At 71.4% G+C, this 348,526-nt stretch carries 305 protein-coding genes, 5 tRNA genes and 2 pseudogenes (1 of these 312 running past the window's edge); 143 read left to right on the top strand and 169 right to left on the bottom strand.

Going from position 1 to position 348,526, the window contains the following annotated elements:
* Nucleotides 1-206: 206 nt before the first annotated feature.
* From tyrS to AMK24_RS14260, 10 genes are all read right to left on the bottom strand, one after another.
* Nucleotides 207-1,610, bottom strand: coding sequence for a tyrosine--tRNA ligase (gene tyrS, locus AMK24_RS14305; RefSeq protein ID WP_073768675.1), 1,404 nt, complete (start codon nt 1,608-1,610; stop codon nt 207-209).
* Between the two features lie 97 nt (nt 1,611-1,707).
* A complete protein-coding gene (locus AMK24_RS14300) occupies nt 1,708-2,619 on the bottom strand; it encodes a glycosyltransferase family 2 protein (protein WP_073768673.1) in 912 nt (303 codons plus the stop codon).
* Nucleotides 2,616-3,578 (bottom strand): hypothetical protein, encoded by a 963-nt coding sequence (locus AMK24_RS14295; RefSeq protein ID WP_242435152.1) that lies wholly within the window; start codon nt 3,576-3,578, stop codon nt 2,616-2,618. Before AMK24_RS14295 ends, AMK24_RS14300 begins: the two co-directional genes overlap by 4 nt.
* A gap of 125 nt (nt 3,579-3,703) precedes the next feature.
* Nucleotides 3,704-4,468: a class I SAM-dependent methyltransferase gene (locus tag AMK24_RS14290; protein WP_242435151.1), complete on the bottom strand. Its 765-nt coding sequence runs from the start codon at nt 4,466-4,468 to the stop codon at nt 3,704-3,706.
* A gap of 93 nt (nt 4,469-4,561) precedes the next feature.
* Entirely contained in the window at nt 4,562-5,578 is a 1,017-nt protein-coding gene (locus tag AMK24_RS14285) for a hypothetical protein (protein WP_073768671.1), read from the bottom strand.
* A complete protein-coding gene (locus AMK24_RS14280; protein WP_073768669.1) occupies nt 5,575-6,471 on the bottom strand; it encodes a radical SAM protein in 897 nt (298 codons plus the stop codon). The genes AMK24_RS14285 and AMK24_RS14280 overlap by 4 nt, the downstream gene beginning before the upstream one ends.
* Entirely contained in the window at nt 6,465-7,616 is a 1,152-nt protein-coding gene (locus AMK24_RS14275) for a hypothetical protein (protein WP_079190516.1), read from the bottom strand. Before AMK24_RS14275 ends, AMK24_RS14280 begins: the two co-directional genes overlap by 7 nt.
* 17 nt (nt 7,617-7,633) lie before the next feature.
* A complete protein-coding gene (locus tag AMK24_RS14270) occupies nt 7,634-8,635 on the bottom strand; it encodes an alcohol dehydrogenase catalytic domain-containing protein (RefSeq protein ID WP_206780345.1) in 1,002 nt (333 codons plus the stop codon).
* A complete protein-coding gene (locus AMK24_RS14265) occupies nt 8,635-9,441 on the bottom strand; it encodes an HAD family hydrolase (RefSeq protein ID WP_158072154.1) in 807 nt (268 codons plus the stop codon). Before AMK24_RS14265 ends, AMK24_RS14270 begins: the two co-directional genes overlap by 1 nt.
* 174 nt (nt 9,442-9,615) lie before the next feature.
* A complete protein-coding gene (locus tag AMK24_RS14260; RefSeq protein ID WP_073768661.1) occupies nt 9,616-9,813 on the bottom strand; it encodes a hypothetical protein in 198 nt (65 codons plus the stop codon).
* A 212-nt stretch (nt 9,814-10,025) separates the two neighbouring features.
* On the opposite strand from AMK24_RS14260, the gene AMK24_RS14255 reads away from it, so the two are divergent.
* Nucleotides 10,026-11,066 carry an AAA family ATPase gene (locus AMK24_RS14255; RefSeq protein ID WP_073768934.1) on the top strand — a complete coding sequence of 347 codons (1,041 nt, stop codon included), beginning with the start codon at nt 10,026-10,028 and terminating at the stop codon, nt 11,064-11,066.
* Nucleotides 11,063-11,623, top strand: coding sequence for a guanylate kinase (locus tag AMK24_RS14250; RefSeq protein WP_073768659.1), 561 nt, complete (start codon nt 11,063-11,065; stop codon nt 11,621-11,623). Before AMK24_RS14255 ends, AMK24_RS14250 begins: the two co-directional genes overlap by 4 nt.
* Nucleotides 11,624-11,660: 37 nt before the next feature.
* Here the strand turns inward: AMK24_RS14250 and AMK24_RS14245 are convergent, their stop codons facing one another.
* Nucleotides 11,661-12,518 carry an NAD(P)-dependent oxidoreductase gene (locus AMK24_RS14245; protein WP_073768657.1) on the bottom strand — a complete coding sequence of 286 codons (858 nt, stop codon included), beginning with the start codon at nt 12,516-12,518 and terminating at the stop codon, nt 11,661-11,663.
* Nucleotides 12,515-13,189 carry an HAD family hydrolase gene (locus AMK24_RS14240; RefSeq protein ID WP_079190514.1) on the bottom strand — a complete coding sequence of 225 codons (675 nt, stop codon included), beginning with the start codon at nt 13,187-13,189 and terminating at the stop codon, nt 12,515-12,517. Before AMK24_RS14240 ends, AMK24_RS14245 begins: the two co-directional genes overlap by 4 nt.
* A 305-nt stretch (nt 13,190-13,494) precedes the next feature.
* On the opposite strand from AMK24_RS14240, the gene AMK24_RS35175 reads away from it, so the two are divergent.
* The 6 genes from AMK24_RS35175 (at nt 13,495) to AMK24_RS14220 (ending at nt 20,442) form a co-directional block, all read left to right on the top strand.
* Nucleotides 13,495-13,623 carry a hypothetical protein gene (locus AMK24_RS35175; RefSeq protein ID WP_274535073.1) on the top strand — a complete coding sequence of 43 codons (129 nt, stop codon included), beginning with the start codon at nt 13,495-13,497 and terminating at the stop codon, nt 13,621-13,623.
* 78 nt (nt 13,624-13,701) lie between these two features.
* Nucleotides 13,702-15,501, top strand: a complete 1,800-nt coding sequence (locus tag AMK24_RS14235) for a hypothetical protein (RefSeq protein WP_073768655.1) — start codon at nt 13,702-13,704, stop codon at nt 15,499-15,501.
* Complete coding sequence (locus tag AMK24_RS14230) at nt 15,501-17,651, top strand: DEAD/DEAH box helicase family protein (protein ID WP_073768653.1); 2,151 nt, start codon at nt 15,501-15,503, stop codon at nt 17,649-17,651. Before AMK24_RS14235 ends, AMK24_RS14230 begins: the two co-directional genes overlap by 1 nt.
* A 57-nt stretch (nt 17,652-17,708) precedes the next feature.
* Nucleotides 17,709-17,894: a hypothetical protein gene (locus AMK24_RS33690; RefSeq protein WP_143203710.1), complete on the top strand. Its 186-nt coding sequence runs from the start codon at nt 17,709-17,711 to the stop codon at nt 17,892-17,894.
* Complete coding sequence (locus tag AMK24_RS14225) at nt 17,891-19,969, top strand: AAA family ATPase (RefSeq protein WP_073768651.1); 2,079 nt, start codon at nt 17,891-17,893, stop codon at nt 19,967-19,969. Before AMK24_RS33690 ends, AMK24_RS14225 begins: the two co-directional genes overlap by 4 nt.
* Nucleotides 19,969-20,442, top strand: coding sequence for a DNA phosphorothioation-associated protein 4 (locus AMK24_RS14220; RefSeq protein WP_073768649.1), 474 nt, complete (start codon nt 19,969-19,971; stop codon nt 20,440-20,442). The genes AMK24_RS14225 and AMK24_RS14220 overlap by 1 nt, the downstream gene beginning before the upstream one ends.
* A 1,370-nt stretch (nt 20,443-21,812) precedes the next feature.
* Here the strand turns inward: AMK24_RS14220 and AMK24_RS14210 are convergent.
* Nucleotides 21,813-22,563, bottom strand: a pseudogene (locus tag AMK24_RS14210) (transposase family protein).
* A 345-nt stretch (nt 22,564-22,908) separates the two neighbouring features.
* Here AMK24_RS14210 and AMK24_RS35435 point away from each other — a divergent pair.
* The 3 genes from AMK24_RS35435 to AMK24_RS34740 all read left to right on the top strand — a co-directional run bounded on the left by AMK24_RS35435 (nt 22,909) and on the right by AMK24_RS34740 (nt 25,215).
* Nucleotides 22,909-23,178, top strand: a complete 270-nt coding sequence (locus AMK24_RS35435) for a winged helix-turn-helix domain-containing protein (RefSeq protein ID WP_443333909.1) — start codon at nt 22,909-22,911, stop codon at nt 23,176-23,178.
* Nucleotides 23,179-23,308: 130 nt separating this feature from the next.
* Nucleotides 23,309-23,611 carry a transposase gene (locus tag AMK24_RS35430; protein WP_443333907.1) on the top strand — a complete coding sequence of 101 codons (303 nt, stop codon included), beginning with the start codon at nt 23,309-23,311 and terminating at the stop codon, nt 23,609-23,611.
* Nucleotides 23,612-23,772: 161 nt separating this feature from the next.
* Nucleotides 23,773-25,215: an IS256 family transposase gene (locus tag AMK24_RS34740; protein WP_242435150.1), complete on the top strand. Its 1,443-nt coding sequence runs from the start codon at nt 23,773-23,775 to the stop codon at nt 25,213-25,215.
* 91 nt (nt 25,216-25,306) lie between these two features.
* Here the strand turns inward: AMK24_RS34740 and AMK24_RS14190 are convergent, their stop codons facing one another.
* The 5 genes from AMK24_RS14190 to dndB all read right to left on the bottom strand — a co-directional run bounded on the left by AMK24_RS14190 (nt 25,307) and on the right by dndB (nt 32,290).
* Nucleotides 25,307-27,049 carry a DUF262 domain-containing protein gene (locus AMK24_RS14190; protein ID WP_073768647.1) on the bottom strand — a complete coding sequence of 581 codons (1,743 nt, stop codon included), beginning with the start codon at nt 27,047-27,049 and terminating at the stop codon, nt 25,307-25,309.
* A gap of 122 nt (nt 27,050-27,171) precedes the next feature.
* A complete protein-coding gene (dndE, locus tag AMK24_RS14185) occupies nt 27,172-27,552 on the bottom strand; it encodes a DNA sulfur modification protein DndE (RefSeq protein WP_073768646.1) in 381 nt (126 codons plus the stop codon).
* The gene (gene dndD / locus AMK24_RS14180) at nt 27,542-29,572 is read right to left on the bottom strand and encodes a DNA sulfur modification protein DndD (RefSeq protein WP_073768645.1); all 2,031 of its coding nucleotides are present in this window, start codon (nt 29,570-29,572) and stop codon (nt 27,542-27,544) included. Before dndD ends, dndE begins: the two co-directional genes overlap by 11 nt.
* Complete coding sequence (dndC, locus tag AMK24_RS14175; RefSeq protein ID WP_073768644.1) at nt 29,559-31,154, bottom strand: DNA phosphorothioation system sulfurtransferase DndC; 1,596 nt, start codon at nt 31,152-31,154, stop codon at nt 29,559-29,561. Before dndC ends, dndD begins: the two co-directional genes overlap by 14 nt.
* A complete protein-coding gene (gene dndB, locus AMK24_RS14170) occupies nt 31,151-32,290 on the bottom strand; it encodes a DNA sulfur modification protein DndB (protein WP_242435149.1) in 1,140 nt (379 codons plus the stop codon). The genes dndC and dndB overlap by 4 nt, the downstream gene beginning before the upstream one ends.
* Before the next feature lie 250 nt (nt 32,291-32,540).
* On the opposite strand from dndB, the gene dndA reads away from it, so the two are divergent.
* Nucleotides 32,541-33,695, top strand: coding sequence for a cysteine desulfurase DndA (dndA, locus tag AMK24_RS14165; RefSeq protein WP_242435148.1), 1,155 nt, complete (start codon nt 32,541-32,543; stop codon nt 33,693-33,695).
* A 13-nt stretch (nt 33,696-33,708) separates the two neighbouring features.
* Here the strand turns inward: dndA and AMK24_RS14160 are convergent, their stop codons facing one another.
* On the bottom strand, nt 33,709-35,145 hold the full coding sequence (locus AMK24_RS14160) for a DNA phosphorothioation-associated putative methyltransferase (RefSeq protein ID WP_073768642.1): 1,437 nt from the start codon (nt 35,143-35,145) through the stop codon (nt 33,709-33,711).
* Between the two features lie 112 nt (nt 35,146-35,257).
* On the opposite strand from AMK24_RS14160, the gene AMK24_RS14155 reads away from it, so the two are divergent.
* From AMK24_RS14155 to AMK24_RS14150, 3 genes are all read left to right on the top strand, one after another.
* Nucleotides 35,258-35,461: a hypothetical protein gene (locus AMK24_RS14155; RefSeq protein ID WP_073768641.1), complete on the top strand. Its 204-nt coding sequence runs from the start codon at nt 35,258-35,260 to the stop codon at nt 35,459-35,461.
* A 1,062-nt stretch (nt 35,462-36,523) separates the two neighbouring features.
* A tRNA-OTHER gene (locus tag AMK24_RS33940) sits at nt 36,524-36,593 on the top strand.
* A gap of 186 nt (nt 36,594-36,779) precedes the next feature.
* Nucleotides 36,780-38,180 carry an MGMT family protein gene (locus AMK24_RS14150; RefSeq protein WP_073768640.1) on the top strand — a complete coding sequence of 467 codons (1,401 nt, stop codon included), beginning with the start codon at nt 36,780-36,782 and terminating at the stop codon, nt 38,178-38,180.
* Between the two features lie 39 nt (nt 38,181-38,219).
* Here the strand turns inward: AMK24_RS14150 and metG (AMK24_RS14145) are convergent, their stop codons facing one another.
* Both metG (AMK24_RS14145) and AMK24_RS32655 read right to left on the bottom strand, forming a co-directional pair.
* Nucleotides 38,220-39,941, bottom strand: coding sequence for a methionine--tRNA ligase (gene metG, locus AMK24_RS14145; protein ID WP_073768639.1), 1,722 nt, complete (start codon nt 39,939-39,941; stop codon nt 38,220-38,222).
* Nucleotides 39,942-40,093: 152 nt separating this feature from the next.
* Entirely contained in the window at nt 40,094-42,850 is a 2,757-nt protein-coding gene (locus AMK24_RS32655; RefSeq protein ID WP_079190512.1) for an NACHT domain-containing protein, read from the bottom strand.
* Nucleotides 42,851-43,553: 703 nt separating this feature from the next.
* Here AMK24_RS32655 and AMK24_RS14135 point away from each other — a divergent pair.
* Complete coding sequence (locus tag AMK24_RS14135; RefSeq protein WP_073768638.1) at nt 43,554-44,360, top strand: SGNH/GDSL hydrolase family protein; 807 nt, start codon at nt 43,554-43,556, stop codon at nt 44,358-44,360.
* A 53-nt stretch (nt 44,361-44,413) separates the two neighbouring features.
* Here AMK24_RS14135 and AMK24_RS14130 read toward each other — a convergent pair whose 3' ends face one another.
* Together AMK24_RS14130 and AMK24_RS14125 are read right to left on the bottom strand one after the other, a co-directional pair.
* Nucleotides 44,414-44,830, bottom strand: a complete 417-nt coding sequence (locus tag AMK24_RS14130) for a nuclear transport factor 2 family protein (protein WP_242435165.1) — start codon at nt 44,828-44,830, stop codon at nt 44,414-44,416.
* A gap of 154 nt (nt 44,831-44,984) precedes the next feature.
* Nucleotides 44,985-45,827 (bottom strand): class I SAM-dependent methyltransferase, encoded by an 843-nt coding sequence (locus AMK24_RS14125; RefSeq protein ID WP_073768637.1) that lies wholly within the window; start codon nt 45,825-45,827, stop codon nt 44,985-44,987.
* Between the two features lie 134 nt (nt 45,828-45,961).
* Between AMK24_RS14125 and AMK24_RS14120 the strand changes: the two genes are divergently transcribed.
* Both AMK24_RS14120 and AMK24_RS14115 read left to right on the top strand, forming a co-directional pair.
* Entirely contained in the window at nt 45,962-47,878 is a 1,917-nt protein-coding gene (locus tag AMK24_RS14120; RefSeq protein ID WP_242435147.1) for a S9 family peptidase, read from the top strand.
* A 95-nt stretch (nt 47,879-47,973) separates the two neighbouring features.
* Nucleotides 47,974-49,029, top strand: coding sequence for an SURF1 family protein (locus tag AMK24_RS14115; RefSeq protein ID WP_242435146.1), 1,056 nt, complete (start codon nt 47,974-47,976; stop codon nt 49,027-49,029).
* Between the two features lie 485 nt (nt 49,030-49,514).
* Here AMK24_RS14115 and AMK24_RS14110 read toward each other — a convergent pair whose 3' ends face one another.
* The 6 genes from AMK24_RS14110 to AMK24_RS14085 all read right to left on the bottom strand — a co-directional run bounded on the left by AMK24_RS14110 (nt 49,515) and on the right by AMK24_RS14085 (nt 56,863).
* Nucleotides 49,515-51,020 carry a hypothetical protein gene (locus tag AMK24_RS14110; RefSeq protein WP_443333908.1) on the bottom strand — a complete coding sequence of 502 codons (1,506 nt, stop codon included), beginning with the start codon at nt 51,018-51,020 and terminating at the stop codon, nt 49,515-49,517.
* A gap of 215 nt (nt 51,021-51,235) precedes the next feature.
* Nucleotides 51,236-51,811: a SigE family RNA polymerase sigma factor gene (locus tag AMK24_RS14105; RefSeq protein ID WP_073768926.1), complete on the bottom strand. Its 576-nt coding sequence runs from the start codon at nt 51,809-51,811 to the stop codon at nt 51,236-51,238.
* A 359-nt stretch (nt 51,812-52,170) separates the two neighbouring features.
* Nucleotides 52,171-53,256 carry an aspartate-semialdehyde dehydrogenase gene (locus tag AMK24_RS14100; RefSeq protein ID WP_073768633.1) on the bottom strand — a complete coding sequence of 362 codons (1,086 nt, stop codon included), beginning with the start codon at nt 53,254-53,256 and terminating at the stop codon, nt 52,171-52,173.
* Complete coding sequence (locus tag AMK24_RS14095) at nt 53,253-54,524, bottom strand: aspartate kinase (RefSeq protein WP_073768631.1); 1,272 nt, start codon at nt 54,522-54,524, stop codon at nt 53,253-53,255. Before AMK24_RS14095 ends, AMK24_RS14100 begins: the two co-directional genes overlap by 4 nt.
* A 292-nt stretch (nt 54,525-54,816) precedes the next feature.
* Nucleotides 54,817-55,911: a hypothetical protein gene (locus AMK24_RS14090; RefSeq protein WP_242435145.1), complete on the bottom strand. Its 1,095-nt coding sequence runs from the start codon at nt 55,909-55,911 to the stop codon at nt 54,817-54,819.
* Between the two features lie 412 nt (nt 55,912-56,323).
* Nucleotides 56,324-56,863: an SgcJ/EcaC family oxidoreductase gene (locus AMK24_RS14085; protein ID WP_073768627.1), complete on the bottom strand. Its 540-nt coding sequence runs from the start codon at nt 56,861-56,863 to the stop codon at nt 56,324-56,326.
* 280 nt (nt 56,864-57,143) lie between these two features.
* On the opposite strand from AMK24_RS14085, the gene AMK24_RS14080 reads away from it, so the two are divergent.
* Nucleotides 57,144-57,986, top strand: coding sequence for an SDR family oxidoreductase (locus AMK24_RS14080; RefSeq protein WP_073768625.1), 843 nt, complete (start codon nt 57,144-57,146; stop codon nt 57,984-57,986).
* 41 nt (nt 57,987-58,027) lie between these two features.
* Here AMK24_RS14080 and AMK24_RS14075 read toward each other — a convergent pair whose 3' ends face one another.
* The 3 genes from AMK24_RS14075 to AMK24_RS14065 form a co-directional block, all read right to left on the bottom strand.
* Nucleotides 58,028-58,687 carry a DUF5063 domain-containing protein gene (locus AMK24_RS14075; protein WP_073768624.1) on the bottom strand — a complete coding sequence of 220 codons (660 nt, stop codon included), beginning with the start codon at nt 58,685-58,687 and terminating at the stop codon, nt 58,028-58,030.
* Between the two features lie 134 nt (nt 58,688-58,821).
* Nucleotides 58,822-59,421 carry a recombination mediator RecR gene (gene recR, locus AMK24_RS14070; RefSeq protein ID WP_073768622.1) on the bottom strand — a complete coding sequence of 200 codons (600 nt, stop codon included), beginning with the start codon at nt 59,419-59,421 and terminating at the stop codon, nt 58,822-58,824.
* A 91-nt stretch (nt 59,422-59,512) separates the two neighbouring features.
* Nucleotides 59,513-59,857 (bottom strand): YbaB/EbfC family nucleoid-associated protein, encoded by a 345-nt coding sequence (locus AMK24_RS14065; RefSeq protein ID WP_073768620.1) that lies wholly within the window; start codon nt 59,855-59,857, stop codon nt 59,513-59,515.
* 454 nt (nt 59,858-60,311) lie between these two features.
* On the opposite strand from AMK24_RS14065, the gene AMK24_RS14060 reads away from it, so the two are divergent.
* Nucleotides 60,312-61,142 carry an SLATT domain-containing protein gene (locus AMK24_RS14060; protein ID WP_073768618.1) on the top strand — a complete coding sequence of 277 codons (831 nt, stop codon included), beginning with the start codon at nt 60,312-60,314 and terminating at the stop codon, nt 61,140-61,142.
* A 109-nt stretch (nt 61,143-61,251) separates the two neighbouring features.
* On the opposite strand, the gene AMK24_RS14055 is transcribed toward AMK24_RS14060, so the two are convergent.
* The 3 genes from AMK24_RS14055 to AMK24_RS14045 form a co-directional block, all read right to left on the bottom strand.
* Nucleotides 61,252-61,902 (bottom strand): hypothetical protein, encoded by a 651-nt coding sequence (locus tag AMK24_RS14055; protein WP_073768616.1) that lies wholly within the window; start codon nt 61,900-61,902, stop codon nt 61,252-61,254.
* Nucleotides 61,903-62,035: 133 nt separating this feature from the next.
* On the bottom strand, nt 62,036-62,746 hold the full coding sequence (locus AMK24_RS14050) for a GntR family transcriptional regulator (RefSeq protein ID WP_073768614.1): 711 nt from the start codon (nt 62,744-62,746) through the stop codon (nt 62,036-62,038).
* 432 nt (nt 62,747-63,178) lie between these two features.
* Nucleotides 63,179-64,606: an aspartate aminotransferase family protein gene (locus AMK24_RS14045; RefSeq protein ID WP_073768612.1), complete on the bottom strand. Its 1,428-nt coding sequence runs from the start codon at nt 64,604-64,606 to the stop codon at nt 63,179-63,181.
* Nucleotides 64,607-64,762: 156 nt separating this feature from the next.
* Between AMK24_RS14045 and AMK24_RS14040 the strand changes: the two genes are divergently transcribed.
* The 5 genes from AMK24_RS14040 (at nt 64,763) to AMK24_RS14020 (ending at nt 69,127) form a co-directional block, all read left to right on the top strand.
* Complete coding sequence (locus AMK24_RS14040) at nt 64,763-65,401, top strand: DJ-1/PfpI family protein (protein WP_073768610.1); 639 nt, start codon at nt 64,763-64,765, stop codon at nt 65,399-65,401.
* Entirely contained in the window at nt 65,394-65,915 is a 522-nt protein-coding gene (locus AMK24_RS14035; RefSeq protein WP_073768608.1) for a MarR family winged helix-turn-helix transcriptional regulator, read from the top strand. The genes AMK24_RS14040 and AMK24_RS14035 overlap by 8 nt, the downstream gene beginning before the upstream one ends.
* Before the next feature lie 74 nt (nt 65,916-65,989).
* Nucleotides 65,990-66,709, top strand: coding sequence for a hypothetical protein (locus AMK24_RS14030; protein WP_073768606.1), 720 nt, complete (start codon nt 65,990-65,992; stop codon nt 66,707-66,709).
* Nucleotides 66,710-66,862: 153 nt separating this feature from the next.
* Complete coding sequence (locus tag AMK24_RS14025) at nt 66,863-67,816, top strand: aldo/keto reductase (RefSeq protein ID WP_073768604.1); 954 nt, start codon at nt 66,863-66,865, stop codon at nt 67,814-67,816.
* A 63-nt stretch (nt 67,817-67,879) separates the two neighbouring features.
* Nucleotides 67,880-69,127: a serine hydrolase domain-containing protein gene (locus tag AMK24_RS14020; protein WP_073768602.1), complete on the top strand. Its 1,248-nt coding sequence runs from the start codon at nt 67,880-67,882 to the stop codon at nt 69,125-69,127.
* 64 nt (nt 69,128-69,191) lie between these two features.
* On the opposite strand, the gene AMK24_RS14015 is transcribed toward AMK24_RS14020, so the two are convergent.
* Nucleotides 69,192-69,779, bottom strand: coding sequence for a TetR/AcrR family transcriptional regulator (locus AMK24_RS14015; RefSeq protein WP_242435144.1), 588 nt, complete (start codon nt 69,777-69,779; stop codon nt 69,192-69,194).
* A 153-nt stretch (nt 69,780-69,932) separates the two neighbouring features.
* Between AMK24_RS14015 and AMK24_RS14010 the strand changes: the two genes are divergently transcribed.
* The 10 genes from AMK24_RS14010 to AMK24_RS13965 all read left to right on the top strand — a co-directional run bounded on the left by AMK24_RS14010 (nt 69,933) and on the right by AMK24_RS13965 (nt 78,092).
* Nucleotides 69,933-71,042 carry an IS701 family transposase gene (locus tag AMK24_RS14010; protein WP_242435143.1) on the top strand — a complete coding sequence of 370 codons (1,110 nt, stop codon included), beginning with the start codon at nt 69,933-69,935 and terminating at the stop codon, nt 71,040-71,042.
* A gap of 124 nt (nt 71,043-71,166) precedes the next feature.
* Nucleotides 71,167-71,610 carry a MarR family winged helix-turn-helix transcriptional regulator gene (locus AMK24_RS14005; RefSeq protein WP_073768598.1) on the top strand — a complete coding sequence of 148 codons (444 nt, stop codon included), beginning with the start codon at nt 71,167-71,169 and terminating at the stop codon, nt 71,608-71,610.
* Between the two features lie 277 nt (nt 71,611-71,887).
* Nucleotides 71,888-73,372 (top strand): AMP-binding protein, encoded by a 1,485-nt coding sequence (locus tag AMK24_RS14000; RefSeq protein ID WP_073768596.1) that lies wholly within the window; start codon nt 71,888-71,890, stop codon nt 73,370-73,372.
* Nucleotides 73,372-73,632 (top strand): acyl carrier protein, encoded by a 261-nt coding sequence (locus tag AMK24_RS13995; RefSeq protein WP_073768594.1) that lies wholly within the window; start codon nt 73,372-73,374, stop codon nt 73,630-73,632. Before AMK24_RS14000 ends, AMK24_RS13995 begins: the two co-directional genes overlap by 1 nt.
* A gap of 100 nt (nt 73,633-73,732) precedes the next feature.
* Nucleotides 73,733-74,107, top strand: coding sequence for an ectoine synthase (locus AMK24_RS13990; protein ID WP_073768592.1), 375 nt, complete (start codon nt 73,733-73,735; stop codon nt 74,105-74,107).
* Nucleotides 74,108-74,198: 91 nt separating this feature from the next.
* A complete protein-coding gene (locus AMK24_RS13985) occupies nt 74,199-75,329 on the top strand; it encodes an acyl-CoA dehydrogenase family protein (protein ID WP_073768590.1) in 1,131 nt (376 codons plus the stop codon).
* Nucleotides 75,330-75,342: 13 nt separating this feature from the next.
* Nucleotides 75,343-76,071, top strand: a complete 729-nt coding sequence (locus AMK24_RS13980) for a transglutaminase-like domain-containing protein (protein WP_073768588.1) — start codon at nt 75,343-75,345, stop codon at nt 76,069-76,071.
* 164 nt (nt 76,072-76,235) lie between these two features.
* A complete protein-coding gene (locus AMK24_RS13975) occupies nt 76,236-77,051 on the top strand; it encodes a maleate cis-trans isomerase family protein (protein WP_073768586.1) in 816 nt (271 codons plus the stop codon).
* A complete protein-coding gene (locus AMK24_RS13970) occupies nt 77,048-77,290 on the top strand; it encodes a DUF6253 family protein (protein WP_073768584.1) in 243 nt (80 codons plus the stop codon). Before AMK24_RS13975 ends, AMK24_RS13970 begins: the two co-directional genes overlap by 4 nt.
* 55 nt (nt 77,291-77,345) lie before the next feature.
* A complete protein-coding gene (locus AMK24_RS13965; RefSeq protein ID WP_073768582.1) occupies nt 77,346-78,092 on the top strand; it encodes a 4'-phosphopantetheinyl transferase family protein in 747 nt (248 codons plus the stop codon).
* Nucleotides 78,093-78,258: 166 nt separating this feature from the next.
* Here AMK24_RS13965 and AMK24_RS13960 read toward each other — a convergent pair whose 3' ends face one another.
* Complete coding sequence (locus AMK24_RS13960) at nt 78,259-79,185, bottom strand: ScbA/BarX family gamma-butyrolactone biosynthesis protein (protein WP_073768580.1); 927 nt, start codon at nt 79,183-79,185, stop codon at nt 78,259-78,261.
* A 243-nt stretch (nt 79,186-79,428) separates the two neighbouring features.
* On the opposite strand from AMK24_RS13960, the gene AMK24_RS13955 reads away from it, so the two are divergent.
* The 3 genes from AMK24_RS13955 to AMK24_RS13945 all read left to right on the top strand — a co-directional run bounded on the left by AMK24_RS13955 (nt 79,429) and on the right by AMK24_RS13945 (nt 81,663).
* The gene (locus tag AMK24_RS13955) at nt 79,429-80,061 is read left to right on the top strand and encodes a ScbR family autoregulator-binding transcription factor (protein ID WP_073768578.1); all 633 of its coding nucleotides are present in this window, start codon (nt 79,429-79,431) and stop codon (nt 80,059-80,061) included.
* 121 nt (nt 80,062-80,182) lie between these two features.
* Nucleotides 80,183-80,896, top strand: a complete 714-nt coding sequence (locus tag AMK24_RS13950; RefSeq protein WP_073768576.1) for a haloacid dehalogenase-like hydrolase — start codon at nt 80,183-80,185, stop codon at nt 80,894-80,896.
* Nucleotides 80,893-81,663 (top strand): SDR family NAD(P)-dependent oxidoreductase, encoded by a 771-nt coding sequence (locus AMK24_RS13945; RefSeq protein WP_073768574.1) that lies wholly within the window; start codon nt 80,893-80,895, stop codon nt 81,661-81,663. Before AMK24_RS13950 ends, AMK24_RS13945 begins: the two co-directional genes overlap by 4 nt.
* Before the next feature lie 91 nt (nt 81,664-81,754).
* On the opposite strand, the gene AMK24_RS13940 is transcribed toward AMK24_RS13945, so the two are convergent.
* From AMK24_RS13940 to AMK24_RS13915, 6 genes are all read right to left on the bottom strand, one after another.
* The gene (locus tag AMK24_RS13940; protein ID WP_073768572.1) at nt 81,755-82,171 is read right to left on the bottom strand and encodes a DMT family transporter; all 417 of its coding nucleotides are present in this window, start codon (nt 82,169-82,171) and stop codon (nt 81,755-81,757) included.
* Nucleotides 82,172-82,253: 82 nt separating this feature from the next.
* On the bottom strand, nt 82,254-82,574 hold the full coding sequence (locus tag AMK24_RS13935) for a DMT family transporter (protein WP_073768570.1): 321 nt from the start codon (nt 82,572-82,574) through the stop codon (nt 82,254-82,256).
* A 164-nt stretch (nt 82,575-82,738) separates the two neighbouring features.
* Nucleotides 82,739-83,218 (bottom strand): nucleoside deaminase, encoded by a 480-nt coding sequence (locus AMK24_RS13930; protein WP_073768568.1) that lies wholly within the window; start codon nt 83,216-83,218, stop codon nt 82,739-82,741.
* A gap of 139 nt (nt 83,219-83,357) precedes the next feature.
* Nucleotides 83,358-84,452: an oxidoreductase gene (locus AMK24_RS13925; RefSeq protein WP_073768566.1), complete on the bottom strand. Its 1,095-nt coding sequence runs from the start codon at nt 84,450-84,452 to the stop codon at nt 83,358-83,360.
* Nucleotide 84,453: 1 nt separating this feature from the next.
* Complete coding sequence (locus AMK24_RS13920) at nt 84,454-85,110, bottom strand: DsbA family oxidoreductase (RefSeq protein ID WP_073768564.1); 657 nt, start codon at nt 85,108-85,110, stop codon at nt 84,454-84,456.
* A gap of 191 nt (nt 85,111-85,301) precedes the next feature.
* Nucleotides 85,302-86,762: a helix-turn-helix domain-containing protein gene (locus tag AMK24_RS13915; protein ID WP_079190505.1), complete on the bottom strand. Its 1,461-nt coding sequence runs from the start codon at nt 86,760-86,762 to the stop codon at nt 85,302-85,304.
* 438 nt (nt 86,763-87,200) lie between these two features.
* On the opposite strand from AMK24_RS13915, the gene dnaN (AMK24_RS13910) reads away from it, so the two are divergent.
* Nucleotides 87,201-88,334, top strand: coding sequence for a DNA polymerase III subunit beta (gene dnaN / locus AMK24_RS13910; RefSeq protein WP_073768562.1), 1,134 nt, complete (start codon nt 87,201-87,203; stop codon nt 88,332-88,334).
* 277 nt (nt 88,335-88,611) lie between these two features.
* Here the strand turns inward: dnaN (AMK24_RS13910) and AMK24_RS13905 are convergent, their stop codons facing one another.
* Nucleotides 88,612-89,496 (bottom strand): glycoside hydrolase family 19 protein, encoded by an 885-nt coding sequence (locus tag AMK24_RS13905; protein ID WP_073768560.1) that lies wholly within the window; start codon nt 89,494-89,496, stop codon nt 88,612-88,614.
* Nucleotides 89,497-89,892: 396 nt separating this feature from the next.
* Entirely contained in the window at nt 89,893-91,176 is a 1,284-nt protein-coding gene (locus tag AMK24_RS13895) for an adenylosuccinate synthase (protein ID WP_073768556.1), read from the bottom strand.
* 186 nt (nt 91,177-91,362) lie between these two features.
* On the opposite strand from AMK24_RS13895, the gene AMK24_RS13890 reads away from it, so the two are divergent.
* The 3 genes from AMK24_RS13890 (at nt 91,363) to AMK24_RS13880 (ending at nt 93,139) form a co-directional block, all read left to right on the top strand.
* Nucleotides 91,363-92,241: a diacylglycerol kinase gene (locus AMK24_RS13890; RefSeq protein WP_073768554.1), complete on the top strand. Its 879-nt coding sequence runs from the start codon at nt 91,363-91,365 to the stop codon at nt 92,239-92,241.
* A gap of 55 nt (nt 92,242-92,296) precedes the next feature.
* A complete protein-coding gene (locus AMK24_RS13885) occupies nt 92,297-92,569 on the top strand; it encodes a DUF1876 domain-containing protein (protein WP_073768922.1) in 273 nt (90 codons plus the stop codon).
* A gap of 216 nt (nt 92,570-92,785) precedes the next feature.
* Entirely contained in the window at nt 92,786-93,139 is a 354-nt protein-coding gene (locus AMK24_RS13880; protein ID WP_073768552.1) for a hypothetical protein, read from the top strand.
* A 120-nt stretch (nt 93,140-93,259) separates the two neighbouring features.
* Here AMK24_RS13880 and AMK24_RS13875 read toward each other — a convergent pair whose 3' ends face one another.
* The 16 genes from AMK24_RS13875 to AMK24_RS13800 form a co-directional block, all read right to left on the bottom strand.
* A complete protein-coding gene (locus AMK24_RS13875; RefSeq protein ID WP_073768550.1) occupies nt 93,260-94,465 on the bottom strand; it encodes a cytochrome P450 in 1,206 nt (401 codons plus the stop codon).
* A 149-nt stretch (nt 94,466-94,614) separates the two neighbouring features.
* Nucleotides 94,615-95,283: a response regulator gene (locus tag AMK24_RS13870; RefSeq protein ID WP_030113449.1), complete on the bottom strand. Its 669-nt coding sequence runs from the start codon at nt 95,281-95,283 to the stop codon at nt 94,615-94,617.
* Complete coding sequence (locus tag AMK24_RS13865) at nt 95,280-96,626, bottom strand: sensor histidine kinase (RefSeq protein ID WP_073768548.1); 1,347 nt, start codon at nt 96,624-96,626, stop codon at nt 95,280-95,282. Before AMK24_RS13865 ends, AMK24_RS13870 begins: the two co-directional genes overlap by 4 nt.
* A 287-nt stretch (nt 96,627-96,913) precedes the next feature.
* Entirely contained in the window at nt 96,914-97,834 is a 921-nt protein-coding gene (locus AMK24_RS13860) for an alpha/beta hydrolase family protein (protein WP_073768546.1), read from the bottom strand.
* A 142-nt stretch (nt 97,835-97,976) separates the two neighbouring features.
* Entirely contained in the window at nt 97,977-99,188 is a 1,212-nt protein-coding gene (gene kynU / locus AMK24_RS13855; protein WP_073768544.1) for a kynureninase, read from the bottom strand.
* A complete protein-coding gene (locus tag AMK24_RS13850; protein WP_073768542.1) occupies nt 99,181-100,029 on the bottom strand; it encodes a tryptophan 2,3-dioxygenase family protein in 849 nt (282 codons plus the stop codon). Before AMK24_RS13850 ends, kynU begins: the two co-directional genes overlap by 8 nt.
* 138 nt (nt 100,030-100,167) lie before the next feature.
* Nucleotides 100,168-100,581 (bottom strand): DUF3151 domain-containing protein, encoded by a 414-nt coding sequence (locus AMK24_RS13845; protein WP_073768540.1) that lies wholly within the window; start codon nt 100,579-100,581, stop codon nt 100,168-100,170.
* A 143-nt stretch (nt 100,582-100,724) separates the two neighbouring features.
* The gene (locus tag AMK24_RS13840; RefSeq protein WP_073768538.1) at nt 100,725-102,224 is read right to left on the bottom strand and encodes a DHA2 family efflux MFS transporter permease subunit; all 1,500 of its coding nucleotides are present in this window, start codon (nt 102,222-102,224) and stop codon (nt 100,725-100,727) included.
* A gap of 154 nt (nt 102,225-102,378) precedes the next feature.
* The gene (locus AMK24_RS13835; protein WP_073768536.1) at nt 102,379-103,542 is read right to left on the bottom strand and encodes a MalY/PatB family protein; all 1,164 of its coding nucleotides are present in this window, start codon (nt 103,540-103,542) and stop codon (nt 102,379-102,381) included.
* 91 nt (nt 103,543-103,633) lie between these two features.
* Nucleotides 103,634-104,665 (bottom strand): class II fructose-bisphosphate aldolase, encoded by a 1,032-nt coding sequence (gene fbaA / locus AMK24_RS13830; protein WP_073768534.1) that lies wholly within the window; start codon nt 104,663-104,665, stop codon nt 103,634-103,636.
* A gap of 211 nt (nt 104,666-104,876) precedes the next feature.
* Nucleotides 104,877-105,416 (bottom strand): orotate phosphoribosyltransferase, encoded by a 540-nt coding sequence (pyrE, locus tag AMK24_RS13825; RefSeq protein ID WP_073768532.1) that lies wholly within the window; start codon nt 105,414-105,416, stop codon nt 104,877-104,879.
* 48 nt (nt 105,417-105,464) lie between these two features.
* Nucleotides 105,465-106,271, bottom strand: coding sequence for an aldose epimerase family protein (locus tag AMK24_RS13820; protein WP_073768530.1), 807 nt, complete (start codon nt 106,269-106,271; stop codon nt 105,465-105,467).
* Nucleotides 106,272-106,380: 109 nt separating this feature from the next.
* The gene (locus AMK24_RS13815; RefSeq protein WP_073768528.1) at nt 106,381-107,295 is read right to left on the bottom strand and encodes an SRPBCC domain-containing protein; all 915 of its coding nucleotides are present in this window, start codon (nt 107,293-107,295) and stop codon (nt 106,381-106,383) included.
* Between the two features lie 141 nt (nt 107,296-107,436).
* A complete protein-coding gene (locus tag AMK24_RS13810; RefSeq protein WP_073768526.1) occupies nt 107,437-109,035 on the bottom strand; it encodes a polyamine aminopropyltransferase in 1,599 nt (532 codons plus the stop codon).
* 67 nt (nt 109,036-109,102) lie between these two features.
* A complete protein-coding gene (locus AMK24_RS13805; protein ID WP_073768524.1) occupies nt 109,103-109,624 on the bottom strand; it encodes a DUF2617 family protein in 522 nt (173 codons plus the stop codon).
* A gap of 480 nt (nt 109,625-110,104) precedes the next feature.
* Nucleotides 110,105-110,401, bottom strand: a complete 297-nt coding sequence (locus AMK24_RS13800) for a hypothetical protein (RefSeq protein WP_073768522.1) — start codon at nt 110,399-110,401, stop codon at nt 110,105-110,107.
* Between the two features lie 137 nt (nt 110,402-110,538).
* Between AMK24_RS13800 and AMK24_RS13795 the strand changes: the two genes are divergently transcribed.
* Nucleotides 110,539-111,738: a pyridoxal phosphate-dependent aminotransferase gene (locus AMK24_RS13795; protein WP_073768520.1), complete on the top strand. Its 1,200-nt coding sequence runs from the start codon at nt 110,539-110,541 to the stop codon at nt 111,736-111,738.
* A 163-nt stretch (nt 111,739-111,901) separates the two neighbouring features.
* On the opposite strand, the gene AMK24_RS13790 is transcribed toward AMK24_RS13795, so the two are convergent.
* Both AMK24_RS13790 and clpB read right to left on the bottom strand, forming a co-directional pair.
* Entirely contained in the window at nt 111,902-112,447 is a 546-nt protein-coding gene (locus tag AMK24_RS13790) for a YbjN domain-containing protein (protein ID WP_073768518.1), read from the bottom strand.
* A gap of 296 nt (nt 112,448-112,743) precedes the next feature.
* Nucleotides 112,744-115,335 carry an ATP-dependent chaperone ClpB gene (gene clpB, locus AMK24_RS13785; protein ID WP_073768516.1) on the bottom strand — a complete coding sequence of 864 codons (2,592 nt, stop codon included), beginning with the start codon at nt 115,333-115,335 and terminating at the stop codon, nt 112,744-112,746.
* Between the two features lie 312 nt (nt 115,336-115,647).
* Between clpB and AMK24_RS13780 the strand changes: the two genes are divergently transcribed.
* Nucleotides 115,648-116,049: a pyridoxamine 5'-phosphate oxidase family protein gene (locus tag AMK24_RS13780; protein WP_073768514.1), complete on the top strand. Its 402-nt coding sequence runs from the start codon at nt 115,648-115,650 to the stop codon at nt 116,047-116,049.
* A gap of 209 nt (nt 116,050-116,258) precedes the next feature.
* Here AMK24_RS13780 and AMK24_RS13775 read toward each other — a convergent pair whose 3' ends face one another.
* Both AMK24_RS13775 and AMK24_RS35170 read right to left on the bottom strand, forming a co-directional pair.
* Nucleotides 116,259-116,579, bottom strand: coding sequence for a (2Fe-2S)-binding protein (locus AMK24_RS13775; RefSeq protein WP_073768512.1), 321 nt, complete (start codon nt 116,577-116,579; stop codon nt 116,259-116,261).
* On the bottom strand, nt 116,576-116,704 hold the full coding sequence (locus AMK24_RS35170) for a hypothetical protein (protein ID WP_274535072.1): 129 nt from the start codon (nt 116,702-116,704) through the stop codon (nt 116,576-116,578). Before AMK24_RS35170 ends, AMK24_RS13775 begins: the two co-directional genes overlap by 4 nt.
* A 188-nt stretch (nt 116,705-116,892) precedes the next feature.
* On the opposite strand from AMK24_RS35170, the gene AMK24_RS13765 reads away from it, so the two are divergent.
* Both AMK24_RS13765 and AMK24_RS13760 read left to right on the top strand, forming a co-directional pair.
* Nucleotides 116,893-117,873: a helix-turn-helix transcriptional regulator gene (locus AMK24_RS13765; protein WP_199876424.1), complete on the top strand. Its 981-nt coding sequence runs from the start codon at nt 116,893-116,895 to the stop codon at nt 117,871-117,873.
* A 368-nt stretch (nt 117,874-118,241) separates the two neighbouring features.
* On the top strand, nt 118,242-118,766 hold the full coding sequence (locus AMK24_RS13760) for a hypothetical protein (RefSeq protein ID WP_073768508.1): 525 nt from the start codon (nt 118,242-118,244) through the stop codon (nt 118,764-118,766).
* Nucleotides 118,767-118,907: 141 nt separating this feature from the next.
* Here the strand turns inward: AMK24_RS13760 and AMK24_RS13755 are convergent, their stop codons facing one another.
* The 4 genes from AMK24_RS13755 to dnaK all read right to left on the bottom strand — a co-directional run bounded on the left by AMK24_RS13755 (nt 118,908) and on the right by dnaK (nt 123,140).
* Nucleotides 118,908-119,360: a heat shock protein transcriptional repressor HspR gene (locus AMK24_RS13755; protein WP_073768506.1), complete on the bottom strand. Its 453-nt coding sequence runs from the start codon at nt 119,358-119,360 to the stop codon at nt 118,908-118,910.
* A gap of 1 nt (nt 119,361) precedes the next feature.
* Nucleotides 119,362-120,546: a molecular chaperone DnaJ gene (gene dnaJ, locus AMK24_RS13750; protein WP_073768504.1), complete on the bottom strand. Its 1,185-nt coding sequence runs from the start codon at nt 120,544-120,546 to the stop codon at nt 119,362-119,364.
* A gap of 93 nt (nt 120,547-120,639) precedes the next feature.
* Nucleotides 120,640-121,290, bottom strand: coding sequence for a nucleotide exchange factor GrpE (grpE, locus tag AMK24_RS13745; protein ID WP_073768502.1), 651 nt, complete (start codon nt 121,288-121,290; stop codon nt 120,640-120,642).
* Nucleotides 121,287-123,140 (bottom strand): molecular chaperone DnaK, encoded by a 1,854-nt coding sequence (gene dnaK, locus AMK24_RS13740; protein WP_073768500.1) that lies wholly within the window; start codon nt 123,138-123,140, stop codon nt 121,287-121,289. Before dnaK ends, grpE begins: the two co-directional genes overlap by 4 nt.
* A 445-nt stretch (nt 123,141-123,585) precedes the next feature.
* Between dnaK and AMK24_RS13735 the strand changes: the two genes are divergently transcribed.
* The 4 genes from AMK24_RS13735 to AMK24_RS13720 all read left to right on the top strand — a co-directional run bounded on the left by AMK24_RS13735 (nt 123,586) and on the right by AMK24_RS13720 (nt 129,067).
* Nucleotides 123,586-124,248 carry a sugar transferase gene (locus AMK24_RS13735; protein ID WP_073768498.1) on the top strand — a complete coding sequence of 221 codons (663 nt, stop codon included), beginning with the start codon at nt 123,586-123,588 and terminating at the stop codon, nt 124,246-124,248.
* Between the two features lie 94 nt (nt 124,249-124,342).
* Nucleotides 124,343-126,610, top strand: a complete 2,268-nt coding sequence (locus tag AMK24_RS13730; RefSeq protein ID WP_073768496.1) for a (Fe-S)-binding protein — start codon at nt 124,343-124,345, stop codon at nt 126,608-126,610.
* A 227-nt stretch (nt 126,611-126,837) separates the two neighbouring features.
* Nucleotides 126,838-127,971, top strand: a complete 1,134-nt coding sequence (locus AMK24_RS13725; RefSeq protein ID WP_073768494.1) for an FG-GAP repeat domain-containing protein — start codon at nt 126,838-126,840, stop codon at nt 127,969-127,971.
* Between the two features lie 118 nt (nt 127,972-128,089).
* A complete protein-coding gene (locus tag AMK24_RS13720) occupies nt 128,090-129,067 on the top strand; it encodes a Yip1 family protein (protein WP_073768492.1) in 978 nt (325 codons plus the stop codon).
* 92 nt (nt 129,068-129,159) lie between these two features.
* Here the strand turns inward: AMK24_RS13720 and AMK24_RS13715 are convergent, their stop codons facing one another.
* The gene (locus AMK24_RS13715) at nt 129,160-129,660 is read right to left on the bottom strand and encodes a phosphoribosyltransferase (RefSeq protein ID WP_073768490.1); all 501 of its coding nucleotides are present in this window, start codon (nt 129,658-129,660) and stop codon (nt 129,160-129,162) included.
* A gap of 6 nt (nt 129,661-129,666) precedes the next feature.
* On the bottom strand, nt 129,667-130,242 hold the full coding sequence (gene dcd / locus AMK24_RS13710) for a dCTP deaminase (RefSeq protein ID WP_073768488.1): 576 nt from the start codon (nt 130,240-130,242) through the stop codon (nt 129,667-129,669).
* A 994-nt stretch (nt 130,243-131,236) separates the two neighbouring features.
* Between dcd and AMK24_RS13705 the strand changes: the two genes are divergently transcribed.
* A tRNA-Gly gene (locus tag AMK24_RS13705) sits at nt 131,237-131,307 on the top strand.
* 65 nt (nt 131,308-131,372) lie between these two features.
* On the opposite strand, the gene AMK24_RS13700 is transcribed toward AMK24_RS13705, so the two are convergent.
* Together AMK24_RS13700 and AMK24_RS13695 are read right to left on the bottom strand one after the other, a co-directional pair.
* Nucleotides 131,373-131,699 carry a hypothetical protein gene (locus AMK24_RS13700; protein ID WP_073768486.1) on the bottom strand — a complete coding sequence of 109 codons (327 nt, stop codon included), beginning with the start codon at nt 131,697-131,699 and terminating at the stop codon, nt 131,373-131,375.
* On the bottom strand, nt 131,696-132,913 hold the full coding sequence (locus tag AMK24_RS13695) for a Shedu anti-phage system protein SduA domain-containing protein (RefSeq protein WP_073768484.1): 1,218 nt from the start codon (nt 132,911-132,913) through the stop codon (nt 131,696-131,698). The genes AMK24_RS13700 and AMK24_RS13695 overlap by 4 nt, the downstream gene beginning before the upstream one ends.
* Before the next feature lie 167 nt (nt 132,914-133,080).
* On the opposite strand from AMK24_RS13695, the gene AMK24_RS13690 reads away from it, so the two are divergent.
* The 3 genes from AMK24_RS13690 (at nt 133,081) to AMK24_RS13680 (ending at nt 134,962) form a co-directional block, all read left to right on the top strand.
* Entirely contained in the window at nt 133,081-133,329 is a 249-nt protein-coding gene (locus tag AMK24_RS13690; RefSeq protein ID WP_073768482.1) for a type II toxin-antitoxin system CcdA family antitoxin, read from the top strand.
* On the top strand, nt 133,326-133,727 hold the full coding sequence (locus AMK24_RS13685; protein ID WP_073768480.1) for a DNA-binding protein: 402 nt from the start codon (nt 133,326-133,328) through the stop codon (nt 133,725-133,727). The genes AMK24_RS13690 and AMK24_RS13685 overlap by 4 nt, the downstream gene beginning before the upstream one ends.
* A 482-nt stretch (nt 133,728-134,209) precedes the next feature.
* The gene (locus tag AMK24_RS13680) at nt 134,210-134,962 is read left to right on the top strand and encodes an IS5/IS1182 family transposase (RefSeq protein WP_073768478.1); all 753 of its coding nucleotides are present in this window, start codon (nt 134,210-134,212) and stop codon (nt 134,960-134,962) included.
* 186 nt (nt 134,963-135,148) lie between these two features.
* Here the strand turns inward: AMK24_RS13680 and AMK24_RS13675 are convergent, their stop codons facing one another.
* Nucleotides 135,149-135,484, bottom strand: coding sequence for an ArsR/SmtB family transcription factor (locus tag AMK24_RS13675; RefSeq protein WP_073768476.1), 336 nt, complete (start codon nt 135,482-135,484; stop codon nt 135,149-135,151).
* A 175-nt stretch (nt 135,485-135,659) separates the two neighbouring features.
* On the opposite strand from AMK24_RS13675, the gene AMK24_RS13670 reads away from it, so the two are divergent.
* The 3 genes and pseudogenes from AMK24_RS13670 to AMK24_RS13660 all read left to right on the top strand — a co-directional run bounded on the left by AMK24_RS13670 (nt 135,660) and on the right by AMK24_RS13660 (nt 138,584).
* Nucleotides 135,660-136,802 carry an FAD-dependent monooxygenase gene (locus AMK24_RS13670; RefSeq protein ID WP_073768474.1) on the top strand — a complete coding sequence of 381 codons (1,143 nt, stop codon included), beginning with the start codon at nt 135,660-135,662 and terminating at the stop codon, nt 136,800-136,802.
* Nucleotides 136,803-137,139: 337 nt separating this feature from the next.
* A pseudogene (locus AMK24_RS35425) lies at nt 137,140-137,274 on the top strand (TIGR02391 family protein); the annotation flags it as partial.
* A 392-nt stretch (nt 137,275-137,666) separates the two neighbouring features.
* Entirely contained in the window at nt 137,667-138,584 is a 918-nt protein-coding gene (locus AMK24_RS13660) for an alpha/beta hydrolase (protein ID WP_073768470.1), read from the top strand.
* Nucleotides 138,585-138,937: 353 nt separating this feature from the next.
* Here AMK24_RS13660 and AMK24_RS13655 read toward each other — a convergent pair whose 3' ends face one another.
* Entirely contained in the window at nt 138,938-139,468 is a 531-nt protein-coding gene (locus AMK24_RS13655; RefSeq protein ID WP_338012693.1) for a MarR family winged helix-turn-helix transcriptional regulator, read from the bottom strand.
* A gap of 194 nt (nt 139,469-139,662) precedes the next feature.
* On the opposite strand from AMK24_RS13655, the gene AMK24_RS13650 reads away from it, so the two are divergent.
* Both AMK24_RS13650 and AMK24_RS13645 read left to right on the top strand, forming a co-directional pair.
* Nucleotides 139,663-140,163 (top strand): cupin domain-containing protein, encoded by a 501-nt coding sequence (locus AMK24_RS13650; RefSeq protein ID WP_073768466.1) that lies wholly within the window; start codon nt 139,663-139,665, stop codon nt 140,161-140,163.
* The gene (locus AMK24_RS13645; RefSeq protein ID WP_073768464.1) at nt 140,160-140,558 is read left to right on the top strand and encodes a VOC family protein; all 399 of its coding nucleotides are present in this window, start codon (nt 140,160-140,162) and stop codon (nt 140,556-140,558) included. The genes AMK24_RS13650 and AMK24_RS13645 overlap by 4 nt, the downstream gene beginning before the upstream one ends.
* 216 nt (nt 140,559-140,774) lie before the next feature.
* Here the strand turns inward: AMK24_RS13645 and AMK24_RS13640 are convergent, their stop codons facing one another.
* Entirely contained in the window at nt 140,775-143,186 is a 2,412-nt protein-coding gene (locus AMK24_RS13640; protein WP_073768462.1) for a PA14 domain-containing protein, read from the bottom strand.
* Nucleotides 143,187-143,401: 215 nt separating this feature from the next.
* Here AMK24_RS13640 and AMK24_RS13635 point away from each other — a divergent pair, with 215 nt between their 5' ends.
* Entirely contained in the window at nt 143,402-143,713 is a 312-nt protein-coding gene (locus AMK24_RS13635; protein WP_073768460.1) for an NIPSNAP family protein, read from the top strand.
* Nucleotides 143,714-143,719: 6 nt separating this feature from the next.
* Here the strand turns inward: AMK24_RS13635 and AMK24_RS13630 are convergent, their stop codons facing one another.
* The 9 genes from AMK24_RS13630 to AMK24_RS13585 form a co-directional block, all read right to left on the bottom strand.
* Complete coding sequence (locus AMK24_RS13630; RefSeq protein WP_073768458.1) at nt 143,720-144,604, bottom strand: sulfurtransferase; 885 nt, start codon at nt 144,602-144,604, stop codon at nt 143,720-143,722.
* Nucleotides 144,605-144,923: 319 nt separating this feature from the next.
* Nucleotides 144,924-145,412, bottom strand: a complete 489-nt coding sequence (locus AMK24_RS13625; RefSeq protein ID WP_242435142.1) for a hypothetical protein — start codon at nt 145,410-145,412, stop codon at nt 144,924-144,926.
* Between the two features lie 105 nt (nt 145,413-145,517).
* The gene (locus AMK24_RS13620; RefSeq protein WP_073768454.1) at nt 145,518-146,291 is read right to left on the bottom strand and encodes a polysaccharide deacetylase family protein; all 774 of its coding nucleotides are present in this window, start codon (nt 146,289-146,291) and stop codon (nt 145,518-145,520) included.
* 202 nt (nt 146,292-146,493) lie between these two features.
* Nucleotides 146,494-146,706, bottom strand: a complete 213-nt coding sequence (locus AMK24_RS13615) for a DUF4287 domain-containing protein (protein WP_073768452.1) — start codon at nt 146,704-146,706, stop codon at nt 146,494-146,496.
* 280 nt (nt 146,707-146,986) lie between these two features.
* The gene (locus AMK24_RS13610) at nt 146,987-147,901 is read right to left on the bottom strand and encodes a D-alanyl-D-alanine carboxypeptidase family protein (protein ID WP_073768918.1); all 915 of its coding nucleotides are present in this window, start codon (nt 147,899-147,901) and stop codon (nt 146,987-146,989) included.
* A 419-nt stretch (nt 147,902-148,320) separates the two neighbouring features.
* Nucleotides 148,321-149,739 carry a sensor histidine kinase gene (locus AMK24_RS13600; RefSeq protein WP_242435141.1) on the bottom strand — a complete coding sequence of 473 codons (1,419 nt, stop codon included), beginning with the start codon at nt 149,737-149,739 and terminating at the stop codon, nt 148,321-148,323.
* A 16-nt stretch (nt 149,740-149,755) separates the two neighbouring features.
* The gene (cseB, locus tag AMK24_RS13595; RefSeq protein ID WP_073768450.1) at nt 149,756-150,541 is read right to left on the bottom strand and encodes a two-component system response regulator CseB; all 786 of its coding nucleotides are present in this window, start codon (nt 150,539-150,541) and stop codon (nt 149,756-149,758) included.
* Nucleotides 150,542-150,727: 186 nt separating this feature from the next.
* Nucleotides 150,728-151,621, bottom strand: a complete 894-nt coding sequence (locus tag AMK24_RS13590) for an endonuclease/exonuclease/phosphatase family protein (protein WP_384579781.1) — start codon at nt 151,619-151,621, stop codon at nt 150,728-150,730.
* 449 nt (nt 151,622-152,070) lie between these two features.
* Nucleotides 152,071-153,015, bottom strand: coding sequence for a carbon-nitrogen hydrolase (locus AMK24_RS13585; protein ID WP_073768446.1), 945 nt, complete (start codon nt 153,013-153,015; stop codon nt 152,071-152,073).
* Between the two features lie 149 nt (nt 153,016-153,164).
* On the opposite strand from AMK24_RS13585, the gene AMK24_RS13580 reads away from it, so the two are divergent.
* The gene (locus AMK24_RS13580; protein ID WP_073768444.1) at nt 153,165-154,262 is read left to right on the top strand and encodes a LacI family DNA-binding transcriptional regulator; all 1,098 of its coding nucleotides are present in this window, start codon (nt 153,165-153,167) and stop codon (nt 154,260-154,262) included.
* A 255-nt stretch (nt 154,263-154,517) separates the two neighbouring features.
* Entirely contained in the window at nt 154,518-155,489 is a 972-nt protein-coding gene (locus AMK24_RS13575; RefSeq protein ID WP_073768442.1) for a TerC family protein, read from the top strand.
* Between the two features lie 419 nt (nt 155,490-155,908).
* Here the strand turns inward: AMK24_RS13575 and AMK24_RS13565 are convergent, their stop codons facing one another.
* Nucleotides 155,909-156,502 (bottom strand): GNAT family N-acetyltransferase, encoded by a 594-nt coding sequence (locus AMK24_RS13565; RefSeq protein ID WP_073768439.1) that lies wholly within the window; start codon nt 156,500-156,502, stop codon nt 155,909-155,911.
* A gap of 228 nt (nt 156,503-156,730) precedes the next feature.
* Here AMK24_RS13565 and AMK24_RS13560 point away from each other — a divergent pair, with 228 nt between their 5' ends.
* From AMK24_RS13560 to AMK24_RS13545, 4 genes are all read left to right on the top strand, one after another.
* Nucleotides 156,731-157,126, top strand: a complete 396-nt coding sequence (locus AMK24_RS13560) for a TOBE domain-containing protein (protein ID WP_073768438.1) — start codon at nt 156,731-156,733, stop codon at nt 157,124-157,126.
* A gap of 154 nt (nt 157,127-157,280) precedes the next feature.
* The gene (modA, locus tag AMK24_RS13555) at nt 157,281-158,087 is read left to right on the top strand and encodes a molybdate ABC transporter substrate-binding protein (RefSeq protein ID WP_073768437.1); all 807 of its coding nucleotides are present in this window, start codon (nt 157,281-157,283) and stop codon (nt 158,085-158,087) included.
* A 162-nt stretch (nt 158,088-158,249) separates the two neighbouring features.
* Nucleotides 158,250-160,232, top strand: a complete 1,983-nt coding sequence (locus AMK24_RS13550) for an ABC transporter permease (RefSeq protein ID WP_073768436.1) — start codon at nt 158,250-158,252, stop codon at nt 160,230-160,232.
* A gap of 106 nt (nt 160,233-160,338) precedes the next feature.
* Nucleotides 160,339-160,704, top strand: coding sequence for a PH domain-containing protein (locus AMK24_RS13545; RefSeq protein ID WP_073768434.1), 366 nt, complete (start codon nt 160,339-160,341; stop codon nt 160,702-160,704).
* 48 nt (nt 160,705-160,752) lie between these two features.
* Here the strand turns inward: AMK24_RS13545 and AMK24_RS13540 are convergent, their stop codons facing one another.
* Entirely contained in the window at nt 160,753-161,523 is a 771-nt protein-coding gene (locus AMK24_RS13540) for a peptidoglycan recognition protein family protein (RefSeq protein ID WP_073768433.1), read from the bottom strand.
* A gap of 170 nt (nt 161,524-161,693) precedes the next feature.
* On the opposite strand from AMK24_RS13540, the gene AMK24_RS13535 reads away from it, so the two are divergent.
* From AMK24_RS13535 to AMK24_RS13525, 3 genes are all read left to right on the top strand, one after another.
* Nucleotides 161,694-163,310 (top strand): APC family permease, encoded by a 1,617-nt coding sequence (locus AMK24_RS13535; protein WP_242435140.1) that lies wholly within the window; start codon nt 161,694-161,696, stop codon nt 163,308-163,310.
* A gap of 1 nt (nt 163,311) precedes the next feature.
* Nucleotides 163,312-163,749 (top strand): universal stress protein, encoded by a 438-nt coding sequence (locus AMK24_RS13530; protein ID WP_073768431.1) that lies wholly within the window; start codon nt 163,312-163,314, stop codon nt 163,747-163,749.
* A 158-nt stretch (nt 163,750-163,907) separates the two neighbouring features.
* Nucleotides 163,908-165,053, top strand: a complete 1,146-nt coding sequence (locus AMK24_RS13525) for an acyltransferase family protein (protein WP_073768429.1) — start codon at nt 163,908-163,910, stop codon at nt 165,051-165,053.
* A 36-nt stretch (nt 165,054-165,089) separates the two neighbouring features.
* On the opposite strand, the gene AMK24_RS13520 is transcribed toward AMK24_RS13525, so the two are convergent.
* The 4 genes from AMK24_RS13520 to AMK24_RS13505 form a co-directional block, all read right to left on the bottom strand.
* Nucleotides 165,090-165,293 (bottom strand): hypothetical protein, encoded by a 204-nt coding sequence (locus tag AMK24_RS13520; RefSeq protein ID WP_073768916.1) that lies wholly within the window; start codon nt 165,291-165,293, stop codon nt 165,090-165,092.
* A gap of 337 nt (nt 165,294-165,630) precedes the next feature.
* Entirely contained in the window at nt 165,631-167,193 is a 1,563-nt protein-coding gene (locus AMK24_RS13515) for a DEAD/DEAH box helicase (RefSeq protein ID WP_073768427.1), read from the bottom strand.
* Between the two features lie 244 nt (nt 167,194-167,437).
* Entirely contained in the window at nt 167,438-167,641 is a 204-nt protein-coding gene (locus AMK24_RS13510) for a cold-shock protein (RefSeq protein ID WP_018522223.1), read from the bottom strand.
* 326 nt (nt 167,642-167,967) lie between these two features.
* Entirely contained in the window at nt 167,968-168,315 is a 348-nt protein-coding gene (locus tag AMK24_RS13505) for a MerR family transcriptional regulator (protein WP_073768425.1), read from the bottom strand.
* A gap of 416 nt (nt 168,316-168,731) precedes the next feature.
* Between AMK24_RS13505 and AMK24_RS13500 the strand changes: the two genes are divergently transcribed.
* From AMK24_RS13500 to AMK24_RS13485, 4 genes are all read left to right on the top strand, one after another.
* Nucleotides 168,732-169,388, top strand: coding sequence for a hypothetical protein (locus tag AMK24_RS13500; protein WP_073768423.1), 657 nt, complete (start codon nt 168,732-168,734; stop codon nt 169,386-169,388).
* 10 nt (nt 169,389-169,398) lie between these two features.
* Nucleotides 169,399-169,986 carry a toxin gene (locus AMK24_RS13495; protein ID WP_073768421.1) on the top strand — a complete coding sequence of 196 codons (588 nt, stop codon included), beginning with the start codon at nt 169,399-169,401 and terminating at the stop codon, nt 169,984-169,986.
* 64 nt (nt 169,987-170,050) lie between these two features.
* Nucleotides 170,051-171,376 (top strand): MAB_1171c family putative transporter, encoded by a 1,326-nt coding sequence (locus tag AMK24_RS13490; RefSeq protein WP_073768419.1) that lies wholly within the window; start codon nt 170,051-170,053, stop codon nt 171,374-171,376.
* A gap of 62 nt (nt 171,377-171,438) precedes the next feature.
* A complete protein-coding gene (locus AMK24_RS13485; RefSeq protein ID WP_107427398.1) occupies nt 171,439-172,044 on the top strand; it encodes a hypothetical protein in 606 nt (201 codons plus the stop codon).
* A gap of 218 nt (nt 172,045-172,262) precedes the next feature.
* Here the strand turns inward: AMK24_RS13485 and AMK24_RS13480 are convergent, their stop codons facing one another.
* Nucleotides 172,263-173,762 (bottom strand): ParB/Srx family N-terminal domain-containing protein, encoded by a 1,500-nt coding sequence (locus AMK24_RS13480; protein WP_073768415.1) that lies wholly within the window; start codon nt 173,760-173,762, stop codon nt 172,263-172,265.
* Between the two features lie 249 nt (nt 173,763-174,011).
* Here AMK24_RS13480 and AMK24_RS13475 point away from each other — a divergent pair, with 249 nt between their 5' ends.
* Nucleotides 174,012-174,257: a hypothetical protein gene (locus tag AMK24_RS13475; RefSeq protein WP_073768413.1), complete on the top strand. Its 246-nt coding sequence runs from the start codon at nt 174,012-174,014 to the stop codon at nt 174,255-174,257.
* A 201-nt stretch (nt 174,258-174,458) separates the two neighbouring features.
* Nucleotides 174,459-175,310 carry a GNAT family N-acetyltransferase gene (locus AMK24_RS13470; RefSeq protein ID WP_073768914.1) on the top strand — a complete coding sequence of 284 codons (852 nt, stop codon included), beginning with the start codon at nt 174,459-174,461 and terminating at the stop codon, nt 175,308-175,310.
* Nucleotides 175,311-175,386: 76 nt separating this feature from the next.
* On the opposite strand, the gene AMK24_RS13465 is transcribed toward AMK24_RS13470, so the two are convergent.
* Nucleotides 175,387-177,147, bottom strand: coding sequence for a SpoIIE family protein phosphatase (locus AMK24_RS13465; RefSeq protein ID WP_107427386.1), 1,761 nt, complete (start codon nt 177,145-177,147; stop codon nt 175,387-175,389).
* Between the two features lie 147 nt (nt 177,148-177,294).
* Nucleotides 177,295-178,050, bottom strand: coding sequence for a serine aminopeptidase domain-containing protein (locus AMK24_RS13460; RefSeq protein WP_073768409.1), 756 nt, complete (start codon nt 178,048-178,050; stop codon nt 177,295-177,297).
* 272 nt (nt 178,051-178,322) lie between these two features.
* On the opposite strand from AMK24_RS13460, the gene AMK24_RS13455 reads away from it, so the two are divergent.
* The 3 genes from AMK24_RS13455 to AMK24_RS13445 all read left to right on the top strand — a co-directional run bounded on the left by AMK24_RS13455 (nt 178,323) and on the right by AMK24_RS13445 (nt 181,020).
* On the top strand, nt 178,323-178,808 hold the full coding sequence (locus AMK24_RS13455; RefSeq protein ID WP_073768407.1) for a peroxiredoxin: 486 nt from the start codon (nt 178,323-178,325) through the stop codon (nt 178,806-178,808).
* A gap of 104 nt (nt 178,809-178,912) precedes the next feature.
* A complete protein-coding gene (locus AMK24_RS13450; RefSeq protein ID WP_073768405.1) occupies nt 178,913-179,422 on the top strand; it encodes a hypothetical protein in 510 nt (169 codons plus the stop codon).
* A 122-nt stretch (nt 179,423-179,544) separates the two neighbouring features.
* Complete coding sequence (locus AMK24_RS13445) at nt 179,545-181,020, top strand: flotillin family protein (RefSeq protein WP_073768404.1); 1,476 nt, start codon at nt 179,545-179,547, stop codon at nt 181,018-181,020.
* 66 nt (nt 181,021-181,086) lie between these two features.
* Here the strand turns inward: AMK24_RS13445 and AMK24_RS35420 are convergent, their stop codons facing one another.
* The 5 genes from AMK24_RS35420 to AMK24_RS13420 form a co-directional block, all read right to left on the bottom strand.
* Complete coding sequence (locus tag AMK24_RS35420; RefSeq protein ID WP_079190502.1) at nt 181,087-182,322, bottom strand: hypothetical protein; 1,236 nt, start codon at nt 182,320-182,322, stop codon at nt 181,087-181,089.
* A gap of 327 nt (nt 182,323-182,649) precedes the next feature.
* Nucleotides 182,650-183,156, bottom strand: a complete 507-nt coding sequence (locus AMK24_RS33145) for a hypothetical protein (RefSeq protein WP_073768402.1) — start codon at nt 183,154-183,156, stop codon at nt 182,650-182,652.
* Nucleotides 183,157-183,335: 179 nt separating this feature from the next.
* Nucleotides 183,336-184,481 carry a Dyp-type peroxidase gene (locus tag AMK24_RS13430; RefSeq protein WP_079190500.1) on the bottom strand — a complete coding sequence of 382 codons (1,146 nt, stop codon included), beginning with the start codon at nt 184,479-184,481 and terminating at the stop codon, nt 183,336-183,338.
* A 275-nt stretch (nt 184,482-184,756) separates the two neighbouring features.
* Nucleotides 184,757-185,251 (bottom strand): hypothetical protein, encoded by a 495-nt coding sequence (locus AMK24_RS13425; RefSeq protein ID WP_073768910.1) that lies wholly within the window; start codon nt 185,249-185,251, stop codon nt 184,757-184,759.
* 206 nt (nt 185,252-185,457) lie between these two features.
* A complete protein-coding gene (locus AMK24_RS13420) occupies nt 185,458-186,102 on the bottom strand; it encodes a dihydrofolate reductase family protein (protein WP_073768398.1) in 645 nt (214 codons plus the stop codon).
* Between the two features lie 288 nt (nt 186,103-186,390).
* Between AMK24_RS13420 and AMK24_RS13415 the strand changes: the two genes are divergently transcribed.
* The 3 genes from AMK24_RS13415 (at nt 186,391) to AMK24_RS13405 (ending at nt 188,935) form a co-directional block, all read left to right on the top strand.
* Entirely contained in the window at nt 186,391-186,939 is a 549-nt protein-coding gene (locus tag AMK24_RS13415; protein ID WP_073768396.1) for a flavoprotein, read from the top strand.
* A gap of 233 nt (nt 186,940-187,172) precedes the next feature.
* The gene (locus AMK24_RS13410; protein ID WP_073768394.1) at nt 187,173-187,643 is read left to right on the top strand and encodes a cation:proton antiporter regulatory subunit; all 471 of its coding nucleotides are present in this window, start codon (nt 187,173-187,175) and stop codon (nt 187,641-187,643) included.
* Between the two features lie 2 nt (nt 187,644-187,645).
* A complete protein-coding gene (locus AMK24_RS13405; protein ID WP_073768392.1) occupies nt 187,646-188,935 on the top strand; it encodes a cation:proton antiporter in 1,290 nt (429 codons plus the stop codon).
* 242 nt (nt 188,936-189,177) lie between these two features.
* On the opposite strand, the gene hemC is transcribed toward AMK24_RS13405, so the two are convergent.
* Both hemC and AMK24_RS13395 read right to left on the bottom strand, forming a co-directional pair.
* Nucleotides 189,178-190,110: a hydroxymethylbilane synthase gene (gene hemC / locus AMK24_RS13400; protein ID WP_073768390.1), complete on the bottom strand. Its 933-nt coding sequence runs from the start codon at nt 190,108-190,110 to the stop codon at nt 189,178-189,180.
* A gap of 321 nt (nt 190,111-190,431) precedes the next feature.
* On the bottom strand, nt 190,432-191,505 hold the full coding sequence (locus AMK24_RS13395; RefSeq protein ID WP_073768388.1) for a PucR family transcriptional regulator: 1,074 nt from the start codon (nt 191,503-191,505) through the stop codon (nt 190,432-190,434).
* Between the two features lie 476 nt (nt 191,506-191,981).
* Between AMK24_RS13395 and AMK24_RS13390 the strand changes: the two genes are divergently transcribed.
* The 4 genes from AMK24_RS13390 to AMK24_RS13375 all read left to right on the top strand — a co-directional run bounded on the left by AMK24_RS13390 (nt 191,982) and on the right by AMK24_RS13375 (nt 202,183).
* The gene (locus AMK24_RS13390) at nt 191,982-192,659 is read left to right on the top strand and encodes a hypothetical protein (protein WP_073768908.1); all 678 of its coding nucleotides are present in this window, start codon (nt 191,982-191,984) and stop codon (nt 192,657-192,659) included.
* Between the two features lie 194 nt (nt 192,660-192,853).
* Nucleotides 192,854-194,965, top strand: coding sequence for a hypothetical protein (locus AMK24_RS13385; RefSeq protein ID WP_073768386.1), 2,112 nt, complete (start codon nt 192,854-192,856; stop codon nt 194,963-194,965).
* A 141-nt stretch (nt 194,966-195,106) separates the two neighbouring features.
* Entirely contained in the window at nt 195,107-200,152 is a 5,046-nt protein-coding gene (locus tag AMK24_RS13380) for a DNA repair ATPase (RefSeq protein WP_073768384.1), read from the top strand.
* A 30-nt stretch (nt 200,153-200,182) separates the two neighbouring features.
* Nucleotides 200,183-202,183 (top strand): NAD-binding protein, encoded by a 2,001-nt coding sequence (locus AMK24_RS13375; protein ID WP_073768382.1) that lies wholly within the window; start codon nt 200,183-200,185, stop codon nt 202,181-202,183.
* Nucleotides 202,184-202,354: 171 nt separating this feature from the next.
* On the opposite strand, the gene trpS is transcribed toward AMK24_RS13375, so the two are convergent.
* Complete coding sequence (gene trpS / locus AMK24_RS13370; protein ID WP_073768380.1) at nt 202,355-203,425, bottom strand: tryptophan--tRNA ligase; 1,071 nt, start codon at nt 203,423-203,425, stop codon at nt 202,355-202,357.
* A gap of 426 nt (nt 203,426-203,851) precedes the next feature.
* Here trpS and AMK24_RS13365 point away from each other — a divergent pair, with 426 nt between their 5' ends.
* From AMK24_RS13365 to AMK24_RS13355, 3 genes are all read left to right on the top strand, one after another.
* Nucleotides 203,852-204,991 carry an LLM class flavin-dependent oxidoreductase gene (locus AMK24_RS13365; RefSeq protein ID WP_073768378.1) on the top strand — a complete coding sequence of 380 codons (1,140 nt, stop codon included), beginning with the start codon at nt 203,852-203,854 and terminating at the stop codon, nt 204,989-204,991.
* Between the two features lie 5 nt (nt 204,992-204,996).
* A complete protein-coding gene (locus AMK24_RS13360; RefSeq protein ID WP_073768376.1) occupies nt 204,997-205,656 on the top strand; it encodes a CE1759 family FMN reductase in 660 nt (219 codons plus the stop codon).
* 176 nt (nt 205,657-205,832) lie between these two features.
* Entirely contained in the window at nt 205,833-206,255 is a 423-nt protein-coding gene (locus AMK24_RS13355) for a universal stress protein (protein WP_073768374.1), read from the top strand.
* A 66-nt stretch (nt 206,256-206,321) separates the two neighbouring features.
* Here AMK24_RS13355 and AMK24_RS13350 read toward each other — a convergent pair whose 3' ends face one another.
* The 3 genes from AMK24_RS13350 to AMK24_RS13340 all read right to left on the bottom strand — a co-directional run bounded on the left by AMK24_RS13350 (nt 206,322) and on the right by AMK24_RS13340 (nt 208,716).
* Nucleotides 206,322-207,179: an ABC transporter permease gene (locus AMK24_RS13350; RefSeq protein WP_073768372.1), complete on the bottom strand. Its 858-nt coding sequence runs from the start codon at nt 207,177-207,179 to the stop codon at nt 206,322-206,324.
* Nucleotides 207,176-208,147: an ATP-binding cassette domain-containing protein gene (locus tag AMK24_RS13345; protein ID WP_073768370.1), complete on the bottom strand. Its 972-nt coding sequence runs from the start codon at nt 208,145-208,147 to the stop codon at nt 207,176-207,178. Before AMK24_RS13345 ends, AMK24_RS13350 begins: the two co-directional genes overlap by 4 nt.
* 161 nt (nt 208,148-208,308) lie before the next feature.
* On the bottom strand, nt 208,309-208,716 hold the full coding sequence (locus AMK24_RS13340) for a hypothetical protein (protein WP_073768368.1): 408 nt from the start codon (nt 208,714-208,716) through the stop codon (nt 208,309-208,311).
* A gap of 158 nt (nt 208,717-208,874) precedes the next feature.
* Between AMK24_RS13340 and AMK24_RS13335 the strand changes: the two genes are divergently transcribed.
* On the top strand, nt 208,875-209,801 hold the full coding sequence (locus tag AMK24_RS13335; protein WP_073768366.1) for a hypothetical protein: 927 nt from the start codon (nt 208,875-208,877) through the stop codon (nt 209,799-209,801).
* Nucleotides 209,802-209,837: 36 nt separating this feature from the next.
* Here the strand turns inward: AMK24_RS13335 and AMK24_RS13330 are convergent, their stop codons facing one another.
* Nucleotides 209,838-210,239 (bottom strand): RNA-binding S4 domain-containing protein, encoded by a 402-nt coding sequence (locus tag AMK24_RS13330; protein ID WP_073768364.1) that lies wholly within the window; start codon nt 210,237-210,239, stop codon nt 209,838-209,840.
* Between the two features lie 64 nt (nt 210,240-210,303).
* On the bottom strand, nt 210,304-212,373 hold the full coding sequence (locus tag AMK24_RS13325) for a PhoX family protein (protein WP_073768362.1): 2,070 nt from the start codon (nt 212,371-212,373) through the stop codon (nt 210,304-210,306).
* 291 nt (nt 212,374-212,664) lie between these two features.
* Here AMK24_RS13325 and AMK24_RS13320 point away from each other — a divergent pair, with 291 nt between their 5' ends.
* Entirely contained in the window at nt 212,665-214,503 is a 1,839-nt protein-coding gene (locus AMK24_RS13320; protein ID WP_073768906.1) for a VWA domain-containing protein, read from the top strand.
* On the opposite strand, the gene AMK24_RS13315 is transcribed toward AMK24_RS13320, so the two are convergent.
* On the bottom strand, nt 214,437-215,732 hold the full coding sequence (locus AMK24_RS13315; protein ID WP_073768359.1) for a sensor histidine kinase: 1,296 nt from the start codon (nt 215,730-215,732) through the stop codon (nt 214,437-214,439). The two genes, AMK24_RS13320 and AMK24_RS13315, sit on opposite strands and share 67 nt — an antisense overlap.
* Nucleotides 215,729-216,421, bottom strand: coding sequence for a response regulator transcription factor (locus AMK24_RS13310; protein WP_073768905.1), 693 nt, complete (start codon nt 216,419-216,421; stop codon nt 215,729-215,731). Before AMK24_RS13310 ends, AMK24_RS13315 begins: the two co-directional genes overlap by 4 nt.
* Before the next feature lie 193 nt (nt 216,422-216,614).
* Between AMK24_RS13310 and metG (AMK24_RS13305) the strand changes: the two genes are divergently transcribed.
* Nucleotides 216,615-218,228 (top strand): methionine--tRNA ligase, encoded by a 1,614-nt coding sequence (gene metG, locus AMK24_RS13305; protein WP_073768357.1) that lies wholly within the window; start codon nt 216,615-216,617, stop codon nt 218,226-218,228.
* A 66-nt stretch (nt 218,229-218,294) separates the two neighbouring features.
* Here metG (AMK24_RS13305) and AMK24_RS13300 read toward each other — a convergent pair whose 3' ends face one another.
* Entirely contained in the window at nt 218,295-219,110 is an 816-nt protein-coding gene (locus AMK24_RS13300; RefSeq protein WP_073768355.1) for a L,D-transpeptidase family protein, read from the bottom strand.
* Between the two features lie 253 nt (nt 219,111-219,363).
* Complete coding sequence (gene aspS / locus AMK24_RS13295) at nt 219,364-221,172, bottom strand: aspartate--tRNA ligase (protein ID WP_073768353.1); 1,809 nt, start codon at nt 221,170-221,172, stop codon at nt 219,364-219,366.
* Between the two features lie 208 nt (nt 221,173-221,380).
* Between aspS and AMK24_RS13290 the strand changes: the two genes are divergently transcribed.
* A complete protein-coding gene (locus tag AMK24_RS13290; RefSeq protein WP_079190499.1) occupies nt 221,381-223,570 on the top strand; it encodes an ATP-binding SpoIIE family protein phosphatase in 2,190 nt (729 codons plus the stop codon).
* Nucleotides 223,571-223,732: 162 nt separating this feature from the next.
* Here AMK24_RS13290 and AMK24_RS13285 read toward each other — a convergent pair whose 3' ends face one another.
* The 3 genes from AMK24_RS13285 to AMK24_RS13275 form a co-directional block, all read right to left on the bottom strand.
* A complete protein-coding gene (locus AMK24_RS13285; RefSeq protein WP_073768351.1) occupies nt 223,733-224,827 on the bottom strand; it encodes an AI-2E family transporter in 1,095 nt (364 codons plus the stop codon).
* A 65-nt stretch (nt 224,828-224,892) separates the two neighbouring features.
* On the bottom strand, nt 224,893-225,849 hold the full coding sequence (locus tag AMK24_RS13280; protein WP_073768349.1) for a pirin family protein: 957 nt from the start codon (nt 225,847-225,849) through the stop codon (nt 224,893-224,895).
* Between the two features lie 176 nt (nt 225,850-226,025).
* Entirely contained in the window at nt 226,026-226,493 is a 468-nt protein-coding gene (locus AMK24_RS13275) for an SseB family protein (RefSeq protein ID WP_006125898.1), read from the bottom strand.
* A 165-nt stretch (nt 226,494-226,658) separates the two neighbouring features.
* On the opposite strand from AMK24_RS13275, the gene AMK24_RS13270 reads away from it, so the two are divergent.
* The 6 genes from AMK24_RS13270 to AMK24_RS13245 all read left to right on the top strand — a co-directional run bounded on the left by AMK24_RS13270 (nt 226,659) and on the right by AMK24_RS13245 (nt 234,488).
* The gene (locus AMK24_RS13270; protein ID WP_073768347.1) at nt 226,659-228,485 is read left to right on the top strand and encodes an acyl-CoA dehydrogenase; all 1,827 of its coding nucleotides are present in this window, start codon (nt 226,659-226,661) and stop codon (nt 228,483-228,485) included.
* Between the two features lie 155 nt (nt 228,486-228,640).
* A complete protein-coding gene (locus AMK24_RS13265) occupies nt 228,641-228,823 on the top strand; it encodes a hypothetical protein (protein WP_242435139.1) in 183 nt (60 codons plus the stop codon).
* Nucleotides 228,824-228,873: 50 nt separating this feature from the next.
* Nucleotides 228,874-230,172, top strand: coding sequence for a M18 family aminopeptidase (locus AMK24_RS13260; RefSeq protein ID WP_073768904.1), 1,299 nt, complete (start codon nt 228,874-228,876; stop codon nt 230,170-230,172).
* 135 nt (nt 230,173-230,307) lie between these two features.
* Nucleotides 230,308-230,529: a DUF6458 family protein gene (locus tag AMK24_RS13255; protein ID WP_073768345.1), complete on the top strand. Its 222-nt coding sequence runs from the start codon at nt 230,308-230,310 to the stop codon at nt 230,527-230,529.
* A gap of 144 nt (nt 230,530-230,673) precedes the next feature.
* Nucleotides 230,674-233,541, top strand: coding sequence for an AfsR/SARP family transcriptional regulator (locus tag AMK24_RS13250; protein WP_073768343.1), 2,868 nt, complete (start codon nt 230,674-230,676; stop codon nt 233,539-233,541).
* Nucleotides 233,542-233,738: 197 nt separating this feature from the next.
* Complete coding sequence (locus AMK24_RS13245; protein WP_073768341.1) at nt 233,739-234,488, top strand: DUF4232 domain-containing protein; 750 nt, start codon at nt 233,739-233,741, stop codon at nt 234,486-234,488.
* A gap of 81 nt (nt 234,489-234,569) precedes the next feature.
* On the opposite strand, the gene AMK24_RS13240 is transcribed toward AMK24_RS13245, so the two are convergent.
* A complete protein-coding gene (locus tag AMK24_RS13240; protein WP_073768339.1) occupies nt 234,570-236,387 on the bottom strand; it encodes an NHL domain-containing thioredoxin family protein in 1,818 nt (605 codons plus the stop codon).
* 64 nt (nt 236,388-236,451) lie between these two features.
* On the opposite strand from AMK24_RS13240, the gene AMK24_RS13235 reads away from it, so the two are divergent.
* On the top strand, nt 236,452-236,943 hold the full coding sequence (locus tag AMK24_RS13235; RefSeq protein ID WP_073768337.1) for an LURP-one-related/scramblase family protein: 492 nt from the start codon (nt 236,452-236,454) through the stop codon (nt 236,941-236,943).
* A gap of 176 nt (nt 236,944-237,119) precedes the next feature.
* Here the strand turns inward: AMK24_RS13235 and AMK24_RS13230 are convergent, their stop codons facing one another.
* On the bottom strand, nt 237,120-237,914 hold the full coding sequence (locus AMK24_RS13230) for a carbon-nitrogen family hydrolase (protein ID WP_073768335.1): 795 nt from the start codon (nt 237,912-237,914) through the stop codon (nt 237,120-237,122).
* A 220-nt stretch (nt 237,915-238,134) separates the two neighbouring features.
* Between AMK24_RS13230 and AMK24_RS13225 the strand changes: the two genes are divergently transcribed.
* Nucleotides 238,135-238,959: a maleylpyruvate isomerase family mycothiol-dependent enzyme gene (locus AMK24_RS13225; RefSeq protein ID WP_073768333.1), complete on the top strand. Its 825-nt coding sequence runs from the start codon at nt 238,135-238,137 to the stop codon at nt 238,957-238,959.
* A 125-nt stretch (nt 238,960-239,084) separates the two neighbouring features.
* On the opposite strand, the gene AMK24_RS13220 is transcribed toward AMK24_RS13225, so the two are convergent.
* Nucleotides 239,085-240,395 (bottom strand): MFS transporter, encoded by a 1,311-nt coding sequence (locus tag AMK24_RS13220; RefSeq protein ID WP_073768331.1) that lies wholly within the window; start codon nt 240,393-240,395, stop codon nt 239,085-239,087.
* Nucleotides 240,392-241,075 (bottom strand): GntR family transcriptional regulator, encoded by a 684-nt coding sequence (locus tag AMK24_RS13215; RefSeq protein ID WP_073768902.1) that lies wholly within the window; start codon nt 241,073-241,075, stop codon nt 240,392-240,394. Before AMK24_RS13215 ends, AMK24_RS13220 begins: the two co-directional genes overlap by 4 nt.
* Before the next feature lie 110 nt (nt 241,076-241,185).
* Here AMK24_RS13215 and AMK24_RS13210 point away from each other — a divergent pair, with 110 nt between their 5' ends.
* The 3 genes from AMK24_RS13210 (at nt 241,186) to AMK24_RS13200 (ending at nt 244,020) form a co-directional block, all read left to right on the top strand.
* Nucleotides 241,186-242,496 carry an AAA family ATPase gene (locus AMK24_RS13210; protein ID WP_073768329.1) on the top strand — a complete coding sequence of 437 codons (1,311 nt, stop codon included), beginning with the start codon at nt 241,186-241,188 and terminating at the stop codon, nt 242,494-242,496.
* A 4-nt stretch (nt 242,497-242,500) separates the two neighbouring features.
* Nucleotides 242,501-242,974 carry a hypothetical protein gene (locus AMK24_RS13205; protein ID WP_073768327.1) on the top strand — a complete coding sequence of 158 codons (474 nt, stop codon included), beginning with the start codon at nt 242,501-242,503 and terminating at the stop codon, nt 242,972-242,974.
* 146 nt (nt 242,975-243,120) lie between these two features.
* Nucleotides 243,121-244,020 carry a D-alanyl-D-alanine carboxypeptidase family protein gene (locus tag AMK24_RS13200; protein WP_073768325.1) on the top strand — a complete coding sequence of 300 codons (900 nt, stop codon included), beginning with the start codon at nt 243,121-243,123 and terminating at the stop codon, nt 244,018-244,020.
* An 86-nt stretch (nt 244,021-244,106) separates the two neighbouring features.
* On the opposite strand, the gene AMK24_RS13195 is transcribed toward AMK24_RS13200, so the two are convergent.
* The 3 genes from AMK24_RS13195 to pdhA (AMK24_RS13185) are packed head-to-tail and all read right to left on the bottom strand — an operon-like array spanning nt 244,107 to nt 247,760.
* Nucleotides 244,107-245,606 (bottom strand): dihydrolipoamide acetyltransferase family protein, encoded by a 1,500-nt coding sequence (locus AMK24_RS13195; RefSeq protein ID WP_073768323.1) that lies wholly within the window; start codon nt 245,604-245,606, stop codon nt 244,107-244,109.
* A 10-nt stretch (nt 245,607-245,616) separates the two neighbouring features.
* The gene (locus AMK24_RS13190; protein WP_073768321.1) at nt 245,617-246,597 is read right to left on the bottom strand and encodes an alpha-ketoacid dehydrogenase subunit beta; all 981 of its coding nucleotides are present in this window, start codon (nt 246,595-246,597) and stop codon (nt 245,617-245,619) included.
* A 2-nt stretch (nt 246,598-246,599) separates the two neighbouring features.
* Nucleotides 246,600-247,760: a pyruvate dehydrogenase (acetyl-transferring) E1 component subunit alpha gene (gene pdhA / locus AMK24_RS13185; RefSeq protein ID WP_073768319.1), complete on the bottom strand. Its 1,161-nt coding sequence runs from the start codon at nt 247,758-247,760 to the stop codon at nt 246,600-246,602.
* 349 nt (nt 247,761-248,109) lie between these two features.
* Here pdhA (AMK24_RS13185) and AMK24_RS13180 point away from each other — a divergent pair, with 349 nt between their 5' ends.
* The 3 genes from AMK24_RS13180 (at nt 248,110) to AMK24_RS13170 (ending at nt 250,685) form a co-directional block, all read left to right on the top strand.
* The gene (locus tag AMK24_RS13180; protein WP_073768317.1) at nt 248,110-248,769 is read left to right on the top strand and encodes a response regulator; all 660 of its coding nucleotides are present in this window, start codon (nt 248,110-248,112) and stop codon (nt 248,767-248,769) included.
* A 177-nt stretch (nt 248,770-248,946) separates the two neighbouring features.
* On the top strand, nt 248,947-249,432 hold the full coding sequence (locus tag AMK24_RS13175) for a pyridoxamine 5'-phosphate oxidase family protein (RefSeq protein ID WP_073768315.1): 486 nt from the start codon (nt 248,947-248,949) through the stop codon (nt 249,430-249,432).
* Between the two features lie 221 nt (nt 249,433-249,653).
* Nucleotides 249,654-250,685 carry a phosphotransferase gene (locus tag AMK24_RS13170; protein WP_073768313.1) on the top strand — a complete coding sequence of 344 codons (1,032 nt, stop codon included), beginning with the start codon at nt 249,654-249,656 and terminating at the stop codon, nt 250,683-250,685.
* A gap of 362 nt (nt 250,686-251,047) precedes the next feature.
* Here the strand turns inward: AMK24_RS13170 and AMK24_RS13165 are convergent, their stop codons facing one another.
* A complete protein-coding gene (locus AMK24_RS13165) occupies nt 251,048-252,649 on the bottom strand; it encodes a protein kinase domain-containing protein (RefSeq protein WP_073768311.1) in 1,602 nt (533 codons plus the stop codon).
* A 337-nt stretch (nt 252,650-252,986) separates the two neighbouring features.
* On the opposite strand from AMK24_RS13165, the gene AMK24_RS13160 reads away from it, so the two are divergent.
* The 6 genes from AMK24_RS13160 (at nt 252,987) to AMK24_RS13135 (ending at nt 260,785) form a co-directional block, all read left to right on the top strand.
* Nucleotides 252,987-254,612 carry a protein kinase domain-containing protein gene (locus tag AMK24_RS13160; RefSeq protein ID WP_073768309.1) on the top strand — a complete coding sequence of 542 codons (1,626 nt, stop codon included), beginning with the start codon at nt 252,987-252,989 and terminating at the stop codon, nt 254,610-254,612.
* Nucleotides 254,613-254,812: 200 nt separating this feature from the next.
* A complete protein-coding gene (locus tag AMK24_RS13155; protein WP_073768306.1) occupies nt 254,813-255,538 on the top strand; it encodes a hypothetical protein in 726 nt (241 codons plus the stop codon).
* A gap of 91 nt (nt 255,539-255,629) precedes the next feature.
* A complete protein-coding gene (locus AMK24_RS13150) occupies nt 255,630-256,253 on the top strand; it encodes a PadR family transcriptional regulator (RefSeq protein WP_073768304.1) in 624 nt (207 codons plus the stop codon).
* 225 nt (nt 256,254-256,478) lie between these two features.
* A complete protein-coding gene (locus AMK24_RS13145) occupies nt 256,479-257,258 on the top strand; it encodes an ABC transporter ATP-binding protein (protein WP_073768302.1) in 780 nt (259 codons plus the stop codon).
* On the top strand, nt 257,255-260,110 hold the full coding sequence (locus tag AMK24_RS13140) for an FtsX-like permease family protein (protein WP_073768300.1): 2,856 nt from the start codon (nt 257,255-257,257) through the stop codon (nt 260,108-260,110). Before AMK24_RS13145 ends, AMK24_RS13140 begins: the two co-directional genes overlap by 4 nt.
* A gap of 126 nt (nt 260,111-260,236) precedes the next feature.
* Nucleotides 260,237-260,785 carry a bacterial proteasome activator family protein gene (locus AMK24_RS13135; protein ID WP_030847558.1) on the top strand — a complete coding sequence of 183 codons (549 nt, stop codon included), beginning with the start codon at nt 260,237-260,239 and terminating at the stop codon, nt 260,783-260,785.
* A 95-nt stretch (nt 260,786-260,880) separates the two neighbouring features.
* Here AMK24_RS13135 and AMK24_RS13130 read toward each other — a convergent pair whose 3' ends face one another.
* From AMK24_RS13130 to pdhA (AMK24_RS13100), 7 genes are all read right to left on the bottom strand, one after another.
* Nucleotides 260,881-261,873: an NAD(P)H-quinone oxidoreductase gene (locus tag AMK24_RS13130; protein WP_073768298.1), complete on the bottom strand. Its 993-nt coding sequence runs from the start codon at nt 261,871-261,873 to the stop codon at nt 260,881-260,883.
* A gap of 194 nt (nt 261,874-262,067) precedes the next feature.
* On the bottom strand, nt 262,068-263,204 hold the full coding sequence (locus tag AMK24_RS13125) for a potassium channel family protein (protein ID WP_073768295.1): 1,137 nt from the start codon (nt 263,202-263,204) through the stop codon (nt 262,068-262,070).
* Nucleotides 263,162-265,000: a molybdopterin molybdotransferase MoeA gene (locus AMK24_RS13120; protein ID WP_242435138.1), complete on the bottom strand. Its 1,839-nt coding sequence runs from the start codon at nt 264,998-265,000 to the stop codon at nt 263,162-263,164. Before AMK24_RS13120 ends, AMK24_RS13125 begins: the two co-directional genes overlap by 43 nt.
* Complete coding sequence (locus AMK24_RS13115; RefSeq protein ID WP_073768293.1) at nt 264,997-265,947, bottom strand: DUF6457 domain-containing protein; 951 nt, start codon at nt 265,945-265,947, stop codon at nt 264,997-264,999. The genes AMK24_RS13120 and AMK24_RS13115 overlap by 4 nt, the downstream gene beginning before the upstream one ends.
* 300 nt (nt 265,948-266,247) lie before the next feature.
* Nucleotides 266,248-267,765 carry a dihydrolipoamide acetyltransferase family protein gene (locus AMK24_RS13110; protein ID WP_073768291.1) on the bottom strand — a complete coding sequence of 506 codons (1,518 nt, stop codon included), beginning with the start codon at nt 267,763-267,765 and terminating at the stop codon, nt 266,248-266,250.
* Nucleotides 267,765-268,796, bottom strand: coding sequence for an alpha-ketoacid dehydrogenase subunit beta (locus AMK24_RS13105; RefSeq protein WP_073768289.1), 1,032 nt, complete (start codon nt 268,794-268,796; stop codon nt 267,765-267,767). Before AMK24_RS13105 ends, AMK24_RS13110 begins: the two co-directional genes overlap by 1 nt.
* On the bottom strand, nt 268,793-269,953 hold the full coding sequence (pdhA, locus tag AMK24_RS13100) for a pyruvate dehydrogenase (acetyl-transferring) E1 component subunit alpha (protein WP_073768286.1): 1,161 nt from the start codon (nt 269,951-269,953) through the stop codon (nt 268,793-268,795). Before pdhA (AMK24_RS13100) ends, AMK24_RS13105 begins: the two co-directional genes overlap by 4 nt.
* A 274-nt stretch (nt 269,954-270,227) precedes the next feature.
* Here pdhA (AMK24_RS13100) and AMK24_RS13095 point away from each other — a divergent pair, with 274 nt between their 5' ends.
* Nucleotides 270,228-270,767, top strand: a complete 540-nt coding sequence (locus AMK24_RS13095; protein ID WP_073768284.1) for an Lrp/AsnC family transcriptional regulator — start codon at nt 270,228-270,230, stop codon at nt 270,765-270,767.
* A 99-nt stretch (nt 270,768-270,866) separates the two neighbouring features.
* Here the strand turns inward: AMK24_RS13095 and AMK24_RS13090 are convergent, their stop codons facing one another.
* Nucleotides 270,867-271,463, bottom strand: a complete 597-nt coding sequence (locus AMK24_RS13090) for a TetR/AcrR family transcriptional regulator (protein ID WP_073768282.1) — start codon at nt 271,461-271,463, stop codon at nt 270,867-270,869.
* Between the two features lie 123 nt (nt 271,464-271,586).
* Here AMK24_RS13090 and paaN point away from each other — a divergent pair, with 123 nt between their 5' ends.
* Nucleotides 271,587-273,290, top strand: a complete 1,704-nt coding sequence (gene paaN, locus AMK24_RS13085; protein WP_073768280.1) for a phenylacetic acid degradation protein PaaN — start codon at nt 271,587-271,589, stop codon at nt 273,288-273,290.
* 19 nt (nt 273,291-273,309) lie between these two features.
* On the opposite strand, the gene AMK24_RS13080 is transcribed toward paaN, so the two are convergent.
* The 3 genes from AMK24_RS13080 to AMK24_RS13070 are packed head-to-tail and all read right to left on the bottom strand — an operon-like array spanning nt 273,310 to nt 276,334.
* Complete coding sequence (locus AMK24_RS13080; RefSeq protein WP_073768278.1) at nt 273,310-274,074, bottom strand: TrmH family RNA methyltransferase; 765 nt, start codon at nt 274,072-274,074, stop codon at nt 273,310-273,312.
* Nucleotides 274,071-275,465, bottom strand: a complete 1,395-nt coding sequence (locus AMK24_RS13075; RefSeq protein ID WP_073768276.1) for an HTTM domain-containing protein — start codon at nt 275,463-275,465, stop codon at nt 274,071-274,073. The genes AMK24_RS13080 and AMK24_RS13075 overlap by 4 nt, the downstream gene beginning before the upstream one ends.
* Nucleotides 275,462-276,334 carry a DUF5819 family protein gene (locus AMK24_RS13070; protein WP_242435137.1) on the bottom strand — a complete coding sequence of 291 codons (873 nt, stop codon included), beginning with the start codon at nt 276,332-276,334 and terminating at the stop codon, nt 275,462-275,464. The genes AMK24_RS13075 and AMK24_RS13070 overlap by 4 nt, the downstream gene beginning before the upstream one ends.
* Nucleotides 276,335-276,449: 115 nt before the next feature.
* On the opposite strand from AMK24_RS13070, the gene paaA reads away from it, so the two are divergent.
* The 5 genes from paaA to AMK24_RS13045 are packed head-to-tail and all read left to right on the top strand — an operon-like array spanning nt 276,450 to nt 280,088.
* The gene (gene paaA / locus AMK24_RS13065) at nt 276,450-277,538 is read left to right on the top strand and encodes a 1,2-phenylacetyl-CoA epoxidase subunit PaaA (protein ID WP_073768272.1); all 1,089 of its coding nucleotides are present in this window, start codon (nt 276,450-276,452) and stop codon (nt 277,536-277,538) included.
* The gene (gene paaB / locus AMK24_RS13060) at nt 277,535-277,825 is read left to right on the top strand and encodes a 1,2-phenylacetyl-CoA epoxidase subunit PaaB (RefSeq protein ID WP_030115881.1); all 291 of its coding nucleotides are present in this window, start codon (nt 277,535-277,537) and stop codon (nt 277,823-277,825) included. The genes paaA and paaB overlap by 4 nt, the downstream gene beginning before the upstream one ends.
* Complete coding sequence (gene paaC / locus AMK24_RS13055; RefSeq protein WP_073768270.1) at nt 277,822-278,538, top strand: 1,2-phenylacetyl-CoA epoxidase subunit PaaC; 717 nt, start codon at nt 277,822-277,824, stop codon at nt 278,536-278,538. The genes paaB and paaC overlap by 4 nt, the downstream gene beginning before the upstream one ends.
* Entirely contained in the window at nt 278,532-279,029 is a 498-nt protein-coding gene (gene paaD, locus AMK24_RS13050) for a 1,2-phenylacetyl-CoA epoxidase subunit PaaD (RefSeq protein ID WP_073768268.1), read from the top strand. Before paaC ends, paaD begins: the two co-directional genes overlap by 7 nt.
* Nucleotides 279,030-280,088: a 2Fe-2S iron-sulfur cluster-binding protein gene (locus AMK24_RS13045; protein WP_073768266.1), complete on the top strand. Its 1,059-nt coding sequence runs from the start codon at nt 279,030-279,032 to the stop codon at nt 280,086-280,088.
* A 319-nt stretch (nt 280,089-280,407) separates the two neighbouring features.
* Here AMK24_RS13045 and AMK24_RS13040 read toward each other — a convergent pair whose 3' ends face one another.
* From AMK24_RS13040 to AMK24_RS13020, 5 genes are all read right to left on the bottom strand, one after another.
* Nucleotides 280,408-280,752: a rhodanese-like domain-containing protein gene (locus tag AMK24_RS13040; RefSeq protein ID WP_073768264.1), complete on the bottom strand. Its 345-nt coding sequence runs from the start codon at nt 280,750-280,752 to the stop codon at nt 280,408-280,410.
* 46 nt (nt 280,753-280,798) lie between these two features.
* Nucleotides 280,799-281,731: a hypothetical protein gene (locus AMK24_RS13035; RefSeq protein ID WP_073768262.1), complete on the bottom strand. Its 933-nt coding sequence runs from the start codon at nt 281,729-281,731 to the stop codon at nt 280,799-280,801.
* 316 nt (nt 281,732-282,047) lie between these two features.
* Entirely contained in the window at nt 282,048-283,481 is a 1,434-nt protein-coding gene (locus AMK24_RS13030) for a DUF2252 domain-containing protein (protein WP_242435136.1), read from the bottom strand.
* A gap of 477 nt (nt 283,482-283,958) precedes the next feature.
* Complete coding sequence (locus AMK24_RS13025) at nt 283,959-284,768, bottom strand: ScbR family autoregulator-binding transcription factor (RefSeq protein WP_073768260.1); 810 nt, start codon at nt 284,766-284,768, stop codon at nt 283,959-283,961.
* Between the two features lie 546 nt (nt 284,769-285,314).
* Nucleotides 285,315-285,397: transfer RNA gene (locus AMK24_RS13020), tRNA-Leu, on the bottom strand.
* Nucleotides 285,398-285,757: 360 nt separating this feature from the next.
* Between AMK24_RS13020 and AMK24_RS13015 the strand changes: the two genes are divergently transcribed.
* From AMK24_RS13015 to pknB, 6 genes are all read left to right on the top strand, one after another.
* Nucleotides 285,758-286,606 (top strand): FhaA domain-containing protein, encoded by an 849-nt coding sequence (locus AMK24_RS13015; protein ID WP_073768258.1) that lies wholly within the window; start codon nt 285,758-285,760, stop codon nt 286,604-286,606.
* A 10-nt stretch (nt 286,607-286,616) separates the two neighbouring features.
* Entirely contained in the window at nt 286,617-287,135 is a 519-nt protein-coding gene (locus AMK24_RS13010) for an FHA domain-containing protein FhaB/FipA (protein WP_073768256.1), read from the top strand.
* 135 nt (nt 287,136-287,270) lie between these two features.
* Nucleotides 287,271-288,770, top strand: a complete 1,500-nt coding sequence (locus AMK24_RS13005; RefSeq protein WP_073768254.1) for a PP2C family protein-serine/threonine phosphatase — start codon at nt 287,271-287,273, stop codon at nt 288,768-288,770.
* Nucleotides 288,771-288,792: 22 nt separating this feature from the next.
* A complete protein-coding gene (locus AMK24_RS13000) occupies nt 288,793-290,193 on the top strand; it encodes an FtsW/RodA/SpoVE family cell cycle protein (RefSeq protein WP_073768252.1) in 1,401 nt (466 codons plus the stop codon).
* Nucleotides 290,190-291,647, top strand: coding sequence for a peptidoglycan D,D-transpeptidase FtsI family protein (locus tag AMK24_RS12995; protein WP_073768250.1), 1,458 nt, complete (start codon nt 290,190-290,192; stop codon nt 291,645-291,647). The genes AMK24_RS13000 and AMK24_RS12995 overlap by 4 nt, the downstream gene beginning before the upstream one ends.
* 172 nt (nt 291,648-291,819) lie before the next feature.
* Nucleotides 291,820-293,808, top strand: a complete 1,989-nt coding sequence (gene pknB / locus AMK24_RS12990; RefSeq protein WP_073768248.1) for a Stk1 family PASTA domain-containing Ser/Thr kinase — start codon at nt 291,820-291,822, stop codon at nt 293,806-293,808.
* A 93-nt stretch (nt 293,809-293,901) separates the two neighbouring features.
* Here pknB and AMK24_RS12985 read toward each other — a convergent pair whose 3' ends face one another.
* The 5 genes from AMK24_RS12985 to AMK24_RS12965 form a co-directional block, all read right to left on the bottom strand.
* The gene (locus tag AMK24_RS12985; protein ID WP_073768246.1) at nt 293,902-294,627 is read right to left on the bottom strand and encodes a class E sortase; all 726 of its coding nucleotides are present in this window, start codon (nt 294,625-294,627) and stop codon (nt 293,902-293,904) included.
* A gap of 25 nt (nt 294,628-294,652) precedes the next feature.
* Entirely contained in the window at nt 294,653-296,014 is a 1,362-nt protein-coding gene (locus AMK24_RS12980; RefSeq protein WP_073768245.1) for a class E sortase, read from the bottom strand.
* Nucleotides 296,011-296,649 carry an aminodeoxychorismate/anthranilate synthase component II gene (locus AMK24_RS12975; protein ID WP_073768243.1) on the bottom strand — a complete coding sequence of 213 codons (639 nt, stop codon included), beginning with the start codon at nt 296,647-296,649 and terminating at the stop codon, nt 296,011-296,013. Before AMK24_RS12975 ends, AMK24_RS12980 begins: the two co-directional genes overlap by 4 nt.
* Nucleotides 296,646-296,834: a hypothetical protein gene (locus AMK24_RS12970; RefSeq protein WP_073768240.1), complete on the bottom strand. Its 189-nt coding sequence runs from the start codon at nt 296,832-296,834 to the stop codon at nt 296,646-296,648. The genes AMK24_RS12975 and AMK24_RS12970 overlap by 4 nt, the downstream gene beginning before the upstream one ends.
* 357 nt (nt 296,835-297,191) lie before the next feature.
* Nucleotides 297,192-297,959, bottom strand: coding sequence for a DUF881 domain-containing protein (locus tag AMK24_RS12965; RefSeq protein WP_242435135.1), 768 nt, complete (start codon nt 297,957-297,959; stop codon nt 297,192-297,194).
* Between the two features lie 140 nt (nt 297,960-298,099).
* Here AMK24_RS12965 and crgA point away from each other — a divergent pair, with 140 nt between their 5' ends.
* Nucleotides 298,100-298,354 (top strand): cell division protein CrgA, encoded by a 255-nt coding sequence (crgA, locus tag AMK24_RS12960; protein ID WP_073768234.1) that lies wholly within the window; start codon nt 298,100-298,102, stop codon nt 298,352-298,354.
* 416 nt (nt 298,355-298,770) lie between these two features.
* On the opposite strand, the gene AMK24_RS12955 is transcribed toward crgA, so the two are convergent.
* Nucleotides 298,771-299,673, bottom strand: a complete 903-nt coding sequence (locus AMK24_RS12955) for a rhomboid family intramembrane serine protease (RefSeq protein WP_073768231.1) — start codon at nt 299,671-299,673, stop codon at nt 298,771-298,773.
* A gap of 194 nt (nt 299,674-299,867) precedes the next feature.
* The gene (locus AMK24_RS12950) at nt 299,868-300,395 is read right to left on the bottom strand and encodes a peptidylprolyl isomerase (RefSeq protein WP_073768896.1); all 528 of its coding nucleotides are present in this window, start codon (nt 300,393-300,395) and stop codon (nt 299,868-299,870) included.
* A gap of 335 nt (nt 300,396-300,730) precedes the next feature.
* On the opposite strand from AMK24_RS12950, the gene AMK24_RS12945 reads away from it, so the two are divergent.
* Complete coding sequence (locus tag AMK24_RS12945) at nt 300,731-301,450, top strand: DUF5324 family protein (protein ID WP_073768894.1); 720 nt, start codon at nt 300,731-300,733, stop codon at nt 301,448-301,450.
* Nucleotides 301,451-301,554: 104 nt separating this feature from the next.
* On the opposite strand, the gene AMK24_RS12940 is transcribed toward AMK24_RS12945, so the two are convergent.
* Both AMK24_RS12940 and AMK24_RS12935 read right to left on the bottom strand, forming a co-directional pair.
* On the bottom strand, nt 301,555-302,139 hold the full coding sequence (locus tag AMK24_RS12940) for a TerD family protein (protein ID WP_073768229.1): 585 nt from the start codon (nt 302,137-302,139) through the stop codon (nt 301,555-301,557).
* Between the two features lie 267 nt (nt 302,140-302,406).
* Nucleotides 302,407-302,479, bottom strand: a tRNA-Ala gene (locus tag AMK24_RS12935).
* A gap of 178 nt (nt 302,480-302,657) precedes the next feature.
* Between AMK24_RS12935 and AMK24_RS12930 the strand changes: the two genes are divergently transcribed.
* Nucleotides 302,658-303,206: a helix-turn-helix domain-containing protein gene (locus tag AMK24_RS12930; RefSeq protein ID WP_073768227.1), complete on the top strand. Its 549-nt coding sequence runs from the start codon at nt 302,658-302,660 to the stop codon at nt 303,204-303,206.
* Nucleotides 303,207-303,424: 218 nt separating this feature from the next.
* Complete coding sequence (locus AMK24_RS12925) at nt 303,425-304,909, top strand: serine/threonine protein kinase (RefSeq protein WP_073768225.1); 1,485 nt, start codon at nt 303,425-303,427, stop codon at nt 304,907-304,909.
* Nucleotides 304,910-304,964: 55 nt separating this feature from the next.
* Here AMK24_RS12925 and AMK24_RS12920 read toward each other — a convergent pair whose 3' ends face one another.
* Together AMK24_RS12920 and AMK24_RS34725 are read right to left on the bottom strand one after the other, a co-directional pair.
* Entirely contained in the window at nt 304,965-306,299 is a 1,335-nt protein-coding gene (locus AMK24_RS12920) for a hypothetical protein (protein WP_073768892.1), read from the bottom strand.
* Nucleotides 306,300-306,622: 323 nt separating this feature from the next.
* Nucleotides 306,623-306,757: a DLW-39 family protein gene (locus AMK24_RS34725; protein WP_003958712.1), complete on the bottom strand. Its 135-nt coding sequence runs from the start codon at nt 306,755-306,757 to the stop codon at nt 306,623-306,625.
* 290 nt (nt 306,758-307,047) lie between these two features.
* On the opposite strand from AMK24_RS34725, the gene AMK24_RS12910 reads away from it, so the two are divergent.
* Both AMK24_RS12910 and AMK24_RS12905 read left to right on the top strand, forming a co-directional pair.
* Nucleotides 307,048-307,425 (top strand): DUF6344 domain-containing protein, encoded by a 378-nt coding sequence (locus AMK24_RS12910; RefSeq protein WP_073768223.1) that lies wholly within the window; start codon nt 307,048-307,050, stop codon nt 307,423-307,425.
* A gap of 194 nt (nt 307,426-307,619) precedes the next feature.
* The gene (locus AMK24_RS12905; protein WP_242435134.1) at nt 307,620-307,805 is read left to right on the top strand and encodes a hypothetical protein; all 186 of its coding nucleotides are present in this window, start codon (nt 307,620-307,622) and stop codon (nt 307,803-307,805) included.
* Nucleotides 307,806-307,884: 79 nt separating this feature from the next.
* Here the strand turns inward: AMK24_RS12905 and AMK24_RS12900 are convergent.
* The 9 genes from AMK24_RS12900 to dnaA form a co-directional block, all read right to left on the bottom strand.
* Nucleotides 307,885-307,958 (bottom strand) — tRNA-Ile (locus tag AMK24_RS12900).
* Nucleotides 307,959-308,036: 78 nt separating this feature from the next.
* A complete protein-coding gene (locus tag AMK24_RS12895) occupies nt 308,037-308,657 on the bottom strand; it encodes a DUF3566 domain-containing protein (RefSeq protein WP_073768219.1) in 621 nt (206 codons plus the stop codon).
* A gap of 94 nt (nt 308,658-308,751) precedes the next feature.
* Nucleotides 308,752-311,394 (bottom strand): DNA gyrase subunit A, encoded by a 2,643-nt coding sequence (gene gyrA, locus AMK24_RS12890; RefSeq protein ID WP_073768217.1) that lies wholly within the window; start codon nt 311,392-311,394, stop codon nt 308,752-308,754.
* Nucleotides 311,395-311,441: 47 nt separating this feature from the next.
* On the bottom strand, nt 311,442-313,511 hold the full coding sequence (gyrB, locus tag AMK24_RS12885; protein WP_073768215.1) for a DNA topoisomerase (ATP-hydrolyzing) subunit B: 2,070 nt from the start codon (nt 313,509-313,511) through the stop codon (nt 311,442-311,444).
* Nucleotides 313,512-313,948: 437 nt separating this feature from the next.
* Nucleotides 313,949-314,452, bottom strand: a complete 504-nt coding sequence (locus AMK24_RS12880; RefSeq protein WP_073768890.1) for a DUF721 domain-containing protein — start codon at nt 314,450-314,452, stop codon at nt 313,949-313,951.
* A 77-nt stretch (nt 314,453-314,529) separates the two neighbouring features.
* The gene (gene recF / locus AMK24_RS12875; protein ID WP_073768213.1) at nt 314,530-315,660 is read right to left on the bottom strand and encodes a DNA replication/repair protein RecF; all 1,131 of its coding nucleotides are present in this window, start codon (nt 315,658-315,660) and stop codon (nt 314,530-314,532) included.
* Nucleotides 315,661-315,779: 119 nt separating this feature from the next.
* The gene (gnd, locus tag AMK24_RS12870; RefSeq protein ID WP_073768211.1) at nt 315,780-316,664 is read right to left on the bottom strand and encodes a phosphogluconate dehydrogenase (NAD(+)-dependent, decarboxylating); all 885 of its coding nucleotides are present in this window, start codon (nt 316,662-316,664) and stop codon (nt 315,780-315,782) included.
* Between the two features lie 161 nt (nt 316,665-316,825).
* The gene (dnaN, locus tag AMK24_RS12865; RefSeq protein ID WP_030115122.1) at nt 316,826-317,956 is read right to left on the bottom strand and encodes a DNA polymerase III subunit beta; all 1,131 of its coding nucleotides are present in this window, start codon (nt 317,954-317,956) and stop codon (nt 316,826-316,828) included.
* Between the two features lie 1,130 nt (nt 317,957-319,086).
* Nucleotides 319,087-320,973, bottom strand: a complete 1,887-nt coding sequence (gene dnaA, locus AMK24_RS12855; protein WP_073768209.1) for a chromosomal replication initiator protein DnaA — start codon at nt 320,971-320,973, stop codon at nt 319,087-319,089.
* 381 nt (nt 320,974-321,354) lie between these two features.
* Here dnaA and rpmH point away from each other — a divergent pair, with 381 nt between their 5' ends.
* The 9 genes from rpmH to AMK24_RS12810 all read left to right on the top strand — a co-directional run bounded on the left by rpmH (nt 321,355) and on the right by AMK24_RS12810 (nt 328,270).
* A complete protein-coding gene (rpmH, locus tag AMK24_RS12850) occupies nt 321,355-321,492 on the top strand; it encodes a 50S ribosomal protein L34 (protein ID WP_003967884.1) in 138 nt (45 codons plus the stop codon).
* Nucleotides 321,493-321,511: 19 nt separating this feature from the next.
* Nucleotides 321,512-321,883, top strand: a complete 372-nt coding sequence (rnpA, locus tag AMK24_RS12845) for a ribonuclease P protein component (RefSeq protein WP_073768207.1) — start codon at nt 321,512-321,514, stop codon at nt 321,881-321,883.
* Nucleotides 321,880-322,239 carry a membrane protein insertion efficiency factor YidD gene (gene yidD, locus AMK24_RS12840; RefSeq protein ID WP_073768205.1) on the top strand — a complete coding sequence of 120 codons (360 nt, stop codon included), beginning with the start codon at nt 321,880-321,882 and terminating at the stop codon, nt 322,237-322,239. Before rnpA ends, yidD begins: the two co-directional genes overlap by 4 nt.
* Before the next feature lie 3 nt (nt 322,240-322,242).
* Nucleotides 322,243-323,505 carry a membrane protein insertase YidC gene (yidC, locus tag AMK24_RS12835; RefSeq protein ID WP_073768203.1) on the top strand — a complete coding sequence of 421 codons (1,263 nt, stop codon included), beginning with the start codon at nt 322,243-322,245 and terminating at the stop codon, nt 323,503-323,505.
* Between the two features lie 14 nt (nt 323,506-323,519).
* Nucleotides 323,520-324,035, top strand: coding sequence for a Jag family protein (locus AMK24_RS12830; protein WP_073768201.1), 516 nt, complete (start codon nt 323,520-323,522; stop codon nt 324,033-324,035).
* A 109-nt stretch (nt 324,036-324,144) separates the two neighbouring features.
* Nucleotides 324,145-324,861, top strand: coding sequence for a 16S rRNA (guanine(527)-N(7))-methyltransferase RsmG (gene rsmG, locus AMK24_RS12825; RefSeq protein ID WP_073768199.1), 717 nt, complete (start codon nt 324,145-324,147; stop codon nt 324,859-324,861).
* A gap of 328 nt (nt 324,862-325,189) precedes the next feature.
* Nucleotides 325,190-326,266, top strand: a complete 1,077-nt coding sequence (locus AMK24_RS12820; protein ID WP_073768197.1) for a ParA family protein — start codon at nt 325,190-325,192, stop codon at nt 326,264-326,266.
* The gene (locus tag AMK24_RS12815; RefSeq protein ID WP_073768195.1) at nt 326,263-327,348 is read left to right on the top strand and encodes a ParB/RepB/Spo0J family partition protein; all 1,086 of its coding nucleotides are present in this window, start codon (nt 326,263-326,265) and stop codon (nt 327,346-327,348) included. Before AMK24_RS12820 ends, AMK24_RS12815 begins: the two co-directional genes overlap by 4 nt.
* Before the next feature lie 304 nt (nt 327,349-327,652).
* Nucleotides 327,653-328,270, top strand: coding sequence for a GNAT family N-acetyltransferase (locus AMK24_RS12810; RefSeq protein WP_073768193.1), 618 nt, complete (start codon nt 327,653-327,655; stop codon nt 328,268-328,270).
* A gap of 97 nt (nt 328,271-328,367) precedes the next feature.
* Here the strand turns inward: AMK24_RS12810 and trxA are convergent, their stop codons facing one another.
* The 7 genes from trxA to AMK24_RS12775 all read right to left on the bottom strand — a co-directional run bounded on the left by trxA (nt 328,368) and on the right by AMK24_RS12775 (nt 338,080).
* On the bottom strand, nt 328,368-328,703 hold the full coding sequence (gene trxA, locus AMK24_RS12805; RefSeq protein ID WP_073768191.1) for a thioredoxin: 336 nt from the start codon (nt 328,701-328,703) through the stop codon (nt 328,368-328,370).
* Nucleotides 328,704-328,749: 46 nt separating this feature from the next.
* Complete coding sequence (gene trxB, locus AMK24_RS12800; RefSeq protein ID WP_073768189.1) at nt 328,750-329,721, bottom strand: thioredoxin-disulfide reductase; 972 nt, start codon at nt 329,719-329,721, stop codon at nt 328,750-328,752.
* 124 nt (nt 329,722-329,845) lie between these two features.
* Complete coding sequence (locus tag AMK24_RS12795) at nt 329,846-330,808, bottom strand: anti-sigma factor family protein (protein ID WP_073768187.1); 963 nt, start codon at nt 330,806-330,808, stop codon at nt 329,846-329,848.
* Entirely contained in the window at nt 330,805-331,521 is a 717-nt protein-coding gene (sigM, locus tag AMK24_RS12790; protein ID WP_073768185.1) for an RNA polymerase sigma factor SigM, read from the bottom strand. Before sigM ends, AMK24_RS12795 begins: the two co-directional genes overlap by 4 nt.
* 194 nt (nt 331,522-331,715) lie before the next feature.
* Nucleotides 331,716-333,446, bottom strand: a complete 1,731-nt coding sequence (locus AMK24_RS12785; protein WP_073768183.1) for a protein kinase family protein — start codon at nt 333,444-333,446, stop codon at nt 331,716-331,718.
* Between the two features lie 129 nt (nt 333,447-333,575).
* Nucleotides 333,576-335,735: a murein biosynthesis integral membrane protein MurJ gene (murJ, locus tag AMK24_RS12780; protein WP_073768181.1), complete on the bottom strand. Its 2,160-nt coding sequence runs from the start codon at nt 335,733-335,735 to the stop codon at nt 333,576-333,578.
* Between the two features lie 50 nt (nt 335,736-335,785).
* A complete protein-coding gene (locus tag AMK24_RS12775) occupies nt 335,786-338,080 on the bottom strand; it encodes a DUF6049 family protein (RefSeq protein ID WP_073768179.1) in 2,295 nt (764 codons plus the stop codon).
* Between the two features lie 180 nt (nt 338,081-338,260).
* Here AMK24_RS12775 and AMK24_RS12770 point away from each other — a divergent pair, with 180 nt between their 5' ends.
* The gene (locus tag AMK24_RS12770) at nt 338,261-339,703 is read left to right on the top strand and encodes a CCA tRNA nucleotidyltransferase (RefSeq protein ID WP_073768177.1); all 1,443 of its coding nucleotides are present in this window, start codon (nt 338,261-338,263) and stop codon (nt 339,701-339,703) included.
* A gap of 99 nt (nt 339,704-339,802) precedes the next feature.
* On the opposite strand, the gene AMK24_RS12765 is transcribed toward AMK24_RS12770, so the two are convergent.
* The 3 genes from AMK24_RS12765 to AMK24_RS12755 form a co-directional block, all read right to left on the bottom strand.
* Entirely contained in the window at nt 339,803-341,071 is a 1,269-nt protein-coding gene (locus AMK24_RS12765; protein WP_073768175.1) for an MFS transporter, read from the bottom strand.
* A gap of 125 nt (nt 341,072-341,196) precedes the next feature.
* Nucleotides 341,197-342,279 carry an inositol-3-phosphate synthase gene (locus AMK24_RS12760; protein WP_073768173.1) on the bottom strand — a complete coding sequence of 361 codons (1,083 nt, stop codon included), beginning with the start codon at nt 342,277-342,279 and terminating at the stop codon, nt 341,197-341,199.
* A gap of 59 nt (nt 342,280-342,338) precedes the next feature.
* Complete coding sequence (locus tag AMK24_RS12755) at nt 342,339-343,043, bottom strand: PadR family transcriptional regulator (RefSeq protein ID WP_073768171.1); 705 nt, start codon at nt 343,041-343,043, stop codon at nt 342,339-342,341.
* Between the two features lie 399 nt (nt 343,044-343,442).
* On the opposite strand from AMK24_RS12755, the gene AMK24_RS12745 reads away from it, so the two are divergent.
* Nucleotides 343,443-346,190, top strand: a complete 2,748-nt coding sequence (locus AMK24_RS12745; protein WP_079190497.1) for a transglycosylase domain-containing protein — start codon at nt 343,443-343,445, stop codon at nt 346,188-346,190.
* A gap of 177 nt (nt 346,191-346,367) precedes the next feature.
* The gene (locus AMK24_RS12740) at nt 346,368-347,867 is read left to right on the top strand and encodes a glycosyltransferase family 87 protein (RefSeq protein ID WP_073768165.1); all 1,500 of its coding nucleotides are present in this window, start codon (nt 346,368-346,370) and stop codon (nt 347,865-347,867) included.
* Between the two features lie 16 nt (nt 347,868-347,883).
* Here the strand turns inward: AMK24_RS12740 and AMK24_RS12735 are convergent, their stop codons facing one another.
* Nucleotides 347,884-348,526, bottom strand: the 3' portion of a protein-coding gene (locus tag AMK24_RS12735; RefSeq protein ID WP_073768163.1) for an alanine racemase. 389 nt of this gene lie beyond the right edge of the window; the window shows 643 of its 1,032 coding nt (coding positions 390-1,032); the start codon falls outside the window, past its right edge; it ends in the stop codon at nt 347,884-347,886.

The following is a 348,526-nucleotide window of genomic DNA, read 5'->3' as shown; positions in this document are numbered from 1 at the left end:
GATCGTGTTACGAGCTCTAAGGACGAATCACCGGCCCTTGCACCCGCGGATACCCAGCTCGGTGTCCAAGCGGCCCAGTAGGCCAACTCTGTGCAGTAGTCCCGCCTTTGCTACTCCGGAGAGCTACGCCTGCATCAGGCTCTGTGCCACAGAGGCCAACCAGAACGGCGCCGACTCACGTTGGTGAGTCGGCGCCGCGCCTGATCTCAGACGTCGATGCGGGCGACCTTACGGCCGACCTTGAGGTACAGCTCGGCACCTTCGAGTGCCCCAACCTCGCTCACGACCTCACCGAGCGTCTGCTGCACGGACGCCTCGGTGAGCGGCGTAGGTGCCTGCTCTCCGTCCGCCTCAAGGATCAGACGAAGACCCTTCTGCTGAGCCACCCGGCGCACGGCGGAGATGCTGGGAGCGAAGTCCAGCGTGCGGCTGATCAGCGCCCCGAGCGTGTCCTCGGCGTGGTCCTTCAGGGAGATGACGGGGAGGTTCTGGGCGTCCGCGAAAGAGCGCTTCGAGAAGCGCGCCGTGAACTCCGCGCGAGCGGCGGCAGCAGCGTCCAGGCCGTGGAGGGCGGCCACCACCTCGCCGGCGAGGATGCGCTTGATCGCCATCGGGTGCGCGGTTCCCTCCTCCAGACGCTTGGTGATCACGCGGATCTCGTCGTCCGTCCACTCGGTGAGTAGCTGGAGGTACGGCTCGGTCAGGTGGTCGGGGATGGACATCAGCCGGCCGTAGACGTCATCGGGCGACGCCGTCAGGCCCACGTAGTTGCCCTTGCTCTTGCTCATCTTGGTGCCCGTGCCGTCGGTGCCCTCGATGAGCGGGGTGGTGATGACGACCTCGGGGTCCTGCTCCGAGATCTCCATGACCTTGCGGCACATCTGGAGGTTCAGCAGCTGGTCCACACCGCCGAGTTCGACATCGGCGTCGATGGCCACGGAGTCCCAGGCCATGACGACGGAGTACACGAACTCGGCGACGGACAGCCCATGGCCGTCGGCCAGCCGGGTGCGGAAGTCCTCGCGCTGGAGGGACATGGAGACCGGTACCCGGGCAAGAACCCCGACGAGCTCCGGCAGGGTGACCTTGTTCAGCCACTCGCCGTTGAAGCGCAGGTCGGCACGCTCGAAGTCGATGAACGGCGTGACCTGCTGCTGGTAGCCGCTCAGGTTGCGGGCGATGTCCTCGTCGGTGAGGGGCGGTCGATCCGAGGACCGTCCCGATGGGTCACCGATCTTGGCCGTCACGTCACCGATGATGAAGACGACGTGGTGGCCCATCCGCTGGAATCGGCTGGCGATGATGATCGGTACCGCGTGGCCCAGGTGGACGTCGGGCGAGGTCGGGTCGATGCCGTACTTGACGACGAACGGGCGTCCGGCGGCCTGCGCGGCTTCGATCTTCCCGGCGAGTACCGCGGCCGAGGGGATCAGGTGGTTCGCGCGCCCCTCGACCAGTGCGGCCTGCTCCTCGGGGGAGAGGTCGGAGAGGTCCAGGGAGCGCCGTGCTGTTGTCTCGCTGAGCAGCTGCGCGGCCGTATAGTCCGCGCCCAGGTCCGCTCCATCGAGGATGTGCATGACACGGGTGACAGACTCGCTCAAACGGCTCATGGCGCTTATACGCTCCTGGGTCGGACAACTGGCCTGACCAGTAGGGATTGGAAGCGGCAATTTTATCATCGCAACCCCCGTCGCATCACCGAAATGATCACAGTTCAGCCCGCTCTCCCTGGGTCGTCGAGAGCTGTACCAGCGGCCGGCCCACGGTCACACTGGAGAGGGAGCGGAGCCACGGGGCTATTGGGTCTCGGGCTTGGAGCGTGGCGATGAGCATCCCTGGAAGGAAGGTCATGGCGCGGAGGTGCTTCTTTCGCTGCAGGGCGGATTCCACTCTGTGCCCGGAAGCGAGTACGCGGAAATGCTGGGAGATCCTCCTGAGCTGGCGAGTCGTCGCCCAGGTGGGAGGGTTCCCATCCATCATGCGGAGCCGATCCGAGAGTCCCAGACACACCTCGGCCCGATAATCCTGCGACAGGCCGGGCGTACTTCGGTCGGTCATGCTGTGCGAGTGGACCCGATAGAAGGTCAACGGGTCCTGGAGGACGTCACCGCGGCCAGCCTCCCGCAGCGCGTGGAAGAAGATCTCGTTGCTCACCGGAAGGAGGCTGAGAGCAGCCTCGCGATGGACCACCAACGTGCTCGTGTTTCCGCCCGGGTGCGGATCTTTCAGCTTGGGGTTTCCGTTTGAGTCGACGACGTTTTCCCAGTGCTCGATGAACAGCGTTTCACCCGTCATCGCCTCGGCGCACGTACGGAGCTTCGATGAGTGGAACCAGTCATCGGCGTCGAGCGGAGCCACCCAGTCGCCTGTGCTGAGGAGAAAAGCGTCGGTCAAGGTTTGGCCGAAACCTTGCTGGCTCCTCCGGATGACCTTGACGTTCTTTTTGTGGCGACGGCATACTTCCTCAGTTTCGTCGTTGGATCCGTCGTCGATGACGATTATTTCGTGAAGGGCGAAATTTCCAGGCTCCTGTTCCAGGCAGCTTGTTATGGCCTGGTCGAGATATCGGCCGTAGTTGTGGCAAAGGATCACGCACGAAATACGCGGAATGGCGCTCACCGGTCACCCCCGTACACGCGGGCGTAGTCGTCCAGGATCGTCCTGTGTTCCTGGATCCTGTAGTCGAGGAACTCGCGGTCGAGGCGGCGGGGCCTGGAGTCGAGCCGTGCTGCCGCGTTCTCCAGCGCGGCCAGGAACTTCTCTCCGAAGAGGTTGGGATGCCCCTGCGACCAATCGAACCATTCGGGTTCCTCGACGAGCCCCTTGTGCCGCTCGTACTGCTCGGGCAAATGCCCAGTGAGGGAGCAGACCGGAAGCAGGTTCAGGTCGAAGGCCAGTTCCAGCTGCCCGGAGTGACTCCCCCAGAGGTACGGCAGCAGCAGGGAGTCCGAAGCCAGCCCGGCTCTGACCACTTCGTCGTCCGTGGGATACGGGCGCATGGTGAGGCGGATACGGGGATCGTGCCGGGCCGTCTCCAGGAGCAGCGGGGCGCGGCCGGCGTCAGCGAAGTCCGCAGGGCTGAACGCGCGCAGGAGGACGTGGAGCGTGCTGTGGGGATCCGTGATCCCCAGGCTCCAGTTGGCCATGGTGGACAACTGGTCCCGGCTGGCCCGGGAGGCACCGAACATGAGGTACCTGGCTCCCGGGTCCCTCGCCTCGCGCTCCAGGTCAGCCAGCGACTCCGGGGCAGCGACGTATCCGTGGGGGATGACCGTTGCAGTGACCCGCTCGCCGAGGACCTCCGTCAGCTTCGTGACGGATCCCTCAGTGAGACAGACCCAGCTGACCTCGGCAGATCGGAGCAGCCGCAGCCGCTCCACGAAGCCTTCGGCGTTGCCGACCATGGGCCGGGTGTCATGGGCGGTGAAGACCACGTTGACCCCGTAGCCCAGGCACGCGTCGAGCAGGCGCTCCAGGGTGGCGATGTCCTCGAAGTCGATATGGTGCAGGTGCAGGACGTCGAGCCACGTGAGAGGGCCGTGTTCGAGGAGCCATGCGGCGCTGACCGCCTCTGGCACAGTCTCGCCCGTGGGAATCTCTGTCCCGTTCAGGATGTGGAAGTCAGGGCTCTGGAGCTTCCACGCGTACGGGGTACGAGCCGGCAGGTGAACGACACGCAGGCCCCTGGACCGGGGAACCGCCGTCATTGTTCTCCCACCTCCGTCCCTTCCACGCCGACGAGGAGCAACTGGGTGGACAGACCGTTGGAGGCGTCGTCGCTTCGGGTGAGGCCCGCGTAGTGGATCTCGAATCCGGAGGCCCGCAGCAGTGCCTGGAACTCGTCGCTTGCCCACTCCCGCACATGGCTGGGGTTGCGCGGCGGTCCAGGGGTGTCGTAGCCGCTGCGGCACTCACGGGCCGGTGTGGACAGGACGGCAGCGGCGCTGCCCTCCTGCAGCAGGGCCAGGATGAGGGACAGGGCCGGGGCCGGGTCCACCAGGTGCTCGATTACGTCGGAGCAGATCACCACGGACCGGCGGACGAGGTTCGGGTCGAGCGGCAGCCGCTCTGCCGATTCGAGGTCCGCCTCCACCCACTGTCCGAAGGGGTGGTTGTCGTGGCACCAGCGCAGGTTGTCTCCGAAGTCCACGCCGACGAAGGTCCAGTCGGGGTGCTCGGCGGCGAGCGAGGCCAGCTTGCCTGCCTGCCCGCAACCGATGTCGATCACGACGTCACGGCCGAGCTCCTTGGCCCGTTCGGCGGCGTAGGGGTACACGTCGGGCTGCCAGGTGACGGTGTCGTCCGTCTCGTCAAGGAAGTACTCGACCTCGCTCCGGCTGCGGTAGCCGCGGCGAATGAAGAAGGTCTCGGGGCCGCCTATCAGCTGCGAGGACTCGGAGAGGGCCGGGGGCTGCGGGGCATCGGGGCCGGTCAGGGGCTGTGATGTGGTCGTGGTGTCCGCGTGCACAGTCAGACTCCTTGCTTGCTCGGGTGTGTGGTGCGGCAGAGGGCACACGGCCTGCTACAGCCGCGGGTTCGGCGCTCCCTCGGAGGGGGCCTGCTACTTCGGCCAGCGGGAGAAGAGCGTGATCAACCGCTCGACGAGCTCCTCGCGGATCCCACGCCACTCCCGGTCTCCGGCGCGTCGCGCGGCGGAGGCGCGGTCGTACTCCGCCTGGCCGACCTCGGGCAGACACGCGTACATCTGGAGCAGGGCCGACCCGTCGTCGGAGGGTGCCGAGTCGGTGTCCGCCGCCAGCAGGGCCCTGATGTCCTCGGCGGGCATGGAGCCGTCGATTCCGGAGCCGGGGATGCTCTTACTCATCTTCGGCAGGCCCCCGAGGCCCGGGATCATCTTGGTGTAGATGCCGGCCAGCCGGTCTGCGGGCAGACCCCAGCGTTCCGCCCCGCGCCGGGCGAGGGCGACGTACTTGTGCTCGTCGACGCCCAGGGACACCAGCACATGCCGTCCTTCGCGCAGCAAGTGCACGAAGTCAGCGGCCATCAGCAACGTGGCCTGCTTCATACCGTAGTTGAGGTGGTCGAAGACGCCGTGGTTGCGGTAGAGCCCTGCGAGGTCCTCCTCCGCCCAGTGGAAGTCGTCGTCGTCCAGATGGCGCGAGAGGAGGAACGCGGTGGCCATGACGTCGGTCTCGCCCTCTTGGCGGCGCAGTACGCCGCGCCCCGGGTCGAAGCCAAGTCCCAGTGCGAACTCCTCGTACTGGTCGGCCAGGCGGCGCACCGCGTCCAGCGGTGTGCGACGCGCGTTGTAGGAGTCGAGGTCGCCGAGCACGACCTGCACGTCGAGTCCGCACTGCTGGAGCTTGACCGCGCGCAGCAGCTGGAAGAGGGTACCGGCGTGCGGCGGGCCGCCGAGTCCGACGCCAGTGGTGACGATCGCCGGCTGCCCCCCAGAGACGGCGTCCGCGAACTCCCGCGCACCGGTGTGGCACACCCACTTCGTGTGCAGGTCGCCGGGGCTCATCCCCGCGAGGGCGAAGTCGATGGTGCCGAGGCCAAGGTGCTCGTACTGGTGCTGGTCGATGACGCTCTCGTAGTACGCGGTGTCGAACTTCATGCGATCCCCTCCAACTGAGGCTGCTCTCGTAGGGCGAAGGCTCGGCGGACCAGCGGCTCGAAGCCGTCGGCCAGCAGGTCCCCGATCACGGCGTTGCGAGGTGCGGCGACGCTGCCGAGGTCCGCGGTGACCGTTCCGTCGGCGAGAACCCAGACGCGGAACGGGTACGGGTCCTCGGGCGCCCGTGTGGGCTGGGCGAAGATCTCCACTGGGGCGACGGCGTCGCGCACCCCGTCCACGGCCCGGACGAAGTCATCACGCTCGAAGCCGTAGAGCTCCGCCTTGCCCGCGCTGGCACGGCCGATGGGCCTGTACTGGGAGATCAGCCAGTACTCGACCTCCGTGCGGTCAGCGATGCCGGTGACGAACTCCGCGAGCCGCGGCAGCTCCCGCACGGACGCGGCTGTGGTGAACGTGTTGAAGGCGAGTCGGCGCCGGTCGGCGACGAGGAACTCGGCGTTGGACCGGAACCGTTCGAAGTAGCCCTGCCCGCGGAACCAGTCGGCCGAGTCCGCCTCCGGACCGTCGATGGCCAGGGAGTAGAGGGTCACGTGGTCGCGCACCCCCGAGTAACGGTCGCTCAGGAGCAGACCGTTGGTGTGGAGATTGGTTTCGAATCCGGCTTCCCGCGCGTGCCGGAGGGCGACCTCCAGGTGGTTGTCGTAGGGCATCACGGGGTCGCCGCCGGTGAACACGACCCGGTGGGCTTCGGACTCGGTGCGGACCTGGTCGATGACCCTCCGGACGGTGTCCGGTTCCGTCTTGACCCGGTTGCGCTCCCGGTAGCAGAACCGGCACACACCCGGTGAGGCGCTGGTCGGTGCCAGGTCCCAGGCGTTGCAGTCGGTGTTGAGGACCAGGTGAACGATCGCGAGTTCGTCGTGCGTCAGCATGGGGCCTTCTCCTTGTTGCCAGGGCTGACCAGGAGGGCTGTCGGGGTGACGTGCCGAAGGAGCGAGCGGAGCTTGTCCGGGGCACCGCCGGTGAGGCGTACAAACTGCTGCAGCGTGTCCAGACCCGCGCCGGCGTCGATGATCGTGAGTGCCGTGTCGATGCCGGATTGGACGGTGGGCACCGACTCGGACATCACCATGAGCAAGGCCGCGTTGAGGGCGACCGCGTTCCGCGCCTGACTGGTGTCATGGCCTGCCAGTACGCGTATCGCGGCGGCGACGTTCTCCCGAGGGTCCTCGTGTTGGGTGACGGACATCAGGTCCTGCGGCATCGAGGACGCGCCCTTGCGTACCTCGTCGTTGAAGGTCAGGTCCTCGTCGCCGGCGTTGATGCGACAGGCTCGCACGGTGCTTCCGGGAATCAGTTCGTCGACCTGGACCGCCTTGCCAAGGCTGGAGTTGATGACCGTCACGTCGGGCAGGCCGAGTCTGGAGAGCAGCCGGGCGGAAGCGCCGACCGCGGGGTGCGAAAGGCCGTACACGTAGGCGGAACAGGTGGCCGGGCTGAGGAGGGCGGGGAACGCCAGGCTGAGGGCGTGCACGGCCTGGAACCTGCCGCCGTAGCGACGGTCGAACTCGGGCACGCGGTTCTCGATGGAGAAGAACCCGAAGCCGGTCTCCGCCGTGATGTCGACCATCTCCTGGTGCGGCACCATGTCGCTCGTCGCGCCCACGAGGTCGATGAAGTCGCGGGACCCGGTCTTCGACGACGCGCTGCGCGATCCGAGCTTGGCGACGTGTGCTCCCCCGGTGGCCGCCACCAACGCGGCGGCGGTACTGAGGTTGATCGTCTTGAAGGTCTTCTTCCCGCTGCCCGTGTAGCCGACGAACCGCATGCCTTCCGGCGGCTGGTGGAAGTCCCAGTTGCTTCGGTCCAGGGAGGTCGCGGCCTGGACAGCGGCCTCGACCTCCTCCAACCGTGGCCCCCGCAGGAGCAGTCCCGTCAGGACGCTTCCCAGCATCACGTCGCGCGTGTGGCCCTCCGGTAAGGCGAGAATGCGCGTGATCCCGTCGTGGACGTCCTGGGGTGGAATGTCGGCAGGTGAGTTGATCTTGTGGGCCAGCAATGGCGTTGTGACTGCCATGGCGTGGGCTCCTTCCGTCACGTGTCGGATGTGAGCAGGACCTTGAAGGGGCGATGGCGGGCTTCGTTGTTCAGGGCCGCCAGTCCCTGCGGCAGTTCGCCGAGGGGAAATCGGTCTCGGGTCATGAGGGCGACCCAGTCGCCGCCCTTGGCGATGACGTCGATGGCGTCTCGGAAGTCGTCATGGCCGTCCGCGCGGCAGTACGAGAAGGAGCCGCGCAGGGTGATCGAGCGACGGAAGACATCCCGCAGGGGGACCGAGAGAACGACGCGGGGCGCGTAGGCATTCTGGACGAGAACCGTTCCCCCGTCACGAACAGCCTTCAGCGCCTGGCGTATGGGGGCGTCGCTGTGACCAGACGCGGCGTCCACGACGGCGTCGCACGCCGGCAGCTCGGTAGAGTGGAGAGTGACGTGCCGGTCGAGGACGTAGCGCAGTTGATGCGATCGCGAGGGTTCCCTGACCAGCATGTGCACGTCCCACCCCGCCTCCGCCGCGCAGATGGCCGTACACACCGCAAGGACGCCGCCCCCGATGATGCCGAGCCGCCCCATGGGCACACGTAGCCCGCAGCGGACTCCGTGCAGGGCCACCGCCATCGGATCGGCGAGGACTCCGTGCGCGGGATCGTGCAGGTGGCGAAGCGGGACGATGCTGCCGCGGGGCGCCCGTACGCAGGCAGCTAGACCTCCGGGAAGATCCCACCCGATGCGCAGGAGTCGTGGGCAGAGGTGGACATGGCCGCGGTCGCAGTAGTGGCACGAGCGGCAGGAGACCAGCGGGTCGATTGCGACCCAGTCACCTGTCTCCGTGTCGACACCGACGATCTCGTGCCCGGGGTACCACGGTTCCGGCAACTGTCCTTGCCAAGGGTGATTGAGCTTCGCGACGTCGCTTCCGCACAATCCCGTGAAGCGTGTCTCGATGAGCGTCGTGTCGGGTGCCGAGGACATGGCGACCGGAGCGGGGAGTCGGCTGAGGACTCCGTTCTCAACTGCCCACGCGTACGGGCCGGTCATCACTGCCCCCATCTGTCCAGCAAGGTGGGGAGAGCTTCCACATTGGGTATCGCCCCGCCGGACCAGGCGGTCTCGCCGAACGCGAGGCCACTCGGCCCGCCCCGACGCTCCACGCGCACGGCACGCATGCCGGCCCGCTCTGCGCCGGCAAGCTCGTCACCGCCGCCATCGCCGCAGTAGAGGGCCTGCTGCGGGGCGACACCGAGGTCTCGGAGGACCGCGCGGAAGAGCAGACGATCGGGCTTCACCGCACCCGCCCGGCAGCTGAACACGACAGCCTCGAAGTGTGGCGCGAGGTCGCTTGCGCTCCACGCTTCGGCGATGTCCGGGGACGCGTCGCTGAGGACGGCCAGCCTGGTGTCACCGCGCCGAAGCTGCTCCAGCGCTCGCAGGAGAGAGGCATCGGCCTGGAGACGGACATGGGCGAGCTGGGTCAGGAGCACTTCCAGCTCATTCACACAGGCCGCAGAGGCGTCGCAGCGGGCGACGAGGTGAACCGCCACCTCGGTGGTGGACGCCATCTGCCCGTCGTGCCTCGCCTGCCAACTGTCGGACAGCACCGACTCGGCGACCGCCGGGGATACGCGCAGGATCGCAGCGAACTGGGCAGCGGCAGCCCTCCGCTCGACCACACTCGGGGCTGCGACGAGCGTGCCGAATAGATCGAGTATCACTGCGGTCGGGCGTGGAGCCGGAGCAGCAGAACTCCGCTGGGGTGAAGGGCCAAGCAGCACGTCGCCCACGGGATGTGTGGCGGGCGCGGACAGGCTCGTCGACATGGAGGTGCACGTCGGCGGATAGCGCATGGTGAGGCTCCATCGGTAGATCGGTGATCTCGTGCAGAACCGAACTCTCCGGCTGGCTGGGCTGCGGCCAGATGACGTCTTCTCGGGCGTCCGACAGACGAGGAAGGAGGACTTGACGGCCATCAGGTCGAGGCCACGCTGGGTCGCCAGGGCCCGGTGATGCCGGCGGCACGCTCACAGCCGTAGCCCTGACAGCAAGCCGGCGACCGACGCCGTGACGTCCTTCACGAACGGGCCGACGGTGCGGGTCCCGGCGAGATACAGACCGAAAACCGAGCACACAACGGCGTGACCCGCCTTGAGCCCACCTCCGCGGCACAAGAAGACGATCACGATGCCGAGGAGCAGCAGGACAGCAACATCGACAGCCACCGCGGAGCCCCCTTCGATCTCGGACGAATAGTGGAGACCGAGGCGGGTACTGGGACCACCGCGTCGGTGTGACCATGACAGCGGCTCGGAGCTGTGCGGAGTATCACAAGCCGTTCCTGAAGCTGCTCATCAGCAGCTCATGGCTGGCCGACCTGACTTTTCAACATCCGCTTACACACGGGTTCATGACAGGCAGACTTAGGCTCCGGATCATGACCAGGGATGGGCAGGCGGTAGGTGCGGTGGGTAAGAGTCGCCCGGGGTGGCGCCCGGACAAGTTGAGACAACAACGCGAAGCTCACGGCCTGACGCTCGAAGGCGCGGGCGAGCAGCTGCGCGAGGTGGCCCGGGCCGCGGGGCTCACGGTGCCGGCCGCCAACTTTCAGACGCTGTGGCAGCACGAGCAGGGAGAGGTCTACCCCGGACCGCACTACCGTCGCGCGTACTGCCTTCTGTACCGCGCGACCGAGCCCGAGCTCGGCTTCCGTAACGCTCTGCCCGACGAGGCCACGAAGCTCAAGTTCACCGCGTCGAGCGAACCGCAGAACGGCGCCCACGTCCTGGCCGTGGAACGGGCGTTGCACCAGCTGGCACCGAGCGCGGAGGACGCCGACGGCTTGGGCGTCCAGCAGCGAATCCTCGACGCTTGGAAGCGGCGTCACACCGGCGGTGATCCGAACCGGCCGACACTGATGATGGTCGGCGGCTACGCGGGCAGCGGGAAGTCGGAGTTCGCCCGCTTCGTATCGCAACTCACTGGATGGCCCGTCCTCGACAAGGACCCGATCACGCGCCCGCTCGTCGAGCGCCTCCTTGTTGAAATGGGCAGCGAGCCCAACGACCGGCACACCGACCTCTACCGGGAGAAGGTTCGCCCGCTGGAGTACCAGTGCCTGCTGGAGACCGCGTACGCGAACGTCGACTGCGCGATCAGCACCGTCCTCTCCGCACCCTTCATCGCCGAGACCACCGACGCTCGGTGGATGCGGCGCCTGATCAACCGCTGCGAAGCACGTGCCGTCACCGTCGCTGTCGTCTGGATTCAGTGCGACCTCGACACGATGCACGAGTACATCAGCTTCCGGTCCGCAGCCCGGGACAGCTGGAAACTCCAGAACTGGGACACGTACGCCGCCGGGATCGATCTTGAGCTGCGGCCCGTCGTGCCGCACTTGGTTGTCGATAACCGGCTCGGCTCCGCGATATCGCTGACAGACCAGGTGCGTCAGGTCTTCGGGACAGTGTTCCAGTGAGGCAGGGCATCCTGCTGTACGGGCCGCCGGCGGCGGGCAAGGACACGATTACGGCGGCGCTCACCGAACTCGACGAGCGGTACGTACTGTTCACCCGGCTGAAGATCGGGACCGGGAAGACTCAGGGTTACCGGATGGGCACATCAGAGCAGCTGACCGCCCTGGAGGCACGCGATGATGTCATCTACCGCAACGACCGGTACGGCAACATCTACGTCGTCGACCGCCCCGGCCTCGACCAGGCCATGGAGGGCGGCAAGACCCCAGTCGTCCACCTCGGCCAGCTGGCGGGGATGGAGCAGGTAACCGCCTTTTACCCGGCGCGCTGGGTGCGCGTTCTGCTGTGGTGCTCCAAGGAGACCACCGGTCGACGCTCACCACAGCGCGGTGACACCGACACGGCGGCCCGGCTGGCCGCCTGGGACGCCACTCAGGCCGATCTTGCGGCTCACCCACGGGCCCAGTGGGAACTGCGCGTGGACACGGATGCGACGGCACCCCGTAAAGCCGCAGAGAGAATCGACGAGATCGTCCGCGCCTCGTCACCTCGTTCCTGAGGGCCAGGACGTCATCGACGCAGCGGACGCGACCGGTTCAACTCGGCTGGTCCAGGTCCCCTTGTCCACGCAAGGCTTCCAGCGCGCCGGCGATGTCCAGTCGCTGGTCCCGGTTGTCGTCCCACCGGGCGAGAGTCGCGGCAGCGGCATGCATGAGGGAGTCCGGAAGCCCTGCGTCGGCGAGCAGCGCCGCCGCGTCCTCAAGCTCTGGGCCCCAACGCCAAGCACGGGCAGCGGTCTTCGGGATGTAGTCGGTCTCCACGAGGTAGCTGCGGGTGCGCTTGGCTGCGATCTCCTGTAGCTCGTCCGCGACACCGTACGTTTCGGCTGCCCCGTACGCCACGGCGGCCAGCACGCGGGAGACCTTCTGGTAGCTGGAGTACGCGAGCTTGAGTGCGGAGGCTTTACCGATGCTGTGGCCCAGGATGTGGGGGCGCACATCGGTGCCGGCGAAGAGTTCGGCGATCCGGTCGGCTTGCTTGCTGGGGCCGGACAGATAGAGCGTCGGGGACTTGCCACCCACCGGAGGCGATCCAACCACGGCGGCATCAATGACCGGCATCGGGGCCAAGCGGTCGGCGATGCCCTGCACGCGCGACGGCGAGACGGCGTTCGCTTCAACATAGATCGTGCCCGCGCTGGCCGCACCGAGATCGGCTACCTGAGAGGCGGTCTCCTCCGCAGCGGCGGGAGGGCACAGGGAGAGCAGCACGTCGGAGCGGGAGACGAGCTCGGGCAGTGCCTCGGCTTCGAGGCCCGCCTGCTCGGCCCGGCGGCGGGTCGCCTCGCTGCGGCCGTCGGGGCACCACAGCACGATGTGGCCGCGGGCGCGCAGCCGGGCGCCAAAGGCAGATCCCATGCTGCCGGGGTGCAGCAGCCCGACGGTGTCCGTCATGTCGTGGCCCTCGTGTGGTCGGAGGAGTGCAGAAGCAGCAGGTCGATGGCGGCGCGTGCATGCGGCACCACGTGGTCCGGGCCCGGAACGTCCGGTGGCCAGGAGCGGCCGTTGTCGATCCAGATGGTGCTCAGCCCCGCGGAACGTCCGCCGCCGATGTCGTTGACCGGGTTGTCCCCGACCATCCAGCCGCCGTCGCGCAGCACGGTGCCGCAGCGGGCCGCCGCCAGGGCGAAGTGCCGGGTGTGCGGCTTGCGCGCGTCAGCCTCCTCGGAGACGAAGACGCCGTCCACGCACTCGGAGATACCGGTGGCCCGCAGCTTGGCGCGCTGGATATCCGCCGCACCGTTGGTCGCCACCCCGACCCGCCAGCCGGCCGCACGCAACTCCTCCAAGCCGTCGAGGACCCTGGCCTGGCACGACACCAAGGCCGCGATGTCGGTGCAGTACGTGTGCCACAACTCCGCAGTCGACATAGGCAGTCGGTACCGAGTGCGGATCACGTCAAAGGTGGACGGGTAGGCTCGCTGAGCTACCAGGCCCAGAACGTATGTTTGCTCCTCGTCCTCCAGACCGTGCCGGGTCGTGAACTCGGCGGCCCAGACAGCGAGCGCTCCCCACCGGTCAACGAGGGTGTTGTCGAGATCGAAGAGAACCAGAGGCGGCGGCACATCCCGCACCCTAATGCGCGCCGGTCAGCTGTGTGCTCGGGGCCGAGAGGGCGGTCGAGCCCCCTTCCCGCCGCACATCGTTCCTTCATGCTGCCAGCCATACGGTCACCCCCAGGCTGGCCCAGGACCATCAGGCAAACCGTCCCCGGTCAGCACCCTGTCGGCCTCGACGAGGTACCAGGAGTCAGAGTGGCTGGCGAGTCTCGGCGGGCGAGGCCCTTACCGCCCAGGATTTTCTACATGGAGGCGGGCGTGAGGTTGTAGACCGCGGCCGCCGTTCTGCGTCTGCTGCAGTTCAGGGAACCATGGATCAGTTCAAGGCGTCGCCCGTACCGTTGGAAGCATCAGCGCTGCCGCTGGTGTACCAGGAGGGAGGAAGAGGCACAGGGGTGCGCTGGAACGAACAACCCAATGACGCCTTTAACGCGCCGTGATCGGCAACTCGATCGCCGCGTGTGATGAGGCGCTGCTCCCAGCGCGCTGAACATCGTCCACCCCTACCTCTGAAGGCCATGAACGCATTCGACCGTTGGTACAAGGGGCTTAGCGGCTTCAACCGGGACCTCGTCCTGCAGCACTTCTGCGCAGAGGCTCCGGTTCCGCTGGGCGAACTTGCTTCTCAGCATGCCCTTCTTCGGGAGACTGCGCGACAGTGCCGAAACTTCCTCATGGACGAGTTCAACCGCAGTGTCGAGGGGGATTCGATACTCAGTGCCTGGATAGAGCACGCGGAGCTTGACCTGCGCAAACCTTGCCTCGTCAGTGCGTTTCTAGACCGCCACGCCTGGCTTGGCGAGAACATTGGGGAGAGGCTCACGGTCCTCCGCCTGTTCACCGGCATGCGCTGGCTGGACGCGACCACTTCCGCGTCCCCAACCGGACAGTGGATCTTCATGGATGATCTGGAAGAGTGCGGCGCCGCCACGGTGAGAGCCCTTGATCTTGATGTCGACGAGTTGATGAGCCTGTCGACAGCCTCCGCTCTTCTCGACGCACGCCAGGTGCCTGTCCCCAGCGATCTCGACACCCTGCGTCAGTGGCTGATCCACTGCGGTCTTGACTGTGAGGGCAACCAGATCTCTTTGACTCGCTCCAAGCCCCAGCCGACTGAGACCGCTGTCGTCTCTGGCGGGCTGTCCGAGCTCGTCGACCAGTTGTCCGCCCTTCTGCTAGGAAATAAGAACGGCAAGAGCATTCTCACTCTTGGTGACCTTCTTGATGAGGCGGAGACGGCGGAGGGGGAGCTTGGAGTGGTCTCGCGCATGCTCCGAGACGCCACCTTCACGGCGGGCGAGGGCTGGGTTGTGCCGGATCGCTCCACCGATTCCGAGCGGCGTCGGGCAGTGAGGGGCGACAGAACCTCGGCAGAGCAGAATGCTACGGAGGGTAATAGCCCTTCGAGTGCGGCCGAGGAAGTCAAAAACAGGGAAGCAGAGAGTGACGGATCCATTTCGCTTGCAGGCACGCTAGCGGATGCCGGCGAAGCGGGTCTGGTGGCGTCGCCCGGAGACCTCATCGCGCAGCTCCTCGAAGGCTGCGCTGAGGGCATGAGCACCTCGCTCGTCGAGGGTGCACTGGACGGAGTCGTGCCACAGGGAGAAGTGACACAGGCGCTCTTCACGGATGCGCGCTTCGCGATCACGGCCAGGGGAGCCTGGTGCCTCCAGGACGGTTCCGACACGACTGCACCCTCCGCTGCAGCAATCCCGTCCCAGGAACTTTCCTCCCGAGAAGAAGAAGCGTCAGCCTTGACCACCGAGGCTGCCAGCGGCGTCGGCTCGCGCGGCGGGCTTCAGCGTGAGCGCGAGCGCCTCGACAAGGTGGAGGCCGCCTTGCGCGAGGCGGACACCCCGCTGACTGTCGAGGAGCTGAAGGAGCGCACGGGCGTCGCCATCGGGATCCAGTATCTCCGCCAGCAGATCGAAGGGGATGCCCGCTTCAGCCGGAGCCAGCGGAACCACTGGGCGCTGACCGAGTGGCACCTCCCGGTGTACAAGCCGATCAGGGAACTGATCTCTGACATGGTCGATGCGCACGGCGGCCAGGTTGAGGCAGACAAGGTCGTGGCGCTTCTTCGCCGAGACTTCGACATCAAGGAGTCCAGCCTGCGGGCCGCCATGTCCATTGCGCCCTTCACCGCACGCGGAGGGATCGTCCGCCGTATAGGTGAAGACCTGGACATTGGCTCCGAGGAAGCAGCTGTCCCCGCAGCCCGCACCGCTGAGACCGATGCGTCGGGCGAGCAACAGCCCCAACCCGTCGACGAGGCCCCCGACGTGGACGACCTCATGAACCACCTGGGGTTGATCTGATGGCGGCTTCCCCTTTCCTCCGCGACTGCGGCGCGGAGTCCGACTACCGCAGCGACCGCAACAACCTTGTCGAGGACTTCTACCTGCCTGCCCTCGCCGCCTCCACCGCTTACGACCGGGCCGTGGGCTACTTCGCTGCGTCCGTGATCGCCACGCTCGGGCAGGGAATCGACGAGTTCACCGCGCGCGGCGGCACCATGCGGATCATCGCCTCCCCCTACCTTGACCCGGCCGACATCAAGGACATTGAGGACGGCTACGAGCTACGCGAAGTCCTCCAGCGCGCTGCCCTCCGCGACCTGGAGCAGGCGGTCGAGGACGCGCGGGCAGCTCGCGGCCTCGGCAAGCTCGGACAACTGGTCGCCGAGAACCGAGTCGATTTCAAGCTGGCCTATATCGAAGAGCGTGGCCGCGTCGGCATGTACCACGAGAAGATCGGCGTCTTCCGGGACGGCCGAGACGTCATCGCCTTCAAGGGCAGCGCCAACGAGACCCGCTCCGGTCTCGTCGGCAACTTCGAGGCGATCGAGGTCTACCGGAGCTGGGACCCGAGCGATGCACGCCGGGCCGCGCGCATAAGCAAGGACTTCGATGACCTCTGGGAAAACCGCACGCAGATGCTGCGCGTCATCCCGTTCACCGAGGCCGCCCAGGTGATCGTCGAGCGCAGCGCCCGGGCCACCGCCGATCAATACGAGCTGGACGACCTCCCGACCGGCGGAACCCCTATCCGCACCACGCCGCTGCCTCCTCCTGGCACGCTTGCGATCCCGCTTAGCCTGAAGGTTCGCGACTACCAAAAGGAAGCTGTCCAGAACTGGTTCCGCAACCAGTGCCGAGGCATCCTCCGCATGGCCACAGGCACAGGCAAGACCCTGACCGCACTTTCCGCTGCCTCCCAGCTCGGCACGCTCCTTCGGAAGAACGATGCGTCCGCCTCACTCCTGACCGTCGTCGTGGCCCCGTACCAGCATCTGGTCGACCAATGGGCCAAGGACATCGAGTGGTTCGGCGTGACACCGTTGCGGGCCTACGAGGCCACCAGCAAATGGTCTCCGCGCGCTCACAGCCTGCTCCAGAACATCGCACTCGGCGGTACTCGAGGCGGCGTCATTGTCACCACCAATGCCACCTTCGGCGGCGATGCCTTCCAGAACCTGCTCAGCTCCTACCGGGGGCACCTCCTGCTCATTGCGGACGAGGCCCACAACCTCGGCGCCGCGCACTTGCGTACCCGCCTCCCGGAGAAGGCCCAGTACCGCCTCGGCCTCTCCGCTACCCCGGAGCGCTGGTTCGATGAGGAGGGCACCGACGCCCTCACCGACTACTTCGACCAAGTCGTCTTCGAGATGGGAATCGGCGAAGCCATCCACCGCGGCGCCTTGTGCCGCTACACGTACACGCCCATCCTTGTGGAGTTGGACGACGAGGAAGCCGAGCTGTACGCAGAGACCAGCGCGAAGATCGCCCGCCTGATCGCGGCTGGCACAGACCTGAAAGAGACCGCCGACCGGGACAGCCCACTCGGCCGACTTCTGAAGAAGCGCGCCGACATCATCGGCCACGCCCGCGGCAAGCTGGAGATCCTCCACACGGAGATCGAGAGGCGCCGGGACACCAGCCACCAGCTGATTTACTGCGCCGAAGGCAAGCACCCCCTTCTCTACGAATACGGCACCGACGGCCCGCGCCAGATTGACCAGGTCATGGAGATCGTCGGCAACGAGCTACACATGCCCGCTGCCCGCTACACCTCGGAGACGAGGCGCTCGGCCCGCCTGGACATCCTGCGCCGCTTCGAGAGCAACGACCTCCAGGTCATCTCCTCAATGCGCTGCCTGGACGAAGGCGTGGACGTCCCGGCTTCTCGGACCGCCTACCTCCTGTCCAGTTCCTCCAACCCCCGCCAGTTCATCCAGCGCCGCGGCCGCGTCCTACGCAAGGCACCCGGCAAGGAGCGCGCGGACATCATCGACTTCGTCGTCGTGCCGCCTGCGGGTGGGGACGCGATTCAGTACGAGACCGAACGCAGCCTGCTCCGTCGTGAGCTGGCTCGCGTCGAAGAGTTCGCCTACCTCGCTGACAACGAGGGGGACACCCTCAATGTTCTCCGCCCTGTGCGCGAGCGCTACGGCCTCTTCGACACCTGAGCCCCACTGCAGGACCCCATTCCCTCTGCACCCGCTACCTCGAACCAGGAGTAACCCGTGAGCGACGAAACAGTCGGCCAGCCTCCCGCACGAACGGTGCGCGACGTCTTGAACGAGCTGCCGCGGGAAGCCAAGATCCTCGTCCAGAAGGTCATCGACCTGGAGACCGAGAACATCCACATCAGGGAGACGACCAAGGTCGTCCCGAAGATCGTCGACACCGTGAGGGAGCTGACCAAGTGAAGCTGCTCAAGCTAACGCTGAAGAACTTCCGAGCCTTCTATGGTGAGCAGGTTCTCGACTTGTCTGTGGAGGAGGGCAAGCCCGCCGTCCTCATTTTCGGTAACAACGGTGCCGGCAAGACCACCCTGCTCAACGCGTTCGCCTGGGCCCTCTACGGCACGTTCTCGGAAGATGTGGAACAGCAGCATCGCGTTATTCACGACAAAGCATGGGCGGACACGGCGTTCGGGGAAAACATCACGGCCTCGGTTCGGCTGGACTTCGAGCATGACGGGACTCGGTTCTCCGTGGTCCGGCACGTCACCCTTATGAAGGAGAAGGCGGAGCAGGAGCCCGTTGAGCCTGAGCTGACGGTCACGGAGATCGGGACGGACGGCGAAGCCCAGAGCATCCTCAACGGCCAGGACCGGATCGAGAAGATTCTGCCCCAGGGCCTGCGGCAGTTCTTCTTCTTCAATGGTGAGCGCATGGAGAAGATGTTCTCCGGCGACCTGAAGCGGGAAGGCGAAGGCAAGAACCAGGAGGTCCAGAAGGCCATCAAAACCCTGCTGGACTTGGAGGCCATCGAGCGTGCTCTGGAGGACCTGCCGAAGGTCTCTCGAAAGCTCGCTGGCGAGATCGACTCCAAGGAGGACAGCAGGTTGAAGCAGCTGTCCGACCATATGGACCACCTCGCCACCCGTGAGAAGGAAGAGGTGGCAGAGATGCTGCGCCTCTCCGGTGAGATCAGCGCCTTCCAGAAGGAAGTCCAGTCCATTGACCGCGCCCTGCTCCAGAACAGGGAGGCGGAGCCGCTCCAGAAGAAGCGGGACTCGCTGACCCGCCAGATCAAGGCCGCGCACGACCGGCACATGGAGTACAAGAGTCGCAAGCGCGAGCTGCTGTCGCGGCACGGCTTCTTGGCTCTGACCAGCGGGATCGACACCAAGGTGATTGAGCTCGCGGACGCGATGCGAGAGCGCCGCCAGCTGCCCGCCGGTATCCAGCGCAGCTTCATTGAGGACATTCTCGAAGCCCAGCTGTGCATGTGCGGTCGTGAGGTCCGCGCGGGGACCCAGGAGTACGAGGAGCTGGACAAGCGCAAGTACAACGCCGGTCTCGAGGACGTCCAGGAGAGCTGGATGCGGGTCAGTGGCAAGATGAAGAACCTGGAGGAGAGGCGCCAGGAGATCCTGGAGCAACTCACCCTCAACGCTTCCGACATTCAGAAGGCAGACGCCGAGATCAGCGAGCTGGAAGCGGAACGCTCCGATGTTGATAGGCAGCTGGAGGGGGTGAACATCCAAAACGTCCAGCGCCTCATCGAGCGCCGGAAGAATTACGCCTCCAAGGAGACCGACGCCCGCGTCGCGCACAAGGAGGCCGAGAACAAGGTCGCCTCGATCAAGCAGGAGGCAGAGGCCACAGGCCGTCAGTACCGGAATGCTGAGGTCAAGAGCGAGAAGGCACGCAAGGTTCAGAAACAGGTCGAGCTTGTCGAGAAGGTGCGTGCCGCGCTGAAGGAGATCCTCGAGATCAAGACTGAGGAGGTCCGCGACCAGCTCGACAAGAAGGTCAAGGAGGTCTTCTCCCGAATCTTCATCAAGAGCTACGTGCCCGAGCTGAACGACGACTTCGAGCTGGAGCTGCACACCGCGAGCGGAGTGGCCATCCGCTCCACCGGCGAGAACCAGATCCTCGGCCTCAGCTTCGTCGGCGCGGTCTCCGAGGTTGCCAGGAACATCAGTGCCCGAAAGAAGAACAGGGGGGAGGCGACTATCGAGACCGGCAGCGGCGGTGTCTACCCGGTCGTCATGGATGCCCCCTTCGGCAGTCTCGACCTGACCTATCAGGAAGAGATCTCCAAGGCTCTGCCGGCGCTGACATCCCAAATCGTCACCCTGCTCTCGCAGTCGCAGGCGCGGGGCAAAGTTCTGGAGAACCTCCAGCAAGCCGCCAATCAGATGTACGTACTGCGCTCTTACACGCCGAACCAGTCGGCGGGCGAAGAGACGATCGTGATCAGCAACCGTGAGGTGCCGTACGTGTCACACGGCGACTTCGAGCACACTGTTCTGGAGAAGGTGACCTTCTGATGGCCTACACGGACCGATTCCGCCGGCCCCAAGAGCATGAGGACCTGCTCGGTAAGCTCACCGACAGAAAGACCGGGACGTTCGCGACTATGGTCGAGGCGATGATGTTCGCCGCGCTGCTAGGCCACCGCCGAGGCGAGCGCGAGCCGTTCGACCAGACTGACGAGCCGATCCGCCTCGCGCTGATGGAGAGCCGGGACTACGGGGAGGTGCTTCTCGACATGCTCGGAGCCGTCGAGTGCCCCGACGACCCGAAGATCCTCAGCGCGGACCGCCAGTCCGAGCGGGTCCTCATTTTCGAGGAGTACGCAAACGCTGGCCTGTCCCACCTGCAGACCCTTATAAATCGTCAGTCCGACCAGGACCTTGACACGATCATTTCGAACCTCGTCCTTGAGGGGCTAAGGACGCCGCCGGAGGCAGAGAAGGACGACGTTGGCGACATCCTTGCCAGCGCTGACCTGGACTGGTAAAGCCGCTACCTCAGGGCAGGGTCGACAGCCGGAATCCGTACGGCTATCAACCCTGCCCACCTCTGTGGAACGTAGTGGTTGGTCTCCTGTTCATGGGGCGGGATGTCTCCGATGGCGGTGTGAAACAGCTGGTTGTTGAACCAGTCGGCCCACTCTGCGGTGGCCGCGGCCTCGATGCCCAGGTCCGCGGCGACCGAATTCATAACGGCCCACCCGGTGGAGTGGCTGCGAATAATTTCCGCGACCATGCGTACCGCGCACTCGCGAAACTCGGCAGGGTAAGAGGACGGGCGGGCCATGACTTGATTCGCTCAGGGAATCGAGCCTTCAATTAGCACCGAAGCGCTTCATGCCCTAATTCACTGATGCCGATAGGGTCACTCGGAAATTATGCGACTCCTGACAAGACGCTGAAGGTGATCCCAGATGGTCAGCCGGCGTCACCTGCGCCTCACACACGACTTGGCAGCGCGCCCCTACTATTGCAGTACAGCTGCCTGCTACCGGAAGGCCGTGATCAGTGCAGCCAGGGAAGTTACCAGGGTGGCAACTGCCGTGATTGTGGCCGGAGTTATGCGCCCCTTCGAGGGGCCCTCGTTACTCTGACCACCAGACGTGCTCCGGCCCTCATCCCGCAGGCACGTCGAGGTGCAGCAGTGATCGTCGCCAAGCGGATTGTGCACGTTGCTCCTTTCTTTGGGCTCATGCGGTTGCCACGTAGCAGGTGAAAGCGGAGCCCAACTACCCCTCCCCCTCGGCTGCAGCGAGCCAAAGGGAAGAGGAACGACCATGACGGGGTAACCCTGACACCATCCGAGTCATACCGCTTTGGAACGAGACGTTCTCGCAAACAGCTATACATAGCTGTGCGTCACAGTTTTTGATTTATAAATTCAAGCCCCCTGGATTCGATCCGCCATTGCGACACGCGAAACCATGTTCGTGCAGCAGTACGCCAAGTCGCAGCGCACTTCGCGAACGGTGCGACTTGGCGCCTAGGTGCCAGTCGAGGAATCCGGAAGGGAAGACTCCCTCGACTGGCACTCTAAAACTGCTGGTCCGGAGGGTGGCGCTCGCGGAAAGTGAAGCGACACCTCATATGGGTTACTTCATTCGAGTGCCGGGCGGTTCGTGTGATGGCTGCCCTAAGTCTCGGAACTTTTCGTTCCGTTTTCATTTAGAATGAAGCCTGCATCCGCTGCATTGCAAAGTAAAAACCTTCACACTGCATCGATTAGAGCTATTCCGTTACAGAGAGTGTCGGCCGAAAATCATCGAGGTTGTTGGAGGTGTATTGATTTTTCGGCGAGAGGGTCAGGAGTCTGATAGTGGGCGACCGAATAGCGTTAAATGCCGCTTATTGAGCTTCTTCAGCGTTGCCGCTCCAGGGTGAGGATGGCCTTGGCGATTGACGTCATGCGGTTGGGGCTGCAGCGGGATCTGCGGAAGATGCGCCAGGACTTCAAGCGGGCGACGCCGCGTTCGACGGGTGCGCGTGCTGCGGCCAGGGCTCGGTTGCGGGTCTTCTCGGTGGTGGTGAGTTCCCGCAGGGGTCTGCGTTTGATGCCGGTGGTCAGCCACGGGCCGGCGCCCTGGTAAGCGAGATCGGCCACGATCGGCACTCCCTGGCGCTCGCAGAGCCGGATGATCCGATGGGTGCGGGCGGCGGTCAGGTCGTGGGTGCGGCCCGGCAGGGCGGGCGAGAGCCACAGCAGCCGGCCGTCGGGATCGGTGAGGACCTGTACGTTCACGCCGTGGCGTCGGTGCTTGTGGGAGTAGTCCGCCCGGCCGTCGCCGACCCGGTCGCATTCGGCGAGGGTCCCGTCGAGCAGGACGAAGTCGGGGTCGTGCTCACGCAGCGTCTTCAGCAGGCCCGGTGCACGGGCGGCGAGCAGGTCCACGACCGCGCTGGTGTAGGCATGCGCGGTGGACTCGCTGATCCCGAACCCGGCAGCGATCTTCGTCAGAGTGGTGTGTTCGCGCAGGTATACCAGTGCCACCATCGCGCGCTGTGACGGGCGGAGCTTGCAGCGCCGGTCGCCCTCACCGGGTGACGATCAGCATGGTCACCCATTCCACGAGTGCGTGCGGCAGGTCGAGTGCGGCAGGATGGATAACCAACGGGGCCCCCGAGCAACGTGATTGAGACGTCAGACATCTCCATCAACAGCTCGGGGCCCTCGCTCGTTGCGCTTCACGGCCCATCACCCGATCGGTGGCCAAATCGAAGAGGCTCATTGATCCGAAACGGTAAGCGTTCCGAGTCGTCGAATGCTGCGTGAGTGAACTGGTGGGGAGGCGCTGACCGCGCGGCGCGTGGGTGAGCATCGGGTGCTGTCCGGGCTCGAGCAGGCAGCAGTGCGGCAGGCGATTTTGGATCACCTGCCGTGTGACCTGGGTCTTCGTGGCCAGTTGTGGACGCGTGGCCAGGTGGGTGAGCTGATTGCGAAGCTGTATCGGGTGCGGATGACCGAGCCCGGGGTGGGCAAGTACCTGCGGCGCTGGGGGCTGTCGTTCCAGCAGCCCGACAAGCGCGCGGTCGAGCAGAACCGGAGGCGGTGCGGACCTGGCTGGAGGAGACATGGCCGGCGATCTGGGCGACGGCGAAGGCCGAGAACGGTGAGGTGCTGTTCGCCGACCAGGTCGGAATCCGTTCTGATCAGGGCACCGGTCGCACCGGGGACGAGAAGGGCCGCACCCCGATCGTACGCCGCACCGGCAATCGGTTCTCCGTGAATGCGATGTCCGCGATCAGCGCGAAGGGCCGGATGCACTTCATGGGTGTTCGCCGAGACCTTCGACGCGAAAGTCATGTGCCGCTTCCTCGACCGGCTCATCGGCCACTTCCAACCGCAAGATCCACCTCGTGGTGGACGGTCACTCCGCACACCGCCCTCATGTGGTCCGCACATGGCTGGCCGACCACGCCGACAGGATCGAGCTGCACTTCCTGCCCCCGTACTCACCCGAACTGAACCCCGACGAACTCGTCAACGTCGACCTCAAACGCAGCCTGCCCATGAGCAGCAGGACCTGCCACCAGGCCCAACTCGCAGCCGAGACCCGCAGGTTCTTCCACCGCCGCCAGCGCCAGCCCCACATCGTCCGCGGCTACTTCGACGGCCTCCACATCCGCTGCACCCTCGAAGAGAACCATTTGAGTTTCTGATCAATAATGGTTGCAGCCTCGGCGCTATTTTTGTATTCGAGAGGATGTAGTAGAAGGGCAGGCGGGGAAGTCGTGCTTCAGCCTCGACAGGCTGACATTTCACATACTTTGGCGGGACTGTAAAACGTTCGGTGTAACTCCCGATCATGGAAGATGCATCGATGACCAGCAACAACGTGACCGAGGCCGAGACCGTCGAGCCGTCTGAGCCGGTGCCGCCGAAGTCTGTGGATGACCGGCTGATCGACGAGCTCGTGGGGCGGGCTCAGGCCGAGGGGCTGCAGCTGACCGGCGAGGGCGGGCTGCTCCAGCAGCTGACCAAGCGGCTCCTGGAGTCCGCTCTTGAGGGTGAGATCACCGACCACCTCGGCTATGACAAGCACGATTCCGCCGGGAAGAACGGCGGCAACTCACGCAACGGCACCCGAGCCAAGACCGTGCTGACCGATGTCGGCCCGGTCGAGATATCCGTGCCTCGCGACCGCGAGGGCTCCTTCGAGCCGAAGATCGTCAAGAAACGCCAGAAGCGCCTTTCCGGCGTCGACGAGATGGTCATCTCGCTCGCCGCGAAGGGCCTGACGACCGGTGAGGTCCAGGCCCACCTGTCCGAGGTCTATGGCGCCGAGGTGTCGCGTCAGACGATCTCCACGATCACGGACAAGGTCCTCGAGGGCATGGCCGAGTGGCAGAACCGGCCCCTGGACGCGGTCTATCCGGTGGTCTTCATCGACGCGATCCACGTGAAGATCCGGGTTCTGGCTCAACTTCTGTGGTTCGGAGAGCGAGTGCCTCCTCCAGGAGCATGCTCCACCGGCCTGACCTGCGAGACGTCGGACACGGCACCGTCCAGAAACCGGCGTGACCGCTCACATCACAGAAGTTGCGCCAGAACCAAGATCCGCGACGGCGCCGTGGCCAACAGGCCCATCTACGTGGCCCTGGCCGTCACGGCCGAGGGCCGGCGGGACATCCTCGGGCTGTGGGCCGGTGATGGCGGCGAGGGCGCCAAGCACTGGATGCACATCCTCACCGAGATCAAGAACCGCGGCGTGAACGACGTCCTCATGCTCGTCTGCGACGGACTGAAGGGGCTGCCCGACGCGGTCGAGGCCGTCTGGCCCCGCACCGTGGTGCAGACCTGCGTGGTCCACCTGCTGCGGAACTCCTTCCGCTATGCCGCCCGCCAGGACTGGGACAAGATCGCCAAGCTCCTCAAGCCCGTCTACACCGCGGCGACCGAGGACGCGGCACTCGATCGGTTTGCCGAGTTCGCCGACGCGTGGGGCAAGAAGTATCCGGCGATCGTGCGGCTCTGGGAGAACGCCTGGGAGGAGTTCACCCCGTTCCTCCGCTTCGACACCGAGATCCGCCGCATCGTCTGCACCACGAACGCCATCGAGTCCGTCAACGCCAGGATCCGCCGGGCGGTGAAGGCCCGCGGCCACTTCCCGAATGAGCAGGCCGCCTTGAAGTGCGTCTACATGGCGATCATGTCGCTGGACCCGACCGGCAAGGGCCAGGCCCGCTGGACCATGCGCTGGAAGACGGCCTTGAACGCCTTCGACATCACCTTCGACGGCCGACTCTCCGCAGCACGTCAGTAGCCCTCAACTACCCGAGTTACACCGCTCGTTTGACAGACCCACTTTGGCGTTTGAGCCGGTTGAGGAATGGATTCTCCGTGCCTGCAGTAGTTCAGCGAGGCCAGGTTTTGACCGCGAGCCCGGCAAGGACGGTCTGCCGAAGTCGGATGCTGTCCGGGGTCCACTCGCTCTTCTCGCTGATCTTTCTGGTCAGCTCGAAGCCCGACGCCTTGAAGACCTCAACCTTTTCGGCAAACGACTTGTTCCCGATCTTAGAGTTCACTCCAGCCTGCAGGAGCACCATATTGCCAATGCGGTAGACCCAGCTGGCGGCGTCCTGCTTGTCCCCGCTCTTCTTGATGAAGTCCTCCCAGTCGGCTTCCTTGGCGTTCTGCGGGAACACGTGCTCCAGGTTGACCTGGCTCGGGTTGCTGTTGGGGACGAACTCTGGCTGGGACTCCTTTCGCCTTGTCGTCTCCAGGGCGCTCAGGTAGTACCGGGCAAGCTTGGAATCGCTTCTTCCGACGGTGGCGAGCGCGAACTGCTCCCTGAAGTCGGTGTCGGAGGGTATGAGGTCCTCGACGCGCAGTCGGACCTGCGCGGTGGTGGTGACCTCGCCTTTCCGGATGGCGACCGCGATATGAGAGTACTGGTCTTCGAAGCGGCCGCGGTTCATCATGCTCATAATCATGCCGCGCACTGACCAGTTCACCATGGCACGGAGGAGCTTCTCGAGCTCGTGGGAGTGAAAGTGCTCGACTGCCGCCAGCAGGAGGATTTTGTTGGGAACCAGGTCGAACATGGCGAGTGTGTCGAGAGCGGGACGGTGACCGTTGCCGCTGCACTTGGTCGCCCAAAAGTCGCTCTCCGGGTTGGAGAGCGCGGTGTAGGCGTGTGTGGCTGACAGGAGGTTCTCCGAGAAGTGCAGCGCCTCCTGTCGATGGGTCACCTCCTTGCGCATCTCCGCGTAGAGATCGCGCTCGGTGATCTTGCCAACCTTCGAGCTCCAATAGTGGCGCAGGAACTTGGTGAACTTCGCATCGGCGGCCCCGAGCTGGAGCGTCCCGAGTGACTGGTGCCAGTTGTTCCGCACCGCGTTGAGGTTCTGCTGCTCGCCGGCGGCTCCGAAGAGGTGGTTCTTCAGGAGGTCCGCGGTGGTCAGGTCGGCGCCTCGATTGTTGAGGGTCTCGAAGATCACGTAAGCGTCTGCCTCGGTCGGGGTCTCGACCACGGCGAGCTGCGCCCGGTGCTGGATGTAGCTCACCCATTTCTCGAGGACGTTGGCCGCATCCATCCCATACAGGCTGCGGAACTGCGAGATCTTTTCCCGGAAGAGCCGGTACGCCTTGACGATGTCGGAGTCGGTCCTCGCGGGTTTCCCCGGGAGCGCGGTCTCGGTGGTGATCCCGAGGAAGTCGGGGTTGTCGTTCTCGTTGAGCTTGAGGTGCGACTCTGCGTACCTGTCGTTCCATGCCTTGCTGGCCAGGAAGGTGCGGCTGATGCCTACAGCCTGGGAGTCGTCCGCCTTAAGCAGGTTCCCCTCCAGGGTTCGCAGCTCGTCGCGGATGGCAGCGATCAGGAGGGAGGAGGTGACCAGCCGCTGCTGGCCGTCGATGATCCGCTTCCGAGTCCCGTCGCCGTCCTGGGTGATCACGATCGTGCCGAAGAAGTACTCCTCCTTCGCCCCGCCGTTGATCGCCCGGTCCAGGTCGGTCCAGTAGTCGAGGACCTCCTGCTCCACCTTCCAGCAGTACGAGCGCTGAAACTGGGGGACGACCAGGCGATTGTTGCGCAAGACCTCACCGATGCCGACGAGGTAGAGCTGAAGCGAGGTGCTGCCGTGTCCCGATGCCATACAGGGCAGCTTAAGCGTCAATGAGTTAAGTGGATCTGCGTTTTCTGATGACTGGTCGCAATCGTGTGGAGGTGCAGGAAAGGGCCGACCCGCGCAGGCGAATCGGCCCTAAACTGGGCAATTTAGACGGTTGTTACGGCCCCGATCAGCCCCTCGATTGCTGTCATCTCCTTGTGCGCACCCAAGTATCCGACCCCCCGGGCCAGATGGATCGTCAGCGTATTGGAGGCGTTCTCGTCCGTCGGCTCTAGTCCGTCGGCTACGCAGCGCTGCTTGAGCAGGGCGAGGTAGAGGTCGCCGTGGGGTCCGGCGAAGGTCTTCCAGGACATCTCGACGTTGGAGTCGGTGACGACCTCGCGGACCAGGGGTGTGGAGGTGTCCGCCAGGGAGAGGGCCAGAGCCCAGCGGCACAGGACGTTCCACTGGCTAATGCCAGTGGTGTGCTTCAGACGGCTTAGGCGGTCCTTGCTCGCCGTAGCGAGGCGGATGTTCTCAAGCGGCATTGCTGGCTCCTGCGTTCCACCAGTAACCCTCGACGACGCTGGTGGTGAAGGTGGTGTCGTCGTGGACCAGGGTGTAGGTGTGGGCGATGGCCTTCTTGAGGCGGCCAAGTAGGTACTCGTCGATCTCCTCATCGGTGGAGAGGAGGAGGACTTGGTCGCTGGCGTACGGGAAGTATCGGTCCACCAAATGCTCACGGTGGCGGCTGTCGAGCCGGCCCAGCGGCGTGTCGATGACGCTTGGCAGGTGGCCGCCGGCGACCTTCATCAAGCCCCAGAGGAGGGAGACAGCGAGTAGCTGGCGCTCGCCCGCGCTGAGACGTCCGGGGTCGATCGGCTCTCCGTCTGTGTCAGCCAGGGTGAGCGTGAACTTGTCGGTATCGATGCGGAGGTCGTTCACCAGGCCCTGCTTGCGCATGAGAGTCTGGAAGCTCGTGAGCATTGCTACCTCGAGGCGGCTGATATGCCGCTTGAGGAGGGCATCGCCGAACTGTTCCAGCGTCTTCCGGGCCTTTTCCGAGTACTTGATGATCCGCTCGACCTCTTCGGCCTTCACCTTGGTGCGAACGAACTCTTCGTGGGCACGCTTTAGGGAGGCGGAGACGTACTCGAGGCGGCGCTTCAACTCGGCGACGCTATTGAGGCTGTTCTCGTGCTCCCGTTCCAGCCGTGCGACTTTCTGAAGCTGGTCTTCACGCTCCTTCTGGATGGCCTCGACCTTGCTTTTGGCCGGTACACCCGCCAGCTGACGCTCCAGCTGCACACGCTGCTCGGCGGCTTTCGCAGCCTGCTGAAGGAGCTCGGCAGCTCGTGCCTTGTCGCGGCTGAGTGCCTCGTCGAGTGCCGACAGCTGGGGGAGCGTGTCCGGGGAAAGGCCGAGATCCACCTTGAGGCGGGCGGACTTGGCGCGCTTGGCGCGGTCAGCCTCCAGCTCCTCTCCTACGGCTGCCTTCGCCTCGGCAGGGAGCATGTCCATTAGCCACTGGTCACGTTCTTCGAGCACCCCCAGTACCTGATGGGACTCGGCTGCCGTCCGCTCGCGGCCAGCCTGCTTGTGCAGCTCATTGAGGTGACTCCCCATCATGAGGAGCGGAAGCGGGCCTGCAGCCAACTGGACGAGGGAGCTGCGGATTTCGGCGAGGCGAGTGGAAACCTGCGCGAACTCGCGCTCGATCTCGACGCGACGTTCGAAGAGGCTTCCGCCCTCCTGCTTGTAGGCAGCCTCCAGCGTTTCGAGAGTGCGCCGAGCTTTGACGAGCTCGCTCTTGCGCTGCGCGGCCTGCTGTTCTGCGTTCTCCAGAGCGGCGTTGGCCGCTTGCCGTTCCTGCTCCTGCGCGTGGATCTTGTCCATCAGGTGCTGCTCTTCGTCTGACAGCTTCTGTCGGCGCTGAAGCGCGAGCAGGTCCGTACGGAGCTGCTGGACGGTGTTGACACCGAGCAGTGAGTGGATGGCCGATTCGATGACCGATGCTGCGCGCTCGGGGTTGGCGAGCGATTCGATCTTCTCTCCGTCGAAGAACGACAGCGAGGCGACTTCTAGAGGGAGCAGGCTTTCGATGTGATCGGCCCACTCCTCGCTGAGAACCCGGCTGTACTTCAGCTCAGGTCCGACACGGCGCCCCGGCTTCGCCCGGGAGCCATACTCCTCGTCGACGAACGCGTTCACGAACTCCTTGAGTCTTGTCTTGCCGCTGGTGTGCCAGCTGCGGACCACCTTGTAGTAGTGCTCCGTGCCGTCCACAGCGACCGTGAACTCCAGGATGATCTGAGCACCGCGGGTCGGGTCCGCCTGCCGGTTGATACTCTCGCGGAGGTACGTCTCATACGACTTGTTGCCTCGACCGCTACAACGTGCTCGCGGCCCGTACAGCGCTAGCTGGATGGCGTCGAGAAGGGTCGTCTTGCCGCAGCCATTGAGTCCGCCGATGAGGACGATCGGCTTGTTCTTCTTAGTAGTCAGATCCAGGGACTGGGTGCCGCGGTAAGCCCCGAACTCTTCGAGAGTGATCTTACGCAGGAGCATCGATATTGGTTTCTTCGTCCAGGGTCGGGTGGGTCGGCGATTCGTCACGCCACTTGTTCTTGCGCTGCGCGAAGTCGATGGCGTCGGCGCTGTCCTCGTAGTAGCCCTTCTTTACCGCAGTCTCCAGAGCCTGGAAGAGGCCAGCACGTCGGGACATTGTCCGGTACTTGCGCTCGACGGAGAGCAGCTCACGGACCATGTCGTAGTGCAGGTCGTCCCCGCAGAGCTCCTTCAGCAGCTCCATCTCGTCCGCGCCCATGACGAGCTGTTCGTCCAGAGGCCCACCCGGGAAGTCCTCGCCCGTGAACTCCTTGTAGATGCCGGGCAGCGAGTCTTCGACCTCGTGTTTGTCGAAGACCCAGATGCGTCGGATCTCGTGCAGCTCGTCGAGGGTGATCAGTTCGATGTTCTTGACGTGCTCTGGCGCGTTGGCGCGGATCCACGTCTGGGCTTCCAGCAGGTCCTTGAGCCAGTCCTGGCGGAACCTCTGCAGGTATGGGCCGTGGATCGGGACCTCTTCGCCGTCGGTCCGGCGCGTGTATACCATGACCTTGCCGTTCATACGGCGGAAGTCTCGGGCTGGCTGGTCAGGGCGGGGATACGGGAGCTTCCGGCCGGCAGGGAGTCCTTCCTCGCCCTCTTCGAAGTAGCCGAACGGGGCGTCGAGCTTGTCGCGGAGGTCCAGGAGCGGCTGCATCCACTCCTTCTCTTCGTCGTTCTGGATCATCGCCGACATCGACTTGTCCTGCTCGACGAGCGTGCATGTCCAGCACCCGAAACGGCTGGAGCCGCAGGAGGGTGTGGTCGAGTCGACCACGAGCGGGCACTCGCCATCGCCGGAGGCGCCCTGGTACATGGTGAGGAGATCCTGATTGTTGTAGCCCCATGGGTTGGGCTTCTGCATCAGGTACTCCCAGACGTCGTCGTTGGTCCAGTCTTCGACGGGGCTGTAGACGAGGGAGTTGGGAAGGTTTGCATTGGGGGAGAGACGATCACGGACGCGCCGCTTTTCGTGCTTCTCCATGGCACGGGCGCGCGCCTGGCTCTCGGTCTTACGGATACCGAGCACCATGATCGCCTCGCCGTGTGCTGCCACGACGTTCCGGATGAAGGAGTTGGAGGGCTTGATCTTGAGGCGCTCGGTGCACCAGCGGAACTTGGGGCGCGGCGCCGGGTAGCCCCGACCGATCAGGTTGACCCAGAAGGTGTCCTTGATCTCCGGCGTCAGGCGATGAGGCTCGATAGGGAGGCCCTGCTCAGCGGCGGCTTTCTCCATCGTCTCCAGGGATGTCGTCACCCACGCTGCGACGACGGGATTCTCGACGAGGGTGTCGGTGCTGATGACGTGGACCGTCTTGGTGCGCTGCTCCGCCGGCAGAGTGGCGATGGCGGTCCATACGAGCTGAAGGACCGCGGTGGAGTCCTTGCCGCCGCTGTATCCGATGACCCAGGGCACTTGGTCGGCGGTGTAGAGCTCACGGACCTCGTCTGAGAGCTTGGCGATGACCTCTTCGAGGGGTTGCCCGTTGAACGGCTTCCGCCGGACCGGCGTGATGCCGAGTTGTAGAGGGATGGTGCTCATGCTTCGCCTCGCAGGTATGCGTCCTCTGCCCGCTGCTCTTCGGCGCTGAGGCCGAGGCGCAGGTGATTGCGCAGGTAGTTGACTGTAAGAGTTACATTTTGGTGACTTTTGGAAACGCGACCACCGACGATGGCACGGCCCTCCCAGTCTTTATTCGACCGAGTCCAGTCGACTTTTTTCAGAGGGGAAAGTTTCCGCTTCCAAGTGCTGGGTGTGGCGGATTCCCGAAGTAGGGAATTTCCGATGCGGCCGAGAGCGTGCAATGCGATTCCGTGACTGTGGATGAAGTCGCGCCGCATCTCGGGTGCCGAGAGCTCTCGCTTGCGAACCATCTCCCACTCGGGAAGCGTTGTATCGATGTGCTCCCAGTACTCCTGCGCCAGCTCTGCTGTGGCATCTGCCTCGATCTCCAGGCCTTGAAGGAGGGACTGGGTGCCGTAGTAGAGAGCGCTCAAGGTGAACATCATCCGGGAGCGGGCGGAGAGGGTGCTCTTCTCCATCTCGACGTAGCCCTTGAAGACCTTGCACCGGCTGGCCAGGGTGCGCGCGACCTGAGCTTCGCTGTCCCGGTGGTCGTAGAGGACGCCGATGGACCGGGCCGGACGCACCGCGTGCCGGTTGAGGTCCGCGAACATCTGCTGCGAGCGGGCGAGCCCCGCGTCATGGAAGAAGACGACGGCGATCGTCTCGTTGCCAATGTCCGGGTTCTCCTTGAGGGCGTGCTCGATGGCTGCGCGCCGATGCTGGCCGTCGTTGATCAGGAAGCGGGAATCCATGGGGATACGCAGCTGCCCGGCACGGAAGGCGTTGCCGTCGGAGCCGAGATGGTCGAACTCCATTTCGCCGTCGACGGATGCGGTCAAAGCACTGAAGACGTAATCCTCTGGATTGTCCAGAATGTACTTGGTGAGTGCCGGGAGGCGTCCCTTATTGAGGATCCGCTGGGCGCGCAGTTCTGGTGAGAGCTCGTCTTCGTCGAAGATAAAGATCTTTGGGATGAGGCGCAGGGGGCACATCGATACGTAATATTCGCGCCCTGCCTGGATGCCGCGGATCGCCGGGAACGTGTACTCGAACCCCGTTGAGGTGCGCGGAGCTACGACTCGGGGCGCTGGTGTCGCTGCTTTGATCTCCACCCCAGCAACCTTAGCGTACGTCATCCGTTTAACGTACGGAGCTTGCTGAAGTTACGACACCTTCACGTACGTAAGACACACCGGCATGTCTGGGGTTACGCCCGGCTGGCGCGAAGGACGTTGCTGCCCGGGAAGGCGTACGTCGATGTCTGCGTTGACAACTCTGAGGCGCTGCGCTGTGCGTCAGCCGAGCATGCGTGTACGTTAACGGTTTGACGTACCCGGTAACGGGATGATTGCTCTGGGATGGGTGAGCGCGGTGGTGGCGTATCTGGATGTGGCGGCGACGACCCGTGTGGAGCCGCGGGTGGCTGACGTGGTGCTCCACTGGATGACCGAGGACTTCGGCAACGCCGGCAGCCGCACCCATGAGTACGGAGCCCGGGCAAAGAAAGCGGTCCAGGAGGCAAGGACGTTCCTCGCCGGGACAGTTGGTGTGAGGACCGAAGAGGTCATCTTCACCAGTGGAGCGACGGAGTCCAACAACATCGCGCTGCTCGGCATGGCCTCGTACGGCGAGAAGCACGCCCGGAAGCACATCATCACCTCCGCTATCGAGCACAAGGCGGTCATCGAGCCCCTGCTGCATCTGCAGGAGAAGCGGGGGTTCGAAGTCGATTTCCTGAAGCCCGGTCCCTCGGGGCGGATTTCTACGGACGCCGTGCTGGAGAAGTTGAGGCCAGACACCCTGCTCGTCTCGCTAATGCACGTGAACAATGAGACAGGCGTCATCCAGCCCGTGGCCGAGCTGGCGGAGAAGCTCCAGAAGACCCCGACTTTTCTCCACGTCGATGCCGCGCAGGGGTACGCGAAGGTTCCCGAGGACCTGAAGGCGCCCATCGATTTGACCAGCATCAGCGGTCACAAGATCGGTGCACCCAAGGGGATCGGCGCTCTGGTGACCCGGCGCCGCGGCTGGGACAAGGTGCCGCTGGAGCCGATCATGTTTGGCGGCGGGCAGGAACGAAAGCTGCGCCCCGGGACGCTTCCCGTGCCACTTGTCATGGGGCTGTACGAAGCATCCAAGGTCTTCCAGGAGAACCGGTCGCGTTGGGAACGGGACGCGAAGGAGATGCGGGAGCGGCTGCTCGCCGCGCTCGGGAGGACCCGCTTCCAGATCAACGGCGATGCCGACCACGCGGTCCCGCACATCCTCAATGTGACCTTCGACGGGCTCAATGCCGAGGCCCTGATCGTACGGATCAAGGACCAGGTGGCCGTGGCGACCGGTTCCGCATGCACCAGCGCCTCGTACACGCCGAGCCACGTGCTGACCGCAATGGGCCTCCCGGAGGAGGTGGCCACCAATGGCCTCCGCTTCTCGTGGTTTCCCGGGCAGGTCTCGGACTTCGACCCGGACGGCTTGGCGGAGACGATCGCGTACATGCAACCGGATGCCCTCTGACGGTTTGAGCTGATCAGTCTTCGGGGCGCTGGACCAGCCGGTGTCCCCGAAGCATGCGACCACACCTGATCAGTTCGGCCTCCCAGCCATTCTCGGTGCCGATCAGGTGCGGATTCTCGTAGAGGCCGGCGCGTAGCTCGGACTCGGTCAGACGGCGGTAACGCGGAACGTCCGGGTCGTCGGGCGCCAGGAATTCGTGCTTGCGGTGGAGCAGAGGACGGTTGGCGGAGTTCGCGTAGGACATGTGCGAGGTCTCGATGGTCTTGAGATCTACGAGGTACGAAGACGTGATCCGCGGGTGTGGGTCCTTGTCGAAATCCGGGTAGTCAAGCCAGCTGATGGCTCGCCCCTGGTGCTTCAGCTTGGCGACGGTCCATTTCTGAGGGCGGCCGGCGGCAACCGAGGCGCAGTGCTCGTACAGGCGCAGGACTGTCGGCATCCGGTCGATCGCCCGGCGGTGCACGTACAGCGCGGTCGGGGTGATCTTGCCGACGCTGGATGCGTTCATGGCGCCCCGGATATAGGTGTCATCCCGGAGCTTGAGGAGCAGACGGTCAGAGCGCCTGCAGGCTTCCTTGTACGAGGTGAAGAACGAACGGACATCGAGCTGGATGCCGAGGGGGAGGCTGCTGAACGGACCTCGGCCGTTGAAGAGCTCGACGGCGAGGAACAGCAACGTGTTCAGCGTCGTGTGCTTGGCGCCCTCGGAGACCCTCTCGGCGTCGGCGGAGTCGCGTATGAGGCGCTTAAGTTCGCCGGGTTTTAGGTGGGCGAGCTGTTCGGCCATCGGCCGGGGCATCTCGTCGACACGGGGCGGGCGGCCACGCCGTTCGACGTAGTCGACCAGCGAGGCGATAGCGGAAGTGGTATCGGCTGAAGCGAGCCACTCGGCGTCGGGGAGGATGCGGTGTGCGAGGTAGCCCAGTCGGGCTGAGTCGTCCTTGAAGGCGTACACAATGCCGGGGGCCGCTGATATGCAGCGTGTTCCTGTGACCTCCTCGACGTAGATCCGGAGCTCGTCCGGGCTGAAGAGGTGCTGGAACGTCTGCCGGCTGGTGAGGAGGCCATCTCCGTACTCTTGGCCGCGGATCTTGGACCGCTCCCAGGTGAGGCGAGCCGAGACGATGAGTACGGAGGTGGCGAGCCTCCATGCCTCCTTGAGCGTCTGCCGACGCTCGACGGGGTCCTCGATGATATTCAGGACGTAGGTGAGGAGGACGACGTCGGAGGGGACCACCGGCGCACTCGAGCTGTAGTAGGGATCCCAACCGGTGATCTTGCAATCGAGGCGCTGGAGGGAGGCGACGTCGCCGCCTCGGCCGCAGCCGTAGTCGAGGATCGTGCGGTCCATGTTGAGCTGGCGATCGGCCAGAGCCTGGCGCGCCGGCACGGAGAGGCTGGAGCGACCGATCGCGGTGCGGCGGCGGTCGCTGTTCCATGACTGCTGCATGTCGGCCTCGTCAGTCGAGGAAGGGGGACGGGTCGCAGCATAGGCAGGGCGGCGGTACGGACGAAGAGGTTTCCGGGAGCTGAGGTTTCCAGCGCGTCCCTCAGTGCAATCGGTGAACCTGCCTGCCTGGCTGGCGGGCAAGGCGGTGGGTATCGGAACCGTCATCGCCATGATGACACTCGCGCTCATCCAGGACCAGTCGCCGCCCGAGCAGCTGGGCGTGACTACCTCGGCAGCGACGACGCTGCGCACCCGCGGCTCGGCGGCTGGCGCGAACGGCATCGCCGTTCTCACCGCGTCCCTCGACACCATCTAGCACCAGGGTCAGCAGAACCGGGCGCTCTGGGTTTCTTGCCGTGGTATCCGTCGTGGCCGTCCTTGCTTCGGCCGTGTCTTGCGCCCCGCCGCCGTACGCCCACTGGGTGAGACCTGGACCGCTGACCCCAGAATGAGTACTCGCCCCGGCAGTGTGACTCCTATGTTGCGATTTCCTTGGGTCGCGGCATCCGCCCTGACAGTTCGGACCGCTTGCTGGTATGCGGACGTAGGTTTGAAGCGTGAGCGCTGCGTGGGCGGACTGGGCGGCACCACGGCGGATTGGGCGTCATGCTGATCAAGGCTGCAGGTCTCTGATCAGCGAGAACAGGATTCGGTGGCACCGCCAAGCACCACCCGCCACGACCTTGCAAGCCCTCGTAATGCGAAGGTCTCGGGTTCGAATCTCGAAGGCGGCTCGGAAAAGGCCAGGTCACGCAGCCCATGACCCTGGCCCTTTGTCTACTCCTTCGCCCTGTCCGAGGACCGGGTCTACGACCTGTTCGCTGGCCTCTACACCACGCTCCGCGACAGCGAGGCGCGCGAGCGCCGGACCGCCGCGAAGACCAAGCTCCTCGCCCTAGCCTTCTGATGCCACTCGCCCCTGCCCACACCACCGCCAGTCCGGAAGGACTGCACGTTCCCACCGTTCTGTCTCCGGCTCCGACCGATCTGCAGTCGACGAACTGACCGGCGGCACCCAGCTGCCCGTGCTGACCGTATCTGCGAGCTCCTGTCCGCTTCCCCCCGCGGTCACTCACCTACTGGTCCGCAGCTCGCTCGCCTCCGACACCGACGGCCTTCTCTCCGACGTGACCTCGTTGTCAGTGTCCATGACGCGCACCTAGCCGCCTTCATGCCACCCTGCAGGGCACCCGAGTCGCCCTGACCAGCGTGCAAACTTGCTATCGCAAGTCGGCCCACGGGTGCAGCGCGCCGACAACCCACCGTCCCAGCACCGGGTGCTGGGAGAAATCTGGGAGATGATCTTCTCCCAGAGGCCAACCGAGCCCCCGCCGCACCAACCCAGACCAAGCCTCTGACCTGCCCGTTTAGCAGGATGCGTAGGTGTCGATCTTGTTCGAACCTCGTTCGGGACGAAGAGGTCGTGGGTTCAAATCCCGCCACCTCGACAGAGGAGTACCAGGTCAGAGGCCTGAACTCGGGGCCCTCGTGGAAGCCGATGACGGAACCCGGCTCCCCGTGGGTTCCCGAAGTGGTTCGGCAGGCGGGGGATTCGTGGGACGGCCCTCATCGGGGCCTCCGCCCACGTACGCTCTGGGCGTCCGGCGACCGCGCCGGGCGTACGAGGGGGCGTCGTGGATCATCTCTTCTCCGTCGACGGCCGGGAGGCCGTGCCGATACCGCGCACCGGACTCGCCGCCGAGGGCTTGTTGGAGCGGCAGCACCTCCAGGAATGGGTGATCGCCCATCCCCAGGTGCTCGGGGAGTCGGTGCTCGTGGTCACCGCGGAGTACGACCGGTGGGCCGACACCGACGGGGTGCCGGCCCGGGACCGGCTGGACGTGCTCGGGCTGGACGCGACCGGGCGGCTCGTCGTGGTCGAGCTGAAGCGGGGGACGGCCGACCGGGACGTGCACCTCCAGGCGATCACCTACGCCGCCCTGGTGTCCCGCTTCGACCTCGACACCCTGGCCCAGGCGCACCGCGGCTTCCTGTCGGGCCGGGGGCAGGCCCTCGGCATCGACGGGTGCAGGCAACGGCTGCTCGACCACGTGGACGGGGAGTGGAGCCCGGAACTGCTCCAGCGGCCCAGGCAGGTGATCATCGCCGCCGACTTCCCCAAGCAGGTCACGCACTCCGTGGTCTGGCTGTCGGAGATGGGCATCGACATCGACCTCGTCCAGGTCGGCCTGTGGCGGGTGGAGGGGAACCTCGTCGCCGGGTTCACCAAGGTCTATCCGACACCGGAGGTCGAGGAGTTCACTCTCGCCCCGGCCCGGGTCGAAGGCGAGGCGGCGGTCAAGAAGCTGCAGGATCGCTCGCATTCACGCAAAGCCGTCCATGTGCTCGTCGGTGCGGGCCTGCTGCCCGACGGGACCAGGCTGCTGATGACACCGCGCCACGGCGTGCCGGACGCCATCCGCGCCCAGATCCGCTCATGGGTGGAGCAGGACACCGCCCGATCCACCGCCATCTGGACCAACGACACCGCCCGGCCACTGGTCTGGGACGCTGACGGAGCCTCCTACTCCCCTACCGGGCTGGCCAACCACATCTTCACGAGCGTGACCGGCCGCAGGGTGGACGGCATCCAGGGAACGACGTGGTGGGAGGTGGACACCGCCCAGGTACCCGCCGGCATCGACCCGGAAGCATGGACCACGCTGGCAGGCTCCGACCTCACCGCTCTGGCCAAACAGATCAGCGGCGCCCGCAAGGACTGGACCGGCCTGCACACTCTGCTGAGCGGAGTCCCGACCGGGCGGTGGACCACCTACGGGGACCTGGCGGCGGCGGTCGGGAGCCATGCCGTCCCCATAGGCCGGCACCTCAGTACCTGTGGCCGATGTCCCCACCCCTGGCGTGTCCTCACGGCCGCGGGGAAGGTCAGCTCCGGCTTCCGGTGGCCCGACCCGTTGCGCACGGACAGCGCCCTGTCCGTCCTGGTCGGGGAAGGCGTGCGGTTCGACGGGGACACCGCCGATCCGAGCGGGCGCCTGCGCGAGGACGAGCTCCGGAAACTCCTCGACGGCTGAGGGCCCAGGGGACCTCAGCCCGTCGTGACCGGCCCTGCCTCAGGCTCCCGCGCCCCCGAAGCGCTCCCGGTAGGTCTCCAGGTCCTCATCCGTGATCTTCGCGAAGAGGACCGGCGGGACGGTGAACGGGGTGCCGGCGGGGACGGCGTCCAGGGACTTGGCCTCGTCGGCCGTCACCCAGGTCGCGGAGTCGGCGGGCAGGGCGAAGGCGCCCCGCATCGCGGCAGCCGAGGCCGGGATGAACGGTTCGGAGACGATCGCGTACAGGTGGATCAGGTTCATCGCCGTGCGCAGGGTCAGGGCCGCGCCGTCCGGGTCGGTCTTGATCTCCAGCCAGGGGGCCTTCTCCTCCAGGTAGGAGTTGCCCGCCGACCACAGGGCCCGCAGTGCCGCGGCCGCCTTGCGGTACTGGAGGGCGTCCATGTGCTCCTCGTACTCGGCCAGCAGGCGGGCGGTCTCCTCGCCGAGTCGCGTCTCCGCCTCGCCTGCCGCGCTGCCTGCGGGGACCTCGTCGCCGAAGCGCTTGCGGGAGAAGGACAGGACGCGGTTGACGAAGTTGCCGAGGGTGTCGGCCAGGTCCTTGTTGACCGTGGCGGCGAAGTGCTCCCAGGTGAAGGAGGAGTCGTCGGACTCGGGGGCGTTGGCGACCAGGAAGTAGCGCCAGTAGTCGGCGGGGAGCGTGTCCAGGGCGGCGTCGGTGAAGATGCCCCGCTGCTGGGAGGTGGAGAACTTGCCGCCGTAGTACGTCAGCCAGTTGAAGCCCTTGACGACGTCGACCTTCTTCCACGGTTCGCGCACGCCCAGCTCGGTGGCGGGGAACATCACCGTGTGGAACGGGACGTTGTCCTTCGCCATGAACTGCGTGTAGCGGACCGTGTCGTCGGCCTCGTACCACCACGACTTCCAGTCCCGGGTCTCCCCGCCCGGGGCGGCGTCCGCCCACTCCTTCGTCGCGCCGATGTACTCGATCGGGGCGTCGAACCAGACGTAGAAGACCTTGCCCTCGGCCGCCAGCTCTGGCCAGGTGTCCGCCGGGACCGGAACGCCCCAGTCCAGGTCGCGGGTGATCGCCCGGTCGAGCAGGCCCTCGGTCAGCCACTTGCGGGCGATGGAGGAGGACAGCTGCGGCCAGTCCCCCTCGTGCCGGGCCACCCACGCCTCGACCTCGTGCTGGAGCTTCGACTGGAGCAGGAAGAGGTGCTTCGTCTCACGGATCTCCAGCTCCGTGGAGCCGCTGATCGCCGAGCGCGGGTCCAGCAGGTCGGTCGGGTCGAGGACGCGGGTGCAGTTCTCGCACTGGTCGCCGCGCGCCTTGTCGTAACCGCAGTGGGGACAGGTGCCCTCGACGTACCGGTCGGGGAGGAAACGGCCGTCGACCGGCGAATAGACCTGGCGGATCGCACGCTCCTCGATGAAGCCGTTCTCCTTCAGCTGCCGCGCGAAGTGCTGGGTGATCTCGACGTTCTGCTGCGAGGAGCTGCGGCCGAAGTAGTCGAAGGCCAGCTGGAAACCGTCGTACACAGCCTTCTGCGCGTCGTGAGCCTGCGCGCAGAACTCCGCCACGGACACGTCGGCCGCCTTGGCCGCCAGCTCGGCGGGCGTGCCGTGCTCGTCGGTCGCGCAGATGTAGAGGACGTCGTGACCGCGCTGGCGGAGGTACCGGGAGTACACGTCCGCCGGAAGCATCGACCCCACCATGTTGCCCAGGTGCTTGATCCCGTTGATGTAGGGAAGCGCGCTGGTTACCAGGTGTCGAGCCATCCTCGGATGCTCCATTCGTACGTGTGCGGCGCCGGCGGCCGTGTCGTGGCGGGTCCGGCCGGTGTGTGCAGTCGGCGGCTGCCGTGCGCGGGCGCGCGCAACTGCGGAACGCGGCCATCGTAGGGCGCCTCCCCGCCGTGACGGCGAGCCGTTTATCCCCGGCCGTCCGCGGGTCGGGCGGTCGTACCGGCCCGGCTCTCCATGCGCACCACTCTCATGGACGAGGGCAGGGAGTCGACGCCGGAGACCGTCACCCCCCTGGGCACGTGGATCCTGCGCAGCGGCAGTACGGGGGCCATCGGCGCCACGTCCAGGTGGGGCAGCGGGGTCTCGACGGTCAGGGTGCGCAGCTGCGGCAGTTCGCGCAGCCACCGCCACGAGACGCCGATGTCCGCGGTCAGCCAGAGGTCGGTGATCCGCCTCCTGCGGCAGCCGTTGAGGAAGTCGACGGCCGTGAAGTCGCCGACGATCTTGATGCTGGCCCGTCCTCCGTAGCTGCTGAGCGCGTGCAGTTCGGCCAGGTTGGAGACCGGAAAGTAGAGGTCGTCCTCGTCGAGGTGGGCGATGACCTCCTCGCCGTAGACGTCGGTGTCGAAGCGGCTCCAGGCCCGGACGAGTTCGTGGCGCACCCGGAGGTCGTAGTGGCCGCGGTAGCGGGCGAGGACGTCGATGGCCGCGTCGGTCGCGATGCGGGTCGCGGCGAACACGGTGAGGTGGGCCTCGTCGGCAGCCTCCTCCACCGCCTCGTCCGCCGCCCTCTCCTCGTCCGACCGGTCGTCGACGGCCGCCTCCTCGATCCGGTGCTTCTTCTCCCACCACTCCTTGCCCGGCGGCTCGTCCGGCGGATGCGGGAGCAGGTCCAGTACCACCGGGCCGACCTCGACCAGTGCTCGGGCCTGGTCCGGGGTACGGGGCGGGATCAGGGCGCCCGCGTACTGCTGCACTTCCGCACGGACCTCGGGGTCGAGTTCCGTGGCGTGTTCGAGGCAGGCGGCCGCGAGGAGGTGCAGACGGTTCATCCCGTGCGGCGTGACGTCGGTCCGCCGGACGAGGCCGGTCAGGATCCGGGTGCGCTCGGTCGGGCGGGAGTGGGCGACGGCCATTCTGATGACGTCCTCCCACTGGTCCAGGTGCGCGTTGGCGATGAGGAAGTCGAAGTCGAGTCCCTCGACGGCGGCCTTGGCGCCGAGGTAGTCCTGGAAGGTCCGGTGGATGAAGTCCATCGAGTGGACGCTCGGTTCCCGCAGCAGGCCGCTGCGGATGAGGAGGTGCCGGTAGATCTCCTCCGCCGTGCCCTGCTCCGCCACCTTCGGCATGGTGGGCAGGGTCTGGGCGAGGAGGCCCACCGCGTCGGCGCGGTCCATCTCGGAGCGGCCGTTGCGGATCATCCAGTAGGCCAGCTTCTGGATCAGCTGGATGTGGTGCGCCTCGCCGATGCGGATCGAGCCCGGTTTGTAGACGCCGCGTTCACGGTCGCGCCGGAAGAGCAGCATCGAGAGCGCCGCGTCGTAGATCTCCTTGCGGCCCTCGGGGAGGTAGCCGCGGCGGTCCTGGTGCAGTGCGCAGATCAGGCCGCACATCAGCGGGTTGGTGGCGAGCCGGCCGAGGTCCTGCTTGGACCGTACGGCGCGTAACAGTTCGCGGGCGTACTGGTCGCTGATCCCGGCCGCCGTGTGCCAGCGGTTCACGAAATCGGCGATGTCGTCCCTGCTCATCGGTGCGAGGTCCGCTTCGGCGAAGTCGTCCCCGCTCAGCCAGTTCTCCTGGACGGCGGAGGGCCGCGAGGTGACGAGCCAGCGGTTCTCCGGATAGGTGCTGATCAGTTCCTGGAGCCAGCGGCGGGCGTCGTTGCGGTCGTCCTCCGGGATCTCGTCGATGCCGTCGATGAGGATGAGGCCGCGGCCGGCCCTCAGTACCCGGTCGAACCAGCCCACCGGTTGCAGTGCGGCGATCGGGCAGTCCACCGCCGACAGGAACTCGTCGGGGGCCGGCAGCCGGGCGCCGCCCCTGGTGAGCGTGCGCAGGGGCAGGACGAACGGCACCAGCCCGTAGAGGTCCAGCTGTTCCCGCCGCGTGGTGGAGACCGCCAGCCACTGCACGAGCGTCGTCTTGCCGGAGCCGGCCACACCGCGCAGCAGGACCCGGTCCCGCGCGGTCAGCACCTGGTCGGCGGGGAGCCGGGTGGGGGTGGCTCCGGTGGCATCGCCCACCGCGTCGAGACTGAGGTAGGCGACATCCAGCCGCCAGTTCTCCGGCCCCTGGGACAGGTCGAGGCCGAAGATGCTCAACTTGCCGTGCTTGTCCGTGATGTAGCGCGCGTACCGCTCCTCGAAAGGCCCGTCCGCGGGGGACGGTTCCCGGGTGATGAGCGAGTCGATCTTGCGCGTGAGGTCCTCGATGCTCCGGCTCTGCTCCACCAGGGTGCGCGGCACGAACGCCGAGCGCTGGGTGAAGAAGTTCAGGATGTGCAGACACGCGGTGTTCAGCACGTTCGCATGCAGCTCGACGGCGTCGGCCGACAGCCCCAGCACGGCCGCCCGGCTCATCGACCTCAGCCGCCGGGCCAGGTCCATGTGACCGAGTTTCACGGCCTGTACGTCATCCATGTCGAGGGTGCCCATGGCCCGCAGCGACGAGGCGACGGCGTTGGTGACGGCTCGGACCTCGAAGCTGGGCAGCCGCTCCTCGGTGCCGGTCGACTGGACGGCGCGCTCGACCAGTTCCTCGGCTATCCGGTGCAGCGCGCTGTCGGAGAGCGTCCGCTGCTCTCCACGGAAGGACACGAGCCGGGAGACCCGGACCGGCTTGTCGACCAGTTCCGCCCCCGGCCCCGGGTTCAGGAACAGCTTCTTGATGAGGGGGGTCACGACGCTGGACGCGAGGCGCGCCCCGATAACCGCGGGTTCCATCTGCTCTCCGAGTGGTGGCGCGCGGCGCCCTCGGCCGCCCCGGCCGTCAGGATATGACGATCCGGTGATCAGCGATCACCCTCCGTGGGAAGTCACGTGCGGAGATACGGAGACGGCCAGGCGTCAGGGGCCTCCCGCGGGCGGTCCCCCGCCCCCGCGGTCCCGGGCACGCCCCGACGTCCGCCCACGCGGCGCCGGGCACGCCCCCGGCGTCCGCCCACGCGACGGCCCCGGTTTCGACGGCCGGGCTCGACGGCCCTCACCCCCGTGCGGCCGGGCACGCTCCCGGGCGCCCGCTCACCTCGGCGGCCTCGGACGGGGCAGGGGGTCCGGGCGTCCCCGCGCCTCGCAGCCCCCGTGCCCGGACAGTCCGCCCCGGTGTGCCGCGAGTTGACCCGTAAGGATGAATCCCCTGCTCCTCCCGGGCCCGGGCCCGTCCCTCCCGGGTCGGGAAACGCCGCCCTCCGGCCTCGCCGAGACGCACGGAATTTCCCCCAACTCCCCTGCAAGAAAACGCAGTTGAGAGTTTATCTACGCGCGGAGCATAATTCACCGAACGATCATTCGGGCATATCAGACGACTTCTCGCAGGGGCATTACCCGCTGGTACCGCCAGCTGCTAGAAACTGCATCGCTCCCCCGACCTCCGTTTCTCCTCACGGCTCACCCCCTCATCCCCCCACACCTCGAAGGGCCTGCAGCCATGTCAGTAAGCAGAATCCGGGCTTCCCTCATCACGTTCGCCCTCGCCGCCGCGGCCGCCCTCGGGGCCGCGGGCCCGGCCGTCGCGAACGACTCGGCCGCCGCGGGCGGCTATGTCGCCCTCGGCGACTCCTACTCCTCGGGAGTCGGCGCCGGAAACTACCTGGCGGACAGCGGCGACTGCCGGCGCAGCACCAACGCCTACCCCTATCTGTGGCAGGCGGCGAACTCCCCCGCCTCCTTCGACTTCGTCGCCTGCTCGGGAGCGACGACCTCGTCCGTGGCGAGCGGCCAGCTCGGCGTGCTCGACGCGTCCACGACGTTGGTGAGCGTCACCGCCGGAGGCAACGACGTCGGATTCGCCGGCGTCATGCAGGACTGCGTCCTCGGCAGCGAGGCCACCTGCATCACCAGCGTGAACAACGCCGTGTCGCAGATGAACGGTTCCCTCCCCGGCAGCCTCGACGCGCTCTACGACGGCATCCGGGCCCGGGCCCCTCAGGCCCAGGTCGTGGTCCTCGGCTACCCCCGCTTCTACCAGCTCTCCGGCCGCTGCGTCGCCGGGCTGACCGAGGGCGAACGCAGGGCGATCAACAACGCGTCGGACGTGCTGAACGGCGTCATCGCCAAGCGGTCCGCCGACGCCGGGTTCACCTTCTCCAGCGTGGTGGACGAGTTCACCGGGCACGAACTGTGCTCGGGCGACGCCTGGCTGCACAGCGTCGCCATTCCGGTCCAGAACTCGTACCACCCCAAGGCGGCGGGGCAGTCGGGCGGTTACCTGCCCGCCTTCCGCTCGGCGGTGTAGGACCGACCGCACGTGGAGAGGCGGCGCGCCGGGCGACCGGTGGGCCGCCTCTCTCAGTGCCGCTCGACCAGGTGTTCGCGGCCGGCCGGCGGCTCGTACGACTCGGGCCAGAAGTCCGTCACCCCGGTGATCAGCCCGTCCTCGTCGAACGTGAAGAAGTGGATGGCGTCCAACTCCTGGGGCGGCCCGCCCTCCTGTCCTCCCGTCACGGTGAACCCGGTGCGGGCGGCGGCCTGCCGGCCCTCCGCGTCGGCGACGATCCGCTCGACCCGGACGTGCCAGTCGCCCGGATACTCCCGGTTGAACCGCACGTACCGCTCCCTGCCGCTGATCCGCTCCCGGGTCTGCGGCAGTTCGTACACCACCTCCTCGGCCAGGGTCGCCCCGAACGCGTCCCAGTCGCGGGCCTCGGCCGCCGTCCAGTACGTCTCCACCGCCTCGCGCAGGGCCGCCGTCGCCGGCCCCGGCATCGCGCCGGGGACGACTCCCGCCGTCGTGCCGGAAGCCGTCGCGGGCAGGGCTCCGCCCGCCGATCCACCTGTCATGTCGGTCATGAGGACGAGTGTGGCCCCCGCCACTGACAACCGGCCGGGGCAGGCCCGGGCGGCGGATCGTCCTCAGCCGTCAGTCCTGGTGCTCCACCGGGCGCGATGCCTTGACCGAGTACATCAGCGGGATGCGCGGGCGCCCCGCCGGGTAGCGGTAGTGGCCGTCCGGATGGCGTTCCAGCGCCTCGAACCGCTGGAAGAGCGAGGAGTCGTGCTCGTGGAGGAACTCGATCCGCAGCCCGGCCGAGGCCAGCGCCGTCACCACCCGGCCCACCGGGTGCTGCCACTCGACGCTGCGGTTGTGCACCGTCGGCGCGTCGAGGTCGGCGTACGTGCCCGGCGTCTCGTCCACCCAGGCGTCCCGGCTGAAGTAGTCGTCGGTGACCACCGAACCGGTCTCGGCGTCCATCGAGTCGGTCAGCGGGTGGAACTCCACGACGTAGAGGAACCCGCCGGGGGCGACCAGAGAGGCGGCGGTCTCGGCCCAGCGCTGGACGTCGGGCAGCCAGTTGAGCGCGCCGAGGCCCGTGTAGACGATGTCGTACGCGGAGTCGGGCGCGGCGGACGGCGCGTCGTACACGTCGGCCGCGACGAACGCCGCCCGGTCCGGCCCCAGGCCCAACTCCTCCGCGAGGCCCCGGGCGGTCTCGACGGCGGGCTCGGAGAAGTCGAGGCCCACCACCTGCCTCGCGCCGTGCCGCGCCCAGGACAGGGTGTCCACGCCTATATGGCACTGGAGGTGCAGCAGCGTCCTGCCCGTGACGTCGCCGACCTCGGCCAGCTCGAAGTCGCGCAGCGCGTCCCGGCCCGCCCGGAACGCGTCCAGGTCGTAGAAGTCGCTCGCCACGTGGATCGGCACACGCTCGTCCCAGCGCGCACGGTTGGCGTCGCGCCAGTCGTCAGGAGTCGGGGAGTACATGAGCCGAAAGCTACCCACAGGCCCGACGGGAGGCGACTGGTTATCCACAGCCTGCGGAATATCAGCCGACCTGTGGAGGAGTGGACGAAGAGGTTATCCACAGGGCGCCCCGCCGGGGTGGCCGATCGGGTTGGATGGAGGGCATGAGCGAAACACAGAACGCCTCGACCACGCCGGAGTGGGAGCAGCGGTTCCGCGCGCCCCGGGTGTCCCTGCCCGACTGGGCCGAGGACGCGCCTGACCGCTCTCTCTTCGTGTCGAACGCCACCGGGACCTACGAGCTGTACGCGTGGGACCGGGCGAGCGGGCGGCAGCGCCAGGTGACCGACCGGCCCAACGGGACCACCGACGGGGTGCTGACGCCGGACGGGGAAGCGATCTGGTGGTTCAGCGACACCGACGGCGACGAGTTCGGCGTGTGGATGCGCCAGCCGTTCGACGGCGGGGAGGACGAACCGGCCGTGCCGGGCCTCGCCCCTTCCTACCCGGCGGGCCTGGCCCTCGGACGCGACGGTTCGGCGGTGATCGGGCGATCCACGGACGAGGACGGCACGACGGTCCACCTGGTGCGCGAGCCGGGCGGCGAACCGGTGGAGATCTACCGGCACCGGGAATCCGCCGGGGTCGGGGACCTCTCCCACGACGGCACCCTGATCGCGCTGGAGCACACCGAGCACGGTGACGCGATGCACTCCGCGCTGCGGGTGGTGCGGCCGGACGGCTCCACGGTGGCCGAGCTGGACGACACCGAGGGCGGCACCAAGGAGCTGGGGCTCTCCGTGCTGGGCTTCGCCCCGGTGGCCGGGGACACCCGGCTCCTCGTCGGGCACCAGCGCCGGGGCCGCTGGGAGCCGATGATCTGGGACCCGGTCGCGGGCACGGAGACCGCGCTGCCGGTCGACCTGCCGGGCGATGTGGGGGCCGAGTGGTATCCGGACGGCTCCGCGCTGCTCATCGAGCACGAATTCGAGGCCCGCAGCGAGCTGTGGCGGTACGAGCCGGGGGCCGCGGGGCCCGTGCGCGTGGAGACGCCCGCTGGCACGGTGTCGAGCGCCACGGCCCGTCCCGACGGCACGGTGGAGTACCTGTGGTCCTCGGCCGCCCAGCCGCCCGTGGTGCGGTCCACGAGCGGCGCCGTGGTCCTGGACCCGCCCGGCGCGAAGGCCCCGCCGTCCGTGCCCGTCGAGGACGTGTGGGTGGACGGGCCGGGCGGCCGCATCCACGCCCTCGTGCAGCGGCCCGCGACCGGGGAGGGCCCCTTCCCCACGGTCTTCGAGGTCCACGGAGGGCCGACCTGGCACGACAGCGACGCCTTCGCCTCCGGGCCGGCCGCCTGGCTGGACCACGGCTTCGCGGTCGTCCGGGTCAACTACCGGGGTTCCACCGGGTACGGCCGGGCCTGGACGGACGCGTTGAAGCACCGGGTCGGCCTGATCGAGCTGGAGGACATCGCGGCCGTGCGGGAGTGGTCGACGGCGTCCGGGCTCGCGGACCCGGAGCGGCTGGTGCTGGCGGGCGGCTCCTGGGGCGGCTACCTCACCCTGCTCGGGCTCGGCACCCAGCCCGACGCCTGGGCGCTGGGGCTGGCCGCGGTGCCGGTCGCGGACTACGTCACGGCGTACCACGACGAGATGGAGGCGCTGAAGGCGATGGACCGCACCCTGCTGGGCGGCACGCCGGAGGAGGTCCCCGAGCGCTTCGAGGCGTCGTCCCCGCTGACGTACGTCGACGCGGTGCGCGCCCCGGTCTACATCTCGGCGGGCGTCAACGATCCGCGCTGCCCCATCCGTCAGGTGGAGAACTACGTGGACCGGCTGGCGGCGCGCGGCGCGGTCCACGAGGTCTACCGGTACGACGCCGGGCACGGCTCGCTGGTGGTGGAGGAGCGGATCAAGCAGGTGCGGCTGGAGCTGGAGTTCGCCCTGAAACACCTGGGGGGGAGGCGCGGTGACCGGTGCGGCGGGGTGATCCTCGACCGGGCGGGCCGGGCGCCCGGGGGCCCCGCCCGGTGGGTGGGCGGTGCTCTCGTGCGCCGGGGCCGGGGGCGGTGAGCGGAGGCTCCCTCGGGCCTCGGGCGGGCGTAAGAGGCGGATAAAGGGCGGACCCCGCTCCGGGAGCACGGGGCGGGGAACCGTACCTTTGAGGGGTGTACCGGTTCCTGCTGACCCCGCGATGGTGGGGGATCAACCTCTTCGTCGTGCTGGCCATCCCGTTCTGCGTGTTCATGGGCACCTGGCAGCTCGGCCGCTTCGAGGACCGCGTGCAGTCGCACGAGCAGGCGGAGAAGCAGCCCGACCCCGGCACCCGGGCCGCGAAACCCCTGGACGAGCTGCTGCCCGTCGACAAGGTGACGTCCGGCCGGCCGGCCGTCGCCACCGGCACGTACGCCGACCAGTTCCTGGTGCCCGGCCGGGAACTCGACGACCGGCAGGGCTTCTACGTCCTGAACATGCTGCGTACGGACAGCGGCAAGGCCCTGCCGGTGGTACGGGGTTGGCTGCCCGGCTCCGCGGGCGACGCCCGGGTGCCCGCCGCGCCCAAGGGCGAGGTCACGGTGACCGGGGACCTCCAGGCCTCCGAGAACGCCCGCAGCAACGGCGTCGACGTCCGGGGCGGGCTTCCCCGGGGCCAGCTCGGCATGATCAGTGCCGCGACTCTGGTGAACCTCGTCCCGTACGACGTCTACGACGCCTGGGTGACCCTCACCGAGCCCGAGGCGGGCGGCACGGGTGGAGCGATGAAGCCGGTGCCTGCGGCGGCCCCGGAGGGCAGCGGCCTCGATCTGAAGGCTTTCCAGAACCTGGGGTACACGGGCGAGTGGTTCGTCTTCGCCGGGTTCGTGCTCTTCATGTGGTTCCGGCTGGTGCGGAGGGAGGCCGAGGCTTCGCGGGACGTCGCCCTCGGCCTTGTCCCGGAGGGCTCGGCAGACCCGGGCACACCGGCCTCGGCCGGCCCGGACGCCTCGACCGGCCCGGACGCCTCTCATGAGCTGGAGGCCTCTCATGGGCTGGAAGAACCGGAGGGCTCAGAAGGCCCGGAGGGCTCGGGTGCCTCGCGAGCCCCGGAAGGCTCGGAGGGCTCAGAAGGCGCGGGGGTCTCGCGAACCTCGGACGGCAGGGCGGTCTCTCATGTGTCGCAGACCCCGCACAACACACCGGTCCCGGAGAGCGCGGAAGCCGCTTCGAGCCGCACAGGGCGCTGACGGCTGCCCCTGGCCTGGACAGGACGAGGGCGGGACGAGGCGGGGCGGGGCGGGGCGCTGAACCGGACCACCGGTCCCGGGAGGCGAACCCCAGCCAGGGGCCGGACCCCTGCGAGCCCGAGAGCCGAACCCACCGGGCCGGGAGGCGCCCCGCTGGGCCGGGAGCCGAACCATCGGGCCCGGGAGCCAAACCCCCTGGGGCCGGGGCCGAACCAGCCGGGCCGGGGAGCAGGACCATTGCGGCCGGGAGCCGAACCATCGGGCCCGGGAGTCAAACCCCCCGGGGCCGGGGCCGAACCAGCCGGGCCGGGGAGCAGGACCATTGCGGCCGGGAGCCGAACCGACCGGACCGGGAGCCGGACTCCCTGGGTCCGGGGCCGAACCAGCCGGGCCGGGGGCCGGGCTCCCTGGGCCCAGGGCCGAGCCGGGGCTCGGGCCGGGGAGTGGGGTTACCGGGGTCAGCGCGGGGCGCTGAACGGGTCCGGCTACGACGTGGCGAGGGCGCCGGTCCGGTAGATCGTGCCCGAGCAGGCGTTGGGGATCGTGGTCTCCGCCGTGGGCGCCCCCGCCTCCGGGGTGTGGGTCACGGCGATGCTGCCCTCCGCCGTACCGCCGTCCTCGGTCAGGGACTGAGCCGTGTCGCCGGACTGGTCGGTACCCTCGCCGGCCGATCCCCCCGTGCCGTCCGTCGACGGGATCGGGCTCGGGGTGGGGACCGTGGTGGGACACGTGTCGGTGGGTACCCAGGCGAACCGCACTTCGTACGCCATGGCCGGCTTCAGCAGCACCGTGCCCGGTTCCTGCGAAGGGTCGGGCAGGCCGGGGGCCGCGTCGCCCGCCGCGTGCTGGACCACTCCGATCTTGAGCGGGTCCGCCGCACCGAGGGCGGTGAAGCCCACCGTGCCATTGCCGCTGACGGTGCAGTCCTTGCCGGACACGTTGGCGATCTTGAACCTGCCGTAGACCGTGCCGTCCGCCGCGGGGGCGTCCGTGCCGGCGGACGCCACGCCGAGCTGGCCCGGTTCGCAGACGGGCAGCGCCGCGATGTCCCCGGGGACCGGGGCGGGCTTCTGGCCCGTCGCCGTGGCGTCGGGATCCCTGCCCTCGCCCCTGGTGGGGCTGGGGTCCGGGTCGGCCTCGTCGGCACCGCCCTCGCTCCGGCCGTCGGTGGGTTCCACGGTCCGCCGGCCGGGCTCCTCGGGTCCGCTCTCGCCGCCGTTGCCGCCCTGGGCCTGTTCACCGTGTCCGGCGATAGCGGGACGGGCGGTGGACGCGCCGTCCGAGGTCGCGACGTGGACGAAGGCGGGGACGGCGGTACCGATCAGCAGCACCGCTGCGGCCGCCCCCACGACGGCCTGCCGCCGCCTGGCCCGCCGGGCGGGGACGGCGCGGTGGAGGTGGTCGAGGGTTCCGTCGGAGGGTGCGAGGTCCCGGACCGCACCGTGCAGCATGCGGCGCAGGGCGACCTCGTCCAGTTCCTCGGACGCCGTGGATCGCGGGTCGCCGCTCCGGCCGGTTGTCCGGTCGGCGGCGAAGAGGCTGGTCAGCGTGCCGAAAATGTCATCGCCGTCGCCACCGCCGTCCCCGTCGTCGCCGGGGGCCGCTCTGTCCTCGGCTCCGGGGGTCTCGGCTGCCGAGGGGCCGGTGGCCGCGACAGGGCCCGCGCCCCCGCCCCCGACCGTGGCTCCGCCCTCGACCGAGTCCGCGTCCTTACCCGAGTCCGTGACGGGGGTCTCGGCTGCCGAAGGGCCGGTGTCCGCGACAGGAGCCGTGCCCCCGTTCCGCCCGGCCGCGTCTTCCCGGGCGCTCCGCTCCCGTGCGTCCTCGGGCCGGGTCCGCCCCTCGGAGGCCTCGCCCGCCTCAGGGCCGTCGGCGTGCTCGCCCGCCTCAGGGCCGTCTGCGTGCTCGGCCGCCGCTGGTTCCCCGGGTTCCTCGGGGGCCTCTTCCTCGGGGGCCTCTTCCTCGGGGCCCGGCCCCTCGGGGCCTTCCACCGCGTCCCCGGCCCCGCGCGCGGGTGGTTCCGGTGTGCCGCCCGGCTCGGGCGACACGCTTCCCTCGTGCGGGTGGTCCGGATCGGTGTGCGGAGTCTTCTCCGGCCCGTGGTTCACAATTCCGTTTCCCGTCGGGTCGTTCTCGTGCCTGCGCTCGGAGCCCTCGCTGCCCCCGGAGCCCTCAGGGCCCTGTCCGCGACGCTGTTCCGGCCCGCTCATGCCTGGGCCTCCATCACCACGCGCAGGGCCGCTATGCCGCGGGAACCGTACGCCTTCACCGACCCCAGCGAGATGCCGAGCACCTCGGCGACCTGAGCCTCCGTCATGTCCGCGAAGTAACGCAGCACCAGCACCTCTCGCTGGCGCCGCTGGAGCCCCTTCATCGCCTTGATCAGCGCGTCCCGCTCCAGTTGGTCGTACGCGCCCTCCTCCGCGCTCGCCATGTCCGGCATCGGCTTGGAGAGCAGTTTCAGCCCGAGGATGCGCCGACGCAGGGCGGAGCGCGAGAGGTTGACGACGGTCTGGCGGAGGTACGCGAGGGTCTTCTCCGGTTCGCGCACCCGGCTGCGCGCGGAGTGCACGCGGATGAACGCCTCCTGCACCACGTCCTCGCACGAGGCGGTGTCGTCCAGCAGCAGGGCCGCGAGACCGAGCAGGGAGCGGTAGTGGGCGCGGTAGGTCTCGGTGAGATGGTCGACCGTGGTTCCAGCTGCCACCGACTCGTCAGCACCCCCGCGCTGCGAGGGCAACGACACGGGGCGCGCGGCGGGCATGGGCGCGATCACCGGCATGCCGCCGGGCGCGCGGGGCCGCCGGAGCGGACGCGCCGAAGCGCCCCGCAACGGGCCCACCACTGTGATGTCGAGAACCTCTGCCACGCCTGTTGGACACGCTGCCCCCCGTCAGGGTTGTACGCGGACCACGCCACGTTCGACGCTGTGCGAGATGCCCTCATACGTACCTGCTCTTCCCCAAATGCCCCGTCATCGCGCCCGGCCACGCACAAAGTGACCGCAGAGACGCAGCCCGGCCGAGGTTCGGTTGCAGAAGGCCGGGAGATCATCGTCGGATACGACAACGTCCCAGCTCAAGAGGTTCAGACCAGCGAATTGCTCATAGGGCGTTCACAGATCCTACAAAAGAAGTTCGATCATCTCCGGGGGAATTCGGCGGCGATCGATTCGGCGATCTGAGCCACGTTCAAAGCCGCACCTTTTCGGAGATTGTCCCCGCAAAGGAACATTTCCAGGGCATGCGGGTCGTCCATGGACCGCCGGACGCGGCCCACCCAGGTGGGGTCGGTGCCGACGACGTCGGACGGGGTGGGGAAGTCCCCGGACGCCGGGTTGTCGAACAACACCACGCCGGGGGCGGTCGCCAGGATCTCGTGCGCCTTGTCGACGGCCACCTCGTTCTCGAAGCGGGCGTGGACGGACATCGAGTGCGTGGCGACGACGGGGACGTACACACAGGTCGCGGTGGCCTTCAGGTCCGGCAGACCCAGCACCTTGCGGCACTCCTCGCGGAGGGAGACCTCTTCGGTGGACCAGCCGTCCCCGGCGTCCGTACCGGCCCAGGGCACCACGTTCAGGGCGACGGGCGCGGCGAACGGGCTCGGCGCGCCGCCGCCCGGGTCGCCCGTGACGTCCCCCAGGGCCCGGCGCACGTCTCCGGGCCTGGTGCCCAGCTCCGTACCGGCCACCAGCGCCAGCTGCTCGCGCAGGGCCGCGACGCCGTCCCGCCCCGCGCCGCTGACCGCCTGGTAGGAGGAGACGATCAGCTCGCGCAGCCCGAACTCGGCGTGCAGCGCGCCGACCGCGACGATCAGCGACAGCGTGGTGCAGTTCGGGGACGCGACGATGCCGCGCGGCCTCAGTCGCGCGGCATGGGGGTTGATCTCGGGAACGACGAGCGGCACGTCGCCGTCGAGCCGGAAGGCCGCCGAGTCGTCGACGACGACGGCGCCTTTGGCGGCGGCGATCGGGGCCCAGCGGGCGGACACCTCGTCCGGCACCAGGAAGAGCGCCACGTCGATGCCGTCGAACACGTCCTCGCTCAGCGCGAGGACCTCGCTCTCCTCACCGCGCACGGCCAGCTTGCGGCCGGCCGAGCGCGGTGAGGCGACGAGTCTGACCTCGCCCCAGACGTCCGCGTGCTGCGAGAGGATCCGGAGCATGACACCGCCGATCGCCCCGGTCGCGCCGACGACCGCGAGCGAAGGGCGGTGCCCGGTCATCGGCCGGTGCCTCCGTAGACGACCGCCTCGTCGGAGTCGCTGTCGAGCCCGAAGGCGGTGTGCACGGCGCGCACGGCCTCGTTGACGGCGTCGGCACGGGTGACCACCGAGATGCGGATCTCGGAGGTCGAGATCAGTTCGATGTTGACACCCGCGTCGGAGAGCGCTTCGAAGAAGCCGGCGGTGACGCCCGGGTTGGTCTTCATACCCGCGCCGACCAGGGAGATCTTGGCGATCTGGTCGTCGTAACGGAGCGAGTCGAAGCCGATGGCGCCCCTGGTCCGCTCCAGGGCGTCGATCGCCTTGCGGCCCTCGGCCTTCGGCAGGGTGAAGGAGATGTCCGTCAGGCCGGTCGTCGCGGCGGAGACGTTCTGCACCACCATGTCGATGTTGACCTCGGCGTTCGCGATGGCGCGGAAGATCGCGGCCGCCTCGCCCGGCTTGTCCGGGACGCCGACGACGGTGACCTTGGCCTCCGAGACGTCGTGGGCGACTCCGGAGATGATCGCGTGCTCCACCTTCTGGTCCCCTTGCGGCTCGTTGCTGACCCAGGTGCCGCGCAGTCCGGAGAAGGACGAGCGGACGTGGATCGGGATGTTGTAACGGCGTGCGTACTCGACGCAGCGGTGCAGCAGCACCTTGGAGCCGGACGCGGCCAGCTCCAGCATGTCCTCGAAGGAGATCCAGTCGATCTTCTTCGCCTTCTTCACGACCCGGGGGTCCGCGGTGAAGACGCCGTCGACGTCGGTGTAGATCTCGCAGACCTCGGCGTCCAGCGCGGCGGCCAGCGCGACGGCGGTCGTGTCCGATCCGCCGCGGCCGAGGGTGGTGATGTTCTTGCCCTCCTGGCTCACGCCCTGGAACCCGGCGACGATGGCGATGTTGCCCTCGTCGATCGAGGTCCGGATGCGGCCCGGAGTGACGTCGATGATGCGCGCTTTGTTGTGGACCGAGTCGGTGATGACACCGGCCTGGCTGCCCGTGAACGACTGGGCCTCGTGACCCAGGTTTTTGATCGCCATCGCCAGCAGGGCCATGGAGATCCGCTCACCCGCGGTCAGCAGCATGTCGAATTCCCGGCCGGTAGGCATCGGGGACACCTGCTCGGCGAGATCTATCAACTCGTCCGTCGTGTCGCCCATCGCGGACACCACGACAACCACCTGGTTGCCGTTCCTCTTGGCGTCGACGACTCGCTTGGCAACCCGCTTGATGCCCTCGGCATCGGCTACGGAGGAGCCTCCGTACTTCTGCACGACAAGGCCCACGTGCGCTCCTCGCTCAGTCATTACTGCGGTCGGCTCAGTTTAACGAGCAGCCCGGAATCGACCCGTCCATACCAGATGATGAGATGTCCCGCTCATCACCCGGTACGGCGTGTCGTCCCGAACCGCTCGTAGAGGGCTGTTGCCCACCCGGGCCACGCGCACTCCCTTTTGTGTCCCAGCCCACACGATCGGGGTCGGCCGGGCGAGTCGAAGCGGTCAGTCGGGGTACGCGGCGGGGTCGGGGAACTCCAGCCTCACCTGCTCGGGGGCCCGGCCGGCAGTTCACGCCCGCTCATCGGCGCGGCCTCGGGGCCGGGAGGACCGGGCGGACGGCGGCCGAGCGGAGTTCGGCCATGCGGGCGGCGACGTCGACCTCGGCGCGCGGCCGGGCCAGGAACGTGTCCGGTACGTCGCCGGTCAGGCCCAGCGCCTCGTCGCGGGCGATCGCCGCGCGGCAGTCGCCACAGACGCCGTGGTCCAGCGTGGTCGTCGTCTCGTCCTCGTCGCAGAACAGGCACACCATCACGACCGCGGTGATGCGCTCGCTCCGCGGGTCGTTCTCCGGTACGGGGGTGGGCGTCGGCGGCATCTTGGTCTCCAGTCGCTTGCGGAGGAAGTGCCCGGCGGAGTGCACGGGCGTCGGCAGGCCCGAGGTCAGGGCCCGGGTGATCTGTTCGCGGCCGGCGCCGCGCGCCAGCCACTCCCCGACCAGGTGTTCCAGCTCCACGCATTCGCCCTCGGACAGCTGGAGCCGGGGCTCCCGGCCGCCGAGCCCGGCGAGGAGGGCGTACGCCTCCGAGCGCGGGGCGCGCACGCCGGGCTCCGGCTCCGTGCCCGGTCCCGTTGCCGCCCCCGGGGCCGGTTCCGCGTTCGGCTCGGTGGTGGCGGGGACGGCAGGGGCGGCAGATGCGCCGGAGGGCGCGGGCACGGCGGCGGAAGCGGCGGTGCCGGGCACGGCGGCGGGGGCCGGTGGCTGCCCCGGCGCGTCCACGCCCCGGACGAACCGCACGTGGGCGGCCCACCAGTCGGCGTCGCGGGCGGTGCGGGAGAAGTACGTACGGGTCACCCAGCGCCTCTGGCCGTCGACCAGGACGAGGTGGACCCTGATGCGGCGCAGGTGCCCGCTCCGCGTCAGCCGGTCCAGCGTGCTGCGGCACGCCTGCTGGCCGTAGTCGGGCAGTTCCTCGGCCAGCACCTTGTAGCCGATCGCCGCGCCTTCGGGGAGCCGGTCGATGTACGCGGCGATGGCCGCCTCACGCGGCTCCAGGCCGGCGAAGTCGGCGGCGCGCGGCGGAGCCTGGCCGGGGGCGTCGCGTTTTCCGTACCCGGCTTTCGCCATGGGATGGGCGGGCGCGCGCAGGGCGGCACTAAGGTTGGCGGCAGCCATAGGGATCCAGCCTTTCTAGCAGGCGGTCTCTTACGGTCAGACCCCGGTTGGTGTTGGTAGCACCGCCGGGGTTGTCCGTTTTTACGGGTAGTGGGTTGCTGGTCGTGAACCTAGAGCGCGCCTACGCTCCGGCGCAACTCGGTCACTTGGCGTCACGCACGATCGAATTCGAGCAGGGCGGGGGCAGTTCGGAACTCGACGGGGAAAGGGAGGGTGGGTGGGTTGAACCCCACCACCCATTCCTACAGAAGGGGCTCGAAGCCCGAAGCCTGCGGCTCGGAGCACGCGGCTCGGAACTCGGGGCTCGGGGCTTGAGCTTCGGGCGGACCTGCGGGGATGAGCGCGCGTCAGGTCGCCGCCGCCCCCCTCCGCACGGCGTGCCGGGCCGCCCTCGCCCCCTCCGGACGGTGCGTCACCCCGCTGTCAGGGTCTGCGCGTCGAGCACCTGGGTGTTCTGCCCCGCCGCGATGCGCCAGACGCCGTCGTCCTTGGCCAGTACGTAGGTCGGGGTGCCGGGGACCGCCTCGGGGTGGTCGGCCATGAGCCCGGAGGGGTCCTCCTGACCGTGGAAGACCTCGTCCAGGAAACGGCCGTCGTCGCGGGAGACCGGGCGCTGCCGGATCTTGACCGCCGCGACGTCGGGGCGGATGAAGAGGATCAGGTCCACCGTGTACGTGGCCGTCACCGGGGAGTCCGCCTGCGGCGGCAGCACCGCGCGGGTGAACGCGCTGATCTCCGGCAGGCCGGTCAGCCTCTTCCCGTGGGCCGTGGTCCAGACGGCGTCCTCACGGAAACCGTCGAGGAAGTCGTCGGGCAGCGCGTTCTGCTGGGCGTGCTGCACCCGCGCGACGAACGCGACGACGGCGTCGACGTCCTCCTGCGGGGCCGGTACGCCGATGACCGCCGGGGGCGGAGTCGGAGCAGGGGTCGGGGCGGGGGTCGGGGTGCTCATGGGGAGACTCCTCGGGTGGTGCGGCCGTCTCGTCGGCCGTTCACCGGCACCGTGCCCCCTCAAGCAGGGTTGAGGTCAAGCGCCCCCGTTCTCGGCCCAACGCGCTTGATATCAAGGCTGGTTGAGGTTCTAGCGTTCCCCTCGTCGAACCAACGCCGACCGGGACGGTCGGGCAGTCCGGGACGGTCGGGCAGTCCGGGACGGTCGGGCAGACCCGGCAGGCCTGGCGGACCTGGCAGACCTGACAGGCCGGACAGACCGGACAGAGGAGTGCTCAACGATGATCGTGGTGACCGGTGCGACCGGGAACGTCGGCCGCGAGCTGGTACGGCAGCTGCACGCGGAGGGCCACGGGCCCGACGTGCGGGTGCTCAGCCGTGACGCGGCACGGGCCGAGGCGGTGACGCCCCACGGGGTGGAGGTGGTGGAAGGCGATCTCGGGAGGCCCGGTTCGCTGAAATCCGCGCTGGGAGGGGGACGTTCGCTGTTCCTCGTCGCGGGCTTCGGCGATGACGCCGGGGTCCTGGACGCCGCCCGGGACGCGGGCGTGGAGCATGTGGTGCTGGTCTCCTCCATCACCGTCGTGACCCATCCGCACCTCGGACCGGCCCGAACCCATCGCGCCGTCGAGCACCGCCTGCGGGAGAGCGGGATGGCGTGGACCGTCCTGCGGCCCACCCAGTTCGCCTCCAACACCCTCTGGTGGGCGGAGTCCGTACGCGAGGAGTCCGCGGTCCGCGTGCCCTACCCGGACACCGGGCTGCCGGCCGTCCACCCCGCCGATATCGCCTCGGTGGCCCGCGCGGCCCTGACCGGGCCGGACCACCGGGGGCGGACATATCCGCTCACCGGCCCGGAGCCGATCACTCCCCGGCAGCAGACTGGTGAGCTGGGGCGGGTGCTGGGACGGGAGGTGGCCTGCCTCGGGATCAGCCGGGAGGACGCCTACGGGCCGATGGCCGCGTCGATGGGGGCCGAGGCGGCGAACAGCCTCCTCGACCTGATGGGCGGCGACGTCAACGACGAGCTGCTGGCCGTCCACGACACCGTGGCCCGGGTCACCGGCTCGCCGGCCCGCACCTACCGCCGCTGGGCCGAGGAGAACGCCGACGCGTTCCGCTGACCGCCCACCCCCGCCCGTCCCGGGAGAGGCCGGGGCGCCCCCTACTTCACCGGCCGCAGCCCCAGGGGGCCCGCGATCTCCTGGAGCATCACGCGGCCCGCCTCCTCCGCGAGGTCGTCGTCGCCCGGGTCCTGGTCGGTGTCCAGGCCGTCCAGTTCCGCCAGGGGCTGGCCGAGGCGGATGTGGGCGACCAGGGACTGGAGGGCGCGAAGGGCGGCGGAGGCGGTGGAGCCCCAGTTGGAGAAGTACGAGAACTGCCACCACCACAGCGCCTCGGCGGTGCGGCCGGCCTCGTAGTGCGCGAGTCCGTGGCCGAGGTCGGTGACCAGGTCGGCCAGGTCGTCGGAGATCCGGTGCGGGACCGGCGCCTTGCGGGGCTCGTACGGGTCGAAGACCTCGGAGTAGACGTCGATCGGCTCCAGCAGCGCCGCGAACCGCTCGCGCAGGCCGTCCGCCTCCGGCTCCGCCCCGAGATCCGGCTCGTAACGCTCGTCGGGCAGGACGTCCTCGTACGCGCCGAGACGGCCGCCCGCGAGCAGGAGCTGCGAGACCTGGAGCAGCAGGACCGGGACGGCCTCCTCCGGCTCCTCGACCTTGGACACCTCCGTGACCGCGACGATGAACGTCTTGATCTGGTCCGCGATCTGGACGGCGAAGTCGCCCGGGTCCTGCGTGACGGAGTTCAGCGTGGCGTCAGACATCGAGGGGACCTCCCGTGGGCGCGGTCACAGACGGTGAAGGGAACGACGATGAAGGGGACGGCGAACCGAGTGCCGGGACGGACGGCGGAGAGGACGGCCACGCGTGCGGGGGCCGCGCGTGCGGGGCAGAGGCGTCAGACATCCAGCAGCCGCCTCCCCTCGAAAGCCCGCCCCAGGGTGACCTCGTCGGCGTACTCCAGATCGCCGCCGACCGGCAGGCCGCTGGCCAGCCGGGTCACCCTCAGCCCCATCGGCTTGACCATCCGCGCCAGGTACGTCGCGGTGGCCTCGCCCTCCAGGTTGGGGTCGGTGGCGAGGATCAGCTCCGTGATAGAGCCGTCCGCGAGCCGCGCCAGCAGCTCGCGGATACGCAGGTCGTCCGGGCCGACGCCCTCGATGGGGCTGATCGCCCCGCCCAGGACGTGATAGCGGCCGCGGAACTCCCGCGTCCGCTCGATCGCCACGACGTCCTTGGGCTCCTCGACCACGCAGATGACGGTCTGGTCGCGGCGCGCGTCCCGGCAGATCCCGCACTGCTCCTGCTGCGCCACGTTGCCGCACACGGTGCAGAACCGGACCTTGTCCTTGACCTCCAGCAGGGCGTGCGCGAGGCGGCGCACGTCCGTGGGCTCGGCCTGGAGGATGTGGAAGGCGATCCGCTGCGCGCTCTTGGGGCCGACGCCGGGCAGCCTGCCCAGTTCGTCGATGAGCTCCTGAACCACGCCTTCGTACAACGGAACGCCTCTCTTCGCTTCCTGCTCCGTACCGTAGTGGGTACGGGTCGGTACCAGTAGGCCCCGGCGGGGCCGCCCGGATCCGGTGGGGTCAGAACGGCAGACCCGGGATGCCGCCCCCGCCGCCCAGGCCCTGCGTCAGCGGTCCGAGCTTCTCCTGCTGGAGCGCCTGCGCGTTCTCGTTGGCCGCCTGGACGGCCGCGACGACGAGGTCGGCGAGCGTCTCGGTGTCCTCCGGGTCCACCGCCTTCGGGTCGATCACCAGGGAACGGAGCTCGCCGGAGCCGGTCACGGTGGCCCGCACGAGACCGCCGCCCGCCTGTCCGTCGACCTCGGTCCCGGCCAGCTCCTCCTGGGCCGCGGCGAGATCCTGCTGCATCTTCTGGGCCTGCTGGAGCAGCTGCTGCATGTTGGGCTGGCCACCACCGGGAATCACGGTCACTCCTGGCATTTCGACGACGAATGTTTCGGTAAGCCGAGCCTACGTGCTCCCCGGGCACCGCGCTCCACCCGCCGGGGACCAACTCTTTCGGGTGAGATTCGCGGACCCGCGTGAGCGCTCCTATACCTGACCAGCGACCCCACACAGGCGGTAATCCAGCGATTTCGACCCCACGGACCACCATTCGGCGGTAGGAAGGGCATACACATCGACACGCGAGCGTGGCTGTGCGGTGACGCAGTGTTACCCCTCACAGGTTTCAGAAGTTCTCGGTCACGCGGACCGCTCCGCCCCCCTCCGGGCCCGGCCGGGTCCGGTTCCGGGACCGGCCGGGCCCGGTTCCAGGTCCGGTTTCGGGTCCGGTTCCAGGTCCGGTTCCGGGTCCGGTTTCCGGCGCCGGGAAGCCCCACGCGTCCGTCCGTCCGTCAGAGTGCAGAGGAGTGCCCCGGTGAGTCAGCCGGATCAGCAGCCCGAGGGGCCGCCCCGCAAGGAGTCCGACGCGGGATCCGGTGAAAACGGAGTTGCGCGTTCCGTGGCCGCTTCCGGCCCCCCGGCCCGGGAGCACGAGGATGGCCGCACCGGCGGCCGCGCCGGGGGGCGGGACCTGACCGGGCGGCCGTTCCCCCTCGGTGACTGGGGGGAGCCGGCCGAGCGGCTCGACGAGCTCTACCGCTGGGTCGAGGCCGGCGCGCTGGACACCGCCGACTGGTATCTGAAGGACCGCGTCTGGAAGCGGCGGGCCGCCCGGGGCCTGCGGACGGGCACGGCCGCCGGGGTGGTCGCCGGGGCCGCGCTGCCGCTGCTCGACCTGACCGGGACGCTGAGCGGTTCGGCGGGCTGGGGCTACCTGTCGCTGCTGCTGGGGGCCGCCTGCATGGCCTGCGACCGGTACTTCGGTCTCACCTCCGGGTGGATAAGGAACCTCGCCACGGCCCAGGCAGTGCAGCGGCGGCTCCAGGTGCTCCAGTTCGACTGGGCTTCGGAGTGCGTACGGGAGGTGCTCGGGCCGACCGAGGGGACGGCCAGCGAGGCGACCGAGCGGTGCCTGGGGGTGCTGCGGAGGTTCTCCGAGGACGTGACCGACCTGGTGCGGTCGGAGACGGCGGACTGGATGGTGGAGTTCCGGGCCGGGCCCGCGCCGATGGGCATGCAGGCCCTGGCCTCGGGGAGCACCGGAGGCCGGGGGGAGCAGGGGGCGGCGCCGGGGCGCTTCTCGATGCCGTCGGTGGCGGCACGGCCGAACATGCCGCGGCAGCGGCCGCCGGAGTCGCCCCGCTGAGGGCCGCCGGGGCGGGGCTCCGGGAGGGGGTGCTCCGGGGCGCCGCCCGGTGGGACCGCGCCCGCCCCCGCCGGAGGGGGCGCGGCTCGGCGCCCCGGGCCGCGGGACCTCAGCTGAAGACGATCATCGAGCCCTGCGCCAGGCTGCGGGTCGCCGCCGCGTGGAGGCCGAGCCAGACGTGGCGTTCGCGGGCGAACGGGCTGTCGTCGTAGGGGATCGGGGCCGCCGGTTCCTCCAGGGCGGTGGGCCCGGAGGGGGGCTGCGGGGCGGCCGGGGGGTTGGCCGGGTCGATGCCGATGGCCGGGGCGACGAACTCCAGCTCCCGCAGCAGCCCGTGCGCGGAGCCCAGCGGCCCGCCGCCCGCCAGGAGTGCGTCGTCGGAGAGCGGGACCGGGAAGTCCACCGGCACGTACGCCCCGGCGTGGTCGTAGTGCCAGACCAGGTGCGACTGCTGCGCGCCCTGCTCGAACATCTCCAGCAGCCGCTCGTACTCGCCGTCCAGACCGTCGACGGGGGTGACCGCGAGGCCGCTCAGGTGGAGCAGGTAGGCGCGGCGCAGGAAGTGCAGCGCGTCGTAGTCGAAACCCGCCACGGGGGCGACGTCCCCGTTGAGGCCCGGCATGTAGGCGTAGACGGGGACGGGCGGCAGCCCGGCGTCGTTCAGCGCCTTGTCGTAGAGGGCGATCTCTTCGGCGAACGGATTGTCGGCGCTGTGGCACAGCACGTCGACGAGGGGGACCAGCCACAGGTCACAGGCCACGAAGTCTCGCTCTCCCACGGATTCGGCGATCGTCGGAACAGCCTAATGCGGGGCGAACCTCACGCACAGTGCCCCGGCGTCCGCGAGCTCACGCACCACGCACCGCGCCCCGGCGGCTCCGGCGCCCCCGGCATCACGCACCGCTTCCCGGCGGCTCCGGCCCGGTTTCGCGGGCCTCCCGTGCTTCCAGGCGCTCCGCCCAGGCCAGCGCGTGGCCGTAGTACGCCTGCATCGCGGCCCGGACCCCGTCGCGATCGCCGCGGCCGATGGCCTCGACCAGTTCCTCGTGGCCGAACCACAGCACGTCCTCGTCCATACCGTCACGGCGCAGCCGGTGCACGGCGAACACCCATGCCTGGACGCGGAGCCGGGTGAGGAAGTCGGCGATGTGCGGGTTGCGGACGAACTGCCCCAACTCCCGCCAGAACCTCAGGTCGTAGCCGATCAGCACATCGAGGTCGCCGCCCTTCGCGGCGCGGACCGCCTCCGCGGCCCGGCGGCGGATCGGGGCGAGCGCCTCGGGCCGGACGGCGACCTGCCCGGCGGGGTCGCGGAAGAGGCCGTCGACGACGAGCGCGCGGGCCTCGGCCATCGCCCGGTAGTCGGCCACGGTGAACTCGCGCACCTGGAAGCCCCGGTGCTGGTCGGAGACGAGGAGCCCCTGCGCGGAGAGGTCGAAGAGCGCCTCGCGGACGGGGGTCGCGGAGACCCCGTACTGCTCGGCGATCTGCTTCACGGTGAATTCCCGGCCCGGCGGCAGCCGTCCCGCGACCACCTCGTCCCGCAGCGCGTCGGCGATCTGCCGGCGCAGGGTGTTGCGCGTCACGCCTCCACCCGGCCTCATCCCGGCCCCCATCCGTACGCCCCTGTCCGCCCCCGGCCGCCCCGTTCACCGGCCGTTTCCGGCGGGGGGCACTTCCGGCTCGGGTCACCTTAAGCCAGAGCCCCGGCATGCCCGATTCCGGGCAGGGTGGGGGCCGCGCGGCTACGTACACGGGCGGTTACCCGGAGTGCGGACCGGGAACGCGCCCGGCGAACCGGACGGCCGGACGGCCGGACAGCCGGACGGCCGGACAGCCGGGGAGGAGGGCCCGGCCGCCGGGAGCAGGGCGGGCGGGCCCGGCCGAGGGGCGGGTTCGGCCGAGAGGCGCGGGCGGGTTCGGCCGAGGACGGGGCCCCGGCCGAGGGGCGGCCGGGCGGGCGGGTACGGCCGAGGGGGCGGCCTCCAGTCCGTTCCGGGCTCCGCCCCGCACCCGCCCCGGCCCCCTTCCGCGCCCTACGCGCCCTTCGCGCCCTTCGCGCCCTTCGCGCCCTTCGCGCCCTTCGCGCCCTCCACCGTGTACGTGTCCGCGACGGAGAGGGCGGCGTCCAGGGCCGCGAGCCCTTCCCGGGCCTCGGCCTCGGAGACGTTGCAGGCGGGGACGGCGTGGGTCCGGTTCATGTTGATGAACGGCCACAGCCCCTCCTTCTTCGCCGCCGCGCCGAACGCCGCCATCGGGGCGTTCGCCTCGCCCGTGGCGTTGTACGGGACGAGCGGTTCGCGGGTCTCCCGGTCACGGACCAGGTCCAGCGCCCAGAACGCGCCGAGGCCGCGCACCTCGCCCACCGAGGGGTGGCGTTCGGCGAGTGCGCGGAGGCCGGGGCCGAGGACGGTCTCGCCGATGCGGGCCGCGTGCTCGACGACCTTCTCGTCCTCCATCACGCCGATGGTGGCGACGGCGGCGGCGCAGGCCAGCGGGTGGCCGGAGTAGGTGAGGCCGCCGGGGTAGGGGCGGGTCTCGAAGGTCGCCGCGATCTCGGCGCTGATGGCGACGCCGCCGAGCGGTACGTAACCGGAGTTGACGCCCTTCGCGAAGGTCAGCAGGTCCGGCACGACGTCGAAGTGGTCGGCGGCGAACCAGGCGCCCGTGCGGCCGAATCCGGCCATCACCTCGTCGAGCACGAAGACGATCCCGTACCGGTCGCAGATCTCGCGCACGCCCGCCAGGTAGCCGGGCGGCGGGGTCATGATGCCGGCGGTGCCCGGGATGGTCTCCAGGACGATCGCGGCGATGGTGGCCGGGCCCTCGAAGGCGAGGGTGTCCTCCAGGTGCTGGAGGGCGCGGGCGCACTCCTCGGCCTCGTCCGCGGCGTGGAACGGCGAGCGGTAGAGGAACGGGGCCCAGAAGCGGACGACGCCCGCCGAGCCGGTGTCGGAGGGCCAGCGGCGCGGGTCGCCGGTGAGGTTGATCGCGGTGGAGGTCCCGCCGTGGTACGAGCGGTAGGCGGAGAGCACCTTGGTCCGCCCGGTGTGCAGCCGGGCCATGCGGACGGCGTTCTCGACGGCCTCGGCCCCGCCGTTGGTGAAGAAGATCTTGTCCAGGTCGCCCGGAGTGCGTTCGGCGATGAGGCGAGCGGCCTCGGAGCGCGCCTCGACCGCGAACGCGGGCGCGAAGGTGGCGAGCTTGCCCGCCTGCTCCTGGATCGCGGCGATCACGGTGGGGTGCTGGTAGCCGATGTTGGTGTAGACGAGCCCGCTGGTGAAGTCCAGGTAGCGGTTGCCGTCGTAGTCCCAGAAGTAGGACCCCTCGGCGCCGGCGACGGCGAGCGGGTCGATGAGGCCCTGGGCGGACCAGGAGTGGAACACGTGCGCGCGGTCCGCGGCCTTCACGGCCGCACCGGCCGCGGGGTCGGCGTACGGGGCATGAGGGGCATGAGGGGTCATGCGGCGAGCGTAGGCGGGGTTCGGGGCCGTCCTCCATGGCCACCTTGTACGGCCTGGGGCGGATGGATCGGCAGGGTGTCGGGTCCTGGCCGGACGATGGATTGACAGCATGCTGGCAACATGACAGTCTTTTGTCATCCAACCGAGGGAGTCCTCATGGCCGTCATCAGCAACGGCAGCACCGGCGACAGGACCGTGCACCTCGCCGTCTACGACGCCTTCGCCGACTGGGAGACCGGGTACACGACCGCCCACCTCGCGCAGAACGGCTACACCGTGCGGACCGTGGGACTCACCCCGGAGCCCGTGACGACCATGGGCGGCCTGCGCGTCCAGCCCGACCTGACGCTGGACGAACTCCGGCCGCAGGACAGCGCGTTGCTGATCCTGACCGGGGCGACCGGGTGGGACACGGGCGACACGCTGGCCCCGTTCGCCCGGACGGCCCGCGCCTTCCTGGACGTGGGGACGCCGGTCGCGGCGATCTGCGGGGCGACGGCCGGGCTGGCGCGGGAAGGGCTGCTGGACGACCGGACGCACACGAGCGCGGTCTCCTTCTACCTCGCCGCGACGGGATACGCGGGCGGCGAGCGGTACGTGGACGTGGACGCCGTCACGGACGCGGGGGCGGGCACGGGCGGCCGGCTGGTCACGGCCGGGCCGACGGAACCGGTCGCGCTCGCGCGGGAGGTCTTCGCGCTGCTCGGGGTGTACGGCCCGGAGAAGCTGGACGCGTGGTACCGGCTGTTCCACGACTCGGACGCGAGCGCGTACGAGGTGCTGGAAAGTGCGTGAGGACCGTGCGGACGGGGAGGACGTCCGGCTCCAGCAGGACCTGTTGAGCCGGACGGCGCTCACGGTGTTCCGGCTGAACGGACAGTTCCTCTCGGTGGCCGACGGGCTGGCACGGCCGGGCGGCCTCACCGCGGCGTGGTGGCAGGTGCTGGGGGCGGTGCTGCGGGAGCCGCTGCCGGTGGCGGGGATCGCCCGCTCGATGGGGATCACCCGGCAGAGCGTGCAGCGGATCGCGGACCTGCTGGTCGGGCGGGGGCTCGCGGAGTACGTCCCGAACCCGGCCCACCGCCGGGCGAAGCTGCTGCGGCCCACGGCGGCGGGACGCGAGGCGGTGGCCCTGATCGAACCGTCCCACGCCGAGTTCGCCGCGCGGCTGGTGGCGGAGCTGGGGGCGGAGGAGGCGGCGGACACGGTGCGGGTGCTGGAGCGGCTTTCGGAAGCGGTGGACCGCCTCACCACTCCGGACGGCCCGGACGCGGGCGGCGGAACCGGATCGCGGGAAGACGTGTCGTAGAGAAGGACCGTGGCCCCGCCGCCCCTGCCCGGCGGGGCCGTCCTCGTGCGGGCCGCAGGGGAGGGACGCGCACCATGGACCAGCTCGGCTCCGACGACCCGCACCGCGTCGGTGCGTACCTGCCCCTCGGCCGTCTCGGCCGCCACGCGGAGACCCCGGCGGGTGCGGCGGGCCCCGAGCACCGAACCGCGGCCCCCGGCAGCACCGCCGAACAGCCCCCCGCTCAGGCCCTCTTCGCGCCCCCGCCTCCGCCGCCCCGACGGGATGGCCGTCCTCTCGGAGCCACCGTCGCGCTCATCGCCGTCGCCGTGGTCGTGGCCCTGGGGTCGGGCGGATCGGTGTACGCGTTCATGAAGGACGGCACGCAGGGGAAGACCGTGTCCCCCGGCCCGTCCGGGTCCGCCACCGTCGAGGACGGGCGGCCGGGCGAGGCGGACACCGTCCCGGAGGACTTCCTGGGGACCTGGTCCGGCTCCATACCGGGCGAACAGAGGCCGTCCACACGTCTGCTGACCATCCGTCAGGGCAAGGTCGGCGATCAGGTCCTCACCCTCACCGCCGAGGGGCCGCTCGCGACCGGGGGCACGTACCACTGCGAGTTCACAGCCCCGCTCGCCGGGCGCCCCGCCGAGGCCGGACCGGTCCGGCTCGGGCCCTCCACGGTGTCCTCCGGAAGCCCGGCCGCCTCCTGCACGCCGGGCAGGCCCACCGAACTGACCCTGCTCCCGGACGGCACCCTGCGGCGGTCCACCACCGGGACGGACGAGAGCCTGGTCTACACCCGGGCGGAGTGACGCCGCCCGGCGGCGAGCCCTCCGGCCGGAACCCCGCGGACTTTCCGAAGTCGTCGGAGGTCGGCAAGTCGCGACGGGTTGCTGTCCCCCGGGGCCCGCGGGCTGTTGCTATGAAGTGGTCGCTTTCCTCTGTGGAGAAGGGAGTTCCGCGGGATGCGGACCACAACACTGGGCAGGGACGGGCCGGTCGTCGGACGGCTCGGGCTGGGCGCCATGGGGCTCTCGTACCGCTACGCCCCCGGCCAGCGCGACCGGACCAAGGCCGTATCGCTGGTCCAGGAGGCGGTGGACCTCGGGGTCAACCTCCTGGAGACGGCCGGGGCGTACGCGGCCGGGGACAACGAGCGGCTGATCGGCGAGGCCATCCGCGGCAGGCGGGACGAGGTGGTGCTCTGCACCGGTGGCGGGCTGCTCGGCGACCCGGACGGCGGGCTGCGGCCCGCGGGCGGCCCGCGGGCGCTGCGGGACGCGGTGGACGAGAGCCTGCGCCGGCTGCACGTGGACCACATCGACCTCTATCTGCTGCGCCGCGTCGACCCCGGCGTACCGCTGGAGGAGAGCTGGGGCGCGCTGGCCGAACAGGTCTGGGCGGGCAAGATCCGCATGCTGGGGCTGCCCGTCGTCACCGTGCAGGAGGCGCGCGAGGCCGAAGCCGTGCACGAGGCGGCGGCGATGGCGGCCGAGGTGTCGCTGTTCACCCGCTGCGGTCTCGACGACGTCGTGCCGTACGCGGTGGAGCGCCGGATCGCCCTGCTGGCCGGCGCCCCGCTCGGCCGGGGGCTACTGGCCGGTGCGCTGTCCCGCCACGACGACCTGCCCCCGGACGACTGGCGGCGCACCCAGCCCCGCTTCGCGCCCCGGGCCATCCGCCACAACCACGCGCTCACCCAGGCCGTCGCCCAGGTGGCCGCCCGGCACGAGGCGACCCCCGCGCAGGTCGCCCTGGCGTGGCTGCTGCGGCTCGGCGACCACGTGGTGCCGCTGCCCGGCACGAGGGCGTCCTACCACCTCGCGGAGAACCTCGGCGGCGACCGGGTCCGGCTGACCGAACAGGACCTGACCGACCTGGAGTTCCTGCCCTACCCGGCGGGTGCGCCGGAGGCGTGAACCGATCCCGGACCGCCCCCGCACCGCTGTTCCCGACCCTCCACCACTTATGGAGTTCCTGACATGACGACCTCTCTGGTACGGCAGGTCCTCCCGAGGCCACGGCCACGGGCGGCGACGGCCGGCGTCCACGGAACCACCGCACCCGGATTCGCCTCGGTGCGCCACTGCTTCGAACGGGCCTGCCGGGAGTCGGGGCCGCCCGGTTCCCAGGGGGCCGCGCTGGCGGTCGTACGGGAAGGGGAACTGGTCGTCGACCTGTGGCACGGCACCGCCGACCCGGTCACCGGCGCCCCGTGGACCGGCGACACCCTCGAACCGCTGCTGACCGGCTCCCACTCCGTCCTGGCCACGGCGGTCCTGCTCCTCGCCGACATGGGGGCGCTCGCCCTGGACCGGCCCGTCGCGGACTACTGGCCGGAGTTCGCGGTGCGCGGCAAGGGCAAGGTGACGCTGCGGGACGTGCTGACGTTCACCGCCCGGCTGCCGGGCATGGTGGCGGGCCTCGACCAGCGGGACGTCGAGAACCCGCGCATGATGGCCGCACTGCTCGAACTGCACAGCCTGGAGGAGGACCCCCGGGCGGGCGGGGTGCTGCACGGGCCGTGGACCGCCGGGTGGATCGTCGCCGAGGTGGTCCGCCGGGTCGACGGCCGCGACCTCGACCTGTTCTTCCTGGAGGAGATCGCCGGTCCGCTGGGCCTGGACGTCCACTTCGGCCTGGTCCCCGACCAGCTGCCGCACGCCGCCCGCATCTCGTACGACCCGGACTTCCGCGCCCGCTTCCCGGCGCCGGACGGCGGCCCGGACGACGGCGCGGCGGACCTGTTCGGACGGGTGTGGAACAACCCGTCCCCGTTCCCGCCGGACGCCGGGGTGTGGGGCGAGACCCGGCGGCGGTACGCGATCGTCCCGTCGCTCGGGGTGTACGCCTCCGCCCGGGGCCTCGCCCGGCTCCAGGGCGTCCTGGCCGCCGACGCCGTACGGGCCCCGGGCGAGGAGCCGCTGCTGCTGTCGCGGCGCACGCTCGACCAGGCGCGGAGCTTCTGGGTCGAGGGGCTGGACCCGCTGCTCGGCGGGGTCAGCGCGTACGGCGAGGGAGGTCTCCAGCTCCTCGACGAGGGCCTCCACCCGGCCGTCCGCGCCGGGGCCTTCGGCCACCAGGGCCCCGGCGGCATCGCCTACCAGGCGTGGCCCCAGGCCAGGACCGGGGCCGCGTGGGTCCGCAGCAGGCTGACGGCGGACCCCGGGGCGCGGGTCATGGACGAGGTGGCGGACGCGGTGGAGCGGGCGGCACGGGACGCTTTCTGAGGCCGCCGAACGCCGGACGGGCGCCGGCCGGGGCCGGCGGGGCGGTCGGGCGCCGGCCGAGCGGTCAGCCCCCGCCCGGCCTCGCCGCCGCCAGGTCCGGCGAGGCGGCGCCCGGGGGCCCCGGACGGGGATCGCCGGCGGCGAGGCCGTGCAGGACGACGTCCCAGACCGAGTCCCACACCACGTCCCGGGTCGTGCCGTTGGCGGCCATCGCCCCCTCGGCGAGATGCGACAGCATCGCCGCCGCCGCCTCCGGCGCCACGCCGGGGCGCAGACGGCGGGCGCCGTGGGCCCGGTCGAGCAGGGCCCGGAGCACGGGCATCCAGGTCTCGGCCAACGGCGGTTCGTCCTCGGGTGCGTTGGCCTCCAGCCTGCGCGCGGCGCGGACGAAGGAGTCCTCTCGCGCCACCCGGGCCAGTGTGCCGATCAGGACGCGCAGTTCCCTCAACGGATCTGTAGACGGCGTGAGTTCGTCGACGCAGCGGGCGAATCGGGCGGACCCGACCGTGCGCACCTCCTCGGCCAGGGCGGTCTTGTTGCGGAAGTGGAACGTCAGAGCACCGATGGAGGTGGCCGCCCGCCAGGCCACTCCCTGGAGCGAAGCGCCCTCGTAACCGCGCTCGGCGAACTCGTCGGCAGCCGCCTCCAACACGGTCCGACGCGTCCTAGCCGCCCGTTCCTGCATGCGCCTTCTCCTTGGACCTCGGCAAATAGTCGTTGTCTCCCCTAGAAATATAACGAACATTCTCTATGTTTGTTAGTCTGCTGAGCGACGCTCACCTGGGAGGGACCTGCAGTGACGACGATGCACGAAACGCCCGACATGACGGCGAGCCGGCCACTGGGCGACTTGCCCCGGCTCCTGTTCGGCCATTTGCACCGCTCCGACCAGCAGCGTTGGGGTCAGGTGTACCTGCAGGGGCTCCTGCGCACCCACGGGAAGAAGACCGTGCGCCGCATGGCGGCCGTGGTGACCGGTTCGGAGGCGGCCTCGACGTCCCTGCACCAGTTCGTCAACGCCAGCCCCTGGGAATGGGCCCCGGCGCGCGGCGAGTTGGCCCGCTGGGCCGCCCGTTCGCTGCCCGTGCGCGCCTGGACCCTGGCGCCGGCCGTCCTGCCCAAGCGGGGCGACCGCTCGCCCGGCGTGCACCAGCGCTTCCTCCCCGAGTCCGGGCGCACCGTCAACTGCCAGCTGGGCATGGGCCTGTTCCTGGACGTGGGCCGGGCCCACGTCCCGGTCGACTGGCAGCTGTTCCTCCCGCCCCGCTTCACCCACGACGAGACCGTGCGCGACCGGGCGAAGATCCCCGCCACGACACGGACCCAGCCCCTGTGGGACCACGCCCTGTCCCTGGTACGGGAGATGACGTCGTGGTCCCACGGGAACACGGCGCCGGTGGTGGCCGACCTGACCTCCCTCTGCGACGTCGACCCGCTGGCGCAGCGGCTCCAGGGCTCCGGGCACCCCTTCGTGCTCGCCGTCCCGGGGCAGACCGCTCTCGGCGGGCCCGAAGTGCCGCCGGGCGACAAGGAGTCGGCGCGCGGCCTGCTGCTGCGCCGGGGCGTCCGGCACCCGGCCGGGGCGGGCCGGCACGTCGTCTCGCACGAGACGACCGTGCGCGGACTGCGCCCGGACGGGGAGCGCACCCACGGGCCGGGGCGGCTGATGGCGGAGTGGGACGCGGGCAGCGGCCGGCCGGGGCGGATCTGGCTGACCAACATCACCGACCGGAATCCGGCCGAACTCCTGGAGCTGGCCCGCTCGCCCCGGGGGGCGTCGGCGGCGGTCCACCGCATGGGCGAGGACTTCGGCCTCCTGGACTTCGAGGGCCGCTCCTTCCCCGGCTGGCACCGGCACATGACGCTCGTGTCCGCCGCCTACGCCTGCGACACCCTGGGGGGCGCCACCCCCTGACTCTTTTGCTTGCTTATACAAATAAATATCGGCCAGGGCGGCTCCATATCCATCCCGACCCTCCCCAGATGATTGCACAGGCATGTATCTTGGTGTCATCGCAGTCGAGAAGGGGAGCTGTTCCATGACGATCAACCAACAGCCACGCGCCGCCTCCGACCAGGTCATGTGGGAGGCCGTCCTCGGCCTGCACACCTTCGTGGAGCGCCAGCTCGCCCACACCCTCCAGCGCCGCTACGGCGTCGGACTGTCCGAGTACCGCGCCCTGGAGGCGCTCACCCAGGCCGAGAAGGGCGAGTGCCGGATGCAGGAGCTCGCGGACCACATCGGCTTGGGCCAGAGCTCGGTGACGCGCCTGGTCGGACGCCTGGAGGGCGCCGGCTACGCCTACAAGGACAGCTGCGCCGACGACAAGCGCGGCGTCTTCGCCGTCATCACCGAAGACGGCCGCAAGCGCTACCAGGAAGCCCGTGCCACGTACGCCGACGTCCTCAGCTCGGCCCTCAACACCGCGAGCGCCGACGACCAGCTCGCCCGGGCGGTGCAGGCGCTGCGCAGCGCCGCCTGACGAGACCGCGGCTGACGGCGGGAGGCGTCCGGGGCAACCCGGCCTCCCGCCGTCTTTGCATGTTCGGGCTTCCACGCCGGCCCCACGGGGCTGTGACCCAGGTCACACGTACCTCCAAAGTATTTGCTTGACCATGCAAATGAACACGGATAGATTCTTCCTCATAGCCGGACCGGCCGCACCAGCCGGACCAGCCGCACCAGCGAGCACAGCCACACCCGTGGGGCCGGTCGAACCAGCCAGACCGGCCAGATCGCCCATCCACCAAGGGGGACCGTTGCCTTCGCCTCGCCTGTTGCAGGCATTCAGCAGACATGTGCAGGAACAGCCCGACAGCACCGCGCTCGTCGCCGCCGGCGCCCAGGTCACCTACGCGGACCTGGAGCGGCTGGTCCGCCGGGCCGCCGCGGACCTCGACGGCGTCGCCTTCACCTCCGTCCGCGCCCTGTGCGTACCGGCCCACAAGTCGCCGGAGACCATCGCGCTGCTGCTGGCGGCCTGGCGCCGCGGGATCAACACCCTGGTCCCGTCGCCCAGCCTCGGCGCCGCCGCCCTGGCCACCCTCACCGCCCAGGCGCACGGCCCGCTGAACGCCGTCGCGGCCCCCGGCGGCGGTGCGGTCCTGTCGCAGGAGGAGAGCGACCCCGCGCTCGCGGAGGGATTCAGCGTTCCGGACCCCGCGGAGTCCCTGCTGACCCTCACCACCTCCGGGTCCACCGGCGTCCCCAAGCTCGTGCCCATCCGCACCGAAGCCTTCGACCGCTTCGGCGACTGGGCCGCGGAGAAGTTCGGGATCGACGCCACGACGCGGGCGCTGAGCTTCTCGCCCCTCAACTTCGACCTGGCCCTCCTCGACGTCTGGACGGTCCTGGAGGCCGGCGGCACCGTGGTCCTGGCCGACGCCGGGGCCAGCGGGGACGCCGCCTACCTGCGGGCGCTGACTCGCGACAACGAGGTGACCCTGGTCCAGGGGGTGCCCCTGCTGCACCGGCTCCTGGCCGCGGACGACGCCCGCTACCCGGCGGTCCGTACGGTCGTGTTCACCGGGGAGTCCGTCTCCGAACAGGGGTTGCGGGACGCGTTCGCCGCCTGCCCGGCCGCCCGCTTCCACAACGTCTTCGGCTGCACGGAGACCAACGACAGCTTCATCGAGGACATCGACCCGGACGCCTTCGTGCACCCGCTGCCCATCGGCGCCCCGATCGGGGGCACCGAGGCGGTGCTGCTCATCGAGGGGCCCGAGGGGACCGAAGTCCTCCAGGGGCCCGGCACCGGCGAACTGCTGGTCCACACCCCCTTCCAGACCTGCGGCTACCTCGAACAGGCCCGTAACGCCCACGCGTTCATGCCCGACCCGCGCGGCGGCGGCGCCATGTTCTACCGCACCGGCGACCTCGTCCACCGCGACGCCGACGGACGCCACTTCCTCCAGGGCCGTACCGACTTCCAGGTCAAGGTGCGCGGCGTGCGCACCAACACCCTGGAGGTCGAGACCGTCCTCGGCGGCCACCCGGACGTCGTCGAGGCCTGCGTGGTCGCCCTGCCCTGCCCCGAGGCCGGCACCCGGCTGCACGCCGAAGTGGTGCGCCGGGACGGGGCCTCCCTCAGCTCGCTGGGTCTGCGGGCGTACGCGGCGAAGCACCTGCCGCGGCACGCCGTGCCCAGCTCGGTCGCGCTCGCCGGCACCCCGCTGCCGAAGACCCCGACCGGCAAGCCCGACCGCAACTCGATCAAGAAGACCCGACTGAACGGAGACCACTGATGAGCACCGCCGGCACCGACCCGATCCGCGACTACATCGTCCAGGACTTCCTCTCCGGCGAGGACGCCGAGGACCTGACCGACGACTTCGACCTCATCGAGAGCACCGTCGTGAACAGCCTCGGCCTGGTCCGCCTCATCTCCTGGATATCGGAGACGTACGGCATACCGGTGGACGACATCCCGCTGGAGCCGGCCGCCTACCGCACCCTCGCGGACATCCGCCGCTTCGTCGACGAGGCCGCCCCGGCCGCCGTCTGACCGGCCGCCCCGCACCCCCGCACTCCGCGTACCCGCCCCCCACACGCGGCGCACCTGCACCTGGACACGTCCGGAACACAACGATGACAGGAGTTCTCCCATGATCGTCCGTTCTCTCTCCGACGTCCCCGCGGTCGAGTGGGGCAGCGGCACCAGCCACCGCCTCCTCACCGAGAAGGACGGGATGGGCTTCACCGTCTGCGAGACGCTGGTCCGCCGGGGTACCTCCAGCGCGCTGCAGTACCTCGGCCACCTGGAGGCCTGCTACTGCATCGGCGGCTCCGGGGAGGTCGTCACCACCGACGGCGTCCGCCACAAGATCAAGACCGGGACCATCTACGCCCTGGACAAGAACGACGCCCACCACCTGCTCGCCTCCGACGACGAGGACCTCCTGCTCGTCTCGGTCTTCAGCCCGGCGCTGCGCGGCGACGAGAAGCACGCGCTCTCCGACGACGGCTTCTCCCGCTACTGATCCGCACCGCCGGGGGCGGGGCCGCGACGGCGCGGCCCCGCCCCCGGCTCCCCCAGCGCCCGCGACCGGTGAAAGGCAAGGCAGAGCACCCATGGCAGCAGAGAAGGACACGGACACCTACGGCCTCACCGCGCCGTACGCCGACGAGTTGAACGACGACGTCACCCGCTGGGACCGGGCCGGCGAGTTCCCGCACGAGAAGTGGAAACCGCTCCAGCGATCCGGCCTCTTCACCCTCCCCTTCGCCCCGGAGTACGGCGGCGCGGGCCGGACGCTCACCGAGACCATGGCCGCGCTGGAGGGGCTCGGCCACACCAGCCGGGACGCGGGGCTGAACTTCTCCGCCTCCACGCAGATCGTCAGCGTCGGCATCCCGCTCCAGGCGTTCGGCTCCGCGGACCTGCGCGAGCGCTACCTGCCGCAGGTCACCTCGGGCCAGGCCATCACCGCGCACGCCATCACCGAACCGGGCCACGGCTCGGACGTGATGAACATCCGCACCACGGCCGTCCGCGACGGCGACGACTACGTGCTCAACGGCGGCAAGATGTTCATCACCAACGCCCCGGTCGCCGACCTCTTCCTGCTCTACGTCCGCACCGGCAAACCGGGCGCGTTCGGCCTGAGCACCTTCCTCGCCGAGCGCTCCACCCCGGGCCTGGCGATCGGCGAACCGCTGGACACGATGGGGCTGCGCACCTCCCCGATCAGCGAGGTCACGCTCACGGACGTCCGGCTGCCCGTCGCCAACCGCCTCGGCAGCGAGGGCGCCGGCTTCCTGATCATGGACCACGTGATGAAGCGGGAGGTCCTCTTCTCCTTCGCCGTCAACCTCGGCGAGATGACCCACCGGCTGAAGCGGGTCGTCGAACACGCCACCACCCGGCAGCAGTTCGGCGCCTCCATCGGCAAGAACCAGGCGGTCGCGCACAAGATCGCGGACATGCGGATCGCGGTCGAGACGGCCCGCAAATGGCTGTACGACACCGGCCGCAAGGTCGAACAGGGCAAGGACGCCTCGCTGGACGTGGCCGCCACCAAGATCGTGGTCAGCGAGGCCAACCAGCTCACCGCCCGGCACGCCATCCAGATCTTCGGGGCCCGCGGCTACCTGACCGAGACGGGCATCGAGCGCGAGCTGCGCAACGCCACCGCCGGCTCCATCTACTCCGGCACCAACGAGATCCAGCGCAACTGCATCGCCGCCCTGATGGGCCTGTGACGAGAGGCACGCCATGACCGAGACCCTGACCGAAGCCGCCCCCGCGTCCGAGCGCCCGCACGCGGACGACCTCGCCCGCCTCACCGCGGCCACCGACTTCCTCGACCACGAGCACCCGACCGTCCGGGCCTTCGTCGACAAGGCCCTCAAGGGGATCGACCGCGACGCCGCCGGTCCGGTCGACCTCGCCGTCGCCCTCTACTACGCGGTCCGCGACGGCATCCACTACGAGGTCTACGGCGCCGACCTGTCGCCGCAGGGCCTGCGGGCGTCCAGCATCATCACCGGCGGCAAGGGCTTCTGCCTGCACAAGTCCGTGCTGTACGCCGCCTGCTGCCGCGCGGTCGGCATCCCCGCCCGGCTGCACTACAGCGACGTCCGCAACCACCTCGCCTCCGAACGGCTGCGCTCCTACATCGGCGGCGACGTCTTCTTCCACGGCCTGGCCACCGTGTACCTGGAGGGCCGCTGGCTCCAGGTCACCCCGGTCTTCAACAAGCTCCTGTGCCGGCTCTACGGCATGACCCCGCTGGAGTTCGACGGCCGTAGCGACAGCCTCTACCACCCCTTCGACGCGCAGGGGCGGCAGAGCATGGAGTTCCTCACCGACCACGGCGACTTCGACGACGTCCCGTACGCGTTCGTGATGGAGAACATGCGCCGCAAGCACCCGAAGTTCCTCGACGAGGGCGGCACCGGGACGGTGAGCGGCGGCTCGCTCGCCGACGAGGCGACCGCCTGAGCGCGGGCCCGGGCCGTCGTCCGTAGGCGCGCCCGGGCCCGCACCCGCACACCGGCGGCCCCCGTACACCGGCACGTCGCAGCAGAAGAACGGCAAAAGAAGCAGAAGAACCGGAAAGAACTGGCAAGAACCGGCAAGAACCGGCAGAAGAGGAGAAGCACCCCATGACGCAGTTCCAGGCCCGTGAGGACGGGTGGGGCGCGGTCGCCCGCGTCGGCGTCGTCGTCCCGCACGCGGACGTCGGGCCCGAGTCCGAGCTCCAGGCGATGGCCCCGCGCGACGTCTTCATCCACGGCTCCCGCGTCCACTTCGGGGCGATGCGCCCCGGCGGGGAGATGGACCCCAAGATCCCGCACGACCCGGTGCGCGCCTTCATCGACCCGCCCTTCATCGACGACGCCGTCGAGCTGCTGGCCGCCTCCCCGCTGGACTCCATCGCCCTGGGGTTCACCAGCTCCTCCTACGTCCTGGGCGCCGACGGCGAGCAGAAGCTGTTCGAGCGGCTCGCGGAGCGGACCCGCGGCATCCCGCTGACCGGTACCGCCCACGCCGCCGCGGCGGGCTTCCGCGCGCTGGACGCCGAGCGGATCGCCCTGGTCAACCCGCCGTGGTTCGACGACGAGCTGTCCGCCCTGGGCGCCTCCTACTTCGGTGAGCGCGGCTTCGACGTCGTCCACCACGCCCCCTGCGGCCTGCCCAGCAACCAGAAGCTGATCACCCCGGAGGCGCTGGTGAAGTGGATCGAGTCCGACGTCGCCCCGCACCGGCCCGACGCGGTCCTGGTCGCCGGCAACGGCATCCGCGCCGTCGGCACCATCGCCGGCCTGGAGGAGACCGTCGGCTTCCCCGTCCTCACCGCGAACCAGGTGCTCTTCTGGCACGCGCTGCACGCCGCGGGCGGCAGCGGGGCCGCCGCGCGGATCACCGACTACGGCGCCCTCTTCGGCGTCCTCCCCGAGGCCGGGAGCGTGGCCCGATGAGCCTGCTGCCCGCCTACGGCTACCAGGCCGCCGTACAGGAGAGCTGCGACACACCGGAGTACCACATCCCGCTCGTCTGCTGGCGCGACGACGACACCGGGGTGCGCGGCATGGTGCTGTACCGCGGGGCGCTGCGCCCCGCGGAGCAGGTGCCGGGGTTCCGGCGCTACCTCGCCTCCGAGGACCTGGAGCAGTACGCCACGACCGGCCCGTGGCCGCTGCTCGCAGCAACCGTCTGATCCGACCCGTGGCGGGGGCCGGCCGGGTTCCCGCCGCGTCAGGAGCCGTATCGACATGACACACGACTTCACCTGGTCCGACGCGCCTCCGGGCGAGGTCCTCGATCCGGTGGGCATCTGGATCGTCCGGGCCCCGGCCGGGCAGCGCCTCCCGCCCGACGGAACCCCGCCCGACTGGCTGGACGAGAAGGAGCAAAGCCGCCTGGCGTCGATACCGCAGCACGCCGGACGGGAGTCCTACGCCTTCGCGCACTGGGCGCTGCGGAGCGTGCTCGGTTCGTCGCTCGGCTGCTCGCCCGGCAGCGTCGGCTTCCTGCGGCAGCCCTGCCCCGGCTGCGGCGGGGCGCACGGGCGGCCCGCCATCCGGGATCCGGCGCCGGTCGGCGAGCCCATGGAGTTCTCGATGTCGCACAGCGGGGACCACGTCGCCATCGCGGTCGCCGAGGCCACCATCGGCATCGACATCGAGTCCTGGCCGACCCCGGAGTCGGTCGCCGGCTACCTGCCGTTCCTCCACCCGAGGGAGCAGCAGTGGCTGGGGGGCCGCGCGGGCGACGAACTGGTCCGCGACTTCGCCCGGCTGTGGACCCGCAAGGAGGCCATGGCCAAGGCGACGGGGCAGGGCATGGCCGCCGTCATGAACCGGCTGGACCTCACCGGTCAGCCGCTCGGCTGGCGGGTGCGGCAGCTGCTCGCCCCTCCCGGGTACGAGGCCAGCTTCGCGGTCCCGGCCTCGGTGCACGTCGCGGTGACCGTGTACGAGGAACTGCCGGAGCCGATGCCGCGGTTGGTCCCGGCGTGACCGCGCGGCGGGCGGCCCGCACCCCTCCCCGGGGGTGCGGGCCGCCCGCCGTGCCGGGGACGGGACCGGATGGCCCGGGGCTCCCCCGGGGTCGGACCGTCCGGGGCTCCCCCGGCCCGGTCGGTCCGAGCCGCTCCGGTCCCCGCCCCGCCGCGCCGCGCGGGGGTCAGTGGACGGTGACCTCGGCGGTGAAGACCTGGACGCCGTGCTGTTCGATCCGGACGGGGATCCGGCGCCGGTCCGTACCGACGGAGACCGGTTCGCCGGCCACCACGACGGCGGGGGCGTCGAACTCGACGTACCGCACGAAGTCCGTCCGCATCCCGATGACGGCCGTGCCCGGGCCCCCGACGTCCTGCGCCGCCTGCCGCGCCGCCTCCAGCAGGAGCATCCCGGGCACGTGGTCCACCACGTGGTCGAAGAGCACCGGGTGGGCGGGGTCCACCCGGAGCAGCCACCGGCCGGGCCGTTCGCCGCCCAGCGCGGGCGACAGGACCACGTCGTCCGGGGAGGTGCGGCCCACCCGCCGCGGGTCCACCGGCGGCCCCACCGGGAGGCAGCCCTCCTGCGCCGCGTCGAGGTCCGCGTAACTCCCGCGCAGACGGCGGTAGACGGCGGCGGGCTGGTTGTTGAACCGGGTGTGGGCGATCCCCATCAGCCGCTTGCCCAGGTAGACGTCGACGTCCATCGTCATACCGGCGAACCTGCTGCCGCGCCGCACCACGTCCGAGCAGGACACCACCAGGCGCACCTCGTCCGCGGCGGCGACCCGCGAGGCCGCCGGCTCGACCGCGAAGCTGAACTCCTCCCACGCCTGCTTGTACTCCCGCGGCACGTCGTGCACCGCGTGGGAGAGCAGCGGAACGACCTGGCGCACGGTCTCCGCGAGGAGCAGCGGATCGTACGACCCCCCCGAGGGCCGGTAGAACTCGTGTCCCCGCGGCCAGCGCGCCGTGAGCACGCAGTGGCCCGGTCTCGTCTCTAACCAGGTCCTGAGCAGGACTTCCTCGCCCCGAAGCTTGTGCACCTGCCACTGGTGCACCTGCGACTGCTGGACCGGCTGCGCATCACGGCTCAGTACAGAAACAGACAACTTGGCCCCCCAAGGTCGACGGTTTGCGCGGGCGGCCACGGAAGGATCCGCGATCAGCACTCCCTGCCCCCGCTCCAAAAATAATGTTTCTTTTGTTTTCTCAAGTCAAGGGGGGCTCGTTCTTCGATCTTCCCCGGGGGCGATCCAAGATCGCGGCCAACTCAGCTGCTAGAGACCGGACTTGCCTAGACCACCGTCCACCCGGCTAACATAAGGAGCATTCTTTTTGGGAAGGTGAGAGTCATGGCACAACCGAAACAGGAGCGGGCGGAACAGACCCGTCGCGCCCTCCTGCACGCCGCCGCAGAGGTCTTCGACGAGTTCGGCTACGCGGGGGCCAGCATCACCCGCATCCTCAAACGGGCCGGTGTGACGGCGGGAGCGCTCTACTTCCACTTCGGCTCCAAGGAGGACCTGGCCAAGGCGGTGATGAACAGCCAGCCGGAGACCCTGGTGCCGCTGCTCGCCGCCGGCGGCCTCCAGCGCCTCATCGACCTCACCCTCGTCTGGTCGTGGCAGCTCCAGCGCGACCCGCTGCTGCGGGCCGGCGTACGGCTGACCAACGAGCAGGCGTCCATCAACGGCTCCCTCAACGCCGACCCGTACGAGAACTTCCGCGGGATCATGGTCGGCTGCCTGCACGAGGCGATGGAGTCCGGCGAGCTGCAACCGGGCGTGGACCCGTCCGTGGTCGCGGAGTTCGTGGTGGCCGCCTGTACCGGAATGCAGATGTACTCCAACGTCGTCAGCAGCCGCCGGGACCTTCCCGAACGCACCCAGCAGATGTGGAACCTGATCCTGCCGGGCATCGCGGTCCCGTCCGTGATCACCCGCGCCGAGACGTCCCCCGCCCGCGGCAGCGCGCTGATGTCCTGACCCGAACGCTCCGCCCCGCCACCCGACCGGTGCGTCCGACCGGCCGGTCACTCCAGCACGCCCAGCACGCCCCGGCTGTCCTGCCCCGCTCCGCCCGTTCCGACGAACCCTACGGAGAAGCATGCTCACCCTGCGCCTGGTCGCCCTGAACATCGACGGTGTCCTGCTCAACGACACCTTCAGCCCGGTGATCCACCACTTCGTCACCACCCGGGGCGGTACGTACTCCGCCGAGCTGGAGAGGTCCGTCTTCTCCCAGCCGCAGCACATCGCCGGGCGGTTGCTCGCCGCCGCCACCGGCGGCTCCATGAGCGGGGAGGAGGCGCTCGCCGCCTACTTCGAGGACCGTGCCGCCCACCTCGCCCGCCACCCGGTCACGGTCACGCCGGGCACGGGGGAACTGCTCCGCCGACTGCGCGGCGCGGGCCTGCGCACGGTCTGCTACGGCGGCCTGGGCAAGGACCACTTCGACCGCCATCTGGGGCGGTACGCCGAGCTGTTCGACGGCCCCGGCTACGTCTGCACCAACGACTTCCGACCCGGGCTGAGGGAGATCACGGGTGACGTGTTCGAACTCCGCCCCGAGCAGGCCCTGTTCGTCGACGACGTGGCCCGGGTCGCCGACGCGGCCCGGGAGCTGGGCGCCGGATTCGTCGGCCGCCCCTCCGCCTTCGTCCACAGCCACCAGCGCGCCCTGATGGCGGAGGCCGGGGTGCGCCATCTGATCGGCGGGCTCGACGAGCTCGACGACGGCCTGGTGCGGCGGATCGACCGGGATCTCGCCTCGGGCGCGTTCTGGCGGGCCGCGCCGGCCGCCGCCGGGGCTCCGGCGTGACGGCGGGCGGACCGCTGCTGCCCGGCAAGGTCGCGCTGATCACCGGCGCCTCCAGCGGCATCGGCGCCGCGGCGGCCGGGCACTTCGCCGCGGAGGGGGCGGCCGTCGTCCTCGTGGCCCGCAGGGCGCGCCTGGTCGAGGAGGCCGCCGAGCGGATCAGGAAGGACGGGGGGCGGGCCGTGGCCGTGCCGGGCGACGTCACCCGCCGGGCCGACATGGACCGGGCCGTCGCCACGGCGGTGGAACGGTTCGGCAGGCTCGACTGCGCGTTCAACAACGCCGGCCGCGCCGGCGCCGGAACCCTTCTGCACGAGCTGTCCGAGGACGAGTTCGACCGCACCCTCGACGTCAACCTGCGCGGGGTGTGGCACTGCCTGCGCGCCCAGCTCCCCGCCATGATGGCGGCCGGCGGCGGCGCGATCGTCAACACCTCCAGCGTCGCCGGGGTGCGCGCCACCTCCGCGTCCGCGCCCTACGTGGCCGCGAAGCACGCGGTCCTCGGCCTGACCCGCGCCGCCGCCGCCGAGTACGGCGAGCACGGCATCCGCGTCAACGCCCTCGTGGTGGGCGGCACCGACACGGAGATGATGGACCGCCTCCTCGCGGCCGGGCCCGCCGTCCGCGCCGGATTCGGCGGCAAGGCCGTCCAGCGGCGCCTCGCCGATCCGGTCGAGATCGCCCGCGCCGCCGCCTGGCTCTGCTCGGACGCCTCCTCGTTCACCACCGGGGCCGCCCTCGCGGTGGACGGCGGCCGCACGGCCGTGTGACGGACACGCCCCCGGCGTCCGCCCCCATTCCTGATGGGGGGCGGACGCCGGGGGCGTACCGTCGCGCGACGCGTCGGGGCGGGAGCGCGGGTCAGGCCTGGAGCGCGCCGGACCGGTCGGTGACCTGGCGCTCGGCCGCCGGGGCCGCGACCGCCTCGGGCTTCGTACGGTCGGCGAGCTTGAGCCAGATGACCCCGACGATGATGACGGCCAGCCAGAGGCCCTTGGCCAGGGTGAGGGTCTCGTCGAAGAAGAGCGGGCCGAAGACCGCGGCGCCGACCGCGCCGATGCCCGCCCAGACGGCGTAGCCGATGCTCACGTCGATCGTGCGGAGGGCGAGGCTGAGTGCGTAGAGCGTCAGCAGGAAGAAGACCACGGCGACCAGGGACCAGGTCAGCCGGGTGAAGCCTTCGCTGCCGCCGACGGCGAGTGCGTACCCGATCTCGAAGACTCCGGCGAGCAGGAGGGAGAGCCAGGCGTTGGTGGAGCTCTTGGCCGCGTTGGACATGGGAGGTGGGTCCTCTCTCAGAGGTGTCGTCAGGGGGTGTGCGGGGTGGGCCGCTTGCGGCGCCGGGGGAGGTGCGCGGGGCTCAGGCGGAGCCGCTGAGCTGCAGGCCGACGACACCGCCGATGACGAGGAGGATGCCGATCGCCTTGTTGACGTTCAGACGCTGGCCGAAGAACAGGGCGCCCAGGACGGTGATGCCGACGCCCGCGACGGACGTCCACAGGGCGTAGCCGACGCCGACGTCGAAGGTCAGCAGGGCCTTGCTGAGGAAGAAGGTGGCGGCGGCGCCGCTGGCCAGGGTGATCCCGGTCCACTTGCGGTTCGTGAAGCCCTCCGCCTTTCCGGCGGCGATGGCGACCGTGATCTCGAAGGCGACGGCGATGGCGAGGTAGAGCCAGTGCATGGGAGGTCCTTCCGTGCGGTGGTTGAGAGGGGCGAGGAGTGGAGCGGAGTGCGGGGGGGCGCGGAGCGCCGTTCGCCGGGCGGGGCGTCGGCCCGGCGGTGACGCGGCTGCGGCGCGTGCCGTGTCGCGTCGGGGGCGCGGTTCGCGGCGGGCGGGGGGCCCGGTCAGTACCGGGCCCGGTCCATGGTGAGGAAGTCCTGGAAGGGCTGCTCCGCCTCGGGGAGCTGGAGCGCGGTGACCTTGAGGGGCCAGCGCTCGGGGTCCTCGGCGAAGAGGGTGTACGTGCTGGTGTAGTCGAAGCCGTACCGGGCGGCGGTGCGGCGGTCCGCGGCGTGCACGATGTGGCCGATGCCGGCGAACCGCGCCGCCATGTAGCACAGGGCGCAGGGCTCGCCGGAGGCGATCAGGGTGCCCCCCGCCACGGCGCGGATGCCGTGGCGGGTGGTGGCCTCCCGGATGGCGACGACCTCGGCGTGCGCGGTCGGGTCGTTGTCCTCGCGGACCCGGTTGAAACCGGTCCCCAGGATGCGTCCGCCGCCCACGACCACTCCGGAGAACGGGATTCCGCCCTGTGCGACGTGCTCGCGGCTGAGCCGGATCGCCTCGTGGGCGTAGCCCATCAGTTCGCTGTCGTGTGTACCCATGAGCAGTTCGTCTCCCGAGTTGCCCTGTAGCGACCTTGCGTCTCATACATTTGCTTGCACAGGCAAGCGAATAGCTTCACAGATCTCCGCCGTCGGCGCGATCCGATGACACTAATCTTGCATGTGCATGTAACCAGAGTCAAGCGGGAGCGTGGGAACGCGCGTTGTCCAGGGTGGCCAGCGGCTCCAGCACCCCGGGATCGAACGGCGTCAAAGCGGCCCCCGCCGCCACCCTGAGCGGCAGGTCGGGGTCGGCCAGCGCACCCGTCCCGATCGCCAGGAGGTCGGCGTGGCCCTCCTCCAGGACCCGCCGCGCCACGGCCTCCCGGTGCAGCGCGCCGTTGGCGATGACGGGGAGCCCGGTCGCCGCCCGGGCGAGCGCGGGAAGCGTCCGCCCCTCGGGGAACCAGTCGCGCCCGCTACCGGCCAGGTGCAGGTAGTCGGCCCCGGCCCCGGCGGCCGTCGTGAAGACCTCCGCCGCCTCGCCCTCCCCGCCCGGCCAGCGCCAGGCGGGATCGTTGATCTTCCCCTGGGAGAACCGGACGCCGACCGCGAAGCCGGGCCCGGCCGCGGCTCTGACCGCGGCCGTCACCTCCCGGACGAGCCGCAGCCGCCCCGGGAGGCCGCCGCCGTACTCGTCGGTGCGCAGATTGGTGTACGGGGTCAGGAACTGGTCGAGCAGGTAGCCGTTGGCCGCGTGGATCTCCACCCCGTCGAAGCCGGCCTCCCGGGCGCGGACGGCGGAGGCGGCGAAGCCCGCGACCACCTCCGCGATCTGGCGGCGGGTCAGCTCCATCGGCACGGGCCAGGGCCCGTCGCCCCGGTACTTGGCCAGTTGCTCGCCCAGCGGCCGTACGGCGGAGGGGCCCGCGGCCCGGTCCCGGAACCGGTTGCCCTGCGAGACCGCCCCGGCGTGCATCAACTGCAGGACGACGCGCGCGCCCGCGGCGTGCGCCCGGTCGACGACGGGCCGCCAGGCGGCGGCCTGCGCCTCGTCCGTGATACCGGGCTGGTTCAGGTAGCCCTGGCCGAAGGCCCGGTCGGTGTAGGTCCCCTCGGTGATCAGGAGGCCGAAGCCGCCCTCGGCGAAGGCCGCGTAGTACGCGGCCATCTCCTCGGTGGCCCGGCCGTCCCCGGTCGCCGAGACACGGGTCATGGGGGCGAGGGCGTACCGGTTGCGCAGATCGAGCCCCGCGAACCGGCAGGCGGCGAGGGCGGGGTGGGCGCCGGGCACCTCAGCAGCTCCCGTCGATGCCGCAGGCCGCGCCGTAGACGTCGCCGTCCGCCTGCTGCGCCTGGGCGTCGAGGATCGCCTTGCGGAGCTGGGCGGGGCGCGGGACGCCCTCGATCCGGGTGTCGCCGACGAGGATGGTGGGCACGGCCTGCACCCGGTGGGCCGCCGCCTCCCGCAGCGCCTCCTGGTGCCGCTCGCGGTACCTGCCGTCCTCCAGCGCGGCCCGGAAGCCGGCCTCGTCGAGCCCGATCCCGCCGGCCAGGGCGGTGAGGACGTCGAGCTGCCCGAGGTCCTGGCTCTCCTGGAAGAAGGCGCGGAACATCCGCTGGTTGTAGGCGGTCCCCAGGCCGTGCTCGGCCGCGTACTGGTAGCCCTCGAAGGCGAGGGCGGTGTACGGCTGCGGGGAGACGTCGGGGAGCTTGATGTCGACGCCCAGGCGGCGGGCCATGGGGTAGACGGCCCGTTCCCAGATGCTCGGCAGGTACTCGTCCTCCGGCCGCAGGGTGGGCTGGGGATGCGGACGCAGCTCGAACGGCAGCCACTCGACCTCGACGTCGGCGCCCACGTCCTTGATCGCCTCCTCCAGCGGGCCCTCGGCCAGCATGCAGAAGGGGCAGACGTAGTCGGACCAGATCTTGATCTTCACGGGCTCGGCCATGCGCAGACCTCCAGGTCATTGATCGCGCAAGCAACAACATCCGCCGACAGTGCGGCAGGAGTTGACGGACGACCAAAAGGTTGCACGATCATGCACTTTTGTGTCAAGCCGCCCTCCCCGGAGGACCGGGTTCCGGTTGGTGCGCCGCGTCAGCCGGAGGAGGCCGCCCGGCCCCCGGCAGCGACCCGTCCTCACCCCGCGAGGTCCCGGGACCTCAACGCCAGCCACAGGTCGTACCGGGCGCTCGGGGGCCGGAGCAGCGACCGCTGGAGCATCGTTTCGAGCCGGCCGAGCCGTTTGCGGGCCCCGGGCACGGAGAGGCCCAGTTCGGCGGCGGTCGGTCCGAGGCGGCCCTCGCACCGCAGCCAGGTCCGCAGGGTCTCCTCGAAGCCGAGGGCAGGGGCCAGTTGGCGGTCGGCCCAGTCCCGTACGACGGGGCGGCGCAGGATGGCGTCGAGGTCCCGGGCCGCCTCCCCCGCGCCCGGTCCGGCGGTCGCGTACGGGGCGGGACCGGGGGTGCACGCCGGAGCGGGCGTGGCACGGACGCGCAGCGCCAGGTCGAGCGCGGCCTGGTCGGCCAGCCGGTGCAGATCGAGGCCGAGCAGTTCACCGATGAGTTTCAGCCGGGCGGCCAGGGTATTGCGGTGGATCTTGAGGTGGTCGGTGGCGTGGGACGAGAACGCCAGCCAGGAGGCGGCCGTGGCCATCAGCTCCTGGCTCCCGGGGTCCTGGGCGCGGCGGGGCGTATGGGTCAGGAGGGGGTTCAGCAGCTCGTTCGCCCACTGCCGGCCGTCCGGCCCGACGACGAGCGCGGGGTCCGGCGAGACGCCGAACCGGGCGTGCCGGGCGGGCAGTTCGCGGGCGACGGCCAGGGCGTGGAACGCCTGGCGGTAACCGGTGGCGGTATCGGCGAGCGGCACCGGCTCGCTGACGCCCACCACGCACCCTCCGACCCGGGCGGCGACCACCTCGTCGGTCGGGGCCGCCTCCCCGTCCTGTTCCGGCCGCCGCGCGGGCATCACGAGGATGAGGTGGCGGGCGTAGACGGGGCACCGGACGATCCAGGACCGGCCGCCGTCCGCGTCCCCGCAGATCCGGGCCACCCGGTCGCGGTCGTCGGCGGAGCACTCCACGACGCACACCCGTACCGGGTCGGGGAGCCGGGGGCGCAGCGCGCCGGCGACCTGCTGGGCGATGGTGAGCTGACCCGTCATCAGCAGGTGCAGCACCGCTTCGCGGCCCCGGAACTCCGCGAGGTCCACCCGGCGGCGCCGGCGCTCCAGGGTCTCGGCCTGTCGGCAGAGGGACAGCGGCATGACCACGTCGGCCAAGAGGGTGCCGAGCCCTGCGGCCACCGGCCGGGGCGTGACGACGACGAGCACCGGGGAGGCCGGATCGCCCACGCTCAGCGGGAACAGCAGAGCGGTGTGCGCGCCGGTGTCCAGCACATAGGTCTGGGCCCCGCGCTCGGTGAGGGCGTTGGCTCCCTCCGCCATCAGTCCCGCGATGTCGGGGACCACCGCCCGATCCGCCCGGGAGGCCGCCTGCAGCACCTTCCCGTCGGGCCCGGCCAGCCCCGCCCAGCCCTCGGCCCGCCCGGCGACCCAGCGCAGGATCTCGGCCGTCCCTCCGGTGCGGGCCAGCCGGTTCATCCGCAGCAGATCGTCCGCGCGCCCTTGTGTACGCACCCGTTCCCCCGTTCCCGCGCCGCACACGGCGGCAGCGCAAGGGGACCTCCTCGCCCGACTGTGCGAACCGATACCCTCGCGGCCGCCCCACTGGGCGCTTTGAATCTCCCGTCTCCTTACCCGGCGTTCTATGGTCCGAACCTGATCCGGCACGTCGGGGGACGACGGGGGAACGCCGGAATACGGGGGACGCGGGGAACGCGGCGGCAGCGGCTCACGGGGGTGGTCGCTGTCGCCGGTTCCTCCGCGGCGCCGACGGTGGTCCGCGCCCCCCGGCCTTCCGCTCCCAGCTCCCAGCTCCCAGCTCCCAGCTCCCAGCTGATTGTCAGTGGTGCCTTATAGCGTCGATCCCGTGAAGCCGGTTCCCGGCCGCACGACGCCGATGTGCGAGGAAAGGCCCCCATGGAGTTCCGCATCGACCGCAGCGCCCTGACCGACGCCGTGTCCTGGGCGGCCCGCGTCCTGCCCGTGCGCTCGCCCGTCCCCGTGCTGGGCGGACTGCTGCTGGACACGGAGCACGGGGGCGAACGCGGGGACGGCAGCGGTTCGTTGCGGATATCCGGTCTCGACTACGAGGCGTCCGCACGCGTCGACGTGGACGCCGACGTCGCGCGGTCCGGAAAGGCGCTCGTCATGGGACGGCGGCTGCTGGACATCTGCAAGGTGCTGCCCGAGGGCCCCGTGGAGTGCGCGGTGGAGGGCTCACGGCTCACGGTGTCGGGCGCCGGCGCCCGGTTCGGCCTCTCCGTGCTGCCCCTGGACGACTACCCGGCGCTGCCCCCGCTCCCGCGGGTCCGGGGAGAGGTGGACGGCGAGCTGTTCGCGGCGGCCGTGGCCGAGGTGGCGGTGGCCGCCGGGCGCGACGACACCCTGCCCGTCCTCACCGGCATCCGGCTGGGGTTCGACGGCGACACGATGACGCTCGCGGCGACCGACCGGTACCGCTTCGCCGTGCGGACCCTCCCCTGGAAGGCGGCCTCCCCCGGCGAGAGCGCCGACGCCATCGTCTCCGCCCGCCGCCTCGCCGAGATCTCCCGGTCGCTGGGCCGCTCCGGGCCGGTGAGCGTCGCGCTGGACACCGGCTCGGCCGGTTTCGAGCACGCCGGGACGCGCACCACCGTACGGCTGCTGGAGGGCCGGCTGCCGCGCCACGAGAAGTTGTTCGCGATGGAGGACCCGGCCGTCGCGGTGGTGGACCGGGCCCGGCTGACCGAGGCGGTCAAGCGGGTCTCCGTCGTCGCGGACGGGGACAGCCCGGTGCAGCTGGCCTTCTCCCGCGCCGACGCCTCCGTGCTGCTCCGGGCAGGGTACGAGGACGATGTGGCGTCCCAGCGGGTGCCGGCCGCCCTGGAGGGGGCCGAGGAGCTGACCGTGGCCTTCAACCCCGGTTATCTCGCGGACGCCCTGGCCACGTTCACCGACCCGTCCCTGCGGCTCCTGCTGCTGGGGCCCGGACAGCGCGCGATGATCACGGACGAGGCGGGCACGGGAGTCCACCGGCACCTGCTGATGTCGGTGAAGCCGCAGCTGACGTGAGCACGGCCGCACACCGGAGCCACCGGGCCCGCGGCCCCTGTCGGGCGACGCCCGCGGGCCCGGCACGGGCCTGGACAGCGGTGGACAGCGGGGGCTGTTCGGACGCCGCCGACGCGGCGCGGGTGCACGGCACACCGGAACGCCCGGCGCACCGAAGCGGGGGCGGGCCCGGCGGATGCCGGACCCGCCCCCGTGCGGGTGGGGTCTGAAGGACACGGCGGCCCTCCGGCCGCTCAACGGCCTTCGTGCGCCGGGCCCATGGCCATGACCTGCCGCGTCAGCAGCTCAGGTTCGGGCCGGTGGTCGTGCCGAGGATCTGGGTGAACTGCGTGAACTTGTTGATCCGGCTCTGGACCTGCGCCGGGTTGCCGCCGTTGCACTCCAGGGCGCCGTTGATGGAGCGGATCGTCTCGCCGAAGCCGGCGTTGTTGACGATGGCGTTGTGCGGCGTCATGGTGCCGGGGCCGTTCTGGGTGTTCCAGTACCAGAGGCCGGTCTTCCAGGCCACGGAGGCGTTCTGCTCCACCAGGTACGGGTTGGCCAGGAGGTTGATGCCGAGCGCGTCCCCGGCGGCCTTGTAGTTGAAGTTCCAGCTCAGCTGGATCGGGCCGCGGCCGTAGTAGGCGGCCTGGCCGGCCGGGCAGCCGTAGGACTGGGTGGCGTCGCAGTAGTGCGGGTAGTTCGCCTCGTTGACTTCCTTGATGTACACCAGCCCGCCGGTCTCGTGGCTGACGTTGGCGAGGAAGGCGGCGGCCTCGCGCTTCTTGACCTCGTCGCTGCCCGTGTTGGCGAAGGCCGGGTAGGCGCTCAGCGCGTCGGTCAGGCCCTTGTACGTGTAGAAGGCGTTCCGGTTCGGGAACATCTGGTTGAACTGGGCCTCGCTGACGACGAACCCGTCGTTCTGGCCCGGTCCGTCACCACCGCCGCCGCAGGCGCCCTTGTCGGCCCAGACGTCCGACGAGCCCGGACGCTCGTTCTGCGTCCACCACTTGGCGGTGTAGTTGCGGCCGTTGTACGAGACCGTGCCGCCGTTCGTGTAGACGGCGGAGGAACTCCAGGCCGTGGCGCAGGCGGCGGCCTGCGCGGTGGCGGCGGGAAGGACGACGAGCGCTGCGACGAGCGCGCCGAGCGCGACCAGCAGACTCATGACACGTCGGATCACGTGATCACACTCCTTGGACGCGGCGCGACGTCCGGCCGTGCGCCGCCGTGGGGGTGCCCGACACTCAAGCGACATGGTCTGGACCTGTCAAGGTCTAGACCAACACCGGTCCGTCTTCCGGCTCCACCGCCGCCGACGCCGGCCGTGCGGCGCGGTCGCACCGATCCGTCCCCTCAACAGCCCTTATTCCGGAGGGAGCCCATCCGCATCCCGGCCGGGACGGGGCGGGGAGCGAAGGTAAAATCTTCCGGCCCCTCCCAGCATGCGGACAGCGCGGACCCCTCGCGGACGGCCTCCCGGAGCACCGGGAGGACCCCGCCGAACTCCGCCTCGCCTCCCACTAAGCCGAAGGGGCCCGGGATCACCGTGATCCCGGGCCCCGCGGACGACCGCTCCCTACAGGAACGAGTTGATCTCGATCGTCTCGGTCCGGCCGGGGCCGACGCCGATCGCGGAGATCGGCGCGCCCGACATCTCCTCCAGGGCCTTCACGTAACCCTGCGCGTTCTTCGGCAGGTCGGAGAAGGTCTTGGCCTTGGTGATGTCCTCGGACCAGCCCGGCAGGTTCTCGTAGATCGGCTTCGCGTGGTGGAAGTCGGTCTGGTTGTACGGGAGTTCCTCGACGCGCTTGCCGTCGATCTCGTACGCCACGCAGACCGGGATCCGCTCCCAGCCGGTGAGGACGTCCAGCTTGGTGAGGAAGAAGTCGGTCAGGCCGTTGACCCGGGTCGCGTACCGCGCGATCGGGGCGTCGAACCAGCCGCAGCGGCGGTCACGGCCGGTGGTGACGCCGCGCTCGCCGCCGATGCGCCGCAGCGCCTCGCCGTCCTCGTCGAACAGTTCGGTCGGGAACGGCCCCGCCCCCACACGCGTCGTATAGGCCTTGAGGATGCCGATCACGCGGCTGATCTTCGTCGGGCCGACACCGGCTCCGGTGCAGGCGCCGCCCGCGGTCGGGTTCGACGAGGTGACGAAGGGGTACGTGCCGTGGTCGACGTCGAGCAGGGTGCCCTGGCCGCCCTCGAAGAGCACGACCTTGCCGGCGTCGATGGCGTCGTTCAGGATCAGCGTCGTGTCGGCGACGAACGGCTTGATCTGCTCCGCGTACTGGAGCATGTCCTCGACGACCTTGCCCGCCTCGATGGCCCGGCGGTTGAAGACCTTGGCCAGGAGCTGGTTCTTCTGCTCCAGGGCCGCCTCCACCTTCTGCTCCAGGATCGACTCGTCGTAGAGGTCCTGGACGCGGATGCCCACCCGGTTGATCTTGTCGGCGTACGTCGGACCGATGCCCCGGCCCGTCGTGCCGATCTTGCGCTTCCCCAGGAAGCGCTCGGTCACCTTGTCGAGCGTGACGTTGTAAGGAGTGATGAGGTGAGCGTTTCCGCTGATCAGAAGCTTGGACGTGTCGACGCCTCGCTCGTTCAGACCGCTCAGCTCGGAGAGCAGGACCGCCGGGTCGACCACGACACCGTTCCCGATGACCGGGGTGCACCCCGGCGACAGGATTCCGGAGGGGAGGAGATGCAGCGCGTACTTCTGGTCGCCGACGACGACCGTGTGGCCGGCGTTGTTGCCGCCCTGGTAGCGCACCACATAGTCCACGGATCCACCGAGCAGGTCGGTGGCCTTCCCCTTGCCCTCGTCACCCCACTGAGCACCGAGCAGCACAAGTGCGGGCACAGGCGTACACCCCTTCCGGGCGGGGCATGTCCAAGGTCAGGGGGCGTACGTCAAGGTCGTACCTGCCGTACGACGATGTACGGCAGAGCCTGAGCCGTCGAACCGGGTGCCCCGGAATAGACGAAGCCCCTGGCGCAATAGCGCAAGGGGCTCTTGCACCAAGATGCTACCCGAGGAAGGACCGAGGTGTCGGCTGCAGAGCCCCCCGACGACGGCGACGACCAGCTCCTGGTGGTCATCGACCCGGTCGCCCGCCGGAGCGACGGCGAGTCCGTCCGTATCGCCAAGGACGTGCTGAGCGCCGGTTCACACGCCAAGATCTGCCTTCCGGACACCCCGGAGGAGTTCGCGCGAGCCCTGTCCCGGCGGGGCTCGCGCCGCCCCGTGGTGGTCGGCGACGACCACGCGCTGCTGCGCGCGGTGGCCCAGCTGCACCGCGAACGGGAGCTGGCCGCCGGCGTCCTCTCCCTGATCCCCGTCGGCGCCGCGCACGCCCTGGAAGTGGCCCACGCCCTCGGCGTCCCCCGGGGCGCGGTGGCCGCCGCGCGCACCGCGCTGGACGGGGCGGTGCGCCGTCTGGACCTGCTGGTCGACGACAGCGACGGCATCGTCCTCGGCCGTCTCCGCATCCCCGTCCCGGCCCCGCCGCCCGACGCGCGCGGCCCGCAGGCGGGCGTCACGGCCGTCTGGGACACCTGCCGGTCGCTGGTCGCCTCCCTGGTCCGCCCGGTCCCGGTCGCCGCCGCGCACCCGGGCACGCACCGGCTGCGCATCGAGGCGGACGGGGTGGTGCTGAGCGACCTGGACACCCCGGTCCGGGGCCTCTCGGTCACCTCCCGGGGCGGCGGGGGCCTGGCCGACGTCGTCGTCCGCACCGCCTCGGGCGAGGACGTGACCGCCGAGGCCGAGGCCGTCACGGTCTCCGGCGCGGACTTCCGCTACCGGGCGGACATACGGACCGCCGGGCCGGTGCGTACCCGGACCTGGACCGTCCGGCCCGGCGCCTGGGCGCTGATGCTGCCCGTCCCGGCGAGCGCGGACGGGGCGGCGGGCGCACGCTGGTAAGGGGGACGGTCCGGGAACGGAGCCGTCCCGTGTCCCGCCCCTGGAGGTGACCGACATGACCAGGACCGCTGTCGGATGGCACATCGAGCTGGAGTTCGAGGAGGATTCCCACCGCACCCGTGCGGCGGCGCTCGTCCGCCTTTCCGACGGAGCGGAAGTACGCGCCCACGGCTACGCCAGCCGCCACCCCTCGGACGCCGACCAGCAGCGCGTCGGCGAGGAGATCGCGGGGGCCAGGGCGCTCAACGAACTGGCGATGAAGCTGCTGACCAAGGCGCACGACGAGATCGACGAGGCGTCGGGCCGGGCGTCCTACCCCTTGACCTGAGACCTCCTGACGGGAGCCCCCTCCCCGGCCCCTCCCGCAGGTGGCCGCCCCGCGCCGGCCTCCGGCATCCCGGGAGAGGGCCCGGAGCGAGGGGCCGGCACGGAGGTCCGGCACGGAGGATCGGAGTGGGGGCCCGAAGCGGAGGCCCGGGGACGGAAGCCCGGGGACGGAAGCCCGGGAGGGAACCGCCCCCGGCCCCGCCGCGTCCCTGCGGGTATGGAGATCCCGAGCGGCGCCCAGGACGCGCGGCGCGAGGCCGCCGTGGGCGCCCTCGGCTGTGCGACGGCCTTCGTCGGCGCTCTCGCGGGCATCGTGCTCTGGGCCCCGCACGGCAAGGGCGGCCTCCTCGACGGCTTCGAGGGCGCGTCCAACTGGAACGTGCTCTGGATCGGCCTGCCCCTGATGATCCTCGGCGGCGTCGCGGCGGCCCTGGCCGTCTTCTTCCTGGTCCGGCGGCGCTGGCTGCGCGCTCTCGGCATGGTCGCGGCCATCGCCGCGCTCACCTCGGTCGGCGTCGGCGTCGACGCGCTGGCCGGGGCGCCGCGGCCGGAGTGCTACGACCCCTGCTGAGCCACCGGGACGCCCCGCCGCACCCGTCCAGCCCGGCCGAGGACCGCGGCCCGCCCCGCCGCACCCGGCGCGTCCGTCCGCCTCGTCGAGGACCGCGGCCCGCCCCGCCCACCCCTCCCCTCACACCTCCACCAGCAGCTCCTTCAGCCCCCGGATCACGTATCCCGGCTGCCACGCGGGCTCCGCCGTCATCCGCAGCGCGGGCGCCTTGCGCAGCAGCTCCCCGAAGGAGGCGGCCAGCTCCAGCCGGGCCAGCGGGGCGCCCAGGCAGAAGTGGATGCCCGCGCCGAAGGTGATGTGCGGGTTGTCCGTACGGGACAGGTCCAGGGTGTCCGGACGCGCGAACCGCTCCGGATCCCGGTTGGCCGAGCCGAACAGCAGCGCCACCTCCGCGCCCCGCCGGATCACCTGGCCGCCGATCTCGATGTCGTCCAGCACCCAGCGCTCGAACATCTGCAGCGGGGTGTCGTAGCGGAGCAGTTCCTCGATCGCCGTGGGCAGCAGGGCGGGATCGGCGCGCAGCGCCGCCAACTGCTCCGGGTGGTGGAAGAGCGTGCGCCAGCCGCCGGCGGTGGTGTTGACCGTCGCCTCGTGGCCCGCGTTCAGCAGGAGCACACAGGTGGAGACCATCTCCTGCTCGGTCAGCCGCTCGCCCTCGTCGTGAGCGGCGATGAGCGCCGAGACCAGGTCGTCCCCGGGTTCGGCGCGCCGCTCGGCGATGAGGCCGCGCAGATACGCGGAGAAGTCGACGGAGGCGCGTACGGCCGCCGCCGCCGTCTCCTCCGAGGGGTTCAGCTCGAACATCCCGCAGATCGCCGCCGACCAGGGCCGCAGCAGCCCCCGGTCGGCCTCCGGTACGCCCAGCATCTCCGCGATCACCGCCACCGGCAGCGGCTCCGCGACCTCGGCCAGCAGGTCCCCGCCGCCCTTCGCCACGAAGGCGTCCACCAGGCCGGCCGCCAGCCGCCGTACGGTCGGCGCCAGGTTCTCGACCGTACGCGGGGTGAACGCCTTGGAGACCAACCGACGGATCCGGAGGGGGTCGGGGGCCTCCAGATCGAGGATGCCCTGACCGTTGAGGGTGGTGAACGGCTCGTGCGCGGCGGGCGGCGGGGTGCGGCCGAACTCCTCGTGGCTGAAGCGGTGCAGGTACGTCCGGCCGAGCCGCCGGTCGCGCAGCAGGGCCGACACGTCGGCGTGGTGCGGGATCAGCCACTGGCCCGTCGGCTCGAACCGGTGCGCCCGGCCGGCGGCCCGCAGCGCCGCGTAGGCGGGGTAGGGATCGGCGACGAACGCGGGAGACCAGGGATCGAAGGACACGTGCATGGCCCGACGCTACCCGCGCCCGCCGCCTCCGCAAGGGGTGGCGGCGAAGCCGCCCCGCGACGACGACCGCGGGAAACGCCCCCGGGCCCGTTCGAGGGTCCGGGGGCGGGGCGGCGCGGCGGCCGGCCGGGGGGAGCGGCAGGGCGGCGCTACCCCGGGGTGACCAGGCGCGCCTCGTAGGCGAACACCGCCGCCTGGGTCCGGTCGCGCAGCCCGAGCTTCACCAGGATGCGGCTCACGTGCGTCTTGATCGTGGACTCGGCGACGATCAGGTGCGAAGCGATCTCCCCGTTGGAGAGCCCCTGCGCGATGAGGACCAGCACCTCCGTCTCGCGCTCGGTGAGGTCCCCGATCCGCGCGAGGGCGGGCGGCCGGGGGGCCTCCGCGAGCTTGGAGAACTCGTTGATCAGCCGCCGGGTAACCGCCGGGGCGAGCAGCGCCTCGCCCGAGGCCACCACCCGTACGCCCTCCGCGAGCTGCCGGGCCGAGGCGTCCTTGAGCAGGAAGCCCGAGGCTCCGGCGCGCAGCGCCTGGTACACGTACTCGTCGAGGTCGAAGGTCGTCAGCACCAGGACCTTCGCGTCGGCGTCCCGCGCGACGATCTCGCGGGTCGCCTCGATGCCGTTCATCTCCGGCATGCGGATGTCCATCAGGACGACGTCCGGGCGCAGGGCGGCGACCTGGTCGAGGGCCTGCCGGCCGTCCAGCGCCTCGCCCACCACCGTGATGCCCGGCATCGCGTTGAGCAGGACCGAGAAGCCTTCGCGGACCATCATCTGGTCGTCGACGATCAGGACCCGGATGTCGGTGTCGCTCATGCCCGGCCGTCCCGTTCGACGGCGGCGGCGCCGGCGCCGCCCCGCGCGTCCTCGCCGCCGCCCGGCCCCCGGGCCTCCGGCTGCTCCACCGGCGGCACGGGGAGGAACACGGCGACCTCGTACCCGCCGTCCGCCGTCGCCCCGGCCGTCATCTCGCCGTTCAGCATCGCGACCCGCTCCCGCATCCCGGTGATCCCGTGCCCGGCCCCGGGCGACGGCTTGACCAGGCCCTTCGGCGGCCCGTTGACCACACGCAGCCCCAGGCCGCCGAGGACGTAGCTCAGCTCGACCCGCGCGGAGGAGCCCGGCGCGTGCCGCAGGCTGTTGCTCAGGGCCTCCTGGACGATCCGGTACGCCGACAGCTCGACGCCCTGCGGCAGCTCGCGGACGGCCCCGGTGACCGCCTTCTCCGTCTCCAGGCCCGTCTCGCGGACGTTGTCCAGCAGTCCGTCGAGCACGGCGAGGGTGGGCTGCGGGGCGTCCGGCGCCTCGTAGTCCTCCGCCCGGACGACCCCGAGGACGCGGCGCAGCTCGGTGAGGGCGGCCACCGCGTTCTCCCGGATGGTGACGAACGCCTGCTCCAGCTCCGGCGGCGGGTTCTCCACCCGGTACGGGGCGGCCTCGGCCTGGATCGCGACGACCGACATGTGGTGGGCGACCACGTCGTGCAGTTCCCGGGCGATGGTGGTGCGCTCCTCCAGCAGGGTGCGCCGGTCGCGCTCCACGGCGGTGACGGTGCGCTGCACGGTGACCTCGCGCTCGGCGTCGCGCCGGATCTGGACCACGGCGACGACGAGCAGCGCGAAGGCGGAGAGGATGGCCACCGGCGCGGTGATCATCGGGTCGCCGCCCTCCAGGAGCATCCCGAACAGCAGCGTCAGCAGCCACATCCAGGCGGCCGTACGGGGCCGGGTCCGGGCGGCCACGACCACCAGGACCACGACCTGGGCCATGAAGGCGCTCGGCCCCCACAGCCCCTCGCTGCCCAGCACACCGCAGAAGACGGTCGCCGCCATCGAGGCCCAGAACGCGGCGACCGGCCGCACCAGGGTCATCGCGACCGGGATCGCGGGCACCAGGCCCATCAGCAGGCGGTACTCCCACTCGGCGAACCCGGCCATCATCACGAGGAAGGCGGCGAACAGCACCAGCGCGTGCGGGGCCCAGACGACGGTCTTCCGCATCCCCTCGGGCAGCCGTCGTATCAGCCGCCCGTCGGGGTTCATCGGCGGCAGCGGCCGGTAGGCGAGCACATCGCGCAGGAGGTCGTTCCGCAGGCCGTCGATCGCCCCTGCGGCCGCCCGGAACTCCGGGCTGCTGGTCTTCGTCTGGGTCTCGGTCACGGTTCCACGGTAGGCGGCGGCGGACGCCGGGTCGTCAGCATCACTACGGATTCCGGGGCATCCGTCTCAAGGACTACCCGGCTCCGCCCCCCTCCACCCCGCACCGTGAAACCGCAGGTCGGAGCCCTGGGGCAGGGCCCGGTCGAGAGGGGCCCCGGGCGTGCTCGCCGGGCCCGGGCGCAACCGCACGCCGTGCCGGACCTCCTCCGTCGCGCCTGCCCGGCGGGCCGCTTCTCACAGGTGCGTCGCGCCTGCCCGGCGGGACGCGTCCACCGGGTGCGTCGCGCCTACCAGGCGAGTTGGGTGATCTCCTCGGCCACGACCGCGCAGGCGTCGGCGGCCGGGTCGATCAGCGGGAAGTGCCCGGCCCCGCCGAGCAGGGTCAGCCCGACCGTCTCGCCGGACCGGGCCGCCGCGTCGACGTACGCCTCGGAGACGGCCCGGGGGACGACGATGTCCTCGACGCCGTGCACGATCGCGGTGGCGATCCCCGTCGGCAGCAGCACCCCGGGATCGGCGTGGGCCGCCCGCTCGGCGAACTCGTCCTCTCCGCCGAGGAGTTGGGTGACCGCGCCCCCGCAGACCCCCAGCTCGACCGCCGTGGTGAAGTCCGCGATCGGGGCCAGCGCGACGACCCCGCGCAGCGGCGGCGGGGCGGGCAGCCGCCACGGCGACCCCGCCGGCAGGACGTGCCGGGACACCGCCCACAGGGCGAGGTGCCCGCCCGCCGAGTGCCCGCAGACCACGACCCGCCGCACATCGGCGCCCGGCAGCTCGCGGGAGGCCAGGGCGGGCACCGCGTCCAGGGCGGCGGCCACGTCGTCGAAGGTCTCCGGCCAGCGCCCCGCGAGAGGATCGGCGCTCCCCGCCCGGGGCTCCTCGCCGCCGCGCTGCCGGGGGACGCCGTCGCCGCCGCGCCGGTACTCCACGCTCGCCACGGCGAAGCCCCGGCGGGCCAGGAAGTCCGCGAACGGGGAGAGGTGGGCCCGATCGTACGGGGCCCGCCAGGCGCCGCCGTGCAGGAGGACGACGAGCGGGGCCCCGGTACGGCCGTCGCGCGGTGCGTAGAGGTCGACGACCTGGTCGGGGTGGTCCCCGTAGGCGGCGGTCCGGTCGGGGGCGACGGCGGGGTGGGCGAAAGCCGCCGCGCTCTCGGCCGCGTCCCGCCCGCGCGCGGCAGAGTCCGGGGAACCCGGGGAATCCGTCATGCTGCTCAACCGTCCTCTGCCCATGGCCTGTACCTGTGCCCTGCCCCAACGGGGTTGACCTGCGGGGACGGTACCAGCACCCGGCACCGTCCCCGCCCGGCCGGCACGCGGCCCGACACCCCGTCAGTCCGCGTGCGTGGGACTACCTTCCGGCCAGCACGTCCGCCAGCACCCGAGCCGCCCGTTCCGCGTCGGCGTATCCCACGTACAGCGGGGTGAAGCCGAACCGCAGCACGTCCGGCCGCCGCAGATCGCCCACGATTCCCCGCTCGATCAGCCGGCGCATCACGGGCTCGGCGTCGGCGCAGCGCAGGGCGACCTGGCTGCCGCGTTCGGCGTGGGCGGCCGGGGTGACGGAGACGACCCGGCCCGCCGGGACGTACGCCTCGACGCACTCCAGGAAGAAGTCCGTCAGCGCGAGGGACTTGGCCCGCACCGCGTCCACCTCCACCCCGTCCCACACGTCGAGCGCCGCCTCCAGCGTCAGCATGGAGACGATGTCGGGGGTGCCGACCCGGCCCCGTACGGAACCGGCCGCCGGGGCGTAGTCGGGCGTCATGCCGAACGGGTCGGCGTGCGAGTTCCACCCCGGCAGCGGCGAGTCGAAGGCGGCCTGGTGGCGCTCGGCGACGTACAGGTACGCGGGCGAACCGGGGCCGCCGTTCAGGTACTTGTACGTACAGCCGACCGCCAGGTCCACCCCGTGCCCGTCCAGCCCCACGGGGAGCGCACCGGCGCTGTGGCACAGGTCCCACACCGCGATCGCGCCCGCCGCATGGACGGCGGCGGTCAGGCCGGGCAGGTCGTGCAGCCGGCCGGAGCGGTAGTCGACGTGGTTGAGCAGCACGGCGGCGGTACGCGGACCGAGCGCGGCCGAGACGTCGGCGGGCGCGACCGGCACGATCCGGCGCCCGGTGAGCCGGGCGGCGGACGCCGCGATGTACCCGTCCGTGGGGAAGGTCGTCGCGTCGACCAGGATCTCGTCGCGCCCCTCGCCCGCGAGCCGGGCCGCGGCGACGACGGCCTTGAAGACGTTGACGCTGGTGGAGTCGCCGACGACGATCTGCCCGGCCGCGGCCCCGACGATGGGGGCGATCCGGTCCCCGATCCGCTCGGGCGCGGTCCACCAGCCGCTCTCGTCCCAGGACCGGATGCGCAGCTGGCCCCACTGGCGGGCCAGGACGTCCTGCACCCGGGCCGGGACGTGGACGGGCAGCGCGCCGAGCGAGTTGCCGTCGAGGTAGACGCCGTCGTCGAGCGCGAACAGTTCGCGGTGCGCGGCGAGCGGATCGGCGGCGTCGAGCCGCTCCGCCCGCGCGCGGAGGCCCTCCGCGGCGGCCCGGGTCTCAGACATGGCTGCGCGCCGTCCACAGCTCGGGGAACACGTTCTTCGTGGCGCGCTTCTCCAGCCAGGCCACCCCGGCGGAACCGCCGGTGCCGGTCTTGGAGCCCATCGCGCGCCGGGTGGCGACGAGGTGGTCGTTGCGCCAGCGCCACACCAGCTCGCCGACGTCGGTCAGCAGCTCGCCGAGGCGCACCAGTTCGTCGTTCTGGTCGGCGGAGGCGTAGATCTCCGCCCACACGGCCTCGACCTCGGGCGAGGGCTCGTACCGCCGGGTCAGGTCCCGGGTGAGGACCGCCTCGGGGATCGCGTACCCGCGCCGGGCCAGCAGCGCCAGGGTCTCGTCGTACAGGCTGGGCTCCGCGAGCGCCTTCTCCAGCTCGGCGTACACCCGGGGCGCGCCCCGGTGCGGCACCAGCATGGAGGCGGACTTGTCGCCGAGCAGGAACTCCATCCGCCGGTACATCGCGGACTGGAACCCGGACCCCTCGCCGAGGGAGCCCCGGTAGGAGTTGAACTGGGCGGGGGTGAGTCCGGACAGCGGCCGCCAGGACTCGTTGAGCGCCTCCAGCTCGCGCAGCGAACGCTTCAGGGCGTCGCGGGCGACGGGTATGCGGTCCTCGCGCAGGGCGCGGGTGGCGGTCTCCCACTCATGGACGATGACCGTGAACCACAGCTCCATGACCTGGGTGGTGACCAGGAAGACCATCTCGCCGGGATCGTCCGAGCGCAGGTGCTGGAGGTGGGTCAGAACGTCCGCCTGGACATAGTCCTCGTACGGAGTCGTTCCCGCGAAGTCCAGGTGCGGGGTGTCCGCACCGGTGGCTTCGGGGTCGGGGTGGTTGGTCGACATTTCTGTCTCCTCGACACGAGCTTCCGGGTAGCGGTCCGCCCCTTCCGTGAGGTGATGGAGCTCCGGTCCCCTGCTCGCATACTAAGCCGCTCCCCGCCCTCGGCGCTTGGGCGGGGAGACGGCTCGGGACAGAAGGGGTCAGCCCAGGATGTCGGCGGCAGTCGGCGAGGAGTCGCGCAGGAACGTCGTGCAGCGCTCGTGCTCCTCGGTCTCCCCGATCGACCCGGCCGCCCGCGCCAGCGCGTGCAGGGCGCGCAGGAAGCCGCGGTTCGGCTCGTGCTCGAACGGGACGGGGCCGTGGCCCTTCCAGCCGGCCCGGCGAAGGGAGTCGAGGCCGCGGTGGTAGCCGGTACGGGCGTACGCGTAGGACTCGACGACCCGGCCGCCCTCGAACGCCTCGTCGGCGAGCTGCGCCCAGGCGAGCGAGGAGGTGGGGTACTTCGCGGCGACCTCGGCGGGCGGGGTGCCGGCGGCGAGCAGCTCGCGCGGCTCGGGGTCGTCGGGCAGGTGGGTCGGGGCGGGGCCCCCGAGCAGGTTCTCGTGGATGGACATGCCTCAAGTGTGCCTGCCGTCACGCCCCGGCGGCACCGCGCCCCGGCCCGCTCGTGGAAGCCCCGGAGGTCGGCTCACCCGCCGCCGCGCTTTCTCCCCGCGTGCGGCTCACCCGGCGCCGCGCTTCCACCCCCGCCTGCGGCTCACCCGTCGCCGCGCTCCGGTTCCAGCGGCGGGGAGGAGACCCCGCAGTGCACCGCGCACACGGGCCGCTCCTCCCTGCCCGGGGCGGCCGGGGCGCGCACCGTCCACCACGCGAGGACCGCGCCCGCCACCAGCAGCCCGGCACACATCGGCATCGCCCGCCGGAAGGTCGCGGCGAACTCGCCCGCGTCCCGGTACGCCTCCGGCCCCATCCCGGCGAGCAGCGGCAGCGCGGCCACCGCGATGAGCCCGGCGGCCCGCGCGGCGGCGTTGTTGATGCCGCTGGCCAGCCCCGCCCGCCCGGCGTCCACGGCGGCCAGGACGGTCGCGGTGAGCGGCGCGACGACCACGACGAGCCCGGCGCCGAGCACCACGACGGCGGGCAGCACCTCGCCCGCGTACCCGCCGAAGGACGCGCTGTCCGGCCCCACCCGCAGCATCAGCAGCATCCCCGCGGCGGCCAGCAGCGGGCCCACCGTGAGCGGGATCCGGGGCCCGATCCGCCGGCCCAGCTCCCCCGACCGGGCGGAGAACAGCAGCATCAGCACGGTGGTGGGCAGCAGCGCGGTACCAGCCCCCAGCGCCGAGTACCCGGCCACGACCTGGAGCTGGATCGCGGAGAGGAAGAAGAAGCCGCCGAGGGCCGCGTAGACGCAGAAGGTCACCAGGTTGACCGAGGTGAACAGGCGGGAGCGGAAGATCGACGGCGGCAGCATGGGGGCGGCCCGCCGCCGCTCCACCGCCACGAACACGGCTCCCAGGACCAGCCCGCCGACGGCCGCCCCGATCACCACGGGCGACGCGCCCCGCGCGGGGGCCTCGATCAGCGCGTACGTCACCCCGGCGAGCGCCAGCGCCGCGAGGGCGGCCCCCAGCACGTCGAACCGGCCGTGCGCCGCCGGGTCGCGCGACTCCGGTACGTACCGGAGGGCGACGGGGACGCAGAGCGCGGCGAGCGGCAGATTGAGCAGGAACACCCACCGCCATCCGGGCCCGTCGACGAGCCACCCGCCCACGAAGGGCCCCACGGCCGCCCCGACCCCGCCGAACCCGGACCACAGCCCCACGGCCCGCGCCCGGTCGTCCGGATGGAAGCTCGCCTGGATCAGCGCGAGCGACCCCGGCGTGAGCAGTGCCCCGCCGACCCCTTGCAGGGCGCGGGCGGCGATGAGGATCCCGGCGTCCGGCGCGATCCCGCAGAGCAGCGAGGCCGCCGCGAACCACACCACGCCGACCACGAACACCCGCCGCCGCCCGTACCGGTCCCCGAGCGCCCCGCCGAGCAGGATCAGCCCGGCGAGCGTGAGCATGTAGGCGTTGACGGTCCACTGGAGCGCGGCCAGGTCGGTGCCGAGGTCCGCGCCGATGCGGGGCAGGGCGACGTTGACGACGGTGGAGTCCAGCATGGCCATGCTGGAACCGAGCACGGTGGTCAGCACGACCAGGCGTCCGGCGGGCGAGGCGACCCGGATCTCTCCGGGCGCGGAGGCAGCGGCCATGGGGCAAGCCTGCCCCGGAGTGCCCTCCCCCGCACCCCACGCCCCGGAGCACCGCCACGAAGACGCCGTTCCCCCCGCCTACCGGCCCCCGCCCTCGGCCCCCGGCCCCCGGGCGGCGCAGGGCCTCCCCCGGCCACCGCTCACCGCCCGCCGGTCAGCCCAGGACCTCCACCGCCCGCACCAGCGCCTCCACCCCCAGGACCGCCTTCTCCCGGGGGCACCCCACGTTCAGCCGGACGAACCCGGGCGCCCCGTAGACGGCGCCCCCCATGATCGCCACCCGCTCCCGCTCCACCAGCACCCGCTGCAACGCCTCGTCGTCCACGCCCAGCGGCCGCAGGTCGATCCACGCCAGATAGCCGGCCCCGGGCGGCGTCCACCCCAGCTCGGGCAGGGCGTCGTCCAGCCGCCGGGCGACGTACTCCAGGTTCCCCGCCGTGTACGCCCGGACCGCGTCCAGCCAGGCCGCGCCCTCCCGGTACGCCGCGATGTGCGCGGTCAGCGACAGCACGGCGGGCGACGCCAGCCCCTCGGCCGTCTCCATCCGCCGCAGGAACTCCGTCCGGTCGTCCGGGTCGCCGATGAACCCGTACGAGCCGGTGAGGGCCGGGAAGTTGAACGCCTTCGAGCCGGAGGTGACGAGTGCCCAGCGCCCGTCGCCCGCCACCCGGGTCCACGGCACGTGGACCCGCCCGACGCCGCCCTCGTGCACGAGGTCCGCGTGGATCTCGTCGCTGATCACGGCGACCCCGTGCCGCTCGGCCAGCTCCGCCGTGCGGGCCAGCTCGGCGGCCGTCCACACCCGGCCGGTGGGGTTGTGGGGCGAGCACAGCACCAGCACCTTCGCGTCCGGCCGGGCCAGCTCGCGCTCCAGCGCCTCCTCGTCCCCCACCGGCGCCCCGCGCAGCTCACGCCCGAGCCCCGTGATCGCCTTGCGGAAGCCGTCGTACGTGGGGGTGTGGACGACGACTCCGTCGCCCTCGGCCGTCCACATCTGGAGGAGCTGGGAGAGCTGGCTGAGGACGGACGGGCCGTAGACCAGCTGTCCGGTGTCGATCCCGGTGCCGTACCGGGTGGCGTACCAGTGGGCTATCGCCGAGCGGAAGTCGTCCTGCTGCCAGGTGGTGTAGCCGAACACCCCGTGGTCCAGACGGGCCCGGAGCGCGGCCAGCACCTCGGGGGCGGTGGCGAAGTCCATGTCGGAGATGGTGAACGGCAGCAGTCCGTCGACGCCGAAGCGGTCGGCGACCCCGTCCCACTGGACGCACCAGGTGCCCCGGCGGTCGACGGCGGTGTCGAAATCGTAGGGCGCGCCCACAACAGGTCCTCTTCTCTCCCGGCACGGCGACGGGCCCGGCCCTCCGGAGGAGGACCGGGCCCGACACCGTACGTCCGTGGCTACGGAATGGTCACTTCAGCTTCGTGCCGGTGGAGCGCAGGTTCGCGCACGCCTCGGTGACGCGCGCGGCCATGCCGGCCTCGGCGGACTTGCCCCAGGTGCGGGGGTCGTAGGTCTTCTTGTTGCCGACCTCGCCGTCGACCTTCAGGACACCGTCGTAGTTGCGGAACATGTGGTCCGCGACCGGGCGGGTGAAGGCGTACTGGGTGTCGGTGTCGAGGTTCATCTTCACGACGCCGTTCTCCAGCGCGGTGGCGATCTCCTCGGCGGTGGAGCCGGAGCCGCCGTGGAAGACGAAGTCGAACGGCTGGCTGCCGACCGGCTTGCCGTACTTCTCGGAGACGCCCGCCTGGAGGTCCTTGAGCAGCTCGGGACGGAGCACGACGTTGCCCGGCTTGTACACGCCGTGGACGTTGCCGAAGGAGGCGGCCAGCAGGTAGCGGCCCTTCTCCCCCAGGCCCAGGGCCTCGGCGGTGCGCAGCGCGTCCTCGACGGTCGTGTACAGCTCGTCGTTGATCTCGTGCGTGACGCCGTCCTCCTCGCCGCCGGTCGGGGTGATCTCGACCTCAAGGATGATCTTGGCGGCGGCGGCCTTGGCCAGCAGCTCCTCGCCGATGGCCAGGTTGTCGGCGAGGGTCTCGGCGGAGCCGTCCCACATGTGGGACTGGAACAGCGGGTTCAGACCCTTGGCGACGCGCTCGGCGGAGACGTCGAGCAGCGGACGTACGTACCCGTCCAGCTTGTCCTTGGGGCAGTGGTCGGTGTGCAGCGCGATGGTGACGTCGTACTTCGCGGCGACGATGTGCGCGAACTCGGCCAGGGCGACCGCACCCGTGACCATGTCCTTGTTGTACTGGCCGCCCAGGAACTCCGCACCGCCGGTGGAGATCTGGACGATGCCGTCGCTCTCGGCCTCCGCGAAACCGCGCAGGGCCGCGTGCAGGGTCTGGGACGAGGTCACGTTGATGGCCGGGTAGGCGAACTTGCCCGCCTTGGCCCGGTCGAGCATCTCGGCGTAAGCCTCGGGGGTTGCGATGGGCATCTGACCGCTCCTTGGGATGTGCGGGTGTGCAGGCGTAAGTCCCTGACCTGGGGGCGACGTCATCGTCGCCCCCATCTTCCCAGACTCGCCCTCCGGCTCCACCCGGCGGACCCCGTTGGATACCGGACGGTTATGGGTCAGGGGTGGACGGTTTCACGTGAAACCGTCCACCCCTGACGAAAACCGCAGGTCATCCCCTTGCGGGGGTGGTTCAGCCCAGGTCGAGATCGGCCACCGAGTAGACGTGCACGTACGGCAGACCGGCCTCGGCGATGGCCGGGGCGGCCCCGCGCTCGACGATCACGGCGACGGCGACGACCTCGCCGCCCGCCTCGCGCACCGCCTCGACGGCGGTCAGCGGCGAACCGCCCGTCGTCGAGGTGTCCTCCACGACGAGGCAGCGGCGACCCTTCACGTCGGTGCCCTCGATCCGGCGCTGCATCCCGTGCGCCTTCTGCGCCTTGCGGACGACGAACGCGTCCAGGCTCTTACCGCGAGCGGCGGAGGCGTGCAGCATCGAGGTGGCGACCGGGTCGGCGCCGAGCGTCAGCCCGCCGACGCAGTCGTAGTCCAACTCGGCGGTGGCGTCGAGCATGACCTGGCCGACCAGCGGCGCGGCCCTGCCGTCCAGCGTGATCCGGCGCAGGTCGATGTACCAGTCGGCTTCCAGACCCGAGGAGAGGGTCACCTTGCCGTGCACCACGGCCTTGTCCTTGATCTGCTGGAGCAGGTCAGCGCGTACGTCAGTCATGACCACGAGGGTAAGCGGTGCGGCCCGGACCCACTGCCGGGCGCCCGCTCAGAGCCGCGTCCAGCTCCAGGCCGTCGTGATCTCCAGCGGGTCGATCGGGGTCACCAGCCGGGGCGCGGTGTTGAGCCCGTTCGGCGGCCCGGACTGCGGCTCCACGCACACGGCCTCGTCCTGCTCGTCGTAGATCACCACCCACTCGCTGCGGCTCTTCACCGTCAGCTCCAGCTGCTCCGGCCAGGTGAGCTTCACGTCCACGCCCTCGGGCATGCCGAAGCAGTCGTCCCACGGCCCGGGGGCGGGGTCGACGCGTTTCCCGGTCGGCAGGTGGTCCGCGCCCCGCTCCTCCTGCCAGCCCGGGTCGAAGGAGAGCCGGACGTCCTGGCCGCCGACGTTGCGGTGGAACCAGGGGTGCCAGCCGGCCTGGGCCGGGAAGGAGTCGCCGTACGTCTCGACGGCGAGGCCGAGCGTCAGGGAGTCCCCGGTCAGCTCGAAGGTCTGCGTCACCCGGCCCTCGTACGGCCAGGGTTCGGCGAGGTCGTAGTAGAAGGCGGCCCGGCCCTCGGCCCGTTCGGCGGCCGTGTGGGCGGTGCGCCAGGAGGTGTCGCGTCCGGTGCCGTGGATGGCGTGCGGCGGGGAGGTGAGCGGCAGCTCGTGGAGCACGTCGCCATTGCGGAACTTCCCGTACCCGGTGCGTCCGCACCAGGGGACCATCGGGAAGCAGCCGTACTTCTCACCCTGGCGGAGCAGCTCGACACCCCCGATCCGCAGGCTGCTGATCCGGCAGCCGTGCAGCCGGTCGACGGTCAACTCGGCTTCGCCGACGGTCAGCCTGACGTTCTCTTCGCTCCTGCTCACCCGACGACCCTACTGGCCCGCCCCCACCGCCGCCTCCGCCCCGGACCGCTCCCGGCCCCCACCGCCTCGACTCCGGTCGGTCCCGGGCGTGCGCCGTCTCCGGCTCGGGCTACCGACGGCGTCGCCACGCCCGGCCGAGCACCACGGCGGAGGCGAGCACGAGGGCGGCGGCGGGAGCGACCCACCGCAGGGCGGTGTTCGCACCGCCCGCGTCCTGCGAGGGCACGGGAGCGTACCGTCCGCGCGGGGGCGCGTGGTCGACCTCCTCGGCACTGCGCCCGATCATGGTGCGCCGGGCGTGCGCGGCCTCGGCGGGCGGTGCCTCCGGAACGCTGAACTCCACCCCGGCGACGGGGTCGAGCGAGGGCGGCGGCACCGGGGAGTCGTACACGGAGCGGGGACGGTCGTCAGCCCTGTCGTCGTCGTTTCCGCCGACTTCGGCATCGGCATCGGCATCGGCACGAGCTTCACCGCTGTCACCGGCTTCGGCTTCGGCGGGAGCTTCACCGGGTCCGGCGGAGGCGCCGCCCCCGGTTTCGCCACCGCCGTCCACGTCTTCGCCCTCCTCCCGCGAGGCCAGCGACTCCGTCACCAACTGCTGGGTGAAGCGGTCCAGGAGGCGGTGGGCGGCCGCGAGGGCGGCGCCCTCCTCCCACTCGGCCAGCCGCCCGTCCCCTTCGGCCGTACCGCTGTAGACGAGCGTCGTCCCGCCGTCCGTCCCGGTGAGGGCGACGGTCAGGATCAGCTCGACCCCGCCGTCGCCCCTCGCCTCCACGCCCTCCCCGGTCACCGAGAAGCGCGGCCCGTCCGGGCCGTCGCCGTCCTCCGGGCCGGTGAGCCGCAGCTCGCCCCGGTACGTGATGGTGTGGCCGCCGGCCCGCAGCTTCAGCCGGCCCGCCAGGGGCGATGCCGACGCGTCGGCGTCCTGCTGGAAGCCGGGGACGCAGCGGGCCACCCTGGCGGGGTCTCCGAGCGTGCGCAGCAGGGTCGGGACGGGGACCGGAACGAACACCTCATGCTCCATGGAAACCGAGCCTAATCCGCCCCGGCCCGGACGTCAGCGGTTCCGTCCGCCGAAAGCCGTGCCGCCCCCGCAGACCCCGCCGCGGAAGCGCCCCGCCCCCGCCCGCCCGCACCGCCGGGCTCCGCCCCGCCCCCGTCCGGCTCACGCCTCCTCCCAGTACCGCGGGTGGATCAGCGTCGAGGGGACCACCCCCGACAGCCGGGCGTCCGCCGCCGCCCGCGCGCCCTCGCGCAGTTCCCGCCTCCCCAGGGACCGCGGCTCGGGTCCGCCGGGGGCCAGGACGACCCGCGGCGCGGCGCCCCTCGCGGCGAGGAGGAAGCCCCAGTCCTCCCGCTCCCGGTCGTCGTCCCCGCCCCGGTCCGGGCCCGCGGCGAAACCCCCGTACCGGCCGGTGACGCGGTAGGGGCGGGTCGCGAGGCCGCCCGCCCGCACCGATGCCTCCGCCGTCCAGAAGGTCCGCGGCCGGGCGCCCAGCGACCCGGCGTGCACCACGAGCCGCCCGCCCGGCTCCAGCGCCTCCGCGACCAGCCCGTAGAACTCGGCGGAGTACAGCTTCGTGCTGGCGGTGATGCCCGGGTCCGGGAGGTCGGAGATCACCACGTCGTAGCGTCCCCGGTCGGTCCGGAGCCAGGGGAACGCGTCCGCCGCGACCACCGTGAGGCGCGGATCGCGGAAGGCGCGGCCGTTCAGCTCGGAGAGGGCGGGGTCGGTGAGGGCCAGTCGGGTGACCTCGGGGTCCAGCTCGACGACGGTGACCGAGCGGACGTCCGCGTAGCGCAGCACCTCGCGGGCGGCGAGCCCGTCGCCGCCGCCCAGAACGAGGACGCGGGCGCGCGGCCCGTTCATGGCCGGGTGCACCAGCGCCTGGTGGTAGCGGTACTCGTCGCGGGCGCTGACCCGCAGCCGGCCGTCCAGATAGAGGTCCAGGGAGTCGCGGTCGGCGCCGGTCAGGACGACCTCCTGCACCCCGGTCTGCACGGCCACCCGCACCTGGTCCCCGTAGACCGCCCGGCGCGCGGCCCGCTCGAAATCGTCGACCAGCACGGTGGCGGTGGCCAGCACGGCGATCACCGAGACGTTGGCCAGGACGAGGAGCCACCGGGAGCGGGCGCCGAGGTCGCGCCGGAACACCCACAGGACCAGGGCGCCGCCCGCCGCCGCGTTGACCGATCCGGTGAACAGCGTTCCGGTCAGCTGCCCCAGCATCGGCAGCAGCAGAAAGGGGAAGGCGAGCCCTCCGACCAGCGCGCCCACGTAGTCGGCGGCGAAGAGGTCGGCGACGGCCCCGCCCGCGTCCTGCCGGTCGACGCGCTGGATCAGCGTCATCAGCAGCGGGATCTCCGCCCCGATCAGCACCCCGATCGCCAGCGAGAACCCCACCAGGAGGTGCTGCGACTCCCCGAGCCAGGCGAAGGAGGCGTAGAGCACGAGCGCCGAGGAGCCGCCGACCAGCGCGAGAGCGGCCTCCAGCAGGCCGAAGCCGACGGCGGCGTGGCAGCGCAAACGTTTCGCGAGAAGGGAGCCGATGCCCATCGCGAACACCATCACGGAGAGCACGACGGACGCCTGGGTGACCGAATCGCCGATCAAATACGAGGCGAGGGCGACCAGTTCCAGCTCGTAGACGAGTCCGCAGGCGGCGCAGACGAAGACCGCGGCCAGGACGAGAAACCGACCGGTCCTCGGCCGTACGGGAAGCCGCGCCGCGCCCCCTCGCAGCGACGTGTGCTGGTCGATCATGGTGCGAACGCTACGTCACTGATCCGTCGCACCTTGTCACCCACACGGGTGCAAGTGGCCGCCCCTCTCAGGCCGCGGCCGCGGGCACCCGGGCGCCCACCCGCGTCCGGGTCACCACCAACTGCCCCTCCTGGGGGTAGGCGTGCCAGGTACGCCACCGCACCTGGCCCTCGGTGCGCTGGGCGAGCATCGCGGTGAAGGCGTACGGACTGCCGGGGAAGGTGCCCACCAGACCGTGCGGGTGGTCGCTCACGAGGGCGAGCAGCTCCTGCGCCCTGCCCGCGAACTGACCCTGCGTCAGCATCTCGACGCGGGCGGCGAATTCGTACTCCCGGTCGCCGAGGCGCTTCGAGACGCCGAGAGGCAGGGGGGTACTGCTGCCGGGCATGCAGGCCACGGTCTCGGAGCAGCTCCCGCCCTCCTCCCGGAGAAGGACCTGGTGGGAGGCGCCGAGCAGCCTCAACTGGAGTTCGGCCCCGCCGAGCCGGAGGTCGAGGACCGCCAGGGCGGGCAGCGGCTCCCGCCCCAGCATCCAGGCCAGGTCGGCGGCGCGGGTATCGGAGTAGGCCGTCTGGAGGGTGGTGAGCATGGGTGGGCTCCGCAAACACACATGGACACCTGGACAGCAGGGCGCCCCCGGCAGACTGCGCGTGGGAGGTGGGGAGCGCCCGATCTGGTCCAACTGGGGTCCGAGGGCTGAATGTTCTCTTCGACGAGGGAAGCACGAAGTGCACCGCGCCCACAGCGTTTTCGCCCAACTTGCCGTAGTTTCCATCCCCTCGGGGGCCCACGGGTTCACTTGTTCAATCCGAAATCCCCGCGTCGCTCAACGAAAAGGCGTCCGGAGGGAGTTCGTCCTCCGGACGCCCGGCGTCGCGTCACTGTCGGTGACGGTGGCGCGGTCCGGTGTGCCGTTCGGCGCGATCCGGCCGGTCGACAGCCATCGCGGCACAACCGGCCCCGACCGGTCTTCCGGCCCCTGACCGCCACGAAGCAGCGGGCCCCGGCCGACGGCCCGGCCCCTGGCCGCCTCGGGGCGGCCGGTCCCGGCCCCCGGTCCGCTCCTCCGTCAGCTGCCGCCGCCGCAACCGCCGCCACCACCGCAGGACGAACCGCCCCCGCAGGACGAGCCGCCTCCGCAGGAGTGGCCGCCCGAGCCCGAGTCGCCCGAGCCGGAGTCGCCGCTCACCCACCCGCCGCCTCCGCCGTCGGAGGACCCTCCGCCCCCGGAACGCCGGCGACCGGCCCCCGCCCGCCCCTTCGCCCTGGCCTTGGACTTCGGCGACCCGCCGGACGCCGACCGCCGCACGGCCAGCAGCCCTCCGACGACGACCACGACCGCCACTGCCGAGATGAGGACACCCATGCGCCCCACCGCCCTTCTTCCCCCGAAGCGAGGTCCCCCGTCGCTTCCCCGTCGATGTGTGAGAGGGGGATTCCCCCGCGCCTCGCGCGCCAAAGCGCACTTGAGCAAGTCCAGAGCTTCGGCCCAGGATGGCGCTCATGACACAGGGACGAGCCACTCAGCCAGCCCCGGCACGGGAGGGGCGGCCGCTGCTCAACCGCCGCCTCGCCGCGTTCGGCACGACGATCTTCGCCGAGATGTCCGCACTGGCCGTGCGGACCGGTTCGATCAACCTCGGCCAGGGCTTCCCCGACGCCGACGGCCCCGAGGAGATCCGCGAGGCGGCGGTCCGGGCGCTGCGCGCCGGGCACGGCAACCAGTACCCGCCGGGCCCCGGCGTGCCGGAACTGCGCGCCGCCGTCGCCGCCCATCAGGAGCGCTTCTACGGCCTGAGCTGGTCCCCGGAGACGGAGGTGCTGGTGACCACCGGGGCCACCGAGGCGATCGCCGCCTCCCTGCTGGCCCTCCTGGAGCCCGGGGACGAGGTCATCGCGTTCGAGCCGTACTACGACTCGTACGCCGCCTGCATCGCCATGGCGGGCGCGCGGCGCGTTCCGCTCACCCTGCGCGCTCCCGGTTTCCGCCCCGACCTCGACGAACTGCGCTCCCTGATCACCCCGCGCACCCGCCTGCTGCTCCTGAACACCCCGCACAACCCGACCGGCGCCGTGCTCACCCCGGACGAACTGGCCGGGATCGCCGCCCTCGCGGTGGAGCACGACCTGCTGGTGGTCACCGACGAGGTGTACGAGCACCTGGTCTTCACGGGGGCGCACCACCCGATCGCCGCGCTCCCGGGGATGCGCGGTCGCACGGTCTCGATCTCGTCCTCGGGCAAGACGTTCTCGTACACGGGCTGGAAGGTGGGCTGGGTCACCGGGGACGCGCCGCTGGTGGCGGCGGTGCGCTCGGCGAAGCAGTACCTGACCTTCGTGAGCGGCGGCCCCTTCCAGTACGCGATCGCGGAGGCGCTGGCCCTGCCGGACACGTTCTTCGCGGGGTTCCGCGCGGACATGCTCCGCAAGCGGGACCTGCTGGCCGAGGGGCTGCGGGCGGCGGGCTTCCGGGTGTACGAGCCGCAGGGGACGTACTTCATCACCACCGACATCGCCCCCTTGGGCGAGAAGGACGCCTACGCCTTCTGCCGCGCCCTGCCGGAGCGCTGCGGGGTGGCGGCGGTACCCAACTCGGTCTTCTACGACGACCCCGAGGCAGGCCGTAGCCAGGTCCGCTTCACCTTCTGCAAGAAGGACGAAGTGCTGGAGGAGGCGGTGGAACGGCTGGGCGGACTGGGCTGAGCACGGGACGGCGGCCCGGACACGGCGACGGGCCCGCCCACGGAAACGGCCCGGGAGCCGGTCGTGGTGACCGCCTCCCGGGCCGTGGCCTTCGTCGCCGGGCCTTCCGGACCGGGACTTTCCGGACCGGGGCCTCCCGGACCGGGGCCTTCGTCGCAGGGGCTCAGGCGCCCGCGGGCTCCTCGCCCTCCGGCTTGTCCTCGGCGGGCTGGAGGCCGAGGTGTTCGACCAGCCACTTGTCGAACTCGATCGAGGCGCGCACCCAGCTCACCGTCGAGGAGACGAAGTGCTCCAGGCTCACGCCGGTGCCGATGAGCATCTGCGCCTCACCGATCAGCCGGACGGAACCCGCCTCGTCGCCCTCGCCCTCGTGGGCGTGGGTGTAGACCTTGGGCCACAGGGTGCGGCGGTTCCAGTCGTCGATGGCGTCCAGCAGGACGGGACGCTGGTCCAGGTCGTGCGGGCGGTCGTAGAACGTACGGACCGAGAAGACCTGCTGCTCCGCCTCGCCGCGGAACATGAAGTACGTGCGGAACTCCTCCCACGGCGCCGCGAGGTCGCCCTCGTCGTCGACGACGTACTTCAGCTCCATCTGGTCGAGGAGCTGCTTGACGAGGTCCTGGTCAGGGACGACGGGGCCCTCCGGTCCTGCCGCCTGCGGTTCGGGCTGGCCCCCGAAATTAGGAATCGAGGACGGATCGATGCTCACCGTTATTTCCCTTCGTGCGGTTGCCGCCATCCTCTCCCATGGCAGGCGGGGCATGGCAAGCCCGCGCGGCCCCTATCCGCCACAAGCTGACAGACGGCGTGCGCGGGCGGGGCCCGCCGCGGGCCTCACGGCCACCCGCCGCGCCCCCGGCGGCCCCCGGCGACCTCCACAGCACCCGGCGACCCCCCAGGGCCGCCGAGGGCCCTCGGCGGCCTCCACAGGGTGCGCCCGGCGACCTCCCAGGGCCACCGGGGGCCTCCGGTGCGGCGCGCGCCCTCCGGGCCCCGTGCCTCCGGTTACGCGGCGGGGCCGACGATCAGCCCGTCCTCGCCCCGGTCCACCCGTACGGTGTCGCCGTCGCGGACCTCGCCGGACAGGATCTCCTTGGCCAGCCGGTCCCCGATCGCGGTCTGGATGAGCCGGCGCAGCGGCCGCGCCCCGTACGCCGGGTCGTTGCCCTCCTCCGCCAGCCAGGCCAGCGCCTCCGGCGTGACGTCCAGGGTGAGCCGGCGGTCGGCGAGCCGCTTGGCCAGCCGGTCGATCTGGAGCCCCGCGATGTGGGCCAGCTCGTCGCCGGAGAGCGCCGAGAAGACCACCAGGTCGTCCAGCCGGTTGATGAACTCCGGCTTGAAGGAGGCCCGGACCACTTCCAGCACCTGTTCCTTCTTCACCTCGGGCTTGACCAGGGGGTCCATCAGGAACTGGGAGCCGAGGTTGGAGGTGAGGACGAGGATGGTGTTGCGGAAGTCGACCGTACGGCCCTGCCCGTCGGTGAGCCGGCCGTCGTCGAGGACCTGGAGCAGGACGTCGAAGACCTCGGGGTGGGCCTTCTCCACCTCGTCCAGGAGCACGACGCTGTACGGGCGGCGGCGGACGGCCTCGGTGAGCTGGCCGCCCTCCTCGTACCCGACGTAACCGGGCGGGGCGCCGACGAGCCGGGCGACGCTGTGCTTCTCGCCGTACTCGCTCATGTCGATGCGGATCATGGCCCGCTCGTCGTCGAACAGGAAGTCCGCGAGCGCCTTGGCCAGCTCGGTCTTGCCGACGCCGGTGGGGCCGAGGAAGAGGAACGAGCCGGTGGGCCGGTCCGGGTCCGCGATCCCCGCCCGCGTACGGCGTACGGCGTCGGAGACGGCCTGCACGGCCTCGGTCTGGCCGATCAGCCGCCGGCCCAGCTCGTCCTCCATCCGCAGCAGCTTCCGGGTCTCGCCCTCCAGCAGCCGCCCGGCCGGGATGCCGGTCCAGGCGCCGACGACGTCCGCGATGTCGTCCGAACCGACCTCCTCCTTGACCATCGTGTCCTTGTCCTTCGACGCCTCTTCCTCGGCCTCGGCGGCTTCCTCCAACTCCCGCTCCAGGCCAGGGATCTCCCCGTACAGCAGCTTGGACGCGGCGTCGAAGTCCCCGTCCCGCTGGGCGCGTTCGGCCTGCCCGCGCAGATCGTCGAGCCGTTCCTTCAGCTCGCCGACCCGGTTGAGGCCCTGCTTCTCCTTCTCCCAGCGGGCGTTGAGTCCGCGCAGCTCCTCCTCCTTGTCCGCCAGGTCGCGGCGCAGCTTCTCCAGACGCTGCTTGGAGGCGGGGTCGGACTCGTTCTTGAGCGCCAGCTCCTCCATGCGCAACCGGTCGACGGAGCGCTGGAGTTCGTCGATCTCCAGCGGAGAGGAGTCGATCTCCATCCGCAGCCGGGACGCCGCCTCGTCGACCAGGTCGATAGCCTTGTCGGGGAGGAAGCGGGAGGTGATGTAACGGTCGGAGAGGGTCGCGGCGGCCACCAGCGCCGAGTCCGCGATCTGCACCTTGTGGTGGGCCTCGTAACGGCCCTTGAGCCCGCGCAGGATCGCGATGGTGTCCTCGACGGTGGGTTCGGCGACCAGCACCTGCTGGAAGCGGCGCTCCAGGGCGGGGTCCTTCTCGATGCGCTCGCGGTACTCGTCGAGCGTCGTCGCGCCGACCATCCGCAGCTCGCCGCGGGCCAGCATCGGCTTGAGCATGTTGCCCGCGTCCATGGCCGAGTCGCCGCCGGCGCCCGCACCGACGACCGTGTGCAGCTCGTCGATGAACGTGATGATCCGCCCGTCGCTCTCCTTGATCTCGGAGAGGACGGTCTTCAGCCGCTCCTCGAACTCGCCGCGGTACTTGGCCCCCGCGACCATCGCGCCCAGGTCCAGCGAGACGAGCCGCTTGTCCTTGAGGCTCTCGGGGACGTCGCCCTTGACGATGCGCTGGGCGAGCCCCTCGACCACGGCGGTCTTGCCGACACCGGGCTCCCCGATGAGCACGGGGTTGTTCTTCGTCCGGCGCGACAGCACCTGCACCACGCGGCGGATCTCCTGGTCGCGGCCGATGACCGGGTCCAGCTTGCCCTCGCGCGCGGCGGCCGTGAAGTCGGTGCCGAACTTCTCCAGGGCCTTGTACTGGCCCTCCGGATCGGGAGTGGTCACCCGACGCCCTCCCCTGCTCGTCTCGAATGCGGCCAGCAGCTTCCTGGCACTGGCGCCCTGCCCGTCGAGGATCTCACCGGCGCGTCCGCCCTTCGCGGCGATCCCGATGAGCAGGTGCTCGGTGGAGATGTAGTCGTCGCCCAGCTCCTTCGCCCGCTGGGAGGCGTCCTGGACGACGGCCAGGAGCTCGCGGTCGGGCTGCGGCGGGGCGACGGTGGAGCCGGTGACGCTGGGCAGCGCGCCGAGCAGCCGCTCGGTCCCGCCGCGCACGGCGGCCTGGTCGGCCTCGACGGCGGCGAGGAGGTCGGTGACGTTCTCGTTCTCCTGCCCCTCCAGCAGCGCGAGCAGCAGGTGCCCCGGAGTCAGATCGGGATGCCCGTCCTTCACGGCCCTGCTGGTGGCCGCGTTGATGGCGTCCCGGCTCTTGTTGGTCAGCTCGGCGTCCACGGGTGGTTGCTCCTCCTCGCAGCTGGCGGGTCGCGCATGGGTCCATGCATTGACTTCAACAACGTGTACAAAGTTGAGTCTACTCCACTCAAGGGCGGACCGGCACGCGTCGCGGGCGGTATGCGGTGGGCACGGGCGCCGCGAACGGGCACGGAAAACAGGGGCGCACGCCGCGGACCGGCGGCCGGTGACCGGCAGACCCGGTGACCGGTGACCGGCGGGACCGGTGACCGGCGGCGGGACACGGGACGGCGCCGAACGGCAGGGCACGGGGCTGCGGGCCGGCGGCCTGGGGGCTCGTACGCTGCCTCCATGGCAGACGTACACAACCCCTCACCCGAATACGTCGCGTTCTGGCGCGAGAACCACCTGTCCACGCTGACGACCCCCCGCCCGGACGGCACGCCCCACGTGGTGCCGGTGTGCGTGACGTACGACCCGGAGGCCGGGGTGGCGCGCGTGATCACCGACGGGGGGAGCCGGAAGGTCGCCCACATCCGCGCGGCGGGGCCCGAGGGGGCGCGGGTGGCCGTCTGCCAGATCGACCGGGCCCGCTGGGCAACCCTGGAGGGCCGCGCGGTCGTCCGTACCGAGCCGGAGGCCGTCAAGGACGCCGAGGCCCGCCACGAGGAGCGCTACGGACGCCCCCCGCGGATCAACCCGACCCGGGTCGTCGTCGAGATCACGCTCGACCGGGCGCTCGGCAAGGTCTGAGACCGTCCGGGTCCGACGTCCGACGTCCGACGTCCGACGTCCGGGGTCCGGGGTCCGGGGTCCGGGGTCCGGGTTCAGGCCCGGGGTGAACGGCTCCGGTCCCGGCCTCAGCTCCCGGAGCAGCACAACGGCGCCACCGTGTTCAGGTCACGGTGGCGCCGCTGTGTGGGGGAAGCGCCTGGAGCGACGGGTGACGACGGGGGAATCGCTCAGGCACTGCGGGGGGTGGCGGAAAGGGGTTCTGCGTCGAACAGCTCGTGGTCCCGCTGATCGAGGTTGACGAAGATCATGCCGTACCTGACGGCACAGCGAACCGGCTGCGGCGCACCACGCGGCCGGCGGAGACAGCGATAGGCGCGGACGTCCTCGTCCTCCTCCATCACCACGACGACCGGCTCTCCGAACAGGGTGACCATCAACGAATCGCCCCGTCGGGGGAGGGCCGTGAGCAGATCGATGAAATGCCACCCTGAGCGATAGGCGGTCGCCATCTCGCGCCGGAAGGTGCGGTCGTCCGGCGGGGTGCTCATGCGCCCGTGGCGGCCGTCGAGTCCCAGGTGATATCACCGGGCGCGGCCAGGTTCGCCGTCGGCGCCGACTCCGCCGTCGGGGCGCCCCAGGTGATGTCCCCGGCCCCCTGGGCGGACACCGCCATGAGGGCCAAGGTTCCTACGAACGCAGTGGCAAGCACCGAGCGAAGCATTCGCTTATACATTTCGGCTTCGTCCTCACTTGATGGATTCATCTCCCCCGCACCAAAGACGATGTCCCACCTGGGCACTCGAACACCACCGGGTCGATGCATCATGTTCCTGTAGGTACAGGAACATGGGGGGTGGAGATATGGCCACAAGCGAGACAAAAGCGGCACATCCTCACGGCATCACCGATCTGTGCGATGCGGGACAGCGTCTCTACGCCCAGGCCCTGAGGACCGGCCGCCTGCCTCGCGCCGACGCCGAACCGGCCCCCTGCCTGATGGACTTCGCCCTGCTCCACCCGGATCCGGACGATGCCGCCTGGCTCCGGCCGATGCCTCCCTCGGCCGCTCTCGCCCAGCATCTGCACCCCATAGAACGCGAGATCCAGGAACGCAGACGGCATTCCCTGCAACTGACCGAGTCCTTCGAACCTTTCATGGACATCAGCGCCCAGGATCCCCCCACGACCCACGCCATCACCGTGCTGGAAGGCAGTACACGCATCAACGCGGCCATCGACGTGGCCACCGCCGACTGCACCAGCGAGGTGCTCACCGTCCAGCCCGGGGGCGGCCGCAGCGAGGACATCCTCAGCAAGGGGCTCGAACGCGGCAAGGCCGTGATCGACCGGGGCGTCGGAATCCGCACCCTCTATCAGCACACCGTGCGACACCACCAGGGCACATTCGTCTATGCGGAGCGACTCGCCGCGGGGGTCGAAATCCGCACCCTGGAGGAATTGGTCGAGCGCATGCTCATCTTCGACCGAACCGTCGCCTTCATACCCGCCCAGGACGACCGGACCGTCGCACTGGAGCTCCGGCATCCGGGCCTCGTCTCCTACCTCATCAGGGTCTTCGAACAGCTCTGGCAGCGCGCCACCCCGCTCCTGGACGAGGTCACCTACAACCCCACCCCGGCCGGAATCAGCGGCGTCCAGCGCTCCATCGCCCAACTCCTCGTCGAAGGCCACGTCGACGACTCGATCGCCCGCCGCCTGGGAATGAACGTCCGGACCTGCCGGGCGCACATAGCCAAGATGAACGCCACACTCGGGAGCACCAGCCGGGCCCAACTCGGTTACCTGATAGCACGCTCGGGGATTCTCGAGCCGGGTTCCTGAAAACCGTCCGGTTCTCTCCTGTCGCGCCCCGGCGGGGCCCCGCGTATTCACCGGCGACGGCAGAACAGGGCACTCGCCCCGGGGAAAGGCCGAATCACGCGGGCCGGTGGCCCGCCCGTACGGGGCGGTCCGGGCGTCCGGCGCGTGACGCGTTCCGGCGGCGCGCGTCGATTCCCGCGCCACGAGCAGCCCCGGCGCCCGCCTCCGGCACGTCCACCCGGACCCGTCCGCCACAGCGGCTCCGGCCGCACCCGGCCCGTCGCGCTCCCGGCCGGCTCGGGCATCGTAGAGGCGCACCGGCGCCGCTGATCCGCCGACGCGGCGCTTCACCGGCGCACCCGGACGACTCCAAGGACCACGAAGCCCAGATGACCGACACCACCCCCCTGCCCGCCGCCGTCGAGGACGACCGGTTCGGGTCCATCCTGGTCGAACTCGCCGGAGAACACGGCGGGACGATCACCGTGAGCGGCGAACGCATCCCGCGCGTCGTCCTCACCCGCGCCCCCGGCGCCGCGGTCGACGACCACATCGCCATCGGCACCCGCGACCCCCGCCGCCTCACCCTCACCGTGGACGGCCGGGAGGCGACGATCAAGCCCGGCAAGGGAAAGCTCCGCCGCCGCACCTACCGCGTCGACGTCCGCTGCGCGGGCACGTCCTACCGGCTCGTACCCGACTCCATCCCGAGCAGCCGGCTCCTCCGCGACGGCAAGCGCCTCGGGGACTTCTCCTCGGGCGGCGACCGCCGGGTCCTGGCCGAGTGGCGGGACGGCGCCTCGGTGGAGCCTCTGGACGCGGCGATCGCCTACACGCTGGCGGCCGCCTTCGGCACCGGCGGCCAGCCGATGTGGATGATGCTGGTCGAGGCGGTCAGCGAGTTCCTGCCGTAGAGGGGACGGGCGCCCCACGTACGTACGCGAGGCGCCCGGCACGTGAGCGGGGCGTCCGGCACGTAAGCGAAAGGGGGGCCGGGAGAGCGTGCGATCCGCTCTCCCGGCCCCCCTCTCCCGCCTGTGGCGGACGGCCGGCGCCTACTCCGTCGGCCGCTTCGCCTTCGGTCGCCAGACCACCAGGGCGCCGGTCTGCCGCACGTCCTGGTACGGCACCAGGTCGCGGCGGTACGAGGCGTGCACCTGGGCCTCGCGCTGCTGCATGGCGACCGCCGCGCCGTCCACCGCCGCCGACAGCTCGGCGACGCGCTGCTGGAGCGCGGCGACCTGGTTCTCCAGCTCGATGATCCGCTTGATGCCCGCCAGGTTGATGCCCTCGTCCTGCGACAGCTGCTGCACGGTGCGCAGCAGCTCGATGTCGCGGGCCGAGTAGCGCCGGCCGCGCCCGGCCGTACGGTCCGGGGAGACCAGGCCGAGACGGTCGTACTGGCGCAGCGTCTGCGGGTGGAGGCCCGAGAGCTGGGCCGCGATCGAGATCACGTACACCGGGCTCTCATCGGTCAGCTGGTACGGATTGCGTCGACGGCCGTCCATCTCAAGCTCCCTTCGCCGCCTGGAACAGTTCCGCCCGCGGGTCCTCGTCCGCGGTGGCCTTCCGGTAGGTCTCCAGGGCGTCCCTGGCCTCCTGGTCCAGGTCCCCGGGGACCGCGACCTCCACGGTGACCAGCAGGTCGCCGCGGGTGCCGTCCTTGCGCACGGCGCCCTTGCCCCGGGCGCGCATCGTACGCCCGTTGGGGGTGCCGGCGGGAAGCTTCAGGGTGACCGGGGGGCCGCCGAGCGTGGGGACCTTGACCTCGCCGCCGAGCGTCGCCTCCGGGAAGGTGACGGGCACGGTGACCGTGAGGTTGTCGCCCTTGCGTCCGAAGACCGGGTGGGCGTCGACGTGGACGACGACGTAGAGGTCGCCCGCCGGTCCGCCGCGTTCGCCCGCGCCGCCCTTGCCGCGCAGCCTGATCCGCTGGCCGTCCGAGACGCCCGCCGGGATCCGCACCTGCATGGTGCGCGCCGACTTCGCCCGGCCGCTGCCCTTGCAGACGTCGCACGGGTCCTGGGCGATGAGGCCCCGGCCCTTGCAGTCCACGCAGGGGTCGGTCAGCGAGAATCCGCCGCCGCTGCCGCGCGAGACCTGGCCGGTGCCGACACAGGTCGGGCAGACCCTGGGGGTGCCGTTCTTGTCGCCGGTGCCGGAACACGCCTTGCAGGGCGCCTGGCTGGACATCCGCAGCGGGACCGTGGCCCCGTCGACCGCCTCGGTGAAGCTGAGCGTCACCTCGGACTCGATGTCCTGGCCGCGCTTGGGCTGGACGCGTGCGCCCGCGCCCCCGCGGTTGAACAGCCCGCCGAAGACGTCGCCGAGACCGCCCCCGCCGAAGCCGCCGCCCGCGCCGCCCTGACCGCCCGGTGCGCCCCCGCCGAAGAGGTCGCCCAGGTCGAAGTTGAAGTTGCCGCCCGCACCGCCGGGGCCGGCCCGGAAGCCGCCGTTGCCGAAGAGGGCGCGCGCCTCGTCGTACTCCTTGCGCTTCTTGGGGTCGCCGAGGACGTCGTTCGCCTCGGAGATCTCCTTGAAGCGCTCCTCCGCCTTGGCGTCGCCCTTGTTGGCGTCCGGGTGGTACTCGCGGGCGAGCTTCCGGTACGCCTTCTTGACCTCGGCGTCGGTGGCGTCCTTCGGGACGCCGAGAACCTTGTAGTAGTCCTTCTCGACGAAGTCCTTCGTGCTCATCGACGTCCCTCCTTCCGGACGATCGGCCGAGCGGCCGGCCCGTGGGCCGGCCGCCGGGCCGCGCGATGTGCCCCGAGGTGGTCAGACGCGTCGTCAGACCTCCTCGGTGCCACCGCTCTCCTCGTCGTCGGTCTTCTCTTCCTGGGCCGCGGCGGGCGTGGCGCCCGGCTGCGGCTCGGCGACGGCCACCCGCGCGGGGCGGATGGTGCGCTCGCCGATGCGATACCCCGGCTGCAGGATCGCCACGCAGGTCGTCTCCGTGACGTCCGGCGCGTAGCTGTGCATCAGGGCCTCGTGGATCGTCGGGTCGAAGGGCTCGCCCTCCTTGCCGAACTGCTGGAGGCCCAGCTTCGCGACGACGGTCTCCATCGACTCCGCCACCGACTTGAAGCCGCCGACCAGCTCGCCGTGTTCCCGCGCGCGGCCGACGTCGTCGAGCACGGGAAGGAACTCGGACAGGAGGTTCGCGACGGCGACCTCCTTGACCGCGGCCCGGTCCCGCTCCACGCGGCGTCGGTAGTTCTGGTACTCGGCCTGGAGCCGCTGGAGGTCCGCGGTGCGCTCGCCGAGCGCGCTGCGTGCCTGGTCCAGCTGGGCGGTCAGGCCGACGGTCTTGTCCGTGTCCCCGGCCGGGGCCGCCGCCTCCTCCTCGGAGGGGTCGGCGGCCTTCGGCTCGGCGTCGTCAGGGGTGGCGCCGGAGGGGACGTCGGGCTTCTCCTCGAAGCCCGGGGTCTCCTCGGTCACGCCGCACCGCCCTTGGTGTCCTTCTCGTCGTCCACGATCTCGGCGTCGACGACGTCGTCGTCGGCCTTGGCCTGGCCGTCGCCCGGCGCCTCGGCGCCCGGGGCCGCACCCTCGGCCTGGGCGTTGGCGTACATCGCCTGGCCCAGCTTCTGGGAGACGGCCGCGACCTTCTCGGTGGCCGTGCGGATCTCGGCGGAGTCCTCGCCCTTGAGCTTCTCCTTCAGCTCCTCGACCGCGGTCTCCACCTCCGTCTTGACGTCGGCCGGGACCTTGTCCTCGTTGTCCTTGAGGAACTTCTCCGTCTGGTAGACGAGCTGCTCGCCCTGGTTGCGCGACTCGGCGGCCTCGCGGCGGGCGTGGTCCTCCTCCGCGTACTTCTCGGCCTCTTCGCGCATCCGGTTGACCTCGTCCTTCGGCAGCGAGGAGCCGCCGGTGACGGTCATCTTCTGCTCCTTGCCGGTGCCGAGGTCCTTGGCGGCGACGTGCATGATGCCGTTGGCGTCGATGTCGAAGGCGACCTCGATCTGCGGCACGCCGCGCGGGGCCGGCGGCAGACCGGTCAGCTCGAACATCCCGAGCTTCTTGTTGTACGCCGCGATCTCGCGCTCGCCCTGGTAGACCTGGATCTGCACGGACGGCTGGTTGTCCTCGGCCGTCGTGAAGATCTCGGACCGCTTGGTCGGGATCGTGGTGTTGCGCTCGATGAGCTTGGTCATGATCCCTCCCTTGGTCTCGATGCCGAGGGACAGCGGGGTGACGTCGAGGAGCAGGACGTCCTTGACCTCGCCCTTGAGGACGCCGGCCTGGAGCGAGGCGCCGATGGCGACGACCTCGTCCGGGTTCACACCCTTGTTGGCCTCCTGGCCGCCGGTCAGCTCCTTGACGAGCTCGGCGACGGCGGGCATACGGGTGGAGCCGCCGACGAGGACCACGTGGTCGATCTCGGAGAGCTGGATGCCCGCGTCCTTGATGACGTTGTGGAACGGGGTCTTGCAGCGGTCCAGGAGGTCCGCGGTCAGCTGCTGGAACTGCGAGCGCGTGAGCTTCTCGTCCAGGTGCAGCGGGCCCTCGGCGGACGCCGTGATGTAGGGCAGGTTGATCGTGGTCTCGGTCGAGGACGAGAGCTCGATCTTCGCCTTCTCCGCGGCCTCGCGGAGACGCTGGAGAGCCATCTTGTCCTTGGACAGGTCCACGCCGTGGCCGTTGGCGAACTGCTTCACCAGGTAGTCGACGACGCGCTGGTCCCAGTCGTCGCCACCGAGGTGGTTGTCGCCGTTGGTGGCCTTCACCTCGACGACGCCGTCGCCGATCTCCAGGAGGGACACGTCGAAGGTGCCGCCACCGAGGTCGAAGACGAGGATCGTCTGGTCGTCCTTGTCGAGGCCGTACGCCAGGGCGGCGGCGGTCGGCTCGTTGACGATGCGCAGGACGTTCAGGCCCGCGATCTCACCGGCCTCCTTCGTCGCCTGACGCTCGGAGTCGTTGAAGTACGCGGGGACGGTGATGACCGCGTCGGTCACCTTCTCGCCCAGGTACGACTCGGCGTCGCGCTTCAGCTTCTGCAGGATGAAGGCGCTCATCTGCTGCGGGTTGAAGCTCTTGCCGTCGAGGTCGATCTTCCAGTCCGTGCCCATGTGGCGCTTGACGGAGCGGATGGTCCTGTCGACGTTGGTGACCGCCTGGCGCTTGGCGACCTCGCCGACGAGCACCTCGCCGTTCTTGGCGAAGGCGACGACGGACGGCGTGGTCCTGGCGCCCTCGGCGTTGGTGATGACGGTGGGCTCGCCGCCTTCGAGAACGCTGACGACGGAGTTAGTCGTGCCCAGGTCGATGCCGACCGCACGTGCCATTTCAATTCCTCCAACTGACTACTTGAGTGGATCTGACTCAAGGATGCATCACACCGCCGCATGCGTCAACAGACCTGAGTCGAGCACGCTCAACTTAAGTGCTTATGCGGACCACATCCGCGCAGGTGCGACCGCCACACCACCGCACCGGAGCACGCCACACCCCTCGCGCACCACCCGCCCCACGGTCCCGCCATGGGATCGTTCTGTCACAAAATGCCGCGAGACGGCCGCAACCGTCACCGACCGGCAGGTTCCACCGTGGACCGTCACCCCATCGAACCTTCGAACCCGGGCGGGCGCGATGCAGGACGCGAGGCGGGGCGCGAGAAAGCGGCGCGCCCGGCAGAGGAGAAGGACGCGGTACGCACAGGACGCGGGCGGCACGAGGGGCGGGCGCCCCTGGAGCGCACGGCCGCACCGGCGCCCGTACCCGTACGGAGCGATGTCCGGGTCCGCGAGGAGCCGCTTCCCCTCCCGCGCCGCCGCACACCTGGCCGGCCTCGCCGACCGGGCCGGACGGATCGCGGACCGCTTCCTCCCCCGCGCGCCGAGCGCGACGGCCGAGCGCGCGCTGGACCTGGTCCTCGGCACCGCGCTGCTGGCCCTGACCGCCCCCGCCGTGGCGGTGGCCGCCCTCGCGCTGACCCTGCGGCGCACTCCGGGCGGCGCATGGGACCACCGCCCCCGCGCCGGCCTCGGCGGCCGGGTCTTCGCCCTGCGCACGCTCCGCACGCGGCGGTTCCGCCTGGACGTGCTCTCCCGGCTCCCCCACGTCGTCCGCGGGGACCTCGCCCTCGTCGGCCCCGCCCCGCTCGCCCCCGGCGACCCGCGGAACGCGGGCCCCCGCGCCCGGCACTGGCGGCGGGAACTGCGCCCGGGGCTGACCGGCCTGGCGCAGGTACGGGCCCGCTCGGGCCTGCCGTGGAACGACCCCGCCCTGCTGGACCAGCACTACGCAGAGCACCATGGAGTCGTGCTCGACCTGGCGATCCTGGCGGAAGCCGCCCGCGACTGCCTGCGGACGGCCCTCCCCGTGCCGCGCCGGACCAAGGCACACCTGAGCGACACAGATCACCGCCCGCCCGGCTGCAGCGGGGTGGACTAAGTGGATAGTGTCAGCACAGACTAATTAAGTTACTGCTTAGTAGTAGGCAGTACCCCACTGGATCCCGCTCTCGCAGGCCCGAGGAGCCCCACTCATGCAACTCGCCGCGATCATCGTGTCGCTGGTGCTGACGGTCGTCGGCGTTGCGCTCGTCGCCCGAGCCGTCGCGCAGATCTACCGCTTCGTCCGCCTCGGACAGGCGGTACCGGCTGGCAGCCGCACCGACGACCCCAAGCAGCGGACGATCACCTTGATCAAGGAGTTCGTCGGCCATACCCGCATGAACCGCTGGGGGATCGTGGGCGTCGCCCACTGGTTCGTCGCGGTCGGCTTCCTGACCCTGGGCCTGACGATCGTCACGGCGTACGGTCAGCTGTTCCAGGCCGACTGGGTGCTGCCGTACATCGGCACCTTCCTGCCGTACGAGATGTACATCGAGTTCATCGCGCTCGGCACGACCGTCGGCATCCTCGTGCTGATCGCGATCCGCCAGCTGAACCTGCCCTCGCGGGCCGGCCGCAAGTCGCGGTTCACCGGCTCCAAGATGGGCCAGGCGTACTTCGTCGAGATCGTCATCCTGGTCATCGGCGCCGCGATCCTGATGCTCCGCGGGCTGGAGGGCGCGCTCCACCACGTGGACGGCTACGGCCCCGCGTACTTCGTCTCGTACCCCCTGGTGCTGGCCTTCGAGGGACTGAGCGTCGGAACGCTCCAGAACCTGGTCTACCTGTTCGCGATGATCAAGCTCGGTACGACGATGATCTGGGCGATCACCGTCGGGCTCAACACCAACATGGGCGTCGCCTGGCACCGCTTCCTCGGCTTCCCGAACATCTGGTTCAAGCGGAACGCCGACGGCGAGGTCGCGCTCGGCGCGCTCCAGCCGATGACGACCGGCGGCAAGGAGATCGACTGGGAGGACCCCGCCGAGGACGCGGTCTTCGGCGTCTCCCAGGTCGAGCAGTTCTCCTGGAAGGGCATCCTCGACTTCTCCACCTGCACCGAGTGCGGACGCTGCCAGTCGCAGTGCCCCGCCTGGAACACCGGCAAGCCGCTCTCCCCGAAGCTCCTGATCATGTCGCTGCGCGACCACGCGCACGCCAAGGCCCCGTACCTGCTGGCCGGCGGCGGCAAGACCATGGAGGGCGAGGAGAAGGCCACCGAGGAGCAGCTCAAGGACGTCCCCGCCGCCGCCCTCGCCGAGGCCGAGCGCCCGCTGATCGGGACCGTCGAGGAGAACGGCGTCATCGACCCGGACGTCCTGTGGTCCTGCACCACCTGCGGCGCCTGCGTCGAGCAGTGCCCGGTCGACATCGAGCACATCGACCACATCGTCGACATGCGCCGCTACCAGGTGATGATCGAGTCCTCGTTCCCGTCCGAGGCGGGCACGATGCTCAAGAACCTGGAGAAGAAGGGCAACCCCTGGGGGCTCGCCAAGAAGGCGCGCGTCGAGTGGACCAAGGAGGTCGACTTCGAGGTCCCGATCGTCGGCAAGGACGTCGAGGACCTCACCGAGGTCGAGTACCTGTACTGGGTCGGCTGCGCGGGCGCCCTGGAGGACCGGGCCAAGAAGACCACCAAGGCCTTCGCGGAGCTGCTGCACATCGCGGGCGTCAAGTTCGCGATCATGGGCGGCGACGAGAAGTGCACCGGCGACTCCGCCCGCCGCCTGGGCAACGAGCCCCTGTTCCAGCAGCTCGGCCAGGAGAACGTGGCCATGCTGAACATGGCGTACGGCGAGGACGAGGAGGACGCGGCGACGAAGAAGCCCAAGTCGTCGAAGAAGATCGTCGCGACCTGCCCGCACTGCTTCAACACGATCGCCAACGAGTACCCGCAGCTCGGCGGCGAGTACGAGGTCATCCACCACACGCAGCTGCTCCAGCACCTCATCGACGAGGGCAGGCTGATCCCGGTGACCCCGGTCGAGGGCCTGATCACGTACCACGACCCGTGCTACCTGGGCCGCCACAACAAGATCTACACCCCGCCGCGGGAGATCATCGCGAAGGTCCCGGGGCTGCGGAACGAGGAGATGCACCGCCACAAGGAGCGCGGCTTCTGCTGCGGCGCCGGCGGCGCCCGGATGTGGATGGAGGAGCGGATCGGCAAGCGCATCAACAACGAGCGCGTCGACGAGGCCCTGGCCCTCAACCCGGACATCGTCTCCACCGCCTGCCCGTTCTGCCTCGTCATGCTGACCGACTCGGTCAACGGCAAGAAGAACGACGGCCAGGCCAAGGAGTCGATCCAGGTCGTGGACGTCTCCCAGCTCCTGCTGGACTCGGTGAAGACGCCGGTCGACCCGGCCGGCGAGGCGGACGCGGTGGACGCGCCGGAGCCCGAACCGGCACAGTGACGTAGAGCATCGCCGCGATGAGCGGCCGGACCCGCCTCGGGGGCGGGACCGGCCGCTTTTCCGTGCCCGCCGCCCCACCGTCCTCCGGCGGCGGCCCCCGCGTGTGAGCCCGGGCATGTACGGAATGCCGCATCTGAAGCATCATGTGCCCGGAAGAAGCCCGAGACCGCCCGGGAACCCGCCCCGCGACCGGTGGGCGCCGGACGACGAACGACGACGAGGCACCCGTGCGCCCACCCACCCGCACCGAGCACCCGAAGACCGCGATACCCGGCAGGGCGGCGGCCTCCCTCGCCGCGGGCTGCACGGCCCTGCTGCTCGCGCTCACGGCCTGCTCGGGCCCGCCCCCCGCGTCCGGCGGCAAGAACGGCGACACCCCGCCGCGGTCCCAGGCCCGCACGGGCGCCGCCCGCCTACCCGTGCCCCGCGGCGAGGGCAGCAGCGTCCCGTACGACTTCAACGGCGACGGCCACCGCGACCTGGTCCTCGACGACCTGGTGAAGGCCCCCGAGGACAGCCACGGCGACGACGCGGGCATCGGCGTCGTCTACGGCACCGGCGACCCCCGCCGCCCCCTGGACCCCGCCGTACGGCAACTGCTGAGCGCGCGGGCGAACGCGGCGAAGTCCGGCGACACCCTGCCCGCCGCCTTCGACTCCGAGGCCGCCTGCGACCTCGACCGGGACGGCTTCACCGACCTGATCGTCTCCACCGACCCCCCGTACAACGGCATCGGCGCCCCGCCCGTCCCCCTCCAGATCCTCTTCGGCTCTCCGGCCGGCCTCACCGGCAAGGCGGTCACCGTCCGCATCCCGCAGCAGGCCCGGTTCGGCAACGAATGGCCCGAGCAGCCGGTCTGCGGCGACTTCGACGGCGACGGCGGAGCCGACCTCGCGGTCACCGCCAGCGCCGGCCGGGTCACCTACCTGCACGGCCCCTTCACCCGCTCCGGAGCCCCGCGCGGCGCGGAGCTGCTGCCCGACGGGGGCGCTTACCTCTACGCCCCCGAGCCCCGGTCCGACACGGACGGGGACGGCTACGACGACCTGGTCGCCGCGGCCCGCCCGCACGCCCCCGGCCAGGCGGGCAGGGGCGCCCTCCTCCTCGGCTCGGCGCAGGGCCCGGCGCGTCCGGGCGGCGCCTACGCGTTCACGGCCGAGAAGCTCCCCCACGCTCCGCTGAAGGCGAGGGGCGCCACCCGCACCGCCCTCCTGGGCCACGGCGACCACGACGGCGACGGGAAGCCGGACACGGTGGTGCGGACGTACCGGAGCGACCAGCAGGACCTGGTCGCGCTCTACCCGGCCGGTAACACGGACAAGCCCCTCGTCACCTTCTCCACCGCGGTCTTCCTCCCCTGAACTCCCCCGCCCCCGGCCCCGGGTTCACCCCTTAGGGGATGTCACAGCTCGGCCGCAATGGCGGACGGCCCTCCCCGGCCCCGCCCCCCGGACCCCGGAGACCAGGTACGTTCGACGGGTGGCTGGATTCAGGATCGGACGCGGCCGGGACAACCGCACCCCGCAACAACCGCAGCAGCAGCGGCAGCAGCCGTACGGAGGGCAGGCACCACAGCCGCCGTACGGCGCTCAGCCGTGGCCGACCGCCGGCGCCCCCGGCAACGGTTCGGCGCCGCCGCCGTACGGACCCCCGCAGGGCGCCCCGTACCACGGGGGCGGCCACCCGGGCCCGGGACCGCAGGGCGGGCCCGGCCGGCCCCCGCACGCTCAGGGCGGCCACCACGGCGGAGGCGGCCACGGTGAGCCGGAGTACTTCGGCGACCCCTACGCCGACCCCGCGCCCCACGACCCGTACGCCAACAACCCGGGCCACACGCAGGCGTTCCGCGTCGACGAGGACCCGTACGGCGACGGCAGCACCTACCACGCCGGCTCCGCCCCCGCCGCGCCCGCGGGCCCCCGGCTGGGCTGGAAGGAGCTGCTGAGCGGCATCGTGACGCGCCCGGGTCCGACGTTCTGGCAGATGCGGGACTACCCGGTCTGGGGCCCGGCGCTGGTCGTCACGTTCCTCTACGGACTGCTCGCGCTGTTCGGCTTCGACCAGGCGCGCGAAGAGGCGATCAACGCCACGATCTCGACGGCCATCCCCTACGTCCTGTTCACGGGCGTCGGCTTCGTCATCGGCGGCCTGGTCCTCGGGGCGGTGACCCACACCCTGGCCCGCCAGCTCGGCGGCACGGGGGCGTGGCAGCCGACGGTGGGCCTGTCGATGCTGATCATGTCGATGACGGACGCCCCGCGCCTGGTCTTCGCCGTGTTCCTGGGCGGCGAGAACTCCCTGGTCCAGATCCTGGGCTGGCTGACCTGGCTGGCGGCCGGAGCGCTGTTCACGTCGATGGTCGCCAAGTCGCACGACCTGCCGTGGCCGAAGGCGCTGGGAGCGTCGGCGATCCAGCTGGTCGCCCTGCTGTCGATCATCAAGCTGGGCACGATCTGACCCGGTGAAGACGGTGAGGGGCCCGGAGCGCTGAGCGCTCCGGGCCCCTCACCGTTCCGCACGGGCGGACGGCGCTGCTTTCGAAACACGCCCTAGGCGTCGAGAACCTGCCCGTCCCGCCGGACGACGGGCTTCTCGACGCTCCACGGGAAGTTGATCCACTGGTCGGTCTTCTTCCACACGTACTCGCACTTCACGAGGGAGTGGGACTTCTCGTAGATGACGGCGCTGCGGACCTCGGCGACGTGGTCGACGCAGAAGTCGTGGACGAGCTTGAGCGTCTTGCCGGTGTCGGCCACGTCGTCGGCGATCAGGACCTTCTTGTCGGAGAAGTCGATCGCGTTGGGGACGGGCGCCAGCATGACCGGCATCTCCAGGGTGGTCCCGACCCCGGTGTAGAACTCCACGTTGACGAGGTGGATGTTCTTGCAGTCGAGGGCGTAGGCGAGCCCGCCGGCGACGAACACGCCGCCCCGGGCGATGCTCAGCACCACATCGGGCTCGTATCCGTCGTCGGCGACGGCCTGCGCCAGCTCGCGCACCGCCCGCCCGAAGCCCTCGTAGCTGAGGTTTTCCCGCACGTCACTAGCCATGATCGATCACACCTGGGTCCGATGGAAGTTCTGGAACGACCGCGAGGCCGTGGGCCCCCGCTGGCCCTGGTACCGCGACTCGTACCGCTCGGAGCCGTACGGGAACTCGGAGGGCGAGGTCAGCCGGAACATGCACAGCTGCCCGATCTTCATCCCCGGCCACAGCTTTATCGGCAGCGTGGCGAGGTTCGAGAGCTCCAGGGTCACGTGTCCGGAGAACCCGGGGTCGATGAACCCCGCGGTCGAGTGCGTCACCAGACCGAGCCGCCCCAGCGAACTCTTGCCCTCGAGGCGCGAGGCCAGGTCGTCGGGGAGCGAGATCACCTCGTACGTGGACGCCAGCACGAACTCCCCGGGGTGCAGGATGAACGCCTCGTCGCCCTCCGGCTCGACCGTGCGGGTCAGATCGGACTGCTCGACGGCCGGGTCGATGTGCGGGTACCGGTGGTTCTCGAACACCCGGAAGTAGCGGTCCAGCCGCACGTCGATGCTCGACGGCTGCACCATCGAAGGGTCGTACGGATCGATGCGGACTCGGCCGGCGTCGATCTCGGCCCGGATGTCCTTGTCTGAGAGAAGCACGTCCCGAGGATACGCAGAACGCACGACCCCACCCCAACCGGACCACCCGCACGTGCCGCGCGCCACCCCCGGCCAGGACGGCGCCGCTGACCTCCGCCGCCGGGCCCCGCCCCCGTGCCGCACACCCCTTCCTGCACGCGTACGGCCCTTCCTGTACACGTACACCCCCTTCCTGTACACGTACACCCCCTTCCTGTACGCACGCCTCCCCTGTACGCGTATGCCTCCGGGGGCGCCATGGTGGCGGGGCTCTCCAGCGAGCACGCCTTCCAGGGCCGAGGGCGGGGGCTCCGGGGGGGGCTGAGTCCTGGGGCGGCGGGGGGCAGGTTTGTGGGCAGCCGGCTTTCAGCGGCCCGGTGGCGGGCAGGTCCGACGGCGGGCGGCTCCCGGCGAGCCGGCACCCGGGGCCCAGGGCCCGGGTCTCCCGGCAGGTGGTTTCGTCGGGCGGGCCAGGGGGGCTTCCGCGGGTCGGCTTCCGCAAAAGGCCGTGGCGCCGGTTTCCCGCACGCCACGGCCCGTACACGGCCGCCGCCCGACTTCCGTCCGGCCGCCGCTACCGCTCTTCGCCCCTTGCCCGGAGGCTGCTACCGCTTCTCGAACACCACCGGCACGGCCTGCCGCAAGCGCGCGCACCGGGGACACCGGATCAACCGCCCGGGCCCGATCCGGCCGGTCCCGAGCTGCTGCATCGGGAACGACGAGGTAGCGAAAACATGTCCTTCGGCACAGCGGACGACGGTGCGCTCCATCGAATCCATCAAGTCCCTTCCCCAACCGCATACGGACGAGAAAGCCACATTAGGGGATCAACGGGACGCCACTGCACCCGGCACTCCGACTGCCCACGCTACGCCTTCAACTCCCGTCCCTCACACCCCCGTACACCTCCCCCTCCCCGCCGGGCGCACAACACGGAGGCCCCACGGCTCATTCGCCGGGGGCCTGACATGGGGTAGAGTGTGGAACGATGCAGCGCCGGTGATCGGCATGCTTCGCGGGTGTAGTTTAATGGTAGAACATGAGCTTCCCAAGCTCAGAGCGCGAGTTCGATTCTCGTCACCCGCTCTTGAAACAAGCTCCCAGGTCAGAGACCTGGGAGCTTCGTTGTTACCCGTCCCCCGAGCCGCGTGTCAGCCGTGCTTCTGGCGTAGGTGGCGGGAGGCAGCAAGGCACGAGGAAAGCCACGTCGCCTCATGGCGATTTATGATCAAGTCTCCGACGGTGATCACTCCGTCCATCACACTGCCGACCCGTACTGAGTGGTCGCTGACGCGGAACATCTGCCAGTCGGCGTCGCTGTGCCAGAACCGGGCGGTCTTCTCTCCCCGGCGCTGGGCGAAGACGAGTTCCTCTCCGTGCTCGTTGAGGAAGTAGCCGACGTAGTCCTTTCCTGTAATCGCGCCCCCGCACAGGCGGGCCAATAGCTGCTCGATCGCAGGCTGTTCGTCTTCGGTCATGCAGTGGGCTCCTCGGGCTGGTCAGGATCCTGCTGTGCCGACGCGAGGGCTAGCATCCGGGCTGCTGACTCCAGCAGGGTTTCGTACGTGATCACTTCAATGCGTGCCGCGTGTGTGTTGTAGGTGCGGAGTGTCTCCGCGATCTCCTTGGGGGTAATGCCACCAGTGACGAATCGCGGATGCCCGATCACAATCGTTGCCGAGGCTCTACGGGTATCGACTCCGTGATCCGCCAGGATGGCCTCGCGGCTCTCATCCATGGTGCGAAGGTAGTTTTGAGCCTGCGACACAGCATGGTGTGCCGCGGCGCCCAACATGAGGTGGCCGCTGCGGCGAATCACCAGGTCCTTGATGTTGGCACGCTTGAGTTCCACCACGTGAAGGGACCCGTCACCCCGCAGAAGCGGGATATCCAGAATCGTGTCCGCGGTGTACTGCCGGCGTGCCAGCTCTGCCACGTAGGCACCGCCGAAAATCCACTCCTGATTCTTCAGACGGGCGTGGAGGGCGCTCTCCGAGCTCGTCCCGTCATCCACGACAGCACGCAGAGCGTCGAGACCCGCTCGTCGGGCCTTCAACTCCAGCAACTGAGCCAGCAACCCCGCGTCGGCATCCGCGAGAAAATCGCCCAGCATCCGCGCCGCCTCGGCCAAGGCCGGTCGCGGCAGGCTCCTCAGGACAAGCTCCATGTGCCCGTATTGCTGGAGCCTCCTCCTCTCTCGAGTGGGAAGCCGAATCCCACCCTCCCCCGCGCCGAGGCCCAAGTGGTCCACGGACAGGGCTATACCGCGAAAGAGGTCCCGTGCATCGGCTACCGTCGCCTCCGGGTTGTCCTCGGAGAGAGCGCCCAAAACGGCCACCGCTCGATCGGCGCCCATGGCCACTAGCCTGCGCATGCCTTCCTCGCTACGCCGCCGAGCTCCCTCGTCGTAGTAGTTCTCCAGGATTTCGAGGAACAGCTCACCACCGGCGTAGGCAGCAAAGCGCTGAAACCGCTGCGCGAGAGCAAAGTCTCCGACCAGGAGCGATTCTTGGGCGACATCTTCCAAGGCGTTCACCAGAGGCCTGCCCTTGCCGTACCCGGTCCCACCGAAGGCAGGACCCATGACGCGCAGTACTGCATCGATGCGATCCAGCACGCTCGAATGCTCAGTGAGCTCCCGTGCCCCGCTGACCATCTGCCAGAGCGTGAACCCAGAACGGAAAGTCGTCATACGGTGACCTTAGAAGGAGGCACTGACAACGACCGGGTGCAGTAGATCGCGGCCGGACCCGCTCGATCAGACGAGTCTCCGCAGGGTGGGACGCTCCCGGGGCACTCCCCGCTCTCGGCCAAAGCAGAAGCAGAGGCGTTACACGCATACTCCAGTATGCTGGATGCATGTCTTCGACGACTCGCATCACCGTCACGCTCCCCAGCGACCAGGTGGCAGAGCTCCGCAAGCTCACGGACAACGTCTCCGGCTACGTAGCGGAAGCCGTAGCCCGCCAGATCCGGCACCAACTCCTGGGCGACGACCTTCGCCGTCACGAGGAGGAGCACGGACCCTTCAGCGACGAGGAGCTCGCCGAGGCCCGCGCTAAGATCTTCGGCTCCGCCGACACCTCCAAAGGCGCGGACGCCGCGTGAGCGAGCGTGTCGAGACCGTCGTCCTGGATTCGGAAGGGCTCTCCGCCTGGATCGCGCAGAACCGCAAGCTCCTCGCGATGCTTCAGGTCTTCCACGACATGGGAGCCGACCTGGTCATCGGGGCCAACACCATCGTGGAAGTAACCCACTCCCGCACCAACATGCCTCGCCTGAACTGGGCCCTGTCCCGCGTCAAGGTGGAGCCCGTCACCGAACAGGCGGCGAAAGCGGCAGCTGAGCTTCTCAAAGGCGCCGGACTGCACGGACACAAGTACGCCATTGACGCCACGGTCGCCGAGGTCGCACTCCGCCAGACGAAGCCCGTCGCCCTCCTGACCTCCGACAGCGACGACATGACCCAGCTCTGCGGCAACCAAGTCCGCATCATCCCCCTCTGAGCAGTCCGCCCGTCCGGAGCACGCGTCGCACTAGGAATTCTCGTGCCCCATCCGTGCCCAGCAGAGCGGACAACAGCGGTCAGATACGGCTCCCAGAGTCCGAGGGGCCATCCACCTGACCAGCCCGAAACCACAGGTCAGAACCCTTCCATAGGCCCAAGCACCGCTGATTCCCAAGCTCAGAGCGCGAGTTCGATTCTCGTCACCCGCTCCAGCGCAAAGCCCCAGGTCATAGACCTGGGGCTTCCTTGTTGTCTAGACCGTTTTGGGTTCGCGTGCCATTCGCGTGCCACAACTTACCTGGCGGGGCATCAGGTTTGTCCCTCGGCAGTGGGCTCTACTCTCGCGTACGAAGCGACCGCTCACAATGAGCCCCTTTCAACCTGACGGGTGGTTGAGCTGCGGGCCCCGGCGGCGGACATGAAGAAAGCTCCTGGTAGACGGGTTCACGACCAAGATCACCGCATCCGCCAGGAGCTTGTGTGCTTGTCTACCCGTCTGCCATCGATCTGTCCAGCCGTACCCTGCGTTGTCTCTCCGGTCTGCTGGCAGGTCACCGACGCCGGATCGGTTCTCGTTGGCGCCGCCTGAGCTGCGGCCGGCAGGCTCTGCTCGTACTCGCCCACCTACGCTGCGGCGACACCTACAACCGCCTCGCCGCCGGCTTCCAGGTTGGGATCGCGACGGTCTACCGCTACATACGCGAGGCCGTCGGCCTCCTGGCCACCCTTGCCCCGACACTGGAGCAGGCCATGCACACCATCCGCAGGAAGGCGTACGTGATCCTCGACGGCACACTTGTGCCGGTCGACCGTGTTGCGGCCGACCGCCCGTACTACTCGGGAAAGAAGAAGCATCACGGGATGAACGTGCAGGTCCTCGCCGACCCGGCCGGACGACTGCTCTGGGTCTCGGACGCCCTGCCCGGCGCCGTCCACGATCTGACCGCGGCCCGCACCCACGGCATCCCCGCCGCCCTCGCCGCCGACGGCATCAAGTGCTGGGCGGACAAGGCATACCAGGGTGCCGGACCCGCCGTCCGCGTCCCGATCCGGGGCAAGCACCTGCGCGGCTGGCGCCGCCGCCACAACCGCGATCACGCAAAGATCCGAAGTCTCGGCGAACGCTCCATCGCCACCCTCAAGTGCTGGCGAGTACTCCGCAAACTGCGCTGCAGCACCACGAGGATCACTACCGTCGTCCGTGCCATCGTCACTCTCGAACTCACCAGCTGATCAAGTTGAAGAGGGCTCAGTGTGCGGAAGAGTTCGGCGCCGATAACGAGCGCGGGACGGTGGTCGAAGCGACACCGATCCCGTTTGTGCCCGCGTCGTGTCCAGCTACCTGCGAGCCGGGCGCGGGCTGGATTCGGCCGAGCTCGCGGCTCAACCCGGGCTCCCCTCCGGCGTGCTCAGCTGTGCTCAGCGAGGAGCAGTACCGCCCGGGGACTCTGCGCCCAGGAGCGTGAGCAGCCCGGGGAATCTCTCCTCGATGTCTGCGCGCCGTAGACGGATGCCCTTGCGGTTGCCGTAGTCGATCTCGTCGATGAGACCTGCCTGGCGCAGGACCCGGAAGTGGTGGGTCTGGGTCTGCTTCGAGATCGGAAGATCGAACGAGTTGCAGCCCCGCTCGCTGTCGCTGCGGTCGGCAGCCAACTCCGTCATCACCGAACGACGGTGCTCGTCTGCGAGGGCGCGAAACACCGTCCCCAGATCGAGCGCATCGGCCTCCGGGCCGACCAGGTTCTTCCCGGCCACGCGGCACCTCCTTCAGGTACGACTTGAATCGTACCTGAAGGATGTGCTCCACTGAGGTACGAAATTTTTCGTACCTTGGTTCCGGTTGCGCTGCCCCGTCCCGCCGCGCTCTGGGAGCCGGCCCCGGCACTCGCCGGGGAGCTGGTCATCCTCGACACTCCGAGAGGTCATCGTCATGAAGAAGCCCGAGGTGCTGATAGTCGGTGCCGGAATCGCAGGGCCCGCGCTCGCATACTGGCTCTCCCGGAACGGCTACCGGCCAACGGTCGTCGAACATGCCCGGCAGCTGCGTTCCGGTGGCAGCGCGGTCGTCGTGAAGGGGCCCGCGATCCCGGTCGCCGACCGCATGGGCATCCTCCCGCAGCTGCGCGGGCTCGCCACCCGCAATCGGTCACTGACCCTGCTCGACCCCGGCGGCAGGCGAATCCTGCAGCTCCCGCTCACCTCGGACAAGGCGCCGACGGTCGAGGTGACCCGAGCCGACCTGTCCGAGGTGCTCCACCGGTCAGCGCAGACCGAGGCCGAGTTCTTGTTCGACGACACGGTCACCGCTCTCGACCAGGACGAAGGCGGGGTGGACGTCACCTTCCGTAGGTCCGCGCCACGGCGCTTCGACTTGGTAGTCGGTGCCGACGGGATGCACTCCACCGTACGGCGCCTGGTATTCGGACCCGAGCGGCAGTTCGCGAGCGACCTGGGCCTGTACGGCGCGACCGTGCCGCTGGAACCCGACGCCGTCGAGGACCCGAGTGAGATGACGATGCTGACCGTGCCGAACCGGATGCTGGTCCTCCATCCCTCGCGGACCACTCCGCTTGCGATCTTCACCTTCCGGGCCGCACGGCTGGCGCCCCACGACCGCAAGAACATCGCCCTTCACAAGCAGACCGTGGCCGACGCCTACGCCGGCGTGGGGTGGCGGGCACCGGAACTCGTGGCGGCCTTCCTCGACCACCCGGCCCCGTTCTTCGACCCCCTGACCACCCTCCGGATGCCCTCGTGGTCCCGCGGACGGGTCGTCCTGCTCGGGGACGCGGCGGCGGCGACAGCCCTGCTGGGCGACGGGTCCAGCATGGCGATGGCGGGCGCGTACGCCCTCGCGGAAGAGCTCGCCGCCCAACCCGGTGACCACGCCCGCGCCTTCGCTGCCTACGAGTCCCGTCTCCGCCGCGAGGTAGGCCCACGGCAGCGACGCGTCGGTCTGCTCTCCAGGCTCATGGTGCCCCGCACCCGGCCGGGCCTCGCAGTGCGCAATACGGTGGGCCGCGCGGTCAGCCGCACGCACTGGAGCGCCACTCGCGAAGCCGCGAACCGGTAGACCGAGCCCGCACCGACCGCTCACCGGCCGGTGCGCAGCTCCCCTGTAGCTCCCAACCGGGTCGGCGCCGCCATGCGAGCAAGCCATGGCCGCCCTGAAGGGCTGGCGCCCCCGGCGGAAACTCCGCTGTAGCACCAACCGAGTCACCGCCATCGTGAAGACGATCCCCGCCCTTCGTCACGCCTCAACCTGAGGTTGGAAAAGGCTCAGTGCCTGACTCGCACAAGAGTGGTGCCAGCACCGGGAGGCCGCACAGCGCGCCGCCGCGACTCTGGAGCGGGGTGCGGCGGTCCGCGGGAAGCCTGGTGGCAACGCACCGTAATTCAGCGCATCCACCCTGCACCCGTGGGTGTGGGGCGGGGCCGGCTCGCTGGGGGCCAGCGGACACTACCGCGAGGCGGTCACCGTAGCCGTGAAGAAGGTAAACACAGAGGCCCAGAACAAAGCCGACCGCCGCGACGCGAGCGGAACCACCTTGCTCCAGCCCTGGAGGGGAACTCGGACGACGCGGGCGCATTCCCCTACGACAACAGTGCCTCCTGGAACCGCTCGGACGGGATTGCACCTCGATCCACCAAGGCTCCGGTCTTCACACCCGCTCAGCCGTAAGACCACCCGCCCGGGGCGCCGGCCCTTCCATGTGTTCGGGGGTGGGAGGCAACACGGCTCCCCACGAGCGGTCGGCAATTCGGTGGTGGAGCGTCGGGACGAGGCCTATGGTCTCGATCATGCACTCGGTCCTCATCAATTGGCAGTCCCTGCGCATCCGTTCGGTGTCCCTGATTCGGTGCTGACCCGAGCATTCCGTCGGCACCTGGTCATCCGACTCCGCACCGTTCGTCTCAGGATGACAAGGATTCCTTCATGCGTACCACCGCACGCCCCACCTTCGTCTTCGTTCCCGGAGGGTCCAGCAACGCCCGTGCCTGGGGGCCGCTGCAGAACGAGCTGGCCCTGCACGGGTACCGTTCGTACGCCGTCGATCTGCCCGGCCACGGCGACCGCGCCAGCCACCCGGCCGCCTACTACGAGCAACCGCAGGACCTGGCGGCTCTGGCCGCGGCCTCCTCCGCAATGCAAGGCATCACGTTGCAGGACAATGTGCGCCATGTGGTGAACGTCCTGCATCGGCTCGCCCCGTCCGGGCCCCTGGTCCTGGCGGGCAACAGCTTCGGCGGCCTCACCGTCACCGCCGTCGCGAACGCCGTGCCCGAACTCCTCGACCGCGTCGTCTACCTCTCCGCGGTCTGCCTCAGCGACCCAGCGATGGTCACCGAGGAGTGGGACGTACTCGACGACAACGTGCTGGATGCCGCAGCGGCACGCATCACCGTGCCGGGCACCGCACATCAGGGAGTGGTACGGCTGAACTGGCGCGCCGCGCACGCCGACCCCGCGCTGTTCGCGCAACTCAAGACCGCCATCATGGCCGACTCCACCGACCACCAGTTCCGGATGCTGCTCGACTCGATGGACCCGGACGAGAACTACGCGGTGTTCGAAGAGGGCGCGGTGGCCCGGGCCGCGCAATGGGGTGCGATCCCGCACACCTTCGTGCGCCTCACCAAAGACCTGAGCATCCCCCCGGCCGTCCAGGATTACATGATCCGCAAGGCGGACGAACTGACCCCGGAGAACCCGTTCGACGTCCGCACGCTGGCCGCGTCACACGTCGGATACTTCAGCCGCCCGCACCTCTTCGCTGCGCTCTTGGCCGAGTTGGCTCAAGCGACGTCGATGCAACAGGGCCTAAAGGTTGTTGCAGAACTGGACGAACGCTGATTACCCGCCATGATCCGAGTCCTCACGAGCGTCGGTTCGCCCACTTTCGCGGGTGCTCGTGACGCTGGCGGTGAAGTGCTCCGCGGTCTCTGCTCTCCTTCTGCAACAACCTTTAGCTTGCCAGCCGCCAGGAAGAGCGTGCTCGCTCGCCAGGTCGACAGGACCACCCTCAACACCTCCTGAGTCGACCGCTGGGAGAGCGGCACTCGCGCCGTCGGGAACCGGGCGCATGGGGTAGTTGCGCAAACGGGTGCGGTCCGGAGTCGTGCCGGACCGCCCCCCGTCGCGTCACCTTCGCGTCATAGAGCTCCGCCGATCCCCGAACGGCTTCTGGGCGGAGGGCGGGATGTCCGTCACTTGGCGGTGGTGTCGCCGAGGGCCTCCAGTACCTGCCGCAGGCCCTCGGCGGTGTTCGCGACCAGGTCGCGGTCCACGTCGGCGAGCAGTCGGGCGTAGTTCGCCAGGTGGTCGGCGAAGGCGGCCCGGGTGACCTCGTGTCCGCGTTCCGTGAGGCGGATCTTGACGGTGCGCCGGTCGTCGTCGTCGCGCACCCGCTCGACCAGGCCCTTCGCCTCCATCCTGTCGATGCGGTTGGTGATCGCGCCGGAGGTCACCATGGACGCCTTGAGGAAGGTTCCGGCGGTGAGGGCGTAGGGCGGCCCCGAGCGCTGCAGCGTGGTGAGCACGTCGAACTCGCCGTGTTCCACTCCGTGGGCGGCGGCAGCGGCCTTGGCGGACTTGTCGACCACCCGTCCCAACCGCTGGATCCGGGCGAGGAGTTCCACCGGCCAGAGGTCCTCCACCAGATCGGGGCGCTCCTCGGCCCACTGGCTGATGATCGTGTCCACGGCGTCGCTCATCGCCGCACTCCTCTCTATGCTCATCTTCTCAACGTAAAGATACTTGACACTGAGAGAGGCGGGGTGTTTTTATCTCAATGTTGAGATTATCAAGGTTGAACGACATGAGCTCCCCATGGCCGCACTCGCCACCGGGGGCCGCCGCAAAGCCGGTGACAGCCCGTGAGCCGGCCTCCTGCCCTCCCAGCATCATGATCAAGAACGAGGAGACACCTCCCATGCCCGTATCCCAGACGCCCCCGGCAGCCGTGCTGACCCGCCACGCGGAAGCCGAGACCTGTGCCGACCCGAGCAGTGTGATGACCCTGCTGGCCGACTCGGACGGCACGGCGGGCGGCGTCACGAGCTACCGGTCCACCTTCGCCGAGGGCGCCGTAGGGGCGCCGGCCCACTTCCACACCCGGGCGACCGAACTGTTCTTCGTGATCAGCGGAGCACTCCAGGTTCTGGTGGGCGAGGAGGTCACCGTCCTGGAGGAGGGGGACTTCCTGGCGGTGCCTCCCCACACCCCGCACGCCTTCGCAGCCGCTCCGGGCCGTGAAGCGGACGTCCTCTTCGTCTTCACCCCCGGCATGGGCAGGTTCGACTATCTGCGGCTGCTGGGCCGGGTGATGCGCGGTGAGGCGGACCCGAAGGAGATCGCCGAGTCCTCGGAGCGCTTCGACAACCACTACGTCGACAGCCCGGTCTGGCGTGCCGCCCTGGAGCGTTCCGCGTGATCGACGCCACGACCACGATCCGGGTGGCACGGCCCTCGCGGGACCTCGCCGCCGCGGAACGGTTCTACACCGAGGGCCTGGGGCTGAGCGTGCTGTGGCGGACGGCCGAGCGCGTGCCGGGCGAGCACGACCTGCTGATGCTCGGCCCTGACGGGGGCGCCTGGCACTTCGAGCTGACGCACGACCCGGACCACCCCCTGGAGCCGACCCCGACGGTGGACGACCTGTTCGTGGTCTACCTCGGAAAGCCGGTGGACCCCGCCCTGATCCACCGCCTCACGGAGGCCGGCGGCACCCGGGTTCCGGCTCACAACCCGTACTGGGACGAGCATGGAGCGACGGTCACCGACCCGGACGGCTACCGCCTCGTGCTGTGCTCACGCACCTGGTCGTGAACGGCGTCCGGTGCCGCCCCCGGGCGCCAGGGTCGGCGGACAGTCCGGCCCCTCGCTCAGGAGTCCCGGTCACGCCTCCGGTTCGAAGTCCCGCGGCCGGTCGCCCCTTTCGTCGCGCGGCGGGGAAGGAGGAAAGAGGGGAAAAGGGGAGAGGGGAGAGGGGAGAGGAAGGGGGGAGGGGGGACGAAGGGATTTCGGTTCCGCTCCCCCGTCCGGTCAGAGCCAGGTGTCCCAGATGCCGTACGCCGTCGACCGCGTCACGGCCTCGGCGCCCGAGGCGTCGAGCCGTACGACGCGGTAGTAGTACAGGCCGAGCCGGTCCTCGTGCACCGTGGTGTCCAGGAAGGACGTCGCGTCACCCGTCGCGCCCTCCGTCAGGGTGACGTAGGCGGCCGTGACGGGATCCCAGCGCTCCACGCGGTACCTCGCGAGCCGGGAGCAGTCCCCGAGTCCGGAGCTCTCGGAGCAGCCGACGTACAGCTGGGGGTACTGGCCCTGCCGGACGTCGGTTCCCGTCCAGCCCGGCGGCCGGGTGTCGGGCAGGGTGACGGAGACCTCGGCGGGGTGGAGGACGTCGAGCGGATCGTCGTCGTGCAGGAGCCGGTCGTCCGTGGCCGCCACCTTGTAGACGTGGACGGCGCCGTCGGCGACCGTCGGGCAGAGGATCTCGGTGGCGGTCAGGGAGCTGCCGGTCCAGCAGTCCTCCTTCCAGACCGTCTCACCGCTGTCCGGGTCGGTGACGCCCTGCCATACGTGGTAGCCGCGGACGTCGGCGTCGGCGGGCGGCGTCCAGGTCAGCCGGACGCCGAGCGGGACGCGTTCCGCGGTCAGGTCCTGGACCGGGGCGGGGCGCCGGGTGTCCGGGGTGGTCTCCGTGGCGGGCGGGCCGGCCTGCGACACCCGCCCGTACCGGTCGGTCGTCACGACCCGGTACTCGTACGTCGTCTCCGACTCGCCCTGGACGTCCCAGCAGCCGCCGTTGACCTGCTTGCGGGCGGAGAGGGGGGCGTCGTCGTCCGCCCAGGTCCAGTACGTGTCCGGGTCGGCCAGCGGCTGGTCCACCGAGGTGAACGGCTTGCACTTGTCCACGACGGCGGTCTCGCCGGTCGCGGTGTCGGTACGGAGGATCTTGTACGTGGGAAGGCGCCGCTCGTCGAGGGTCCACGGGTCGACGCTGCTCCACGCGACCATCACGCCCTCGTCGAACCTCTTGGCAGTGGTCTTGAACGCCGGGATCGCCTCCGGCCGGTCGGCCATCTCCAGCGTGATCTCCACCGGCGCGGCGGCGTTGCCACCGGCGTCCAGGGAGCGCACCGCGTACCGGTAGCCGTCGGCGACGGCGGCCGTCTGGAGCGGCACCACGTCGGTCCGGTCGCCGGGGCTTCCCGCGGGGCGGGCGTCGGTGTAGCCGCCGGTCGCCGGGTCGTACTGGAGGACCTGGTACGAGGCGGCCCCGGGGACGGGTGACCACAACAGGTGCGGAACGCCCGACCGGTACTCGGCGCGGAGTCCCGTGACGGGGGCGGGCGGGGTCAGGTCGGGGGTGGTGAACGTCGTGGCGGCCGAGTACGCCGACCAGTTCCCGGCGGCGTCCCGGGCCCGGCCCCGGTAGGTGACCTTGCTGCCGTCGGCCCGGTAGCCGGTGTCGCAGATCGCCCCCTCGGCCCCGGAGTAGACGGTGCTCCACCGCTTCGTGGCGGCGTCCAGCCGCTGCATCTCGTACCGGACGATGTCGGCGGCGTTCTGCGCGGTGGTGACCAGCTCCGGCGCCGCGTAGGGCCGGCCGGCCGGGCAGGCGTCCCATTCGACGAAGGGCGCGGCGGGCGGCGTCCTGTCGACGGTGGTGACGGACACGTCGGTGCTGCCGCCGGAGGCGTGGCCCGCCCTGTCGACGGCCCGCACCTCGTAGGAGTAGGCCGCGCCGGTCCTGGGCAGCGCGCTGTCGGTGTACGACGTGGCGGTGGTCGTCGCGAGCGGCTTGCTTCCGTACGGCGTGCCCTTCAGCCGCCGGTAGACCCGGTAGCCCGCCAGGTCCATCTCCCTGTTCCCGGTCCAGGTGAGCTTGGCCGCGCCGGTGGTGGAGTTGTACGAAACCGCCGCCCCCGTCGGGGTGAGGGGCCTGACCTTGTCATGGGCGGCGGAGGTGCGCGGTGTGTAGGCGAACCCGGCCTTGGCGGAACCCGTCCAGTTGACGAAGTCGAAGCGGATGGTGTGCGTGCCCTTGGGGATCGTCACGTGGACCGTCTTCTTGACGGTGGCGGAGACGTTCTTCCACGCGTTGATCTTGCGGACGCCGTCGAGGTAGACCCGCATGCCGTCCTGGGCGGAGGCCGTGAACGTGAAGGGGCCGCCGGAGCCGAAGTCGCGCGTCACCGTCCAGCGCACGCCGAAGTGATTGGACGGCATGCCGGGGGCGGGTGCGCCCGTGCCCCAGTTCTGGTTGATCGCGGAGTCGCAGTCCGTCTTCTTCGGCGTGCCCGAGAACGTCGTGTTCGCGAAGAACTGCCGCTTGAAGACGGGGGAAGCACAGCTCACCGCCGCGGAGGCGGGTACGGCGGCGGCGTGGAGCACTCCGCCTGCCGTGGCCAGGACCAGGGCGGTGGCGGTCATGCGTCTGGCTGGGTTCATCAAGTCTTTCAGTCCTGTTCAGCGGCCTACGTCGATCAGACGTCGCCGAACAAGACGGACGAGAGGGCCGGTTGGTTGTACGGGTCTCAGCCCTGACGGCCGGCCGCCGGGGGCACGGTCTCCGCCCCCCGCCGACGGAACCCGACTCGCCCCGCCCTCTCAGCGGGTGCGGAGGCCAGGAACGGGAGCCTCGCGGGGCGCGGCATCATGCAGACATGATCACCATTCATCTGAAGTACGAGATCGACGCCGACAAGATCGAGGATTTCGAGGAGTACGGCCGCCGCTGGGTCCGGCTGGTCAACCGGTTCGGCGGGACGCACCACGGCTACTTCCTGCCGAGCGAGGGCGACAGCGACACCGCCTACGCCTTGTTCTCCTTCCCCAGTCTGGCCGCGTACGAGCAGTACCGCTCGGACAGCATGTCCGACCCCGAGTGCCTGCAAGCGTTCGAACTGGCCCGCGAGACCCGCTGCATCAAGCGGTACGAGCGCCGTTTCCTCAGGCCGCTGGACGATCTGTCCTGACTCCGGTCATCGCGGGTCGTCCTCGTCGGGGGCGTCGCCCGTGGCCACCGGCCGGTCGGAGGGCAGGCCCCACTCGCTCCATGAGCCGTCGTACACGGCCAGGTCGCGGTAGCCGGCCAGCACGGCCCCCAGGGCGAGGACGCAGGCGGTGACCCCGGAGCCGCAGCTGAAGTACAGCCGCTCGCGGCCCCGGGCCGCCGCCTCGAACGCCGTGCGCAGCTCAGCCGTCGGCCGCATCACACCGCCGTCCCGTTGGAGTTCGCCGAAGGGGAGGCCGGCGGCGCCCGGCATATGGCCTCCGCGCAGGCCCGGGCGCGGCTCCGGCGCGGTGCCGGCGTACCGCTGCGCGGTGCGTGCGTCGAGCACGGCGGCGTCCGGATCGGCGAGGGCGGCGGCGACAGCGTCGGCGTCCACGATCAGCCCTGGCCGGGGCCGGGCGGTGAAGGTGCCGCGCGGGCCCTCGTAGGCGGCCGGTTCCTGTTCGACCGGGTGGCCGGACGCGATCCAGGCGGGCAGGCCGCCGTCGAGGACGGCGGCCCGGTCGAAGCCCATGGCGCGCAGCATCCACCAGGCGCGGGCGCTGGAGTAGACGCCCTGGGCGTCGTAGACGACCACCGTGTCGGAGTCGTGCACGCCGAGCGCACGCAGGGCCTCGGTGAACCGCCGGGGGCCGGGCATGGTGTGCGGCAGGGGGGAGGCGGGGTCGGACAGCTCCCCGTCGAGGTCGAAGGGACGGGCTCCGGGGATGCGCACGGCCGCGCCCCGGTGGGAGCCGACCGAGGCGTCGAAGAGGACCACGTCCTCCCCGCGCCGGGCAGCCAGTTGGTCGGCCCCGATCAGCGGGCCGGTGAACCCGGGGGCCGTGGTGCCGGGGGGTGTCGTCGCGCTCATGCGGTGCCTCCGGGGAATCGGCGGGACGCCACGGTCGTCCTGTCGTCGGAGAACCGGCCCGCCACCTGTTCGGGATGGATGGATCCATCCTCCTCCGCGACCTGCCACGGTCACGTGGCCGTGGTGGAAAAGAGCGGGAGAGGGAGGGAGAGGGGGAGAGGGAAAGAGAACGTGTTCGGTCCCGTCGTGGAGGCGCGGGCCGCGGACGGGGTCGGCCGCCGGGCCGGGCGGCGGGGGGTACGAAGAAGGCGGCGGCGCGAGCGGGCGGGGGCGGCTCCAGAAGGGAACGGCCCGACGGGGCCTGCTTCTTCGGCTCGGCTCAGCTGTGCTGCGCGACGCTGTAGGCATACAGACCGACCAGACCCACGACGCAGACGAGGATCACCCAGGAGCTGAACCCGGTGTGCCTGCCCCGGGCGCTCCTCCCCTTCCGCTTCCGGGGTGTGCGGGACCTGCCGGGCTTCCGCGTCCGCTCGCTCCCGCCGGGTGCTCCCCCGCCCGACGCGGCCCGCAGCGCGTCGGCCGTGGTATCGGCTAGCAGGCGCCTGCAGGTCGCGGCGAGCACGGTCGTACCGGCGGAGAGGGGCACCACGGCCTCCGAACGCGCGGGAGCGGTGGTGCCGCCGTCCAGAATGCGCCCCGCGCGGACCAGGATCTCGTCCCGGCCGCCCGAGGGGGCGAGGCTGATCCACCGGCGTACGTGCTCCCCACGGATCACCACGCCACCGGACCGCTCCCGGTACACGGTGTGCTCCCGCCACAGCACCGCCGCCAACTCCTGCGCAGTGTCTCTCAGTTGCGCACCCACCAGCCGTCCCCCCACCTCGTCGCGAATCGAACAAGCATCGCACTCTACTGGCGGGCGGCCCCGGCGCGGGACCGGGGCTCGGGCGACCGAGGGCCGGTGGGCCGCTCAGCGCACCGGGAAGCCGAAGGCGTACCCCTGTCCCTTCAGCCAGGGCAGGACCTCGCGCAGCGCGGCCAGAGTCTGGGAGCGCTCGCCGCCCGCGTCGTGGAAAAGGACGGTCGGCCCGTTGGCGATCTCGCGCTTGACGGTGGCGACCATGGTGTCCGCGCCGGGGTGCTCGAAGTCCTTGGTGTCGACGTTCCAGCCCAGCGGGCGCATCCCGTGCGAGGCGGCGAGGTGGCGGCTGTACGGGGTGAACGCGCCGCCCGGAGCCCGGTAGTACTGCGACCGGACGCCTCCGGACGCCTTGATGATCATGCGTTCGGCGTCGAGGATCTGCCGGGACTGGTACGCCTCGGACTTGGTGTCCATGGCGGTGTCGTGCGAGACGGTGTGATTGCACAGCCGGTGGCCGTCCGCCACGACCTTCTTGACCAGGTCCGGGTACGCCTCGGCCTGCGTGCCCACCATGCAGAACGTGGCCTTGACGCCTTCGTCCTTCAACAGGCGCAGCACCTGCGGGGTCCAGACCGGGTCCGGCCCGTCGTCGATGGTGATGTTGACGCCCCGGGGGCCGCTCTCCGAGGCGTGCGCGATCTCCACCGCCACCTTCTCCACGGGCCGTTCCCCGGCGGCCGAGGAGGAGGCCCCGGCCTGCGGGAGCCCCGAGGCGGTGTCGGCCTGGGCGGTCCACATCGAAGCGGCGGCGGCCAGCGCCGTGACGCCGAGCGCCGCGGCGAACATCTTGCTGTGCCAGGCCCGTCCCTTGTGCTTCGCCATGTCCGCCCGCCCCTTGTGCCGTCTGTGTGGATGCCGTGCACCCCTCCAGACACGCGCGCCTCCGAAAGGGCTCCCCCGGTTACCGATCGCGGACATTCCTGAAGGGAAGCGGCGACAATCGACGACCGCCCGCGTCACCGGGCCGGGGGCAGGCGCGGCCGGGCGGCGGGCCCGGGGCGGCGGGCGTGAGGCGGCGGGGCCCTCAGCGGGTCCTGTCCTCGGCGAGGGTGTGGGCGACCAGGGCGTTGGCGTGCCCGTGGCCCAGGCCGTGCTCGGACTTGAGCCAGGCGACCAGTTCCATGTGCTTCGTCGCCCCGGAGGAGCGGATGAGGTCCTTCCACTCGGAGACCGGGCGACCGTACTTCTTCTCGATGGAGGGGAAGTAGCTGGCAGGGCCCTTCACGGCGTCGGTCATGGCGTGTCCCGTCTGTGGTGTGCCGAAGTGCGGTGGTGTGCCGAAGTGCGGTGTGGGCCGGACCGCCGTGGGCGCGGCGTGCGGTGCGGTGGTGCCGGCGCCTGTCGCCGGTGGGTCCGCCAGGGCGGTGCGGCTGTACTGGACAGTGTTCCCCAGGGGTCTGACACCGGCCCCGGAACGCCGGGCGGCAGACGTGCGGCACGCCGGTGAGCGGCCGGGGGGACGGTCGTACGGAAGGGGCTGGTCGTACGGAAAGGGCCGGTGGTCGGCTTCCGCTCGTTCACCCCCTGGCGGCCGCCCGGGGGAGCTCCTCGCGGATCGTGGTGATCAGGGCGTGGCCGGCCTCGTGCGCGGCGGCACTGCCTTCGGCCGGGGTGGTGCCGGCGCGCTGGTGCAGCACCACACCGACGATCAACCGGGTGGTTCCGGCGACCTCCTGGGTGGTGGCCCACACGAGGTTGCCGCCCGCCGGGGTGGAGGAGCCCGTCTTCAGACCGATGACGCCGTCGCGCCCCAGCAGCTTGTTCGTGTTGCGGAAGACGGTCCCGGTGCCCGGAGCCGCGACGGAGGCGGTCGCCACGATCTGCCGGAAGGACGGGTCCTTCATCGCGGTCCGGGCCAGGCGCAGTTGATCCTCGGACGTGCTCCTCGTGCTCGTCTCCATGCCGCTCACCCCGGTGTACGTGGTGGCGCGCATGCCGAGGCCGGCGGCGGCCCGGTTCATCTTCGCGACGAACGCCTCCTCCGTCCCGGCATCCCAACGGGCCAGCAAGCGCGCGATGTTGTTTCCGGACGGCACCATCATCAGTTCCAGTAGCAGGCGTTGGGTGTACTCCTTCCCGGCGATCACGGGAGCGGTCGTCTCGACGGAGGAGTACGACTCGTCGGCCGACCGCTGGTCGGCGACCACGGTCGCGCCGGGAGCACCGGCCCGCATCGGATGGTTCTTGAGGATCACGTAGGCCGTCATGACCTTGGTGACGCTGGCGATCGGGACCGGCTTCTGTGCGCCCCGGGTGCCGAGACTGCCGATGCCCTCGACCGCCACGCTCGCCTGGCCCTCGCGCGGCCAGGGCAGGTGCAGCGACCGGGCGAGCGGCGTCACGGCCTCCCCCGGACCACCGGCGGCCGACCGGGCCGGGGGCCCGCCGCTTTTTTCCACGGCGTACCACCCTCCCGTCCCCGCCACGAGCATCGCTGCGGCGGCCAGCGGGACGAGCACCGAGCGGCGGAAACCGCCGACCCTCCCCGGCGCGCGGGCGGGAGCGGGGCCGGGCCCGGGGCCGGGGGCGGTGCCGTCGCCGGGGCCGGGGCCGGGGCCGGGCTCGGGCAGAGGACCGGAGGCGGAGGCCGGGCCCGGCGTGGGCTCGGGGCCGGAGGCCGGGCCGGGTGCGGGTTCGGAGCCGGAGGCCGGGTCGGGCATGGGGTCGGGCGGGGGGCCGGGCATGGGGTCCTCCAGATGGGGATGCGGTGTGCCGTGACCGCCACCTTCGAGGAGTCGTTCTTCCGGACCCGTACGGCGCCGTTTCCGCCCACGCGTGAGTGCGTTTCGGTTCCGTATCAGGCCGTCAGGCCGTCAGGCCCTCAGGCCGTCAGGCCCTGGGCTCCGGGCCGTCAGACCGGCGGCGGGGACAGGTCGAGCGTGGCGACCGCCCCGCCGCCCGGGGCGTTCGCGAAGGTCAGCCGGGCTCCGAGCACCTCGGCCTGGCCCTGGGCGACGGTCAGGCCGAGACCGTGCCCCCGGCCCCGTTCGCTCGCGCCGGTACGGAAGCGCTGCGGCCCGTGCTCCAGCAACTCGGGCGGAAAGCCCGGTCCGTGGTCGCGTACCGCGATCCGCGCCCCGGCCACGGTCACCTCGACGGGGGCCGCGCCGTGCCGATGGGCGTTGGCGACGAGGTTGACCACGATCCGCTCCACCCGGCGCGGATCGGTCTCCACGACCCCGACCGCCCCGACAGGCTCCCCGGGCTCGGCTGCCCCGCCGGCCCTGTCCGCCCTGTCCGCCCCGGACGCCCCGGACGCCCCGGTCGCCTCGATGGGCTCGACCGGCTCGACGGCACCAGCCGCCCCCTCCGTCGCGCTCGCCCCGGCGGGCTCGACGGCCACACGGGTGTCCGTGCCGGTACGCCGCACCACGTCCGCGACCAGCTCCCCCAGCGGCACCGGGTCCAACCGGGCCCGCTCGACGCCCGCATCGAGACGGGAGATCTCCAACAGGTCCTCGACCAGCGCGTTCAGGGCCCGCAGCCGGTCCCGTACGAGAGCCGCCGCCTCGTCGTCCTCGGGCAGCAGTCCGGCGGCGGTGACCAGGCCCATGAGCGGGGTGCGCAGTTCGTGGGCGACGTCGGCGGTGAAGCGGCGCTCGTTCTCCAGCTTGCGCTGGAGGGCGGTGGCCATGTCGTCGACGGCCGCCGACATCGCGGTGATCTCGTCGCGGGCCCGCCCGGCGGGGCCGATCCGGGCGTCCAGGTCGCCGTCGGCGATCCGGCGGGCGGTGAGGGCCCCGTGGCGCAGCCGCCGGTTGATCGGTTCCGTGGCGAGGGCGGCGAGGGGGACGACGACCAGAAGGGCGGCGAGGACGGATGTCACGATGCTGCGGTCCAGGAGCTGGAGGCTGCGGACCTCGGTGCTCATGTCCTCCCGGACGACGAGGTAGCGGTCGCCGCCGACCGCCGCGGCGCCCCACATCCAGTACCAGTTGGGCGGATCGACGTCGTACCAGGTGGCGTACGCCTCCCCGGCCGACGGCCCGTCCGTCTCTCCGGCCGGCCGGTCCGGGAGATCGCGGGCCAGGGGTTCGGGCAGCTCGGCCCGCGTCCGTACGTCGATGTCCGCCGGGGCCTCCCCCGTACGCCCGAACTCCCGCTCGGCGGCGGTCAGCCGGGTCAGCGTCCGGTCGGTGCCGACGCGCAGGCCGCGTTCCCGGGTCGCGTCGTGCACCAGGAAGCCGACCACGGCAGCGACCGCGCAGCACGCGGCGGCGGCGAGCGCGGCGATCTTCCAGCGCAGGGCGCGGGGATTGAGGAAGTCCACGGGGCCGGTCCGCCGTTCAGCCGCGGACGAGCTTGTAGCCGAAACCGCGTACGGTCTCGATCCGCCCGCTGCCGATCTTCTTGCGCAGGCGGAGCACGCAGAGGTCCACGACCCGGGTGTCGCCCTCCCAGCCGTAGTCCCACACCTCGCGCAGCAGGCGGCGGCGGTCGAGCACCGTTCCGGGCGCGGCGGCGAACTCCAGCAACAGGCGCAGCTCGGTGGGGGTCAGCGCCACGGTCTCCCCGGCCCGGCGGACCTCCATGCCGAGGGTGTCGACGGTCAGGTCGCCGAAGACCAGGACGTGGTCGGGGGCCGCCGCCTCCGCCTTCCGGTCGCCGCGCGCCGCCGAACCGGTCCTCCGCGAGGCGGGCCCCTCCGGGTCGGGCCGGAAGGTGGCGCGGCGCAGCAGGGCGCGGATCCGGGCGACCATGACGGCGGTGTCCACGGGCTTGACCACGTAGTCGTCGGCCCCCGCCTCCAGGCCCGCCACCACATCGAGGGCGTCGCCGCGCGCCGACATCATCAGGACCGGTACGGAACTCTCCTCGCGGATACGGGTGCAGAGGCCGATGCCGTCCAGCGCGGGCAGCATCACGTCGAGGATCAGCAGGTCGTGCGCGCCCGCGCGGAACGCCTCCAGGCCGTCGAGCCCGTCGGCGGCGACGTCGACGCGGTAGCCGTACCGTTCCAGGGCGAGCTGGACGGCGCGGCGGATGGTGGCGTCGTCCTCGACCACGAGCACGCTGACGGGGATCGGCCCCCGGGGTTGGGACACGCTGCCTACCTGGGCGTTCGAGGTCATCTGTCGGTCGCTCGCATCGTAGTCGGGGGCGGGCGCGGGCCCCGGCCCTCGGACCGCGTCCGCCGGCCGCTCGCGGTCACCGGTCGCGCTCCCCGGTCCCCGATTGCGCTCAGCGCTCAGCGCTCTCCGGTCATCGGTCATCGGTCATCGGTCATCGGTCATCGGTCATCGGTCATCGGTCATCGGTCATCGGCTCAGCGTGGCCGCGACCGGGAGGTGGTCGCTGCCGGTGGCGGGCAGCGTCCAGGCGGCACGCGGGGTCATCCCCCGCACCAGGACGTCGTCGATGCGGGCCACCGGGAACGCCGCGGGCCACGTGAGGCCGAGGCCGTCGCCCGCCTCCCGTTGCGCGGAGCGCAGCCCCGTGGTCACCGGGGCGAGTGCGTCGTCCTGATACGTGCCGTTGAAGTCGCCCAGCACCACGACCCGGGGCGCGGTCTCCGCCCGGAGGGCGGCGGCCAGCTCGCGGGCCGCTTCGTTGCGGCGCTCCGTCGTGAACCCGGCCGCCGAGACCCGTACCGAGGCCAGATGGACCGCGTACACGGCGACGGGCCCGGCCGGGGTCCGGGCGGTGGCCCGCAGCGCGCGGGTCCACGGCATGATCGGTACCGCTCGTACGTCCGCCAGCGGATGCCGGCTCCAGATCCCGACCCCGCCGATCACCGCGTGGTGGGGGTAGGCGGCGGCGAGTTCGCGGGAGTAGACGGTGGCCGAGGCGTCGGACAACTCCTCCAGCGCCAGCACGTCCGCGCCCGCCTCGGCGAGCACCCGTGCGGTGCCGACCGGGTCGGTGTTCTCCTCGTTCACGTTGTGGCTGACCACCGTCAGGTCGCCGCCGTCCGAGCGCTTGTCGGTGAGCGCGCCGCCGAAGAGCGCCACCCAGACGACGGCGGGCGCGAGCACCGCCACGGCGGCGGCCCGGGACCGGCGTACGACGGCGATCCCCAGCAGGAGCGGCACGACCAGGCCCGACCAGGGCAGCAGCGTCTGGACGAGGCTACCCGCGTTGACGCCCGTGTTCGGGATCCAGCCGTGCAGGGCCATCGGAGCGGCGCAGCAGACGGCCAGAGCGGCGAGCAGGCGATCGGCGCGGCGCGCCCCCCGCCGCCGCCCCTCCGGGAGCGCGGGCGGCGGCCCGGCGGCCCCGTCCTTGGTCTCGGCCTCGTCACGGGTCGCCGGGTCCTTCCGGGTGATCAGCACGGCACGCGTCTCCCAACGTCCGATGTCGCGTACACCGGGGCGGGGTACGCCCCCAGCGTCCGCGAGCCGTGCTTCCGGCTGTTCAGGGCGGTGCTTCGAGGGGCGCGCGGGTCTGTATCGGCTGCGTATCGGACGGCGGTGCCGGGGGGGAGGCGAGGCGGCCCGGGTCCGCGCTCGCTCCGCTCACGGCGACCGTACGGACCCGCGGCGGGCCGGGCCCCTCCCTTGCGCCCCCGCGCCCGGCGACCGTACGGACCCGGCGGCCCCACAGCCCCGGACCGGCACGGTCGGGGCGCTCGCGCGCGGACCGCCAGGGCGGCCCGTCCCGGTCAGTCCGTCGCCGTGAGCGGGGCGTACGCGTCGGGCCGGCGGGTCGTCAGGAACGGGAACAGCTCCAGCCAGTCGCGGCGGGCGTCCAGGTCGAGATCGGCGACCAGGACGGCGGGCTCGTCGCGCGGCGCCTGGGCCAGGACCCGGCCGTACGGGTCCACGATGAAGGAGCTGCCATAGAAGGTGAGGCCGTTCTCGGCGCCGATACGGTTCGGCACGATCATGAAGGTCGCGTTGGCGATGGCGTTGCCGGTGATCACCTTCTGCCAGAGCGGCTGGGAGTCGAAGCCCGGGAAGCCGGGTTCGGAGCCGATGGCGGTCGGGTAGACCAGGACGTCGGCCCCCGCGAGGGAGTAGGCGCGGGCCAGCTCCGGGAACCACTGGTCCCAGCAGGTCGGCAGTCCGAAACGGGCCTCGCCCACCGTGACCAGCGGAAACGCGTCGTCGCCCGCCGGTCCGGGGCGGAACCAGTCGTCCTCGTAGTACCCCTCGGTGACGGGGATGTGCGTCTTGCGGGTGCGCTGGGCGAGGGTGCCGTCCGGGGCGACCAGGATCGCGGTGTTGTAACCGAGGCCGTCGTCCTCGCCGCCGGGCGCCGGGGCCTTCTCGTAGAGCGAGGCGTGCACGTACACGCCGTGCGCGCGGGCGGCCTCGGCCGCGAACGTGAAGGTGGGGCCGGTCAGCAGCTCCTCCGGCGCGGCGGGCTCAGGGTGGTCGGCCCGGCGGACGACCGCGAAGTACGGCGAGAGCGTCAGTTCCTGGAGGCAGACCACCCGCGCCCCCTCGGCGGCGGCGAGGCGGATGCCCTCCCGCAGGGCGGCGCGGTGCTCGGCGGGATCGCGGTGCCAGCGCTGCTGGACCGCGGCGACGCGCAGCGGTACGCGGTCGGCGGGGCGGGTCCGGGTCGGGGAGGCGGGCGGGTTGTACGCGGTGATCAGACGCATGACCTGTTCCGGGGACGGGGGCGGGCGAGGGCGGTCGGGGCTGGGGCCAGCCGTGCCGGAACGTTCCGGCACGGCCGAATCTAACCCTGCCGGAACGTTCCGGCAACCCTACGGCCGACCTCGGGCCGCACGCCCTAGACTTCACCTCCGTGACCTCCCGGACCGTGACCCTGCTCGATGTCGCCCGCGCCGCCGGGGTCTCCAAGAGCACGGCTTCCGACGCCCTCCAGGGCGCGGGGCGGGTCGCGGAAGCCACCCGGGACCGGGTCCGCGCGGTCGCGGAGGAGCTGGGCTACCGCCCCAACAGCGCCGCCCGCCGACTGCGCCGCGCCAGCACCGGAGCGGTCGGGCTGCACCTCCCGGCGACGGCGACCCGGCTGGACTACTACATGAACCTCGCCTTCGGCGCGGTGGAACGCGCCCAGGAGGACGGGCTCGACGTGGTGCTGCTCGCCCCCGCCGGGGCGGCGGGCGGGCGGATCGCCTCCCGCGTCGACGGGCTGCTGGTGATCGACCCCGAGGCCGGCGACGACGCGGTGCCGGGGCTGCTCGACGCGGGCGTCCCGGTGGTGACCGGCGAGCGCTACCTCGGCCCGGCCACCGGCCCCAGCGCCGCGGTGGTCTGCGACAACGCGGCCTCCCTGACCGCCCTCCTCGACCACGTCACCGAACGCGGCGCCCGCCGTCCCGCGCTGCTGGCCCCCGCGGGTTCCTCCGCCTGGGCCACCGCCCTGCGCGCGACGGCCCGGTCCTGGGGCCGGGCCCGCAGGGTGGAGGTGGTCCTGCGCACGGTGCCGTTCGCGGCCACCCCCGGGGAAGCCGAGACGGCCACCCGGGAACTGCTCACCGCCCACCCCACCGTGGACGCGGTGATCACCGCCCCGGACGGCTCGGCCCCGGGCGTCCTGCGCGCGGCGGCCGCTCTCGGCCGCGAGATCGGCCGGCCCGGCGACCACGGCCCGCGTCCGGTCGGCGGCCCGCCCGGAGGGCCCGGCGCCCCGGTCGGCCCCGAGGGGCCCGCCCCCGGCCGTGCCGCCCCCGGTCTGCTCGTCGCGTCCTGTGTCGACGGCACCGCCACCCGAGGCGCGGGAACGCCCGTCACCGCCGTCGATCTGCGCCCCGCCGCGTACGGCCGCGCCTGCGCCGAGCTGCTCTGCGACATCCTCGCGGACCGGGCGGCCCCCGACACCGTCCGCCGCCACGCCTGGTCTCTGGAGACCCGCGCCTCCACCGGACCGCCGAACTGACGCACCGCGCGCCACGGGACGCCCGAGCGGAGCGGCACACCCGAAGCGAGCAGAGCGGCACGCCTGAAGCGAGCAGTACACCGGACCGGACACCGGATCGGCCCGGACACCGGCCCGGGGCGGACACTCTTCCGGGGAAGACCGGCGAGGGGGGCGTGGGGGGCGGGCGTGGAGGCCACCACCCGGCGGACTCCGGCGAGCGACGGCGGGGCTGCCGGGTCACACTCGTGAGAACCCGAGTGAGAGGTCTGCCGCGTGGACGTACCGGTGTGGCTCTGGATCGTGTTCGCCGTGACCGTCGTCGTCTCCCTGACGGTCGACCTGCTGGCTCACCGCAATGCGCATGTCATCGGCTTCAAGGAAGCCGGGCTGTGGAGCGCGTTGTGGGTGGGTCTGGCGCTGATCTTCGGCGGGGTCGTCTTCCTGACCCTCGGGACGACCGCCGGGACCGAGTACACGACCGCCTGGCTGCTGGAGAAAAGCCTGTCGGTCGACAACCTCTTCGTCTTCGCGCTGATCTTCGCCTATTTCAAGGTGCCCCGGGAATACCAGCACCGGGTGCTTTTCTTCGGCGTCATCGGGGCCCTGGTGTTCCGGGCGGTTTTCCTGACGCTCGGCGTCGCGGTGGTGAACCGCTTCACCTTCGTGCTGTTCCTCTTCGCCGCGGTCCTTTTCTACAGCAGCTACAAGATCCTCAGCGGCCAGGAGGAGAATTTCGACCCCGGCAAGAGCTTCGCGGTGCGGCTGCTGCGGAAGGCGATGCCGGTCCAGGACCACTACTCCGGCACGCACTTCGTGGTCCACGAGGAAGGACGGCGGGTCGCCACCCCGCTGCTGGCGGTGGTCGCCGCGATCGAGGCGGCCGACCTCATCTTCGCCGTCGACAGCGTGCCGGCGGTGCTCGCGGTCAGCGACGACCTGTTCATCGTCTACACCAGCAACGCCTTCGCCATCCTGGGACTGCGGGCCCTGTACTTCCTGCTGGCGGGGCTGCTGGACCGGTTCCGCTACCTGAGCCACGGGCTCGCGGTCATCCTCGCCTTCATCGCGGTCAAGCTGATCCTCCAGGCCGCCCACAAGATGATCAGCACCTCCATTCCGGAGATCCCGTCCCCGGTGAGCCTCGCGGTGATCGTCGTCATCCTGGCCGTGTCGGTGACCCTGAGCCTGCGCCACCCGCCGGAGAACAAGGACGGCGCCGACGCCGGCTCCCCCGGCGGGAGGTAAGGCCCGGGCAAAGCAGAGCTCAAGGTTTCCAAAAGCCCATGCCCGGCTTATCGTGAGGGAATGGCCAGCAAAGAGCGTGGAATCCGACAGCGGGCCGCTTTCCTGTGCCCGTCCTGCAAACATCCCGTCCCCTCCGAGATCCACCGCCATAAATCCCTCGGGATCTTCGTCCCCGTATGGCGCGCGGGCCCCTGCGAGAACCCGGACTGCGCGGATTACGCCGTCGAGGAGCGGCCCGCACGGGAGCGCGGGACGACCCGGAGGTAGTCCTACGGCATCCGGACGAGCGGCCCGGCAGGCCCATGGCCCGGCCCCGCCGCCGGGGCCGCCCGCCGCCCTCCACCGGGGCCGCCCTCCACCGGGGCCGCCCTCCACCGGGGCCGCCTTCCGTCGGAACCGCCTTCCGCCGGGACCCGCTTTCAGCCTGCCGCCAGGCGGGCGGTGAGCTGCGCCTTCGCCTCGGGCCACTCGTCGGCCACCAGCGAGAAGTAGACGCTGTCCCGCCACGACCCGTCCGGCCGCCGCCGGTGCCGCCGGAGGACCCCCTCGCGCCGCGCGCCGAGCCGGGCGATGGCCGCCTGCGACCGCTCGTTGAGGTGGTCGGTCTTCAGCTGGACGCGCCCCATGCCCAGCTCCTCGAAGGCGTGCGTCAGCAGTAGGAGCTTCGTCTCGGTGTTCACCGGGGAGCGCCAGTGGGCCCGGCCGTACCAGGTCCAGCCGATCTCCAGCCGCTCGTCCGCCACCTCCACGTCCAGAAAGGCCGTCCAGCCCACGGCCCGCCCGCTCGCGCGGTGGACCACGGCGAACGGCACGTACGCGGGATCACCGAGCACCTCGCCCATCCATCCGCGCAACTCCTCGCGGGTGCGCGGCGGGGGTCCGACCAGCCAGCGCCACACCTCCTCGTCGCCGCCGCCCGCCGCGAAGAGGTCGTCGAGGTGATCGACGGCCAGCGGAACGAGTTCGACGTACTGCCCGGTCAGGGTCACGGGCCGAGGCGGGAGCGCGATCATGGGCCGACCCTATCCTGTTTTCACACTAGCGCGTATTATTTTTGCACTAGTACATACTGGCTCCCGGGCTTCCGGCCGAGGGGGAGCGACCCGCCCGCACCCCGACCGGAGAGTCGGCGCGACCCGCCCGCACGCCGCCGTACGTTCCTCCGACGTGGTGCGCACCTGCGATGGATATTCCTCCAGATGGGTGGTACATGCGGGCGTGATCGGCCTAGCGTGTCGCACATGCAGTCCTACACGATCGGCCAGGCAGCACGTCTTCTCGGGGTCAGCCCCGACACCGCTCGCCGCTGGGCGGACGCCGGCCGGGTCGCGACCCATCGCGACGAGTCCGGCCGCCGCCTGATCGACGGCCGTGCGCTGGCCGCCTTCTCGATCGAGGTCGGCCAGGGCGCGGGCGGCGAGGACGAGGACACGTACACCTCGGCCCGCAACGCGTTCCCGGGCATCGTCACCGCGGTGAAGCTCGGAGACGTCGCGGCCCAGGTCGAGATCCAGGCCGGTCCGCACCGGCTCGTCTCGCTCCTGACCCGGGAGGCGGTGGAGGAGCTGGGTCTGGAGGTCGGCATGCGGGCGACCGCCCGGGTGAAATCGACCAACGTGCACATCGACCGCGCCTGAGGGCCGACGCGCCGGTCCGGACACCCCGGGGCCGGCGCGCCGCTTCGGACACCCCATGGCCGCCCCGTCCGCCCCGCCGCACACCACCCCTTCCGCAGCCCCGTCGGGCCGGCTCGCCGCCGGCCGCACCCGCGCCCAAGGAGACCCGCCCCTCATGCACCCGCCGCTCACCCGCCGCCACGCGGTCGCCGCCGCCCTGGCCGGCGCCCTTCTGCTCCCGCTCGCCGCCTGCGGGGGTGGCGACTCCGCCGCCGAGGACGCGAGCAGCGGCCCCGGAGCCGCCTCCGGCGTCCCGAAGGCCGACCTGACGGTGCTGGCCGCTTCCTCCCTGACCGACGTCTTCAAGCGGGCGGGGGCCGCGTACGAGCAGGAGAACCCCGGCACGAAGGTGACGTTCTCCTTCGCCGGCTCCCAGGAGCTGGCCGCCCAGGTCGAGCAGGGCGCACCCGCCGACGCCCTGGTCACCGCCGACACCAGAACGATGGACGGCCTCTCGGACGACACCGGCGAGCCGACCGTCATCGCCAGGAACCGTCTCGTCATCGCCACCGGCGTGGGCAACCCGGAGAAGGTCGAGGGCCTGCGGGATCTCGCCGACCCGAAGCTGAAGGTCGTCCTGGCCGCCCCCGAGGCGCCGGTGGGCCGCTACAGCCGGCAGATCCTCGACGCGCAGAGGATCGACGTGAAGCCGGTCTCCCTCGAGCCCAACGTCCGCGCGGTCCTGTCCAAGGTGTCGCTCGGCGAGGCGGACGCCGGGCTGGTCTACACGACCGACGCCGCCACCGCCGCCGACAAGGTCGAGGCGATCGGGATCCCGGACGCGGAGAACGCCGTGGCCTCCTACCCCGCCGCCACCCTGAAGACGTCCGAGAACGGCGAGGCCGCCGCCGCGTTCGTCGCCTGGCTCTCCACGCCCGCCGCGCAGAAGATCCTCCGGGACGCAGGCTTCCAGCAGCCGTAGCCCCCGTACACCCGCCCCCCCCGCCCCCCCCGCCCCTCCCGCCCCTTCCGGCCTCCCGGCCTCCCGGCGGAACCCCCGCAGGCGTGGACCGCCCCCGCACCTGCCGCCCGCGTACGGGGCCCGCCCTCGCCCCCGCCGCCCGACGTCCCGACGAGGTCACCCATGAAACGACCGGCCGTCCGCCGTACGCCCGGGGCCCGCGCCCCCCTGCTGCTGACGGTGCCCGCCCTGCTGGCCGTGGCGTTCCTGATGCTGCCGCTCGTCGGCATCCTGGTCCGCACCTCCTGGAGCGAACTGGGCGACCACCTCACCGCCGGGGCCACCACCGAGGCGCTGCGGCTCTCGCTGCTGGTCTCCCTGTGGACGCTGGCGCCGGCACTGCTGCTCGGGGTGCCGCTGGCCTGGCTGCTGGCCCGGGTGCCGTTCCCCGGCAAGGCGTTCGTCCGCACGCTGGTGCTGCTGCCGATGGTGCTGCCGCCCACGGTCGGCGGTGTCGCCCTGCTGCTAGCGTTCGGACGGCGCGGGCTGCTCGGCCCCTGGCTGGAGGAGACCTTCGGCGTCACCCTGCCCTTCCACACCTCGGGGGCGGTGGTCGCCGCCACGTTCGTCGCGATGCCGTTCCTGGTCATCTCGCTGGAGGGCGCGCTCGGTGGACTGCGCCCCCGGTACGAGGAGACCGCCGCGTCCCTGGGCGCCTCGCCGGTCCGGGTCCTCCTCACCGTGACGCTGCCGATGGTCGCCCCCGGGCTGATCGCCGGAGCCGCGCTCACTTGGGCGCGAGCGCTCGGCGAGTTCGGCGCGACCATCACCTTCGCCGGAAACCTCCCCGGCGCCACGCAGACCCTGCCGCTCCAGGTGTACCTGCTGCTCCAGGACTCCCCGGAGGCCGCCACCTCCGTCTCGCTGCTGCTCCTGGCCATCGCGATGATCGTGTTGATCGCGCTGCGGGGCCGCTGGACCGGCGGCCCCGGCGGCCACCGGAACCCCGCGGGCCGGGAGGCGGCGGCCCGCCCGGAGGAGCCCGCGCCCGCCGCCCCGGCCCCGCTCCCCGAACCGCCCGGCGGCCCCGGGACGAAGGGGGCCCGCGCACCGGAGAGGACCCCGCCCGAGCCCTGGCCGCTGCACGCCGACGTCACCGGCTTCACCCGCCTCACCCTGGACGCCGGGCCCGGCACCACCATCGCGGTGGTCGGCCCCAACGGGGCGGGCAAGACGACACTCCTGCGGGCCCTCCTCGGCCTCACGCCCCGCGCACACGCCTCCCTGGTCCTGGGCGACCACGACGTCACCGCACTCCCCCCGCACCGCCGGGGCGTGGCCTGGGTGCCCCAGGACGGGGCCCTCTTCCCGCATCTGAGCGCCCTCGCCAACACGGCGTACGGCCTCCGCGCCCACGGCGTCCCCCGCGCCGAGGCCCGGCGCGAGGCCCAGGACTGGCTGGACCGGCTCGGAGTCGGCCACCTCGCCCACCGCAGGCCCGACCGGCTCTCCGGCGGCCAGGCCCAGCGGGTCGCCCTGGCCCGTGCTCTGGCGGCCCGCCCGCGCCTCCTGCTGCTGGACGAACCGCTCGCCGCCCTCGACCAGACCACCCGGGCCCGCGTGCGGCACACCCTGCGCGGGCACCTCGCGGAGTTCGGCGGGGTCTGTCTGATCGTCACCCACGACCCTGTCGAGGCGGTTTCGCTGGCCGACCGGGTCCTCGTCCTGGAGGACGGCCGGGTCCTCCAGGACGAGCCGCCCGCCGAGGTCACCCGGCACCCGCGCTCCCCGTGGGTGGCCCGGATGCTGGGCCGCAACGCCTGGCCCGGCACCACCACCGCCGAGGGCCTGGCCCCGGCGGACGGCGGGCGGCTCGTGGTGGCCGAGCCCCTGCCCGCGGGCGCGCCCGCCCTCGCGGTCATCGGCCCGGAAGCCGTCTCCGTACACCGGGAGCGGCCCACCGGCTCCCCGCGCAACGTCTGGCCCGGCACGGTCCGCGAGATCACCTCCGGCGGCAGCCGGCTGCGGCTGCTGATCACCTCGCCCGAGGCCCCGGACCTGGTCGCGGAGATCACCCCGGAGTCCGCCGCCGAGCTGGACCTCGTCGACGGGAGCACCGTCTGGACCAGCGTGAAGGCGACCGAGGCGAGGGTCGTCCCGCTGTGACCGCCCCGCCGCCGCGGTCCTGCGCGCCGGGAACCGCGCCCCCCTCCCCGCACGTACTCCTGTACGAGCCACGCGAGACGCGCGAGACACGAAAGACAGGATCCCCATGTCGCTGTTCGGCAACGCCCACACGATCGACCCGGCCACCGCCCAGCAGGACTACGCGCGGCTGCTGGGACAGGGCGAGCAGATCCACGCCGCGTACCTGCTGGTCCGCGACAGCATCCTGTTCACGGACCGGCGGCTGATCCTCGTCGACAAGCAGGGCATCACCGGCAAGAAGGTGGAGTACCGCTCCGTGCCCTACCGCAGCATCACGCAGTTCTCCGTGGAGACCGCCGGGACGTTCGACCTCGACGCCGAGCTGAACATCTGGGTCTCGGGCAGCCCGGTGCCCCTCACGAAGACGTTCACCAAGGGCGTCGACATCTACGAGGTCCAGGGGCTGCTCGCGCAGTTCGTCTCCCGCTGACCCGGGCCCCCGCCGCCGCGCCGCGCGAGGCCCGGGGCTCCGCGGGGTTCAGAAGGCCGGGCGCAGCCGGGCCGACGCCGAGTGGCCGGGGACGGCGGCGCGCATCCGCGCCGCGCGCTCGCGCAGTTCGGGCAGCCGGGCGTAGAGCGCGTCGCCGGGACAGCGCGTCTCGAAGCTGTCGCGGTGACCGGAGACGACGTGCAGCCGGGCCACCTGGCCCTCGTCGAAGCGGCTCTCGTCGTTCGTCGAGACCAGGTCGACCGTGCCCAACGGGTCCGCGCCGGGCCGGAGTTTCCACGCGACGAGCTTCACCAGCGCGTCCATCATCGGCTTCGGCACCTCGGCCCCCGGCCCGAAGTCCCCGATCGCCGCGATGCCGACCGTGTCCGCGTTGAACCCCTTCGTGTGCGCGCCGAGCACCGAGCGTCCGACCCCGCCCGCCCGGCCCTCGTAGAGGGTGCCGCAGCGGTCGACGAGGAAGTTGTAGCCGATGTCGTCCCAGCCGTCCTGCCGGATGTGGTCGCGCTGCACGGCCCGGATCAGGTCGGGGGCGTCCGCGCAATCGTAGTCGTTGGGGTTGCCGGTGTGGTGCACGAACACCGCCCGCGCCGCGCCCGTGTAGTGCGGCCTCTCCCGGACCAGCTTCTCGTCCGCGTGCCACTCCCGGCGGCTGACGAGGGCCGGTTGCGGAAGCCCGCGCGGCGGCCGGGGGCCGGAGGCCAGCTCCGACCCGGGCGTGCGGGACGCCGGGCCGTCCCCGAGGACCATGAGGGCCAGGGGCAGGGCCAGAACGCCCAGGACGAGTCGGCGGGACCACATGGACTCCACCCTGCGGCCTGCTCTCCGGCCGCGCAGAGGAGCGGGCCGTTCGGGTGACCCCCCGCCGGTGAGGGCGATCCATCCGGAATGCGGGTTTCGCCGGGTCTTCCTACGATGAGACCCGGATCATCGCCCGCTTCCGGCGGGGGTGCCCGGCGGAGCGAGGACCCATGGCCCACGACGCCCACGGCCGCGTGCGGGACGAACCGGACGTCGGCCTCAGGCCGAACGCGATCGGGTTCGTCGACGCCCTGGTGATCGGCCTCAACGCGACCTCCCCGGCGTACTCGCTGGCCGCCGTCATCGGCCCGATCGTCGCCCTGGTGGGGATCTACGCCCCGGGCGTCATGTTCGCCTCCTTCGTGCCGATGCTGCTGATCGCCTCCGCCTTCTACTACCTGAACAAGGTCGACCAGGACTGCGGTACGACGTTCTCCTGGGTGACCCGGGCGATGGGCCCGTGGGCGGGCTGGCTGGGCGGCTGGGCGATCACCATGACCGGCGTGCTGGTGGTGGGGTCGCTGGCCGACGTGGCGGTGAGCTTCACCCTGCTGGCGGTGGGCCTGGACGGCTGGACCGGGAACGACCTCGTACGCCAGGTGCTCACCGTGCTGCTGATCGTCGTCATGACCGGGGTGTGCGTCGTCGGCACCGAGCTGTCGGCCAAGGTGCAGAACGTGCTGATCCTCCTCCAGGTGGCGTTCCTGCTGGTCTTCGTCGTGGTGGCGCTCTACCGGGTGTACGCCGGCACGACCGGCTTCGACTCGATCGAGCCGGCCGCCGACTGGCTCGACCCGTTCGGCGCGGGCGGAGCGGCGCTGACCGGCGGGCTGCTGCTCGGCGTGTTCGTCTACTGGGGCTGGGAGTCCGCGGTCAACCTCACCGAGGAGACGGAGGACTCCGCGAGCGCCCCCGGCCGGGCGGGCCTGTGGTCCACCGTGGTGCTCCTGGTGACCTACCTGTCGGTCGCGTTCGCGGTCGTCGCCTTCGCGGGGACGGCGTTCCTGGCGGAGAACGCGGGAGAGGAGGAGTTCGTCTTCGCCCGACTCGCCGGGGACGTCCTGGGCGGCTGGGACTGGATCCTGCTGCTCGCGGTGGCCACCTCCGCGCTCGCCTCCACCCAGACCACGATCATCCCGGCGTCCCGGACCGCCCTGTCCATGGCCCGCCGTCAGGCTCTGCCGCAGCACTTCGGGCACATCAGCCCCCGGTTCCGTACCCCGGACGTCAGTACGTGGTGGGTCGCCGGCATCGCCATCGCCTGGTACGTGGCGGCCAACCGGATCTCCACGAACGCCCTCTTCGACTCGCTCACCGCGCTGTCCCTCCTGATCGCCTTCTACTACGCGCTCACCGGGGTGGCCTGCGCCGTCTACTACCGCCGCCATCTCACCGAGAGCGCGCGGAACCTCTTCCTCATCGGGCTCGGCCCGGTGGTCGGCGCCGGGCTGCTGGTCTGGCTGCTGGTGCGTTCGATCATCGACATGGCCGATCCGGCCAACTCCTACAGCGGCACCTCCTGGTTCGGCCTCGGCCCGCCGCTCGTCATCGGCATCGTGATCTCCCTGGTCGGCGTGGTGTTGATGGTGGTGTGGCGGCTGCGGGACGCGGTGTTCTGGCAGGAGCGCCCAGGCGTGGCGGACCCGGTCCTGGTGCACGGGACGATCACGCGCTCCGGCGGGGACGGCGGCCCCGGCATGAACGGCGGGAGCGGCGGGGACGGCACGCACGGGGAGAGCGGAGGGCCTGGACCGGCGGGTGGGCCCGGCGCCGGGAAGGGGAGGTGAGATGTCGGTCGTCCTCGGTTACGACGAGTCCCCCGGCGCCGCCCGCGCCCTGCGCATCGCCATCGAGGTGGCGGCGGCGTACGGCGAGGAACTGGTCCTGGTCCACGGGGCCGCCGCGCCCGGGCTGCGGGACGGCGCGGAGTACCGCAGCCATTACGAGGCGATCCGCCAGGCCGGACGCAGCGGACTGGAACACGCGCTCACCGCCGCCGAGGAGGCGGGTGTCCCGGCCACGGTCGAGGTGCTGGACGAGAGTCCGGCCCAGGCCCTGCTGAACGCCGCCGAACGCCACGGCGCCCGGGTCATCGTGGTCGGCACCTGGGGCGAGAGCCCGATGCGCGGGGCCCTGCTGGGCTCGACCCCGCACAAGCTGCTGCACATGTCGTCCGTCCCGGTGCTGTGCGTCCCCACGGAGGACGACGCCCCGCACCATCCGTAGGCGGCGGGGCGGGGCGGTTCGCCCTGCCCCGCCCCCCGGGCCGGACAGGGCGCCTCAGGAGCACATCGGGGGAGGGCACATCCGCCCGAAAAGGACGGGTCGCGGTGATGCACGACACAGCCGAGGGAGGGAACGCGTCCGCGTTCTAAGGTGTCAGGATGCCTTCCCCCCTCACCTCCGGGCAGCCGCGCCACACCGCCGTCGCCGGCCCCGCGGAGACCGACAGCCCTCCGGTCGACAAGCCGCCGACCGGGCACCCGTCGGCCGGCGGCCCGCCGGCCGCAAAGCCCCCGAACGGCGACCGGGACCACTTCTTCGACAACGCGAAGTACCTGGCGATCGTGCTGGTGGCGATAGGACACGCCTGGGAGCCGCTGCCGTCCGGCCGTCTCGTGGAGGCCGCGTACACCTTCATCTACACGTTCCACATGCCGGTGTTCATCCTCATCGCCGGCTACTTCTCACGGAACTTCGAGCTGACGCCGAACCGGGTGTGGAAGCTGGTCACCAGTCTCCTGGTGCCCTACGTCCTGTTCGAGGCGCTCTACACGCTCTTCGAACGGGTCGCGGACAAGCCGGACTACGCCCTGTCGCTGCTGGAGCCCTACTGGCTGCTGTGGTTCCTGCCCGCCCTGTTCCTCTGGCGGCTGTCCACGCCGCTGTGGCAGGCGGTGCGCTTCCCCCTGCTGGTCTCGCTCGCCATCGCCGCCCTGGCGACGGTGTCACCGGCCGCCGACGGGAGCCTCCAGGTCCAGCGCGTGCTGCAGTTCCTGCCGTTCTACGTGCTCGGCCTGCGGCTGCGCCCGGAACACTTCGCGGCCCTCCGGGCCCCCTGGGTGCGGATCGCGTCGGTGCCGGTCTTCGCGGCCGGGCTGCTGGTGGCGTACTGGCTGGTGCCCCGGACCAGCACCTCGTGGTTCTTCCGCAAGAACAGCACCGACCGGCTGGACATGGCCGAGTGGACGGGCCCGACCGCCACGCTCCTGCTGTTCCTGGCCGCGGTCGTGCTGGGCGCGTGCTTCCTGGCCTGGGTGCCCAAGGGCCGCAGCTGGATGACCGCGCTCGGCACCTGCACGCTGTACGGATACCTCCTCCACGGCTTCGTCGTCCGGGGGCTGAAGTACAGCGGCTTCTACGACGACCCGTTCTACGACACCACTGCGGGCACGGTGGCGGTCACCCTAGGCGCGATCGCCGTCATGACCCTGCTGTGCACGCCCCCGGTCCGCCGTCTGCTGCGCCCGCTGCTGGAACCGCGCATGGCATGGGCCCGGCAGAAGCCCCCGGCCGTCCCGGCCCCCTGAGCAGCGGGCGCCGGGCGGTCGGAGGGGCCGGGAAGGTCAGTGGTCCACGACGACGGTCCGGCCGAGGACCGCGACGTGCTCCAGGACGTCTTCGAGCGGGTCGTCGATCTGCCCGGTCGAGATGAGGGCCACCCGCGGCCCGTTGTGGGCGTCGGTGTGGGTCTCGTCGGCGTGGGCGGTGGTGGCGGACAGCACGCACGCCACCACCGCGAGAACGAATACGGTCAGCTTGCGGTTCATGATCGCGATCCTCGCACCCCGGCGGCGGGCGGGAACGTCCTTCACCGGCGCTCCGGCCCGCCGGGGGACGGCAGGCCCCGTGCCCGCGCCGGGATCGGCGGCCCGGAGATCCGCCGGTCCCGCCGGGTGATCATTTCGCCCGTCCGCTTGACGGCGGCCGGGCACCACGGCGCCCGGGCGGGCGTGCATGCGGATGGACGTACGGACGGGCGGGCGGACATGCCGATACCCGGACGCCCGGTGTACCGGCGGCGTCCGGGTATCCGGAGGTGCGGGCGTCCCGGCGCCCCGCCATGCGTGCGTACCGGCGTCCTGACGGACACCGGTACGCCCCCGCTCAGGCGGCGCGGTTGGCCCGGCGCTGTGCGGCGGCCTCGCGGGCCTCGGGCGTCGGCACTCCCGGACGGCCGCGTCGGGCCGGGGCCGCACCGCCGCGCCGGGTACCGCGCCCCATGAACGCGCCGCCGCTCCGGCTGCCGCGCTCCTTGGGCGAAGCGATGGCGGGGACCGGGACGCCGGAGGGCGCCTGCGCACCGGTGATCCGGCTCAGCTCGGCCTCTCCCGAGCGGACCTGGGCGATCTGCGGGGTGATCCCCGCGTCCGCCATCAGCCGCGTCATCTCGCGACGCTGGTTGGGCAGCACCAGCGTGACGACGCTGCCGGACTCACCCGCACGGGCGGTACGGCCGCCGCGGTGCAGGTAGTCCTTGTGGTCGGTCGGGGGGTCCACGTTGACGACCAGGTCGAGGTTGTCGACGTGGATGCCGCGCGCGGCGACGTTCGTGGCGACCAGCGCCGTGACCTGGCCGGTCTTGAACCGCTCCAGGGTGCGGGTGCGCTGCGGCTGGGACTTGCCGCCGTGCAGCGCCGCCGCCCGGACCCCGCTCTGCAGCAGGTGGTCGGTGAGCTTGTCGACCGCGTGCTTGGTGTCCAGGAACATGATCACGCGGCCGTCGCGGGCCGCGATCTCCGTCGTGGTGGCGTACTTGTCGGCGCCCTGGACGTACAGGACGTGGTGCTCCATCGTCGTGACCGCACCGGCGGCCGGGTCGACGGAGTGCACGACCGGGTCCTTCAGGTAGGTACGCACCAGCAGGTCGACGTTGCGGTCCAGGGTGGCCGAGAACAGCATCCGCTGCCCGTCCGGGTTGACCTGGTCGAGCAGTTCGGTGACCTGCGGCATGAAGCCCATGTCGGCCATCTGGTCGGCCTCGTCGAGGACGGTGACGGTGACCCGGTCCAACCGGCAGTCGCCGCGCTCGATCAGGTCCTTGAGGCGGCCCGGCGTGGCGACGACGACCTCGGCGCCTCCGCGCAGCGCACTGGCCTGACGGCCGATGGACATCCCGCCGACGACGGTCGCGAGGCGCAGCTTCAGCGACCGGGCGTACGGGGTGAGCGCGTCGGTGACCTGCTGGGCCAGCTCCCGGGTGGGGACGAGGACCAGGGCGAGGGGGCGCTTGGCGTCGGCGCGGCGGCCGGCGGTACGGGCCAGCAGCGCCAGGCCGAAGGCGAGGGTCTTGCCCGAGCCGGTACGGCCCCGGCCCAGGACGTCCCGGCCGGCGAGCGAGTTCGGCAGGGTGGCCGCCTGGATCGGGAAGGGCACGGTCACCCCCGCGGTGGTCAGCGCCGCCTTCAGGGGCTCCGGCATCTCCATGTCGCCGAAGGCCTCGACGGCGGGGAGGGCAGGGGTGACGGTCACGGGCAGGGCGAACTCGCCCTTGGCGCCGGACGCGGAGCGGCGGCCGTAACCACCGGACCGGCCCGAGCCGCCGGAGCGCTTGGGACCGCCGCCGAAACCGGCGGCGCGGCGCTCGCCGCCGCCGGAGTACCGGGGCGCGCCGCCGGAGCGGGTACGGGAGAACCTGTCGTTCGAGCGGGGTGTGCGTTCGCGGTTCATGCGGAACCTTTCCTCGATAGGGCACGTATCGAGGGATTCCTCGGGTGGAGCAGCCGTGAACGGCACCCGGAATCGCAAGAACGAGCCGATGAAATGACAAAAGAAAACGAAGCCCGGCCGCCGGGAATCAACACACCGGACGCGGCTCCGTCGAGGGGCGCGCGCTGCGGGCCCCGGAAACGACAACGAGCCGGGGCCCGCACCCCAAGGTGCGGGCCCCAGCTGCGTCGTGCTGCCCGAGTGATCAGGCGGGGGTGATGTTCTCGGCCTGCGGGCCCTTCTGGCCCTGCGTGACGTCGAAGTTCACCTTCTGGCCTTCCTGCAGCTCGCGGAAGCCGCTGGAGGCGATGTTGCTGTAGTGAGCGAAGACGTCGGCGCCGCCGCCGTCCTGCTCAATGAAGCCGAAACCCTTTTCCGAGTTGAACCACTTCACGGTGCCAGTAGCCATGTCATATCTCCTTAGGGGCAGAGCCCGCGGGCCCACACTGTGTGGACCCCACGTCGCCGCAATGATTACCCCGTCCGGATAACACCGGAAAGACAAAAGCGCGCCTACCGATATCTGATCGGCAAGAGCACTTGAAGTTTTTGGGAACCACAACTGCAACCGGGATCTACCGTAGCACGATCACGCCGGAGAAGCAGGGTGTCCATATCACCGGCCGCGTCGGGACATGAAATTCTCATCAACCATTGCGTGAAATTCTGTGCTGTCGAATGCAGATATTTTTCGGCCCGCCGGGAGGATGCCCCCGCCCGCGGGCGGAGCCTTCGTCAGCGTCCGGCGGAACCCGGGGAGGGGGGCGTGGGGCCGCGCAGCTCCTCGTTGAGGCGCAGCGCCTCCTCCAGCTGGTCCTCCAGGATGACGATCCGGCAGGCCGCCTCGATGGGCGTGCCGGCGTCGACCAGCTCGCGGGCGCGGGCGGCGATGCGCAACTGGTAGCGGGAGTAACGCCGGTGGCCCCCCTCGGACCGCAGCGGCGTGATCAGGCGGGCCTCCCCGATCGCCCGGAGGAACCCCGGGGTCGCACCGATCATCTCCGCGGCTCGCCCCATCGTGTAGGCGGGGTAATCGTCGTCGTCGAGCCGGTCGGTGGCGTGCGAGGGGGTCTCCGGGGGCATCTGCACCTCTTCCGTCACGCGCGGAACCGGAGGAGCCGGGCGCTGTACGCCTTCGGGGTGCGCCTCGGCTGCGTACCGCTGTGACACGTGACTGCGCAAGAAAGCCTAATCGCACGCCGGAGACATGTCTATCGCGACCGGATGAGATTCGGGCCGCCGGGACGGACGCGCGCCGCCCGCCACCACGGCCTTTCCCCCCGCCGCTGACCGACTGGTCAGTTGTCGTCGGGAGGGCCGCGGGGCCATAATGCACGCGTAGCCCTTCACGCATCCCCCGTCGTGAAGGGCTACACCCCTGTCCGGAGCCCGATCGGAACCGGCTCGGGACGTCACGGGGCACAGGTCATCCACGGGCAAGGGACTCCCCTCGTGGTCCCCTGCCCGTGTTTTTTCGAGTTAACAGTGACGTAGAGTGTTTGCGCAAGCTCAGTTCCGACTCCGAGGTGAACGTGGAGGCCCGGATGGCCAAGGACGACGGCGGCGAACGCGGTCCGGAACCCCTGGGGCCGCCCGCCCCGGACGAGCTGCCCCGCCTGCACTCGCTGCGGGAGAAGGTCGAGTACATGGTCGAGAAGACCTTCCCCGGCCAGAAGATCTCGGGCCGCGTCTTCGCCGAGCTGGTCCGCGAGCGCGGCGGCTCGCTGTCGCACAGCTACTTCTCCAACATCCTGGCCGGCAAGGTCACCCAGCCCTCCGAGGAGATCCTCAAGGCCCTCGGCCTGGGGTTCGGCGTGGACTGGCGCTTCTTCAAGGAGGAGTCCGAGGTCGTCGACGACGTCGTCGCCGGGCTCCAGTTCCTGGCCAAGCGGCGCACCGGCGAGATCAGCGGTCTGGCCGGCCGGGGGTTGAACGAGGACGGCCTGCCGCCGGAACTCCTCCGGTTCGCCCTGTCCCTGCTGGAGGACGCCGCCCGGGAGAAGGGCGGGCCGGACGGCCGGGACACGGAGCTCGGGGCGCCGCAGGGCCAGGCCCCGGGCGGGCGGGCCCCGGACGGGCAGATCCCGGGCGGGCGGGTCTGGGGCGGGGGCAAAGATTCCGCTACGAACCGCCGCTCGGCAGGCCCGGCGGCGTAGCGTCTTCGTCATGTCCCTGCGGAAACTGCGGAAAGAGTGCGAGGCCGGGCTCGCCGACCTGCCCCTCCCGGTTCCCTTCTCCCTGGAGGGACTCGTCGCGAACATGGAGGCGGCGAGCGGTCGCACGATCCGGCTGCACGAGATGCCGGACCGCCTCGCCCGCGTCAACGCCGCCTGCGGGCTGCGCCTGAAAGCCGGCGACACCAGCCTCGTCCTCTACCGCCGCAGACCGACCGCGTACCAGACCCAGCACGTCGTCCTGCACGAGCTGTGCCATGAGTGGTTCGACCACGGGACGACCCTGGACGCGGAGCGGCTGCGCACGCTCCTGCCGGTCTTCGACACCGCGCTGATCGCCCGCATGATCTCCCCGGCCGCCGCCGAGTCCTTCGCCTCCGGAGGCGGCACCGTCCAGGCGCGGGCGCAGTACGACACCCACGACGAACGTATGGCCGAATTCGGTGCCTCGCTGATCCCCCGGATGGCGCGGGACCTCACCACCGATGACATGGTGGGGCGGCTGGACGACTCCCTGTCCCGCCCGGTGGCCCATCGGCGGCGCGCCCTCTTCCCGATCAGGTGGACCGGCCGCGGCTGACACGTGCCACCGGCCCGCCTACGGGCCCCGCCCCGTGTTCCCGACCCCGAGGACGAACACCGCCGTGACCCCCCTCGATCTCGCCGGCTACCTGATAGCCGGCCTGATGACGGCCGTTGCCCTGTGGCGTATGCCCGCTGCCCTGTGGGGCGACGAGGAGGACCGCAGACGCCGGGCCCTGTGGGGCTGCTACGCCGGATTCGCCGTCGCGCTGTGGACGAAGACCGAGGCGGTGCGCACCGGCCTCAACGACAGCGCCGTCACCGATCTCGCCGTCCTCATCAAGCACTACACCGCCACGGTGGCAATTCTGGCCATCCTCAGCTACATCGTGGCCATCTACGGCGGCTACCCGGAAGAGGGCGCGGTCCCCCGCCACGTACGGTTCGCGCGGTTCGTCCAGAAGCTGGCGGCCAAGGCGTCCGTCGCCACCCTGATCCTGCTGACCGTCCTCTTCTTCACCGTCGTCGACCGCTCCCACCCCTCGGACCGCTTCGTCTCCGACCACGCCGGGGAGTGGGGCGCCACGCTCTACATGAGCGTCTTCTACCTCTACCTCGGGGCCGCGTCCGCCGTCTGCGCCTTCCAGTGGGCGCTCGCCACCCTCGACGCCCGGCAGCGCCATCTGCGCGTCGGGCTCGGGATGATGACGTTCGCGATGTTCATCGGCGTCGGCTACACCGTCAGCCGCACCCTCTTCCTGTGGATCAGCGTGGTGGACGAGCCGAGCAAGGCGTTCTCCGTGCGCTTCGACCGCGTCACCGAAGCCGCCCAGCTGGTGCTGTTCGCCTTCTTCGCCCTCGGCGCGTCCCTCCCCGCCTTCGCCGCCGGGGCGCGCCGGGCGCGGCTGTGGCGGGCCCAGGTCAAACTGCACGCCCTCTGGTACGAGTTGATGGCCGCCTTCCCGGACCAGCCGTTCGACCCGCCCGCCTCCCTGGTCCGCGAGCTGACCCGGTTCAACGTCCCGGCCGACCTGCGGGTGGACCGCTGGGCCGCCGACGTCGCGGACGCGGCCGAGAAGCTGCGCCACTACGCCCCCGAGGGACTGCTCGACGCCGCCGCCCGCGCCGCCGCCCGGGACACGGACGACCCGCGCCGGGCCGCGTCCCTCACCGACGCCTACTGGATCCGGGCCGCCCTGCTCGCGAAGGAGTCGGGCGCCCCCGCCGGAGGGGCCGCACCGGTCGCCGCCCACCACGCGGCGGACCAGGACGGCGAGGTGGCCCGGCTGGTACGGGTCGCCGCCGCGTACCGGACGGTCGACGAGGAGCGCGCCCGCGCCGTCCTCGCGTCCGCCACGGCTCCCACGGCTCCCACGGCTTCCACGGCTTCCACGGCTTCCACGGCTTCCACGGCCGGGACCGACCGCACGACGGAGACGAACGCATGACCGGGCCCACGGAAGCCACCACGGACGCCACCGTCGCCCCCACGGCGAACACCGCCGCGGACATGCCCCCGGCCCCCGCCCCGGACCCGGCCGCCACCGCCACCACGTCCGTGGCGCGCACCGTCACCGACGTCCTCCAGCCGCGCAACGTCCTGCTGGCGGGCATGCTCGGCATCGGCCTCGCGGCGGCGGGCGACTGGACCGGCCTGCTGTGGGGGCTCCTCGGGGCCCTCTGCGCCGGGCTGGTCCCGGCCGGGTACATCGAGTGGGAGCGGGGACGCGGCACCTGGGGCGACCGCCACGTGATGGACCGGACGAAGCGGGCGCCGATCTTCTTCGTGATCCTGGGCTCGATCGGTACCGGGTCGGTGGTGATGGTGCTCGGGAACGCGCCCGCCGGCATCCTCGTCGCGATGCTCGCGCTGTGGGTGATGACCATCGGGCTGCTGGCCGTCAACACCGTGTGGAAGATCTCGGTCGACGCGTCGGTGGCCTCGGCGTCCGTCGCCCTCCTCGCCGCCGTGCACTCCCCCTGGTGGCTCACCGCGTACACGCTGACGGCGGCGGTCTGCTGGTCACGGGTCGCCCTCGGCTACCACACCGTCGCCCAGACCGTGGCGGGTGCGGGCCTGGGGGCGGCGACGGCGGTGGCGTACGCGTTCGTCTGAGCACGCACGCCACCGCGGGCCCCCGGACCGGGCTGAGCCTGCCGGGGGCCCGCGGAGCAACCGGTCAAAGGCCCGGAGCCGGTCCGGCCGGAGTTACGGAGCAGGGCCCGGTCGGGGGCCGGAGCAGGGCCCGGTCGGGGGCCGGAACAGGTCCCGGTCGGGGCCCGGGGCGGGGCTGCGGCCCGGGAGGCGGCCGGGCCGGGGGCCGGGTGCGCGGCTCAGAGCGCGGCGCACTGCCCCGTACGCGGTCCTCGCACCTCGTTGGCGCGGCCCGGGTCGGCCGCCGGGGCGGGCCGGTTGGCCGTACACGCCAGGGGGCCGGTGACCGTGTTGGCGGCGAGGGTCGTGCCGCCGGTGTTGCCGGTGAGGACGAGCGGGCCCTCCACGGTGTTCGCGGTGCAGCCCGGGCCTCCGATCCGTACGGGACCGGTGCCGCGGCTCACCGCGACCGGGCCGGACAGCCGCGAACCGCACAGGTGGACGGCGGCGGCCCCGTCGGTCTGGACCGGGCCCACCAGTGTGGAGCCGGTGACCACGAGGGCCGCCCCGGGGCGGACGACGACCGGGCCGCGCTGGGCGGCGCGGTCCAGGCAGGTGACGCCGCTCGTGACGGTCAGCGGCCCGTTGCGGGGGCCGGTGACCCGGGTGGTGCAGGCCGGGGCGGCCTGGACGCGGGACTTGTAGGCCAGGGACTCGGCGAGCTTGCCCGGCTTGGGGTCGCTCAGCGGCCGGGCCAGCTTGGCGAACTCCCCGCCGGTCTCCTTCTTGCCGCCGTTCCACGCGTCGATCCGCCCGAGCTGCGCGGCGGTCCTGCCGTCGTCCACGACCGCGTCGGGGGCGAGCGCGGCCATCGACTTCGAGGCGCGCTTCACCAGGTCGAGGTAGGGGCCCGGGGCGGTCAGGTCGTACGCGCCCGTGTCGTGCTCGCCCCGCAGCCAGGCCCCCCACGAGAACTCCAGGAACTCCGTCGCCCCGTCCGGGACTTCGTAACCGATGTCCCGGGTGAAGTAGACGAGGCTGCGGTACGGGTCGTCGCGGAAGTGCGTGATGCCCAGGCGCTCCGGCAGCTGGTTCACGGCCAGCGGCCGGTTGTTCTCGTCGCGCAGCCACACCTTCTTCTCGGCGGTCATCCGCTGCCAGAACGCGGCCGGGGACAGCGCGCTGAAGTTGTCGGTGACGCGGAGCCGGATACGCATGCGGGGCGAGCCGTCCGGGCCCTCCAGGAAGGACGTCAGGGTGTGGTGCCCGTCGGTGAGGTACAGCTTGCCGCCCGGTCCGACGACGGCCGTCTTCATCGGCGCGATCGTCCGGGGCGTCTCCTGCCCGAGGGGGACGGCGCAGGTGAAGCTCGACGGGTCGTCCAGCCGGGCCCCGGGGCCGGCGGACGCGGCCTCCCCCTGGCCATTGGTCTCGCACCACTCGTCGAAGCGCTTGTTGACGCCGCCCGCCGCCTCGTCGCGGTCGCTGCCGTAGCGGCCGAGCTTGTAGAAGACCTGGTCGAAACCGAGGACGGCCTGCGTCGGGTGCAGTTCGCCGAGCGTGACGTCGATCAGCTCCCCCGGCTGCGCGCAGGCGCGCGGCAGAGGCCCGCTCCCGGTGCACGGGTCCGCGGTGGCGGCCGCCCCGGACCCCGCACCGGCCACGACCGTGCCCGCCGCCAGCGCACCGGCCAGCAGCAGCGCCCCGCGTCGCGGCAGCCGCGCCCTCGAACTGTTCATGAACGTGCCCTCCTGCGTGATGGTCTTCCGGGAGGGACGATCGCAAGGCCCGGCGACCCCCGCACGGATGCCATGTGAACGGGGGATGGCGCCGGGGTGCCACGGCGGAACCGGGGGCCGGTTTCCCGACCCGCGGGCGGACGCGCCGCCGCCCGGCCCGTTTGCGGGGACGGCGGAGAGCCGGTTACGTGGACGGGGAGGGCCCGCCCGCGAAGGGGTCGCGGCCCCGCCGGCTTGGAGGTGGCTGTGATGGGGAAGAAGCGGTCGGCGTCCGCCAAGGGGCCGCGCGGCGGCAAGGCCGGGCTCGTGCTGAGCCTGGGCAGCAGCGCGCTCGCGGTGGTGAGGGCGTCGAAGCAGGTCCGCCGGGCCAAGGGCACGCACGACAAGCTGAACACGGCCGACGCGGTGGCGGGAATGCTGCCGTTGATCACCTCGGCCGCCCTCGTCCTGCGGCAACTGCGCGGCCGGAAGCGGGAGAGCCCGGAGACGGCCTGAGCGAGCGGCGCCCCGGACCCGGTCGCGACCCGGACCCGGTCGCGGCCCCTCTCCGGTCGTGCCCGGGTCCGGCGACGTCCCGAACCCGGCGATGTTCCGAGTCCGGCGGTGTCCCGAACCCGGCCGCCGACCCGCCTGAAAGGCCGGAAATCGCCCGTGCTCCGGCCACTGAACGATGCCGGGCCGGGGTACGTCTGTGCCGTGCCGAACCCTTTCGAGATCACCGCCGCCCGGGCCGACGACATCGTGACGCTGGGCGAGTGGGCCCACGAGGAGAGCTGGAACCCGGGGCTGCACGACGGCGGGGTGTTCTTCCCGACCGACCCCGGCGGCTTCCTCTTCGGCCGGCTGGACGGTGAACCGGTCACCTCCGTCTCCGTCGTCCGCTACGGCGACGACCACGGCTTCCTGGGCTTCTACCTGACCCGCCCCCACCTGCGCGGACAGGGCTACGGGCTGCGGACCTGGCAGGCCGGGACGGCCCGGCTCGCCGGACGCACCGTCGGGCTGGACGGGGTGCCCGCCCAGCAGGACAACTACCGCCGCTCGGGCTTCCGCACCTGCTGGAGCAACGCGCGGTACGAGGGAACGCCCCCGCCGGGCATCGCCCCGCCCCCGGACACCGCCCTGGTCGACGCCCGGAGCGTGCCGTTCGACCTGCTCGCCGCCTACGACCGCCGGTACTTCCCGGCCGCCCGGGACACCTTCCTGGCCTCCTGGATCACCGCCCCGGGCCGTACGGCCCTGGCGGCGGTCCGGGACGGCGAGCTGCGGGGCCTCGGGGTGGTGCGGGCCTGCCGGGCGGCGTCCCGGATCGGTCCCCTGTACGCCGCGTCCCCCGCCGTGGCGGCGGCCCTGCTCAGCGCGCTCGCGGCCACCGCCCCGGACACCCCGGTCGCCGTCGACGTACCCGACGTCAACCCGGCGGCGGTCCGGCTGGCGGAGGAGCTGGGCCTGACCCCGTCGTTCGACACGGCCCGGATGTACAGCGGCCCGGCGCCGGAGATCGACCGGACGGGCCTGTACGGCATCACCAGCCTGGAACTGGGCTGACCGGCCCGCTCGCCCCTCTCCGCCCCCTCGGGGTGGTCCCGCGAAGGGGCTCCGGGCCCGGGGGCCCGGCGGCGCCTCACTCCGCGGGGGCGGGCCGCACCGCCGGCGGCCCTTCGCGGATGCGGGAGGCGAGGACGGCGATGTCGTCCTCCGCGTCGTCGCCGAACCGGTCCAGCACCTGGTCCAGCAGGTCCTCCAGGTGTCCGCCGGGCGGCAGGGTCAGCGAGGCCAGCCGCCCCACCGACACGTCGATGTCCTCGCCCCGGCGCTCCACCAGCCCGTCGGTGTACATGAACAGCACGGTCCCCGGGCCGCAGGGCACGGACGCGGTGCGGTAGCCGCCGAACCCGGTGCCCAGCGGCGGCCCGACCGGTACCCGCTCGATCCGGGCGGCGGCGCCCGGGTCGATGAAGACCGGCGGCAGGTGGCCCGCGCTGGCCACCTCGCACACCCCGCCGAACCGGTCGACGACGGCGAGCAGACAGGTCGCCGCCCGGTCCAGGCCCGACCGTTCCACCATCCCGTCGAGCTGCTCCAGGATCTGGTGCGGCGGCAGGTCCTCCTGGGCCAGCAGTCGCAGCAGCGAGCGGTACTGGCTCATCGCCACGGCCGCCTCCACGCCGTGGCCCATCACGTCGCCCATCGCCTTGAGGTGCCGGCCGTCCCGGAGCGGCACGACGTCGAACCAGTCCCCGCCGACCAGGACGCCCCGGTCGGCGGGGCGGTAGCGGGTGGCGACCTCGACGTGGGGGCGAGGGCCCCAGGGCTCGGACAGCAGCGAGCGCTGGAGTTCGCGGGCGATGCTGTGCTCGTGGTCGTAGCGGCGGGCGTGGTCGAGGTCGACGCCCGCCCGGATCGCCAGTTCACGGGCCACGGCCACGTCCTGTTCGTCGAAGGAGGGGGAGCCCTCGGCCCGGACGAGGCTGAGCACGCCGAGCGGCCGGGTGCGCGCGGTGAGCGGGACGACGAGCGCCTGGCGCAGACCGAGCGCCCGGGAGGCGGTGATCCGCTGCGAGGTGGAGTCGCTCCGGTCGCGGGTGTCGTCCTCCCAGTCGTCGATGACCGGCTCGTTCTCCGCGAGGCAGCGGGCGACCGCGGAGTCCGGCGCGAAATCGACGTACTCCCCCGGGTGGCCGAACTGCTGCATCAGCTCGTCGAGGCCGCCGTCGCCCCGCAGCGCCGCCCGCCGCAGCCGCACGACACCGCGGGCCGGGCGGCGCACGGAGTGCCCCACCTCGGCCGGGAACACGTCGACCGCCGCGACGTCGGCGAAGTCGGGCACCATGAAGTCGGCCAGCTCCCGGCAGGTGGTGTCCATGTCGAGCGTGGTGCCGATCCGGACGGCGGCGGTGCTGAGCAGGGCGACACGGCCGCGGGCCTGTTCCAGCTCCTCGCGCTGCCGGACGGTGTCGGTGATCTCGATGACGATCGCCATCAGCCCGCAGCCCTCGCCGTCCGCGTCGAGCCGGTGGTAGGCGGCGCGCCAGAGCTGCTGGTCCGGCCCGTCCGCCGCCCAGGTCCGCCCGCTGATGGTCTCCTCGCGGGGCTTTCCGTCGGCCAGCACGTCACGCATGGTGGTGGGCCGGCCGTCCAGCTCGGGCAGCACCTCGAAGAAGGTCCGCCCGAGGTGGGACGCGGCGGGGAGACCGTTGAGGCGTTCGAGCGCCGGGTTGACGTAGGTGTAGCGGAGGTCGTGGTCGAGCACCGCGACGGCGGCCGGATTGCCGTCGAACAGGGCCGCGACCGTCTTCGGGTCGAAGAACGACGGCATACCGTCGTCGCACGCGTCGGCCTCCACGACCTCGCCTCCCGCCCTCGTCGGCCCCCGGCTCTCCATCCTCGGCCGCCCCTCCCCGCACCGCATCCGCAGGACGGCCGGTCAGGGGCGCCTCGGAACGCGGCCCCGCCCCTGCGGCCGGCGGCCCGGCAGCGGGCGGGACAGCGGCGGGCGGGGCGGGGAACGGCGGTTCAGCGGTTCAGCGGTTCAGCGAGCGAGGTCCGTCCGGTTTCGGGACGGGCCGGGGCCCGGCCCGTCTCCGGGGCCGAGATCGAGGTCCAGGTCGAGGGTGCCCTCGGTGGCCTCGGCGGTGGCCGGCAGGGCGAGGGCCGTGCCGACCGGTCCCGGCAGACTGCCGGAACCGAGCAGTCCCATGACGAGCGCGGTGGTGACGCGGTGCCAGGCCGGGGCCCGGCGGATCATGGCGTGGTCGCCGCCCCGGACGGTGATCATGCAGGTACGGGCGCCGGCGCGGCGGGCCCGGGCGGTGAGCGACTGGCTGGCCTGGGGGCTGGTCAGCCGGTCGCGGGTGCTGTGGACGAGGACGACGTCCCGGCCCGCGAGCTGGGTGACCGGGTCTCCCGGCGGGCACCACGGGGCGAGCCCCACGACGCCCCGGACCAGAGGGTGCCCGGCGGCGCGGAGGGCGGCGCGCGCCCCCATGGAGTGGCCGAGCAGCACCACCGGCAGCTCGTCCCCCGCCTGTTCCCGCAGGGCGTCGAGGGCGGCCACGGCGTCGTGGAAGGGGTCCGCGCGGGCTCCGTTCCAGCCCCGGTGGCCGTACCGCACCTCCCGTACGAGCACGTCCTCGCCCACGGCGCGGGCGGCCCGGCCGAGCGCCCGGACGAAGGGGCGCATCCGGGCGCCGGGAAGATTGAGCAACCCCGGCGGCGGGGGCTCCGTACCGGTCTCGCGCCCGCCGTGCAGAACGAGAACCGCTGCCGACGGCGGTCGTTGAACCACGCGTACCTCCAGGTCCGGGTGCGGGGCGCGGGCCCCTCTGCCGTGTATACGTCGCCGGGGCCGTCCCGGACGGGGCGCGGGGCGACGGACCGGTGGATCGGTGGATCGGCGCGGGCGCCGGTGACCGGAGGGGGAGGGCCGGTCGGGGCGTCGGCGCTCCGCCGGGAAGGGGCGCGGGGGCGGCGGGCGGTGCCGTCCACTGTACGGTCACCGGCGCGGAACCATACGGGCCGTCCGCACCATCCCCGTACATGACACCGAAGGAGCCGTCCATGGCATCAGGACCCCAACTCGGCAGCACGGCACCGGATTTCACCCTTCCAGGCGGGCGCCTGTCGGGCGATTCCTTCGAACGCGCCGACTACCGGCTCTCCTCCGCCCGCGGCCGGTCGGTGGTGCTGGCGTTCTACCCGGGGGACGACACCAGCGTCTGCACGAAGCAGTTGTGCTCGTACTCCTCGGGCATGGAGGCGTTCGAGGGGCTCGACGCCGAGGTCTGGGGCATCAGTCCACAGGGTGTGGACAGCCATGAGTCGTTCGCCCGCGCCCACGGCCTCCGGATGCCGCTGCTGGCCGACGAGGGCCGCGGGACGGCCAAGGCGTACGGGGTCGCCGCACCGGGGATCGGGGTGCGGCGGGCGGTCTTCCTCATCGATCCGGACGGGGTGCTGCGCTGGAAGCACGTGGCGCTGCTCGGAGCGACCTTCCAGTCGCTCTCCACCCTCACGGACCGTTTGTCCGGCATCAAAAAGACGTAAAGATTGCCGGGATCCGGCAGTGACCAAGGCAGGTGCGGTATGGGAACATCCAGCCAGATCGACGAAAAACACTCGGGGGAAGTCGACAGGCGGGGAGTGAACACGTGACCTTCTTTCTCGGTCTCGGCATTGCGGGGATCGTCCTGCTCGCCCTCTCCCTGATCTTCGACGGGATTCTCGAAGGGCTTCTCGGCGGCGTGCTCGACGGCCTGTTCGACGGGCTGCTGTCGCTTCCGGTGATCGCGGGCTTCGTCTCGATGCTCGGCTTCGGCGGGGCCATCGTGCTCGGCACGACGGGCGCCGGACCGGTCGCGGCCACCGCCGCGGGCGTCGCCGCCGGCGTGGTGGCGGGCTGGCTGACCTGGAAACTCAGCCGGGCCCTGATGCGCGACCAGACGCACACCACACCGCGCGGCTCCGACCTGATCGGCACGTCGGGTTCCGTCGTGACGGCCATCCCGGCCGAGGGCTACGGCGAGGTCATGCTGCGCCTGGGCGGCCAGCCGGTCAAGTACGCGGCCAAGTCGGCCGTGCCCGTGGCGCGCGGCACCGAGGTCTGGGTCGAGGAGGCCCTGTCGACCACCTCGGTCGCGGTCCGCCCGGTGGAGCGCTGACCCCGCGCGACCCGGCCCGCCGCCCGTCCTCCACCCACCCCCACGACCAACTCCACTCCACAGCACCGCCCAGCTCCACGACAATCTGCCGTCCCCCACGGGAGGCAGGGGGGACACATCACATGAGTCCAGTAGTCATCGCCGTCATCGGCATCGTCGTACTCCTCGTCCTGCTCGGTCTCGTCGTCATCACCCGCTACAAGGTGGCCGGGCCCAGCGAGGCGTTCATCATCACCGGCCGCCGGGGCAAGAAGTCGACGGACCCGGTCACGGGTCTCACCAGCATCGACAACAGCGGTCAGAAGGTCGTCGTCGGCGGCGGCGTCTTCGTGGTGCCGTTCGTCCAGCAGAAGTTCACCCTCGACCTCTCCAGCCGCCACATCCCGATCGCCGTGCGCGGCGCGGTGACCCTGCGCGGCGTGAAGTCGAACCTCGAAGGCGTCGCGATCGTCAAGGTCGGCGGCAGCGAGGACGCGATCCGCGCCGCCGCCCAGCGATTCCTCCAGCAGCAGGACGGCATCGTCGGCTTCACCCAGGAAGTGCTCTCCGGCGCGCTCCGCGCGATCGTCGGCCGGATGTCGGTCGAGGACATCATCCGGGACCGGGCCGCGTTCGCCGGGCAGGTCGCGGAGGAGGCCGAGGCCAGCCTCTCCGGCCAGGGGCTGATCCTGGACGCCTTCCAGATCCAGGACATCACCACCGAGGGCTCCTACCTGGAGGACCTCGGCCGCCCGGAGGCCGCCCGCGCCAAGCAGGAGGCGGACATCGCCGAGGCCATCGCGAAGCGCGCCTCGGAGCAGGCCCGGCTGAAGGCGGCCGAGGAGATCGCCATCGCCGAGCGGACGTACTACCTGAAGCAGGCCGAGATCAAGGCCGAGACGGAGGCGGCGGCCGCCAAGGCGAACGCCGCCGGCCCGCTCGCCGAAGCGGCCCGCCAGCAGGAAGTCCTCGCCGAGCAGGAGAAGGTCGCCGAGCGCCAGGCCGCGCTGACCGACCGCGAGCTGGACACGAAGGTCCGCAAGCCCGCCGACGCCGCCCGCTACCAGGCCGAGCAGGAGGCGGAGGCCCGCCGCATCGCCCAGGTCAAGGAGGCCGAGGCCGACGCGGAGCGCTCGCGCCTGACCGGCCAGGGCGAGAAGCTGCACCGTTCGGCGCTGGCCGACGCGGTCCGGATCGAGGGTGAGGCGGAGGCCGCGGCGATCGCCGCCAAGGGCGCCGCCGAGGCCGAGGCCATGCAGAAGAAGGCCGACGCGTTCGCGCAGTACGGTGACGCGGCCGTCCTCCAGATGCTGGTCGAGGTCCTCCCGAGCGTGGTCGCGAAGGCGGCGGAGCCGCTGAGCGCCATCGACAAGATGACGGTCATCTCCACGGACGGCGCGAGCCAGCTGGCCCGTACGGTCACGGACAACGTCTCGCAGGGCATGGAACTGCTCAGCTCGACGACGGGCGTGGACCTGGCGTCGCTCCTGAACAACCTCACGTCCCGTACGGCCGCGGTTCCCGCGCCCACGACCGGGGAAGCCGGTACGGCGGCGTCCCCCGCGACGCCGGGCGCCACGGGCTCGCAGCAGAACGGCGAGATCGAGATCAAGGGCTGACGCCGGGGGCGAGGACTTCCCCGCCCCGGCAGCGAACCGGTCAGGCCGGTCAGCGGGCCGGGCCGGTCAGACCGGCAGGTGCCCGGGAGCCCCACGCGGGTTCTCGGGCACAGCCATGTCCGGTTCGGTCCGGCGGTCGGCGGCAGCGGCGACGGCGGCGGCCAACCGCCCGCGCCATCCGGTCGGTTGCTCCTCCTCCGGCCCGGTGGGGACGTCACCCCCGAGACTGGCGATCCGGTACTCGGCCCACCGCGCCCAGGCGGCCTCCTGTCGGCAGTCGGGGCACTGGGTCTCACCCCCCAAGGACCGGAAGACGTGCTCGGTGCCCGGCCCTTCGCAGGTGACGAGCGGAGCGGCGTACCGAGGAGCGGCGACCGGGCCCGGGGGCGGAGGCAGGGGCGCGGCGTCGGGCTCACGCCGGGACACGGGCTCGGCGACGCGCACGGAGGCAGCGGGCCCGGGCGCTCCGCACACGGCGGCGACGGGCGCGGGCATCTTCTGCACCAGCCGGTGCCGCAGGAACCCCACGGCGGACCGCACGCCACCGGGCGGCAGGTCGCTGGTCAGCACCCGCCGCAGGTCGTTCCCGGACAGCCCACGCCGCAACCACTCGACGGCCTGCCCGACGAGGGCTCGGGCTTCGGCCACGCCGAGGTGCAGCTCCCGGTGGGAATGCCGCAGGGACAACAACACCCGCTCGGCCTCGACGGCTTCGGGCGCGTCAGGCGCTTCAAGCACCCCAGGCGCCTCGGACGCTTCGGCCGCTTCGGAGGGTGGGCGGGATGAGTTCTTCTCCCGTTCTTCGTCTACCGGTAGGTGGCGACCGACGGTCCGACGCCCCGGACGGCCGACCGCCGGAAAGTGCGCACCCGGAGAAGAGGGGCGTCGGAGGGAGACACGGGAAGAGGCCGGGGGAGGATCACCCGGCGAGCCTCCGGTCGTACGGCCGACCCCGCCCCCCGGTAGCTCCTCTTCCCTCCGCCACACGTCGCACGCCCCGGCGTCGTCCAACGGGACGTTGGAGAAGAGCTGGTGGGTCGCCCACCACCCGCGCTCACCGGAGACCCGCCGCTCATGCACGAACCCGTTCGTGAGCAACTGCTCCTTGACGCGCTGGAAGGCGCGCCCCTTGAGGCCCAACTTCCGCGCGTGCTCGGACAGGGGGAGGTGGGACTGCCCCTCGGGCAGCCCCTGGACGTAGAGGATCAGGATCTTCGCGTCGCCGCACAGACGCGGGTGGCGCACGACATCGTGCGAGGCCTTCGTGTAGCGCCGGGAGGGCGCGATAGCATGCCGAAGCATCCCAGTGGACTCCTTGTTCTCCACTAGTTGGGTGAAGGCCCTCGGATCGGTGCTCGAACACCACCGGGGGCCGCCCCATGCACGCACGCATACCCACGTACTTGCACAGAGCGTGATGACCCGATCACGGTACCGCAGTGGAGAAGGCGCGCCGACCACCAGCGGAAAACCCCACTCGACCAGGTGACGGGCGAATTCCGGCCCCACCAGCGCCAGTCCGAAGGAACCCGAGCGCACCGGGCGACACCCGCTGGGGCCGGGGCGCTGCTCCAACCCGGCCCACGAGCCGGGGGAAGCATGCCGAGGGCGGTCGCACGCCGGGTGGCCTCAGCAGGATTCCTCGGCCAGCTCCTCGAACGCTTCGCGGGTCATGATCCGGTCGTCCGCCCACACCTGACCGGGCTCCAAAGCCTTGAGGTCCGCCAGGCGGAAGGTCACCAGGCCGGTGTAATCGTAGGTGAACCCGGACTTCCCGAAAGAGACTTGGTAAGCGAGGTCGGCGCGCAGTTCCTGCTCCCCCACGTGCACGGCAGCCCACCGGGACGGCGGGGCGAAGAGGGGGAAGTCGACGTCCCCGGGCGCGTGCTCCTCCGGGACTTTCCACCCCGAGAGGTTCTTCCCGCCGAGAAGGCCACCACCCTCGGCGCGGGCGGCTTCCCCGCTCCGCAGGCCCGTCCCTCGGATCTTGCCGTCTCCGCACGGCCGCAACAGAACGCGCGGAGCTCCCTCGGCATCGAGTTGCACGCCGACCAAGGGCAGCAGCTCCGCGCCGCACCCGGACAGCGTCGCCACTCCTACCGCCACCAACAGCGCACAGGACAGCACCCGTCGCATCCACCCACCCCCCCCAGGGGGCCGGATACTACTAGGGCGTTTTGCGAAAGTCCCGCCTGCTCGGCGAGCGGACGGCGCTCCTCAGGAGCGGTCACACCAGCCCTTCGGTCTGCGACTTCAGGTTGGCGGAGGCTCCATGAGGTCCGAACGGAGCTTGATCACCACACCAGCGCGGGCTCTCAGGAGCCGAGCAGCGCGGAACCGTACCAGTCCGAGGGGCCGGCCACCCCCGGCAGCACGAGGAAGTAGCCGCCGCCCGTCGTGGTGCTGAAGTCGGCGAACCGTTCGCCCTCCAGCCGCTTCTGCACGGTCGCGAACTGCCGGACGATGTCCCGCTGGTAGCAGCAGAAGGCCAGCCCCACGTCGAGCGTGCCGTCGGGCGCGAGGCCCCGGTCGATGTTGTAGCTCCGGCGCAGCAGCACCGAGTGCTCGCTCCCGGGGGTTCGCGGATTGGCCCGGCGGATGTGCGAGCCCAGCGGGGTGACCCGGCCCTCCGGATCCTGCCCGTAGTTGGGCAGGTCGCTCTCCTTACGTCCGTCGAGCGGCGCCCCCGTCGACTTGCGCCGCCCGAAGATCCGCTCCTGCTCGCCCAGAGGCACCCGGTCCCACGCTTCGGCCCGCAGCCGGATGGTGCGCAGGACCTGATAGCTCCCGCCGCGCGCCCAGCCCGGCCCCTCCGCCCCGATCCAGACCAGTCGGTCCATCTCCCTCGCCGACGTCGTGTCCGGGTGCGCGGTGCCGTCCTTGAAGCCGACGAACGACCGCGGGGAGCCCTCGGGGCGCGGCGGGTTGAGGAAGCCGTCGGTCCGCCACCGCATCCGCAGAAGCCCCGAGGTCTCCCGGGCCAGATCCCGTACGACATGGAGCACGGCGTCCGGGTGCTGGGCGCAGACCTGCACCGAGAGGTCGCCGTGACAGCTTTCCGGGTCGAGCTGGTCCCCGGGGAACTCCGGCATCGGGACGAGTCCGGGCGGCCGTGCCCGCGCCAGCCCGTACCGTTCGTCGAACAGCGAGGCCCCCACCCCGACGGTGATGGTCAGCCGGTCCTCCGGGCCCTGCACCGCCGCCACGTCCGGATCGAGCGGTGTGACACCGGCCGTCAGGACGCGGCACCGTACGGTCAGCTTCTTCAGCAGCGTCGCGAGCTCCGCCCGATCGTGCGCGAGCACGTCGAAGGCGACGAAACCGCCGCACTGCTGCTGCCGGGTCAGGATTCCTGCCTGATGTGCGCCGTGAAACCGGATCGGCCCCTTCTCCGAGCCAGGCATCGGCGTACCCGAGGCGGAACTCACCGCCATCGTGCCGGTCAGACCCGCAGTTCCCACGACGCCCGCGGCTCCTCGTACGAAAACACGTCGGGTGGGACGCATCCCCTGGTGCTGGTCACTTTCCGTCACGGTCTTCCCCTCCCGGGGTTTCGGTGTCCGCTCCGCCTCCTCAGCTCTACCCGCCGCAGGGGGTCGCCGAGCAGGGGCGGCCTCCCTCCGATACGGATGGAGTAGAGGGATGGAGGAACAGGAGGGTCGACTCCACCAGCGTGCGCGCTCACCAGCACGCGACTGGGGCACGCAAACGCGCCGCCCGCGGTGCGCGCCCCCCCCTACTCCGCCGCCGCGTCCGCCTCCTCCATCTGCGTCAGCGCGTCCGTGATCATGCGGGTCGCGAAGTTCGGGTCGTCCGTCATGCGGTTGATGTGTTCCGCCAGCAGGAACGCCGTCGCCTGCAACGGGGTCAGCTCCGTCCGCTTCCAGTCGCCGTACTGCTGACGCCACAGCGTGGGGCTCAAGCCGATGGCGGCGGCGATGGCCATGCCGGACATCGTGGGGATGGTCTCGGGAGGGATGCTGATGGTCATCTGCCGGAGCGTGGTGACCAGGGTCGGCACCACGTACTCGATGACGTCCTTGTCATGCGCCTCGTGAGCCTCCCGCAGCCACTTCATGTACATGAAGATCAGCGTGCACGCTCCGTCCAGGACGTCGTCCACGCCCTGGGGGCCCAGCGACGAGATGAGCTGCTGGACCAGGCGCTCCTGTTCCGGGTCGGGGCCGGTCGCGTCCGCGTGGACGCTCCTGAGCCGGGAGTCGATCATCATGAGCGCCGCGCCCACATCGCCGGCGGGAGCGTAACGGGGGTGAAAAGACGACACGGCAGGGTCCTTCTCGGGTGGCTGCCGTCGGGCAGCTCGCGGTGCCCGGGTGACGCTCCGTACCTCTGCGCACTCGGACGGCTACGCATCCGACTCTCCACGATCCGCCGCGCCTCCGTCGGGCACTTCTCGAATTTGGCCGGGCGCCGGAGTCACTTTCGCCAGAACAGGTGGTGGGTCATGCCACTCGGGCTCGGGACGACGTCGAGGTGGTAGCGGTCGCGCAGGTCGTCGGGCGAGTTCCAGAGGCGCAGGCCGCTCCCCAGCTTCAGCGGGGCGACCGCCACGTGCAGGGTGTCGACCAGGCCGGCGTCGAGGAACTCGCGGATCGTGGTGACGCCGCCGCCGAGCCGGACGTCCTTGCCCTCCGCCGCCTCACGGGCGCGCTCCAGCACCGTCGCCGGGTCGCCGTCGACGAAGTGGAACGTGGTGTCGGAGAGAGCGAACGACGGGCGCGGATGGTGGGTCATCACGAACACCGGTGTGTGGAAGGGGGGTTCGTCGCCCCACCAGCCCTGCCACTCGTCGTTCTCCCACGGGCCGCGCTGCGGGCCGAACTTGTTGCGGCCCATGATCTCGGCCCCGATGCCGTGGGCGAAGTCCCGCGTGAAGTAGTCGTCCAGGCCCCGGCTTCCGCCCGGCTCGGTGCGGTTGGGCCAGCTCGCCGTAGCGCCCGCCCAGGAGAAGAGAGCCCCGGGGTCGACGTTGCCGAACGGCCGCTCCAGCGTCTGGTCCTCGCCCGCCGCGACCCCGTCCTCGGAGACGGTGAAGTTCTGGACCCTCAGCAGCTGTGCCATGCGTTCCTCCTGGTTTTCGTACGGTCGCCGGGAGACGGCGGACGACAGGGGAGACCTGTCGTGACGGCGGAACTCATCGGTCCGGCCGCCGGGCGCGGCCCTTCTCCTCCGGGTGCGGCCCTATCTCCTGCGGGTGCGGTCTTTCACCTCCGGGTGCGGCCCTATCTCCTGCGGGTACGGCCTTTCTCCTCCGGCCGTCCTCCGACACCCTCGCCGTACGCTGCCCCCAGCGCACCGCGCCGCACCGCACCGCCCCGCCACCGCGATCAGATTCCTGGGGGTTTCCTCGTGAGCGAGCCGTCCGGTCCCCGGACCCGTAAGCCGTTCCTGTACGTCGTCGTCTGCGCGGCCGGCGTCGCCCGGGACGTCGACCTGCTGTTCGCCGCCGCGCAGGACGCCGGCTGGGACGTGGGCGTCGTCGCCACGCCGCAGGGGCTCGGCTTCCTCGACCCGGCGGCCGTCGAGGCGCGTACCGGGCGGCCGGTCCGCTCGGCCTGGCGCTCCCCCGGCGAACCGCGGCCGTTCCCGGACCCGGACGCGATCGTCGTCGCTCCCGCCACGTTCAACACGATCAACAAGTGGGCGGCCGGGATCGCGGACACCCTGGCCCTCGGCATCCTCTGCGAGGCGTACGGGCAGGGCGTGCCCACCGCCGTCCTCCCGGCGGTGAACCCCTTCCTCGCCCAGCACCCCGCGTACGTCGAGAGCCTGGCCAGGCTGCGCACCATGGGCGTACGGATCAGCGCCCGCGCGCCGCACACGCCCAAGTCCGGCGAGACGGCCGCCTTCCCGTGGGAAGAGGCGCTGGAACTGCTCGCGCCCGGGCGGCCGGTGTAGGGATCCCGCTCTCCCGCTTCCGAGCTTTCCCGCTCCCCACGGATCACCCGGGGCGGTTTTCGGACAGGTGCGACGTGGGTCCGGGGGCGCGGCCGGCCTCCGTTCCGTACGACGGACCGGTCTGCGGGGCCGCCCTGCGGCCCCTCGACCGATTTTCGCCGCCCGATAAGGTAATGGCCGGATAAAGAGATCGCCAAATGCGTGCGGACCGCCGCGCGTCTCGGGAGGAAGCCATGGGAACCCGCCGCACGTCACTGCCCGGAGTGGGTGCTCAGTACGACTTCACGACCGAGACGGGCCAGCACATCTCGGTCGTCGTCCACCACGACGGCCGCCGGTTCATCGGGTTCTACGAACAGGACGATCCTGATGCGTGCCGGCTCTCCGTCCCCCTGACGACGACCGAGGCCACCGCCCTCGCCCACCTCATCGATCCGGCGCCCATCGACGCCGTACGGACCGAGGGCATCGACCTGGTCACCGAGCACATTCCGCTCGGGTCGCGCTCCCCGTACGGCGGGCGGCTGTTGGGGGAGACGCGGGCGCGGACCCGGACCGGGGCGTCCATCGTGGCGGTGCTGCGCACCCACAGCGCGCACCCCTCGCCGGAACCGGATTTCCGGCTGGCCATCGGGGACACCCTCGTCGCCGTCGGTACACGTGAGGGCGTCGACGCGCTCTCCGAGATCATCGCGGAGGGCTGACCATGCACGACACGACCGCATTGCTGGTGGAGCTGGGGGCCGTCATCCTCGGACTCGGGCTCGTCGGACGGTTCGCCGGCCGGATAGGGCTCTCCCCCATCCCGCTCTACCTGCTGGCGGGGCTCGCCTTCGGGCACGGCGGACTGATCCCGCTGAAGGCCAGCGAGGAGTTCACCATGGTGGGCGCCGAGATAGGCGTCATCCTGCTGCTCCTCCTGCTGGGCCTCGAATACAGCGCGTCCGAGCTGGTCACCAGCCTCAAGACGCAGTACCCGTCCGGCGCCGTGGACTTCGTGCTGAACGCGACGCCCGGCGCCCTCGCCGCCCTGATGCTCGGCTGGGGCCCCGTGGGCGCCGTCGCGCTCGCCGGGGTCACCTGGATCTCCTCCTCCGGGGTGATCGCCAAGGTGATGACCGACCTCGGCCGGCTCGGCAACCGCGAGACCCCCGTCATCCTCGGCGTCCTCGTCATGGAGGACCTGGCGATGGCGATCTACCTGCCGCTGCTGACAGCCATGCTCGCGGGGGTCAGCCTGGCGGGCGGCAGCCTCGCCCTCGTCATCGCGCTCGGGGCCGTCGGGTTCGTCCTCTACCTGGCGCTCCGCCACGGCCGCCTGATCAGCCGCGCGGTCTCCTCCGACAACCCGGAGATGCTGCTCCTGGTCGTCCTCGGCCTCACCGTCCTGGTCGCCGGCGTCGCCCAGCAGCTCCAGGTCTCCGCCGCCGTGGGCGCGTTCCTCGTCGGCATCGCGCTCTCCGGCGAGGTCGCCGAGGGCGCCCGCAAGCTGCTCACCCCGCTGCGGGACCTGTTCGCCGCCGTGTTCTTCGTCTTCTTCGGGCTCTCCACGAACCCGGCCGACATCCCGCCGGTGCTGCTGCCCGCAGCCGTACTGGCCGTCGTCACCACCCTCACCAAGGTCGCCACCGGCTACTACGCGGCCCGGCGCGCCGGAATCGGTTCGCCCGGCCGCTGGCGGGCGGGCGGCACCCTCGTGGCGCGCGGCGAGTTCTCCATCGTCATCGCCGGCCTGGCCGTGGCCACCGAGCCGCGCATCGGCCCCATCGCCACCGCGTACGTCCTGATCCTCGTGATCGCCGGCCCGCTCACCGCCCGGTGGACACAGCCCCTCGCGGCGAAGATCGAGGCCCGTCGCGGCGGTGGCGGCGCCGGGAAGAGCACGGACGCGAGCACCGCGGAAGCCGCCGAGCCGGCCCCCGCGTCGGCCCCCGAGCGCCGCCGGGGCGCGCACGACGACCTCACCCCGGAACCGGCGGGCGAGAAGCACGAGTAGCCCCCGGCCCCGCAGCCGCCATGCCGGAGCCCCCGGACACCACCAGCGCGTGGGTCCGGGGGCTCCGGCGTGGTCCGGCCCGTCGTCTCCGCCCCCGCGGCCGGCCGGACGCCTCTCCCGGCGGGGCCGGTACGTCTCCGCACGCCTCCCCGTTCAGGGTCCGTACGGCTCCGCGCGTCTTCGCTACGTCTCCGCGCGGACGCCGTGCCTCCCCCGTACCTCCCCGTACCTCTCCCTACGTCTCAGTGCGCGATGCCGTCGATCAGCTCCCGCGCCCCCTGGCGCATCAGCGCGACCGCGACGGACGTGCCCAGGGTGGCGGGGTCCAGCGGCCCCGCCCACTCGTGCGCGTTCAGCACGGTCTTGCCGTCCGGCGTGAACACCTTCGCCCGCAGCGACAGGTCTCCGTTCCGTTCGACCCGCGCGTACCCGGCGATCGGGCTGTTGCAGTGGCCCTGGAGCACATGGAGGAACATGCGCTCGGCGGTCGTCTCGCGGAGCGCGGCCGGGTCGCCGAGCCCGCTCACGACGTCGATGACGGCGTCGTCGCCTTCGCGGCACTGGAGCGCGAGCACCCCCGCGCCGATCGGCGGGCACATCACCTCGGTCGACAGGATCTCGGTGATCACGTCCTCGCGGCCGATGCGCCCCAGGCCCGCCGCGGCGAGCAGCAGCGCGTCCGCCTCGCCGGCCGCGAGCTTCTCCAGACGGCGGTTGGCGTTGCCGCGCATCGGTACGCAGTCGAGGTGCGGGTGCGACGCGGCGAGCTGGGCGGAACGGCGTACCGACGAGGTGCCGATCCGGGTTCCGGCGGGCAGTTCGTCGAGCGTCAGGCCGCCGGGGTGGATCAGGGCGTCGCGGATGTCGTCGCGCCGGAGGAAGGCGGCGAACACCGTGCCCGCGGGCAGGGGCCGGTCCGCCGGAATGTCCTTGACGCAGTGCACCGCCAGGTCCGCCTCCCCGGCGAGCAGGGCCTGGTCGACCTCCTTGGTGAACGCGCCCTTCCCCTCGACCGCGCTGAGATCGCCCATCCACTTGTCGCCCGTCGTCTTCACCGGGACCACCTCGGTACGGATGCCGGGGTGCAGGGCGGACAACTCGGCGCGCACTCGTTCCACTTGGGCGAGGGCCATCGGCGAGTCACGGGTGACGACACGAATCAGATCGACGGACATGACGCCACGATAGAGCGTCGGTCCTCCCGTCCACCGGACGGACCCGGTGTTCATCTCCTCTTTTGAACACGGGCGTTGGACGCTCCACGACCCGCCGCACCCTCGCGCACCCGTACGGGCGGTCACGCGTGCGATGCGGCTTCCTCGCTGGTCAGCCGTACGAGCCCGGAGCCGGGGACGCGCCGCCCTTTCTGCCTCTACGCACGGGTGGAGCCGCCTCCGCACCGGCTTGCCCCCCCCCGGCCGAGAGCCATGCCGGGATCCGGAGCGGCATCGTCATCGGCGGCGACGACGGCGACCTCGACGCCTTCGGGCAGGCCGTCACAGCTCCTTGGCCGGCCAGTCCAGCAACCGTGCGCCGATGACCGCCGTCTGCAGGCTGTAGCGGTGCACCGGATCCGAAGGGTCGGACCCGGTCAACTGGTGGATGCGCTCCAGCCGGTACGTCAACGCCCGTACGCTCAGGGCCAGTCGGCGGGCCGTCTCGGCGGCCACGCACCCCGCGTCGAAGTAGACCGCCAGCGTGTTCAGCAGCGGTTCCGCCCCGCCCCGCGCCTTCTGCAACGGACCCAGCTCACTGCGCACCAGATCCGCCATCGCCTGCCGGTCCCGGGTCAGCACCGGGTAGACCAACAGGTCGGCGGCGTACAGCACGGGGTCGTCCATGCTCATCCGGTCCGCCAGGTCGAGGGCTTCGAGCGCTTCGTCATACGAATGGACCACCCCGCCGGGCCCCTTGTGCGGGCGGCCGATCGCGACCCGGCCGCCGTCCGTCGCCGCGTGCGCCTGCTTGGCGAAGTAGCGCAGCACGTCGGGCTGGCTGCCCGGCGCGATGCAGACGATCCTGCCGTCCTTCGTGGTCAGCAGGATCTTGCGCCCGCCGAACCGCGCCAGCAGCGCCGTCTCCACGCTGCGCGGCGCCGCGTCCGTCTCCGTGTACGCCTCCGGGCCCGACGCCACCGCCACCGCGTGCGCGCGCGACAGCCGCAGACCGAAGCGGGTCGCCCGCTCCGCGAGCCGGACCAGGTCGCTGCGTCCGTACAGCAGGTCGTCGATGAACTCCCGCCGCGCCGCCTCCTCCCGCCGTACGGTGAGCCGCTGGGCGCGCTCGAACCCCTCGGCGAACGCGTCGACCGCCTGCTCCACGGCGGCCAGGACGGCGTCGGTCACGGCAGGGGAGTTTCCGGCAGCGGCACGCGGCCACGCTTCACGCGTCCGTGCCAGGTGCATCGTCACCAAGGCGCGCAGTTGATACCCCGCGTCCGCCGCCGTACGACCCAGCGTCCGGCGCTCCTCCAGTTCGTCACGGGTCAGACGACGGCCCGTGAGGGCGACTTCACCCAGGATACGGGCGTAATCACCCAGTATTTCCTCGGGAATCCTCGGCTCGGCCACGCGTTCTCCTTCAACCCTGCAACAGTCCGGTCATCTCCCCGACGCCCCCTGGCCGGTGCCGACGCCCGGCATCGGCCGGGCAGGAAGATTGCCGGGTTCCGGCAATGCACGATAACGCCCCGCGGTGCCAGGATCAGGTCAGCACCAACACGGGGGGCGCCCGGGGGAAACACACCCGGGAAGGCCCTGCGGGGGACACGGGGGAAGCACGGGGGTGCACGGGAACGGGGGAGCGGGAGCCTTCCCGGACCTCGGATTCCGCACCGTCCACGGGGGAGCGGGGACGATGCGGAGCCGGAGGTCCGGCGCGGGGCGCCCGAGGGCGAACGCCCCGCCCTCCGCGGCGGTTTCGACCGAGCCGCGGCGGGCGGCCCCCGCCACCCGGACGCCCGCCGGCCGACCGCCCCCGTACCGGAACCGACGAGGCGCACCGTCACCGGACGACGCGCGCGACCGCAAGGGGGGGGGTGGGACAGGTGGACGAGTTCCTGAGCGCGGCGCTCGCCTTCCCCGCCGCCGTCTTCGGCGCGGCCCTGGTGGTCGTCGTCTGCTTCTGGCTCCTGGTGCTGGCCGGGGCCGCCGGCCACGACTCCTTCGGCGGAGATCTCGACACCGCCCCGGCCGGTCTCGGCGGCGTCCCCGCCCCGGTCTCCGTCTCCCTGCTCGTCGTCCTCGCCTGGTTCGGCAGCCTGACCGGTACGGTCCTGCTGCACCGGAGCGGGACCGGCGGCGCCGCCCGCACCGCGCTCTCCTTCGCCGTGCTCGCCGGGTCGCTGCTCATCGCCTGGGCGGCCGTCCGCCTCCTGCTGCGCCGCTTCCGCCGGTACTTCCCGGCGCAGCCCCCACCGTCCCGGCTCGACTTCCTCGGCAGCGTCTGCACGATCCGCACCGGCTCCGTCACCGCGTCCTTCGGCCAGGCCGAGGTCGTCGCGCCCGACGGATCGACCGCCACCGTGCAGGTCCGGCTCGCCGCCCCGCCGCACTCGCTCCCCGGTCCGGCCGCCGGGGAGGCTCCGCTCGCCAGGGGCGGCACCGGGCTCCTCTACGCCTACGACGAGGAGGGCGAGTTCTTCTGGGTCGCGTCCTACGACGCGGCGCTGGACCCGGGCCCGAACACCGGACCGCCCGGACCGCGGGGCGGCGCGTCCGGCTGACCCGGACGGGCCGCCCGCCCCCCCTCCCCCCCCCCGCCCCGCCTCCCCACCTCCACCACGTCTCCGTACCCCCGCCACGTGCCGCCGCGCGCCACCCGCGCGAGGGCCCCGGTACGCGACCGGGACCCGCCCACCTCGCCGCCGACCGCCCCCGACCACGACCTTCCGTACCGACCAGCCGCCAAGGACTCTCCATGGATGCCATCTCCTTGGGCATCGGCGTGCTCATCGCCGTTGTCCTGCTCATCGTCATCGCCGTCGTCTTCGTCGTCACCCGGCTGTTCCACAAGGTCGAACAGGGCAAGGCCCTGATCATCTCCAAGACCAAGAAGGTCGACGTCACCTTCACCGGGGCCGTCGTCCTGCCCGTGCTCCACAAGGCCGAGACGATGGACATCTCGGTCAAGACGATCGAGATCCGCCGGGCCGGGCGCGAGGGCCTGATCTGCCAGGACAACATCCGCGCCGACATCCAGATCACCTTCTTCGTCCGGGTCAACAAGACGGTCGAGGACGTCATCAAGGTCGCCCAGTCCATCGGTACGCAGCGGGCCAGCGACAAGGTCGCCATCCAGGAGTTCTTCGCCGCGAAGTTCTCCGAGGCGCTCAAGACCGTCGGCAAGCAGCTCGACTTCGTCGACCTGTACACCCAGCGCGAGGAGTTCCGGGACCGGATCATCCAGGTCATCGGAACCGACCTGAACGGCTACCACCTCGACGACGCCGCGATCGACTTCCTGGAGCAGACCCCGATGGCCCAGCTCGACGGGGCCAACATCCTGGACGCCCAGGGCATCCGGAAGATCACCGAGCTGACCGCGATCGAGCACGTGCGCACCAACGAGTTCCAGCGCACCGAGCAGAAGGAGATCACCCGGCAGGACGTCGACGCCCGCGAGACGATCCTGGAGCTGGAGCGCCGCCAGGCCGAGGCCGAGATCAAGCAGCGCCGCGAGGTCGAGACGCTGCGGGCCCGCGAGGAGGCCGCCACCGCCCGGGTGCAGGAGGAGGAGCGGCTCGGTTCGCAGAGCGCGTTCATCAGGACCGAGGAGCAGCTCGGCATCCAGCGCGAGAACCAGGCGCGGGAGATCGCCGTCGCGCAGAAGAACCGCGAGCGCGTCATCGCCGTCGAGAGCGAGCGCATCGAGAAGGACAGGATGCTGGAGGTCATCGGGCGCGAGCGCGAGACCGAGCTGAACCGGATCGCCGCCACCAAGGAGGTCGAGGCCGAGCGGCGCGAGGTCGCCGACGTCATCCGCGAGCGGATCGCGGTGGACCGCACGGTCGCGGAACAGGAGGAGTCGATCCTCACCCTGCGCGCCGTCGAGGACGCCGAGCGCGCCCGCAGGTCGGTCATCATCGCGGCCGAGGCGGAGGCGCAAGAGAAGCTGGTCAAGGACATCAAGGCGGCCGAGGCGGCGGAGGCGGCCTCCACGCACCTGGCGGCCGAGCAGCTCACCCTCGCCGAGGCGCGGCTCAAGACCGCGGACCTGGACGCGCAGGCCAAGCTGCGGCTGGCGGAGGGGGTGCGGGCCGAGACGGCGGCGCCGGGTCTGGCCGCCGTGCAGGTGCGGGACGCCGAGGCCGAGGTCATCGAGAAGGCCGGCCTCGCGGAGGCCGAGGCGACGGCGGCCCGGCTCAAGGCCGAGGCGGAGGGCGCGCGGCTCAAGGCGCTCGCGGAGGCCGAGGGCACCCGCGCGCGGGCGACCGCGGACGCCGCGGTCATCGGCGAGAAGCTGAAGGCGGAGGCCGCGGGGCTCACCGAGAAGGCCGCCGCGATGGCGGCGCTGGACGAGGCGTCCCGTACGCACGAGGAGTACCGCCTGCGGCTGGAGGCGGAGAAGGAGATCCGGCTCGCCGGGCTCGATGTGCAGCGGCAGGTCGCCGAGGCGCAGGCGACGGTCCTGGCGACGGGGCTGGAGAACGCCGACATCGACATCGTCGGCGGCGACTCCGTCTTCTTCGACCGGTTGGTCTCCTCGGTCTCGCTCGGCAAGGGCGTGGACGGGTTCGTCCAGAACTCGCAGACCGCGCAGGCGCTGGCCGGACCCTGGCTGGACGGCTCGTCCTCCTTCACGGACGACCTGACCCGGGTGCTGGGCTCGGTCTCCACGGGCGATGTGCGGAACCTGACGGTGTCGGCGCTGCTGACGCGGCTGATGGGGTCGGCGGGGGCGGCTTCGGGCCAGATGGAGCAGTTGCTGGCGGCGGCGAGGGAGCTGGGGCTGGCGGACCTGCCGGTCGGCGGCGGTACGGAGGCGGCCCCCGTCGCGGTGTCGCTGAACGGGGCCGGGGCGAAGGGATAGGCCGCGGGGCCCCGCGCCCCGCCCTGGAGCGCCGGGCGGGCCGGCCACCCGGTCCGCCCGGCGCCGCAGCACGGGGCACGGCGCCGCCGCACGGGGCCGCCCGCTCCGCACGCCGGAAGAAACACGTAGGGAGCCGTACGCATGGACAGCGACACCACCGCCACCGCCACCGCGCCCCCGGGCGGGCGCGGCGAGGTCGACGCCGGCGCCTACGAGGTGCTGCGGCGGCGGCTCTCCGCCCGGGCGGGCGAGCTCGTCCGGCGGGCCGAGGCGCTCAACGCCCGCCGCACCGAGGAGTTCGGGACCACCGGACTCCGCCTCCTCGCCACCGAGCAGGTGCGCACCGAGCACCCCGCCGTACCGCGCGACCTCGTCGCCGTGGGCGGAAAACTGCTCCTCGGCTTCGAGCGGGGGCCGGGGGCACGGGGCGAGGCCGGCGTCGAGGACGTCCTCCTCGTCCGGGACGCCTCGCCGCGGGACGCGGACGCCGCGGACGCCCCCGCCCAGGAGTCCGGCCTCCTCGACGACCCCGGCTTCCGGCACGCGTTCGCCTCCCTCCACCGCTACTTCCGCGACGCCCGCCTCCTGCGGCTGCGCCGCGTCGACGGCAGGCTGCTGGCCGTCTTCCGTACCGGCGAGAACGCCGAGGACATCCGGGTCCTGCGCTGGGCCCTGGGCGCGGACGGGTCGCCCGGGGCGTTCCTGGACGCGCAGGGCGAGCGCGACCACGTCTTCCCGCCGTCCCACGACGTCGAGTGGACTGTCGCCGGGCGCGACGCCCACGTCCCCGGGCGCCACCCGCACATCGCCATCGGCAAGGGCGGCGGCCTGTTCGTCGACACCCTCGGCGGCACCCTGACCGTCAAGACCGCCGACGACACCGAGTCGCCGGACGGGATCTACGAGGAGCCGGTCGACGAGCCGCTGCAGTCGCTGGCCGACGCCGACGTCGCGTACGCGGAGGTCGGACCGCTGGTGCTGCTGCGCGTGCGCCCGTACAAGGAGGCGCACTGGCGCCACCTCGTCTTCAACTCGCTGCTGGGCTCCGTCGAACGGCTCGACGGCATCGGCCCGGCCTGCCGCCGCCTCCCCGAGGACCAGGGGATCATCTTCCCCGGCGGCTACTACCTCACCACCGGGGCCGCGAAGACCTTCGACACCGCCGAGGAGCTGACCGAGCCCGTCTTCGAGGGCGCGGTCAGCTCCCCCAACGGCGAGGACGTCCTGTACGTCTTCCGCTCCCGCGACGGCCTGCGCAGCCTCCTCCTCCCCTACAACCTGATCCGCCAGGAGGTCGCCACCCCGCTCACCGGGCGCGGCCACGCGCTGCTGGACGACGGAACGCTCGTCCTGCTGCGGGACAGCCCGGACGGGCCGGCCCGCGTGCACTCCCTCCAGCGCTGGCGGACCCCGTACGTCTCCGACACCTACGCCGCCTCCCGCCCCGCCGGGACCGGGCCGGTGGCCCGGATCGGCAACGCCGACCTGGTGCGCGGGATCTCCGACTGCCTCGCCCTCGCCCACGGCGTACGGGACATGGCGCCGACGACCGCCGTCTACGGGCGGCTCGCCGCCGACTGCACCCGCGCCCAGGACCGTTACCACTGGCTCTCCGACCCCGAACTGGGTTCGCTGGCAGAGCCGTTGGACGAGCTGCGGGACACCGCTCAGCAGGTGCTGGCCGAGTTCACCGCCGTACAGGAGCTGACCCGGCGGGCCGCCGACGCGCTGGAGGAGACCGACGCCCGCATCACCGCACTGGTACGGCGGGTGCGCGGCGAGGCGCCCGGGTCCGCATCCGCCTGGGTCGAACGGCTGACCGAGCTCCGGCGGGCGCACGGCCGCCTGGCGACCGTCGCCGGCATGCGGTACGCCGACGCCGAGCGGATCGCGGAGCTGTCCGCCCGGACGGAGGACGACATCGCCTCCGCCGCCCAGCGGGCCGTGTCCTTCCTGGCGCGCGACGACGCGTTCGACGGCTACCACGAGGAGGTCTCCGGGCTCGTCGCGGACGCGGGGTCGCTGGAGACCGTCCGCGACGCCGCCGCCGTGACCGACCGGCTCGCGGCGATGACAGAGGGCCTGGCCACCGTCACCGACGTCGTCGCCGGTCTCGACATCGGCGACGCCACCGTGCGCACCTCGATCCTGGAGCGGATCGCGGAGGTGCTGGGCGGCGCCAACCGGGCCCGCGCCACGCTCGACGCGCGCCGCCGGGAGCTGCTGTCGAAGGAGGGGCGGGCCGAGTTCGCCGCCGAGTTCGCCCTGCTCGGGCAGGCGGTGACGGGGGCCCTGGCCGCCGCCGGTACACCGGAGGCGTGCGACGACCAACTCGCGCGGCTGCTTCTCCGGTTGGAGAACCTGGAGTCGCGGTTCTCCGAGTTCGACGACTTCCTCGCGGAGCTGGCCGAGCGCCGGACCGAGGTGTACGAGGCGTTCTCGGCGCGCAAGCAGACCCTTCAGGACGAGCGGGCCCGCCGGGCGGAGCGGTTGGCCGGGTCGGCCGACCGGGTGCTGGACACCGTCGCCCGGCGGGTGGCCGCGCTGGAGGACCTGGACGCCGTCCACACCTATTTCGCCTCCGACCCGATGGTCGCCAAGGTCCGCCGCACCGCCGACGAGCTGCGCGAACTCGGCGACCCCGTACGGGCGGAGGAGCTGGAGGGGCGGCTGAAGGCGGCCCGGCAGGAGGCGGGCCGCGCCCTGCGCGACCGCACCGAGCTGTACGCGGACGGCGGTTCCGTGATCAAGTTGGGCCGCCACCGGTTCGCGGTGAACACCCAGCCGTTCGACCTGACGCTCGTGCCCTCCGGGGGCCGGGACGGGCAGGGGCAGGGCCTCGCGTTCGCGCTGACCGGCACGGACTACCGGGCCCCGGTCACCGACCCGGCGTTCGCGGCGACCCGCCCGTACTGGGATCAGCTCCTTCCCTCGGAGAACGCCGCCGTCTACCGCGCCGAGCACCTGGCCGCCCGCCTCCTCGACGAGCACGGGGCGAACCGCCTGACCGCGTTGTCCGACGCCGAACGGGCGGGTCTCGTACGGGAGTCGGCGGCCGAGGCGTACGACGAGGGGTACACCCGGGGCGTCCACGACGAGGACGCCACCGCGATCCTGGCCGCACTGCTGCGGCTGTACGCGGATGCGGGGCTGCTGCGCCACGAGCCCCGGGCCCGGGCGGCGGCCCAGCTGTTCTGGGCCTACGGCGTGGACGCGGAGCAGCGCACGGCCTGGCGGCGGCGGGCCGTCTCGCTGGCCCGTGCCCGCGACGCCTTCGGCCTGGCCCCCGCCGTCGCCGCGCTCCAGGAGGAGTGGGCGGCGGCGATCGGGCACAGCCCGGCGGCGCCGGAGGGGGCTCGGCCCGAGGCGGTCGCCGCGTACCTCTTCGAGGAGCTGACGAGCGGGCCCGCCGGGTTCGTGCGGTCCGCCGCGGTGGGGGAGTTCCTCGACGGCTTCCACCGGGTCGTCGGGCCCGACGCGTACACGGAGGACCTGGCGGCCCTGGGCGACGACCTGACCTCCCGCCGCCAGCTCGTGGAGGGCTGGATCGTCCCCTACGCGCAGACCACGGGGACGGGCCTCGACGACGGCGATCTCGCGGAGGCCGTGGCGGTGGAGCTGTGCCCGGAGCTGGAGCGGTACGCGTGCGACGCGCCGCTCACCGAACGGCTGGAGGGCCTCCTCGGCGACCACCCGCGCCTGGGAGGCGGCGGGTCCCTCACCGTACGGCTGGACGAACTCCTCGCCCGCACGGCCGGGTTCCGCACCGGGACCGTGCCCGGGTTCCGCGCCTACCAGCGGCTGCGCACCTCCCTGGTGGCCGCCGAGCGCGGGCGGCTGCGGCTGGACGACCACCGGCCGCGCGTCATGTCGGCCTTCGTCCGCAACCGGCTGCTCGACGAGGTGTACCTGCCGCTGATCGGGGACAGCCTGGCCAAGCAGATCGGCACCGCCGGCGCCGACCGGCGCACCGACTCGCAGGGGCTGCTGCTGCTGGTCTCGCCGCCGGGCTACGGCAAGACGACGCTGATGGAGTACGTCGCGGACCGGCTCGGCATGGTCCTCGTCAAGGTCAGCGGTCCGAACCTGGGCCACGACGTGACCTCCCTCGACCCCGGCCGGGCCCCGAGCGCCACCGCCCGACAGGAGATCGAAAAGATCAACTTCGCGCTGGAGGCGGGCAACAACACCCTCCTATACCTCGACGACATCCAGCACACCTCGCCCGAACTGCTCCAGAAGTTCATCCCGTTGTGCGACGCCACCCGCCGGATCGAAGGCGTGCGGGACGGCGAGCCGCGCAGCTACGACCTGCGGGGCAAGCGGTTCGCGGTCTGCATGGCGGGCAACCCGTACACCGAGTCCGGCGAGCGGTTCCGCATCCCCGACATGCTCGCCAACCGGGCCGACGTGTGGAACCTAGGCGAGGTGCTGAGCGGTCGCGAGGACGTCTTCGCGCTGAGCTTCGTGGAGAACGCGCTGACCGCCAACCCGGTCCTCGCCCCGCTCGCCGCCCGCTCCCGGGACGACCTGGCCCTGCTGGTGCGGCTGGCCGGCGGCGACCCGTCCGCACACGCGGCGAAGCTGGAACACCCCTACTCGTCAGGCGAGTTGGACAGCATCCTGGCCGTTCTCCGCCATCTGCTCACGGCCCGGGACACCGTCCTCGCGGTGAACGCGGCGTACATCGCCTCCGCCGCGCGGACAGACGCCACCCGCACCGAGCCGCCGTTCCGGCTCCAGGGCTCCTACCGCGACATGAACAAGATCGCGGAGCGGATCGTGCCCGTCATGAACGACGACGAGCTGTCCGCCGTCATCGACGACCACTACGCGGGCGAGGCCCAGACGCTCACCACGGGGGCCGAGGCGAACCTGCTCAAGCTGGCCGCCCTGCGCTCCACGCTCACCGCCGAACAGGCCGAGCGGTGGGCGGCCGTCACCGCCTCCTACGTCCGCACACAGGCGCTCGGCGGCCCGGACGGCGACCCCCTGACCCGCGCGGTGGCGGCGCTCGGACTGCTCGCGGACCGGATCGCGGCGGTGGAGACGGCGATCCGGCGCGCGGCGGACCCCCGGCTCCCGCCTACGGGCCCGGCGCCCGCTCCGGACCCCCGGGAAGCGGGCGCGGCCGGCGCCCGGACGGTTCCGGACCATCATGCGAAGATCACCGACTCTCCACACTGACCGGGCAGACCGAGCCGGAAGGATCACGGCATGCTGGGCCTCGTGCCTCCACTTCCTCAGCAGCCGGGACGGCCGCCGTCCACCGGCCACATGATCGTCTGCGGTGACGACGCCCTGGCCCGCCGGCTCGCCGTGGAGCTGCGCTACGTCTACGGCGAACGGGTCGCCCTCCTCCTGCCGCCGGGGCGCGACGCGAACGCCCCGGAGACGCCGCTGACCCAACGCGGCCGTGCGGCGGCCCTGTTCGGCCGGATGTCGGCCGCGATGAACCGCGCGGGCAACGGGACCGCCGGAGGCGACGGCGACACCAACGCCGGGGTCGAGGCGGTCCGCATCATGGAGGCGCCCGAACCCTCCGACGAGGTACTGGAGGAGGCGGGCGTCGACCGGGCCGCCGCCCTCGCCCTCGTCTACGACGACGACGAGCGCAACATCCGCGCGGCCCTGACCGCCCGCCGCCTCAACCCCCGCCTGCGGCTGGTGATCCGGCTCTACAACCGCAAGCTCGGCCAGCACCTGGAGGAGCTGCTCGACCAGGCGGCGGCCGTCTCCATGCCCGGCATCGACCCGGCGCTGCTGGACGCCTCCACCACCGTCCTGTCCGACGCCGACACCGCCGCCCCGGCCCTCGCCGCCACCGCCCTCACCGGCAGCAGCAAGATCATCCAGGCCGAGGGGCTGCTCCTGCGCGCCGCCGAACGCCCGCCGCCGCGCCGGGGCGAGAGCGCCGACCCCGGCCTGTGCACCCTCGCCCTGCTCTCCTCCACCACCAACGACCCGGCGGGGGCGGAGGGTTCGGAGAGCAGTGGCGACGAGGCCCCGCTGCTGCTGCCCGACGAGAGGGCCGTCGCCGCCGCGACCGGCCGGGGCACGGTGGTCCTCGAAGCGATCAGCCGGGCCGACCCGGACCAGCCCGCGGCCCGGATGGGAGGCAGGGGCGCCCCGCTCTCCCAGGTCTTCTCCCGCCGGTTGCGCTGGTCGGCCCTCGGCGTCGCGCTCTCCGCGCTCGCCCTGGTGATCGCCTCGCTGCTGACCACAAAGGACTCCGCCCTCCACTCCACGTACCTGACCCTGCTCGACCTGCTCGGCATGAACGACCCGGCGGAGGACGCGCCCCCGGCCCGCCAGATCATCCAGATCCTCTCCGGCATGGCCGGGATGCTCCTGCTGCCGCTGCTGATCGCCGCCGTCCTGGAGGCGTTCGGCACCCTGCGCACGGCCTCCTCGCTGCGCCGCCCGCCGCGCGGCCTGTCGGGGCACGTGGTGCTGCTGGGCCTAGGCAAGATCGGAACGCGCGTCCTCGTACGCCTCCGCGAACTCGGCATCCCCGTGGTCGTCGTCGAGGAGGACCCCGAGGCGCGGGGCATCCCGCTGGCCCGCTCCCTGCACGTGCCGACCGTCATCGGCGACGTCACCCAGGAAGGCGTCCTGGAGGCCGCCAAGATCCGCCGCGCCCACGCCCTCCTCGCGCTGACCAGCATCGACACGACGAACCTGGAAGCGACGCTGTACGCCCGCTCGGTGAAACCGGACCTGCGGGTGGCGCTGCGGCTGTACGACGACGAGTTCGCCACCGCCGTCTACCGCACCCTGCGCACCGCGCACCCCCAGGCCCTGACCCGCTCCCGCTCGGTCTCCCACCTGGCCGCCCCCGCCTTCGCGGTCGCCATGATGGGCCGGCAGATCCTCGGCGCGGTCCCGGTCGAGCGGAAGGTCATGCTGTTCGCGGCCCTGGAGGTCGCGGGGCACCCGCAGTTGGAGGGCCGCACGGTCGAGCAGGCGTTCCGGTCCGGGGCGTGGCGGGTCCTGGCCCTCGACGCCACCCCGCCCGCCGACCGCGCCCCCGACCTCGCCGCCGTCCCCCCGTACGACCCGGCGAGCGGCGGCGCGACGCCGCCGTCCTCCGGCCTGGTCTGGGACCTGCACCCCGGTTACGTCCTGCGCGCCCAGGACCGCGTGGTGATCGCCGCCACCCGCCGGGGCCTCGCGGAACTGCTGCGCCGCCGCCGGACGGCGGCGTCGCGGCGGTAGCGAACGGCGAGGTGGCGGGGGGGCGGGGCGGGGAGGCGAACGGCCCGGGGGCGGCGGCAGGGCGTCCCCGGTCGTGCGGTGCCGCCGCCGCCCACGGACATCGCCGCCGCCGGGGACCGGGACGCGATGAAGCGCCGCCGGTACCGATGAAGCGCCGCCCGGGGCCGACCGCTACCGGAACGCGCCCATCGCCTCCCTCACCTCGTCCAGGGTGGCCTCCGCCAGCGCGTTCGCCCGCTCGTTGCCCGCACGGAGCACCGACCGCACGTACGTCAGGTCCTTCGCGTACTCCGCCCGCCGGGCCCGGTGGGGGGCCAGACGGCCGTTGACCGCGTCGGTCACCGTCCGCTTGAGCACGGCGGCCCCGCCGCCGCCGATCTCCGCCGCGACCTCGTGCGGATCCCGCTCCAGGCAGAGGGCGGCCAGCAGGACGAGGGAGGAGACGCCCGGCCGGCGCTCGGGGTCGTAGGTGATGTGCCGGTCGGCGTCGGTGGTCGCGCCCTTGACCAGACGGGCCGTCTCGTCGGCGGTGGCGGAGAGCGGAATGGAGTTGCCCCGGCTCTTGCTCATCTTGCCGCCGTCCGTGCCGAGCAGGAGGGGCGCGGTGGAGAACAGGGTGTCCGGTTCCGGGAAGACGGGGCCGTACCGCTCGTTGAAGCGGCGGGCGATCGTGCGGGTGACCTCCAGGTGGGGCGCCTGGTCACGGCCGACCGGGACCACGTTGCCCTTGCAGGCCAGGATGTCGGCGGCCTGGTGGACCGGGTAGGTGAGCATCAGCCCGCTGACCGTGGACTGCCGCGAGTGCGCGATCTCGTCCTTGACCGTGGGGTTGCGGTTCAGCTCGGCGACGGAGACGAGGCTCAGGAAGGGCAGCATAAGCTGGTTGAGCGCGGGTACGGCGCTGTGGCAGAAGACGGTGGACCGGGCGGGGTCGATACCGAGGGCCAGGTAGTCCAGGAGCAGCCCGTCTGTGTACTCCCCCAGCCGCTCGGCGGTGTCCCGGTCGGTGATGACCTGGTAGTCGGGGATGAGGACGATGACGTCCACGCCGAGGTTCTGGAGGCGCACCCGGTTGAGCAGGGAGCCGAAGTAATGGCCGAGGTGGAGGGGGCCGGTGGGGCGGTCCCCGGTGAGGACCCGGAACCCGCCCGGGTCCTGGGCGATGCGGCGCTCCAGATCGGCGCCGCTGCCGGGCTCGGCGGGGGCGGGGGGCTGCTGGGCGGCCGGGGCGGTGGTGGTCATGGTGGGGGTCTCTCCTCGCGTGAGTGGTGCGTGAGGGACGGCCCCGCCGGTGAGCGCCGCTGCGCTCCGTCTCCGTGTCCGCGCCGTGGAGGGCGGCGAAAAGGGCCGTCCATGTCGAACGGCCCTGGTTCCGTGCAGATGCTGTGGCCGCTCCTATGAGGAGCGCCACCAGTTTCGGCACGGGACGGAGGTCATGACCTCAGTGTACGGGCCACGGACCCGGCGCCGCAGCTCTTTCGGGGCTCGCCCGCGAGGCGGAAGCCCTCTCGCAGGTGCTCGTCCGCGGAGCGGAAACCCCTCGGAGGTGCGTGGAATAGGACGGAGGAGGACCCCGTTGTAGGGTGTAGTTCAACGTTCAACCAAAACGGCCGAGGCTTCCGGAGACGGAACCCTGACCTCCGGCCGGGACTCAGGAAGGCGGACGCCATGCAGTTCGGGATCTTCACCGTCGGGGACGTCACGACCGACCCGACCACCGGCCGGACCCCCACCGAGAACGAGCGGATCAAGGCGACCCTGGCCATCGCACAGAAGGCCGAGGAAGTCGGCCTGGACGTCTTCGCGACCGGCGAGCACCACAACCCGCCGTTCGTCCCGTCCTCCCCGACGACCACGCTCGGCTACATCGCCGCCCGCACCGAGAACCTCATCCTCTCCACCTCCACCACGCTGATCACCACCAACGACCCGGTGAAGATCGCCGAGGACTACGCCACCCTCCAGCACCTCGCGGACGGCCGCGTCGACCTGATGATGGGCCGGGGCAACACCGGACCGGTCTACCCCTGGTTCGGCAAGGACATCCGCCAGGGCATCCCGATGGCCATCGAGAACTACGCCCTGCTGCACCGGCTGTGGCGCGAGGACGTCGTGGACTGGGAGGGCAAGTTCCGCACCCCGCTCCAGTCCTTCACCGCCACCCCGCGCCCGCTCGACGGCGTCCCGCCGTTCGTCTGGCACGGCTCCATCCGCTCCCCGGAGATCGCCGAGCAGGCCGCGTACTACGGCGACGGCTTCTTCCACAACAACATCTTCTGGCCGATGGAGCACACGAAGAAGATGGTCGACCTCTACCGGCGCCGTTACGCCCACTACGGGCACGGCACCGCCGACCAGGCCATCGTCGGACTCGGCGGCCAGGTGTTCATGCGGAAGAACTCGCAGGACGCGGTACGGGAGTTCCGTCCGTACTTCGACAACGCGCCGGTCTACGGCCACGGGCCGTCCCTGGAGGACTTCACCCGCGAGACCCCGCTGACGGTGGGCTCCCCGCAGGAGGTCATCGAGCGGACGCTGACGTTCCGGGACGCGGTCGGCGACTACCAGCGCCAGCTGTTCCTGATGGACCACGCCGGGCTTCCGCTGAAGACGGTCCTGGAGCAGCTCGACATCCTCGGCGAGGAGGTCGTACCGGTGCTGCGCAAGGAGTTCGCCCGTCTGCGGCCCGCCGGCGTGCCGGAGTCCGCGCCCCTCCACCCGGCGGTCGCCGCCGCCCGCGCCCCGCAGGAGAACGCCCGCACGGGCGGGAAGCAGTCCGAGCAGCAGTCCGAGAAGAAGGAGGTCTGAGCCCCATGACCGCCACCACCCCCCTGCGCGTCGTCGCCGTCTCGGCCGGGCTCAGCGTGCCGTCCTCCACCCGGCTGCTGGCCGACCGGCTGGCCGCCGCCGCCCGTGAGCGCCTGGCGGCCGACCAGGACCGGGACGTCGAGGTCCGCGTCGTCGAGCTGCGCGACCTCGCCGTCGACATCGCGAACCACCTGGTCAGCGGATTCCCGCCGGCCGGACTCCGCGAGGCGATCGAGGCGGTGACGGAGGCGGACGGGCTGATCACCGTGACGCCCGTGTTCACCGCCTCCTACAGCGGGCTGTTCAAGTCGTTCTTCGACCTGATCGACCCCACCGCGCTGACCGGCAAGCCCGTCGTGATCGCCGCGACGGGCGGCACGGCCCGGCACTCGCTGGTCCTGGAGCACGCGATGCGCCCCCTCTTCGCCTACCTGCGGGCCGTCACCGTGCCCACCTCCGTCTACGCGGCGTCGGAGGACTGGGGGTCGGCGGGCGACGAGTACACCGAGGGCCTGCCGTCCCGCATCCGGCGCGCCGGCGGTGAGCTGGCCTCCGCGGTCCTCGGCCGTACGGTCTCCGGAGCCACGCGCTCCCCGGGCCTGGACGACGGGGAGGACGCGGTCGTCCCCTTCGAGCAGCAGCTCGCGGACCTGCGGCTGAACTGAACCGGACACGGCAGGACCCGGACCCGGCAGGACCGGATCCTGCCGGGCCCGGCGGGGTCCGCCGAGCGGTCCACGAGCGCGGGACGGAGCGAACCGCCCGCGTTTGCCCGGTTTGGCTACAGTGTGATCGAACGTTGTGCCGAGCAGGACCGCACAGAACCGGACCGGAGGCAGACATGGGCAGGATCGTGGTGGGCGTCGACGGCTCCGACGCGTCGATCAAGGCATTGCACTGGGCGGTACGCCAGGCCGAGCTGACCGGCGCCGAGGTGGAGGCCGTGAACAGCTGGGAGTACCCCGCGACCAGCTGGGCGTCGATGATGCCGGGGTTGCCGGAGGACTTCGACCCGCAGGCCGTGGCCACCGTCTCCCTCAACGAGGCGCTGGAGGAGGCCCTCGGCGCCGCGCGGGCGGCAGCGGTCCACCAGGTCGTGGTGATCGGCAACCCGGCCCAGTCTCTGCTGGACCGCGCCGAGGGCGCCGACCTGCTCGTCGTGGGAGCCCGCGGCCACACCGGCCTGAAGGCCACCCTCCTCGGCTCGGTCAGCCTCCACGTCACCCAGCACGCACCGTGCCCGGTGACGGTCGTACGCGGCTGACGCGGGCGCGGGGCGGCCCGCCGGGCGGGGGTGCGGGCACGGGCGTGCCCGCACCCCCGCCGGTGGTCACATCCGGTTGTAGAGCCGCATCGTCACCGCCCCGAAGACCCCCAGGAGCACCCCCGACCAGCCCAGCGTCCAGGCGATGTCGGCGGCCGGCCACTCGCCCGCCGTCAACCCGCGCACCGCCGTGGCGAGGTGGGTGACCGGGCTGTTGTTCACGAACGCCTGGAGCCAGCCCGGCATCGTCCCCGGGTCGACGAAGACGTTGCTGAGGAAGGTCAGCGGGAAGATCACCATCATGCTGACGCCCATCACCGACTTCTCCGAGCGCAGCAGCAGCCCGAACATCGTCCAGATCCAGGAGAACGCGAACGAGAACACGACCAGCAGCGCGACGCCGGCCAGCACGCCGAGGACACCGCCGCCCGGACGGAACCCGATGACCATGCCGACGGCGAGCATCACCGCCGACGCCAGCAGATAGCGCAGGACGTCGCCGAGCAGATAGCCGACCATCGGGGCGGGCCGCCAGATCGGCAGTGTGCGGAACCGGTCGAAGACGCCCTTGGCGATGTCCGTGTTCACCGCGACGCCCGTGTACATCGTGATCATCACGACGCTCATCACCATGATGCCGGGCAGCAGGAACTGGATGTACTCCGCCGTGGAGCCGGCCAGCGCCCCTCCGAAGAGGTACGTGTACATCAGGACCAGCATGATCGGGAAGGCCGTCACGTCGAAAAGCTGCTCCGGCACGTGCTTGATCTTCAGCACGGCGCGCCGGCCGAAGGTCATCGACGCCGACAGGGCGCTGGGCCTCGGGGGACGCTCCCGGCCCACCAGCAGGGCCGCCAGGCGTTCCCGGTCGGGCTCGGCGAGCACGACGCCCTCCATCTCCGTCCTGGCGCTCGCGGTGCTCATGCCGCCGCTCCCTTCTGGTCCGTGAGGGCGAGGAAGACCTCGTCGAGGCTGGGCTGCCCCAGCGCGAAGTCGTCGACCGTGATGCCGCAGCGGGCCAGCTCCGCCAGGGCGCGCCCGGCCTGCTCCGCCGGGCCCTGGTCGCCGCTCCCTCCCCGGAGCCGGGCGGTCAGCGCCACCGGGTCCGCGTCCGCCTGGACGTCGGCGTCCAGCGCGAGCGCCAGCACCTCCCGCGCCTCGGCCCGCCGGCCGGCGTCCCGCAGCCGCACATGAACGGTCCCGGCGCCCACGGACGCCTTGAGCTCGCCCTTGGTCCCCTCGGCGATCACCCTTCCCCGGTCGATCACGGCGATCCGGTCGGCCAGCCGGTCGGCCTCGTCCAGGTACTGCGTGGTCAGCAGGACCGTGGTGCCGTGCGCGACGACCGCCCGCACGACGTCCCACACCTGGTTGCGGCTGCGGGGGTCGAGTCCGGTGGTCGGCTCGTCCAGGAACAGCACGTCCGGGGTGTTCAGGATGGAGGCGGCGATGTCGATGCGGCGTCGCATGCCTCCCGAGTAGTTCTTCACCTGCCTGCCCGCCGCGTCGCTCAGACCGAACCCGTCGAGCAGCCGGTCCGCCCGGTCGCGGGCCGCCCGCCTGGAGTGCCCGAGCAGCCGGCCGAGCAGGACGAGGTTCTCCGCGCCGGTCAGGTCCTCGTCCACCGAGGCGTACTGGCCGGTCAGGCTGACCCGGCCGCGGACCGCGTCGGCGTCCTCCACGACGTCCTCGCCGAACACCCGGGCCGTGCCGCCGTCGGGGCGCAGCAGGGTCGCGAGCATGCGGACGACGGTGGTCTTCCCGGCCCCGTTGGGCCCGAGAACGCCGTAGACGGCGCCGGCGGGGACGGCGAGGTCGATGCCGTCCACCGCGCGGTTCTCGCCGAAGACCTTCACCAACCCCGTGGTCTCGATGGCCAGTTCTGTGCTCATGTTCCCTTCCTCGCGGGTCGTCGCCGGGCGCCGGCGCCCCGGTTCCGTGTGGACCCGGCCCGCTCCCCCGGCCTCGGGGCGCCGGACGCGGAGGCGCGGCCGCCGGATCGCATCCGGCGTCCGCGCACACGGACGGGGGCACGGAAGGCGGCCCGGGGCCCTCAGGTCTCCCGCACGTAGAAGGCGTAGTACGACACGCAGAGGACGCCCGCCCCGACCGCCAGGCCCAGCACGGTGGACCGCAGCACGCTGGTGTCGGTGAGGCTCACCAGGAAGCCGATCGCGCACGCGGTCAGCGCGCCGTACGCGACCGCCCGCAGTTCACGGGGCAAGGAGCGCTGGATCCGCCCCAGCGCGAAGCAGAGGACGGCCAGAGCGGCGCCGGAGACGAGCCCGAGGAGAACCTGCCCGCCGGTGCTGGGGCCGCCGTCGCGGCGGATGAACGCCGCGTAGAAGCCGTAGACCACGCCGAGCACCAGGGGCAGGGCCCAGGCCAGCGGGGTGTGGTGGCGGGTCCGTGCGTGCGTGCCGCCGCCCCTCCGGCGGGGCATCGCTGTGTGTACGACCATCGCGGACAGCTCCTTCCGTCGCCCCCGTGGCACGCCCCCGTTCCTCCCGCCCCGTGGCACGCCCCCGTTCCTCCAGAGCACACCCGGCCGCCCGGCCCGGCAACTCGAACGGCGTACGGCCCCAAGCGGTCCGGGCCCCGAGGGGATTTCCTGGAGGGGTGCGGACCTCTCCCCCGACGACCTCGAAGACCCCGGCGGACTCGTCGCGTCCGTCGCGCTCGGCGGTCCCGGCGGCCCTCTCGGCGGTCCTGCTCGTCCTGCTCGCCCTCCTGGTGCCGCTGAGCGCGCTCTCCGCGTGGGTGGACCTGGAGATCGACGACGCCGACCGGTACGTCGCCGCCGTGTCCCCGCTCTCCTCCGACCCGGCGGTGCAGAGCACCGTCGCGGACCTGGTCACCGAGGAGGCCATGCGCCGGATCGACCTCGGACCGCTCCAGGACACGGTCCGCGACTTCCTGCACCGGACCGTGTCGTCGTTCACCACCACCGACGTCTTCCGCAACGCCTGGGACACCGCGAACCGGACCGCCCACGAGGCGGTGACGGCCGCCCTGGACGGCGACGGCGGCGAGCCGGTGACGATCGACCTGGCCCCGGTGATCGACCAGGTCAAGAAGGACCTCGTACGCGACGGGGTGCCGTTCGCCGACCAGATCCCGGTCGAGCGGACGGAGATCACCGTGCTCGGCCCGGATCAGGCCGACGACTTCAGGAGTTCGTTCCGCCGGCTCCGCCAGTGCAGCGTCTGGCCGGCCGTCGCCACGCTGGTCCTCCTCGTCCTGGTGGTGGGCGTCGCGACCGTACGGCGCGGGCTGCGGGGCGGGCTGTGGGCCACCGCGGTCGTGGGCGCCGGGCTCGTGCTCGGCGGGATCGTGCTCCGGGTGCTGGTCTCGGTCGGCCGCGGCCGGGTGCTGGACGAGGTCCCCGGCGGCGACCGGGACGCGGCGGCCGCGGTGGTCGACGCCCTCACGGCCTCGCTGAGGACCACGTCGTGGGCGGTGCCGGCGGTCGGCGCGGTGCTGCTCGTAGGGGCGGTGGCGGCCCGGCTCGTCCTGCGGCGGCGGTCCGGCACGCCGGGGCGGTGACCCCGCCCCGCGGACGGTCCGGCGCGCCGCGGGGGCTCAGCCGGCCGGCGGGCGCCCCTGAAGGCGCTCCATCTCCCGGCGGTCGCGCTTGGTCGGGCGGCCCGCGCCCCGGTCCCGTACGGGCACCTGGATCGCCATCTCGCGGGGCGGCGGGGGCGGGCTGTTGTCGATGAAGCACTCCGCGGCCACCGGCGGGCCGACCCGCTTCTTCACGATCTTCGAGACGACCACCACCCGGTCCCGCCCCGCGTGCCGCAGCCGCACCTCGTCACCGACGCGGACGGCCTGCGCGGGCTTGGCCCGGTCGCCGCCGACCTTCACATGCCCCGCCCGGCAGGCGGCGGCCGCCTGGGCCCGCGTCTTCGTCAGCCGGACCGACCAGATCCACACGTCGACCCGGACGCTTCCCTCCGCCTGCGGCGCGTCACCGGAAACCATGGTTCCGACTGTAGTGCGGAGAGGGCGGCGGGCGGGAGGCGGTCATCCTCCCGCCCGCCGGACCTCACACGCCGATGTCGCGTCCGTCCTTGCGCCAGACGGCGACGACGGCGGGGCGGACGATCTTGCCCGGTCCGTCGGGCCAGGTGCTCGCCGGGTTCTCCACGGACGCCCCGTCCGTCTCTCCCGGGTGCTGGACGGCGACCAGGACGCGACGGTCCTGGATGACCGGGCCGCAGGTCTCGGCCCCGGACGGGACGGTGAGGAACTGCTTCAGTTCACCTCGGCGCTCACCCTGCGTCGCCACGCCGAACAGGCCGTCGTGCGAGTCGAGCTTGTTGCCGTCCGTGGAGATCCACAGGTTGCCGTGGGCGTCGAACGCCACGTTGTCCGGGCAGGAGATGGGGCTGACGTTCTCCTTGGGGAAGCCCGCGAAGTACGTCGACGGGTCGTCCGGGTCGCCCGCCACGAGGAACAGCCGCCAGGCGAAGCCGTCGCTCGCCGGGTCGTCCCAGTTCTCCGCCAGCTCCAGGACCTGCCCGTGCTTGTTGTTGTTGCGCGGGTTGGCCTCGTCCGCACCCGCCTTGCCCGCCTTGCCGCGGTCCGTGTTGTTGGTGAGCGCCACATAGACCCGGCCGGTGCGCGGCGAGGGCTCGACGTCCTCGGGGCGGTCCATCTTGGTCGCGCCGACCTTGTCACCGGCGACCCGGGTGTAGACGTACACCTCCTCGGCGGTCATGCCCGGCACGTGCGAGGTGGTGCCGGTGGCCAGCGGGATCCACATGCCGCTGCCGTCGAACTCCCCGTCGACGGGCAGCTTTCCGGTGCCGTCGATCTCGGTGACCGGAGAGTCGCCCGTCAACTTGGCGACGTACAGCGTCCCCTCGTCCAGCAGCGTCAGGTTGTGCTCACGGGCGGCCCGCGAGTTCCCCTTCTTCATCCGCTTGCTGGAGACGAACTTGTAGAGGTAGTCGAACTTCTCGTCGTCGCCCATGTAGACGACCGGGCGGCCGTCGGAGGTGAGCCGGGGCTGCGCCGCCTCGTGCTTGAACCGGCCCAGCGCGGTCCGCTTGCGCGGGGTGGAGTCCGGGTCGTACGGGTCGAGTTCGACGACCCAGCCGAAGCGGTTGGCCTCGTTGGGCTCCTTGGCGAGGTCGAAGCGCTGGTCGAAGCGCTCCCACTTGCGCTCCGTCTCGCCCGCGCCGATCCCGTACCGCTTGTGCATGGCGGTGGAGCCGTTGGCGAAGTACTGGTTGAAGTTCTCCTCGCCGTGCAGCGTGGTGCCCCACGGCGTGGTGCCGCCCGCGCAGTTGTTGAGGGTGCCGAGCACCTTGCGGCCGGTGCGGTCGGCGGACGTGCGCAGCAGGGCGCTCCCCGCGGCGGGGCCCGTCATGCGGAACTCGCTCGTCGCGGTCAGACGGCGGTTCAGCGGGTGCCGGTTGACCGGGCCCAGCTTGCCGGTGCGGTGCTCCTCCTGGACGACGACCACGGAAAGTCCGTGCGCCGCCCAGGCGATCTCCACCTGCTCGCGGGTGGGGTTGGCCGGATCGTAGCCACGGAACATGAGGATCTCGTCCGTGTACTCGTGGTTGGCGACCATGACCTGCCGGCCGTGCTCGCCGCGCAGCGGGAGCAGGGAGAGGAAGTCGTTGTTGTAGCCGAACTGGCCCGCCTGCGCCTTCGCCGTCTGCTTGTCCGGGTCGAAGGCGGGTGCGCCGCGCAGAATCGGTTCGCCCCAGCGGATCACCACGTTCTGGGCGTACCCGTCGGGGACGGTGACCTTGTCGTCCTTGTTGGGTGCGACCGGCGAGAACCGCAGGCCACGCGCCCCGGAGGAGGACGGGCGGTGGGGGTGGCCCGGCTTGTGGCCGTGTCCGGCCGGGACGACGGCCTCGGCCCGCGGGGCGCCCGGGCCGGTCAGCACGGCGGTCCCTGCGGCGGTGGCGACGGTGACCACGGCGGCGGCGCGCATCATCGAGCGGCGCGACACGGCGCCGGCGATGATGTCGCCGGCGTACTCGTTGTCGCTGGTGTTGGGCGTCTCCTTGAAACAGGCGTCCCCGCAGCGGAAGCGGCAGGTCAGCGCGGAACGCCCCCCGGGATGCGAGCTGATGAACGGCAGCAGGTTGCGCACGTGGATTCCCTCCGTCTGGTGTCGTGCGAGACGGTATGTGCGCCTTCACGCGGTCCGTGGGACTCCCGGTGAACGGGGGGTGAAGTCCGGGCCACCGCTGTCTTCTCGCGCCCCTGGGGTGCGGCGCCCCGGACTCGGTACGGGAACGGTTGCGGCTCGGTTGACGCAGGGGTGGGCCGCACCGGCGTACGGCCTGATCCGGCCGCTAACCTTACGTATCCGTCCTGGCCAGGGATGAATTCGCCCAGGTCGGACATTCCCCGCACCCAACTCATGCGAAAGGCCTCGCTCATGGGCATTCGGAGCTTGCTGCGTAAGGTGTTCGGCCGCACGGAGCAGGACGAGCCGACCACGGCCACCGTCCCGCCCCAGGCCGAGCGCACTCAGCCCAAGGAGACGGAACCGGAGACCACTTCGGCGGCCGGGCCCACGGCGGAGCCGAAGGCGTCGATCCCGGCGCCCGCCTCGCCCCCGTCCACGGAGGCTCCGTCGACGGCCCCCCTCTCCGACACCGCCACGGAGCGTGACGGCTCACCGGTCGCCGACCTGGTGGCGGAGGCGTTCGACAGGCCGGCCGCCGCCCCCGCGACGGCGACCGTCCCCGCCCAGGGGTCGGCCGGGGACGCCGCCCCGAAGGCGGAGAAGCCCGAGGAAGCGACCGCCGGTCCCGTCGCGCCCGGGGAGCCGGTGGCCTCCGGGACGCCTGCCGAGGCCGGGGCGGCGGAGGCCGGGGCGGAGGAGCGGGCGCCGATCACGATCGACCTCGACCTGGACGACGTCCGGGAGGCCGCACCGGAGCCGGAGCCCGCGCCGACCGAGGCGGAGGCGCCCTCCAAGGCGCCCGAGGCGGAGACCGAGGCGGAGGTCGAGGCGGAGACGCCTGCCGAGGACCTGGAGACTGAGACCAAGGCGGAGACGCCTGCAGAGACCCCGGAAGCCGAGGCCGCCCCCGAGCCGGCCCGGACCGAGGCCGCCCCCACCGCGGAGGCCCCCGCGTCCGAGCCCGCCGAGACCGAAGCCGAGGCCGCGTCCGAGCCCGTCGAGGCTGAGACCACCCCCGCCCCCGCCGCGGAGGCCGCGTCCGAGCCCGAGGCGAAGACCGAGGCGAAGACCGAGGCAGAGGCCGAGCCCACCGGCCCCGAGGTGAAGACCGGGGCGAAGACCGAGCCCACCGAGCCCGAGGCGACCGGAGCGAAGCCCGAGCCCGAGCCGGAGACCGCCCCCGGGCCTGCCCAGGCCGAGGCGGAAGCCACCGAGCCCGAGACGAAGACCGGGGCGGAGGCCACCCCCGAGCCTGCCCAGGCCGAGGCGGAGGCCACCCCCGAGCCCGCCGGGACCGAGGGCGAGACGGAGGCGAAGACCGCCCCCGAGCCCGCCGAGGCCCAGGCCGAGGCCGAGACGGAAGCCGAGGCCGCCCCCGAACCGGCCGCCGCGCCCCGCAAGTCCGCCACCACGCTCGCCAAGGTGACCTCGCGGGCTCCGCAGCTCGCCGGCCCCTACAAGGCCGCGCAGGCGGCGCTCAAGGCGCACGACCTGACCGGGTTCCGTGCCCGCGTCTACCTCGTGCTGGACCGCTCCGGCTCGATGCGGCCGTTCTACAAGGACGGCAGCGCCCAGCACCTGGGCGACCGGGCGCTCGCGCTCGCCGCGCACCTGGACGAGGACGCCGCCGTGCCGGTCGTCTTCTTCTCGACCGAGCTCGACGGCACCGGAACCCTCGAACTCTCCGGTCACGAGGGCCGCGTCGACGAACTGCACGCGGACCTCGGCCGCCTGGGCCGGACGCACTACGAACACGCCGTCGCGGAGGTCGTCGCCCACTACGAGAAGTCCGGGGCCGCCGGCCCGGCCCTCGTGATCTTCCAGACGGACGGCCCTCCGGACGCCAAGCAGCCCGCCCGCCAGGCCCTCGCCGACGCGGAGCGGCTGCCGCTGTTCTTCCAGTTCGTCGCCTTCGGCGACCCGGACGCGAAGGGTTTCGACTTCCTGCGGAAGCTCGACGCCCCGAACACCGGTTACTTCCACGCCGGAACGGCGCCCCGCGAGATCGCGGACGCCGAGCTCTACCGGGAAATCCTGGCCGGGCTGCCCGCCTGGACCGCCGCGCGCGGAGCCGGCGCCGAGGGCTGATCGGCCGGCAGCCGTACGGTCACGGCGAGCCCGCCGCCCCCCGGGCCCGGCCTCGCCGTGACCGTTCCGCCGTGGGCCACCGCGATCGACCGGACGATCGACAGCCCGAGCCCCGACCCGGGGCCCATCCGGTCCCGGCCCTCGCCCCGGCGGAACGGCTCGAAGAACCCCGCGATATCGGCCTCGGAGACCACCGGGCCGGTGTTGCGCACCAGCAGGACCCCCTCCCCGCTCAGCGACACCTCCACCGAGCCGCCGGGCACGTTGTACGTGACGGCGTTGGCCAGCAGGTTCGTCACCAGCTGAGCGAGCAGCAGCCGGTTGCCGCGTACGGAACAGGGGGCTGTCACGACCTTCACCGTCGGCCCGTCTTCCGCACCCGGCCTTCCCGGCGCGCCGCCCTCCGGCCCCGCGCCCCCCACCGCCGGATGCCGGGCCGCCTCCTCCCGGACCACCCGGTCCAGGAGGACCGTCTCGCGCTCGTCCGCGGCCAGCCCCCGTTCGCTGCGGGCCAGCACGAGCAGTCCCTCGATGAGCCGTTCGCTGCGCCGGTTGGTGTCCAGCAGGGTCTGCCGGGTGCGGACGAGATCCTCGGGCGAGGGGTCGTCCAGGCCGATCTGGATCGCCGCGCGCTGGGTGGCCAGCGGGGTCCGCAGCTCGTGCGAGGCGTTCGCGATGAACCTCCGCTGGCTGTCGAACGCCCGCTCCAGGCGGCCCAGCAGCGCGTCCAGCGTCTCCCCCAGCTCCTTCAGTTCGTCGTCGGGGCCGTTGGACGCGATCCCCTCGTGCAGGGTCCGCTCGGAGAGCCGGCGGGCCTTCGCGGTCATCTCGTGGACCGGCCGCAGCACCCGGCCCGCCGTCCACCAGCCGACCCCGACCGCGCCCGCCGTCATCACGAGCAGCGCGGCGAAGGACCAGTTCATGAGCTGCTTGCCCGCCGCGTCGCTGACGTGGTCGGTGAGTTCGTAGGCGGTGGACGACCCGGTGGAGCCGCGGGCGACGAAGGGACCGTTCACCGTGTACCCGGGCGGGGCGACGACCGCCGACGAGGCGATGGCCCGCGCCTCGGTCTCCGTACCGGCGCGGGAGGCCAGGTTGACGGTGGCCAGCAGGGCGGTGCCCAGGACCAGGAAGACGCCGCCGTACACGAGGGCGATGCGGGTCCGGATCGTCGAGTGCGGCAGCTTCGAGGCGGCCACCAGCCGCCGCAGGACGGACGGCCGCTTCACAGGGCGTACCCGACGTCCTGCACGGTGCGGATCAGCCCGGGCTCGCCGAGCTTGGAGCGGAGTTCGCCCACGCAGACGCGTACCGCGCCCGGGTGGGGCCGCCCCCGCTCGTACGGCAGGGGAGAGCGGGGAGAAGGGCCCGTGTGGGCGTCCCAGGCCCGCTCCAGCAGCTCCTCCGCGCTGACGGTGCCGCCGTCCGCCTCCAGGAGCAGCTGCAGCACGGTGAACTCCTTGGGCGACAGGTCCAGCTCCCGGCCGTCGCGCCGTGCGGAGCGCCGCACGGTGTCGAGCCGTATGCCGTGCCGCTCCAGCTGGGGCGGCACGGGGCGGTCGCTGCGCCGCCGCAGGGCGCGCACCCGGGAGACCAGTTCGGGGAACTCGAAGGGCTTGGTGACGTAGTCGTCGGCCCCGAGGTCGAGCCCGGCGACCCGGTCCTCCATGGCGCTGGAGGCGGTGAGCATCAGGATGCGGGTGCGGGAGCCCGAGGCGATCAGCCGGCGGGCCACGTCGTCGCCGTGCACCCGGGGCAGATCGCGGTCGAGCACCACGACGTCGTAGTCGTGCAGACCGAGATAGGCGAGGGCCGCGTCCCCGCTGTAGACCGTGTCGACCGCGAAGCCGGCCCGGCGCAGTCCGGTGGCGACCAGCTCCGCGAGGACCTCCTCGTCTTCGGCGACCAGTACCCGCATGGTGATGCCCCCTGCCTCGTGCACGGTTGCCCGCCCCCTCCCAGGATGCGACTTTCCTACGGTAACCAGGGGGCGGCGGATGTGCCGCACAGCTCTCCGCCCCGGGGCGGGCACCGCTCGACCGCGCTTTCCCCGGGCGGGCCCCGACCGCCGATGTGAGTACGCCGCTCCCCGGGGCCGTAGGATTTCCGCCATGGCGGCCACTGGATCCGAGAAGCAGGGGGCGAAGGCGTTCTACGTCTCGACCCCCATCTACTACGTCAACGACGCTCCTCACCTGGGCCACGCCTACACGACCGTCGCAGGCGACGTGCTCACACGCTGGCACCGCCAGCGTGGCGAGAAGGTGTGGTATCTCACCGGCACGGACGAGCACGGTCAGAAGATCATGCGCACCGCCGAGGCGAACGGCGTCACCCCTCAGGCGTGGGCGGACAAGCTCGTCGAGGAGGCGTGGAAGCCCCTCTGGGAGCACCTGGACATCGCCAACGACGACTTCATCCGGACCACGGAGAAGCGGCACACCGACCGGGTGCAGGAGTTCGTGCAGGACCTGTACGACAAGGGCGAGATCTACAAGGGCGGGTACGAGGGCCCGTACTGCGTGGGCTGCGAGGAGTACAAGCTCCCCGGCGACCTGATCGACGGCGAGGGCGACCTCGCCGGGCAGAAGCTGTGCCCGATCCACAAGAAGCCGGTGGAGCTCCTCAAGGAGGAGAACTACTTCTTCAAGCTCAGCGCGTACGGCCCGAAGCTGCTGGAGTTCTACGCGGCGAACCCGGACTTCATCCAGCCCGAGTCGGCGCGCAACGAGGTCGTGAACTTCGTCGAGCAGGGTCTCCAGGACCTGTCGATCTCGCGCTCCACCTTCGACTGGGGCGTCCCGGTGCCGTGGGACGACGAGCACGTCATCTACGTGTGGGTCGACGCCCTGCTCAACTACGCCACGGCCGTCGGCTACGGCGCCGACCAGGAGAAGTTCGACGGTACGTTCCCGGCGGACGTGCACCTGATCGGCAAGGACATCCTCCGCTTCCACTCGGTGATCTGGCCCGCCATGCTGATGGCGCAGGGCCTGCCGCTCCCCGGCAAGGTCGTCGCCAACGGCTGGCTGATGGTCGGCGGCGAGAAGATGTCGAAGTCGAACCTGACCGGCATCAAGCCGCAGGACCTGACGGCGCACTTCGGCGTGGACGCGTACCGCTGGTACTTCCTGCGGGCCATCGCGTACGGCAGCGACGGTTCGTTCTCCTGGGAGGACTTCTCGGCCCGCTACACCTCCGAGCTGGCCAACGACTACGGCAACCTCGCCTCGCGCGTGGCGGCGATGGTCGGCAAGTACTTCGGCGGCGCGCTGCCGGCGGACACGGCCGCCGGCGACGCCGAGCTGGCCGTGCGGGAGGGCCTGGCGAAGGCCGTCGCCACGGCCGACCGGAAGATCGGCGAGGAGCTGGACTTCCAGGGCGGCATCCTGGCGGTCTTCGACTTCGTGAAGCAGGTCAACGGCTACATCACGGAGCAGGAGCCGTGGAAGGTGGCCAAGGACACCTCCCCGGAGGGCCAGGCCCGCCTGGCGGCCGTCCTCTACACGGCGGCCGAGGCGCTGCGCGGGGTCGCGGTCCTGCTCAACCCGGTCATGCCGGAGACCTCGCGGAAGCTCTGGGAGTCGCTGGGCGCCGAGGAGTCCCTGGGCGCGCTGGCCGACCAGAGGGTCCAGGACGCGGGCACGTGGGGCGTCCTGCCCGTGGGCGCGACGGTGACGAAGGGCGCGGTGCTGTTCCCCCGCCTGGAGGAGAAGCCGGCGTAGCCGCCGTACGCACAGGAGCCCGGGACCACCGTCGTGGTCCCGGGCTCCTCGCGTCCGGGCCCGGTCTCACCGCCCCAGCGTCTCCGCGTCGCCCATGACGATCACCGGGTGCAGCGCCGGGTCCAGGGTGCGCAGGAGTTCCCGCATCCGGTCCTCCGGGACGGAGACGCAGCCCTGGGTGGGGCCGCCGTGGTCGACGTGGATCCAGATGCCGCCGCCGCGTTCGAGGCCGAGGGGGCGGGTGCGGTCGAGCGGGCTGACGCCTTCCGTGCGGTTGTAGTTGATCGCGACGACGTAGTCGAAGGAACCCTCCAGCGGCTCGCCGAAGAACCCCTCGCCGTCCACCGCGAACCGGGGGTGTTCGTCGTACGGGAGCAGAGCGCCCGGGTCGGGGAGGCGCCCGCCCGCATCGGTGAGGGTGTAGACGCCCGTGGGGGATCTCAGGTCGCCGGCCACGTGGTGGTCGGTCCACCCCTTCATGCCGTTGTGCGCGTCCCAGGGCCCGGCGGTGGGCTTCCATCCCTCGACCGGGTCCTCACGGCTGTAGAGGATCGCGCTGGACCGGTTGGCGTCGGCGTCCTCGCCGGTCACGACGAACACCTGCCGGGTCTCGGCGGGGATCTTCGCCAGGGTCTCCGGTCCCAGACCGGGGATCGCGGTGGGGGCCGGGGCGGGACTCCGCCCGGGGGCCGGGCCGGCATCCTGGCCGGACGAGGCCCGGCGTGCGGGCGCGGCGTCGGACTCCGGGCCCGCCGCCCCCCGCCCCGGCGCGCCCACGGGGGCCTTCGCGGGGGCGGGGTCCGAGGAGCAGCCGGTGAGCAGCAGGACCAGGGCGAGGAGCGGGGCGGCGAGCAGGGCCGGGGGGCGGCGCGGGACGGACACGGCGGATGGCTCCTCGGGGACGGCGGACGGCGCGGCACGCGGTGCGGTGGAGGTCTCTCGCTGCCAGTCTTTGCCGGGGCCGCCCCGGCCGAATCCGAACCGGGGCCATCCGGCTGTACCCCGTCGCCCCGCCGCCGCCGGCGGCCCTGCAACGAAACAGCCCCCGATCAGGTGATCGGGGGCTGTTTCACGTGAAACATCCGCAGGGCGGGGCGAGCGGTCCCTTCCGGACCGCCGCGTCCCCACGGACCGCCTACTCCGAGGCGGGCTTCTCCGCCGCAGACTTCTCCGCCGCGCTCTTGGCGGCCACCGGCTTGCGCAGCTGGATGTTCAGCTCCCGCAGACGGGACTCGTCCAGCTCGGTCGGGGCGCCCATCATCAGGTCCTGGGCGTTGCCGTTGAGCGGGAACGCGATCGTCTCGCGGATGTTCGGCTCGTCGGCGAGCAGCATTACGATGCGGTCGACGCCCGGGGCGATGCCGCCGTGCGGGGGAGCGCCCAGCCGGAACGCGCGGAGCATGCCCGCGAACTCGTGCTCCACGGTCTCGCGGTCGTAACCGGCGATCTCGAACGCCTTGAGCATCAGCTCGGGCTCGTGGTTGCGGATGGCGCCCGACGACAGCTCGATGCCGTTGCAGACGATGTCGTACTGCCAGGCCAGGATGTCGAGCGGGTCCTTCTCCTCCAGGTCGGCGAGGCCGCCCTGGGGCATCGAGAAGGGGTTGTGCGAGAAGTCGATCCGGCCGGTCTCCTCGTCCTTCTCGTACATCGGGAAGTCGACGATCCAGCAGAACCGGAAGACGCCCTCCTCGAAGTGGCCGGCGCGCTTGGCCGCCTCGACCCGGACCGCCGACATGATCTTGGAGACCTCGTCGAACTCGCCCGCGCCGAAGAAGACCGCGTGGCCCGGGACCAGCGAAAGGCGCTCGGTGAGCGTCTTGACGTCGGTCTCGGTGAGGAACTTGGCGATCGGACCGGCGAGCGTGCCGTCCTCGCCCACCCGCACCCAGGCCAGCCCCTTGGCGCCGTGCTCGACGGCGTACTCGCCCAGGCCGTCGAAGAACTTGCGGGACTGGCCCGCGGTGTCGGGGACGGGCAGCGCGCGGACGTGCTTGCCAGCGAACGCCTTGAACCCGGAGTCCGCGAAGACGTCCGAGATGTCGACGAGCTCCAGCTTGGCCCGCAGGTCCGGCTTGTCGTTGCCGTACTTCAGCATCGACTCGCGGAACGGGATGCGCGGGAACGGCGAGGTGACCTCGCGTCCGTTGCCGAACTCGGTGAAGAGCTCGGTCATCAGCTTCTCGATCGGCTGGAAGACGTCCTCCTGCTCGACGAAGGACATCTCCACGTCGAGCTGGTAGAACTCGCCCGGCGAGCGGTCCGCGCGGGCGTCCTCGTCGCGGAAGCAGGGCGCGATCTGGAAGTAGCGGTCGAAGCCCGAGATCATCAGCAGCTGCTTGAACTGCTGCGGGGCCTGCGGCAGCGCGTAGAACTTGCCGGGGTTCAGCCGGGACGGGACGACGAAGTCACGGGCGCCCTCGGGGGAGGTCGCGGTGAGGATCGGGGTCGCCATCTCGTTGAAGCCGAGCGCCACCATCTTGGAACGGATGGCGGCGATCACGGCCGAGCGCAGCATGATGTTGCGGTGCATGCGCTCGCGCCGCAGATCGAGGAAGCGGTACTCCAGCCGCCGCTCCTCGTTGACGCCGTCCTCGGTGTTGATCGTGAACGGCAGCGGGGCCGCCTCGCCGAGCACCTCGACCTCGGTGACCTCGATCTCGATCTCGCCGGTCGGCAGCTCCGGGTTGACGTTGTCGGCGCCGCGCGCGGAGACCTTGCCGTCGACGCGGACGACGGTCTCCTTGGTGAGCTTCGCCAGCGCCTCGTTGGCGGGCGTGCCGGGGCGAGCGACGAGCTGCACCAGACCGTAGTGGTCGCGCAGATCGATGAAGAGGATGCCGCCCAGGTCTCGGCGATTGTGCAGCCAGCCGCTCAGCCGGACGTCGGTGCCGACGTCAGAGGCGCGGAGCTCGCCGCAGGTGTGGGACCTGTACCGATGCATCGTCGTTCATCCAGTCTTCGCGGTTGGGGTGGATCGAGCCTCCCCAGGCTACCGTCCGGGACCGAGCCGCTTCATTTCCCTTACGCTCCGCAGCCGCGGCTCACCCGCCGTCGCCCCGCCCGGCCCCTCTCCGGCGCTCCTCCCTGCCTCCGCGCAGGCGGCGGGCCCTCGGTGGCGTCCACCGAGCAGATCTTCCTAAAGTGGGGCAATGCGCACCGAGGAAGTCCTGGCCGCCATCGCGACGGGCCTGTGGCGCTGGGACAACGCCGCCGGCACGGTCACGCTCGACGCGGAGGCGGCCCGGCTGGTCGGGCTGCCCGCCGAACCCGGCAGCTACCGGGAGGCCGCGGTGCGCTCCCGCTTCCACCCGGTCGACTGGAACGAGATCTACGCGGTGGTGAACCTCGCAGTGACCGAGGGGACCGTCGCCGAGGCGCGGTTGCGGATCGTGGACGAGCGCGGGCGGGTCCTCCGTACCGTGCGCAGCCGCTCCAAGCCGGTGGTCCTGCCGGGCCGGGAGGCCGGGAGCTACGTCCTCATCGGCACGCTCCAGGAGGTCGCCGAGCCGCAGCCCGGCTCCACCGCCGCGGCCCGTATGCCGGTCACCGGGGACTGGCGGCGGTCCCGGGAGGCGTTCCTGCTGGACGCCGGGCGGGCGCTGGCCGAGGCCCGGTCCACCGCGGAGGTGCTGCGGGTGGCCGGGTCGCTGTCCATGCCCGGCTTCTCCCCCGACGGCCTCGCGGTCTTCGGCTCCGCCGGGGAGCGGTTGACGATCATCGGGCACCACGGGCACAACGCGGGCGACGAGGAAGCCTTCACCGACATGGCGCTGGACACCGACTACCCGGCCGCCGAGGTCGTCCGCACCGGCCGCGCCATCTACCTCCCCTCCCCGGAGGAGTACCGCCGCCGCTATCCGGCCACCTGGCCGCTGGCCCGACGCTTCGGACGGCAGTCCTGGGCCTTCCTGCCGCTGGTGGCCTCCGGCCGCACGATGGGCGCGTGGATGGCCGGGTTCCGGCACCCGGTGGGGTTCTCGCCGGACGAGCGCGCGGTGCTCTCGACGGTCGCCCGGATGCTCGCCCAGGCCCTGGCGCGCGCGGGGGCGGCCGAGACGGAGCGCGAGCTGTCGCTCGGGCTCCAGCGCTCGATGATGCCGACCCTGGGCCCGGAGATCCCGGGAATGACGGCGGCCGCACGGTACGTGCCGACCGGCGGCGGCCTCCAGGTGGGCGGCGACTGGTACGACATGATCCCGCTCCCCAACGGCCGCATCGCCCTGGCCATCGGCGACGTCCAGGGCCATGACGTGCGGGCCGCCGGGCTGATGGGCCAGCTCCGGATCGCCCTGCGCGCCTACGCCTCCGAGGGGCACCGCCCCGACGCCGTGCTCGCCCGCGCCTCGCGCTTCCTGTCCGGGCTCGCCGACGCGGACGAGAGCGTCGAGGGTGATCCGGGGGCCACCGCGCCCCGCTTCGCGACCTGCCTGTACGCGGAGGTGGACCCGGAGAACGGCACCCTGGACATCGCCCGCGCGGGCCACCCCGACCCGGTGGTGGTCAGCGCCGACGGGACCGCGGTGATCCGGCAGACGGCCGGCGGACTGCCGCTGGGGATCGAGGCCGACTCCGACTACCCCACCACCCGGGTGGTCCTGGAACCCGGCGAAACGATCATGCTGTGCACGGACGGCCTCATCGAGACCGGCGGACACGACATGGCCACCGGTTGGACCCGGCTGCGCCCGGTCCTGGAGGAGCCCGTCGAGGACCTGGAGGAGATGGCCGACGCACTGGTCGGGGCCGTGCACGGCCCGTCCTCGCACTACACGACGGGACCGCTCGCGGACCGGCGGGAGGACGACATCGCGGTGCTGCTCCTGCGCCGCGAGAGCACTCCCACCCGCGCGGTCCCGCCGCGCCGCAGCGTCCTGACCATCGCGCAGGCCGAGCCCGAGCGGATCTCGGTCGGGCGGCAGCTCGTGCGCGAGCTGCTGCACGACTGGAGCGACCCCGAGCAGGTCGACTCGGCGGTCCTGATGGTCTCCGAGATGGCCACCAACGTGCTCGTCCACACGGACGGGGACGCTCTGATGGTGGCGGAGGTCTCCGGCGAACAGGGCGAGCGGCGGCTGCGCGTCGAGGTCGCCGACGCCAGCGACGAACTGCCGCACAAGCGACGACCGGGCGAGATGGCGTCCAGCGGGCGGGGGCTCGTGCTGATGGAGATGCTGGCGGACGCGTGGGGGGTCGACCCGCGCGGTGAGGGGAAGTCGATCTGGTTCGAGCTGTACGAGGCGGAGGGCCCGGGGGAACCGGAGGAACAGGGGAAGCCGGAGGAGGGGGAGGAGCCGGGGAAGCCGGGGGAACCGGAGGAGCCGGTGGGAGCGACCGCCTGAACCCGGGCTGTGGGCCCCCGGGGGCCTCAGGCCGCGGCTCCGGCCTGGCGGGGAGGGCGGGCTCACCGGCGCGACGGGTTCGTCCTCGGGCACCGGACGCGTCGGGGGGGCCGGGCCGCCGGCCCCGGCGTGCACGGCCCCGCCCCCGTCGTGGTTACGTCCTCAAGCGCCGGACGGCCCGGAGGAGGCGGGCGGGGCGGGTCCCCGCGTTCCGTCCGGGCCGTCTCCTGCGCGCAGTTCGCCCAGGATGCCGAAGGCCGCCGCGCACAGCGGTACCGCCAGCAGCATCCCGAGCAGGCCCGCCACGCTCGCTCCCGCCGCCAGCGCGATCATGACCATGGCCGGGTGCATCTGGACCGTACGGCTCTGGATCACCGGCTGGAGCACGTGGCCCTCCAGCGCCTGGACCGCGAGCACCACCCCCAGCGTCCACAGGGCGGTCGCGAGCCCCCGGTCGGCCAGCGCGACCAGGACGGCCACCGCACCGGAGACGAACGCCCCGAGGTACGGGATGTACGCACCGACGAACACCAGCGAGCCCAGCCCCAGCGCCCCGGGGACGTCCAGGATCAGCAGGCCCACCGTGATGCACACCGCATCGATCAGGGCGATGAACGTGGTGCCGCGCATGAACCCCTGGACGGCCTCGAACGCCCGGCGGCCCATGGCCTCGACCAGGTCCCCGGTGCCGCGCGGGGCGACGGTGTGGGCCAGGTGGGCCGCCCGGTCCGAGTCGCGCAGGAAGAAGAAGGTCAGCAGCAGGGCCAGCACGCTCGTCGCCACCAGCGAACCGACCAGGCTGATACCGCTGAGCAGACCCCCCGCCGCGCTCGCCCCGAACTTTCCCACCAGGCTCTTCGCGTTGTCGGCCAGGTCGTCGACGTCCGTGGTCCCGCCGATGTCCAGATGGTCGACGACCCACTGACCGGCGTCCTTCAGCGAGGCGACGATCTGGTCGCCGGAGTCGATGAGCGTGGTGACCACGATGTACCCGGCGCCGCCGACCACCGCGACGAGGGCCACGCAGGTCAGCCCGGCGGCCAGCGACCGGTTCAGCCGGCGGGCGATCAGCCATCGGTGGACGGGCCCGAGCAGGGCGGTGCCGAGCAGCGCGAGCAGGACCGGGGTGACCGCCGCCTTCAGGACGACGATCAGCCAGACCACCACGGCGGCCACGCCCACCACGAGCAGGACGACACCGCACCAGGCGGCCGCCCTGCGGGCGCTCTGCGGGAGGAGGGGCTGGGGTGCGGACACCCTTCCACCCGATCACGGGGTGTGGGGACGGGCCCGCCCGCACACCCCGTACGGGTGACAGCTCGTCACATGCCGTGGACCGCCGGGACCGTGCCGAGCCGGCCGGCCTGGAAGTCCTCGAAAGCCTGCTTGAGCTCGGCCTGACTGTTCATCACGAACGGCCCGTAGTGCGCCATCGGCTCCCGGATCGGGCGTCCGCCGAGGAGCACGACCTCCAGGTCCGGGGTGTGGCCGTCCTGCCGCTCGTCCGCGCGGACGGTCAGCGAGCCGCCGCTCCCGAAGACCGCGGTCTGCCCCATCGCGATCGGGCGGCGCTCCGCGCCGACCGTGCCGCGCCCGGCCAGGACGTACGCGAGGCCGTTGAAGTCCTCGCGCCAGGGCAGGACCGCCTCCGCGCCGGGCCGGACGGTGGCGTGGATCATCGTGATCGGGGTGTGGGTAATGCCGGGGCCCCGGTGGCCGTCCAGTTCACCCGCGATGACCCGCAGCAGCGCGCCGCCGTCGGGCGAGGCGAGGAGCTGGACCTCACCGCCGCGGATGTCCTGGTAGCGGGGGTTCATCATCTTGTCGGCCTTGGGCAGGTTCACCCAGAGCTGGAGGCCGTGGAAGAGGCCGCCGGACATGACGAGCGACTCCGGCGGGGCCTCGATGTGCAGCAGGCCCGATCCGGCGGTCATCCACTGGGTGTCCCCGTTCTCGATCGTGCCGCCGCCGCCGTTGGAGTCCTGGTGGATGAAGCTCCCGTCGATCAGGTACGTCACGGTCTCGAAGCCGCGGTGCGGGTGCCAGGGGGTCCCCTTCGGCTCGCCGGCCGCGTACTCCACCTCACCCATCTGGTCCATCATGATGAACGGGTCGAGGTGCCGGTAGTTGATGCCCGCGAAGGCGCGGCGGACGGGGAAGCCCTCGCCCTCGAAGCCGGTCGGCGCGGTCGTCACGGCGAGCACGGGCCGCGCCGCGGCGTTCTCCGGGGCGGCCACCTTGGGCAGGGTCAGCGGGTTGTCGACGGTCACTGCGGGCATGGGGGCCACCTCCGGGCGAGTGTTCTGCGATCAATTTAGTTGAACGATGAACATCTTGCAAGGCGTCGCGCATTCCCGGGGCCCCGCCACGACGGCACGAGGGCCCGCGCCGAGTCGGCGCGGGCCCTCGTCCCGCAGAAGAAACCGCAGGCCGGCGACGAGCCGGCCCGGAACCCCTACCCGTACATCCGGCGCATCGCGAAGTCGACCATCTGCTCGACCGCCTTGGCGTCGAAGACCATCCGGTGGTCGCCCTCCATGTCGAGGACGAAGCCGTACCCCGTCGGCAGCAGGTCGATCACCTCGGCCCCGGTGATCACGAAGTACTTGGACTCCTTGCCCGCGTACCGCCGCAGCTCCTTGAGCGTGGTGAACATCGGGATCACCGGCTGCTGCGTGTTGTGCAGCGCCAGGAAGCCGGGGTTGTCGCCGCGCGGGCAGTAGACCTTCGACGTCGCGAAGATCTGCTGGAAGTCCTCGGCGGAGAGGGAGCCGGTGGTGAAGGCCCGTACCGCGTCGGCCAGGGAGGGCGGCGACGGTTCGGGATACAGCGGCTGCTCCCCGTAGCCGCCGCCCATCTGACCCATCTGGCCCATCTGACCCATCTGCTGCTGAGCACCAGGGTTCTGGTCGTAGCCGTACATGCCGCAAAGAGTAATCGGACACATCTGCGGCTTGAGGGGTTGCGCCTTATTACTGACGGGTAGCATCATCGGAGGGGTCAGCTGACCGACCCATGTCTGCCTGTCGCCCGACCCGCATCTCCCCGGGGCGCCGCGCGCCACTGCTATTGATTACGGAGCCTTCCCATGGGGCACTACAAGTCGAATCTCCGCGACATCGAGTTCAACCTCTTCGAGGTCCTCGGGCGCGACAAGGTGTACGGCACCGGTCCGTTCGGTGAGATGGACGTCGACACCGCGAAGAGCATCCTGGAAGAGATCGCGCGCCTCGCCGAGAACGAGCTCGCCGACTCCTACGCCGACGCCGACCGCAACCCGCCGGTCTTCGACCCGGAGACCAAGACCGCCCCGGTCCCGGCGAGCTTCCGGAAGTCCTACCAGGCGTTCATGGACTCCGAGTACTGGCGCCTGGGCCTGCCGGAGGAGATCGGCGGCACGACCTCCCCGCGCTCCCTGATCTGGGGCTACGCGGAGCTGCTGCTCGGCTCGAACCCGGCCGTGTGGATGTACTCCTCCGGCCCGGCCTTCGCCGGCATCCTCTTCGACGAGGGCAACGAGGAGCAGAAGAAGATCGCGGAGATCGCCGTCGAGAAGCAGTGGGGCTCGACGATGGTGCTGACCGAGCCGGACGCCGGCTCGGACGTCGGCGCCGGCCGGACGAAGGCCGTGCGGCAGGAGGACGGCTCCTGGCACATCGAGGGCGTGAAGCGCTTCATCACCTCGGGCGAGCACGACATGTCCGAGAACATCATCCACTACGTGCTCGCCCGCCCCGAGGGCGCCGGACCGGGCACCAAGGGCCTCTCCCTCTTCATGGTCCCGAAGTTCCACTTCGACTGGACCACCGGCGAGCTGGGCGAGCGCAACGGCGTGTACGCCACCAACGTCGAGCACAAGATGGGCCTCAAGGCGTCCAACACCTGCGAGATGACGTTCGGCGACCAGCACCCCGCCAAGGGCTGGCTGATCGGCGACAAGCACGACGGCATCCGCCAGATGTTCCGCATCATCGAGTTCGCCCGCATGATGGTCGGCACGAAGGCCATCGCCACCCTCTCCACGGGCTACCTGAACGCGCTGGAGTACGCCAAGGAGCGCGTCCAGGGCCCCGACCTGGCGAACTTCATGGACAAGACCGCGCCCAAGGTCACCATCACCCACCACCCCGACGTGCGCCGCTCGCTCATGACGCAGAAGGCGTACGCCGAGGGCATGCGCTCCCTCGTGCTGTACACGGCCGCCGTCCAGGACGCGATCCAGGAGAAGGAGGCCGCGGGCGAGGACGCCAAGGCGCTGAACGGCCTCAACGACCTGCTGCTGCCGATCGTGAAGGGCTACGGCTCCGAGAAGTCCTACGAGCAGCTCGCGCAGTCGCTCCAGACCTTCGGCGGCTCCGGCTACCTCCAGGAGTACCCGGTCGAGCAGTACATCCGGGACGCCAAGATCGACACCCTCTACGAGGGCACCACGGCGATCCAGGGCCAGGACTTCTTCTTCCGCAAGATCGTCCGCGACCAGGGCGCCTCGCTCAACACGCTCTCCGAGGAGATCAAGAAGTTCCTCGCCGAGGCCCAGGGCAACGAGGAGCTGGCCCCGGCGCTGGACTCGCTCGCCAAGGCCGCCGTGGACCTGGAGGCGATCGTCGGCACGATGATCACCGACCTCACCGCGACCGGCGAGGACGTCAAGAACATCTACAAGGTGGGCCTCAACACCACCCGCCTGCTGATGGCGTCCGGCGACGTCGTCGTCGGCTACCTGCTGCTCAAGGGCGCGGCGGTCGCCGCGGAGAAGCTGCCGACCGCCTCCGCCAAGGACACCGCCTTCTACCAGGGCAAGATCGCCGCCGCGAAGTTCTTCGCCGCCAACGTCCTGCCCGGCGTCTCGACCGAGCGCGCGCTCGCCGAGGCCGTGGACAACTCCCTGATGGAGCTGGACGAGGCCGCGTTCTAGGACCGCCCGCCCGCTCGGTATGTCACCCCGGCGCCGCCATCCGAATCCTTTCGGGTGGCGGCGCCGTCGTATCGGCTGGGTACGCTGACCGCGACCGGGACACCGAGCCGCACCAGTACGCGGCGGCGGGCGTCCAGCACTGCCGGCTCGTCGAGATGACCGGCGAAAACGACCGGCCCATGGTCATCACCTACGAGCTCGACCCCGTCGACAAGGCGTACGTCTCCACCGGCGTCCACCACGACCGGCTCAAGCTCTCCGCCCCGTACGACATCGACATCGACATCGGCCTGACCGCGATCGACGAGCTGCGGGCCGGGCGTCCGCCGGACCGGTGATCCCGTGGTCACCGGATACCGGATTCCGCTTCCTCGTTACAGTGAAGAACATGAGTTCCCCTCTCCGGTTCGACCGCGCCCACACCGATGACCTGATGTCCTACCTGGCGGCCAGCCCGTCCCCGTACCACGCCGTGGCGAACGCCGCCGCCCGGCTGGAGGAGGCAGGGTTCCGGCAGGTCGAGGAGACCGCCGCCTGGGACGCGTCGGCCGGCGGGAAGTACGTGCTGCGCGGCGGGGCCATCGTCGCCTGGTATGTGCCGGAGGGCGCCGAGGCGCACACCCCGTTCCGGATCGCCGGGGCGCACACCGACTCCCCCAACCTGCGGGTGAAGCCGCTGCCCGACACCGGGGCGCACGGCTGGCGTCAGATCGCCGTCGAGGTCTACGGCGGCACCCTGCTCAACACCTGGCTCGACCGGGACCTCGGTCTGGCCGGCCGGATCTCGCTGCGCGACGGCACCCACCGGCTGGTCAACATCGACCGGGCGCTGCTGCGGGTGCCGCAGCTGGCCGTGCACCTGGACCGGTCGGCCAACACCGACGGCCTGAAGCTCGACCGGCAGAAGCACATGCAGCCGATCTGGGGGCTCGGCGACGTCGAGGAGGGCGACCTGATCCGGTTCGTCGCCGAGGAGGCGGGCGTCGACGCGGAGGACGTCACCGGCTGGGACCTGATGCCCCACGCCATCGAGCCGCCCTCCTACCTGGGCCGGGACCGGGAGCTGCTGGCCGGCCCCCGGATGGACAACCTGCTCTCGGTGCACGCCGCGACCGCCGCCCTGGCCGCCGTCGCCGGGCAGAGCGACGCCGACATCCCGTACATCCCGGTGCTCGCCGCCTTCGACCACGAGGAGAACGGCTCCCAGTCCGACACCGGGGCCGACGGGCCGCTGCTGGGCTCGGTGCTGGAGCGTTCGGTGTTCGCGCGCGGCGGCACGTACGAGGACCGCGCCCGCGCCTTCGCCGGCACCGTCTGCCTCTCCTCCGACACCGGTCACGCCGTGCACCCCAACTACGCGGAGCGGCACGATCCGACGCACCACCCGGTCGCCAACGGCGGACCGATCCTCAAGGTCAACGTCAACATGCGGTACGCCACCGACGGCAGCGGGCGCGCGGTGTTCGCCGCCGCCTGCGAGAAGGCGGGCGTGCCGTGGCAGAGCTTCGTCTCCAACAACGCCATGCCCTGCGGCACCACGATCGGTCCGATCACCGCCGCCCGGCACGGCATCCAGACCGTGGACATCGGCGTGGCGATCCTCTCGATGCACAGCGCCCGTGAGCTGTGCGGCGCGGACGACCCGTACCTGCTGGCGAACGCGCTGACCGCGTTCCTCGCCGGCTGACCCGAGGACGCCCCACCGCCTCCTCGCCCCCGGTCGGGAAGGTGCAACCTCCCGCGCGCACATGGTTGTTGCCGGGCCGGGTACGCGATCCGTACACCGGCTCGGACCCCCCGGGCGGTCGAGGAGGCGGAAGTCATGGGACTCGGAGGATGCATTCTCCTGATCGGTGCCGGCGCGATCCTGGCGTTCGCCACCGACTGGCAGGTCGACTCGGTCAACGTCGACCTGGTCGGATGGATCATGATGCTCGTCGGCCTCATCGGGGTCTTCGTGTACATGAGCATCGCGCGGCGCCGCCGGATGGTCGTGCCGCCCACCACCACCGTCGTCGCGGACGACGAACAGCGCTACCACTGACGGCCCGCGGCGGCGAACGGCCCGGCCGGCCGAGCGTCGCCGCCGGGCGGGCGGCCCGGTGCCGGCCCCGCGGAGATCCCGATATTCTGGGACGGATCCCGCGCCCCCACCGTGGGTGCGCCCCGCCCCGAAGAGGAGCCGTTCGTGGAGTTCCGGCTGCTCGGCACGGTCGCCGTGGAAACGCACACCGGACCGCTGCCGCTGGGGCCCGCCAAACGGCGCAGCCTGCTCGCCGCGCTGCTGCTGTCCGCCAACACCCCGGTCTCCATCGGCCGGCTGATGGACTCCCTGTGGGACGACACCCCGCCGCTGCAGGCCCGCAGTGTCATCCAGGGCCATGTGTCGCGCCTGCGCGCCCTGCTGGTGGGCGCGGACGCGGAGGCGTACGGGGTCGAGCTGGTCACCCTCGGTGACGCGTACGTGCTGCGGGTTCCCGAGACGCTGGTGGACGCGCAGCGGTTCGAAGAACTGCTGATGCTGGCGCGGGAGCAGCGCAGCCCGGCGGACACCGTGCTGATGCTGAAGGAGGCCCTGTCCCACTGGCAGGGCCCCGCCCTCAGCGGGGCGTTCGCCGGTCCCCCGCTCCGGGCCGCCGCGCACTCCCTGGAGGAGTCGCGGCTGGCGACGGTCGAGCTGCTGGCCCGTACGTACGGCACCCTGGGCGAGCACCACCGCGCGGCGGCCCTGCTGGCGGCGGAGACCTCGGCGCACCCGTTGCGGGAGTCGCTGGCCGCCGAGCTGATGCTGGCGCTGTACCGGGCGGGGCGCCAGTCGGAGGCCCTGGACCGTTTCCACCGCACCAGGCGGCTCCTCGCCGACGAACTGGGCATCGACCCCGGGCCCAAGCTCGCCGACGCCTACGCGCTGATCCTGCGCGGCGACCCGGTGCCCACGGCCGCCGCCCCGGCGGCCCGTACCGGGGCTCCGCCGGCCCCGTCCCGCTCCGCGTCCTCCTCCGCCGGGGCCGCCGAGGCCCCGGCCGGGCCGCCCGTCGCCGTCGCCGACGCGCCATCGGGCGGCGGCGGCACGGCGGAGACGCCCCCCGCCGCCCCGCGCCCCTGGCCCGCCGCACCCGCGGTGCATCCCGCCGACCCCCTCCCCGTCGACCTGCTCCCCCGGGCCCCCCGCGGCTTCCAGGGGCGCACCGCCGAGCTGGCCGCGCTCACCCGGGCGGCGGCGGGCGAGTCGCCCGTCTGCCTGGTCACCGGCCCCGCCGGGGTCGGCAAGACCGCCCTGGCGCTCCAGTGGGCGCACCGCAACGACGCGCTCTTCCCGGACGGGCGCCTCTTCGCGGACCTGCGCGGGTTCAGCGAGGCCGGCGAGCCCCTGCTCGTCGACGTCCTGCGGGAGTTCCTGCTCGCGCTCGGCCTCCCGCCGCGCCGGATCCCGGAATCCGCCCCGGCGGCCGCCGCGCTCTTCCGTTCGCTGACCGACCGGCGCAGGCTGCTGGTCGTCCTCGACAACGTCCGCGATTCCGCCGCCGTCCGGACGCTGCTTCCGGGCGGCGCGGACTGCGTCACGCTCGTCACCAGCCGGCACCGGCTGGAAGGGCTGATCGCCTCGGACGCCGCCCGGCCCGTCCCGCTCGACACACTGGAGGCCGACGACGGCACGGCGCTGCTCGCCGGGGTGCTGGGGGAGGAGCGGGTCCTCGCCGAACCGGTGGCGGCCCGTCGGCTCGCCGAACTCTGCGGCGGGCTGCCGCTCGCGCTGCGCGTCACCGCCGCCCGGCTGGCGGGGCGGCCCCGGTGGACGCTGGCCGCCCTCGCCGACGAACTGGCCGACGAGCGCCGTCGGCTGGCGTGCCTCGACGTGGACGACACGGGCGTCGCAGCCGCGCTGCGGCTGACCGTCCAGCACCTCCCGCCGGACGCCGTCCACCACTTCGCACGGCTCGGGCACCACCCCGGCGGCTCTGTCGACCCGTACGCGGCGGCCGCGCTGGCGGGGACGGACCCGGTGGTCGCGGCGGCGGCCCTGGAGCGGCTGTCCGACGCCCACCTGGTCGCCGAGACGGCCCCGGGCCGGTGGGTCCTGCACGACCTGGTACGCCTCTACGCTCGGGGCCTCGACCCCGCCTCCGCGCACGAGGCACTCCTCGGGGTGCTCGACCACTGCATCGCCACCGCGCTGGCCGCCGCCGACACGGCGGAGCCCGGCGGCGAGTCCTGCTTCGTCCTGCCGGACGGCTTCCGCCGGCCCACCGCCGTACGGGACTTCACCGGCCGGGACGAGGCGATGCGCTGGCTGGCCGGCGAGCGGGACAACCTGGCGCTGGCGGCCCAGGCGGCGCGGGAGGCGGGCCTGGAGGACCGGGCCTGGCGGATCATCCTGCTCCAGTGGCCGCAGGTGGTGTGGCGGGTACGGGACAACTGGGCGCCGCTGCTGGAGCTGGCCCTGGAGTCGGCCCGCGCGGGAAAGGACGCGTACGCCGAATCGAGGGTGCTCACGCTGCTGGGCTGGGTGCTGACGGAGGAGGGCCGGACCGCCGAGGCCGCGGACCTGCTGGAGCGCTCGCCGCAGCTCGCCCGGGAGGCCGGCGACCCGCTGGGCGAGGCGACCGCGCTGGTCAACCTGGCGGTCGTCCAGGCCGAGCTGGGCGAGTTGCCGACCGCGTCGGAGAACTGCGTCCGCGCCGTGGAGCTGGCCCGCCGGGAGGAGGACCGGCACACCGAGATGCTCGCCCTCCAGCATCTGGCGCGGATGCGGCTCACCGCGCGCCGCCCGGAGGAGGCGCTGGCCTGTGCGCGGACCGCGCTCGACCTGGGCCCCGAGCACGAGGAGGCCGCGCGCCGGTCGCTGCTGCTGGCGATCTGCGGCGAGGCCCGTCTGGCGCTGGGCGAGGAGGAGGACGGCATCCGGCTGCTGGACCGGGCCGCGCGGGAGGCGGAGGACGCCGGTTACGACGAGGGCGCGGTGCGGGCGCTGGAGGTCCTGCTGCGCACCACGGCCGACCCCTCCTACCGCGTACGCCACGAGCGGTCCGCGCTCCGCCTCGCCACCGCGCCCTGAGCCGCGCCGGCCGGCACTCCCGCAGGTGGAAGAGGGGCCGCCGGGGTGGAGCGAGGAAATTCGAGGGCGTCAGCCGAACGTCAGCGGGACGCCACCGGAACGTGAGCGGGGCCGCCCAGACTCCTACCTGTCAGCAGCTCACCGGCCGCTTCACCGCTGAACAGGCGGAGGCGGTCACTCATCTCGGGGAACTCGCCATGCGCACCTACCGCAACCGCACCGCCGTACTCGTCTCCGCGGCCACCGCCGCCCTCGCCCTCTCGCTCACCGCGTGCGGCGGCGACGACGGCGGGGCCGCGTCCGCCGGTACGACGGACCGCGCCGCCTCCGCAGCGTCCTCCTCCTCCACGACCCCGGTGGCGCAGAGCGGCGACAAGGCCCCGGGCGGCGAGACGCAGAGCAGCGGCCAGGACGCTGGTGAGCAGGGCGGCGACAAGGCCCAGAGCGGTGGCGAGCAGAGCGGCGACACGAACCAGGGCTCGCAGAGCCGGAGCTCGCAGAGCCGGAGCGACGCGCCGGGCAACGCCCCCCTCTGCACCGCCAAGGGCCTCAAGATCACCGCCGAGCGCCAGGACGGTCCTCCCTACACCCACCTGACGCTGTCCGCGAAGAACACCTCCGGCGCGCGCTGCGAGATGAAGGAGTACCCGCACATCCACTTCCTGGACAACGCGCGGGGCATCGTCCCGCCGGTCGCCAAGAGCAAGCCGGCCTCCCCGGTGGTCCTGGAGCCCGGCCAGTCCGCCTATGCCGCGGTGCGCATGTCCGAGGGCGGCCGCAAGGAGACCACCGAGACGGTGAAGGAGTTCACCGTCACGCTGAAGGCCAACGGCGGCGGCATGGCCGTCGTGAAGTCCCCCGCCGCCGAGGGCCTGTCCGTCAACCCGCAGAAGTGGGCCACGGGCTACTGGACCCCCCAGCTGCGCAACGGCGCCGACGAGTTCTGAGCCGCCGGGAGACCGGGCGGAGATCCGCCGGACGCCGGGAGCCTCCGGCCCGGCACCCGACGGCAGCCGCCCGTGCCGGCCTCAGGCGGGCTCGTCCATCCCGGCCAGCACCAGCCCGAGCCGGGACTCGCCGTCCGCCGTGACGCGGACCGGCACCCCCCAGTCCTGCTGGTGCACATGGCAGGCCGGGTATGCGTTGGCCGGGTCGTCGTCGCACGAAGCGGCCATCGCGGAGACGTGCAGCACCCCTTCGGCGGCCCCGTCCGCCAGCACCAGGTCGCGCCCCAGGTCGGTGCCCGTGCCCGAGCCCTCCGCCAGTAGTTCCGGCGGGGTGGCGGAGACCAGCAGCCGGGTCGAGGGCCCGTAACGTGTGTCCAGTTTCTGGCCCGCGGGCGCCTGGAAGACCACGTCGAGGCGGAGGGCGCCCGGAGCGATCTCCGTGGCGGCGCGCCGGGTGCGGTGCGCCCGGTCCGCGACCCGTACCGCCTCCTCGGGCAGCCGGATCCGGGTCAGCCGGTGCCGGGCCGACTCGACGACGACGAGATCGCCGTCGACCAGCACCGCGTCGCTGGGCTCGCGGACGTCGGTGGCCAGCGTGGTGACCTCGTCGGACGCCGGGTCGTAGCGGCGCAGGGCGTGGTTGTACGTGTCGCTGATCGCGACGGACCCGTCGGGCAGCGCGGTCACGCCGAGCGGATGCTGGAGCAGCGCCTGGGAGGCCGCCCCGTCACGGTGGCCGAAGTCGAAGAGGCCCGCGCCGACGGCGGTGCGGACGTGCTCGTCGCGGTCGACCCAGCGCAGCGCGGAGGTCTCCGAGTCCGCCACCCAGAGCCGTTCCCCGTCCGCGGAGACCGCGAGCCCGGACGGCTGGGCGAACCACGCCTCGGCGGCCGGCCCGTCGACCAGTCCCTCGTTGGTGGTCCCGGCGGCGACGCGTACGGCCCGGGTCTCCGGGTCGTACGTCCACAACTGGTGCACGCCCGCCATGGCGATCCACAGCCGGTCGCCGAACCAGGCGACGTCCCACGGCGAGGAGAGGTCCACCTCGCGCGCCGGGCCGCTGGTCGGGGTCCCCTGCCACCACTGGCGGCCGGTGCCGGCGAGCGTGCTGGTCACCCCCGTCGAGAGGTCCAGGGCGCGGATCGCGTGGTTGACGGTGTCCGCGACGGCGATCCGGCCGTCCGGCAGCACGGCGAGCCCCTGCGGTTCGCTGAACCGGGCCTCGTCCGGGCCTCCGTCGTTCAGCCCGCGTTCGCCCGTGCCGAAGTGGCGCCGCACGGTCTCGCCGTCCGCGTCCAGCTCGACGAGGCGGTGCCGGGTGGTGTCGGAGACCAGGAAGCCCCCGTCCGGCAGCGGCAGCGCCTTGCCGGGGAAGCGCAGGTGCGTGGCGACGGGCTCGGGCGCGACGTAGGGGCCGTCGCCCCGGCGCAGGGTTCCCTTGGCCCCGTGCTCGGCCTCCAGCTCCTCCACGAGCTTCTCGATGGCGTGCGCGTGGCCCTCGCCCGCGTGCTGGGCGACGACATAGCCCTCGGGGTCGATCACGACGAGCGTCGGCCAGGCGCGTACCGCGTACTGCTTCCAGGTGGCCAGCTCGGGGTCGTCCAGGACGGGGTGGTGGACCTCGTAGCGTTCGACGGCGTCGACGACGGCCTGGTGCTCGGCCTCGTGGACGAACTTCGGCGAGTGGACGCCGATGATCACCACGGTGTCGCGGTGCTTCTCCTCCAGTTCGCGCAGCTCGTCCAGGACGTGCAGACAGTTCACACAGCAGAACGTCCAGAAATCGAGGATGACGATACGTCCTCGCAGGTCAGCGAGGGTGTACTGCTGGTCGCCTGTATTGAACCAGCCGCCCTTGCCGATGAGTTCGGGGGCGCGGACGCGTGCACGTGTTGCCATGTCACCAGTCAACACCCTGATCGCCTGCGCGCATTCCGCCGGGGCCCGGGGGAACCTGTGCCCCATGAGACTTCTCGTGCGCGAGCGGATGTTCGCCATCGGCGACGACTACTGGATCGAGGACGACGCGGGCCGCAAGGCCTTCCTGGTCGACGGAAAGGCGATGCGGCTGCGCGACACCTTCGAGCTGAAGGACCCGGACGGCCGGATCCTGGTCGAGCTGCGGCAGAAGCTGATCAGCCTGCGCGACACGATGCTCATCGAGCGGGGCGGCGAGGAGCTGGCCACGGTCAAGCGCAAGCGGCTGTCGCTGCTCCGCAACCACTACCGGGTGACGCTGGTGGACGGTACGGAGCTGGACGTCAGCGGCAAGATCCTGGACCGCGAGTTCGCCATCGAGTACGACGGCGAACTGCTGGCCCAGGTCTCGCGCCGCTGGTTGACCCTCCGGGACACGTACGGCATCGACATCGTCCGGGACGACGCGGACACCGCGCTGCTCATCGCCGTCGCGATGTGCGTCATCGTGCTGGCCGACAAGGAGAACGGGGGCTGAGCCCCCCGCGCCCGTACGACCGTCCGCCGTCACACGTCTACGTCCGCTGTCACACGCGTTCGCCCACCGTCACACGTCTACGTCCGCTGTTTCACGTGAAACAACGCCCGCCCACAGCCGTGCCGTCCTTCCGCGGTGAGCACTGCCGCGGTGAGCTCCGCGCCGGGGAGGAGTGCTCACCGAAGCGGCGGAGCGAGCCCCAGTCGGCGGCCCTTGAGCGCCGGGAACTGCTCCCGGGTCGTCCGCACCTTCTCCGGGTCCAGCCGGACCGTCAGGACCTCCTCGTCCGCGCCCGCCTCGGCCAGCACCTCGCCCCACGGATCGACGACGATGCTGTGCCCGGCCTGCTGGACGCCGGCATGGGTGCCCGCCGTTCCGACCGCGAGGACGTACGCCTGGTTCTCCACGGCACGCGCCTGTGCCAGGAGCGTCCAGTGGGCGCGGCGGCGCTCGGGCCAGCCCGCCGCGACGACCAGCGTCTCGGCTCCCGCGTCGACGAGCCCCCGGAACTGTTCGGGGAAGCGGAGGTCGTAACAGGTCGCCAGCCCCAGCGTGGTGTCCGGCAGCGGGACGGTCACCAACTCCTCGCCCGCGCCCATCATCACCGCCTCGCCCTGGTCGAAGCCGAAGCGGTGGATCTTGCGGTAGGAGGCGGCGCGCTCACCTTCGGGTGAGAAGACCAGGCTGGTGTTGAACAGGGTGCCGTCGTCCGCCCGTTCGACGAAGGAGCCGGCGTGCAGCCAGACCCCGGCCTCGGCCGCCGCCTTGGCCATCACCTGGTGCGTGGGGCCCTCCAGCGGCTCGGCCTCCGCCTCGAAGGCGGTGTAGGCGAACGCCCCGACGGGCCAGAGTTCGGGAAGAACTACCAGGTCAGCACCGCTCTGGGCGACCACCAGACCGGCCGCGCGCGCCCTGCGGGCCGCGACGGATTCGTCCGGGTCCACCGTGATCTGGATGAGGGAGGCGCGCACACTACCACCGTCCTGGCATTCGAGCCGTCAACACGGGCCTACGATCGTCACACGAAAGCACTGCCGGGGTGCCTGCTCGCAGCGTAACTTAGCCACCGAACCTCCCGACTCAGCCACCGAACCTCCCACGCAGCCCGCCGACAGCGCCGTCAGTGCCCGCCCACCCGCCCGCACTCCCTGCTCTCCAGCCCATGCACCGCAGAACCGCACGAGGGGTCCCGTGACCGTCCATCCCAGCCTCCAGCCCTACACCGACGCCGCGACCCACTCCATCGAGGCGATAGCCGAGCTGGTGAAGCCCCTCCCGGAAGGCGAGTGGAACCGCCGCACTCCCTGCCCCGGGTGGTCGGTGCGCGACATCGTGTCGCACGTCATCGGCATGGAGTGCGAGATGCTCGGTGACCCCCGGCCGATCCACACCCTGCCGCGCGACCTCTACCACGTGCGGAGCGACTTCGCCCGCTACATGGAGATGCAGGTCGACGTCCGGCGGCACCACACCTCCCCGGAGATCCTCGCCGAGCTGGAGTACGTCCTCATCCGCCGCGCCCGCCAGATCCGCAACGAGTCGCGCAGCCCCGAGACCAAGGTCCGTGCGCCCCTGGGCGCCGAGCAGACCCTCGAAACGGCTTTGAACCTGCGGGCCTTCGACCTCTGGGTGCACGAGCAGGACCTGCGCGCCACGCTCGGGCAGCCGGGCAACCTGGACTCTCCCGGCGCCCTCGTCACCCGGGACATGCTGCTCGCCGGGTTGCCGAAGGTGGTCGCCAAGGCGGCGGGCGCGCCCGCGAATTCGGCGGTCGTCCTCGATGTGCACGGCCCGATGGAGTTCCTGCGGACGGTACGGGTCGACGCCGAGGGCCGCGGTTCGGTCGACGGCGCGCCCTCGCTCGGCCCCGCCGTGACGCTCTCGCTGGACTGGGAGACGTACGTCCGCCTCGCCTGCGGCCGGGTCCGGCACACGGCCGTCGCCGACCGGATCAAGGTCGAGGGCGACCAGGAGCTGGCCACCGCGATCCTGGACAACTTCGCTCTCACGCCCTGACCCGCCCCGCACCCCGGCGGCGCCCGTCCCGCCCCCGAGGCGGCGGGCGCGCCGCCGAGCGGCCCCGGGCGGCTCCCCGGCGGGAGACCGCGAGGGCGCGGCGCCGGGCGGCTTCCCCGGCAGCCCTACACGGGCACGTGCACGGCCTCGACGCGGCTGACCACGTGGTGCTCGCGCTCCCTGAGCGCCGCCCGGCGACGCAGCCGCAGGATCTGGGTGACGCCGAGCGCCTCCAGGACGAAGACCGAGGCGAACGCGACGCGGTAGTCGTCGCCCGTGGCGTCCAGCAGGACCCCGACCGCGAACAGGGTGGTCATCGAGGCGATGAACCCGCCCATGTTGACGATCCCCGACGCGGTGCCCTGACGCTCGGGCGGATTGGCCGGGCGGGCGAAGTCGAAGCCGACCATCGAGGCCGGGCCGCAGGCGCCGAGCACCACGCACAGGACCACCAGCAGCCACATCGGCGTGCGGTCGGCCGGGTAGAGGATCGCCGCGGCCCAGAGCAGGGCCGTGGTGGCGACCGTGCCCAGCACGATCGGGGTCCGCGCCTCGTGGTGGCGGGCGATGATCTGGCCGTAGACGAGGCCCACCACCATGTTGGAGAGCACCACCAGGGTGAGCAGCGTGCCCGCCGTCCCCCGGCTCAGCCCCTGCGCCTCGACCAGGAACGGCATCCCCCACAGCAGCAGGAACACCATCGCCGGGAACTGGGTGGTGAAGTGCACCCACATCCCCAGCCGTGTCCCGGGCTCCCGCCAGGCGGCGGCTATCTGCTTGCGGACGTACGCGGCCCCGGCGTGCTCGGCGGGCGGCGGCTCGTGGCCCTCGGGGTGGTCCTTGAGGAACAGCAGGAGCAGGACCAGCACCACCACGCCCGCCAGCGAACTGCCGACGAACGTCGTGGTCCAGCCGTAACTGTGCAGCGCCCGCGCGATGAACAGTGTCGAGACGAGGTTGCCCGCCATCCCGAACAACGCGGCGACCTGGCCGATCAGCGGGCCGCGCCGGGCCGGGAACCAGCGGCTGCCGAGCCGCAGCACGCTGATGAACGTCATCGCGTCGCCGCAGCCGAGCAGCGCGCGGGCCGCCAGCGCCATCCCGTACGAGGGGGAGAGCGCGAAGCCGAGCTGTCCCACGGTGAACAGGACGGCCCCGATGGTGAGGACCCGCTTGGTGCCGAGCCGGTCCACCATCAGCCCCACGGGTATCTGCATGCCCGCGTAGACGAGGAGTTGGAGGATGGAGAAGGTGGAGAGCGCCGAGGCGTTGACGTCGAACCGGTCGGCGGCGTCGAGGCCGGCGACGCCCAGGCTCGTACGGAAGATGATCGCGACGAAGTAGACGGCGACCCCGGTGCCCCAGACCCAGGCGGCACGCCGCCCCCCGGGCGGGTCTCCGGGCAGCGACAGGGTGGGCGCGGCGTCCGGGCTCACCGGTCCTCCCCCCGCACCAGTTCCCGCACCCGGCCGACGTGGCGGCGCACGACCAGGGCGGCCCCCTCGGCGTCCCCGGCCCGGATCGCGTCCAGCAGTTCGCCGTGCTCGGTGACGTTGGCCTCGATCCTGCCGGGGTGGGCCTCCATGACGGCGACGCCCATCCGCAGCTGACGGTCGCGCAGCTGGTCGTAGAGGCGCGAAAGGATCTCGTTGCCGGCGTTCTTCACGATCTCCGCGTGGAAGCAGCGGTCCTTGACCGCCACCGCCGCCAGGTCGCCGGCCTCCGCCAGCCGCCGCTGCTCCTCCAGGAGCTGTTCCAGCCGGGCGATCAACCGCGGGGAGGCGGGCACCGCCTTGCGCGCCGCGAACTCCTCGACCAGCAGCCGGGTCTCCACCACGTCCTTGATCTCCTGCGCGGAGACGGCGAGGACCAGTGCGCCCTTCTTCGGGTAGAGCTTGATCAGCCCCTCCACCTCCAGCCGCAGCAGCGCCTCGCGCACGGGCGTCCGGGAGACCCCGACCGCGTCCGCCAGATCCCCTTCGGTGAGCAGCGTCCCGCCCTCGTAGCGCCGGTCCAGAACGGCTTCCTTGATGTGCGTGTAGACCCGCTCGGCGGCGGGCGGACGCTTGAGGGGGGCGGTCGGCGGCTTCACGGGGGCGGAGGGTGCGACAGGCATGCACACAGCATAGATACAACATGGACGCATGAGCGGCGGCGTCCGGATTCTGGACCTGCGGGGCGGGCGGCCCGCTGTCTGCACCGACCCCCTTGCGTTACGTTGAGCGGGTGACAGGTCACGCCATCGAAGAGGTACGTCTCACCGCGTTCAAGAGCTTCCACGGCGCGGTGCTCCCGCTGGCGCCTCTCACCGTCCTGATCGGCCGCAACAGCAGCGGCAAGTCGAACGCGCTGGACGGCCTGGAAGTCCTCTCCCGACTGGCCCGCGGCGACGACATCACCGAGGCCCTGGAGAGCCGGCGCAGCGCCGCCGGACCGGTTCGGGGCGGGTTGAGCGGGTGCGTTCCGCACGGCTCGGACCGATTCTCGCTGGGCTGCACCGTCAGTACGGAGTACGGGCCCATCACGTTGGATGTGACGGTCCAGGTCGAGCCGGAAGTCCAGATCATCGAGGAACGGCTCACCGGTCCGACTGCGAGCGGTACGCGCCCTCTCCTGGTAAGCGGAGAGCCGATCCCGCACCGCGCGGACATCGACGCCTCCTGGCACAACGGGAAGCGGGGCCGGAACCCGAGCGCCTCGTTCCGGAGCACCCGGCTGCTGACTTCGCAGCTGTCCCTGCGCGTTCCCGGTGACAGCGACGGCGAGATCGACACCATGCTGGCGGCCGACACCCTGCTGGACGCACTCACCGGAGCCTTCCACCTCGATCCCGTACCTCACCTGATGCGGCAGTACGTACCAGCCCGCGACTTTCGCCTGCGCAGAACGGCGGAGAACCTCTCCGCCGCGATCGGCAACATCAAAAGGCACGACGAGGAGACTTTCGAGAGCCTTGTCGGACTCCTCCGAGGCTTGGCCGATCACGATATCGAGCGGCTGGTCGTCACCAGGTCGGAGCTCGGTGACGTCATGATCGCACTCGACGAGGGACCGCTGGGGCTCACCCCCGCCCGCGAGATGAGCGACGGAATGCTCAGGTTTCTCGCTATCACGACTTCGCTGCTGACCGGTGGCGGCGGACTGGATCTGGGACCTGCGCCGGACAGCGACTTCCGCCGATCGCTGACCCTGGTGATCGAGGAACTGGAGAACGGACTGCACCCTTCCCAAGCAGCGGAAGTCCTGCGGCTCGTCCGCGGAGCGGCGACCGAGAACGCGGCTCGGGTCCTCATCACCACCCACAGCCCCGCCCTGCTCTCCGCCCTCAGCGGCGACGATCACCACGGCGTCATCGTCTGCTCAAGGGACCGCGCGACGGGCACCAGCCTTCTGACGCGACTCACCGAGCTCGACGGCTACGCCACGGCGATGGGAGCGGGCCCGCTGGGTGACGTGGTGACCCAGGGCCGGCTGGTGCCGGAAGACCGCGGTGAACAGGACTATTCCGAGTTCGACCGACTCCTCGGGATCGGGTGAGACCGTGGCTCGGGGGGTGGAGTTCGTCGACACGTCGATTCTGTGCAACCTCTTGGAGGTCCCCGGCAAATGCCAGGACCGCGAGCAGGTGATCGACGACCTGAAGAAGAAGCGTGACCGCCGGGACACGGATCTGCTGCTGCCGGTCACCGCGATCATCGAAACGGGCAACCACATCGCCCAGGTTTCGGACGGCCGGGCCCGCCGCTCCTGCGCGGAACGGCTCTCAGCAGTCCTGACGACGGTCATCGAGGGCAAGGCCCCTTGGGCGCTCAATGAGGTCGAGTGGGACGCGGCCCACCTCCAGGCCCTCGTCAACGGCGGCAACACCGGCAGCAGTCTGATCGAGCACGCCTGCAACAAGCTCGGTTGCGGCGACCTCAACATCCTCATCGAGCGCGACCGGTACCTCGCCCGCACCTCCGGGGTCCGGGCCACGATCTGGACGCTCGACGAACTCCTCTCCTCGTACGCCTGACCGAAAAACAGGCGTCGCCCGCGCCCCAGGGTCAAGCCTGTGCAAATTCACTCCTCCGGCACCACATCCATTTCACGGCCCCAGGAGTCTCCCCTGCGAGCGGCACCCTTATGTGGCCGCATATCAGGGGCATTTGGAGCGTTCAGTTGAAAATCGGCATCAAGCGCATCAATCGCGTCACCGTCACGGCCACCGTGACGCTCACCGCCGGTGCGGTACTCGCGGGCAGCGCCTTCGCCTCCACGGCACACGCCGCCACGCCGCCCACTCCGAAGATCGTCGCCAAGGGCGGCTTCGTGATGAACAACGGCACCGGGAAGACCCTCTTCACCAAGTCCGCGGACACCCGCCGCGCCACCGGCTCCACCACCAAGATCATGACGGCGTTGGTGGTCCTGTCGCAGAAGAACGTGAACCTGAAGTCCAAGGTCACGATCCAGAAGGCGTACAGCGACTACATCGTCTCCAAGAACGCCTCGTCCGCCCGGCTCATCGTCGGCGACAAGGTCACCGTCGGCCAGCTCCTCTACGGCCTGATGCTCCCCTCCGGCTGCGACGCCGCGTACGCGCTGGCCGACAAGTTCGGTTCGGGCACGACCCGTTCGGCCCGCGTGAAGTCGTTCATCGGCAAGATGAACTCCACGGCCAAGAGCCTCAAGCTGAAGAACACCCGCTTCGACTCGTTCGACGGCATAGGGGGCGGCAACAACTACTCCACCCCCCGTGACCTGACGAAGATCGCCGCCAAGGCGATGAAGAACTCCACGTTCCGCTCGATCGTCAAGACCAAGTCGACGAAGCAGAAGGTGACCACGAAGAGCGGTGGCTACCGCTACATGTCGTGGAGCAACACCAACAAGATGCTCAGCAGCTACAGCGGCGCCATCGGCGTCAAGACGGGCTCCGGCCCGACCGCCAAGTACTGCCTGGTCTTCGCCGCCACCCGCAAGGGCAAGACCGTGATCGGCACCGTGCTCACCTCGTCCTCCGAGGCGAACCGCACCGCCGACGCGAAGAAGCTGATGGACTACGGCTTCAAGAAGTAGCCCGCGGGCGTTGTACGGAGAGGGGCCCGGCCCGCACGGTTCGTGCGGACCGGGCCCCTCTCGCGTACCAGCGCGAACCTGGCGCGTCAGGCCCAGGTGATCAGGCGCTTCGGCTGCTCCAGGATCGCCGCCACGTCGGCCAGCACCTTGGAGCCCAGTTCGCCGTCGACCAGGCGGTGGTCGAACGACAGGGCCAGGGTGGTGACCTGACGCGGCTTCACCTTGCCCTTGTGGACCCACGGCTGGAGTTTGATCGCGCCGACCGCCAGGATCGCGGACTCGCCCGGGTTGAGGATCGGCGTACCGGTGTCCACGCCGAAGACGCCGACGTTGGTGATGGTCACCGTGCCGCCCGCCATCGCGGCCGGGGACGTCTTCCCCTCCCGGGCCGTGGCGACCAGCTCTCCCAGCGCCTCCGCGAGCTGCGGCAGCGTCTTGTCGTGCGCGTCCTTGATGTTCGGCACGATCAGACCGCGCGGGGTGGCCGCCGCGATGCCCAGGTTCACGTAGTGCTTCCGCACGATCTCCTGGTTGGCCTCGTCCCAGGCGGCGTTGACCTCGGGGTTCCGCTTGATGGCGACCAGGAGGGCCTTGGCGATGACGAGGAGCGGATTGACCCGCACCCCCGCCATGTCCTTGTCCTCCTTCAGCTCGGCCACGAGCTTCATCGTGCGCGTCACGTCGACCGTCACGAACTCGGTGACGTGCGGCGCGGTGAACGCGCTGTCGACCATCGCCTGCGCGATCGCCTTGCGGACGCCCTTGACCGGGACGCGGGTCTCGCGGGCGGAGTCCGGTACGGCGGCGGGCGCCGCGGCTGCCGGTTCCCCGGCGGCCGCCGGGGCGGGCGGAGCCGTGGACGGAGCCGGCGGTGATGTCGGGGACGTCGGGGACGGAGCCCCGGAAGCGGCCTGGGCCGCCGCCGCGTGGACGTCCTCGCGGGTGATGACGCCGTCCTTGCCGGTCGGCGCCACCGCCGCCAGGTCGACGCCCAGGTCCTTGGCCAGCTTGCGCACCGGCGGCTTGGCGAGCGGACGGCCGCCGGCCGCGGCGCCGGTCCGCTCCGGCGCGGCGGGGGCAGGGGCGGCAGCGGGGGCGGGCGCCCCGTGCCCGTTCAGCTCGGCCTGCACCGCCGCGGCGACGGCGGCGGCCTCCGGAGCGGCGGCGGCCCCCTTGCGCGGGCGGCGCTTGGTGGAGGACTCGGCGACGCCGTAGCCCACCAGGACCGGCGTGCGGCCCTTCGGCTCGGCCTCGGCCTCCGGCGCCTCCACCGGCTCCTGGACCGGGTCGGCGGCCGGGGCCGGGACGTCGCCGCTGCCCGGGGCCACGTCGATCGCGATGATCACCTGGCCCACGTCCACGGTCGTGCCCTCGCCGAAGCGCAGCTCGTGCACCACCCCGTCGAACGGGATCGGCAGCTCGACGGCCGCCTTCGCGGTCTCGACCTCGCACACGACCTGGCCGTCGGTGACGGTGTCGCCGGGCTGGACGTACCACTTGAGGATCTCGGCCTCGGTCAGTCCTTCGCCCACGTCGGGCATCTTGAACTCACGGAAGCGAGCAGACGTTTCGGTCATCGTCGTCACGAACCTCTCCTCAGAACGCCAGCGAGCGGTCGACGGCGTCGAGCACCCGGTCCAGACCGGGCAGGTACTCGTCCTCCAGCCGGGCCGGCGGGTAGGGGACGTGGTAGCCGCCGACCCGCAGCACGGGGGCTTCGAGGTGGTAGAAGCAGCGCTCGGTGATCCGGGCGGCGATCTCCGCGCCGGAGCCGTAGAACACGGGCGCCTCGTGGACGACCACGACGCGGCCGGTCTTCTCGGCCGACGCCTGGATGGCGTCGAAGTCGATCGGGGACATCGAGCGCAGGTCCAGGACCTCGATCGACTTGCCCTCCTCCTGGGCCGCCGCCGCCGCCTCCAGGCAGACCTTCACCATCGGGCCGTACGCGACGAGCGTGAGGTCGCCGCCCTCCCGGACGGTCACGGCCCGGTGCAGCGGGCCGGGGACGGCGCCGGTGTCGACCTCGCCCTTGTCCCAGTAGCGCCGCTTGGGCTCGAAGAAGATGACCGGGTCGTCGCTCCGGACGGCCTGCTGCATCATCCAGTAGGCGTCGCTCGCGTTGGACGGCGAGACCACCTTGAGGCCCGCCACGTGCGCGAAGAGCGCCTCGGGGGACTCGCTGTGGTGCTCGACCGCGCCGATGCCCCCGCCGTACGGGATGCGCACGACGACCGGCAGCTTGATCTTGCCGAGCGCGCGGGCGTGCATCTTGGCGAGCTGCGTGACGATCTGGTCGTAGGCGGGGAAGACGAAGCCGTCGAACTGGATCTCGACGATCGGGCGGTAGCCGCGCAGGGCCAGACCGATCGCCGTGCCGACGATGCCCGACTCCGCGAGCGGGGTGTCGATCACCCGGTCCTCGCCGAAGTCCTTCTGGAGGCCGTCGGTGATACGGAAGACGCCGCCGAGCTTGCCGACGTCCTCACCCATGATGAGGACCTTGGGGTCGTCGTCGAGGGCGAGGCGGAGCGACTCGTTGAGCGCTTTCGCGATGGACATCTTTTCCACGGCCATGGCTACTTGCCCTCCTCGGCGGAGTCGACGAACGATGCCTGGTAGGCGGCGAACTGGGCGCGCTCCTCGTCCACGAGGGAGTTGCCGTCGGCGTAGCCGTGCTCGAACAGGGCCATCGGGTCCGGGTCGGGCATCGCGCGCACCGCCTCGCGCACCCGCTTGCCGAGGGTCTCGCTCTCCTCGTCCAGCGCGGTGAAGAAGGCGTCGTCCGCGAGCCCCTCCTTCTCCAGGTACGCCCGCAGCCGCAGGATCGGGTCCTTGGCCTCCCAGGCGGCCCGCTCCTCGTCGGCCCGGTACTTCGTCGGGTCGTCGGAGGTGGTGTGCGCGCCCATGCGGTAGGTGAACGCCTCGACGAGGGTCGGGCCCTCGCCCCGGCGGGCGCGCTCCAGCGCGGAGCGGGTGACGGCCAGGCAGGCCAGCACGTCGTTGCCGTCGACGCGGACGCCGGGGAAGCCGTAGCCCTGGGCGCGCTGGTAGAGCGGCACCCGGGTCTGGCGCTCGGTGGGCTCGGAGATCGCCCACTGGTTGTTCTGGCAGAAGAAGACGACCGGGGCGTTGTAGACCGCGGAGAAGGTGAACGACTCGGCGACGTCGCCCTGGCTGGAGGCCCCGTCACCGAAGTAGGCGATCACGGCGGAGTCCGCGCCGTCCTTGGCGACGCCCATGGCGTAGCCGGTGGCGTGCAGCGTCTGCGAGCCGATGACGATCGTGTACAGGTGGAAGTTGTTGCTGTTCGGGTCCCACCCGCCGTGGTTCACACCGCGGAACATCCCGAGCAGGTTGGTCGGGTCGACGCCCCGGCACCAGGCGACCCCGTGCTCGCGGTAGGTCGGGAAGACGTAGTCGTCGTCGCGCAGGGCCCGGCCGCTGCCGATCTGTGCGGCCTCCTGGCCGAGCAGCGACGCCCACAGGCCCAGCTCGCCCTGCCGCTGGAGGGCGGTCGCCTCGGCGTCGAAGCGGCGGGTGAGCACCATGTCCCGGTACAGGCCGCGCAGTTCTTCGGCGCTCAGGTCGATGCTGTAGTCCGGGTGCTCGACGCGCTCGCCCTCGGGCGTGAGCAGCTGTACGAGCTGGGGCTCGGCGCTCTGCGGCTTCTTCGCGGCGCTGGTCCGCTTACTGGCGCGTCGCGGTTTACGCGCGGCGGCAGTGCTCTCCACGGTCACGTGCGTGCTCCTCCGTCGGTCCGGCCCCCGGGGTCTGCCGGGAAACCAGTGCGGCTCGCCTGAATCCGGACGACGCGCACGGGGTGGGTGCCGGCCGGCCGGGATCAGGCGTGACAGGTGCCCCGGCGAGCGCCCTGTCATAGGCACGTTACCCAGTGCTTCGCACAACTGCGAAACCCTATCTGACCTGCGATTTTGCTTGGATTTCCAAGTAAATCGAAAAAATCGCGAAGCTCTGCTGGTCAGGGCACTGGAAACAGCCTTGCAGGCCGCCGGAACAACGGCACGTTATCCCGCGGATCAGTCCCAGGGAAGAGCGGAGGAGAGGTGAGTGTGTGAGACTGCGATCGTGCGCGAAGAAGGAAAAATCACGGTATTTCTGCTGGACGATCACGAGGTCGTCCGGCGCGGCGTCCACGAGTTGCTCGCCTCCGAACCGGACATCGAGGTCGTCGGGGAGGCCGGTACGGCGGCGGAGGCCCTGGTGCGCATCCCGGCGACGCGTCCCGACGTGGCGGTGCTCGACGTACGGCTGCCGGACGGCAGCGGTGTGGAGGTGTGCCGGGAGGTCCGTTCCCAGGACGAGAACATCGCCTGCCTGATGCTCACCTCGTACGCCGATGACGAGGCGCTTTTCGACGCGATCATGGCGGGCGCGTCGGGATATGTGCTGAAGGCGATCCGGGGCGACGAACTGCTGAACGCGGTACGGGACGTGGCGGCCGGCAAATCGCTGCTGGACCCGGTGGCCACGGCCCGGGTGCTGGAGCGGCTGCGCAGCGGCGGCAGCGGCAGGGGAGAGGACAAACTGGCCGGCCTGACCGAACAGGAACGCAAGATCCTGGACCTGATCGGCGAGGGGCTGACCAACCGGGTCATCGGCGAGCGGCTGCACCTGGCCGAGAAGACCATCAAGAACTACGTCTCCAGCCTGCTGTCGAAGCTGGGGATGGAACGCCGCTCGCAGGCCGCCGCGTACGTCGCCCGGCTCCAGGCCGAACGCCGCTGAGCCCCGGGGCCTGTCGTCACCCTGCCGTCGTCGCCCGGCAGGCGGCAGGGTGACGACAGGCCTCAGGGGCGGCGCGGCCCGGGGTCGCCGCGCCCCGGGCCGCGCGGGACTTTGGTCCCGCGCCCCCGGGGCAGGCGACTCTTACGCGGTTCCTACGGCGGGGGGACAGTGGAGGCCATGTCCTTCGACGAACTCCCCGCGCCCGAAGCGATCCGGCGGACCGCGACCGGCACGATCGAACGGACCGGCCGAGCCGGGCAGGGCGGGCGGGCCGGGAAGACCGAGCCGATCGAACTGCTGCGCCAGGTCCCGTACGGGCGCCTCGCCACCAGCATGCGGGCGCTGCCGTTCCTGGCGGTGGCCCGGCACATCGTGAGCGACGGCCGCATCCTGCTGCGGGTGCACAGCGGCTTCGGCCACCACGAGGCGTGCGACGGGAGCGTCGTCGCGTACGGGGCGGACAACTACAACGGCAGCGTCCTCGGCGACGGAAGCGACCTCTGGTCGGTGCAGTTCACCGGTCCCGCCGAGCTCGTGTCCCCCTGCCCCGAGCAGGAGGAACTGTTCGGGGAGGCGCCCGCCACCGTCAACGGGGAGCCCTACGCGCCGGCCTACCTCCGGGTCGATCCGCACTTCGCCACGGAATACCGGCTCACCTTCTGAGGTCCCGCTGCTTCTGCGGCCCCGACACCGCTGCGGCCCCGGCCCGGCGGCCTCCGCGGTCCGGCCCGGCAGCCTCCGCGGCGTCCTGCCGGGCTCCGCGGTCCCCTAGCGCATCGCCGGTGGTGACCGCAAGTCCGCGTCCCGGATACGCAGAGTGATCTAACATCTGGTAAGTGCCGCGCTCATATGTCACTCGCCCGCCTGTTCCCCCGGTCGGCGAGGTGCTGCGTCGTTATCCGGGCGTGGGCGAACCGCTCGCCTGCGAGCCGATCACCAAGGGGCTGCTGAACCACGGGTACCGCGTCTCCACCACGAGCGGCGCCTACTTCCTCAAGCACCACCTCGACAAGAAGCACCTGGACGATCCGAGCGGCGAACGCGCCGCGATCCTGCGCCAGCACCGTGCCACCCAGCGCCTGAAGTCGCTCGGCGTACCCGTCGTCCCGCCCCTGGCGGACGCCCGGGGCGAGACCGTCACGGTGATCGGCGAACGGTGCTACGCCCTGCATCCCTGGGTCGACGGCCTCCACCGGGTCGGCGCCCAGCTCACCCTCGTCCAGTCGCGTCGGCTCGGTGCGCTCCTCGGCGCCGTGCACACCGGTCTGGAACAGGTGATGGCCCCGCGCGACGGCCCGCATCCGGCGAATCCGCCCGGCCGGCCGGGCCACCCCAGTCCGGACACCGCCGACACCTTCGCGCTGATCGACGACCTGCTGGACGCCGCACGCGGACAGGACGGCCGGGGCGCCCCGCGCGACGCCTTCGACGAACTGGCCGTACACCGGCTCGTGGAGCGGCGCGCCCTGCTCGAACAGCACGCCCACCGGCGCCCGCCCACCCCGGACGAGCCCGCCACCGGGTGGGTGCACGGGGACTTCCACCCGCTGAACCTGCTCTACCGGGACGCCGACCCGGTCGCCATCGTGGACTGGGACCGGCTGGACGTACAGCCGCGCGCCGAGGAGGCGGTCCGGGCGGCGGCGATCTTCTTCGTCCGGCCCGCCGGACAGCTGGACCTCGCGAAGGTACGGGCGTACGCCCGCGCGTACCGACGCGCCGCCGGGGCGGGGGCCGCGGAGCTGGCGGCCGCCGTGCACCGGGTGTGGTGGGAACGGCTCAACGACTTCTGGATACTCCGCTGGCGCTACCGTCTCGACGACCGCAGGGCCGACCCGCAGTTCCCCGCGGTGTCGGCCCTGGCGGTGTGGTGGACGCGGGAGTACGAGGCGGTCTGCGCGGCCTTCACGGAGTGAGCGCCGCGCGCGGGGTCGGCACCGGCCCCCACCGGCTGCTGTACGGGCGCGCGTGTGCGCGGAAGCACGACTGCGCGCGCCGGGGCGGGAGCACGACTGCGCGGGCGCGCGAGCCCGGCGGTGTGCGGCGGTTCCGGAAGGCGGCGCGGCTGTGCGTGCGCGCGTGCGCCGGGACGGTCGCCGCCCGCCGCCCACGCGGTCCGGAAGCCCGGTACGGGCCCGCCTGCGCCGGTCCACGGGGCGCCCCGCTCACACGGGAGCCCGGCGTGCGCCGTGGTGGCGCGCGCCGGGCTCAGGATCGATCCGGTGGCGCTCAGGAGCGATCCGGTGGTGCGGTGGAGGCCGGGGCGCCGCGGGTTCCGTTACGGCGTGGTGTTGCCGGCCGACGCGTCGCCGCCCGGCGTGGTGCCCGTACCGCCGTCCTCCTCGCCGCCCCCGGGGCCGCCGTCGTCCCCGGCGCCGCCCGGCGTGCCGGGGTCGGTGACCGGGCTGCTCGGCTCGCCGGTGGGCTCGCCGTTGCCGCCCTCGTTGGCGTTGCCGTCCGAGGCGCCCGGATCTGTGCCGGTCTGGGTCGGGGACGGGGAGAACGTGGGCCGGGTCGGGGTCGGGTCCGGGATGTACGGCGGCGGGTTCTGCCGCGTCTGGCCGCCGCTGGAGGTGTCCGGCTCCTCCGGCTGGTCGCTCTCCTCCTCGGTGGGCTCCTCGGAGGGCTCCTTCTCGGAGGGGCTGGCCGAGGTGGACGGCTTGACCGGGTCCTTGGCGCCGCCGCTGTCCTGCGCGGCGTTCACGGCGAAGGCGACCCCCGCGCCGATCGCGATCAGCGCGAGCAGGACGAAGAGCCACATCTTGCCGCGCCCGCCGGGACGCCCCTGCCCCCCGCCGTCGTACCCCCCGTCGTCCGGGTTGTACGGAGGCAGGATCGGCCCCTGCGAGGTGTCCCCGTGCACCGGGTGGCCCGCGCCCATCGGGCGGGTGGAGCCGGTCATGCCGTGCGGCGGGGTCTGGCCGCCCTCGTGCAGCGCGACCGGGCCGGTGTTCCAGGTGCCCGTGTGGCCGCCCTGCACCTGGAGCATCTGCAGGCTGTACTGGACGAGGCCGCGCATCTCCTCGGCGCTCTGGAACCGGTCGTCGGGGTCCTTCGCCAGCGAGCGCATCACCATGCCGTCCAGCTCCGGCGGCACCACGTCCGAGACCTCGGACGGGGGCACCGGGATGTCCTGGACGTGCTGGTAGACCACCGAGAGCGGGGTCTCGCCGGTGAACGGGGGCCGCAGCGCCAGCAGTTCGTACAGCAGACAGCCCGTGGCGTACAGGTCGGAGCGGTGGTCGACGGCCTTGCCGAGCGCCTGCTCGGGGGAGAGGTACTGCGGAGTGCCCATGACCATGCCGGTCTGGGTCATCGTCGACTGCGCGCCGTGCAGCGCGCGGGCGATGCCGAAGTCCATCACCTTGACCGCGCCGGAGTCCGTGATGATGACGTTGGCGGGCTTGATGTCGCGGTGCACGATGCCGTGCTGGTGCGAGTACGCGAGGGCTTCCAGCACCCCCGAGACGATGATCAGCGCCTGCTCGGGCGGCGGGGCCTCGGCGGTCAGGAGGAGGTCGCGGATGGTGCGCCCCTCGACCAGCTCCATCACGATGTAGGGGACGGTCTGACCGCCCACGACGTCCTCGCCGGAGTCGTACACGGCGACGATCGCGTGGTGGTTGAGGCCCGCCACGGACTGTGCCTCGCGGGTGAAGCGTGCCTTGGAGACCGGGTCCTCGGCCAGGTCGGAACGGAGCAGCTTCACCGCGACGGTCCGTCCGAGCCGGACGTCCTCCGCCGCGTAGACCTCTGCCATGCCGCCCCGGCCGAGCCGGTGGGTCATCCGGTAACGTCCGTCACCTACGACGCCGCCGACGCCCCAGGAGTCGGTGCCATCCGAAACTCCGCCGCCGTTTGCTTCGGAATCGGGTGCCATCAGTCCTCGCCGTCGTATCTGTCCGCGCGTCCGCGGGTTCTCACGGTGCCTTGCTGCATTGCCACGTCACGCTACAGGCTTCCGCGGACACCCCGGTTCCGCTCCGGCAGGATCATCTGCCCGCCCGGCGCGTCCTCCCGGTGAATTCCGGGTGGTTCCTGTAACGCTTCCGGGACGCTTCTTGTGCGTAGGGTCACGGAACGGGCACCCGGCTTGACGTGTCGGACCCCTACGGCAGACTTGGCGCGTAATCGCGTTGTACGGAACCGCGTCGCACGCAACCACGTCCTACAGAAACACCGCGTGCGACCGCGCGCCGGCGAGGGGGATGCAAGTCATGAGCCAGGACGGCGCACAGGGCCGCTACGCGGGCGGAGCGGTGGCGGGCGGCCGCTACCAACTGCGGGACCTGCTCGGCGAAGGCGGGATGGCGTCCGTATACCTGGCCTACGACTCCGCCCTGGACCGCCAGGTCGCGATCAAGACCCTGCACACCGAACTGGGTCGCGAGCAGTCCTTCCGCGAGCGCTTCCGGCGTGAGGCGCAGGCCGTCGCCAAGCTCCAGCACACCAACATCGTCTCCGTCTTCGACACCGGCGAGGACGAGCTCGGCGGTGCGCTGATGCCCTACATCGTCATGGAGTACGTCGAGGGGCAGCCGCTCGGTTCGGTGCTGGCCGCCGACATCCGCGACCACGGCGCGATGCCCGCCGACAAGGCGCTCAAGGTGACGGCGGACGTGCTCGCCGCGCTGGAGACCAGCCACGAGATGGGCCTGGTCCACCGCGACATCAAGCCGGGCAACGTGATGATGACCAAGCGCGGTGTGGTCAAGGTCATGGACTTCGGCATCGCCCGCGCCATGCAGTCCGGCGTCACCTCGATGACGCAGACCGGCATGGTCGTCGGCACTCCGCAGTACCTCTCCCCCGAGCAGGCCCTCGGCCGGGGCGTCGACGCCCGGTCCGACCTGTACTCGGTCGGCATCATGCTCTTCCAGCTGCTCACCGGCCGCATCCCGTTCGACGCGGACTCGCCGCTGGCCATCGCCTACGCGCACGTGCAGGAGGAGCCGGTCGCCCCCTCCAGCATCAACCGGGCGGTGACCCCGGCGATGGACGCCCTGGTCGCCCGCGCGCTCAAGAAGAATCCGAACGAGCGCTTCCCCAGCGCCGCCGCGATGCGCGACGAGATCGCCCGCGTGCTGAACGCCTCGGACGGCCGGACCGGCGCCCCGGTGATCGTGGCCGGCGGCGGGCCCGCCAACAGCGGCTCCGGTGTCGGCTCGGCGGTCTTCCCGCCCGTCGACCAGAGCATTCCGGCGCCCCACGGCGTCCAGACGCCGTACCAGCCGCACCCGCAGCCGGGGCCCTACGGTCAGCCGACCCCCGCGTCCGCCCCGGGCTACGGCTATCCGCAGGCGGGCCAGGGCTACCCGACCGCCGGCCCGCTGTCCCACCCGACGCCGCCGCCGTACGCGGTCAGCCCGCAGCACTCGACCGCCGTGGGCGCCGCCGGCCGCGCCGGCTCGAAGCGGAACATGCCGGTCATCGTCGGCTCGATCGTCGTCGCGCTGCTCGCCGTCGGCGGCCTGATCACCGCGATCGCCCTCCAGAACGGCAAGGAGAACGAGGGCAAGGGCGGCGACTCCGGCACCACCGAGCAGGTGGAGGGCTACCGCCCGCCGGAGCGCAACCGGACGATGAAGGACACGGACTGCTCGAACGCCTCCGAGGACTCCAACGACCCGCAGAAGGTCCGCGCGCCGAGCTTCATCTACAAGGACATCCAGTCGGCCAAGGCGTGTGCGGCCGCCGCGGGCTGGACGATCAAGGAGATCGCGGAGCCGGGCAACACCTACGCGGACGGCCAGGTCGTCGGCCAGTTCCCGTCCTCGGGCACCGCGGTCCCCGAGCGCGGCGCCCACTTCGAGCTGAAGGTCTCCACCGGCAAGCCCTCCTGAGCCGACGGTCGGGCCCTCCCTCCTGAACCCGGGCCCGGGGCTTCCTCCTGAGCCGACGGGCAGCGTGCCGGTGTCCGAAGCTGATCGTTTCGGGGTTCAGGATCTCGTCCCCTCATCCGCTACCGACCGCTGACCGGCGTGGAATGTCCGGGTAGCGCGTCCGGGATGCCGGACGGAGTGGCGCGTGTGACGCTGGCCTCATGGCTCCAGGACTGCCGGCCGCATGGTCGGCGAGGTGTGCGGTCTGTCTGCTGGCGGCGGCCGGAGCGGCCCTGGGACCGCTGGGCGGCTCCGGCCACGGCGCGCCGCCCCCGGACGGACCGCCCCCCACCGCGTCGGCCCCGGGGGCGTCGGGCCCTCCCGGGTCCGCCGTCCCCCCCGCCGCGGCGGCGCCCCGGCCCGCCCGGCCGGCCCCCGGCTCCCCCTCGGCGCTCCCCGCCGGTCCGCTCCCGCCCTCCGCCGTCCCGCTCGTCGGGACGCCCGAGGAGTGGCCCGTGCCGTCCTCCGCGGCGTCGAGCGGGCACGGCCCACGCGGGGACGACGCACCGGGAGCGACCCCCTCCCCCACCGCGTCCCCCCAGGTCTCCGGGTCGACCGCCCCGCTGGCCGGCCGCGAGGCCGGGGCCGGCAAGGCGCGTCCCGGACGCTCCCTCGCCCCGTGGGAACCGGCGGCGGCCCGGACACCGGACGGGGAAGACCCGTCCGACGGGACCGGCGAGACCGGCGAAAATCACATCGACCCCGTCGACCTGCCCGCCGCCACCCCGCCGCCCGACGCCTTCACCGACCCGGCGCAGCGGGCCGCCGCCCAGGCGCTGGACGCCGCCTCCCTGCGGCGGGTGCAGCAGGTCTCGCTCGGCATGGGCATCACCCTGGTCGGGCTGGGGATCGGCTTCCTCGCGTTCCGCATGCGCCGGGCGAACTGACCCCGCGCCCGCGCGCCCCGGCCCGTAACAGCTCCGTCACCGCGGCCGTCTCCATTTGCCAGGACGAACATACTCGGTATACATACTCAGTATGTCCATTCGCCACGGCCTTCTGGCCCTGCTGGAACGGGGCCCTCGCTACGGGGCCCAGCTCCGCACCGAGTTCGAGTCGCGCACCGGCTCCACCTGGCCCCTGAACGTCGGGCAGGTCTACACGACGCTCAGCCGGCTGGAACGCGACGGCATGGTCGTCCAGGACGGCGCTGACGCCGCCGGGCACGACCTCTACGCCATCACCGACGAGGGGCGGGCCGAGCTGCGCGCCTGGTTCGAGGCCCCCGTGGACCGCACCAGCCCACCCCGTGACGAACTGGCCATCAAGCTGGCCATGGCCGTGGGGGCCCCCGGGGTCGACATCCGCGAGGTCATCCAGTCCCAGCGCCACCACACGCTCAAGGCCATGCAGGACTACACCCGGCTCAAGGCCCAGGCCCTGGCCGACGTCCCGGCCGACCGCGACGAGGTCGCCTGGCTGCTCGTCGTGGAACAGCTGATCTTCCAGGCGGAGGCCGAGGCCCGCTGGCTCGACCACTGCGAGTCCCGGCTCGTCCGCCTCGCCGAGGCCGCCGCCACCGAGCCCTCGTCCGGCCCGGGCCCCGCCGCCACCCGCGGGCCGGCCCGGACCCTGGCCGGACGCGACCGCTCCCAGCGCTGACCCGACGGCGCCGGCCCGACGGCACCGGCCCGTACGGCCCCGGCGCCCCGGCCGGAGCCGTAGCCGTACCGGAGCCGTACGCCCGTACCCGGTTCCGGTACGCCCGTGCCGTCGCCGTACGACCGATCCGGGCGGCACCGCGGCGGACGAACGCGCACCGCGGCCGTCGAGCACCGCCGTCTCCGCCCACACCCGACCACGCCGTTCCCAGGGGGGACCTCCCACATGCCTTCGTCCGCCACACCGCCGCCCCCGCCGTCCTCCGGGACGCCCGGCGGCAGCCCCGTACTCGAACTGCGGGGGCTGACCCGTACCCATGGCTCCGGCGTCACGCGGGTGCACGCCCTGCGCGGCGTCCAGCTCTCCGTGCACCCGGGCGAACTGGTCGCCGTCATGGGCCCCTCCGGCTCCGGCAAGTCCACCCTGCTCACCCTGGCCGGCGGCCTCGACACCGCCACCGGCGGACAGGTGATCATCGAAGGCCAGGACATCGCCGCTCTCGGCCCCAAGGGCATGGCCGCCCTGCGCCGCCGCAGCGTCGGCTACGTCTTCCAGGACTACAACCTCATCCCCGCCCTGACCGCCGCCGAGAACATCGCCCTGCCCCGCGAACTCGACGGCGTCCCGGTGCGCAAGGCCCGCAAGGAGGCCCTCGCCGCCCTGGCCGAGATGAAGCTGGAGCAGATCGCCGACCGCTTCCCCGACGAGATGTCCGGCGGCCAGCAACAGCGCGTCGCCATCGCCCGCGCCCTCGTCGGGGACCGCCGCCTCGTGCTCGCCGACGAACCCACCGGAGCGCTCGACTCCGAGACCGGCGAGTCCGTCCTCGCCCTCCTGCGCACCCGCTGCGACCAGGGGGCGGCCGCCGTCATGGTGACCCACGAGCCCCGGTACGCGGCCTGGGCCGACCGGGTCGTCTTCCTCCGGGACGGCTCCATCGTCGACCAGACCCTGACCACCGGAGCGGACTCCCTGCTCTCCACCACCACCGAGGCCACCAGGTGAGCGTCTTCTCCGGCTGGCGTGCCGCCCTCCGCATAGCCCGGCGCGACGCCGCGCGGGCCAAGGGCCGCAGCGCCCTGGTCGTCGCGATGATCGCCCTCCCGGTCCTCGGCGTCACCGCCGCCGACCTCACCTACCGCAGCGCCCTGCCCACCAGGGCCGAGGAGCTGACGGCGGAACTGGGAGCGGCCGACGCCCGGTTCTCGTCCACGAGCCTGGGCCCGGTGCGGCTCCAGCAGATGCCCGACGGCATCAACTGGGGCACCCCCCAGGACGCCCCCGAACCGCCCCCCGAGGTCCAGGAGAAGCCGGTCGACGTGCCGGCCGCCTTCCCCGAGGGCTCCCACTACCTGACCGAGCGCAGCGTGCCCGCGTCGGTGACCACCCGGCACGGCATCGCCGACACCGAGATCAGCGAGCTGCGCCTCTTCGACCCGATGGTGCGCGGCCGGATCGAGCTGACCGACGGCGCCTACCCGCGCAAGCGGAACGAGATCGCCGCGACCACGGCCTTCGCCGACGCCTCCGGACTGTCCATCGGCGACACCGTCACCGTGCGCGGACCCGAGCAGACCTACACCCTCACCGGCACGGTCGAACTCCCCGCCGACCTGCGGGCGGATTCCCTCTACGCGCTCCCGGGCTCGGTCATCGCCCCCTGGCAGAAGACCGCCGACCGCGACAGGACGATCCTGCCGCCCCAGCCGAGCGACCCGAAGTGGCTGGTGAAGGGTCCGCCCGGGGCGGGAGTGACCTGGCAGGACATCCTCGCGGCCAATGAGATGGGCGTGGTGGTCAAGTCCCGCCAGGTCGCCCTGGACCCGCCGCCGGACTCCGAGGTCCCGATGGCCGGGACGAGCCTCGGGTACTCCACCGCCACGGAGACGACCGCGGCGGTTCTCACGGTGGCCGCCATGGCCGTCCTGGAGATCGTGCTGCTGGCCGGTCCGGCGTTCGCCGTGGGCGCGCGTCGTTCGCGCCGCCAGCTGGGTCTGGTCGGCTCGTGCGGCGGCAGCCGGAGCCAGGTCCGGGCCGTGGTGCTCGCGGGCGGCGCCGTGATCGGCGGCATCGGCGCGGTGGCCGGGGTCGGCGCCGGGTTCGGGCTGACCGCCCTGTTCCGCCCGATGATCGAGGACTACACGGGCAGCCGCTTCGGCGAACTGACCGTACGCCCCTGGGAGATCCTCGGCATCGCCGCGCTCGGCCTGGTCACCGGCGTCCTCGCCGCCCTGGCCCCGGCGATCGTCGCCGGCCGCCAGTCGGTCCTGGAATCGCTCACCGGACGGCGCGGCGCCCGCCGCGGCTCCCGCGTGCTGCCCGTCATCGGCCTCATCGCGCTCACGGCCGGCGTCGGCGTCGCCGTCTACGGCGGGGTGGCGGGCGACACCGCCTTCGTCGCCGGCGGTTCCGTCCTGGCCGAACTCGGCGTACTGGGCTGCATCCCCGTGATCGTCGGCTTCCTCGGGCGGCTCGGCCGGAGCCTTCCGCTGACGCCCCGGATCGCCCTGCGCGACGCGGCCCGCAACCGGGGCCGTACCGCTCCCGCCGTCGCCGCCGTGATGGCGGCCGTCGCGGGCAGCGTCGCCATCGCCACGTACACCAGCAGCAGCGCCGCCGAGCAGGCGTACGACTACGTGCCCAACATGACCCCGGGCACCCTCGCCCTGACGGCGACCGACCTCGGCGCGGACGCCGAACTGCCCCGCTCCCGCACGGCCGTCGAGCAGAACTACCCGGTCATCGGCAAGGCCGCCGACTTCGGCCGGGTCTGGGCCGGCAGCGACTGCTCGGTCCACCGCCGGGAGGAGGGCGACTGCGGGGAGCTCGAACTCGTCAAGCCCTCCGGCGAGGGCCACACCTGCCCGCTCAAGGGCGAGGGCGCCAAGGAGCTGGCCCTGCGGCTCTCGGCCGACGAGCACAAGCGGGTCATGAACTCCCCGGCCTGCATGGACGAGAACTACACGACGGTCGCGTTCGGCACCGCCGAGCACAAGATCGTCATCGGGGGCGCGGACGTCCTCGACACGTACGTGAAGCTCGACGACCCGGCGGCGGCGAAGGCCCTGGAGGCGGGGACGCCCGTCCTGCTGAACTCGGCGTACGCGAAGAACGGCGAGGTCACCCTCAAGGCCACCCACGCCTACAGCGACCAGGACGGGAAGAACCGGGCCCGGCGCCCCGGCGCGGCGCGCACCACCACGGACCGGCTGAAGGTGTACGTCGCCCCCGACCGGTACGCGGCGACCCCCGGCATCCGGATGGTCATGCCGCGGAAGACCGCCGAGCGCCTCGGACTGCACGTCGAGGACTACGGCAGCTTCTACACGCTGGGCCGCGAGGCCACGGACGCCGAGCGCCAGGCGGCCTACGCGGCACTCGCCCAGGCCGGGAACAAGGCGTACCTGATGGCCTCGGACGAGGAGTTCCGGACCGAGGACGACACGATCCTGCTGATCCTCGCCCTCTTCGCCGGAGTGGTGACCCTCGGCGCGGCGGCCATCACGACCGGGCTGTCCAAGGCCGACGCGGAGGCCGACCTCACCACGCTCAGCGCGGTGGGCGCGCCCCCGGGCCTGCGGCGGTCCCTGTCCGGCTTCCAGTGCCTGGTCGTCGCCCTGACCGGCGTCCTGCTGGGAACGGCGGCGGGCCTCGTGCCCGCGATCGCCCTGCGGCTCACCGACCTGCGCGCGGCGCTGGCGGAGATGCGGGCGGACCCGATGCAGTCGGCGTACACGCCGATCGTGATGCCGTGGGAGACCGTCGGGCTGCTGGCCCTGGCCGTCCCGGTGCTCGCCGGGCTGCTGGCCGCCGCGCTCACCGGCTCCCGGCAGAGACTGACGCGACGCGCGGGGTGACGCCCGGGGCGGGATACCCCCCTCCCGGTGGCCGGCCGAGGGATTCCGGTGCCCCCGAGAACGGTGGATCACCCGTTCTCGGGGGCACCACCCTTGTGTACGGCAGGTGTGCGAGACAATGGCGGCATGGAAATGCCGAGGAATGACCGGTCGCAGGAGCATCCGCAGGTCCTTGTCGTGGGCCAGGACGGAATGGCTGTCGGCGGCGGTGCCAGTGACGACGAGTCGCGCGAGGTCCCGGTGACGGAAATGGTGGAACAGCCCGCGAAGGTCATGCGCATCGGCAGCATGATCAAGCAACTGCTGGAGGAGGTCAGGGCGGCTCCTCTCGACGAGGCGAGCCGGGTCAGGCTCAAGGAGATCCACGCCGGTTCCGTGAAGGAGCTGGAGGACGGGCTGGCCCCGGAGCTGGTCGAGGAGCTGGAGCGGCTCTCCCTGCCGTTCACCGAGGATTCGGTGCCCTCCGAGGCGGAGCTGCGGATCGCCCAGGCCCAGCTCGTGGGGTGGCTGGAGGGCCTCTTCCACGGCATCCAGACGGCGTTGTTCGCCCAGCAGATGGCGGCCCGCGCCCAGCTGGAGCAGATGCGCCGCGCGCTGCCGCCGGGCTCGGCGCACGAGGGCGAGGAGGGCGGCGCGGACCCGCACGGCCCGCTCCGCTCGGGCCCCTACCTGTAACCCGCCCCCGTCCTGCCCGACACGTTCCCGGGCCCGGCGCACACGGTGGTGTGCGCCGGGCCCCCGTCGTCCGTGCCGCCCGCCGCCTCGACGGGTCAGGCCCCTGCCGACGGCGCGGCCAGCAGGACCTTGCCGATGTGCCCGCTGGACTCCAGCACCCGGTGCGCCTCGGCGGCGTCGGCCATCGGCAGCGTGCGGTCCACCACGGGCCGGACCACGCCGTCCTCGATCAACGGCCACACGTGCTCGCGTACGGCGGCGACGATGGCGGCCTTCTCCTGGAGCGGGCGGCCCCGCAGGGAGGTCGCGGTGACGGCGGCCCGCTTGGCCAGCAGGGCGCCGAGGTTCAGCTCGCCCTTGGCGCCGCCCTGGAGCCCGATGATCGCGAGGCGGCCGTTGACGGCGAGCGCCTGTACGTTCCGGTCCAGGTACTTGGCGCCGATGAGGTCCAGGATGACGTCGGCCCCGGCCCCGGCGGTGTTCTCCCGCATCTCCTCGACGAAGTCCTGCTCGCGGTAGTCGATGAGGATGTCCGCCCCCAGCTCGGCGCAGCGGGCGAGCTTCTCCGGGCTGCCCGCCGTGACCGCGACCCGGGCCCCGACCGCTTTGGCGAGCTGGATCGCCATCGTGCCGATACCGCTGGAACCGCCGTGGACCAGGAAGGTCTCGCCGGGTCGCAGGTGGGAGATCATGAAGACGTTCGACCACACGGTGCAGGCGACCTCGGGGAGCGCCGCGGCCTCGATCAGGTCGACGCCCTTCGGTACGGGGAGGAGCTGGCCCGCCGGCACGGCGACCTTCTCCGCGTAGCCGCCGCCGGACAGCAGCGCGCACACCTCGTCACCGACCGCCCAGCCGGTCACGTCGGGGCCGAGCGCGAGGACGCGGCCCGCGCACTCCAGGCCGGGGTAGGGGGACGCGCCGGGCGGTGGGTTGTAGAAGCCCTGGCGCTGAAGCACGTCCGCGCGGTTCACTGCGCTGGAGACGACCTCGACGAGGACCTCGCCGTCGCCGGGTACGGGATCGGGCGCCTCGGCCCATACGAGCGCCTCGGGGCCGCCGGGTTCGGGAATCGTGATCGCATACATGGCCGCGAGGCTACTCCGGCCCGGCGCGCACCCAGGAGTACCGCGTGTACTCAGGCGCGTGGCGTGCGCCCGGGCGCCCCGCGCGCGGTCGGCGGCGGGCGGGCCTGCGGCCGGGGCCCGGCGATCGCCCCGAGGGGCCGGCGTCCGCCGTTCCGGAGCCCCGGCGTCCGTACGTCCCCGGGCCCGCCGACGGGTCAGGGACGCGGCGGCATCGGGTTGTGGGACACGGAGGTGGAGCTGGGGCTCTTCCGCACGATGGTGATGACCCGGTCCGTGAGCTGCAACGGGCTCGCCGACGGATCGTCGTAACCGATCAGCCGGTGGCCGCGCAGGACGCTGACGACGAGGTCCTCCGTCTCCCGTACGTTCTTGCCCACCTCGGCCTTTATGACCGGCCGTTCCACCAGGTCGAGGCCGCTGCCCTGCTGGATCAGGTCCTCCATCACGGTGCCCGCGCTGGGGCTGAGGACGGAGAGGCCGAGCAGCCGCCCGGCAGCGCTGGCGCTGGTGATGACGGCGTCGGCGCCGGACTGCCGCAGGAGCGGCGCGTTCTCCTCCTCGCGCACCGCCGCCACGATCTTCGCCCCGCGGTTCAACTGCCGTGCGGTCAGGGCCACCAGGACGGCGGTGTCGTCGCGCTGCGTCGCGATGATGACCTGACGCGCTTTCTGGAGCTCGGCGCGGAGCAGGACGTCGCTGCGGGTGGCGTCGCCGAGCACGCCGGTGAACCCTTCGGCGTTGGCGGCCTCGATCACCTTGGAAGCCGGATCGACGATGACGATCTGGTCCTTCCGCAGGCCGGTGGAGCAGAGGGTCATGATCGCCGAGCGGCCCTTCGTGCCGAAGCCGACGACGACGGTGTGGTCACGCAAGTTGGATCTCCAACGCTTCAGCCGGAAGTCCTCGCGGGTCCGTTCCGTGAGGACTTCGAGGGTGGTGCCGACCAGGATGATGAGGAACAGCACGCGCAGCGGTGTCACGAGCACCACGTTGATCAGCCTGGCTCCGTCGCTGTACGGGGTGATGTCCCCGTACCCGGTGGTGGAGAGGGTGACCGTCGCGTAGTAAACCGCGTCGAGCAGGTCGACCGACCCGTCGGCGTTGTCGTTGTAACCGCCGCGGTCGAGCCAGACGATCAGCACGGTCGCGGCCAGCACGAGCAGGGCCATCAGCAGCCGTTTGGCGACCTGCCGGGCCGGGCCGACGCCCACTCGGCGGGGGAGCATCACCCGCGTCGGCACGACCAGTTCGTCCGCGCGCCTGGCCATCGCATCGTGGCCGGGAAGTTTCACGTGAAACACCCTTCCGTCCACGGCGTCGCCGGGGCCCATGGGAGATCCAGAATCTCCACCTCGGTGCCGGACCGTACCCCGCCCGGCTCCACGACGGCCAGCCCGTCCGCCGCGGCGATCCCCCGCAGCATCGCCGGGCCGTTGTAGCGCAGGGGCGCGACATGGTCCCGGCCGCCCGCCCGGCCCGCGCGATGGACGACGGGGACGAGGCGGGTGTCGTGCGGATGTCCGTGCACCTCGGCGTGGACGAGGGCACGGTACGCGTCCTGGGCGGAGCGGCCCGCGAGGCCCGCGAGCAACGGCTCCACGAGCGTCATCAGCCCCGATACGGCCGCGAGCGGATTCCCGGGCAGCCCGACCAGGTACGGCCCGTCCGGTGTTCCCGCACGCTGCCCCGCCGCTGCCCCACCGTGGTCCATGGCTGCTCCCCGCCGCGTCTTCGGCGGCCTCTCCGCGCGCTCGCCGGGCTGTCCCTGAGCGGGCAGCCGCGCCAGGAGCATGGGATGGCCGGGGCGCACCGCGACCCCGTCCACCAGCAGTTCGGCGCCGAGTCCGTCGAGGACGGGGTGGACATGGTCGACCGGGCCGGCCGCGGTACCGCCCGTGGTCACGATCAGGTCGGCGTCGGAGGCGGCGAGGACGTCGCGCAGCGCCCCGGCGTCGTCCCCGAGGCGGCGGGGGGCGGTGACCTCCGCGCCCAGGGCCCGCAGCCAGGGGCCGAGCATGGGCCCGAGGGCGTCCCGGATCAGCCCGTCGTGCGGCAACCCGGCGGTGAGCAGTTCGTCGCCGAGCACGAGGACGTCGACGCGGGGGCGGGGAACGGCGGGCAGCGCGTCATACCCCGCGGCGGCGGCGAGGCCCAGCACGGCCGGGGTCACCACCGTTCCCGCCGGGACGAGTTGTTCGCCCGTCCGGCACTCCTGGCCCCGCGGCCTGATGTCCTGCCCGGTGGCCACGGACCGCTCGGCGTACAGCAGCCCCTTGTCCTCGTCGGCGTACGCGTGCTCGCTGCGGACGACCGCCGTGGCCTCGGGCGGGATCCGGGCGCCGGTGGCGATGCGTACGGCGGAACCGTCGGGCAGCGCGGTGGCCGCGCTGCGGCCGGCGAGGATTCCGGCCCCGGCCTCGAACGCCCAGGGCCCGGGGCCTGCGACCGCCCACCCGTCCATGGCCGAGGTGTCGAAGGACGGCAGGTCGGTGAGTGCGCCGAGCGGTTCGGCCAGCACATGCCCCAGCGCACGGTCGAGCGGCAACCGGACCACCGCGAGAGGGCCGCCCCGCCCGGCCCTGGCCGCGACCGCCCGTGCCCGGCTCCATGACAGGGGCGGGGCGGGGTGCGCGGGGCGGGGCGGGGAGGCGGCGGCCCGTACGCGGTGGTCGGGCCGGGCGCCCGGCCCGCTCTCGGCCGGGGCCTTCGCGGAGTCCCCCGCGGCGGGACGACGGCTGCCGGAGGCGTCGGTGCCGCTGATGCGGCGGTTCGAGGCACTGCCGTTCGGGATGCCTCGGTGGGAGGCGTCGCCGACGCCCGGGGCGCCCGGAGTGCCGCTGCCCGAGGTTCCAGTACCCGGGTCGTCGCTGTTCGAGGGCCCTCTGTCCGGGTCGCCACTGTTCGAGGCGCCGCTCGGGCGGGCGCGGCTCGTGCCGCCGGGCGGGCCCTTGTGCGGATCCCGGACCGGACCGAGCGTCGAACCGCCGACCAGGGCGAGCGCCTGCTCGATGGCCACGTCCTCATCGGCGCGGGCGCGACCCCTCCCGGACGGCTCCTGCGGAGCGGAACCCGACGCGAAGAGGTCGTCCTCGCCGGGACCGGGTACGGGGCGGTCGGGGCCGGTCATGGCGTCCCGGTCCCCTCACGGCCCGTGTCGCCGGACCTCGCCCCACCCGCGGAGTCGCCTGCCGGTCCGTTCCCGGCGGGCCCCGTCCCCGCTCCCTCGTTCGCCTCCGCCTCCCAGCGCAGGGCGAGGGCGGCGGCCTTCCGGGCGGCCTCCGCGACCGCTGCGGCGGCCTCGTCGGGCCCGTGCCCGGCGCTCGCCCTGGCCGCCGCGTACCCGACCAGGAAGGTCGTGAGCGGGGCGGCGGGCCGGGCGACTCCGTGAGCGGCGTCGCGGGCGAGGTCGAGCAGGACACCGGTGTTGACGTCGAGTTCGATGCCCAGTTCGTTCTTGACCGAGGTGATCCATTCGTCCAGCACGGCCCCATGCTCCCTGATCCGGGCTCTGGCGGCGGCGATGTCCTCCCAAGTGTCGCAGTCGAACGCGGCGTCGGGGCCGGCATCGACGCGGGCGAGGTCCAGTTCCGCCGTCAGGAGACGCAGCGGCAGCCCGGCGAGACCTCCGTGCTCGGTGGCGATCAGGGCCAGCTCCCGGCGGAGCGGCTCGGCACGGTAGACGGCCACCAGCGGCTGGTCCCGCCCGTCAGGGCCGGTGCACAGAGCCCCTTCCCTGCCCGGCTCACCGGCGGCGGCGAGCAGCGCGTCGACCGCCCCCCGGCCGAGGAACGGCAGGTCGGCGGAGAGGACGAGGACGCGCTCCGCCGTCGTCAGCCGCAGCCCCGCCCCGAGCGCCGCCAACGGGCCGCCGCCCTCCGGCACTTCACGGGTCCAGGTCACCGGCCTGACGGTGGCGCGACGACCGCCCACCACCACGGAGACGGCCGCGTCGGCGCAGGCGCCGAGGACCCGGTCGAGCAGCGCCCGGCCGCCCACCCGGACCCCGGGCTTGTCGGCGCCGCCGAGCCGCTTCGCGGCCCCGCCGGCAAGGACGATCACGTCGTAGGCGGTCATACGTCGAGTATGGGCGGCACACCGGAGCGCCATCCCCGCCGGGGTGGTCGAAAGGTGAACTCCGGCCGGGGCCGGGGCGGAGAGGCCCCGGCCCCGCGGCCACCGGTCCATGGCAGCGCACCGCCCGACCGGCCCCGACCGCTTGACCGACCGTCCGACCGACCGCTCGCCCGACCTCCCGACCGGCCGCTCGCCCGACCTCCCGACCGGCCGCCCGCCCGTCCGCCGAACGACCCGCAGACCTCGGGCCCGTGGACCCAGGCCCCTCGGATGCGGGCCCGGCGGCCGCGGGTCCATCGGCTACAGGGTGCGCAGAAGCACCGCCGGCTGTTCGACGCAGTCCGCCACGTACCGGAGGAAGCCGCCCGCCGTGCCGCCGTCGCACACCCGGTGGTCGAAGGTGAGGGACAGTTGGACGACCTGACGTATCGCCAGCTCCCCCCGGTACACCCAGGGCTTGGGCATGATCCGGCCGACGCCGAGCATCGCCGCCTCCGGATGGTTGATGATCGGCGTCGAGCCGTCGACCCCGAACACCCCGTAGTTGTTCAGCGTGAACGTGCCCCCGGTGAGCTGGGCCGGACTGAGCTTCCCGGCCCGCGCCACCTCGGTCAGCCGGGCGATCTCCGCCCCGATCGACTCGGCGTTGCGGGTGTGCGCGTCCCGGACGACCGGGACGACGAGGCCCCGCTCGGTCTGGGCCGCGAAGCCGAGATGCACCCCGGGCAGCCGGACGATCTCACGGGCTTCCGTGTCCACGGTGGAGTTGAGCTCGGGGAACCTGGCCAGTGCCGCTGTGCAGATCCTCGCCAGCAGGGCCAGGACCGACACCTTCGGCCCGGCGGACGGGCCGGTGGCGGCGTTCATCGCGGCCCTGACCGCCATCAGTTCGGTGGCGTCGGCGTCGACCCAGCAGGTGGCGTCCGGAATCTCGGTACGGCTGCGCGACAGCTTGTCCGCGACCGCTCCCCGCACTCCGCGCAGCGGAATCCGCTCGGCGGCCGGCTCGCCCGCGCCCACCGCCGTCCGCTCCGGGACGGGCGTGGCCGGGGGCCCGGCCGCCGTACGACTCCCCGCATCCGCCGCCCCGGCCATCCGGATCGCGGCGTCGACGTCGGCCCGAAGGATCAGTCCGTCCGGGCCCGACCCCGTCACCTGCCGCAGTTCGATCCCGTGCTCCCGGGCCAGACGCCGTACGAGCGGCGAGACCACGGCTACGGGCCCCTGCCGGCCGTCCACCCCGTCTGCGACGGCAGAGGGGGGGACCGGACCGGCGCCAGGAACGGCGGCAGCGGGCATCACGGCGGACGCAGGGGCAGACGCAGGGGCGGATGCGGCGACGACGGACCGCTCCGGGACGACGGTCCGCTCCGGCCGGATACGCCGACGCCTGGCGGCCGGGGCCCCGGTCCCGTACCCCACGAGCACATTCCCGGAACCGGAACCGGAACCAGAACCGGCCCCGGAACCCTGCCCGGCGGCAGGGCTGTCCGCAGCGGACCCGCCCTCCGCCGGCGCGCCCCGGGAACCGGCCGGGGGAGCGGAGGAACCGGGGGGAGCAGAGGACTCCGTCGCCCCCACCGCCACCGTCAGCAGCGGTGCGCCGACCGGGAGTTCCGAGCCCTCCTCGCCGAACCGCGCCGTTACCACGCCCCCGTAGGGGCAGGGCACCTCCACCATGGCCTTGGCCGTCTCGACCTCGACGACGGGCTGGTCGATGGCGACGACGTCGCCCACCTCCACCAGCCAGCGGACGATCTCCGCCTCGGTCAGCCCCTCACCGAGGTCCGGCAGTCTGAACTCGAGCACCTGGGCCATCAGCTGTCCGCCTCCCACTGCAACCGCGCCACCGCGTCGAGCACCCGGTCCACTCCCGGCAGATGGTGCCGCTCCAGCATGGGCGGCGGGTACGGGATGTCGAACCCGGCCACCCGCAGCACCGGCGCCTCCAGATGGTGGAAGCACCGCTCCGTGATCCGGGCCGCGATCTCGCCGCCCGGCCCGCCGAACCCCGGGGACTCGTGGACGACGACCGCGCGCCCGGTGCGCCGCACCGACGCGGCCACCGTCTCGTCGTCGAACGGAACCAGGGAGCGCAGATCCACCACTTCCAGGTCCCACCCCTCGGCGACCGCCGCCTCGGCGGCCTCCATACAGACCGGCAGAGAAGGCCCGTACGTGATCAGAGTGGCGCTGCGCCCGGAGCGCCGCACCACGGCCGTGCCGATCGGCTCGACCGCCGCGGGGGCCTGGGGCGACCAGTCGGCCTTGGACCAGTAGAGCCGCTTGGGCTCCAGGAAGACCACCGGGTCGTCCGAGGCGATCGACGCCCGCAGCAGCCCGTACGCGTCCTCGACCGTGGCCGGGGTGACGACGTGCAGGCCGGGGGTGGCCATGTAGTACGCCTCGGAGGAGTCGCTGTGGTGCTCGACCCCGCCGATCCCGCCGCCGTACGGCACCCGCACGGTGATGGGCAGGGGCATGGCCCCTCCGGTGCGGTTGCGCATCTTGGCGACATGGCTCATCAGCTGCTCGAACGCCGGGTAGGCGAACGCGTCGAACTGCATCTCCACCACGGGCCGCAGCCCGTACATCGCCATGCCGACCGCCGCGCCGAGGATGCCCGCCTCGGCCAGCGGGGTGTCGGTGCAGCGGTCGTCGCCGAACTCCTTCGCCAGCCCGTCCGTGATCCGGAAGACCCCTCCGAGCGTGCCCACGTCCTCGCCGAGCACGTGGACGGCGGGGTCCTCGGCCATGGAATCGCGCAGCGCGCGCCCGAGGGCCTGCGCCATCGTGGCCGGTTTCGCCTTCGTCGTACGACCGCCGGCCGTCGCTGCCGCGGTGGTCATCGTCCCGCCTCCGTGCCGTGCTCGTCGTGGTCCTGCTCGGCGTCCAGCTCGGCGCGCAGCGCGGCGGCCTGTTCCCGCAGCTGGCTGGTCTGCTCGGCGTAGACATGGGTGAACAGGTCCATCGGCGCCAGCTCCGGATCGGCGTTCATCCGGTCGCGCAGGGCGGCGGCCATGCGTTCGGCGGCCTCCTTCGCCCGCTCGACGCCCGCCCCGTCCAGCAGCCCGCGCTCCAGCAGCTCGCGCTCCAGCAGCAGCACCGGGTCGTGGGCCCGCCACGCCTCGACCTCGCTGTCGCCCCGGTAGCGGGTGGCGTCGTCGGCGTTGGTGTGGGCGTCCATGCGGTAGGTGACCGCCTCGACCAGCGTCGGGCCGTCGCCGCGCCGGGCCCGCGCCACGGCCTCGCTCAGCACCTGGTGCACGGCGGCCGCGTCGTTGCCGTCGACGAGGCGGCCCGGCATCCCGTACCCGACGGCCTTGTGGGCCAGGGAGGGGGCGGCGGTCTGCTTGGCCAGCGGCACGGAGATCGCGAAGCCGTTGTTCTGGACGAGGAAGACGACCGGGGCCTTCCAGACGGCCGCGAAGTTCAGCGCCTCGTGGAAATCGCCCTCGCTGGTGCCGCCGTCCCCGACCATGGCGAGCGCCACCACGTCGTCGCCCTTGAGCCGGGCCGCGTGCGCCAGCCCCACGGCGTGCGGGAGCTGGGTGGCGAGCGGGGTGCACAGAGGGGCGATGCGGTGCTCACGCGGGTCGTAACCGGTGTGCCGGTCACCGCGCAGCAGGGTCAGCGCCTCCACCGGATCCAGGCCGCGCGCTACGGCCGCCAGCGTGTCGCGGTAGCTCGGGAAGAGCCAGTCGCGCTCCTCCAGCACCAGGGCGGCGGCGATCTCGCACGCCTCCTGGCCGGTGCTCGACGGGTAGACCGCCAGGCGGCCCTGTTTCGTCAGCGCGGTGGCCTGCGCGTTGTAGCGGCGCCCGCGCACCAGCTCGGCGTGGAGCCGGAGCAGCAACTCGGGATCGGCGTCGGCGACCGCGTCCGTACCGAGCACCCGGTAGGGCTCCGGGTCCGGGAGCAGCGGTGCGGGGTCGGTGAGCGGCTTCCAGGCCGGGGGCGGCATGGGCCGGTGGGTGGCCGCGCCGGGCAGCTCTTGGACCGTCATGGAAAGCACCTCCTGGCATCGAGGGGGACCGAGGGTGTCGGTCGGGGCGTCGATGGGTGTCGAGCAGGGCGTCGGCGGGTGTCGACCGGGAGCGGGACGTCGAAGGGCGGAACGGGGCATCGACGAGCGGGCGGGGCACGGGTGTGGTGTGCCTCACCTACCGATTGTTCGGTCGCGGGGTCATTTTGGCTACAGCTGCCGCCAGCCTGTGGACAAACGGTTCTCCACAGCCTGGGATGGATACAGGTCGTCCACGACAGGGAGGCGCGGGCCGATGGCAGCTGAACAAATGGCCGACCCGGGCGATGAGCCGGACCGGGCGGCCGAGCCGGCCCCGATTCCACCCGCGCGTCCACTGGACGCCGTCGACCGCGACATCCTGCGCATCCTCCGGACGGACGGCCGCGCCTCGATACGGTCCGTGGCCGAACGGGTCCACGTATCGCGCGCCAACGCCTACGCCCGGATCAACCGGCTCGTCGAGGACGGGGTGATCCGCGGCTTCGGCGCGCGGGTCGACCACGAGCGGGCGGGCCAAGGGGCGTCCGCGTACATCACGCTCAAGATCGTGCAGAACTCCTGGCGCACGGTGCGCGAACAGCTCCAGGCCCTGCCCGGGGCCACGCACATCGCCCTGGTCAGCGGCGACTTCGACGTACTGCTGCTGGTGCACACACCGGACAACCGCGCGCTGCGCGAGCTGGTCCTCACCCGGATCCAGTCGATCCCCGAAGTGCTCTCGACGCGCACGCTCCTGGTGTTCGAGGAGACGGACCTCGGCCCGCTCCCGGACCGCCCGGCCGAACTCGCCTGACCGCCCGGCGCCCCCGGCCCGCGGGTTCGGTTCGCCGTGGGCCCGGACCACCGCGGGCCCGGCTCGCCGCGGGCCCGTCCGCCGCCCCGGGACGGCCGCTCAGCGGCCGTTCGCGCGCATCCCCTCGAAGGCGAGCCGGACGATCGTGTCCGCGAGCTGCTCCTCCCCGGGGAAACCGCCCGGCTGCGGCCGGTACCACTCGACCAGCGAGTTCACCATGCCGAACAGCAGCCGGGTGGCCAGCCGTATGTCCACGTCCGCCCGGAGATCGCCCTCGGCCACCGCGGCCTGGAGCAGCTCCGCGACCCGCTGGTCGAACTCGCGGCGGCGCTCCAGCGCCCAGCGCTCCGTCTTCGTGTTGCCGCGCACGCGCAGCAGCAGGGTGACGTAGGGGACTTCGGCCGTCAGCACGTCGACCGTCCGGCGCGTGACGTACTCGACCCGCTCGATCGCGCGCCCGCGCTGCGCCCCCGGCTCGTCGAGGATGTCGAAGAGCCCGTCGAGCGCCCGGCTCACGGCCCGGCGCAGCAGCTCCTCCTTACCCGCCACGTGGTGGTAGATGGAGGATTTCGAGATGCCCGCCGCCCGGGACAGGTGCTCCATGGACGTGCCGTCGTAACCGCGCTCGTTGAAGACGCGGACGGCGACGGTGAGCAGGGTCTCCGGTGTGTACGCGTCCCGCTTGGCCGTGGTCATGTCCGCGATCCTCCCCCATGAGTCGTCCACAGGTTTCCTGGGGCCCCTTGTCCCGACCGATCGTTCGGTTACTCTAACTCCATCCGTACCTCCCCGCCCGGCTCGATGAGGAGTTGGTCCGCCATGGCCGCCGCGCTCACCCCCCAGCAGCTGTCCGAGACCCACCGGCCCACGCTCGACCAGGCCCTCGACGCGATCAGCACCCGTGCGTACTGGTCACCGCACCCCGAGCACCCGAAGGCGTACGGGGAGGGCGGCGCCCCGGGCAGCCTCGGAGCGGCCGAGGGCAGGGCCGCCTTCGACGCGCTGCTGGGCTCCCGGTTCGACCTGGGGCAGCCCGGCACCGACGGCTGGGTCGGCGGGGAGGTCTCGCCCTACGGGCCGGAGCTGGGCGTCGAGTATCCGCACGCCGATCCGGACGTCCTGCTTCCGGCGATGAAGGCCGGCATGGGCGCGTGGCGGGCGGTGGGACCGGAGGCCCGGGCCCTGGTCTGCCTGGAGATCCTGTCGCGGATCAGCGCCCGCACCCACGAGCTGGCCCACGCGGTGATGCACACGAGCGGCCAGGCGTTCATGATGGCGCTCCAGGCGGGTGGACCGCACGCGCAGGACCGGGGCCTGGAGGCCGTGGCGTACGCCTACCGGGAGCAGGTCCGCACCCCGGAGACCGCCGACTGGTCCAAGCCCCAGGGCAAGCGCGACCCGCTGAAGCTGCACAAGTCGTTCACCGCCTCCGGCCGGGGCGTCGCGCTGGTCATCGGCTGCAACACCTTCCCCACCTGGAACGGCTACCCGGGCCTGTTCGCCTCCCTCGCCACGGGCAACCCGGTGCTGGTCAAGCCGCACCCGCGCGCCGTTCTCCCGCTGGCCCTCACCGTGTCCATCGCCCGCGAGGTGCTGGGCGAGACGGGCTTCGACCCGAACCTGGTGGCGCTGGCAGCCGAGCGCCCCGGCGAGGGCGTCGCCAAGGCCCTGGCGCTCCGCCCCGAGATCCGGATCATCGACTACACCGGTTCGACCTCCTTCGGCGACTGGCTGGAGGAGAACGCCCGCCAGGCCCAGGTCTACACGGAGAAGGCCGGCGTCAACACGATCGTCGTCGACTCCACCGACGACTACCGGGGCATGCTCGCCAACATCGCGTTCTCCCTGTCGCTGTACAGCGGCCAGATGTGCACCACCCCGCAGAACCTGCTGATCCCCCGGGACGGCATCGCCACCGACGACGGAGCCAAGTCCTACGACGACGTGGTCGCCGACATCGCGGCCGCCGTCACCGGACTGCTCGGCGACGACGCCCGCGCCTCCGCCCTGCTCGGCGCGCTGGTCAACCCGGAGGTGCGGGCCCGGGTCGAGACGGCCGGCGAGCTGGGCGAGGTGGCCCTGCCCTCGCGCACGGTCGCCAACGCCGAGTTCCCCGACGCCGTCGTCCGCACGCCGGTGATCGTGAAGCTCGACGGCGCCAAGACCGATGACGACGCCGCCCCCTACCTCTCCGAGTGCTTCGGCCCGGTGTCCTTCGCCGTCGCCGTCGAGTCGACGTCCGCCGCCCTGGACCTGCTCCGCCGCACGATCCGCGAGAAGGGGGCGATGACGGTCGGCGCCTACACCACGTCCCCCGAGGTGGAGCGCGCGATCGAGGACGTCTGCCTGGACGAGTCCGCCCAGCTCTCGCTGAACCTGACCGGCGGGGTCTACGTCAACCAGACCGCGGCCTTCTCCGACTTCCACGGCTCCGGGGGCAACCCCGCCGCCAACGCGGCCCTGTGCGACGCGGCCTTCGTCGCCAACCGCTTCCGTGTGGTCGAGGTGCGCCGCCAGGCGTAGTCGGGCGGCGCACGGCGGATCAGCGGGCGTCCCGGGGGTCGGGGACATCGGCGTGGCGCTGGATCCACGCGTGCATCGCGATCGCCGCCGCGGCCCCGGCGTTGATGGACCGGGTCGAACCGAACTGCGCGATCGAGCACACCAGGGAGGCGTGCTCACGCGCCTCCTCGGTGAGGCCCGGCCCCTCCTGCCCGAACAGCAGGACGCAGCGGCGCGGCAGCTCGGTCCGTTCCAGCGGCACCGCGCCGGGGAGGTTGTCGATCCCGATGATCGGCAGCCCCTCGGCGGCCGCCCACGCGGTCAGCTCCGCGGTGTCCGGGTGGTGGCGCACATGCTGGTAGCGGTCGGTGACCATGGCTCCGCGACGGTTCCAGCGCCGCCGGCCCACGATGTGGATCTCCTTGGCGAGGAAGGCGTTGGCGGTCCGCACCACGGAGCCGATGTTGAAGTCGTGGCCCCAGTTCTCCACGGCCACGTGGAAATCGTGCCGCCGCAGGTCGAGGTCGGCGACGATCGCCTCCCGCGTCCAGTAGCGGTACGCGTCGCCGACGTTGCGCCGGTCCCCCTGGGCCAGCAGCTCGGGGTCGTACCGCTCGTCCTCGGGCCAGGGCAGCGGGTGCGGCCCGACGCCGACGGCCGGACCGTACCCGTCGTCGTACTGGAGGGGCTCCTCCTTGAGGGGGCCCGGGACGGAGTCCTGGGCGGGCCCCGCCGGGGGGTTCTCCGCCCGTACGGGGCCCTCCGCCGCCGGGGGGTGCTGGGTTCTGCCGGTCTCACTGCTCACCCGACGAGCGTATGGCCCCCGCCGCCGTCCTGGCGCCGGGGCTCCTCCCCGCCCCCGCCCACCCGTGCCGCTCCGGGCTCCGCCGGGCCGGCCCCGGCGCCGGGCGACGCGGGGATCCCCGCCTCCCCGGGGGCGTCCGACCGGCCGGGCAGGCGGGAGAGCAACCGCCGCCTGCCGTTCGTGACCCGCGCGCCCAGCCATACGAGGAAGGCCGTGGGGAGGAAGACCGCGTCGGCCGCGATCATCGCCATGGAGAAGAACGGCAGCCCGAGCAGCAGAGCGATCCCCATGTGCTCGCAGATCATCGCGACCAGCAGGACGTTCTTGACGCGCCGGTTGAACAGGGTGAAGGGAAAGGCGACCTGGACGATGACCGTGCCGTACGTCAGCACCATCACCATCAGTCCGCTGGAGCCCAGGAGGTCCGACAGGGCGGGCCACGGGGTGAAGTAGTCGAGGTTGAGCGGGTAGTACAGCGCGGTGCCGTCCTGCCAGCGCGAACCCTGGATCTTGTACCAGCCGGCGGTCGCGTAGATCAGGCAGACCTCGGCCATGATCACGGCGAGGGTGGCGTTGTGCGCGAGGTTGGCCAGTACGTCGAGGAGGGCGCGTGGCTCGCCGTGCGGCCGGTGGCGGTTCACCGCCCACCAGGCGGCGGCGGAGAGCCAGAGGACCCACAACAGGGTCGGGAGCCACCAGGTGCCGCCGAGCCCGTCCATCCACGTGGCCGCCACGAGGACCGGGCCGAGGACCGCCCAGAGCACCGGGCCCACGACATCCCGTGCGGGCGGCAGTCCCTCCGCTGACCGCCGCGCCGCGCGCACCGCGCGTCGGGCGTCCAGCGACCAGACCTGGCCGCAGCGGGTGAGCACCAGGTAGATCGCCATGAGATGGACGACGTTGTCGCCGCCGTCACCCATGAAGATGCTCCGGTTCTGCACCGAGAGCACGCCGATCATGAAGAGGACGGACATCGTCCGGGTCCGCCACCCGAGCAGCAGCGCCGCGGCGGACAGCAGCGTGAGGGCGTACACCGTCTCGAACCAGACCGTGCTGTCGGTCCACATGAGGACCGAGAAGGCCTCGTTGCCGGCGGTGAGTTGGCGGGCCAGGTCCCAGTGCCACGGGCTGTCGGGGCCGTACAGCTCATGGCGGTTCGGCAGCTCGCGCAGCAGGAAGAAGAGGTAGGTGGCGGCGAAACCGATCCGGACGACGGCGCTCTGGTAGGGGCCGAGGGGCGAGGCGGTGACGCGCTGGAGAGCACGGGCCAGACCGCCACCGGTTCCGCCGGTGCCATCGGGACCACCGGTTCCGCCGGTTCTGCCGAGGCGGGGTTCGGCCGGTTCCCGGGGTTCCGGGCTCCGAGGGGTTGCGGGCGGGGGAATGGTCACTGGTCCGCCTCCCCGCCGCGGGCCGCGTTCCCGTTCGCGTTCGCGTCCCGGCTCTGTCCCTGGGCGCTCTCGGGGAGGTCGTCGGGGGTCACGGTCCACCAGGGGAGGACGCGGTGGACGGGCCGGGTGCTGATCTTCTCCGCGCTCCACGGGGGCGGGGCGACGGAGCTGGTGGCGGAGCGGAGCTGGATGCGTTCGATGGTGCCGCCGTAGTCGTGCTCGCTCAGCCGCAGCATCGCGATGCGCCGCACGTAACGCTCGGAAAGCTCCCCGCGCAGACCGTTGGGACGGTTGTCGCCGTCATGGGAGTTGACGTAGAAGTCCCAGCCCCGGCGGAGTTCGTTCTGGTCCACATGGCTGGGGAAGAAGTTGCCGCGCACCCCCTCGCCGTCCTCGTGGGTCAGGTTCATCCACCGTGTGGTGTGGCGACCGCCCTCCCCCGCCACGTCGGCGCGCACGTGGACGGCGATGTTCTGCTGGAGCGGGTTGGGCGCGAAGAGCTTCCAGTTCTGTTCGAACTCCGGGTAGATCCAGCGGTCGACCGTCTTCCCGTGCTGCTTGGTCACCGTGTTGGACGGGGCGACGTGCAGGAACACCATGGCCACCTGCGTGCAGGCGAGCAGCCCGATCAGGGAGAGCGCCAGGGCCGCCGCCACCTGGTACGGGAAGGAGAGCCCGGCTATGCCGCGGCCGGCGACCGAGGGGCCCGTCGACGCGAGCGCCCCGTAGGGCTCAGCCGTCCCGGGGGGCGCGGGGGGCGGCGGCGGTATGGCCTCGGGAGCGTCCTGCGCTTCCGCCGACCGGTTCAACGCCTGCGGCCAGGCGTCCTTCCCCCCGTCCGCGGAACTCCTGCCGTGGTCCGAATCCATCCCGCCCCGATCACCGTCGATCACCACTCAGTTATCCACAGGGTTGACACCCTACGGGCCTCCGACTCACCATTGAAGTCAAGGAACCGAACGATCGGTCGGTAGGGAGCGCGGGATGGCGGCAGTGACTGCGGACCAGAAGACGCAGAAGACGTTCGGCACGGCGGAGACGACGGACGCGGACCTCGTCGCGGCCTTCGACGCGACCGTGGCGGCGGACGAGCGGATCGAGCCGCGCGACTGGATGCCGGACGCCTACCGGGCGACGCTGATCCGTCAGATGGCCCAGCACGCCCACTCCGAGATCATCGGCATGCAGCCCGAGGCCAACTGGATCACCCGGGCGCCCTCGCTGCGCCGCAAGGCGATCCTCATGGCCAAGGTGCAGGACGAGGCCGGTCACGGCCTGTACCTCTACAGCGCGGCCGAGACCCTGGGCGCCAGCCGCGACGAATTGCTCGACAAGCTCCACGCGGGCCGCCAGCGCTACTCCTCGATCTTCAACTACCCCACGCTGACCTGGGCCGACGTCGGCGCGATCGGCTGGCTGGTGGACGGGGCGGCGATCACCAACCAGGTACCGCTCTGCCGCTGCTCCTACGGCCCCTACGCCCGTGCGATGGTCCGCATCTGCAAGGAGGAGTCCTTCCACCAGCGCCAGGGGTACGAACTGCTCCTGGCCCTCAGCCGCGGCACCGAGGCCCAGCACGCCATGGCCCAGGACGCGGTGAACCGCTGGTGGTGGCCCTCCCTGATGATGTTCGGCCCGCCCGACGACGCCTCGTCGCACTCCGAGCAGTCCATGGCCTGGAAGATCAAGCGGCACTCCAACGACGAGTTGCGCCGCCGCTTCGTGGACATCTGCGTGCCTCAGGCCGAGGCGCTGGGCCTGGAGCTCCCCGACCCCGACATCCGGTGGAACGAGGAGCTGGGCCGGCACGACTTCGGCGCGATCGACTGGTCGGAGTTCCAGGAGGTCCTCAAGGGCAACGGCCCCTGCAACGAACAGCGGATCGCCCAGCGGCGCACGGCCCACGAGGAGGGCGCCTGGGTCCGGGAGGCGGCGGCCGCGTACGCCGCCAAACACGCCCCGAAGCCGTCCCCGTCCTCCTCGTCGGCGGCGGCACCGGCGACGGCATCAGCACGGGACAAGCCATCGGCACGGACCGGCGCGTCCGCGCGGCACGAGGAGGAGACGGCATGAGCAGCTCGACCGACTGGCCCCTGTGGGAGGTGTTCGTGCGCTCGCGGCGCGGGCTGTCCCACACCCACGCGGGCAGCCTGCACGCGCCGGACGCCGAAATGGCCCTGCGCAACGCCCGCGACCTCTACACCCGCCGCTCGGAGGGCGTTTCGATCTGGGTGGTCCCGTCCACCGCGGTCACCGCCTCCTCCCCCGACGAGAAGGACTCCTTCTTCGAGCCGGCCGCCGACAAGCCCTACCGCCACCCGACGTTCTACGAGATCCCGGACGGGGTGAAGCACCTGTGAGCGCCGCACTCGCCCTCGGCGACGACGCGCTGGTGCTCTCGCACCGGCTGGGGGAGTGGGCCGGTCACGCCCCGGTCCTGGAGGAGGAGGTGGCCCTCGCCAACATCGCCCTGGACCTGCTCGGGCAGGCACGGGTGCTGCTCTCGCTCGTCGGGGACGAGGACGAGCTGGCGTATCTCCGCGAGGAGCGCGCCTTCCGCAACCTCCAGCTGGTCGAGCAGCCGAACGGGGACTTCGCCCACACCATCGCCCGACAGCTCTACTTCTCGGTGTACCAGCACCTGCTGTACGAGCGGCTGGCGGCCGGAGACGGCGAGTTCGCCCCCCTGGCGGCCAAGGCCGTCAAGGAGGTCGCCTACCACCGCGACCACGCCGAGCAGTGGGTCCTCAGACTCGGGGACGGCACCGAGGAGAGCCACCGCCGGATGCAGGCCGGGCTGGACGCGCTGTGGCGGTTCACCGGTGAGATGTTCCAGCCGGTCGACGGACTGGACGGCCCGCCCTCCGGCGTCGACCGCGAGGAACTGCGGAGCAGGTGGCTCGCCGCCGTCGCCGACGTCGTCGAGCGCGCCACACTGACCCTGCCGACGGGACCGCAGTCCGGGGGCTGGGCGGCGGGCGCGGGCCGGCAGGGCCTGCACACCGAGCCGTTCGGCCGCATGATCGCCGAGATGCAGCATCTGCACCGAAGCCACCCGGGGGCGTCATGGTGACGGACACCCGGCTGGAGGCGGAGCTGCGCGACCTCGCCGGATCCGTGCCCGACCCCGAGCTGCCGGTGCTGACCCTGGCGGAGCTGGGCGTCCTGCGGGACGTCCGGCTGGAAGGGCCGGGCCGGGTGACCGTGCACCTCACCCCGACGTACACCGGCTGCCCGGCGATCGAGGCCATGTCCGCCGATATCGAGCGGGTGCTGCACGACCACGGTGTACCGGAGGTCTCCGTCGTCACGGTCCTGGCGCCGGCCTGGTCGACGGACGACATCAGCGCCGAAGGACGCCGCAAGCTCACCGAGTTCGGCATAGCCCCGCCCCGTGCCCACAGCGCCGACGGCGGTCCCGTGCCCCTGACGCTGTCGGTGCGCTGCCCGCACTGCGGCTCCACCGACACCGAGCTGCTCAGCCGGTTCTCCTCCACGGCGTGCAAGGCCCTGCGGCGCTGCGTCGCCTGCCGTGAACCGTTCGACCACTTCAAGGAGTTGTAGATGTTCCATCCGCTCCGGGTCAGCGCGATCGAACGGATCACGGACGACGCGGTGGCCGTGACCCTCGCCGTGCCGGCCGAGCTGCGCGAGACCTTCCGCCATTTCCCCGGCCAGCATCTGAACGTGCGCTACACCGTGGACGGCCAGGAGGTCCGCCGTTCGTACTCGATCTGCGCTCCGGCCGTCGAGCCGCCCGGCGATCCGGTGCTGCGCGTGGGCATCCGCATGGTCGAGGGCGGGGCCTTCTCCACGTACGCGCTGAAGGAGCTGGCCGTGGGGGACCTGGTGGAGGCCATGCCGCCGATGGGCAGGTTCGTCCTGAGGCCGCGCCCGGGGCTGTTCGCCGCGGTGGTCGGGGGCAGCGGCATCACCCCGGTGCTGTCCATGGCGGCCACTCTGCTCGACCGGGAGCCCACGGCCCGGTTCTGTCTGATCCGCGGTGACCGTACGGCGGCCTCGACGATGTTCCTGGAGGAGGTGGCCGATCTCAAGGACCGGTATCCGGGCCGCTTCCAGCTGGTCACCGCGCTCTCCCGGGAGGAGCAGGCGGCCGGTCTCCCCTCCGGGCGTTTGGACACCGAACGGCTCACCGGCCTGCTGCCCGCCGTCCTGCCGGTCCCCGAGGTGGACGGCTGGTTCCTGTGCGGGCCGCTCGGCCTCGTACGGGGCGCCGAGAGGGCGCTGCGTGCGCTCGGCGTCGACCGCTCCCGGGTCCACCAGGAGATCTTCCACGTCGACGAGGCCCCTCCCGCCACGACGGCGGCCAAGGTCGCGGCGCCTTCCGACTCCGTGCTGACGGCCACCCTCCACGGCCGTTCGGGCAGTTGGCCCGTACAGGACGCCGAATCCCTGCTGGAGACGGTGCTGCGGAGCCGCGCGGACGCTCCGTACGCCTGCAAGGGCGGGGTGTGCGGGACCTGCCGGGCGTTCCTCGTCACCGGCGAGGTCCGGATGGACCGCAACTTCGCGCTGGAGCCGGAGGAGACCGAGGCGGGCTTCGTGCTGGCCTGCCAGTCGCATCCGCTCACCCCGGAGGTGGAGTTGGACTTCGACCGCTGAGACCACCCCGCCCCCCGCCCCGGTACCGTCGCGTCGCGGAGGACATCGGCCGGGAGCGGCGGGGCGAGACGGCGCACACGGTCCTGTTCGGGATCACGGTGTCGCCGGCCCGTGGAGGGGTGGGGCTCGACCCGAGCGCGCTCCGGCCGGTCCCGCGGGAAGCGGCGAAGGCGCCGGCCGGAATCCCGTTGCTGGAGAGCTGCGCGGTCGCGACGGCCGACCACCCGCCCGGCCGACACCGCCCGCCGGAACCCGGGGCCCGGCAGGGTACGGGTCCAAAGGGCGCGGGAACCGCGCTCGTCCGACTCCGGGGGCGGCCTCAGAGGACGAAGGCGGGCGTCCCGTCGTCCGTGGTCATCGGGCGTCCTGCGCCGTCCCACGCCTGCATGCCGCCGTCGATGTTCACCGCGTCGAGCCCCTGCTGGACCAGGTACTGGGTGACCTGGGCCGACCGGCCGCCGACCCGGCACATCACGTACACGCGCCGACCGTCCTCGGCGGCCTGGGTCACCTCGCCGAAGCGGCCCACGAAGTCGCTCATCGGAATGTGCAGCGCGCCCTCGACGTGGCCGGCCGCCCACTCGTCGTTCTCACGGACGTCCAGGACGAAGCCGTCCGACGGCACCTCCGCGGCGGCGACCGAGGGCAGCGGGGCGAAATTCATGGGTCATGCCTTCTCTCGTACGTACGCGGCAGGGTCACCGGGAACGCTACTGCACCATTTCCGCCAGCTCGGTCTCACGGCGGGACACCTCACCCAGCAGCTGCTCCGCGATGTCCTCCAACAACTGGTCGGGGTCGTCCGGGGCCATCCGCAGCATCGAGCCGATGGGCCCCTCCTCCAGCTCCTTGGCGAGTACGGTCAACAGCTCCTTGCGCCGGGTGAGCCACTCCAGCCGGGCGTAGAGCTCCTCGCTCTCGCTCAGCGGGGCCGGGGGCTGCGCCGGGCCCGCCGCCCACTCCTCGACGAGTTCCTTGAGCAGCTCGACGTCGCCTCGGCCGTAGGCGGCGTTGACGCGGGCGATGAACTCGTCCCGGCGCTGCCGCTCCGTCTCGTCCTGGGCGAGGTCCGGGTGCGCCTTGCGGGCCAGCTCCCGGTAGAGCCTGCGGGCCTCCTCGCTCGGCCGGACCCGCTTCGGAGGCCGGACCGGCTGCTCGGTGAGCATGGCCGCCGCCTCGGGGGAGAGCCCGTCGCCGTCCATCCAGTCGTGGAACAACTCGTCCACGCCGGGCATCGGCAGAACCGCCGCCCGCGCCTCGCGCGCCTTGCGCTCGTCCTCCGGGTCCTGGGTACGGGCCGCCCGAGCCTCAGCGATCAGCGCGTCCAGCTCGTCGAGGCGGGCGTACATCGGACCGAGCCTCTGGTGGTGCAGGCGGGAGAAGTTCTCCACCTCCACCCGGAAGGTCTCCACCGCGATCTCGAACTCGATCAACGCCTGCTCCGCGGCCTGCACAGCCTTGGCCAGCCGCGCCTCCGGGCGTGGAGCGGCGTCCTCGGGCCCGCCAGCCCCCCCGGCGGCGCCGGGCTCCCCGGGGCCGTCGTGCTGCGCTTCCGGCCCGGGCTGCGGCGCGTCCGGGCGCTCGCTGCCCTGCCGGTCTTCATCGTTCCGGGTGGTCGGCACCCCGGCGGCTTCGTCGGTCACCCGTCCAGCGTATGGCCCCGGCAGTGCGCCGCGGCACACCCGGTGGGGCCCCGCCGCAGCCCGGCCGCCACGGCCCCGGGGTCCGCCGCCTCACCGGCCGTGCCGCCGCCCCTCGCCTCCGGACCCCGCTCCGGGTACCCGGCAGCGGCCTGCCCGCCTCACGAAACCGTCGTACGCCTCACGGAACCGTCCTGCGTCCGCACCGGGAAACCGTCCTGTGGCCGCCTCACTCAGGGCCTGTCGTCGACCTGCCGCCTGCCGGGCGACGACGCCGGTGCGACGACAGGCCCTGACCGCCGTACGCCTCACGGGCCCGTCATATACCGAACTCGGCGGCCAGCCTGCCCGCCTTGACCGCCCGCACCAGCTCGGCGTGATCCGCCTCCGTACGGTCGGCGTACGTCACGGCGAAGGCGGCCACCGCCTCGTCCAGTTCGTCGTTCTTCCCGCAGTAGCCCGCCAGCAGGCGGGGGTCCGCACTGTGCGCGTGCGCCCTGGCGAGCAGCGCGCCGGTCATCCGCCCGTAGTCGTCCACCTGGTCGGCGGGGAGCGCGGCGGGGTCCACGCTGCCCTTGCGGTTTCGGAACTGCCGGACCTGGTACTGCCTGCCCTCGACGTCCGCCCAGCCGAGCAGGATGTCGCTGACGACCTGCATCCGCTTCTGCCCCAGCACCACCCGGCGGCCCTCGTGCGCCGCCTCCGGCACGTCGAAGCCGACCGTCGGCAGATGGGGGGCGAGCACCGAAGGGCGCGCCTCCTTCACCTGGAGTATCAGCGGCTCGCCGCGGTGGTCGAGCAGCAGCACCACGTACGAACGCGTCCCCACGCTCCCGGTGCCGACCACCCGGAACGCCACGTCGTGGATCGCGTAGCGGGCCAGCAGCGGCACCCGGTCCTCGGAGACCGTGGAGAGATAGCCGCCGAGTCCGGAGGCCACGGCCGCGGCCTCCGCGTCCGGCACCCGCCGGAGCACGGGCCGGGCGTCCACGAAGCGCCGGCCGCCGTCGGGGCACTCCTCGGTGGAGCGGGAGGCGAAGCGGGCACTGGTGTTGTGACGGGCCTTCTCCGAAACCCGCTCCAGCGTGCCGACCAGGTCACGCGCGTCCGTGTGCGAGACGAGTTCCTCGTCGGCGATCGCGTTCCAGGCGTCGAGGGCGGGCAGCCGGGCCAACAGCCGCATCGTGCGCCGGTAGGCCCCTACGGCGTCGTACGCGCCCCGGCGGCACGTGTCCTCGTCGGCTCCGGCGGCCCGGCCCGCGAGCACCAGGGAGGTGGCGAGCCGCTTGAGGTCCCACTCCCACGGCCCGAAGACGGTCTCGTCGAAGTCGTTCAGATCGATGGTCAGGCTGCCCCGGGCGTCGCCGTAGAGGCCGAAGTTGGCCGCGTGCGCGTCACCGCAGAGCTGGGCGCCCACCCCGCTGACGGGGCTGCCCGTCAGGTCGTGGGCCATCAGCCCGGCCGCGCCCCGCAGGAAGGCGAACGGGGTGGCCGCCATCCGGCCCACCCGTATCGGCGTCAGGCCCGGCACCCGGCCCCGGTTCGACTCCTCGACCGCCCGCACGGCGTCCGGCCGTCCCGGGGGCAGGGACAACGAGGCGTGCGAGGACCGCGGCACCCGTTCGCGCAACGCCTTGCCCGCGGCCTTGGGCGATGAGCCGGCCCCCCGCCGGGCGAACCCGGGCACCATCGGAATACGCGGGTCCTCGCCCGTGGTCCGCTGCTCAGGCGTCGTCGCCCCGGTTCCACTCATGGAGCGTCACCCCTCACCCTCGTACCGCTTCCGTCCGCCCGTCTCGCCGGGCGGGCGGCGGCCCTGGCCCTCAGTGACCGAGCAAGACGGTACCGCCGCCGCGCAGGAAGCGCGGGGCCCTGTGGACAACCGTGCGAAGCCCGCCCCGATCCCACCCGGCCTGACGCGATGACACGAGGCCGCGATGACACGAAACGACGGTGACTAAAAGTAAGCAAAAGGAAGCACTGCGAAGTTGTCCAGAATTACGCGCGGAGCGCTCGCGGCCCCCTCTCCGGCGGGGCAGATCACCCCTCCCGGGGCAGCCGGAACACTACGGCCGCGCTGTATGATGATCATGATGAATCGGGTGTTTCACGTGAAACATGGCGCTGCCCGAGAAATAACGCACCACAGGAGAAACGCAGCTACGCACAGCACCGCGCGAGAGGCGTCCATCGCCCGCCGAAGCCCATCCCGACCCCGAGCCGAGCCGGTTCAGACAGACCCTCCGGCCGCGACCCCGGCGCCCGCCGGCTCCTCCTCGCCCTCGTCGGCCCGCGAACCGGTGCCGCCGCTTCGCATCTCCGCACCGCCCGCGCGGGAGCCCGCGTTCGAGGCCGGATCGGAGCCTGCGCCCCTGCCTTCCGCAGCGGCCCGGGCCTCTCGTTCCTCCCGCTCCGCCTTCTCGCGCGCCTGGGCGGCCAGATCCACTCGACCCTCCGGCTTGATGTGGGCGATGACACCGGGGTGAGCGATCGAGGGCAGGATGTGGCGCCACATCTCCGCCACCTGTTCCCGCAGATCGGCGCGACCGGAATCGGCTTCCGAGACCAGCTGGATACCGGTGAACGAGGCGACGATGATTTTGGCCGACACCATGGGGTCGATCTGCGGAAACACCTCCCCGCGCTCCTGCCCCAGCTCCAGCATCCGGGCGGTCGCGTCGATCCAGTCGCCCCACGGGTGCGGGCCGCCCAGGAAGACGCCCTCGATGGAGAGCCTGGTGCCCGCGCGGGCCATCGCGTTGTGGCGCAGGGCGAAGGCGAACTGCTGACCGCCGTCCACCAGGGACTGGAGCGGTGAGCCCTCCTGCTCGAACACGACCGTGGACGTCTGCTCGTCCATGATCGCCTGCGCGATGGCCTCCTTGGAGGCGAAGTGGAAGTACAGGGCCCCCTTGGTGACGTTGGCACGACGGAGGATCTCCGAGATGGCGGCACGCTCGTAGCCGTAGTCGTCGAAGACACTCGCCGCGGCGTCCACGATCGACCGCCACGTCTGGACCGCGCGAGCCTGCTTCGCCATTTCCTGCCTCCGGGACGTTCTGTGCGCTCGGCCCTTCGCCGCCGAGCCGCCGTCGATCCAACCTCTACGGCCAGCGTATGCAAACGCGTCGCCGCGCCGGCTCTCGGTCTGTCCGGAAACCGTGCTCCCGGACCCGGGAGGCTCCTCCCCGCCCGCGGACGACCGCCGCTGCCGCTCCTTCCCACGCGCCTGTCCGTACCCGGGCCGCTCACCGAAAACACGGACACCGCCATCAAGGATCGAACCCCGGAAGGCTCACACCTGGTTTCACCGCGATCACCCCGGTCCCCCGCGATCACCTCGGTGCGATCACCTCGGTCCCCCGCGATGTGAGATCCGGTACCCGTCGACGCCGTGCGGTAACGCGTCCCCGTACGTCACCCCGCCTGAACGCCGAGAAAGCAGGGAAACGAAAAAGCACGGAAGCAAGGAAGCACGGGGACAGGGGGACAGGGGTGACAAAAACGAGGAACGGTCGGCATCGTGATCACGATGCCGACCGTTCCGTCGTTACTGCAAGGACACCCGCTATCGATGTCCCGCTTGTGCGCGAGGGGGGATTTGAACCCCCACGTCCCGAAGGACACTGGCACCTGAAGCCAGCGCGTCTGCCGTTCCGCCACTCGCGCATGAGTGGTGTTTTCAGACTCTCTCACCGTGTGGTGCGAGCGCCTGGCGACATCCGGAAGATTAGCACGCTGGACAGGGTGGATTCACATCCGTTGTTTCACCGCCCCCCGGAGGGGAAGCGGGAACCCGGAACCCCTCGGCCGAGAACCCCCGCCCCGCCGGGCCGGGAACCCCCCGCCCTCTCCCCCACTCCTTCTGAGTGCGCCCCGGGTGCGGGACACTGGGAGGAGGCCACCTCTACGATCCGTGTGAGGGGTGACACTCATCCACAGCCCAGACAAGGGGAACCAGCCGATTTCCCGACGCGTGGATACGATCAGTAAGCAGTACAGGGACGATGACAACGGAGGAGGTGCCCCGTGGGGGTCATGAAGCGTTTCGAGCAACGCCTCGAGGGGCTGGTCAACGGCACCTTCGCCAAGGTCTTCAAGTCCGAGGTGCAGCCCGTCGAGATCGCCGGCGCGCTCCAGCGCGAGTGCGACAACAACGCGACGATCTGGAACCGCGAACGGACCGTCGTCCCCAACGACTTCATCGTCGAGCTCAGCACGCCCGACTACGAGCGGCTCAGCCCGTACTCCGGGCAGCTGGGCGACGAACTCTCCGGGCTGGTGCGCGACTACGCCAAGCAGCAGCGCTACACCTTCATGGGACCGATCAAGGTTCACCTGGAGAAGGCCGACGACCTCGACACGGGGCTCTACCGGGTCCGCAGCCGCACCCTGGCGTCGAGCACGTCACAGCAGGACCCGGCGGGACACCCCCACCAGCCCCCCGCCGGGCGGCCCGCCGCCCCGGGCGGCTACGGCTACCCCCCGAGCGCCGCTCCGCCGATGCCCGCGGCCCCGCCGCCGGGCTCCGGACGGCCCCCGGCCCCCACGAACGACCGGCGCCCTCCGGCCGCGCCCGGCCCCATGCCGGACGCCCGGACCCGGCGCTGGATCGAGATCAACGGCACCCGCCATCAGATCTCCCGCCCGACGTTGGTGATGGGACGATCCACCGACGCCGACGTGCGGATCGACGACCCCGGCGTATCGCGCCGGCACTGTGAGATCCGGACCGGAACGCCCTCGACGATCCAGGATCTCGGGTCTACCAACGGCATCGTGGTAGACGGGCAGCACACCACCCGCGCTACGCTCCGCGACGGCTCGCGGATCGTCGTGGGCAGCACCACCATCGTTTACCGGCAAGCCGAAGGGTGAAGCGGGGGCAATGTCAGAGCTGACCCTTACGGTCATGCGGCTAGGTTTCCTGGCTGTTCTGTGGCTGTTCGTCATCGTGGCCGTCCAGGTCATCCGCAGCGATCTGTTCGGAACGCGCGTAACGCAACGCGGCTCACGCCGCGGTGCCGCCGAAACGCGCCCGCAGCAGGGACGCCAACAACAACAAGCAGCGCCGCCTCAGCAGCGCCAGCAGCCCGGCCGGCAGCGCCGGGGCGCACCGACCAAGCTGGTCGTGTCCGAGGGCACGCTCACGGGCACCACGGTCGCCCTCCAGGGCCAGACCATCACCCTCGGCCGGGCCCATGATTCGACGATCGTGCTGGACGACGACTACGCGTCCAGCAGGCATGCCAGGATCTATCCGGACCGTGACGGCCAGTGGATCGTCGAGGATCTCGGGTCCACCAACGGCACGTATCTGGAACGGACCCGGCTCACCACCCCGACACCAGTTCCGCTGGGCGCGCCGATCCGTATCGGCAAGACCGTCATCGAGCTGCGGAAGTAGTACGACAATGAGCGAGCGGAGCGAGCGAGCCGCGGCGGTCCCGACGGTGGACGCTGCCCGGTTCCCGACCGGAGGGTGGGCAGTGTGGCTCGAGACAGGCTGTACCCCGAGGCGGAGTCGACGGGGCAGGCGCGCATGAGTCTGTCGCTGCGCTTCGCCGCGGGGTCGCACAAGGGCATGATCCGGGAGGGCAACGAGGACTCCGGCTACGCCGGTCCCCGCCTCCTCGCCATCGCCGACGGCATGGGCGGCCAGGCGGCCGGGGAGGTCGCCAGCTCCGAGGTGATCTCCACGCTCGTCCCGCTCGACGACGACGTACCGGGATCCGACCTCCTGACCTCGCTCGGCTCCGCCGTGCAGCAGGCCAACGACCAGTTGCGCGTCATGGTCGAGGAGGACCCCCAGCTGGAGGGCATGGGCACCACGCTCACCGCCCTGCTCTGGACCGGCCGGCGCCTGGGCCTGGTGCACGTCGGCGACTCCCGCGCGTACCTGCTGCGCGACGGCGTCCTGACGCAGATCACCCAGGACCACACCTGGGTGCAGCGCCTCGTCGACGAGGGCCGGATCACCGAGGAAGAGGCCACCACCCACCCCCAGCGCTCCCTGCTGATGCGGGCGCTGGGCAGCGGCGACCACGTCGAGCCGGATCTCTCCATCCGTGAGGTCCGGTCCGGCGACCGCTACCTGATCTGCTCGGACGGCCTCTCCGGCGTCGTCTCGCACCAGACCATGGAAGAGACCCTCGCCAGCTATCAGGGCCCCCAGGAGACCATCCAGGAGCTGATCCAGCTCGCCCTGCGCGGCGGCGGCCCCGACAACATCACCTGCATCGTCGCCGACGTCCTGGACGTCGACAACAACGACACCCTGGCCGGCCGGCTCAACGACACCCCGGTCGTCGTCGGCGCGGTCGCGGAGAACCAGGCCCAGCTGGGCGACGGCGGAGCCATGCAGACGCCCGCCGGACGCGCGGCCGGCCTCGGCCGCCCCGCCGCCCCGCCCGCCGGCGGCTTCGGTCCGCCCGGCAGCGGCGACTCCGGGTACGGGGGCATGCCGGAGGGCTCCTACGACGCCTACACGGACGAGGACTTCGTCAAACCGCGCGGCGGCCGCCCGTGGCTCAAGCGCTCCGTCTACATCGTGCTCGCGCTGGCCGTGATCGGCGGCGGCCTCTACGGGGGCTACCGCTGGACGCAGACGCAGTACTACGTCGGCACCCAGGACGAGAACGTCGCCCTCTTCCAGGGCATCAGCCAGGACCTCGCCTGGATCTCGCTCTCGAAGGTCGAGAAGAACCACCCCGAGATCGAGCTCAAGTACCTGCCGCCGTACCAGCGCAAGCAGGTCGAGTCGACGATCGCCGAGGGCAGCATCACCGACGCCCGCCAGAAGATCGCCGAGCTCGCCGCCCAGGCCTCCGCCTGCAAGAAGGACGCGCAGCGCCGCGCGGCCGACGCCGAGAACCGGGTCCGCACGGGCGAGGGCGAGGCCGGCGGCACCGCCGGGGCCCCCGCTGCCAGGACTTCCGCCACGTCCTCCGCCAAGGGGACCAAGCCGACCACCGCTCCCACTCCCGGCCCCAGCCTCTCGGAGGAAGAGAAAAAGCTGGTCCCGCAGTGCGGGAAGCAGTAAGCCGTAGGGGGCCTTCAGCACCATGAGCGTTGTCACCAACACGACCACCATCGGCGCGATCGACGCACCGAGCCGCCGCAACACCGAGCTGGCACTCGTCGTCTTCGCCGTCGCCATCTCGGTGTTCGCCTACGCCAACGTGGGCCTCGCCCTCAACGGCGAACTGCCCGCGGGCATGCTCGGCTACGGTGCGGGCCTCGCCCTGCTCGGCGGCGTCGCGCACCTCGTGGTGCGCAGGTTCGCCAAGTACGCCGATCCGCTGCTGCTGCCGCTGGCCACCCTGCTCAACGGCCTGGGCCTGGCGCTGATCTGGCGCCTGGACCAGTCGGAACGGCTGGCGCGGCTCCCCAGCTTCGCGCCCGCCGCCTCGAAGCAGCTGATCTTCTCGGCGCTCGGCGTGGCCCTGTTCGTCGGCGTGCTGCTCCTGCTCAAGGACCATCGCATCCTCCAGCGCTACACCTACATCTCCATGGTGGTGGCGCTCATCCTGCTGATCCTGCCGATGTTCTTCCCGGCCCAGTTCGGCGCGAAGATCTGGATCACCATCCCCGGCATCGGCTCCATCCAGCCCGGCGAGTTCGCCAAGATCGTCATCGCGGTCTTCTTCTCCGGCTACCTCATGGTGAAGCGCGACGCCCTGGCCCTCGCCAGCCGCCGCTTCATGGGCATGTACCTGCCCCGCGGCCGGGACCTCGGCCCCATCCTGGCCATCTGGGCGATGTCGATCCTGATCCTCGTCTTCGAGACCGACCTCGGCACCTCGCTCCTCTTCTTCGGCATGTTCGTCGTCATGCTCTACGTGGCGACCGAGCGCACCAGCTGGATCGTCTTCGGCCTCACCATGTCGGCCGTGGGCGCGGTCGGCGTGGCCTCCTTCGAGCCGCACGTGCAGGACCGTGTCACCGCCTGGCTCGATCCCTTCGCGGGCTGGGGAACGCACGCCGCCAGTGAGCAGATGGCCCAGGTGCTGATGGCCTTCGGCTCCGGCGGCACGCTCGGCACCGGCCTCGGCCAGGGCAACTCCGACCTCATCCTCTTCGCGGCCAACACCGACTTCATCCTCGCCACCGTGGGCGAGGAGCTCGGGCTCGCCGGCGTGATGGCGTTCCTCCTGCTGTACGGGCTGATCGTCGAACGCGGTGTGCGCACCGCGCTCGCCGCCCGCGACCCGTTCGGCAAGCTGCTGGCCATCGGCCTCTCCGGCGCCTTCGCCATCCAGGTCTTCGTCGTCGCCGGCGGTGTCATGGGGCTGATCCCGCTCACCGGTATGACGATGCCGTTCCTGGCCGCCGGTGGCTCGTCCGTCATCGCCAACTGGGCGCTGATCGGCATCCTGATCCGGATCAGTGACACCGCGCGCCGCCCCGCGCCGGCCCCCGCCCCCTCCACCGACGCCGAGATGACCCAGGTGGTCCGTCCGTGAACAAGCCGCTGCGCCGGGTCGCGATCTTCTGCGGCCTCCTGATGTTCGCCCTCCTCCTCCGGGACAACTGGATCCAGTACGTCCGGGCCGACGAGCTGACCGCCCGGGAGGAGAACCGCCGCATCCGCATCGAGCGGTACGCCCACGAGCGGGGCGACATCATCGTGGACGGCAAGGCGGTCACCGGCTCCGTCGAGACCGACGGCAGCGACTTCACCTACAAGCGCGTCTGGAAGAACGGGCCCCTGTGGGCCCCCGTCACCGGCTACTCCTCGCAGGCGTTCGACTCCTCGCAGTTGGAGAAGCTGGAGGACGGCATCCTCACGGGCAACGACGACCAGCTGTTCTTCAACCGCACCCTCTCCATGTTCACCGGGGAGAAGAAGCAGGGCGGCAACGTCGTCACCACCCTGAACGGCGACGCCCAGAAGGCCGCCTTCAAGGGGCTCGGCGAGAAGAAGGGCGCCGTCGTCGCCCTCGACCCGAAGACCGGCGCCATCCTGGCCCTGGCGAGCACCCCCTCGTACGACCCCTCGGTGTTCGCGGGCAACTCCGAGAAGGACGCCGAGGCCCGGCAGAAGCTCCTGGAGGACAAGGACAAGCCGATGCTCAACCGGGCGTTGCGCGAGACCTACCCCCCGGGCTCCACCTTCAAGGTCGTCACCGCCGCCGCGGCCCTGGAGAACGGCCTCTACGACGACATCGACGCCAAGACGGACTCCCCGCTGCCCTGGACGCTGCCGCAGTCCACCACGCAGCTCAGGAACGAGGGGAACATCCCCTGCGAGAACGCCTCGCTGCGGGAGGCCCTGCGGGTGTCGTGCAACACCGTCTTCGGGAAGATGAGCGACGACCTCGGCAACAAGAAGATGATCGAGCAGACGGACCGGTTCGGCTTCAACAAGGAAGTCTTCACCCCCGTCCGCGCCGACGCGAGCGTCTACCCCGAGGACAACAAGCCGCAGAACGCCATGGCCGGCATCGGTCAGGCGTCCAACCGCACCACCCCGCTCCAGATGGCCATGGTGGCCTCCGCGATCGCCAACGACGGCAAGCTGATGCAGCCGTACATGGTCGCCGAGCGCCAGGCGCCCGACCTGGACCCGGTCTACACCCACGAGCCCCGGGAACTCAGCCGCGCGCTCTCCGGTGAGAACGCCCAGAAGATCCAGCGGATGATGGAGACCGTCGTCAAGGACGGCACGGGAACCAACGCCCGGATCCCCGGCGTCACAGTGGGCGGCAAGACCGGTACCGCCCAGCACGGTCTGAACAACAGCGAGAAGCCGTACGCCTGGTTCATCTCGTACGCGAAGACCGGCGACGGGTCCCCGGTCGCCGTCGCCGTCGTGGTCGAGGACGGCAACGCCAACCGGGACGACATCTCCGGTGGCGGGCTGGCCGCCCCCATCGCACGCGATGTGATGAAGGCGGTCATCGACAGCGGGAAGTGAGACCTGTCACCACGGCCGCCCGTCATACCGGACATCGGATACCGGTCGGATATCGGGTTGCCGGGTGCGGGCGGATCACTTCACCCGTGCCCGGTAGCGTATGCGCGAACAGCGCACCGCCGCGGACCACACACGGGTGCGGTCGGGACTGACGGAGAGGGCTGGAACAGTTATGGAAGAGCCGCGTCGCCTCGGCGGCCGGTACGAGCTGGGCTCGGTGCTCGGCCGTGGTGGCATGGCCGAGGTCTACCTCGCCCACGACACCCGGCTCGGCCGCACCGTAGCGGTGAAGACGCTCCGGGTCGACCTGGCCCGCGATCCGTCGTTCCAGGCCCGGTTCCGCCGAGAGGCCCAGTCGGCCGCCTCGCTCAACCACCCCGCGATCGTCGCCGTGTACGACACCGGCGAGGACTACGTCGACGGGGTCTCCATCCCGTACATCGTGATGGAGTACGTCGACGGGTCGACGCTGAGGGAACTGCTGCACTCCGGTCGCAGACTGCTCCCCGAGCGCACGCTGGAGATGACCGTCGGCATCCTCCAGGCCCTGGAGTACTCGCACCGCGCCCAGATCGTCCACCGCGACATCAAGCCGGCGAACGTCATGCTGACGCGCACCGGCCAGGTCAAGGTCATGGACTTCGGCATCGCCCGCGCCATGGGCGACTCCGGCATGACGATGACGCAGACCGCCGCGGTCATCGGCACCGCCCAGTACCTCTCTCCGGAGCAAGCCAAGGGCGAGCAGGTCGACGCCCGCTCCGACCTGTACTCCACGGGTTGCCTGCTGTACGAACTGCTCGCCGTACGGCCTCCGTTCGTCGGGGACTCGCCCGTCGCGGTGGCCTATCAGCACGTCCGGGAGGAGCCGCAGCCGCCGAGCAACTTCGACCCCGAGATCACGCCCGAGATGGACGCGATCGTGCTGAAGGCGCTCACCAAGGACCCGGACTACCGCTACCAGTCCGCCGACGAGATGCGCGCCGACATCGAGGCGTGCCTCGACGGCCAGCCGGTCGCGGCCACGGCGGCGATGGGCGCCGCGGCGTACGGGGGCTACGACAGCGACCAGCCGACGACCGCCCTGCGCCCGACCGACCCGAACCACGCGCAGACCTCGATGCTGCCCCCCGTCGACCCGGACGGCGGCGGCTACGGCTACGACGACCGCGGGGGCCGCCGGCGCCAGCAGAAGAAGAGCAACACCTCGACGATCCTCCTGGTCGTCGCGGGCGTCCTGGTGCTCATCGGCGCCATCCTGATCGGCCGCGTGGTCTTCTCCGAGAACGAGAGCGACAACCAGGTCAAGGCCCCGAACCTGGTGGGTTCCACGCTCGAGGAGGCGGAGACGCTCGCGGCCAGAACCGGCGTCACCGTGAAGAAGGGCGCCGAGGAGCCGTGCGAGCAGCAGGAGAAGGGCCAGATCTGCTCGCAGGACCCGTCGCCCGACGCGGTGATGGACAAGGACGGCACCGTCACGGTCGTCGTCTCCTCCGGAGCGCCCACGGTCGAGGTGCCCAACGTCCTGGAGAAGTCCGAGGACGGCGCCCGCGAGGAGCTGGAGAAGAAGGGCTTCACGGTCAACGTCACCACGACGGAGTCCGAGAAGCCCGAGGGGACGGTGGTCAAGCAGGACCCCAAGGGCGGCGCCCAGGCCGACGAGGAGTCCGAGGTCACCATCACCGTGGCCGTCCAGGCCACGCTCGACCTGCCCGACATGCGGACCCGTACGTTCGAGGCGGCGCAGCAGCAGCTTCTGGGCATCGGCTTCACCAACGTCTCGCGGACCGACGTGGAGTCGGACAAGCCGGCGGGTGAGGTCATCGAGCAGAGCCCGACCGGCCCCAGCAAGCAGGGCAAGGACGTGCAGATCGTCCTCAAGGTCTCCAAGGGCCCGGCCCAGCCGGAGAAGGTCCAGATCCCCGGCGACATCGCGGGCAAGTCCTATCAGGACGCCAAGGGCCAGCTCGAAGCGCTCGGCTTCGTGGTCCAGCTCGCCCCGAACTCGGTCGACAAGCCGAACGCCAGGGTGATCACCAGCAGTCCGGCGCCGACCACGGAGGCCGACAAGGGCAGCACCGTCATGCTGGTGACCATCGAGGGCGGCGGTGGCGGAAACGGAGGGGGCGGCGGCCTCTTCGGAGGCATGGGCGACGACTGAACCGCCGCCCGCCCCGCCCCGTACGGAAGGGCCCCGGCCACCATCTCGTGGTGGCCGGGGCCCTTCCCGTGTACGGGGGCGCCCACGCGCCGCTCAGCGCAGTTCGGCCGGCTTCGTGCGGTCCTTGTCGACCTTCTCCGTGCGCTCCAGCTCACCCCACACGATGTACCGGTACTTCGAGGTGTAGACCGGGGTGCAGGTCGTCAGCGTGATGTACCGGCCGGGCTTCTCGACGCCCGACTCCTCGGGGACCGGCTGGATCACGTCGACGTTGAACTTCGAGGTCTCGGGGAGCGTCTTGTAGACCTTGTAGACATACCAGGTGTCCTTGGTCTCGAAGACGACCGGGTCGCCGTTCCGGAGCTTGTGGATGTTGTGGAACTTCGCGCCGTGTCCGTCCCGGTGGGCGGCCAGCGTGAAGTTGCCCTCGTCGTCCCAGGGGAGTGCCGACTCCACCGGGTCCGTGTAGTAGCCCGCGATGCCGTTGTTCAGGGTCTCGGGGTCGGTGCCCTTCTTGACCAGCACCTCGCCGTTCTCCATGGCGGGCACGTGCAGGAAGCCGATGCCGTCCTTGGTGTCCAGGGCGCCCGGGCCGCCCGCCCACCGGCTGCGGACCGTGTCGCCCTGCTTGCCGGCCTCGCGGTCGGCGAGCACGTTGGTCCACCACAGGGAGTACGCGACGAACAGCGCGAGCACCAGGCCGGCGGTGATCAGCAGCTCGCCGAAGACGCCGACGGCCGTCGCGACGGGGTGGCGGCGGGGCGGGGGCGGGGACGCGGACGTGCCGGTCCGCTCGTCGTGCTCGGTCCTCGCTGTCACCGCACCGTCCCTGTCGTGAGGATGTTCAGCCGACGAGCGCGTCGGGCTTCCCCTTGCTGCGCGGCCGTTCGTCGACCATCTTGCCCCAGACGATCATCCGGTAGGTACTCGTGAATTCCGGCGTACAGGTCGTCAGCGTGAGGTACCTGCCCGGCTTCTCGAACCCGGAACCGACCGGCACCGGCTCGATCACGGAAACGTTCGACGGCGAGGTCTGCGGAAGGATGCCGGTCATCTCGTACGTGTAGTAAGCGTCCCGTGTCTCGACCACGATCGGGTCGCCGGGGGTGAGCTTGTTGACGTAGCGGAAGGGTTCGCCGTGGGTGTTGCGGTGGCCCGCCACCGCGAAGTTGCCCTGCTTGTCGGAGGGCATCGCCGTCTTGAGCTCGCCCTCGCCGTAGTGGCCGATCATCCCCCGGTCGAGGACCTTCTCCTTGTCGATGCCCTCGGCGATCGGGGCGACGACGTCCAGCTTGGGTATGTGCATGATCGCGAAGCCCTCGCCGGGCGCGAACACCCCGGGCGTGCGGTCGCCGCTGGCCCACTCGTCCTGGATCCGGCTGGTCTCCTTGCCGGCGATCTGCTCGGCCCGGACGTTGGTCCACCAGAGCTGGTAGGTGACGAACAGCAGCATCAGGACGCCCAGCGAGATGAACGTCTCGCCGACCAGCCGGCTGGCGACGACCGCCGGGCTGTCCTTCGCCGCTCGCGCCGCGCGCCGCGCCTCCAGCCGGGACGCCGGGGCCGGGGCGGCCGGGGCGCTCTGCCCGGGGGCCGGCCCCTGGCGCCGCCGGCCGCGCGCCTTGGCCGCCCGACGCCGCTCGGCGCGTCCGCCGGGGGCGGGGGGCGGGACGGCGGAAGGGGCGGAGGCGGCGGGCCCGCCCGGGACGGGGGAGAGGACTTCGGTGCGCGGCCCCGCGGCCCCCGCGTCGACGGCGCCGAAGACCTCGGTACGGGGCTCGGCGGAGAAGGCCGGAGCCGGAGCCGGAGCCCGCCCTTCGACGAGGGCCGCCGGAACCCCGGAGGGCGGGGGCGCCGCCGACGCGGACGCCACCGGAGCGTCGGCCGCTCCTCGTGCGGACGGCTCCTGGGGCCCGTACCAGTCCCGTTGGTACCCGGCGGGGTCATACCACTCGTTCGGGGCTCCCTGGGCCCCCTGAGGGCCCGGAGAGGGTACGTGTCCGGCCCCGCGCGCGGGTTCCACGGCCGGAAGGGCGCCCGTCCGGAACCACGGCGACGTGTGCCCGCCGGGCAGCGGGTCGTTGAGCGGGTCCGCGAGGCCGTCCACCGCCGCCGTGAACGCGCCGTCGGCCCCGTAACCCCCGTGCGCCCCGTGCGCGGAAGGATTCTCCGGTCCGGCGCCGTGTCCGGGGCGGCCCCCGGTCACGCGACGGCCTTGCCCACCACCGGCGCGAGTCCGGCCGACCGGGCGACGGCCCCCTGGTCCCCGCACTGCTCCAGCCAGTTGGCGAGCATCAGGTGACCGTGCTCGGTGAGCACCGACTCGGGGTGGAACTGCACCCCCTCCACCGCCCGGTCGCGGTGGCGCAGCCCCATGACGATGCCGTCCGCCGTGCGGGCGGTGACCTCCAACTCCGGCGGCAGCGCGCTGGGTTCGGCGGCGAGCGAGTGGTAGCGCGTGGCGGTGAACGGGGACGGCAGTCCGGCGAACACGCCCTTGCCCTCGTGGGTCACCGGGGACGTCTTGCCGTGCAGCAGTTCGGGGGCCCGGTCGACGACGCCGCCGTACGCGACGGCCATCGACTGCATCCCCAGGCAGACGCCGAAGACCGGAACGCCGGTCTCCGCGCAGTGGCGCACCATCTCGACGCAGACGCCGGCCTGTTCGGGCGTACCGGGGCCGGGTGACAGCAGGACGCCGTCGAAGCCGTCCTGGGCGTGGGCGGTGGTCACCTCGTCGTTGCGCAGCACCTCGCACTCGGCGCCGAGTTGGTAGAGGTACTGGACGAGGTTGAAGACGAAGCTGTCGTAGTTGTCCACCACGAGGACGCGTGCGGTCACCGGCCGGCTCCTGCTCCCTCGGCGCTCTGGCCGTCGACGGTCACATCACCGAACGGGAGCAGCGGCTCCGCCCACGGGAACACGTACTGGAACAGCACGTAGACGACCGCCAGGATCAGCACGAGCGAGATGAAGCCCCGCACCCACGCGTTGCCCGGCAGATGCCGCCAGATCCAGCCGTACATGCTGTTTCCTCCATTCGGTACCCGCACCAGACTAAAGGGCGGCGGCCCGGGCGTGGGGCAGCGGTGGAAAACCCCGGAGCGGGCGCGGCCCGGCCGGGGAGGCCCGGCGGCCGGCCATCGTGCACCGGCTGCACCGCGTCCGGACGCGCCCGGGCGACCGGCCGGTGGCCGCTGCCCCCCTTCGGCTCGCACGCGGTGAGCGTCAGGCCGTGCCCGGGGCCCTCGAAGCCGGAGCCGCGGGGCGCCGGACCGGCCGGGACGGGGCGGGGGCGCCGGAACTACCCGTCCCCCGGGTCCGGAAGATGCCGGCTCCGGCCACGTCGGCGCGGACGGCCTCCGCGGGGGCGCGGCGCGGGCTCACTGCACGGGCCGCGCGTAGTGCAGGTCCACGGTGCCCGAGTACCCGGGAAGAGTCACCGCCCGGTCCTCGTCGACCTTCCAGCCCAGCCCGTACGCCTTCACGTACAGCAGGTAGTTCTGGATGGCGGAGGACTCGTTGAGCGCCCGCTTGAGCCTGTCGGGGTCGCCGACCGCGGTGACCTTGTAGGGCGGGGAGTAGACGCGGCCCTGGAGGATCAGCGTGTTGCCCACACAGCGGACCGCGCTGGTGGAGATCAGCCTCTGGTCCATCACCTGGATCCCGCGCGCCCCGCCCTGCCAGAGGGCGTTCACCACGGCCTGGAGGTCCTGCTGGTGGATGACCAGGTCGTTGGGCTGGGGTTCGGGGTAGCCGGGGTTGGCGGTCGCGTCCGGGGGTGCGTCGTCGAGGGTCACACTCACCGATCCGCCGCTGATCTTCTCGGTGCCGGCCGCCTTCTCCAGGGCCTTCAGCTTGGCGTCCTCGGCCTCGGTGGAGCCGTCGTCGCGCTGGGCGAGGGCGTCGATGTCCGTGCGCACGGCGGCGGCCGCGTCGTTCAGGCGGCCGTTCTTCTCGCTGCGCTCCCGGATCAGGTCGGAGAGCTTGAGCAGGGAGGAGTCGCTGCGCAGGTCGGTGCCCTTGGCGGCGTTGGCGCTGGTGACGAAGATCAGCCCGGCCAGGGCGAAGACCGCAGCGGTGAGCCCCCGGGCCGCCCACACCGAGGTGCGCCGGCCCGGGCCTTGGGGGGAGTCGGCAGAATTGCTCAACGTACCCTTATCTCATCAGGCGCCGGAGAAGCACTACGCTAACGGACGCTCGGGGGAGGCGGCATTCCCCCTGGCTCCCGCCCCGGCGCCCGCCACAGATCCCTGCGCGGTCACGCAGCGCATCGACAGGAGAGTCCCTCGTGCCGAAGTCACGTATCCGCAAGAAGGCCGACTTCACGCCGCCCCCGGCGAAGCAGGCAACGGCCATAAAGCTGACCAACCGCAGCTGGGTCGCCCCGGTGATGCTGGCCCTGTTCCTCATCGGGCTGGCCTGGATCGTGGTGTTCTACGTGACCGAGGGCGATCTCCCGATCGACTCCCTGGGCAACTGGAACATCGTGGTCGGCTTCGGCTTCATCGCCGGCGGTTTCGCCGTCTCGACGCAGTGGAAGTGACACCCCTCCCCGTTCGGTGACGCCGGTGATGTCAGTGAGGTCGGTGAGGTCGGTGCCGTCGTCTCCGCGACGGTCGGCCGCTCTCCGTGTACCCGCTCGGCACCCTTCCAGGCAAGCTCTGCCCTGAGTTACCCACAGCGTTATCCACAACCGGGGGAAAAGGTCAGACGATCTGTGGATAACTTCCGCTCACGTTGACGCCGGTGCGACCGCAGCCTCCCTCGCCCCGGGGGGGCTGCCTCCCGTCGCCCAGGCGGAGAAAGCCGGATCGGCGACCGAGGAACACCTGTTCCTCCTACCGTGCACAAGATTCCGTGCACACTGTGGACAACTTCGGTGCCCCCAGGGGCGGAAAGCGACTTTTCCCGCCCGTTCCGGGCATCCGCCCGGTGGTCCACCGGTCTCCCGCGCCCCGCTCAGGTCAGCTCCATCGTGCGGGCGACGATCATTCCCGCGGCGGCCAGCAGGACGAGCGCGCACACCCCGGCCTGCACCGCCGTACGCCGCTCGCGCGGGGCGTGGACCAGGCCGACGGCGATGACGACGCCCGCCACCAGGCCGCCGATGTGCGCCTCCCAGGCGATGCCGCCCCAGCTGAAGGTGAAGAACAGGTTCAGCGCCAGCAGGACGAGCACCGGACGCATGTCGTAGTTCATCCGGCGCATCAGGACGGCGGTCGCGCCGAACAGCCCGTAGATCGCGCCGGAGGCTCCGAGCGACTGCTCGCCGGGCGGGGCGAGCAGGTAGGTCAGCGCGCTCCCGGCGAGACCGGACAGCAGGTAGAGGGCGAGATAGCGGGACCGGCCGAGCGCCGCCTCCAGCTGCCTGCCGAGCCACCAGAGGCCCAGCATGTTGAACGCGATGTGCACCACTTCCTGATGCAGGAACATCGAGGTCAGCAAGCGGTACCACTGGCCCTCGGCGACACCCGCCAAGGCCCCCGGCGGGGGCTCGCGGTCCCACGTCAGCCCGACCAGCGTCAGGTCCCCCACCAGCGCGGGACGGATCGTCACCAGGAGGAAGACGGCCAGGTTGACGCCGAGCAGGATCTTGGTGACCAGGCTCGGATCGGCGGTCACCGAACCGCCCGCCACCGTGCGCGGACGCCCGGCCGCCGGGTGGTGGCCGGCGCCCGAGCCCTGGCGTACGCAGTCGGGGCACTGGAAGCCGACCGATGCGCTGACCATGCACTCGGGACAGATCGGCCGCCCGCAGCGCGTACAGCTGACACCCGTCTCGCGGTCGGGATGGCGGTAGCAGGACGGCGTCGGCGCACCGCTCCCCGAGGCGCCGCGATCCGCCGGCGGCTGCTGGTCCATCAGTCCCGACCTGCCTCTCGATACTCGTCGCCCGGATGACGGGGACAGCTCCGCCCCGGCGGCCCGCCCCTTCTCGGTACGGACGGGCGGGGCGGTTGGTTCCCCGACCGCTTCCCCCCGAAGGACGCCCCCACACTCCCGGGAGCCGCCGGTCCGCCCGGCGCGCGTATCGGGTGCGCGCGTGTCCCCTCCGCTCAGCGGGTCTCGATGACCACGGACTCGATCACCACGTCCTGCAGCGGGCGGTGGGTGCGCGGGTTGGTCGGGACGGCCGCGATGGCGTCGACGACCTTGCGGCCCGCCTCGTCCGCCACCTCGCCGAAGATGGTGTGCTTGCCGGTCAGCCAGGCGGTGGGGGACACGGTCAGGAAGAACTGCGAGCCGTTGGTCCCCGGCCCCGCGTTCGCCATGGCCAGCAGGTACGGCTTGGTGAAGCCCAGCTCGGGGTGGAACTCGTCGGCGAACCGGTAGCCGGGGCCGCCCGTGCCGTTGCCCAGCGGATCGCCGCCCTGGATCATGAAACCGCTGATCACCCGGTGGAAGACGGTGCCGTCGTACAGCGGGTCCGTGGTCTTCTCGCCGGTCTCCGGGTTGGTCCACTCGCGCTGCCCGGTGGCCAGCTCGACGAAGTTCCTGACCGTCTTGGGGGCGTGGTTCGGCAGCAGCCGGATCGCGATGTCGCCCTGGTTGGTCTTCACGGTGGCGTAAAGCTGCTCGGCCACGATCTGCCTTCCCTCGTCCTTCACCTGCCGCCACATCCCGCGCCGACGTCCTCCGATCCTCCCACGGACCGGGAAACGTACGGCCGGATGGCGAGCGAAGCGGCGCGTCCACCACCGAACCATGGCATTGTCGTCGGCACACTCCACATGAACCGTTTCGGCCACATGAACCGTTTCGACCATATGAGCGGTTTCACCTGCGTGAACCGTTCCGGCCTCACATGAGGATCATGACCCGGATGCCCGCCCCGCATGCCGGGCATGGCCGCAACAGGCATGATTTCGAACTGGGCGGACAGGCGGAGTACCTACCCGCCACCAAGGAGGAGGATCTCGTGACCCGCATCGACAGCGTGCGCGCCGCAACCGACTCGGCGAAGGACAGCGCGCAGCACGCCGCGGAAGTGGTGGCGCCCTATGCCGACACGGCCAAGGAACAGGCGGCCCACCTCGCGCACGAAGCGCGTGCTCTGCTCGCGCCCAAGGTGACGAAGGCGGCCAAGCAGGCCCGCGTCCAGTACGCGTCGCATCTCGCGCCCCGTATCGAGCAGGCCCGTACGCACGTGCCGCCCCGCGTCGACGAGGCCGCGCAGCGCGCCGCGGCCTCCACCCGCAGGGCCGCCCGGAGCGCCGCCGACTACACCGCGCCGCGGGTGGAGCAGGCCCGTGCGGCGGCCCTGCCCGTCGCCGAACAGGCCTCCGCCCGCGGGGCCGCCGCCCTGGCCGCGCTGCGCACCCAGGTGACGGCCAAGGAGATCCAGAAGCTCGCCAGGAAGCACCAGCGGCGGGCCAGGGCGGGCCGGGCCGCGAAGGGCTTCCTGGTGCTGGGCGTCCTGGCCGGCGGCGCGTACGCCGCCTGGCGCTGGTGGGACAAGCAGGCCAACCCGGACTGGCTGGTCGAGCCGCCCGTCGCCACCGAGACGGGCGACGAGCGCTCGCCGCTCAGCTCGGTGGACGGCAGCGACCGGGCCGACCTGGACCCGGAGGTCAAGGCCAAGCAGGCCGAGGCCGAAGCGGGCGAGGACGACACCCCGGGCCTCGACGACCGGCCCTGAGCCGGGCGGAGGGCCTTCGGGAAGAACGGGAACGCGGCTGCGGTGACCGCCGGACGGTCACCGCAGCCGCGTTCCCCGTGTTCTCCCGAAAGAACGGCTGCCGGCTACCGGCTCACCGCGAAGCGCATGAGGGCGTGCTCGTCGCCCTGCTTGATCTTCCCGGTCTCGTTGATCACCTGGAGCTTCCACCCCGAGCCCTGCCGGATCGCCTTGGCCACCGCGACGCCGTTGTCCTGGGTGAGCATGCTCGGCCAGATGTCGGCGACCTGCTGGCTGCTGCCGCCCGTCGCGTCGTACACCTTGAAGCTGATGTTGCGCGCGTTGCTGAACGAGCTGCGCTTCTTGTACGCGGCGGCGACGAAGACGATCGACGTGATGTTCGGGGGAATCCTGGCGAACTCGACGGTCACCGTCTCGTCGTCACCGTCCCCGTGGCCGGTCTGGTTGTCCCCGCTGTGCACCAGCGACCCGTTGCCCAGAGGGTCCAGGGAGTCCAGGCCGGCGAGCCGCACCGGGTCCCCGCCCTGCATCGCGATGGCGATCAGGTCGAGGTCCGTGCCGGCCTTCTGCCGGATCTTCCCCATCAGGCCGCCGCTGCTCCCGACGGTCGGGTCCCACGAGGCCCCGATGCTCAGGTGCGTCACCCCGTCCAGGTCCGCGGGCCCGTCTTCCTTCGTCAACGTGATCATGGCTGAGTCCTTAATGGCTCGACTGCTTGTGCAGAAAGTGTGCCTGGTACCCCCGGCACTCGTTTCCGGCAGGGAGGGGGAGACCGCCGGGGGCGGAAGCGGAACACCGTGCGAAGGCCCCGGAACACGGTCGGCGGCCCCCTCGCGGCCCCGGCCGGCAGACCCGCCCGCACAACGGTCCGCAGCCCCGGCCCCCGCCGGGGACCGCATGACGAAAAAAAGACCCCCCTGACCACGTTTCCGCAGGTCAAGGGGGTCTTCATGCGGTGGAGCCTAGGAGATTCGAACTCCTGACATCTGCCTTGCAAAGGCAGCGCTCTACCAACTGAGCTAAGGCCCCGGGCCACTACGCACGAGGGTAACGCCCAGCACGTCCGCGCCAGGGCCACCGTCGCGCACCAGAGTACCGGGTGACCCCCGTAATCCTGCAAAAGGATAGGGACTCCCGGTGGACGACCACGCTCCGTAAGATGCTCGCAAGGTTCGCAGCAGCGAAGCCGCAGGGATGGGGAGACGCCATGGACACAGCGCAGCAAGAGGCGACGGCAAGAGCCAGAGAACTTCAACGCAGTTGGTACGGGGAGCCGTTGGGGGCGCTCTTCCGTCGACTGATAGATGATCTCGGCCTGAACCAGGCCCGGTTGGCGGCCGTGCTCGGGCTCTCGGCCCCGATGCTCTCGCAGTTGATGAGCGGCCAGCGCGCCAAGATCGGCAACCCCGCGGTGGTCCAGCGCGTCCAGGCCCTCCAGGAGCTGGCCGGCCAGGTGGCCGACGGCAGCGTCAGCGCCGGCGAGGCCACCGACCGCATGGAGGAGATCAAGAAGTCGCAGGGCGGGTCCGTCCTCATCCCCTCGGGCCAGACCGCCTCCTCCGGCGGCGCTCCCACCGTCCGCCGGGTGGTGCGCGAGATCCAGTCCCTGCTGCGGTCGGTCGCGGCGGCCGGCGACATCATCGACGCCGCGGACGCCCTCGCGCCCACCCACCCGGAGCTGGCAGAGTTCCTCAAGGTGTACGGCGCGGGGCGCACCGCGGACGCGGTCGCGCACTACGAAGGGCACCAGAGCTAGGGCGTCCCGCCGGAGCGGGGCGTTCCGTTCGGACCGGGCCCCCTGGGTCCGGCGTGAACCGAACGGCAGGCCCGAGGGCCCTTCGCGGGAATCGGGCCGCAGGACGGAACCAGGGCACGCGCGCCGCGCAGCGCCCTGGTGCCGCCGGACCACGGGGGCCGGACACGGCCCGCGGCAGAAGCCGCGGGGCCACGGGAACGGGGAGCGGGCGCAGCGCAATGGGTGAGGTCTTCGCCGGTCGGTACGAACTGATCGATCCGATCGGACGGGGCGGGGTCGGCGCCGTCTGGCGCGCCTGGGACCACCGCCGCCGCAGGTACGTCGCCGCCAAGGTGCTCCAGCAGAGCGACGCGCGCACGCTGCTGCGCTTCGTCCGCGAGCAGGCCCTGCGGATCGAGCACCCGCATGTGCTGGCCCCGGCCAGCTGGGCCGCCGACGACGACAAGGTCCTGTTCACCATGGATCTGATCGGCGGCGGCTCGCTCGCCCATCTCATCGGCGACTACGGCCCGTTGCCGCCGCGCTTCGTCTGCCTGCTGCTGGACCAGTTGCTCTCGGGCCTCTCCACGGTGCACGCCGAAGGGGTGGTGCACCGGGACATCAAGCCGGCCAACATCCTTCTGGAGGCCACCGGGACGGGCCGCCCGCACCTGCGCCTCTCCGACTTCGGCATCGCGATGCGCAAGGGCGAGCCCCGGCTGACCGAGACCGACTACGTGGTCGGCACCCCCGGTTACTTCGCCCCCGAGCAGTTGATGGGCGCCGAGCCCGACTTCCCGGCGGACCTCTTCGCGGTCGGCCTGGTCGCGCTCTACCTCCTCCAGGGCAAGAAGCCCGACGCCCAGGCGCTGGTGGAGCACTTCGCCGAGCACGGCACGCCGAGCGCCCCCGGCACCATCCCCGAGCCTCTGTGGCAGGTGCTCGCCGGCCTGCTCCAGCCCGACCCGCACGTCCGGTTCCGCACCGCGACGGGCGCGCGCAAGGCGCTGGCCGCGGCGGTCGAGATGCTGCCCGAACCCGGCCCGGGCGACGAGCCGGTGGAGGTGTTCGACCAGATCGGACCGCTGCCGGCGGGGTTCGGGCCCGACGGGCCGCCCACCGCCCCCCGGCGTTCCTCGGACTCCGGGGCCGGCGCTCCGGGCCCGGAGGCCGCCGGGGCGGCACCGCAGAGCGTTCCCCGGCCGACCGGCCCGCAGCCCGCCTCCCCGCCCCCCGTCTCGATGTCGGAGACGGGCAGCTTCCACCTCGCGCCCCCTCCGCAGCGGCCCCGCCCGCAGGCCGGTCCGGAGCACCGGCCGGACCCGCAGACCGGTTCGGAGCACCGGCCGGCCCCGCACGGCCGACAGGACCAGCCGGGCCCGCACCAGGGCCCGCCCGCCTCGTACGCCGCGCACGCGCCCTCCCCGTACGCGACGGAAGCACCGCCCCCGTACGCCGTCGGCGCCCCGGACGCCTCCCGGGCGCCGGCCTCCGGCGTACCGCGCGACCTCGCCGCCACCCGCGCCTATACGGCCCAGCAGCACCAACAGCCCCCGCCGCACCAGTCCTTCCCCCCGGCGCCCGGCGCGCCCGTGCAGCACGCCACGCCCCCCGCGCCTGAACGGCGCACGCTTCCGGGACCGACCCCGAAGGCGGCGGCCTGGGTGCTGCTGGCGGCACTGATCTGCTTCGCGGTCGGTGTCTGGGCCCTGGCCCAGATCTGACGGCCGGCCCGCCGGACACCGGCGGCAGCCGGTACGGCGGGCCCGCCGCGTGCGGCTACCGGCCCCGCGGCGCTCCGGGGCCCGGTGCACCGGGCGTACCGGAGGGGGCCGGGGCGGCAGCGCGGCGGCGGGCCAGCAGCGTCCAGACGCCCAGCCCGAGCACCAGCACGGTCCCCGTGCCGATCCCCGCCGCGGCGACCACCTTCATCGGACCGCTCTTCGCGGCCTGCTCGGCGTTCTGCCCCTTCCGGGCCACCTCGCGGTCCTGGTCGGTGACGCCGAAGACCCCGGCGTCGCCTTCGTACGGGGACTCCCCGGCCCTGTTCTTCACCTGGACCGACAGCTCGTACGGGATCGGCGCGGCGCCGTAGGACGCCTTCAGCTTCGGGCTGAGGGAGACCGCCAGGTAGTACCAGCCCGCGAAGCGCATGGCGCTGACCTGGGTCGAGGAGTCGTACCGGTTGCGGTAGGCCACCGGAGGCAGCGGCCTCAGGGAGGCGGAGGCGGGCCCTCCCGAGTAGGAGAGGGAGGCCTCGGAGACGAACCCCTGGGCGGGGTTGGCCAGCGACAGCGTCAGCGCGCTGCCCACGAACTCCGTCGCCGTTCCCGTGCTGTTGGAGAGCCCCGCGGTGGCGTGGATCTGCTGGCCCCAGCCCACCGGCACCCGGTAGAAGCGGGTCTGCCCCGGGGCGACCGTGTCCTGCCAGCGGCCGTTCTCCAGGCTGGTGGCCTCGGAGTACCCGGAGCCGCCGGGCCGCTTCCGCTGCTTGCCGGCCAGGGGCTGCGGCGTGGCCGACGGCCAGCTCTCGGGGGCCTCCGTCGGCATGGCGGAGGCGTTCTTCAGCCGTGGTTCCTTGAGGAAGCGCAGCTCCAGGTCCCACGCCCGGGTGTCGGAGGCGTCCTTGGTCTCGCGCTCGACGAGGACGTCGTACTGACCGCTCTCCTGGCAGGAGGCGGCGCCTTCCTCGATCGTCCGGTAGGCGTACGCGGTGACGGGGCGGGCGTACTCCCCCGAGCCGAAGACCGCCCGCTCCGAGCCGCACCGGGTGTCGTCGGTCTCCCGGAGGCTGACCTCGATGCCGTCGCCGTAAGCGACCGGGCCGCTGCCGCCGGGCACCGCGACCGCCGAGACATAGGCGTTGGAGACGTCGTCCAGCGCGACCCGGTAGTACAGCTTCTCGCCCGGCCGGATGGTGCTGCGGTACGGAACGCCCTCGTCCAGCTCGGACGCCTCGACGTTCGCCGTGGCCCCCTGCACCTTCTTCGCGTCGGGATCGAACGCGTACACCCCGGGGTCCGCCGCGTGCACCCGGCCCGGCAGCACCGCCACCGCGCACATCGCCGCGAGTGCCGCGGCCGCCACCCGGCCCCTGTTGCGCTGCCTCTTCACGCGCTTCCCCTCGTCGTCCTCACGCGTCGGCGCCGTCGGCCCGCCCGGCCGCGGCCGGTCCATCCTGCCCCGCCCGCCCCACCGCTGTCTTCGGCCGTCCCCGGATCGCCCCGTTCGTCCGCGTCGCCGGCCCGCCCGCACCGCACCGACACCCCGGCTGACGGCCATTCACGTAAGCAAGCCATGGGTTCGCTTACGTGAATTCTCGGGTCCGGCCCCCGCCGCACGCGTCCCCCACCGCACGTCCCGGCCCCCGACCAGGGCCCGGACAGCACGAAGCCCCGGCCGCTCAGCGACCGGGGCCCGTATCAGACTGTGCCGTCTCACACACCCGAACCCGCGGGCACGGAGTCGGTCGCTTCCGTCCACAGATCCTGCTCGGCGCGATCCGCCTGGATCTGGCGGTACACGAGGAGCCCGCCGATGGCGGCCAGTGCGACCAGGAGAAGCTTCTTCACCGCGCTACCTCGTCTTTCCTTGGTTTTGGGGCCTTCCGCCGCCGACTATACACACCGGCCGATACCGATCGGTGACCTGCCCGCGACCGCGGAGCGAGCCCTCTTCGATGCCCGGCACGCCTCCTCGGCACCCCTTTCGGGACCCCGCGAGAGGCTGTCGCCTCCGGTTGCACCATACGAGTGGTGTTCATCCGAAGATCGGTGCAGTGCGGGGGTCGGTCCTCGTATTCGCGGCTCGGTTCCCCATGATCGGAGAAGTCAGCAACCGGACCGTCCGAAAGCGAGGGGCCATGAGCACCTTCCAGCCCAAGAACATCTGGACCGCCTTCGTCACCGCCTTCTTCGCCCTCCTGGCGTCGCTGGGCCTCGCCACCGCCGCGGCGAGCACCGCGAACGCCACGAACGCCGCCCTGCCGCCGAGCGCCACGACCCACGAGCACACGGCAGCCACCGCCGCAACACCGTACGCCCCCTCGGTCCGATGGACCCTTCCGCGTGACCGCGCCCTTCCGCCCACGATGAAGCAGCGCATCCGGGCCGAGGCCCACGGCTCCTCCCCGGCCACCCGCCACCTGGCGGTCGACCCCGCGGAGACCGCCCACAGCACCGGACAGTCCGGCTCCCACCCCACAGCCCCGGAAGGCGACTCCCCGGCGCCACCTCCCTGATCCCGGCGCCGCCGCACCCCGGGGCCCCTGGTCCGGTTCACACCGGCCGGGGGCCTTTCGCATGCCCGGAACCGGCCGGTGGTCCGGGGACCCTTCCGTCCCCCGGGCATGACCGCCCCGCGGAACGGGCTGCGAGGATGCCGCACACGCGGTCGGCCGCGTGGGCGACGGGGCGTGATGAGTGGGGGCGCCGCATGGCGGCGTTGGGTTTCTTCTTCATCCTCCTGCCGTGCCTGGCCATCGTGAGCTTCACCTGCTTCGCCGCCTGCCGGGCCCAACGGCACGGGATCTTCAAGGCCCTTGCGTACGTGTTCCTGTCAGCCGGCCTCGTCTGCGGGCTGACCCCGGTAGGCATGGTGATCCGGGCGGCCACGCTGTGACCCCCCACCCGCTGCCCCGGCAGAACACCGGAACACGCAGAAGGCCCCCACCGTCTCCGGTGGGGGCCTTCGTGTCCGGTGGGGCTAACAGGATTTGAACCTGTGGCCTCATCCTTATCAGGGATGCGCTCTAACCAACTGAGCTATAGCCCCGCCGCGCTGTACTGCTCCGCGCTGACCTCTGAAGATTAGCGCACGTCGGGGCCAGTCCCAAAATCGATACCCGGCGCCCTACTCGTCCTCGGCCAGCGTGAGCTCGACGCCGCCCACGAAGCCCGCCGAGAGGTTGTAGATGAAGGCGCCCAGCGTCGCCAGCGCGGTGGCCAGCACCACGTCGATCACGGCGATGACCGAGGTGAAGACGAGCACGCGCGGCAGCGACAGGAACGACTGCAGATCGAAGCCGTTGCTCTCGTTCGAGCCGGTGGCCTCGCTGATCGTGCCGCCGACCGTCTCGAAGACGCCCATCGCGTCCATGACCATCCACAGCACCGCCGCCGCCACCACCGTGCAGATGCCCAGGGCGATCGACAGCAGGAAGCTGACCTTCATCACCGACCACGGGTCGGCCTTGGCCACCCGCAGACGGGCCTTGCGGGTACGCGGAGTGGTCCGCGCCCCCGTGCGCGGCTTGCGCGTCGCCTGAGCGCCGCCCACGCCCTGCGCGCCCCCCAGAGTGCCGCCGCCCTGGCCGGCCCGCTGCTGGCCGCCCTGCGTGCCGCCGCCGGGCGCCTGGTACGCCTGGGGCGGGTGGTACGGCCCCGAAGGCCCCGGTGCGGGCTCACGCTCGCCGGGCAGCGGCCCGGTCGCGTAACCCTCGTACTGGGGCTGAGACCCTCGTGTGTCCGTCACAGTGCCCCCTTGGGAGTCCGTGGCAGGGCCACGGGCACCGTTCGCTCCTGCTCCGGAAGCGGCCGAACCGGCGCCCGTGGCTCCACTCACGCTCTTACTCCTCGTGCTCCCCGGTCGAAGGCTCCGTGCCCTCGACGATGCCCTCGCTCACGCCCTCGGCGTGAACCCCGGCCGCCTCGCCCTCGGCGTCGTCGGCCCCTTCGACCTCTTCCGCCTCACGACCGGCCTCGGCGTTGCGCGCGATGCCGACGACGGCGTCGCGCTTGCCCAGATTGATCAGTTGGACGCCCATGGTGTCACGGCCCGTCTCCCTGACTTCATTGACTCGCGTACGAATCACACCACCGCCGAGCGTGATGGCGAGAATCTCGTCGGTCTCCTCGACCACCAGCGCGCCGACGAGCGATCCGCGGTCCTCCACGATCTTGGCGGCCTTGATACCGAGGCCGCCGCGACCCTGGACGCGGTACTCGTCGACGGCGGTCCGCTTCGCGTACCCGCCGTCGGTGGCGGTGAAGACGAACGTACCGGGCCGGACGACATTCATCGAGAGGAGTTCGTCGCCCTCGCGGAAACTCATCCCCTTCACACCCGAAGTGGCGCGGCCCATCGGACGCAGCGCGTCGTCCGTCGCGGTGAACCGGATCGACTGGGCCTTCTTGCTGATGAGCAGCAGGTCGTCCTCGGCCGACACCAGCTCGGCGCCGATCAGCTCGTCGTCCCCGCCGTCCGGCGTCTCGCGCAGGTTGATCGCGATGACACCGCCCGAGCGCGGCGAGTCGTAGTCCTTGAGCGCGGTCTTCTTCACCAGACCGCCCTTCGTCGCCAGGATCAGGTACGGCACGGCCTCGTAGTCGCGGATCGCGAGGATCTGGGCGATCTTCTCGTCCGGCTGGAAGGCCAGCAGGTTGGCGACGTGCTGGCCGCGCGCGTCCCGGCCGGCGTCGGGCAGCTCGTACGCCTTGGCCCGGTAGACCCGGCCCTTGTTGGTGAAGAACAGCAGCCAGTGGTGGGTCGTGGAGACGAAGAAGTGGTCGACGATGTCGTCCTCGCGCAGCTTCGTCCCGCGCACGCCCTTGCCGCCGCGCTTCTGCGAGCGGTAGTCGTCGGTCTTCGTCCGCTTCACATAGCCGCTGCGGGAGATCGTGACGACGATGTCCTCCTCGGCGATCAGGTCCTCGATGGACATGTCGCCCTCGAAGGGCACCAGCTTGGAGCGCCGGTCGTCGCCGAACTTCTCGACGATCGCCGCCAGCTCCTCGCTCACGATCGCGCGCTGCTTGGCGGGCGAGGCCAGGATCTCGTTGTACTCGTTGATCTTGGCCTGGAGCTCGTCGTGCTCGGCGGTGATCTTCTGGTGCTCCAGCGCGGCCAGCCGGCGCAGCTGCATCTCCAGGATCGCGTTGGCCTGGAGATCGTCGATCTCCAGCAGGCCCATCAGCCCCTCACGCGCGATCTCCACCGTGTTGGAGCGCCGGATGAGGGCGATGACCTCGTCGATGGCGTTCAGGGCCTTGAGGAGGCCGCGCAGGATGTGCGCCCGCTCCTCGGCCTTGCGCAGGCGGAACTTCGTGCGCCGGACGATGACCTCGATCTGGTGCGTCACCCAGTGGCGGATGAACGCGTCGATCGACAGCGTGCGCGGCACCCCGTCGACGAGCGCCAGCATGTTCGCGCCGAAGTTCGTCTGGAGGTCGGTGTGCTTGTACAGGTTGTTCAGGACCACCTTGGCGACCGCGTCCCGCTTGAGGACGACGACCAGGCGCTGGCCCGTCCGCGAGGAGGTCTCGTCGCGGACGTCCGCGATGCCGCCGACCTTGCCGTCCTTGACCAGGTCGGCGATCTTCTGCGCGAGGTTGTCGGGGTTGGTCTGGTACGGAAGCTCCGTGACGACCAGGCACTGGCGGCCCTGGATCTCCTCGACCGCGACGACCGCGCGCATCGTGATGGAGCCGCGGCCCGTGCGGTACGCCTCCTCGATGCCCTTGCGGCCCACGACCAGCGCGCCGGTGGGGAAGTCGGGGCCCTTGATGCGCTCGATCAGCGCGTCCTGCAGCTCCTCGTGCGAGGCGTCCGGGTGCTCCAGGTACCACTGGGCGCCCGCGGCGACCTCGCGCAGGTTGTGCGGCGGGATGTTGGTCGCCATGCCGACCGCGATCCCGGCGGAGCCGTTGACCAGCAGGTTCGGGAAGCGCGCCGGCAGGACCGTCGGCTCCTGGTTGCGGCCGTCGTAGTTGTCCTGGAAGTCGACGGTCTCCTCGTCGATGTCCCGGACCATCTCCATGGACAGCGGCATCATCTTGCACTCGGTGTACCGCATGGCGGCGGCCGGGTCGTTGCCCGGGGAACCGAAGTTGCCGTTGGAGTCCACCAGCGGCATCCGCATCGACCACGGCTGCGCCAGGCGCACCAGGGCGTCGTAGATGGAGGAGTCGCCGTGCGGGTGGTACGTGCCCATGACGTCGCCGACGACGCGGGCGCACTTGTAGAAGCCCTTCTCCGGGCGGTAGCCACCGTCGTACATCGCGTACAGCACCCGGCGGTGGACGGGCTTGAGGCCGTCCCGCACGTCGGGCAGCGCACGCGAGACGATGACGGACATCGCGTAGTCGAGGTAGGAGCGCTGCATCTCCGTCTCGAGCTGGACGGGCTCGACCCGCATCCCCACGCCGGGGACGGTGACCTCCTCCTCGGTCGTCACGGATTCAGGTGTCACGGGGGTGTTCTCGTCGGCCATTGCTGGTCAAAGTCCTTTCGAGCTGCGGCGTGGCTGGTACGGCCGACTCAGATGTCGAGGAAGCGGACGTCCTTGGCGTTGCGCTGGATGAACGAGCGCCGCGCCTCGACGTCCTCGCCCATGAGCACCGAGAACAGGTCGTCGGCCTGCGCCGCGTCGTCCAGCGTGACCTGGCCGAGCACCCGGTGGTCGATGTCCATGGTCGTGACGCGCAGCTCCTCGGCGTTCATCTCGCCGAGGCCCTTGAAGCGCTGGATCGAGTCTTCCCTGATCCGCTTGCCGTTCTGCTTGCCGAGCGCCACCAGGGCATCGCGCTCGCGGTCCGAGTACGCGTACTCGAAGTCGTCGCGGCCCCACTTGATCTTGTAGAGCGGCGGGCGGGAGAGGTAGACGTGCCCGGCCTCGACCAGCGGCTTCATGAAGCGGAAGAGGAAGGTCAGCAGCAGGGTGTTGATGTGCTGGCCGTCGACGTCGGCGTCCGCCATCAGGATGATCTTGTGATAGCGGAGCTTCTCGATGTCGAAGTCCTCGTGGACTCCGGTGCCGAACGCCGAGATCAGGGCCTGCACCTCGGTGTTCTGGAGGATCTTGTCGATCCGGGCCTTCTCGACGTTCAGGATCTTGCCGCGGATCGGCAGGATCGCCTGGTACATCGGGTTGCGGCCGGACTTCGCCGAACCGCCGGCGGAGTCGCCCTCGACGATGAAGATCTCGCACTGGGTGGGGTCGTTCGACTGGCAGTCGCTGAGCTTGCCCGGCAGCGAGGCGCTCTCCAGGAGCCCCTTGCGCCGCGTCAGGTCGCGCGCCTTGCGGGCCGCCACGCGGGCGGTCGAGGCGGCGATGCCCTTGCGGATGATGTCGGCGGCCTCGTTGGGGTTCCGGTCGAACCAGTCCGTCAGCTGCTCGTGGACGACCTTCTGCACGAAGGTCTTGGCCTCCGTGTTGCCCAGCTTGGTCTTCGTCTGGCCCTCGAACTGCGGCTCGCCCAGCTTCACCGAGATGATCGCGGTGAGGCCCTCGCGGACGTCCTCGCCGGTGAGGTTGTCGTCCTTGTCGCGCAGCAGCTTCTTGTCCCGCGCGTACCGGTTGACCAGCGAGGTCAGCGCCGCGCGGAAGCCCTCCTCGTGCGTACCGCCCTCATGCGTGTGGATCGCGTTGGCGAAGGAGTAGACGCCCTCGGTGTACTGCGTGTTCCACTGCATGGCGATCTCGGCCGAGAGGAGACGGTCCTTGTCCTCGGCCTCGATGTCGATCACCGACTGGTGGATGACGTCGCCCTTGCGGGAGTTGAGGTACTTCACGAAATCGACGATGCCGTTTTCGTAGTGGTACGTGACCGAGCGGGCGGCCTCCTCCTGGGCGGGCTCGGCCGCGTCCGCGCTGTCCGCGCCCGCCGTCGCCTTCGCCGACTCGCGCTCGTCGGTGAGCTTGAGGGTGAGGCCCTTGTTGAGGAACGCCATCTCCTGGAAGCGGCGCGAGAGGGTCTCGAAGCTGTACTCGGTGGTCTCGAAGATGTCGCCGTCGGCCCAGAAGGTGACCGTGGTGCCGGTCTCCTCGGTGGCCTCGTGCTTCGCCAGGGGGGCGGTGGGGACACCGAGCTTGTAGTCCTGGGTCCAGCGGTAGCCGTCGGTCTTGACCTCGACGGAGACCCGGGTGGACAGGGCGTTGACGACGGAGACGCCGACGCCGTGCAGACCGCCGGAGACGGCGTAGCCGCCGCCCCCGAACTTGCCGCCCGCGTGCAGGACGGTCAGCACGACCTCGACGGCCGGCTTCCCTTCGGACGGCACGATGCCGACCGGGATGCCGCGGCCGTTGTCGATCACGCGCACCCCGCCGTCGGGGAGGATCGTGACGTCGATGGTGTCCGCGTGGCCCGCCATCGCCTCGTCGACCGAGTTGTCGACGACCTCTTGCACCAGGTGGTGCAGGCCGCGCTCACCGGTCGAGCCGATGTACATGCCAGGCCGCTTGCGGACCGCGTCCAGCCCTTCCAGCACGGTGATCGCACTGGCGTCGTACGAGGTCGCGGCCTCGCCCGGCTCACCGGCTGTGGACGGAATGTTCTCGTTGGGGTTGCCGGAATCGGCCACGAAGCGCCCTTTCTGGCACAGCACAGGCCGTCCTCCGGACAACCGGGAGCGGCTGCGTCGTTCGGCTTGTATCGACGACTCCCGCCTCAGCGGCGGGATTACTCACCAGTCTACCGGTAGCGCTGACATGAGTGGGGGTTTGCCGGTACCTGAGTACGCATGTGCCGCCCTGAATGAGCGGCTGACGACTCCCCATATTCGGGAAGGGGCTCCAAGAGGCCCTGAAGGGCTTTGAGCGCTTCGGCCTGTCAACCTCCCGCTACGGTGAGGGACGCTTCAGCCGTACCGTCCGGTTTGCTCTCGCGCCCAGCCGGGGGAAATCCCCTGAAACTCGCCCCGTGCACGACAATTTTGCGCCAAAAGCGCAGCTCAGGTCTGGCGAGCGAGGAGAGACACGGGCGCGGCGGGGACGCGTGGAAGCCGACCGTCAGGGCCGCGCCCGGCCGACGCGTCCCCGCTCCTCACCCGTAGGTGTCCCCCGGCCCCTTGCTGCCCGGCGCCCGCAGCGGCCCGTAGCGGCGCTCAGGGCCTCCCGGCCCGACCACCTTGATCATCCGTACCGTGCCCTGCCCCAGATCCGCGTTCAGCCGGGCCACCAGCTGCGGAGCCAGCAACCGCAGCTGCGTCGCCCACGCCGTCGAGTCGCAGCTCACGGTCAGCACCCGGGCGTCCGGGGCCTCGTCGTACCGCAGCGGTACGCAGTGGTTGGCCAGGTCCTCGCCGACGATCTGCGGCCACCGCCCCATCACCCCGCCGACCGCCGCGGGCGTCTCCCAGCCCCGCTCGGTGATCAGCCGGTTGATCGCGGATCCCAGCGCCTGCGGATCCCGACCGTCCGACCGGGCCCCCGAGCGCAGCCCGCCGCCCCGCCGGGCCTGCTTCTTCTGCTGCGCCGCCGCGCCGCGCGCCCGCGCCTGCTCCTTCGCGGCCCGCAGCGCGACCCGGGCCAGATCGACCCCGGACACCTCGGGCGGCTTCGGACTCCCGGCCTCCGGCGCACCGCCGCCGGCCCCCGCCTCGCCCGCCCGCTCGTCCCCGCCGGTCATACGCGCTCCACCTCGCCCGCGGTCACCGCGTACCGCGCCCCCGCCAGCGCGGCCGGCACGTCCTCCGCCACCGCGGCCGTCACCAGCACCTGTTCGCCCGGGGCCACCAGCTCCGCCAGCCGCTCCCGGCGACGGGCGTCCAGCTCGGCGAAGACGTCGTCCAGCACCAGCACGGGCTCGTTGCCCTCGGACCGCAGAAGCTCGTACGAGGCCAGCCGCAGCGCCAAGGCGTAGCTCCAGGACTCGCCGTGACTCGCGTACCCCTTCGCCGGCATACCGCGCAGCCCCAGCAGCAGATCGTCGCGGTGCGGGCCGACCAGCGTCACGCCCCGCTCGATCTCCTGCTTCCGGACCCCCACGAGCGCCGCCGTCAGCTGCTCGTACAGCTCGTCGCGGGTGCGCTCGGGCCCCACGTCCTCGCCGACCGAGCTGCGGTACTCCAGCGCCACCGGCCCGCCGCCCGGCGCGACGTCCCCGTACGCCTTGTCGGCCAGCGGCTGGAGCGTGGCGATCAGATCCAGCCGCTGGGCCAGCAGCTCGGCGCCCACCCGGCCCAGGTGCTGGTCCCAGACGTCCAGGGTGGACAGGTCCATCGAGCGGCCGCCGTGCCGCCGGGCCATCGCTGCGGACTTCAGCAGGGTGTTGCGCTGTTTGAGCACCCGCTCGTAGTCGGAGCGGACGCCGGCCATCCGGGGCGAGCGCGCGGTGATCAGCTCGTCCAGGAACCGCCGCCGCTCGCCGGGGTCGCCCTTGACCAGCGCCAGGTCCTCCGGCGCGAACAGCACCGTCCGGACTATCCCGAGCACGTCACGCGGTCTGACCTGCGAGGACCTGTTGATACGGGCCCGGTTCGCGCGGCCCGGGTTCAGCTCCAGTTCGACGAGCTGCGAACGCTCACCCTGCGTCACGGCCGCGCGGATCACGGCCCGCTCCGCCCCCATCCGCACCAGCGGGGCGTCCGAGGAGACCCGGTGGCTGCCGAGGGTGGCGAGATAGCCGACGGCCTCGACCAGGTTGGTCTTGCCCTGCCCGTTGGCGCCCACGAACGCGGTGACGCCCGGGTCGAGCGGGACCTCGACCCGGGCGTACGAGCGGAAGTCGGCCAGCGAGAGATGGGTGACGTGCATGGTGGCCGACCTCTCCCGTTGGTGCTTCCGCTTCACAGACCGTCACGCTGTGCGACGCTGCGCGGCGCGTCCCGTACGCGCCTTGTCGAGACGCCGACGCGGGGGCGCCGGCGCCCCGGTCAGTTCTCGGACTTGGACTCGACCGCGTGCCCGCCGAACTGGTTGCGCAGCGCGGCGACCATCTTCATCTGCGGCGAGTCGTCCTGACGCGAGGCGAACCGCGCGAACAGCGACGCCGTGATCGCGGGCAGCGGCACCGCGTTGTCGATCGCGGCCTCCACCGTCCAGCGGCCCTCGCCCGAGTCGGCGGCGTACCCCCGGAGCTGGTCCAGGTGCTCGTCGTCGTCGAGGGCCTTGACCGCGAGGTCGAGCAGCCAGGAACGGATGACCGTGCCCTCCTGCCAGGAGCGGAAGACCTCGCGCACGTCGGTGACGGAGTCGACCTTCTCCAGGAGCTCCCAGCCCTCGGCGTACGCCTGCATCATGGCGTACTCGATGCCGTTGTGGACCATCTTGGCGAAGTGGCCGGCGCCGACCTTGCCCGCGTGGACGGAGCCGAAGTCGCCCTCGGGCCGCAGCGCGTCGAAGATCGGCTGGACCTTCGCCACGTTCTCCTCGGTGCCGCCGTACATCAGGGCGTAGCCGTTCTGCAGGCCCCAGACGCCGCCGGAGACGCCGCAGTCGACGAAGCCGATGTCCTTGAGACCCAGTTCGGCGGCGTGCTTCTCGTCGTCGGTCCAGCGCGAGTTCCCTCCGTCGACGACCACGTCGCCGGGCGAGAGCAGCTCCGCCAGCTCGTCGATCGTGGACTGGGTCGCGGCGCCGGCCGGAACCATGACCCACACGACCCGCGGGCCCTTCAGCCTGCCCACAAGCTCTTCGAGGCTGTGGACATCGGCGACATCCGGGTTGCGGTCGTAACCGATGACGGTGTGGCCTGCGCGGCGGATGCGCTCACGCATGTTGCCGCCCATCTTGCCGAGGCCGACGAGACCGAGCTCCATCAGAGATTCCTTAAGCGTCGTGGCGATAAGCGTCGGGGCGCGTGTGCACCCGTGTCCGAGCCTACGCCCGGCCGGGGACAGCGCGGCGGGCCCGCTCCGCGCCGAGCGGGCCCGCCGGAAACTGCCGCGGAAAGGTCCCCCGGACGGCGGGGGCGCCGGGATCAGCCGGAGAGGCGCACCGGCATGATCAGGTACTTGTACGCGTCGTCCGCCTCGGCGTCGACGGCCGGGCGGCCGCTGAGCAGAGCGGGCTTGGTGGACGTGGTGAACGAGAGCTGGGCGACCGGGGAGTCGATCGCGCTCAGGCCGTCCAGCAGGAACGTCGGGTTGAAGGCGATCGAGATGTCGTCGCCCTCCAGCACCGCGTCGACCCTCTCCACAGCCTGTGCGTCGTCGCTGGAGCCGGCCTCCAGGATGAGGACGCCCTGCTCGAAGCTGAGCCGTACGGGTGTGTTGCGCTCGGCGACCAGGGCCACGCGCTTGACGGCCTCGACGAAGGGGGCCGTCTCGATCACCGCGACGGAGTTGAACTCGGTCGGGAACAGCGTGCGGTACTTCGGCAGGTCGCCCTCGAGCAGCCGCGTGGTGGTGCGCCGCCCGGCGCCCTCGAAACCGATCAGGCCCTCGCCCGCACCGGAGCCGGAGAGCGCCAGGGTGACCGTGTCGCCGCTGGTGAGCGCCTTCGCGGTGTCCAGGAGCGTCTTGGCGGGCACCAGGGCGACTGCTGAGGCGTCCGCGTTCTCCGGCTTCCACAGGAACTCGCGGACCGCGAAGCGGTAGCGGTCGGTGGAGGCGAGGGTGACGGTGTCGCCCTCGATCTCGATCCGCACACCGGTGAGCACGGGCAGCGTGTCGTCGCGGCCCGCGGCGATGGCGACCTGGGCGGCGGCCGAGGCGAAGACCTCGCCGGGGACGGTGCCGGTGGCGGTCGGCATCTGCGGCAGGGCGGGGTACTCCTCCACAGGCAGTGTGTGGAGAGTGAAGCGCGAGGAGCCGCAGACGACCGTGGCGCGCACACCGTCTGTGGAGATCTCCACCGGGCGGTTGGGCAGGGCGCGGCAGATGTCGGCGAGCAGCCGGCCGGAGACGAGCACCGTGCCGTCCTCGTCGACCTCCGCGTCGACGGAGACCCTGGCGGAGACCTCGTAGTCGAAGCTGGAGAAGCTGAGCGCCCCGTCCTCGGCCTTCAGCAGAAGACCCGCGAGAACGGGCGCCGGCGGACGGGCCGGGAGGCTGCGGGCCACCCAGGCCACCGCCTCCGCGAGTACATCGCGCTCCACCCGGATCTTCACCGGAACCGCCTCCTGCTGTTGCTCGCTCGCCCTGCTGGCCTTCGTCGTCTGGACCGGAGCCCGCTGCCGAGTCGGCAGAGGCTCCGGGGTCCAGTCTGACCTACGGCACCGACAGCCGTTGCTGCTCGGGGTCAAGTCGGGCCGAGAGGTCCGCGGCGGTCGCCGGTCGAGTTGTACACAGGCCCCACTTCGAAGCGGATTCCTGGCTAACTCTGGGTGGTAGTAGTAGTAGGCCCTGTGGAAACCGTGGATAACGTCGTTTGCACAGGTCAGCCTCTGTTTTTTGTCCACCGGTCCTGTGGGCGGCGCCCGTGGACAACCCGGCCTATCTGTGGACAGCCGAAAGTTCTGCACACCCGATGCACAGGAGGGGGCTACTTCTCCCCAACGCTGTCCCCAGTTTTACCCCTGTTCCCCACAACCCAACCCCGCGCCTTGGTGTGACGCCTTTCACTCCTGGCGGTGAAAGCGTGTGTTGCGTTGCCGAACAGTGGACAGGCGTGTGGAGAAGCTGGGGACAACTCGGCCCGACCTGTGGGCCGCCGGTGGACAACGCCGAGGACCCGCTGTGGAAGAGAAAGTTGTCCACAGGCTGTGGATCATCGTTGACCACAAATCCCCAACCGCCTGACCTGGCCTGATGGAGTATCGGCAGCGCCCCCTGTGGACGCAATATGGACAACTTCCCAGTCCCCAGGCTGTGGACGGAAAATTCTTCGCACATCTGTGGAGAAGGGCCCGTGAGCAGTCCGCATTCGAACAGCGAGGGTGCGGGAGAGCCCGTGTCGCGGGCCCCGGCGACGCGCGGGGAGGCCCGGCGACCGTCCCGGAAGCCTCTTCGCGGGCCCCGGAAACGCGGAAAGGCGCCTGCCGCGAACCGTGGAGGTCCGCGGCAGACGCCCTGAGAAGCGCCCTCCCGGAAGCCCGGCAGCCCGGAGAGGCCGCGCCCCGGAGAGGCCGCGCCCCGGAGAGGCCGCGCCCCGGAGAGGCCGCCGCCCCGGAGAGGCCGCCGCCCCGGAGAGGCCGCCGCCCCGGGGAGGTCAGGAGCTCCGGAGGCCCGGGGGCATCGGACACCCCGAAGCCCCTGAGGTCCGGGAAGCCGGTGCACGATCGCCCTGCGGGTGTCGGGGTCAGCCGTTCTTGATGCGGTTGGTCAGCTCGGTGACCTGGTTGTAGATGGAGCGACGCTCCGCCATCAGCGCCCGGATCTTCCGGTCCGCGTGCATCACCGTCGTATGGTCGCGACCGCCGAACTGCGCACCGATCTTCGGCAGCGAGAGATCGGTCAGCTCGCGGCACAGGTACATGGCGATCTGGCGCGCCGTCACCAGCACCCGGCTGCGCGACGATCCGCACAGGTCGTCGACGGTGAGACCGAAGTAGTCCGCGGTCGCCGCCATGATGGCCGGCGCGGTGATCTCCGGGGCCGCCTCCTCGCCGCCCGGGATCAGGTCCTTCAGCACGATCTCGGTCAGCCCCAGGTCCACCGGCTGCCGGTTGAGCGAGGCGAAGGCGGTCACCCGGATCAGGGCCCCCTCCAGCTCACGGATGTTGCGCGAGATCCGCGAGGCGATGAACTCCAGCACCTCCGGCGGGGCGTTGAGCTGCTCCTGCACCGCCTTCTTGCGGAGGATCGCGATCCGGGTCTCCAGCTCGGGCGGCTGGACGTCGGTGGTCAGACCCCACTCGAAGCGGTTGCGCAGCCGGTCCTCCAGCGTCACCAGCTGCTTGGGCGGCCGGTCGGAGGAGAGCACGATCTGCTTGTTCGCGTTGTGCAGCGTATTGAAGGTGTGGAAGAACTCCTCCTGCGTCGATTCCTTGCTCGCGAGGAACTGGATGTCGTCGACGAGCAGGATGTCCACGTCGCGGTAGCGCTTGCGGAAGGTGTCGCCCTTGCCGTCGCGGATCGAGTTGATGAACTCGTTGGTGAACTCCTCCGAGCTCACGTACCGCACCCGGGTTCCCGGGTAGAGGCTCCGCGCGTAGTGCCCGATGGCGTGCAGCAGGTGGGTCTTGCCCAGACCCGACTCGCCGTAGATGAACAGGGGGTTGTACGCCTTCGCGGGCGCTTCGGCCACGGCGACGGCCGCGGCGTGCGCGAACCGGTTGGAGGCCCCGATGACGAAGGTGTCGAAGAGGTACTTCGGGTTGAGCCGGGCGTGCGGTTCGCCGGGGCCCGGCGCGGGGGCCGGCTGGGCGCCCATCGGGCCGGGGGCCGGGCCGCCGGTGCGGCCGGGACCGTGGCCCGGGACGCCCTGGCGGTGCTGCGGCTGCTGGTCCTGGCGGTCGGGCCGCTGCTGTTCGTACCCCTGGTGCTCGGCCGGCTGCGACCGGTAGTCGTGCTGGGGCCGCCCGGCGCCGTACGGCTCGCGCCACTGCTCGGAGGGCTGCTCCCGGTACTGCTCGCCGTCGCGGTACTGCTCGTTCTCCCGGTACGACTCGTTCCCGCGGTATGCGTCGCTCTCGCGGTACGGCTCGCCGGAAGACTGCTCCCGGTCCTGGTAACCGCTGTGCCGGGGCTGCTGCCAGGAGAGGTCGTCCTGGGTGCGCGGCCAGGCGCCGGGGGCCGGGCGCTGCTGGTAGTCGGGGTAGGCGGGCCGGGCCGTCGGCATGCCGTCGTCGGAGGGCCGGTGGCCGTAACCGTCGTACGCGTCGTCCCGGGGGGCGTCCTCGCGCGGCTGCGCCGGGTAGCGGTGGCCGTGCTGGCTCTGGTGCGACGGGGACGGCGGGGCGGGCGGCTCGCCGGCGGAGTCGTCGACGGTGATCGCGATCCGGATCGGGCGGCCGCACTCGCGGGTCAGCGTCTCACTGATGAGCGGGGCGAGCCGCCCCTCCAGGACGTGTTTGCCCCATTCGTTGGGGACGGCCAGCAGCGCGGTGTCGGCGACGAGTGCCAGAGGCTGGCAGCGCTCGATCCACTGCTTGTCCTTCGGCTCGATGCCCTGCTGGCCCTCCCCGAGGAGTTGTTCCAGCACTCGCGGCCACACTGCGGCAAGATCGGCAGGTACGTCAGCCACAAGGCACGCTCTCTCGCATGTCCCACGAATGTGTGGTTCTCGGGACGGGATGGGTCGGGTCGGGTGAGGTCCGGCAGTCGGGAAGGAAAAGATCCGGAGTTCAGCCAAGGTAGTCAGGCCGACCCGCACGGTTCAAGTTGTTGTCCACAGGCTGTGCACAATGGGGGGTCGTACGGAGCTGGTTTGACCGGATGGCGTAGCCGCGCGTACCGTGACCAGGTCGAGTTGTCGATGGCTGCTGCCGCCTGCCTCCGATGGGCAAAGATCACGATCTGTGATTGTGAAGCGGTGCACTAAGGCGTTTACGCGAGTTCCTCGTGGGCGCACGGTGACAGCCAGGCGATGTCCCGCCAAGACACGAATCATTTCTGGAGCCCCCGAGTGAGCAAGCGCACCTTCCAGCCGAACAACCGCCGTCGCGCCAAGACCCACGGCTTCCGTCTGCGCATGCGTACCCGTGCCGGCCGTGCGATCCTCGCGAACCGCCGCGGCAAGGGCCGCAGCAGCCTGTCCGCCTGATCGCTTACAGGTCCATGACGTGCTGCCTACCGAGAATCGGCTGAGGCGGCGCGAGGACTTCGCGACCGCGGTACGACGAGGCCGTCGAGCCGGACGGCCACTGCTCGTCGTCCATCTACGCAGCGGTGTTACGGACCCGCACGTGTCGGAGGAGACTGTTCCCCCGCCACGTGCGGGTTTCGTTGTCAGCAAGGCCGTGGGGGGCGCCGTCGTCCGTACCGCGGTGAAGCGGAGGCTTCGCCATCTGGTCCGGGACCGGCTGGCTCAGCTGCCCCCCGGTAGCCTTGTTGTCGTACGGGCGCTGCCCGGTGCGGGCGACGCCGACCATGCACAGCTGGCCCGAGACCTGGACGCCGCTCTGCAGCGGCTCCTGGGAGGGGGCGCGCGATGAAGTACCCGCTGCTTGCTCTCATCAAGCTGTACCAGTGGACGATCAGTCCACTCCTCGGTCCTGTCTGCCGCTATTACCCGTCGTGTTCCCACTATGGATATACGTCGATCGACAGGCACGGCGCCATCAAGGGAACAGCGCTGACGGCTTGGCGCATCCTGCGGTGCAACCCGTGGTCACCCGGTGGTGTGGATCATGTTCCGCCTCGCAAGCGTCCGCGGTGGCACGAGCTGCTGCGCAACGCCCTGCGCGGCGAAAAGGGCGGGGAGACCGCCGCTGATGTGCCGCCCGGGGGGTCGGTCTCCGAACCTCCGAGCCCGGCCGCAGAGACCTCGCCCAATGCTCAAGGAGCCTGATTAGTGGACACGATTGCCAGTCTGTTCAGCTTTATCACCACACCCGTCTCATGGATCATCGTCCAGTTCCACAAGGTCTACGGAGCGCTCTTCGGCGATGACTCCGGGTGGGCCTGGGGCCTGTCGATCGTGTCCCTGGTGGTGCTGATCCGGATCTGCCTGATCCCGCTTTTCGTGAAGCAGATCAAGTCGACCCGCAACATGCAGGTGCTCCAGCCGAAGATGAAGGCGATCCAGGAGCGCTACAAGAACGACAAGCAGCGCCAGTCCGAAGAGATGATGAAGCTGTACAAGGAGACGGGCACCAACCCGCTCTCCTCGTGCCTTCCGATCCTGGCGCAGTCCCCGTTCTTCTTCGCCCTGTACCACGTGCTGTCGTCCATCGCCTCGGGCAAGAAGATCGGCGCGATCAACCAGGACCTCCTGGACAGCGCGCGTGAGGCCCACATCTTCGGGGCCCCGCTGGCCGCGAAGTTCATGGACAGCGCCGACAAGGTCGCCTCGCTCAACGCCGACCTGCTGGACGTCCGGATCGTCACCGCGATCATGATCATCATGATGTCCGCCTCGCAGTTCTTCACCCAGCGCCAGCTGATGACGAAGAACGTCGACCTGACGGTGAAGACCCCGTACATGCAGCAGCAGAAGATGCTGATGTACATCTTCCCGATCATCTTCGCCGTGATGGGCATCAACTTCCCCGTCGGTGTCCTCGTCTACTGGCTGACCACCAACGTCTGGACCATGGGTCAGCAGATGTACGTGATCAACCAGAACCCGACGCCGGGCAGCAAGGCGCAGGACGCCTACCTCCAGCGACTGCTCAAGAGCGTGACCTCCCACGGAGAGGTGCGGGGCCGCACCCGGCGCAAGATGGTCAAGGCGATCGTCGCCAAGGGGGCCGACCGCAACGACATCGAGCGCAAGTTCATCACCAGCCTCGCCAAGCTGGGCCTCGCGGCCCAGGAGGACGGGACGGTCCGGAAGGGCGAGACGACGGTCGCCGATGCCGACGGGCAGTCGTCCAAGCGTCAGCAGCCCAAGCGCCAGACCAAGGCGAAGCGCCAGACGACCGGCCACGCGACCGCGGGAGCCAAGGACACGGCGTCCACGGCAGCCGGCTCCACGACTTCGCTCGAGAAGCAGGACGCACCGCAGGACAGCAAGCCGAAGTCGGCGGACAAGCCCGCCTCCGGCTCCTCACGCCAAGCCAAGTCCGGACAGCGCAAGGGCCCGCAGCGGCCCAAGCACCCGTCCAAGAAGTAAGAAGGAGTCCACCCGTGACGGAAGGCACCACTTCCACGGCGCCCGCCGAGGCCGGCAGCGACACCCTGACCCGCCTGGAGCAGGAGGGGGAGATCGCGGCCGACTACCTCGAGGGCCTGCTCGACATCGCCGACCTCGACGGCGACATCGACATGGACGTCGAGGCGGACCGGGCCGCGGTGTCGATCATCAGCGAGTCGGCACGCGACCTTCAGAAGCTCGTGGGCCGCGACGGCGAGGTCCTGGAGGCCCTCCAGGAGCTGACGCGGCTGGCCGTTCACCGGGAAACCGGTGACCGCAGCCGTCTGATGCTGGACATCGGCGGTTTCCGTGCCAAGAAGCGCGCGGTCCTCGCAGAGCTGGGCGCCAAGGCGGCGAACGAGGTCAAGAGCTCGGGCCGACCGGTGAAGCTGGACCCGATGACGCCGTTCGAGCGCAAGGTCGTGCACGACGCGATCGCCGCCGCCGGCCTCCGGAGCGAGTCGGAGGGCGAGGAGCCGCAGCGCTTCGTCGTCGTTCTCCCGGCCTGACCGGACCCTTGTACTGTCGGCCCCGTCTGTTCGCAGGCGGGGCCGCATGTGTCAGCTTGATAGTCGGCCACGAGACAGGCCCTAGGGCGGTACGGAAGGACGGTCCCCCGTGACGGAGGCAGCAGAGCTTCCCCAGGCACCTGCGGAGGCGCAGGCGGTGTTCGGAGAGCTCTTTCCGGAGGCTGTCCGGTACGCGGAGCTTCTGGCGGACGCCGGGGTCAAGCGCGGCCTGATCGGGCCGCGTGAGGTCCCCCGGCTGTGGGAGCGGCACCTGTTGAACTGCGCCGTCCTCTCCGAGGTCGTGCCCGAGGGCGTCACCGTCTGCGATGTGGGCTCGGGCGCGGGGCTGCCCGGTATCCCGCTCGCGCTGGTACGCCCGGATCTCAAGATCACCCTGCTGGAGCCGCTGCTGCGGCGGACGAACTTCCTCCAGGAAGTCGTCGAGCTGCTGGGCCTGGACCACGTGACGGTCGTGCGCGGCCGGGCGGAGGAGGTCCTGGGCACGCTGCAGCCGGTACAGGTGGTGACCGCGCGTGCGGTGGCCCCCCTGGACCGGCTCGCGGGCTGGGGCGTGCCCCTGCTGAAGCCGTACGGCGAGATGCTCGCGCTCAAGGGCGACACCGCCGAGGAGGAGCTCCACGGTGCCAGGGCGGCGCTCAGCAAGCTCGGTGTGGTGGAGACCGAGGTGCTCCAGGTCGGAGAAGGCGTCGTCGATCCGCTGTCCACCGTGGTCCGTGTCGTGGTGGGCGAGAGCCCGGGTGGTGTGAGGTTCGCCGCAAAGAGGGCCAAGGCCGCCCGGACGGGACGCACCCGCAGGCGCCGCTGAGAGGGCCGTCGACCGGTCTCCTTGCCCAGCGGGGAGGCCGGCCGACGACCAGCGAGTACAGGCGGTGTATGCCTGTTCAGCCCGCTTTGCAACTTTTCCGCCGGAACATAGCGATAGCTGCCGACTGCGGAGTGTCGTGGCCTGGGAGTTGCCGCGCAGAGGCATCGTGTTTCACGTGAAACGTCGCTCTCTGCTGCAGGGAATCATCGGTCGCGGTCGTACGGCTGCCACGCCGCGTGACCGCAAGCCCGGACGAGTGGCCGAGTTGTCCACACGCGCGGATTCATCCACAGAACAGCGGGCCTCGCTGGTTCACGACCCCGAAAGCATGGCAGGCTCTGTTCATTGCGAGCCTGAAGTCGAGGAGAGTGAATCCTTGCGGTCCGACGCCAACATCGCGGGACCGATGACCGACCCGGTCCCCGGTCCCCGAACCGAGTCCCTGGGGGAGGGTGTTTCACGTGAAACACCGCCGCCCATGGACGACACCCCCATCGGCCGTTCCGCTCAACTGGCGGTCGAGGCCCTCGGCCGCGCCGGCGAAGGGCTGCCTCGTCCTGACCGCACCCGCGTCATGGTGGTGGCCAACCAGAAGGGCGGCGTGGGCAAGACGACCACGACGGTCAACCTTGCCGCGTCTCTGGCCCTGCACGGTGCGCGCGTTCTGGTGGTCGACCTCGACCCGCAGGGCAACGCCTCCACGGCACTGGGGATCGATCATCACGCCGACGTCCCCTCCATCTACGACGTGCTGGTGGACAGCCGCCCCCTCTCCGAGGTGGTTCAGCCCGTAAGGGACGTCGAGGGCCTCTTCTGCGCTCCCGCCACCATCGACCTCGCCGGGGCGGAGATCGAACTGGTCTCGCTGGTGGCTCGGGAAAGCCGGCTTCAACGGGCCATCCAGGCATACGAGCAGCCGCTGGACTACATCCTCATCGACTGTCCGCCGTCGCTGGGCCTGCTGACGGTGAACGCCCTGGTCGCGGGGGCCGAGGTGCTGATCCCCATCCAGTGCGAGTACTACGCGCTGGAAGGGCTGGGACAGTTGCTGCGCAACGTCGACCTGGTACGGGGCCACCTGAACCCGGAACTGCACGTCTCGACGATCCTGCTGACGATGTACGACGGCCGGACGAGGCTCGCCTCCCAGGTCGCCGAGGAGGTCCGTACCCACTTCGGCAAGGAAGTGCTGCGGACGAGTATCCCGCGGTCGGTACGTATCTCTGAGGCGCCGAGCTACGGACAGACCGTCCTGACCTATGATCCGGGATCCAGCGGTTCGCTCTCTTACCTCGAAGCCGCCCGGGAAATCGCTCTGCGGGGCGTCGGGGTGCACTACGAGTCTCAGCACGCCCATACGAGCAATCAGAACAACCGGCAGAACATTTCGGAGGGCATGCAGTGAGTGAGCGGCGTAGAGGACTGGGACGTGGGCTCGGTGCGTTGATCCCCGCCGCCCCCCAGGAGAAGCAGGTCCCGGCCGGTGGCGTCGCCTCGTCCGGTGCCGGCCCGGTCCTGACGGCGGAGCGCGGGGTGGCCGCGGCCAAGGTGGCCGGGCTTCCGTCCTCACCGGTGGTGCCGGAGCCGGCGTCCGCCCCCGAGGAGCGGGTCGAACAGGGTGCCGGGACGTCCGGCGCGTACTTTGCGGAGCTGCCGGTCGGGGCGATCACCCCGAACCCGCGCCAGCCCCGTGAGGTCTTCGACGAGGATGCCCTGGCCGAGCTGGTCGTCTCCATCAAGGAGGTCGGCCTGCTCCAGCCGGTCGTCGTCCGGAAGGTGGGCTCGGACAGCTATGAGCTGATCATGGGTGAGCGGCGGTGGAGGGCCTGCCGTGAAGCGGGCCTGGAACGCATCCCCACCATCGTTCGTGCCACGGACGACGAGAAGCTGCTGCTGGACGCGTTGCTGGAGAACCTCCACCGGGCTCAGCTGAACCCGCTGGAGGAGGCTGCGGCGTACGACCAGCTGCTCAAGGACTTCAAGTGCACGCATGACGAGCTGGCCGACCGAATCGGCCGCTCGCGCCCGCAGGTGTCGAACACGCTGAGGCTCCTGCGGCTCTCGCCGCCGGTGCAGCGCCGAGTCGCCGCCGGTGTTCTTTCCGCCGGACACGCCCGCGCCCTGCTGTCCGTGGACGACTCGGAGGAGCAGGACCGGCTGGCTCACCGCATCGTGGCCGAGGGTCTTTCGGTGCGTGCCGTCGAAGAGATCGTGACGCTGTTGGGCTCGCATCCGTCCAGCTCTCCGAAGGCCAAGGGGCCGCGGGCGGGCGGTCGGGTGTCTCCGGCTCTGACCGACCTGGCGACCCGCCTGTCCGACCGCTTCGAGACCCGGGTGAAGGTCGACCTGGGGCAGAAGAAGGGCAAGATCGTGGTCGAGTTCGCCTCGATGGAGGACTTGGACCGGATTCTCGGAAGCCTCGCCCCGGGCGAAGGCCGGGTGCTGGAGCGTCGGCTCGCCGAGATGCCCGAGGACGACCAGGGCTGAGCAGCGCGGCTCCGCGAAAGGGCGGGCCGGGCTCCGGTGGTGTCCGGAGCCCGGCCCGCCCTTTGCGCTCTCACGGTGTCCGCATCACCTCTGGGTGGATACGATGCGTTCTGGAACGGCGCATCCACGGTGATGGACCTCGAAGGAGGGTGGAGACCTTGCCACGAGTGAGCCGTAGCCGCCTTGTCACGGTCGGGCTGGGCTTGGGCGCGGTCGGCGGTTTCATCGGCAGCCTGTTCCATGAACGGAGCGCGTTGGCAGCCGCACGTGGTGCGGCGGGTGGAGGAAGTGAGGAATCGCCGTCATGGGGCGCCGACTCGTACCACTCACCCTGGACAACCTTTCGGATCTCCCCGAGCGTTGCCGCTCGTGCGTCTTCTGGGAGCTTGATCCGGTCAGCGGGGAAGCCGCGGTAAGAGCGGGCAAGCCGGGGTTGGAGAAGGAAGCCTGGATCTCCGCAGTACTGCTGGAGTGGGGCTCCTGCGGCCGGGTGGTCTATGTGGACGATGTGCCGGCCGGTTTCGTGCTCTTCGCCCCGCCCGCTTACGTCCCTCGTTCGACGGCGTTTCCGACCAGTCCGGTCTCCCCCGACGCCGTCCAGTTGATCACCGGGCTGATCGTCCCTGAGTACCGGGGACAGGGGATCGGCCGTGTCCTGGTGCAGACCGTGGCCAAGGACGTGCTGCGCCGTGGCTTCAAGGCGATCGAGGCGTTCGGGGACGCGCGGTCGGAGCCGTCCACCTGCGTGCTTCCCGCGGATCATCTGCTGTCCGTCGGCTTCAAGACTGTCCGGCCCCATCCCGTCCATCCACGATTGAGACTGAACCTGCGGACGACGCTCTCCTGGAAGGAAGATGTGGAGATGGCGCTCGACCGGCTGCTGGGGGCGGTCCAGAAGGAGCCGGTACTCCGCCCGCTGTGAGGCCGGACCTCTGTCGGCCGCCAGTGAAACGGGCCCGCCCCTCTCAGGGGCGGGCCCGTTTCACGTGAAACATCGCGCCGGTGGCGCTGTGGAGCTGTCAGGCGGGGGTGATGAAGCCTTCCAGGTCGCGGAGGATCGCGGCCTTCGGCTTGGCGCCGACGATGGTCTTGGCGACCTCGCCGCCCTGGTACACGTTCAGGGTCGGGATGGACATCACGCCGTACTTGGCGGCGGTGGCCGGGTTCTCATCGATGTTGAGCTTGACGATCTCGATCTGGTCGCCGTGCTCGGCCGCGATCGCCTCCAGCGAGGGGGCGATCTGGCGGCACGGGCCGCACCAGGCAGCCCAGAAGTCCACCAGAACGGGCTTGCCGCTCTTGAGGACGACCTCGTCGAAGGTGTCATCCGTAACGTGCTTCAGGTCGCCGGCCACGGCGGCCTCCTTAGTCTCTCGGGGTGGTGGGGTGCGGTGCGCACGTTCAGAGGGCCGGGGTCTTCTCCGGCTCGGCGGGCTCGGCGTCGGCCAGGGCCGCGAGGAAGCGCTCGGCGTCCAGGGCGGCGGAGCAACCGGTGCCCGCCGCGGTGATGGCCTGCCGGTAGGTGTGGTCGACCACGTCGCCGGCGCCGAAGACACCGGGGAGGTTGGTGCGGGTGGACGGCGCCTCGACCTTCAGGTAACCCTCGTCGTCGAGTTCCAGCTGACCCTTGAAGAGTTCGGTGCGCGGGTCGTGGCCGACAGCGATGAAGAGTCCGGTCACGGGCAGTTCGGACGTCTCGCCGGTCTTGGTGTTGCGCAGGACCAGGCCGGAGAGCTTCTGGTCGCCCTTGATCTCGGCGACCTCGCTGTCCCAGGCGAACGTGATCTTCGGGTCGGCGAAGGCCCGCTCCTGCATCGCCTTGGAGGCGCGCAGGGTGTCACGGCGGTGGACGATCGTGACGGACTTGGCGAAGCGGGAGAGGAAGGTCGCCTCCTCCATCGCCGTGTCACCGCCGCCGATCACGGCGATGTCGTGGTCCTTGAAGAAGAAGCCGTCACAGGTGGCGCACCAGGAGACGCCTCGTCCGGAGAGGGCGTCCTCCTTGGGCAGTCCGAGCTTGCGGTGCTGGGAGCCGGTCGTGACGATGACCGACTTGGCACGGTGGACCGTGCCGGCGGTGTCGGTGACGGTCTTGACGTCGCCGGTGAGGTCGACCGCGACGACGTCGTCGGGCACCAGTTCGGCGCCGAAACGTTCGGCCTGCGCCCGCATGTTGTCCATGAGCTCGGGGCCCATGATGCCGTCCTGGAAACCGGGGAAGTTCTCCACGTCGGTGGTGTTCATCAGCGCACCGCCGGCCGTGACGGCGCCCTCGAAGACCAACGGGTTCAGCGAGGCGCGGGCGGTGTACAGCGCGGCGGTGTACCCGGCCGGTCCGGAGCCGATGATGATCACATTACGGACGTCGCTCACGGGTTTCTTCCTCGTTTCTGCAGACTGCCTAACTGCCTACGGGGTCGGTCAACGACTCTCACCCCACCCAACGGATCCTACGGCTGATGCATTCCCGAACGTGCCGCGGCGGGCGCGGACGGTTTCAGGGGCGGTCGTAGGCGCGGGTGAGCAGCAGCTGCCCCGGGGACTCCGGCGCGGTGTCCACGCAGGTGGCGGAGACGAGGTAGGCCTGAACACGCGAGGGGTCACTCGTGTGGGGAAGGACGACGAGGTAGGTGTTCTCCCCTTCGTACTCCCCCTCGTCGAGAGCGAGAGCCGGTGTGGTGCGGCCGGTGGCCTGTTGCACACAGGGGGGGACGGCGACAGCGGGAGCCTTCAGGGGGTTTCGCGAGGCGTAGGCATCAGGGTTGAGGGCTTCGCTCGACGCCTTGGTATCCGCTTCCGGGGGCGCCTTCTTGGCACCGGGGTCCTCCTGGCCCGCTCCGCCGCCGAGGAGGTTCCGCACCTGGTCTTCGAGGGTGCCCTCGGCATAGGAGGGCGCACCGCTGGCCGCCGCCCTGAGCCCGCTGTCGGACGCCGTCTTGGACGCGTCGCCGGACGGAGCGACGGACTGGAGGAAGAAGACGCTCGCTCCGATGACCGCCGCGCCGAACGCGGTGCCGAGGATCGCGGCACGGCGACGGCGGCGGGTGGGGCGGCGTCCCGGTCCGGCCGCCGCCGAGGACCGGCCCGCAGGGCGGTCCGGGGCAGGGGAGCCGGTGCCCGCGGGAGGGGGGCCGGCCGCCGGGCCTGCGCCACCGCCACTCGATGTTTCACGTGAAACAACTGCCGAGGCGTCCCCGGGGGGAGTGGCAGAGGGGAGGGCTTCCGCTGCGAGGGCCGCGTCGATACGTGCGGTGACGTCCTCCGGCATAGGCTCAGGGACGGGCATCGTTCCGAGGAGCCGCCGTACCTCTTCCAGGGAGTCCCGGACCTCCGCGCAGAGGTCGCACCCGGCCAGGTGGAGCCGGACTTCCTCGGTCCGGGAAGGGGAGAGCAGCCCTTCGGTGAGATCGGAGATCTCGGAGATCTCCGGGTGCTGAGCCGTGTCGGTCGGGGATGTCACGGGCGCCCACCTCCTCCCTTCGTCGCGGCAGGGTCGATTGCTCCTGTGTCTCTGGGACTGGACGCAGGTGGGACGGATGCGCCGGACGTCCGGTTCCTTCCGGCTGCTGCGCTGTCCCTGTCCGGGCTCTGGCCTCCTGTTTCCGCGCGCAGATGACGGACCAGGGGGGCCAGTCTCGCTCGGCCCCGGGCGCATCGGCTTTTCACGGTGCCGGTAGGCACTTCCAGGATGCTGGCCGCCTCGGCGACGGGGTAACCCTGCATGTCGACGAGGACGAGGGCTGCCCGCTGGTCGGCGGGGAGGGTGTCCAGTGCTTCTTGGAGCTGTCGGTGGAGGTCCTGTCGCACGGCGGGGGCCTCGGCGGATTCGTGGGGTTCCAGGAGCTGGTCGAGCCGTTCGGCGTCGTCCACCGGGGAGGTCTTGCGGGAGGCCGCCTTGCGGGCCCGGTCGAGACAGGCGTTGACGGTGATCCGGTGCAGCCAGGTGGTGACGGCGGAATCACCGCGGAAGGTGTGGGCGGCGCGGAAAGCCTTGACGAGCGCGTCCTGGACGGCGTCGGCCGCTTCCTCCCTGTCCCCCAGGGTTCGCAGCGCCACGGCCCAGAGTCGGTCGCGGTGGCGGCGTACGAGCTCTCCGAAGGCGTCGGGGTCGCCCGCCACGTGCCGGGCGATCAGATCCGAGTCGCTCGGTGCCTCTGGTGGAACGGAATCCACCGCGCCCCCCTCCGAACCGGATCCGATGTGACCTGTGGGCCGCGCCGTCGAAGCGGTGCGACGGGGAGAAGCCTGCCGTCATGGGGAGGACGGCCGCAACCCTCGCCGCCGTCGGGCGGGCGGTGCGCCCCACCGTAGCGGGTGGACGGGGAGGGTGATCACCGCCTGGTACGGGCGGGCCGCCCCTGCCGTGCTCAACCGAGGACGGAGATCTCCGTGATGCCGCCCCGGTATCCGCCGGTGCCGTCCGCCGGGAGCTCTGTGATGTGGACCAGGACGTAACGCGTGCGGACGGGTTCGTCCAGTTTCTCCTTGAGCGTCGATCCCGCGACGGTCCGCTTGACGATCGGTCGGTCGAAGTCGGCCGTCGTGGACGGGGACGCCGCGCCCGGGGACGCGGCGGAGACGGTCGTCGTCTGCCCGCTCCGGTACAGCGACACCTCGACACCGGAGACGTCCCGCACCTTGCCGAGGTCGACGATGATCCCGCTGCCCTGCTTGCGCTGGGGGAGGTTGCCGAAATTGGCGAAGCCCACGTACCGCGGGGTGACCCAGTGTGTCCCCCGGTCGCCGTCCACGGTGTTGCCCGCCTCGAACTGCTTGATCCCGGAGCCGTCGGGCATGAACTCCGTGGCCCCCGCGATGTCCAGGGGCTCCGCGCGCGGGGCGGTCTTGTCGCCCTTGTTCTTGTCGTCCTCGTTCGGCTCGGTGACGCCGGTGTCGTCCGAGCCCTTGGCGCGGTCGAGCAGGGCCTCCGCCAACTGCCAGCTGCCGAGGCCCAGCGCGGCGATGAGGAGCGCCGAGACAGTCCACTTGAGCGCGCGACCGGCACGGCTCTGCAAGGGAGCCGGCGGGGGCGGCATCACCGGCTGGGCCACGGAGGCGGGGTGCGAGGACGGGCGTCCGTAGGTGCCCTGCTGGTAGGTCGTGCGCTGGTACGCCGGCGGCGCGGTGAACGCGGGCTCCGGCGGCAGGATGCGCGGCATGGCCGCGACGGCCTTGGCCAGCTCGTCCGGGGTGGTGCAGGGAGGTTCCTGCCGGGACGCGGTCGCGCCGTCGTTGGCCAGCGCCCGCATGGCGAGCTCGGAGAGGCCGCGGTGGACGCCGGCCCGGACCTGGTCCGGGGCGATGAGCCCCAGGTCCTTGGGCAGCCCGGCGAGCCCGTGTGCGTCCTCCCCGTACGGCCAGCGGCGGGTCAGCGCGGCGTACAGGAGAGCGCCGATGGCCTCGGTGTCGGTGCGCAGAGGCCGCTCGGCGGTGATGCCGCGCAGGGCGGCGTTCACGGCGAGACCGCGGATGCGGTACTGCCCGGTGGAGCTGCGCAGGACGGCGCCGGGGGTGAGGCGCAGATGGGACAGGCCCTCGCGGTGGGCGGCGGCCATCGCCTGGGAGAGCTGGCTGACGAGCTGGTAGGCGTCGTGGGCCTCCATCGGCCCGGCGGCCAGCAGGGCGGTGAGTTCGGTGGCGTCCGGCAGCCATTCGTGGACCACGTAGACGAGGTCGTTCTCCTCGACGGCGTCCAGGACCTGGACGAAGCGGGGGTCGCCGAGCAGGGCCGAGGAGCGGGCGGCGGCCAGGACCGAGCGGGCCCGCGGGTGGTCCGCCGGAAGCAGGTGGACGCCCACCGCCCGGCGCAGCTTTTCGTCGACGGCGCGCCAGCTGCTGAAACCGTCCAGCCGGGTGACGCACTCCTCCAGGCGGTAGCGACCGGCGAGCTTGTGGCCGCTGTGCAGGTCGGGGGAGGCCGGGACGACCTCGGAACGTTCCCGCCCACCGTCCGACGCTCCGGTGTCCTCGGGGCTCGCGCCCTTGGTGTTCTCGGCTTGCGCCGTCCCGTCGGCCGTGGTCTCGTCCGCCTTGGCGGCCAACGGCTCGCCACCGCTGTTGTCGGCCACGTCGACGGCAGCCGTGCTACGTTCCGCCACCGTCGTTCCCGCCTCCCCATCCGTTGCGCGATGCCAGCCAGCTCTGCACAGTCACGCCAATTGTGCCCACACTCCGGCGCTAAGCACGACACGCGGTGTGCGGGGATGGTTGTGCGGACAGGTGTTCATTCAGCGTCCGAGCCGCCCACGGACCATGCCCACCAGGCCGTTGACCTCTTCGATGCGCATCTTCTTCGCCGCGACGAAGAAGATGCCCAGGAGGAGAGCACCACCGCAGATCAGTGCGGCCAGGGAGCTGAGGGCGCCGGTGCCGACCAGTTCCAGGACGCCGAACCCGACGGCGCCGCCGACCAGGGCGGCGGGCAGGGCGGCCATGCAGAGACGTGCGTAGGTCCGCACGATGTGCGCGCCGTCCAGGTCCCCGCCCAGTCGGTTGCGCAGTCGGCGCCAGGCGACGCCGACGCCGACCGCGTAGGCCAGGCCGTAGGAGAACGCCATGCCGACGACGGCCCAGCGGGCGGGCAGGACGACGTAGCAGAGGGCGGAGGCGGCGGCGTTGACGGCGGCGACGATGACCGTGTTGTAGAAGGGGGTGCGGGTGTCCTCGTACGCGTAGAAGCCGCGCAGGACGACGTACTGCACGGAGTACGGGATCAGGCCCAGCGCGAACGCCATGAGGATGAAGCCCATGGAGCGGGCTGCCTCGGCGCCGCTGGAGGCGTAGAGCAGGGTGCACATCGGCAGGCCGAGCGCGAGGAAGGTGAAGGCCACCGGCACGATGGCGACAGCCGAGTTCCGCAACCCCTGCGAGATGTCGTCGCGGACGGCGCCGGGGTCGTTGTCGTGGGCGGCACGGGAGATGCGGGGCAGCAGCGCGGCCATGACCGAGACGGTGATGATGGCCTGCGGCATGCCCCAGATCAGCTGGGCGTTGGAGTAGGCCAGGAAACCGGTGCCGTCCTTGCCGGAGAGCTTGCCCGCCGCCGTGGCGAGCTGGGTGACGACCAGGACGCCCGCTTGGTTGGCCAGGACGAACAGCACGGTCCACTTGGCCAGCTTGACGGTCTTGCCGAGCCCGTGGCCCTTCCAGTCGAACCGCGGACGGAAGCGGAAGCCCGTCTCCCGCAGGTAGGGGATCATCGCCAGGGACTGGACGGCGAGCCCGAGCAGGGTGCCGATGCCGAGCAGCCGGATGCCCTCCGGCGGGATGGTGTCCACACCCATCCGGGAATCGGCGGAGGTGCCGTAGACCCAGATGAACAACCCGAACGTGATGATCATGACGATGTTGTTCAGGACCGGGGTCCACATCATCGCGCCGAACTTGCCGCGGGCGTTGAGGATCTGCCCCATCACGACGTGCACGCCCATGAAGAAGATGGTGGGCAGGCAGTACCGGGCGAAGGTGACGGCGACGCTGTTGGCCGCCGTATCGTCGGCGATCGTGCTGGACATCAGCTTGATCAGCACCGGGGCGACGAGGACCGCCGCGGCGACGATCAGACCGAGCGCGACCATCACCAGGGTCAGCAGCCGGTTCGCGAACGCCTCGCCGCCGTCCTCGTCGTCCTTCATGGCGCGGACGAGCTGGGGGACGAAGACCGAGTTCAGGCCGCCGCCGACGGTGAGGATGTAGATCATCGTCGGCAGGGTGTACGCGATGGTGAAGCTGTCCCCGAGCATCGCGGCGCCGAGCGCGGCGGTGATCACCAGGGACCGGACGAATCCGGTGAGCCGTGAGACGAGGGTGCCTGCGGCCATGACGGCGCTGGACTTCAGGAGACCGGAGACCTTGCCGCCGCCCTTCGCCGGCACAGGTGCGGGAGCCGGTTCGGGCTCGGGCCCCCCCGGCGGCTTCCCCGCCCCTTCCTGGTCGCGGAAGAGATGGGCGAAGGCGTCCGGCTCCTGGCGTTCGTCCGCCGCCTGCGTGACGAGGTCGTCGACACCGACGAACTGCGTGGTGTCCGGACGGTCCCCGTAGGGCAGGTGCCGGGAGGGGCCCGCCGGTTCGGGAGGCGGGGGCTGGGCCCAGATGCGCGGGTCGGGGGCGTAGGGGGAGGCGGGCGGCTGCTGGTAGAGAGCCCCCGGCTCCTGGTAGGCGCCAGGGGGCGGCGGCGGGTGCGCGGCGCGGTCGTAGAGCGCCTCGCCCACCGGGTCCTGGGCGGCGAGGTCCCGCGCCCGGTAGGGGTCGTCCTCGTAGGCATGCTGGAGGTAGGGGTCCGGCGGCACGGGACCGTCCTGGTCCGGGTGCGGAGGAACCGGGGGCCCGCCCGGAGACGCTGCTCCGCCCGCGCCCTGCCCGCGGTCACCGTCGTACGGCGCGTTCATCGAAACCCCTACCTCATCGTCCCCGGCCGACCGGCCACGACAGACATCGCTCAACGGTCCACTTTCTCACCCGTTCCCGACGGGGCCCCGCTTTCCGGACCGGTGTCCGGGGTCCGGTCACTCGGCTGCTCGGGTCCGCCGCCGTCACCGTCCGTCGTGTCGCTTGCCACGGCGCGCTTGCGATGGGTGTACATCCGGATGCCCGCCAGCACCAGGAGCAGCAGGCCACCGGCGATGACGAGCAGGACGGTCGGCGTCACTTCGGAGACCTTCACGGTGAAGGTCATCTCCTCGCCGTACTGGGTGCCGTCCTCCGTGAACAGCCGGGCGGTCACCTGGGCCCGTCCGTTGGCGCTGGTCGCCGTGTCGAACTTCACCGACTGGCTGTGTCCGCCCGCGATGCCGACCGGCAGCTCGGCCTTGGTTCCGTCGTCGTTGAACTTGAGCCGGAGGTTGTCCGAGGTCAGCTGGAGAACCAGCCGGTCCACGCCCTGGACCAGCTGGTTCTGCACCGTCACCGGGATGGTCGCGCTGCGCCCGGAGAGGGTGACGTCGGACTTCTTGATGAGCTGCACCTCGGAGGTGAGGCTTTTCAGGTACGCGCGGACCGCGTCGCGGTACTGCCGCGCCTCCGGGGCCCGTCCGCGCCAGGAGGTCGACATGGAGCGGTTCACGGCGTTGCCGAAGGGCGTCACCACGCGCTCGGGCTGCGTCAGGATCGTCTCGAAGCTGTCGAGCGAGCCCTGGGTCACGCGGATGTCCTGGAACGCCTGGGTGGGCAGCTCCTGGGCGCGGAGCTTTTCCGGGTACGCGGAGCGCCCGGGGATCTTGCTGGTGGCCTTCGGGTCGGGCTTGACCTCGGCGGCCGCCACGAGGTCGAGAGGCTGCGTCCAGCGGTTGCCCGAGAGGGCTCCCAGCGCCCGGGCCATCGTCTGGGCCTGCGCGGCGGTGGGCATCCGGGGCGGGGCCACGACGATGCTGCGCTCGTTGTCCGGCGCCTGCTCGGTCAGCGCGAGGGTCTGGGCGAGGAACTTCTGGACCGCGAGGGTGGAGGCACCCGCCCTCGACATGTCGCCGTCGAACAGGGTCGACAGCCGGGCGTCCGCGACGACCGCGGTGGTTCCTCCGCCGATCGGCCGCGCCGCGGTCGGGGTGTACGGAAGCTCCGACGTCTCGCGGAAGCTGTCGCTGCGGGCGATCACGTTGTGAGCGCCCGCCGAGGTCGCCACGTCGACGATGGACGAGTCCACGGCGCCGTTCACGGGCCAGGCGAAGTCGGTGGACGGCTTCACGTGGAGGATGGTCTCCACCGTGGTCGCGGCCACGGTGGAGGCGTTCTGCAGGTGGCTGAGCGTTCCGGAGACGTTCTTCCCGCGGTGCGCGATGGAGGCCAGGTCGGGGTCGGCGAACGGCAGGGCGATCACCTTGCCGTCCTCCACCACCTTCTCCAGGGCGGTCAGCCACTGCTTGGCGACGGCCTGGTTCTTGCCCGGGACGGTCCGGTCACCCGACTTGATCTCGTACTTCCCGGCCATCGCCGCGACGCTCGCCAGGAGGTCCGGGTCGACGACCCAGGTCACCGGCAGGCGGCTGCCCAGGGACACCATCTGCTCCAGCCGGCCGCCGGGCGCCAGCTCCTCGGCCAGGCCGTCGTCGGCGAAGACCGGAGTCTGCTGTTGGTCCGAGCGAGTCTCCGCCGTGACGTGGGGAGAGGCGATCAGCGGCCAGAGAAAGGTGAGCTTCGTCCTGCTGTCGCTCGCCTCGGGCTGCCAGGGCAGGAACGAGCGCTTGATGCCGAGTACCTGCTCGTAGGGGCTGCCCGCCGTGCGGCCGGAGACCGAGACGCCGAGCTGGTAGACGCCCGGGTCGTCCAGTCCCAGCTTGTCGACGGGCACGGTGAGCGTGAAGTCCTGGGTGATCCCCCGGGCGAGCCGGGGCAGCTTCAGCGTGTACTTGTCGCCGACCGTGACCGGGTCGGCTCCGGGAACGTACGGGGATCGCTTGGCGGCGTCGTCGACCTCGCCCCGGCCGCTGAGCCGGGGGCCGACCCGTAGATCGACCTCGGCGCCGCTGATCGCCTTCTTGCCCTTGTTGGTGAGCGTCCCGGAGACGGTCAGGGTGTCGTCCTTCGAGGGGACGCTCGGGGAGAGGGTGTGGAGCGACACCTCGACCGTGCGGGAGCCGGAGGGGGCCTTGGCGGGCTCGGAGGCCGGAGCGGCGCCGGCGGCCGGAACGGCCAGCAGACCGGCCAGGAGCGGTGCTCCGAGCACCACGGAGGCCGTGCGCCGGAGCCACCGGCGGGCAGGAGAGGGACGAGTCCCCTGGAAGTCTGCCGCCTCGGCCACGCGCCTACCCGTCCCTCGTCGTCATCAGATGCTGTCGGTCGTTCGGTCCTGCGTCCACGCATGGTAACGAGGTGCGGCGGGCCGAAGCGCTGGGGTCCGTCGCACATGATCGCGGACGCCTCGCAGGGGCCGTGTAAACGATGACGTCGCGGGCGGCCCGTGCACGTACCCTTTTCTGTTGTGCCGAACGCCAACGAAGAGAACGCCAGTGCACTGAGCCAGGTGCAGCACCGCGCGGTGAGTGAACTGCTGCGAGTGTCCCCGGTAGCCGACGACCTCGCCCGCCGATTCCAGAAGGCCGGATTCGGTCTCGCGCTGGTCGGCGGTTCGGTCCGCGACGCGCTGCTGGGCAGGCTCGGGAACGACTTGGACTTCACCACCGACGCGCGCCCGGAGGACGTACTCCAGATCGTCCGCCCGTGGGCCGACTCGGTGTGGGAGGTCGGGATCGCCTTCGGCACCGTCGGATCCCAGAAGGACGGCTACCAGATCGAGGTCACGACCTACCGGTCGGAGGCGTACGACCGGACCTCGCGCAAGCCGGAGGTCTCCTACGGCGACTCCATCGAGGACGACCTGGTACGTCGCGACTTCACGGTCAACGCGATGGCGGTGGGACTGCCGGAGAAGGAGTTCGTCGATCCGTACGGAGGTCTGAAGGATCTCGCCGACCGTGTCCTGCGCACCCCGGGCACACCCGAGGCGTCCTTCTCCGACGACCCCCTGCGCATGCTGCGGGCGGCCCGTTTCGCCGCTCAGCTCGACTTCGAGGTCGCTCCCGACGTCGTCTCCGCCATGACGGAGATGGCCGCGCGGATCGACATCGTCTCCGCCGAGCGGGTCCGCGACGAACTCAACAAGCTGCTGCTCTCCCAGCACCCGCGTAAGGGCCTGGGCCTCCTGGTCGACACCGGGCTCGCCGCCCACGTGCTGCCCGAGCTTCCCGCGCTGCGCCTGGAGAGTGATGAGCATCACCGCCACAAGGACGTCTACGAGCACTCGCTGACCGTCCTGGAGCAGGCCATCGGTCTGGAGGAGGACGGACCCGACCTCGTCCTGCGGCTGGCCGCGCTGCTCCATGACATCGGCAAGCCGAGGACGCGCCGCTTCGAGAAGGACGGCCGGGTCTCCTTCCACCATCACGAGGTGGTGGGCGCGAAGATGACCAAGAAGCGCATGACCGCGCTCAAGTACTCCAACGAGCTGGTCAAGGACGTGTCGAGGCTGGTGGAGCTGCACCTGCGGTTCCACGGATACGGCGACGGCGAATGGACCGACTCCGCAGTGCGCCGCTATGTGCGTGACGCCGGTCCGCTGCTCGAACGCCTCCACAAGCTGACCCGGTCGGACTGCACGACTCGGAACAAGCGCAAGGCCAACGCGCTCTCCCGTACCTACGACAACCTGGAGGAGCGCATCGCCCTCCTCCAGGAGCAGGAAGAGCTCGACTCGATCCGCCCCGACCTGGACGGCAACGAGATCATGCAGATCCTGGAGGTCGGGCCGGGGCCGGTGATCGGCAAGGCGTACGGATTCCTGCTGGAGCTGCGGCTGGAGCACGGACCCATGGAGCGGGACGCCGCGGTGGCGGCGCTCAAGGAGTGGTGGGCGCGGCAGGACTGAGGCAGGCCGGGCGAGGTTTCACGTGAAACATCGTTCACTGTTCGGGGAGGAGGGGCGTCGTTTCACGTGAAACGACGCCCCTCTCGCTTCCTTTCCCGGCTACCAGGGGGCATCGGCCCCCCGTCGGCGGAGCATCGTCACCGCGATCGCCGCGTACAACACCGCCACGACCACGATGACGGGGACCGATCTGCCGTCCGGCGGGAGCATCAGGGCCGCCACTCCGGCGGCGCCCACGAAAGCGATGTTGAACAGCACGTCGTAGAGCGAGAAGATCCGGCCGCGGAAGGAATCGTCGACCGAGGTCTGTACGACGGTGTCGGTCGCGATCTTCGAGCCCTGCGTCACGACGCCGAGCACGAACGCGGCGATCACCATCGGAGCCGGGGCGAACGAGAGGCCCAGGGCGGGGACCAGGACGGCCGCCGAGCCGGCGCAGCCGACGATCCACCCGTACCGGCCCAACCGCCCCACCGCCCATGGTGTGACGACGGCGGCGACGAAGAACCCCGCCCCCGAGGCTCCGACCGCCATGCCGAGCAGGGCCAGCCCGTCGGACTCGGTGTCCGACCAGGCGTAGCGGCACAGCATGAGCACCGTCACGGTGAGCGCGCCGTAGCAGAAGCGGATCACGGTCATCGCGGCCAGGGCCCGGGCCGCGTCGCCTCGTTGTGCCAGATGGCGCAACCCGGCGGCCAGCCCGTGTGCGGCCGCGGCCACGGCGGCCCGCAACCGCAGAGGGTTCGCTTCGGCGTCCGGCCCCAGCAAGGTGCGCGGCAGCCTCAGGGACGCCAGCGCGGACGCCAGGTAGAGCATCGATCCCAGCAGCACGACGGCCGCGTCGGACTCGTCGGCCACCAGCCGTACGACGAAGGCGAGGCCGCCTCCCGCGGTCGCCGCCAGAGTGCCGGCGGTCGGAGAGAGGGAATTGGCGACCACGAGGCGGTCGTCGTCGACCACCCGGGGCAGAGCGGCGGAGAGGCCGGCCAGCACGAACCGGTTGACGGCGGTGACGCAGAGGGCCGAGGCGTAGAAAAGCCAGTCGGGCGCGGGGGCGAGCATCAACAACGCCGTGGAGCAGGCCAGGCCGGCCCGCAGGAGGTTCCCGAAGAGGAAGACCTGGCGTCGGGGCCAGCGGTCCAGTAGCACCCCGGCGAAGGGACCGATCAAGGAGTAGGGCAGCAGGAGCACGGCCATGGCGGACGCGATGGCGGCGGCCGTCGTCTGCTTCTCCGGCGAGAAGACGACATAGGCGGCGAGAGCGACCTGGTAGACGCCGTCGGCGGACTGGGAGAGGAGCCGCACGGTGAGCAGACGGCGGAAGTTCCGCAGGCGCAGCAGAGTGCGCAGATCACGCGCGACAGACATGGGAGCAAGCGTCACACACGTCGGGGGCCCGCGGGCGGATTGCCCGGGAGCCCCCGACGTGCGGCAGGAAGCGGTGAACGTGTCCGCTCAGCGCTCCGGTGGAGCGGTCGGCCGAAGAAGCCGGTTCAGCGCTCCGTCTCGCCCTTGATGAACTTCTCGACGTTCTCGCGGGCCTCGTCGTCGAAGTACTGCACCGGCGGGCTCTTCATGAAGTAGCTCGACGCGGAGAGGATGGGGCCGCCGATGCCGCGGTCCTTGGCGATCTTCGCCGCGCGGACGGCGTCGATGATGACGCCGGCCGAGTTCGGGGAGTCCCACACCTCGAGCTTGTACTCCAGGTTCAGCGGTACGTCGCCGAACGCGCGGCCCTCCAGGCGCACGTACGCCCACTTGCGGTCGTCCAGCCAGGCCACGTAGTCCGAGGGGCCGATGTGGACGTTGTTGTCACCGAGCTCGCGGTCACGGATCTGCGAGGTGACGGCCTGCGTCTTGGAGATCTTCTTGGACTCCAGGCGCTCGCGCTCGAGCATGTTCTTGAAGTCCATGTTGCCGCCGACGTTCAGCTGCATCGTGCGGTCCAGGATGACGCCGCGGTCCTCGAAGAGCTTCGCCATCACGCGGTGCGTGATGGTGGCGCCCACCTGGGACTTGATGTCGTCGCCGACGATCGGAACACCGGCCTCGGTGAACTTGTCCGCCCACTCCTTGGTGCCGGCGATGAAGACCGGGAGGGCGTTGACGAACGCGACCTTGGCGTCGATGGCGCACTGGGCGTAGAACTTCGCCGCGACCTCGGAGCCGACGGGCAGGTAGCAGACGAGGACGTCGACCTGCTGGTCCTTGAGGACCTGGACGATGTCGACCGGGGCGTCCGCGGACTCCTCGATCGTCTCGCGGTAGTACTTGCCGAGGCCGTCGTGGGTGTGACCGCGCTGGACGGTGACGCCCGTGTGCGGCACGTCCGCGATCTTGATGGTGTTGTTCTCACTGGCGCCGATGGCGTCCGCCAGATCGAGACCGACCTTCTTCGCGTCGACGTCGAAGGCAGCGACGAACTCGACGTCACTGACGTGGTAGTCGCCGAACTGAACGTGCATCAGGCCAGGCACCTTGCCGGCCGGATCGGCGTCCTTGTAATACTCGACGCCCTGCACCAGCGAGGCGGCGCAGTTGCCCACGCCTACGATGGCTACGCGAACCGAACCCATTCCGGTTGCTCCCTGTGTAATCGGTGTTTCCGATGAAGTCGCCGCGGAGTGCGACGACTTCACTTGGCGGTGTCGTCGGACGGATCCGGCGGGGTGTTGTCCCCGTGCCGGGGCAGGCCGCCCGTCTCTCCAGGTGTGTCCTGCTGAGCGGAGCCCTCGGGCGAGGACCGTCGCCGATCCCGTCCCGACCGCTCGCTCTCGATGAGCTCGTTCAGCCAGCGCACTTCGCGCTCCACGGACTCCATGCCGTGTCGCTGCAGCTCAAGTGTGTAGTCGTCGAGTCGTTCACGGGTGCGGGCGAGGGAGGCGCGCATCTTCTCCAGGCGCTCCTCCAGCCGGCTGCGCCGGCCTTCGAGCACACGCATCCGCACATCGCGCTCGGTCTGGCCGAAGAAGGCGAAGCGCGCGGCGAAGTGCTCGTCCTCCCAGGAGTCCGGCCCTGTGTGCGACAGGAGCTCCTCGAAGTGCTCCTTACCTTCTGCCGTCAACCGGTAGACGATCTTCGCCCGGCGGCCTGTCAGTGAGGAGGAAGGGGTCGCACGTCCGGCGGTCGGCGCGGTGTCGGCCGGGTCACCGGCCGGTTCCTCGATCAACCAGCCGTGGGCCACCAGCGTCTTGAGGCAGGGGTAGAGGGTTCCGTAACTGAAAGCACGGAAGATCCCCAGCGAGGTGTTGAGGCGTTTGCGCAGCTCATAGCCGTGCATCGGCGACTCACGGAGCAGGCCGAGGACGGCGAACTCCAGAATGCCGGAGCGTCTGCTCACCCGTGCCTCCTCCTCTCCCGCTGTTCCTGCCGGCACGGCCCACCGGGGCCGCCGGTGCGCTTATGCCGTGCTGATGTATCGACTCGATACATCAGCACGATAGATCCGTCCGTCTTCTTCGACAAGGGTGACCTTCGTGAGCGGCGTCACATCGGCAATTCCCGGGGTTCGACTTGCGTTGTTTGGGGTGAAGTTCGGTCCTAGGCGGGTTTTGACCGTGCGTAGTCTGTGCGGCATGCAGACCACCGGGAACCGCGAGACGACTTCGCGCGTCAGTCAACGCGGACTGCCGGATGTACTGCGGACGAGCCTTCCGCAGTGGCTTGTCCGTCATTCGGGGGGACCGGATCTCAACTGCCGCTTCCAGGCGCTCTCGCCTGCCCGAGGAGTAGTCGTTCCATGAGCGAGCACCGTCGCAAAACGCCTCAGCCGCAAGGTGGCGGGCGTGCCGCGGCCAGACGAGCCGCCCAGCAGCCGACCGGACGCCGATCAGGCCCGTCACGCAGGGTCGCTTCGGTATCACCTTCCGAATCGTCATCCGGTTCGTACGGCGAGGAGCGCCCGTACGGCAGCCGCGCCGAGGCCCGCCGCGCGGCCCAGAAGGGCGGACGGCGCCGTGGTGCCGACGCGGGGGGCCACGGCGCGGGCGGCGGGGGACGGCGGCGTGGGGGCGGAGGCGGGCCGGGCGGACGCGACGAGGGCGGCCCCGGCAAGAAGCGGTTCATCGACTACCCGCGCCACGGCAGGTACGGGTTCCGTCGCTGGGTGCCCTCGTGGAAGCTGGTGTCGGGGCTCTGCCTGGGATTCCTCGCCCTGTTGATGGGCATCGGGGGCATTGCGTACGCCCTGGTGGTCCCCCCGGACATCAACAAGACCGCCAAGGCGCAGAACAACGTCTACTACTGGGCGGACGGCACCCAGATGGTGGCGACCGGCGGTGCGGTCAACCGCCAGGAGCTCAAGTACGAACAGATCCCGGAGGAGATGCGCAACGCCGTGATCTCCGCCGAGAACAAGAGCTTCGAAAGCGACCGGGGCATCGACCCGAAGGGCATCGGCCGTGCGCTGTTCAACATGGCCACCGGCGGTGAGACCCAGGGCGGGTCGACCATCACGCAGCAGTACGTGAAGAACTCCATGCTCTCCCAGGAGCAGACCCTCACCCGCAAGTTCAAGGAACTCTTCATCACGCTCAAGGTGGGCGGCGAGATGGAGAAGGAAGAGGTGATGGCCGGCTACCTCAACGTCTCCTACTACGGACGCGGGGCTTCCGGCCTGCAGGCGGCGGCGCGCACCTATTACAACAAGGACGCCGACGAACTGGACGCGAGCGAGTGCGCCTTCCTGGCCACCCTGCTCAAGGGCGCGAGCTACTACGACCCCGCCGGCGCCCTTGACATCGACAAGGAGAACGCGACCCCCGAGAAGAACAGGAAGCGGGCGGAGGAGCGGTGGGAGTGGATCCTTGACGAGCAGGTCAAGGACGGGCGCATGACGGCGGCCGAGCGCGCCAAGTACAAGGAGTTCCCGGAGCCGCTGCCGCCGAGGAAGGACGCCAAGCTGGGCGGCCAGACCGGCTACCTGGTGGATCTCGCCAAGAAGTACTTCCTCGCCAACAACGACCAGGGCATCGACGCCAAGCAGCTCGAACTCGGCGGCTTCGAGATTCACACCACCTTCCGGCAGAAGCAGGTGAAGCAGCTGGAAGAAGCGGTGAAGAAGGTCTACAAGGCCAAGATCCGGCCCGAGGAGCGCCCCAAGACGGACACGCACGTCGAGTTCGGCGGTGCGTCCGTGGACGCGAGGACCGGCGCCATCATCGCCACGTACGGCGGCCAGGACGCCACCACGCACTTCACCAACAACGCCGACGCCACGGGCGCCCAGGTCGGTTCGACGTGGAAGCCCTTCGTTCTGGCGGCGGCGATGCAGTACGGCGTGCGCAACCCCTCCGGCCCTCCGGAGCAGAACGAATCCCAGCGCACCCAGATCTCGCCGAAGAGCATCTACAACGGTGACGACGGCGTGCGGATCAAGGACTACACGGGCAAGATCTGGCTGGACGAGAACGACAACGAATGGCGCCAGACCAACGACGGCAACCACGACTACGGTGAGATCGACCTCCGGAAGGCCATGGAGCAGTCCGCGAACTCCCCGTTCGTGCAGCTCGGCATGGACGTCGGCACCGACAAGGTCAAGGACGTCGCCGTCGCCGCCGGTCTGAAGGACGACACCTTCATGGCGGACGCGACCGTGCCTTCGTTCTCCATCGGCACCTCGTCGCCCAGTGCCATCCGCATGGCGGGCGCCTACTCCACCTTCGCCACCAGCGGTCAGCAGAACGACACGTACTCGGTGACCGAGGTGAAGCAGGGCGGCGAGGTCGTCTTCCAGCACAAGAAGAAGTCCAAGCGGGCCTTCAGCCCGGCCATCGCCGACAACGTCACCGACGTGCTGAAGAACGTCGTGGAGAACGGGACGGGCAAGCCCGCCCGGCTCGAAGGCCGCGAGGCCGCCGGCAAGACCGGTACGACGGACGGCAACCGGTCCGCCTGGTTCGTCGGGTACACCCCGCAGATCTCGACCGCCATCAGCATGTTCCGCCTCGACGACGACGAGACGAACACCAAGCGCGAGTTCGAGAAGATGTTCGGCACGGGTGGCGAGAAGAAGATTCACGGAAACTCGTTCCCGGCCTCCATCTGGCACGACTACATGACCCAGGCGATGAAGGGCAAGAAGGCTCTCTCCTTCCCGGAGCCGCAGGACCTGGGCGAGGTCGTGTGGGGCGGCGGGGCGGTCAGCCCCAGCCCGACGCCCAGCCCCACGCCTTCGCAGACGCCTTCCGAGAAGCCGTCGCCGACTCCGACGCCGACCCAGACCACTCCGGCCCCCCCGTCGCCGACGCCGACCAAGAGCTGCAGCATCTTCGATCCGACCTGCCAGGACGCCAACGGCGGCCAGAACGGCGGAGCGGCCGACGGCGGCGGTCAGAACGAAGGCGCCGACGGCGGTGGCGACAGCGACGGAGCGGACGGCGGCGGCGACAGCTCCGGAGCGAGCGAGGGGGGCGGCCCCGGCGGCCCCCAAGGAGGCAGTGGCAATCCCGACGGGGGCAGCACGATCTGGGGAACCCGCGGCTAACCGGGCCACCGGCCCGGCACCCCCGGGCCGGTCCCACGACGCGGCGAGGGCCGCCGTACCCACCCGGGCACGGCGGCCCTCGCCGCGTTCGGACGGTGCGGGGCCCCGGGAGCTCTCCCCGCTGTGCCCGGAGCGGTGCTCCCCCCGGGCACAGCCCCGTACGGCAGGATGTGCGGCATGCCAAGCCACAGCGCGGAAGAGACGAGCGTGGACCAGGACCGGACCGTCGTGCGGCCCACCGACCAGGACGAGGTCGCGGCGGCCGGCAGCGAGCTGTTCGGCGGCCGGGCGGGGCGCTGGGCGCGACTGGGCGACGGTCCGCTCACCCCCGTGCGCGTCGTCGCGCTGGTCATGATCGGGATGTTCGCCCTCGGCATGGTGCAGAAGATCCCCTGTTACGAATGGGCCTGGTTCCGGGGGGCCACCTCGCAGTACACGCACGCTTGCTACTCCGACATCCCCCACCTCTTCCTGGGCCGCGGGTTCGCCGACGGGCTCGTGCCGTACTTCGACCGGCTGAGCGGCGACATGCAGTACCTGGAGTACCCCGTGCTGACCGGGGTGTTCATGCAGGTGGCGTCCTGGCTGACGCTGACGCCCGACAACGACCCGATCCAGCAGCGCGAGCAGATGTACTGGATGGTCAACGCGGGCATGCTGATGGTCTGTGCGGTCGTCATCGCGGTGTGCACCGTCCGTACGCAACGCCGCCGCCCCTGGGACGGCCTTCTGGTCGCGCTGGCCCCCGCGTTCGCCCTCACCGCGACCATCAACTGGGATCTGCTGGCCGTCGCGCTGACGGCCGCGGCGATGCTCATGTGGTCCCGGGGCCGGGCGCTCGCGTTCGGCGTCCTCATCGGCCTGGCCACGGCCGCCAAGCTCTACCCCGTCCTGCTGCTGGGCCCGCTCCTGGTGCTCTGCTGGCGGGCGGCCAGGTGGCGCGCCTTCGGGACGGCGCTGCTGGGCGCGGGGGCGGCCTGGCTCGTGGTGAACCTGCCGGTGATGGTCCTCGCCCCCGAGGGATGGCGGAAGTTCTACACCTTCAGCCAGGAGCGGCCCATCGATTTCGGGTCGTTCTGGCTGGTCATCACGCAGCGCACCGGCAAGCCCATCGACGTGGAGACGGTCAACACGGCGTCGGTCGTCCTGATGGTCGTGTTCTGCGCCGGCATCGCCGGGCTGGCGCTCTCCGCGGCCCGCAGACCGCGCTTCGCCCAGCTGGCGTTCCTGGTGGTCGCCGCGTTCGTCCTGACGAACAAGGTCTACTCACCGCAGTACGTGCTCTGGCTGATCCCGCTGGCCGTCCTGGCCCGGCCTCGCTGGCGCGACTTCCTCATCTGGCAGGCCTGCGAGGTCATGTACTTCCTCGGTATCTGGTTCTACCTCGCCTACACCAGTGACGGCGACAAGCACCAAGGGCTGCCGCAGGAGGGCTACCAGGTCGCGATCGCCCTGCACCTGCTGGGCACGCTGTATCTGTGCGCACTGGTCGTCCGGGACGTCCTCCGGCCGGAGGGGGATCCGGTGCGCGCCGACGGGGCGGACGACCCGGCGGGCGGTGTGCTCGACGGGGCTCCGGACGCGTTCGTGCTGGCGTCCGAAGCCCCTGTCCCCGGGCCCCCGGCGGTCACCGGCCCGCAGGTGGAGCGGGACGCGGCGCCCACCCGGGACGGCTGACCCCGGGGCGGTCGGCTCAGCGGTCGACGAGCCGGTCGTACTGGGTGGTCGTGTGGCGCAGGTGGGCGACGAGCTCGTCACCGACCCGCGGCTCCTGGGCGTCCGAGGGCACGAACAGGATCGACACCTGCATGTGCGGCGGCTCGGCGAACCAGCGCTGCTTGCCCGCCCAGACGAACGGCGACAGGTTGCGGTTGACGGTGGCCAGGCCCGCGCGGGCGACGCCTTTGGCCCGCGGCATCACGCCGTGCAGCGCCTTGGGCGCCTCCAGGCCCACGCCGTGGGACGTGCCGCCGGCCACGACGACCAGCCAGCCGTCGGACGCGGCCTTCTGCTGGCGGTAGCCGAACCGGTCGCCCTTGACGACGGGGGTGACGTCCAGGACCGCGCCCCGGTACTCGGTGGCCTCGTGGTCGCCGAGCCAGAGCCGGGTGCCGATACGGGCGCGGAACCGGGTCTGGGGGAACTGCTGCTGGAGCCGGGCCAGTTCCTCGGCGCGCAGGTGGCTGACGAACATGGTGTGCAGCGGCAGCCGGGCCGCCCGCAGCCGGTCCATCCAGCCTATGACCTCCTCGACGGCGTCGGACCCGTCGGTGCGGTCCAACGGGAGGTGCAGGGCGAAGCCTTCGAGGCGGACGTCCTCGATCGCCGCGTGCAGC

This window comes from Streptomyces sp. CB02366, assembly GCF_001905905.1.
Lineage (GTDB): Bacteria > Actinomycetota > Actinomycetes > Streptomycetales > Streptomycetaceae > Streptomyces.
Note: the sequence above shows the minus strand (reverse complement) of the source record. Positions and strands in the feature narration are given on the sequence as shown.

Bases quoted from the DNA above. Each gene is read 5' to 3' on its own strand.
- tyrS (WP_073768675.1), bottom strand. From the start codon at position 1,610: ATGAGCCGTTTGAGCGAGTCTGTCACCCGTGTCATGCACATCCTCGAT.
- AMK24_RS14285 (WP_073768671.1), bottom strand. From the start codon at position 5,578: ATGAAGTTCGACACCGCGTACTACGAGAGCGTCATCGACCAGCACCAG.
- AMK24_RS14280 (WP_073768669.1), bottom strand. From the start codon at position 6,471: ATGCTGACGCACGACGAACTCGCGATCGTTCACCTGGTCCTCAACACC.
- AMK24_RS14275 (WP_079190516.1), bottom strand. From the start codon at position 7,616: ATGGCAGTCACAACGCCATTGCTGGCCCACAAGATCAACTCACCTGCC.
- AMK24_RS14270 (WP_206780345.1), bottom strand. From the start codon at position 8,635: ATGACCGGCCCGTACGCGTGGGCAGTTGAGAACGGAGTCCTCAGCCGA.
- AMK24_RS14265 (WP_158072154.1), bottom strand. From the start codon at position 9,441: ATGCGCTATCCGCCGACGTGCACCTCCATGTCGACGAGCCTGTCCGCG.
- AMK24_RS14255 (WP_073768934.1), top strand. From the start codon at position 10,026: ATGACCAGGGATGGGCAGGCGGTAGGTGCGGTGGGTAAGAGTCGCCCG.
- AMK24_RS14245 (WP_073768657.1), bottom strand. From the start codon at position 12,518: ATGACGGACACCGTCGGGCTGCTGCACCCCGGCAGCATGGGATCTGCC.
- AMK24_RS35175 (WP_274535073.1), top strand. From the start codon at position 13,495: ATGGATCAGTTCAAGGCGTCGCCCGTACCGTTGGAAGCATCAGCGCTG.
- AMK24_RS14235 (WP_073768655.1), top strand. From the start codon at position 13,702: ATGAACGCATTCGACCGTTGGTACAAGGGGCTTAGCGGCTTCAACCGG.
- AMK24_RS14230 (WP_073768653.1), top strand. From the start codon at position 15,501: ATGGCGGCTTCCCCTTTCCTCCGCGACTGCGGCGCGGAGTCCGACTAC.
- AMK24_RS14220 (WP_073768649.1), top strand. From the start codon at position 19,969: ATGGCCTACACGGACCGATTCCGCCGGCCCCAAGAGCATGAGGACCTG.
- AMK24_RS35435 (WP_443333909.1), top strand. From the start codon at position 22,909: ATGACCGAGCCCGGGGTGGGCAAGTACCTGCGGCGCTGGGGGCTGTCG.
- AMK24_RS34740 (WP_242435150.1), top strand. From the start codon at position 23,773: ATGACCAGCAACAACGTGACCGAGGCCGAGACCGTCGAGCCGTCTGAG.
- AMK24_RS14190 (WP_073768647.1), bottom strand. From the start codon at position 27,049: ATGGCATCGGGACACGGCAGCACCTCGCTTCAGCTCTACCTCGTCGGC.
- dndE (WP_073768646.1), bottom strand. From the start codon at position 27,552: ATGCCGCTTGAGAACATCCGCCTCGCTACGGCGAGCAAGGACCGCCTA.
- dndD (WP_073768645.1), bottom strand. From the start codon at position 29,572: ATGCTCCTGCGTAAGATCACTCTCGAAGAGTTCGGGGCTTACCGCGGC.
- dndC (WP_073768644.1), bottom strand. From the start codon at position 31,154: ATGAGCACCATCCCTCTACAACTCGGCATCACGCCGGTCCGGCGGAAG.
- AMK24_RS14160 (WP_073768642.1), bottom strand. From the start codon at position 35,145: ATGCAGCAGTCATGGAACAGCGACCGCCGCCGCACCGCGATCGGTCGC.
- metG (WP_073768639.1), bottom strand. From the start codon at position 39,941: ATGGCTCGACACCTGGTAACCAGCGCGCTTCCCTACATCAACGGGATC.
- AMK24_RS32655 (WP_079190512.1), bottom strand. From the start codon at position 42,850: ATGGAACCCGCGGTTATCGGGGCGCGCCTCGCGTCCAGCGTCGTGACC.
- AMK24_RS14135 (WP_073768638.1), top strand. From the start codon at position 43,554: ATGTCAGTAAGCAGAATCCGGGCTTCCCTCATCACGTTCGCCCTCGCC.
- AMK24_RS14130 (WP_242435165.1), bottom strand. From the start codon at position 44,830: ATGCCGGGGCCGGCGACGGCGGCCCTGCGCGAGGCGGTGGAGACGTAC.
- AMK24_RS14125 (WP_073768637.1), bottom strand. From the start codon at position 45,827: ATGTACTCCCCGACTCCTGACGACTGGCGCGACGCCAACCGTGCGCGC.
- AMK24_RS14120 (WP_242435147.1), top strand. From the start codon at position 45,962: ATGGAGGGCATGAGCGAAACACAGAACGCCTCGACCACGCCGGAGTGG.
- AMK24_RS14105 (WP_073768926.1), bottom strand. From the start codon at position 51,811: ATGCCGGTGATCGCGCCCATGCCCGCCGCGCGCCCCGTGTCGTTGCCC.
- AMK24_RS14100 (WP_073768633.1), bottom strand. From the start codon at position 53,256: ATGACCGGGCACCGCCCTTCGCTCGCGGTCGTCGGCGCGACCGGGGCG.
- AMK24_RS14090 (WP_242435145.1), bottom strand. From the start codon at position 55,911: ATGGCTGCCGCCAACCTTAGTGCCGCCCTGCGCGCGCCCGCCCATCCC.
- AMK24_RS14085 (WP_073768627.1), bottom strand. From the start codon at position 56,863: ATGAGCACCCCGACCCCCGCCCCGACCCCTGCTCCGACTCCGCCCCCG.
- AMK24_RS14080 (WP_073768625.1), top strand. From the start codon at position 57,144: ATGATCGTGGTGACCGGTGCGACCGGGAACGTCGGCCGCGAGCTGGTA.
- AMK24_RS14075 (WP_073768624.1), bottom strand. From the start codon at position 58,687: ATGTCTGACGCCACGCTGAACTCCGTCACGCAGGACCCGGGCGACTTC.
- AMK24_RS14050 (WP_073768614.1), bottom strand. From the start codon at position 62,746: ATGAGGCCGGGTGGAGGCGTGACGCGCAACACCCTGCGCCGGCAGATC.
- AMK24_RS14045 (WP_073768612.1), bottom strand. From the start codon at position 64,606: ATGACCCCTCATGCCCCTCATGCCCCGTACGCCGACCCCGCGGCCGGT.
- AMK24_RS14040 (WP_073768610.1), top strand. From the start codon at position 64,763: ATGGCCGTCATCAGCAACGGCAGCACCGGCGACAGGACCGTGCACCTC.
- AMK24_RS14030 (WP_073768606.1), top strand. From the start codon at position 65,990: ATGGACCAGCTCGGCTCCGACGACCCGCACCGCGTCGGTGCGTACCTG.
- AMK24_RS14025 (WP_073768604.1), top strand. From the start codon at position 66,863: ATGCGGACCACAACACTGGGCAGGGACGGGCCGGTCGTCGGACGGCTC.
- AMK24_RS14020 (WP_073768602.1), top strand. From the start codon at position 67,880: ATGACGACCTCTCTGGTACGGCAGGTCCTCCCGAGGCCACGGCCACGG.
- AMK24_RS14010 (WP_242435143.1), top strand. From the start codon at position 69,933: ATGCACGAAACGCCCGACATGACGGCGAGCCGGCCACTGGGCGACTTG.
- AMK24_RS14005 (WP_073768598.1), top strand. From the start codon at position 71,167: ATGACGATCAACCAACAGCCACGCGCCGCCTCCGACCAGGTCATGTGG.
- AMK24_RS13995 (WP_073768594.1), top strand. From the start codon at position 73,372: ATGAGCACCGCCGGCACCGACCCGATCCGCGACTACATCGTCCAGGAC.
- AMK24_RS13990 (WP_073768592.1), top strand. From the start codon at position 73,733: ATGATCGTCCGTTCTCTCTCCGACGTCCCCGCGGTCGAGTGGGGCAGC.
- AMK24_RS13985 (WP_073768590.1), top strand. From the start codon at position 74,199: ATGGCAGCAGAGAAGGACACGGACACCTACGGCCTCACCGCGCCGTAC.
- AMK24_RS13980 (WP_073768588.1), top strand. From the start codon at position 75,343: ATGACCGAGACCCTGACCGAAGCCGCCCCCGCGTCCGAGCGCCCGCAC.
- AMK24_RS13975 (WP_073768586.1), top strand. From the start codon at position 76,236: ATGACGCAGTTCCAGGCCCGTGAGGACGGGTGGGGCGCGGTCGCCCGC.
- AMK24_RS13970 (WP_073768584.1), top strand. From the start codon at position 77,048: ATGAGCCTGCTGCCCGCCTACGGCTACCAGGCCGCCGTACAGGAGAGC.
- AMK24_RS13965 (WP_073768582.1), top strand. From the start codon at position 77,346: ATGACACACGACTTCACCTGGTCCGACGCGCCTCCGGGCGAGGTCCTC.
- AMK24_RS13955 (WP_073768578.1), top strand. From the start codon at position 79,429: ATGGCACAACCGAAACAGGAGCGGGCGGAACAGACCCGTCGCGCCCTC.
- AMK24_RS13950 (WP_073768576.1), top strand. From the start codon at position 80,183: ATGCTCACCCTGCGCCTGGTCGCCCTGAACATCGACGGTGTCCTGCTC.
- AMK24_RS13940 (WP_073768572.1), bottom strand. From the start codon at position 82,171: ATGTCCAACGCGGCCAAGAGCTCCACCAACGCCTGGCTCTCCCTCCTG.
- AMK24_RS13935 (WP_073768570.1), bottom strand. From the start codon at position 82,574: ATGCACTGGCTCTACCTCGCCATCGCCGTCGCCTTCGAGATCACGGTC.
- AMK24_RS13930 (WP_073768568.1), bottom strand. From the start codon at position 83,218: ATGGGTACACACGACAGCGAACTGATGGGCTACGCCCACGAGGCGATC.
- AMK24_RS13920 (WP_073768564.1), bottom strand. From the start codon at position 85,110: ATGGCCGAGCCCGTGAAGATCAAGATCTGGTCCGACTACGTCTGCCCC.
- AMK24_RS13915 (WP_079190505.1), bottom strand. From the start codon at position 86,762: ATGAACCGGCTGGCCCGCACCGGAGGGACGGCCGAGATCCTGCGCTGG.
- dnaN (WP_073768562.1), top strand. From the start codon at position 87,201: ATGGAGTTCCGCATCGACCGCAGCGCCCTGACCGACGCCGTGTCCTGG.
- AMK24_RS13885 (WP_073768922.1), top strand. From the start codon at position 92,297: ATGACCAGGACCGCTGTCGGATGGCACATCGAGCTGGAGTTCGAGGAG.
- AMK24_RS13880 (WP_073768552.1), top strand. From the start codon at position 92,786: ATGGAGATCCCGAGCGGCGCCCAGGACGCGCGGCGCGAGGCCGCCGTG.
- AMK24_RS13875 (WP_073768550.1), bottom strand. From the start codon at position 94,465: ATGCACGTGTCCTTCGATCCCTGGTCTCCCGCGTTCGTCGCCGATCCC.
- AMK24_RS13870 (WP_030113449.1), bottom strand. From the start codon at position 95,283: ATGAGCGACACCGACATCCGGGTCCTGATCGTCGACGACCAGATGATG.
- AMK24_RS13860 (WP_073768546.1), bottom strand. From the start codon at position 97,834: ATGACGGATTCCCCGGGTTCCCCGGACTCTGCCGCGCGCGGGCGGGAC.
- kynU (WP_073768544.1), bottom strand. From the start codon at position 99,188: ATGTCTGAGACCCGGGCCGCCGCGGAGGGCCTCCGCGCGCGGGCGGAG.
- AMK24_RS13850 (WP_073768542.1), bottom strand. From the start codon at position 100,029: ATGTCGACCAACCACCCCGACCCCGAAGCCACCGGTGCGGACACCCCG.
- AMK24_RS13845 (WP_073768540.1), bottom strand. From the start codon at position 100,581: ATGTCCATCCACGAGAACCTGCTCGGGGGCCCCGCCCCGACCCACCTG.
- AMK24_RS13840 (WP_073768538.1), bottom strand. From the start codon at position 102,224: ATGGCCGCTGCCTCCGCGCCCGGAGAGATCCGGGTCGCCTCGCCCGCC.
- fbaA (WP_073768534.1), bottom strand. From the start codon at position 104,665: ATGCCCATCGCAACCCCCGAGGCTTACGCCGAGATGCTCGACCGGGCC.
- pyrE (WP_073768532.1), bottom strand. From the start codon at position 105,416: ATGACTGACGTACGCGCTGACCTGCTCCAGCAGATCAAGGACAAGGCC.
- AMK24_RS13815 (WP_073768528.1), bottom strand. From the start codon at position 107,295: ATGGAGCATGAGGTGTTCGTTCCGGTCCCCGTCCCGACCCTGCTGCGC.
- AMK24_RS13810 (WP_073768526.1), bottom strand. From the start codon at position 109,035: ATGATCGACCAGCACACGTCGCTGCGAGGGGGCGCGGCGCGGCTTCCC.
- AMK24_RS13805 (WP_073768524.1), bottom strand. From the start codon at position 109,624: ATGCTCACCACCCTCCAGACGGCCTACTCCGATACCCGCGCCGCCGAC.
- AMK24_RS13800 (WP_073768522.1), bottom strand. From the start codon at position 110,401: ATGGGTGTCCTCATCTCGGCAGTGGCGGTCGTGGTCGTCGTCGGAGGG.
- AMK24_RS13795 (WP_073768520.1), top strand. From the start codon at position 110,539: ATGACACAGGGACGAGCCACTCAGCCAGCCCCGGCACGGGAGGGGCGG.
- AMK24_RS13780 (WP_073768514.1), top strand. From the start codon at position 115,648: ATGGCAGACGTACACAACCCCTCACCCGAATACGTCGCGTTCTGGCGC.
- AMK24_RS13775 (WP_073768512.1), bottom strand. From the start codon at position 116,579: ATGAGCACCCCGCCGGACGACCGCACCTTCCGGCGCGAGATGGCGACC.
- AMK24_RS35170 (WP_274535072.1), bottom strand. From the start codon at position 116,704: ATGGCGGTGTCCGCCCAGGGGGCCGGGGACATCACCTGGGGCGCCCCG.
- AMK24_RS13765 (WP_199876424.1), top strand. From the start codon at position 116,893: ATGGCCACAAGCGAGACAAAAGCGGCACATCCTCACGGCATCACCGAT.
- AMK24_RS13760 (WP_073768508.1), top strand. From the start codon at position 118,242: ATGACCGACACCACCCCCCTGCCCGCCGCCGTCGAGGACGACCGGTTC.
- AMK24_RS13755 (WP_073768506.1), bottom strand. From the start codon at position 119,360: ATGGACGGCCGTCGACGCAATCCGTACCAGCTGACCGATGAGAGCCCG.
- dnaJ (WP_073768504.1), bottom strand. From the start codon at position 120,546: ATGAGCACGAAGGACTTCGTCGAGAAGGACTACTACAAGGTTCTCGGC.
- dnaK (WP_073768500.1), bottom strand. From the start codon at position 123,140: ATGGCACGTGCGGTCGGCATCGACCTGGGCACGACTAACTCCGTCGTC.
- AMK24_RS13735 (WP_073768498.1), top strand. From the start codon at position 123,586: ATGTCCGGGTCCGCGAGGAGCCGCTTCCCCTCCCGCGCCGCCGCACAC.
- AMK24_RS13730 (WP_073768496.1), top strand. From the start codon at position 124,343: ATGCAACTCGCCGCGATCATCGTGTCGCTGGTGCTGACGGTCGTCGGC.
- AMK24_RS13715 (WP_073768490.1), bottom strand. From the start codon at position 129,660: ATGGCTAGTGACGTGCGGGAAAACCTCAGCTACGAGGGCTTCGGGCGG.
- AMK24_RS13700 (WP_073768486.1), bottom strand. From the start codon at position 131,699: ATGACCGAAGACGAACAGCCTGCGATCGAGCAGCTATTGGCCCGCCTG.
- AMK24_RS13695 (WP_073768484.1), bottom strand. From the start codon at position 132,913: ATGACGACTTTCCGTTCTGGGTTCACGCTCTGGCAGATGGTCAGCGGG.
- AMK24_RS13690 (WP_073768482.1), top strand. From the start codon at position 133,081: ATGTCTTCGACGACTCGCATCACCGTCACGCTCCCCAGCGACCAGGTG.
- AMK24_RS13670 (WP_073768474.1), top strand. From the start codon at position 135,660: ATGAAGAAGCCCGAGGTGCTGATAGTCGGTGCCGGAATCGCAGGGCCC.
- AMK24_RS13660 (WP_073768470.1), top strand. From the start codon at position 137,667: ATGCGTACCACCGCACGCCCCACCTTCGTCTTCGTTCCCGGAGGGTCC.
- AMK24_RS13655 (WP_338012693.1), bottom strand. From the start codon at position 139,468: ATGAGCATAGAGAGGAGTGCGGCGATGAGCGACGCCGTGGACACGATC.
- AMK24_RS13650 (WP_073768466.1), top strand. From the start codon at position 139,663: ATGCCCGTATCCCAGACGCCCCCGGCAGCCGTGCTGACCCGCCACGCG.
- AMK24_RS13640 (WP_073768462.1), bottom strand. From the start codon at position 143,186: ATGAACCCAGCCAGACGCATGACCGCCACCGCCCTGGTCCTGGCCACG.
- AMK24_RS13635 (WP_073768460.1), top strand. From the start codon at position 143,402: ATGATCACCATTCATCTGAAGTACGAGATCGACGCCGACAAGATCGAG.
- AMK24_RS13630 (WP_073768458.1), bottom strand. From the start codon at position 144,604: ATGAGCGCGACGACACCCCCCGGCACCACGGCCCCCGGGTTCACCGGC.
- AMK24_RS13620 (WP_073768454.1), bottom strand. From the start codon at position 146,291: ATGGCGAAGCACAAGGGACGGGCCTGGCACAGCAAGATGTTCGCCGCG.
- AMK24_RS13615 (WP_073768452.1), bottom strand. From the start codon at position 146,706: ATGACCGACGCCGTGAAGGGCCCTGCCAGCTACTTCCCCTCCATCGAG.
- AMK24_RS13610 (WP_073768918.1), bottom strand. From the start codon at position 147,901: ATGCTCGTGGCGGGGACGGGAGGGTGGTACGCCGTGGAAAAAAGCGGC.
- cseB (WP_073768450.1), bottom strand. From the start codon at position 150,541: ATGACCTCGAACGCCCAGGTAGGCAGCGTGTCCCAACCCCGGGGGCCG.
- AMK24_RS13585 (WP_073768446.1), bottom strand. From the start codon at position 153,015: ATGCGTCTGATCACCGCGTACAACCCGCCCGCCTCCCCGACCCGGACC.
- AMK24_RS13565 (WP_073768439.1), bottom strand. From the start codon at position 156,502: ATGATCGCGCTCCCGCCTCGGCCCGTGACCCTGACCGGGCAGTACGTC.
- AMK24_RS13560 (WP_073768438.1), top strand. From the start codon at position 156,731: ATGCAGTCCTACACGATCGGCCAGGCAGCACGTCTTCTCGGGGTCAGC.
- modA (WP_073768437.1), top strand. From the start codon at position 157,281: ATGCACCCGCCGCTCACCCGCCGCCACGCGGTCGCCGCCGCCCTGGCC.
- AMK24_RS13550 (WP_073768436.1), top strand. From the start codon at position 158,250: ATGAAACGACCGGCCGTCCGCCGTACGCCCGGGGCCCGCGCCCCCCTG.
- AMK24_RS13545 (WP_073768434.1), top strand. From the start codon at position 160,339: ATGTCGCTGTTCGGCAACGCCCACACGATCGACCCGGCCACCGCCCAG.
- AMK24_RS13540 (WP_073768433.1), bottom strand. From the start codon at position 161,523: ATGTGGTCCCGCCGACTCGTCCTGGGCGTTCTGGCCCTGCCCCTGGCC.
- AMK24_RS13535 (WP_242435140.1), top strand. From the start codon at position 161,694: ATGGCCCACGACGCCCACGGCCGCGTGCGGGACGAACCGGACGTCGGC.
- AMK24_RS13530 (WP_073768431.1), top strand. From the start codon at position 163,312: ATGTCGGTCGTCCTCGGTTACGACGAGTCCCCCGGCGCCGCCCGCGCC.
- AMK24_RS13525 (WP_073768429.1), top strand. From the start codon at position 163,908: ATGCCTTCCCCCCTCACCTCCGGGCAGCCGCGCCACACCGCCGTCGCC.
- AMK24_RS13520 (WP_073768916.1), bottom strand. From the start codon at position 165,293: ATGAACCGCAAGCTGACCGTATTCGTTCTCGCGGTGGTGGCGTGCGTG.
- AMK24_RS13515 (WP_073768427.1), bottom strand. From the start codon at position 167,193: ATGAACCGCGAACGCACACCCCGCTCGAACGACAGGTTCTCCCGTACC.
- AMK24_RS13510 (WP_018522223.1), bottom strand. From the start codon at position 167,641: ATGGCTACTGGCACCGTGAAGTGGTTCAACTCGGAAAAGGGTTTCGGC.
- AMK24_RS13505 (WP_073768425.1), bottom strand. From the start codon at position 168,315: ATGCCCCCGGAGACCCCCTCGCACGCCACCGACCGGCTCGACGACGAC.
- AMK24_RS13495 (WP_073768421.1), top strand. From the start codon at position 169,399: ATGTCCCTGCGGAAACTGCGGAAAGAGTGCGAGGCCGGGCTCGCCGAC.
- AMK24_RS13485 (WP_107427398.1), top strand. From the start codon at position 171,439: ATGCCCCCGGCCCCCGCCCCGGACCCGGCCGCCACCGCCACCACGTCC.
- AMK24_RS13480 (WP_073768415.1), bottom strand. From the start codon at position 173,762: ATGAACAGTTCGAGGGCGCGGCTGCCGCGACGCGGGGCGCTGCTGCTG.
- AMK24_RS13475 (WP_073768413.1), top strand. From the start codon at position 174,012: ATGGGGAAGAAGCGGTCGGCGTCCGCCAAGGGGCCGCGCGGCGGCAAG.
- AMK24_RS13465 (WP_107427386.1), bottom strand. From the start codon at position 177,147: ATGGAGAGCCGGGGGCCGACGAGGGCGGGAGGCGAGGTCGTGGAGGCC.
- AMK24_RS13455 (WP_073768407.1), top strand. From the start codon at position 178,323: ATGGCATCAGGACCCCAACTCGGCAGCACGGCACCGGATTTCACCCTT.
- AMK24_RS13445 (WP_073768404.1), top strand. From the start codon at position 179,545: ATGAGTCCAGTAGTCATCGCCGTCATCGGCATCGTCGTACTCCTCGTC.
- AMK24_RS35420 (WP_079190502.1), bottom strand. From the start codon at position 182,322: ATGCTTCGGCATGCTATCGCGCCCTCCCGGCGCTACACGAAGGCCTCG.
- AMK24_RS33145 (WP_073768402.1), bottom strand. From the start codon at position 183,156: ATGCGACGGGTGCTGTCCTGTGCGCTGTTGGTGGCGGTAGGAGTGGCG.
- AMK24_RS13425 (WP_073768910.1), bottom strand. From the start codon at position 185,251: ATGATGATCGACTCCCGGCTCAGGAGCGTCCACGCGGACGCGACCGGC.
- AMK24_RS13420 (WP_073768398.1), bottom strand. From the start codon at position 186,102: ATGGCACAGCTGCTGAGGGTCCAGAACTTCACCGTCTCCGAGGACGGG.
- AMK24_RS13410 (WP_073768394.1), top strand. From the start codon at position 187,173: ATGGGAACCCGCCGCACGTCACTGCCCGGAGTGGGTGCTCAGTACGAC.
- AMK24_RS13405 (WP_073768392.1), top strand. From the start codon at position 187,646: ATGCACGACACGACCGCATTGCTGGTGGAGCTGGGGGCCGTCATCCTC.
- hemC (WP_073768390.1), bottom strand. From the start codon at position 190,110: ATGTCCGTCGATCTGATTCGTGTCGTCACCCGTGACTCGCCGATGGCC.
- AMK24_RS13385 (WP_073768386.1), top strand. From the start codon at position 192,854: ATGGATGCCATCTCCTTGGGCATCGGCGTGCTCATCGCCGTTGTCCTG.
- AMK24_RS13380 (WP_073768384.1), top strand. From the start codon at position 195,107: ATGGACAGCGACACCACCGCCACCGCCACCGCGCCCCCGGGCGGGCGC.
- AMK24_RS13375 (WP_073768382.1), top strand. From the start codon at position 200,183: ATGCTGGGCCTCGTGCCTCCACTTCCTCAGCAGCCGGGACGGCCGCCG.
- trpS (WP_073768380.1), bottom strand. From the start codon at position 203,425: ATGACCACCACCGCCCCGGCCGCCCAGCAGCCCCCCGCCCCCGCCGAG.
- AMK24_RS13365 (WP_073768378.1), top strand. From the start codon at position 203,852: ATGCAGTTCGGGATCTTCACCGTCGGGGACGTCACGACCGACCCGACC.
- AMK24_RS13360 (WP_073768376.1), top strand. From the start codon at position 204,997: ATGACCGCCACCACCCCCCTGCGCGTCGTCGCCGTCTCGGCCGGGCTC.
- AMK24_RS13355 (WP_073768374.1), top strand. From the start codon at position 205,833: ATGGGCAGGATCGTGGTGGGCGTCGACGGCTCCGACGCGTCGATCAAG.
- AMK24_RS13350 (WP_073768372.1), bottom strand. From the start codon at position 207,179: ATGAGCACCGCGAGCGCCAGGACGGAGATGGAGGGCGTCGTGCTCGCC.
- AMK24_RS13345 (WP_073768370.1), bottom strand. From the start codon at position 208,147: ATGAGCACAGAACTGGCCATCGAGACCACGGGGTTGGTGAAGGTCTTC.
- AMK24_RS13340 (WP_073768368.1), bottom strand. From the start codon at position 208,716: ATGGTCGTACACACAGCGATGCCCCGCCGGAGGGGCGGCGGCACGCAC.
- AMK24_RS13330 (WP_073768364.1), bottom strand. From the start codon at position 210,239: ATGGTTTCCGGTGACGCGCCGCAGGCGGAGGGAAGCGTCCGGGTCGAC.
- AMK24_RS13320 (WP_073768906.1), top strand. From the start codon at position 212,665: ATGGGCATTCGGAGCTTGCTGCGTAAGGTGTTCGGCCGCACGGAGCAG.
- AMK24_RS13310 (WP_073768905.1), bottom strand. From the start codon at position 216,421: ATGCGGGTACTGGTCGCCGAAGACGAGGAGGTCCTCGCGGAGCTGGTC.
- metG (WP_073768357.1), top strand. From the start codon at position 216,615: ATGGCGGCCACTGGATCCGAGAAGCAGGGGGCGAAGGCGTTCTACGTC.
- aspS (WP_073768353.1), bottom strand. From the start codon at position 221,172: ATGCATCGGTACAGGTCCCACACCTGCGGCGAGCTCCGCGCCTCTGAC.
- AMK24_RS13290 (WP_079190499.1), top strand. From the start codon at position 221,381: ATGCGCACCGAGGAAGTCCTGGCCGCCATCGCGACGGGCCTGTGGCGC.
- AMK24_RS13280 (WP_073768349.1), bottom strand. From the start codon at position 225,849: ATGCCCGCAGTGACCGTCGACAACCCGCTGACCCTGCCCAAGGTGGCC.
- AMK24_RS13275 (WP_006125898.1), bottom strand. From the start codon at position 226,493: ATGTACGGCTACGACCAGAACCCTGGTGCTCAGCAGCAGATGGGTCAG.
- AMK24_RS13270 (WP_073768347.1), top strand. From the start codon at position 226,659: ATGGGGCACTACAAGTCGAATCTCCGCGACATCGAGTTCAACCTCTTC.
- AMK24_RS13265 (WP_242435139.1), top strand. From the start codon at position 228,641: ATGACCGGCGAAAACGACCGGCCCATGGTCATCACCTACGAGCTCGAC.
- AMK24_RS13260 (WP_073768904.1), top strand. From the start codon at position 228,874: ATGAGTTCCCCTCTCCGGTTCGACCGCGCCCACACCGATGACCTGATG.
- AMK24_RS13255 (WP_073768345.1), top strand. From the start codon at position 230,308: ATGGGACTCGGAGGATGCATTCTCCTGATCGGTGCCGGCGCGATCCTG.
- AMK24_RS13245 (WP_073768341.1), top strand. From the start codon at position 233,739: ATGCGCACCTACCGCAACCGCACCGCCGTACTCGTCTCCGCGGCCACC.
- AMK24_RS13240 (WP_073768339.1), bottom strand. From the start codon at position 236,387: ATGGCAACACGTGCACGCGTCCGCGCCCCCGAACTCATCGGCAAGGGC.
- AMK24_RS13235 (WP_073768337.1), top strand. From the start codon at position 236,452: ATGAGACTTCTCGTGCGCGAGCGGATGTTCGCCATCGGCGACGACTAC.
- AMK24_RS13215 (WP_073768902.1), bottom strand. From the start codon at position 241,075: ATGCCTGTCGCACCCTCCGCCCCCGTGAAGCCGCCGACCGCCCCCCTC.
- AMK24_RS13190 (WP_073768321.1), bottom strand. From the start codon at position 246,597: ATGGCCGTGGAAAAGATGTCCATCGCGAAAGCGCTCAACGAGTCGCTC.
- AMK24_RS13175 (WP_073768315.1), top strand. From the start codon at position 248,947: ATGTCCTTCGACGAACTCCCCGCGCCCGAAGCGATCCGGCGGACCGCG.
- AMK24_RS13165 (WP_073768311.1), bottom strand. From the start codon at position 252,649: ATGGCACCCGATTCCGAAGCAAACGGCGGCGGAGTTTCGGATGGCACC.
- AMK24_RS13160 (WP_073768309.1), top strand. From the start codon at position 252,987: ATGAGCCAGGACGGCGCACAGGGCCGCTACGCGGGCGGAGCGGTGGCG.
- AMK24_RS13155 (WP_073768306.1), top strand. From the start codon at position 254,813: ATGGCTCCAGGACTGCCGGCCGCATGGTCGGCGAGGTGTGCGGTCTGT.
- AMK24_RS13150 (WP_073768304.1), top strand. From the start codon at position 255,630: ATGTCCATTCGCCACGGCCTTCTGGCCCTGCTGGAACGGGGCCCTCGC.
- AMK24_RS13145 (WP_073768302.1), top strand. From the start codon at position 256,479: ATGCCTTCGTCCGCCACACCGCCGCCCCCGCCGTCCTCCGGGACGCCC.
- AMK24_RS13135 (WP_030847558.1), top strand. From the start codon at position 260,237: ATGGAAATGCCGAGGAATGACCGGTCGCAGGAGCATCCGCAGGTCCTT.
- AMK24_RS13130 (WP_073768298.1), bottom strand. From the start codon at position 261,873: ATGTATGCGATCACGATTCCCGAACCCGGCGGCCCCGAGGCGCTCGTA.
- AMK24_RS13125 (WP_073768295.1), bottom strand. From the start codon at position 263,204: ATGGGCCCCGGCGACGCCGTGGACGGAAGGGTGTTTCACGTGAAACTT.
- AMK24_RS13120 (WP_242435138.1), bottom strand. From the start codon at position 265,000: ATGACCGGCCCCGACCGCCCCGTACCCGGTCCCGGCGAGGACGACCTC.
- AMK24_RS13115 (WP_073768293.1), bottom strand. From the start codon at position 265,947: ATGACCGCCTACGACGTGATCGTCCTTGCCGGCGGGGCCGCGAAGCGG.
- AMK24_RS13110 (WP_073768291.1), bottom strand. From the start codon at position 267,765: ATGGCCCAGGTGCTCGAGTTCAGACTGCCGGACCTCGGTGAGGGGCTG.
- AMK24_RS13105 (WP_073768289.1), bottom strand. From the start codon at position 268,796: ATGACCACCGCGGCAGCGACGGCCGGCGGTCGTACGACGAAGGCGAAA.
- pdhA (WP_073768286.1), bottom strand. From the start codon at position 269,953: ATGACGGTCCAAGAGCTGCCCGGCGCGGCCACCCACCGGCCCATGCCG.
- AMK24_RS13095 (WP_073768284.1), top strand. From the start codon at position 270,228: ATGGCAGCTGAACAAATGGCCGACCCGGGCGATGAGCCGGACCGGGCG.
- AMK24_RS13090 (WP_073768282.1), bottom strand. From the start codon at position 271,463: ATGACCACGGCCAAGCGGGACGCGTACACACCGGAGACCCTGCTCACC.
- paaN (WP_073768280.1), top strand. From the start codon at position 271,587: ATGGCCGCCGCGCTCACCCCCCAGCAGCTGTCCGAGACCCACCGGCCC.
- AMK24_RS13070 (WP_242435137.1), bottom strand. From the start codon at position 276,334: ATGGATTCGGACCACGGCAGGAGTTCCGCGGACGGGGGGAAGGACGCC.
- paaA (WP_073768272.1), top strand. From the start codon at position 276,450: ATGGCGGCAGTGACTGCGGACCAGAAGACGCAGAAGACGTTCGGCACG.
- paaB (WP_030115881.1), top strand. From the start codon at position 277,535: ATGAGCAGCTCGACCGACTGGCCCCTGTGGGAGGTGTTCGTGCGCTCG.
- paaD (WP_073768268.1), top strand. From the start codon at position 278,532: ATGGTGACGGACACCCGGCTGGAGGCGGAGCTGCGCGACCTCGCCGGA.
- AMK24_RS13045 (WP_073768266.1), top strand. From the start codon at position 279,030: ATGTTCCATCCGCTCCGGGTCAGCGCGATCGAACGGATCACGGACGAC.
- AMK24_RS13040 (WP_073768264.1), bottom strand. From the start codon at position 280,752: ATGAATTTCGCCCCGCTGCCCTCGGTCGCCGCCGCGGAGGTGCCGTCG.
- AMK24_RS13030 (WP_242435136.1), bottom strand. From the start codon at position 283,481: ATGAGTGGAACCGGGGCGACGACGCCTGAGCAGCGGACCACGGGCGAG.
- AMK24_RS13025 (WP_073768260.1), bottom strand. From the start codon at position 284,768: ATGGCGAAGCAGGCTCGCGCGGTCCAGACGTGGCGGTCGATCGTGGAC.
- AMK24_RS13010 (WP_073768256.1), top strand. From the start codon at position 286,617: ATGTCAGAGCTGACCCTTACGGTCATGCGGCTAGGTTTCCTGGCTGTT.
- AMK24_RS13005 (WP_073768254.1), top strand. From the start codon at position 287,271: ATGAGTCTGTCGCTGCGCTTCGCCGCGGGGTCGCACAAGGGCATGATC.
- AMK24_RS13000 (WP_073768252.1), top strand. From the start codon at position 288,793: ATGAGCGTTGTCACCAACACGACCACCATCGGCGCGATCGACGCACCG.
- pknB (WP_073768248.1), top strand. From the start codon at position 291,820: ATGGAAGAGCCGCGTCGCCTCGGCGGCCGGTACGAGCTGGGCTCGGTG.
- AMK24_RS12970 (WP_073768240.1), bottom strand. From the start codon at position 296,834: ATGTACGGCTGGATCTGGCGGCATCTGCCGGGCAACGCGTGGGTGCGG.
- AMK24_RS12955 (WP_073768231.1), bottom strand. From the start codon at position 299,673: ATGGACCAGCAGCCGCCGGCGGATCGCGGCGCCTCGGGGAGCGGTGCG.
- AMK24_RS12940 (WP_073768229.1), bottom strand. From the start codon at position 302,139: ATGATCACGTTGACGAAGGAAGACGGGCCCGCGGACCTGGACGGGGTG.
- AMK24_RS12930 (WP_073768227.1), top strand. From the start codon at position 302,658: ATGGACACAGCGCAGCAAGAGGCGACGGCAAGAGCCAGAGAACTTCAA.
- AMK24_RS12925 (WP_073768225.1), top strand. From the start codon at position 303,425: ATGGGTGAGGTCTTCGCCGGTCGGTACGAACTGATCGATCCGATCGGA.
- AMK24_RS12910 (WP_073768223.1), top strand. From the start codon at position 307,048: ATGAGCACCTTCCAGCCCAAGAACATCTGGACCGCCTTCGTCACCGCC.
- AMK24_RS12905 (WP_242435134.1), top strand. From the start codon at position 307,620: ATGGCGGCGTTGGGTTTCTTCTTCATCCTCCTGCCGTGCCTGGCCATC.
- gyrA (WP_073768217.1), bottom strand. From the start codon at position 311,394: ATGGCCGACGAGAACACCCCCGTGACACCTGAATCCGTGACGACCGAG.
- recF (WP_073768213.1), bottom strand. From the start codon at position 315,660: ATGCACGTCACCCATCTCTCGCTGGCCGACTTCCGCTCGTACGCCCGG.
- gnd (WP_073768211.1), bottom strand. From the start codon at position 316,664: ATGGAGCTCGGTCTCGTCGGCCTCGGCAAGATGGGCGGCAACATGCGT.
- yidD (WP_073768205.1), top strand. From the start codon at position 321,880: ATGAAGTACCCGCTGCTTGCTCTCATCAAGCTGTACCAGTGGACGATC.
- AMK24_RS12820 (WP_073768197.1), top strand. From the start codon at position 325,190: ATGGCAGGCTCTGTTCATTGCGAGCCTGAAGTCGAGGAGAGTGAATCC.
- AMK24_RS12810 (WP_073768193.1), top strand. From the start codon at position 327,653: ATGGGGCGCCGACTCGTACCACTCACCCTGGACAACCTTTCGGATCTC.
- murJ (WP_073768181.1), bottom strand. From the start codon at position 335,735: ATGAACGCGCCGTACGACGGTGACCGCGGGCAGGGCGCGGGCGGAGCA.
- AMK24_RS12765 (WP_073768175.1), bottom strand. From the start codon at position 341,071: ATGTCTGTCGCGCGTGATCTGCGCACTCTGCTGCGCCTGCGGAACTTC.
- AMK24_RS12760 (WP_073768173.1), bottom strand. From the start codon at position 342,279: ATGGGTTCGGTTCGCGTAGCCATCGTAGGCGTGGGCAACTGCGCCGCC.
- AMK24_RS12745 (WP_079190497.1), top strand. From the start codon at position 343,443: ATGAGCGAGCACCGTCGCAAAACGCCTCAGCCGCAAGGTGGCGGGCGT.
- AMK24_RS12740 (WP_073768165.1), top strand. From the start codon at position 346,368: ATGCCAAGCCACAGCGCGGAAGAGACGAGCGTGGACCAGGACCGGACC.